The sequence below is a fragment of the Devosia sp. YIM 151766 genome, assembly GCF_030285925.1.
GTDB lineage: Bacteria > Pseudomonadota > Alphaproteobacteria > Rhizobiales > Devosiaceae > Devosia.
This window is the reverse complement of sequence record NZ_CP127251.1, coordinates 226,419-680,144: the sequence shown is the minus strand read 5'-3', so window position 1 is coordinate 680,144 and position 453,726 is coordinate 226,419. Positions and strand designations below refer to the sequence as shown.

Annotated in this window: 425 protein-coding genes, 4 tRNA genes, 1 other RNA gene, 8 pseudogenes and 2 riboswitches (1 of these 440 cut by a window edge); of the genes and pseudogenes, 216 read left to right on the top strand and 222 right to left on the bottom strand. The window is 63.8% G+C overall.

All coding sequences use genetic code 11. The annotated features are described in order from the left end of the window. Positions 1 to 119: 119 nt before the first annotated feature. Together ku (O9Z70_RS03265) and ligD are read left to right on the top strand one after the other, a co-directional pair. Positions 120 to 968: a non-homologous end joining protein Ku gene (gene ku / locus O9Z70_RS03265; RefSeq protein WP_286021065.1), complete on the top strand. Its 849-nt coding sequence runs from the start codon at positions 120 to 122 to the stop codon at positions 966 to 968. 2 nt (positions 969 to 970) lie between these two features. Then, on the top strand, positions 971 to 3,526 hold the full coding sequence (ligD, locus tag O9Z70_RS03260) for a DNA ligase D (RefSeq protein WP_286021064.1): 2,556 nt from the start codon (positions 971 to 973) through the stop codon (positions 3,524 to 3,526). Positions 3,527 to 3,560: 34 nt separating this feature from the next. Here the strand turns inward: ligD and ku (O9Z70_RS03255) are convergent, their stop codons facing one another. Then, the gene (ku, locus tag O9Z70_RS03255; RefSeq protein ID WP_286021063.1) at positions 3,561 to 4,367 is read right to left on the bottom strand and encodes a non-homologous end joining protein Ku; all 807 of its coding nucleotides are present in this window, start codon (positions 4,365 to 4,367) and stop codon (positions 3,561 to 3,563) included. 265 nt (positions 4,368 to 4,632) lie between these two features. On the opposite strand from ku (O9Z70_RS03255), the gene O9Z70_RS03250 reads away from it, so the two are divergent. Further along, positions 4,633 to 5,982 (top strand): alpha-glucosidase/alpha-galactosidase, encoded by a 1,350-nt coding sequence (locus O9Z70_RS03250; RefSeq protein WP_286021062.1) that lies wholly within the window; start codon positions 4,633 to 4,635, stop codon positions 5,980 to 5,982. 110 nt (positions 5,983 to 6,092) lie between these two features. Here the strand turns inward: O9Z70_RS03250 and arfA are convergent, their stop codons facing one another. From arfA to O9Z70_RS03235, 3 genes are all read right to left on the bottom strand, one after another. Further along, the gene (gene arfA / locus O9Z70_RS03245) at positions 6,093 to 7,604 is read right to left on the bottom strand and encodes an arabinosylfuranosidase ArfA (RefSeq protein WP_286021061.1); all 1,512 of its coding nucleotides are present in this window, start codon (positions 7,602 to 7,604) and stop codon (positions 6,093 to 6,095) included. Between the two features lie 152 nt (positions 7,605 to 7,756). After that, a complete protein-coding gene (locus tag O9Z70_RS03240) occupies positions 7,757 to 8,686 on the bottom strand; it encodes an ArsR/SmtB family transcription factor (RefSeq protein ID WP_286021060.1) in 930 nt (309 codons plus the stop codon). Between the two features lie 53 nt (positions 8,687 to 8,739). Then, on the bottom strand, positions 8,740 to 9,744 hold the full coding sequence (locus O9Z70_RS03235; protein ID WP_286021059.1) for a LacI family DNA-binding transcriptional regulator: 1,005 nt from the start codon (positions 9,742 to 9,744) through the stop codon (positions 8,740 to 8,742). Between the two features lie 129 nt (positions 9,745 to 9,873). Here O9Z70_RS03235 and O9Z70_RS03230 point away from each other — a divergent pair, with 129 nt between their 5' ends. The 16 genes and pseudogenes from O9Z70_RS03230 to O9Z70_RS03155 form a co-directional block, all read left to right on the top strand. After that, complete coding sequence (locus O9Z70_RS03230) at positions 9,874 to 11,727, top strand: glycoside hydrolase family 2 protein (protein WP_286021058.1); 1,854 nt, start codon at positions 9,874 to 9,876, stop codon at positions 11,725 to 11,727. 166 nt (positions 11,728 to 11,893) lie between these two features. Then, entirely contained in the window at positions 11,894 to 12,979 is a 1,086-nt protein-coding gene (locus O9Z70_RS03225) for an ABC transporter ATP-binding protein (protein ID WP_286021057.1), read from the top strand. A gap of 123 nt (positions 12,980 to 13,102) precedes the next feature. Beyond that, a complete protein-coding gene (locus O9Z70_RS03220) occupies positions 13,103 to 14,383 on the top strand; it encodes an extracellular solute-binding protein (RefSeq protein WP_286021056.1) in 1,281 nt (426 codons plus the stop codon). A gap of 62 nt (positions 14,384 to 14,445) precedes the next feature. Beyond that, on the top strand, positions 14,446 to 15,324 hold the full coding sequence (locus O9Z70_RS03215; protein ID WP_286021055.1) for a carbohydrate ABC transporter permease: 879 nt from the start codon (positions 14,446 to 14,448) through the stop codon (positions 15,322 to 15,324). A 62-nt stretch (positions 15,325 to 15,386) separates the two neighbouring features. Continuing rightward, positions 15,387 to 16,214 carry a carbohydrate ABC transporter permease gene (locus O9Z70_RS03210; protein ID WP_286021943.1) on the top strand — a complete coding sequence of 276 codons (828 nt, stop codon included), beginning with the start codon at positions 15,387 to 15,389 and terminating at the stop codon, positions 16,212 to 16,214. Positions 16,215 to 16,299: 85 nt separating this feature from the next. Next, positions 16,300 to 16,450, top strand: a pseudogene (locus O9Z70_RS03205) (IS5/IS1182 family transposase); the annotation flags it as partial. A gap of 439 nt (positions 16,451 to 16,889) precedes the next feature. After that, positions 16,890 to 17,660 (top strand): ABC transporter ATP-binding protein, encoded by a 771-nt coding sequence (locus O9Z70_RS03200; RefSeq protein ID WP_286021054.1) that lies wholly within the window; start codon positions 16,890 to 16,892, stop codon positions 17,658 to 17,660. Between the two features lie 11 nt (positions 17,661 to 17,671). Continuing rightward, on the top strand, positions 17,672 to 18,514 hold the full coding sequence (locus O9Z70_RS03195; protein WP_286021053.1) for an ABC transporter permease: 843 nt from the start codon (positions 17,672 to 17,674) through the stop codon (positions 18,512 to 18,514). Positions 18,515 to 18,578: 64 nt separating this feature from the next. Continuing rightward, positions 18,579 to 19,919 carry an ABC transporter substrate-binding protein gene (locus O9Z70_RS03190; RefSeq protein ID WP_286021052.1) on the top strand — a complete coding sequence of 447 codons (1,341 nt, stop codon included), beginning with the start codon at positions 18,579 to 18,581 and terminating at the stop codon, positions 19,917 to 19,919. Next, entirely contained in the window at positions 19,903 to 20,790 is an 888-nt protein-coding gene (locus O9Z70_RS03185; protein WP_286021051.1) for an ABC transporter permease, read from the top strand. Before O9Z70_RS03190 ends, O9Z70_RS03185 begins: the two co-directional genes overlap by 17 nt. Positions 20,791 to 20,809: 19 nt before the next feature. After that, the gene (locus O9Z70_RS03180; RefSeq protein WP_286021050.1) at positions 20,810 to 21,205 is read left to right on the top strand and encodes a Rid family detoxifying hydrolase; all 396 of its coding nucleotides are present in this window, start codon (positions 20,810 to 20,812) and stop codon (positions 21,203 to 21,205) included. 20 nt (positions 21,206 to 21,225) lie between these two features. Continuing rightward, complete coding sequence (locus tag O9Z70_RS03175; RefSeq protein ID WP_286021049.1) at positions 21,226 to 21,822, top strand: HD domain-containing protein; 597 nt, start codon at positions 21,226 to 21,228, stop codon at positions 21,820 to 21,822. Further along, complete coding sequence (locus tag O9Z70_RS03170; RefSeq protein ID WP_286021048.1) at positions 21,819 to 22,580, top strand: GntR family transcriptional regulator; 762 nt, start codon at positions 21,819 to 21,821, stop codon at positions 22,578 to 22,580. The genes O9Z70_RS03175 and O9Z70_RS03170 overlap by 4 nt, the downstream gene beginning before the upstream one ends. Continuing rightward, positions 22,581 to 23,375: an SDR family NAD(P)-dependent oxidoreductase gene (locus O9Z70_RS03165; protein WP_286021047.1), complete on the top strand. Its 795-nt coding sequence runs from the start codon at positions 22,581 to 22,583 to the stop codon at positions 23,373 to 23,375. It abuts the gene before it with no gap. Between the two features lie 11 nt (positions 23,376 to 23,386). Further along, on the top strand, positions 23,387 to 25,030 hold the full coding sequence (locus tag O9Z70_RS03160) for a GMC family oxidoreductase (protein WP_286021046.1): 1,644 nt from the start codon (positions 23,387 to 23,389) through the stop codon (positions 25,028 to 25,030). A 150-nt stretch (positions 25,031 to 25,180) separates the two neighbouring features. After that, positions 25,181 to 25,510, top strand: a pseudogene (locus O9Z70_RS03155) (ABC transporter permease subunit); the annotation flags it as partial. A 35-nt stretch (positions 25,511 to 25,545) separates the two neighbouring features. Here O9Z70_RS03155 and O9Z70_RS03150 read toward each other — a convergent pair. Continuing rightward, positions 25,546 to 25,620: transfer RNA gene (locus tag O9Z70_RS03150), tRNA-Gln, on the bottom strand. 171 nt (positions 25,621 to 25,791) lie between these two features. Here O9Z70_RS03150 and O9Z70_RS03145 point away from each other — a divergent pair. The 3 genes from O9Z70_RS03145 (at position 25,792) to O9Z70_RS03135 (ending at position 28,522) form a co-directional block, all read left to right on the top strand. After that, a tRNA-Pro gene (locus O9Z70_RS03145) sits at positions 25,792 to 25,868 on the top strand. 354 nt (positions 25,869 to 26,222) lie between these two features. Continuing rightward, positions 26,223 to 27,380 (top strand): copper-containing nitrite reductase, encoded by a 1,158-nt coding sequence (gene nirK, locus O9Z70_RS03140; protein WP_286021045.1) that lies wholly within the window; start codon positions 26,223 to 26,225, stop codon positions 27,378 to 27,380. 95 nt (positions 27,381 to 27,475) lie between these two features. Beyond that, complete coding sequence (locus O9Z70_RS03135) at positions 27,476 to 28,522, top strand: DNA topoisomerase IB (RefSeq protein WP_286021044.1); 1,047 nt, start codon at positions 27,476 to 27,478, stop codon at positions 28,520 to 28,522. 115 nt (positions 28,523 to 28,637) lie between these two features. Here the strand turns inward: O9Z70_RS03135 and O9Z70_RS03130 are convergent, their stop codons facing one another. Continuing rightward, the gene (locus O9Z70_RS03130) at positions 28,638 to 29,252 is read right to left on the bottom strand and encodes a biotin transporter BioY (protein ID WP_286021043.1); all 615 of its coding nucleotides are present in this window, start codon (positions 29,250 to 29,252) and stop codon (positions 28,638 to 28,640) included. 95 nt (positions 29,253 to 29,347) lie between these two features. On the opposite strand from O9Z70_RS03130, the gene O9Z70_RS03125 reads away from it, so the two are divergent. Further along, entirely contained in the window at positions 29,348 to 30,265 is a 918-nt protein-coding gene (locus O9Z70_RS03125; protein ID WP_286021042.1) for an MBL fold metallo-hydrolase, read from the top strand. Positions 30,266 to 30,710: 445 nt separating this feature from the next. Here O9Z70_RS03125 and aroC read toward each other — a convergent pair whose 3' ends face one another. Genes aroC through O9Z70_RS03105 form a run of 4 tightly spaced genes read right to left on the bottom strand, consistent with a single transcriptional unit; the run spans position 30,711 to position 33,212 of the window. Then, complete coding sequence (gene aroC / locus O9Z70_RS03120) at positions 30,711 to 31,826, bottom strand: chorismate synthase (RefSeq protein WP_286021041.1); 1,116 nt, start codon at positions 31,824 to 31,826, stop codon at positions 30,711 to 30,713. Positions 31,827 to 31,875: 49 nt separating this feature from the next. Continuing rightward, a complete protein-coding gene (locus O9Z70_RS03115) occupies positions 31,876 to 32,265 on the bottom strand; it encodes a type II toxin-antitoxin system VapC family toxin (protein WP_502870159.1) in 390 nt (129 codons plus the stop codon). A gap of 14 nt (positions 32,266 to 32,279) precedes the next feature. Further along, positions 32,280 to 32,531: an antitoxin gene (locus O9Z70_RS03110; RefSeq protein WP_286021039.1), complete on the bottom strand. Its 252-nt coding sequence runs from the start codon at positions 32,529 to 32,531 to the stop codon at positions 32,280 to 32,282. A 60-nt stretch (positions 32,532 to 32,591) separates the two neighbouring features. Next, a complete protein-coding gene (locus O9Z70_RS03105; protein ID WP_286021038.1) occupies positions 32,592 to 33,212 on the bottom strand; it encodes a histidine phosphatase family protein in 621 nt (206 codons plus the stop codon). A 115-nt stretch (positions 33,213 to 33,327) separates the two neighbouring features. Here O9Z70_RS03105 and O9Z70_RS03100 point away from each other — a divergent pair, with 115 nt between their 5' ends. Together O9Z70_RS03100 and O9Z70_RS03095 are read left to right on the top strand one after the other, a co-directional pair. Beyond that, positions 33,328 to 34,743: an FAD-binding oxidoreductase gene (locus tag O9Z70_RS03100; protein WP_286021037.1), complete on the top strand. Its 1,416-nt coding sequence runs from the start codon at positions 33,328 to 33,330 to the stop codon at positions 34,741 to 34,743. Between the two features lie 69 nt (positions 34,744 to 34,812). After that, positions 34,813 to 35,370 carry a hemerythrin domain-containing protein gene (locus tag O9Z70_RS03095; protein WP_286021036.1) on the top strand — a complete coding sequence of 186 codons (558 nt, stop codon included), beginning with the start codon at positions 34,813 to 34,815 and terminating at the stop codon, positions 35,368 to 35,370. A gap of 73 nt (positions 35,371 to 35,443) precedes the next feature. On the opposite strand, the gene O9Z70_RS03090 is transcribed toward O9Z70_RS03095, so the two are convergent. Beyond that, positions 35,444 to 36,163: an SOS response-associated peptidase gene (locus O9Z70_RS03090; protein ID WP_286021035.1), complete on the bottom strand. Its 720-nt coding sequence runs from the start codon at positions 36,161 to 36,163 to the stop codon at positions 35,444 to 35,446. 67 nt (positions 36,164 to 36,230) lie between these two features. On the opposite strand from O9Z70_RS03090, the gene O9Z70_RS03085 reads away from it, so the two are divergent. The 4 genes from O9Z70_RS03085 to O9Z70_RS03070 all read left to right on the top strand — a co-directional run bounded on the left by O9Z70_RS03085 (position 36,231) and on the right by O9Z70_RS03070 (position 38,031). Further along, complete coding sequence (locus O9Z70_RS03085; RefSeq protein WP_286021034.1) at positions 36,231 to 36,632, top strand: NUDIX hydrolase; 402 nt, start codon at positions 36,231 to 36,233, stop codon at positions 36,630 to 36,632. A gap of 50 nt (positions 36,633 to 36,682) precedes the next feature. Continuing rightward, positions 36,683 to 37,051 carry a TIGR02301 family protein gene (locus O9Z70_RS03080; RefSeq protein WP_286021033.1) on the top strand — a complete coding sequence of 123 codons (369 nt, stop codon included), beginning with the start codon at positions 36,683 to 36,685 and terminating at the stop codon, positions 37,049 to 37,051. Between the two features lie 90 nt (positions 37,052 to 37,141). Continuing rightward, positions 37,142 to 37,423 (top strand): hypothetical protein, encoded by a 282-nt coding sequence (locus tag O9Z70_RS03075; RefSeq protein WP_353057810.1) that lies wholly within the window; start codon positions 37,142 to 37,144, stop codon positions 37,421 to 37,423. Positions 37,424 to 37,485: 62 nt separating this feature from the next. Then, a complete protein-coding gene (locus tag O9Z70_RS03070) occupies positions 37,486 to 38,031 on the top strand; it encodes a hypothetical protein (RefSeq protein WP_286021032.1) in 546 nt (181 codons plus the stop codon). Between the two features lie 200 nt (positions 38,032 to 38,231). Here O9Z70_RS03070 and O9Z70_RS03065 read toward each other — a convergent pair whose 3' ends face one another. After that, entirely contained in the window at positions 38,232 to 39,575 is a 1,344-nt protein-coding gene (locus O9Z70_RS03065; protein ID WP_286021031.1) for a dihydroorotase, read from the bottom strand. Between the two features lie 98 nt (positions 39,576 to 39,673). Between O9Z70_RS03065 and ygfZ the strand changes: the two genes are divergently transcribed. The 3 genes from ygfZ (at position 39,674) to O9Z70_RS03050 (ending at position 41,994) form a co-directional block, all read left to right on the top strand. Beyond that, positions 39,674 to 40,513, top strand: coding sequence for a CAF17-like 4Fe-4S cluster assembly/insertion protein YgfZ (gene ygfZ / locus O9Z70_RS03060; protein WP_286021030.1), 840 nt, complete (start codon positions 39,674 to 39,676; stop codon positions 40,511 to 40,513). A 298-nt stretch (positions 40,514 to 40,811) separates the two neighbouring features. After that, positions 40,812 to 41,429, top strand: coding sequence for a YfbR-like 5'-deoxynucleotidase (locus O9Z70_RS03055; RefSeq protein WP_286021029.1), 618 nt, complete (start codon positions 40,812 to 40,814; stop codon positions 41,427 to 41,429). Positions 41,430 to 41,538: 109 nt separating this feature from the next. After that, positions 41,539 to 41,994, top strand: coding sequence for a hypothetical protein (locus O9Z70_RS03050; RefSeq protein WP_286021028.1), 456 nt, complete (start codon positions 41,539 to 41,541; stop codon positions 41,992 to 41,994). Between the two features lie 35 nt (positions 41,995 to 42,029). Here the strand turns inward: O9Z70_RS03050 and rnk are convergent, their stop codons facing one another. Then, complete coding sequence (gene rnk, locus O9Z70_RS03045) at positions 42,030 to 42,440, bottom strand: nucleoside diphosphate kinase regulator (protein ID WP_286021027.1); 411 nt, start codon at positions 42,438 to 42,440, stop codon at positions 42,030 to 42,032. A gap of 357 nt (positions 42,441 to 42,797) precedes the next feature. Here rnk and O9Z70_RS03040 point away from each other — a divergent pair, with 357 nt between their 5' ends. Together O9Z70_RS03040 and O9Z70_RS03035 are read left to right on the top strand one after the other, a co-directional pair. After that, positions 42,798 to 43,352: a LemA family protein gene (locus O9Z70_RS03040; protein WP_286021026.1), complete on the top strand. Its 555-nt coding sequence runs from the start codon at positions 42,798 to 42,800 to the stop codon at positions 43,350 to 43,352. A gap of 88 nt (positions 43,353 to 43,440) precedes the next feature. Continuing rightward, entirely contained in the window at positions 43,441 to 45,348 is a 1,908-nt protein-coding gene (locus tag O9Z70_RS03035) for a DUF2207 domain-containing protein (RefSeq protein ID WP_286021025.1), read from the top strand. Positions 45,349 to 45,510: 162 nt separating this feature from the next. Here the strand turns inward: O9Z70_RS03035 and O9Z70_RS03030 are convergent, their stop codons facing one another. Beyond that, positions 45,511 to 46,530: a polyprenyl synthetase family protein gene (locus O9Z70_RS03030; protein WP_502870158.1), complete on the bottom strand. Its 1,020-nt coding sequence runs from the start codon at positions 46,528 to 46,530 to the stop codon at positions 45,511 to 45,513. A gap of 149 nt (positions 46,531 to 46,679) precedes the next feature. Here O9Z70_RS03030 and O9Z70_RS03025 point away from each other — a divergent pair, with 149 nt between their 5' ends. The 3 genes from O9Z70_RS03025 to O9Z70_RS03015 are packed head-to-tail and all read left to right on the top strand — an operon-like array spanning position 46,680 to position 48,536. Then, the gene (locus tag O9Z70_RS03025; protein ID WP_286021023.1) at positions 46,680 to 47,405 is read left to right on the top strand and encodes a tRNA1(Val) (adenine(37)-N6)-methyltransferase; all 726 of its coding nucleotides are present in this window, start codon (positions 46,680 to 46,682) and stop codon (positions 47,403 to 47,405) included. A gap of 48 nt (positions 47,406 to 47,453) precedes the next feature. Next, complete coding sequence (locus tag O9Z70_RS03020) at positions 47,454 to 48,296, top strand: S49 family peptidase (protein WP_286021022.1); 843 nt, start codon at positions 47,454 to 47,456, stop codon at positions 48,294 to 48,296. A 3-nt stretch (positions 48,297 to 48,299) separates the two neighbouring features. Further along, positions 48,300 to 48,536 carry a hypothetical protein gene (locus O9Z70_RS03015; RefSeq protein ID WP_286021021.1) on the top strand — a complete coding sequence of 79 codons (237 nt, stop codon included), beginning with the start codon at positions 48,300 to 48,302 and terminating at the stop codon, positions 48,534 to 48,536. 55 nt (positions 48,537 to 48,591) lie between these two features. Here the strand turns inward: O9Z70_RS03015 and O9Z70_RS03010 are convergent, their stop codons facing one another. After that, on the bottom strand, positions 48,592 to 49,458 hold the full coding sequence (locus tag O9Z70_RS03010; RefSeq protein WP_286021020.1) for a phosphotransferase family protein: 867 nt from the start codon (positions 49,456 to 49,458) through the stop codon (positions 48,592 to 48,594). 177 nt (positions 49,459 to 49,635) lie between these two features. Between O9Z70_RS03010 and O9Z70_RS03005 the strand changes: the two genes are divergently transcribed. Continuing rightward, entirely contained in the window at positions 49,636 to 50,559 is a 924-nt protein-coding gene (locus O9Z70_RS03005; RefSeq protein WP_286021019.1) for a glycine--tRNA ligase subunit alpha, read from the top strand. A 9-nt stretch (positions 50,560 to 50,568) separates the two neighbouring features. Here O9Z70_RS03005 and O9Z70_RS16245 read toward each other — a convergent pair. From O9Z70_RS16245 to O9Z70_RS02990, 3 genes and pseudogenes are all read right to left on the bottom strand, one after another. Beyond that, positions 50,569 to 50,982, bottom strand: a pseudogene (locus O9Z70_RS16245) (cell wall hydrolase); the annotation flags it as partial. A 1,127-nt stretch (positions 50,983 to 52,109) separates the two neighbouring features. Then, positions 52,110 to 52,658, bottom strand: coding sequence for a hypothetical protein (locus tag O9Z70_RS02995; RefSeq protein ID WP_286021017.1), 549 nt, complete (start codon positions 52,656 to 52,658; stop codon positions 52,110 to 52,112). A 76-nt stretch (positions 52,659 to 52,734) separates the two neighbouring features. Further along, on the bottom strand, positions 52,735 to 55,005 hold the full coding sequence (locus O9Z70_RS02990; RefSeq protein WP_286021016.1) for a putative PEP-binding protein: 2,271 nt from the start codon (positions 55,003 to 55,005) through the stop codon (positions 52,735 to 52,737). A 117-nt stretch (positions 55,006 to 55,122) separates the two neighbouring features. Here O9Z70_RS02990 and ispH point away from each other — a divergent pair, with 117 nt between their 5' ends. Then, positions 55,123 to 56,097, top strand: coding sequence for a 4-hydroxy-3-methylbut-2-enyl diphosphate reductase (ispH, locus tag O9Z70_RS02985; protein ID WP_286021015.1), 975 nt, complete (start codon positions 55,123 to 55,125; stop codon positions 56,095 to 56,097). Beyond that, on the top strand, positions 56,090 to 56,560 hold the full coding sequence (gene rnhA, locus O9Z70_RS02980) for a ribonuclease HI (RefSeq protein WP_286021014.1): 471 nt from the start codon (positions 56,090 to 56,092) through the stop codon (positions 56,558 to 56,560). The genes ispH and rnhA overlap by 8 nt, the downstream gene beginning before the upstream one ends. 38 nt (positions 56,561 to 56,598) lie before the next feature. Here the strand turns inward: rnhA and glyS are convergent, their stop codons facing one another. The 4 genes from glyS to O9Z70_RS02960 form a co-directional block, all read right to left on the bottom strand. Next, on the bottom strand, positions 56,599 to 58,623 hold the full coding sequence (gene glyS, locus O9Z70_RS02975; RefSeq protein ID WP_286021013.1) for a glycine--tRNA ligase subunit beta: 2,025 nt from the start codon (positions 58,621 to 58,623) through the stop codon (positions 56,599 to 56,601). 125 nt (positions 58,624 to 58,748) lie between these two features. After that, complete coding sequence (locus O9Z70_RS02970) at positions 58,749 to 59,627, bottom strand: 4-(cytidine 5'-diphospho)-2-C-methyl-D-erythritol kinase (protein WP_286021012.1); 879 nt, start codon at positions 59,625 to 59,627, stop codon at positions 58,749 to 58,751. Between the two features lie 9 nt (positions 59,628 to 59,636). Next, positions 59,637 to 61,370 carry a tetratricopeptide repeat protein gene (locus tag O9Z70_RS02965; protein WP_286021011.1) on the bottom strand — a complete coding sequence of 578 codons (1,734 nt, stop codon included), beginning with the start codon at positions 61,368 to 61,370 and terminating at the stop codon, positions 59,637 to 59,639. Positions 61,371 to 61,502: 132 nt separating this feature from the next. Beyond that, positions 61,503 to 63,155 (bottom strand): electron transfer flavoprotein-ubiquinone oxidoreductase, encoded by a 1,653-nt coding sequence (locus O9Z70_RS02960; RefSeq protein WP_286021010.1) that lies wholly within the window; start codon positions 63,153 to 63,155, stop codon positions 61,503 to 61,505. A 66-nt stretch (positions 63,156 to 63,221) separates the two neighbouring features. Here O9Z70_RS02960 and O9Z70_RS02955 point away from each other — a divergent pair, with 66 nt between their 5' ends. From O9Z70_RS02955 to moaB, 3 genes are all read left to right on the top strand, one after another. After that, the gene (locus O9Z70_RS02955; protein WP_286021009.1) at positions 63,222 to 64,034 is read left to right on the top strand and encodes a uracil-DNA glycosylase; all 813 of its coding nucleotides are present in this window, start codon (positions 63,222 to 63,224) and stop codon (positions 64,032 to 64,034) included. 89 nt (positions 64,035 to 64,123) lie between these two features. Then, positions 64,124 to 65,512 carry an MFS transporter gene (locus O9Z70_RS02950; RefSeq protein WP_286021008.1) on the top strand — a complete coding sequence of 463 codons (1,389 nt, stop codon included), beginning with the start codon at positions 64,124 to 64,126 and terminating at the stop codon, positions 65,510 to 65,512. Then, entirely contained in the window at positions 65,427 to 65,963 is a 537-nt protein-coding gene (gene moaB, locus O9Z70_RS02945; protein WP_286021007.1) for a molybdenum cofactor biosynthesis protein B, read from the top strand. Before O9Z70_RS02950 ends, moaB begins: the two co-directional genes overlap by 86 nt. 84 nt (positions 65,964 to 66,047) lie before the next feature. Here moaB and O9Z70_RS02940 read toward each other — a convergent pair whose 3' ends face one another. Beyond that, positions 66,048 to 67,505, bottom strand: coding sequence for an MDR family MFS transporter (locus tag O9Z70_RS02940; protein ID WP_286021006.1), 1,458 nt, complete (start codon positions 67,503 to 67,505; stop codon positions 66,048 to 66,050). A gap of 388 nt (positions 67,506 to 67,893) precedes the next feature. On the opposite strand from O9Z70_RS02940, the gene O9Z70_RS02935 reads away from it, so the two are divergent. Together O9Z70_RS02935 and O9Z70_RS02930 are read left to right on the top strand one after the other, a co-directional pair. Continuing rightward, a complete protein-coding gene (locus tag O9Z70_RS02935) occupies positions 67,894 to 69,042 on the top strand; it encodes a PA0069 family radical SAM protein (RefSeq protein WP_286021005.1) in 1,149 nt (382 codons plus the stop codon). A 212-nt stretch (positions 69,043 to 69,254) separates the two neighbouring features. Next, positions 69,255 to 70,133, top strand: coding sequence for a phosphotransferase family protein (locus tag O9Z70_RS02930; RefSeq protein ID WP_286021004.1), 879 nt, complete (start codon positions 69,255 to 69,257; stop codon positions 70,131 to 70,133). Here O9Z70_RS02930 and O9Z70_RS02925 read toward each other — a convergent pair whose 3' ends face one another. Beyond that, a complete protein-coding gene (locus tag O9Z70_RS02925) occupies positions 70,134 to 70,718 on the bottom strand; it encodes a hypothetical protein (RefSeq protein ID WP_286021003.1) in 585 nt (194 codons plus the stop codon). 74 nt (positions 70,719 to 70,792) lie between these two features. Between O9Z70_RS02925 and O9Z70_RS02920 the strand changes: the two genes are divergently transcribed. The 3 genes from O9Z70_RS02920 to O9Z70_RS02910 all read left to right on the top strand — a co-directional run bounded on the left by O9Z70_RS02920 (position 70,793) and on the right by O9Z70_RS02910 (position 73,072). Continuing rightward, complete coding sequence (locus O9Z70_RS02920; RefSeq protein ID WP_286021002.1) at positions 70,793 to 71,158, top strand: DUF4180 domain-containing protein; 366 nt, start codon at positions 70,793 to 70,795, stop codon at positions 71,156 to 71,158. After that, positions 71,158 to 71,853 carry a ribonuclease HII gene (gene rnhB, locus O9Z70_RS02915; RefSeq protein ID WP_286021001.1) on the top strand — a complete coding sequence of 232 codons (696 nt, stop codon included), beginning with the start codon at positions 71,158 to 71,160 and terminating at the stop codon, positions 71,851 to 71,853. The genes O9Z70_RS02920 and rnhB overlap by 1 nt, the downstream gene beginning before the upstream one ends. 82 nt (positions 71,854 to 71,935) lie before the next feature. Further along, on the top strand, positions 71,936 to 73,072 hold the full coding sequence (locus O9Z70_RS02910; RefSeq protein ID WP_502870157.1) for a site-specific DNA-methyltransferase: 1,137 nt from the start codon (positions 71,936 to 71,938) through the stop codon (positions 73,070 to 73,072). Positions 73,073 to 73,155: 83 nt separating this feature from the next. On the opposite strand, the gene O9Z70_RS02905 is transcribed toward O9Z70_RS02910, so the two are convergent. Further along, a complete protein-coding gene (locus O9Z70_RS02905; protein WP_286021000.1) occupies positions 73,156 to 74,220 on the bottom strand; it encodes an A/G-specific adenine glycosylase in 1,065 nt (354 codons plus the stop codon). 202 nt (positions 74,221 to 74,422) lie between these two features. Between O9Z70_RS02905 and O9Z70_RS02900 the strand changes: the two genes are divergently transcribed. The 12 genes from O9Z70_RS02900 (at position 74,423) to gcvPB (ending at position 87,185) form a co-directional block, all read left to right on the top strand. After that, positions 74,423 to 74,938 carry a DUF721 domain-containing protein gene (locus O9Z70_RS02900; RefSeq protein ID WP_286020999.1) on the top strand — a complete coding sequence of 172 codons (516 nt, stop codon included), beginning with the start codon at positions 74,423 to 74,425 and terminating at the stop codon, positions 74,936 to 74,938. 89 nt (positions 74,939 to 75,027) lie between these two features. After that, the gene (locus O9Z70_RS02895) at positions 75,028 to 75,702 is read left to right on the top strand and encodes a DsbA family protein (protein ID WP_286020998.1); all 675 of its coding nucleotides are present in this window, start codon (positions 75,028 to 75,030) and stop codon (positions 75,700 to 75,702) included. Positions 75,703 to 75,939: 237 nt separating this feature from the next. Next, on the top strand, positions 75,940 to 79,395 hold the full coding sequence (locus tag O9Z70_RS02890; protein WP_286020997.1) for an AAA family ATPase: 3,456 nt from the start codon (positions 75,940 to 75,942) through the stop codon (positions 79,393 to 79,395). Positions 79,396 to 79,620: 225 nt separating this feature from the next. Further along, positions 79,621 to 80,025 (top strand): AtpZ/AtpI family protein, encoded by a 405-nt coding sequence (locus O9Z70_RS02885; RefSeq protein WP_286020996.1) that lies wholly within the window; start codon positions 79,621 to 79,623, stop codon positions 80,023 to 80,025. Between the two features lie 8 nt (positions 80,026 to 80,033). Further along, on the top strand, positions 80,034 to 80,813 hold the full coding sequence (locus tag O9Z70_RS02880) for a F0F1 ATP synthase subunit A (RefSeq protein WP_286020995.1): 780 nt from the start codon (positions 80,034 to 80,036) through the stop codon (positions 80,811 to 80,813). Between the two features lie 58 nt (positions 80,814 to 80,871). Next, positions 80,872 to 81,099: a F0F1 ATP synthase subunit C gene (locus tag O9Z70_RS02875; RefSeq protein WP_116589250.1), complete on the top strand. Its 228-nt coding sequence runs from the start codon at positions 80,872 to 80,874 to the stop codon at positions 81,097 to 81,099. 196 nt (positions 81,100 to 81,295) lie between these two features. Next, positions 81,296 to 81,931, top strand: coding sequence for a F0F1 ATP synthase subunit B (locus O9Z70_RS02870; protein ID WP_502870176.1), 636 nt, complete (start codon positions 81,296 to 81,298; stop codon positions 81,929 to 81,931). Between the two features lie 5 nt (positions 81,932 to 81,936). Continuing rightward, a complete protein-coding gene (locus tag O9Z70_RS02865) occupies positions 81,937 to 82,425 on the top strand; it encodes a F0F1 ATP synthase subunit B family protein (protein WP_286020993.1) in 489 nt (162 codons plus the stop codon). Between the two features lie 103 nt (positions 82,426 to 82,528). Continuing rightward, a riboswitch (glycine riboswitch) is annotated at positions 82,529 to 82,617 on the top strand. Positions 82,618 to 82,765: 148 nt separating this feature from the next. After that, complete coding sequence (gene gcvT / locus O9Z70_RS02860; RefSeq protein ID WP_286020992.1) at positions 82,766 to 83,926, top strand: glycine cleavage system aminomethyltransferase GcvT; 1,161 nt, start codon at positions 82,766 to 82,768, stop codon at positions 83,924 to 83,926. Between the two features lie 9 nt (positions 83,927 to 83,935). Then, entirely contained in the window at positions 83,936 to 84,301 is a 366-nt protein-coding gene (gene gcvH, locus O9Z70_RS02855; protein ID WP_286020991.1) for a glycine cleavage system protein GcvH, read from the top strand. Next, positions 84,301 to 85,644 carry an aminomethyl-transferring glycine dehydrogenase subunit GcvPA gene (gene gcvPA, locus O9Z70_RS02850; protein WP_286020990.1) on the top strand — a complete coding sequence of 448 codons (1,344 nt, stop codon included), beginning with the start codon at positions 84,301 to 84,303 and terminating at the stop codon, positions 85,642 to 85,644. The genes gcvH and gcvPA overlap by 1 nt, the downstream gene beginning before the upstream one ends. Then, positions 85,641 to 87,185, top strand: a complete 1,545-nt coding sequence (gcvPB, locus tag O9Z70_RS02845) for an aminomethyl-transferring glycine dehydrogenase subunit GcvPB (RefSeq protein ID WP_286020989.1) — start codon at positions 85,641 to 85,643, stop codon at positions 87,183 to 87,185. The genes gcvPA and gcvPB overlap by 4 nt, the downstream gene beginning before the upstream one ends. Positions 87,186 to 87,236: 51 nt before the next feature. Here the strand turns inward: gcvPB and O9Z70_RS02840 are convergent, their stop codons facing one another. The 3 genes from O9Z70_RS02840 to O9Z70_RS02830 form a co-directional block, all read right to left on the bottom strand. After that, positions 87,237 to 87,824 carry a hypothetical protein gene (locus O9Z70_RS02840; protein ID WP_286020988.1) on the bottom strand — a complete coding sequence of 196 codons (588 nt, stop codon included), beginning with the start codon at positions 87,822 to 87,824 and terminating at the stop codon, positions 87,237 to 87,239. A gap of 21 nt (positions 87,825 to 87,845) precedes the next feature. Then, positions 87,846 to 88,334, bottom strand: coding sequence for a peroxiredoxin (locus tag O9Z70_RS02835; protein ID WP_286020987.1), 489 nt, complete (start codon positions 88,332 to 88,334; stop codon positions 87,846 to 87,848). A 96-nt stretch (positions 88,335 to 88,430) separates the two neighbouring features. Further along, positions 88,431 to 89,267, bottom strand: coding sequence for a protein-disulfide reductase DsbD domain-containing protein (locus O9Z70_RS02830; protein ID WP_286020986.1), 837 nt, complete (start codon positions 89,265 to 89,267; stop codon positions 88,431 to 88,433). A 95-nt stretch (positions 89,268 to 89,362) separates the two neighbouring features. Between O9Z70_RS02830 and O9Z70_RS02825 the strand changes: the two genes are divergently transcribed. Next, the gene (locus O9Z70_RS02825; RefSeq protein ID WP_286020985.1) at positions 89,363 to 89,965 is read left to right on the top strand and encodes a YqgE/AlgH family protein; all 603 of its coding nucleotides are present in this window, start codon (positions 89,363 to 89,365) and stop codon (positions 89,963 to 89,965) included. 21 nt (positions 89,966 to 89,986) lie between these two features. Here O9Z70_RS02825 and O9Z70_RS02820 read toward each other — a convergent pair whose 3' ends face one another. From O9Z70_RS02820 to coxB (O9Z70_RS02770), 11 genes are all read right to left on the bottom strand, one after another. Next, entirely contained in the window at positions 89,987 to 92,866 is a 2,880-nt protein-coding gene (locus O9Z70_RS02820) for an EAL domain-containing protein (RefSeq protein WP_286020984.1), read from the bottom strand. A gap of 181 nt (positions 92,867 to 93,047) precedes the next feature. Continuing rightward, positions 93,048 to 93,614 (bottom strand): GNAT family N-acetyltransferase, encoded by a 567-nt coding sequence (locus tag O9Z70_RS02815; RefSeq protein WP_286020983.1) that lies wholly within the window; start codon positions 93,612 to 93,614, stop codon positions 93,048 to 93,050. Between the two features lie 64 nt (positions 93,615 to 93,678). After that, positions 93,679 to 94,941: a M16 family metallopeptidase gene (locus tag O9Z70_RS02810; RefSeq protein WP_286020982.1), complete on the bottom strand. Its 1,263-nt coding sequence runs from the start codon at positions 94,939 to 94,941 to the stop codon at positions 93,679 to 93,681. Positions 94,942 to 94,992: 51 nt separating this feature from the next. Continuing rightward, a complete protein-coding gene (gene thrC, locus O9Z70_RS02805) occupies positions 94,993 to 96,384 on the bottom strand; it encodes a threonine synthase (protein ID WP_286020981.1) in 1,392 nt (463 codons plus the stop codon). A 72-nt stretch (positions 96,385 to 96,456) separates the two neighbouring features. Next, positions 96,457 to 97,251, bottom strand: coding sequence for an SURF1 family protein (locus O9Z70_RS02800; protein WP_286020980.1), 795 nt, complete (start codon positions 97,249 to 97,251; stop codon positions 96,457 to 96,459). 62 nt (positions 97,252 to 97,313) lie between these two features. After that, complete coding sequence (locus tag O9Z70_RS02795) at positions 97,314 to 98,150, bottom strand: cytochrome c oxidase subunit 3 (RefSeq protein WP_286020979.1); 837 nt, start codon at positions 98,148 to 98,150, stop codon at positions 97,314 to 97,316. A 2-nt stretch (positions 98,151 to 98,152) separates the two neighbouring features. Further along, positions 98,153 to 98,716 carry a cytochrome c oxidase assembly protein gene (locus tag O9Z70_RS02790; RefSeq protein ID WP_286020978.1) on the bottom strand — a complete coding sequence of 188 codons (564 nt, stop codon included), beginning with the start codon at positions 98,714 to 98,716 and terminating at the stop codon, positions 98,153 to 98,155. Further along, a complete protein-coding gene (locus O9Z70_RS02785) occupies positions 98,716 to 98,901 on the bottom strand; it encodes a cytochrome c oxidase system small membrane protein (protein WP_286020977.1) in 186 nt (61 codons plus the stop codon). The genes O9Z70_RS02790 and O9Z70_RS02785 overlap by 1 nt, the downstream gene beginning before the upstream one ends. A gap of 1 nt (position 98,902) precedes the next feature. Further along, positions 98,903 to 99,796 carry a heme o synthase gene (locus O9Z70_RS02780; protein ID WP_286021940.1) on the bottom strand — a complete coding sequence of 298 codons (894 nt, stop codon included), beginning with the start codon at positions 99,794 to 99,796 and terminating at the stop codon, positions 98,903 to 98,905. 102 nt (positions 99,797 to 99,898) lie between these two features. Then, positions 99,899 to 101,593 (bottom strand): cytochrome c oxidase subunit I, encoded by a 1,695-nt coding sequence (gene ctaD, locus O9Z70_RS02775; protein WP_286020976.1) that lies wholly within the window; start codon positions 101,591 to 101,593, stop codon positions 99,899 to 99,901. 24 nt (positions 101,594 to 101,617) lie between these two features. Beyond that, entirely contained in the window at positions 101,618 to 102,499 is an 882-nt protein-coding gene (gene coxB / locus O9Z70_RS02770; protein WP_286020975.1) for a cytochrome c oxidase subunit II, read from the bottom strand. Between the two features lie 360 nt (positions 102,500 to 102,859). Here coxB (O9Z70_RS02770) and O9Z70_RS02765 point away from each other — a divergent pair, with 360 nt between their 5' ends. Together O9Z70_RS02765 and O9Z70_RS02760 are read left to right on the top strand one after the other, a co-directional pair. After that, a complete protein-coding gene (locus O9Z70_RS02765) occupies positions 102,860 to 103,390 on the top strand; it encodes an invasion associated locus B family protein (RefSeq protein WP_286020974.1) in 531 nt (176 codons plus the stop codon). Positions 103,391 to 103,409: 19 nt separating this feature from the next. Further along, positions 103,410 to 103,655, top strand: a complete 246-nt coding sequence (locus O9Z70_RS02760) for a PilZ domain-containing protein (protein ID WP_286020973.1) — start codon at positions 103,410 to 103,412, stop codon at positions 103,653 to 103,655. Between the two features lie 78 nt (positions 103,656 to 103,733). Here O9Z70_RS02760 and O9Z70_RS02755 read toward each other — a convergent pair whose 3' ends face one another. Then, entirely contained in the window at positions 103,734 to 104,249 is a 516-nt protein-coding gene (locus tag O9Z70_RS02755) for a DUF6101 family protein (protein ID WP_286020972.1), read from the bottom strand. A 263-nt stretch (positions 104,250 to 104,512) separates the two neighbouring features. Here O9Z70_RS02755 and O9Z70_RS02750 point away from each other — a divergent pair, with 263 nt between their 5' ends. Continuing rightward, a complete protein-coding gene (locus O9Z70_RS02750; protein WP_286020971.1) occupies positions 104,513 to 105,358 on the top strand; it encodes a 3'(2'),5'-bisphosphate nucleotidase CysQ in 846 nt (281 codons plus the stop codon). A gap of 14 nt (positions 105,359 to 105,372) precedes the next feature. Next, the gene (locus tag O9Z70_RS02745; protein WP_286020970.1) at positions 105,373 to 105,612 is read left to right on the top strand and encodes a DUF4170 domain-containing protein; all 240 of its coding nucleotides are present in this window, start codon (positions 105,373 to 105,375) and stop codon (positions 105,610 to 105,612) included. Here O9Z70_RS02745 and O9Z70_RS02740 read toward each other — a convergent pair whose 3' ends face one another. From O9Z70_RS02740 to ubiA, 4 genes are read right to left on the bottom strand one after another with little or no spacing between them, the layout of a single operon-like run. Then, positions 105,613 to 106,758 (bottom strand): glycosyltransferase family protein, encoded by a 1,146-nt coding sequence (locus O9Z70_RS02740; protein ID WP_286020969.1) that lies wholly within the window; start codon positions 106,756 to 106,758, stop codon positions 105,613 to 105,615. It lies immediately after the preceding gene. 2 nt (positions 106,759 to 106,760) lie between these two features. Then, entirely contained in the window at positions 106,761 to 106,982 is a 222-nt protein-coding gene (locus O9Z70_RS02735; protein WP_286020968.1) for a DUF2093 domain-containing protein, read from the bottom strand. Positions 106,983 to 107,031: 49 nt separating this feature from the next. Then, entirely contained in the window at positions 107,032 to 108,645 is a 1,614-nt protein-coding gene (gene xseA / locus O9Z70_RS02730; RefSeq protein ID WP_286020967.1) for an exodeoxyribonuclease VII large subunit, read from the bottom strand. 40 nt (positions 108,646 to 108,685) lie between these two features. Then, on the bottom strand, positions 108,686 to 109,612 hold the full coding sequence (ubiA, locus tag O9Z70_RS02725) for a 4-hydroxybenzoate octaprenyltransferase (protein WP_286020966.1): 927 nt from the start codon (positions 109,610 to 109,612) through the stop codon (positions 108,686 to 108,688). Positions 109,613 to 109,755: 143 nt separating this feature from the next. Here ubiA and O9Z70_RS02720 point away from each other — a divergent pair, with 143 nt between their 5' ends. The 6 genes from O9Z70_RS02720 to O9Z70_RS02695 all read left to right on the top strand — a co-directional run bounded on the left by O9Z70_RS02720 (position 109,756) and on the right by O9Z70_RS02695 (position 117,237). Next, entirely contained in the window at positions 109,756 to 110,505 is a 750-nt protein-coding gene (locus tag O9Z70_RS02720; protein ID WP_286020965.1) for a 16S rRNA (uracil(1498)-N(3))-methyltransferase, read from the top strand. A 72-nt stretch (positions 110,506 to 110,577) separates the two neighbouring features. After that, on the top strand, positions 110,578 to 111,948 hold the full coding sequence (locus O9Z70_RS02715) for a glutamate--cysteine ligase (RefSeq protein WP_286020964.1): 1,371 nt from the start codon (positions 110,578 to 110,580) through the stop codon (positions 111,946 to 111,948). A gap of 65 nt (positions 111,949 to 112,013) precedes the next feature. Further along, positions 112,014 to 113,288, top strand: a complete 1,275-nt coding sequence (purD, locus tag O9Z70_RS02710; RefSeq protein WP_286020963.1) for a phosphoribosylamine--glycine ligase — start codon at positions 112,014 to 112,016, stop codon at positions 113,286 to 113,288. Between the two features lie 154 nt (positions 113,289 to 113,442). Continuing rightward, positions 113,443 to 114,306 (top strand): patatin-like phospholipase family protein, encoded by an 864-nt coding sequence (locus O9Z70_RS02705; RefSeq protein WP_286020962.1) that lies wholly within the window; start codon positions 113,443 to 113,445, stop codon positions 114,304 to 114,306. A 41-nt stretch (positions 114,307 to 114,347) separates the two neighbouring features. Then, positions 114,348 to 116,195 (top strand): DNA helicase RecQ, encoded by a 1,848-nt coding sequence (gene recQ, locus O9Z70_RS02700; RefSeq protein ID WP_286020961.1) that lies wholly within the window; start codon positions 114,348 to 114,350, stop codon positions 116,193 to 116,195. Between the two features lie 4 nt (positions 116,196 to 116,199). Next, complete coding sequence (locus O9Z70_RS02695) at positions 116,200 to 117,237, top strand: heparan-alpha-glucosaminide N-acetyltransferase (RefSeq protein WP_286020960.1); 1,038 nt, start codon at positions 116,200 to 116,202, stop codon at positions 117,235 to 117,237. Positions 117,238 to 117,423: 186 nt separating this feature from the next. On the opposite strand, the gene O9Z70_RS02690 is transcribed toward O9Z70_RS02695, so the two are convergent. Continuing rightward, on the bottom strand, positions 117,424 to 119,322 hold the full coding sequence (locus O9Z70_RS02690; RefSeq protein ID WP_286020959.1) for an ABC transporter ATP-binding protein: 1,899 nt from the start codon (positions 119,320 to 119,322) through the stop codon (positions 117,424 to 117,426). After that, positions 119,319 to 121,166, bottom strand: coding sequence for an ABC transporter ATP-binding protein (locus tag O9Z70_RS02685; protein ID WP_286020958.1), 1,848 nt, complete (start codon positions 121,164 to 121,166; stop codon positions 119,319 to 119,321). The genes O9Z70_RS02690 and O9Z70_RS02685 overlap by 4 nt, the downstream gene beginning before the upstream one ends. Before the next feature lie 243 nt (positions 121,167 to 121,409). Between O9Z70_RS02685 and O9Z70_RS02680 the strand changes: the two genes are divergently transcribed. The 6 genes from O9Z70_RS02680 to O9Z70_RS02655 all read left to right on the top strand — a co-directional run bounded on the left by O9Z70_RS02680 (position 121,410) and on the right by O9Z70_RS02655 (position 126,995). Beyond that, complete coding sequence (locus O9Z70_RS02680; RefSeq protein WP_286020957.1) at positions 121,410 to 122,156, top strand: sulfite exporter TauE/SafE family protein; 747 nt, start codon at positions 121,410 to 121,412, stop codon at positions 122,154 to 122,156. A gap of 26 nt (positions 122,157 to 122,182) precedes the next feature. Continuing rightward, positions 122,183 to 123,094 (top strand): LysR family transcriptional regulator, encoded by a 912-nt coding sequence (locus O9Z70_RS02675; protein WP_286020956.1) that lies wholly within the window; start codon positions 122,183 to 122,185, stop codon positions 123,092 to 123,094. 119 nt (positions 123,095 to 123,213) lie between these two features. Next, positions 123,214 to 124,137: a siderophore ABC transporter substrate-binding protein gene (locus O9Z70_RS02670; protein WP_286020955.1), complete on the top strand. Its 924-nt coding sequence runs from the start codon at positions 123,214 to 123,216 to the stop codon at positions 124,135 to 124,137. A gap of 154 nt (positions 124,138 to 124,291) precedes the next feature. Continuing rightward, positions 124,292 to 125,254 carry an ABC transporter permease gene (locus O9Z70_RS02665; protein ID WP_286020954.1) on the top strand — a complete coding sequence of 321 codons (963 nt, stop codon included), beginning with the start codon at positions 124,292 to 124,294 and terminating at the stop codon, positions 125,252 to 125,254. After that, complete coding sequence (locus O9Z70_RS02660) at positions 125,251 to 126,240, top strand: iron chelate uptake ABC transporter family permease subunit (RefSeq protein WP_286020953.1); 990 nt, start codon at positions 125,251 to 125,253, stop codon at positions 126,238 to 126,240. Before O9Z70_RS02665 ends, O9Z70_RS02660 begins: the two co-directional genes overlap by 4 nt. After that, positions 126,237 to 126,995 carry an iron ABC transporter ATP-binding protein gene (locus O9Z70_RS02655; protein ID WP_286020952.1) on the top strand — a complete coding sequence of 253 codons (759 nt, stop codon included), beginning with the start codon at positions 126,237 to 126,239 and terminating at the stop codon, positions 126,993 to 126,995. The genes O9Z70_RS02660 and O9Z70_RS02655 overlap by 4 nt, the downstream gene beginning before the upstream one ends. A gap of 20 nt (positions 126,996 to 127,015) precedes the next feature. On the opposite strand, the gene O9Z70_RS02650 is transcribed toward O9Z70_RS02655, so the two are convergent. From O9Z70_RS02650 to O9Z70_RS02635, 4 genes are all read right to left on the bottom strand, one after another. Beyond that, positions 127,016 to 127,846 carry a sugar phosphate isomerase/epimerase family protein gene (locus tag O9Z70_RS02650; RefSeq protein WP_286020951.1) on the bottom strand — a complete coding sequence of 277 codons (831 nt, stop codon included), beginning with the start codon at positions 127,844 to 127,846 and terminating at the stop codon, positions 127,016 to 127,018. An 86-nt stretch (positions 127,847 to 127,932) separates the two neighbouring features. After that, a complete protein-coding gene (locus O9Z70_RS02645) occupies positions 127,933 to 128,997 on the bottom strand; it encodes a D-TA family PLP-dependent enzyme (protein ID WP_286020950.1) in 1,065 nt (354 codons plus the stop codon). After that, entirely contained in the window at positions 128,994 to 129,767 is a 774-nt protein-coding gene (locus O9Z70_RS02640; protein ID WP_286020949.1) for an SDR family oxidoreductase, read from the bottom strand. The genes O9Z70_RS02645 and O9Z70_RS02640 overlap by 4 nt, the downstream gene beginning before the upstream one ends. 74 nt (positions 129,768 to 129,841) lie before the next feature. Further along, the gene (locus tag O9Z70_RS02635; RefSeq protein ID WP_286020948.1) at positions 129,842 to 130,225 is read right to left on the bottom strand and encodes a RidA family protein; all 384 of its coding nucleotides are present in this window, start codon (positions 130,223 to 130,225) and stop codon (positions 129,842 to 129,844) included. 170 nt (positions 130,226 to 130,395) lie between these two features. On the opposite strand from O9Z70_RS02635, the gene O9Z70_RS02630 reads away from it, so the two are divergent. After that, positions 130,396 to 131,853 (top strand): M81 family metallopeptidase, encoded by a 1,458-nt coding sequence (locus tag O9Z70_RS02630; protein WP_286020947.1) that lies wholly within the window; start codon positions 130,396 to 130,398, stop codon positions 131,851 to 131,853. Here the strand turns inward: O9Z70_RS02630 and O9Z70_RS02625 are convergent. Both O9Z70_RS02625 and O9Z70_RS02620 read right to left on the bottom strand, forming a co-directional pair. Beyond that, entirely contained in the window at positions 131,850 to 132,305 is a 456-nt protein-coding gene (locus O9Z70_RS02625) for a nucleoside deaminase (RefSeq protein WP_286020946.1), read from the bottom strand. The genes O9Z70_RS02630 and O9Z70_RS02625 overlap by 4 nt on opposite strands. Beyond that, on the bottom strand, positions 132,302 to 133,984 hold the full coding sequence (locus O9Z70_RS02620) for an alpha/beta hydrolase (protein ID WP_286020945.1): 1,683 nt from the start codon (positions 133,982 to 133,984) through the stop codon (positions 132,302 to 132,304). Before O9Z70_RS02620 ends, O9Z70_RS02625 begins: the two co-directional genes overlap by 4 nt. A 167-nt stretch (positions 133,985 to 134,151) precedes the next feature. Between O9Z70_RS02620 and mutL the strand changes: the two genes are divergently transcribed. Beyond that, positions 134,152 to 135,960 (top strand): DNA mismatch repair endonuclease MutL, encoded by a 1,809-nt coding sequence (gene mutL / locus O9Z70_RS02615; protein ID WP_286020944.1) that lies wholly within the window; start codon positions 134,152 to 134,154, stop codon positions 135,958 to 135,960. Then, a complete protein-coding gene (locus tag O9Z70_RS02610; protein ID WP_286020943.1) occupies positions 135,957 to 137,516 on the top strand; it encodes a VOC family protein in 1,560 nt (519 codons plus the stop codon). The genes mutL and O9Z70_RS02610 overlap by 4 nt, the downstream gene beginning before the upstream one ends. On the opposite strand, the gene speG is transcribed toward O9Z70_RS02610, so the two are convergent. The 5 genes from speG to O9Z70_RS02585 all read right to left on the bottom strand — a co-directional run bounded on the left by speG (position 137,511) and on the right by O9Z70_RS02585 (position 143,128). Continuing rightward, entirely contained in the window at positions 137,511 to 138,047 is a 537-nt protein-coding gene (gene speG, locus O9Z70_RS02605) for a spermidine N1-acetyltransferase (RefSeq protein ID WP_286020942.1), read from the bottom strand. The genes O9Z70_RS02610 and speG overlap by 6 nt on opposite strands. Before the next feature lie 12 nt (positions 138,048 to 138,059). Continuing rightward, positions 138,060 to 139,874: a phosphogluconate dehydratase gene (gene edd / locus O9Z70_RS02600; RefSeq protein ID WP_286020941.1), complete on the bottom strand. Its 1,815-nt coding sequence runs from the start codon at positions 139,872 to 139,874 to the stop codon at positions 138,060 to 138,062. A gap of 122 nt (positions 139,875 to 139,996) precedes the next feature. After that, positions 139,997 to 140,692, bottom strand: coding sequence for a 6-phosphogluconolactonase (gene pgl, locus O9Z70_RS02595; protein WP_286020940.1), 696 nt, complete (start codon positions 140,690 to 140,692; stop codon positions 139,997 to 139,999). Then, positions 140,693 to 142,174: a glucose-6-phosphate dehydrogenase gene (zwf, locus tag O9Z70_RS02590; RefSeq protein WP_286020939.1), complete on the bottom strand. Its 1,482-nt coding sequence runs from the start codon at positions 142,172 to 142,174 to the stop codon at positions 140,693 to 140,695. It abuts the gene before it with no gap. 12 nt (positions 142,175 to 142,186) lie between these two features. Then, on the bottom strand, positions 142,187 to 143,128 hold the full coding sequence (locus tag O9Z70_RS02585) for a glucosamine kinase nucleotide-binding domain-containing protein (RefSeq protein ID WP_286020938.1): 942 nt from the start codon (positions 143,126 to 143,128) through the stop codon (positions 142,187 to 142,189). Between the two features lie 266 nt (positions 143,129 to 143,394). On the opposite strand from O9Z70_RS02585, the gene cobU reads away from it, so the two are divergent. Next, entirely contained in the window at positions 143,395 to 143,931 is a 537-nt protein-coding gene (gene cobU / locus O9Z70_RS02580) for a bifunctional adenosylcobinamide kinase/adenosylcobinamide-phosphate guanylyltransferase (RefSeq protein ID WP_502870175.1), read from the top strand. 27 nt (positions 143,932 to 143,958) lie between these two features. On the opposite strand, the gene cbiB is transcribed toward cobU, so the two are convergent. From cbiB to cobA, 4 genes are read right to left on the bottom strand one after another with little or no spacing between them, the layout of a single operon-like run. Beyond that, positions 143,959 to 144,927 carry an adenosylcobinamide-phosphate synthase CbiB gene (cbiB, locus tag O9Z70_RS02575; RefSeq protein WP_286020936.1) on the bottom strand — a complete coding sequence of 323 codons (969 nt, stop codon included), beginning with the start codon at positions 144,925 to 144,927 and terminating at the stop codon, positions 143,959 to 143,961. A 3-nt stretch (positions 144,928 to 144,930) separates the two neighbouring features. Further along, positions 144,931 to 146,388: a cobyric acid synthase gene (locus O9Z70_RS02570; protein WP_286020935.1), complete on the bottom strand. Its 1,458-nt coding sequence runs from the start codon at positions 146,386 to 146,388 to the stop codon at positions 144,931 to 144,933. Positions 146,389 to 146,429: 41 nt separating this feature from the next. Further along, complete coding sequence (locus O9Z70_RS02565; protein ID WP_353057809.1) at positions 146,430 to 147,725, bottom strand: cobyrinic acid a,c-diamide synthase CobB; 1,296 nt, start codon at positions 147,723 to 147,725, stop codon at positions 146,430 to 146,432. Further along, complete coding sequence (cobA, locus tag O9Z70_RS02560; RefSeq protein WP_286020933.1) at positions 147,718 to 148,530, bottom strand: uroporphyrinogen-III C-methyltransferase; 813 nt, start codon at positions 148,528 to 148,530, stop codon at positions 147,718 to 147,720. The genes O9Z70_RS02565 and cobA overlap by 8 nt, the downstream gene beginning before the upstream one ends. Positions 148,531 to 148,600: 70 nt before the next feature. On the opposite strand from cobA, the gene O9Z70_RS02555 reads away from it, so the two are divergent. Beyond that, positions 148,601 to 149,332 (top strand): cobalt-precorrin-6A reductase, encoded by a 732-nt coding sequence (locus O9Z70_RS02555; RefSeq protein WP_286020932.1) that lies wholly within the window; start codon positions 148,601 to 148,603, stop codon positions 149,330 to 149,332. Here the strand turns inward: O9Z70_RS02555 and O9Z70_RS02550 are convergent. After that, positions 149,263 to 149,745: a cobalamin biosynthesis protein gene (locus O9Z70_RS02550; protein WP_286020931.1), complete on the bottom strand. Its 483-nt coding sequence runs from the start codon at positions 149,743 to 149,745 to the stop codon at positions 149,263 to 149,265. The genes O9Z70_RS02555 and O9Z70_RS02550 overlap by 70 nt on opposite strands. A 283-nt stretch (positions 149,746 to 150,028) precedes the next feature. Here O9Z70_RS02550 and O9Z70_RS02545 point away from each other — a divergent pair, with 283 nt between their 5' ends. Next, positions 150,029 to 150,925 (top strand): cation diffusion facilitator family transporter, encoded by an 897-nt coding sequence (locus tag O9Z70_RS02545; RefSeq protein WP_286020930.1) that lies wholly within the window; start codon positions 150,029 to 150,031, stop codon positions 150,923 to 150,925. Positions 150,926 to 150,966: 41 nt separating this feature from the next. Continuing rightward, complete coding sequence (locus O9Z70_RS02540; RefSeq protein ID WP_286020929.1) at positions 150,967 to 151,437, top strand: hypothetical protein; 471 nt, start codon at positions 150,967 to 150,969, stop codon at positions 151,435 to 151,437. A 98-nt stretch (positions 151,438 to 151,535) separates the two neighbouring features. Here the strand turns inward: O9Z70_RS02540 and cobO are convergent, their stop codons facing one another. From cobO to cobW, 3 genes are all read right to left on the bottom strand, one after another. Beyond that, positions 151,536 to 152,177 carry a cob(I)yrinic acid a,c-diamide adenosyltransferase gene (gene cobO / locus O9Z70_RS02535; RefSeq protein WP_286020928.1) on the bottom strand — a complete coding sequence of 214 codons (642 nt, stop codon included), beginning with the start codon at positions 152,175 to 152,177 and terminating at the stop codon, positions 151,536 to 151,538. After that, positions 152,174 to 157,270, bottom strand: coding sequence for a cobaltochelatase subunit CobN (cobN, locus tag O9Z70_RS16305; RefSeq protein WP_502870155.1), 5,097 nt, complete (start codon positions 157,268 to 157,270; stop codon positions 152,174 to 152,176). The genes cobO and cobN overlap by 4 nt, the downstream gene beginning before the upstream one ends. A gap of 209 nt (positions 157,271 to 157,479) precedes the next feature. Continuing rightward, positions 157,480 to 158,529 carry a cobalamin biosynthesis protein CobW gene (cobW, locus tag O9Z70_RS02520; RefSeq protein WP_286020927.1) on the bottom strand — a complete coding sequence of 350 codons (1,050 nt, stop codon included), beginning with the start codon at positions 158,527 to 158,529 and terminating at the stop codon, positions 157,480 to 157,482. 173 nt (positions 158,530 to 158,702) lie between these two features. Continuing rightward, positions 158,703 to 158,970, bottom strand: a riboswitch (cobalamin riboswitch). 89 nt (positions 158,971 to 159,059) lie between these two features. Here cobW and O9Z70_RS02515 point away from each other — a divergent pair. Further along, positions 159,060 to 159,314, top strand: coding sequence for a DUF2164 domain-containing protein (locus tag O9Z70_RS02515; protein WP_286020926.1), 255 nt, complete (start codon positions 159,060 to 159,062; stop codon positions 159,312 to 159,314). 80 nt (positions 159,315 to 159,394) lie between these two features. On the opposite strand, the gene O9Z70_RS02510 is transcribed toward O9Z70_RS02515, so the two are convergent. After that, the gene (locus tag O9Z70_RS02510) at positions 159,395 to 160,387 is read right to left on the bottom strand and encodes a zinc ABC transporter substrate-binding protein (RefSeq protein ID WP_286020925.1); all 993 of its coding nucleotides are present in this window, start codon (positions 160,385 to 160,387) and stop codon (positions 159,395 to 159,397) included. 205 nt (positions 160,388 to 160,592) lie between these two features. On the opposite strand from O9Z70_RS02510, the gene znuC reads away from it, so the two are divergent. From znuC to O9Z70_RS02495, 3 genes are all read left to right on the top strand, one after another. Next, positions 160,593 to 161,378 (top strand): zinc ABC transporter ATP-binding protein ZnuC, encoded by a 786-nt coding sequence (gene znuC, locus O9Z70_RS02505; protein ID WP_286020924.1) that lies wholly within the window; start codon positions 160,593 to 160,595, stop codon positions 161,376 to 161,378. Positions 161,379 to 161,539: 161 nt separating this feature from the next. Next, positions 161,540 to 162,358: a metal ABC transporter permease gene (locus tag O9Z70_RS02500; RefSeq protein ID WP_286020923.1), complete on the top strand. Its 819-nt coding sequence runs from the start codon at positions 161,540 to 161,542 to the stop codon at positions 162,356 to 162,358. Beyond that, on the top strand, positions 162,348 to 162,761 hold the full coding sequence (locus tag O9Z70_RS02495) for a Fur family transcriptional regulator (RefSeq protein ID WP_286020922.1): 414 nt from the start codon (positions 162,348 to 162,350) through the stop codon (positions 162,759 to 162,761). The genes O9Z70_RS02500 and O9Z70_RS02495 overlap by 11 nt, the downstream gene beginning before the upstream one ends. A gap of 183 nt (positions 162,762 to 162,944) precedes the next feature. Here the strand turns inward: O9Z70_RS02495 and rsmD are convergent, their stop codons facing one another. From rsmD to O9Z70_RS02460, 7 genes are all read right to left on the bottom strand, one after another. After that, a complete protein-coding gene (rsmD, locus tag O9Z70_RS02490) occupies positions 162,945 to 163,499 on the bottom strand; it encodes a 16S rRNA (guanine(966)-N(2))-methyltransferase RsmD (protein ID WP_502870154.1) in 555 nt (184 codons plus the stop codon). A gap of 21 nt (positions 163,500 to 163,520) precedes the next feature. Beyond that, the gene (locus O9Z70_RS02485; RefSeq protein WP_286020921.1) at positions 163,521 to 165,122 is read right to left on the bottom strand and encodes a pseudouridine synthase; all 1,602 of its coding nucleotides are present in this window, start codon (positions 165,120 to 165,122) and stop codon (positions 163,521 to 163,523) included. A gap of 219 nt (positions 165,123 to 165,341) precedes the next feature. Beyond that, on the bottom strand, positions 165,342 to 166,040 hold the full coding sequence (locus tag O9Z70_RS02480; RefSeq protein ID WP_286020920.1) for a hypothetical protein: 699 nt from the start codon (positions 166,038 to 166,040) through the stop codon (positions 165,342 to 165,344). A gap of 83 nt (positions 166,041 to 166,123) precedes the next feature. Beyond that, positions 166,124 to 166,687: a signal peptidase II gene (gene lspA, locus O9Z70_RS02475; RefSeq protein ID WP_286020919.1), complete on the bottom strand. Its 564-nt coding sequence runs from the start codon at positions 166,685 to 166,687 to the stop codon at positions 166,124 to 166,126. 114 nt (positions 166,688 to 166,801) lie between these two features. Continuing rightward, positions 166,802 to 169,837: an isoleucine--tRNA ligase gene (gene ileS / locus O9Z70_RS02470; RefSeq protein WP_286020918.1), complete on the bottom strand. Its 3,036-nt coding sequence runs from the start codon at positions 169,835 to 169,837 to the stop codon at positions 166,802 to 166,804. A gap of 206 nt (positions 169,838 to 170,043) precedes the next feature. After that, positions 170,044 to 171,015: a bifunctional riboflavin kinase/FAD synthetase gene (locus O9Z70_RS02465; RefSeq protein ID WP_286020917.1), complete on the bottom strand. Its 972-nt coding sequence runs from the start codon at positions 171,013 to 171,015 to the stop codon at positions 170,044 to 170,046. A 49-nt stretch (positions 171,016 to 171,064) separates the two neighbouring features. Then, on the bottom strand, positions 171,065 to 171,931 hold the full coding sequence (locus O9Z70_RS02460) for a TIGR01459 family HAD-type hydrolase (RefSeq protein WP_286020916.1): 867 nt from the start codon (positions 171,929 to 171,931) through the stop codon (positions 171,065 to 171,067). A 219-nt stretch (positions 171,932 to 172,150) separates the two neighbouring features. Between O9Z70_RS02460 and O9Z70_RS02455 the strand changes: the two genes are divergently transcribed. Then, positions 172,151 to 174,592 (top strand): methyl-accepting chemotaxis protein, encoded by a 2,442-nt coding sequence (locus O9Z70_RS02455; protein ID WP_286020915.1) that lies wholly within the window; start codon positions 172,151 to 172,153, stop codon positions 174,590 to 174,592. Between the two features lie 98 nt (positions 174,593 to 174,690). On the opposite strand, the gene O9Z70_RS02450 is transcribed toward O9Z70_RS02455, so the two are convergent. Beyond that, positions 174,691 to 175,941 carry an EAL domain-containing protein gene (locus O9Z70_RS02450; RefSeq protein ID WP_286020914.1) on the bottom strand — a complete coding sequence of 417 codons (1,251 nt, stop codon included), beginning with the start codon at positions 175,939 to 175,941 and terminating at the stop codon, positions 174,691 to 174,693. Between the two features lie 295 nt (positions 175,942 to 176,236). On the opposite strand from O9Z70_RS02450, the gene O9Z70_RS02445 reads away from it, so the two are divergent. Beyond that, positions 176,237 to 177,667, top strand: coding sequence for a sigma-54-dependent transcriptional regulator (locus tag O9Z70_RS02445; RefSeq protein ID WP_286020913.1), 1,431 nt, complete (start codon positions 176,237 to 176,239; stop codon positions 177,665 to 177,667). Between the two features lie 132 nt (positions 177,668 to 177,799). Here the strand turns inward: O9Z70_RS02445 and O9Z70_RS02440 are convergent, their stop codons facing one another. From O9Z70_RS02440 to O9Z70_RS02430, 3 genes are all read right to left on the bottom strand, one after another. Continuing rightward, positions 177,800 to 178,762 (bottom strand): DMT family transporter, encoded by a 963-nt coding sequence (locus O9Z70_RS02440; RefSeq protein WP_286020912.1) that lies wholly within the window; start codon positions 178,760 to 178,762, stop codon positions 177,800 to 177,802. 71 nt (positions 178,763 to 178,833) lie between these two features. Further along, positions 178,834 to 179,025, bottom strand: a complete 192-nt coding sequence (locus tag O9Z70_RS02435; RefSeq protein WP_286020911.1) for a hypothetical protein — start codon at positions 179,023 to 179,025, stop codon at positions 178,834 to 178,836. Between the two features lie 91 nt (positions 179,026 to 179,116). Continuing rightward, positions 179,117 to 179,476: a DUF427 domain-containing protein gene (locus O9Z70_RS02430; RefSeq protein ID WP_286020910.1), complete on the bottom strand. Its 360-nt coding sequence runs from the start codon at positions 179,474 to 179,476 to the stop codon at positions 179,117 to 179,119. Positions 179,477 to 179,659: 183 nt separating this feature from the next. On the opposite strand from O9Z70_RS02430, the gene O9Z70_RS02425 reads away from it, so the two are divergent. Both O9Z70_RS02425 and groL read left to right on the top strand, forming a co-directional pair. Next, positions 179,660 to 179,950 (top strand): co-chaperone GroES, encoded by a 291-nt coding sequence (locus tag O9Z70_RS02425; RefSeq protein WP_286020909.1) that lies wholly within the window; start codon positions 179,660 to 179,662, stop codon positions 179,948 to 179,950. 60 nt (positions 179,951 to 180,010) lie between these two features. Then, entirely contained in the window at positions 180,011 to 181,651 is a 1,641-nt protein-coding gene (gene groL / locus O9Z70_RS02420; protein ID WP_286020908.1) for a chaperonin GroEL, read from the top strand. Between the two features lie 386 nt (positions 181,652 to 182,037). Here the strand turns inward: groL and O9Z70_RS02415 are convergent, their stop codons facing one another. Then, positions 182,038 to 182,787 (bottom strand): TSUP family transporter, encoded by a 750-nt coding sequence (locus tag O9Z70_RS02415; RefSeq protein ID WP_286020907.1) that lies wholly within the window; start codon positions 182,785 to 182,787, stop codon positions 182,038 to 182,040. A gap of 73 nt (positions 182,788 to 182,860) precedes the next feature. Here O9Z70_RS02415 and O9Z70_RS02410 point away from each other — a divergent pair, with 73 nt between their 5' ends. Beyond that, positions 182,861 to 183,814: a glycosyltransferase gene (locus O9Z70_RS02410; protein WP_286020906.1), complete on the top strand. Its 954-nt coding sequence runs from the start codon at positions 182,861 to 182,863 to the stop codon at positions 183,812 to 183,814. Then, positions 183,811 to 184,200 carry a GtrA family protein gene (locus O9Z70_RS02405; RefSeq protein WP_286020905.1) on the top strand — a complete coding sequence of 130 codons (390 nt, stop codon included), beginning with the start codon at positions 183,811 to 183,813 and terminating at the stop codon, positions 184,198 to 184,200. Before O9Z70_RS02410 ends, O9Z70_RS02405 begins: the two co-directional genes overlap by 4 nt. Before the next feature lie 16 nt (positions 184,201 to 184,216). Here the strand turns inward: O9Z70_RS02405 and O9Z70_RS02400 are convergent, their stop codons facing one another. From O9Z70_RS02400 to O9Z70_RS02380, 5 genes are all read right to left on the bottom strand, one after another. Then, positions 184,217 to 184,351: a hypothetical protein gene (locus O9Z70_RS02400; RefSeq protein ID WP_286020904.1), complete on the bottom strand. Its 135-nt coding sequence runs from the start codon at positions 184,349 to 184,351 to the stop codon at positions 184,217 to 184,219. Beyond that, positions 184,344 to 185,036, bottom strand: a complete 693-nt coding sequence (gene hisG / locus O9Z70_RS02395; protein WP_286020903.1) for an ATP phosphoribosyltransferase — start codon at positions 185,034 to 185,036, stop codon at positions 184,344 to 184,346. Before hisG ends, O9Z70_RS02400 begins: the two co-directional genes overlap by 8 nt. Continuing rightward, complete coding sequence (locus O9Z70_RS02390; RefSeq protein WP_286020902.1) at positions 185,033 to 186,097, bottom strand: ATP phosphoribosyltransferase regulatory subunit; 1,065 nt, start codon at positions 186,095 to 186,097, stop codon at positions 185,033 to 185,035. Before O9Z70_RS02390 ends, hisG begins: the two co-directional genes overlap by 4 nt. Before the next feature lie 67 nt (positions 186,098 to 186,164). Next, a complete protein-coding gene (hisS, locus tag O9Z70_RS02385) occupies positions 186,165 to 187,583 on the bottom strand; it encodes a histidine--tRNA ligase (protein ID WP_286020901.1) in 1,419 nt (472 codons plus the stop codon). Between the two features lie 107 nt (positions 187,584 to 187,690). Next, positions 187,691 to 187,951, bottom strand: coding sequence for a hypothetical protein (locus O9Z70_RS02380; RefSeq protein ID WP_286020900.1), 261 nt, complete (start codon positions 187,949 to 187,951; stop codon positions 187,691 to 187,693). A 601-nt stretch (positions 187,952 to 188,552) separates the two neighbouring features. On the opposite strand from O9Z70_RS02380, the gene O9Z70_RS02375 reads away from it, so the two are divergent. Next, positions 188,553 to 190,379, top strand: coding sequence for a TadE/TadG family type IV pilus assembly protein (locus O9Z70_RS02375; RefSeq protein WP_286020899.1), 1,827 nt, complete (start codon positions 188,553 to 188,555; stop codon positions 190,377 to 190,379). Positions 190,380 to 190,394: 15 nt separating this feature from the next. Here the strand turns inward: O9Z70_RS02375 and O9Z70_RS02370 are convergent. Beyond that, positions 190,395 to 190,471: transfer RNA gene (locus tag O9Z70_RS02370), tRNA-His, on the bottom strand. Positions 190,472 to 190,762: 291 nt separating this feature from the next. On the opposite strand from O9Z70_RS02370, the gene O9Z70_RS02365 reads away from it, so the two are divergent. From O9Z70_RS02365 to O9Z70_RS02345, 5 genes are all read left to right on the top strand, one after another. Beyond that, the gene (locus tag O9Z70_RS02365; RefSeq protein ID WP_286020898.1) at positions 190,763 to 193,285 is read left to right on the top strand and encodes a sensor histidine kinase; all 2,523 of its coding nucleotides are present in this window, start codon (positions 190,763 to 190,765) and stop codon (positions 193,283 to 193,285) included. A 174-nt stretch (positions 193,286 to 193,459) separates the two neighbouring features. Beyond that, positions 193,460 to 194,941, top strand: coding sequence for an ABC transporter substrate-binding protein (locus O9Z70_RS02360; protein ID WP_353057808.1), 1,482 nt, complete (start codon positions 193,460 to 193,462; stop codon positions 194,939 to 194,941). A gap of 186 nt (positions 194,942 to 195,127) precedes the next feature. Continuing rightward, complete coding sequence (locus tag O9Z70_RS02355; protein ID WP_286020897.1) at positions 195,128 to 196,078, top strand: ABC transporter permease; 951 nt, start codon at positions 195,128 to 195,130, stop codon at positions 196,076 to 196,078. Next, positions 196,075 to 196,923: an ABC transporter permease gene (locus O9Z70_RS02350; protein ID WP_286020896.1), complete on the top strand. Its 849-nt coding sequence runs from the start codon at positions 196,075 to 196,077 to the stop codon at positions 196,921 to 196,923. The genes O9Z70_RS02355 and O9Z70_RS02350 overlap by 4 nt, the downstream gene beginning before the upstream one ends. Further along, positions 196,910 to 198,454, top strand: a complete 1,545-nt coding sequence (locus O9Z70_RS02345; RefSeq protein ID WP_286020895.1) for a dipeptide ABC transporter ATP-binding protein — start codon at positions 196,910 to 196,912, stop codon at positions 198,452 to 198,454. The genes O9Z70_RS02350 and O9Z70_RS02345 overlap by 14 nt, the downstream gene beginning before the upstream one ends. Before the next feature lie 341 nt (positions 198,455 to 198,795). Here the strand turns inward: O9Z70_RS02345 and O9Z70_RS02340 are convergent, their stop codons facing one another. The 4 genes from O9Z70_RS02340 to O9Z70_RS02325 all read right to left on the bottom strand — a co-directional run bounded on the left by O9Z70_RS02340 (position 198,796) and on the right by O9Z70_RS02325 (position 201,464). Continuing rightward, complete coding sequence (locus O9Z70_RS02340) at positions 198,796 to 199,530, bottom strand: TlyA family RNA methyltransferase (protein ID WP_286020894.1); 735 nt, start codon at positions 199,528 to 199,530, stop codon at positions 198,796 to 198,798. Next, positions 199,527 to 200,123 (bottom strand): SCO family protein, encoded by a 597-nt coding sequence (locus O9Z70_RS02335; protein ID WP_286020893.1) that lies wholly within the window; start codon positions 200,121 to 200,123, stop codon positions 199,527 to 199,529. Before O9Z70_RS02335 ends, O9Z70_RS02340 begins: the two co-directional genes overlap by 4 nt. A 141-nt stretch (positions 200,124 to 200,264) precedes the next feature. Further along, positions 200,265 to 200,510: an exodeoxyribonuclease VII small subunit gene (locus tag O9Z70_RS02330; protein WP_286020892.1), complete on the bottom strand. Its 246-nt coding sequence runs from the start codon at positions 200,508 to 200,510 to the stop codon at positions 200,265 to 200,267. Positions 200,511 to 200,537: 27 nt separating this feature from the next. Then, positions 200,538 to 201,464, bottom strand: a complete 927-nt coding sequence (locus O9Z70_RS02325) for a histone deacetylase family protein (RefSeq protein ID WP_286020891.1) — start codon at positions 201,462 to 201,464, stop codon at positions 200,538 to 200,540. A 61-nt stretch (positions 201,465 to 201,525) separates the two neighbouring features. On the opposite strand from O9Z70_RS02325, the gene O9Z70_RS02320 reads away from it, so the two are divergent. After that, on the top strand, positions 201,526 to 202,464 hold the full coding sequence (locus tag O9Z70_RS02320; RefSeq protein WP_286020890.1) for an L-threonylcarbamoyladenylate synthase: 939 nt from the start codon (positions 201,526 to 201,528) through the stop codon (positions 202,462 to 202,464). A 291-nt stretch (positions 202,465 to 202,755) separates the two neighbouring features. Here the strand turns inward: O9Z70_RS02320 and O9Z70_RS02315 are convergent, their stop codons facing one another. After that, positions 202,756 to 203,709 (bottom strand): DnaJ C-terminal domain-containing protein, encoded by a 954-nt coding sequence (locus O9Z70_RS02315; RefSeq protein WP_286020889.1) that lies wholly within the window; start codon positions 203,707 to 203,709, stop codon positions 202,756 to 202,758. Positions 203,710 to 203,820: 111 nt separating this feature from the next. Here O9Z70_RS02315 and pdxH point away from each other — a divergent pair, with 111 nt between their 5' ends. Next, complete coding sequence (gene pdxH / locus O9Z70_RS02310; RefSeq protein WP_286020888.1) at positions 203,821 to 204,450, top strand: pyridoxamine 5'-phosphate oxidase; 630 nt, start codon at positions 203,821 to 203,823, stop codon at positions 204,448 to 204,450. A gap of 119 nt (positions 204,451 to 204,569) precedes the next feature. Next, positions 204,570 to 205,394 carry a DUF1499 domain-containing protein gene (locus O9Z70_RS02305; RefSeq protein WP_286020887.1) on the top strand — a complete coding sequence of 275 codons (825 nt, stop codon included), beginning with the start codon at positions 204,570 to 204,572 and terminating at the stop codon, positions 205,392 to 205,394. A gap of 44 nt (positions 205,395 to 205,438) precedes the next feature. Here O9Z70_RS02305 and O9Z70_RS02300 read toward each other — a convergent pair whose 3' ends face one another. The 3 genes from O9Z70_RS02300 to glpD all read right to left on the bottom strand — a co-directional run bounded on the left by O9Z70_RS02300 (position 205,439) and on the right by glpD (position 208,847). Next, positions 205,439 to 205,741, bottom strand: a complete 303-nt coding sequence (locus O9Z70_RS02300) for a zinc ribbon domain-containing protein YjdM (RefSeq protein ID WP_286020886.1) — start codon at positions 205,739 to 205,741, stop codon at positions 205,439 to 205,441. A gap of 47 nt (positions 205,742 to 205,788) precedes the next feature. Then, positions 205,789 to 207,282, bottom strand: a complete 1,494-nt coding sequence (gene glpK / locus O9Z70_RS02295; RefSeq protein ID WP_286020885.1) for a glycerol kinase GlpK — start codon at positions 207,280 to 207,282, stop codon at positions 205,789 to 205,791. Positions 207,283 to 207,344: 62 nt separating this feature from the next. Continuing rightward, positions 207,345 to 208,847 carry a glycerol-3-phosphate dehydrogenase gene (gene glpD / locus O9Z70_RS02290; protein WP_286020884.1) on the bottom strand — a complete coding sequence of 501 codons (1,503 nt, stop codon included), beginning with the start codon at positions 208,845 to 208,847 and terminating at the stop codon, positions 207,345 to 207,347. A gap of 73 nt (positions 208,848 to 208,920) precedes the next feature. On the opposite strand from glpD, the gene O9Z70_RS02285 reads away from it, so the two are divergent. Then, a complete protein-coding gene (locus O9Z70_RS02285) occupies positions 208,921 to 209,919 on the top strand; it encodes an AEC family transporter (RefSeq protein ID WP_286020883.1) in 999 nt (332 codons plus the stop codon). A gap of 49 nt (positions 209,920 to 209,968) precedes the next feature. Continuing rightward, on the top strand, positions 209,969 to 210,898 hold the full coding sequence (locus O9Z70_RS02280) for a 2-hydroxyacid dehydrogenase (protein ID WP_286020882.1): 930 nt from the start codon (positions 209,969 to 209,971) through the stop codon (positions 210,896 to 210,898). A gap of 48 nt (positions 210,899 to 210,946) precedes the next feature. Here O9Z70_RS02280 and O9Z70_RS02275 read toward each other — a convergent pair whose 3' ends face one another. Then, positions 210,947 to 211,333: a cupin domain-containing protein gene (locus O9Z70_RS02275; RefSeq protein WP_286020881.1), complete on the bottom strand. Its 387-nt coding sequence runs from the start codon at positions 211,331 to 211,333 to the stop codon at positions 210,947 to 210,949. A gap of 89 nt (positions 211,334 to 211,422) precedes the next feature. Between O9Z70_RS02275 and O9Z70_RS02270 the strand changes: the two genes are divergently transcribed. Further along, positions 211,423 to 213,057, top strand: a complete 1,635-nt coding sequence (locus O9Z70_RS02270; protein ID WP_286020880.1) for an alpha-glucosidase — start codon at positions 211,423 to 211,425, stop codon at positions 213,055 to 213,057. Positions 213,058 to 213,348: 291 nt separating this feature from the next. Here the strand turns inward: O9Z70_RS02270 and O9Z70_RS02265 are convergent, their stop codons facing one another. Beyond that, the gene (locus tag O9Z70_RS02265; RefSeq protein ID WP_286020879.1) at positions 213,349 to 213,651 is read right to left on the bottom strand and encodes a hypothetical protein; all 303 of its coding nucleotides are present in this window, start codon (positions 213,649 to 213,651) and stop codon (positions 213,349 to 213,351) included. 85 nt (positions 213,652 to 213,736) lie between these two features. After that, on the bottom strand, positions 213,737 to 214,912 hold the full coding sequence (locus O9Z70_RS02260; protein ID WP_286020878.1) for a M20 aminoacylase family protein: 1,176 nt from the start codon (positions 214,910 to 214,912) through the stop codon (positions 213,737 to 213,739). A 208-nt stretch (positions 214,913 to 215,120) separates the two neighbouring features. On the opposite strand from O9Z70_RS02260, the gene O9Z70_RS02255 reads away from it, so the two are divergent. The 6 genes from O9Z70_RS02255 (at position 215,121) to O9Z70_RS02230 (ending at position 221,516) form a co-directional block, all read left to right on the top strand. Continuing rightward, positions 215,121 to 215,879 (top strand): electron transfer flavoprotein subunit beta/FixA family protein, encoded by a 759-nt coding sequence (locus O9Z70_RS02255; RefSeq protein WP_286020877.1) that lies wholly within the window; start codon positions 215,121 to 215,123, stop codon positions 215,877 to 215,879. Continuing rightward, the gene (locus tag O9Z70_RS02250; protein WP_286020876.1) at positions 215,879 to 216,802 is read left to right on the top strand and encodes an electron transfer flavoprotein subunit alpha/FixB family protein; all 924 of its coding nucleotides are present in this window, start codon (positions 215,879 to 215,881) and stop codon (positions 216,800 to 216,802) included. Before O9Z70_RS02255 ends, O9Z70_RS02250 begins: the two co-directional genes overlap by 1 nt. A gap of 150 nt (positions 216,803 to 216,952) precedes the next feature. Then, complete coding sequence (locus O9Z70_RS02245) at positions 216,953 to 218,137, top strand: amino acid aminotransferase (RefSeq protein ID WP_286020875.1); 1,185 nt, start codon at positions 216,953 to 216,955, stop codon at positions 218,135 to 218,137. Between the two features lie 80 nt (positions 218,138 to 218,217). Continuing rightward, on the top strand, positions 218,218 to 218,871 hold the full coding sequence (gene fsa / locus O9Z70_RS02240) for a fructose-6-phosphate aldolase (protein ID WP_286020874.1): 654 nt from the start codon (positions 218,218 to 218,220) through the stop codon (positions 218,869 to 218,871). 149 nt (positions 218,872 to 219,020) lie between these two features. Then, positions 219,021 to 220,079: an Mrp/NBP35 family ATP-binding protein gene (locus O9Z70_RS02235; RefSeq protein WP_286020873.1), complete on the top strand. Its 1,059-nt coding sequence runs from the start codon at positions 219,021 to 219,023 to the stop codon at positions 220,077 to 220,079. Between the two features lie 123 nt (positions 220,080 to 220,202). Continuing rightward, on the top strand, positions 220,203 to 221,516 hold the full coding sequence (locus O9Z70_RS02230) for a GH1 family beta-glucosidase (protein ID WP_286020872.1): 1,314 nt from the start codon (positions 220,203 to 220,205) through the stop codon (positions 221,514 to 221,516). A 21-nt stretch (positions 221,517 to 221,537) separates the two neighbouring features. On the opposite strand, the gene O9Z70_RS02225 is transcribed toward O9Z70_RS02230, so the two are convergent. From O9Z70_RS02225 to O9Z70_RS02215, 3 genes are all read right to left on the bottom strand, one after another. Continuing rightward, complete coding sequence (locus O9Z70_RS02225; protein ID WP_286020871.1) at positions 221,538 to 222,041, bottom strand: CAP domain-containing protein; 504 nt, start codon at positions 222,039 to 222,041, stop codon at positions 221,538 to 221,540. 4 nt (positions 222,042 to 222,045) lie between these two features. Continuing rightward, a complete protein-coding gene (locus O9Z70_RS02220; protein WP_286020870.1) occupies positions 222,046 to 222,897 on the bottom strand; it encodes an aminoglycoside phosphotransferase family protein in 852 nt (283 codons plus the stop codon). Between the two features lie 128 nt (positions 222,898 to 223,025). Further along, the gene (locus tag O9Z70_RS02215; RefSeq protein ID WP_286020869.1) at positions 223,026 to 223,283 is read right to left on the bottom strand and encodes a DUF2171 domain-containing protein; all 258 of its coding nucleotides are present in this window, start codon (positions 223,281 to 223,283) and stop codon (positions 223,026 to 223,028) included. A gap of 136 nt (positions 223,284 to 223,419) precedes the next feature. On the opposite strand from O9Z70_RS02215, the gene O9Z70_RS02210 reads away from it, so the two are divergent. The 5 genes from O9Z70_RS02210 to O9Z70_RS02190 all read left to right on the top strand — a co-directional run bounded on the left by O9Z70_RS02210 (position 223,420) and on the right by O9Z70_RS02190 (position 225,834). Then, positions 223,420 to 223,983, top strand: coding sequence for a hypothetical protein (locus O9Z70_RS02210; protein ID WP_286020868.1), 564 nt, complete (start codon positions 223,420 to 223,422; stop codon positions 223,981 to 223,983). An 84-nt stretch (positions 223,984 to 224,067) separates the two neighbouring features. Further along, positions 224,068 to 224,484, top strand: coding sequence for a DUF982 domain-containing protein (locus tag O9Z70_RS02205; protein ID WP_286020867.1), 417 nt, complete (start codon positions 224,068 to 224,070; stop codon positions 224,482 to 224,484). Positions 224,485 to 224,559: 75 nt separating this feature from the next. Next, positions 224,560 to 224,802, top strand: a complete 243-nt coding sequence (locus O9Z70_RS02200) for a hypothetical protein (RefSeq protein ID WP_286020866.1) — start codon at positions 224,560 to 224,562, stop codon at positions 224,800 to 224,802. Between the two features lie 86 nt (positions 224,803 to 224,888). Beyond that, the gene (locus tag O9Z70_RS02195) at positions 224,889 to 225,464 is read left to right on the top strand and encodes an NADPH-dependent FMN reductase (RefSeq protein ID WP_286020865.1); all 576 of its coding nucleotides are present in this window, start codon (positions 224,889 to 224,891) and stop codon (positions 225,462 to 225,464) included. Between the two features lie 58 nt (positions 225,465 to 225,522). Further along, a complete protein-coding gene (locus O9Z70_RS02190; protein ID WP_286020864.1) occupies positions 225,523 to 225,834 on the top strand; it encodes a DUF3817 domain-containing protein in 312 nt (103 codons plus the stop codon). 82 nt (positions 225,835 to 225,916) lie between these two features. Here O9Z70_RS02190 and O9Z70_RS02185 read toward each other — a convergent pair whose 3' ends face one another. Beyond that, the gene (locus O9Z70_RS02185) at positions 225,917 to 226,132 is read right to left on the bottom strand and encodes a cold-shock protein (RefSeq protein WP_286020863.1); all 216 of its coding nucleotides are present in this window, start codon (positions 226,130 to 226,132) and stop codon (positions 225,917 to 225,919) included. Between the two features lie 327 nt (positions 226,133 to 226,459). On the opposite strand from O9Z70_RS02185, the gene O9Z70_RS02180 reads away from it, so the two are divergent. From O9Z70_RS02180 to O9Z70_RS02170, 3 genes are all read left to right on the top strand, one after another. Then, entirely contained in the window at positions 226,460 to 229,036 is a 2,577-nt protein-coding gene (locus O9Z70_RS02180; RefSeq protein WP_286020862.1) for a membrane-bound PQQ-dependent dehydrogenase, glucose/quinate/shikimate family, read from the top strand. A 251-nt stretch (positions 229,037 to 229,287) separates the two neighbouring features. Then, positions 229,288 to 230,040 carry a cytochrome c oxidase assembly protein gene (locus O9Z70_RS02175; protein ID WP_286020861.1) on the top strand — a complete coding sequence of 251 codons (753 nt, stop codon included), beginning with the start codon at positions 229,288 to 229,290 and terminating at the stop codon, positions 230,038 to 230,040. Then, on the top strand, positions 230,037 to 230,549 hold the full coding sequence (locus O9Z70_RS02170) for a CopD family protein (RefSeq protein WP_286020860.1): 513 nt from the start codon (positions 230,037 to 230,039) through the stop codon (positions 230,547 to 230,549). The genes O9Z70_RS02175 and O9Z70_RS02170 overlap by 4 nt, the downstream gene beginning before the upstream one ends. On the opposite strand, the gene O9Z70_RS02165 is transcribed toward O9Z70_RS02170, so the two are convergent. After that, the gene (locus O9Z70_RS02165) at positions 230,530 to 231,084 is read right to left on the bottom strand and encodes a DUF2231 domain-containing protein (RefSeq protein ID WP_286020859.1); all 555 of its coding nucleotides are present in this window, start codon (positions 231,082 to 231,084) and stop codon (positions 230,530 to 230,532) included. The genes O9Z70_RS02170 and O9Z70_RS02165 overlap by 20 nt on opposite strands. 30 nt (positions 231,085 to 231,114) lie before the next feature. Between O9Z70_RS02165 and coxB (O9Z70_RS02160) the strand changes: the two genes are divergently transcribed. The 3 genes from coxB (O9Z70_RS02160) to O9Z70_RS02150 are packed head-to-tail and all read left to right on the top strand — an operon-like array spanning position 231,115 to position 234,565. Continuing rightward, the gene (gene coxB, locus O9Z70_RS02160; protein WP_286020858.1) at positions 231,115 to 231,762 is read left to right on the top strand and encodes a cytochrome c oxidase subunit II; all 648 of its coding nucleotides are present in this window, start codon (positions 231,115 to 231,117) and stop codon (positions 231,760 to 231,762) included. Further along, the gene (ctaD, locus tag O9Z70_RS02155) at positions 231,759 to 234,260 is read left to right on the top strand and encodes a cytochrome c oxidase subunit I (protein ID WP_286020857.1); all 2,502 of its coding nucleotides are present in this window, start codon (positions 231,759 to 231,761) and stop codon (positions 234,258 to 234,260) included. The genes coxB (O9Z70_RS02160) and ctaD (O9Z70_RS02155) overlap by 4 nt, the downstream gene beginning before the upstream one ends. Beyond that, complete coding sequence (locus O9Z70_RS02150; protein WP_286020856.1) at positions 234,257 to 234,565, top strand: hypothetical protein; 309 nt, start codon at positions 234,257 to 234,259, stop codon at positions 234,563 to 234,565. Before ctaD (O9Z70_RS02155) ends, O9Z70_RS02150 begins: the two co-directional genes overlap by 4 nt. Before the next feature lie 95 nt (positions 234,566 to 234,660). Here O9Z70_RS02150 and O9Z70_RS02145 read toward each other — a convergent pair whose 3' ends face one another. Both O9Z70_RS02145 and O9Z70_RS02140 read right to left on the bottom strand, forming a co-directional pair. Further along, positions 234,661 to 235,029: a PRC-barrel domain-containing protein gene (locus O9Z70_RS02145; RefSeq protein ID WP_286021937.1), complete on the bottom strand. Its 369-nt coding sequence runs from the start codon at positions 235,027 to 235,029 to the stop codon at positions 234,661 to 234,663. A 98-nt stretch (positions 235,030 to 235,127) separates the two neighbouring features. Continuing rightward, positions 235,128 to 236,744 (bottom strand): EAL domain-containing protein, encoded by a 1,617-nt coding sequence (locus tag O9Z70_RS02140; RefSeq protein WP_286020855.1) that lies wholly within the window; start codon positions 236,742 to 236,744, stop codon positions 235,128 to 235,130. A gap of 154 nt (positions 236,745 to 236,898) precedes the next feature. On the opposite strand from O9Z70_RS02140, the gene O9Z70_RS02135 reads away from it, so the two are divergent. Together O9Z70_RS02135 and O9Z70_RS02130 are read left to right on the top strand one after the other, a co-directional pair. Next, positions 236,899 to 237,156, top strand: coding sequence for a hypothetical protein (locus tag O9Z70_RS02135; RefSeq protein WP_286020854.1), 258 nt, complete (start codon positions 236,899 to 236,901; stop codon positions 237,154 to 237,156). Continuing rightward, positions 237,156 to 237,455 (top strand): hypothetical protein, encoded by a 300-nt coding sequence (locus O9Z70_RS02130; protein ID WP_286020853.1) that lies wholly within the window; start codon positions 237,156 to 237,158, stop codon positions 237,453 to 237,455. The genes O9Z70_RS02135 and O9Z70_RS02130 overlap by 1 nt, the downstream gene beginning before the upstream one ends. A gap of 60 nt (positions 237,456 to 237,515) precedes the next feature. Here O9Z70_RS02130 and O9Z70_RS02125 read toward each other — a convergent pair whose 3' ends face one another. Next, positions 237,516 to 238,181, bottom strand: a complete 666-nt coding sequence (locus O9Z70_RS02125) for a YiaD family glycine zipper/OmpA-like lipoprotein (RefSeq protein WP_286020852.1) — start codon at positions 238,179 to 238,181, stop codon at positions 237,516 to 237,518. A gap of 117 nt (positions 238,182 to 238,298) precedes the next feature. Continuing rightward, on the bottom strand, positions 238,299 to 239,069 hold the full coding sequence (locus tag O9Z70_RS02120; RefSeq protein WP_286020851.1) for an SDR family NAD(P)-dependent oxidoreductase: 771 nt from the start codon (positions 239,067 to 239,069) through the stop codon (positions 238,299 to 238,301). A gap of 331 nt (positions 239,070 to 239,400) precedes the next feature. Between O9Z70_RS02120 and hemA the strand changes: the two genes are divergently transcribed. After that, entirely contained in the window at positions 239,401 to 240,681 is a 1,281-nt protein-coding gene (hemA, locus tag O9Z70_RS02115; RefSeq protein ID WP_286020850.1) for a 5-aminolevulinate synthase, read from the top strand. 139 nt (positions 240,682 to 240,820) lie between these two features. Here the strand turns inward: hemA and O9Z70_RS02110 are convergent, their stop codons facing one another. The 4 genes from O9Z70_RS02110 to mscL all read right to left on the bottom strand — a co-directional run bounded on the left by O9Z70_RS02110 (position 240,821) and on the right by mscL (position 244,742). Next, positions 240,821 to 242,161, bottom strand: coding sequence for a tetratricopeptide repeat protein (locus O9Z70_RS02110; protein ID WP_286020849.1), 1,341 nt, complete (start codon positions 242,159 to 242,161; stop codon positions 240,821 to 240,823). Further along, entirely contained in the window at positions 242,158 to 243,327 is a 1,170-nt protein-coding gene (locus O9Z70_RS02105) for a hypothetical protein (protein ID WP_286020848.1), read from the bottom strand. Before O9Z70_RS02105 ends, O9Z70_RS02110 begins: the two co-directional genes overlap by 4 nt. A 117-nt stretch (positions 243,328 to 243,444) precedes the next feature. After that, a complete protein-coding gene (locus O9Z70_RS02100; RefSeq protein WP_286020847.1) occupies positions 243,445 to 244,080 on the bottom strand; it encodes a response regulator transcription factor in 636 nt (211 codons plus the stop codon). Between the two features lie 266 nt (positions 244,081 to 244,346). Continuing rightward, positions 244,347 to 244,742: a large-conductance mechanosensitive channel protein MscL gene (gene mscL, locus O9Z70_RS02095; RefSeq protein WP_286020846.1), complete on the bottom strand. Its 396-nt coding sequence runs from the start codon at positions 244,740 to 244,742 to the stop codon at positions 244,347 to 244,349. Positions 244,743 to 244,914: 172 nt separating this feature from the next. Between mscL and O9Z70_RS02090 the strand changes: the two genes are divergently transcribed. Continuing rightward, positions 244,915 to 246,537: an ATP-binding response regulator gene (locus tag O9Z70_RS02090; RefSeq protein ID WP_286020845.1), complete on the top strand. Its 1,623-nt coding sequence runs from the start codon at positions 244,915 to 244,917 to the stop codon at positions 246,535 to 246,537. Between the two features lie 99 nt (positions 246,538 to 246,636). Here the strand turns inward: O9Z70_RS02090 and O9Z70_RS02085 are convergent, their stop codons facing one another. After that, on the bottom strand, positions 246,637 to 247,503 hold the full coding sequence (locus O9Z70_RS02085; protein WP_286020844.1) for an LOG family protein: 867 nt from the start codon (positions 247,501 to 247,503) through the stop codon (positions 246,637 to 246,639). Positions 247,504 to 247,671: 168 nt separating this feature from the next. Between O9Z70_RS02085 and O9Z70_RS02080 the strand changes: the two genes are divergently transcribed. The 6 genes from O9Z70_RS02080 to recR all read left to right on the top strand — a co-directional run bounded on the left by O9Z70_RS02080 (position 247,672) and on the right by recR (position 252,253). After that, the gene (locus O9Z70_RS02080) at positions 247,672 to 248,238 is read left to right on the top strand and encodes a pseudouridine synthase (protein WP_286020843.1); all 567 of its coding nucleotides are present in this window, start codon (positions 247,672 to 247,674) and stop codon (positions 248,236 to 248,238) included. Positions 248,239 to 248,661: 423 nt separating this feature from the next. Continuing rightward, the gene (locus O9Z70_RS02075) at positions 248,662 to 249,153 is read left to right on the top strand and encodes a hypothetical protein (RefSeq protein WP_286020842.1); all 492 of its coding nucleotides are present in this window, start codon (positions 248,662 to 248,664) and stop codon (positions 249,151 to 249,153) included. Positions 249,154 to 249,296: 143 nt separating this feature from the next. Further along, positions 249,297 to 249,392, top strand: an RNA gene (gene ffs / locus O9Z70_RS02070) — signal recognition particle sRNA small type. A 126-nt stretch (positions 249,393 to 249,518) separates the two neighbouring features. After that, entirely contained in the window at positions 249,519 to 251,267 is a 1,749-nt protein-coding gene (locus O9Z70_RS02065) for a DNA polymerase III subunit gamma/tau (RefSeq protein ID WP_286020841.1), read from the top strand. Continuing rightward, the gene (locus O9Z70_RS02060) at positions 251,264 to 251,587 is read left to right on the top strand and encodes a YbaB/EbfC family nucleoid-associated protein (RefSeq protein WP_286020840.1); all 324 of its coding nucleotides are present in this window, start codon (positions 251,264 to 251,266) and stop codon (positions 251,585 to 251,587) included. Before O9Z70_RS02065 ends, O9Z70_RS02060 begins: the two co-directional genes overlap by 4 nt. Positions 251,588 to 251,656: 69 nt before the next feature. Then, positions 251,657 to 252,253 carry a recombination mediator RecR gene (recR, locus tag O9Z70_RS02055; RefSeq protein WP_286020839.1) on the top strand — a complete coding sequence of 199 codons (597 nt, stop codon included), beginning with the start codon at positions 251,657 to 251,659 and terminating at the stop codon, positions 252,251 to 252,253. An 18-nt stretch (positions 252,254 to 252,271) separates the two neighbouring features. On the opposite strand, the gene O9Z70_RS02050 is transcribed toward recR, so the two are convergent. Together O9Z70_RS02050 and O9Z70_RS02045 are read right to left on the bottom strand one after the other, a co-directional pair. Next, the gene (locus O9Z70_RS02050; protein WP_286020838.1) at positions 252,272 to 252,748 is read right to left on the bottom strand and encodes a hypothetical protein; all 477 of its coding nucleotides are present in this window, start codon (positions 252,746 to 252,748) and stop codon (positions 252,272 to 252,274) included. A 71-nt stretch (positions 252,749 to 252,819) separates the two neighbouring features. Then, on the bottom strand, positions 252,820 to 254,211 hold the full coding sequence (locus tag O9Z70_RS02045) for a DNA recombination protein RmuC (RefSeq protein WP_286020837.1): 1,392 nt from the start codon (positions 254,209 to 254,211) through the stop codon (positions 252,820 to 252,822). Between the two features lie 132 nt (positions 254,212 to 254,343). On the opposite strand from O9Z70_RS02045, the gene def reads away from it, so the two are divergent. From def to truA, 3 genes are all read left to right on the top strand, one after another. Further along, positions 254,344 to 254,859 (top strand): peptide deformylase, encoded by a 516-nt coding sequence (def, locus tag O9Z70_RS02040; protein WP_286020836.1) that lies wholly within the window; start codon positions 254,344 to 254,346, stop codon positions 254,857 to 254,859. Positions 254,860 to 254,967: 108 nt separating this feature from the next. Further along, positions 254,968 to 255,891, top strand: a complete 924-nt coding sequence (gene fmt, locus O9Z70_RS02035; protein WP_286020835.1) for a methionyl-tRNA formyltransferase — start codon at positions 254,968 to 254,970, stop codon at positions 255,889 to 255,891. Continuing rightward, a complete protein-coding gene (gene truA / locus O9Z70_RS02030; protein ID WP_286020834.1) occupies positions 255,891 to 256,628 on the top strand; it encodes a tRNA pseudouridine(38-40) synthase TruA in 738 nt (245 codons plus the stop codon). Before fmt ends, truA begins: the two co-directional genes overlap by 1 nt. Here the strand turns inward: truA and O9Z70_RS02025 are convergent. From O9Z70_RS02025 to O9Z70_RS02000, 6 genes are all read right to left on the bottom strand, one after another. Continuing rightward, a complete protein-coding gene (locus tag O9Z70_RS02025) occupies positions 256,625 to 257,185 on the bottom strand; it encodes a hypothetical protein (protein ID WP_286020833.1) in 561 nt (186 codons plus the stop codon). The two genes, truA and O9Z70_RS02025, sit on opposite strands and share 4 nt — an antisense overlap. Before the next feature lie 16 nt (positions 257,186 to 257,201). Then, entirely contained in the window at positions 257,202 to 257,744 is a 543-nt protein-coding gene (locus O9Z70_RS02020; protein WP_286020832.1) for a hypothetical protein, read from the bottom strand. Beyond that, positions 257,741 to 258,895, bottom strand: a complete 1,155-nt coding sequence (gene dapE, locus O9Z70_RS02015) for a succinyl-diaminopimelate desuccinylase (protein WP_286020831.1) — start codon at positions 258,893 to 258,895, stop codon at positions 257,741 to 257,743. Before dapE ends, O9Z70_RS02020 begins: the two co-directional genes overlap by 4 nt. Before the next feature lie 16 nt (positions 258,896 to 258,911). Continuing rightward, positions 258,912 to 259,391, bottom strand: coding sequence for a DUF805 domain-containing protein (locus O9Z70_RS02010; protein WP_286020830.1), 480 nt, complete (start codon positions 259,389 to 259,391; stop codon positions 258,912 to 258,914). An 83-nt stretch (positions 259,392 to 259,474) separates the two neighbouring features. Continuing rightward, positions 259,475 to 260,317 carry a 2,3,4,5-tetrahydropyridine-2,6-dicarboxylate N-succinyltransferase gene (gene dapD, locus O9Z70_RS02005; protein WP_286020829.1) on the bottom strand — a complete coding sequence of 281 codons (843 nt, stop codon included), beginning with the start codon at positions 260,315 to 260,317 and terminating at the stop codon, positions 259,475 to 259,477. A gap of 49 nt (positions 260,318 to 260,366) precedes the next feature. After that, complete coding sequence (locus tag O9Z70_RS02000) at positions 260,367 to 261,194, bottom strand: prephenate dehydratase (protein WP_286020828.1); 828 nt, start codon at positions 261,192 to 261,194, stop codon at positions 260,367 to 260,369. A gap of 259 nt (positions 261,195 to 261,453) precedes the next feature. Here O9Z70_RS02000 and O9Z70_RS01995 point away from each other — a divergent pair, with 259 nt between their 5' ends. The 3 genes from O9Z70_RS01995 to O9Z70_RS01985 all read left to right on the top strand — a co-directional run bounded on the left by O9Z70_RS01995 (position 261,454) and on the right by O9Z70_RS01985 (position 264,107). Continuing rightward, positions 261,454 to 262,266 carry a c-type cytochrome gene (locus O9Z70_RS01995; protein ID WP_286020827.1) on the top strand — a complete coding sequence of 271 codons (813 nt, stop codon included), beginning with the start codon at positions 261,454 to 261,456 and terminating at the stop codon, positions 262,264 to 262,266. Positions 262,267 to 262,330: 64 nt separating this feature from the next. Beyond that, the gene (locus tag O9Z70_RS01990) at positions 262,331 to 263,269 is read left to right on the top strand and encodes a 2-hydroxyacid dehydrogenase (RefSeq protein WP_286020826.1); all 939 of its coding nucleotides are present in this window, start codon (positions 262,331 to 262,333) and stop codon (positions 263,267 to 263,269) included. 73 nt (positions 263,270 to 263,342) lie between these two features. Further along, positions 263,343 to 264,107 (top strand): YqaA family protein, encoded by a 765-nt coding sequence (locus O9Z70_RS01985; RefSeq protein WP_286020825.1) that lies wholly within the window; start codon positions 263,343 to 263,345, stop codon positions 264,105 to 264,107. A 52-nt stretch (positions 264,108 to 264,159) separates the two neighbouring features. Here the strand turns inward: O9Z70_RS01985 and O9Z70_RS01980 are convergent, their stop codons facing one another. Next, positions 264,160 to 265,509 carry a leucyl aminopeptidase family protein gene (locus tag O9Z70_RS01980; RefSeq protein WP_286020824.1) on the bottom strand — a complete coding sequence of 450 codons (1,350 nt, stop codon included), beginning with the start codon at positions 265,507 to 265,509 and terminating at the stop codon, positions 264,160 to 264,162. Positions 265,510 to 265,663: 154 nt separating this feature from the next. Here O9Z70_RS01980 and O9Z70_RS01975 point away from each other — a divergent pair, with 154 nt between their 5' ends. Next, positions 265,664 to 266,434: a tetratricopeptide repeat protein gene (locus O9Z70_RS01975; protein WP_286020823.1), complete on the top strand. Its 771-nt coding sequence runs from the start codon at positions 265,664 to 265,666 to the stop codon at positions 266,432 to 266,434. Positions 266,435 to 266,690: 256 nt separating this feature from the next. On the opposite strand, the gene O9Z70_RS01970 is transcribed toward O9Z70_RS01975, so the two are convergent. The 9 genes from O9Z70_RS01970 to O9Z70_RS01930 all read right to left on the bottom strand — a co-directional run bounded on the left by O9Z70_RS01970 (position 266,691) and on the right by O9Z70_RS01930 (position 275,118). Next, the gene (locus tag O9Z70_RS01970; RefSeq protein ID WP_286020822.1) at positions 266,691 to 267,701 is read right to left on the bottom strand and encodes a type II secretion system F family protein; all 1,011 of its coding nucleotides are present in this window, start codon (positions 267,699 to 267,701) and stop codon (positions 266,691 to 266,693) included. Positions 267,702 to 267,716: 15 nt separating this feature from the next. Further along, on the bottom strand, positions 267,717 to 268,691 hold the full coding sequence (locus O9Z70_RS01965; protein ID WP_286020821.1) for a type II secretion system F family protein: 975 nt from the start codon (positions 268,689 to 268,691) through the stop codon (positions 267,717 to 267,719). A 5-nt stretch (positions 268,692 to 268,696) separates the two neighbouring features. Continuing rightward, complete coding sequence (locus O9Z70_RS01960; protein WP_502870153.1) at positions 268,697 to 270,202, bottom strand: TadA family conjugal transfer-associated ATPase; 1,506 nt, start codon at positions 270,200 to 270,202, stop codon at positions 268,697 to 268,699. Between the two features lie 35 nt (positions 270,203 to 270,237). Next, positions 270,238 to 271,512: a CpaE/TadZ family protein gene (locus O9Z70_RS01955; protein WP_286020820.1), complete on the bottom strand. Its 1,275-nt coding sequence runs from the start codon at positions 271,510 to 271,512 to the stop codon at positions 270,238 to 270,240. A gap of 25 nt (positions 271,513 to 271,537) precedes the next feature. Next, positions 271,538 to 272,950 carry a type II and III secretion system protein family protein gene (locus O9Z70_RS01950; protein WP_286020819.1) on the bottom strand — a complete coding sequence of 471 codons (1,413 nt, stop codon included), beginning with the start codon at positions 272,948 to 272,950 and terminating at the stop codon, positions 271,538 to 271,540. Between the two features lie 10 nt (positions 272,951 to 272,960). Then, positions 272,961 to 273,884, bottom strand: a complete 924-nt coding sequence (cpaB, locus tag O9Z70_RS01945) for a Flp pilus assembly protein CpaB (protein ID WP_286020818.1) — start codon at positions 273,882 to 273,884, stop codon at positions 272,961 to 272,963. A gap of 169 nt (positions 273,885 to 274,053) precedes the next feature. Continuing rightward, positions 274,054 to 274,584, bottom strand: coding sequence for an A24 family peptidase (locus O9Z70_RS01940; RefSeq protein ID WP_353057807.1), 531 nt, complete (start codon positions 274,582 to 274,584; stop codon positions 274,054 to 274,056). 63 nt (positions 274,585 to 274,647) lie between these two features. Beyond that, entirely contained in the window at positions 274,648 to 274,815 is a 168-nt protein-coding gene (locus tag O9Z70_RS01935) for a Flp family type IVb pilin (protein ID WP_286022062.1), read from the bottom strand. Between the two features lie 117 nt (positions 274,816 to 274,932). Beyond that, positions 274,933 to 275,118 carry a Flp family type IVb pilin gene (locus O9Z70_RS01930; protein WP_286020817.1) on the bottom strand — a complete coding sequence of 62 codons (186 nt, stop codon included), beginning with the start codon at positions 275,116 to 275,118 and terminating at the stop codon, positions 274,933 to 274,935. Between the two features lie 315 nt (positions 275,119 to 275,433). On the opposite strand from O9Z70_RS01930, the gene O9Z70_RS01925 reads away from it, so the two are divergent. The 4 genes from O9Z70_RS01925 (at position 275,434) to O9Z70_RS01910 (ending at position 277,823) form a co-directional block, all read left to right on the top strand. Continuing rightward, positions 275,434 to 275,877 carry a pilus assembly protein N-terminal domain-containing protein gene (locus tag O9Z70_RS01925; RefSeq protein WP_286020816.1) on the top strand — a complete coding sequence of 148 codons (444 nt, stop codon included), beginning with the start codon at positions 275,434 to 275,436 and terminating at the stop codon, positions 275,875 to 275,877. A 118-nt stretch (positions 275,878 to 275,995) separates the two neighbouring features. Beyond that, positions 275,996 to 276,559, top strand: a complete 564-nt coding sequence (locus tag O9Z70_RS01920) for a TadE/TadG family type IV pilus assembly protein (RefSeq protein WP_286020815.1) — start codon at positions 275,996 to 275,998, stop codon at positions 276,557 to 276,559. Next, positions 276,556 to 277,131, top strand: a complete 576-nt coding sequence (locus O9Z70_RS01915; RefSeq protein ID WP_286020814.1) for a TadE/TadG family type IV pilus assembly protein — start codon at positions 276,556 to 276,558, stop codon at positions 277,129 to 277,131. The genes O9Z70_RS01920 and O9Z70_RS01915 overlap by 4 nt, the downstream gene beginning before the upstream one ends. A 71-nt stretch (positions 277,132 to 277,202) precedes the next feature. Next, a complete protein-coding gene (locus O9Z70_RS01910; RefSeq protein ID WP_286020813.1) occupies positions 277,203 to 277,823 on the top strand; it encodes an HAD family hydrolase in 621 nt (206 codons plus the stop codon). A 142-nt stretch (positions 277,824 to 277,965) separates the two neighbouring features. On the opposite strand, the gene upp is transcribed toward O9Z70_RS01910, so the two are convergent. The 12 genes from upp to O9Z70_RS01850 all read right to left on the bottom strand — a co-directional run bounded on the left by upp (position 277,966) and on the right by O9Z70_RS01850 (position 290,828). Beyond that, positions 277,966 to 278,595, bottom strand: a complete 630-nt coding sequence (upp, locus tag O9Z70_RS01905; RefSeq protein WP_286022061.1) for a uracil phosphoribosyltransferase — start codon at positions 278,593 to 278,595, stop codon at positions 277,966 to 277,968. 35 nt (positions 278,596 to 278,630) lie between these two features. Then, positions 278,631 to 279,848: a phosphopentomutase gene (locus O9Z70_RS01900; RefSeq protein WP_286020812.1), complete on the bottom strand. Its 1,218-nt coding sequence runs from the start codon at positions 279,846 to 279,848 to the stop codon at positions 278,631 to 278,633. A gap of 61 nt (positions 279,849 to 279,909) precedes the next feature. Beyond that, the gene (gene deoA, locus O9Z70_RS01895; RefSeq protein WP_286020811.1) at positions 279,910 to 281,229 is read right to left on the bottom strand and encodes a thymidine phosphorylase; all 1,320 of its coding nucleotides are present in this window, start codon (positions 281,227 to 281,229) and stop codon (positions 279,910 to 279,912) included. Between the two features lie 7 nt (positions 281,230 to 281,236). Then, positions 281,237 to 281,527, bottom strand: a complete 291-nt coding sequence (locus O9Z70_RS01890; RefSeq protein ID WP_286020810.1) for a DUF6958 family protein — start codon at positions 281,525 to 281,527, stop codon at positions 281,237 to 281,239. Positions 281,528 to 281,529: 2 nt separating this feature from the next. Continuing rightward, positions 281,530 to 283,896 (bottom strand): aldehyde dehydrogenase family protein, encoded by a 2,367-nt coding sequence (locus O9Z70_RS01885; protein WP_286020809.1) that lies wholly within the window; start codon positions 283,894 to 283,896, stop codon positions 281,530 to 281,532. 8 nt (positions 283,897 to 283,904) lie between these two features. Then, complete coding sequence (gene deoC, locus O9Z70_RS01880; RefSeq protein ID WP_286020808.1) at positions 283,905 to 284,894, bottom strand: deoxyribose-phosphate aldolase; 990 nt, start codon at positions 284,892 to 284,894, stop codon at positions 283,905 to 283,907. Between the two features lie 61 nt (positions 284,895 to 284,955). Continuing rightward, positions 284,956 to 285,366, bottom strand: a complete 411-nt coding sequence (locus O9Z70_RS01875; RefSeq protein WP_502870213.1) for a cytidine deaminase — start codon at positions 285,364 to 285,366, stop codon at positions 284,956 to 284,958. Positions 285,367 to 285,497: 131 nt separating this feature from the next. Then, complete coding sequence (locus O9Z70_RS01870; protein ID WP_286020806.1) at positions 285,498 to 286,463, bottom strand: ABC transporter permease; 966 nt, start codon at positions 286,461 to 286,463, stop codon at positions 285,498 to 285,500. A gap of 2 nt (positions 286,464 to 286,465) precedes the next feature. Beyond that, entirely contained in the window at positions 286,466 to 287,596 is a 1,131-nt protein-coding gene (locus tag O9Z70_RS01865) for an ABC transporter permease (protein WP_286020805.1), read from the bottom strand. Beyond that, positions 287,593 to 289,188, bottom strand: a complete 1,596-nt coding sequence (locus O9Z70_RS01860; protein WP_286020804.1) for an ABC transporter ATP-binding protein — start codon at positions 289,186 to 289,188, stop codon at positions 287,593 to 287,595. Before O9Z70_RS01860 ends, O9Z70_RS01865 begins: the two co-directional genes overlap by 4 nt. Before the next feature lie 10 nt (positions 289,189 to 289,198). Continuing rightward, complete coding sequence (locus tag O9Z70_RS01855) at positions 289,199 to 290,203, bottom strand: BMP family lipoprotein (RefSeq protein WP_286020803.1); 1,005 nt, start codon at positions 290,201 to 290,203, stop codon at positions 289,199 to 289,201. Positions 290,204 to 290,402: 199 nt separating this feature from the next. Further along, a complete protein-coding gene (locus O9Z70_RS01850) occupies positions 290,403 to 290,828 on the bottom strand; it encodes an SRPBCC family protein (RefSeq protein ID WP_502870152.1) in 426 nt (141 codons plus the stop codon). Positions 290,829 to 291,080: 252 nt separating this feature from the next. Here O9Z70_RS01850 and O9Z70_RS01845 point away from each other — a divergent pair, with 252 nt between their 5' ends. From O9Z70_RS01845 to O9Z70_RS01835, 3 genes are read left to right on the top strand one after another with little or no spacing between them, the layout of a single operon-like run. Then, the gene (locus tag O9Z70_RS01845; RefSeq protein WP_286020801.1) at positions 291,081 to 292,322 is read left to right on the top strand and encodes a cell surface protein; all 1,242 of its coding nucleotides are present in this window, start codon (positions 291,081 to 291,083) and stop codon (positions 292,320 to 292,322) included. A 60-nt stretch (positions 292,323 to 292,382) separates the two neighbouring features. Beyond that, the gene (locus O9Z70_RS01840; protein ID WP_502870151.1) at positions 292,383 to 293,276 is read left to right on the top strand and encodes a DUF6384 family protein; all 894 of its coding nucleotides are present in this window, start codon (positions 292,383 to 292,385) and stop codon (positions 293,274 to 293,276) included. A 4-nt stretch (positions 293,277 to 293,280) separates the two neighbouring features. Further along, positions 293,281 to 294,825 (top strand): hypothetical protein, encoded by a 1,545-nt coding sequence (locus O9Z70_RS01835; RefSeq protein ID WP_286020799.1) that lies wholly within the window; start codon positions 293,281 to 293,283, stop codon positions 294,823 to 294,825. A gap of 261 nt (positions 294,826 to 295,086) precedes the next feature. Here the strand turns inward: O9Z70_RS01835 and O9Z70_RS01830 are convergent, their stop codons facing one another. Continuing rightward, the gene (locus O9Z70_RS01830; protein ID WP_286020798.1) at positions 295,087 to 295,485 is read right to left on the bottom strand and encodes a VOC family protein; all 399 of its coding nucleotides are present in this window, start codon (positions 295,483 to 295,485) and stop codon (positions 295,087 to 295,089) included. A 3-nt stretch (positions 295,486 to 295,488) separates the two neighbouring features. After that, positions 295,489 to 296,160, bottom strand: a complete 672-nt coding sequence (locus tag O9Z70_RS01825) for a response regulator (RefSeq protein WP_286020797.1) — start codon at positions 296,158 to 296,160, stop codon at positions 295,489 to 295,491. Between the two features lie 176 nt (positions 296,161 to 296,336). Between O9Z70_RS01825 and O9Z70_RS01820 the strand changes: the two genes are divergently transcribed. From O9Z70_RS01820 to O9Z70_RS01810, 3 genes are all read left to right on the top strand, one after another. Continuing rightward, positions 296,337 to 299,858, top strand: a complete 3,522-nt coding sequence (locus tag O9Z70_RS01820) for a peptidoglycan-binding protein (RefSeq protein WP_286020796.1) — start codon at positions 296,337 to 296,339, stop codon at positions 299,856 to 299,858. 169 nt (positions 299,859 to 300,027) lie between these two features. Beyond that, complete coding sequence (locus O9Z70_RS01815; protein WP_286022060.1) at positions 300,028 to 300,954, top strand: sulfite exporter TauE/SafE family protein; 927 nt, start codon at positions 300,028 to 300,030, stop codon at positions 300,952 to 300,954. Further along, positions 300,951 to 301,712, top strand: coding sequence for a TIGR02186 family protein (locus O9Z70_RS01810; protein WP_286020795.1), 762 nt, complete (start codon positions 300,951 to 300,953; stop codon positions 301,710 to 301,712). Before O9Z70_RS01815 ends, O9Z70_RS01810 begins: the two co-directional genes overlap by 4 nt. Before the next feature lie 7 nt (positions 301,713 to 301,719). Here the strand turns inward: O9Z70_RS01810 and pdeM are convergent, their stop codons facing one another. Together pdeM and O9Z70_RS01800 are read right to left on the bottom strand one after the other, a co-directional pair. Then, positions 301,720 to 302,427, bottom strand: a complete 708-nt coding sequence (pdeM, locus tag O9Z70_RS01805) for a ligase-associated DNA damage response endonuclease PdeM (protein WP_286020794.1) — start codon at positions 302,425 to 302,427, stop codon at positions 301,720 to 301,722. Positions 302,428 to 302,518: 91 nt separating this feature from the next. Then, a complete protein-coding gene (locus tag O9Z70_RS01800) occupies positions 302,519 to 305,011 on the bottom strand; it encodes a ligase-associated DNA damage response DEXH box helicase (RefSeq protein WP_286020793.1) in 2,493 nt (830 codons plus the stop codon). Positions 305,012 to 305,227: 216 nt separating this feature from the next. On the opposite strand from O9Z70_RS01800, the gene O9Z70_RS01795 reads away from it, so the two are divergent. After that, positions 305,228 to 305,515 (top strand): DUF6460 domain-containing protein, encoded by a 288-nt coding sequence (locus tag O9Z70_RS01795; protein WP_286020792.1) that lies wholly within the window; start codon positions 305,228 to 305,230, stop codon positions 305,513 to 305,515. A gap of 2 nt (positions 305,516 to 305,517) precedes the next feature. Next, on the top strand, positions 305,518 to 306,189 hold the full coding sequence (locus O9Z70_RS01790; protein ID WP_286020791.1) for a nucleoside/nucleotide kinase family protein: 672 nt from the start codon (positions 305,518 to 305,520) through the stop codon (positions 306,187 to 306,189). Between the two features lie 35 nt (positions 306,190 to 306,224). Here the strand turns inward: O9Z70_RS01790 and O9Z70_RS01785 are convergent, their stop codons facing one another. The 3 genes from O9Z70_RS01785 to O9Z70_RS01775 all read right to left on the bottom strand — a co-directional run bounded on the left by O9Z70_RS01785 (position 306,225) and on the right by O9Z70_RS01775 (position 309,155). Continuing rightward, a complete protein-coding gene (locus O9Z70_RS01785; protein WP_286020790.1) occupies positions 306,225 to 307,001 on the bottom strand; it encodes an ATP-binding cassette domain-containing protein in 777 nt (258 codons plus the stop codon). After that, positions 307,001 to 308,059 (bottom strand): ABC transporter permease, encoded by a 1,059-nt coding sequence (locus tag O9Z70_RS01780; protein ID WP_286020789.1) that lies wholly within the window; start codon positions 308,057 to 308,059, stop codon positions 307,001 to 307,003. Before O9Z70_RS01780 ends, O9Z70_RS01785 begins: the two co-directional genes overlap by 1 nt. 82 nt (positions 308,060 to 308,141) lie before the next feature. Further along, positions 308,142 to 309,155 carry a sugar ABC transporter substrate-binding protein gene (locus O9Z70_RS01775; protein WP_502870150.1) on the bottom strand — a complete coding sequence of 338 codons (1,014 nt, stop codon included), beginning with the start codon at positions 309,153 to 309,155 and terminating at the stop codon, positions 308,142 to 308,144. 184 nt (positions 309,156 to 309,339) lie between these two features. Here O9Z70_RS01775 and O9Z70_RS01770 point away from each other — a divergent pair, with 184 nt between their 5' ends. Together O9Z70_RS01770 and O9Z70_RS01765 are read left to right on the top strand one after the other, a co-directional pair. Further along, positions 309,340 to 310,530: an ROK family transcriptional regulator gene (locus tag O9Z70_RS01770; protein WP_286020788.1), complete on the top strand. Its 1,191-nt coding sequence runs from the start codon at positions 309,340 to 309,342 to the stop codon at positions 310,528 to 310,530. Between the two features lie 121 nt (positions 310,531 to 310,651). After that, positions 310,652 to 310,725 (top strand) — tRNA-Gly (locus O9Z70_RS01765). A gap of 538 nt (positions 310,726 to 311,263) precedes the next feature. On the opposite strand, the pseudogene O9Z70_RS16300 reads toward O9Z70_RS01765, so the two are convergent. Then, positions 311,264 to 311,386: pseudogene (locus tag O9Z70_RS16300) on the bottom strand (IS3 family transposase); the annotation flags it as partial. Between O9Z70_RS16300 and O9Z70_RS01760 the strand changes: the two are divergent. Then, positions 311,380 to 311,771, top strand: a pseudogene (locus O9Z70_RS01760) (IS256 family transposase); the annotation flags it as partial. The pseudogenes O9Z70_RS16300 and O9Z70_RS01760 sit on opposite strands and share 7 nt — an antisense overlap. A 1-nt stretch (position 311,772) precedes the next feature. On the opposite strand, the pseudogene O9Z70_RS01755 reads toward O9Z70_RS01760, so the two are convergent. From O9Z70_RS01755 to O9Z70_RS01735, 5 genes and pseudogenes are all read right to left on the bottom strand, one after another. Beyond that, positions 311,773 to 311,874: pseudogene (locus O9Z70_RS01755) on the bottom strand (IS481 family transposase); the annotation flags it as partial. Further along, positions 311,875 to 312,582: a DeoR/GlpR family DNA-binding transcription regulator gene (locus O9Z70_RS01750; protein ID WP_286020787.1), complete on the bottom strand. Its 708-nt coding sequence runs from the start codon at positions 312,580 to 312,582 to the stop codon at positions 311,875 to 311,877. A 15-nt stretch (positions 312,583 to 312,597) separates the two neighbouring features. After that, the gene (locus O9Z70_RS01745; RefSeq protein WP_286020786.1) at positions 312,598 to 313,371 is read right to left on the bottom strand and encodes an ABC transporter permease; all 774 of its coding nucleotides are present in this window, start codon (positions 313,369 to 313,371) and stop codon (positions 312,598 to 312,600) included. After that, positions 313,371 to 314,135 carry an ABC transporter permease gene (locus tag O9Z70_RS01740; protein ID WP_286020785.1) on the bottom strand — a complete coding sequence of 255 codons (765 nt, stop codon included), beginning with the start codon at positions 314,133 to 314,135 and terminating at the stop codon, positions 313,371 to 313,373. The genes O9Z70_RS01745 and O9Z70_RS01740 overlap by 1 nt, the downstream gene beginning before the upstream one ends. Then, complete coding sequence (locus O9Z70_RS01735; RefSeq protein ID WP_286020784.1) at positions 314,135 to 314,932, bottom strand: ABC transporter ATP-binding protein; 798 nt, start codon at positions 314,930 to 314,932, stop codon at positions 314,135 to 314,137. The genes O9Z70_RS01740 and O9Z70_RS01735 overlap by 1 nt, the downstream gene beginning before the upstream one ends. Positions 314,933 to 315,037: 105 nt before the next feature. Here O9Z70_RS01735 and O9Z70_RS01730 point away from each other — a divergent pair, with 105 nt between their 5' ends. The 3 genes from O9Z70_RS01730 to O9Z70_RS01720 all read left to right on the top strand — a co-directional run bounded on the left by O9Z70_RS01730 (position 315,038) and on the right by O9Z70_RS01720 (position 317,476). Next, on the top strand, positions 315,038 to 315,778 hold the full coding sequence (locus O9Z70_RS01730) for a metallophosphoesterase family protein (RefSeq protein ID WP_286020783.1): 741 nt from the start codon (positions 315,038 to 315,040) through the stop codon (positions 315,776 to 315,778). Positions 315,779 to 315,839: 61 nt separating this feature from the next. Then, positions 315,840 to 316,856: an ABC transporter substrate-binding protein gene (locus O9Z70_RS01725; protein ID WP_286020782.1), complete on the top strand. Its 1,017-nt coding sequence runs from the start codon at positions 315,840 to 315,842 to the stop codon at positions 316,854 to 316,856. Between the two features lie 56 nt (positions 316,857 to 316,912). Next, entirely contained in the window at positions 316,913 to 317,476 is a 564-nt protein-coding gene (locus tag O9Z70_RS01720; RefSeq protein ID WP_286020781.1) for an AAA family ATPase, read from the top strand. Positions 317,477 to 317,564: 88 nt separating this feature from the next. Here O9Z70_RS01720 and O9Z70_RS01715 read toward each other — a convergent pair whose 3' ends face one another. Further along, positions 317,565 to 318,323: a DeoR/GlpR family DNA-binding transcription regulator gene (locus O9Z70_RS01715; RefSeq protein WP_286020780.1), complete on the bottom strand. Its 759-nt coding sequence runs from the start codon at positions 318,321 to 318,323 to the stop codon at positions 317,565 to 317,567. Positions 318,324 to 318,542: 219 nt separating this feature from the next. Between O9Z70_RS01715 and O9Z70_RS01710 the strand changes: the two genes are divergently transcribed. Genes O9Z70_RS01710 through rbsK form a run of 4 tightly spaced genes read left to right on the top strand, consistent with a single transcriptional unit; the run spans position 318,543 to position 323,532 of the window. After that, on the top strand, positions 318,543 to 319,109 hold the full coding sequence (locus O9Z70_RS01710; protein ID WP_286020779.1) for a nucleoside 2-deoxyribosyltransferase: 567 nt from the start codon (positions 318,543 to 318,545) through the stop codon (positions 319,107 to 319,109). Between the two features lie 13 nt (positions 319,110 to 319,122). Beyond that, the gene (gene deoC / locus O9Z70_RS01705; protein WP_286020778.1) at positions 319,123 to 320,148 is read left to right on the top strand and encodes a deoxyribose-phosphate aldolase; all 1,026 of its coding nucleotides are present in this window, start codon (positions 319,123 to 319,125) and stop codon (positions 320,146 to 320,148) included. Between the two features lie 11 nt (positions 320,149 to 320,159). Continuing rightward, entirely contained in the window at positions 320,160 to 322,538 is a 2,379-nt protein-coding gene (locus O9Z70_RS01700) for an aldehyde dehydrogenase family protein (RefSeq protein ID WP_286020777.1), read from the top strand. Next, positions 322,528 to 323,532, top strand: a complete 1,005-nt coding sequence (rbsK, locus tag O9Z70_RS01695; RefSeq protein WP_286020776.1) for a ribokinase — start codon at positions 322,528 to 322,530, stop codon at positions 323,530 to 323,532. Before O9Z70_RS01700 ends, rbsK begins: the two co-directional genes overlap by 11 nt. Positions 323,533 to 323,612: 80 nt before the next feature. On the opposite strand, the pseudogene O9Z70_RS01690 reads toward rbsK, so the two are convergent. From O9Z70_RS01690 to O9Z70_RS01670, 5 genes and pseudogenes are all read right to left on the bottom strand, one after another. After that, positions 323,613 to 323,825: pseudogene (locus tag O9Z70_RS01690) on the bottom strand (transposase); the annotation flags it as partial. 380 nt (positions 323,826 to 324,205) lie between these two features. Next, positions 324,206 to 326,077, bottom strand: coding sequence for a glycosyltransferase (locus O9Z70_RS01685; protein WP_286020775.1), 1,872 nt, complete (start codon positions 326,075 to 326,077; stop codon positions 324,206 to 324,208). Positions 326,078 to 326,315: 238 nt separating this feature from the next. Then, positions 326,316 to 327,311 (bottom strand): Hsp33 family molecular chaperone, encoded by a 996-nt coding sequence (locus O9Z70_RS01680; protein WP_286022058.1) that lies wholly within the window; start codon positions 327,309 to 327,311, stop codon positions 326,316 to 326,318. Positions 327,312 to 327,485: 174 nt separating this feature from the next. Beyond that, positions 327,486 to 328,415: an ornithine carbamoyltransferase gene (gene argF, locus O9Z70_RS01675; protein ID WP_286020774.1), complete on the bottom strand. Its 930-nt coding sequence runs from the start codon at positions 328,413 to 328,415 to the stop codon at positions 327,486 to 327,488. 120 nt (positions 328,416 to 328,535) lie between these two features. Further along, positions 328,536 to 329,738, bottom strand: coding sequence for an aspartate aminotransferase family protein (locus tag O9Z70_RS01670; protein ID WP_286020773.1), 1,203 nt, complete (start codon positions 329,736 to 329,738; stop codon positions 328,536 to 328,538). Between the two features lie 377 nt (positions 329,739 to 330,115). Between O9Z70_RS01670 and O9Z70_RS01665 the strand changes: the two genes are divergently transcribed. Next, positions 330,116 to 330,655 carry a GcrA family cell cycle regulator gene (locus tag O9Z70_RS01665; protein WP_286020772.1) on the top strand — a complete coding sequence of 180 codons (540 nt, stop codon included), beginning with the start codon at positions 330,116 to 330,118 and terminating at the stop codon, positions 330,653 to 330,655. Positions 330,656 to 331,151: 496 nt separating this feature from the next. Here the strand turns inward: O9Z70_RS01665 and O9Z70_RS01660 are convergent, their stop codons facing one another. Then, entirely contained in the window at positions 331,152 to 332,462 is a 1,311-nt protein-coding gene (locus O9Z70_RS01660) for a sensor histidine kinase (RefSeq protein ID WP_286020771.1), read from the bottom strand. 246 nt (positions 332,463 to 332,708) lie between these two features. Next, positions 332,709 to 333,950, bottom strand: a complete 1,242-nt coding sequence (locus O9Z70_RS01655) for an aminopeptidase (RefSeq protein WP_286020770.1) — start codon at positions 333,948 to 333,950, stop codon at positions 332,709 to 332,711. Positions 333,951 to 334,350: 400 nt separating this feature from the next. Here O9Z70_RS01655 and O9Z70_RS01650 point away from each other — a divergent pair, with 400 nt between their 5' ends. The 14 genes from O9Z70_RS01650 (at position 334,351) to O9Z70_RS01585 (ending at position 349,199) form a co-directional block, all read left to right on the top strand. Then, positions 334,351 to 335,595 (top strand): ABC transporter substrate-binding protein, encoded by a 1,245-nt coding sequence (locus O9Z70_RS01650; protein WP_286020769.1) that lies wholly within the window; start codon positions 334,351 to 334,353, stop codon positions 335,593 to 335,595. Positions 335,596 to 335,642: 47 nt separating this feature from the next. Next, positions 335,643 to 335,864: a hypothetical protein gene (locus O9Z70_RS01645; protein WP_286020768.1), complete on the top strand. Its 222-nt coding sequence runs from the start codon at positions 335,643 to 335,645 to the stop codon at positions 335,862 to 335,864. Beyond that, positions 335,861 to 337,237, top strand: a complete 1,377-nt coding sequence (locus tag O9Z70_RS01640; protein ID WP_286020767.1) for an amidase — start codon at positions 335,861 to 335,863, stop codon at positions 337,235 to 337,237. The genes O9Z70_RS01645 and O9Z70_RS01640 overlap by 4 nt, the downstream gene beginning before the upstream one ends. Further along, entirely contained in the window at positions 337,234 to 338,274 is a 1,041-nt protein-coding gene (locus tag O9Z70_RS01635; RefSeq protein WP_286020766.1) for a nuclear transport factor 2 family protein, read from the top strand. The genes O9Z70_RS01640 and O9Z70_RS01635 overlap by 4 nt, the downstream gene beginning before the upstream one ends. 121 nt (positions 338,275 to 338,395) lie before the next feature. Continuing rightward, positions 338,396 to 339,427 (top strand): carbohydrate ABC transporter permease, encoded by a 1,032-nt coding sequence (locus tag O9Z70_RS01630; RefSeq protein WP_286020765.1) that lies wholly within the window; start codon positions 338,396 to 338,398, stop codon positions 339,425 to 339,427. Between the two features lie 2 nt (positions 339,428 to 339,429). Next, on the top strand, positions 339,430 to 340,314 hold the full coding sequence (locus O9Z70_RS01625) for a carbohydrate ABC transporter permease (protein ID WP_286020764.1): 885 nt from the start codon (positions 339,430 to 339,432) through the stop codon (positions 340,312 to 340,314). Positions 340,315 to 340,318: 4 nt separating this feature from the next. Further along, positions 340,319 to 341,377, top strand: a complete 1,059-nt coding sequence (locus tag O9Z70_RS01620) for an ABC transporter ATP-binding protein (RefSeq protein WP_286020763.1) — start codon at positions 340,319 to 340,321, stop codon at positions 341,375 to 341,377. Between the two features lie 23 nt (positions 341,378 to 341,400). Next, the gene (locus O9Z70_RS01615; RefSeq protein ID WP_286022057.1) at positions 341,401 to 342,924 is read left to right on the top strand and encodes an amidase; all 1,524 of its coding nucleotides are present in this window, start codon (positions 341,401 to 341,403) and stop codon (positions 342,922 to 342,924) included. An 84-nt stretch (positions 342,925 to 343,008) separates the two neighbouring features. Next, entirely contained in the window at positions 343,009 to 344,337 is a 1,329-nt protein-coding gene (hisD, locus tag O9Z70_RS01610) for a histidinol dehydrogenase (RefSeq protein ID WP_286020762.1), read from the top strand. 1 nt (position 344,338) lies between these two features. Continuing rightward, a complete protein-coding gene (locus O9Z70_RS01605) occupies positions 344,339 to 345,103 on the top strand; it encodes an SDR family NAD(P)-dependent oxidoreductase (protein WP_286020761.1) in 765 nt (254 codons plus the stop codon). 11 nt (positions 345,104 to 345,114) lie between these two features. After that, positions 345,115 to 346,158, top strand: coding sequence for a LacI family DNA-binding transcriptional regulator (locus O9Z70_RS01600; RefSeq protein ID WP_286020760.1), 1,044 nt, complete (start codon positions 345,115 to 345,117; stop codon positions 346,156 to 346,158). An 81-nt stretch (positions 346,159 to 346,239) separates the two neighbouring features. Continuing rightward, a complete protein-coding gene (locus tag O9Z70_RS01595; protein ID WP_286020759.1) occupies positions 346,240 to 347,277 on the top strand; it encodes a cupin domain-containing protein in 1,038 nt (345 codons plus the stop codon). Between the two features lie 5 nt (positions 347,278 to 347,282). Next, entirely contained in the window at positions 347,283 to 348,413 is a 1,131-nt protein-coding gene (locus O9Z70_RS01590; RefSeq protein ID WP_286020758.1) for a cobalamin-independent methionine synthase II family protein, read from the top strand. Between the two features lie 84 nt (positions 348,414 to 348,497). Further along, positions 348,498 to 349,199 carry an RraA family protein gene (locus O9Z70_RS01585; protein WP_286020757.1) on the top strand — a complete coding sequence of 234 codons (702 nt, stop codon included), beginning with the start codon at positions 348,498 to 348,500 and terminating at the stop codon, positions 349,197 to 349,199. 63 nt (positions 349,200 to 349,262) lie between these two features. On the opposite strand, the gene hisD (O9Z70_RS01580) is transcribed toward O9Z70_RS01585, so the two are convergent. Further along, positions 349,263 to 350,561, bottom strand: a complete 1,299-nt coding sequence (gene hisD / locus O9Z70_RS01580; RefSeq protein WP_286020756.1) for a histidinol dehydrogenase — start codon at positions 350,559 to 350,561, stop codon at positions 349,263 to 349,265. Positions 350,562 to 350,717: 156 nt separating this feature from the next. Here hisD (O9Z70_RS01580) and O9Z70_RS01575 point away from each other — a divergent pair, with 156 nt between their 5' ends. Continuing rightward, complete coding sequence (locus O9Z70_RS01575; RefSeq protein ID WP_286020755.1) at positions 350,718 to 351,482, top strand: alpha/beta fold hydrolase; 765 nt, start codon at positions 350,718 to 350,720, stop codon at positions 351,480 to 351,482. 16 nt (positions 351,483 to 351,498) lie between these two features. Next, positions 351,499 to 352,638 (top strand): nuclear transport factor 2 family protein, encoded by a 1,140-nt coding sequence (locus tag O9Z70_RS01570; protein WP_286020754.1) that lies wholly within the window; start codon positions 351,499 to 351,501, stop codon positions 352,636 to 352,638. 275 nt (positions 352,639 to 352,913) lie between these two features. Here O9Z70_RS01570 and eno read toward each other — a convergent pair whose 3' ends face one another. The 9 genes and pseudogenes from eno to O9Z70_RS01525 all read right to left on the bottom strand — a co-directional run bounded on the left by eno (position 352,914) and on the right by O9Z70_RS01525 (position 362,068). Beyond that, positions 352,914 to 354,209 (bottom strand): phosphopyruvate hydratase, encoded by a 1,296-nt coding sequence (eno, locus tag O9Z70_RS01565; RefSeq protein ID WP_286020753.1) that lies wholly within the window; start codon positions 354,207 to 354,209, stop codon positions 352,914 to 352,916. Then, entirely contained in the window at positions 354,202 to 355,194 is a 993-nt protein-coding gene (locus O9Z70_RS01560; protein WP_286020752.1) for a phosphotransferase, read from the bottom strand. Before O9Z70_RS01560 ends, eno begins: the two co-directional genes overlap by 8 nt. Next, entirely contained in the window at positions 355,187 to 356,035 is an 849-nt protein-coding gene (locus tag O9Z70_RS01555; RefSeq protein ID WP_286020751.1) for a fumarylacetoacetate hydrolase family protein, read from the bottom strand. Before O9Z70_RS01555 ends, O9Z70_RS01560 begins: the two co-directional genes overlap by 8 nt. Further along, a pseudogene (locus O9Z70_RS01550) lies at positions 356,032 to 357,148 on the bottom strand (ABC transporter ATP-binding protein). The gene O9Z70_RS01555 and the pseudogene O9Z70_RS01550 overlap by 4 nt, the downstream one beginning before the upstream one ends. Beyond that, positions 357,145 to 358,020, bottom strand: coding sequence for a carbohydrate ABC transporter permease (locus O9Z70_RS01545; protein ID WP_286020750.1), 876 nt, complete (start codon positions 358,018 to 358,020; stop codon positions 357,145 to 357,147). The pseudogene O9Z70_RS01550 and the gene O9Z70_RS01545 overlap by 4 nt, the downstream one beginning before the upstream one ends. Positions 358,021 to 358,022: 2 nt before the next feature. Next, positions 358,023 to 358,907 carry a carbohydrate ABC transporter permease gene (locus O9Z70_RS01540; protein WP_286020749.1) on the bottom strand — a complete coding sequence of 295 codons (885 nt, stop codon included), beginning with the start codon at positions 358,905 to 358,907 and terminating at the stop codon, positions 358,023 to 358,025. 60 nt (positions 358,908 to 358,967) lie between these two features. After that, positions 358,968 to 360,263: an ABC transporter substrate-binding protein gene (locus O9Z70_RS01535; RefSeq protein WP_286020748.1), complete on the bottom strand. Its 1,296-nt coding sequence runs from the start codon at positions 360,261 to 360,263 to the stop codon at positions 358,968 to 358,970. A gap of 96 nt (positions 360,264 to 360,359) precedes the next feature. Further along, positions 360,360 to 361,253: a MurR/RpiR family transcriptional regulator gene (locus O9Z70_RS01530; protein ID WP_286020747.1), complete on the bottom strand. Its 894-nt coding sequence runs from the start codon at positions 361,251 to 361,253 to the stop codon at positions 360,360 to 360,362. Between the two features lie 44 nt (positions 361,254 to 361,297). Further along, positions 361,298 to 362,068, bottom strand: coding sequence for an SDR family oxidoreductase (locus O9Z70_RS01525; RefSeq protein WP_286020746.1), 771 nt, complete (start codon positions 362,066 to 362,068; stop codon positions 361,298 to 361,300). 128 nt (positions 362,069 to 362,196) lie between these two features. Between O9Z70_RS01525 and O9Z70_RS01520 the strand changes: the two genes are divergently transcribed. The 4 genes from O9Z70_RS01520 to O9Z70_RS01500 are packed head-to-tail and all read left to right on the top strand — an operon-like array spanning position 362,197 to position 365,752. Continuing rightward, positions 362,197 to 363,351 carry a mandelate racemase/muconate lactonizing enzyme family protein gene (locus O9Z70_RS01520; protein WP_286020745.1) on the top strand — a complete coding sequence of 385 codons (1,155 nt, stop codon included), beginning with the start codon at positions 362,197 to 362,199 and terminating at the stop codon, positions 363,349 to 363,351. 3 nt (positions 363,352 to 363,354) lie between these two features. Continuing rightward, entirely contained in the window at positions 363,355 to 364,236 is an 882-nt protein-coding gene (locus O9Z70_RS16240; RefSeq protein WP_353057806.1) for a RidA family protein, read from the top strand. Further along, entirely contained in the window at positions 364,218 to 365,006 is a 789-nt protein-coding gene (locus tag O9Z70_RS01505; protein WP_286020744.1) for a creatininase family protein, read from the top strand. Before O9Z70_RS16240 ends, O9Z70_RS01505 begins: the two co-directional genes overlap by 19 nt. Continuing rightward, on the top strand, positions 365,003 to 365,752 hold the full coding sequence (locus O9Z70_RS01500; protein ID WP_286020743.1) for an SDR family oxidoreductase: 750 nt from the start codon (positions 365,003 to 365,005) through the stop codon (positions 365,750 to 365,752). Before O9Z70_RS01505 ends, O9Z70_RS01500 begins: the two co-directional genes overlap by 4 nt. Positions 365,753 to 365,782: 30 nt before the next feature. Here O9Z70_RS01500 and O9Z70_RS01495 read toward each other — a convergent pair whose 3' ends face one another. Genes O9Z70_RS01495 through O9Z70_RS01485 form a run of 3 tightly spaced genes read right to left on the bottom strand, consistent with a single transcriptional unit; the run spans position 365,783 to position 368,422 of the window. Continuing rightward, a complete protein-coding gene (locus O9Z70_RS01495) occupies positions 365,783 to 366,490 on the bottom strand; it encodes a DUF8817 family protein (protein ID WP_286020742.1) in 708 nt (235 codons plus the stop codon). Positions 366,491 to 366,508: 18 nt separating this feature from the next. Continuing rightward, entirely contained in the window at positions 366,509 to 367,060 is a 552-nt protein-coding gene (locus O9Z70_RS01490; RefSeq protein WP_286020741.1) for an ActR/PrrA/RegA family redox response regulator transcription factor, read from the bottom strand. A gap of 39 nt (positions 367,061 to 367,099) precedes the next feature. Beyond that, positions 367,100 to 368,422: an ActS/PrrB/RegB family redox-sensitive histidine kinase gene (locus tag O9Z70_RS01485; protein ID WP_286020740.1), complete on the bottom strand. Its 1,323-nt coding sequence runs from the start codon at positions 368,420 to 368,422 to the stop codon at positions 367,100 to 367,102. Between the two features lie 180 nt (positions 368,423 to 368,602). Here O9Z70_RS01485 and O9Z70_RS01480 point away from each other — a divergent pair, with 180 nt between their 5' ends. From O9Z70_RS01480 to O9Z70_RS01465, 4 genes are all read left to right on the top strand, one after another. Continuing rightward, positions 368,603 to 369,058, top strand: coding sequence for a DUF2852 domain-containing protein (locus O9Z70_RS01480; RefSeq protein ID WP_286020739.1), 456 nt, complete (start codon positions 368,603 to 368,605; stop codon positions 369,056 to 369,058). A gap of 122 nt (positions 369,059 to 369,180) precedes the next feature. Further along, complete coding sequence (locus tag O9Z70_RS01475) at positions 369,181 to 369,951, top strand: M48 family metallopeptidase (RefSeq protein ID WP_286020738.1); 771 nt, start codon at positions 369,181 to 369,183, stop codon at positions 369,949 to 369,951. 16 nt (positions 369,952 to 369,967) lie between these two features. Then, a complete protein-coding gene (locus tag O9Z70_RS01470) occupies positions 369,968 to 370,339 on the top strand; it encodes a hypothetical protein (RefSeq protein WP_286020737.1) in 372 nt (123 codons plus the stop codon). A 55-nt stretch (positions 370,340 to 370,394) separates the two neighbouring features. Then, a complete protein-coding gene (locus O9Z70_RS01465) occupies positions 370,395 to 371,081 on the top strand; it encodes a L,D-transpeptidase (RefSeq protein WP_286020736.1) in 687 nt (228 codons plus the stop codon). A 63-nt stretch (positions 371,082 to 371,144) separates the two neighbouring features. On the opposite strand, the gene O9Z70_RS01460 is transcribed toward O9Z70_RS01465, so the two are convergent. The 10 genes from O9Z70_RS01460 to O9Z70_RS01415 all read right to left on the bottom strand — a co-directional run bounded on the left by O9Z70_RS01460 (position 371,145) and on the right by O9Z70_RS01415 (position 383,443). Beyond that, positions 371,145 to 373,787, bottom strand: a complete 2,643-nt coding sequence (locus tag O9Z70_RS01460) for a transglycosylase domain-containing protein (RefSeq protein ID WP_286020735.1) — start codon at positions 373,785 to 373,787, stop codon at positions 371,145 to 371,147. Between the two features lie 245 nt (positions 373,788 to 374,032). After that, complete coding sequence (locus tag O9Z70_RS01455; RefSeq protein ID WP_286020734.1) at positions 374,033 to 374,743, bottom strand: ABC transporter ATP-binding protein; 711 nt, start codon at positions 374,741 to 374,743, stop codon at positions 374,033 to 374,035. Next, positions 374,724 to 375,485: an ABC transporter ATP-binding protein gene (locus tag O9Z70_RS01450; protein ID WP_286020733.1), complete on the bottom strand. Its 762-nt coding sequence runs from the start codon at positions 375,483 to 375,485 to the stop codon at positions 374,724 to 374,726. Before O9Z70_RS01450 ends, O9Z70_RS01455 begins: the two co-directional genes overlap by 20 nt. Next, entirely contained in the window at positions 375,482 to 376,492 is a 1,011-nt protein-coding gene (locus tag O9Z70_RS01445; protein ID WP_286020732.1) for a branched-chain amino acid ABC transporter permease, read from the bottom strand. The genes O9Z70_RS01450 and O9Z70_RS01445 overlap by 4 nt, the downstream gene beginning before the upstream one ends. After that, positions 376,489 to 377,352 carry a branched-chain amino acid ABC transporter permease gene (locus tag O9Z70_RS01440; protein WP_286020731.1) on the bottom strand — a complete coding sequence of 288 codons (864 nt, stop codon included), beginning with the start codon at positions 377,350 to 377,352 and terminating at the stop codon, positions 376,489 to 376,491. Before O9Z70_RS01440 ends, O9Z70_RS01445 begins: the two co-directional genes overlap by 4 nt. A gap of 139 nt (positions 377,353 to 377,491) precedes the next feature. Further along, the gene (locus tag O9Z70_RS01435; RefSeq protein ID WP_286020730.1) at positions 377,492 to 378,658 is read right to left on the bottom strand and encodes an ABC transporter substrate-binding protein; all 1,167 of its coding nucleotides are present in this window, start codon (positions 378,656 to 378,658) and stop codon (positions 377,492 to 377,494) included. Between the two features lie 209 nt (positions 378,659 to 378,867). Next, complete coding sequence (locus O9Z70_RS01430) at positions 378,868 to 379,599, bottom strand: copper homeostasis protein CutC (protein ID WP_286020729.1); 732 nt, start codon at positions 379,597 to 379,599, stop codon at positions 378,868 to 378,870. Continuing rightward, complete coding sequence (locus O9Z70_RS01425; RefSeq protein ID WP_286020728.1) at positions 379,586 to 380,509, bottom strand: ROK family protein; 924 nt, start codon at positions 380,507 to 380,509, stop codon at positions 379,586 to 379,588. Before O9Z70_RS01425 ends, O9Z70_RS01430 begins: the two co-directional genes overlap by 14 nt. 73 nt (positions 380,510 to 380,582) lie before the next feature. Beyond that, the gene (locus O9Z70_RS01420; protein ID WP_286020727.1) at positions 380,583 to 381,614 is read right to left on the bottom strand and encodes a sulfate/molybdate ABC transporter ATP-binding protein; all 1,032 of its coding nucleotides are present in this window, start codon (positions 381,612 to 381,614) and stop codon (positions 380,583 to 380,585) included. Positions 381,615 to 381,904: 290 nt separating this feature from the next. Beyond that, entirely contained in the window at positions 381,905 to 383,443 is a 1,539-nt protein-coding gene (locus tag O9Z70_RS01415) for a hypothetical protein (protein ID WP_286020726.1), read from the bottom strand. 216 nt (positions 383,444 to 383,659) lie between these two features. On the opposite strand from O9Z70_RS01415, the gene O9Z70_RS01410 reads away from it, so the two are divergent. Beyond that, on the top strand, positions 383,660 to 384,118 hold the full coding sequence (locus tag O9Z70_RS01410) for a hypothetical protein (RefSeq protein WP_286020725.1): 459 nt from the start codon (positions 383,660 to 383,662) through the stop codon (positions 384,116 to 384,118). A gap of 15 nt (positions 384,119 to 384,133) precedes the next feature. On the opposite strand, the gene O9Z70_RS01405 is transcribed toward O9Z70_RS01410, so the two are convergent. Both O9Z70_RS01405 and O9Z70_RS01400 read right to left on the bottom strand, forming a co-directional pair. Beyond that, positions 384,134 to 384,343, bottom strand: a complete 210-nt coding sequence (locus tag O9Z70_RS01405; protein ID WP_286020724.1) for a tautomerase family protein — start codon at positions 384,341 to 384,343, stop codon at positions 384,134 to 384,136. 10 nt (positions 384,344 to 384,353) lie between these two features. Beyond that, positions 384,354 to 385,061, bottom strand: coding sequence for a GntR family transcriptional regulator (locus tag O9Z70_RS01400; protein ID WP_286020723.1), 708 nt, complete (start codon positions 385,059 to 385,061; stop codon positions 384,354 to 384,356). A gap of 269 nt (positions 385,062 to 385,330) precedes the next feature. Between O9Z70_RS01400 and O9Z70_RS01395 the strand changes: the two genes are divergently transcribed. The 11 genes from O9Z70_RS01395 to O9Z70_RS01345 all read left to right on the top strand — a co-directional run bounded on the left by O9Z70_RS01395 (position 385,331) and on the right by O9Z70_RS01345 (position 396,641). After that, a complete protein-coding gene (locus O9Z70_RS01395; RefSeq protein WP_286020722.1) occupies positions 385,331 to 386,344 on the top strand; it encodes an ABC transporter substrate-binding protein in 1,014 nt (337 codons plus the stop codon). Positions 386,345 to 386,360: 16 nt separating this feature from the next. Continuing rightward, positions 386,361 to 387,830, top strand: a complete 1,470-nt coding sequence (locus tag O9Z70_RS01390; RefSeq protein ID WP_286020721.1) for a sugar ABC transporter ATP-binding protein — start codon at positions 386,361 to 386,363, stop codon at positions 387,828 to 387,830. After that, on the top strand, positions 387,827 to 388,822 hold the full coding sequence (locus tag O9Z70_RS01385) for an ABC transporter permease (protein ID WP_286020720.1): 996 nt from the start codon (positions 387,827 to 387,829) through the stop codon (positions 388,820 to 388,822). Before O9Z70_RS01390 ends, O9Z70_RS01385 begins: the two co-directional genes overlap by 4 nt. Continuing rightward, on the top strand, positions 388,819 to 389,784 hold the full coding sequence (locus O9Z70_RS01380) for an ABC transporter permease (protein WP_286020719.1): 966 nt from the start codon (positions 388,819 to 388,821) through the stop codon (positions 389,782 to 389,784). Before O9Z70_RS01385 ends, O9Z70_RS01380 begins: the two co-directional genes overlap by 4 nt. 46 nt (positions 389,785 to 389,830) lie before the next feature. Then, on the top strand, positions 389,831 to 390,745 hold the full coding sequence (locus tag O9Z70_RS01375; RefSeq protein WP_286020718.1) for an SMP-30/gluconolactonase/LRE family protein: 915 nt from the start codon (positions 389,831 to 389,833) through the stop codon (positions 390,743 to 390,745). A gap of 279 nt (positions 390,746 to 391,024) precedes the next feature. Further along, the gene (locus O9Z70_RS01370) at positions 391,025 to 391,720 is read left to right on the top strand and encodes a GntR family transcriptional regulator (protein ID WP_286020717.1); all 696 of its coding nucleotides are present in this window, start codon (positions 391,025 to 391,027) and stop codon (positions 391,718 to 391,720) included. Between the two features lie 39 nt (positions 391,721 to 391,759). Then, positions 391,760 to 392,704, top strand: a complete 945-nt coding sequence (locus tag O9Z70_RS01365) for a Bug family tripartite tricarboxylate transporter substrate binding protein (protein WP_286020716.1) — start codon at positions 391,760 to 391,762, stop codon at positions 392,702 to 392,704. Between the two features lie 4 nt (positions 392,705 to 392,708). Then, the gene (locus tag O9Z70_RS01360) at positions 392,709 to 393,242 is read left to right on the top strand and encodes a tripartite tricarboxylate transporter TctB family protein (RefSeq protein WP_286020715.1); all 534 of its coding nucleotides are present in this window, start codon (positions 392,709 to 392,711) and stop codon (positions 393,240 to 393,242) included. Further along, positions 393,239 to 394,735, top strand: coding sequence for a tripartite tricarboxylate transporter permease (locus O9Z70_RS01355; protein WP_286020714.1), 1,497 nt, complete (start codon positions 393,239 to 393,241; stop codon positions 394,733 to 394,735). The genes O9Z70_RS01360 and O9Z70_RS01355 overlap by 4 nt, the downstream gene beginning before the upstream one ends. 20 nt (positions 394,736 to 394,755) lie before the next feature. Continuing rightward, on the top strand, positions 394,756 to 395,637 hold the full coding sequence (locus tag O9Z70_RS01350; protein ID WP_286020713.1) for a dihydrodipicolinate synthase family protein: 882 nt from the start codon (positions 394,756 to 394,758) through the stop codon (positions 395,635 to 395,637). Between the two features lie 98 nt (positions 395,638 to 395,735). Next, the gene (locus tag O9Z70_RS01345; protein WP_286020712.1) at positions 395,736 to 396,641 is read left to right on the top strand and encodes a PfkB family carbohydrate kinase; all 906 of its coding nucleotides are present in this window, start codon (positions 395,736 to 395,738) and stop codon (positions 396,639 to 396,641) included. Between the two features lie 7 nt (positions 396,642 to 396,648). On the opposite strand, the gene O9Z70_RS01340 is transcribed toward O9Z70_RS01345, so the two are convergent. From O9Z70_RS01340 to O9Z70_RS01300, 9 genes are all read right to left on the bottom strand, one after another. Further along, the gene (locus O9Z70_RS01340) at positions 396,649 to 397,344 is read right to left on the bottom strand and encodes an ABC transporter permease (RefSeq protein ID WP_286022055.1); all 696 of its coding nucleotides are present in this window, start codon (positions 397,342 to 397,344) and stop codon (positions 396,649 to 396,651) included. A gap of 41 nt (positions 397,345 to 397,385) precedes the next feature. After that, positions 397,386 to 398,318 carry an ABC transporter ATP-binding protein gene (locus O9Z70_RS01335; protein ID WP_286020711.1) on the bottom strand — a complete coding sequence of 311 codons (933 nt, stop codon included), beginning with the start codon at positions 398,316 to 398,318 and terminating at the stop codon, positions 397,386 to 397,388. Then, positions 398,315 to 399,505, bottom strand: a complete 1,191-nt coding sequence (locus O9Z70_RS01330) for an ABC transporter permease (RefSeq protein WP_286020710.1) — start codon at positions 399,503 to 399,505, stop codon at positions 398,315 to 398,317. The genes O9Z70_RS01335 and O9Z70_RS01330 overlap by 4 nt, the downstream gene beginning before the upstream one ends. Positions 399,506 to 399,587: 82 nt before the next feature. Beyond that, positions 399,588 to 400,499, bottom strand: a complete 912-nt coding sequence (gene osmF, locus O9Z70_RS01325; protein WP_286020709.1) for a glycine betaine ABC transporter substrate-binding protein OsmF — start codon at positions 400,497 to 400,499, stop codon at positions 399,588 to 399,590. A gap of 164 nt (positions 400,500 to 400,663) precedes the next feature. Then, positions 400,664 to 402,046 carry an ADP-ribosylglycohydrolase family protein gene (locus O9Z70_RS01320; RefSeq protein WP_286020708.1) on the bottom strand — a complete coding sequence of 461 codons (1,383 nt, stop codon included), beginning with the start codon at positions 402,044 to 402,046 and terminating at the stop codon, positions 400,664 to 400,666. Between the two features lie 17 nt (positions 402,047 to 402,063). After that, a complete protein-coding gene (locus tag O9Z70_RS01315) occupies positions 402,064 to 402,984 on the bottom strand; it encodes an ABC transporter permease (RefSeq protein ID WP_502870211.1) in 921 nt (306 codons plus the stop codon). Further along, complete coding sequence (locus tag O9Z70_RS01310; protein WP_286022054.1) at positions 402,984 to 404,048, bottom strand: ABC transporter permease; 1,065 nt, start codon at positions 404,046 to 404,048, stop codon at positions 402,984 to 402,986. Before O9Z70_RS01310 ends, O9Z70_RS01315 begins: the two co-directional genes overlap by 1 nt. Further along, complete coding sequence (locus tag O9Z70_RS01305; RefSeq protein ID WP_286020706.1) at positions 404,048 to 405,574, bottom strand: ABC transporter ATP-binding protein; 1,527 nt, start codon at positions 405,572 to 405,574, stop codon at positions 404,048 to 404,050. The genes O9Z70_RS01310 and O9Z70_RS01305 overlap by 1 nt, the downstream gene beginning before the upstream one ends. Positions 405,575 to 405,592: 18 nt before the next feature. Beyond that, positions 405,593 to 406,693 carry a BMP family ABC transporter substrate-binding protein gene (locus tag O9Z70_RS01300; protein WP_286022053.1) on the bottom strand — a complete coding sequence of 367 codons (1,101 nt, stop codon included), beginning with the start codon at positions 406,691 to 406,693 and terminating at the stop codon, positions 405,593 to 405,595. Between the two features lie 185 nt (positions 406,694 to 406,878). On the opposite strand from O9Z70_RS01300, the gene O9Z70_RS01295 reads away from it, so the two are divergent. From O9Z70_RS01295 to O9Z70_RS01280, 4 genes are all read left to right on the top strand, one after another. After that, positions 406,879 to 407,871 (top strand): LacI family DNA-binding transcriptional regulator, encoded by a 993-nt coding sequence (locus O9Z70_RS01295; RefSeq protein WP_286020705.1) that lies wholly within the window; start codon positions 406,879 to 406,881, stop codon positions 407,869 to 407,871. An 85-nt stretch (positions 407,872 to 407,956) separates the two neighbouring features. After that, complete coding sequence (locus O9Z70_RS01290) at positions 407,957 to 408,466, top strand: GbsR/MarR family transcriptional regulator (RefSeq protein ID WP_286020704.1); 510 nt, start codon at positions 407,957 to 407,959, stop codon at positions 408,464 to 408,466. Then, positions 408,456 to 409,661, top strand: coding sequence for an efflux RND transporter periplasmic adaptor subunit (locus O9Z70_RS01285; RefSeq protein WP_286020703.1), 1,206 nt, complete (start codon positions 408,456 to 408,458; stop codon positions 409,659 to 409,661). Before O9Z70_RS01290 ends, O9Z70_RS01285 begins: the two co-directional genes overlap by 11 nt. Beyond that, entirely contained in the window at positions 409,662 to 412,787 is a 3,126-nt protein-coding gene (locus O9Z70_RS01280) for an efflux RND transporter permease subunit (RefSeq protein WP_286020702.1), read from the top strand. A gap of 25 nt (positions 412,788 to 412,812) precedes the next feature. Here the strand turns inward: O9Z70_RS01280 and O9Z70_RS01275 are convergent, their stop codons facing one another. Together O9Z70_RS01275 and O9Z70_RS01270 are read right to left on the bottom strand one after the other, a co-directional pair. Next, positions 412,813 to 413,358: a DUF924 family protein gene (locus tag O9Z70_RS01275; RefSeq protein WP_286020701.1), complete on the bottom strand. Its 546-nt coding sequence runs from the start codon at positions 413,356 to 413,358 to the stop codon at positions 412,813 to 412,815. A 41-nt stretch (positions 413,359 to 413,399) separates the two neighbouring features. Beyond that, positions 413,400 to 414,323: a VOC family protein gene (locus tag O9Z70_RS01270; protein ID WP_286020700.1), complete on the bottom strand. Its 924-nt coding sequence runs from the start codon at positions 414,321 to 414,323 to the stop codon at positions 413,400 to 413,402. 163 nt (positions 414,324 to 414,486) lie between these two features. Here O9Z70_RS01270 and O9Z70_RS01265 point away from each other — a divergent pair, with 163 nt between their 5' ends. Beyond that, positions 414,487 to 414,912 carry an organic hydroperoxide resistance protein gene (locus O9Z70_RS01265; protein WP_286020699.1) on the top strand — a complete coding sequence of 142 codons (426 nt, stop codon included), beginning with the start codon at positions 414,487 to 414,489 and terminating at the stop codon, positions 414,910 to 414,912. A 78-nt stretch (positions 414,913 to 414,990) separates the two neighbouring features. Continuing rightward, positions 414,991 to 415,557: a DNA-3-methyladenine glycosylase gene (locus O9Z70_RS01260; protein WP_286020698.1), complete on the top strand. Its 567-nt coding sequence runs from the start codon at positions 414,991 to 414,993 to the stop codon at positions 415,555 to 415,557. Between the two features lie 160 nt (positions 415,558 to 415,717). On the opposite strand, the gene O9Z70_RS01255 is transcribed toward O9Z70_RS01260, so the two are convergent. From O9Z70_RS01255 to O9Z70_RS01225, 7 genes are all read right to left on the bottom strand, one after another. Next, positions 415,718 to 417,727: a beta-N-acetylhexosaminidase gene (locus O9Z70_RS01255; protein WP_286020697.1), complete on the bottom strand. Its 2,010-nt coding sequence runs from the start codon at positions 417,725 to 417,727 to the stop codon at positions 415,718 to 415,720. Positions 417,728 to 417,850: 123 nt separating this feature from the next. Next, positions 417,851 to 418,717, bottom strand: coding sequence for a MurR/RpiR family transcriptional regulator (locus O9Z70_RS01250; RefSeq protein ID WP_286020696.1), 867 nt, complete (start codon positions 418,715 to 418,717; stop codon positions 417,851 to 417,853). 26 nt (positions 418,718 to 418,743) lie between these two features. After that, on the bottom strand, positions 418,744 to 419,820 hold the full coding sequence (locus O9Z70_RS01245; RefSeq protein ID WP_286020695.1) for an ABC transporter ATP-binding protein: 1,077 nt from the start codon (positions 419,818 to 419,820) through the stop codon (positions 418,744 to 418,746). 74 nt (positions 419,821 to 419,894) lie between these two features. Beyond that, positions 419,895 to 421,115 carry an ABC transporter substrate-binding protein gene (locus tag O9Z70_RS01240; RefSeq protein ID WP_286020694.1) on the bottom strand — a complete coding sequence of 407 codons (1,221 nt, stop codon included), beginning with the start codon at positions 421,113 to 421,115 and terminating at the stop codon, positions 419,895 to 419,897. A gap of 135 nt (positions 421,116 to 421,250) precedes the next feature. Then, on the bottom strand, positions 421,251 to 422,093 hold the full coding sequence (locus O9Z70_RS01235; RefSeq protein WP_286022052.1) for a carbohydrate ABC transporter permease: 843 nt from the start codon (positions 422,091 to 422,093) through the stop codon (positions 421,251 to 421,253). A gap of 89 nt (positions 422,094 to 422,182) precedes the next feature. Further along, on the bottom strand, positions 422,183 to 423,070 hold the full coding sequence (locus O9Z70_RS01230) for a carbohydrate ABC transporter permease (protein ID WP_286020693.1): 888 nt from the start codon (positions 423,068 to 423,070) through the stop codon (positions 422,183 to 422,185). Positions 423,071 to 423,083: 13 nt separating this feature from the next. Continuing rightward, a complete protein-coding gene (locus O9Z70_RS01225; protein WP_286020692.1) occupies positions 423,084 to 424,238 on the bottom strand; it encodes a Gfo/Idh/MocA family protein in 1,155 nt (384 codons plus the stop codon). Positions 424,239 to 424,633: 395 nt separating this feature from the next. On the opposite strand from O9Z70_RS01225, the gene O9Z70_RS01220 reads away from it, so the two are divergent. Together O9Z70_RS01220 and O9Z70_RS01215 are read left to right on the top strand one after the other, a co-directional pair. Continuing rightward, a complete protein-coding gene (locus tag O9Z70_RS01220; protein ID WP_286020691.1) occupies positions 424,634 to 426,070 on the top strand; it encodes a M81 family metallopeptidase in 1,437 nt (478 codons plus the stop codon). 95 nt (positions 426,071 to 426,165) lie between these two features. Further along, positions 426,166 to 426,930, top strand: a complete 765-nt coding sequence (locus O9Z70_RS01215) for a DeoR/GlpR family DNA-binding transcription regulator (RefSeq protein ID WP_286020690.1) — start codon at positions 426,166 to 426,168, stop codon at positions 426,928 to 426,930. A 52-nt stretch (positions 426,931 to 426,982) separates the two neighbouring features. Here O9Z70_RS01215 and O9Z70_RS01210 read toward each other — a convergent pair whose 3' ends face one another. The 5 genes from O9Z70_RS01210 to O9Z70_RS01190 all read right to left on the bottom strand — a co-directional run bounded on the left by O9Z70_RS01210 (position 426,983) and on the right by O9Z70_RS01190 (position 432,866). After that, positions 426,983 to 428,257: an L-fuconate dehydratase gene (locus O9Z70_RS01210; RefSeq protein ID WP_286020689.1), complete on the bottom strand. Its 1,275-nt coding sequence runs from the start codon at positions 428,255 to 428,257 to the stop codon at positions 426,983 to 426,985. 110 nt (positions 428,258 to 428,367) lie between these two features. Next, on the bottom strand, positions 428,368 to 429,099 hold the full coding sequence (locus O9Z70_RS01205) for an SDR family oxidoreductase (RefSeq protein WP_286020688.1): 732 nt from the start codon (positions 429,097 to 429,099) through the stop codon (positions 428,368 to 428,370). Between the two features lie 88 nt (positions 429,100 to 429,187). Next, positions 429,188 to 430,135 carry an ABC transporter substrate-binding protein gene (locus tag O9Z70_RS01200; protein WP_286020687.1) on the bottom strand — a complete coding sequence of 316 codons (948 nt, stop codon included), beginning with the start codon at positions 430,133 to 430,135 and terminating at the stop codon, positions 429,188 to 429,190. 86 nt (positions 430,136 to 430,221) lie between these two features. Beyond that, positions 430,222 to 431,217: an ABC transporter permease gene (locus O9Z70_RS01195; protein WP_286020686.1), complete on the bottom strand. Its 996-nt coding sequence runs from the start codon at positions 431,215 to 431,217 to the stop codon at positions 430,222 to 430,224. A gap of 86 nt (positions 431,218 to 431,303) precedes the next feature. Then, positions 431,304 to 432,866, bottom strand: coding sequence for a sugar ABC transporter ATP-binding protein (locus O9Z70_RS01190; protein WP_286020685.1), 1,563 nt, complete (start codon positions 432,864 to 432,866; stop codon positions 431,304 to 431,306). Between the two features lie 147 nt (positions 432,867 to 433,013). Here O9Z70_RS01190 and O9Z70_RS01185 point away from each other — a divergent pair, with 147 nt between their 5' ends. After that, on the top strand, positions 433,014 to 433,706 hold the full coding sequence (locus O9Z70_RS01185; protein WP_286020684.1) for a FadR/GntR family transcriptional regulator: 693 nt from the start codon (positions 433,014 to 433,016) through the stop codon (positions 433,704 to 433,706). 181 nt (positions 433,707 to 433,887) lie between these two features. Here the strand turns inward: O9Z70_RS01185 and O9Z70_RS01180 are convergent, their stop codons facing one another. The 6 genes from O9Z70_RS01180 to pcaD all read right to left on the bottom strand — a co-directional run bounded on the left by O9Z70_RS01180 (position 433,888) and on the right by pcaD (position 438,635). Further along, positions 433,888 to 434,904 (bottom strand): Gfo/Idh/MocA family protein, encoded by a 1,017-nt coding sequence (locus O9Z70_RS01180; RefSeq protein WP_286020683.1) that lies wholly within the window; start codon positions 434,902 to 434,904, stop codon positions 433,888 to 433,890. A gap of 34 nt (positions 434,905 to 434,938) precedes the next feature. Further along, positions 434,939 to 435,967 carry a 3-carboxy-cis,cis-muconate cycloisomerase gene (locus tag O9Z70_RS01175; protein ID WP_286020682.1) on the bottom strand — a complete coding sequence of 343 codons (1,029 nt, stop codon included), beginning with the start codon at positions 435,965 to 435,967 and terminating at the stop codon, positions 434,939 to 434,941. Positions 435,968 to 436,095: 128 nt separating this feature from the next. Continuing rightward, positions 436,096 to 436,719, bottom strand: coding sequence for a protocatechuate 3,4-dioxygenase subunit alpha (pcaG, locus tag O9Z70_RS01170; protein WP_286020681.1), 624 nt, complete (start codon positions 436,717 to 436,719; stop codon positions 436,096 to 436,098). Then, positions 436,719 to 437,465 carry a protocatechuate 3,4-dioxygenase subunit beta gene (gene pcaH / locus O9Z70_RS01165; protein ID WP_286020680.1) on the bottom strand — a complete coding sequence of 249 codons (747 nt, stop codon included), beginning with the start codon at positions 437,463 to 437,465 and terminating at the stop codon, positions 436,719 to 436,721. The genes pcaG and pcaH overlap by 1 nt, the downstream gene beginning before the upstream one ends. After that, positions 437,462 to 437,851 carry a 4-carboxymuconolactone decarboxylase gene (pcaC, locus tag O9Z70_RS01160; protein WP_286020679.1) on the bottom strand — a complete coding sequence of 130 codons (390 nt, stop codon included), beginning with the start codon at positions 437,849 to 437,851 and terminating at the stop codon, positions 437,462 to 437,464. Before pcaC ends, pcaH begins: the two co-directional genes overlap by 4 nt. Further along, positions 437,844 to 438,635, bottom strand: a complete 792-nt coding sequence (gene pcaD, locus O9Z70_RS01155) for a 3-oxoadipate enol-lactonase (protein WP_286020678.1) — start codon at positions 438,633 to 438,635, stop codon at positions 437,844 to 437,846. Before pcaD ends, pcaC begins: the two co-directional genes overlap by 8 nt. Before the next feature lie 159 nt (positions 438,636 to 438,794). On the opposite strand from pcaD, the gene pcaQ reads away from it, so the two are divergent. Next, complete coding sequence (pcaQ, locus tag O9Z70_RS01150) at positions 438,795 to 439,715, top strand: pca operon transcription factor PcaQ (protein ID WP_286022051.1); 921 nt, start codon at positions 438,795 to 438,797, stop codon at positions 439,713 to 439,715. Between the two features lie 173 nt (positions 439,716 to 439,888). Here pcaQ and O9Z70_RS01145 read toward each other — a convergent pair whose 3' ends face one another. Beyond that, entirely contained in the window at positions 439,889 to 440,758 is an 870-nt protein-coding gene (locus tag O9Z70_RS01145) for a helix-turn-helix domain-containing protein (protein WP_286020677.1), read from the bottom strand. A gap of 51 nt (positions 440,759 to 440,809) precedes the next feature. Between O9Z70_RS01145 and pobA the strand changes: the two genes are divergently transcribed. Continuing rightward, entirely contained in the window at positions 440,810 to 441,967 is a 1,158-nt protein-coding gene (gene pobA, locus O9Z70_RS01140; RefSeq protein ID WP_286020676.1) for a 4-hydroxybenzoate 3-monooxygenase, read from the top strand. Between the two features lie 71 nt (positions 441,968 to 442,038). Here the strand turns inward: pobA and O9Z70_RS01135 are convergent, their stop codons facing one another. The 7 genes from O9Z70_RS01135 to O9Z70_RS01105 all read right to left on the bottom strand — a co-directional run bounded on the left by O9Z70_RS01135 (position 442,039) and on the right by O9Z70_RS01105 (position 449,065). Then, on the bottom strand, positions 442,039 to 443,523 hold the full coding sequence (locus O9Z70_RS01135) for a tripartite tricarboxylate transporter permease (protein WP_286020675.1): 1,485 nt from the start codon (positions 443,521 to 443,523) through the stop codon (positions 442,039 to 442,041). A gap of 3 nt (positions 443,524 to 443,526) precedes the next feature. After that, positions 443,527 to 444,027, bottom strand: coding sequence for a tripartite tricarboxylate transporter TctB family protein (locus O9Z70_RS01130; protein WP_286020674.1), 501 nt, complete (start codon positions 444,025 to 444,027; stop codon positions 443,527 to 443,529). A gap of 30 nt (positions 444,028 to 444,057) precedes the next feature. Next, a complete protein-coding gene (locus O9Z70_RS01125) occupies positions 444,058 to 445,026 on the bottom strand; it encodes a Bug family tripartite tricarboxylate transporter substrate binding protein (RefSeq protein ID WP_286020673.1) in 969 nt (322 codons plus the stop codon). Between the two features lie 253 nt (positions 445,027 to 445,279). Further along, complete coding sequence (locus O9Z70_RS01120; protein ID WP_286020672.1) at positions 445,280 to 446,122, bottom strand: IclR family transcriptional regulator domain-containing protein; 843 nt, start codon at positions 446,120 to 446,122, stop codon at positions 445,280 to 445,282. Positions 446,123 to 446,189: 67 nt separating this feature from the next. Further along, on the bottom strand, positions 446,190 to 447,044 hold the full coding sequence (locus tag O9Z70_RS01115) for an isocitrate lyase/PEP mutase family protein (protein WP_286020671.1): 855 nt from the start codon (positions 447,042 to 447,044) through the stop codon (positions 446,190 to 446,192). Positions 447,045 to 447,070: 26 nt separating this feature from the next. Further along, positions 447,071 to 448,237: a PrpF domain-containing protein gene (locus tag O9Z70_RS01110; RefSeq protein ID WP_502870149.1), complete on the bottom strand. Its 1,167-nt coding sequence runs from the start codon at positions 448,235 to 448,237 to the stop codon at positions 447,071 to 447,073. A gap of 138 nt (positions 448,238 to 448,375) precedes the next feature. Next, positions 448,376 to 449,065, bottom strand: coding sequence for a GntR family transcriptional regulator (locus O9Z70_RS01105; protein ID WP_286020669.1), 690 nt, complete (start codon positions 449,063 to 449,065; stop codon positions 448,376 to 448,378). Positions 449,066 to 449,396: 331 nt separating this feature from the next. Here O9Z70_RS01105 and O9Z70_RS01100 point away from each other — a divergent pair, with 331 nt between their 5' ends. The 6 genes in view from O9Z70_RS01100 to O9Z70_RS01075 are tightly spaced (at most 4 nt apart) and all read left to right on the top strand, a layout consistent with a single transcriptional unit that may run on beyond the window. After that, positions 449,397 to 450,758 (top strand): MmgE/PrpD family protein, encoded by a 1,362-nt coding sequence (locus tag O9Z70_RS01100; protein WP_286020668.1) that lies wholly within the window; start codon positions 449,397 to 449,399, stop codon positions 450,756 to 450,758. After that, the gene (locus tag O9Z70_RS01095) at positions 450,755 to 451,927 is read left to right on the top strand and encodes a thiolase family protein (protein WP_286020667.1); all 1,173 of its coding nucleotides are present in this window, start codon (positions 450,755 to 450,757) and stop codon (positions 451,925 to 451,927) included. Before O9Z70_RS01100 ends, O9Z70_RS01095 begins: the two co-directional genes overlap by 4 nt. A 4-nt stretch (positions 451,928 to 451,931) precedes the next feature. Then, on the top strand, positions 451,932 to 452,318 hold the full coding sequence (locus O9Z70_RS01090) for a Zn-ribbon domain-containing OB-fold protein (RefSeq protein WP_286020666.1): 387 nt from the start codon (positions 451,932 to 451,934) through the stop codon (positions 452,316 to 452,318). Continuing rightward, positions 452,318 to 452,995 carry a 3-oxoacid CoA-transferase subunit A gene (locus O9Z70_RS01085; RefSeq protein WP_286022050.1) on the top strand — a complete coding sequence of 226 codons (678 nt, stop codon included), beginning with the start codon at positions 452,318 to 452,320 and terminating at the stop codon, positions 452,993 to 452,995. Before O9Z70_RS01090 ends, O9Z70_RS01085 begins: the two co-directional genes overlap by 1 nt. Before the next feature lie 2 nt (positions 452,996 to 452,997). Continuing rightward, entirely contained in the window at positions 452,998 to 453,711 is a 714-nt protein-coding gene (locus O9Z70_RS01080; protein ID WP_286020665.1) for a 3-oxoacid CoA-transferase subunit B, read from the top strand. After that, on the top strand, positions 453,708 to 453,726 hold the 5' end (the start) of the coding sequence (locus O9Z70_RS01075) for a class I adenylate-forming enzyme family protein (RefSeq protein ID WP_286020664.1). 1,574 nt of this gene lie beyond the right edge of the window; the window shows 19 of its 1,593 coding nt (coding positions 1–19); it begins with the start codon at positions 453,708 to 453,710; its stop codon lies beyond the right edge, outside the window. Before O9Z70_RS01080 ends, O9Z70_RS01075 begins: the two co-directional genes overlap by 4 nt.

The window sequence follows — 453,726 nt, the reverse complement described above, 5'->3', positions numbered from 1 at the left end:
CACGGTCGCCCCTGTGCTCGGCCGCATCTATGGCCGCGCCCGGGAACGGCGACGCCCTTCCGGGAACGAACCGCCTGCCCACTCCGTTGCTGTCGCAAATATTGCGCGGGAGAGCGGCCTTGGCGCCAAGAGCAAATTGGAAGGGCTTTTTGAAAGTCGCCGAGGTCAATTGCCCGGTGGCTCTTTATACGGCTGCCTCGACCTCCGAGCGCATCGCCTTCCATACCCTCAATCGCGCCACGGGCCACCGAGTCCGGCGCCAGTTCGTCGATAGCGATACCGGCAAGCCCGTCGATCGCGAGGAGCAGGTCAAGGGCTACGAGGTCGGCTCGGGGGAATATATTATGCTCGATCCGGACGAGGTTGCCGCGGCGGTGCCCGATAGCGACAAGACGCTTGCGGTCTCGGCCTTTATCGGCTGCGGCGACATCGATGACGTCTATTTCGACAAGCCCTATTATCTGGCGCCGAGCGACCGCCATGCCGAAGAGGCCTATGCGCTGATCCGCGAGGGCATGCGTAAAAAGCAGGTCGCCGCCCTCGCCCAGACGGTGCTGTTCCGCCGCGTCCGCACGGTTCTCATTCGTGCGCATGGGCCCGGCCTGATCGCCACGACCCTCAATTTCGATTACGAGGTCCGCTCGGCCAAAGAGGCGTTCGACAGCGTTCCCGAGATCAAGATCAAAGGCGAAATGCTGGAACTGGCCGAACACATCATCAAGACCAAGAGCGGCAAGTTCGATCCAAAGGCGTTCGAGGATCGCTATGAGGCGGCCCTGGCCGAATTGGTCAAGGCGAAGAGCGAAGGCCGCAAGATCGAGGTCCGCAAGGAGCCCAGGCAGGACAAGGTGGTCGACCTGATGGCCGCTTTGCGCGAGAGCGCCGGCCTTTCGGGCAAGAAGCGGGCTGCTGCGGGTACTGCGAAGTCCAAGGCGAAAGCCGCGCCCGCCCGTCGCAAGGCAAGCTGATCATGGCGACGCTCGAAACCTATCGGCAGAAGCGCAATTTCAAGTCGACTTCCGAACCCAAGGGCCGGAAAGCCCGGAAAACCGGCAATGCCTTCGTCATCCAGAAACATGCCGCGACGCGTCTGCACTACGATCTTCGGCTGGAGATGGATGGCGTGATGAAGAGCTGGGCGGTGACGAAGGGGCCTAGCCTGGTCCCCGGCGAAAAACGGCTGGCCGTCCATGTCGAGGACCATCCGCTTGAATACAATGATTTCGAGGGCACGATCCCCAAGGGCGAATATGGGGGCGGCACCGTCATCATCTGGGATCGGGGCACCTGGAATCCCATATTTGATGCCCATAAGGGCTATGCCAAAGGCCATCTCGAATTCGAGCTGGCGGGCGAAAAGCTCGCGGGGCGCTGGCATCTCGTCAAGATGCGGGGCAAGCCCTCCGAGAAGCGCGAAAACTGGCTGCTGATCAAGGGCGAGGACGATGTCGCCCGAACGGCCGGCGACCCCGATATTCTCGAGGAGCGCCCGGAATCGGTCAAGACCGGCCGCGAGATCGGGGACGTCGCTGGCGAGGCCCCCGGCTGGTCGTCGAAAACCGGAAAGATCGTCAAACCGGCAGCGCAAAAGCCCTCGAAATCCAAAAAAGCGCCGGAGCCTGAGGCCGATATCGAGCTTCCCGATCCCGCATCGGTGAAAGGCGCGAAGAAGGCATCCTTGCCCGCTTTCGTCGAGCCGACGCTGGCCACGCTCATGGCGGCGCCGCCGGCGGGCGAGCGCTGGATTCACGAGATCAAGTTCGACGGTTACCGGCTCCAGGCGCGGATAGAGGCTGGCCGGGTCAAGCTCCTGACCCGCAGCGGTCTCGACTGGACCAAGAAATTCGGCAAGGACGTTGCCGCGGCATTGCAGGCGCTACCGCTGGGAACGGCGCTTATCGATGGCGAACTGGTCGTCGAGTCCGGGTCTGGCGCCTCCGATTTTTCCGCCCTGCAAGCCGATCTCAGCGCCGGCCGCTCCGACCGCTTCGCCTTCTATGTCTTCGATCTGCTTTATCTCGACGGCTATGATTTGCGCGCTCTGCCTCTCATCGCGCGCAAAGCCATGCTGGAAAAACTGGTGGGGGCCGAGCCAGGTCTTATCCGCTATAGCAGCCATTTCGACGAGAATGGCGGCCTGGTCCTGCGTCATGCCTGCCGGCTCAGTCTCGAAGGCGTGGTCTCCAAGCTCAGGGATGCGCCCTATCGGTCGGGCCGCGGCAAGGCCTGGATCAAATCCAAATGCTCGGCGCGGCAGGAATTCGTGGTCGCCGGCTATGTGCCGTCCTCGACATCGCGCCAGGCGATCGGCTCTCTCGTTCTCGGCGTTTATGAGGATGGCAAATTGGTGCATGTCGGCCGTGTCGGAACAGGCTTCAGCGGTATGGTTGCCGAGAACCTGTTCAAGCGGCTCGAACGCATGCGCGTCCCCGAGAGCCCTTTCGCCGGGAAGCTCACCGCCGAGGAAGCCCGTCTCGCCCGCTATGTCCGACCCGAGCTGGTGGCCGAGGTGGAATTCAGGGCCTGGACGGCCGATGGCCACCTCCGCCACGCCTCGTTCCGGGGCCTGCGCGAAGACAAGGCGGCCAGCGAAATCGTCCGGGAAATTCCCAGGAGCAAGACCGCAATGCCAAAGCCGCAGCGCCGCACCGTCACGCTCACCCATCCAGATCGGATCTATTGGCCGGACGAAGGGGTCACCAAGGAAGGGCTTGCCGATTATTACACCGAGGTCTGGCGCTATATCGCACCCCATATCGTCGGTCGGCCGCTGGCATTGCTGCGCTGCCCGAGCGGCATTACCGGACAGACATTCTTCCAGAAACATGCCTGGAAAGGGCTGAACAAGCACATCGTGCTAGTGGACGATCCCAAGGACAAGGACGACGAGCCGCTCATTTCGATCAATGATCTCGACGGGCTGATCGGCCTCGTTCAGTCGGCGGTGCTGGAAATCCACCCCTGGGGGTCGACGGTGGCGGACTGGGAGCGGCCCGATATTATCGTCATGGATCTCGATCCTGGCGAGGGTGTCGTCTGGGAGGCGATCATCGCCGCCGCCGAGGAAACCAAAGCGCGGCTCGAAGATGCCGGCTTCAATCCTTTCGTCAAGACATCGGGCGGCAAAGGCCTGCATGTCGTCGTGCCGCTCAAGCCCAAGGCCGACTGGCCGGCGGTGAAGGCCTTCACCAAGGCATTGGCTGACAATATGGCCGCCGACAGTCCGGACAAATATGTCTCGACCATCACCAAGTCAAAGCGGCGCGGCAAGATTCTGATCGATTATCTGCGCAATCAGCGTGGCATGACCGCCGTGGCGCCATATTCGACGCGCGCCCGGCCCGGCGCCGCCGTCTCGATGCCGCTGGCCTGGGAGGAATTGAGCCCGGGAATCGGGCCGGATTATTTCACCGTGGACAATACGCCGACGCGGCTCGCCGCGCTCGCATCCGATCCTTGGGAGGATTTCCGGGCGGCGGCCGAACCCCTGGCCGTTCCCGCAAGGCGCAAACGCAAAGCGGATTAGAGCCGCTCCGCCCCGTCCCGGCTCGTCACCCTCGCTATTTCCGCTTCTGCCGGCCTTCCGAGCCGATGCTCTGGCGCAGCGCGTCCATGATATTGATGACGTTGCTGGCGGGCTCCGCGGCCGCAGGCTTGGGCTGCGCCACGCGTTTCCTGCCCTTTTTCTTGGCCGCGATGATATCGAGCAGCTTATCCTGAACCGGATCGTCGATCATTTTCGCCGTCCAGGGCGCGGTGCGCTCGTCGATCAGTTTCGTCACCAGCGTCATCAGCTTGGGATCGGGTTTGCTATCCTTGATATCGCCGAAATAATCGCTCTCGTCCCGCACCTCGTCGCCATAGCGCAGGGTCCAGAGGATGATGCCCCTGTCGCGGGGCTCCAGCATCACTGCCCGTTCCCGGCGATACATGACGAGGCGTGAGATGCCGACCGTATTAGTGGATGCCATCGCATCACGGATAACCGAGAAGGCTTCCTCGCCGACAGGATCGTTCGGCGTCAGATAATGCGGCTTGTCGTACCAGATCCATTCGATGCTGTCGCGGGGAACGAAGCTGTCGATATCGATCGTGCGCGTGCTCTCCAGGGCGACCGCCGCGATCTCGTCATCCTCCAGCATCACGTAATCGTCTTCGCCGCGCTGATAGCCCTTGACCTCGTCATCTTCGTCGACGGGCTTTCCGGAAACCGCGTCGACATATTGGCTGACCACGCGATTGCCGGTTTTGGCGTTGAGCGTATGGAAACGCACTTTCTCGTTCTCGGAAGTCGCTGGCGTCATCGCCACCGGACAGGTGACGAGGGAGAGCTTGAGATAGCCTTTCCAGAACGAGCGCGGCGCCATGTGATCATTCTCCGGGCAACCTGGAAATAACGGCCTCGGCGCGGGTTTTGTTCCTGATCTCGCGGGCCATGGCTCAAAGCTGGGGGCGCATCGCCCTTGCCGGCGACATGGCGCTTTGCCGCCGTGCCGTGGTCATGCAGAATGGCCGGATCGTCGAATAGGGGCCGATCAACACGATCCTCATCAATTCCCTGCCGAAGAAACGGCCCGGCTGGTCCGCGCCGCATTCGAAATTGCCGCCTGACTGCTGGAGTTATTTCAAAAAATGGCCAATCCGAAGATCACCTTTATCGGTGCCGGCTCGTCGGTGTTCATGAAGAACATTGTCGGCGATATCCTGCGGCGTCCGGCGTTGGCCGGCGCGGAAATCCGGTTGATGGACATCGATCCCATCCGGTTGGAAGAGAGCGCCATCATCGCGGGAAAGCTGGTGAATACGCTGGGCGTGCCGGCAAGTGTGACAGCCTATGACAATCAGCGAGCGGCGCTGGACGGGACCAATTTCGTCGTCGTCTGCTTCCAGATCGGCGGCTATGAGCCTTCCACGATCGTCGATTTCGAGGTGCCCAAAAAATACAATCTGCGCCAGACCATTGCCGATACTTTGGGCGTTGGCGGCATCATGCGCGGCCTGCGCACCGTGCCGCATCTGTGGCGCATCTGCGAGGACATGCTGGCGGTCGCGCCCGAGGCGATCATGCTGCAATACGTCAATCCCATGGCCATCAACACCTGGGCCATTGCCGAAAAATACCCGCATATCAAGCAGGTGGGCCTCTGCCATTCGGTGCAGGGCACGGCGATGGAATTGGCGCACGACCTCGACATTCCCTACAAGGACATCCGCTACCGTTCGGCCGGCATCAACCACATGGCCTTCTATCTCAATTTCGAGCATCGCCAGCCCGACGGCTCCTATCGGGACCTTTACCCCGAACTGCACCGCGCCTATCGCGAGGGCCGCGCTCCCAAGCCCGGCTGGAACCCGCGCTGCCCCAATAAGGTACGCTATGAGATGATGACGCGGCTGGGCTATTTCGTCACCGAAAGCAGCGAGCATTTCGCCGAATACACGCCCTATTTCATCAAGGAGGGCCGCGAGGACCTGATCGAGAAATTCGGCATTCCGCTCGACGAATATCCCAAGCGCTGCGTCGAGCAGATCGAGGACTGGAAGAAGACCTCCGAGGAATATCGCAAGGCGGAGACGATCAGCGTCGAGCCGTCAAAGGAATATGCCTCATCCATCGTCCATTCGGTTTGGACCGGCGAGCCTTCGGTGATCTACGGCAATCTGCGCAATAATGGCGTCATCACTTCCCTGCCGGACGCCGCCGCGGTGGAAGTGCCCTGCCTTGTCGACGATAACGGTCTTCAGCCCACCTATATCGGCGCCCTGCCCCCGCAACTGACGGCGCTGATGCGCACCAATATCAACGTGCAGGAACTGACGGTGCGGGCGCTGGTCGAGGAGAACCGCCAGCACATCTATCATGCCGCCATGATGGATCCGCACACGGCAGCGGAACTGGACCTCGATCAGATCTGGTCGCTGGTGGACGACCTCATCGCCGCCCATGGAGACTGGCTGCCAGACTGGGCACGGAGCCGCTAAAACCTTCGGCCTGCCGCCCCTCTTCCCAGTTCGTCACCCTCGCGCTTGACGCGAGGGTGAGGAGCGGTGGTTTTAGGGCGGCCGCACGGCGCCGCAACCCGGCCCGCCGGTCAGCCGACTTTCACACGCAGCATCTGGTAGGAATACGGCGGCAGCGTCACAGACAGTTTGCCATCGGCAATCCTGCTTCCCTCGCCCCGGCGCGGCGCCACCTGCTGCTGGTCGCCGGCAGTGTTGACCGCCTTCAGGTCGGGATGGGTCATCACCTGGTGGTCGATCACCGTGCCACCGCCATAGCCCTGCAACTCAACCTCGGTCTCGATGCTGTCGCTGGCATGGCGATTGACCAGGAAGAATGTCAGCGTGCCATCTTCATTGGCGACGCCCGACACGTCTACAAAAGGCGACGCGGCGGCATGGGGAGTGTCGTAGCCGGGGGAATTGACCTGCAATTGCAGCGCGGTGCCGCGACCGAAGACCGATGCGAAATAATATGGATAATAGATGGTCTGGGCCCAGGCCGGGCCGCCCTTCTCGGTCATGATCGGGGCGATGACGTTCACCAATTGAGCGATACAGGCGATCTTCACCACGTCGGAGCGGCGGATGAAGGTGTTGAGGATCAGGCCGACCATCAGCACGTCTTCGAAATTGTAGATGTCTTCGAGCAGGCCCGGCGCATGCGGCCAGCCGCTATTGCCGTCCAGGATCTCCCGATCCTTCTTGTTGGAATGATACCAGACGTTCCATTCGTCGAAGCAGATATAGATGTCGCGCTTGGATTTGCGCTTGGCCTTGACCTGCTTGATGGTGGAGGCGACCGTCTCGATATAGGCGTCGAGCTTTTCCGCCAGCCCCAGGAAATTGGGCGTATTGTCGTCGCGATTGGCGAAATACATGTGCAGCGAAATATAGTCGACATGGTCATAGGTGTGCTCGAGCACGATGCGTTCCCAATCGGGATAGCTGGGCATGTCGGCATTGGATGAGCCGCAGACGATCAGCTCCAGCGACTTGTCGAACATGCGCATGGCGCGCGCCGTATTGGCGGCCAGCTTGCCATATTCGGTGGCGTCCTTGTGCCCGACCTGCCAGGGCCCGTCCATTTCGTTGCCCAGGCACCAGAGCTTGACGTCCCATGGCTCTTTGCGCCCGTTCTTGATGCGCAGGTCGCTCCAGTATGAGCCGCCGGGATGGTTCACATATTCGAGGAAATTGCGCGCCGCATCGACGCCGCGCGAGCCCAGATTGACCGCCAGCATCATCTCGGTGCCGACCGTGGCGCACCAATCGGCAAATTCATGGATGCCGACCGCGTTGCTTTCGGAGGTATGCCAGGCCAGGTCCAGGCGAACCGGACGCTCCTCGCGCGGACCGATGCCGTCTTCCCAATTATAGGCCGAAACGAAATTGCCGCCGGGATAGCGCACTACCGGCACATTGAGCTTCTTGACCAGGTCGATCACGTCGCCACGCATGCCGTCCTGGTCGGCGGTGGGATGATCGGGTTCGTAGATGCCTTCGTAAACCGCCCGGCCCAGATGCTCGAGGAATGCGCCATAGACACGATCGTCAATCTTGGAGATCGTATAATCCTTGTTTGCGATAATTGACGCCTTCACGGTGCCCCCCTCCTACCGGTTCCGATTTTCGGATTTATATCAATGAATTCGTTCTAGCTGTGGCGCGCATGCCGTGCAAGGGGATTGTAAGGCCGAGCATGGCTTGCTGCCGGCCTGCCGCCCATCCCGATCTATTCGACCGCGCCCTGCATTCAGCGGGCGGTTTTCAGCCTCAGGATGATGTCCTGATCGTAATTGCCGAAACCACGGCCGAAGATGTTGATGCCGCCCGGATATCTGGCATCGTCCTTGACCTCGATGCGCAGCCGGATCGAATGGTGATTGGCGAGATCGAGGTCGGCCAGGGAAACCGGCGAAATCTTGACCCCGTCCACATAGGTGCCGTTCTCGGTGACGCGCCAGCTCTTGAGCTTGCCATATTGGCTGCCTTTGAGCTTCCACCAGTCCGGTGTGTAAACGCCGCGCTTGTCGCCATAATCGCCGGTCGACATCCAGGTGCCGATTTCGGTGCCGTTGACCGAGAAGGTGATGTCGCTGGGCCAATCGGCCGACGTGCCCGGCACTTCCGAACTCAGTTCGATCGAGAATTCCATGACCTCGATAACGTTCTGGGCGAGCTTCGCATTATTGGGAAACTGATATTCCACATAGCCGCGCGTGAACCATATGAGCCCGGCCTTCATCCGACCGGGATCGAGAAAGGTGTTGGGAACGTCGAGCAGGCCGATAATGCCGTCCACGGAGCACAGCCCGCAGGGCGCGGACACCTCGCAACTGGTGTAAAGCCCCAGCGGCATTGAGACCTCGATCTCGTTGGAGTGCAGCGGGGTGATGTCGTCCTTGAACATCACCAGCACTTCTTCGAAGGTCGAGTGGCAGATCTTCTGATTGCCCTTGCGGGCCTTCTGGGTCTCGGTTCGGATCAGCCCGGCACCGTCCAGGATTTGCAGGTTCGTCGACACCGTGGATTGCGGCAGACCAAGCTTGGCCGCGATGTCGTTGCCGTTCATCGGCCCTTCGACATGGAGCAGTTTCAGCATTTTGATGCGAACGGACGAGGCCAGGCCCTTGAGGACGTCGAGGTCCTCTTCGGGGTCGATAACCAGAAAATTGCGGCTCATGGCAGTCCAGACATCAAGAGGGAGCAATGTCTGTATCAAATATTCTGATGTAATCAAGCGGACAGGCCGGGTGCCGTACTCGCCCGGGGGATAAGCTTGCCGGTTATGGACAATGTCCTGTCGGCCAGCCTGCCAGTGCCGGCAATCTCGCTCATGGCGCGCTCGGCCATTTCGGCAAAGGGCAGCGTGATGCTGGTAATGCCCAAATCCTTGGCGAATTCCCGGTCGTCATAACCGATGATCGCCAGATCATCCCCGATAGTCAGCCCGGCCTCGCGCGCCGCCGCGATGGCGCCACGGGCGACGATGTCGTTGTGGCAGAAAATGGCGTCCGGCGGGGCGGGCAGGTCCAGCAAGCGGCGTGCGGCGGCATAGCCGCTGGCATGCCCCCAATCGCTGGTTTCTTCATAAGCCTCGCCCAGGTTCAGGCCGGCCTTGTTGAGCGCCCGGTGATAGCCGGCCAGGCGCTCGCGGCTGGCGAATTGCCAGGGATCGCCGGTAATGGTGGCGATGCGCCGCCGGCCGCTATCGATCAGATGCTGGGCGGCAAGCGCTCCGCCATGCCGTTCGGCCGGTAGCACGGCTGTGCCGGAACGGTCCTCGCGGCGGCAGTTCAGCAAGATATGACGGAAATGGCTCAGGGCCTGGGGCGGGCTGGCAATGGTGGAAAAGGTGCTGGCGTAAATGACGCCGCTCACGCCGAAACGGTCGAAATTGTCGAGCGCGGCCATTTCGTGGTCGCTGGCGCCGTCCGAGACCTGGATGAGGATTTGCACGCCCTGCGCGTCGGCCCAGCTTTGCAGGCCATAAAGCAGATCGATCGGATAGGCCGAGGAAATCTCGTTGATCAGCACGCCAAACAGACGCGGCTCATCGGGCCCCAGATCGCGCAGCGACGGCCCCGGCTTATAGCCGAGCTCGCGGGCCACGGTAAGCACGCGCTGCCGCGTGGCCTCGGCGATCCGCACGCCGGCGACCCCGTTGAGTATCAGCGACACCGCGGTACGCGACACATTTGCCGCCTTGGCGATATCGACCATTTTCACCCGTTTTTTCACAACGCCTTTCCCATCCTTGACAAGCTCATGCCCCTGCATCAGCCTGCTAAACAAATTTAGCAAGCCCCGCCACCAGGGTGGGGCCATAAGCCGGCGCGGCTCCAGGTCGACGCCGGAATCGAGGGAAACATGACCGCCACCCAAACCGCCACCACCCTTGCGCCCAATCCCCAGTTTCAGCGCGAAAACTGGGTCGATCTATGCGGCCAATGGGGCTTTGCCCATGACGACGCCGATGCCGGCATCGGCGAGAACTGGTGGAACCGGGCCGATGTCTTCAACCGGCAGATCGTGGTGCCGTTTCCACCCGAAAGCGAGCTTTCGGGCCTGCGGGAGACCGGCTTCCATCCGGTAATCTGGTATCGCCGCAGCTTTGCCGCGCCACAATTGGCGGCGGATGAGAAGCTGCTGCTCAATTTCGGCGCCGTCGATTACGCGGCCAAAGTCTGGGTCAACGGCCAATGCGTCGGCGCCCATGAAGGCGGGCATGTGCCATTTTCGCTCGACATCACCCATGCGCTGGGCGAGGGCGAGCAGGTCGTGGTGGTTCGCGCCGAGGACCGGCCGCAGGATGTGCATTTCCCACGCGGCAAGCAGGACTGGCTCGAAGACCCGCATTCCATCTGGTATCATCGCACCAGCGGCATCTGGCAGCCGGTATGGCTCAGCACGGTTCCGGCGCTCCACCTGACGGATCTGCACTTCGTGCCCGATCTCGCCAATTATCGCGTCCGCTGCGAGGTTCGGCTCAATAACGTGCCTTCGGCGCCGGTGGCATTGACCATCAAGCTCACCGCCCAGGGTCAGTCGATCGCCCAGCAAACCGTGACCATGTCCGAGGCGGAGCTGCGCTTCGACATCGCCATTCCGCAACTCGAAAACGGCGTGCACCGCGATTATCTGCTGTGGACGCCGGAACGTCCCAATCTCATCGACGCGGAAGTCACGCTCGAAGGCAAGCGCCCGGACATCGTGCAATCCTATCTCGGCCTGCGCAGCGTCGGCGTCGGCGGCAAGCGCTTCCTGCTCAATGGCCTGCCCTATTACCTGCGCATGGTTCTGGGCCAGAATTACTGGCCGCAATCGCACCTCGCCGCCCCAAGTCCGGAAGCCCTGCGCCGTGAGGTCGAGCTGATCAAGGAAATGGGTTTCAATGGCGTCCGCATCCACCAGAAGATCGAGGATCCGCGTTTCCTTTACTGGTGCGACGTTCTCGGCCTCATCGTCTGGGAAGAAATGCCGAGCGCCTATGGCTTCTCGAACTCGGCCACCGAGCGCCTGACCAGGGAATGGATGGAAGCGATCCGCCGCGACAAGAGCCATCCCTGCATTGTTGCCTGGGTGCCGCTCAATGAAAGCTGGGGCGTGTCGCAGATCGCCGAGCGCCCCGATCAGGCGCATTACGCCAGCGCGCTTTATCACCTGACCAAGGCGCTCGACCCAAGCCGGCCGGCCATTTCCAACGATGGCTGGGAACTGGTCGAAAGCGACATCTGGTCGGTGCATGACTACGCGCCGGACGGCGAGGGCCTGTCGAGCCGCTTCCACGAGCCAGCCGATATCGAGGCGATGCTGCGCGGCATGGGCCCGGCGCGGCGCCGGATCGTGCTGGATGGCCGCGAGCTTGGCGACAAGCCGGTAATGCTGACCGAGTTCGGCGGGCTGAGCTACCTGCCCAAGCAGGGTGAGAAGTGGCACGGCTATTCCACCGTCGATGATCCGCAGGAATTCGAGGACCGGCTGCGCGATATCTTCTCGGCCATTGCCGCCATGCCGCATATCGCGGGCTATTGCTACACCCAGGTCACCGATACCGAGCAGGAGGTCAACGGCCTTCTGACCGCGAGCCGGGAACCCAAGCTCCCCTTCGAAACCCTGCGCGACATCACCACCATGCCGGCCGCTTCGGTGCCGCACGAGCAGATCGATAATGCGCGCCGCAAGGCCCGCAAGGCAGCGGAGGACGCCGAGCCGATCGACTGATCGGCCAAGGAATGTAAGTCAAATTTTTGATACTTATCCAAAATAGCGATCTATTTGGGATTGACTGCCCGCACGTTCCGTTTGAAAAATAATACAAATGACTGCGAGACGGGGTGGCCCCGAGCCCGCGGCGAGCGACGCGATCAGCGTCCCGGGAGAGAGTTGAATGTCTGAGATCGTCCTCAAAGAGGTCAGCAAATCGTTCGGTCCGGTGAGCGTCCTGGACAAGGTGTCCATGCACATCGAATCGGGCGAGTTCATCGTCTTCCTGGGACCGTCGGGCTGCGGGAAATCCACGCTTCTGCGCATGATTGCCGGCCTTGAGGAAGTCACCGCCGGCGAGATCCATCTGGGCGGCCAGCGCGTCGATCAATTGCCGCCCAATGAGCGCGGCGTCGCCATGGTCTTTCAGAACTACGCGCTCTATCCCCACATGACCGTGCGCGACAACATGTCGTTCGGCCTCCAGAACGTGGGCACGCCAAAGGCCGAGATCGTCCGCCGCGTCGACGAGGCAGCCCGCATGCTGGAAATCTCGCAGCTTCTGGATCGCAAGCCGGCCCAGCTCTCCGGCGGCCAGCGTCAGCGCGTCGCCATCGGCCGCGCCATCGTCCGCGATCCCAAGGCTTTCCTGCTCGACGAGCCGCTATCCAACCTCGATGCCGGCCTGCGCGTCCGCACCCGCCTCGAACTGGCGCAGCTCCACCACCGCATCAAGGCGACGATGATCTTTGTCACCCACGACCAGACCGAGGCCATGACGCTGGCGACCCGCATCGTGGTGATGAACAATCGCCGGATCGAGCAGATCGGCACGCCTATGGAAGTCTATTCACGGCCTGCCACCCGTTTCGTTGCCAGCTTCGTCGGATCGCCGGCGATGAATTTCATTCCGGTGGCATCGGCCAGCGATGTCGGCGGCAAGGCCGCCATCACCCTGCCCGGGCAGGCAATGGTGCAGACCGCCGTAGGCTTTGCCGGCCTGCCCAAGGACAAGCTGACTTTTGGCATCAGACCTGAAGCGGCCCGCATCAGCCAGGACGGCGCCGGCATGGAAGGCATTGTCGAGGTGGTGGAGCGGCTCGGCGAGCGTACGCTGGTTTACACCAGCCTGAGTGACGGCACGACGCTGATTGCGGAGGACAATGGCGTCAGCACCATCCAGGCCGGCGATGCGGTGCGCATCGCTCTCGATGGCAATGCCGCCATGGTGTTCGACGAAAACGGCAAGGCTTATCACGGCGCCGCATAGGTGCCGGCAAGAAAGTATTCAGAGCCGCTGCGCGGTTTTCTGAACATCGGCGCGAACCGCTTCGCCAGCGCTCGCAATGCCTGAGGAATGGCGATGGGGCCAGCCCCCAAGGGAGGTTAAGACATGAAGAAACTTTTCACGATTGCCATGCTGTCCGGCGTGGCGGCACTGTCGCTAAGCGCCGCCCAGGCGCAGGAAAACGTGGTCTGGTGGGACTTCCTCAGCGGCGGCGACGGCGTGCGCATGAAGGCGCTGATCGAGCAGTTCAACAGCGAGCATGAAGGCGAAATCGTCATCCAGCCGACGACGCTGGAATGGGGCACGCCCTTCTATACCAAGGTTCAGACCTCGGCTGCCATCGGCGAGGGCCCGGATGTCATGACCTATCACCTCTCGCGCGTGCCGCTTGGGGTGCAGTCAGGCGCCTTGGCGGCATTCGACACCGAGGACCTCGCCAGCGTCGGCCTCGGCGCCGACACCTTTGCCCCCGCCAACTGGGAAGCCGGTCAGAGCGATGGCGCCCAATATGCGGTGCCCTTCGATATCCACTCCATCGTTCTCTATTACAACAAGGACAAGCTGGCCGAAGCCGGCCTGCTCGGCGATGACGGCCTGCCCACCGGCCTCGACGGCGCGGACAATTTCCTCGCCGCGCTCGAAACGCTGCAGCCCAATTCCGAATATGCGCTGTCGCTGCAAACCTCGGGCGACGGGACGCCGTGGCGGGTCTTCTATTCGCTGTTCGGCCAGCAGGACGGCGTCTTCCTCGACGAGGACGGCACCTTCTTCCCCGATGAGAGCATTCCCAAGGCCGTCGCCGCCCTGGAAACCATGGCCAGCTGGGTCGAAGGCGGCTACGCGCCGGCCCTGACCGAATATGATGGTTCGGTGGCGCTGTTCACCTCGGGCGCTGCGGCGCTGCATATGAACGGCGTCTGGGAAGTTCCGACGATGACCGACCTTGCCGCCAGCGGCGAGCTCGGCTTCGAATGGGGCGCCATCGCCATCCCCGCCTTCTTCGATCACCCGGCCACCTGGGCCGATTCGCATGGCTTCGCCATTCCGAACAATGCCGGCCAGGAAATGAGCCCGGAAAAGAAAGCCGCCGTGCTCGAAGTCATCTCCTGGATGAACGAGAACTCGCTGGCCTGGGCCGATGCCGGCCACATCCCGGCCTATACGCCGACCCGCGAAAGCGAAGAGTTCAAAACCATGGAGCCGAACGCCACCTATTCGGTGCTGGCCGATACGGCCGTGTTCGACCCCAAATCGGTGCTCGCCGGTGTGGCTTCGCCCGTTTATGACGCCGTCGCCAATTATATCAGCCCGGCCATGAACGGTGAAATCGACCCGCAGGAAGCCATCGAAGAGATGAAGGCCGATCTGCAGGATCAGGCCGACTAAGTCCTTGAAATCGGGTTCGGCGGTTTCGTGCCGCCGGACCTCTTCTTGAGACCGGAGCACCCATGATCAGGAACCAACGTCGCGAAATCGCGGTCGCCTTTCTTCTTATTCTGCCGTTTCTGCTGACCTATGGCGTGCTGTTCCTGTGGCCGACCTTGCAGATGGTCTATCTCAGCTTCACCGATGCGCCGCTGATCGGGCCCGGCAAGTGGATCGGCCTCGAAAACTACATCGAAATGTTCGACGACCGGCGGTTCTGGACCGCCGTGCGAAACACCGCCTATTTCGTGGCGCTGACCGTCATTCCCAATACGTTGATCGGCCTGGCCATCGCCATGATGGTGTCGCGGCTCAAGGGCTGGCAGCAAAGCCTCATCCTGGCGATGTTCTTTCTGCCCTATATCCTGCCGGTTTCGGTGGTCTATCGCATCTGGAACTGGATGTTCAATCTCCAGTTCGGCATCATGCAGCATCCGCTGACCTGGATTTTCGGCCAGCCGACGCCGGTATTCCGCACCCAATGGATGTTCATGCCGGCCGTGGCCTTCGTCACCATCTGGTGGACCTGCGGCTTCAATATCCTGCTGTTCCTGGCCGGCCTGCGTTCGATCTCGACCGACATCTACGAAGCCGCCGCCCTCGACAATGCCAATCGCTGGACGATCTTCCGCCGCATCACCTGGCCGCTGATCTGGCCGGTGACGGCGCTGGTGCTGACCATCCAGCTCATTCTGCAACTCAAGATCTTCGATCAGGTCTATCTATTCGTGCAGGGCGGACGACCCGATCCCTCCATGGTGCTGGTGCAATATATCTATAGCCAGGCGTTCCAGCGGAACCATGGCGGCTATGCGGCCACCATCGCCGTCGCCCTCTTCGTCATCGTCATCGTCTTCTCCGTCCTGCAATTCCAGCTGCTGCGCGCCCGAGGTGAGAAATGAGCATCGCTGAGAGCCAGACCCCGGCCACGGGCGCCGTCGCCACCGCCTCGCGGGCGCGGACGATGAAATTCTTCGATATCGGCGGGCTGATCCTGACGCTGATCACGGTGATCTTCGCGCTCCTCTGGGCCTTCCCCCTCTATTGGGGGATCATCACCTCGCTCAAGCCCGAATCCCAGGTGATCGCCAAGACGGTTGAATTCCTGCCGCGCACCTGGACCATCGACGCCTATTGGCACGTCCTGGTCAACACCATGATCGGGCGCTGGTATCTCAATTCCCTGGTGACCTCGCTGGCGGTGACGGGGCTGACGCTGATCATCAGCGCCACGACCGCCTATGCCCTGTCGCAGCTGCGCTTTCCGGGGCGCACAATCATCTGGTACATGATCCTTGCCAGTTTCATGGTCCCGATCGCCGCACTGATCGTCAACCACTTCATCCTGATGGCGCAGTTCCGGCTCATCAACAACTGGATGGGCGTCATCCTGCCTCAATTGATCCACCCGGTGGTGATCATCGTCTACAAGAACTTCTTCGATTCCGTGCCCAAGGAATATCGCGAGGCGGCGAAGATGGATTCGGCCAGTGAATGGCGCATCTTCACGCGCATCTACCTGCCGATGAACTGGGGCATCACCACGGCGCTGGCCATCGTCACCTTTATCGGTGCCTGGAACAATTTCCTCTGGCCGTTCCTCGCCGTATCGCGGCCCGAAATGATGAACGTCGCCGTCGGCATCACCCAGGTCAACGACGCTTTCGGGGTCCAATACGCCCGCGAACTGGCCGCCGCCATCCTCGCCGCCCTCCTCGTCGCCGTGCTCTACCTCATCTTCCAGCGCCGCGTGACCCAGGCCATCATGCTCTCAGCGGGGGTCAAGGGGTGATCCAGGCCGGCTTTGGCCGCAACGATCATACGGAATGGCTGGGGCGCCAGGATTCGAACCTGGGAATTGACTCCTCGCTAAGTCGGGCAAGCGGTGCGTGGATGACCGGCGGGTGATCTCCGGCATCGTGCATCGGCTGCACGAGGGGTGCCGCTTGCGGGCTCTGCGGGAATCTATGGCCCTTACACGACGGTAACCAGTACAATCGCTGGAGCAAGCGAGGCCTGAGGCAGCGGGAGTGTTGGCAACTGCGTGTGTTGGGCAATTGCATACTCCGCAGCCGTGGCTCTGAGAGGCCTCCGCGAGATCGGCCCAGATACGGCTCGTCCAACCTTTCGCGCCCCCCGGCCTTCTGGTGAGTGCGCACGATCTTCCCTCGATCATCATCCATTCCAGGTCGGCTTGGCGAGCCAGCGCTTCCAGTACGCCCATCCGTTCCAGCGGTAATACGCCGCCCCGAAAGTCGGCCGTCCGCAGTAGCGATGCGTTCCAGCCGGCGCCAAGGCGCGCCGACTTGCCAGCCCCGAGCGGAAACCCGGGCTACTAAGTCGATATTGGTTAGCCTTGCACTAGGCCGGCACGCTCCTTGGAGGGAGCGCGTGGCGCTGAGACTTTCATTGACCAGTCTAAAATCCCCTGATATAAAGTCTGAAATTTCAGACGAACGGCTGACACATGGCACAGATCGAAATTGAGAACGTATCGAAGATGTTCTCGAGACCCGGAAGTGGCGATTTCCATGCCCTTTCTGATGTAAGCCTGACAGTTGAACGTGGCGAGGTCGTTGCGATTATCGGGTCGTCCGGATGTGGGAAGACGACATTGCTTAATGTCGTTGCCGGGCTCCTTTCACCTTCTGGCGGGTCGATCAGCGTAGAGGGTGAGCGGGTACGGGGCCCAGGCCGCGACCGGGGCGTCGTTTTTCAACAGGACGCCCTGTTCATGTGGCGCAGTGTCGTCCGGAACGTCGAATACGGGCTTGAACTCCAAGGCATGTCCTCGGATGAGCGGCGGCGCACCGCGATGGAATGGCTGGAGGTTGTTGGTCTCAGCCGGTTTGCGGATTTCTGGCCGAAAGAGCTGTCGGGGGGTATGAAGAAGCGCTGTCAGATCGCAGTGGTTCTGGCAAACGATCCTGACGTCCTGCTGATGGACGAGCCCTATGGGGCGCTGGATTACACTACGAAATGCGAGCTGCAGTCTGAACTGCTTCGCATTCTCGATGAACGGCCAAAAACGGTGTTTTTCGTTACTCACGACATCGAGGAGGCAGCTTTCCTCGCCGACCGAGTAATCGTGATGGACAAAGGGCGGATCACTGCCTCTATTCCAATAGCTTTCCAACGCCCGAGAACAGAAGCGCTGCGCCTTGACGAGGAATTCGCAAGAGTTCGTCGCCAGCTCGCCGATGCAATCGATCAGCCGAATGCAAAGTCGGTGCGGTGAGGAATTCGGCGATGACTGCCTGGCAAGTAAGAACCGCTACTCTTCATCCCAGCGAGAGGATGTTGATCAGGGCGCTTTCAGTACTGGGGGTCGCTCTTTCCTGGGTCGTTGCGAGCTATTTAGTGGAGCGCGCCTTCGCGCGCTCGGCGGTTATCCTGCCCTATCCCTGGGACGTGCTCGCGGCCGTTCCGCGCTTGAGCGTATTTTTTGGGCCTGGAACCGAAGAAACTTGGGCCAACGCGGCGATTGTCCTGGCCAAGAATACGTATGACAGCCTCGTACGCTTAAGTTTCGGGCTTCTCATTGGTGGTATTCTGGGTATCGGCGTCGGTTTGACGCTGGGAATGAGCCGGCATGCCCGATTAATACTCCAACCTTCCCTGCTTCTTCTGCGCACGATTCCGCTTTTTGCTCTTATTCCGCTGTTCCTCGCTTGGTTTGGTGGCACCGATGTGGGCATCGTCTCTTACGTCGCCTTTGGCGTGTTCTGCATGCTCCTCATCAATACGTTGGCGGCCATTCAGAACGTATCTCCGGTGATCACGAATTTCGCTAGGACGCTAGGCGCTTCCAAGGTCCACGTGTACCGCACAGTGGTGGTGCCCGCCATAGTGCCGGAAGTGGCAGGCGGAATACGGGTAGTCGTAGGAATGGCCTGGGCGCTGCTCATTGGCGGCGAACTGCTCGGTGCACAATCCGGTGTCGGCCGTATCTTGAGCCTTGCTCAGCAGTTTTCCGATACCAGCCGTATGTTCATTATCGTCGCAATGATCATCATCTACACAGTATTTCTTGATCAACTTGTTAGATTTGCTGTCGCTCATATTACCCGATGGGCTCCCAGATTGAATTAGATTCAACACAAGGAGAAAACTCTAAACTCTACCAAGTAAATTAAGACACATGAGGAGGATGTTCTTGTTTAATCAAAAATTCACAGAAACGAAGAAGCGAGAAAGCAGGCGGTCATTACTGATTGCCGCTGCTCTCTGCGCCGCCGTCTTTCCAACCGTTGCGGTGGGACAGGAGGCGCCAGAAGTGCCACAGGTGGAAATCCGGGCATCAATGATGCCTTACTTCGATCACAGCCAAGCCAGCATCGGCCTGGAGAAAGGCTGGTTCGATGAGGTTGGCATTACCTTCCTTCCAGACGGAAAGGGAACGATGCTCACCAGCGCCGATCAGGCGATGGGCATTGCAGCAGCGGGTACTCAGGACGTCATGGCCGGCCTGCCGCAGCTGTTCATGCCAGGTTTCAATAACCTGCCAAAGATGCAGCTCTTTTCTCTTGGTGCTTACTTCAAGGGCTTTGCAATCATGGCCCAGCCGGACGCGGGGTACAGGAGCTATGCCGAGTTCATAGCCGATGGATTGGCTCCAGAAGAAGCGCTCCAGCAATCGATTGCTCAGATGCGCGGCAAGTCATTTGCTTATCCAGCAGAAGCCGCCATCAAGGGGTTTATCGATCTGGCACTGGAGCGGGGCGGTGTCTCACTTGACGAGATGTCAACCGTGGTGGCGCCCGACGCAGAAACGACCCGCCTGATGGAAAGCGATCGAGCCGACTTCCAGGTCGGCGGTGTCCCGTCACGGCTGACCCTTCAGGTGAACGGGTACAAGCCAATCGTTACATCTGGTGACTTGGCATCTGCCGCCAGCCCATCGGCCGATTCTGATGACCTGCGGGCGGTGCTCTATGCCGGGTGGATGGCTACCGATGAGTGGATCGAGAATAATCGCGATACGGCGCTGCGGATGGTCTCGGTCAGCATGAGGATCAACCAGCTTATTAAAGACGATCCGAGTGAGGCCTTGGCTATACATGTACCCTATCTTAACAGCGCCGCAGGAACTGATTTCGACACTGCCACGGGTGAGGTCGTCTACCGTGATCTGAATCCGTATCTGACTTTCGAAGAACAGAAGGCTGTGTTTGATGATCCGGATAACGCGCTCAACATCGAGTATGTGACCGGCTCCGCGATCAAGCTTTACGAAGAACAGGGGATATTTGAGGTCGGGCAGTACAGCTGGAAAGACTTTGTAGTGGCTGACGATCTCTACCACGAGCTCGAGCGTCTGAAAGCCGAAGCGGACGACTTGCTTGAGAGGATTGAGGTCGCTTCGGCAAACGCAGATGAAGCCGCGAAGCAGCAGGCAGCCGAGCTTACGAGTAAGGCGAACGCATTTTACGACGCCTTCGATTTCCTCGATGCTGTTGCCTATGCGAAGGCTGCTCTCGATGGCCTCGGTGGTTGATTTCAACGCAGTTGGGAAGGGTAGCGACGCCGTTAAGGCGCCGCTACCAACTCCCGAGGCGTCTCGGAGCTTTCAAGCCAGGTTCGTCAACTTCCTTTGGATGTTAGGCGGGATTGCGCTGATGCTGGCCGTGTGGACCGCGATCTCTGCGCTCATTGGGCCAAGAAGGCTTCCATCTCCGCTGTCGCTATGGCCTTCCGTTTTTACGGACCTTTACACGAACAAGATTCTTGAATTCCAAGGTGGCGGAAGTCGGGGGCTGATGCCTCACCTTCTCTATACCATTCGCCAGACGCTCCTGGGTTGCGCAATTGGGGCCGCTGTCGGAGGTATTTTGGGCCTCTCAATGGCGAGGTGGATGCGGTTGGCGCTCTTCATGGAGCTGCCACTTAGCGCCCTGCGCTCGGTACCCCCGCTCGCGGCTATACCCTTCATGATCCTCTGGTTCGGACCCTATCCCGAGGCGCAGCTCGGAGTGGTTATCCTCTATGTCGCACTCATGGTCACCGTGAGCATGTCTACGGCAATTGAGAATCTCGACCCTTTGCCGCGGCAACTGGCGATGACGCTGGGTGCGAGCGAGGGACATATCTTCCGAACAGTAGTTCTTCCCGCCACCATACCGGAAGTGGTCGGCGGCGTCCGTGTTGCGGTTGGTATCGCTTGGGGCATCGAAGTGGTTGCCGAACTCGCCGGTGCCCCGATCGGAATGGGGCAGGTGTTCAGCAGGATGATCGCTTTTCAAGAGCTCAGCGTGATCATTGTGGGCATCTTCTGGATCACCGTGGTGGCCGCGATAACGGACGCGCTTATCGTCTCTGTCGCGCGATATCTGACGCGGTGGGCACCACACGAAAATTCATTCCGTTAATTTTGGACAAGGATTCGATATGACCAGCCAGGCTGAACTGGAAATAATTAAGACGGAGCAGGCGCCGGAACCCAACGTGCCGCTTTCACAGGCCGTTCGGATTGGAGGGTTGGTTTTCACCTCTGGGCAGGTTGCGTCAGACCCCGTCAGTGGAGAGTTCGTGGGTGGAGACATTGCAGTGCAAACGGCGCGAGTGCTGGATAACATTACCGCCATACTCCAGGCGGCGGGAAGTTCCCTTGATCGTGTAATCAAGACGACGGTGTTTCTCACGGATACGGCCGATTTTGGCGCTTTTAACGAGGTCTATGGAGGATATTTCAAATCACATCTGCCGGCCCGCTCAACCTTTGTAGTGAAGTTGGCGGGGCCGTATGCAGTCGAAATCGAGGCTGTCGCGGCCACCTCAAAGTAGGAGTCAGAGAATTGGCATCAATGGATGAATTGAGAGCAAGCGTCAGGCGCAGTCTGCCCGAAGTGGAGATGATCTCCGATAAGGATCTTGCTAACAAAGTTGTGGAGGCGTGGGCCCTTTGTCTTTCGCAAAGCGAGTTCACTTCGATTGATGATATTTTGGGCTCAGGGGGCCCGGACACATCACCCATGCGAGATGGCACCCAGACCCACCATATCAGGGGCGTGGCCCGCATGGCTTTGGGACTTGCCGAGCAGCTGGAAAGTGTCACTGGCTCCTGTGGCATTGACCGGGATCTGCTGCTTGCCTGCGCGCTCTGTCATGACGTGGGCAAGCCATATGAGTACAGCCCCGCGAACCAGAAGCGCTGGAGCGAAAGCCCAGGCGCATCCGGATTCCCCGCTATCAGGCATTCTGTCTACGGCGTCCATATCTGCCTGACTGTCGGCCTTCCCGAAGCCGTAGCGCATACTGCCGGGGCGCATTCCCGTGAGGGCAATTTCATCATGCGAAGCCTGGAAAATACTATCGTCTATTTTGCCGACCATGCTTTCTGGGCCATCCTGGAGCGTGCAGAGAGACTCGAGCCGCTTGCTGATGGTCGCATCGTCACATGAGCGTTCAGGAGCCTGGTGCAGAAAATATACGTGTGCCTCAACTGAATCGACGATCCGACGAGCCGTTCGGTGTTACGATAGCCGAGGCGCTGGCGCAGCGACTTCAAAGCATGATCACTCAGCTCGAGCCAGGGTTTGAGCCTGGCCGCCGCTTGGATGTGGAGGCGATTGCCGGACAATTTGGGGTGAGTGCAACGCCCGTCAAGCAGGCACTCAAGAGCCTCGAAGCGAAGTCCCTGGTGGAGATAAAGCCCCGCCGAGGGCATTTTGTGACCCTGCTTTCTGGTGATGACGTGCGAGAGATCATGAACGCACGTGGGGCGCTGGAGCAGGCGGCCATTCGCGCCTGTGCATCTAGAGGATTACCTGAAGCAATATTGGACGCTCTCAAGCAGGCTTTTGATCGTTGTCAGCGTGCGATCTCAAACCAGGACTATGAGGATTACCGTCGTGCCGACCTCCAGTTCCATCGCCTCTGGATGGTAGCCGGTGGTAACCGCCGATTGGTTGAACTTTACGACATTCTGATGGCGCAGGCGCAGATCGTCTACGTTTATGCTCCTCACAGCCCTGAAGACATCAAGGCATCAACTGTGGAGCACGAGAACTTGCTTCGTATAGCCGAAAGCGGCGATCTGAGCCGGCTGGAGGAAGCTATTGGACAGCACTGGAATAAGAGCGCCGACAGAGCTTTAGGCCGCTATCAAGCTTATCTGCGCAAAGGTGAAGATGTCCAAGTGGCGGATGGAGGCTCCTAGGTGCCCCAAGCCAAGAGATCAATCAAAATAGAGCTCACAGAAAGACTGCGTGGCCGCAAAATTCTAGTGAGCGGTGGTGCGTCGGGGATCGGTCGTGCAAGTGCGCTACGCATGGCGGCCGAGGGTGCCTCCATCGCGATCGCTGACCTTAATCATGCGGGTGCTGAATTGACAGCCCAGGAGTGCCGTCGGCTCGGCGTGTCAGCCCGCGCATTTGAAATGAACTGTGCCGAGGACACGAGCGTCTCTCGCGGAATCAGCAAAGCGGTCGAGTGGCTCGGCGGCCTAGACGTGCTTGCCAACATCGCCGGCGTTATGAGCGCGGCTCCGGTAGATGAGATCGCAGCCGGGGAATGGACAAGGGTCTTCGACATCAACGTACGATCGCAATTCCTCACCGTCCGACATGCACTTGATGCGCTAAAAAATAGCGACCGGGCGTCAATTATCAATATGGCCTCCGGCGCGGCCATTAAGGGCGGCGCGGGGCTCACCCTATATGCGGCCTCGAAGGGCGCGTGTGTTGCGTTCTCGCGGACTTTAGCAGTGGAATTGGCTCCTTTTGGAATTCGCGTTAATGCCGTTTGCCCGGGCTTTGTAGATACGCCGTTTAATGATCCCGCAACAGAGATCATGGGCGGGCGAGAGGCGGTCGCGTTTCATGTTGCCAAAGCCATTCCCCTCGGCCGCCAGGCGTCGGCCGGGGAGATCGCACCCTACATCGCTTTCCTGGCTTCTGATGAGGCCTCGTTCGTGACGGGGCAAGCGGTCCTGATAGATGGCGGAATGCTTTAGGTAGGTTGGAAATGAAAAAAATCTCTCCTTTAGACCACATTACACAATCGCAGGAGTTTGATTTCATTGTAGTCGGCGCAGGATCGGCGGGGGGCGTTATTGCTGCCAGGCTAAGTGAGAATCCTGCTTGGTCTGTTCTGCTGATCGAGGCCGGACCGCAGAGCCGCAATCCTTGGTTGGTCCTCCCCATTGGGTTCGCACGGACCTTCCAAAATCCGCGCTTCAACTGGATGTATACGGGTGAGCCAGAGCCCACCCTCGGCGGGCGCCAAATATTCATGCCTCGTGGAAAAGGACTCGGTGGAAGTAGTGCGATCAACGGCATGGTCTTCGTGCGCGGCCACCGCAACGATTTCGATCATTGGCGGCAACTGGGTAACGCTGGTTGGTCCTATTCCGATGTCTTGCCTTACTTCAAGAAGCTGGAATCTCATGAAGGCGGCGAGGACGAGTACCACGGCAGATCTGGACCGGTTCGTACGATCCAGTCGGATTGGCGCAATCCCGTTACGGAGGCGATCATCGCGGCGGCCCAGGAACTCGGGATTCCCAGAAATTCGGATCTTAATGGCGAAAATCAGGAAGGCGCCGGCTATTTTCAGCTATCGCAAAGCCGGGGACTACGCTCTTCAATTGCAAGGGCGCACCTCAAAGAGGCCCGTGGCCGGCCGAACCTGCAAATTGTAACGGACGCGCTGGCGGAGCGAATTCTTGTAGAGGATGGAACAGCTACTGGCGTTATTTATTCGCGCGGGCAACAGAGGATATTGGCCCGCGCACGCCGTGAGATCGTCGTATCTGGCGGTGCCATCAACTCTCCGCAGTTGCTGCAACTGTCGGGCATCGGACCGGGAAATCTGCTGTCCGACCACGGCATTCCGGTCTTGGCCGATCTACCCGGCGTGGGTGAAAACCTGCAAGATCACTATTCTGCACCGGTGCAGTACCGGATAAATGGCCCCTGGACCCTCAATCACCAGCTTGGAACACTCCCGCGTCAAGCGGCCGCGGCGTTGCGCTATGCGGCGCGGCGCGACGGCCCTCTCACGGTCGCGGCGGGCGTCGTAGGGATATTTGCGCGCACGCTGCCGACGCTTGATCACCCAGATGTGCAGATACACTACTTCCCCTTCTCACGGGAGGATGCCGAGTGGGGCGTACGGCTACACCGGTTCTCGGGTGTCTCGGCGATCGTAGACCAGCATTTGCCGCAGAGCAGAGGCTATGTACGCTTGCGCTCCGACAACCCTCGTGTTCCACCGGCAATCAGAGGGAACTACCTTGATGCGGAGGAGGATCGGGAGACGATTATTCGCGGCCTCAGATTGTTACGGCGGCTATTTGCCACGAAATCGATGAAGCCATTGGTGATGGAGGAGGTGTCACCCGGGACAGGAGTTCAGTCCGACGAGGAACTCCTAGCCTACGCCAAGGCAAAGGGGGAATCCAGTTATCACCTGAGCGGCACCTGCTCTATGGGTCCCGCCAGTTCGGCAATGTCGGTCGTGGACGAGCGGCTCCGGGTACACGGTGTGGCGAGGCTCCGGGTGGCCGATGCGTCGATTATGCCAACAATTGTCTCCGGGAACACTAATGCGACCAGCATCATGATCGGCGAAAAAGCAGCTGCCATGATTGCCGAGGATGCGGTGTGATATGCTAGGCTAGGCCTGTATCCCAATTGTGTTGTCGTGTGGTCTGTGGGTTCCAGAATCTGAGAAGGCTCGGATGATGGCGGATCATTCTGGCTGTCGGATGCGCAGTAGCGGCGATTGAGCCGCACATTCCCAAAATGTATAAGGGCGCGCGAGGCGGCGAAGATGGATTCGGCCAGTGAATGGCGCATCTTCACGCGCATCTACCTGCCGATGAACTGGGGCATCACCACGGCGCTGGCCATCGTCACCTTTATCGGCGCCTGGAACAATTTCCTCTGGCCGTTCCTCGCCGTATCGCGGCCCGAAATGATGAACGTCGCCGTCGGCATCACCCAGGTCAACGACGCCTTCGGGGTCCAATACGCCCGCGAACTGGCCGCCGCCATCCTCGCCGCGCTCCTCGTCGCCGTGCTCTACCTCATTTTCCAGCGCCGCGTGACCCAGGCCATCATGCTCTCAGCGGGGGTCAAGGGGTGATCCAGGCCGGCTTTGGCCGCAACGATCATACCGAATGGCTGGGGCGCCAGGATTCGAACCTGGGAATGTCGGTACCAAAAACCGATGCCTTACCACTTGGCGACGCCCCAACTGGCGCGGTTCCTACACGGTTTGTCTTTGCTTCGCAACACGAGTCGGACCGTGAAGAAAAGGTTGTGCGAGGCGCTTGAACACTGGCGGACACGCGGCTATAACGCCGCCACATCGTGGCCGCGACCGGAATTGCCGGACGCGAATATATCCCGGCGTCACGAGCCTGACGGAGTATAGCGCAGCCTGGTAGCGCACCTGCTTCGGGAGCAGGGGGTCGGGTGTTCGAATCACCCTACTCCGACCAATCGACCCCGGCCTTTGCGAAGGCCGGGGTTTTTCGTTCCGACACGAATGCGCGTGTCGAGGCGGGGGAAAGCCATCCCTCATACCGGCCTGTGATTTCCCGCACGAGCCGCCTGCGCGAAACGCAGCGCCGCCGCCTTTATTTCCATGCTGCTCCGCCAGCCCGGAGCGACAGGCGACCGCGCTTCAATTTCGGCGTCTTGGCAGAGCCATCCGATGTCGCGGCACATGCTCGCCGTCAGGATTGCGCCACCGTGCCCGCGCGCTTCGCCGGCATGATTGAACCTTCACCAATGTCCTTCGTTTGCACTTAAGCCGGCCTGCGGCGGGCCTTGTTGTTCGAGGAGATGAACCAGTGACTGACACGAAAGACGAAACGCCATCCGCTCCAGTCATCAGCCGCCGCAGCCTGCTTGCCGGCACCGCCGGTCTGACGCTTGCCGGCACGATCGGCGGCCAGGCCATGGCGCAACAGAGCGAGAGCGCCGCTCACCAGCATGCGACGCACATGTCTCATGGCAGCAGCAGCCTCAGCGGCCGGCTCTACCAGGTCAATCCGGAAATGCCGGAGCATAACGACATCGCCCATGATCCGGCCGACGTGCCGCCGCCGATCACGCGACGCGAGCCGCAGACCATTCGCGTCGAGCTGGAAACGATAGAATTGGAGGCCCATCTCGACACCAATAGCACGTTTCGCTTCTGGACCTTCAATGCGCGCGTCCCCGGGCCGTTCATCCGCGTCCGGGTCGGCGACACGGTGGAATGCTACTTCAAAAATGCCGAAGACAGCTGGATGGCGCATAATGTGGATTTCCACGCCACCACCGGCCCCGGCGGCGGCGCCGTTCTGACCACGGCGCTTCCCGGCGAAGAATTCGCCTTCCGTTTCAAGGCCCTCAATCCGGGGCTCTATGTCTATCACTGCGCCGTGGCGCCGGTGGCGCTGCACATCGCCAATGGCATGTACGGTATGATTCTGGTCGAGCCGGAAGAGGGCCTGCCGCCCGTCGACCGCGAATTCTACGTGATGCAGGGCGAGCTCTATACCGAAGAGGAATTCGGCAGTGCGGGCCTGCTGACCGAGAGCTATGACAAGCTCGTCAACGAGCGCCCGGAATATTTCGTCTTCAACGGCCATGTCGGGGCGCTCACCGAGCATTTCCCGCTCAAGGCCAATGTGGGCGAGACGGTGCGCATTTTCTTCGGCGTCGGCGGACCGAACTTCACCTCGTCCTTCCATGTGATCGGCGAGATATTCGATCGCGTATATATGAACGCCTCGCTCACCAGCCCGCCGCTGACCAATGTCCAAACCGTGTCCGTCCCGCCAGGGGGCGCCGCGATGGTCGAGTTCAAATGCGAAGTCCCCGGCCGCTATGTGCTGGTGGACCACGCCCTGTCGCGCGCCGAACGCGGCCTTGCAGGCTATCTGATTGTCGACGGCGACGAGCAGCCCGACATCTTCTCGCCGATCGGCGAGCCGCCGGACCCGGCAATGTCCGGCCATTGATCGGATAAAGCCCGCCGCGTTCCCGTTCACCATGGCGCGGGACGGGAACGCTTATCGCCTTGTTTCATTTCGCCTAGGAAGTGGAGCGCTGGGCGATGCAATTGGCGAAAGTGGTTCTGGACCGGATGCGGGCCGACGAGATCGGGCCGGCGCCGCAATTGGTGTTTTCTTCCGATGAAGACCCCGGCTGGCAGCGGCAGCGGCGCGGCAGGGGCTTTTCTTATGGCGATGGCGGAAGCCGCCGCCCCGATGCAGCCGATCGTGCCCGCATCCGCGCCCTGGCCATCCCGCCGGCCTGGACCGATGTATGGATCTGCAAGGATGCCCGCGGCCATATCCAGGCCACCGGCCGCGACGAAAAGGGCCGCAAGCAATATCGCTACCATGCCGATTGGACGCAGCATCGCAGCGCCACCAAATTCGATACCCTGTCCGATTTCGCCAGGGCCCTGCCCGGCCTGCGCGAGCAGGTGCAAAGCGATCTGCGCCGCCGCAGCCTCGGCTATGAGCGCGTCCTGGCCTCCATCGTCTGGCTGCTCGACAACAGCCTGATCCGCGTCGGCAATCCCGCCTATGCCCGCGACAACAAGAGCTTCGGCCTCACCACCTTGCGTAACCGCCATGTGGAGATCACCGGCTCGACCCTGCATTTCCACTTCAAGGGCAAATCCGGCAAGCAATGGCGGCTGCAACTGGCCGACCGGCGCATTGCCCGCCTCGTCAGGACCCTGCAGGACATGCCCGGCCAGCATCTGTTCCAATATGAAGGCGAGACCGGCCGCTGCGCCGTTTCCTCGCGCGACGTCAACGATTATATCGCCGCCTTTGCCGGGCCGGATTTCACCTCCAAGCACTTCCGCACCTGGGCCGCCAGCGTGCGCGCCTTCGGCCTGTTCTGCGATATCCCATTGCCCGACAGCAAGGCCGGCCAGGCCCGCACTATCAACGCGGTCATCGACCAGGTGGCGGCGAAACTGGGCAATACCCGCGCCGTCTGCCGCCAATGCTATGTGCATCCGGCCATCGTCGCGGCCTGGCAACAGCGCGAACTGCGCCGCTCCGGCCGGCTGAAACCGGTGGAAGGGTTGGACGAGGACGAGGTGGAAACGGCGGCCTTCCTGAAAAGATCGGTGCTCTCATAGACCTCATCCAGAGCCTCCCGCGCTTGTCGAAGCCCGAGGTCGCCGCCGCCGGCACAGGCCAGCAAAAAAGGCCGGCGTCTCCGCCGGCCTTTTCAAAATCTGTGAGTCGGAAAACTCAGCGCTTCGAGGCGATCAGGCTCCACAGCCCGGTCACGGTCAGCGCGGCAAAGGCCATTTTGAGGATATCCCAGACGATGAAGGGCTGCACGGCGCCAGCCCAGGCCGAGGCGAGCAGATTGGTCTGGTCGATCCACTGGGCCTGGCCGGACATGGCCAGCAACCAGGCGAAGCCGAAGAAATAGAGCACGGCGGTCGCCACCAGCATGGCGCCGAACAGCGCGAAGGGGCGGCCCGAAGCGCCGCGATCGGCGGCATAGCCGATAATGCCGGCCTGGGCGAGAAAGCCGATCAGGAAGCCGCCGGTGGGGCCGAGCAGGTAGATTGCACCGCCGCCCGTGGCGAAGACCGGCAGGCCCATGGCGCCTTCAAGCAGGTAGAGCGCCACCGTGGCAATGCCGATTCGCATGCCGAAGCCGGCGGCCAGCGCGGCGATGGCGAAGCTTTGCAGCGTCACCGGAACCGGCCATACCGGCACGTTGATCTTGGCCGCTGCGGCGATGAGCAGGCTGCCCAGAACGACGATTGCGGCATTGATCGCCAGCTTGGCGACCTGGCCCTTGGGCTGAAATACGCCGAGCAGCGTATTGGGCGTGGTCAAAGTCACGGCCATTTCGTACCTTCCATGCTTGCAGTGAACGCCTGCCTCCGATTGGGATCAGGATCGTTCAGTCCCTGGCTTCTTACTTTCTCGTGACCATTCGTGCAATGGCAAGCTCCGCTCCGCCCCTCGTCTTCGACACCGAATTTCGCCCCGAACATGGCCGGCCCGTCGCCGAAGCGCCGGGAATCGTGCGGGTCACCGCGCCCAATGCCTCGGCCTATACGTTTACCGGCACCAATAGTTTTCTTCTGGGCCACGAGCGGCTGGCGCTGGTCGATCCCGGCCCCGAGGACTCGAGCCACGAAGCGGCGCTGATTGCGGCCATTGCCGGGCGTCCGCTCACGGCCATCCTCCTCACCCACACCCATAAAGACCACAGCGCCGCGGCGGCGAAATGGCGCCGCGAGCACGGGGTGCCGCTTTGGTTCGGGGGCAGGCACCGCCTGTCGCGGCCGCGGCGGCGCTTCGAGATCAACCCGGTCGGCCCGTCCTGCGATTGGGACCTGGTGCCCGACCGGCTGTTGACGGATGACCAGACCATCCCGGCCGGCGACCTCGAGCTGACCGTCCACGCCACGCCAGGCCATTGCGCCAATCATCTCGCCTTCGGCCTCGGCGGAACCGATATCCTGCTATCCGGCGACCATGTCATGGGCTGGAATTCCACCCTCGTCTCAGTGCCGGACGGCTCGATGGCCGATTATCTCGCCTCGCTCGACAAGGTCATCGCCCTGCCCTATGCCCGCTACCTGCCCGCCCATGGCGGCCCCATCGCCAACGGCCCCGCCCACGCCGCCGCGCTGAAGGCCCATCGGCAGAACCGCAACGACCAGCTCATCGCCGCCATCGGCAATGGCGCCCGCACGCTTCACTCCGTGGTCGCGGCGATCTATCCCACCCAACCCACCAAACTGCGGCGCGCCGCCCGCATGACCATGGCGGCGCATGTCGAATATCTGGAGGCGCGGGGCGAATTGCGGGTGCAGCGCGGATTGTTGGGAACATCGCTGTCGCTGCCATAGGCCCCCAAGATCCCATAGCCGCCTAGCCCCATAGACCTCATCCTGAGCTCGTCGAAGGACGAGGTCGCGGCCACCGAGCTACCGACCTCGTGGTTCGACAGGTTCACCATGAGGTCGAGGATAGAGCGGTGTGGGAAAAGCCGACGCCATCGGAGCCTTTCCTCAAAACCACCACTCGTCACCCTCGCGCTTGACGCGAGGGTTCTTTGTTCGTGGGCATTGTCGCCAGAGCCCTCGCGTCCAGCGCGAGGGTGACGATCCGAGAAGAAAGCGCCATCCACGCCATAGCGGATGGCCTTTCGAGGGGAGCGAACCTCACCAGCAACTCCCCGCAAACATTTCCCCCATAGACCTCATCCTGAGCCTGTCGAAGGGCGAGGTCGCGGCCATTGAGTTCCCGACCCTGCTCGACAATCTCAATCTGAGGTCGACATGGGAACGCCCCTCAGTCCCGCTGGAACCCCACGGCGCCTTCGCGCCCGGTCTGGCCGCGATGGCGCAGCATGTGGTCGGCCAGCACCAGCGCCATCATCGCCTCGCCCACCGGCACGGCGCGGATGCCCACGCAGGGGTCGTGACGGCCCTTGGTGACGATATCGGTGTCCTCATTGGCGATGGTCACCGTCTGGCGCGGGGTGATGATCGAGGAGGTCGGCTTGACCGCGAAGCGGCAGACGATCGGATCGCCATTGCTCACGCCGCCCAGAATTCCCCCGGCCTTATTGGAGAGGAAATAGGGCCGCTCCGCGCCGGCGCGCATCTGGTCGGCATTGTCCACGCCGGTCAGGCTCGCCGCCTCGAAACCGGCGCCGATTTCCACCGCCTTGACCGCATTGATGCTCATCATCGCCGAAGCCAGGTCGGCGCTAAGCTTGCCATAGATCGGCGCGCCCCAGCCCGCCGGCACGCCCTCGGCCACCACTTCGATGACGGCGCCGACCGAATTGCCCTGCTTGCGGATGGTGTCGAGATAATCGGCCCAGAGCGCCGCCGCCTGGGCGTCGGCGCAGAAGAACGGGTTCTGGCCCACCTGGTCCCAGTCGAAATTGGCATAATCGATCTTGTGCGGCCCCACCTGCACCAGGCTCGCCCTGATGGTCACGCCCGTGAGCACCTGCCGCGCCACCGCGCCGGCGGCCACCCGCGCCGCGGTCTCGCGCGCCGAGGTGCGTCCGCCGCCGCGATAGTCGCGAATGCCGTATTTCTGGTCATAGGTATAATCGGCGTGGCCCGGGCGATATTTGTCGCGGATATCCGAATAATCCTTGGAGCGCTGGTCGGTATTTTCGATCAGCAGCGAAATCGGCGTGCCGGTGGTGCGCGGCCCGTCGCTGCGCTCGTCCTCGAACACGCCGGAGAGGATTTTCACCTGGTCGGCCTCGCGGCGCTGGGTGGTATATTTCGATTGCCCGGGCTTGCGCCGATCGAGGTCGCGCTGGATCATGTCCGGCGTCAGCGCGATATTGGGCGGGCAGCCATCCACCACCACGCCCAAAGCCGGCCCATGGCTCTCGCCCCAGGTGGTGAAACGGAAAAGATGCCCGAACGTATTGAAAGACATGGCGCAGCCCCTTGGGTTGAGGGCTTTCTAGGGAGCGCGGGGCGTCAGGTCAATCGAGCCAGTTTTCGACCCGGAGATCGGGAACGCGCGTGAATTCGCGGACATTGGCCGTGACGAGGACGACATCGAGCGCCAGTGCATGGGCAGCGATGAGCATATCCATCGGGCCGATTGGGCGGCCCTGCCCTTCCAAAGCGCTGCGGATTTCGGCATAGGCCCGGTCTGCGGGAATATCGAAGGGCATGATCTGCATGAATTCAAGGGCCCAGGACATCTGCCTGGCCAGCCGGCCCGATCCGCTGCGCACAATTCCGTACCGCAACTCCGCGAGGACGATGGCCGAAATACACACGCGGCCGATACCATAGGCCCGCAGACGCTGACCAACCACGCCTTCGGGATAGCGCATGAAGTCGGACACGATGTTCGTGTCCAACATGATTTGAAGCTCGCTCAAAGGTTGACGTCGTCGGTCGGCAGCAGGCCCTCGTCAACGTCGGGCCAATCCACGTCGATGGTTTCCATCTGATCGAGAATCTCCGCCCAGGTCTTCGGCTTCGCCTTCGAGGGTGTGACAGGCTCAACGATCAGGGCGCCGCCGTCCTGGCGAATGGTTACCTCGGTATCAGCAGTCGCAAATTCCTTCGGAATCTCGATGACGCGCCGGTCACCGTCCCGAATTATCCGCGTAACGATCTCATTCACTTACGCCTCCTCTGGAAGCCAGCCTCTTCAAAATAGGCCCGAAACGCCCCCGCAACAAGTTCAGACGTCGCCCACTCCGATCAGTTCCATCCGGCCTGGCGTGAAATGCATGATCACATCTTGCGGCGGCGCCCAGTTGATCACGTCGACCACCGGCGCCCGCTCGATCAGGACGCGCAGGGTGCGGGCGATGCCGCCATGGGCCACCACCACCGACGGCCCGTTGAGCACGGCGGCGAATTCGTTCAGCCGCGCCTCGACATCGCGGTAATTCTCGCCGTTTTCCGGCCGGAAATCCCAATAGGTCTCGTCGCGCTCGCCTGGCGCCAAAGCCATATTGGCGGGCAATTCCTCGTGCAGGCTGCCTTCGAGCACGCCGAAGCTGATTTCCATCAGCCGCACGTCGAACTGCACTTCGGGCAGGTGCTGGGCAAAGCCCATGCGCACCCGTTCCATGGTTTCGCGCGTGCGTCCCAGCGGCGAGGCATGCCATTCGAACACCGCCGGATCGAGCCCGCGCGCCGCAAACAAGGCCGCCAGAATCTTGCCGTTCTGGCTGGCCTGGCCCTTGCCCTTGTCGTTGAGCGGGATGTCCTTGCGGCCCTGATAGCGGCGTTCGGCGTTCCAGGGCGTTTCACCATGCCGGATGAAATAGATTTCCGGCCAGTTTAGGGAGGTCATGTCGTCTCGCGCGGCTTGGCGCGTCCTATGCTGGAGTCGTCTGCCTGCTTGTGGCACATGGAGTCCGGGGCGGACAAGCTCGCCCTCTCGAACGTCGCCCAAATCCGGATCTGCCATGCCCCTTTCCGCCGCCGAGATCGTCTCCGCCCTTTCCGCCCTGGTCGGCGGCGACAATGTCGTCGGCGAGGTCGGCAGGATGGGGGCCTGGCTCAACGAGCCGCGCAAGCGCTTCCACGCCGCCGCCGCCGCCGTGGTTACCCCGCCCGATGTCGCGGCGGTACAGGCGATCATGCGCTGGGCCCACGAAAACCGCGTCTTCATCGTTCCGCAGGGCGGCAATACCGGACTGGTCGGCGCCCAAGTGCCGCTGCGGGGCGACGAAGTCATCCTCAGCCTTGCCCGGCTCGACCACATCCGCTCGCTCGACGGTGCCGCCGGCTATATGGTGGCCGAGGCGGGCGTGATCCTCGAAAACGCCCATCGGGCCGCCGAGGAGGCCGGCGCCATGTTCCCGCTCTGGCTGGCCTCGCAGGGCTCGGCGCGCATTGGCGGCGTCTTGTCCTCCAATGCCGGCGGCGTCAATGTGCTGGCCTATGGCAATGCGCGCGAACTGACCATGGGGGTCGAGGCGGTGCTGGCCGATGGCCGGCTCTATAACGGGCTCAATGCGCTCAAGAAGGACAATACCGGCTACGATCTCAAGGACCTGCTGGTCGGCGCCGAAGGCACTCTCGGCATCATCACCGCCGCCAGTTTGAAACTCTATCCCCTCCCCGAGGATTACGAGACCGCCCTGGTCAATGTCGCCTCGCCCGATGCGGCGCTGGCGCTGTTCCAGCTGATGCGCGAGCGGGTCGGCTCGCGGCTCAACGCCTTCGAGCTCGTGCCCTGGATCGGCCTCGACATCCAGCTCCGCCACACCATGCTGGACGCCGATCCTTCCGCCAGCGCCTCGCCGTGGTATGCGCTGATCGAATTGACCCGCATGGCCGGAACCGAGCCCGGCTCGCTGCAATCCGCGCTTGAAACCGCCTTCGAAAAAGCCCTGATTTCCGACGCGGTGATCGCCGAATCTCTCGCCGACCGCACCCGCATGTGGGCCTTTCGCGAGCAGATGAGCGAGTGCCAGTCGCGCGAGGGCGCCTCGATCAAGCATGACGTCTCGGTGCCCGTCGCCGCCATTCCGCGCCTCATCGCCGAAGGCTCCGCCGCCGCCGAAAAGCTGGTGCCCGGCATCCGTCCGGTGCCTTTCGGCCATATGGGCGACGGCAATATCCACTTCAATTTCTCCATGCCCGTCGGCGCCGATCCCCAGGCCTTCATGGCCGAATTCGACGACGCCGTGCACGACATCATCTATGATATCGTGCTGAAGCTCGGCGGCTCGGTTTCCGCTGAACACGGCATCGGCCAGCTCAAGACCGGGCTGCTGAAACAGGTCAAGGACCCGGTGGCGCTGGAGATGATGCGGGCCATCAAGACCGCGCTCGACCCGCGCGGCATCCTCAATCCGGGCAAGCTGCTGGGCTGAGCCTCATGTGCCTTGGTTCTCTCGATGTGGGTTCTTGCATCGGGCCGGTGCCTGCTCCATCTAAGGGCAATGCTTGACGATATCGAATTTCTCGACGACGCCACCCGCCCCGCGGCCCCCAAGCTCGAGGGGCTGACCCCGGGACAGCGGGCGGCGGGCGAACATCTCAAACAGATTCACGATCACCTGCGCGCCAATATGGTGACGCTGGGCAAGCTGATCGAGCGCGCCCATGCCGGCACGGTCACCCCGGCGCAGGTCGCCGCCGAGACCGGCAATATGGAAATGGTGTCCAATTTCCGCCGTTTCGGCAATCTGTGCGGCCAATATTGCCAATTCGTCCACACCCACCACTCCATCGAGGATGCGCATTTGTTCCCGGCTTTGGCGCAGCAGGGTCCGGTGTTCAAGGCCATTGCCGACCGCTTGCAGGCCGAGCATGTGGTGGTGCATGAATTGCTGCTGCGCCTCATCGACGCCCTCAACGCCCTGGCCGGCGAACCGACGCCAGAGCGGTTCGAGGACACCAAGACGGTCTATCACGCACTCGAAAAAGTGCTGCTTTCGCATCTGGGTTATGAAGAAGACGCCATGGGCGACGCCCTGGGCTATTTCGGCATCATGTAGGGGCCGTGCCGCGCCGGTTTTGCGTGCCGATATAGGGGCGCGACTCGCACAGGCAATCCATGCCGGCTGGCCGTCAGAACAAGCTCATCTGCCCGCCTGTGCCGGCCGGCGTCTTCTCCGCCGCCGCCAGTGCCGCGATCAGCCCGGGATCGTCGTCGCGCGCCGCATTCACCCGCGTCGACACCGGATGGAATTTCAGCACCCCATCCGCCAGCGGCAGCGCCATCTGCACCGCTTCGCGGGCCCGCACGTCGCGGACATTCAGCCAGGCATCCTGCTCGGCCTCGGAGAGCAGGATGGCCGGCATGCGGTGGTGAATGGCCGCCAGCTGGGCATTGGCGGCCACGGTAATGGTGGCGACGCTGTCGACTTCCTCGCCATTGGGGCCGGACCAGGTCGCATAAAGCCCCGCCAGCGCCAGCGGTGCGCCATCCTGGCGGGTGATGTAATAGGGCCGCTTCTGCTTGTCCGGCCCGGTATGCCATTCATAATAGCCGCTGGCCGGCACGAGGCAGCGCCCATGCTTGAGCGGATCGCGAAAAGCCGGCTTGTCCGCCATGCTTTCGGCGCGGGCATTGACCAGCAGCGGAAAGTCGCGCGGGTCCTTCACCCAGCCGGGCACCAGCCCCCAGCGGGCGAAATGCGCCTCGCGCCGCCCCGCTGCCTCCCAGATGGCGACAATGGGCTGGGTCGGTGCGATATTGTAGCGCGGCACAATTTCGACGTTGTTCAGCAGCTTATACAGCTCCCGCATCGTTTCCGGCGGCAATGTCGAGGCATAGCGTCCGCACATGACGTGTCTCCTTTACCGATCCAGAGGTAGACTCTCCCAAAGCGAATCGCAAACCAGCTCAAGGGCCATGATTGACCAACCCAATGCCGCCAGCGTCGGCATCATACGCGACGGCACCATCCTCATCATCAAGCGCGCCAAGGCGCCCTACCAGAACCTATGGACCTTTCCCGGCGGCCGCATGGACCCGGGCGAAACGCCGGAGCAATGCGCCATCCGCGAGATCGAGGAGGAATTGGGCCTGGTGATCCGCAATCCGCGCCACGCGCTCACCCAGGAACTGGGCCGCGACGGCACCTATCGCCTCGCCGTCTTCGCCACCACCGATTTTTCCGGCACCATCCGCCCGTCCGACGAAGTCGCCGACTACAAATGGGCCGATCCCGGCATGCTGCCGGCCCTGCGCACCACATCACGGCTCGATGACGTGATCGGAGAATGCTTCAAGCTGCTGGGGGAAAACTGGTAGATAGGTCCGAACTTTTCACGCATTCGCCGGGCGACGACGAAGGACATTCCGTGATTTTGCGCCGCTTCATCGCTTCCATCTGCCTGGGCCTGTTCCTCGCCGGCCCCGCCCTGGCCATCGATCCGCCCTATCAGCGGCAGATGGAGCGCCTCGCCGAGATCATGGGCAGCCTCTATTTCCTGCAACCGCTCTGCAAGGCGGGCAGCGAGGACTGGCGGGCGGAAATGGCCGAGCTGATCGCGCTCGACGAGCCGGACGAGGATCGCCGCCAGCGGCTGGCCGGCGCCTTCAATGGCGGCTATACCGCGTTCGCCCGCTCCCACAAGCAATGCACCCCCGCCTCGCGCACCGCCCTGACCCGGCTCCTGACCGAAGCGCAGCAGCTCTCGCGGGAAATCCATACGCGGTTTGCCGAATAGAGGGTTAACGCCGCCAGGCAATTGCCTACCGGGCGTTAACCTTTGGATTACTTCGCCCGCGCACCGGGCCATGCTGCGTGTTATGCCGCCATGATGAGCACGAGCAAATCCATCTTTTCGCCAGCGTCGGGGACCGGTCCGTTCGACCGCAATCAGGCCGAACGCCAATTGGCGCTGGAATATCTGGCCGAAGCCTGGAACGGCGCCGAGGAAGACGGCCTCGAAAGCGCCTCGCTCGCCCATGCCTCGCTGTTTGCGGCGCTCGCCACTTTTGTGCGCCTGCATGGCGAAGAGGCCACTGCCGACCTCATCTCGCAATTGCCCGACCGCATCCGCAACGGCGAATATAATCTCGAGCGCGTGCTGCAATAATCCGGGCCGCCATATCCATGGCACACTCTGCTCCCAACCTGCCGCAAACGGGAGTTTCGACCATGCGCCTCGCCATAGCCCTCGCCGCCGGTTTCGCCCTGTCCATGCCCGCCCTCGCCCGGGAGGAGGAATGGGTCTGGCCCATTCCCCAGATCAGCTCCGACATTTCCGCCCTGCCCGCGCCCGTCCGGGCCAAGCGCCAGGCGCTGATCGACGCCGCCCGCACCGGCGATATCGCGGCGCTGAAACCCATCATCGACGCCCAGCAATTCCCGCCCAATGTCAGCTTCGGCGACCCCGTGGATGCGCTGGCCCATCTCAAGGACGTGTCCGAGGACGACGATGGCCGGCAGGTTCTGGGCCTGCTGCTCGACCTTTTCGACCAGCCCTATGCCTTCCACCCCGATGGGGAGGGCGAAACCTATTACATCTGGCCCTATCTCGCCGAACTCGACCCCAATGCCCTCACCCCCGAACAAATCGTCGACGCCTATCGCCTGCTCGACAGCGAGCAGATCGACGGATTGAAGGATTTCGGCGGCTGGTTCTACTGGCGCACCTTCATCAGCGAAAGCGGCGAATGGTCGGCGTTCGTGGCCGGGGATTGAGGACAGCATCGGCGCCCCTTCAGACCTCAAGATAAGGTCTGGCAGAGCTCAGGCGCTCCCGGAAGTTTAGGCCCTTTGCGCCCTTGAATTGTCTCGGAACGTGAGCCCCTTAGCCCCCTCCCCCTTGAGGGGAGGGCCGGGGTGGGGGTGCTGCGGTTCCTGCACATCCGGGAGCCTCGACCCCGCTCCGACACCCACCCTCAATCCGTGCCCTCAAGAACACCCCCCAAAGCCTCGACAAACCGCATCGGCTGCCCGACGCCCGGGGTCACCAATTCGCCCTGCCACATCACCCGGCGCCCGCGCACCACACTGCCCACCGGCCAACCGGTCACGCTCACTCCGTCATAGGGGGTCCAGCCGGCGCGGCTTTTGATCCAGTCATTAGTGATGGTCTCGCGCCGCTTCAGGTCGACGATGGTGAGGTCGGCATCGTAGCCCACGGCGATCCGCCCCTTATTGGCGATGCCGAACAGCCGGTTCGGCCCATGGCTGGTCATGTCGACGAAACGTTGCAGGCTCAGCCTGCCGGCATTGACATGATCCAGCATGGTCGGCACCAGCGTCTGTACCCCGGTCATGCCCGAATGGCTGGCCGGATAGGCATGGTCCTTTTCCTCGCGCGTATGCGGCGCGTGGTCGGAGCCGAGAATATCGGCGACGCCATTGGCGACGCCCTTCCATATCCCCGTCCGATGCGCGGCATCGCGCACTGGCGGGTTCATCTGGGCATAGGTGCCCAGCTTTTCATAGGCGGTCTCGTCCAGCGTCAGGTGATGCGGCGTTACCTCGACGCTGGCCACATCCTTGTGATCGGCGAGATAGTCGATCTCTTCCCGGGTCGAGATATGCAGCACATGGATGCGCTTGCCGGTCTTGCGCGCCAGGCCCACCAGCCTTTTCGTGCAATTGAGCGCCACTTCCGGCGAGCGCCAGACCGGGTGGCTCGACGGGTCGCCCTCGACGCGCAAATGCTTGCGCGCCTCCAGCATATATTCGTCCTCGGAATGGAAGGCGGCGCGGCGCGAAATCGCCCGCAATATCGCTTCCACCCCGTCATCGTCCTGCACCAGCAGCGAACCGGTGGACGAGCCCATGAACACCTTGATGCCGGCGCAGCCCGGCAGCTTTTCCAGCTCGGCCAGCTCACCGACATTTTCATGGGTGCCGCCGATATAGAAGGCGAAATCGCAATGCATGCGGCCGGTGCCGGCGGCGATCTTGGCCTCGAAGGTCTCGCGGCTGATGGTCAGCGGATGGGTATTGGGCATTTCGAACACGCCCGTCACCCCGCCCATCACCGCGCCGAGCGAACCGGTTTCGAGGTCTTCCTTATGCGTCAGGCCCGGCTCGCGGAAATGCACCTGCGTATCGATGACGCCCGGCAGGATATGCAGGCCCTTGCAGTCGACGATTTCGGCGGCGCTGCCGTCGATGCGGCCCAGCGCGGCGATGCGGCCATGCCTGACCGCAATATCGGCCAGCCCCTCGCCGTCATGATTGACCAAGGTGGCGTTCTTGAAAATCGTGTCATACTGCGCCATGTCTCGGTTCCCTACTCTCGTTCGCCTTGTCCGATTTGTCGGCCGGTCCGGCAGACAAAAGTGACATATCGGACCCGCGTCTGCCGAGGCAAGTTACCATGACTATCCATCTGCGTGCCGACCGCGCATTGTTCCGCTTTTCCGGCCCCGACGCCCATAAACTGCTCAACGACGTGGTCACCGGCCATATCCCGCCCGCCGATGACGGCGTCGCCGCCTGGTGGGCGCTCTTGTCGCCGCAGGGCAAGATTCTCGCCGAAGGGCTGGCCGGCTGGCTGGACGAGGCGCTGTGGATCGATGTGCATGAGAGCGTCGCCGACGATTTCTTCAAGCGCATGCGCCTCTATCGGCTGCGCGCCAAGGCCGAGATCGAGGATTTGCGCGAGACCCATCGCGTCGGCTTTTCCGCCGAAACCGTGCCCGGCGGCCAGCGCGACCGGCTCGGGCCGGTGCAATTGGGCTGGCGCGTCATTGCCCCTATCGCCGACACCGCTGCATGGGTCGAGGACGACAGCGCCTATCACGCCGCCCGCATCGCCGCGGGCATCCTGCATCAGGGCAATGACTTTCCCGCCAACGACGCCTTCGCCCATGATCTGGGCATGGACCTGCTCGAGGGCATCGACTTCGTCAAGGGCTGCTATGTTGGCCAGGAAGTCGTCTCCCGCATGAAGCATCGCGGCACCGCCCGCCGCCGCCCGGTCATCGTCTCGGGCCTCGACGCTCCTGCGGGCAGCGCAATTGTCGCCGGCAATCGCGAAGCCGGCACGATCGGCCAGGTCGTCGACGACAAGGCCGTCGCCATTCTCCGCCTCGACCGCCTCACCGATCCAGACGCGGTGCGTGCGGCCGACAAAATCGTCACGCTCGAATTGCCGGCCTGGGCCAATTATCAATTCGGCGGACCTGAAACCGATCCCTCCCAGACCTCATCCTGAGCCAGCCTTCCATAGACCTCAACCTGAACCAGTTCTCCATAGACCTCATCCTGAGCTTGTCGAAGGACGAGGTCGGTAACTCCGTGGCCGCGACCTCGTGGTTCGACAGGCTCACATGAGGTCTATGAGGCGCGACCCTCTCCGATCGTCACCCTCGCGCTCGACGCGAGGGCTCTTGCGCCGAGCGCGAGGGGCATCGAAGGGCAATGCCGGAATCGCGTGACGTCACACCGCCATTCTCGAATCGTCGCCATCTGCTAGTCTCGGCGCTCACAGTCCGCTAACCAATTCGAGCCTGATGTCACGCCAAAGCTCCCGCGCCTGGCAGCGTATGCTGTCCGGTCGCCGCCTCGATATCCTGGACCCCTCCCCGGTCGATGTGGAATTGTCCGACATCGCCCATGGGCTGGCGCGCGTCGCCCGCTGGAACGGGCAAACCCTTGGCGATTATCCATTTTCCGTGGCCCAGCACTCGGTTCTGGTGCTCGAACTGTTCCGCGCCGCCAATCGGCAAGCCGAGCCGGCGACCCAATTGCAGGCTTTGCTGCACGATGCGCCCGAATATGTCATGGGCGACATCATCTCGCCCTTCAAGGCGGCGATGGGCGGCAATTACAAGAACGTAGAAAATCGTTTGCTGTCAGCTATTTACCTGCGGTTTTCGCTGCCAGCCACCATGGCGCCGGCGCTTGGCAAGCTGATAAAGAAAGCCGACCGGGAAGCCGCTTTCTTCGAGGCGACCCACCTGGCCGGCTTCGATCCCGGCGAGGCGCGCAAGCTCTTCGGCGCCCCGAGCCAGCCGGCATTCGACGTCGACGCCTTCGACCGGCTGATCCGGCCCTGGCCCACCCAGCGGGCCCATGACCGGTTCATCGAGACCTTCGAGGCCATTAGCGCACTTATCCCCGACGCCTGAACCATCTGTTAGCATTAACCATAAGTTACTTTTTTCATCGCTGCCCGGCGGCGTCATGGTTACTGATCCGTTAAGGCAAGTGTGCCGAATTGAAACAGATCGGGTGGCCATGATGAACCTGCCGACACGCCATATGCTTTTGGGCATGACCTTGGGCGCCGCCTGCGCCACGACGCTGGCCGCCATGGGGCCGGGCTATGTTTTAGAGGCTTTTGCCGACGAAATGCCGGCGGGCTTCGATACCGGCAAGCTGGTGAAATTCGGCGGCCGCGACTACGAGGTCAGCTATGCCGACTGGGTTTCCACCGATCCGCTTTCGACCGCTATGGTCAAGAAAATCGAGGCCGGGCGAGTGAGCTATGTCAGCATCACCACCACCGCCACCGGCACTTATTCCACCGATGGCCTCACCTCGCGGCACGTGCTTTATCCGGGCATCGAGGTCAAGCAAGCTGCCTCGGAAGGGGCAAACTGGTTCGCCTATTGGACCAATGGGGGATGGCAGGGCTTTGCCACCCGGACCGGTAATTCATTCATTTCACTGCAAGAACCGGCGAGCCGGTAACGGGCTCCGATGGCCCAGGCTGGGCCGCGGCGGAATTACTCCGCCGCCACCGGAGCCTCGACTTCCAGCACGGTCAGCATGTGGCGCTTGTCGGCGCGGTCGCGCCAGGTGATGGACTGGCTCTTGCGCAGGCCGATCAGGGCGGCGCCGATGGGCGTCATCACCGAAATCTTGCCTTCGTCGATATTGGCATCGGCGGGATAGACCAGCGTGACGGTCTGCTCCTGGCCGCTATTGGTGCGGTAGGTGACGCGCGAGCCCATGCGGGCCACGTCTTCGGGCACCTTCTTGTCCTCGACCACCCGGGCGCGATCGAGCTCGCCGAGCAGGCGGTCCGCCACTTCCGGCATGCGGTCGAGACCGGCACTGGCCAGTTCGTTGAGCTTGGCATGATCGGCCTTGCCGACCACGATGGCGGGCGAGAGGTCGCGACGGATGTCGTTCATATCGAATTCTCCTCGGGCCCCGGCGCGAAACGGCGCGGCAGGCGGGGCATCTTTCTGTATAAGGGGGACTGGCGCCGGGTGCATACAATCTACCTGAAGCCCTAAACAGGCTCCGGCGTGAGCGTGCCTAGGGCATCTATCCTGCGAGCAGGATCATGCAGCAATGGTTCGAGCGCGTAGTCATGTCATGAAAGCTAGGGATTGCACGCAGGAAGTCAAGCCTTATGCGCGGCGGGACCGTTGCAATGGCGGGCTTGACCTGACAATCTTTGCCGCAATTACCGGTTCTCGTTTGTCGTGTTCCCGAGCCGCAAAACCGGATAATACTTTTGCCCGGAACGCTTTAGGAGTTACGCAATGGAATGGGTCATCCTCGCCCTGGTGGTCGGCGTCGGCCTCTATGCCATCGTCATTTACAACGGCCTGGTTTCCAACCGGCAGATGGTCAGGGAGGGCTGGTCGGGCATCGACGTGCAGTTGAAGCGCCGCACCGACCTCATCCCCAATCTCATGGAAACGGTGAAGGGCTATATGGCCCATGAGCGCGAGACGCTCGACGCCGTGGTCAGCGCCCGCGCCCGGGCCACCAGCGCCGCGTCGTCGGGCCCCGAAGCCCGGGCGCAGGCGGAAGGCGAGCTGTCCGCCGCCCTAGGCCGCCTGCTGGCGGTGGCCGAGGCCTATCCCGATCTCAAGGCGAACACCACATTCCTCGAATTCCAGACGGCGCTGCAAGGCGTGGAAGACGAAATCCAGATGGCACGGCGCTATTACAACGGCGCGGTGCGCAACCTGAATATCCAGGTGGAGAGCTTCCCCTCCAATATCGTCGCCAATGCCTTCAAGTTCAGCCAGGCCGAATATTTCGAGCTGGAGAACGAGGCCGACAGGGCAGTGCCGCAGGTCAAGTTCTGACCATTCCATGATTTTCCAGGCGCGGGACCATCGCTTCCTGCGCACCCTCGATCCCTCCCCTCAAGGGGATGGAGGCGAAGGAGCCGATATGCCGAGGCCTTTTCTTATCCGCTTTTTTGCCGCCATCGCGCTGCTGCTTGCCCTCGCCATGCCATCCTTGGCCCGCGAGGAAATCCGTGCTTTTGCCGCCGATGTGAGCTTGCATACCGACGGCTCGGTGACGGTGCTGGAAACCATCGACGTCAATGCCGAGGGCCGCAATATCAGGCGCGGCATCTACCGGGATATTCCGGTGACCATGCAGGGCGCGAGCGGCAACAAGATCCGCATTGCGCTCGCTGTCGAGGCGGTGACCCGGGCCGGGCAGCCGGAAATATTCCGGGTGGAGCGCATGGGCGATTTCCAGCGCATCTGGATCGGCAATCCGGACAGCCTGCTCCGGCCGGGCGAGCATCGCTACACGATCAGTTATCGCATGGAGCGCATGGTGCGGCCCAGCGCCGATGGCGGCGACGAGCTCTATTGGAACGCCACCGGCAATTACTGGGACTTTCCGATATTGACCTCGGTGGCGCGGGTACGCCTGCCGGACGGCGCCGTCATCGGCAATCTCAGCGCCTATACCGGGGTCGCCGGCGCCACCGAGCGCGCCGTCACCATTACCCGCGAGAGCGATGCCAGCGCCGTTTTCCGCACCCAACGCGAACTGGGCCCGGGCGAGGGCATGAGCTTCGCCATTTCCTTCCAGAAAGGCATAATCGCCTATCCCGAGGGCGCCGATGCGCTGGTGCAGGCCATTTCCGACCAGCGCGAAACCTGGCTCTCGATCGGCTCGGTGCTGCTGCTCCTGCTCTACAATTTCACCGCCTGGCTGCGCGTCGGGCGCGATCCGCCCAAGGGCACGATCATTCCGCTGTTCCATCCGCCCAAGGGTTTTTCGCCGGCGCTGACCCATTATGTGCACAAATGGGGTTTCGCCAATTCCGGCTGGACCGCCATGACCGCGGCGATTTTCGACCTCGGCGTCAAAGGCCTGGTCCGGATCGACAATCCCGACAAGACGCTGTCGGTAACGGTGACCGGCAAGGAGCCGGCGGACAGGCTGCCTTCGGGCGAGCGGGTGCTGTTCGACTATTTCTCCAGCCGCCGCTCGGTCACTTTCGACAAGGCCAATGGGACCGATCTGGGCGCCAAGCGCAGCGAATTCACTGCCGCTATCGAGCAGGAGAACCGCAGGATCTGGTTCAACAACAATACCGGATTCGCAATTCTGAGCTTCGTTTTGGCGGCTGCCATGGTCGGGGCCATGGTGTTCTTCGACGTGCTTGAACCGGTCTGGCTGCTCGCAGCGGTGGTGGTGGGCATCCTTGCCGGCATTCTGGGCGGGGTGATCGTCGGCTCCATCAAGTCCGGCAGCTGGTTCCAGCGCCTGTTCATCCTTGTCTGGGTCGTCATCTTCGGCTCCAACATGGCCGGCGGCCTGCTGGAATCCTTCACCGGCCTTGCCATCAACAATGCCGCCATCGCCGCCGGCTCCCTGGTGCTGATCAGCGTGGTGTTCAGCGTGCTGATGCGGGCGCCCACGGTGCAGGGGCGCAAGGTCATGGACCAGATCGACGGCTTCAAGCTCTATCTGGAAACGGCGGAAAAGAACCGGCTCAACATCGAGGACGAGCCGCCGATGAGCGTCGAGCGCTTCGAACGCATCCTGCCCTATGCCATTGCGCTGGGCGTGGAAAAGCCCTGGTCCGAGCATTTCGAAGCGGAATTGCAGCGCAATGCGGTAAGCGATGCGCGGGATGGCTATAGTCCGGCCTTCTATTCCGGCGGCCGGTCTTTTTCTTCGGGCAATCTGTCCAGCGCCATCAGCACCGCCTCCGCCGGCATGGCGGCGGCAATGGTCGCGGCGCAGCCGGTACAGGCGAGTTCGTCCGGCTCCAGCGGCGGCGGCTTCTCGGGCGGCGGCGGCGGTGGCGGTGGCGGCGGCGGCTGGTAAGGGGCTCCGCGCCCGGCATTGCCAGGATGGACCGGCTTTGACGGAATCGGCGTCTCACCCTCGCTCGTCACCCCGGCGCGGGAAAGCGGCGGGAAGCGATAGGCGATAGCCTTGCGAGGGCGAGGCCGCGAACCGCACCGCTTTCATGCAAAGCTGAACACCCTAGCTGGCGCGGCGGACGCTGTGTTCGACGACCTCGGCGAGGATCGTCTTCATGTCGCTGTCGGGCAAGGGAGAGAGGGCGGCGATGGCCGCCTTGGCGTGGTGCTCGGCCTTGTCCAGGGTGCGCTTGAGGGTATCGTAGCGGTTGAAGATCGCCACGACCTGGTGCACTTCGAGATCGGAGGCCTCGGCATTGCCCAGCGCCGAGGCGATGATGGCGCGCTCGCTCTCGGTGGCGGCTTCGAGCGCCAGGATCACCGGCAGGGTCATCTTGCCCTCGCGCAGGTCGTCGCCGATATTCTTGCCCAGCGCCCCCGCCTGCCCGCCATAATCGAGCGCGTCGTCGACCAGCTGGAAGGCATTGCCCAATTCCAGGCCGTAAAGCGCCAGGGCTTCGCAGCCCGCCGCATCGGCGCCGCCGGACATGGCGCCCACCTTGCAGGCGGCTTCGAACAGAACTGCGGTCTTGGCGCGGATGACTTCGGCATAATCGGCGGCACTGGTTTCGAGATCGCCGGTCTTGGCGAGCTGGAACACTTCGCCCTCGGCCATGACGGCCGAAGCGGCGGAGAGCACGCCCAGCGCCTCGATATCGCCGGTTTCCACCATCATCATGAAGGCTTGGCCGAGCAGGAAGTCGCCCACCAGGATAGAGGCCTTGTTGCCCCAGACCATGCGGGCGGCCGGCTTGCCCCGGCGCATGTCGCTCTCGTCCACCACATCGTCGTGCAGCAGGGTGGCATTGTGCATGAATTCGACGGCGGCGGCGAAATTGATGGCATGGCCCTCGCCGCGCCCGAACAGAATCGCCGCGGCGACGGTCAGCATCGGCCGCAGGCGCTTGCCGCCGCTATCGATGAGATAGCGGGCCAGTTCGGGCGCCATGTCGACATGCGAGCGGGCGCGATCCAGGATAAGCGTGTTGACCTGCGCCATGTCGTCCGCCGTGGCGGCCATCAGCCGCTCCACGGGATTCGTCTCCGGCATCTGTTTCATCTGGGGCAGAGGTGACACCGCCATAACGTCCTTGTTGCCAGAAACGGGCAAATCGGGTTGAGACCGTCGCGGCGAGCCATGTAGGATCGCGCCAAACCAGCCATCCGGATGCGATGTCCCTAGACCAGCCAGCCGATCTTGTAAAACACCAAACTCCAACGCGCGATGCCTTTTTGGGCGGCAGGCTGACTCTGTCGCAGCCCCGCAACGGTTTTCGCGCCGGGCTGGACAGCGTCTTGCTGGGCGCCTCGGTGCCTGCGGGCACCGGCGGCCTGCTCGACCTGGGCGCCGGAATCGGCGCAGCCGGGCTGGTGGCGCTGGCGCTGGGACGGGCCGAGCGGGCGGTGCTGGCCGAGCGCGACGCCGGGGCATTGGCGCTGGCGCGGGACAATATTGCCGGCAATGGCCTCGCCGGGCGGGCCGAGGCGCTGAGCGTCGATATAACGGCCAAGGCCGAAGAGCGCCGAGCAGCCGGGCTGCTCGACAATGGCTATGACGCCGTGATCGCCAATCCGCCCTTTTTCGCGGCGGCGCGGGGGACGCGGGCGGCGCGGGCCGACAGGGCCGATGCCCGGCATATGGCGGCGGGGACGCTCGATCTCTGGATGCGCTGCGCTGCGGCCAGCGCCGTGGCCGGCGGCACGGCGATTTTCATTTATCCGGCGGAGGGGCTGGCCGAACTGCTCGCGGCTTTCGACCAGCGCTTCGGCGCGCTCAACGTGCTGCCGCTGGCGCCGCGCCCCGGCGCCGTGGCCAGCCGGGTGCTGGTGCGCGGCCACAAGGGGTCGCGCGCCGGGCTGACCCTGCTGGCCACGCGCTGCCTGCACGGGGCGACGGGTCATGGCTTTGCGCCGGACTTCGAAGCCATCTTCCGGGGCCAGGCGGCGCTCGACTGGTAATCGCCGCCGAGGCTTCCTAAATTCGCGGTGAAAATCAAAGGAGTGCACATGAACGACCAGACCGCGCCCAAGCGCAATTGGCTGAGCCGGCTGGTGCGCCGGCCGCCGATCATTCCGGTGGTGCGGTTGCAGGGCGTCATCGCCGCCGAACAGCGGCCGGGACGGCTGAATATCGCCGTGGTCGAACCGCTCCTGAACAAGGCCTTCGCGATGAAATCGGCGCCGGCCGTAGCTGTCGTCATCAATTCGCCCGGCGGCTCGCCGGTGCAAAGCCGGCTCATCTCCAAGCGCATCCGCGATCTGGCCGATCAGAACGACAAAAAGGTGCTGGTCTTCGTCGAGGACGCGGCGGCATCGGGCGGTTATTTCATCGCCGTTGCCGGGGATGAAATCCTCGTCGACCCCTCCTCCATCGTCGGCTCCATCGGCGTCATCATGGCGACGTTCGGCTTCGTGGGCGCCATCGACAAGCTGGGCATCGAGCGGCGCGTGCATACGGCGGGCCGCAACAAGTCGACGCTCGATCCCTTCCTGCCGGAAAAGCAGGAAGACGTGGAGCGCATCAAGCAGTTCGAGCTCGATATCCATGAAGTGTTCATCGACCATGTGAAGGCGGGGCGTAAAGGCCGGCTCCGGGCCGAGGACGACATGCTGTTCACCGGCGAATGGTGGACCGGGCTGCGCGGCATCGAACTGGGCCTGGTGGACGGGATCGGCGACCTGCATGGCACACTGCGCGAGCGGTTCGGGCCGGATGTGGTACTGAAGACCATTGCGCCGAAACGCCCGTTCTTCGCGCTGCCCCGGCTGGGAATCTCGGCCCGATCGGTGATAGAAGACGTCACCCATTCCATCGAGGACCGCGCCTGGTGGGCGCGTCTGGGACTCTAGGCCATGACCGCCATCCTGCTGCGTCTTGTCATTATCGGGGCTATCGGCCTGCTGATCTATTTCGGCCTCCGCCGCATCTGGCTGGACTGGTCCAACAAGTTCAAGAATGACGAGGAACAGGCCCGCCTCGCCCGCCGCGAACGCGATCTGGCCGAACGCCAGCGCCCGGACGTCATCGACCTCAAGCAGGACCAGGACGGGACCTATCGCCCCAAGGACGATCGCACGGACCGGGGCTGACCGGGGGCGCTGGATCGCTTCCCTCTCGTTCCGGTTCCATCAATTTCACACCGGGTCATGAAAGCAGGATGCGCCGGCACCAGGCCATCAGCGCGGCGTCGTCGGTGGCGAAGGACCAATAGGCGGCCAGCCAGCGCTTGGCCGGCGCGTAGCTGGCGACGAGATCGCGCGCCGCCAGCCAATCCATCGCCTGCGCCCGGTCGGCCTCTGTCGCCGCGGGTGACAGTTCCGGGTCGAGATAGGCGACGGCGCTCCATGCCTCCATGCGCGCATCGCCGATTAGCGCCGAGGGGCCGAAATCGAGCACCGCACTGATCCGCGAGCCTTCCGCCAGCACATTGGCGGGGAAATAATCGAGATGGACCAGCGCGGCGCTTTCGGGTTCGGGCAATGCCGTCCCGGCGGCGGCCTCGACGGCGGTACGCAAGTCGTTTGGACAGGCGGAAAGATTTTCCAGCAAGCGCGCCCGCAGGAAGCCGTTCCAGGACGAGGCCTGCAATTTCTCGCCGCCCAGCAGCGGTCCAAAGGCCGGGCGTTCGACCCCAATTGTCGAAATGGCACTGGCCGTTTCGAGATAATCGGCCATCAGGGCCCGCCGTTCCCCTTCGGCCGCCCGCAGCAATAATTGCGCCACGGGAGCGCCGGGCAGCAGCGCCTCGATGGCGAGGACACGGCCGTCGATTTCGAGGACCTCCGCGATCCTGGGCGTCAGGAAGGGCAGGTGCCGCGCCCCGGCGGCGATTTCGCGCGACAGGTCCTGGCGGGCCGTGGCCGTCGCCAGATCGGCGCCCGGCCGCATGATGCGCGCCACGCGCCCGGGATCGAGCGCATAGACCTGCGCCTCGCCGCCGGAACCGAGCAGCGGCGCGTCGGGATGGCCCAGGCGGGCGAGGATTTCTCGGTCGGAGGGGAGCGGCAGCATGCAGGCATCTGCGGTGCGGATCGCATTTCTGTCAATGCAAGCCGCGCATTATGCGGCATTGACCGCCCCGACCCGTCAAACTAGAGGTTTGTCCGCCCTGGAGCGTTCCCGGCGAAAGTGGCAGCCGGTTTCGCGGTTCGGGAACGCGACCATGCAACCTGCCGCAGGATTTTTGCCATGACCTCTCGCCCCGCCCATATGGATCCCAGCAATTCGTTTCAGGGTCTCATCCTGACGCTGCAGAATTTCTGGGCCGAGCAGGGCTGCGTCGTGCTGCAACCCTATGACATGCAGATGGGCGCCGGGACCTTCCATACGGCGACGACGCTGCGGGCGCTCGGCCCCAAGCCGTGGAAAGCCGCCTATGTGCAGCCGTCGCGCCGCCCCACGGACGGCCGCTATGGCCAGAACCCCAACCGGCTCCAGCATTATTACCAGTTCCAGGTGATCCTGAAGCCCTCGCCCGACAATATCCAGCAGCTTTATCTCGACTCGCTGGCCGCGATCGGGCTCGACGCGTCCCTGCACGATATCCGCTTCGTGGAAGACGATTGGGAAAGCCCGACGCTGGGCGCCTGGGGCCTGGGCTGGGAATGTTGGTGCGACGGCATGGAGGTGAGCCAGTTCACCTATTTCCAGCAGGTGGCCGGCTTTGAATGCGCGCCGGTTCCGGGCGAAATCACTTACGGCCTCGAACGCCTTGCCATGTATGTGCAGGGCGTCGAGAACGTCTATGACCTCAATTTCAACGGCCGCGAAGGCGACGACAAGGTCACCTATGGCGATGTGTTCCTGCAAAACGAGCAGGAAGCCTCGAAATACAATTTCGAGGCCGCCGATACCGAAATGCTGTTCCGGCATTTCGATGACGCGGAAAAGGAATGCCGCGCCATTCTCGCCAAGGGCGCGGAAGCCAACCGCCAGACCATGGCCATCCCGGCCTATGAGCAGGTCGTGAAAGCCTCGCACAATTTCAACATGCTCGACGCGCGCGGGGTGATTTCGGTCACCGAGCGGCAGAGCTATATCCTGCGCATCCGCGAACTGGCCAAGGCTTGCGGGGAAGCCTGGCTGCAAACGGCGGGCGGCGGGACGGAATAGCGAAACCGCCTAGCCGAACAGCCAGCCGCGCTTGAACTTGTAGAAGACGTGCAGGCCGATCTGAGTGACCTTGTCCATGCGCGGTGCCCAGGCCGGGCGCACATAGGTGGCGTGGTAATGGGTCGCGTCGCCCACCTCGGTCAGGTAAAGCTCGCCCTTGGTCACCTTGGCGGCAATGTCTTCCGCCTGTTCCCACGGCTTGCGCTCATTGACCACTTCGGGAATCCCGTCGCAGGCGAAGGAGAATTGGCAGGCATTGCGCCGATGCTGGTTCTGGAACACCACGCCGCAGATCGTATCGGGATAGCGATGATCCTTGACGCGGTTCATCACCACCTGCGCCACGGCGGTCTGGCCGCGATAGCTCTCGCCGCGCGCCTCGAAATAAATCGCGGTGGCCAGGCACCAGCGCTCGCGATCCGATACCTGCAGGGCCTCTTCCGTCTCCGTGCCGCCGGTGGCCGGCGTATTGGCGCGGGCATAGGCCAATTGTTCCGGCAGGGTCTCGGGCAAGGCCAGGTCGGTCACGGCATTTTCCGAGCGGGGGGCGATGCCGGCAATGGCGTCGAGCGCGGCGGCGGCATTGGGGTGCAGCGCGGCGACCGACATGCGCGGCCCCGCCTCGTCATTGCCGCCGGCATCGGCGATAGCGGATTGGCCGAGAGCCGCCGGATCGCCGGGCGCACGGATCGCGGCCAGCCGCGTGCGCACTTCCTCGAAGCTGCGGGAAATCGCCAGCGCATCGACAGCGGGGCGCACCCGGTCGGTCTTGTCGGCCCGGTTGGGGCCGGTGAAGCTGGCGGAGGCAAACAAATGCTCGACCGAGCCGGTGATGATTGGATCGACACCCGAATAGGTGAGGCTGGCGAGGGACAGTTCGGGCGCCTCCCGTCCGGGGACGCCGAAATCGCCGAGGGGGCCGGAAGCTGGGCCGAACGCGCCATTGGCGAGGCCCAGATAGGCAAGGGAAGCGACGACGCCCATAGCCATCGTCCTGGCAAGGGCAGATCCCCGGCTAACCGCTCTGACCCGGTGCGGACGCACCTGGGGCCGGTGGGAAAGGGCCATAAACGCTACTCAACACTACGCAACACAAACTCAGCCGGCAAAGGTGACGCTCAAATGCCGACGAGGCTGATCATCTCTCATTAGGGTTAGCGGCGAGTAAATGCGTTTCCCGGCGTTGAAAAGGCGTCGGTGTGGCAGGGATGAGGCGGGGGCGGCAAGAGCCTGCGGCATTGCGTCGCCCGGCGGCGCGCTTGCCGCTTTCACCCCTCCTTCGAGGGCGTGTTTTACAATGGATGCTTGCTTCGGCGACGGGATCGGCGGCGCTTTCGTCTTCCTCCCCCTTGAGGGGAGGGACTGAGGGTGGGGGTGTCGGAGCCAGGGCAAGGCTACCGGATGTGTAGGAACCGCAGCACCCCCTCCCCGACCCTCCCCTCAAGGGGGAGGGGGCTAAGGGCCCTACGTCCCGAGACAACTCGCCCCGAAGTGTCCGATGTAAACACTCCCCCAAGGGGGATGGCAGCGGTGTGCGCCCGGCAGCGCCCCTACGAGCAGGCCGCCACGACCGGGGCCGCGATCTGGGCGAATTCATCGACGCGGAACCGTACCGACAAGGTCCGCGTGCTGGCCGGCGTCACCCGCACGGTCAGATTGGTCACCCCGGCCAGATTGTCGATAAAGGCCAGCGCGTCGCGGGTATTGTCGATCAGCACGGCAGTGTTTTCGGCATTGACCGGCAGGGTGCTGCTGCGCCGCGTCAGGTCATATTGCAGCGTCATGCCGACATCGTTGCCGAGCGAGGACAGCGTGTTACCGGCAAAGCCGAAAGCCACTTGCAGGCCATTGGCCTGGCAGGACACCGAAATGGTCGCCGGGGCCCGGCCGCTGGGGCGGGCGGGGATCAATTGCTCGGATTCGAAGACCACCGCCGGCACGTCGCCGGCATCGCTCACATTGCGGAAGAGATCGTCATAGCAGATCAGGCGCGCTGCATCGTCATCGATGGCGGCGCATTGCGCGCCAGTTTGCGCCAGGGCCGGACCGGCAAGGGCCAGCATTGCCGGCAGAACCAAAACAGCTAAAACTCTCTTCACGAAGGCATTGCCCTTCCCTGTTCGGCCGCCATATCGGCCAGTGCTTTTCACCCATATGGGCATTTTACGCGCCAGTTTAAGCCGAAGCCTGGGCCAAGGTCAGCCGGGCCACCGGAACACGATAAGGTGCGCAGGAAACATAGTCGATGCCGAGCCCGGCGAAAAACCTCAACGAGGCCGGATCGCCGGCATGCTCGCCGCAAATGCCGATCTTGAGCCCGGGATTGGCCGCCCTGCCCCGTGCCACGGCGATCTCGATCATTTCGCCCACCCCCTTCTCGTCGATGGAAACGAAGGGGTCGCGCTCATAGATGCCCTTGCGCTGATAGGCCGCAAGAAAAGTGGGCGCGTCATCGCGGGAAATGCCGAACGTGGTCTGGGTCAGGTCATTGGTGCCGAAGGAAATGAAATCCACCATCGAGGCGATATCCCCGGCCCGGAGGCAGGCGCGCGGCAATTCGAGCATGGCGCCGATGGAAAAGCGTACGCGGTCGGAGCGTAGCAGCCCGGAATTGTCGAGGATGGACATGGCCCGCTCGCGCACCCAGGCGACTTCCGTGGCCGTGGAGACGAAGGGCACCATGACCTCCACCGCAACCGGCTCGGCCTGGTTTTCGCTGGCGGCGCGGGCGCCGGCCAATACGGCCTGCAATTGCATCTGCAATATTTCGGGATAGGTGATGGCCAGCCGTACCCCGCGATGGCCGAGCATGGGATTGACCTCGGCAATGCGCTCCAGCCGCAGCCGCAAGGCGCGAACGGCCACGCCGAGCGAGGCGGCGGTATCCTCGATTTCCTCGTCATTGCGCGGCAGGAATTCATGCAGCGGCGGATCGAACAGCCGGACATTGACCGGCCGGCCCTGCATCACCGCGAACAGAGTGGAATAATCCCCCGTCTGGTAGTCGACCAGCCCGGCAATGGCCTTGGAACGGGCCTCCTCGTTTTCGGAGAGGATCATGCGCCGCAGCGCCGCCAGGCGCTCGGGCGAGAAGAACATGTGCTCGGAGCGGGCCAGGCCGATTCCCTGCGCGCCGAAGCTCAATGCCGTCTGCACCGCGTCGATGGTCTCGGCATTGGTGCGCACCGCGATGGTGCGGCTGGCATCGGACCAGCCGAGCAGCTTGCCGATGGCCCCGCCGATCTGCGGCTGGGCCAGCGGCAGGGCGCCGACATAGACCGCGCCATCGGTGCCATCGATGGTCAGGCGATCGCCGGCGCGGAATTCGCGATCGCCGATCCGGCAGACCATGTCCGCCGCATTGACCGAGAGCGTCCGGGCTCCGGCCACGCAAGGCTTGCCGGTAATGCGGGCGATCACCCCGGCATGGCTGGTCATGCCGCCGCGCGCCGTGAGGATGCCGGTCGCCGCCTTCATGCCCTCGATATCGGAAGGGCCGGTCTCGTTGACGACCAGAATGCAATGATTGCCCCGGGCGCGCATCCGCGCCGCGTCCTCGGCATTGAAGACGATGACGCCGCTGGCGGCGCCCGGCGACACGCCCAGCCCCATGGCGATGGGCGAGATGCCTTCGGGCGATTTCAAGCGCGGATGCAGCATTTGCACCAGGCGGCTGGCATCGACGCGGGTAACGGCGTTTTGCGGAATCCAGACCTTGCGCTCCACCCGGTCCACCGCCGCCTCCACCTCGGCGCCGGCATTGACCTGGACCGGACGGGCGGAGAGGAACTGCACCCGCCCGCGATTGACGGCGACGAGGCAGGCCATATGGCGGCCGGCCTTGGCGTCGAGCAGGGCGATCAGCGCATTGACGCTTTCGGGCAGAAGCGGCAATTGATACCCATCGACAGCGGCCGGGCCGAGCGCGCCGGTCGTGGCATTGCGGGTGAGGAACAATTCGGTTTCCCCCTCGGCAACCGCTTGCACCAGGACAATCTGCCGCGCCCGGTCTTCTTCCTGCCGCGCACCCCCCCAGCCGCCGCCGGAAAAACCATAGCTCTCGAAAGCCTCCTTGATGGCCCGGGCCAAGGGCCGCGCGGGGTCGACGGCATCTTCCGGCGCCGCCGGCGCGGCGATGCCGGTGCGCGCCGGCATCAGGCCGCCATTATGGCTGGCGGCGGAGGTGCGCACCGCCAGCAGGGGCGGCTTGCCGTCGGCCTGCACCAGCCTGAACAGGCAGGCAACCCAATGGGTTCGCAGGCGAATGTCGCGGCGCGACCGCTCGGCCTGCAATTCATCCCAGGCGGCGCGGGTGATGACGATGGTGGGAATGGTGGGGAAGCCTGCCTCGCCGACGCGGAAAATCCAGCGCGCCTTGCCGGCGAGCAGCTTGAGCTGGCTGGCGCTCAGGTTCGCTTTCCCCGTCGCCGGGGCAATCGCAAACATTTCCTGCGCCAAACTCACCTGACATTTCCCTTCCAAGCTCCAGACACATATTGCCCATGCCCCGCGCGGCTGCAACAGCACTTGACTTGCCGGGGCAGTGAAAGCATCTGATCTGACATGGAAAAAAGGCCGCAACTCGATATTCTGCTCTGCGCCCCGCGCGGATTCTGCGCCGGCGTGGACCGCGCCATCCAGATCGTGGAACTGGCGCTGCAAAAATATGGCGCGCCGGTCTATGTGCGCCATGCCATCGTGCATAACAAATATGTGGTGGAAGGCCTCGAGGCCAAGGGCGCCATCTTCGTCGAGGAACTGGAGGAAATCCCCGATACCGAGGCGCCGGTGGTGTTCTCCGCCCATGGCGTGCCCAAAAGCGTGCCCGCCGAGGCGCGCACTCGCAATATGTTCTTCCTCGATGCCACCTGTCCGCTGGTCTCCAAAGTGCATGTGGAGGCCTCGCGCCATTTCGAGGAAGGTCACGAAATCGTGCTGATCGGTCATCAGGGTCACCCCGAAGTGATCGGCACGATGGGCCAATTGCCGCCCGGTGCGGTGACGCTGATCGAGACATTGGAGGACGCCAACCGTTTCGAGCCGAAAAATCCCGAAACCCTGGCCTTCGTGACCCAGACCACGCTGTCGGTCGACGACACCCGCGAAATCGTCGCGGCGCTCAGGGCCCGCTTCCCCGCCATCAATGGCCCGCATAAGGAAGACATCTGCTACGCCACCACTAATCGGCAGGAATCGATCAAGGCCGTCGCGCCCAGGGTGGATGCGATGATCGTGGTCGGCTCGCCCCATTCGTCCAATTCGCAGCGCCTGGTGGAAGTGGCTTTGCGCAGCGGCTGCAAGATTGCGACGCTGGTTGACCGCGCCAGCGATATCGACTGGTCGCGCTATGGCGATCTCAAGTCATTGGGCGTCAGCGCCGGCGCCTCGGCGCCCGAGAGCCTGGTGGAAGAAGTCATCGACGCCTTCGCCGAACGCTATGCGGTCAAGGTCGAGACGGTCACCACCGCCGAAGAGCGCATCGCCTTCAACATCCCCAAAATCCTGCGCAATCTCGAAACGGCTTCCGGCCGTGGCTGACAAGGTCATCATCCATACCGACGGCGCCTGTTCGGGCAATCCCGGTCCGGGCGGCTGGGGCGCCATCCTGCAATTCGGCCGGCACCGCAAGGAGCTCAAGGGCGGCGAGCCGCTGACCACCAATAACAAGATGGAGCTGACCGCTGCCATTGAGGCGCTCAACGCGCTGAACCGCCCCTGCACTGTCGAGCTGCATACCGACAGCCAATATGTGAAGAACGGGGTGCAGAGCTGGATTCACGGCTGGAAGCGCAATGGCTGGAAGACCGCCGACAAGAAGCCGGTGAAGAATGTCGAACTCTGGCAGGCGCTGGACGAGGCCACCAGACGCCACGAGATCTCCTGGCACTGGGTCAAGGGCCATAATGGCGACGAATTGAACGAGCGCGCCGACGAACTGGCCCGCGAAGGCATGGCCCCGTTCAAGCCGCAAAAGCTCGAGAGCTTCACGCCGCCATTCTGACCCGGCCCTATCCTTGAGACGTCATGGTGCCGGCCGGTCTATCCGGCGACCTTGCCGAAATCCGCCACCAGATGCATGGTATCGCGCAGCCCGGCCAGCAGATGCAGCCGGTTTTCGCGCACCGCCGGATCGGCATCGTTGACCAGCACGGCCTCGAAGAAGGCATCGACCGGCGCGCGCAGCGTCGCCAGTTCGCTCATGGCGCCCTTGTAATCATCGCCGGCGACAGCGGCCGCGACGGCGGCATGTACCGCGTCCACCGCGAAGGCCAGCGCCGTTTCCTCCGGCAGTTTCAGGGCCCCCGTATCGACCGCGCCGGCATAGGCCTTGCCGTCCTTCTTCTCCTCTGCGGCCAGGATATTGGCGGCGCGGCGATAGCCGGCCAGCAGGTTGGCGCCATCTTCGGACGCCAGCAGGCTCGACAGCGCCTCGGCGCGCTGAACGATCTGCAAGATGTCGTTGCTGTCGGCGGCAATGACCGCATCGACCAGATCGTGCCGCGCCCCGGCATCGCGCAGCGACACTTTCAGGCGGTCATGGAAGAAAGCGAGCAGGTCCGGCTCGACCTGGAGCGGGAATTTCAGCCCGTTCTCGCTGATGATGCGAATGACGCCCAAAGCCGCGCGGCGCAGCGCGAAGGGGTCGCGCGAGCCGGTGGGCTTTTCGTCGATGGACCAGAAGCCGGAGAGCACGTTGAGCTTGTCGGCCAGCGCCACGGCGATGGAAACCGGCTCATTCGGCACCCGGTCGGAGGGGCCGAGCGGCTTGTAGTGCATTTCCAGCGCCTGGGCGATTTCTGCCGGCTCGCCCTGGGCGCTGGCATAATAGCGCCCCATCAGCCCTTGCAATTCGGGGAATTCGCCGACCATGCCGGTGACGAGATCGGCCTTGGCCAGCATGGCGGCGCGCTTGGTCTTTTCGACATCGGCGCCGACAAGCGGGGCGATTTCGGCGGCAAGGTTCACCAGCCGCTGCACCATGGCGAACTGGCTGCCCAGCTTGGCGTGGAACACCATGTCTTCGAGCTTGGGCAGGCCATGCTCCAGCGGAATGGCAAGGTCGCCCTGATAGAAAAAAGCCGCGTCGCTGAGGCGGGCATGGATGACGCGCTCATTGCCCGCCACCACCAAGGCGCCGCCATCGGCGGGAATGGTATTGGCGATGATGATGAAATTGGGCGCCAGCTTGCCCGCTCCATCGCGCAGGCAGAAGCATTTCTGGTTGGCGCGGATGGTGGCGATGATCACTTCCTCGGGCAGTTTGAGGAATTCGGCATCGAACGAGCCCATCATCACATTGGGCCATTCGACCAGCCCGGCCACTTCCTCCAGCAGGCCCTCGTCCTCGATGATGCTCAACCCCTGGGCGAAGGCGAGATGGTCGGCATCGGTGCGGATGATGTCCTTGCGCCGGTCGCTATCGAGCACCACCTTGGCGCGCTCCAGCGCCACGAGATAATCGTCGAACCGCTTCACGCGGATGGCCACGGGCGCCAGGAAGCGATGGCCGAACGTGGTCTGCCCGGCTTCGATGCCGGCCAGGGCAAAGGGCACGATGACGGGTTCGTCATTGTCGGTGCCGAAGGTCGCGGTAATGGCGCGCAGCGGCCGCACCCAGTTGAAGCTCCCCGCGCCCCAGCGCATGGATTTGGCCCAGGGGAAATCCGCCATGACTTTCGGCAGAATGGCCGAGAGCAATGCCACCGCGTCGGCGCCGGGCTTTTCGATCAGCGCCACATAGAAATCGCCCTTCTTGGCGTCGCTTGCCACCTTGGCCTGTTCGATCGAGGTCAGGCCGGCCGACCGCAGGAAGCCGTCAATGGCCGGCTGCGGCGCCCCGACCTTGGGCCCCTTCTTTTCCTCGCGCGTGTCCGGCGAGCGGGCCGGCAGGCCTGAAACGGTCAGTGCCAGCCGGCGCGGCGTCGCGAAGGCCTTGGCGCCCTCGTAGACCAGACCCGCCTCGACCAGCGCATTGGTGACGGCCTTCTTCAGGTCCTCGGCGGCGCGCCGCTGCAAGCGGGCGGGAATTTCCTCGGAGAAGAGTTCGAGCAGAAGTTCGGGCATGGCGGATAACCGGTTTTGGTGGGCACGGCGTGATTAGCGCGGCGATGGCGGGTTGTCCATGCGGTAGGGGAAATGCCGGCGATTCAACGAGCGCCGCACCCGACCTCTCGCGCGCATCATGACCCCTATGCCGCCGCCAATAATGGCGCCGTGCCCACCCAGTAATCGGGATGCAGCCGCCTTATCTCGCTGGCCGCTTCATGCGCCGGCCCCGCCGATCCGAACAGGCCGAACACCGTCGCCCCGGATCCGGACATGCGCGCCAGCATGCAGCCGGGGCTGTCGGCCAGTTCGTCGATCAGCCGGCCGATTTCCGGCACCAGCTTGATGGCCGGAGGTTCGAGGTCGTTGCGGGTTTCGGCCAGCCACAGGCCCAGTTGCGCCGGGCGGGTCAGCGGCGTGGGCAGGGCCGGCAGCGGATAATTGTCGTGGCTGCGCAGGCGCCGGAAGATGTCGGCTGTAGCCACGGCGATGCCCGGATTGACCAGCACCAGGTAAAGCGGGGGAAATTCCGGCAGGGGCGAGAGGATTTCGCCTATGCCCCGCGCCACCAGCGGGCGCGAGAGGAGACAGGCCGGCACATCGGCGCCGATCCCGGCCGCCAGGTCGACCAGCCCGGCCACCGGCACCGGCTCCGGGGCCAGGGCGGCCATGAGGCGCAGGGCCGCCGCCGCATCGGCCGAGCCGCCGCCAATGCCCGCCGCCACCGGCAGGTTCTTGGCGAGGTGAAGCGCCAGGCCCGGCGGCGATAGTTGCGGCCAGCGCGCCCGGAAGGCCGCCACTGCCCGCAAGACCAGATTATCCGGCCCGGCGCCGAGCGCGTCGCCGAACGGTCCGGACAGCACCAGGCTGTCCCGGTCGGCGGCATGCGCCTCCAGCTCGTCGGAGAGGTCGGCGAAGACGATCAGGCTTTCCAGCTCGTGATAGCCGTCATCGCGCCGCCGCGTGACATGCAGGGCCAGATTGATCTTGGCCGGCGCCGGCTGGATAAGCTTCTGCCCCATGAGCGAGCGCTATTCGGTCTCGTTTTCCGGCGTCAATCCGTCCGCCAGCTTGGGCGCGACGCGCTCGGCGACAGTGCCGATCGCGTCGACCGAGCGGGCAATGTTCCACTGGAAACGCGCTTCCAGCTTGCGGCCCACTTTCCAATAGGCATCGCCCAGATGGTCGTTGATCTCCGGGTCGCTGGGCAGCAGCATGACGGCGCGTTCGAGCGTTTCCACCGCCTCGTCCAGCCGGCCGAGCTTGTAGAAGGCCCAGCCGAGGGAGTCGATAATATAGCCGTCGCGCGGCTGCGCCTCGACCGCCTTCTCGATCATTTCCAGCGCCTCGTCGAGATGCATGTCCATGTCGATCCAGCTATAGCCCAGATAATTGAGCACCTGCGGCTGGTCGGGATTGAGCTCCAGCGCCCGCTGGAAATCGGCCTCGGCCTCGGGCCATTCCTTGGCCCGCTCATAGGCGATGCCGCGCACATAATAGAAGCGCCAATCGGCGACGGAATCGCCGCCGGTAAGGTCGATGGCGGCGCTATAGGCTTTGGCGGCGTCCAGATATTGCTCGTCATAGCGCAACAGATCGCCCAGCACCGAAACGGCATCGAGATCGTCCGGCCGGGTGGCGACGATATTGCGCAGACGGCGGATGGCTTCCTCGCGGTCGCCCAGGGCGTCGAGATTCTGGGCCACCCGCACTACGGCGGTGGGCTTCAGCGCCGATTTGGCGGCAATGGAATCATAGATCTTGTTGGCCGCTTCGTGCTGGCCGGCACTGTCGAGCAATTGGCCGAGCGCCAGCGCCAGCACGTCCGAGGACGGGTCGAGATAGGTGCCCAGCCGCAAAAAGACCAGCGCCAGGTCGTAGCTGCGGTCGCGCGACAAGGCCACGCCGATGCTGTGGAACATTTCGGCGGCGCCGACCTGGACGCTGGTGGCGAAAATGCCGGGGCGCCGGCGGGCATCCACCGCTTCGCGCACATTGCGGATGACCGCATGGCTCAGGCCCTGCGCCTCGAAGGCATCGAGCACGTCATTGGCCGCTTCGAAATCGCCGCTATTGGCGAGCATGCGCGCATAGATTTCGTTGACCCGGGCTACATAGGGTTCGAGGTCATAGGCGCGCTCCGCCAGGTCCAGCGCCAATTGGGTATTGCCCCCCGCCTCAGCCATCATCGCCCGATGGAACAGCAGGAAATCCTCAAGGCCGCGCTCGCCGATGCGATCCATCAGCGCATCCGCCTCGCTGGTCTTGCCCTCGCCGGTCAGCGCCCAGGCCCGCAATATGCTGGCGGTAATGCCGCTGAACGTATCCTCGCCCACATTGCGCAGGCGGCGCTCGGCCGCCGCATAGCGGCGCTCCTTGAACGCCTCGACGGCCACGACCAGTTCGGCCAATTGGTTTTCGGAATCGAGTTCGAGCGCGCGGCGGGCGGTGCTGGCCGCCTTGCTGATCTGCCCGTCGGCGGCCAGGGCCACGAAGGCCCTCTCCACCAGGATGGCATTGTCCCAATCGGCCTGGGCGGCATCGTTGAAATAGCGCGCCGCCTCATCGGTGCGCAGGTCCTTGATGGCCTGCTGGCCGGCCATATAGGAGCCCGAAATGCTGGGGCGGAACAGCTTGAGCAAATCGCGCGCCGCCTCCTGCACCCTCATGCCGGCGTCGAATTGCGCCATGGAGGGCAGCGCCATCAGCGCCAGCAGGGCCGCCGCAAGCAAGGGCAGAGCCCGACGAGTGGAAAACAAAGTCACGAGGCTGGATTCTCCCTAGAGCGTTTCCGGGCACAGACGACAAACCCGGTCCATGCCGTGCCCGGCTGCAAATCGGCGCAAAGATTGTCCGTTTTGGGACCGCGCCGCAAGGCCGGCATGGTTTGCCCGTGGTCACATTCCGCTGTAATTCGGCCCGCTGCCGCCTTCGGGCGGCACCCAGGTGATGTTGCCGGCCGGGTCCTTGATGTCACAGGTCTTGCAATGCACGCAATTGGCGGCATGGATGCGAAAGACCGGTGCCCCGCCCTCCTCGGCCAGTTCATAGACCCCGGCCGGGCAATAAAGCGGCGCGGGCTCGCCATAACGCGGCAGGTTTTCCCGCACCGGAATGCCGGGATCGGCCAGTTTGAGATGGACCGGCTGGTCTTCGTCATGCGCCAGATTGGCCAGATAGACCGATGCGGCGCGGTCGAAAGTGATCCTGCCGTCGGGCCGTTCATAGCGGCGCGGCGTCACCGCGGCTATCGGCTGCAATTTCGCGGCATCTTGCGTCGACCAGCGCAGCGTCCCGAAGGGCGCGAAACGCAATATCGTCTGGCACCACATGTCGACGCCGCCCAGAAAAGCCCCGGCCAAGGTGCCGAATTTGGCCCAGAGCGGTTTCAAATTGCGCACGCCGCGCAATTCCTTGTCGATGCCGGTCGCCATGACGCGGCGGCCGAAATCGGCGATCAGGTCGTGCTGCCTTCCTGCGGCGATAGCGGCGCCCACCGCGTCGGCGGCGCCGATGCCCGAAAGGATGGCATTGTGGATGGCCTTGAGCCGGGGCGCGTTCATGAAACCGGCGGCGCAGCCGATCAGACCGCCGCCGGCAAAGGCGAGATCGGGAATGGCCTGCCAGCCGCCCGCCGTCAGCGCCCGCGCGCCATAGCTGATCCGGGTCGCCCCCTCCAGCAGCGGCGCAATGGCAGAATGGGTCTTGAAGCGCTGGAATTCGTCGAAGGGCGACAGCGTCGGGTCGGCATAGTCGAGATGCACCACATAGCCGAGATAAAGTTTCCGATCCTGCGCATGATAGGCGAAGCCGCCACCGCCGGTGCCATTGTCGAGCGGAAAGCCGAGATAATGGTCGACCTTGCCCGGCTGGTGCCGCGCGGCCGGGATTTCCCAGACTTCCTTGATGCCCAATCCGTATTTTTGCGGGCTGGCATCCCGGTCCAGCGCGAAGGCGCCGATGATGTGCTTGGCCAGCGAGCCGCGCGCGCCTTCGGCGATCAGCGTATATTTCGCCTCCAGCGCAATCCCTTCGGCATGACCCGGCTTGGGATTGCCCTCGCGGTCCAGTCCGAGATCGCCGGTGATGATCCCCCGCACCGGTCCGTCGCCGTCGCGCAGCACATCGACCGCCGCCGTCATCGGGAAAATATCGACGCCCAGTTCGCTCGCCTGCTCGCCCAGCCAGCGGACCAGATCGCCCAGGCTGACGATGATCCCGCCCCGCGTCCGCATCTGCATTGGCATCAAGGCCTGAGGGATGACGAAATCGCGTTTTGGCGTAAGGTAATGATAACAGTCTGTTAACGCATCCGGCCCGACGGGGGCATTTTTGAGACGCCAATCGGGGATCAGCGCATCGAGCCCCACCGGGTCCATCACCGCGCCGGAAAGGATGTGCCCACCCAGTTCCGCCGCCTTTTCCACCACGGTGACGGCGAGCTCGGGATGGCGCTGTTTCAACCGGATCGCCGCCGCCAGGCCCGATGGACCGGCGCCGACGATCAGCACATCGGTGGACAGCACTTCACGATTGCCGGCATCTGCCATGCGAATTTACCTTCAGGGCCCGGGCGCGGCTGGTCGCGCCTTCCGGGGTGTGACATAACGGGCCCAATGTCTCAAGATCGACCGCTCAATAACGCCGAAATGCTCTCGGTGCTCGACTGGTATCGGGCCGCCGGGGTCGATACGGCCATGGGCGAAGATCCGGTCGACCGCTTCGCCCAGAAGCCCCCTGCCCCGGCCATTATGCCGCCGCGCGCCGCCGCGCCGCAGACGCCGCCACCGGTGGCTGCCGGGCCGGTGGGCGGCGATCCCAGCGAGGCCCGCCAGCTGGCCGCCGCCGCCGGCTCGCTCGATGAATTGCGCAATATTCTCAATGACTACAATGGTTGCGGCCTCAAGTTCCGCGCCACGCAACTGGTCTTTGCCGATGGCAATCCGCAAGCGAAAATCATGCTGATCGGCGAGGCGCCCGGCGCCGAGGAAGACCGGCAGGGCAAGCCGTTTGTCGGCCGCTCCGGTCAATTGCTCGACCGCATGCTGGCCGCTATCGGCCTCGACCGCAGCTCGGTTTACATCGTCAATACCGTGCCCTGGCGCCCGCCCGGCAATCGCACGCCGACGCCGGAAGAGCTGGAATTGTGCCTGCCCTTCCTGCACCGGCAGGTGGAACTGGTGGCGCCGAAACTGGTGATGACCCTGGGCGGCCCGGCCATGCAGACCATATTCAAGACCACCAATGGCATCATCAAGATGCGCGGCAAATGGCAGAATGTCGCCATCGGCGCCCATGAGGTCGATGCGCTGCCGACGCTGCATCCGGCCTATCTGCTGCGCAATCCGCCGGCCAAGCAGCAGGCCTGGAAGGATCTGCTGAGCCTGCGCATGAAGATGAACAGCCTGGGGCTTGTAGAGAAGGCGTAATTTCGGGGTCCATTTCACCAATCGCCACGCTATGGTCGTGTTCGAGTGATTTGCAGCGTTGAACACACCAGCGAAGGCCCTTTCGCGTCATGGCTTCCGTCATCAAGATTTATGCCCTGTTTCTCGGCTCGGCCCTGCTCATGTTCGGCGGCGGGTTGCAGGGCCTGCTGCTCTCGGTGCGCGGCAGGGAAGAGGATTTCTCGCTCCTGGCGCTGGGCCTGGTCGGCACCGGCTGGTCGGTGGGGTTCGTGGCCGGCTCGCTCTTTGTGCCGCTGGTGGTGCGCAAGGTCGGCCATATCCGCGCCTTTTCGGTAATGGCGGCCATCGGCACCATCACCATCCTGCTGAACCTGTTGTGGATCAACGATGTAAGCTGGATCCTGCTGCGCGCGCTGTCCGGTTTCTGTTTCGCCGGCGCGGCGATGATCGTGGAAAGCTGGCTCAACGAAGTCGCGGACAACAAGAGCCGCGGCACCATCTTTTCCATCTATGTGACCATCAACATGGCCGCTTCCACCATGGGGCAGATCGCCATGTCGGTCACCGGCACTGCCGGCTATATCCCCTTCGTCATCGGCGCCATCCGCTTCATCTGCGCCGTGCTGCCCACGGCGCTGACCTCCAGCCCCCAGCCCAAGCCGCTGCAATCGGCCAAGCTCGATATCGGCCTGCTCTATCGCACCTCGCCGGTCGCCGCGATTGCCGCCTTTTCCTGCGGCATGGCCAATGGCGCCTTCGGCACGCTGGCGCCGGTCTATGGCTATGAACAGGGGCTGGATGCCAGCGGCATTGCCCTGCTCTTCGCCCTCGCCGCCATTCTGGGGGCGGTGGCGCAGGTGCCGTTCGGGCGCTTGTCCGACCGGATCGACCGCCGCAAGGTGCTGATCGGGCTGGCCGGCTTCGCGGCTTTGGTGGGCGCGACAACCGCGATCGTCAATCCCGAGGCGGGCTGGGGCATGTATGTGCTGTTCGCCGCCTATGGCTTCGCCGCCAATCCGATCTATGCGGTCGCGGTTGCCCATGCCAATGACTTCGCCAAGGAGGGGGAATTCGCCAAGATCGCCGGCGGCATGCTGCTGATCCTGGGCCTGGGCCTGGCCATCGGCCCGGCCGTGGCCTCGCTGATCATGGGCGCCTGGAGCCCGGTGGGCCTGTTCGTCGTCACCGCGACCTTCCACGGCGCCCTGGCCGGCGCGGCCTATCTGCGCATGCGCGTCCGCCAGCGCCCCGATGCGGCGGCGCGAGCGCCGTTCCAGCCGATGAGCGACAAGCAGGTGACCCCGGAAACCTTTGTCCTCGACCCGCGCGGTGATAATGATGACGAATTGGGCTCATCCGGCGGCGAAGCGCCTGTGCCGGAGGAATTGATCGAAACCCTGGATAGTGATGACGATGTTCAAGACGGAAAGATTCGAAGACCGGGAATTCAAGCCGCTCGCCATCGCCGTCATCGCCGTATCCGACAGCCGGACCCTTGAAACCGATACCGGCGGCGCGCTGCTCAAAGCGCTGCTGGAGGCCGATGGCCATCGCTGTTTCGAGCGGCAGGTGATCCGCGACGACATCCAGCTCATCCGCGCCGCCGTGCAGGCGCTGGTCGCCAATCCGGATGTCGACGTGATCCTGACCACCGGCGGTACCGGCTTTTCCGGCCGCGACGTCACCCCGGAAGCCGTCGAGCCATTATTCGACAAGCGGATGGAGGGCTTTTCGGTGCTGTTCCACCAATATTCGGGCACGACAGTGGGCACCTCGTCGCTGCAATCGCGCGCCACAGCCGGCTTGATCGGCACCACTTTCGTGTTCTGCCTGCCCGGCTCGCGCGGCGCCTGCCGCGATGCCTGGCAAGGCATTCTCAGCCACCAGCTCGACTACCGGCACAAGCCCTGCAATTTCGTGGAATTGATGCCGCGCCTGGCGGAGAAATAGTCCGGACCTTTCCCGTATCGGATCGTCACCCTCGCGTCGAGCGCGAGGGTGACGAGCGGTGGGGTTGAAGAAGGTCGGGGAGCCTCAATGCCCGCCCATGCCGGGCGCGCCGCCTTCCGGCCGCCGCACGAAGAATGCGGCAATGACCATGGCCACCGAGATGATGGCGCCGCACAGGAAACCGGCGCGGATACCGGCGGCCAGGGCGTCGACGGCTTCCAGGCCCTCCGCCGCCGCCGAGGCGGTGCGCAGGCTCATCACCGCGACGAACAGGGCAATGCCCGCGGCGCCCGCCACCTGCTGCACCGAACCGAGAATGGCGCTGGCATGGGAATAGAGCGGCGCCGGCACCGAGCCCATCGAGGCGGTGAAGAGCGGGGTAAAGGCCAGGGCCAGGCTGAAGCTCAGGGTGACATGGCCGGCGACCACCGCCCAGACCGGGGTATATTGGCTGACAAAGGTCAAGGCCCACATCACCGCCGACACCATGATCACACCGGGAACCAGCAATGGGCGGGGTCCGACGCGGTCATAGAGGCGGCCGACAATGGGCCCCATCACGCCCATGAGCAGCCCGCCCGGCAGCAGGATCATGCCGGTCTGCAAAGTGTCGAGGCCGAGCACGTTCTGGGTGTAGATGGGCAAAAGGATCGAACTGCCCAGCAGGGCGACCATGGCGATGGCCATGGTGATCAGCGCCAGCGTATAATTGCGGTGCTGCAAGGTGCGCAGGTCGAGCAGGGCCTTGTCCTCGCTCTGCAATTGCAATTGCCGCCAGATGAAGATGGCCATGGAAACGACGCCGACGACAAGCGGCAGCCAGCTCGGAATGGCCGAGCCAGGCTCGGCGCTCTCGCCCAGGCTGGACAGGCCATAGACGAGGCCGCCAAAGGCCAGCGCCGAGACGATCACCGATAAAACGTCGAGCGGCGCATAGCGCGGATTGGAGACGTTGCGGATGCGCGTCGCTCCCAGAAGCAGCGCCCCGGCGGCAATCGGCAGGGTGAAGTAGAACATGAAGCGCCAGTCGAAATGGGCCAGTATGAAACCGCCGATGGTCGGGCCGATGGCCGGGGCCACCGCCATGACGATCGAGATATTGCCCATGGTCTTGCCGCGCCCTTCCGGCGGCACCAGCGTCATCACCGTGGTCATGAGCAGCGGCATCATGATGGCCGTGCCGGTGGCCTGGATCACCCGGCCGAAGATCAGCATTTCCAGGCCCGGTGCCAGGGCGCAGACCAGCGTGCCCAGGGTGAAGATCGACATGGCCAGCATGTAGATCGGCCTTGTATTAATGCGCTGCAGCAGGAAACCGGTGATCGGGATCACGATGGCCATGGTCAGCAGGAATGCCGTGGTCAGCCATTGCGCGGCGCCCGCCGTGACCCCCAGATCGTTCATCAGGTGCGGGATAGCCACGCTCATGATGGTCTCATTGAGGAAGACCACGAAGGTCGACACCAGCAGGATGGCGATCACCAGCCGGTTCCGCGCCGCATTGTCGGAGGAGTGCGGCGCACTCTCGGGGGAAGCGTCCATTGTGGTTTCCATTGTCATTCCGTATCCCTTGGGAAGCGTTGGTGTCGGGCATGCGACGGAGAGACCCGTCCGGTTTCGACAGCTCTCTCCAAAAATCCTGCGACATGCCGTGTCAGTAGCGACGCCCGCTCTTCGCGCAGACCGGCCAGGGTCATGCGAGCGAAAGCGAACCAGTCATGCGGAACGGAACGGCGGGCCGAGGGGCGGCTTCTCTACGCAGATAATCGCGTCCCGTCCAGTCTTGTAATGCATAAGAGCCCTGCCGATATCAGCACTGAGGCGCCGGCGTCCGCAGTCAATGTTCTTGTTATGTTCTCATTGTGCTGCTAGGTTCGGAACAGGCCGGTACAGACGATTCTGCCCCGGCATTGCAGCCGGAGACATGAGAATGGCGCTTTACCAGGCCCCCTCCTTCGAAGCCCTGGAACGCTTGAGCCGCAGCCGCGACGCCGATCTGGCGCGGCGCGAACTGGTGCAGCCGGAGCGCATTCGCGGGCGCGGCGCCCAGTCCAACCGCTCCGGGCGCTTCGAGGTGCATCAGCGCGACAGCTTCGATGACGGCTGGGGCAGCGTCGAGCCGCTGCCCGTGTTCGAGACCGTCGAACATATCGAGCGTGCCAAGAGCATCATCACCTCCAACGACAGTCCCGATATCGGCTTCGAGCGCTCGATCAACGCCTATCGCGGCTGCGAGCATGGCTGCTCCTATTGCTTTGCCCGGCCATCCCACGCCTATCTCGGTCACTCGCCCGGCGTGGATTTCGAGCGCGACATCTATATCAAGACCAATGCGGTGGAGACGCTGCGGGCCGAGCTGGCGGCGAAGAATTACCGGCCCAAGCCCATCGCCATGGGCACCAATACCGATCCCTATCAACCGGCCGAGCGCCAGCACAAGCTGACAAGGGGCATTCTCGAAGTGATGCTGGAGACCAGGCATCCGGTGATGATCACCACCAAATCGGCGCTGATCGTGCGCGATCTCGACCTGCTGAGCGAACTGGCCAATCTGGGCCTGGTCAAGGTGGCGCTCTCGGTCACCTCGATGGACCATAAGCTCAGCCGCAAGATGGAGCCGCGCGCTTCCTCCCCCGCCCGCCGCCTGGAGGCCATAAGGCTATTGTCGGAAGCCGGGGTGCCGACTTCCATCTTCGCCTCGCCGATGATCCCCGCCATCAACGACATGGAGCTGGAACGCATTCTCGACGCCGGCAAGGCGCAGGGCGCGCTCAGCGCCCAGATGATCCTGCTGCGCCTGCCCGGCGAAGTGCGCGACGTGTTCCGCGAATGGCTGCTCCGGCATTTTCCCGACCGGGTGCGCCATGTGCTGTCGCTGGTGCGGGATACGCGCGGCGGCAAGGATTACGATTCGCGCTGGGGCGTACGCATGACCGGCGAAGGCCCCTATGCCGTCCTGCTGCGCCAGCGCTTCGAAAAGGCCCGCGACCGCTATGGGCTGAACGCCAAGCTGCCCGGGCTGCGCACCAACCTCTTCGAGGCCCCGAAGCTGGAAACCAGGCAGATGAGCCTGTTCTAGCGCTGTCTTACCCCACCCGCTGATCGCCCTATTATCGCTCGTCAGCGGACCAACGCACCGCTCGTCACCCTCGGGCTTGACCCGAGGGTTCTTCTCTCTCCCATGGATTGCCGAGACAGCCCGGCAATGACGGCCGAATCCCCCGCTTCCCGGCCGTGATTTCCCTGAAAACCTGAAATGCCCTAAAAAGGCGCCGACATTGCGGAGGCACAATGCCGGCATCGCCGTTCGAACTTTCGGCCCTCAGGGACATCATCATCGTCCGTTTTCCTGCGCTGGAAAACGCATCCTTCCGCCTGCTGTCCGAAGGCTGGGACAGCGTCGCCGTGGATGTCGATGACCGGATCATCTTCAAGTTTCCGCGGCACGAACGGGGCGAAGCCGCGCTGCGCCGCGAGGTGAGCATTCTCGGGCTGGTGGGCGCCAAGGTCGACATGCGCGTACCTTCGCTGGCGCTGTTCGAAACCCCGCTTGTCTTTTCCAGCCACGACAAGATAGCGGGCGAGCATCTAGTCACCCCGCAATATGAGGCGCTGGACGATGCCGCCCGCCTGGTACTCGGTGAGGCGATGGGGCATTTTTACGCCCAATTGCACGATATCGATCCCGCCGAGGCCGTGGCGGCCGGCGCCCTTCCGGTCGAAGCCTGGCTCGACGCCGACGAAATCCTGCGTCGCATCCGGCCGGTCCTGCCAGAAACGCTGTGGCCCTTCGCCGAGGCGATCATGGCGCGCTGGCGCGATCTCGGCCCCGATCCCTATGGCACCATCTACGGCTTTTTCGACGGCCATGGCTGGAACATGGCCTTCGACCATGCCGCCGGGCGGCTCAACGGCGTTTACGACTTCGCCGATTCCGGCCTCGGGCCCCTGCATCAGGATTTTCTCTATTCCAATCTGGTCTCGGACGATCTGACCGCGCGGATCATCACGGCCTATGAACGCGGGACCGGCCGCCATATCGATCGGGACAGGGTGGACCTTCTCACCGGCACCCATCGCCTGTGGGAACTGGCCATGGAGGCGCATCTGCCGGCCCATATCGATGCGCTGGTCGAAGCCATCGCGCTCTGGGCCGGGCGAAGCCGCTAGCTAATATTGCGCCACCTTGCGCGCATAGGTGGACATGAAATCGAGCGAGGCCAGCACTCCGCGCAGCGACATCCGGCTTTCGACCGGCTGGTCCACGCCCGTCAGCGGCACGGCAAGCGTGACGGCGTTGCGTTCCTTCATCTTGTCCAGCACGTCGTCGCGAACCGGGCCGATCAGAAAAAATTGATTGATGGTGTTGTGCCGGGTTTCCAGATCCGTTCCCATGGCAAGCGTGACCGGTCTTTCGCCGCCAAAGGCCAGCACCATGGGCCGCTCGGCATCATAATCGCCGCTTTCGGGCGAGACGGTAATGGCCAGGTCGATCTCGCCATCGAGCCGGTTGCGGATCAATGTCAGCTTGTAGGCCGGCAGGTTGGCGCCGTTGCGTTCCTGGCTGCCGGTGCTGGCAAAGCAGGAATAGCCGTAAAAATCGGTGGCGTCCTCGTCGATGGCGTCGGGACAGGCGGCCAGCCAGTCGCGGTGATATTCCCGCCATTCGCCGAAGGGATGATGGAAGGGTTCGGCCATGGCCGGACCGGCGGGCAGGGCCAGGGCCAGGGCCAATAGCCAGATTGCTTTGCGCATCGTGTCTCTCTCACCTTTGCCCCCCGGCCAGATTCCTATATCAGCATGGCCAAGGTTTGGAAAAGGAGTCGGCTTTGGCCAGCGAGCGCCTCGGCAATCTCACCCTGTTCTTCGTCGCCGCCGATGGCCCGGCCATCGGCAGCGAACAGGATGCGCTCGACCTGCTCGGTGAAACCTATGGCACCGAGACCGACATGCTCGTCGTCCCCTCCAGCCGCTTCGCCCCGGAATTTTTTGATCTCAGCACCAGGCTGGCCGGGCACTTCTTCCAGAAGCTGCAAAATTACCAGATGCGCCTGGCCATTCTCGGCGACATTTCCGAACATGTCGCGCGCAGCAAGGCGCTCGGCGATTTCGTCGGCGAGACCAATCGGCGGGGCCACCATCTGTTCGCTGCCGACCGCGCGGCGCTGGAGGCCGGCCTCAGCCGGAGGTCCTGATGGCGGGCCGGCGCCTCAAGGTGGAAATGGTCAGCGCAGAACTGTTCGCGCCCGAAGCCGGCTATCCCGATTACAGCCATGAACAGATGCTGCTGGCGCGGGGCGCGCGCCTGGTCGCCGGTGTCGACGAGGCGGGGCGCGGGCCATTGGCGGGGCCGGTCGTCGTCGCCGCCGTGCGGCTGGATCCGGCGCGCATCCCCACCGGCCTTAACGATTCCAAGAAGCTGACACCCGAGCGCCGCGACGAGCTCTATGAAGAGATCGTCGCCAGCGCCGAAATCGCCGTGGTCACCGCCCCGCCGGGCGATATCCTGGCGCTCAACATTCGCGGCGCCACCCTCGCCGCCATGGCCCGCGCCGTGCGCGCCTTGCCGCGCCCCGCCGACCGGGTGCTGGTCGACGGGCGCGACGTGCCGCCCGGCCTGCCCTGCCCCGGCATCGCCCTGATCGGGGGCGACGGCCGCAGCGTCTCCATCGCGGCGGCTTCGATAATCGCCAAGGTGACGCGCGACCGCATGTGCGCGATCATGGATTGCGACGCTCCCCATTTCGGCTTTGCCGGCCACAAGGGCTATGGAACGGCGGCGCATCTGGCGGCTCTGGATCGCCATGGCCCCTGCCGCCATCACCGCAACGGCTTCGCCCCGGTGGCGGCGCTGCTGGTGCGAAAAACCGCGCTGGCCGCCTCCGGTTAACTCCCTGCTAACCCCTTGCGAACGCTCCATTAACCCCAGGCCGCTATAACGGTCCTGTTAGTAATGCGTTAGGGTTAAGTGTATGTTGCGTACCGCGCGTACGGCCCGTCAGGCCGATGCGGAAAGGGTGGCCACGCGCCTCCCGATCGATACTATCCTGATGGGCGATTGCATCGACCATATGAATAGTCTGCCGGCCGGCTCCATCGATCTCATTTTCGCCGACCCCCCCTATAATCTGCAGCTCGAGCAGAGTCTCACCCGCCCCGATCAGTCCAAGGTCGATGCGGTGGATGACGATTGGGACAAATTCGACTCTTTCGCCCATTACGACGCCTTTACCCGCGCCTGGCTCGGCGCGGCGCGGCGGCTGCTCAAGCCCGATGGGGCGCTCTGGGTCATCGGCTCCTATCACAATATTTTTCGGGTCGGCGCGGCGCTGCAGGACCTCGATTTCTGGATGCTCAACGACATCGTCTGGCGCAAGGCCAATCCGATGCCCAATTTCCGCGGCACCCGCTTCACCAATGCCCATGAAACCCTGATCTGGGCCGCCAAGAGCCAGAAGAGCCGCGTCACCTTCAATTATGAAGCCATGAAGCTGGCCAATGACGACACCCAGATGCGGAGCGACTGGCTCTTTCCCATCTGCACCGGCGCGGAACGCCTCAAGGGTGAGGACGACAGCAAGCTGCATCCGACCCAGAAGCCCGAAGCCCTCCTGTTCCGCATCCTCAATGCCACGACCAGGCCGGGCGATATCGTGCTCGATCCGTTTTTCGGCACCGGCACGACCGGAGCGGTGGCCCGCAAGCTGGGCCGCCATTTCATCGGCATTGAACGCGAACAAACCTATATTGCCGGCGCCCGCCAGCGCATTGCCAGCATCCGTCCCGGAATGTTCGAGGCGCTGCAATCGGTGACGCCCAAGCGCAAGGAAACCCGCATCCCCTTCGGCTCGCTGGTCGAGCAGGGGGTGATCGAAATCGGTGCGCAACTATTCGATGCGGGGCGGCGTTATTCGGCCATGGTTCGCGCAGACGGCTCGCTCGTCTCGGGTTCGCACCAGGGCTCGATCCACAAGGTCGGGGCGCTGGTTCAGGGCTCCGAGTCATGCAACGGCTGGACCTTCTGGCACCATGAACAATCCGGGCGCGTGGAGCCCCTCGATAGCCTGAGGGCCGACATTCGCCAAAAACTTGATTTGCTTTCTGCCTGATCCTGACCTCCAATCTCCCCATCAGGCTCTATCAACTGGCCGCCGGTTTGCCCCGGCGGCCTTTTTCGTGACCTATGGCGCAATCAATTGTCCAAGCCCGCCTGCGCCAGCACCTTGCGGAACAGGGTCGGCAGCGCCTCGCCCTTGAGCGCCTGTGGTTCGGCCCACCAGCCCTGTTGCAGCCCGTCCGGCGCGACGATTGCCGACCACACTTCCAGTTCCAGCCGGAAATGGGTGAATATATGCACCACCTGGCCGCGATGCCGCCATTGGGCGGGAACTGGATAGACGGGATCGGTCAATGCGCCGGCCCAGTCCGAATTCGGCACCTCGGTCATGCCGGCCAGCAGGCCCTGATGCGGCCGGCTCTGCAAATAGACATCGCCAGCGGCATCGGTCATGACATAGGCATGGCCGCGACGCACCGGTCTTTCGGCCTTTTGCGGCTTGACCGGATAATGCGTCGGCTCGCCCTGTTTCGAGGCCACGCAAGAAGGCTGGAGCGGACAAATCAGGCAAGAGGCCACGCGCGGCGCGCAGATGGTCGCGCCCAGATCCATCATCGCCTGGGCGAAATCCCCGGCCCGTTCGGGCACCGATGCCTGCAAGGCGGCGCGCAATTCTTCCTTGGCCGCGCGCACCGGAACCGGCAGGGCGTGATAGCGCGCCAGCACCCGGTCGAGATTGCCGTCCAGCACCGCGACGGGCTCGTCGAAACAGATCGCCGCAATGGCGGCGCTGGTATAGGCGCCGATGCCGGGCAGCGTCTGCAAAGCCAGCGCGCTTTGCGGAAAAACCCCGTCATGATCCCGCAATACGGCCTGGGCGCAGGCATGCAGGTTGCGTGCCCTGGCGTAATAACCCAGCCCGGCCCATTCGCGCAGCACCGCATCCAGCGGCGCTTCGGCCAGCGCCCGGACATTCGGCCACAGCCCGGTGAAGCGGAGGAAGTAATTCTTCACCGCCGCCACCGTGGTCTGTTGCAGCATGACCTCGCTCAGCCAGACCCGGTAAGGATCGGGCCTGACGCCCCGCTGCCGGTCGGCAGGCGACACCCGCCAGGGCAGGTCGCGCGCATGCACATCGTACCAGGCAAGCACGGCTTCGGCATCGATTGGGTGGGGTTCGGCGAGGGATAATCTGGGCAAGGTGGCTCTCAACTACGCCGGTTCTAGCGCGGAGCGGGCGCAGCGGCAAAGGCTTCTTGTCTGCCCTCGGATGTGATCGCCCCGAAACCACCGCGCGTCACCCTCGCGCTTGACGCGGGGGTGACGGGTCGAGAAGGGGGCGCTATCGGCTCCTTCCCTTCCTCCCCCTTGCCGGCATAGCCGACTGGGGATATTGCAAGACATGTCCAAGGACGAGCAGCCCGCATATAAACGCCGCAACAGGGTAGTTTCCGTCGCCGATGCGCTGGCGGGCGCCATCGACCCCGTGCTGCGCAAGCGCGGCTTTGCCGGCCGGGACATCATCACCCATTGGCCGGCCATCGCGCCGCCCCCCTTCGACCGGACCACGCTGCCGGACCGGCTGAGCTGGCCGCGCGCCGCGCATAATGCGGAAGGCGCGACGCTGCATCTGCGCTGTGCGCCGGGACAGGCGCTCTTCGTCCAGCACGAGGCGCCCGCCATCGCGGCGGCGGTCAACCGCTATTTCGGCTATGTGCTGGTCAAGGATGTACGGTTATGCGCCGAGCCATTCACCCCCGGTTCAGGCCGTAAAGTGCAAAAGCCCTATCAACCGAGCCAGAGCATGCTTGCAAAGGTCGGCGCCCAGACCGAAAAGGTCGAAGACGACAATCTGAGGGAGGCGCTGAGGACGCTGGGTCTGGCGCTCTCCAGCAGATCGAAACGAAACAGCGGATAGGCTGTTCACCGGCAAGTGATGCCATTGCCCACTTGCCGACACCTTCCCCGCGTGTAGTCTCGCGCAGAGAATAATCAGGAGCCGCAAACGTGAAGTTCAATCGCCGTGAAACCATCATTCTCGCCGCCGCCGCTTCGGCGCTGAGCCTGTCCGGCCTGAGCATCGCCCAGGCGGCCGAAGGCGACGTGATCGATGTGTCCAAGCTGATGGAGCCGGCCGGCGGCCTTATCGATCATATCGAGGGCCATGCCGAGGCCCCGGTCACCGTGATCGAATATGCCTCCCCCACCTGCCCGCATTGCGCCAGCTTCCACAATAGCGTCTACGAGCCGTTCAAGGCCGATTACATCGATACCGGCAAGGTGAGGTTCATCGTCCGGCCCTTCGCCCGCAACGCGCTGGACGCCGCCATCTTCATGCTGGCCGAAGCCGCCGGCCCCGAGCATTATCACGAGGTGATCTCCACCTATTTCCGCACCCAGAATGATTGGGGCATGTCCGACAAGCCGCGCGACGCTATCTTCGCGGTGGCCCAGCAACTCGGCTTTACAGAGGAAACCTTCAACGCCGCCTTGACGAATCAGGACACGCTGAACGGGATTGAAGCGCTGAAGAACCAGGCGCTGGAAGAATTCAAGCTGACGGGGACGCCGACATTCTATGTCAACGGCAAGACACTTTCAGGCGGCAAGACCCTCGAGCAGCTCGCTGCCGAGATCGACCCCCTCGTGCCCGCCGGCTTCGTCGCGCCGGCTGCCGAGTAGTAGCGAAGGCGGCCTGCACGTTCACCTGATCAAGTCCGCACCCTGCGGCCGGTTCTTTCGCCCCCTCCCCCTTGAGGAGAGGGCCGGGACGGGGGTGCTGCGGCTTTGTCAAAATGCTGCGTCCCTGGTGGGCGTCAGCACCCCCACCCTTGATCCCTCCCCTCAAGGGGGAGGGAGGCGCAGGCTGCGAAGCATCGAAACGCGCCGTAATACCCCACCTGGTTTGGGGAGCTATCCATGAAATTCTCCCGTCTCCGCCTGCACGGCTTCAAATCCTTCAGCGATGAGACCGTGCTGATCATGGAGCCCGGCCTCACCGGCATTGTCGGGCCCAATGGCTGCGGCAAGTCCAATCTCGTCGAAGCCATGCGCTGGGTCATGGGCGAAAGCTCCTACAAGGCGATGCGCGCCTCGGGCATGGATGACGTCATCTTCTCGGGTTCCGGCAATCGTCCGGGGCGCAACAGCGCCGAAGTCACCCTTGTCCTCGACAATGCCGACCGCACCGCCCCGGCCACGCTCAACAATGCCGATGTGCTGGAAGTCACCCGCCGCATCGAGCGCGAGGCCGGTTCGGTCTATCGCGTCAATGGCAAGGAAACCCGCGCCCGCGATATTCAATTGCTGTTCGCCGATGCCTCGACCGGTTCGCGCTCGCCCGCCATGGTGCGGCAGGGCCAGATCGGCGAATTGATCGCCGCCAAGCCCACGGCGCGCCGCGCCCTGCTCGAAGAAGCCGCCGGCATTTCGGGGCTGCATTCCCGCCGCCACGAGGCGGAGCTGCGCCTGCGCGCCGCCGAAGGCAATCTGGAGCGGGTCGACGACATTATCGGGCAGGTCGAGAGCCAGCTCGAAACTCTCAAGCGCCAGGCGCGGCTGGCCAATCGTTATCGCAGCCTGTCGGGCGACATCCGCCGCGCCGAGGCGACGCTGTTCCATATCCGCTGGGTCGGCACCCGCGTGGCGGAAAAGGAGAACGAGGCGGCGCAGGCGGTGCTGATCCGCCAGCTCGCCGACGCCAATCATGCCGAACATGCCGCGCAAAAAGCCGCCGAAGCGGCGGAGGCGGCGCTGACGCCCTTGCGCGAGCGCGAGGCCGTCACCGGCGCCGTGCTGCAACGCTACACCATACTCGCCGAGCAATTGGCCGACGAAGCCCGCCGCCTGGGCCAGCGCCGGGCCGAACTGGAAGACCGGTTGCGCCAGATCGCTGCCGACGGGTCGCGCGAGCGCGAGCTGGTGGCCGAAAGCGAAACCACATTGGCGGCCTATGGCGAGGAGGCGGCGCGGCTGCAATCCGAGCAGGACGCTGCGGAGGCCGATTTCAGCAATGCCCGCCTCGCCGCCGAGAAGGCCGGCGCCGCCGTCGCCGAGGCGGAGGAGGCGACCCGCGAGGCGGCCGATGCCCTGGCGCAATTGCGCGCCCGGCGGATGCAGGCCGAGCGCAACCTTCAGGATGCGCGCAGCCGGCATGCCCGCCTCGCCCAGCAATTGGCCGAGGTGGAAACCGACATGGCCCGGGTGATCGCCGCGCTGGACGCCGACGAAACCCTGTCCGCGCGCCGCTCGGCGCTGGACACCGCCCAGGCCCAGGCCACCTCCGCCGAAAGCGCCGCACTTTTTGCCGAGGAACGGGCCGGCGCCGCCCAGGCCAGCCTCGATCAGGCCCGGCCGCGCCTCGCCGAGCTCGAAGCGCTGGTGGCGCGGCTCGAAGCCGAAGCCGCCACGCTGGCCAGAATGCTCGATAATGGTTCCGGCCTCTGGCCCGCTATCATGGACGAACTGACCGTCGCACCCGGCTACGAAACCGCGCTCGGCGCCGCGCTCGGCGATGATCTCGAAGCCTCGTCCGATGCCGGCGCGCCGATGCATTGGTCCGTCGCCCTGGACGGCTATGACGATCCCGCTTTGCCACAGGGCGCCGAACCGCTCTCCCGCCACGTCACCGGCAATCCGCTGCTCAAGCGCCGCCTCGACCAGATCGGCCTGGTCGATGCCGTCGACGGCCCGGGGCTGATGCGCGCGCTGAAGCCCGGCCAACGGCTGGTCACCATGCACGGGGCGCTGTGGCGCTGGGACGGGTTCGTCGCCGCCGCCGATGCGCCGAGCGCTGCCGCCCAGCGCCTGGCCCAGCGCAATCGTCTCAACGAACTGGACGAGGAAATCGCCCGCGCCAAGGGCGAGCGCAATGCCTGGAAGCGCGATGTCGAGGCGCTGGCTATCGCACTCGAGGCGGCCCGCCAGGGCGAGCGGACGACGCGCGAGGACTGGCGCCAGGCCCAGCATGCCATTGCCGCCGCGCAATCCGAACTCGACAAGGCCCAGCGGGCTATCGGCGATCTGGCCACCCGCCGCTCCACGCTCGACGATGCCCGCACCCGCCTCGCCGCCAGCCTCAATGAGGCCGAAGCCATGCGCAGCGAGGCCGAGACGGCGCTGGCCGAGGCCGGCGACGAAACCGAAATCGCCGCCCGGGCCGCAGCCGGCCAGCAGCGGCTCGCCGCCCTGCGCGACCAGGCCGATCAGGCCCGGCTGGCGCTGGGCAATGTCGAATCGGCCGCCCGCATGCGCCGCGCCCGGCTCGACCAGCTCGCCCGCGACAGCGCCGCCTGGCAGCGCCGCAGCGATGGGGCGCGGACCCAGCTCGCGACGCTCGACCAGCGCAGCGCCGAGGTGGCGGCGCAGCTATCCGGCCTCGCCGCAGCGCCGGAAGGCTTCGCCGGCCGCAAGGCCCAGCTCGAAGACCAGATCGAAACCGCCCGCATCGACCACCGCAATGCCGGCGACCGGCTCAGCCAGGCCCAGACCGGCTGGCGCGAGGCCGACAAGGCGCTCAAGGCCGCCGGCGACGATCTCAACAAGGTCCGCATCGAGCTGACCCGCATCGAGGAGCGGCTGAAAGGCAATATCGCCCAGCGCCAGCAGATCGAGCGGCAGATCGAGGAATCGCTGGGCATTCCCGCCAGCCGCACCCTGGAAGCCTCCGGCATCCGCCCCGAGGAGGCGCTGCCGCAAGAACAGGCCACCGAGCACAAGCTCGACCGCCTCAAGGCCGAGCGCGAGCGGCTGGGCGGGGTCAACCTCTCGGCCGAAAAGGAAGCTGCAGAGGTCCAGGACAAGCTGGACAATATGGTGCGGGACCGCGACGACATCATCGAGGCCATCGCCAAGCTGCGCAGCGCCATCGCCTCGCTCAACCGCGAAGGCCGCGCCCGGCTCAACGCAGCCTTCGGCCAGGTCAATGCGCATTTCCAGGAACTGTTCACCACGCTGTTCGGCGGCGGCACGGCGGAACTCAGCTTCGTCGAAAGCGACGATCCGCTGGAAGCCGGGCTCGAAATCATCGCCCGCCCGCCCGGCAAGAAGCCGCAGACCATGACCCTGTTGTCCGGCGGCGAACAGGCGCTGACCGCCATAAGTCTGATCTTTGCGGTGTTTCTCACCAATCCGGCGCCGATCTGCGTGCTGGACGAGGTGGACGCGCCGCTCGACGACGCCAATGTCGAGCGCTTCTGCAACCTGCTCGATTCCATGCGCCAGCGCACCAATACCCGTTTCATGGTCATCACCCATAATCCGATCACCATGAGCCGCATGGACCGGCTGTTCGGTGTCACCATGGCCGAACGCGGCGTCAGCCAGCTGGTCTCGGTGGATCTGCAAACCGCCGAAACCTTCCTCGAAGCGGTGTAGTGCCGCTGTCGGACGGCCCAGAATCCCCCCGCCCGGCCATGACTTCGCCATCATCGCGGTGTGGACAGCATGACGCACCCCCTCGATGATGCAAATAAGCATTTCAAAACAATAGCTTAAACCGCGCTTAGTCGCCTTGACACCTTTTGGGGCCACCACTATGTTGCGCGCGACTTAGAAGGACGCCCGTAAAGCACGGGAAATGGCCGGCCAAGGGAGTTGCGGATGACGATACCGCCGGACAACCATGGCCGACCGGAAAACGTCCGCGGGGTGACGCACGATCTGGCATCGCGCATCGCCTCCGCCAAGCGGGAGCGGGACCGGGAGGACGACAGAGCCTCGCGCGATGCTTCCCCGGAGATGAGCGGTCTGGCGCGCGGTCTGCGCATCGGCACCGAATTCATCGCCGCGGTTCTGGTGGGTGCCGGCATCGGCTATCTCATCGACCTTGGCCTGGGAACCAGCCCCTGGGGCTTGCTCATCCTCTTGCTGATGGGCTTCGCCGCTGGAATCCTGAACGTCATCCGTGTGGTGGCGGAAATGAATGCCGCATCGCCTGCCCCGCCGGGCTCCGATCTCGGACCTGGCGCGGAAGACGAAGAGCGGAACGATAATGATGACGCTTAGAGGGCTCCATGGCCGGTACTGACCCGATCCACCAGTTTGTCATCTATGACATCGCCAAGCTCTTCACCTTGGGCGGCGACGGCGCCGAGGGCTCCGGCACCACTTTCGCCTTCACCAATTCGGCCCTGTTCATGGTGCTGACGGTCGGGGTGATCGTCGCCTTCATGCTGCTGGCCACGTCCGGCAAGCGCCTGGTGCCCAACCGGCTGCAATTGACGGCGGAACTGCTCTATGAATTCGTCGCCGGCATGGTGCGCAGCTCGGCCGGCAAGGAAGGGATGAAGTTCTTCCCGCTGGTATTCAGCCTCTTCACCTTCATCTTCATCGCCAACATGTTCGGCATGGTGCCGTATTTCTTCACCGTCACCAGCCACATCATCGTCACCTTCGCGCTGTCGATGCTGGTGTTCCTCACCGTCATTCTCTATGGCTTCATCAAGAACGGCCCGAAATTCCTCAAGCTGTTCGTGCCGGCCGGCGTGCCGGGCTATATCCTCCCCATCGTGACGCCGATCGAGGTCATTTCCTTCCTCTCGCGCCCCATCAGCCTGTCGGTTCGTCTTTTCGGCAACGTGCTTGCCGGCCACATCACCCTCAAGGTGTTCACCGGCTTCGCCGTGATGATGATTGCCGGCCTGGGTGCCATTGGCTGGGCCGCCGCCATCCTGCCGATGATCATGGCGGTTGCCATCACCGGCCTCGAGTTTCTCGTCGGTTCAGTTCAGGCCTATGTCTTCGCGGTCCTGACCTGCATGTATCTCAACGACGCGATCCATCCGTCCCACTAACCAACCAATTTCGGCGGATGGCCCGCCGGACCCCAACGTCGCTTGAAAGGACTAAAAAATGGAAGCTGAAGCCGCAAAGTACATCGGTGCCGGTATTGCCACCTTCGGTATGGCTGGTGCCGCCCTGGGCGTGGCCAACATCTTCGGTAACTTCCTGTCGGGTGCCCTGCGCAACCCGTCGGCTGCTCCGAGCCAGTTCGGTAACCTGATCTTCGGTTTCGCCGTGACCGAAGCTCTGGGCATCTTCTCGTTCCTGGTCGCCCTGATCCTGCTGTTCGTCGCCTGATCGCGGCAGCAAGAGATTACCGCAGCCGGGCCTTTGGTTCGGCTGCGCTCCCTTCTCCGGCATCTGGCCGGATGACCGGACTAAGCAATTCCAACAAAAGTGCATAGCGGTTTTGTGTCCGGAATTGCCTCAACAAGCAGAGAGAGCTGCCTTGTTTTTCGACACGGAAAACAATGAGCTCTAACGGGACTTCGACCTGATGGTAACGCAAGCCTACGCTCAAGAAGCGGAAATCCCGGCGGAAGACCTCGCTGGCGAAGCCGTGCCTGTGGAAGGCGGCGAGCACGCCGATCCGACCGCAGATACGCATGCCACGACCGAAGCGCATGCTGGCGAAAGCCATTCGGACGTCTTCCCGCCCTTCGATCCTGCGACCTTTCCCAGCCAGCTTTTGTGGCTCGCCATTACCTTTGGCGCGCTCTATCTGCTGATGAGCAGGCTCGCCCTGCCCCGCCTCGGCGGCATTCTGGAAAACCGCAAGGCCCTGATCGATGCCGATCTGGCGGCCGCCGATGCGGACCGCCAGAAGACCGACGCTGCCATCGCCGCCTATGAACAGGCGCTGGCGGAAGCCAGGGGCAAGGCCCAGGGCATCGCCGCCGAGACCCGGGAGGCCATTCAGGCCGATCTGGCTCAGAAGCGAAGCGCGGTGGAAGCCGACCTGTCCGCCAAGGTCGGCGCCGCCGAAACGCGCATCGCCCAGACCAAGGCCGAAGCCCTCACCCATGTCGACGAGATCGCCACCGAAACGGCCCAGGCCGTAATCGGCCAGATCATCGGCGATGTCCCTGCGGACAGCGTTCGCGCTGCCGTGGCCAAGGTTAAGGGGTAAACGCCATGCCCGAATGGTTGGATAACAGCTTCTTTGCGATGCTGAGCCTCGTCATCTTCGTGGTTCTGGCTATCGTGATCGGCGTCCCCGGCATCATCGCCAAGATGCTGGACGGCAAGATCAAGCAGATCGAAGACGACATCGCCGAGGCCAAGCGCCTGCGCGAGGAGGCTGCCGCCCTGCTGGTCGAATACGAACAGAAGCGCGTCGCTGCCGAGCAGGAAGCCGAGGGCATCATCGCCGCGGCCAAGGAAGAGGCCGAACGCCTGGCCATTGAAGCCCAGGCTTCGCTGGCCGATCTGGTCACCCGCCGCACCAAGTCGGTGGAAGACAAGATCGCCCAGGCCGAGGCCCAGGCCGTCGCCGAAGTGCGCGCCCGCTCCGCGGACGTCGCCATCGAGGCCGCCCGCACCGTGCTGTCGGACGAGATGGGCAAGCAAGGCGGCAAGGTCATCGACGCCGCCATCGCCGATGTCGGCGGCCGGCTGAACTAAGGCCGATCCGGTCCGATCGAATTCAAGGCGGGCAGCAATGCCCGCCTTTTTCGTTGATGACCACGTCCTCCCGTTGACGCTCCCCGGATTCTCCACCATGGTAAAGATGATTGCGGGAGAGATCGGCCTTGTGCCGGCGCCGAAGGAGCAACCGCCCCGGAAACTCTCAGGCAAACGGACCGCAATCGGGTCGTAACTCTGGAAAGCAGGCCGCTAGCGGCTTCTCCGAAGGAGCAACCGGCGCTCAGCCGGGAAATCTCTCAGGGCAAGGACAGAGGGGGCACGCATATCCGCCGCGAGGCGGAGCCTTGCCGTGTCGCCGTCCAGCCAGAGAGTGTCCATGGCCGAAGCCAGTTCCGCAGACCTCAAACAAACCCCGCTCTATGAACGCCATGTCACCGCCGGCGGCCGCATGGTGCCGTTTGCCGGCTATGCCCTGCCGGTGCAATATCCCAGCGGCATCATGGCCGAGCACAAATGGACGCGGGAACAGGCCAGCCTGTTCGATGTCAGCCATATGGGCCCGAGCGTCCTCACCCTGGCCCGGCCCAGCGGCGACGCCGAAGCCGATCACGCCGCCATCGCCGCCATCATCGAACCGCTGATCTGCGGCGACATTGCCGGCCTCAAGCCCGGCCAGATCCGCTACACGCTGCTGCTCAACGATAAGGGCGGCATCATCGACGACCTGATGGTCGGCCGGCCGGCCGAGCGGCCCGGCACGCTCTATATCGTCGTCAATGCCGGCACCAAGGAGGGCGACTTCGCCCTGATCGCCCAAGCGGCGGGTGACCGGGCCCGGCTGGACCGCGCCGACAATGGCGGCCTGCTGGCCCTGCAAGGTCCTGAAGCCGCCGCCGTCATGGCCGCGCTCCTGCCCGACGCCACCCGCTTGGGCTTCATGCAATTCGGCACCTTCGACTGGAATGGCGTGCCGGTCACCATTTCCCGCGCCGGCTATACCGGCGAGGACGGTTTTGAAATCCTGGTTCCCGGCCACATGGCCGTGGCGCTATGGGATGAATTGCTGGTCGATCCGCGCGTCAGGCCGGCGGGCCTCGGCGCCCGCGACAGCCTCCGCCTCGAAGCCGCCCTGCCGCTTTATGGCCACGATCTGGACGACAGCGTCTCGCCCATCGAGGCCAATCTCGGCTTCGCCGTTTCCAGACGCCGCCGCGAGGCAGCCGATTTCCCCGGCGCCCGGCGCATCCTCGCCGAGCGCGACGGCCAGCTCACCCGCAAGCGCGTTGCCCTCATCGTCGAAGGCGCGCCGGCCCGCGAAGGCGCCGAAATTCTCGATGCCGAGGGCTCGGTCATCGGCGTGGTCACCAGCGGCGGCTTCGCCCCCTCGCTCGGCAAGGCCATCGCCCTCGGCTTCGTGCCGCCCGCTGCCACCGCCATCGGCACGAGGCTCCAGGTTTCGGTCCGCGGCCGCGCCCAGCAGGCCGAAATCACCGCCACCCCCTTCGTTCCCCACCGCTATTTCCGCAAGCCAGCCTGAGGCCCCGCCATGACGACCAAATATACCCCCGACCACGAATATATCCGTGTCGATGGTTCCACCGGCATTGTCGGCATCACCGCACATGCCCAGGAGCAATTGGGCGACATCGTCTTCGTCGAACTGCCCGAGATGGGCAAGGTGCTCAAAAAGGGCGACGAGGCCGCAGTGGTGGAATCGGTAAAAGCTGCGTCGGAAATCTATTCACCAATGGCCGGTGAGGTCGTTGCGGTTAACTGTCTGCTAACCGAAGAGCCCGGTTTGCTAAACGCCGAGCCCGAGAATGGCGGCTGGATTTTCAAGATCAAGATCACCGATGCCGGTGAGCTCGATACCCTGCTCGACGACGCGGCCTATGCGGATCTGACCAGGTAATGCGCTATCTTCCTCATTCCGCCCATGAGCGCGCCGAAATGCTCGGCACCATCGGGGCATCCGATATCGACGCGCTGTTCAGCGCCGTCCCCAAAGCCGCGCTCAAGAATTTTTCTCTTGATTTACCGGCACATAGCCCGGAATTCCTGGTGGAAGCGCATATGCGCTCCCTGGCCGGCCGCAACCACGCGGCGGGCGATGGCCCGTTCTTTGTCGGCGCCGGCGCCTATCGGCATCACATCCCGGCGACGGTCGACCATTTAATCCAGCGTTCTGAATGGCTTACCGCCTATACGCCCTATCAGCCGGAAATCTCGCAGGGCACGTTGCAGATGCTGTTCGAGTTCCAGACCCAGGTCGCCAAGATCACCGGCATGGATGTCGCCAATGCCAGCCTCTATGATGGCTCGACCGGTACGGCTGAAGCCGTTCTGATGGCTAGACGTTTGACTCGTAAGAGTAAAATCGTCCTGTCCGGCGGACTGCACCCGCATTACCGCGACGTGGTGAAGGCCTATCTCAAGGACGATCCGGACCTCGTCTGCCTCTCCCCCTCGCCGGAGGGACAGGGCGATATTCTTGAGCAGATCGACGGCGACACCGCCGCCATCGTCATCCAGACCCCTGATTTCTATGGCCATCTCCGCGACCTGCAAGGCGCCGCCGACGCCGCCCACGCCCAGGGCGCGCTACTGATCGTCGTCGTCACCGAGATCGTCTCGCTTGGCCTGCTCGAAGCGCCGGGCGCGCTGGGTGCCGACATTGTCGTCGCCGAGGGCCAATCCATTGGCAATGCTCTGAATTTCGGTGGCCCCTATCTCGGCCTCATGGCTACCCGCAAGCAATTTATCCGCCAGATGCCGGGCCGCCTTTGCGGCGAGACCGTCGATGCCGACGGCAATCGCGGCTTCGTCTTGACGCTGTCCACCCGCGAACAGCATATCCGCCGCGAGAAGGCGACCAGCAATATCTGCACGAATTCAGGGCTTTGCGCCCTGGCCTTCTCCATCCACATGGCGCTGCTCGGCGAAGCCGGCTTCATCCGCCTCGCCCGCCTCAATCACGCCAATGCCGTCAGATTGGCCGATGCCCTGGCCGGCGTTCCGGGCGTCGAAGTGCTCAACAAGACCTTCTTCAACGAAATGACCATCAGGGTCGCCCAGCTCGCCGCCGCCCTGGTGGAACGGCTGGCCAGGCGCGGCATTCTCGCCGGCGTTCCCGCCAGCCGGCTGCTGCCCGACGATCCGGAAGTCGAAAACCTCATCATTCTCGCCGCCACCGAACTCACCAGTGATAGCGACATCGCCGCCCTCGCCGCCGCCCTGACGGAGGAACTGGCATGAGCATGAACAATCAAGGCCGCCCCACCGGCGTCGGCTCCATCGGCACCGCCGCGTCCGGCTCGGCGCTGCTGCCCGACGAACCACTACTGTTCGAGATCGGCGACAACGAACATTCCGGCGTCGACCTGCCCGAGGTCGAGCTTGCCCAGGACCGTCTCGGCGGCTTCGCCCGCAAGAGCAAGCTCGACCTGGCCGGCCTCACCGAGCCCGAGGCCATGCGCCATTATGTGCGCCTCTCGCGCCTCAATCATTCCATCGATAGCGGCATGTATCCGCTGGGCTCGTGCACGATGAAGCACAATCCGCGCCTCAACGAGAAAATGGCCCGCCTGCCCGGCTTTGCCGACATCCATCCCTTGCAGCCGGTTTCGACCGTGCAGGGCGCGCTGGAGCTGATGAACCAATTGTCGCATTGGCTGATGACGCTGACCAATACCGCCGCCGTGGCGCTGTCGCCCAAGGCGGGCGCGCATGGCGAATTGCTCGGCATGATGGCGATCAAGGCGGCACAGGCGGCCCGGGGCCAGGCGCACCGTTCCGTGGTCCTGGTTCCCGAAAGCGCCCATGGCACCAATCCAGCGACCGCCGCCTTTCTCGGCTATAGTGTCAAGCCCGTGCCGGCCAAGGCCGATGGCACCGTGGATGTCGAAGCGGTGAAAACGGCGCTTTCGCCGGAGGTCGCGGCGATCATGCTCACCAATCCCAATACCTGCGGCCTGTTCGAGCCGCAGGTTATCGAGATCGCCAAGGCGGTGCATGAGGCGGGGGCGTTCTTCTATTGCGACGGCGCCAATTTCAACGCCATCATGGGCATCGTCCGGCCGGGCGATCTGGGCATCGACGCCATGCATATCAACCTGCACAAGACCTTCTCGACGCCCCATGGCGGCGGCGGCCCGGGCGCCGGCCCCGTGGTGCTGTCCGAGGCGCTGGCACCCTTCGCGCCGGTGCCGTTCGTGCGCAGGAATGGCGATGCGTTGGAAATGGTCGAGCATGCCGAGGGCCAAGCCCTGGGCCGCGTCACCGCCTTCCATGGCCAGATGGGCATGTATGTGCGCGCGCTGACCTATATGTTGAGCCATGGCGCCGATGGCCTGGCCCAGGCAGCTGAAGATGCGGTGCTTAACGCCAATTATGTCAAGGCGCGGCTGCAACACCTGTTCTCCGTGCCGTTCCCCGAATATCCGGCCATGCACGAAGCCCTGTTCGACGACAGCTTCCTCAAGGATAGCGGCGTGACCACGCTCGATTTCGCCAAGGCGCTGATCGATGAAGGCTTCCACCCCATGACCATGTATTTCCCGCTGGTGGTGCATGGCGCCATGCTGATCGAGCCGACCGAAAGCGAGAGCAAGCAAACGCTGGATCGCTTTTGCGAGGTCATGGCGGAACTGGCAAGCGATGCCAAAGCCGGCAATAGGGAGCGCTTCACCGCCGCCCCGATGAAGGCCCCGCGCCGGCGTCTGGACGAGACGCGCGCCGCCCGCCAGCCCATCCTCAAATGGGAACGCCCGGCGAACCTGCCGCAAGCGGCCGAATAAGCAAAGGCCCGGAACGTTCCGGGCCTTTCTCATATCTCTAGCGCAGGCCGATCAGCCCCTGGTGTCGAAACCGACCCAGATGGTGATGGTTTCTCCGCCAAGATAGGGGATGGTCACATTCTCCACCACCTTGACGAATTCCGACATCTGCGCCGGCGGCGTAATGGCAACAGGAAGCGTGTATTTTTCCGAGAATATGGCCTGGCCGTCGCGCTCGACGGCGAAGCGGATGGGCGCATTGACCGACGTCTGCCGGCCGGCGGGGCCGAGCAGAACGCGGCCCGATACACCCATATTGACGGTGATCTGGCCATTCGAAACCACGCAATTGCGCGTCGCCTCGTCGATCACCCCCTGATATTGCAGCGCCTGGGAATCGCCGGTGCGGCCGCCGCCATAATAATACATGGCCTCGCCCCCCAGCCGCACTTTGATGGGCGGGCATTCGGTGGCGATTACCGGCAGCGCATTGGTCTGCGCCTGGGCTACCGATTGCGGCGTTGCCGTGGCGTTCTGCAAGTTGGCATTAGCCGCGTTGGAGCCGCCGCCCATCAGACCGCCCATGGAGCAACCGGCCAATAATGCGGCCAGGGCGAGGGAGGCGGAAATCCGATACAGGGACGTCAGATTGGGGTTCATCTTGGCGCGGGCTCCTGGCGATTAGGCGGCTTCGAGAGCCATGAGAATGGCGGGCGCGCCACTGGCATTGACGCCGGGCGCATCTTCCACGAACACGGCATCAATTATGCCATCGCGAATAATCATTGCGGCGCGGGCATAGCGCGTACCCATGCCGGTGCCGGTGAAATCCTTGTCCAGGCCCAGCGCCCTGGCGAAATCCGCATTGCCGTCGGCAAGAAAATCCACGTCACCAAGCGCCTCGGAGGCGTTTGCCCAGGCCTTCATGACATGATGGTCATTGGCCGAGGCGCAAACGATCCTGTCGACGCCGGCTGCGCGAAACTTGGCGGCATTGGCGATAAAGCCCGGCAGGTGGTTGTCGTGGCAGGTCGGGGTGAAAGCGCCGGGAACGGTGAAGAGAACGACAGTGCCGCGCCCCAGTACCGCGTCGCTCGTCGTGTCCTCGACACCGGCCGCAGTCACCAGCTTGATCCCGACCGAGGGGAGCGGATTGCCGCGTTCAATCATTGGTGGAATTTGCCCCATGCTTGGCGGCCATGCCGCCTACTCCAAACTCAGGCCCTGCGATATGCGGCTTTTCGCTCGTGTACAAGACCGGCCGGCTTATTGGCCCAATGCAGTCTCGTTCGCTGCGTCGCCGGCCTCTACGGTCCGGCTCACCACATATGCCCCCATTTCGGTCATGAAGGTAATCTCGACCTCCAAGCCGTCCAGAGCACTATTGTCGCTTTTGCCCAGGATGGGAAGCACGACTAGGTCGCCATGCGGGCTTTTTTGCGGCGCGCCGAAGAGTGGCTCGCCGCTAGAGGTGGCGGCAATCAGGCTCGCAGCATCGACGCCGTCCTGCTCGAGGCGTATGCCGATGGCGGTCGCGCCCGCCATCAGCGATACCCTACCGATAGGGTGGGGTTCATCGGTCCAGGAGATCGGCACCGCCGCCATGGCCTGTCTTATCCTGAGGCCATTCGGCGCATCGGGCGGGCCCGCCGTCAATGGCAGACGCAGCCGAGTCCGGGCCGGCACGCAAATCTCCGAGCAGATACCGAGCGTTGCCAGGATGTCGACGGTGCCGTCCGGATCGGACATGGTCAATTCGATGGGCAGCACCGTATGGCCGTAATAGACATAATCTGTCTTTTCGGCCTTTTCCTCTCGGAGGGGATAGGGCCAGAATTGCCGGTGAGCCACGACGCCGACAGAATCCGAGAAATCGAGATCGACGGGCAGCCCGGTTTCCCCCGGCACGCGCCAATAGGTCTTGGTGCTGTCCGGCATGTCGATTTCCAGCGCCACCAGCGTCTTGCCATCGTCGGCCACCTGCCCGGTGCCGATCAGGCGGATCGACACCCCCGGCGCCAGGCTCTGCCATGGCGTTTCCGCCGCCAGGGCGGCCGGGCAAAGGAAGGAGATCGCGAGGCAAAGAACCGATATCAGACGCATGGGAATGGCATTAGCGCAGGCAAAGATGAAGGAACAGTCGTTCAGGCCTTCGTGAAGGCATTCGCATCGCACCGAAAGCCGGGGAGCTTGGCACGATGGGCTGTGAGGCCTACATTGCCCTCATGAACTCGCTCGAAGGCCAATTTCTTGTTGCCATGCCCGACATGGCGGATGAACGTTTCGCGGAAAGCGTCATCCTTGTGGTTGGGCATGGCGAGGAAGGCGCGATGGGGCTGGTGGTCAATCACGAACTGGCCAATCTGCGTTTTGCCGACATTCTGGATGAACTGGACCTCGGCGATGCCGATGCGGTGATCAGGCTGCCCGATTCAATTCGACAGCGCGCGGTGATGCGGGGCGGTCCCGTGGAAAAAGGCCGAGGCTTCGTTCTGCATAGCGGCGATTATCATAGCGGCAATACCTACAAGGTCAGCGAGGATGTCGGGCTGACGGCAACGCTCGACATTCTCAAGGCGATGGCTTTCGGCCCGGCGCCGCGCGCCGCCCTTTTCGCGTTGGGCTGCTGTGGCTGGAGCGCTGGGCAATTGGAAAGCGAAATCGGCGCCAATGGCTGGCTGACCGTGCCATTCAGCCGGGAATTGCTGTTCGATGTGCCTGTGGAACAACGCTACGACAAGGCCCTGGCGAGCCTCAATATCACCAGGGCGACGCTCAGCACTGAAATGGGGCATGCGTAAAGATATCTGGTCCAGCGGACCCTATTTTCCCATCTGCGCAGCCAGTTTCTTGCCCAGTTCGCTCCCCGTCATGGCGGCGCCGAACGCGAAGCCCTGAGCGTAGCGGCATTCGAGCTGGCGCAGCCGTTCGATCTCATCGAGGCTCTCGACGCCTTCGGCAATGACCATCAGGTCCAGATCACCGGCAAGGGCCACCACGGCCTTGATGATCGGCCCCTGCGTATGGGCGATGCCATTGTCGCTGCCCATGCGCACGAACGCGGCGGGTATCTTGATGGTGTCGAAGGGGAAGCGGTGCAGATAGCTCAGTGAGGAATGACCAGTGCCGAAATCGTCAAGCGCCAGTCCCAGCCCCATATTGCGCAGGGCTTCGAGCATATAGGCGGATTGCTCGGGATTGTTCATGACCTGGCTCTCGGTGATCTCGAGCTTCAGATGCGCCGCCAGGGCCCGATCCTGGGAAACCAGGTTCCGCATGTCATTGAGCAAGGTCTCGGTGGCCAATTGGCTGGGCGAGAGATTGACCGAGATGAAAAATCCATCGGGCAAGCCCGTCGTGGTCAGCCAGTCCTTGGCCTGCGCCGCCGATTGCTCGAATGCCAGGCGCCCCAGTCTCTCGATCTGGCCGGAGCGTTCCGCCAGGGGCACGAATTCATCCGGGGTCACCGCGCCGCGCGTCGGATGGTTCCAGCGCATCAGGGCTTCGGCCCCGGCGAGCTGGCCCGTTTGAATATCGACAATCGGCTGGAACTGCACATGCAGCTCGCCCTGCTTCATGCCGCGCTCCAGGTCCTCCTCGCTCGCCCTGTTATAGGAGGCGATGGAGCGGGCCGAAGCGCGATAGGCTTCGATGCGATCGCCGCCCAACCGCTTGGCGTAATACATCGCCAATTCCGCATCGCGCAGCACATCGGCGGCGGTGGAGGGATTGCTGTCGTAGATGGTTACGCCGATGGACGCCGTCAGCACCAGGTCCCGGTCGCCGAAATTGAACGGCGCTTTCAGTGCCTTGCGGATCTGTTCGGCGGTCTCGGCGATCTTGCTCGCCGCCTGCTCGGAGGCGAGAATCACCGCGAACTGGTCGCCGGCAATGCGGGCGACGGTGTCGAGCGGGCGCATGATGCGGGCGATGCGCCGGGAAATGGCCAATAGTACCGAATCTGCCGCCGAGTGGCCGATGCGCTCCTCGAGTTCCATGAAGCGATCGGCGTCGATGAGGAATACGGCCGGCTTGGCGCCGCCCGGAAGGCGGGCCCGGACCAGGGCGCGCTCGAGCCGATCGAGGAAAAGCTGGCGATTGGGCAGGCCGGTCAGGCTGTCATGCACGGCATCGTGCAGCAGCCGCTCGCGGGCAGCGCGGTCTTCCGTCACGTCCTGCAACGTGCCCACGATGCGATTGACCTGCCCGTCGCCGCCCAGAACCGGCTTCACCCGCATGCGGAAGGTGCGGTAATTGCCATCATGACCCGCCACCCGCATATCGGCGGAAACCTTGCCGCGGCGTAATTCCACCAATGTGTCGAAGGCGGTGCGGAAGCGGTCGCGGTCGTCGGGATGCACCCGGTCGAGCCAGCGCTTGATCGCGCCGCGCAGCGCGCCGCGTTTTTCGCCCAGCCGCGTCGCCAATTCATCGCTCACCATCACGCGGTCGCGATCGATATTCCAGTCGAAGACGAAATCGCCCGAGCCGGTCAAGGCAAGGGCCCTTCGTTCCACCTCGCTCAGGGTGCCGACCGAAACCTGCCCTTCGGAAAAGGCATGCTGTACTGCCGTAAAGCCGAGCAGCATGACGATCAGCACCAGGCCGCCGGCCACGGCCGGCTGAGCGACGTCATTGGTCACGCGACCCGACACGACAAGCCAGGCGTAGAACAGCCAGGCAATGTAGATGATCCATGTCGGCACCAGCAGCACGGCACGATCATAGCCGCGCAAGGCCAGCAGCAGGATAAGAAAGAAGCCCGACACACCCAGCAGCGCCAGCACCAGCCGCGAAATGGTGGCGGCGATATCGGGCTGGAGGAAGGCGAAGGCGAACAGCGCCAGGAACAAGGCCGCCAGTCCCAGGGCCAGATGGATGAAGCGCAAATGCCAGCGGTGCAGGTTGAGATAGATGAAAAGGAAGCCCGCCAGCGTCGTGGCAATGCCCGCCTCCGCCGCCGCCCGCAGGGGCTGAACGCCGCCGGCAGACAGGCCCAGCAAGCGCCCCATGAGACCGAAATCGATCAGCAGATAGGCCAGCACCGCCCAGGCAAAGGCTGCCGTGGCCGGGAATACGCCACGCCCCTTGACCACAAACATGATGGTGAGGAACACCGCCGCCAGCGACGCCACGCCCAACACCACGCCCCGGAACAGGGTAAAGGCGTTGATGTAGTCGCGATAGGCGCTTGGCTCCCAGAGATAGAGTTCCGGCAGCCGCTCGGCGGACAGTTCCGCCACCACCGTCATGGTGGCGCCGGGATCGAGGGTGACTTCGAACACATCCGCTTCCGGATCGGCCAGCCGCACGGGTCGAATGCCGGCGCTCGGGGTAACCGCGGCAATGCGGGAACTGCCGAGATCGGGCTGGAACACGCCTGAGCCGGGCAGGCGATAGAACGGAGCGACGAGCAGGCGCTCGATCTGCTGGTCGCTGTCATTGCGCAGCGCGATCAGCGCGAAGAAGGGATCGGAACTCTGGTCGCTGGCCAGAACCTCGATCCGGCGAATGATGCCATCGGCATCCGGCGCCGTGGAAAGCTGCACACGCCCGCCCTGCCCCGGCACGACCTCGATCACCTCCGAGAGATTGACCGCATTGACATCTTCGGGGACGGTGATGACCTCGAATGCCCCTGCCGGGACATGAGCGAGCAACGCGAACGCGAGACAGATCGCGAGTGTAAACAGATGACGCATCAGGGGCAGCTATATCCTGCGCTAGGCTTCATTATGGCGGCGGTCGCGAGCGCTTGCGCAAAGCCCGGACAAGCCATGGTCTTTTTTACCCTCCAGCGGAGTGGGTAACTTGGTAAGGGAGATTGCCGCTTGCGACAAGCGCCGGTCCATGTTGCCATAGCGCAACACACAGATTGCCGGGTCAGGCGACCCAATGCTGGAAACGCATGCCCAGGCGCCAGGTTTCCCAGTGTTCCCGGGTCAAACCCATCAGCACATGGTCTTCCCAGCGGCCGTTGATCTGGAGGTAATGCTTGGCATAACCCTCCTCGACAAAGCCGTTTTTTTCCAGAACCCGGCGCGACGCCAGGTTGTGGGGCAGGAATGCGGCATGGACGCGGTGCAGGTCCAGGGTCTGGAAGATGAATGGCAAGGTGACGCTCACCGCTTCGCTCATCAGCCCTTGGCCGGCATATTCCTGGCCCATCCAATAGCCCAGATTGACAAATTGAGCGGCGCGGCGACGGATATTGGAGAGCGTTATGCCGCCGACCAGCACTTCCTTGCGCCTGTCAGGAAGGAAGATGAAAAAGGTATAGTCCGTCCCCGCCTCCGCTTCCTGCCGGGCATGGCGTACCCGCATTGAATAGACGCGGCGGGCGAGGTCGAGCTCGCTCCAGCGCGGCTCGAAGGGGCGGAGGAAATCCTGGCTGGTCCGGCGCAATCGGTACCAATCGTCATAGTCCCGGCGCTGCGGCAGGCGCAGCATGATTCTTTGCCCCTGAAGGGCAATCAACGGCGCTGGCGAGGACCAGGGCCAGAACATGGCCGCCTCAGCGCTGCAGGGTCTCGCCGATGCTTTCGACATCGGCAAGGCCGTCAATGGGGCCGATTCCCGCCAAGGTCGGCGAGCCGGCGGTGAATATCTGCTCAGCCACTTCACGTACGCGCTGGGCGGTGATGCGATTGATGCGCTCCACCGTTTCCTGCATCGGGATCGGCCGGCCCCAGAGAATCTGCTGGCGCGCCAATTGGCCGGCACGGGCCGAGGGGCTCTCCAGGGACATTAGCAGTCCGGCGCGAATCTGATTGCGCACACGCACCACTTCCTCGTCGGTGATGGTTTCGGTCGCCCGGCGCAACTCGTCCAGCACCACGGGCACCAGTTCGTTCACCTCGTCCTCGCCAGTCGCGGCGGCGACGCCGAAAACACCGCTATCGGCGAAGGCCCAGTGAAAGGAATAAACCGAATAGCAGAGGCCGCGCTTCTCGCGGATTTCCTGGAACAGGCGCGAGCTCATGCCGCCGCCCAGCACCGAGGCGAGCACCTGCGCGGCATAGAAGCCGTCCGAATTATAAGCGCGCCCCTCGAAACCCAGCACGATATGGGCTTGCTCGTGGTCCGATATCAGCCGCTCTTGCCCGCCCTGATATTCCGCGCGCTGGGGAGCCGGTGCGCCATTGGGCGCGAGATCGGCGAAGCGCTGCCGGGCGACATCGACAAGGCCGTCATGATCGACATTGCCGGCCGCGGCGATGACCATATGGTCGCCCACATAATTGCGGCGCATATATTTGCGCACCATGTCGGGGTTGAAGCCGCGCACCGAATCGACGGTCCCCAGAATAGTGCGGCCGATGGGCTGGGTCGGATAGGCCGCCTGTTGGAACAGGTCGAAGACATGATCGTCCGGATTGTCGCGCGCCGCGCCAATCTCCTGCACGATCACCTGTTGTTCCCGCGCCAGTTCCCCCTCGTCGAAGGTAGAGTTTTGCAGGATATCGGCAAGGATATCGGCCGCCAGAACCACATCGTCCTTGAGCACGCGGGCGAAATAGCCGGTATGCTCGATGGATGTCGCCGCGTTGAGATCGCCGCCGACATTCTCGATAGCCTCGGCGATCTGCAATGCGGTGCGGCTGCCTGTGCCCTTGAAGGCCATGTGTTCGAGCAGATGCGATATGCCGTGTTCGGCCTTGCGCTCGGAGCGGGCGCCAGCTTTCACCCACACGCCCAAGGAGGCGCTTTCCAGATGCGGCATGTCATCGGTGAGCACTACCATGCCATTTTCCAGAATCGTCGATTGTAGGCTCACACTGGTCCTCCTGAACCGGGCGGCCTCAACGACCGCGGCTCTGCATATCGTTCAGGCGCGGCTGCGGGCCGCGATGAAATCTTCAATCTGGCGCTGGTCATTGTCCAGCACCGTGACCCGTTCGGGCCGCTCATAAAGGTCGCCCAGCCATGCCGGCAGAGCGGGTTCGATCCCCGAGGCCTCCGCCACGGCGGCGGGGAACTTTGCCGGATGCGCCGTTGCCAAGGTAATCATCGGCGTCCCGTCATGCGGCAGGCGGCGCGCAACGCCAACGCCGACGGCGGTATGAGGATCGAGCAGGTAGCCGCTGGTTTTTTGCGTTTCGGCGATCACCTGGCGCGTAGTCGCTTCGTCCGTCGTGCCGGCGGCGAAGTCGCGGCGGATGGCGGCGAGGGACTTTTCCGGCAAGTCGAAGCCGCGCGACTGCTTCAGAGCCGCCATCATGAGGCCCACCTTCTCCGCATCGCGTCCGGCGCTTTCAAACAGCAATCGTTCGAAATTGGACGAAATCTGAATGTCCATGGATGGGCTGATCGTCGGCGCGACGCCGGCCATTTCGTAGCGACCGGTATCGAGCGTACGCCGCAGGATGTCGTTGGCATTGGTGGCGATCACCAGCTTTTCGATCGGCAGACCCATCTGCTTGGCGCAATAGCCGGCAAAAATATCGCCGAAATTGCCGGTGGGAACGGTGAAACTCACCGCCCGGTGTGGCGCGCCCAAGGAAACGGCCGCCGTGAAATAATAGACGATCTGCGCGACGATGCGGCCCCAATTGATGGAATTGACGCCGGACAGACGCACGCGATCCCGGAAGGCATGATTGTTGAACATGGCCTTCACAGCGTCCTGGCAATCGTCGAACGTGCCTTCCAGCGCGATATTGTGGACGTTCTCATCCAGCACCGTGGTCATCTGCCGACGCTGGACCTCGGAGGTACGGCCCTTGGGATGGAGGATGAAAATATCGGTGGTATCGCGGCCGCGAAACGCTTCAATGGCCGCCGAGCCCGTGTCTCCGGATGTTGCGCCGACAATGGTGGCCCGCAATCCGCGCTCGGCCAGGACATGATCCATGATCCGGCTCAGGAACTGCATGGCCACGTCCTTGAAGGCCAGGGTCGGGCCGTGGAACAGTTCCAGCAGGAAATGGCCGGGCTCCAGTTCCACCAATGGCGCCACCGAGGGATGACGGAAGGTGAGATAGGCGGCGTCGATGATGGATTTGAGCCTGGCTGGCGGAATGTCGTCTTCGACAAAACGCGAGATGATCGCATAGGCGACATCAGCATAGGGCTTGCCGGCAAAGGAGGCGATTTCTTCGGCGCTGACCTGCGGCCAATGGGCGGGAACGTAGAGGCCGCCGTCAGTGGCCAGGCCTGCCAGAACTGCATCAGAGAAGCCGAGCGCTGGCGCCTGGCCGCGCGTGGAAACAAAAAGCATCGAGGGAATGGGCCCTTCTAGAATTGTTGCAACCTAGTCAAAGCCGAGGGCAGCCGCAAGGTTTGAGGCCATCTAGGCGGCGGGCGGGTCCGGTCGCCGCTGACGCCACAACCAGAAACCCAGCATGATCACCGCGACGATGGCAAACCCGTACCAGGTCAATGCGTAGCCGAAATGGTTATTGGGGAACTGCATCACGGTTTCGCCGCTCTGCGGCAGGTCGCCCTCGGCGCCGGCGAGGAGATCGACATAAAAGGGTGCGATGGGAGCCAGGGCGGGATCGACCATGGCCGCCAGGCGCTGCGGGTCGCGTACCCATTCGATGCGGTTGGACATATCGGGGTCGGGCACCATGAAACCGGCGGCTTCTCCGGGGCGGAAAAGCCCGACGACGCTCACCGTATCGGCATCGTCGCCATGCAGATCACCCAGGGCCGCCGCTTCCTGATATTGCTCCGGCACGAAGCCGCGATTGACGAAGACGGTGCCGCCTGCGGCAAGCTCGAACGGGGTCACCACCCAATAGCCGGGCCCGGAAAAACGGCCGCGCGCCTCCGACAGCGACGTGAAAACCGTTACCGTCTGGGTATAGCGAAAGCTGCCGGTCAGCGTTACCGGCTGAAAATTCCATGCCTGGAGATCGAGGGCGGCCCAGTCTTGGCTCGGTGGAGCAGGAATAGGCTCAGCGTCCAGCCGGGCATCCACGGCGGCGATCAAGGCTTCCTTCTCCCCCAGACGCTCCATCTGCCAATTGCCCAGGAACACACAGGTTCCGGCCAATGCGAGCATCAACGCACTGAAAAGCCAGTCACTCCAGCGCAAGCGCCGTCTTGTTGCGTTCTCGGGCATGGGGTCGGGCTGGCTCAACTTTGCTCTCCAAAGCAAAAGGGCGCAGCCATGCCGCGCCCCTTGTCCACTTGATTTGCCAATCAGTGGCTCAACGTCACGCCCCAGCTGCCCCAGACATAGATCGAGGCGAACAGGAACAGCCAGACCACGTCCACGAAATGCCAATACCAGGCGGCGAGTTCGAAGCCCAGATGGCGTTCCCTGGTGAAGTGACCTGCTTCCGCGCGGAGCAGGCAAACCAGCAGGAAGACCGTTCCGATCAGAACGTGGAAACCGTGGAAGCCGGTCGCCATGACGAAGGCCGAACCATAAAGATTGCCGGTAAACGAGAAGCCGGCATGCGAATATTCCAGGAACTGCACGCAGGTGAACAATGCGCCCAGAGCGACGGTGAGCACGAGCCCCCAGCGCAGGCCCTTGCGGTCGCCTTCCAGCAAGGCGTGGTGCGCCCAGGTAACCGTCGTGCCCGAGGTCAGCAGGATCAGCGTATTGAACAGCGGCAGATGGAAGGGATCGAACATCTCGACGCCATTGAGCGGCCACTGCCCGCCGGTCACGGCGAAGCGGGTATATTGCTCGACATCGTCCCAGCGGAAAAAGACGTCAAAATACGCCCAGAACCATGCGACGAAGAACATGATCTCGGAGCCGATGAACAGCATCATGCCGTAACGGTGATGGAGCTGCACCACCGGGGTGTGATCGACGCCGTTATTGGCTTCCTTCACCACATCGGACCACCAGGCATAAAACCCGTAGAACAAGGCCGCCAGACCGATGAAGAACAGCCAGGGCGTCCAGTTCTGCATCCAGGCAATGCCGCCAAACGCCAGCAGGAACAAGGAAACAGACATGACGAACGGCCAGGGACTGGGTTCGACCATGTGATAATCATGGTTCTTTTGGATGGCGGCCATGTTCAGCTTCCCTCACTGTCTGAAGCGTAGAAGGTATAAGAGAGCGTCAGCTCTTTGATGGTGTTGAGTTCGAAATTATCATCGAGTTCGGGATCGACAAAGAAGACGATGGGCATTTCCACCGTCTCGCCCGGCTGGAGCGTCTGTTCGGTGAAACAGAAGCACTCGATCTTGTTGAAATAGGCGCCGGCCCTTTCCGGCACCACGTTGAAGATCGCCTGGCCGGTGACGGGCTTGTCGGAATGATTGGTGGCAATGTAATTGACCGTATCCACCTTGCCGATCTTATCGGTAACCGGTGCAGCCGCCTTGACGGTCCAGGGCAGCGCCTTTTCCACATTGACGTCGAAGCGCACCTTCATCTCACGGTCGATGATGCCCTTGGGATTCTCGGCGGCGATCTGCGGGGTGCCGCCGAAGCCGGTCACCTGGCAGAAAAGCCGGTAGAGCGGCACCGAGGCGAACGCGAGCCCCACCATGCCAATAACAATTGCAGCAAGCGTCAGCCCAACACGATTGTTGCGGCTTCCGCCATTGCCATGGAGGGGAGCGGAAACATCAGCCATTAAAGCGTCCGATCGAACAGGGCCGGTCCCATCTTGATGAGGGTCAGCACATAGAAGGTGATTGCGAACAGGATCAAAGCACCCGCCAGCGCCAGCGCGCGGCGGCGGCGTTGCTTGCGGAAGCTCGCCTCCTGCTCCGGTGTCATCTCGTTGGGCGCAAGCCGCGCGCCATGTTCGCCAGTCATTTTAGATCACTCCTAGCCGTAGGGCGATTGTGTCGGTGAGCAGCGCCAGAAACAGCACGAAAAGATAGCTCAGCGAATAGGTGAAGAGCGAACGGGCGGTGCGCCGCATCCCCGCCCCTTCCGGCGCACGCAGCAGGCGCACCGAGAGCCAGACGAAGCTCAGGCCAGTGACCAGCGCGACCGCGCCGTAGATCCAGCCGGAAAAACCGAGCCAGAGCGGCAGCAGGCTCGCGGCCGCCAGCAGTAGCGAATAGACGAAAATCTGCCACTTGGTGGACTTTTCACCAGCCACATTGGGCATCATGGGCACGCCAGCCGCGCCGTAATCGCCCTGCTTGTAGAGCGCCAGCGCCCAGAAATGCGGCGGGGTCCAGAGAAAGATGATGAGGAAGAGCGCAAAGCTCTCCCAGGAGAGCGTGCCGGTCACGGCGGCCCAACCCACCATGGGCGGAAAGGCCCCGGCCGCACCGCCGATGACGATGTTCTGCGGCGTCGAGCGCTTGAGCCAGATCGTATAGACGACGGCATAGAAAAAGATGGTGAAGGCGAGAAAGCCGCCAGCAACCCAGTTCGTCGCCAAGCCCAGCAAAATTATCGAGAAGGCCGAGAGGACGAGGCCGAAGGCCAGTGCCTCCCCCGGGCTCATCCGGCCGGCGGGAATGGGCCGGTTCTGCGTGCGGCTCATGACCGCGTCGATATCGGCATCGTACCACATATTGAGCGCGCCCGAGGCGCCCGCGCCAATGGCGATGCAGGCAATGGCGATGAAACCGATCACCGGATTGATGCTGGCCGGAGCGACGAGCATGCCGACCAGGGCCGTGAACACGACCAACGACATGACGCGCGGCTTGAGCGATGCGAGGTAATCCTCGACCCGCGCGCCCCCGTTCATTGCGGCAATGTCTGCCTTGTCGTCGAAATAGGTCACTGGTCTTTCCTTCAAAAGGCGTATCGCACCTGTGGCGCGATACGCTGAACTTTTTTCTGCCCGCGTCTAGTGCGCGTCCCTCGACTCGATCTTGGGCAGGGTGGTGAACTGGTGGAACGGCGGCGGAGAGGAAAGGGTCCACTCCAGCGTGGTCGCACCATCACCCCACGGATTGTCACCGGCCACGCGCTTCTTCCGGATGGCTTCCCAGGTTGCGTAGAAGAACACGATCATCGCAACGAAGGTGATGTAGTAGCCGATGGAGGAGACACGGTTCCACAGGGCGAAGGCATCCGGGTAGTCGATGTAACGACGCGGCATGCCGGCCAGTCCCAGGAAGTGCTGCGGGAAGAAGATCAGGTTCACACCGATGAACATGATCCAGAAATGCAGCTTGGCCAGGAACTCGGAATACATGTAGCCGAACATTTTCGGGAACCAGTAATACCAGCCCGCAAACATCGAGAACACGGCGCCCAGCGACAGCACGTAGTGGAAATGCGCCACCACGTAATAGGTGTCGTGCAGCAGACGGTCTGCGCCCGCATTGGCAAGCACCACGCCGGTCACACCGCCAACGGTGAACAGGAAGATGAAGCCGATGGCCCAGAGCATGGGACTGCGGAAGGTGATGGACCCACCCCACATCGTGGCGATCCAGGAGAAGATTTTCACCCCTGTCGGCACCGCGATAACCATGGTGGCGGCCACGAAGTAGCGCTGGACATCGAGGCTGAGGCCGGTCGTGTACATGTGGTGGGCCCACACGACGAAACCGACAAAGCCGATCGCCACCATGGCATAGGCCATGGCCATATAGCCGAAGACCGGCTTGCGGCTGAAGGTAGCCACGATATGGGAGACCATGCCAAAGCCCGGAAGGATCATGATGTACACTTCGGGATGCCCGAAGAACCAGAACAGGTGTTGGTACAGAACCGGGTCACCGCCGCCCTCCGGCGAGAAGAAGGTCGTGCCGAAATTGCGGTCGGTCAGCATCATCGTGATGGCGCCGGCCAGCACCGGCAGGGCCATGAGCAACAGGAACGCGGTCACCAGAACGGACCAGGCAAAAAGCGGCATCTTGTGCAGCGTCATGCCGGGAGCACGCATATTGAGAATGGTGGTGATCAGGTTGATGGCGCCCAGGATAGAGCTGATGCCGGCAATATGGATCGAGAAGATCACGAAGTCGGTTGCCGGACCGGGATGGCCGGACGTTGCCAGCGGCGGATAGGCCGTCCAGCCGCCGCCAAAACCGAGAGCGCCGGCCGGTCCCTCGAAGAACATGGACAGCACGAGCAGCAGCAAAGCCGGCGGCAGCAGCCAGAAGGCGATGTTATTGATCCGCGGGAAAGCGGTATCGGGCGCACCGACCATCAACGGAGCGAAGTAATTGGCGAAACCACCCATGGTCGCCGGCATCACGGTGAAGAACACCATGATCAGCGCGTGGGCCGAGACGAACACGTTGAACATATGCTTGCCGGCATCGAGCGCGGCATCGCCGTCAACGCCATAGGCCATGGCGGCAAGGCCGTGGAATATCTGGATGCCCGGCTCCTGCAGTTCCAGGCGCATCGCGCCCGAAAGCAGGCCGCCGATCACGCCGGCGACGATGGAGAACACCAGGTACATGATACCGATGTCCTTGTGGTTGGTCGAATAGACCCAGCGGCGCCAGCCCGAGGGGTTGCGATGGTCGTGGCTGGCGTGGTCGTGCCCGGTCGCCTGGGCTTCGAGGTGCGCGGTATTTGCCATTTTCTGTTCCTCTGACCCTAGATCTTACAACGCCGGCAGCACGGCGGCTGCAGTCGCATAGTCGCGGCTTTCAGTGAAGGCCGTGATGAAGGCTTCATATTCTTCCGCGCTGACAACGCGCACCGCGATCGGCATATAGGCGTGGTCCTTGCCGCAAAGCTCGGAGCACTGACCATAATAGATGCCGGTCTCGCGGGCATTGAACCAGGTCTCGTTGAGACGGCCGGGAACCGCGTCGATCTTGATGCCGAAGGAAGGAACGGCGAAAGCGTGGATCACACCTGAGGGGCTGGCGGTAATCAGCATGCGGACGGTGGTATGAACCGGAACGACCAGTTCATTGTTCACCGCCAGCAGACGCGGTTGACCGGGCTTGAGCTCGGCAATCTCGTCGTCCGACAAAATGTTGGAGTCGAAGGCCACGCCTTCATCGACATATTCATAATTCCAGTACCATTGCTCGCCCGAAGCCTTGACGGTGAGGCTGGCGGCCGGGACTTCAACCTCGCCCATCGAAAAGACGTTGGTGCCCAGATATTTGCGCTCGCCATCCGGCAGGGTCAGCTGGTCGGACAATACGCCGAAGGAGGGAATGGCGATCACGACCAGGATCAGGATGGGCACCACGGTCCAGATCACTTCGACCAGCGTATTGTGGGTGAAGCGCGCCGGCACCGGATTGGCCTTGGCGTTGAAGCGCACCATGACGATGACCAGCAGCACCAGCACCAGGACCACGATGAAGGAGATCGACCACATCAGGATGCCATCGTGGAACGCCACGACCGAATCCATGATCGGCGTCACCGATTCCTGTAGATGGAACTGGCCCGGCTCTGGATGGCCTTTGCCGACGGCCTGGGCCGCCGCCACGGATGGCATCAGCGCCAGCGCGACCGCCGACACGGCCCCCAATTTCCTAAAGAACTGCCCGGTCACCATATACCCCCTATCGACATGTTCTGGCGGCTCGCACCGAGGGAGAATGAGGGGATTTTCTGCGGCATAGCTAACGCCGCCCCGACTCAACTTCGGAGCGCAATACTCATCCCGACCTAAATCACATTGCATTGTCCGAGTCTATTGCGGCCTTGGACACATTCGCTGCGGCAAATTGCAGCCGCCCATTTGCCGCCTCGCCTCACCAGCGCCGCACTTTCCCCCGAGAACAGGCCGGATTTCGGGGGTTTGGTTGACAGTTTCAGGCCTCTGCGGAAACTATTCAACCCATCAGGACGCGGCCGATTCGGCGGGAGAAGTGATAGAGTGACAGTCTGGGCAAAGCGGCTTGGCGCACTTGGCGCGATTGTTTTGGGCCTCGCGGCAGTTCCCGCAGCGGCGCAAGGCACGATCCGGGGCGAATATGGCGACTGGCAGATGAGCTGCGACACCCCTCCGGGCGCCAGCTCCGAGCAATGCGCCATCATTCAGAACGTAATGGCCGAGGACCAGCCCAATGTGGGCCTGTCGGTCATCATGCTGCGCACCGCGGACCGCCAGGCGCGGCTGCTGCGTATCCTGGCGCCGCTGGGCGTGCTCCTGGTGCGCGATGGGCCGGATGGCAGCCTGATCCCCGGCCTCAGCCTAACCGTGGACGAAACCAATCTCGGTTGGGTACCCTTCGTGCGCTGCCTGCCCAATGGCTGCGTGGCGGAAGTGGTCATGGACGATGCGCTCGTCGAGACGTTGTCCGATGGCGAGATCGCCTATTTCATTGTTTTCAAAACGCCTGAGGAAGGCATCGGCATCCCCGTTTCGCTTGACGGCTTCGCCGAAGGTTTCGCCGCCCTTCCCTGACCCGATCCGGCAGGACCAGATGACCGAAGACAATAGAGGCTCACGACGGCAGCGCACCCTCAAGGGCGGCAAGATCGTTTTCAACGACGGCTTCTCGACCTTCGACTGCACCATCCGCAACATATCCGATGGCGGCGCCAAGCTGCTGGTGGCCAGCCTGGTCGGCATCCCGCAGCGCTTCCAGCTCGCCCTCGATGACGGGCGCCGGTTTGAGTGCGAAATGACCTGGCACCATGACGGCGAAATCGGCGTGAAATTTCTGTAGGATATTTCCGGTGTCCAAAGCCGAAAGGGCCAGCCGCACCACCGGCTGACCCTTTTGGCTTGCTTTTGAGGCAATGGATTAATTGGTTTCAGCCTGGCCCGGCTTGCGGCGATTGAGAAAACGCGGACGGCGCGCGGCCTCGGCGGCGAGTTTGCGGCGTGGGGTCGGACTGCCCAGCATGACGCCATCGACCTGCTGTCCATAGGGCAGATAGGACCCGTCGCCAGCCTTGATGAACAGCGGCAGCCGGAGCTTCTTGCCCCAGTTCTGCCATTCGGCCACGACGTTGTGGTTGCCTTCTTCCTCGAACACTTTGTAGTTCAATTCGGCATCGGAATGGACCAGTTCGATGGCGCTGGTGAGCAAACCGTCTTCCGAAATGCTGGTGGCGACGGCGACGCCGATGAATTCGGTGACCGGGATCTTGATCTTGACCGCCACGCCGCTCTGTTCGAGCTGCTTGCGGACGGTGACGGTCTTCACCGGATCCTTGGGGCCATTGTCGTTGGCAGCCACAAACCGCCGCTCGGCAAGAGCGGGGCGGCCGAAGGCCAGAACCACCGATGAGCCTTCCATCGCAACGCCATGAACCATTTTAGATGCCTTCCTGTAACTTCGAGAGCAGCTTTTTCGCTCTTCGTTTGTGAGGCCAATCTAACGCGTCCCCTTACCTGCCCCCTTAATCGGTTCGGTTAAGTTTATGTTGTTTTTGGAGAGGGTTAGCAGGGTATTGCACCTAGTCAGAACCGGTTAACCCCATCGCTTGGCAGCCTGTTTACCTTCACAATTGCCGGCAGGGATGGCCCGAGGCGGCGTGGCACTTGTCCAAATGCCGCGCCAAGCCTAAAAGCCCCACCATGCCGGCATTCGCCCCACCTTTTTCCGATGACCTGGAATTGCTTCGCTCCACCGCGGTGGCAGCGGGCATCATCGCCTCGAGCTATTTCCGCAAGGATGTGAAGTCCTGGACCAAGGAGAATTCCTCTCCGGTCAGCGAAGCCGACATTGTCGTGGACCGCTTCCTCGCCGCCAGCCTGTTGCAGGCCCGGCCCAGCTATGGCTGGCTCAGCGAGGAAACGGTGGACAATCCGAGCCGGCTCGATTGCGAGCGGGTTTTCGTGGTGGACCCCATAGACGGCACCCGGGCCTTTCTGCGCGGCGAGGACTATTGGACCATCTCGCTGGCAGTGGTCGAAAACGGCGTACCGGTGGCCGGAGTGGTCTATGCTCCGGCCCGGGACGAAATGTATGATGCCTATCGAGGCGGCGGCGCGCGCCTCAACGGCCAGCCTCTGGTGCGGACCAGGCGCGCCGGCGCACCGCCGCTCATTCCGGCGCCGGGCGCCGTGCATCAGGAAATGCAGGCGGCGGGACTTCATTATACGCGCGGTCCCGCCTATCCTTCATTGGCCTATCGGCTGGTGCAGGTGGCCACGGGCAAGCTCGACGCGGCAGTGGCGCGCCGGGGTTCACAAGACTGGGACATTGCCGGCGCCGCAACCATCCTCGCCGAATCCGGGCTGGATTTTGCCGATGTCTGTGTGGGTTTTCCGCAATTCAACAGACGGGACGTGCGACATGGGGCGCTTGCCGCCTTGAGCGACATGAGCCTAAAACCACTCGTCCACGCGGCTCTGCTCAAGGTTTACGGCTGCCCGCCGGAAACCGGCGCCACGACGACGAACGAAATGCCTGATCCGTGAATGGGAAATGACCAATGGCTGAAGCGACCGAAAAGCAACTTTTGCATCTGGTGATTGGCGGCGAATTGTCGAGCCTGGATGGCGTCACCTTTGCCGATCTCGACAAGGTCGATATCGTCGGCGTCTATCCCAATTACGCCGCGGCTTACAATGCCTGGAAGCAGAAGGCGCAGATGACCGTCGACAGCGCGCAAACCCGCTATTTCATCGTCCACCTGCACCGTCTGCTCGATCCCGAGGCAGTGGCCGACTGATCAGGCGGTGAGCGCCGCCAGAACCTGATCGAGCGCGCCGGCACCGCCGATACGCTGACGGCCAATGGCGCCGAGGCGCTCGCGCTCCTCGGGCGAGGCCAGCAGGCGCGACAAAATTTTGGCCAGGGCCTCGGGCTGGCCGGGCACGGCGATGCGGGCCTCGCCGAACAATTTCTGTTCATCGAGGAAGCGCGATTGCCGATCCTTAGGGCTGGTCATGTGGATAACCGGCTTGCCGAGCCCCAGCGCCTGCACGCTTGCCGTACCCGCCTGGGAGAGGACGATATCCGACACATCCAGCGCATTGCCCATGGCCCGGCCGCGCAGCAGGTGCACGACGAGCGTGCCGTCGCCCAGGCTTCCAAGGTCGTCGCCCTCGGTGCTGAGGATGTTGCCGCGCTTCAAGCCGGCGGCCTCGGCCAGGTCCTCGGTGCGCACGTCACCGGCCACCGCCAGGAAAATATCGGGCCTGGTCTCGACAGGCAATTGCCGAAGCGCCGCGATCTGGCGGGCAAAATTGCCGACCGTTTCGCCGCGGCTGCCCGGCAACAGCGTTATCGCCTGCCGTTCCGTCCGGCGGCTGGCCGCGTCATAATCGCCGTGCGGGATCGTATCCATCATCAGATTACCCGGCGCCGAGGCATCGATACCGGACTGACGCAACATTTCCGCCAGATTATCCGCCCGGCAAAATACCTTGGCGCAGGTCTTGCCGAGCACGAAGCGCTCGGCGGCAGAATAGAGCCGTCCGGCGCCGGTCTTGTAACAATCGATATAGAACAGGCCCTTATGCCCGGTAAGCCAGGCGAGAAGCGGCACCATCACATCCCCGACCACGACGATGCGGTCATAGCGATCACGAACGGAGCGCATGAATTTCAGGGCCGGCGGCACCATGGCCAGCCCGCCCTTGGCGAGGTCGCGGCGGAGAGACCCCTTCGCTGTCCGCGCCCCGCCGGAATCGAGGCTCGCCCGGGGGCCGACCACGGGACAGATGCCACCATAGGCATTGCCGCTGCCGACCACCGGATAGGCGTCCACGGAATAGAGGGGCGTCAGGCGGGTCGCGAGGGCGGCGGCGATCCAATCTTCGCCATGACCATTGGAGATGATGAGGAAGCGCTGATGCGTCGCCGCCTCGCTCATGATCAATTACCCCGGCCGAAACGCTCGAAAGCGGTATGGGCGGCGACGGCGTCGGCATAGGGTTCCTGCCGGTCAACGCTCCAGTAGAACAATTCATCGAGCGGGACGGGCTTGCCGGTGATGGCGCAGCGCACGAAGCTGCCGGGCTTGAGCACGACATAATCGCCGTCGAGATAACGCAATGTAGCTTCGGCGGGTACAAATCCCTTGTCGAAGATGTTCATGCCGCAGCTCCTTCCGCATCCGACCGGATATAGCGAAGAGGAAAGCCTGTCAAAAGAGGCTTTCCTGCGATCCGCCATCCGATGGCGGCCTCGCAGCCTTGCGGCGGAGAGGCGCGCCGCCCACCGCCGCGTCGACTTCGCCTTCCGCCAGGACGATGTGCAGGGCGTCGCCCGGTGCCAGCGACGCGGCCCGCGTCACCACCTGCCCCTGATTGTCCTGCACGATAGCATAGCCCCGCGCCAACACATTCCGGTAACTCAAGGTGTCCAGAAGCTTGCCCAATTGCTCCAATTGCTGGCGACGGCTAGTGGTCATCTGGACACCTGCCCCGGCGAGCCGGCTGGCGATCGGGGCCAGTTGATTGCGGGCGTGACGGAGTTCGGCGTGCAACGGCTGCGGGCGCAGCCGCGGCGCCAGCCTGCCCAATGCCGTGTGCTTGCGCTCGATTGAGGTCGCGGCGGCGATGGGTAATTGCCTGGAGCAGGGATCGAACTTGAGCCGGGCCCGATCCACATTTTTGACCAGGCCGCTCGCCCCGTTCCGCCCCAGATTGTCCAGCCGCTCCTTGAGTTCAGCGTAACGCTGGCGCACCAGCCGTGGCTGCAAGGCAGCGGCCAGGCCGGAATAGTCCACACGGCGGCCCTGCACGAAATGGCGCAGCGCACCGGTCAGCATGCTCGCGGCCAGGTCCAGACTTTGGCGCTGCGTCGCCGCCAGGTCGGACGGGCGCGGCAGGCCGGCGCTGGCCGCGCGCAGCCGATCGCGCAAACTCGCCAGACTGCGCCTTGCCGCCTGGCGCTGACGCAATCCCTGGTCCTCGACATAAGCGATGAGCTCCGATCGCACAGGCACGGCCGCCTCGGCGGCCGCCGTCGGCGTCGGCGCGCGCATATCGGCAGCGTAATCCACGAGCGTCGTATCGGTCTCGTGGCCAACCGCCGAAATAACCGGAATATCCGAAGCGGCCACGGCACGGACCACGGCTTCCTCGTTGAACCCCCACAGGTCTTCGATAGAGCCGCCGCCTCGCGCCACGATCAGCAGATCGGGGCGCGGGATCGCTCCCCCTGCCGCGAAGGCGTTGAAGCCCTCGATGGCATTGACCACGTCGGGAGCGCAGGTCTCGCCCTGCACCCGCACCGGCCATACCAGCACATGGCTGGGGAAGCGGTCTTCCAGGCGATGCAGAATGTCGCGGATCACAGCGCCGGTCGGCGAGGTGATGACGCCGATCACCCGCGGCAGATAAGGCAGCGCCTTTTTGCGCTCGCGGGCGAAAAGTCCTTCCTCCAGCAGCTTCTTTCGCCGCTCTTCCAACAGCGCCATCAGCGCGCCGGCGCCGGCCGGCTCGATATTGTCGATGACGATCTGATATTTGGAGGAGCGCGGAAAGGTGGTCAGCCGCCCGGTGGCGATCACTTCGAGCCCTTCTTCCGGCTTGAAGGACAGGCGGGCATAATTGCCTTTCCAGACCACGGCATCGATGCTCGCGGCTTGGTCCTTTAGGGTAAAATAGGCGTGACCGGACGAGTGCTGCCCACGAAAGCCGGAAATCTCCCCGCGCACCCGCACATGCCCGAACTCGTCCTCCACCGTCCGCTTCACAGCCTGGGCGATTTCGGAAACGGTGAATTCAGTGGCGTTGGTCAATGGCTGGGACATTCGCTTCTGCTGCTTCAAAGGAGGGCTTCGGGTCAAGCGCCTACCAGACCCAATCGGCCAAAAATGCCAGGGTCAGCACGATGCCGACATAGTGATTGTTCTTGAAACGGATCAGCGCATTATCCGCCATGTCGGGATCGAGCGTCCAGAGCTGCCAAGCCAGCAAACCCGCGGCAATCAAGGAAAGTGCCGAAAACAGCCAACCGCTTCCAGCACTGATAGCGGCTATGTTCCAAAGCAGGAACGCACCGGCATAGAGCACAGCTACAGCGGGCCGGACATTCTTGCCGAAAAGGCGCGCCGTAGACTTGACGCCCACCAGCGCATCGTCCTCCACGTCTTGCAAGGCATAAATGGTGTCGTATCCGATGACCCAGAGGATAGTGCCGGCATAAAGCATGACCGGCGCCCAGGCCAGGCCCCCGGTCTGGCTGGTCCAGCCGACAAGCGCCCCGTAGGAAAAGGCCAGGCCGAGAAAGAATTGTGGCCACCAGGTGACCCGCTTCATGAACGGATAGATGGCCACGAGCACCAGGGAGGCGACGCCGGCCCAGACGGTGAAGCGATTGAACTGGAACAGGATCGCCGACGCCAACAGGGCCTGGGCAAGAAGGAAATACAGCGCCTCACGCGCCGTCACCTGGCCCGAGGGAATGGGTCTGGAGCGTGTGCGGGCCACCTGCATGTCAATGTCGCGGTCAACGATGTCATTGAATGTACAACCGGCACCGCGCATCAGCACCGCGCCGAAAAACATGAGGATCGCGGCCCACCAGTGAAAGCCGCTTTCAGGTTGCGCCAAAGCCGCCAGACCGATGCCCCAGGCGCAGGGCCAGTATAGCAGCCAGAAGCCGATGGGCCGGTCCCACCGCGCCAGGCGGCCATAGGGCTTGATGGCTTCCGGAGCGTAGCGGTCCAGCCAGTTCGCGCGCTGTGCGTCGGAAACAATGCCGTTGGATTGGCTCATGACATGGCCTCGCGTCTGGACAGGCGACCGCAGCCCGGCGAGCGCGGGATGAAGTCTTCCACAGGATCACTGGAGGTCTACTGCGTTTCGCTCAATTAGAGTAGACCTTGCCGCGAGCTAATCGAACCAGCGGCCGGAACGCCATGCCCCGCAGTCACGCCAGTCTCCAGCGCCTCTATGTCGAACCGGACCTCGCAATGGGAACGGCCCTGACGCTCAACAAGGACCAATCGCTTTACCTTGCCGCCGTGCTGCGCAAGAGCGTCGGCGACGAAGTGGTCTTGTTCAATGGCCGCGACGGCGCCTGGCTATGCAGTCTTACCGGCGATTCGAAAAAATCGGTGACGCTGGACATTGTCGAGAGGATCGCGGCCCAGACCACGCCATCCGATCTCTGGTACGGCTTTGCTCCGCTCAAGAACGAGCGGCTGGACTATGTGATCCAGAAAGCGGTGGAGATGGGGGCGGGCACGATCCAGCCGGTCAGCACGCAGTTCACGCAGGTGCACCGTCTCAAGCCGGAGCGGCTCGCCGCCAATGCCGTCGAAGCCGCCGAGCAATGCGAAGTGCTGACGGTGCCGACAATCGCGCCGGAAACCAGCCTCGACCGGCTGCTCGATGGCTGGACCGAGTCTCATGGGACGCGCAAGCTGATCTTTGCCGACGAAAACGAAAGCTCCGGCTCGCCGCTCTCGGTGTTGCAGGAGCTCAAAGGTCAGCGGATCGGCCTGCTCATCGGACCGGAAGGCGGATTTTCGGAGGCGGAGCGTACGAAACTGCGCGCTTTGCCCTTCGTCGTTCCTATCAGTCTCGGCCCGCGAATCCTGCGTGCCGACACCGCAGCGGTGGCCGCCATGGCAATTATTCAGGCCACCATCGGCGATTGGCGATAAAAGGCGATTGCTTTCCGCCTTGCGCTCGCTATTTTCGCGCCGCACCTTATTCGCCTCAACCAAGAGGACTACATGGCCGGCGCCGACACATCATCGCCCCTCATCGCATCGCGGGCAGACCTGATCGAGGCCATGGAACGCGGCTCCAAGCCCGCTGACCAGTGGCGCATCGGCACCGAGCACGAAAAGCACGTCTTTCACACCAATCCGTTGCGCCCCGTCGCCTATGAGGGCGAGAACGGCATCCGGGCATTGCTGGACGGCATCGAGAAGGAAACCGGCTGGCACCCCTTCTATGACGGCGAGAACCCGATCGGCCTGCGCAATGACGAAATCGCCGGGGGCATTTCGCTGGAGCCGGGGGGGCAATTCGAGCTTTCCGGCTCGCCAATGTCCGACATTCACGGCACCGCCGCCGAACTGGCCGAACATATGCGCGTGTCCAAGAAGGTGGCGGCGCCGCTCGATATCCATTTCCTCGGGCTCGGCGTCACCCCGATCTGGTCGGTGGATGAAATCGAAACCATGCCCAAGTCGCGTTATGCGATCATGACCGATTATATGGGCAAGGTCGGCAGTCTCGGCACCTCGATGATGTATCGTTCGGCCACGGTGCAGACCAATCTCGACTTTGCCAGCGAGGCCGACATGGTCAAGAAGCTGCGGGTGTCGCTGGCCCTGCAGCCCGTGGTCACGGCGCTCTTTGCCAATTCGCCCTTCGCCGATGGCCGCGACACCGGCTATCTCAGTTTCCGCAGCCATATCTGGCTCAATACCGACAATGGGCGCACCGGCATGCTGCCCTTCGTCTTCGAGGATGGTTTCGGCTTCGAGCGCTACGCCGACTATGCGCTGGACGTGCCGATGTATTTCATCATTCGCGACAAGCAATATATCAATGTCGCCGGCGAGAGCTTCCGTGATTTCCTCGCCGGGCAATTGCCGCAATTGCCCGGCGAGAAGCCGACGATCAAGGATTGGGAAGACCATCTCTCCACCATCTTCCCGGAAGTGCGGCTCAAGCAATTCCTTGAAATGCGCGGCGCCGATATGGGCGACGAGGCCCATGTCGTGGCGCTGTCGGCGTTCTGGACCGGCCTGCTCTATGATGAGATTTCATTGGAGGCCGCCTGGGAACTGGTGAAGAACTGGACCGAGGAAGATCGCGATTATCTCCGCCGCGAAGTGCCGCGCCTGGGCCTTGCGACGCCATTTGACCGCTCCAGCATTTTCGATGTCGCCGCGCAGACGGTCGGCATTGCCGAAGCCGGGCTCGTCCGCCGCAACCGTCGCGACGCCAGGGGCCGTGACGAAACGGTCTATCTGTCTCCGCTGGAAGAAACCATCCGCACCGGCAAGTCTCCCGCCGAGCGTTGGCTGGATAAATTCCGTGGCGAATGGAATGGCGATATCCTGCCGATCTTCAGCGAGGCGGAGCTTTAGGTTTTCCCGCTTGCCTCGTGGCGCGCTCTCGTGCATCAGGCCCCGAGCAGCGACGGAGGCAGTTTATGCGCATAATGGTCATCGGTTCGGGCGGACGCGAGCATGCATTGGCCTGGAAGATCGCGCAATCGCCGCTGGTGACGGGCCTGTTCGTCGCGCCGGGGAATGGCGGCACCGAGACCATCGCCACCAATCTGCCCGTGGACATCACCGACCATGCTGCGGTTATTTCCGCAGCCAGGGACAACCAGATCGATTTCGTCGTCGTCGGGCCTGATTCACAGGTGGTCGCCGGCCTGGGCGATGACATTCGCGATGCGGGAATCACCTGCTTTTGTCCGAGCAAGCCGGCAGGTCAGCTGGAGGGGTCCAAAAGTTTTACAAAGGCGCTGTGCGATGAATTCGACATCCCCACCGCCGCCTATGGGCGCTTCGAGGACGAGGCTTCGGCCCTGGCCTATCTCTATGTCCAGGGGGCGCCGATCGTGATCAAGGCCGATGGCCTGGCCGCCGGCAAGGGCGTCACCGTCGCCATGAGCGTCGAGGAGGCCGAGGAAGCCATCGTCGATTGTTTCTCTGGCCTGTTCGGGGAATCCGGCGCTGCCGTGGTCATCGAGGAATTCATGGAAGGCGAAGAAGTCAGCCTCTTCGTCCTCAGCGACGGCAAGGACATTCTGCCGCTGACTACCGCACAGGACCACAAGCGCGCCTTTGACGGCGATCAGGGGCCGAATACCGGCGGCATGGGGGCGTATTCCCCGGCTCCGGTGATGAGCAAGGACATCTATGACGTGGCCATGGCGCGAATCATCGAGCCGACCGTGCGCGGCATGGCGCAGCGAGGGACGCCTTATGCCGGCGTGCTCTATGCCGGGCTGATGCTGACCGAGGACGGTCCCAAGCTGGTCGAATACAATGCCCGCTTCGGAGACCCGGAGTGTCAGGTGATGATGATGCGGATGGAAAGCGACATCGTCCCCGTGCTCCACGCCGTTGCGACCGGTACGCTGGCCGGCCAGCAAGTCCAGTGGAAGGACGCCTATGCCTTGACCGTCATCCTGGCGACGGAAGGCTATCCAGGCAGCTATGGCAAAGGCAGCGAAATTCGCGGCGTCGAGGGGCTCGATGACGCTGATCTCACCGTCTTTCACGCCGGAACGAAGCGGGACGGAGAACGTTTATTGGCCAATGGTGGGCGCGTTCTCAACATCACCGCGCTCGGGGCATCGGTAAAAGAGGCACAGGAACGTGCTTACAGAGGCGTGGACGCGATTGACTGGCCGGAAGGCTTTTGCCGGCGAGACATCGGGTGGCGCGAGGTTTCCCGAGAACAAAACTGAACCATTCCTCAATCTTGGCGCGCTAAGCTCCCCTTTCAGAACCGTCTTCGATGCGGCTCCACCGCTACGCCAGCCCACGCCTTTGCAGAGGCGCGGCATGGCGCTGGCGGAAAAGCTGCGCATGAGAGGTGCGGAGCGTGGAAAAGTGAGCACCATGAACGGCCCACGGATCGGCGTGGCATTGGGCGGCGGCTCGGCGCGCGGGCTGACGCATATTCCCTATATCGAGGCGATGGACGAGCTTGGCCTGACCCCTTCGGTCATCGCCGGCACGTCCATCGGCGCATTGATCGGCTCCGGCTGGGCCGCCGGGATGAGCGGCAAGGAATTGCGCGAACACAGTTTCGAGGTTTTGGGCACGCTCCGCACCATCGCCTCAAAATTGTGGGCGACGCAAATTCGCGGCATTGGCGGGTTGCTCAGGAACGGCATTTCCATGCAGCTTGATGCCACAAGCATCGTGGATGCCTTCATTCCTGCGGATTTTCCGCTGGAATTCCGCGATCTCAAAATTCCCCTGCATGTGGTCGCCACCGATTTTCAGTCCTGGCACCAGGTGGTGTTCAACTCCGGCCTCCTGCGCCCGGCCATTGCCGGATCGATCGCCATACCCAGCCTGTTCAAGCCGGTTTCCTTCAATAACCACATCCTGGTGGATGGCGGGGTCGTCAATCCATTGCCGCTGGATCAGGCCGATATCGACACCGATTTCCTGATCGGGATCGATGTGGTGGGCGATCCGTCCATCGCGCTCACCAAGACCGATCACAAGGCGCTCGATATCTGGTTCGGTTCGGCCCAGATCATGATGCATGCCCTGACCGCGCATATGATAGCGGCCTATCCGCCCGACATGTATATCCGGCCTCATGTCGCCAATTTCGGCGCCATGGAATTCTGGCGGGTGCGGGAGATCGTCACTCATGCCGAGGCCGAGAAAGACCGGTTCAAGCGGATTTTGACGCAAAAGATCGAGGATTACATCCAGGAGCGCATAGTGCCGGTGGAGAGCACCTGATCGCGGTTGCCACACCGGGCGCCCCATGATTCAACTGGGGCGTGGAAGCCCTTGAGTCTCAGAGCCTGTTCTCCTCCCATCGCGATCGGCGGCCAGAGCCGCTGGCAGTGTTGCGCGATATTTTCGGCCACCACGAATTTCGCGGACAGCAAGCCGATGTCGTCGACCACGTCGTCGGCGGTGGCGACGCCGTGGTGCTGTTCCCGACCGGGGCCGGCAAGTCCATGTGCTACCAATTGCCCGCCATTTGCCGGTCCGGGGTGGGTATCGTCGTTTCGCCATTGATCGCGCTGATGCGGGATCAGGTCGAGGCGTTGCGGCAGGCCGGCGTGGCCGCTGCGGCGCTGAATTCCTCGCTTTCCGCCGAAGAATCGGCCGAGGTTCGCCGGCAATTGCGGCGGGGGGAACTGGACCTGCTCTATGTGGCGCCGGAGCGGGTCGCCACGCCGGGCTTTGCCAATATGCTGGCCGATTGCCAGATCGCGCTCTTTGCCATCGACGAGGCCCATTGCGTCAGCCAATGGGGCCATGACTTCCGCCCGGAATATCGCGAACTCATTCATCTGGTTGAGCTTTTTCCCGGCGTGCCGCGTATTGCGCTGACCGCGACGGCCGATCCGACGACGCGGGAAGACATTATCGAGCGGCTGGGGCTGGAACAGGCAAAGGTCTTCACCACCAGTTTCGACCGGCCCAATATCTCCTATTCCATCGTCGAACGCGACAAGCCGCGCGAGCAATTGCTGGATTTCCTGGCCGGACACAAGGGCGCGAGCGGCATCGTCTATTGCCTCAGCCGCGCCAAGGTTGAGAACGTCGCCGACTGGTTGAACGGCAAGGAAATCAAAGCCTTACCCTATCATGCCGGCATGGGGGCGCAGTTGCGCAGCGCCAATCAGGATGCATTCCTGAAGGAAGAGGGGCTGTGCCTCGTCGCCACGGTGGCCTTCGGCATGGGCATCGACAAGCCGGATGTACGCTATGTGGCGCATATGGATTTACCAGCATCCATAGAGGCTTACTACCAGGAAACCGGCCGCGCGGGGCGCGATGGGCAGCCGGCGGATGCCTGGATGAGCTATGGCATGGCCGATGTGGTGCAGCGCCGCCGCATGATCGACGAGGGCAATGCGCCCGACGAGGTCAAGCGGCTAGAACATAGCAAACTCAATGCCTTACTGGGTGTTTGCGAAACGGCCTCCTGCCGGCGGCAGGCCATTCTAGGCCATTTCGGCGAGGCCTATCCGGGGCAATGCGGCAATTGCGACACCTGCCGGTCGCCGGTGGAGAGCTGGGACGGCACCGAGGCGGCGATCAAGGCCTTGGCGGCGATCTACCGGACCGGACAACGCTTCGGCGCGGCGCATGTGATCGACGTACTGATCGGAAAAGAAACCGAGAAAGTTCAACGGTTTGGCCATCAGCATCAGAAGGTTTTCGGGCAAGGCAGGGAGCTCGACGCCAAGGCCTGGCAATCGGTTTTGCGGCAATTGACGGCCATGGGATTGATCCTGGTCGATCATGCCAATCACGGCGCGCTCATGCTGGCCGCGAATGCGCATCCAGTGTTCAAACGTCAACAGACTGTTACCCTCAGGAAGGACCGGCCGCGAAAATCGGTGGAAATTCGTCGCGCGCTGGCAAAGGCGGTGGACATACCCGATCATGCGCAGCCGCTTTTCGATGCCTTGCGCGCGGAACGTCTGCGGATCGCCAAGTCGCAGGGTGTGCCGCCCTATGTGATTTTTCACGATTCGACCCTGCGGGCCATGGCGCTGACGCCGCCGAACCACCTCAACGACATGCTGAACCTGCCCGGTGTCGGCCAGGGCAAGCTGGACCGGTATGGCGAAGCCTTCCTCGCCGTAGTGGCGAATTTCGAGGAATAGGATCGTGGCTGCGTCGGACACCCCCTCATCCGGCGCTGCGCGCCACCTCCTCCCCGAGGGGGAGAAGAAACGCCCCCGCCTGCCGATCATCGACATTGCCCGGGGCGTCGCCATCGTGGCGATGGTGATCTATCACCTGTGCTGGGACCTCTCCTATTACGGCTTCATGCCGGTGGATGTCGGATATGATCCCGGCTGGGTCACATTCGCCCGCTCGATCCTGTTTGCCTTCATGTTCCTCGTGGGCGTCGGGCTCGTGCTCGGCCATGGGCATGGCATGCGCTGGCGGGGCTTCTGGCGGCGCTGGCTGTTCCTGGCCGGCGGGGCGGGGCTGATCACGCTGGGCACGTGGCTGACCTTTCCCGAGAGCTTCGTCTATTTCGGGGTGCTGCATGCCATTGCGCTGTTCAGCATTCTCGCCCTGCCCTGGCTGTTCACGCCGCTCTGGCTGACCGGCCTCGTGGCCGTGGCGGTGATCGGATTGCATTTCCTCTATCGCGATCCGCTGTTCAATGCGGTGCCGCTATCCTGGATCGGGTTATGGGAAACGCCGCCCCTGACCAATGACCTGGTGCCGGTATTTCCCTGGCTCGGCGTGGTGCTGCTCGGCGTGATCGCGGCGCGGTTGGTGCGGGGATCGGCGGTCGAGGCGCGTCTGGCGGCAATACAGTGGCGCAATCGGCCGGCGCTTCTATTGGGCTGGATGGGACGCTGGAGCCTGGTCATCTACCTGGTGCATCAGCCGCTCTTGCTGGCGGTGATCATGCCGCTCTCGATGGCGACAGGGATGCAGAATGCCGGGCGGGAGCTTGAATTCCTCAATTCCTGCCAGGCCTCCTGCGAGGCGACCGGCACCAGCGCGGCGCTCTGCGCCATCTATTGCCAATGCGGGCTGGAAGGCGTCGAGCGCGACGATTTGTGGGAGCCGATCTTTAGCGGGCGGGTCTCGGCGGCGGAGCAGGCGCAATTGGACGCCAATAATCGGCAATGTTCGGTGCTGATCTATCCGGAACTGGAAGATGCGCCGGCGGATGGGGAATAGGCTTCACACTCTCCCGCGCGCTTGAGAGGAAGTGTTTACATTGGGGATGGCGGAGCAAGGGCGAAACTGCAGGATGTGTGGGAACCGCGGCACCCCCTCCCCGGCCCTCCCCTTAAGGGGAGGGGGCGAAAGAGCCTCACGTCCTGGGACAACATGACTCGAGAGAACGAGGATTGATGAAAATCCTCAGGTGCTCGACGCCTTGGCGTTGGCCTGGGCGACCAGGTCGTCGGGGATGTCGTCGAAGCTGGCATAGTTCATGTTGTAGAGCCTGGAATAGAGGCCGCCCAATTCCATGAGCTGGTCGTGATTGCCTTCCTCGATCTTCTCGCCGTTTTGCAGGACGATGATGCGGTCGGCGCCGCGGATGGTGGCGAGGCGGTGGGCGATGACCATGCCGGTACGGCCTTCGAGAAGCACGTCCAAAGCCTTCTGGATCTGGCGCTCGGTATAGGAATCGATATTGGCGGTGGCTTCGTCGAGCACGAGAATCTTGGCGTCGGCGACCAGGGCGCGGGCGAAGCTGAGGAGCTGGCGCTGACCCAGTGACAGGTTGGAGCCGCGCTGTTCCAGCACGGTGTCGTAGCCATTGTTGAAGCGGGAAATGAAATCGTGCGCCCCCACCGCCTTGGCGGCGGCGATGACGTCCTCGCGGGTGGCCGAGGCTTTGTTGTAGCGGATATTGTCGAAAATGGTGCCGGTGAACAGGAACGGCTCCTGCAAGACCATGGCGACCTGTTCGCCCAGGCTCTCCTGGGTGATGTTGCGAACGTCGTGGCCGCCGACCAGCACCGCGCCGCCCTGCACTTCATAGAAGCGATGCACCAGCGCCATGGCGCTGGTCTTGCCCGAACCGGTGGGACCGACAATGGCGACGGTCTCGCCCGGATTGACGCGGAAGGAGACGTTCTTGAGCACCGGGCGCTCGGGATCGTAGCCGAAGACCACATCGTGGAAGGCGACGGAGCCATCCATGTCCCCGGTCAGGACCACGGCGTCTTTCTGGTCCTCGATGACCACCGGCAGATCGAGCACTTCGGTGATGCGGCGGCCGGAGGTCATGGCGCGCTGCATGATCGAATATTGCATGGTGAGCGAGCGGATCGGGTCGAAGAAGCGCTGGATATAGAACACGAAGGTGACGATGATCCCGACCTGCAAGGTGCCATTGAGCACCATGGAGCCCCCGACCACGATCACCGTGGCCATGGAAATGCCGGTCAGCGAATCCACGATCGGCACCATGACCTGGGCGAATTTGGAGCCGGTGAGCTGGGTGCGCAGGTTCTGATAGGCCTTGTCGTCATAAAGGTCGAAATTGACCTTCTGGCGGTCGAGGTTCTGCACGGTCCTGACGCCATTGATGCCTTCGGCCATGGCGCCATTGGTCAGCGAATTGGTTTCATGGGCAGCCCAAAACGCGCGCTTGGCCGGGGGCAGCCAGAAAATGCGCACGATGAAGAGGATGGGCATGGTGACCATGGTGAGCAGGCCCAGCCAGGGATCGAGGCTGAGCAGCACGGCGACGATGCCGAATAGCAGCACGATGTCGCCAACAGAAATCACCGAGGTTTCGAGGAATTCCTGCATGGAATTGACGTCGCCCTGCAACCGGCTCATCAGCCGGCCCACTTCGGTCCGGTCCATATAGGACAGCGAAACGCGCTGCAGCTGGGCGAACATGGCCCGGCGCATGTCGAACAGCACGTTTTCGGCCACCTGGCCCACCTGGGTCTCCTGAAGCCAGGAGGCGCCGAAATTGAGCAGGATGACCAATGCAAAGGCAATGATGGCCCAGGTCAGGTTTTCCAGATTGCCGCCGGCCACCATGCCGGTATCGATGGCATTGCCGATGATGAGCGGAATGGCGAGCTGGGTGCCGGTGAAGACCAGCACCGACAAAACCGACAGATAGATCTTCATCCGATAGGGATGCACATAGGCCCAGATGCGCCGCACCGTCTGCGGATCATAGGCCTTGCCGAAAACTTCTTCCTCGATCGTGTGGCTGCCTACCGAGGCGCGGGGCGGGCGCTGGCCCGGAAAAGCGGCCACTTCGCGTTCGTCGTCGTCCATCACGCTCATTGTGCTGCCTCCAGATCGTCGCCGGGCCTTGTCTGAAGGTCGTAGAGGGCGCGATAGCGGCCACCCTGTTCCAGCAGTTCGGCGTGAGTTCCGCGTTCAACGACATGGCCATCTTCGAGGAACAGGATGAGATCGGCATGCATGAGCGAGGACAGGCGATGGGCGATGATGATGGTGACCCGGTCCTTGGCATAGCGGCGGATGGCGGAGCGGATGCGGTGTTCGGTGCCGGCATCGATGGCGGCGGTGGAATCGTCGAACACCATGACGGCGGGCTTGAGCACCAGCGAGCGGGCGATGGCGAGGCGCTGGCGCTGGCCGCCCGAAAGCGAGACGCCGCGCTCGCCCACTACGGTATCGTAATCGGCCGGCAGGCCCATGATGTAATTGTGCAGCTGGGCGCTTTCGGCGGCGCGCTCGATCTTGCGGTCCTTAGCCCAGGGATCGCCATAGGCGATATTGTTCTCGATGGTGGTGGTGAACAGGAAGCTGTCCTGCTGCACCACGGCCACCGAGCGGCGCAGGCTTTGCAGCGTCACGTCGCGCACATCCTGCCCATCCAGGGTGACGCGGCCGGAGGTGACGTCATAAAAGCGCGGAATGAGGTGGGCGAGCGTCGACTTGCCGCTTCCCGGCGCCCCGACAATGCCGATGGTCTGCCCCACCCGGCCTTCGAAGCTGACGCCGTTAAGCGTTGGATGGCTGGCGCCGGGATAGGTGAAATGCACATCCTCGAAGCGCAGGATGCCGTCGGTGATCTTGAGCGGCTGCGCGCCCGGCTTGTCCTCGATTTCGATCGGGGCATCGAGGAAGGCATAGAAGCGGTCGCCGCAGGTGGAGGCACGGGCGAAGGAATTGACCATGAGGCCGAGCTGGCGCACCGGCATTTGCAGAATGGTCATGAAGGTGAGGAAGGACGCCAGCGTGCCGACGCTCATGTCACCGGCAATGACCTTGTTGCCGCCGACCCAGAGCACCAGCCCCATGGCGACGAAGAAGGAAAAGGTCATCATCGAGGTGTTCTTCACCCGCACATGCACGCGCCGGAACGCCAGTTCCAGCGCCGCCTGCGAAGCGGTGTCGAACTTGTCCAATTCGAATTTCTGGCCCGAAAAAGCGCGGACGACACGAATGCCGCCGAGATTTTCCTCCATCACCCTGGTGAGCACCGAAAGCCGTTGCTGCAGGATCAGCCAGGTGGCGCGCAGGGTGAGTTGGGCAATCGAGGAGCGCCAGGCGACGAAGGGCACGAAACTCAGCGCCAGCAGGCCCAGCAGCATATCGGTGGTCAGCAGCATATAGGCGCCGACGCCGATCAGCCCGGCCAGCAGCACGGTGCGCACCAGGCCGGTGGAGAAGAACATGCGCAAGCCATCGAGATCGAGCAGGCCAAGGGTGATGAGATCGCCCGAATGGACGCGGTCATGATAGGAATAGGACAGGCGCTGGACCTTGTCATAAAAGGCCAGCCGCAATTCGTAGCCGACATGATGGCCGACGCTTTCCGAGAAATAATTCTGGAGCAGCGTGAAAAAACCGCGGGCCACGGAGACGCCGAGCAGGGTCAGCGCCGTCCATAACAGCGCCTGCTGCGCCCCTTCGGCGGCGCTGTTCAGCACATTCTGCGCCTCGTCCACCGCCTGGCCGAGCAGGCGCGGAATGGAAAGCTGCAGCACCGCGGCAACGATGGTGGCGCCGAAGGCGATGCTGGCCTGCCAATAATGACGCAGCGCAAAAAGGGTAATGCGCAACAGGGAGCCCCGGCCTTTGCCCGCATGGGCGGCGGCGAGATGGGCACGAGCATCGCCGCGCGAACGCTTGCGGCCAGCCTTGAGGGTAATCAAGGGAGTGTTCCAGACATCAATATGTGAGGCCCGACCGGGTGGCGGGAGGTTCCGGCGACCGGCAATCGGGCAAATCAAACTCGCGTGACTATAAAAGGCCCAATGAGCGTACCATTCAAGATGCAATCTATGCAAAAATGCTTTTTGTGACGGGGGGATGCCGCAAATCCGGTTTCTGCCGGCATGACCCCATGCCGAAGCGGAGCGTAGCGGAGGCAAGCGGGCGCGGGCATCAATATGAGCATGTTACTGCCCCTGACCGCCGTCATCGTCGCCATTGCCGTTTTCTGCACCGCCACCCTGTCCGGCATTTTCGGCATGGCCGGGGGGCTGGTCCTGCTGGGCGTGATGCTCACCCTGTTGCCGGTGGCCAGCGCCATCGCCGTCCAGGGCGCGATCCAGGTCGTGGCGAATGGCTCGCGCGCCTGGTTTTCGCGCGAGCATATCGATTGGCGGATTTTGGGATTCATCTGCCTGGGGCTGATAATGGCGGCGCTGGCGCTGCTGGTGCTGCGCTATGTTCCCGACCTGATGATTGTGTGCTTCGCCATCGGGCTGATGCCGATCCTGGTGTGGATACCGAAAGGCTGGCTGGCGCTCGATGCCAGCAAGCCGCACCATGCCATGCTCTGCGGCTTCCTGGGCGGCGGGCTCAACCTGGCCATCGGCGTATCGGGGCCGATCGTCGACATCTTCTTCATCCGCACACAGATGGACCGGCGGCGGATCGTGGCCACCAAGGCGGCGACCCAGGTGATCTCGCATCTGTCCAAGGTGCTGTTCTACGGCATGGTCGTGTCGGCGGTGGCGGCGAATGACTGGCTGCTGGCATTGATCGCGGCGCCTTTCGCGGTCCCCGGCACCAGCCTGGGCTATCATATCCTGCAACGCATGAGCGATGACGGGTTCCGCACCTGGACGCGCCGGATCGTCACCGGGATCGGGATTTTCTATCTCGGGCGCGGCTTCTCCTTGCTCCTGGGAAGCTAATGAGTATGGTGCGCCCGGGAGACGACATGGCCTCGTTCGACAGCGTAACCGCGCGCCTCATATTGCTGTTGGCCGAAACCGGCTCCATCGGCCGCGCCGCCGAGCGGGAGGGGATTGCCTCGTCCGCCGTCAGCCGGCGCGTTTCCGACCTGGAGGCGCGGCTGGGCGTGGTCCTGTTCGACCGCTCGGCGCAGGGCGTCCGGCTCACCAAGGCCGGCGAGGCCTATGCCGATGGCTGCCGCACAGTGCTGCGCTCCATCGCCGATCTGGATGTCATCATGACCGATTTCAGCTCCGGCCAGCGCGGCAGCCTGCGGCTCGCCTGCACCGGGTCGGCGCTGACCGGGCGGCTGCCGGAATTGCTGGCGAAATTCGCGGCCAGACATCCCGGCATCGAGATCGCCATCGGCGAAATGAGCGCCGCCAAGGCGCTGCTGGCGCTGGATGAGGGCCAGGCCGACATCGCCATCGTTTCGGACAATTACGACTTCTCGCGTTTCGACATAAAGCCGTTCGAGGATGAGCGCGTCTGGGTGCTGGCGCCGCCCGATCATGAATTGGCGAGCCGGATCGAGCCGCGCAAGGCCCTGCCCTTCGAGGCGGTGCTGCCCCATGCCATTGTGGGCATCCACCAGGCCGGCTCGCTCGACCGGCTGCTGGCCGAAGCCGCCAGCACCGCCGGCCGGAAACTGACGGAAGCGCTGCGGGTAGAGAGCTTTCCGGCGCTGGTCCGCATGGTGGAGGCCGGATTCGGCATCGGCTTCCTGCGGTCCACCAGCCTGCACCTGCTGGCGGGAACCGATCTGGTCTGCGCCCCCCTTGCCGAGCCCTGGGCCATGCGGCAATTGCTGGTGGCGCGGCGCAAGTCCGGCCCGCTCTCGGCGGCGATGAGAGGTTTCATGACCCTGGTCAGCGAAACCTACCTGCCCTCGGGGTAATACCAGATAATATGCGTCATATTTTCCTTTGACATGGCGGGAAAAGCGAGGTTAGAAAACCCGACAAGCGTCGTCAGGTTTTCGGCGCGAATGTCGTCAATCAGGATTGGATCGTTCCCGTGAGCTCGCTTTTCCGCTCTACCGCCATTGTCGCGGCCGTCTTTGCCGGTGTCTTCTCGCTGGCCAGTGCCTCCATTGCCCAGGACAAGGTCATCACCCATCCGCAGGGCGAGACGACCATTTCCGGCGTGCCGGCCAAGGTGCTGACGCAGGATTGGGCCGTCTTCGACAATCTCAATGCGCTGGGCGTCGCGGTTGCCGGCGTGCCTTCTTCCAACGCGCCGAGCTATCTGGGCGATCAGGTCCCGGCCGACGCGCTGCCGATCGGCTCGCTGTTCGAGCCCGATTTCGAAGGCATTGCCGCCGAGGAAGCCGATGTCTATTTCATCGCCGGCCGCTCGGCCTCGGCCTATCCGACCGCCAAGGACATCGTGCCGACCATCGACCTTTCGGTGAACAACACCGAGTTCGTCTCCGGCATCAAGCACAATATCACCACTCTGGGCGAAATCTTCGACCTGCAGGTCAGGGCTGAAGAGCTCAACGCCGCCCTCGACGCCAAGGTCGCCGAAGCCACTGCCGCCGCCGAAGGCAAGGGAACGGCGCTGGTCCTGGTCACCAATGCCGGCAAGCTGGGCGTCTATGGCGCGGATTCGCGCGTTGCCTGGGTCTATAACGAAATCGGCATGTCCTCAGCCCTCGACAGCGTGAAGGACGGCGACCATGGCGGCGATGCCGTGTCGTTCGAATTCCTGCTCGAAGTGAACCCCGACTGGGTCTTCGTGGTCGATCGTGACGCCGGCACCGGCGAAAGTGCCGGCGCGGCCGCTGCCCTGCTCGACAACGAGCTGTTCAACCAGACCAATGCGGCCAAGGAAGGCCATGTCGTCTATCTCGACCCGCAGGCGTCCTATATCTCGATGCATGGCTATCAAGGCGTCATGCTGCTGCTCGACCAGGTCCTGGCCGGCCTCAACAGCTAAGTGAACGGTCCAGCGCTTGCCTTCCCCTGAGGGAGGGCATTAAGGACCGGGTTTCGGACAGTCCCGAAACCCGGTCCCCGCATATGAGCTGGACCCCGCAATCCCAGCCTTCCCCCGCAGGGGAGGCGCGTTTCCGAGACAGGTCCACAGCCCCGTGCCCGCGCTCATTCTTGCTTCCATCGTCACGATCATCCTGGCTGTCGTCAGCATCTTTGTCGGCGTCAGCGATGTGTCCATTGCCAGCCTGCTGGCAGGCGGCGTCGATGGCCGCGCCATGGAAGTATTGCTGATCAGCCGCATTCCGCGCACGCTGGCGCTGATCCTCGCCGGGGCGTCGATGGCCATTGCCGGCCTGGTCATGCAGATGGTGGTGCGCAACCGGTTCGTCGAACCCTCCACCACCGGCACCAGCGAATCGGCGGCGCTCGGCTTTCTGGTGGTCACGATCCTGGCTCCCGGCTGGCCGCTGATGGCGAAAATGGGCGTCGCCGCCCTGTTCGCGCTGGGCGGCACGGCGCTGTTCCTGCGTATTCTGCGGGTGGTGCCGCTGCGCGACGTGCTGATGGTGCCGCTGGTGGGCATCATGCTGGGCGGCATTATCGGCGCGCTGACCGCCTTCGTCGCCTATCGCGCCAATCTCATGGCGTCGCTGCTGGCCTGGAACATGGGCGATTTCTCCGGCATCATCCGGGGCCGCTACGAATTGCTGTGGATCGGCCTGGCCTGCTGCGCCATCGCCTATATCGCCGCCGACCGCTTCACGGTCGCCGGCATGGGCAAGGATTTCACCACCAATCTCGGGCTCAATTACCAGCGGGTCATGGTGCTGGGCCTGGTCATCGTCTCGCTGGTCAGCGCCGTCGTGCTGGTTTCGGTCGGCTCCATCCCCTTTCTCGGCCTGATCGTGCCCAATCTGGTGAGCCTGATGATCGGGGACAATATGCGCCGCACCGTGCCCTGGGTCGCCATTGGCGGGGCCGGTATGGTGCTGGCCTGCGACATTGTCGGCCGTCTGATCCGCTTCCCCTATGAAATCCCCATCGCCGTGGTCATGGGCGTGGTGGGAAGCGCGCTCTTTCTCTACCTGTTGCTGCGCACGCCGCGAGGAGCCACATGACCGAGGAAACGCTTGCCGCGCCCCTGCCGCGCAGCTTCAGCCGCGCCGCCCTGGTTCTGATCCTGCTGTCGCTGCTGGCGCTGATTTCCATCGCGCTGTTCATGACCCTGGGCGCCAGGGGCAGCTGGAGTTTCGTTCTCTCCTTCCGGGGCAAGAAATTGCTGGGGCTGCTGCTGGTAAGCTATTCCGTGGCGGTCTCCACGATATTGTTCCAGACCGTCACCAATAACCGCATCCTGACGCCATCGATCATGGGGTTCGACGCGCTTTACGTGCTGATCAAGACCGGCGTGGTATTCTTCCTCGGCGTCGGCGCGCTGGTGGCAATCGACAGCCAGATGCAGTTCCTGGTCGAAGTGCTGGTCATGGTCGGGTTTTCCGGCATCCTGTTCCGCTGGCTGTTCCTCGGCGAGGAGCGGAGCCTGCATCTTCTGGTGCTGGTCGGCATCATTTTCGGGGTATTGTTCCGCTCGCTGAGCCAATTGATGCAACGCATGCTCGATCCCGGCGCGTTCAACGTGTTGCAGGATACGCTGTTTGCCAGCTTCGCCACCACCGATCCGACGCTGTTGGGAATTTCCTGCATCATCGTCGGCGCCGTGAGCCTTGTAGGCCTGAAACTAATGCATAGCTATGACGTGCTGTCGCTGGGCCGGGCCCAGGCCATCAATCTGGGCGTCGACTACAAGCGAACGGTGGTGATCATCCTGTCCATGGTGGCGGTGCTGGTATCGGTGTCCACCGCCCTGGTCGGTCCGGTGACCTTTTTCGGCCTGCTGGTCGCCACCCTCGCCCATTCGCTGGTCGGCAATTCCAAGCACCGCTATGTGCTGCCGGCGGCGATCCTGCTCGGAATCATTGCGCTGGTCGGCGGGCAGACGCTGCTTGAGCGGGTCTTCGCCTTCGATACCGCCCTGTCGATCATCATCGAATTCATGGGCGGCATAGTTTTCATCGCCCTGGTATTGCGGAGATCGGCTCGATGATCGTCACGTCCAATGTCACCAAGAATTATGGCGCGGCCTGCGTGGTGGACGGGGTGTCGCTGCAATTGCCCCAGGGGGGAATCACCTCGATCATCGGCCCCAATGGCGCCGGCAAATCGACCCTGTTGTCGATGGTCAGCCGGCTGATGGCCATGGACAAGGGCACGGTGACCATTGGCGGGCTCGACGTCACCAAGGCGCCCAGCGACGAATTGGCCCGCCGCCTGTCGATCCTGCGGCAGGACAATCACATGACGGCGCGCCTGACCGTTCGCGACCTTGTGTCATTCGGGCGCTATCCCCATTCCAAGGGCCGGCTGACGCTGGACGACAAGGCCCATATCGACCGCGCCATCGCCTATCTCGACCTCGGATTGCTGGCGGACCGTTTCCTCGACGAGCTGTCGGGCGGGCAACGGCAACGCGCCTTCGTCGCCATGGTGCTGGCGCAGGATACCGATTACGTGCTGCTGGACGAGCCGCTCAACAATCTCGACATGAAACATGCCATGGGGATGATGAAGCTGCTGCGGCAGGCGGCGAACGATCTGGGCAAGACCGTGGTGCTGGTGCTGCACGACATCAATTTCGCCTCCTGGTATTCCGACCATATCGTGGCGATGAAGGTGGGCAAGGTGGCGGCGCAGGGCACGGCGGGCGAGATGATCCGGCCGGACGTGCTCTCGCAGATCTATGAAATGGACATCAAGGTCCATGAGATCGGCGGACAATTGATCAGCGTCTATTACGGCTGACCTTGGCGGCGCCGCCGCTTTCAGGCGAGGCGGGACAGGATGAAATCGCGCTCCTCGGCCAGGCCGGACCATTCATGGGTATGGTCGGCATCGAAGATCAGCGTATAGGGGCCTTCATAGCCCGCCTCCTCGGCGGCGGCGACGCAGAGGCCGTAATCGGCCTCGTCCATCCGTCCGCCTTTGAAATCGGCCTTGGCGTGGCAGAGCTCGGCGCGGGAGAAAATGGATTTGAGGCCGGCATATTTGTCCGGGCCGGTCCAATTGCCGAAATCGGCAAGCAGGCCCACCTGGCCATCGAGGCGGTCGAGCAGCCTGTGCACCGCCTCCGGCGTCGCCAGCAGGTCGAACCAGTTCTCGGTGACGAGACGCAGCGGTGCGCCGGCATTGGCCGACAGCAAGTGGCGGAAGCCCTGCACGGAGCGATCCAGGTTTTCGGCGGTGAAGGGCTGCTTGCCGGCAATGATGCGGGCATTCTCGGCGCCCAGTTCGTTGGCCACCTCCAGCCAGCCGGCGATCCAGCGCGTATCGCGGGCGCCATCGAGCGGATCGCTCATATCGCCGGCATCGATGAGCAGGGTTTGCAGCGTGACGCCGGCAACCTGAAGCTGGTCGCGCAATTCGCCGAGATAGACCGGATCGCGGCTGCGCAGGTGGAAGGAGACGATTTCCAGCCGGCGATAGCCGTGATTGGCCAGGATGGAGGGCAGGCCGAGCAGCGATTCCTCGCCTTCGCCATAAGTGTCCTCACCATCGCTCACCGCGTCGGTGGTGAGGTCATGGGGATAGGTGGCGCCCAGAAGACGGTGCAGCGACCAGGTGGATATTGCGATGCGGCTCTGGGGATCGGCCATGGGACACTCCTCTTTGTGGTGAGGATTTCACGCTCCCGTGGCCAGAGCAAGTCGCAGGCGAGGATGTTTCGGGCCGATGGGGCCGGTCAGTCCACCCTGCCCCGGGCCACGACAGCGAGGGTTTCCACCAATTCGCCGTTGCGCACCAGATTGACGCGATCGAAGAGATTGGTCACCGGGCAGCAATGATTGGGGATGATGCGGATGGTCTCGCCGATCCCGGGCTTGCGGGCGCAATCCGACAGGTCGAGCGTGCCGTGTTCCTCGCTGAGGCGGGCGATCCGGGCCTCGGGATATTCGACGACATGGCCGTGGCCGACAAGGCCGAGCAGATCGCTGGTCAGCGCCTTGGTGCCGGCATCGATGATGGCGCGGTTTTCCGTGGGGCGCGAAACCACCGTGGCCAGGACGGTCAGGGCACAATCGTCATAGGAGGCGGCACCGGCGGCGACCTGCGAACGGTCCATATAGATATAGGTGCCGGGGCGGTATTCGGTGGCGATGGCAGCCGCGTCCTGCATGTGCCACATGTCGGGCGTGCCGCCGGTGGTGATCGCCGGGACGGCAATGCCCCCGGCCTCGAACAGGGTTTTGGCCTCGGACAGCCATTGGGCGGCCTGCCGGTATTTGCCGGCGGCGGGATAGGTCATGAGCCCGGCGAATTCGAGACCCGGCGCCGCCATGATCGTCCGCGCCAATTCGAGCGCCGCTGCCGGCGACTGCACCCCGCAGCGGCCCATGCCGGTGTCGCATTCGACGAAAACGCCGAGCGTGCGGGCCGGATCGGTGAACGTCCCGGCCAGGCCGGCAACGCATTCGGTACTATCGGCGACGACGCGGATGGTGACGCGGTCGTGCAGGGCCCGCAACCGGGCGAGCTTGGCGGCGCCGATGATATTGAAGGTCAGCAACAGGTCAGTGAGGCCGGCATCGGCCATGACCTCCGCCTCGCCCAGTTTCTGCACGGTGATGCCGATGGCGCCGAGCTCCACCTGCCGCCTGGCGAAGAAGGGCAGCTTGTGGGTCTTGATATGCGGGCGCAGTTTGAGACCGGCTTGGTCGGCGGCCTGCTGGGCCTTGTGCAGATTGGCCTCCGCCCGATCGAGGTCGATCAGAATGGCGGGCGTATCGATTTCGTTGAAGCGGGTCATTTGGCCCTCAAAACCTCGTTGACGAAGCGCAGATTGCCGGCGGTGAGGCCGGCATCCACCGGAACGGTGGCGCCGGTAATGCCGGAGGCGGCATCGGACGCCAGGAATAGCGCAGCATGCGCCACTTCCTCGGGGCCGACCATGCGGCCCAAAGGATAATGCGGCAGCACCTTGTCGAGCAATCGCGGATCGGCCGCGAGGCGGTGATCCCAGGCCGGCGTGCGAACCGAGCCCGGCGCCACCACATTGGCCCGCACGCCCTGGCCGCCGCGTTCGACCGCGATGGCCCTGGCATAGGCGATGAGGCCCGCCTTGGCGGCGGAATAGGCCGGATTGCCCAAATGCTGGAGGGCGTTGACCGAGGAAATGAAGACCACATTGCCCGCGCCGCGCGCGGCCATCGCCGCGATGACAGGATCGACCAGGGCATAGGCGCCATTGAGATTGATGGCCATTTCGCTGGCCCAGATATCGTCGTCGAGCTGGTCGAGATGCTCGGCGCGGGTGAAGCCGGCATTGGCAATGAGGGCATCGGGCGCGCCATGCGCGGCAAGGTCGGCGGCAATGGCGGCGCGGGTGGATTTGGCGTCTTCCTGGTCGAACAGGATGGTTCTGACCACCGGCAGGCCGACAAGCATGGTGGAGTCGCGGTCGGCGCCGATGACGCTCGCACCGGCCCGATGGAAGGTTTCCACCAGGACCCGGCCAATGCCGCCGCCGGCGCCGGAAATGAGGACGGTCCTGCCATCGAGGCGGAAGGGATTTGTCATCAGCTTATCCTGCTACCAGAGCATTCTAGACCTCTCCTTTGACAAGCTCAGGATGAGGTCTAGAAAAATTCAGCTTACGGCCCCTTATAGGCCACGCAGTCGATCTCGACCTTGCAATCCACCATCATATGGCTCTGGACGCAGGCGCGGGCCGGCGGATGGTCGCCGAAATAGCTTTTATAGACGGCGTTGAAGCTCCAGAAATCGCGCGGATCATCGAGCCAGACGCCGCAGCGCACCACGTGTTCCAGCCCGTAGCCGGCCTCTTCGAGAATGGCGGTGAGGTTCTTGATGGTGAGATGAGTCTGCTCGACAATGCCGGCGCCGACGATCTCGCCATCCTTCATCGCCACCTGACCGGAGACATGGAGCCAGCCGCCAGCCTCGACGGCGCGGGCGAAAGGCAGGTTCTGGCCCCCGGCGCCGGCTTTATCGGCACCATAGCGTTTAATAGACATTGAATCCTCTCATTTTGAAACTGAGTTTCTTCTGATAGCCCGCTTCGGCGACGAAATCGAGGATCGATACAAAAACCATGAGGTGGAATGTAAATTTGTTACGCGGTTGCCGATGCGCCATGGTATAGCATCCACAAGCGCGCTCATTTGCCTCAGCCCGGATTCCAGCCTTGCGAGTCTTCACCGCCGCCCTCGCGACCGAGACCAATACGTTTTCCCCGATTGCCATCGACAAGCGGGCATTCGAGGCGTCCCTTCATGCCAAGCCCGGCCAGCATCCGGCAACCCCGACCTTGTGCACCGCGCCGATCATTATCGGCCGCGAGGTGTGCGCGCGCGAAGGCTGGACGCTGATAGAGGGGAGCGCCAGCTGGGCCGATCCGGCCGGACTGGTGGCGCGGTCGACCTATGAGGAATTGCGCGACGAGATCATCGGCCAGTTGCAAGCAGCCATGCCGGTGGACGCCGTGGTGCTGGGACTGCATGGCGCCATGGTGGCGCAGGGCTATGACGATCCCGAGGGCGATCTGCTGAGCCGCATCCGCGTCATTGTCGGGCCCGACATTCTGGTCTGCGCCGAACTGGACCCGCATAGCCATCTCACCGCCAAGCGGGCAGCGGCAGCGGATTTCTTCGTCTATTTCAAGGATTTTCCTCACATCGATTTCGTCGACCGCGCCCGCGATCTCTGGGCCATCGCGGTGCGGACGCTGAAGGGCGAGATCAGGCCGGTGATGAGCATTTTCGATTGCCGGATGATCGATGTGTTTCCCACCTCGAAGCAGCCGATGCGCGGTTTCGTCGACAAGCTGATGCGGCTGGAGCAATCCGAACCGGGCCTGCTGTCGCTGTCGGTAGTGCATGGCTTCATGGCTGGCGACGTGCCGGAAATGGGCACCAAAATGGTGGCAGTGACCGATAGTCAGCCGGAAATGGGTGCGGCTCTCGCCGAAAGGCTCGGGCGCGAATTGTTCGCCATGCGCGGCACGTTCATGGTGAGCCAGGTGGACGAAAAAACCGCCGTGCAGGCGGCGATGGCCGCGCCGCGCGGGCCGGTGGTGATCGCCGATATGTGGGACAATCCCGGCGGCGGCACGGCCGGCGACGCCACCGTGCTGCTGGCCGAGCTGATCCGGCGTGGCGCGAAAAACGTGGCGGTCGGCACGATCTGGGACCCGATCGCGGTGCAAATCTGTTTCGCGGCGGGAGAAGGGGCGGAAATTCCGCTGCGCTTCGGCGCCAAATCGGCCCCGTTCACCGGCGATCCGATCGACAAGCGGGTCATCGTCAGGGGCCTGAAAGAGAATGCCGAAATGCGGTTCGGCGAAAGCCTCGCCCCGTTCGGGGACGCGGCATGGGTGCATTTCGACGGGATCGACGTGATCCTCAATTCCACCCGGGCGCAGAGCTTCGATCCCAGCCTGTTCTCGGTGATGGGGATCGACCCGACCAGCCGCCAGATCCTGCTGATCAAGTCGACCAATCATTTCTACGATTCTTTCTCGCGGATCGCCTCGGAGATCATCTATTGCTCGGCGGGGCAGCCCTATCCGAACCGGCCCGCGGAAACAGAGTATCGCAAGGCGCGGCGCGATATCTGGCCGATGGTCGACGATCCCTGGGCCTAACGGCGCAATTTCTGAAAGAACCCGATCAGCAGCGCCTCGGAGCGGGCGGCGGAGAGGCCGCCGACCACTTCGGGCCGGTGATGGCAGCTGGGCTGGTCGAACAGGCGAATGCCGTTTTCGACGGCGCCGGCCTTGACGTCCTCGGCGGCGAAGTAGACGCGCCGCAGGCGGGCATGGGCGATGGCCCCGGCGCACATGGCGCAGGGTTCGAGCGTGACATAGAGATCGCAACCATCCAGCCGTCCGCTGCCGCGCGCCGCCAGGGCAGCGCGGATGGCCAGCATCTCGGCATGGGCGGTCGGGTCGCCCAGAGCCTGCATGCGATTGCGTTCGGCGGCGAGTACGCGATTTCCTTCCACGATCACCGCACCGATGGGGGCTTCGCCATGGGCCGCCGCTTCCTCGGCGAGGCGCAGGGCGAGGTCCATGGGTTTGTCGCTGGTTTCGGTCATGGCGGGAACGGGGCGTAATCGTCGGGGTCGATGGCGCGCTTGAGGGCTTCGAGCTGGTCGCGGGTCCAGCCGGGCGGCTGGGTCACCTCATACCAGGCGTCGATATAGTCATGCGGCGAATAGACGTGTCCATAGCCGACCGGCGCGGTCTGCGACAGGGCGGTATCGAGCGCCAATTGCAGGAAGGTGACCATCGGATACCAGTTGAGCGCGGGAGAGACATCGGGCCCGCGCGGCGTATCGAACCATTGAGGGCGCTGCCAATCGGCGGTGAAGGAAAAGAAGACGATGGGATCGCTGGCATATTGCAGGAAGACGATCCGCATCGGTCCCCAGGGCACATCGTCCCAAGTCGCGGTCCCGGACTGGTTCATGAAGCGAATGGCCGAGGAATTGCCGAAACGCGGCAGCCAATAGGGCGTGTCGGGCTGGCGGCTGTCGGTAACCCGGCTCCAGATGCTGCTCGAAAAGGGCGGTCCGGCCCAGAGCGCGCCATCGAAGGGATCGCCGAGCACGTCATAGACGGTGGTGGAATTCTGCGAGGCGAGGGCGCCGAGGCTGAGGCCATAGAGGTAAAGACGCGGGCGGCTTTCGGGCGGCAGGCCGGTCCAGTGGGCATAGACGACATCGAACAGCGCCCGGGCGGTTTCGGTGCCATATTCGGGCTGAACCAGCAGCGACAAGGCGCTGGTGAGATAGGAATATTGCATGGCCACGCTGGCCACGTCACCGCCATGCAGCATTTCGAGCGTGTCGATGCCGGCGCGGTCGACCCAGCCGGTGCCCACCGGCATGATCAGCACCAGCACCGAGCGCTCGAAGGCGCCGATGCGCAGCAATTCGTCCAGGGCCAATTGCGCGCGCGCTTCCACATTGGGAGCCGAGCGCAGACCGACATAGGTGCGCAATGGCTCGATGGCCGGCTTGCCGGTCACGGCGGCAATTCGCTCGGCATCGGGCCCCGACTGGACATAGATGCGGGAATCCTTGCCGATCGTGTCCCAATCGATCAGCGATTGGGCGCTGCCGGTTTGCGACCATTCGGCGGGCGGTGCGTCCTGGGTGGAGACGAGCGCGTCGAGCCGCTCGTAAAAGGCATCGGCGGCGCGCAGAGCGGTGCGCCAGAACAGGTTGTTGACCAGCACGGCGCCGACAATGACCACCAGCGCCGTCGCCAGAACCAGGGCGGCGCGGCGCGGCAAATGTCGCGCCAGCCAGTCCCACACCAGCCGGATCAGCATGACCAGAAGCCGGCCGACGACGACCAATGAAGCCGCGACCGGCAGCGCCACGCCGGCAATGATCAGCGGCTGCGAATGATCCACGGGCGGCAGCAGCATCACGGCGCGCACCGAATTCTGCCAGGTATTGGCATAGCCCAGCGCCATCAGCACCAGCGCCAGGCCGACAAAAGCGACGACCATGCCCATCGCCCGGGTCACCCGTCCCGGCGGCACCCTGAGCCCCAGAAAGCCCCAGAGCCAATGGACGAGATTGCCCGCACCATAGCCGACGGCAAAGCAGCAGCCGGACAGAATGCCCTGCACGCTCTCGGTGCGCGGCAGCAGCGATGGCGTCAGCGACAGGGTGAAGAATAAAGAGCCCAGCAACAGGCCGGGCATGGAGAAATGCTGGGCCAGCCCATCCCAAAAGGCATTGGCGCGGCGGGTCCATCGCATCGATCGTGGGGATTGGGGACGATTCATGGTTTCTAGGTGGACCCCTCGGGTGCCGCGGTCAATTGGATATGCGGCGATTGCCGGGCATCGGCCTGGGCACAAGCGGCCAAAGCGGGTCGGAATGCGCCCTGCCCTGCCCTATATTGGCGGCGTTAGGAGAATCGCCCTTGCCCATTCGCCAGCTTCCCGAAGACCTGATCAACCGTATCGCCGCCGGCGAAGTGGTGGAGCGGCCGGCCAGCGTGGTCAAGGAATTGGTGGAAAACTCCATCGATGCCGGTGCCCGCCGCATCGTCATCAATACAGCCAATGGCGGCATGGACCTGATCCGCATCACCGATGACGGCCATGGCATGGATCGGGACGATCTGCTGCTCGCGGTGGAGCGGCACGCCACATCCAAGCTCTCGGCCGACGAATTGGACGATATCAGAACGCTGGGCTTTCGTGGCGAGGCGCTGGCCTCCATCGGCTCGGTGGCGCGGCTGTCGATAGCGTCGCGCACCGCCGAGGCGGCGAGCGGGCTGGTACTCGTCGTCGACAATGGCAGCCGCACCGGCCCGATGCCGCAGGCCATGAACCGGGGCACGATCATCGAGGTGCGGGATATTTTCGCGCAGGTGCCCGCCCGGCGCAAATTCCTCAAGGGCGTGCGGGCCGAGAGTTCGGCGATCACCGACGTGGTCAAGCGCCTGGCCATGGCCAATCCCGAAGTGCATTTCGTGCTGGAAGGCAGCGACCGCAGCGGCTCGAACTGGCCCGCCGTCAGCGGCGAGGGGGCGCTGGCGGCGAGGCTGGGCCAGGTCATGGGCGCCGATTTCGTGGAAAACGCCGCTCCCCTCGCCATGGCGCGGCACGGCGTCGTCGTTGCCGGCATGGCGGGCCTGCCCACCTATACCCGCGCCAATTCGCTGAGCCAGTTCTATTTCGTCAATGGCCGCTCGGTGCGCGACAAGGTGCTGGTCGGGGCGGTGCGGGCAGCCTATGCCGATTACACGTTCCGCGACCGCTTTCCGGTGGTGGCGCTTTATCTCGCCATCGATCCGGCCGAGGTGGATGTCAATGTGCACCCGGCCAAGGCGGAATTGCGGTTTCGCGATCCGGGCGCGGTGCGCGGGGCGGTGATCAAGGCCATCGGCATGGCCCTGACGGCGGCCGGCTTCAAGGCGTCGAGCAGCGTGGCCGACGATATTCTGGGCGCCTTTGCCGCCCCGGAAATGGCGGCGGCGGCAATGGCTCCTGCCGGCGCGGCGGCGTCCCATCGCCCGGCCGGCTTCGGCTGGCGGGACGATCGAGCCCCGCTCAATCACGACGAGGCACCGGGGCGGCTCTCCGGCTTCACCGAACCCAGCGGCCGTGTCGACGCCATGGAGGCGGGGCCGGAACTGGGCGAATATCCGCTGGGCGCGGCGCGGGCGCAGATGTTCGACAATTACATCATCGCCCAGAGCGACAAGGGCCTGTTGCTGGTGGATCAGCATGCCGCCCATGAGCGGCTGGTCTATGAGCGCTTCAAGGCGCAGATGGCGTCGGGACCGGTGGCGAGCCAGGCGCAGCTCATTCCGGTCATCGTCGAATTGCCGGAGGAAGATTGCGGGAGGCTGGAAGAAGCGGCGCCGGAACTGGAAAGGTTCGGGCTCTATCTCGACCGCTTCGGCCCCCGCGCCATCGCCGTGCGCGAGACGCCGGCCCTATTGGGCAATCCCGACATTGCCGGCCTGGTCCGCGATCTCGCCGATGGCCTGGCCGAATGGGGCAGCGCGGCGGCCTTGACCGACCGCATGGAGGCGATCATTGCCCGCATGGCCTGCCATGGCTCGGTGCGGTCGGGGCGGCGGCTGCGGGTGGACGAGATGAACGCCCTGCTGCGCGACATGGAGGCCACGCCGCATTCGGGCCAGTGCATCCATGGGCGGCCGACCTATGTGGAACTGAAAAAGAGCGATATCGAGAGGCTGTTCGGGAGAAGCAGATGACCTCCGGCATTCATCATGTCACGCTGATCACCGGCGATGTGCAGGCCAATGTCGATTTCTATGTCGGCTTTCTCGGACTGCGGCTGGTCAAGCGCACCGGCGGCTATGAAGATGCGCGGCAATTGCACCTGTTCTATGGCGATTATGCCGCGACCCCGGGCTCGCTGGTCACGTTCCTCGTCTGGCAGGGCGGCTCGGCCGGACAGGCGGGCGCCGGTCAGGCCAGCGAATTGGCGCTGGCCATCGCGCCGGGCTCCATCGGCTATTGGCTGGAGCGGGCGCTGAAACATCAGGTCAAGATCGAGGATGCCGGCCAGGAATTCGGCGAGACGATGCTGCGGCTGCGCGATCCGGACAATATAGTGATCAAGCTGGTCAGCGCCGATCTGCCGGCGCTGGACATGCCCGAGGGCGATATCCCCGCTAAACACGCGATCCGGCGCATTCGCGGCGTGACGCTGCTTTCGGACGTCCAGGAAGAAACCACGGCTTTCCTCGCCCGCTATTTCGGCTTCCGCATGGGCGCGGCCGAAGGCAAGGTGCAGCGGCTGGTTTCCGATATCGGCGATGTCCTGGACGTGCGCGATGCCGCCGGTTTCTGGCCCGGCGCACCCGGCACCGGCATTGTCGACCACGTGGCGCTGCGCGCCAGGAATGCGGCCGAGATCGAGGCGGTGGAAGCGGAGCTGCGCCAACGCAATTCCAGTGTCACCAATCTGCATGACCGCAATTACTTCGCCTCGCTCTATGTGCGCGAACCGGGCAATGTGCTGATCGAAATGGCCAGCGACGGTCCCGGCTTCACGCTTGACGAGACCCTGGACCAGTTGGGGACGACGCTGTTCGTGCCCCCGGACACGCCGGACCCGGATGCGATCAAGGTGATGTTGCCGCAATTCGGCTTGCCCGGCGAGGAACGGGTGGTCTATCGCGACCTGATCTACAAACACCGCTTCTTCACCCCGGAGCGGCCCGATGGCACGAGCATCGCGCTGCTGCACGGCACCGGCGGCAACGAAACCGATCTCATGCCATTGGCCCACCGGGCGGCGCCGAATGCCACCCTCCTCGGCCTGCGCGGGCGCAGCACCGAAAGCGGCGTACAGCGCTGGTTTCGCGGTTTCGGACCCTCGATCTTCGACCAGCAGGATATCCGTTTCGAATCCCGGGCGCTGGAAGCCTTTTTCGAGGAGGCCATTAGCGCCTATCGGCTGGACAGGGACCGGTTGGCGGCACTGGGCTATTCCAATGGCGCCAATCTACTGGGCGCAGCGCTGCTGCTGCATCCGGGCTTTGTGCGCCGCGCCGTGCTGCTGCGTCCGGTCATGGTTCTGGACGAGACGCCGGAAGCCGATCTCGCCGGAACATCCATTCTTATCGTACTGGGCGAGAGCGACGCCTTTCGCGCTCAGGGCGAAAGGCTGGCCGCGGCGTTGAGCGCTGCCGGCGCCGAGGTTGAGACGAAAATCCTGGCCGCCGGACACGCCCTCATCGACGAGGATGCGCCCGCCATGGCCGAATGGCTGGCTCAGGGACCGTCCCCGAGCGCGCTATGAGGCCGCTTCGCGAAGCTTGGCGAGATAGGGCGCCTGGAAAATGCACATTCGCAACGCGTTGCGATAGGCGCCGTTGACGAAGAATTCGTCGACCAGTTCGCCTTCCACCTGAAAGCCGAGCTTTTCATAGATATGAATGGCCCGGGCATTGTCCTTGTCGACGATCAGATAAAGCTTGTGCAGGTTCAACACGCTGAAGCCGTAATCCATGGCCGCCGCCGCGGCGCGGGAGGCCAGGCCCTTGCCCTCATGGTCGGGGGCAATGATGATCTGGAACTCGGCGCGCCGGTGCACGTGGTTGATTTCGACCAGTTCGACCAGCCCGACACTGTCGCCATCCAGCTGGATGACGAAGCGGCGCTCGCTCTGATCGTGGATATGCTCCTCGTATAGCGTGCTCAACTCGGCGAAGGTTTCGAAGGGCTCTTCGAACCAGTAGCGCATCACGCTGGCATTGTTGTCGAGCTGATGGACGAAGTGCAGGTCCTCGCGTTCCAGCGGGCGCAGGCGGACTACGTTCGATGCGGACATGGCGATCTCCGATCAGCCGAAAACACTGGCGCCGCGATCCGCCACGCCGACAAGGCTGCGGAAACCGGCAAAGAGCTCGCGGCCCATGCCCGAATGCTGGGAGCGCAGATCTTCGGTGGCGGGCGTGCGGGAGAAGAATTCCTTTTCGTCGCCAAGGAAGGTCAGCGTGCCCTCATTGGCGTCGAGCCGGATCATGTCGCCATCGCGGATCTTGCTGATCGGACCGCCATCGACCGCTTCGGGGGTCATGTGGATGGCCGCGGGCACCTTGCCCGAGGCTCCCGACATGCGGCCATCGGTGAGCAGCGCCACCTTGAAGCCGCGATCCTGAAGGATGCCGAGCGAAGGGGTGAGCTTGTGCAATTCCGGCATGCCGAGGGCGCGCGGACCGGAGAAGCGGACGACCGCGATCATGTCACCGGTCAATTCACCGGCCTTGAACGCGGCCTGCAAGCCTTCCTGGCCATGAAAGACCCGGGCCGGCGCCTCGATCACCCGATGTTCGGGCTTGACGGCGGAGACCTTGATGACCGAGCGGCCGAGATTGCCGTCGAGCAGCTTGAGGCCGCCCGTCTGCTGGAACGGCGCCTTGACGCCGGTCAGCACTTTAGGCAGGGCGCTTTCATCGGGCGAGGGTTCGAAGGTCAGTTGCTCGTCGATCAGCTTGGCCTCGACGGTATAGCCGGACAGGCCCGTGCCCCAGACGGTTTTCACATCCTCGTGGAGATAGCCGCCCTCCAGCAATTCCTTGATAAGATAGCCCATGCCGCCGGCGGCATGGAAATGGTTCACATCGGCGACGCCATTGGGATAGACGCGCGCCAGGAGCGGAGTGGCGTCGGACAGGTCGCTCATATCGTCCCAGGTGATCTGGATGCCGGCGGCGGCGGCCATGGCGATGAGGTGCATGGTGTGGTTGGTGGAACCGCCGGTGGCGTGCAGGCCGACCAGGCCGTTGACGATGGCCTTTTCATCGAGGATGTGGCCGATCGGGGTGTAATTATTGCCTTCCTTGGTCAGCGACAGGGCCCGGCGGGTCGCTTCCCGGGTCAGCGCATCGCGCAGGGGCGTGCCGGGATTGACGAAGCTGGCGCCGGGCAGGTGCAGACCCATGATTTCCATGAGCATCTGATTGGAATTGGCGGTGCCGTAGAAGGTGCAGGTGCCGGCCGAATGGTAGGACTTGCTTTCGGCTTCGAGCAATTCGGCGCGGCCGACCTTGCCTTCCATATAGAGCTGGCGAACCTTGCTCTTTTCGTCATTGGGCAGGCCGGAGGGCATGGGGCCGGCGGGCACAAAGACGGCCGGCAGATGTCCAAAGCTCAGGGCGCCGATGACGAGGCCGGGGACGATCTTGTCGCAAATGCCCAGATACACCCCGGCGTCGAACATATTGTGGCTGAGCGCGATGGCGGTGGACATGGCGATGACGTCGCGGGAGAACAGCGACAGGTCCATGCCCGGCTGGCCCTGGGTGACGCCGTCGCACATGGCGGGCACGCCGCCGGCGACCTGCGCCGTGGCGCCGATCTCGCGGGCCGCCTGCTTGATGATGTCGGGATAGAATTGATAGGGCTGATGGGCGCTCAGCATATCGTTATAGCTGGTGACGATGCCCAGATTGAGCGTCTTGTTGCCGGCCAAAGCCGCCTTTTCGGACGGCGAACAGGCGGCGAAGCCATGGGCGAGGTTACCGCAGGACAGCGCGCCGCGATAAACGCCTCGCTCCTTGGCGGCTTCGATCCGGTCGAGGTAATCGCGTCTGGTGTCGCGGCTGCGCGCGGCAATGCGGTCGGTCACGTCCTGGATGGCCTGACGGACATTCATGGCAAGTCTCCATTGCTCGCAAGGGCGCGCCAGAAGAGGGCCGCTGGCGCGGTTTATCCTTGCATCAAAACCGGCAATCCGTCAGCGGCCAGGGCGGTCGATTGGGGACCGCCCCAGGAGCCTCATGGACACCAGTAAACAGAAATCGGCGCGCCGGACCGCAGCACGGCGCGGATCGGCATATCCTCCACCGGCCCGTCGCCCAAAGCCGCGTCGAGCACATCGGCCTTTTCGCCGCCTTCGATGTGAAGGTAGAGGCCATCGGTTTCGAGCAGGCGCGGCAGGGTGAAGGTGACGCGCGGTTCGCCGGCGCCGGGGGCGCGGATGGCCAAGGTCGGACCATCGGCGGTCAGCGCCTCGCTCAGCGTGTCGCCGCCGGGGAAGAAACTGGCGGTGTGCCCGTCATTGCCCATGCCGAGAATGACGGCGGCGAACGGCTTGGGCAATTCGGCCATCAGCGCGTTGGTCTTGGCTATGGCGTCCGGGGTGGGCTCGTCGCCGCCCGAATAGAGCGGAAAGAACCGCGCCGAGGCAGCAGGGCCTTGCAGCATCTTTTCATTGACGAGGCCGGCATTGGAGCGGTCGCTGGTTTCATCGACCCAGCGCTCGTCCACCAATGTCACCACCACCTTGTCCCAATCGATGTCCCTGGTCTTGCCCAGGGCCTGGAAGAACTTTCCGGGGGTGGAGCCGCCGCTGACGGCGATGGCGGCCGCGCCGCGCTGGGCAATCGCGGCGCGGATGCGGTCGGCGACGGACTCGGCCAGTTCGGTGGCGAGAGTGGGCTTGTCGGCGAAGCTGCGACGGTCAATGGTCATCTAATTGTTTCCTTCATACCAGGTGCGGCCGTCGCGCTCGATCAGCGCCACGGCGCCGCTTGGACCCCAGGTGCCGGCCGTATAGGTCTGAGGCGGCTCGGAGGCGCGGTTCCACGCCTCGCGGATCGGGTCGACCCATTGCCAGGCGGCTTCCAGCTCGTCGCGGCGCATGAACAGGGCCTGACTGCCACGGATCACGTCCATCAGCAGGCGCTCATAGGCTTCGGGCGTGCGTTCGGTGAACGTCTCGGCGAAGGAGAGGTTCAGCGGCACTTCGCGCAAACGCATGCCGCCGGGGCCGGGATCCTTGATCATCATCATCAGCTTGACGCCCTCATCGGGCTGCAGGCGGATGATGAGCTTGTTGGGCTTGGGCGCGCCTTCTGCATGATCGAAGATCGAGTGCGGAATGGGCTTGAACTGGATGCAGATTTCCGAGACGCGCTCGGCCATGCGCTTGCCGGTGCGCAGATAGAAGGGCACGCCGGCCCAGCGCCAATTGTCGATATGCACCTTGAGCGCCACAAAGGTTTCGGTGCGGCTGCCCTTCTTGTCCTCGGGCAATTCATCCTGGTAGGAGGCGACCGAGGCGGTTTCCGACTTGACGCCGCGATATTGGCCGCGCACGGTTTCCTTGCCGACTTCGCCATTGGCGATGGAGCGCAGGGCGCGGAGAACCTTGAGCTTCTCGTCGCGCAGGGCATTGGCGTCGTCATTGGCGGGCGGTTCCATGGCCACAAGGCAGAGCAATTGCAGCATGTGGTTCTGGATCATGTCGCGGAGCGCGCCGCTCTCGTCGTAATAGCCGCGCGTGCCGGCGCCGACGCTTTCGGCCACGGTCAATTGCACATGGTCGATATGAGCGGAATTCCATACCGGCTCGAACAAAGTATTGGCGAAGCGCAGCGCCAGCAGGTTCTGCACCGTCTCTTTGCCGAGATAATGGTCGATGCGATAGACCTGATCTTCCTTGAAGATCTTGGCGACGCCATCGTTGATTTCCTGCGAGGATGCCAGATCGTGGCCGAGCGGCTTTTCGATCACCACCCGGGCATCGCGGCGATAGAGCTTCTTGGCGTGGAGATATTCGGCAATGGGTTCGAACAGGTCCGGCGCCACCGCGAGATAAAAGGCGCGGACGATTTTAGGATCGTCGCGCAGGGCGGCGCCGAGATCGCCGGATGAATCGGGCTTGCTGGCATCAACCGGCACATAGGTGCAGATCGCGACGAAGCGCTCGATAGTCTCGGGATCCTGATATTGCTTGTCGACGAATTGCTCCAGCGCCTCGCGCACCAATTGCTGGAATTCGGCTTCGCTCAGCTTCGAACGCGACGCGCCGATGAAGCGGCTCTGCTCGTCGAACTGCCCGTCCATGAAGCGGTGATAGAGCGCCGGCACCAGCTTGCGTTTCGTCAGATCGCCGGTGGCGCCGAACACCACATAGTCGAAAGGCTGGACGGGAATGATGCGGCTGGACAAATGAGAGGCCCTTTAGTTCGAGGCGAAATTCTGCCGCGCGAGAATGATCGCGCCATGCAGGGGTTCGTATTTGGGCAGGGCAACGAAAGTGCCGTAAAGCTGCTGGAGGTTCGGGAACAGCCTCTGACCGAGCCCGCCCACGATCGCCATGACGGAGGCGCCATGGCTTTTGAACCAATTCACATAATTGTCGACATGGCCCAATTCAATGTCGAGCATCTTGCGGGCAACCGGATCGCCCTGTTCGAGATATTCGAACCAGAGCGGCATCAGCCGGCCGAATTCGCCGGGGGCGCGGCCGACCAGCGCATCGTCGCAGCCTTCGGTGCCGTCGCGGCTAAGCAGCTTCAGATCGAGATCGGTGGCAAAGGACCAGGTCATCGCCGCCTGGTTGTTGCCGCCCAAAGCCGCGATCACCGCCTTGGTGAGCGGAGAGGCTTCCACCAGCCCATCCTCGGCCTCGACGGCGTAGCGGGCCAGTTCCCGGCCCAGAATGGCTCCCGACATCTGATCGCCGATATGGAAGCCCCAGCCGCCGGCCTGATAGCGCCTGCCGCCGACGATGGACATGGCGGCCGAGCCGGTGCCGATGATCACCACGCCGCCCTCTTCGCCGCCCAGGGCGCCGGCATGGGCGATATCGATGTCGTCATAAACCTTGACGCCGGCAAAGGGCCAGCGGCGCGCGGCAAAATCATCGCGGGCCGAATCCATGCGCCCGCCGGCCATGCCGAAACAGGCAAAGGTATTGGCGGCTTCGGCATAATCGATGCCGGCGGCCTCGAAAACATCGCGGGCGCCGTCGCTGATAGCCTTATATGCCGGGTCTCCCCCATCGATCTGGAGATTGGAGCGGCCGTTTTTCACCTCGGCCAGCGTCTCAAGACGCTCATTGGCGAGTCGCACGCGGCAATTGGTGCCGCCACCATCGACGCCAAGGTAATATCGCGGCACGAACGGCTTCTCCATGGATCGGGGGAAGGACGCAAAAGGCAGGACGCTGCGGCCGATCCCAAACTAGGGGGTCAATTCGGCGCGGACCATAATGCCAAAGAGGTTAAGACGAAAGTAGCATATGGCAGAAATCGTTCGATATCGGCGCGGTGCGCGCCCGGCCGCCGACAAAGAAGCCGCAAGGGGGAACGGCTTGCAGCGGCTTGCCGTTGGAGCCAAGGTTACAAACAGCAATCAGTCGCCGCGGACCGGCATGGGGTTGGATGATGACACGACATTGCCTGATTTTGGGCGGCGCGCGCTCGGGCAAAACGGCCTTTGCCGAAAAGGTGGCGCTGCATTCAGGCGCGCGGGCGGCCTATCTGGCCACGGCCGATATCCTGGACGGCGAGATGCGGGAGCGGGTGTCCAGCCATCAGGTCTCGCGCGGCAATCGCTTCACCACTATCGAGGAGCCGCTGGAATTGTCCCACGCCATCCTCAAGGCCGGCGCGACGCATGACGTGGTATTGGTCGATTGCCTGACGCTGTGGCTCACCAATCTGCTGATCGCCAATGAAGACGTCGCCACCGCAGTGGGCGAGCTTTGCGCCACGCTGATGGAATTCCGCCAGGCCAAGATCATCCTGGTGTCCAATGAGGTCGGGCTCGGCATCGTGCCGGACAATGCCATGGCCCGCACTTTTCGCGACTTGGCCGGCTCGACCCACCAGCGGTTGGCCGAGGTCTGCGAGGATGTCTATTTCATCGCCGCAGGCTTGCCGCTGACCATGAAGGGCGAGGCCCCTGCCGAGACGGCGTAAGAATCTCAACGGGGCGATAAGCCGCTGCTAATGCCAGCCAAGCAGGAGCATGATGGCGAGCGCGGCGCTCACCGTCAGCAATACGTCCAGCGTACGGCGATAGAGCAATAGAGCGAGCATGATGTCGCTGGCGCCGAGCGCCAGCTTGCCGGTGCCGAAGGCCGGGAGGTCGATGACTTCGCCGTCATAGGCGCGGGGACCGCCGAGCTGGAAGCCGAGCGCCCCGGCAAAGGCGGCTTCGGGCCAGCCGGCATTGGGCGATTCGTGCTTTCCCGCATCGCGCCGGGCGGTGGCCCAGGCGCGGCTGGGGCTGGCGCCGGGGGTGAAGAAACAGGCAATGGTGACGAGAACCGCCGAGAACCGCGCCGGCAGCCAATTGAGCACATCGTCGAGCTTCGCAGCGGCCCAGCCATAATCGCGATAGCGCTCGTTGCGATGGCCGATCATGGAATCGGCGGTATTGACAGCCTTGTAGAGCGCGATGCCGGGCAGGCCGAACAGCACGAGGAAGAACCAGGGCGCGACGACGCCGTCCGAGGTGCTTTCGGCCAATGTCTCCACGGCGGCGCGGGCGACGCCGGCTTCATCCAGGGCCTGAGGATCGCGACCGACGACATGACTGACCGCCTCGCGCCCGGCGGCCAAGGACTGACGGAGTGCTTCGGAAACGGCATTGACGGCCCGACCCAGTTCTTTCTGGGCCAAAAAAGCGGTGGCCAGCAGCATTTCGACGAACCAGCCCAAAGGCAGCCAGGACAAAATCGTGCGGATGCCGACAGTGACGATCAGCACCGAAAGCAGCAAGAGGCCCAGGGCGACGACACCCGCCAGCTTGCGTTGCCAAGCAGTGCGTTTTTCAGTGTTCAGTCGAGTCTCGCAAAAGCCGATCAGCTTGCCGAACCAGATGACGGGGTGGCCGACCGTGTCGGTCAACTTCTGCGGATAGCCGAGACGGCGTTCCACGGCGAGCGCCAGCGGCGCGATCAGCGATTCCATGACTCAAACCTCCACTTGCGTGGCGAGAGCCAGCAATTTGTCGATATCGAGATGTTTTTCAAGATGGGCGGCCAAGCCATCCAGGGCGGTTTCAATGCCGGCTTCATAGGCGAGGTCGGCGCTGGCGGCATGGCCGAGAAAGGCGCGCCGGAACCCATCGGCGGCAAAAAGCCCATGCAGATAGGTGCCCATGACCCGCCCATCGGCGCCGACCGCGCCTTCCGGTTCATGCCCCACCCGGGCGAAGGGCCGCGCCCGGTCGGGGCCTTGGGTGACGCCCATATGCATGTGGTAGCCCGTCAGGGCTTCGCCGCTCGCGACATGAATGGCGGTTTCGGTGCGCAAGTGCTTGGTCGGGGCGAGCACGGTGTCCACATCGAGCAGGCCCAGCCCCGCGCTGGTGCCCGGCTGCCCCTCGATGCCGTCCGGGTCGGCTATGGTGCGGCCCAGCATCTGATAGCCGCCGCAAATGCCCAGGACCATCCCGCCGGCGCGGTGATGAGCGAGGATGTCGATATCCCAGCCATTGGCGCGCAGGGCGGCGAGATCGGCTCGCGTGGCCTTGGAGCCGGGCAAAAGCACGAGGTCGGCATGACGCGGTATGGGATCGCCGGGCTGCACCAGGGTCAGGGTGACGCCGGGTTCGGCGCGGAGCGGATCGAGATCGTCGAAATTGGCGATACGCGGCAGGCGCGGCACGGCGATGTGGAAACTGCCCTGCCCGCCCGAATAGGTTTCGAGCGCCAGGGCATCCTCGGCGGGTAAGCTGGCGGCGGCGGCAAAATGTGGGACCGGGCCGAAACAGGGCAGGCCGGTGCGGCGCTCGAGAAAGGCCTTGCCGCTTTCGAACAAAGCCGGATCGCCGAAGAATTTGTTGATGAGGCTGGCGCGGATAAGCGCCGCATCATCCGGATCGACAACCGCCAAAGTGCCGACGATCGAGGCGATGACGCCGCCGCGATGAATGTCGCCGATCAGGATCACCGGCACAGTGGCGGCGCGGGCAAAGCCGAAATTGGCGATGTCGCCCGGCCGGAGATTGACTTCGGAGGCGCTGCCGGCGCCTTCGACCAGCAGGTAATCGGCATTGCGGGCCAGGTCATGGAAGGCAGCGAGCACTTCGGGCAGCAATTGGGCCCGGTCGGTCCAATATTGCCGGGCGGACAGGCTGGCGCGCCGTTGGCCGCGCACCACGACTTGCGAGCCGGTTTCGCCCTCGGGCTTGAGCAGGACCGGGTTCATGGCGGTGAGCGGCGGACGGCGCGCGGCGCGGGCCTGCAGCGCCTGGGCCCGGCCGATCTCGCCGCCATCTTCGGTGACGGCGGCATTATTGCTCATGTTCTGCGGCTTGAAGGGGGCGACGGACAGTCCGCGATTGCTGAGGACGCGGCACAGCCCGGCGACGATCAGCGACTTGCCCACATCCGAGCCGGTGCCCATGAACATCAATGCCTTGGCCATGGGTCCTCCTGCCATTCGGGCCTAGCCCATGGCTTTTTACCTCAATTCGAGACGACGGCAATGACATGGGCGTAAGAGCCCATAACGCGGCCGAGCACGGCGCCCATGGGCAATTGCCGCACATTTTCGGCATCCAGCGCCTCAAAGAGCGGCGGCAGGCCGGATTGCTTGGCCGAGGAATAGTGAAATTCGTGACCGTTCAAGCCCGGCGGCCAGGGCAAGGGGCTGTCATGCAGCAAGCGTCGGTAACCGAGAACGCGTTTGGGCCGGTCCATCCGGGTGATGGTGGGCAAGAGGCCGGCCATGGCGTGGCTGGTGCCATGCTGGTCAAGCAGGGCGTCGCCCAGGACCATGAAGCCGCCGCATTCGCCATAGATCAGCGCGTTCCGGTCGCGGGCGGCAATCAGAGCCGATTTGAAGCCGGTCGCAGCGGCGAGGCTGGCGCCATGGAGTTCGGGATAGCCGCCGGGCAGGAAGACGGCGTCGGCATCGGGCGCCGGGCCTTCATCGGCCAGCGGTGAAAAGAAGCTGAGTTCGGCGCCGGCAGCGCGCCAACCCTCCAGCAGGTGCCGGTAAAGAAAGGCGAAAGCCGCGTCGCGGGCAATGGCGATGCGTTGACCGAGCGGTGGCAGGGCACGCGGCTCCGCCTCCGGCGGGGGGACCGGCCTCGCCAGGCGCTCAAAAGCGGCAAGATCGATGAAGTCACCGATGCTTTCGGCCGCCATATCCAGGAAATTCTGAAATTCTGAAATCTCGTTCGGCAGGACCAGGCCGAGATGCCGCTCGGGGATCAGCAGTTCCTGACGCCGGGGAATGGCGCCGAGCAGCGGTAGGCCTGTAGCCCTGAGCGCTGCGACCAGCATGCGCTCGTGCCGGGCGGAGGCGACGCGGTTGAGGATGATGCCGGACACCTGCACATTGCTGCGCCAATTGGCAAAACCGGCAACGAGAGGCGCGACCGATTGACTCTGCTTGTCGGCATCGACGACGAGAACCACCGGCAGGTCAAGATTTTCCGCCAGATCGGCGGTGGAGCCATGGCCATCGGCGGCGGCATCGAACAGGCCCATCACACCTTCGACGAGGAGCAGGTCGGCGCCGGCGGCATGCTGGGCCGCCAGGGCCCGATTCTGATCCGCTTGCATGGCCCAGGGGTCGAGATTGATCGCCTCGCGCCCGGCGGCCTGACCGAGAAACACCGGGTCGATGAAATCCGGCCCGGTCTTGGCGGGCGCAACGGCCAGGCCCCGGCGGCGCAGGGCGGCCAAGAGGCCGAGCGTCACCAGCGTCTTGCCGGAACCGGAGCGCGGCGCGGCGATAATCAGTCCCTTAGCCAAAGCTGTGTTTCCGAACTTCGTCGACATACCAGTCGAGATTGTGCCGATAGCGGGATACCGGCCCGAGCACGACGATGGCGGGCGTCGGGATATCGGTCAGGCCGGACGCGGCGCCGAGGCTCGTTTCGACGACGACCTGCCGGGGGCTGGCGGCGTGGGAAACCACGGTCAGCGCTTCATCCGGCATCCGGCCGGCATCGAGCAGGCGATGGGCGATGGCCGGGAGATGCTTCACCGCCATGAACATGACGATCACCGGCGCCGCCCTGGCAATGGCGGGCCAATCGACCGCGCCGGGAACCGCGCCGGATTCGTCGTGGCCGGTCAGGAAAATCACGGCGTGATTGGTGTCGCGGTGGGTGACCGGCAGGCCGGCATAGGCCAGGCCGCCAAGGCCGGAGGAGATGCCGGGAACGATGCGGAACGGCACCCCCGCCCGCGCCAGCTCGCCCGCTTCTTCGCCGCCGCGGCCGAACATGAAGGGGTCGCCGCCCTTGAGGCGCAATACGCGCTTGCCCTGGCGGGCCAGGTCGATGAGGCGGATGGTGATATCGGCCTGTTTGGGAGACGGCTTGCCGCCGCGCTTGCCGGCATGTACCCGTTCGACATGCGGCGGGGCCAATGCCAGGATATCGGGCGAAACCAGCGCATCGTGGACGATGACATCGGCTTGTCCCAGCGCATGATAGCCCAGAAGGGTGAGCAGGCCGGGGCCGCCCGGCCCCGCCCCGACCAGCCAGACCGAGCCCGGCATGAAGGGCGGAAAGTCCGCATGAGCCAGATGGGCGAAATGCGTGTCAGCCATGGGCGGCTCCCGCCACTTGAGCGGCGCGCGCCGGCGAGGCACATTGGCGCAAATTTATGGACGCAGACAGATGAATATCCTGATCCTGGGAGGTACGGTGGAGGCGCGGCAATTGGCCGGTCGCCTGGTGACGCTGGGGCATAAGGTGACAACCTCGCTGGCCGGGCGTACGCAGGACCCGATATTGCCCGAAGGGGCGCTGCGCATCGGGCCCTTCGGTGGCATTGCCGGGCTCAGCGCTTATTTGCAAGCCGCCGGCATCGAACGGCTGGTGGATGCCAGCCACCCCTTTGCCGACCAGATATCCGGCAATGCCGTGGCCGCTTCGAAAAAAACGGGCATCAGGCTGGTGCGGTTGACGCGGCCGGGCTGGGAGCCGCCGGCAGGGCAAAGCTGGATAATGGCGGCATCGGTGCAGGAAGCGGCGGCCGCTCTTCCCGCTGGCGCCGTTGTATTGCTGACGACCGGCCATAGCGGGCTCGAAACCTATCTGCAGCGGCAGGATTGCTCGTTTCTGGTCCGGGTCATCGAAGCCCCGGCCTTCGAACTGCCCGGACATGCCCAATTGCTTCGAACGCGCCCGCCCTACACGCTCGGCGACGAGATCGCCTTGATGCGGAATCATGGCGTTACCCATCTCGTCAGCAAGAATTCCGGCGGCGTCCAGACCCGGGCCAAGCTGGACGCGGCGCAGCAAGCAGGGGTGCAGGTGGTGATGATCGCCCGCCCCCTTCATGCGCCGGCGCTGGAGGTGGACAGCGTCGAGGCGGCGCTCAGCGCGCTCGAGCTCGTTACCGCATAGGCCGGCGGACAGCGCGACAGGGCGCAGGTCGCATTGGCGCTGCGCTGCTTGTCCAGCAGCAGCGGGCCGAAGACCAGGGCAACGGCCTCGGCCACCGAGGGCAGGCCGATATGTTGCCCGACCAGCGCCGAAGGATTGGGAGCGTCAGCGGAGAGGGCGCTTTCCGGCAGGGCCAGCAGCGAAACACCCAATATGGCGGATGCCGCAATCATTGCCGGATGATGGCGTTTGCGGTGGATCGTGGCCAGGGCCGCCACCTGATCGCGATCCGCCCCAATGCTGGCAAGGGCACCGTCGAGCAGGGCCAATACCTCATCGCGGGTGGCATTTTCGCGCGCACCGAGGCCCACGACGATGTCGGGAAATATTGAACTTTTTTGCACCGGCGCGGCGCCGGCGGAATCGTCATGCATTGTCGCCTCGATGGATACGAGGCAGGTTCACTCAAAACCGGCTCAGCCCTGAATTTGGTCCCGCGATTTGGTCGACCGCACCAGGCTCTGTTTCAGTTCCGTCAAGGGAACGCTGCGCTTGCCAATGGTTCTAGGCGCGACAAAGCGCGTGGTCAATCAACGGCTTGCGCCCAATAGGCGGCGACATCGGAATGCTTCTGAAAATCGTTTGCAAATACAATGACTTGCCGGCGAACGCCCCCTGCTTTATGGCAATCCCCATCAGGTTCGGAGGCGAGGCGCCATGGCAATCACAAACAAGACCTTGGCCATATCCGCGACCAGCCTGCTGGTGGGCTTGATCGTGCTGGGCCTCAAGGCGTTGGCCTGGTGGCTGACCGGATCGGTCGCGCTTTATTCGGACGCACTCGAATCCATCGTCAATGTGGTGACCGCGCTGGCGGCGCTGATCGCCGTAAGGCTGGCGCAACGGCCTGCCGATGCCGCCCTGCCCTATGGCTATCACAAGGCCGAATATTTCTCCGCCGTCATGGTGGGGGTGATGATCATCGTCGCGGCGATCCTGATCCTGCGCGAGGCCTTTTATGGCTTCATGGAACCGACAATGCCCGATGCCCCGGTGCAGGGGCTGGCGCTGAGCGCGGTGGCGACGATCATCAATGCCGTCTGGGCGCAGGTGCTGATCCGGCATGGGCGCAAGGCCCGCTCGCCCGCCATCGAGGCGGATGGCAAGCATTTGATGACCGACGTGATCTCCACTATCGGCGTCGTCGTCGGATTGGTGCTGGTCTATCTGACCGGCATCGCCCAACTGGATTCCGTGCTGGCGGCGCTGGTGGCGCTGAATATCCTGTGGTCGGGCTGGCGCGTGACCCGCGCCAGCGTGGGCGGGCTGATGGACGTGGCCGTGCCGATCGATACGCAGAAAACCATCCGCGAGGTCATTGCCGGCAATGCCGACGGCGCCATCGAAGCCCATGATATCCGCACGCGGCAGGCCGGCAAGATGATCTTCATCGATTTCCACCTGGTGGTGCCGGGCACCATGAGCGTGGACGCCGCGCATGAGATTTGCGACCGGATCGAGGCCAAGCTGCGCGAAACGGTGGAGGACGTGCAGATCACCATTCATGTCGAGCCGGAAGAGAAAGCCAAGCATTCCGGCATCGTCGTGCTCTGAACAGGCTTGCGGCGCCGGGAAACCGGAGGCAGTCTGCATCCATGCGCTTCGTTCCTGCCCTTGCCCTATTGCTGCTCGCCGCGCCGGCCCTGGCGCAATATTGGACGCATTATGCCAATGTCCGGTTCGGCTATGAAATCGACGTCCCGCCGGGTTTCGAAGCCGGCGGCGAGAGCGCCAATGGCGATGGGCAGATGTTCTATGATCTGGACGGAGAACGGGGCGTGACCGTCTGGGGCGGCCAGCTTCTGGAGGACTTCGCGCAGGAAGTTAGCGAGGCCATAGCCCTGGCAGGCGCAGAAAACTGGGCGATCAGCCAACAAACCAAAACGCCGCAATGGGCCGATTTTTCCGGGCAGCAAGGGCATCGGAGGCTATTCCAGCGGATGATCACGCTCTGCGACGGAGCGAGCTATGCCGCCTTTCGCGCCGAATATAATATAAGCGATCTCAATGCGATGGAGCCGGTCTTGCAGGGGCTGGCGCGGTCCTTCGTGGCGAAAGGCTGCTAGGCACGTTACGGCTTTGACGAAATCGGCGGTTCAACCCCGCTCGTCACCCTCGCGCTTAACGCGAGGGTGACGGTTCGGAAAATAGAGACCGGTGCAGGTCAGAATTCGATGCCTTTCTGGGCCTTCACGCCGGCGCGGAAATGGTGCTTGATTTCGGTCATCTCGGTCACAAGGTCAGCGATTTCAATCAGTTCGTCCTTGGCATTGCGGCCGGTGACGATGACATGCTTGCTCTCCGGCTTGTTGCCGAGAACTTCGACCACTTCGGCGATGGGCAGGTAATCGTAGCGCAGGCAGATATTGAGTTCGTCGAGCAGGACCATGTCATAGTCCGGGTCGGCGATCAGCGCCTTGGCCTGCTCCCAGGCCTTGCGGGCGGCGGCGAGATCGCGCTGGCGATCGGCGACGTCCCAGGTAAAGCCTTCACCCATGGCGTTGATGGTCACCTGGTCGGGGAATTTGTCGAGAACGTCGCGTTCGCCGGTATTCCAGACGCCCTTGACGAACTGCACGACGCCGACACGCATGCCATTACCGATGGCGCGGAAGACCATGCCGAAAGCGGCGGTCGACTTGCCCTTGCCCTTGCCGGTATGGACGATGAGCAGGCCCTTTTCCTCGGTCTTGGTGGAGAGGATCTTGTCGCGGGCCGCCTTCTTTTTCTTCATCTTTTCAGCATGATAGGCGTCGCGTTCCGCCTCGGTCATGTTGTCGGTTTTCTTGGCTGGCTTATCATTCATGGCGTTTCCTCCAGAAGGGCGAAAGCGGAATTTGAACGGGGGGACCAGAGGCCTCTTTGTCGGGCCTCGAGGAATTTGGCGATCAGCTCGTCATAGCCGAAACGGTTGGAATGCTTGAGGAATTCCCGGACTGCATCGTCTTTTACGAAGGCCTCGAACGCCAGGTCGAAATGGTGGCTCTTGACTGCGCCGGTGGTGGCAGCGAAGGCGAACATGAAATCGAGCGTGGCGATGATCTCGAAGGCGCCGCGATAGCCATGGCGCATGATGCCGGCAAGCCATTTCGGATTGACCACGCGGCTGCGCATGACATAGCTAATCTCTTGTTCCAGCGTCCGAATTTTCGGCGTGTCGGGGCGGGAATGGTCGTTGTGATAGGCGGCGGGCCTGGTGCCGGACAGCATTTCGGCGGCGACGGCGAGGCCGCCTTCGAATTGGTAATAATTGTCGCTGTCGAGCAGGTCGTGTTCGCGATTATCCTGATTGTGGATTACCGCATCGATCTGGCCGAGCCGGGCGCGGAAGCGGTCATGGAGGGCCACGCCATCGGCCTTGGCGCCATAGGCATATTGGCCCCAGGCCAGGGCCTGATTGGCGAGATCGGTCTTGTCATTCCAGTTGCCATTGTCGATCAACTGACCAAGCCCTGCACCGTAAGTGCCTGGTTTTGAACCGAAAATACGCGCACCGGCTTCGAGAGCGGCATCCTGTTCCGACTTGCCCTGCGCCATGAGGCCCAGGGCCTCAATCCGCATGCGGGCGGCGATGGGATTGTCGTCGTCGGGTTCGTCGAGGGCGCCGATGGCGCGGACGGCACGGTCGAACAGAGCGATCTGCGCCGGGAAGGCATCGCGAAAAAAGCCGGAAATTCTAAGGGTTACGTCGACGCGGGGGCGGCCGAGCCGGGCCAGCGGAACGATCTCGTAGCCGGAGACGCGGAGCGAGCCGGGATCCCAGACCGGCTTGGCGCCGATCAGCGCCATGGCCTGGGCGATATCGTCGCCGCCGGTGCGCATATTGGCGGTGCCCCAGACCGAAAGGGCGACGGATGCGAGGTAATGGCCATGGTCCTGAAGATGGCGCAGAATCAGGTTTTCGGCCGATTTTCTTCCGAGTTCCCAAGCACTTGGCGTGGGGACGGCCCGCGCATCGATGGAATAGAAATTGCGCCCGGTGGGCAGGACATCGAGACGGCCGCGCGAGGGAGCGCCAGAGGGGCCGGGCTGGATGAACTTGCCGTCGAGGGCGTCGAGAAAGGCCTGCATCTCGGCCGGGCCGGAGGCGGCGAGGCGCGGCTTTATCAGGGTTTTCACCGTCCGCAGAACCGCCCTGGTGGCCGGCCAGTCATCCGGGCAAGGACGGATATCGGAGACGAGCTCGGCGGCGATGGTTTCGAGATTGGCAATGACGTCACCAATGCGCCGATTGGGTAACAGACTGTTAGCGTTGAGCATTGCCATAGCGGCAAAAACGTCCGGTCCGTGCCAGGGCTCGCCCAAAATGGCGGTCAAGGGATCGAAACCGAGTTTGAGGTCATCGGCGAGGGCGCGGATCAGCGAATTATCCCCGGGCGCGTCGCCGCGCGGTATTCTGGCCAAGGCGACGGCAAGGTCGCGCTCGAGTCCTCCGGCGGGCGAAGACCCGAAAATGTGCAAGCCGTCGCGAATCTGGGCTTCCTTCAAATCGCACAGGAAGTTGTCGATCTTGACCAGGGCCTCGGCTTCGTCTTCGGGCAGGCCGATGTCCTGGTCGAGGCGGGCATCGCGGGTGAAATCGAGAATGCGCTGCTTGAGGTCTTTCAGGCGGCGGCGATCCATGCCGGAAGCGGCGTAATATTCATCGAGCAGGGCTTCGAGGTCCTTCAGCGGCCCATAGGTTTCGGCGCGGGTGAGCGGGGGAACCAGATGATCGATGATGACGGCGCCGGTACGGCGCTTGGCCTGGGTGCCCTCGCCCGGATCGTTGACGATGAAGGGATAGATATGGGGCAGTTGGCCCCACAGGGCGTCGGGATAGCAATCGGCGTCGAGCGCCGCGGATTTGCCGGGGAGCCATTCGAGTGTGCCGTGCTTGCCATTATGGACCATGGCATGGGCGCCGAATTCCTGACGCAGCCAGAGATAGGCGGCGATATAGGCGTGGGGCGGAACCAGGGCCGGGTCGTGATAGCTCGCGGTTTCATCGAGCTGATAGCCGCGCGCCGGCTGCAGCATGATGACGACATTGCCGAAGCGATGGGCGGGGAGGTGGAAGGCGCCGTCGCGGATGAACGGATCGGTGACGGGATCGCCCCAGCGGGCGGTCACGGCGGCGCGGGTTTCCTCGGGAAGTTCGGCGAAGAGCGCCGCATAGCGGGCAAGCGGCAAGATGGCAGCGGAGCGGCCACGGGCCTGATGGGCATTGGTGGGACCGGCGGTGAGCAGGGCGATGAGATCGGCGGAGGTGCGGGGATAGGTTGGGTGATCCTCACCACGACCCGCCTGCGGGGAGCGATCAGGAGCGGCGGCGAGATGCTCGGCGATCAGGGCTCCAACGCCATCCAGATTGCTGACTTCATTATTGGGGATGCGAAGCACCCGGTATCCAGCGGCGCGCAAGAATGCATCGCGGCCGGCATCGTAAAGCTGCGCCTTGTCGCTGCCATGACTATCGCCGTCGAGTTCGATGATCAGTTTGGCGCTGTGGGAAGCGAAGTCGGCGAAATAGGGACCGATGGGCGCCTGACGGCGGAAATGGGCTTCGGGAAAGGCCTCCCGCAGCAGCAGCCACAGCACGCGTTCCGGCTGGGGTGGGTTTGAGCGCAGCGTTCGGGCCAGAACGGTATTTTTGAGGGGGCGCGAGAGGCGGGCATTGGTATGTCCGGGACCACCGGTCCACCCTCTCCCCACTGAGGGGAGGGCCGGGGTGGCATCGGAGGGCGGGCGAACCGAGGCATCGTGGGTTGTGGCGGGCGCAGCACCCCCTCCCCACCCCCTCCCCTCAAGGGGGAGGGGCTTTGGCTCGGTGGCCGTTGGAGAGAGGGGTGACGGGGCTGAGGATCCCCCTCCCCCTTGAGGGGAGGGGTCAGGGGTGGGGGTGTCGGAGGTTGAGCGATCCGAGGCATCGTGGATTGGGGCGGGCGCAGCACCCCCACCCCAACCCCTCCCCTCAAGGGGGAGGGGCTTTGGGCCGGTGGCCGTTGGAGAAAGGGATGACGGGGCCGAGGATCCCCCTCCCCCTTGAGGGGAGGGGTCAGGGGTGGGGGTGTCGGAGGTTGAGCGAACCGAGGCGTCATGGATTGGGGCGGGCGCAGCACCCCCACCCCAACCCCTCCCCTCAAGGGGGAGGGGCTTTGGGTCGGTGGCCGTTGGAGAAAGGGGGGCCGGAGCCGAGAATTCCCCTCCCCCTTGAGGGGAGGGGTTAGGGGTGGGGGTGTCGGAGGTTGAGCGAACCGAGGCGTCGTGGATTGGAGCGGGCACAGCACCCCCACCCCAACCCCTCCCCTCAAGGGGGAGGGGCTTTGGGCCGGTGGCCGTTGGAGAAAGGGGGGCCGGGGCCGAGGATTCCCCTCCCCCTTGAGGGGAGGGGTCAGGGGTGGGGGTGTCGGAGGTTGAGCGAACCGAGGCGTCGTGGGTTGAGGCGGGCGCAGCACCCCCACCCCAACCCCTCCCCTCAAGGGGGAGGGGCTTTGGCGATGGAGCCGATGGGCCGAGGTCGTACCCTGTCCGCTCCAGTTCCATCAGCATGCGCGCGGTGGATTCGGGGGCGTCGTAGCCGACGCCGTTGGCGAGGCGGCCGTCGCGGATGGGGTAGTTGGAGAGGATGATGGCGAGTTTGCGCTCGGCGCGGGGGGTGTGGCGGAGGCGGGCCCAGTTCTGGGCGAGATCGACGGCGCGGCCTATGCCCTCGGGTTCGGGTTCATAGGCGCTGAGCGGGCATTGGGTGCGGGCGTGCCAGACGGCATCGGCCTTGTGGCCGACAAGGATGCCGCCGATGCGGCCATCGACTTCGGGCATGACGAGATACATCGCCATGTCCTTGGAGGAGAGGCCCTGCGGATCGGCCTGCCATTGCGCGCGGGAGCGGCCGGACTGGATGAGCTGGATGATCGGCGCGTCGGTGCCGGCAAAGGGGTTGGTCGTCTCATCCAGATCGGCAATGCCGAGGGCGAAGGCGGTGAGATTGAAGATCGCCGCCGGCGGAAAGGCGGCCAGCGCATCCTGGACGAAGCGGATGCAGGCGGCCTCCTTGAGCGAGGAAATGACGATGGGAACGGGGGCGAGGTCGCGGGATTCGAGTTCGGCGATGAGGGCGCTGAGCGTGGCGGTGCCGGCGCCTTCGAGGGCGGCGCGGTAGAAAAGGATGGGGATGTGGACCGCCCCCTCGCCCGTCTCGGGCTCCCCCTCACCCGCCCTTCGGGCACCCTCTCCCCGAGGGGAAGAGGAATAAGAGGGGAGCGCCGCACCGGATGAAGGGGCGTGCAGCGCGCGCAGGCCGGCCTGGTCGGTCATGCCGATGGACGGGTGCCAGAGGCCGAAGCGGGGGAAGGGTTGCGGCGCCACGTTGACGAGCCGTGGCGCGATGACAGGCGCCGGCACCCCCACCCCAACCCCTCCCCGTTGGGCCGGAGACTGGTGAGACAGTGCGGCAAACGCCACCAGAATCGCATCGGCGTTTTCGGGGCCGCCGGCGACGAACAATTGGTGGAGGGCGGACCAGTCGTCGGGATGGATGGTGGAGCGCGCCTGCAGGATGGGGTCGGGATTGGCGTCGCCGGGCAGGAGGACGAGGGGAATGTTCTTATTGGTGCAAAGGGCGGTGAGCTCATCGACGCCATATTGGAAATAGGCGGTGCCGCCGAGAAGACGGAGGACGACGAGGCCGGCATGGGCGACGGTCTGTTCCAGCCACATGTCGACGGAAAGGTTGTTGGCCAGGCGTAGGCTATTGGCGAGGCGCAGGCCGGATTCCCCGGCGCGGTCGGCGGCAGCGGCCAGCATGGCCAGCTCGCTATCGGCGGAGGAAGCGAAGATATAGGCGCCGGGGGACTGGGCGAGGTCGATGGCCTCGCCTTCCTGCTGGATGGCACCGGCCTGGGCGGAGAGCAGGTGCATCAGGGGGTGCCTTTGATGGTGGAGCGGATTGGCGACGTGGCGCAGGTTGGCGACGCAGCACCCCCACCCCAACCCCTCCCCTCAGGGGGGAGGGGCTTTGGGCCGGTGGATATGACGCGATTTTGCCCGGAACACCGGCCGGTCCCCTCCCCCTTGAGGGGAGGGCTAGGGTGGGGGTGTCGGACTCTAGGCGTATATTGCGACATCGTTCACGCCGCCGCCTGCTCCAGGCTGGCGATGATGGCGGCGCGGTCCAGCGGTTGTTCGCCGATAACGACCAGATTGGTCTCGCGCTTCTCGCCGTCCTGCCAGGGGCGGTCGAAATAGGCGGTGACCCGTGGGCCGACGGCCTGGATGGCGAGGCGGGCGGCGGCGCCGGGCACGGCGGCGAAGCCTTTCAGGCGCAGCACGTCATGCGCCTTGATGGCGTTTTCGATGATGGCGAGCAGCTGGTCCTTGCCCTGGATATTGGCCAGGGTCAGCGAGAAGCTATCGAAATCGTCGTGCTCATGGGTCTCGCCGCCATGCTCCTGCTCGTGATGGCTGGGGCGGTTGGCGATATCGGCTTCGCTTTCCATGCCCATGCCGAGCAGGGCCGCGACATCGACATGGCCATTGGCGGCGCGGACGATGCCGACGCCGGGACGCAGTTCGGCGCGGATATTGGCCTCGACCTTGTCCAGCATGGCTGGATCGACCAGGTCGGTCTTGTTGATGATGACCATGTCGGCGACGGCGAGCTGATCCTCGAACAATTCGCCCAGCGGCGTCTCGTGGTCGAGCATTTCGTCCTGACGGCGCCTGGCATCGACGGCGGCTTCGTCGCTGGCGAAGCGCCCTTCGGCGAGGGCGGCGGCATCGGCGACGGTGACGACGCCATCGATGGTGACCTGGGCCTTGATCTCGGGCCAGTTGAAGGCGCGGATCAGCGGCTGCGGCAGGGCCAGGCCGGAGGTTTCGATGACGATGTGATCGAACTTGTCGTCGCGGGCCAGCAGCGCCTGCATGGTGGGGATGAATTCATCGGCCACGGTGCAGCAGATACAGCCATTGGAGAGCTCGACCATGTCCTCTTCGCGGCAGGTCTCGTCGCCGCAGCCGGCCAGGATGTCCTTGTCGACGCCCAGATCGCCGAATTCGTTGATGATCAGCGCGATGCGCTTGCCCTTGGGCGCATGCGCCAGCATGTGGCGCACGAGGGTGGTCTTGCCGGCGCCGAGAAAGCCGGTGATGACGGTGGTGGGAATCTTGGTGGTCACGCCTGCACTCCATTGCGGGTGGCCGGGCGGGAGCAGCGGCAGCAAGCCGCCGGAACAGGCGACGACAGGCCGGACGAAACGGCAATCATATTCATGTGGCACCCTCCGCGCACGGAATAATCTATGGGCTCTGCGCCCGGCTCATCATGGCCGCATCGCCGACATTGCTGTCGCGACAGACCAAGGTGCCGGCAGGTCTCCTGGCTCGCGGTGAATACAGCGCCCCCGCCTTCCCGGATGTCTGCCGGCCATGGCGCTGTCGAAAACCGCCAAGCGCCTTTCGAAGCCATGCCCGACCACCCAGTGGCTGCATTGAGAGCGCCCACCGCCTACAGTTGCGGGGGCAGCCACGGTTTTGGCCCCTGATGGGTATTCCGCACCGTGTTCCCTTTTGATCCCGTTGTGCCTGGCACGCGGGGAACCGTCACGCCATGAGCCTTACGCCTTCGGGATAGCAGGGGTCAATCCGCAAGCTCTCGCCCGGCCAGGGCCGACTCAGCTTATGAACGGGCCGAAGGAGATTATCCGCCATGAAACCGATCAGCTTCAGCCGCGAGGAAACCAAGGCCATTGTGGGCGAGATCCAGGATTATTTCCGCGAAGAACTGGACCAGTCGATCGGCGCCATGCCCGCCGAGATGCTGATGCAGTTCTTCGCCGACAAGATGGGCGCCTATTTCTACAATCGCGGGCTGCATGACGCGCAGGCGCTGGTGCGCAAGAAGATCGACGATGTGAGCGACGAGATTTTCGCGCTGGAGCGGGTGACGAAGCATCATCGCTAGACCCGCCCGGTGGCCGCGACCTCGTCCTTGGCCCTCCGACAAGCTCAGAAGGCTCGGTATGAGGTCGCGGGCGGGACCCGTTAGCCGAGGCAGTCCAGGAGGCCGGCGGCCAGGCCGCGGAGCAATTGGGGATAAAGGTCGGGACCTTCGGTGAGGGCGGCGCCTTCGGGGTCGAGCACGCCGGGCCGCGCCTGGGTGCCTTCGACGATGGTGCGGACGATGGCGGGCTCGAAATTGGGCTCGGCGAAGACGCAGGTGGCGCCGAGTTCGGCTATTCTGGCGCGCAGTTCATCGATGCGGGCGGCGCCGGGCATGATGTCGGGCGAGACGGTGACCGTGCCGGCAACCTCGAGGCCGAAGCGGGCTTCGAAATATTGATAGGCATCGTGAAAGACGATGAAGGGCTTGCCGGATAACGGGGCGAGGATTTCCTCCAGTTCGGCGGCAAGCTGGTCGAGCCGGGCCAGTTCGGCCGCGGCATTGGCGGCATAGATTTCGGCATTTTCAGGATCGGCGGCGGACAGGGTATCGGCGATATGGGTGGCCATCAGCCCGGCATTTGCCGGGTCGAGCCAGAAATGCATGTCGCCTTCGCCGTGGTCGTGATCATGATCATGGTCGTGATCGTGGTCATGGTCATGGTCGTGGTCATGGTCGTGGTCGTGATCATGATGGTCGTGGCCGTGATGCTCCTCGCCATGGTCATGCGCCTCGAAGGCGCCGCCTTCGCGGAGCGGCAGCAAGTCGATGCCCGGGGTTTCGGCCAGCTCGACCACTTCGGCATTTTTGGCGAGGGTTTCGAGCGCATCGGCGAGGAAAAGCTCCATGCCATGGCCGGTCCAGAAGACGATATCGGCGCTTTCCAGGGCGGCCGCATCGGAGGGGCGGAGCGAATAGGTGTGGGGCGAGGCGGCGCCCTTGACGATGAGGGCGGGCTGGCCGAGATCGCCCATAATGGCGGCAACCAGGGAATGGATGGGCTTGGTGGAGGCGACGATCTGTGGCGCGGCCAGGGCGCTGCCGGTGAGCAGGAAGGTGGTGAGAGCGGCGAGTGGCAGGGTGAATTTGGGCATCGTCTGGCCTCTTGGCGGGTGAAAGATCGAAAGCGATATGTTATGTTATTACGCTTGCGGTTTTGTTATGCTATAACGTATTTAGTGCCGTCAAGAGCGGTTGTGGCGACCTGTGCAAAAACGGCCGCCGCAGCTCGCTCCGGCCGCAGCACCCCCATTCTGGACCTCCCCGCAAGGGAGAGGGAACGACGGAACCGAGACTTCAATGCACGACCATCGGCCAAGAGAAATCCTGATCACCCTGAAAGATGCGGGCGTCCGCAGCGGCGGTCGCGTGCTGGTGGAGGGCGTCGACCTCTCGATCCGGCGCGGGGAAATCGTGACGCTGATCGGGCCGAACGGCTCGGGCAAATCCACTACGGCGAAGCTCGCGACCGGGGTGTTGAAGCCGAGCATGGGCAGGGTGACGCGCAAGCCGGGGCTGCGAATCGGCTATGTGCCGCAAAAGCTGAGCATCGACTGGACGCTGCCGCTGAATGTCGACCGGCTGATGACGCTGACCGGACATTATCCGGAAGGTGAAATCGTGGCGGCGCTGGAGGCGGTGGGCGCGGCGCGGCTGCGCAAGGCGGCGGTGCAGGAATTGTCGGGCGGGGAATTCCAGCGGGTGCTGTTCGCCCGGGCGATGATCCGCAAACCGGACCTGCTGGTGCTGGACGAGCCGGTGCAGGGCGTGGATTTTTCCGGCGAAGTGGCGCTGTACCAATTGATCCGGCAGATTCGCGACACGACGCAGGCCGGCATCCTGATGATTTCGCACGACCTGCATGTGGTGATGGCCGAGACCGATACGGTGATCTGCCTCAACGGGCATGTATGCTGCCGGGGCACGCCCAATGCGGTGAAGACGAGCCCGGAATATCTGGCGCTGTTCGGCGAACGGGCGGCGCACACGCTGGCGATCTACGAGCACCATCATGACCATGAGCATCATGAGGATGGCTGCGTGGTGGGCGAGCATGAGCATGAGGGGCATCATCATGGGCATTGAGGGGCATCGCTTGTCTTGGATTGCCGCCAGCATCGGCTCTTTCGCCTCCCTGCCCCTTGAGGGGGAGTATTTACATCCGGGACTTCGAGTGAAGTTGTCTCGGAACCTGAGACCCTTGGCCCCCTCCCCCTTAGGTGTGCCGGACCATCGGGAGGCAATCCATGTTCGGTGATTTCTTCTCCCGCGCGCTTATCGCCGGCATGGGGCTGGCGGCGGTGACCGGGCCGCTGGGCTGTTTCGTGGTGTGGCGGCGGATGGCTTATTTCGGGGATACGATGGCGCATTCGGCGCTGCTGGGCGTGGCCCTGTCGATCCTGTTATCGGTGAACATGACGCTGGGGGTCTTCGCGGTGGCGGCTTTGGTGGCGGGGGCGCTCTTGCTGTTGCAACGGCAGAATACGCTGTCCACCGACGCGCTGCTGGGCATTCTCAGCCATTCGAGCCTCGCCGTGGGGCTGGTCATTGTCGGCTTCCTGACGCAGGTGCGGATCGACCTGATGGGCTTTCTGTTCGGCGATATCCTGGCGGTATCGGTGGAAGACATCCTTGTCATCTATGGCGGCGGCGCCGCCATCCTCGTCATTCTGGCGCTGAACTGGCGGCCGCTGCTGGCGGCGACGGTGAGCCCGGAACTGGCGGAGGCCGAAGGGCTGCGGCCGGAGGCGAGCCGGATCGTGCTCATGCTGCTGATGGCCAGCGTCATCGCCATCGCCATGAAGCTGGTGGGCGTGTTGCTGATCACCTCGCTGCTGATCATCCCGGCTGCCACGGCGCGGCGGCTGAGCGCCAATCCGGAAATGATGGCGCTGGTGGCGGCGGCGCTGGGGGCAATGTCGGTATTGGGCGGCTTGTATGGGTCGCGCAGCTGGGATACCGCTTCGGGACCTTCCATCGTGGTGATGGCGCTGGCGATCTTCCTCGTATCGCTGGCGGTGCCGACGGCAAGATTGTTCGGCAGGAGAGAGCAGCATGGCGCATGATCACAAAATCCCCAAGGACCTGACGCGCAACCAGGAATTGGTGCTGGGAGCGCTCAGCCACGCCCCTGCCCCGCTTTCGGCCTATGACATTCTCGACCGGCTGCGCGACGACGGACTGCGCGCGCCGCTGCAAATCTATCGGGCGCTGGACAAGCTGGTGGAGCGCGGCCTCGCCCATCGCCTGGAATCGCTCAGCGCCTTCGTCGCCTGCGCCGACGCGAATTGCCACCGCAAGGGCCTGATCGCCTTCGCCATTTGCGGCGAATGCGGCAAGGTCGATGAATTCACCGATGCGGTGATCGAGGAAAGGCTGGGCGGCTGGGCCAGGAATACCGGTTTCCAGGTGGGGCAGACGACAATGGAAATCCGCGGCAAATGCGGGACGTGCCTGCTGGCGGCCTGAGGGTTCTTTACCTTGGATGCTGCGGCATCGGCAGTCCGGGTTCGCTCCACCGCCCCCAGCCCAGCTGCGCTATTCTCCCTTCACCATGGTGCTTGTTTCGGCGGCAGGATCGGCAGTTCTTGCGCCTCCCTCCCCTCAAGGTAGAGGAAGGAAAGGAGCCGACGATCTCGACACAGAGAGATTCTAGCCGAAGGTCAGGAACCGGATGGCGGCGGCGCCGTATTCGCGGCTGTCTTCGAGGGTGAAGCCATCGGGGATGGCGATTGCAGCGCTGGCGGCTTCTTCCCAGACGATCGTGGCGCCGGGGACCAGCCAGCCATTGGCGGCCAGTTCGACGAGCGCTTTTTCGCCGAGCGCCTGATTATAGGGCGGATCGAGGAAGACGAGGTCGAACCGGCCGAACGTGCCGGGGCGGCCCAGAGCGGTGGCGTCGCGGCGCAGCAGCTTGGTGATGCCGGCGGCGCCGAAGGCTTCGATATGGTCGCGAATGATGCCACGCGCTTCGGCGCCGGTTTCAACGAAGGTGACATGGGCGGCGCCGCGCGACAGGGCTTCCAGGCCCAGCGCGCCGGTGCCGGCAAACAGATCGAGCACGCGCTTGCCATCCAGCGCCGGGCCGAGACGCGAACCCAGAATATTGAAGATGGATTCACGGGCGCGGTCGGAGGTCGGACGGGTGGATTGGTCCGAGGGGGAATTGAGCTGCTTGCCGCGAAATTTGCCGGCGACGATGCGCATGGGACGGTGTTCCTGGGCCGATCAGCGGTCGTTGCGCGGCTTGCGCGGACCGGCGGGACGGCCGGCTGGCGGACGGCCGGCTGGCGGGCGGCCGGCTGGCGGACGGCCGGCTGGCGGGCGGCCGGCTGGCGGGCGGCCGGCTGGCGGGCGGCCGGCTGGCGGGCGGCCGGCTGGCGGGCGGCCGCCGGTGGGCCGCCCCCCCGGACGCGGACCGCCCGGCTTGCCAGAAAAGGGCTTGCCGTCGGGCCTGCCGGCAAAAGGCTTGCCGCCGGGGCGACCGCCCTGAGGCCGGTCGCCATAGGGCCGCTTGGGCCGATCCTCGAAGCCGCGTTCCGGCCGCGCCCCCCGGGCGGGCTTATCGCCGAAGGACCGCTGCGCCCGGTCGCCGGAATCGCGTTTGGGCCGGTCGCTGAAGCCGGTGCGGGCGGGCTTGTCGCCATAATCGCGCTTGGGCTGGTCGGCGAAGCCGCCACGGGCCGGCCGATCGCCAAAGCCGCTGCGCGGCGGCCGATCGCCGAAATCGCGCTTGGGCTTGTCGCCGAAGGGCTTGCCGCCCTGCGGGCGGTCGCCGCGCGGCGCCGGCTTGCCGAAGCCACGGGCGGGCCGATCGTCCGGGGCGTGGCGCGAACGCGGCGGCGCCTTGGGCACAAAGGCCTCGGGCGCGCGGCCATCGTCGTCGAAATGGATGCGGCGCGGCCGGCCTGTCGGGCGCTCTTCGGCATCGCGGCCATAGGAGGGGCGGCGCTGGTCGGTGGCGGCGCCGCGCGCCGGATTGGGACGGCTATGGTCGCGGTCGCGGGGGGAGCGGACCGGGCGCTCGTCGCGGGGGGCCGGCATTTCGGGCATTTCGCTGTCGAAATCGACGCCGGCGGCCTCGGCCAGCTTCTTGCCGAGCTGGTCGCGCAGCATGCGGGACTTGACCATTTCCACCGCGCCTTCGGCCAGATCGCCGAGCTGGAAGGGGCCGTAGGAAATGCGGATCAGCCGGTTCACCTCGAGGCCGAGCGAGCCCAGCACGTTCTTGACCTCGCGGTTCTTGCCCTCGCGCAGGCCGAGCACCAGCCAGACATTGGCGCCCTGCTCGCGCTCCAGCGTGGCCTGGATGGGGCCATATTGGACGCCCTCGACGGCGATGCCGTTCTTGAGGCCGTCGAGCTGGGCCTGGGTGACCGAACCATGGGCGCGGACGCGATAGCGGCGCAGCCAGCCGGTGGCGGGCAATTCGAGGACGCGCTTGAGGCCGCCATCATTGGTCAGCAGCAGCAGGCCTTCGGTATTGATGTCGAGGCGGCCCACGGTGAGCACGCGCGGCAGGCCCTTCCTGTCCAGCGCCTCGAAAATGGTGGCACGGCCTTCGGGGTCCTTTTCGGTGACCACCAGGCCGGCGGGCTTGTGATAGAGCCAGATGCGGGTGCCCTGGCGGGCGGCCAGCGGCAGGCCATCGACCTCGATCTTGTCGCGGCTGGTGACGTTGAAGGCGGGGGTGAGCACCTTCTTGCCATTGACCGAGATACGGCCATCGGCGATCCAGCCTTCGGCATCGCGGCGGGAGCAGAGGCCGGCGCGGGCAATGACCTTGGCGAGACGGTCGGCATTTTCGGGTTGTTTGGGCGTGTCGCTCATGAGCGGGCTTTCTGACATGCGGGACCCATAAGCCGCAGCATTGGCTGAGACGGGCGGCGCGAAAAAAGTGAAAAACGGCCGGTTGGACCGGCCGCCGAATGTTCGGGTCGAGACGTAACGCCTAGACCATTTCATCGTTTCCTTGAATCGATAAACTGGTCCCTTGTTTGGTCACGTTTCCGAACCGCAAAAGTGGGAGCCACTTTTGCTGGAAACGCTCTAGAGCTGGGTTTCGGCCTCGGTGAGACGCGCATCCCGCGTGCCGCTGATGGCGCTGCCGCGGGGACCGGTGGGCTGAAGGGCGCGACGGACTTCGGCGGGGCAGCGATCGTCGCGCAGCGAGACCAGTTCGCCATTGGCGGCGCGGCAGACCAGCTGCGCATCGCCGACGCGGGTGAAATATTCGGCCGGTGGCAGATAGAGCGGGCGCTGGGCATTGCCGGACACGGCAATATTGGCGGCGCGCATGCGGGCGGTCATCTGGTTGATCTCGGCCTCGGTCAGCGGACGGCCGGAGAGCGAGCGCAGATCGACGACGCGGGCATTGCGCAGATTCTCGATATCGGCGGCGGTGAGATTGGCGGTGTCGATCTGCACCTTGCTGCTGTCGGCGGGCAATTGCGCGGCGGCGGCCTGGACGGTCGGGGCCGGCAGCGCCGATTGATCGCGCGGCATGACCAGGGGGGCGCGGGCACTGGTCAGGTCCTGCTTGGGCGCATCGCCGGGAATGAGGCCGACGCCGCGCGCCGTGGTGTTCAACACTTCGCGTTCGAACGTGCCGAAATCGGTCATGGCATTGGTGCCTTCAACCGTGGTGCAAGCGCCCAAAGCGAGCGTGGCCGCCAGGCCGAGGGCCGCAAGGCCGGCGCGAGCCGCGTTCGAGAGAGCAGCCTGGTGCCCGGTCAATCCAATACGCATGCAACATCCCTTCGATATTGGCGGCTTCTATAGCGCATTCCAGCAGCTAAGACCAGATTCTGGCAGCATGGTGATCGGCCGGTTCAGGCGATTTTCTTCCCGGGCTTGCGGCCCAGCCCGAACAGATCGGCAAAAAGCAGCAGGACGCCCAAGGTTATCGCCACATCGGCAAGGTTGAAAATGTAGAACGACCAGCTGCCCCAATGGAAGTGGAAGAAATCGGCGACGGCGCCGTAAAGCAGGCGGTCGAGGGCATTGGAAAGCGCCCCGCCGATGCAGAAGGCCAGGCCCAGGCGAATGAGCATGGCGTCGGAGCGCCACCACCAGACCGACAGGGCGGCGATGGCGGCCAGCATGACCAGGCCGAGGACCCAGACGGGCAGGCCGTCGAACAGGCCGTAGGACATGCCGGTATTCCAGACCAGGACATAGTCGAAAAACGGCGTTAGCGTCAGCACCTCGCCGCCGCGCCAGCCGGTGAGCGCCAAGGGCTCATAGGCGAAAGGCACCGGCACGCACAGCGCCTGGCCGATGGCGTAGCATTCGGCGGCGATATGGAAGCCCTTCTGCGCCCGGTCGAGGCCGAAAGCGAGGATGCCCGCCATGAGCGAGACGAGAATGGTGGGATGGCGGAGGGAAAGGTTCACCGGCAGCTCCGTTTAGCGCCCCCTCCCCCTTGAGGGGAGGCTCGGGGAGGGCTTGAATTCCATCCCGTTCGTCACCCTCGGGTCAAGCCCGAGGGTGACGGGTCTTGTTTTCAGTTACAACCCCGCCGCCGCGCGTTCGCGCAGGGCCTGCGCGTCGCGGGGGGAGACGTCGGGATAGTCCGGGTCCGAGCCCACTTCGGGCAGCACTTTCCACGAGCGGGCGCAGCGCTGGCCCTCGGCCATTGCCGGCATGACGGAAATGCCGGGCACATCCTCGAGGCGGAAGGCCTCGGGCGGTCCCTCGTCCTGCGTGACCTGAACCGCCGAGGTGATGGCGATTTCGGCGAGGTCCTGTCCTTCCAGCGCCACGATGTAGCGGGGGTCGGCGACATGGATGCGGGGCGCGGCCTCCAGCGAGGAGCCGATGCGCTTTTCGCGGCGCTCGACCTCGAGGGCGCCGGTGACGACGCGGCGGACGGCGCGGATGAGCTGCCATTTGCCGGCCAGATCGTGGTCCAGCCAGGTCGCCGGGATATCCGGGAACAGGCGCAGATGCACCGATTCCGCCGGGTCCGGATGCCGTTCCAGCCAGCATTCCTCCATGGTGAAGACCAGGATGGGCGCGAGCCAGGCGGTGAGCGCGTTGAACAGGTGTTCGAGCACGGTGAGGGCCGAGCGGCGCGTCACCGAGGAGATCGGATCGCAATAAAGCGCGTCCTTGCGGATATCGAAATAGAACGCCGAAAGCTCGATGTTCATGAAATTGGTCAGTAGGGTCACGACCTTGCGGTAATCGTATTCCTTATAGGCCGTGCGGACGCCGGCATCGAGCTGGGCGAGGCGATGCAGCATCAGCCGCTCCAGCTCGGGCATGTCGGCGGGATCGACCACGTCATCCTTGTTGAAGTGAGCCAGATTGCCGAGCAGCCAGCGCAGGGTATTGCGTAGCTTGCGGTAGGAATCCACCGTGGTCTGGATGATCTTCTTGCCCAGGCGCAGGTCTTCCGAATAATCGGCCGAGGCGACCCAGAGGCGCAGGATGTCGGCGCCATATTGCTTGATGATCTCCTGCGGGGCGACGACATTGCCCAGCGACTTGCTCATCTTGCGGCCCTCGCCATCCATGGTGAAACCATGGGTGAGGACGCTGTCATAGGGCGCGTGGCCATTGGTGGCGCAGCTTTCGAGCAGCGACGAGTGGAACCAGCCGCGATGCTGGTCCGAGCCTTCGAGATACATCGAGGCCGGGAATTTCAGATGCGGCCATTTCTGCTTGTTGCGCAGCACGAAGGAATGGGTCGAGCCGGAATCGAACCAGACGTCGAGCACGTCCCGGATCATCTCGTAATCGTCCGACTTATAGTCGCCGCCGAGATAACGTTCGGCGGCGCCCGGCTGGTACCAGGCATCGGCGCCCTCGTCCTCGAAGCTCTGGGCGATGCGGTGATTGACCGCTTCGTCGCGAAGGATCTCGCCGGTCTCCTTGTGGACGAAGACGGTGATCGGCACGCCCCAGGCGCGCTGGCGGCTCAGCACCCAATCGGGGCGATCGGCGATCATGGCGCGCAGCCGGTTCTGCCCGGCGGCGGGGTAGAACCTGGTGGCATCGATGGCGGCGAGGGCACGGTTGCGCAGCGTGTCGGGAGCGCCCTCACCCGTCTCGCCGAGGGGGAGAGGAAGGGAGCCCGCGATGGGCTTGTCCATATAGACGAACCATTGCGGCGTGTTGCGGAAGATCACCGGCTTCTTGGAGCGCCAGGAATGGGGATATTGGTGCTTCACCCGGCCGCGGGCGATGATATTGCCATGCTCGGCCAAAGCGGCGATGACGCGATTATTGGCGTCGCCCTTCTTGCCGTTGTCGTCGATGACGCGGGCGCCATCGAAGCCGGGGGCGTCCTTGGTGTAGAAGCCGGCATCGTCGACGGCGTAGGGGATGGTCGGATCGATGCCGCGCTGGTTGAGAAGCCGGGTCGAATCCATCCACAGGCCGAAGTCATCGAGGCCGTGGCCAGGGGCGGTGTGCACGAAACCGGTGCCGGCATCATCGGTGACGTGTTCGCCATCGAGCAGGGGGACGTCGAAATTGTAACCGCCGGCGAGGCCGCGCAAGGGGTGGGCGCAGGTGATGGCGGCAAGTTCCAGACTCGCTACGCTGTCCTTGCGCTCAAATGCTTCAACCTTGGCTTTGGCCAGTACTTCTTCGGCCAGATTGTCCGCCAAGACATACAAGTCACCAACCTTTGCCCAATTGCCTTCGGCAGCTTTGGTGACTTCATACAAGCCATAGCTAATCTGCGATGAGAACGAGATCGCGCGGTTTGCGGGAATGGTCCAAGGCGTCGTGGTCCAGATGACGACACTTGCGCGGGCCAAAAGGGCTCTTTTCGCAGCCCCCGCATCCCGCATGTCGAGATCGGCGTTCGCTGCCGTCCGTTCCGAAGTATCAGCCGCGACGGCTTGCACAACCGGAAACTTCACCCAGATGACGTCGCTCTCATAGTCCTGATATTCGATTTCGGCTTCGGCCAGCGCGGTGCGCTCGACCACCGACCACATGACGGGCTTGGAGCCGCGATAGAGCTGGCCGGTCATCGAGACCTTCATCAGCTCGCGGGCGATCTGCGCCTCGGCGTCGAAGCTCATGGTGAGATAGGGATTGTCCCATTCGCCCAGGACGCCCAGCCGCTTGAATTCCTCGCGCTGGATATCGACCCATTGTTCGGCAAAGGTGCGGCATTCCTGGCGGAATTCGACCACCGGGACCTGGTTCTTGTCCTTGCCCCTGGCGCGATATTGCTCCTCGATCTTCCATTCGATGGGCAGGCCGTGGCAATCCCAGCCAGGCACATAGGCGGCATTGTGACCCAGCATCTGCATGGAGCGCGATACCAGGTCCTTCAGCACCTTGTTGAGCGCATGGCCGATATGGATATTGCCATTGGCATAGGGCGGGCCGTCATGGAGGGTGAAGAGCGGCCGGTCCTTGGCCTGCTCGCGTTGCAGGGCGTAAATATCCATGTCTTCCCAGCGCTTGAGCCAGACGGGCTCGCGGGCGGGGAGCCCGGCGCGCATGGGAAATTCGGTTTCCGGCAGGAAGAGCGTGGCCGAATAATCTTTTTCGGTCGCGCCAGAAGCGGTGTCGTTCATGGATCGGCAATCGGTTCGGGAAATACGCGCCGCCTTTTAGCAAGGGGAGGCGGCTGGGGCAAAGGTTGATTTGCCCTCGCTGGCGCAAGGGCAGGCGTTCTTGCCTGAGCTAGGGCCTCGTATGGAAACGGAGGTCCCCGCTTTCGCGGGGATGACATTGTGGTCGATCTGGAAAATCGAGGCTGATCGGGACGTGAAGCGCCCCGCTATTCGAAGAAGCCCAGTTTGCGGTCGAGGTCGCTGACGGGGGCGTCGGCGGCGATCAGGTCGCGGGCTTTTCCGGCATCGCGGTTCATCGCGGCGATCAATTCGTCCAGGCCGGAAAAGACTTCCTGGCCGCGGATATGGCCGACCAGGGCGACTTGCAGCGTCTGGCCGTAAATGTCTTCGTCGAAATCGAACAAATGGGTTTCGAAGGGCGGGCGCTGATTGTCGAACATGGGCTTGCCATAGGCGGCGACGCCGTCGAAGCGGCGAGAGCCGAGCCGGGCGCGCACGGCATAGACGCCCTGGGCGAGCTGGAAGCCGGCCGGGGTCATGGTATTGGCGGTGGGAAAGCCGAGATCGCGGCCGCGCTGGTCGCCCTGCACCACGCAGCCATCGAAGAACCAGTGATAGCCGAGCAGGCGATTGGCGGCGGTGACCGCCCCTTCCGACAGCGCCGCCCGGATACGCGAAGACGAAATGGGCTCGTCCCCCTCATCCATGAGATCGAGGGTTTCGACGGCGAAACCCAGGCGGTCGCCGGCGGCTTTGAGGAAGGCCCGGGTGCCGCGGCGCTGGCGGCCGAAATGAAAATCCGAACCGGTGATGACGCCGCGTACGCCCAATTGCTCGACCAGAATGGTTTCGACGAAATCCTCGGCTTCGGTCTGCGAGAAAGCATGATCGAAGGGCAGGATGACGATGCCGTCGAGGCCGAGCGCCTCGGCCAGGCGCGCCTTGGCGTCGCCCTGGGTGAGGCGGAACATGAAGGGGGCGGGGGCGAAGACGTCGCGGGGATGCGGCTCGAAGGTCAGCATCAGCGCCGGCACATTGGCGTCCTGGGCCCGCTGGCGCAGGGCCTCGATAATGGTCTGGTGGCCGCGATGCAGGCCATCGAAATTGCCGATGGCGACATAGGCGCCACGCAGGCTTTGCGGCAGGTCGGCGAGGCTGGAAAGACGGAGGAAGGTCAAGGGCGAAGGCTCCGGCCTTGCAGGGACGATGCAGGCGAGATCATCGCTTTCACCACGCGAGGCGGGGCAGATAGCCGGCGGTGCGGGCGCGGCTGGGGGCGATGAGATCGGCAATGGCCTGCGGATCGGGCTTGCCGAAGGCGTCGAGTTCGGCGGCATGGATGGAGCCGGTGATGAACAGCAGGTCGATGCCGAACTGCGCCGCGCCGGTGGCGTCGGTGCGCACGCTGTCGCCGATGGCCAGGACGCGGGATTTGTCGAGGCTTTTGCCGGCCGCTTCCTCGGCGAGGCGATAGGCTTCCTCGTAGATCGGCTGATAGGGCTTGCCGGCCATATGCACCATGCCGCCCATGGCGGCATAGAGATCGCCCAGAGCGCCGCCGCAATAGATGATCTGGTCGCCATGCTCGACCACCCGGTCGGGATTGGCGCAGATCATCGGCAGCTTGCGCGACAGCCACAGCCTGGCGCGCTCGCGGTACATTTCGGGATTGTCGTCGTCGGTATCGAGATCGGTGACCACCACCACTTCGGCTTCCTCGGCCCCGGTGCGGCGCAGATCGAGGCCTTCATAGAGCGCGTCGTCCTCGGTGGGCGGGCCGACATGGTGAATGGCCCGGCCGCGATATTTGGCAATCATGGAACGCGTGGCGTCGCCCGAGGACACGATGGCATCATAGGCGTCGCGCGGCACGCCGAGCCGGTCGAGCATGGCGATGAGCGGCGCCGAAGGACGCGGCGCATTGGTGATCAGCACGACCTTGCCGCCGGCCTGGCGGAAATTGCGCAGGGCCTCGACCGCTTCGGGGAAGGCGGCGACACCATTATGGATGACGCCCCAGACATCGCTCAGCACCGCATCGTAGCGGCCGGAGAGATCGGAAAGGCCGGAAATGGTGGGCAACGGCGAGGTCATGGCGTGCTTTCTTCGGTGGGGGCCGGAAGGGCATAAGCCCTATGTGGCAGTTTGTGGTCCGGGATCAAGCGAAAAGCTCGCCGGGCAGTATAGGACCAAGTGAGAAGAACTTCATTAACTGCTGGTTTCCTATTGTCGGCATGGGCCAGGGGGCGCGAACTAGGCTTTCGCGGCCCGGGCCAGCCAAGACCGGATGCGGCAATGTGGGGCTCATCGATCGTGACCAAGCAAATCAAACTCGCGCTGAAGCTGCCGGCCATGGTGGTCGGCATCGCCCTGCTGACCGGCGCCAGCCTGGGCGCGGCGGCCTATTTCAGCGGCGATGCCATCGTCACCGCCCAGGCCGAGCAGCGGCTCAAGGCCGGGGCGGAAAACGCCAATGCGGCCTTGCAGGCCTATCTGGGCGAAGTGGCGCAGGACCTGACATTGTTCGCCGGGCGCAAGGACGTGTCGGGCGCGCTCACCTCCTTTGCCGGGGCTTATAAATCGCTCGCCGCGCAGGGCGATCCGGCGGACTTGCTGCAACAGGCCTATATCGCCGACAATCCGCATCCGCCGGGTGAGCGGAAATTGCTGGAAAGCTCCAATTCGCTGCTGGTCTATGATCTCAATCATCGCCCGCAGCATACCGAATTCCGCGCCCTGCTGGAGACGCGGGGCTATAACGATGTCTTCCTGTTCGATATCGAAGCCAACAATGTCTATTCGGTGCAGAAGGACAGCGATTTCGGCACCGGCTTCGCCGAGGGCGCCGGGCCCTGGGCCGGCAGCGATCTGGGCGAGGCGGTGCGCGCGGCAATGAGCGGCGAGGCCGGCAGCGTATTCCTGACCGATTTCGCCCATTATGGCCCCAATGACGGCGCGGCGAGCTTCATCGCGGCGCCGGTGATCAACCAGGGCATGCTGGCGGGCGTGCTCGCCTATCAGATGCCCATCGGCCGCATCGGCGAGCTTCTGGCCCGCACCAAGGGCCTGGGCGATAGCGGTGAAGTCTATCTCGTGGGCCAGGACGGGCTGGTGCGCAACGATTCGCCCAAGACCGAGGGCGACGATGCCCTGGTGGTGGCGCTGGGCGGCGACGTGGTCTCGGCGGCGCTGGCCGGCACGGAAGGGCTGGGCTCCATCGATTTCGGCGGTGCGCGCTATATCGCGGCGGCGACGCCGATCTCCTTCGGCGGCGCGGACTGGGCCGTGGTGGCGCTGGAAAGTGCCGATGACATCCTGGCGCCCTCGGCCTCGCTGCGCAACACGCTGCTGCTGATCGGCGGGGTGCTGCTGGCGCTGGCGGCGGTAACGAGCCTCCTGATCGCCCGCACCATCACCCGGCCGGTGGGGCGGCTGACCCAGGCGATGAGCGACATTGCCGGCAACGATCTGGAAACCGAAGTGCCGGGCCTGGGCCGCAGCGACGAATTGGGCGAGATGGCCGAAGCGGTGGAAGTGTTCCGCCAGAACGGCATCAGGATCGCCGAATTGCGCCAGGCCGAGGACAGCATGAACCAAGAGCGCGCCATGCAGGTGCGCATGGTCGAGGCGCTGCAACAGGATATCGACCGGGTGGTGGGCGCAGCCATCGATGGCGACTTCTCGCTGCGGGCGGAAACCGCCCTGCCCGATCCCGAACTCCGGCGGCTGGCCGAGAATGTCAACGAATTGCTGGCGACGGTGGAGCGCGGCATCGGCGAGACCGGCACGGTGCTGGCCGCCCTGGCCAGGGCCGATCTCAGCCTGCGGGTGACCGGCGATTACAAGGGCGCTTTCGGCCGGCTGAAGACCAATACCAATGGGGTGGCCGAGCAATTGGGCGAGATCGTCACCCGGCTGCGCCAGACCTCGGGGGCGCTCAAGACCGCGACCGGCGAAATCCTGGCCGGGGCCAACGATCTGTCCGAGCGCACGACAAGGCAGGCCGCGACCATCGAGGAAACCTCGGCGGCGATGGAGCAATTGCGCCATGTCGTGGCCGAGAACGCCGATCACGCCCAGGAGGCCAGCGCCAAGGCGCGCGATGTCTCGGCCGAGGCCGAAGCCAGCGGCGCGGTGATGAGCGAAGCCAATCAGGCCATGGAGCGGATCACCCAATCCTCGTCCAAGATTTCCAATATTATCGGGCTGATCGACGATATCGCCTTCCAGACCAACCTTTTGGCGCTCAATGCCTCGGTCGAGGCGGCGCGGGCCGGCGAGGCCGGCAAGGGCTTTGCCGTGGTGGCGGTGGAAGTGCGAAGGCTGGCGCAGTCGGCGGCGCAGGCCTCCTCGGAGGTCAAGGTGCTGGTCGAGCAGAGCGCCAGCGAGGTCAATGGCGGCTCGCGCCTGGTGGCGCAGGCGGCGGAGCGGCTGGTGAATGTGCAGACCGGCATCGGCGCCAATGCGGCGCTGCTGGAAGGCATGGCCCGGGCCAGCCGCGAACAGGCCGCCTCGATCGAAGAGGTGAACCTGGCCGTGCGCCAGCTCGACGAGATGACGCAGCACAATGCCGCCCTGGTGGAAGAAACCAATGCCGCCATCGAGCAGACCGAGGCGCAGGCCGGCGAACTCGACCGCGTGATCGGCGGCTTCACGCTGTCGCGCGGCGAAGCCGTGAGCGCGGACGAGGAAGCGGGCGCACGCGGCTTGTTCGGGACGCTGGCCAAGAAGGTCGCGGGCATGGGGCGGCGCTGATGTCGCCGCTTTCTCGGATCGTCACCCTCGCGCTTGACGCGAGGGCGACGAAGGGTGGTTTTGGGTGAGGGCCTATCCCTAGCCCGCTTGTCCTTACGCTATACCCGGCGCAATTGCGGGGTGATGGTGCGGTTGGCGTCCAGCGAGAGGTCCTGACGGACGGGACCGGGGGCGGCGATATAATCGCCCTGGACCAGCAGGATGCCGTTATCGAGCAATTCGACGATCTGCCGTTCGTCGGCAATGCCGGTGGCCAGCAGGGTGACGTCGAAGCGCGCCAGATAATCGGCGATGTCGGACAGATGGAAATCGGTGAAGGCGGCGGGCGCTTCGATGAGTTCGGCGGCGTCGACGCGCAGCGAGCGCAGGCCGAGGGCAGCCAGCTCGGCCATGTCGATCCGGAGCGAGGTCATTCCGGCAAGCGAGAAGCCGGCGCCCTTGCGCGCCATCTGGTCGATGACGGCCCGATCCTGCCCGGTCAGGGCCTGCCATTCCGCTTCCTCGATAAGGAAGGTGAGGCCCTCCAGAATGGCGCGGTTGGCGTCGAGAACGACCAGCATCTGCTCGGCAGCGACGCCATCGCCCAGGGTGGCGCGCGAAAGCGGCACATGCAGAACCAGCGGCGCGCCGCTGGTGCGGGCGCGGCGGGCAATGGCGACCGCCTCGACCAAAGCCGTGCCCTCGATATGGCGCAGCACCTCATAGCCGCCGCGCCGGGGCATGAAGTCGGGCGCGTCGGCCAGTTCGCCGTCTTCGAGCAGTAGCCTGGGAACCAGATCATAGGCGATGGCGCGGCGATGCGGCAGGCGCAATATAGGCTGGATGTGGAAGACCAGCCTGTTATCGGCCACGGCCTGGCGCAGGGTTTCGAGCGGAATGACCGGCTCCTTGGCGCGCGGCGCCGGACGGGCCGGGCCGGGCGCGGCCATTATCGGGCCGGCACTGCCCGATGACGGATCGTAGCGGACGCCGGATCTGGCGACCTTGACCTCCATATCGGCCACCGCCTCGGCGACCTGCCGAATGACGGTGCCGAGCACGGAAATATCGGCTTCCACGGCTTCCAGGCGCGGGCCGGGATTGGTATCGGCGATGGCATTGATGCGCTGGCCGAGCACGGCGCCGGCCTGGGCGTCGGTGGCGAGCAGGCGCGACAAGTCCCCGATGGCGCGCTCCAGCCGGTTCTCGGCGCGGATGCGCAAGGTCCGCTCCATCGCGACCACGCCGGCACAGCCGAAAACCAGCGCGGCCAGAATCGCATTGGCCGGCGTGAATGTCAGCGCGAAATAGGCCAATGCCCCTATTCCGGCGGCGGCGAGCGCAATGAACGAATAAACCAATGCCTGCACGGGCGGACCTGCAACCCCTTCCATGGCGCCGGGAGATTCGGCTCTTTTTCATAGCACCCCATCATTTTGGGCAAAAGCGGCGTCGCAATACTGTCCCCGGCCTATTTCTATGCTTGGCGCGGCAATAAAGGCGTCGGCGGCGGAAATAGATGGCGTTGCGGGAGGATGGGCGGCGGCGGCGAGGTTAAAGGGGACTGCCGCGCCGCCGATAAGAACGGAATATTTACCCTAATCCGAAACAATCGGGACAACGAGAAAACGCCCCGACGCGGACGAGACCAAGGTAAAAAGCGCAATGACGGTGACGAGCGGAAGCGACAACGCCCTGAGCGGCCAGCTCCTGCTGATCGACAGCGACGCCGATAGCGCGCGCAGCCTGGGCGGAGCCTTGAGCGCCGCCCTATTGGTGGCGCCGCAAGTCTGCTTCGCCGGCAATGGACGCATGGCGGCCGAGCAGCTGCGGCAGGCGCGGTTCGATATCATCATTGCCGATCTCGGCAGCCTGGCCGACCTGGCGCCGGGCATCGAGAACGCCATGGCCCGTCTGGTGCGGCTGGCCGAGGGGGCGCTGGTGCTGGCCGTGGCCGATGGCGGTTCGGTGAGCGCGGCGCTGGCGGCGATGCGGGCCGGCGCGCATGATTACCTGGCCAAGCCGGTCAGCGGCGCGGCCCTGGCCAATCGCATCGGCGAACTGGCGCAACGCCATGGACGGCCGCGCTGTCTCGGCGTCGGCACCGGACCCGAACCGGTCATGGCCGATTTCGCCGGCTTTGTCGGGGCGTCCAGCGCCATGCAATTTCTCTATGAGCAGATCGGGCGGGTCGCCACGTCGTCGGCGCCGGTCTTCATCACCGGCGAAAGCGGCACCGGCAAGGATGTGTGCGCCGAAGCCCTGCATGAAAAGGGGCCGCGCGCCGACAAGCGCTTCGTCGCCATCAATTGCGCCGCCATTCCGCGCGACCTGATGGAGAGCGAATTGTTCGGCGTGGTGCGCGGGGCCTTTACCGGAGCGCATGACGACCGCAAGGGCGCGGCTGAACTGGCCGATGGCGGCACGCTGTTTCTCGACGAGGTCGGGGAAATGGACCTGTCGCTGCAATCGAAACTGCTGCGATTCCTGCAAACCGGGATGCTGTCGCGGGTGGGCGAGACGGCGGCGCGCAAGGTCGATGTGCGGGTGATCTGCGCCACCAATCGCAATCCGATGCAGCTCATCGCCGAGCGGAAATTCCGCGAGGACCTGTTCTATCGCCTGCATGTGCTGCCCATTCACCTGCCGCCGCTGCGGCAGCGGCCCAGCGACATCCTGGTGCTGGCCCGGCATTTCCTCGCCCGCTATGCGCGCGAGGAACACAAGAGCTTCGCCGGCTTCACCCAGGAAGCGGCGCAGCAGCTCACGGCCGCCGACTGGCCGGGCAATGTGCGGCAATTGCAGAACCTCATCCGCCGCATGGTGGTGATGTTTGATGGCGGCGATATCGGCGCGGCCATGCTCCGGGCCGCCGATATCGAATCCCAGGCCATGATGCCGGCGCCGGTGGAAGCGCCGCGCGCCGACCAGCGCCCGGCCATCCTGCCCATGTGGCGGCAGGAACAGCGCATCATCGAAGACGCCATCGCCGCCTTTGGCGGCAATATCTCGCTGGCCGCCGCGGCGCTGGAAATCAGCCCGTCCACCATTTACCGCAAACGGCAGGGCTGGGCCGGCCTGGCGGCGGCGGGCTAAGGACGGAGAGGGATTGTGGTCCGCTGATGGACCCCTTCCCTGGTCCAAAATCTCCACTCTTCCGAGAAAGAGAACGAGGCGCTATCGAAGCTGCATGCGATAGCCCCTCCCCGCAAATGCCGACAGCGCCGGTCAGGGCGTCGAGGCTTCCTTGTCGCGGGAGCGGTCGAGGCCCAATTGGCGTTCGCGCAGGATGACGGCGATGCCGGAGGCGACGATGATGACGCTGCCGACCAGCATGGGCAATGTCGGGATATCGGCGAAGATGAAGAAGCCGATGATGATGGTGAGGATCAGCGACACATATTCGAACGGGGCGATCACCGACATATCGGCGTAGCGATAGCAGGAGGTGAGCAGCAATTGGCCGATACCGCCGACAATGCCCGCCCCGACCAGCAGGGCGGCCTGTTGCGGACTGGGCCAGACCCAGCCGAATGGCAGGGTGAGCAGGCTCAGCACGCTGGCGCTGATGAAGAAATAGGTGACGATGGTTTCGGTGCGCTCGGTCTGTACCAGGGTGCGGACCTGCAACATGGCGAAGGCCGACAGGATCGCCGCGGTAAAAGCGGCCAGGGCGCCGATGGCCTCGGCGTCCTCGGCGGTGGATTGCCCGGAAAAGACGGTGAGCCGCGGCCAGAGAATGATGAGGACCCCGACCAGCCCGATCAGCACCGCGGTCCAGCGGAAGAGATAGACGCGCTCGCGCAGCAGCACCGCCGAAAAAATGACGATCAGCAGCGGGGAGGCATATTGGATGACCGTCGCTTCCGGCAGCGGCAGGCGGGTCAGGGCGAAAAAGCCCAGGCTCATCGAGCCGACGCCGACCAGGCCGCGCACGACATGGCCCAGCGGTCTCTTGGTGGCGAAGGCATCGGCGAGGCGCCCGCGCCCGACCAGCCAGACGAGAACCGGAAGCAGCGCGAAGAAGGACCGGAAGAACACCATTTCGCCCGCCGGCACGGTTTGCGTGGCTTTGAGCATGGTGGCCATGACCACGAAGCAGCAGACCGATGCCACTTTGAGCACGATGCCGCGCAATGGTTCACTCACCCGACTGGACTGGCGCTTGGCGTCGATCTCAGCGGCAGACATGGTCAACTCGGTCCTATCCGGGCTCCCCGCGCCGCATCTTTCCGGCGGAGCCGGGCGGCAAGTCCGGAGCGTTACTTGTCGGCTGCTTCCAGCTTTTCCTTGGCGATGCGGGCGGTGGCGAAGGCCTTGTGCTCGGGGCCGACGGCGCTGCCGGTCTTGAGAACCTTGCCGTCCGCATCCTGCACTTCCCAGTGCCAGTTCGCATTGGGGCCGACGCCGCCGGTACGGCGTAACTTGATCTGAAGGGAGGATTTTTCGCTCATGATGAGGTTATGGCCCAGTCTCGGCGCGGGGGGAAGAGGCAATGAGAAAAACTCGATGGGGGAGTAGCGGTCGCCTGAGGCCCGGTGGCTGCTAAACCTCCGTGACCTCCACGCGGATACGGTCGCCGCCAAAGGTCAGCAGGTCGCGGATGGGGGCGAAAGGCCCCTCGGCATAGGGATAATACCAGGCTTCGTCGACGCCATCGGCGGTGAGGGTCTTGATGTTGTAGAAATGCGCGACGCCGGGGCCGTCGTCGTCGCGGCTGGTTTCCGAGGCCTCGAGAATGCCGGGATGGACATCGTCCAGCGGCACGAAGACCAGATCTTTGCCGCCCGGCCGTTCCAGCCGCAATGCCCGGGTCGAGCTGGCAATCTCCGCGTCGTCGAAGACAATATGGACCCGGCCGGGAACGGGCTGGATCGCGGGAGCGGCAAGAGGGCTGTCGGCCATGATCGGCACCTTGTTGTGAACGGATGGACTGACCGTACAACGCACGAGAAAAAACTTCGGTTCACGCGCCTTGACTCTGCTTGGCCTCGCTTCCTATATCCGTATCGCTTGCTAGCACTCACAACAGTCGAGTGCTAACAGGTCCCGATTTTCGCATTAGCAATGATGCCAAGAGGAGCAGACATGGGCTTCCGTCCCCTACATGACCGCGTCGTCGTCCGTCGCGTCGACAGTGAAGAAAAGACCAAGGGCGGGATCATCATCCCCGATACCGCCAAGGAAAAGCCCTCCGAGGGCGTGATCGTTTCCGTGGGCCCCGGCGCCCGCGACGAAAACGGCAAGATCAATGCGCTGGACGTCAAGGCCGGCGATCACGTGCTGTTCGGCAAGTGGAGCGGCACCGAGGTCAAGCTTGATGGCGAAGACCTGATCATCATGAAGGAAAGCGACATCATGGGTGTGATCGAAGCCTAATCCGCTTCTCACGCCTGTTTTTTCGTCCCCTCAACAACCGATATTTTCAAGGAGCCATAAATGGCCGCCAAGGAAGTCAAATTCTCCACCGAGGCCCGCGACAAGATGCTGCGCGGCGTCAATGTCCTCGCCAATGCGGTGAAGGTCACGCTCGGCCCCAAGGGCCGCAACGTCGTCATCGAAAAGTCGTTCGGCGCCCCGCGCATCACCAAGGACGGCGTGTCGGTCGCCAAGGAAATCGAACTGGAAGACAAGTTCGAGAACCTGGGCGCCCAGCTGCTGCGTTCGGTCGCCTCCAAGACCAATGATGTTGCCGGCGACGGCACCACCACCGCCACCGTTCTGGGCCAGGCCATCGTCGTCGAAGGCGTCAAGGCCGTCGCCGCCGGCTTCAACCCGATGGATCTGAAGCGCGGCATCGACCTGGCCGTGGCCGAGGTCGTCGAATCGCTCAAGGCTTCGGCCAAGGGCATCACCTCCTCCTCCGAAGTCGCCCAGGTCGGCACCATTTCGGCCAATGGCGAAAGCTCCATCGGCGACATGATCGCCGAGGCGATGCAGAAGGTCGGCAATGAGGGTGTCATCACCGTCGAGGAAGCCAAGACCGCCGAGACCGAACTCGACGTCGTCGAAGGCATGCAGTTCGACCGCGGTTACCTGTCGCCCTATTTCGTCACCAATACCGAAAAGATGACGGCGACCCTCGAGGACCCGTATATCCTGCTGCACGAAAAGAAGCTCTCCAACCTGCAGGCCATCCTGCCGATCCTGGAAGCCGTCGTTCAGTCCCAGCGCCCGCTGCTGATCATCGCCGAAGACGTCGATGGCGAAGCGCTGCCGACCCTGGTGGTCAACCGCCTGCGCGCCGGCCTCAAGGTCGCCGCCGTCAAGGCTCCGGGCTTCGGTGACCGCCGCAAGGCCATGCTGGAAGACATCGCCGTCCTCACCGGCGGCCAGGTGATTTCCGAAGATCTCGGCATCAAGCTCGAAAACGTGACCCTGGACATGCTCGGCACCGCCAAGCGCGTCGAGATCACCAAGGAAAACACCACCATCGTCGATGGCGCCGGCACCCAGGAAGACATCCAGGCCCGCGTTGGCCAGATCAAGGCGCAGATCGAGGAAACCACCTCGGACTACGACCGCGAGAAGCTGCAGGAACGCCTGGCCAAGCTGGCCGGCGGTGTCGCCGTGATCCGCGTCGGCGGCTCCACGGAAGTGGAAGTCAAGGAGCGCAAGGACCGCGTCGACGACGCGCTGAACGCGACCCGCGCCGCCGTTGAAGAAGGCATCGTGCCGGGTGGTGGCGTTGCCCTGCTCCGCGCCTCGAACGCCCTCAAGGTCAAGGGCGCCAATGCCGACCAGGAAGCCGGCATCGCCATCGTGCGCCGCGCCCTGCAGGAGCCGGCGCGCTGCATCGCCAACAATGCCGGCGCCGAAGGTTCGGTCGTGGTGGCCAAGGTTCTCGAGAACAACTCGGCGACCTTCGGCTATAACGCCGCCACCGACGAATATGGCGACCTGGTTGCCCTGGGCGTCATCGACCCGGTCAAGGTCGTGCGGCATGCCCTTCAGGACGCCGCTTCGGTGGCCTCGCTGCTGATCACCACCGAGGCGACCATCGTGGAAGCCCCGAAGGAAGCAGCTCCGGCAATGCCGGGCGGCGGCGGCATGGGCGGCATGGGCGGCATGGATTTCTAAGTCGCATAGCGACTTAGATTTTCCTTTCGCTCACGGGCCATACCGTATTTGGCCCGACGCGCTAAAGCCGCGCTGGGCCAAATACTGGCCCTGCGCGGGCGCGGCAGACGACTGCCGGGCGGCCTTGCCGCCTAAAAGAACAGCGACTTCGAGGATCGCGTCTTCCCAGTCACGATCTTCGTGGAAAGCCCCGGTGGAAACACCGGGGCTTTTTCGTGGGCGGGTTCTTTGCACGGGGTCATTCCCGCTTTCGCGGTGTAAAAAAATCACCGCTCGTCACCCTCACGCACGACGCGAGGGTGACGATTTGGGGAGAAGGAGAGCGAACAGCGACACCGGGGCGGTGTGATGTCAGCGCAGGACATGGGCTGCGGGGCCCAACCGCTCTATGGGAAGAACAGCAGTTTCAGCGCCATGGCGATAGAGACCACGACGACCAGCGGGCGAATAATCCTGGCTCCGTAGCGGATGCCGGTGCGAGCGCCGATATAGCCGCCGATCAGCTGGCCCAGCGCCATGACGATGGCGACCGGCCAGACCACGTGGCCGCCGGGGATGAAGATTACCAGGGCGGCAAGGTTGGAGATGAAATTCAGTGCCTTGGTGCTGCCGGTAGCGCGGGTCAGGCCGAGGCCGAAAAACACCACGAAGCCCATGGTGAAGAAGGCGCCGGTGCCGGGACCGAAAAGCCCGTCGTAAAAGCCGATGGCAAAGCCCATCAGCGGCACGAACGGGCCGAAGGGCAGGCGCGCTGCGCTGTCCGCGTCGGAGAGCTTGGGGGCGAACAGGAAATAGAGCGCGATGCCGATCAGGGCGACGGGGACGGCGATATTGAGCAAGGAGACGTCGACATTGCTGACGGCCAGGGCCCCCAGCAGGCTGCCGGCAAAGGTGAGGGCGATGGCCGGTATCAGATTGTGCAGGGCGACGAAGCCGCGCCGCCAATAGGTGATCACCGCCATGCCGGTGCCGACCGCGCTCTGCATCTTGTTGGTCGCCAGGGCCGCCACCGGCGGCAGGCCGGCCGAGAGCAGGGCCGGCACGGTGATCATGCCCCCGCCCCCGGCAATGGCGTCGACGAAGCCGGCCAGCATGCCGACGGCCATGAGAGCGAGCAGGAGCAGGGGATCGAGCATTTATGAGCCTCGGGCCGTTACACTTTTTCGACTTTGTTCGGCTAATGTCGCCGCGTCTGAGGAGGATTACCGCGTGACCAAGCTCTACAGGGGCAATCATGTAGCCGTCATTCTGCCCTGCTTCAACGAGGTTGCGGTCATTGCCTCGGTAATTGCGGCATTCCGCGCGGCGCTGCCGGAAGCCAGCATTTTCGTGTTCGACAATGCCTCCACCGATGGCACCGCCGCGGCCGCGGCGGCGGCCGGCGCGGTGGTCCGCCAGGTGCCGCAGCGCGGCAAGGGCAATGTGGTCCGCCGGCAATTCGCCGATGTGGATGCCGATGTCTATGTGATGGCCGATGGCGATGGCACCTATGATGCCGGCCAGAGCCGGGCGCTGGTGGACATGCTGCTCGATAACGGCCTCGACATGGTGGTGGGCGTGCGCCGGACGCAGGGCGACGGCGGCGAATTCCGCCCCGGCCATATCCTGGGCAATAAAGTGCTGACCGGCACGGTGGCAAATATATTCGGGCGCGGCTTCAGCGACATGTTGTCGGGCTATCGGGCCCTGTCGCGGCGCTTCGTCAAATCCTTCCCGGCGCTGTCGAAAGGCTTCGAAATCGAGACGGAACTGACCATCCACGCACTGGAATTGCGCGCCCCCTTTGACGAAATCCCCACCGCTTACAGCGCCAGGATTGAAGGATCGTCCAGCAAATTGAGCACGATCCGGGACGGCTGGCTGATCCTGGTGGCCATCGTGCGGCTTTTCGCCCGCGAGCGGCCACGCCAGCTCTATATGACGCTGGGGACGATCGTGGTGCTGGTCTCGGTGCTCCTCGCCGTGCCGGTGATCTTCGATTATCTGGAGACCGGGCTGGTACCGCGCTTTCCCACCGCCATATTGGCCGGGCTGGGAATCATCGCCGGGCTGATCCTGGGGGCGACGGCGGTGATCCTGGACAGCGTGGTGACCGGGCGGCGCGAGGTCAAACGGCTGCGCTATCTCGAAATTCCGGCGCCCGGCGCCCAGGATGAAAAGTGAGGCGCCGCATCCTGCCCTTCGCCCTGGCCGGCATTATCGGCTTTCTGGTCGATGCCGGCGTGCTGCTCCTGACCTCTCCCCTGCTCGGCCCGTTCCGGGGCAGGCTCTTGTCCTTCGCGGCGGCGGTGCTGGCGACCTGGCTCATCAACCGCAATTTCGCCTTCGCCGACAAGGCGGCCGGCACCGGCAAGTCTCGGGAATTATTGCGCTATTTTCTCGCCATGCTGCCGGGCATGGCGGTCAACTGGCTGATCTACGGCCTGGTTCTGACGCTGTTGCCCGCAACGTCCGCCGGCCTGATCCTGGCCGTGGCCGCCGGAAGCCTTGCCGGCATGGCGGCCAATCTGGTCGCGGCGGACCGGCTGGTGTTTCGGGACAGGCATTAGCCGAAGCTGCATGCTGCTAGTCGGCGCCGGCGTCGCGCCCATCGCCGTCCGGCCGGCTTTCGGGTTTCGGACCGCGCAGGCCGGCATAGACGATGGCGCCGGCGCCGATAAGGATCATGAGGCCGACAAAGGCGATTTCGAGCTCAGTCATGGAGGCGCGCCAGCAAGCTGTCGAGCATGGCCTGGCGCGAAGCCGACCAATCGGCGCTTTTGGAGACGAGGAGATTGGCTTCGCTCTTGAGCATCACGCCATCGTCCAGCACCCGCAGCCCATTGGCAGCCAGTGTCGAGCCGGTCGAGGTGATATCCACCACGATATCGGCAATGCCCGAGGCCGGCGCCGCTTCGGTGGCGCCCAGGCTTTCGACGATGCGATATTCGGCAATGCCGGCGCGGGCGAAATGCTGGCGGGTAATGGTGATATATTTGGTGGCGACGCGCAGCCAGCGGCCATGAAGGGAGCGGAAATCGGACGCCACATCGGCCAGGTCGTGCATATGGGTCACGTCGATCCAGGCATCGGGCACGGCGACCACGACATCGGCCTGGCCGAAGGCGAGATTGCGGACGAAATCGACCGAAGCGGGGCCGGCCTCGCTGGTTTCGTGGATGAGATCGCGGCCGGTGACGCCCAGATCGATATTGCCGCGAATGAGTTCGCGGGCAATCTCGGCGGCCGGATAGAAGCGCACGGTGATGTCGGGCACGCCGTCAATGGAGCCCAGATAGGAGCGGGCGCCGCCGGGACGGCTGATGGTCAGGCCGCGCTGGGCGAACCAGTCGCGGGTCTGTTCTTCGAGGCGGCCCTTCGAGGGCACGGCGAGAGTGAGGGTCATTTCGGCCACTCCGCTTCGAGCCGGTCGATCCACAGGGCACAGCCGGAAGCGGCAATCGGCGCCGTGGCTCCCAGGCGCTCCAGCAACCGGTCATATTGGCCGCCCGAAACCAGGATCGCGCCGCCCGGCCCGCGCATCTCGAAGACGATGCCGGTATAATAGTCGAGGCGGGGCGAAAAACTGGCGTCGAAGCTGACGCGGGCCTCGCCCAGTCCATCGAGATGACGGCGAATGGCGCGCAGCGGCACGCCGAGGAACAGCCGGTGCTTTTCGCCCAGCGCTTCGACCTGGTGCAGGGCGGAGAGCACATCGCCCTTGATGGCGAGGTAATCGCGCAGCAATTTCAGCGTCGCGGCCGGCACATGGGCGGCATCGAGCGCCTGCTGCTCGAGGAAGCGGTCGGCGATCTCGGCGGGGATACGGCCCTCGGAGAGGCTGAGGCCGGCCGACACCATGCGGGCGGTGACGTCTTCGATGAGGTCGTCGCGGCCCGGCTGTTCGCGGCGCGGATGATCGGCGGCCCGTTCGAGCCGGGTCAGCAGGCGGTCCATGGCCTCGGGATTGCCGAAGCGGTGGCGGATGCGGCTGCGCCAGGCATCGGGCATGTCGGCCTGCGCCAGCAGGGTCTCGAACAGGCCGACGCCGCCGAGGTGAACCTGGGGCACGATACCATAGAGCGAGAGGGCGGCGCGGGCGAAGGTCAGCACCTGGTCGAGCGCGATGTCGCCATCCGGCTGCGCCAGCAATTCGATGCCGGCCTGGTCGAATTCGGCCGGGCCGGTCTCGCGCTGGCGGAAGATGGGGCCGAGATAGGAAAAGGCTGCCGGCTCCCCGGCCCCCTGCCCGATATAATCGGTGACGATGGGCAGGGTGAAATCGGGACGCAGGCAATATTCGGCGCCGGTGACATCACTGGTCAGCAGCAGGCGACGGCCGAATTCCTCGCCGGCGAGATCGAAATAGGGATCGGCCCTGAGCAGCAGCGGCGGGGTGGCGCGGCACCCGCCCTGAGCTTCGACAAGCGCTTCAAGCTGGGCGCGGCGATAGGCGGGATTGGTCATGGCGCCAGCACTTGTCGAGACCTCATGGTGAGCCTGTCAGGATGAGGTCTATCGTACGCCTTGCGCATCATTGCTCGCTCAGCAGTTTCTGAACCGCCGCCACCAGGTCGCCCCGCTTCGCCTCGAACTGGCCGGGGCGGGCGGCTTTCCACTCGGCATTGTCGGTGATGGCCCGGGCCGCCTCTTTGCCGGCGACGAGGTCCTTGATCTGGACGATGCCGGTTTCGCGCTCCTGGCTGCCTTCGATGACGACGGCGGGGGAATTGCGCTTGTCGGCATAGGCGACCTGCTTGCCGAAATTCTTGGTCGAGCCGAGGAACATTTCGGCACGGATGCCGGCCTGGCGCAATTCGCTGACCATGGCCTGGTAGCGGGCGGTCTGGTCCTTGTCCATGACGAGGACGACGACCGGGCCCACGGGCTCGGCAGCGCCGAGATTGCCGGTGAGCTTGAGCGCATGGGCGAGGCGGGAAACGCCGATGGAAAAACCGGTGGCCGGCACCGGCTCGCGGCGGAAGCGGGACACCAGCCCGTCATAACGGCCGCCGCCGCCGACCGAGCCGAACACCACGTCCTGGCCCTTTTCGTTCTGCACCTTGAAGGTGAGTTCGATCTCGAAGACCGGGCCGGTATAATATTCGAGGCCCCGCACCACGGAGGGGTCGATCTTGATGCGGTCGGGGCCATAGCCGGCGGCATCGAACAGGGTCTGCATGGCGGCGAGTTCGTTGACGCCGGCATTGTCGGCGGGCGGCTTGCCCGCAACATAATCCAGCACCAGGCCGGCCTGCGCATCGCTGAGGCCGGCGCCCTTGGTAAAGTCGCCGCTTTCATCCTTGCGTCCGGCGCCGAGCAGCAGCTTCACCCCTTCGGGGCCGAATTTATCGAGCTTGTCGATGGCGCGCAGCACCGTCAGCTTCTGCTCGTCGCTGGTAATGCCGGCCGCTTCCAGCACCCCGTCCAGCACTTTGCGGTTATTGACGCGGACCACATATTGGCCCGCCAGGCCCAGCGCATCCATGACATCGGCCATCATCATGCACATTTCGGCGTCGGCTTCCGGGCCGGGAGCGCCGACCGTATCGGCGTCGAATTGCATGAATTGGCGGAAGCGGCCGGGGCCGGGCTTTTCGTTGCGGAACACATAGCCCTGCCGATAGGAGCGGTAGGGCTTGGGCAGGGTCTCGAAATTCTCGGCGAAATAGCGGGCAAGCGGCGCGGTCAGATCGTAGCGCAGGCTCATCCATTGCTCGTCATCGTCCTGCAGGGAAAACACGCCGGCATTGGGCCGGTCGGTATCGGGCAGGAATTTGCCGAGCGTTTCGGTATATTCAAGCAGCGGGGTTTCCACCGGATCGAAGCCATAGCGCTGATAGACCTGCTTGATCTTGTCGATCATGGCCCCCACGGCGGCAATCTCGCCGGGCGTACGGTCTTCGAAGCCGCGCGGCAGGCGAGGCGTGATGAGCTTGGTCTTTTCGGACATGTGCGAACCCAGCGGAAAGTCGGGCCGTTCCTAGACGATTGGCCCAGATGAGACAACAGTGGATGGGGCGGGATGGCAGCCGGGCGGGGCCCGGCTGCCTTTCATTTTCAAGGCCATCTCCGTAGTGGCGGATGAAGCCGCCACAGGTCGAGGCCGATGCCGAGATAATCGGGATCTGCCGCCGGCGGCAGGCCGATATCGGCCCGCAGGCTGGCGGGCACTTCCGAATAGCTTGCCGGCCATTGCGCCCACCAGGCGCGCAGGGCCGCGCCGATCACGAGCAGGACGCCGCGTTCGCGCACAGCGGCGGCGATGGAGATTTCGAGGCGCAATACGGCATTGCGCTCTTCAATTACGTTTGAAGACATTGGCTTTTCCGGCGGGCAAAAACCCGGCCGGCCTCTGTTGAAGTAAAAAAAGAATGGCGGATTCCGGACGCAAAACGACCCGGTTTCAGCGATTCACGATGGTGGAGTTGAAAGTTCGCCGGCCGGGAAAAGGCCGAAATTCACCGAAAGACCGAAACTATAGGCGGCCGAAATGATGCCAGATGGTCCCCGAGCGGCGGAACGTCATGGTCTTCATGGAGTGCCTCCCTCGGTTGGCATTGCGAACGAATGCTGGATAACTCACGAAGCCGTGAGCCGCAAGAGCCGGTGTGGCAGCTTGCCGCAGGCGCGGCCTATCTGTTGCATGGTTGCAACGGCTCTTTCGGTGAGCGCGACCAGACCTCATGGTGAGCCTGCTGAGCTTGTCGAAGCACGATCCATGGCCGGTTAGCGCCTGGATGCTTTTGCCCATCGCCCGCAAGCCGATATTAACCACGCGGCTTGACGTCTCCTTGGTGCTTGAACGGCAAAATGGCACCGAAGCCTTCTGAATGCAGGCCATGAGCTTTCGACTTCTGCGCGGCCACCATGGCGGCGATGTCGGCAAGGGGCTCGCGAACAGGCTGGGAGCAGGGACGAAATGATGTCTGGATTCACAAAGCTGCTTCGCCGCTTCGGCCGGGACGAAAGCGGCGTTTTCGCCGTGGTCTTCGGCGTCATGGCCATCGTGCTGGTGGCGCTGGGCGGCGCGGTGGTGGATTATGTGACGCTCGAACAGACGCGGGCCCGGGCCCAGACGGCGCTCGATGCGGCGGTGCTGGCCTTGCAGCCGGAAATCAACCTGTCCAGCGTGTCCGAAGCGTCGATCCTCGAACGCGCCGAGGCCATCGTCCGGGAGCGGATAGGCGATCCACGCATCACCGCGCGGGTCGACAGAATTTTAATCGAGCGGGAGGCCGGGCGGCTGTTTCTGGGCGGCGACCTGTCCGTTCCCACCATGTTCGTGAGCCTGGTGGGCGTCGACCAGCTTGGCGCCTCATTCAGCGCCGAGGCCATGCGCGGCTCGGTCAATCTCGAAGTCGCCGTAGCACTCGACGTCACCGGCTCGATGAGCAGTCAGGACATGCGCGATCTGAGAACATCGGTGAGCGACCTCGTCGACACCATCGTCCAGGATTCGCAGGAACCCACCTATTCCAAGGTCGCGCTGGTGCCCTATTCGCAGGCGGTCAATGCCGGCACCTATGCCGACAGATTGCGTGGTCCCCTGGTCCAGCCGAAGGATATCAGCCGCATGACGCTGTGGGCCGAAACCACGATCCGCAATATCAGCGCGGTGAGCACTGCCCGCAACAGCCCCGTCACCATAACCTCCAGCGGCCACAATTATCAGAACAATGACTGGGTCTTCATCTGGGAGGTCAGCGGCACGACGCAGTTGAACGGGAGGGCCTATCAGGTCACCGAACGCAACAATAACAGCTTCCAGCTGCGCGACCAGAACGGCAATAATTACAGCACTTATCGGAGTGGCGGCAAAATCCGCAAATGCAGCATGGCCAATTGCCAATTGCAGGTCACCGCCAATGGGCATGGCCATGCCGTTGGCGACTGGGTGCATATCACCGACGTGGCGGGGATGACCGGCGTCAATAACGTCACCTATCAGGTCACCAGCCGCAACGCCAATACGCTGACCCTTTCCGGCCTGCCTAGAAACGGCGCGGGAAATTACAGCAACAATACCGGCAAGCTGCATTGCACGGATGAAGGATGCACCTATTTCCGCTTCCAGAGCCGGGCCGGCTCGATGAATGTCCTTCCCGGAACGACCTGCGTGACCGAACGGGCACTCACGCCATACGACCTGCCGCCCAGCACCACGCTGGTCGGACGCAATTACGCCGGCTCGGGCAATGGCTGCCTGACCAGCGCCATCGTTCCGCTGACCGCCAACAAGACCGTCCTGCGCAATACGATCAACGCGCTGTCGGCGGCCGGTTCGACCTCGGGGAGCCTCGGCATCTTGTGGACCTGGTACATGCTGGCCCCCAATTTCGGCTATGTCTGGCCCTTCGACAGCCGCCCGGGGCCCTATAACGACCCGGAAACGCTCAAGGCCGCCATCATCATGACCGATGGCGAGTTCAATACCGTGCATTGCCGAGGCGTCGTGGCGCGCAATTCGACCAGCGGCAGCGGCGGCACCGGGGACCAGATCAATTGCGCCGCGCCCAATGGCGATCCCTACCCGCAGGCCCGCGCCTATTGCGACGCCATGAAGGGCAGCGGCGTCGAGGTCTATACGGTGGGCTTCAACATCACGTCCGGCAGCAATGCCGCAATCATGCTGAATTATTGCGCCAGCAGCGCGGCCAATAGCTATCTGGCCTCCAATGGCGGCCAGATGCGCGAGGCCTTCCAGCAGATCGCCCGCAATATCTCGGCGCTGCGGCTGACACGGTAACAAGCCAGGAAGGAATGGTACCGCCTCCCCGGATTGAACGGGGGACCTCTAGATCCACAATCTAGCGCTCTAACCAACTGAGCTAAGGCGGCAGGGCCGTTGCGGACGCGGCGGGAAGCGGCGTCCGAAAACGGGCGGAACATAGGTCGAGACGGGCGACATGACAAGCACCGATTTTATCCTGTGGACAGCCCGGCAAAGCCCGCCCGCCGTAAAGCTCCATTGTCCAAATGGCACTTAACCATGCCGCCCGATGCGCCAGGGAAGTGCCGGCGCGAGGGTGGATTCGGCGTCACAGGCACTATATTGAAGAACACATAAAGAACCCGGACTTTTGTGACGATATGGCACAGATCCGGGATAGCGACCGATACAGGCAGTCTATGAATGAGACCTGGAACACATCGCCGAATGCCCAAAAGGTGCTGCGGCATGCCGATGAGGCGCGCCCGGCATGGTTGTGGTCGAGCGATGGCCAGCGCCTGATCTGGAACAATTGGGCCGCCGGGCTGTTCCTGGCCCGGCTCAAGAAGCAGGGGCTTAAACGCGCCGAGCCGGCCATCCCGATCAAGGGGCAGGTGGCGCGCATTATCCGGCTGGGCTCCAGCGGCCGCTCCAGCCTGGCGCGCATCCAGTTCCTGGCCGGCGAAAAGCCGGTTTCGGCCACCTGCACCACCACGCCGCTGAAGTGGGAAAATGACGAGACGGCGCTGCTCATCGTGGCCGTCGACCCGATCGATCCGGAGGTGCTGGACACGGCGCGGGATGAGCTGTCCGAGGCCGACGCCGCTCCCCCCGAGCCCGACGAGGTTCAGCCCGACGCCGGCGAAGCGGCCATCCCCACCGCCGAATTGGCGGGCGACGACCTTTATCGGCGCGAATTGCGGAGCTGGCAGGATGCCGATGCGGAAGCGGTTTACGAGCCGGCATCGCCGCGCCCTCCACCTGCGGTAGAGAACGACGAATCCGATGGCGGGGAGACGGTGCCTGGCGACGAGGCGGCCGATAATGGTTTCGGCCGGCTCAGCGCGCTGGTGGAACGGCTGGCGGCGGACGAGGCTTTGTATGCGCCGCTGACCGAGGCTGACGATCACCCGCCCGAGCCCTTGGAGACCGTTTCCGAGGAGACGCACCATGGCGAGGATATCGACGGCCGCGAGATCGCGCAGCTTTATCGGGTGACGGGCCGCGGCTTCACCCCGCTCCGCGCCGCAGCGGTGGAAGAGGAGGAGCCGGAAGAGGAGGAGGAGCCGGAGGAGGAGCAGCCGGAGCCCTTGTCGGCGGAGGAACCGACCGAGGCCGAAATCGCGCCCCCTGCCCCGCCGGAAAAGCCGGCGGAAGCCGATATGGTCGAGCGGGTATCGCGCTATAATTTCGATGAATTGTCGCGCATCCTCACCGACCGCGTGGGCGAGCGCAGTCCCCAGCAGCCCGATAGAGCGCCGCCGCCGCCCAGCCCGCAGGCTGTGCCCGGCGCCTTGATCAATCTGGGCGGCGAGACGCTGGTGCTCAACCGGCTGCCGCTGGGCATATTGGTGTTCCGCGACCAGCAGATATTGTTCGCCAATCGCGCCATCACCGAAATGGTGGGCCATGATTCGGCGGAAGGGCTGCGACAGGCGGGACTGGCGGCGGTTTTCCCCGCCATGGGCGATGACGGCCACGAGGCCGGCCCGGTCAACCATCTGGTGCAGCGCGACGGCACATTGGTGCCGGTGACGGCGCGGCTGCAATCCATTTCCTGGCAGGGCCGCCCGGCGCTGATGCTCTCGGCCAGCACCACCGAAGTGCGCACCGGTCACGAGGAGGCGGTGCGCGCCTTCGCCCAGAGCTTCGCGGATATCCGCGGCGATGGCTTTGTCGAAGCCAGCCGCTCCGGCACGGTCAGCGGCGCCAGCGCCATGGCGGCATCGCTGCTGGGCGGCGGCAAGCCGATGATTGGCAAGCCGCTATCCGCCCTGGTTGGCGAGGACGACGCCCTGGCCCTGCGCGCCTTTCTCGAACGTCCGGCACGGTTTGCCGAGACGGCACGCCCGAGCCTGCCCTTGCGCTCCGCCGATGGGCGCGCCGATATCCTGCTTTTCGCGCTGGGACAGGCCGGCGTGGTCAGCGGCTATTTCGGCCTGGTCCATCCGCGCGAAACCACTGCCCCCGCCCGCCTCGGCGGCCCAGCGGATATGGACCCGGCGCTGCTGGCGCGGATCAGCCGGGGGGTGCGGCGCCCCCTCAATACCATTGTCGGCTTTTCCGACCTCATCCAGTCCCAGGCCTTCGGGGCGCTGGGCAATGAGCGTTACGAGGGCTATGCCGAGGACATTGCCCGGGCCGGGCGCGAGATCGCCGCCCTGGTGGACGAACTCGACGATTATGCGCGGCTGCGCGACGGGCGCTACCTGCCGCAGCGGGCGAGCCTCGACCTCACGAGCCTGCTCGAAAGTTGTGTGCGGCGCGTGCGCGGCCAGGCCAATGCCGGCCGGGTCATCGTGCGCAATGCCATTTCCGAGACGCTGCCCCGCGTCACCGCCGACCGCGCCTCGCTGGCGCAGGCCGTGCTGAACCTGCTGGCCAGCGCCATCGACCAGACGCCGATGGGCGGCGCCGTGGTGATTTCGGCGCAGCGGCTCGATGACGGCGCCATCGCCGTGCATGTGCGCGATTCGTCCGCCCATGCGGTCGACATGGCCGAGCGTTTCGTGGTGTTCCGCGATGGCGTCGATCGCGACGGGCAGGTTCTGGCGCCGGTGCGCTCCAGCGTCGGGCTGGCGCTGACCCGCTCGCTGCTGGCGGTCAATGCGGTGTCGCTGTCGGTCGATCCGGCCGGCGCCGAAGGCCTGCTGTTCAGCCTCAAGATTCCGGCCGATCTGGTGGATGAGCGTCCCGCCCTGCCGCAGCCGGAAGAAAATTAGGGAAAAAACCAGGAATGCCCCCGGCGGCCGCGGGCGGCGCCATGGTTCCGGTCATTCTTGCTGTCCGGACTGTCGATTAGGCAAAAGTTTGACATGCCGGGCAGGTGCGCCGGCACTGCCGTTTGGCCTATAGCTAGGTCAGGGCGAAGGAAACGCGCCCGGTTCGTGGAGACGATGATGACCAAGACCAAGATCCTGGCCCTGGCGGCCGCCGCCCTGCTTCTCACCGCCGGCGCCGCCATGGCGCAGCCCACGGAAATCCGCATCGCCGTGGCGCTGGAGCCGCCGGCCCTGGACCCGACCGCCGGCGCGGCGGAAGCCATCGATATCGTGGTCTATCAGAACGTCTTCGAGGGCCTGACCCGCATCGACCAGAACGGCGCGGTGCAGCCGGGCCTGGCCGAAAGCTGGAGCGTCAGCGAGGACGGCCTCACCTATACGTTCGCCCTGCATGAGGGGGTGACCTTCCACGATGGCAGCGCTTTCGACGCCGAGGATGTCAAATTCACCTTCGAGCGTATCCTCGCCGCAGACAGCGTCAATGCGCAGAAGGCGCTTTATGAGCCCATCGAGGCGGTGACGGTTCTCGATCCGCAAAATGTGGAGTTCAAGCTATCGCGGCCGGACGGGCTGTTCCTGTTCAATCTGGGGCGCGGCGATGCGGTGATCGTGGCGCCGGAAAGCGCCGACAACAATGGCACCGACCCGATCGGCACCGGGCCCTTCGCTTTCCTGCAATGGGATCGCGGCAGCCGGGTGATCCTCGAGCAATATGGCCCCTATTGGGGCGAGAAGCCCGCCTTGACCAGGGCCAGTTATCTGTTCATCGGCGATACGGCGACGCTGACCAATGCGCTGCTGGCCGGCGATGTCGACGGCACCAATAATTTCGCTCCCGAGGCGCTGGCGGTGTTCGAGAACAATCCGCAATTCAAGGTGCTGGTGGGCTCGACCGAGGGTGAGACCATTCTGGGCACCAATAATGCCAAGGCGCCATTCAGCGATCTGCGGGTGCGCCAGGCCATGGCCCATGCGCTCGACCGCCAGGAAATCATCGATGGCGCCACCTATGGCTATGGCGTGCCCATCGGCAGCCATTTCGCCCCGCACCATCCCTATTATCTCGACCTGACCGAGACCTATCCCCATGACCCGGACGCGGCCCGGGCGCTACTGGCCGAAGCCGGCTATCCCGACGGCTTCTCGGCGACGCTGAAACTGCCGCCGGTCGCCTATGCGCGGCTTTCCGGCCAGATCATCGCCAGCCAGTTCGCCCAGGTCGGCATAAGGCTGAATCTGGTCAACATGGAATGGGCGCAATGGCTTGAGGACGTACTGACCAACAAAGATTTCGACCTGACCATCGTCGCCCATGTCGAACCGTTCGACATTGGCATCTATGCCGATCCCAATTACTATTTCGGCTATGACAATCCCGACGTTCAGGCCCTCAACGAGACGCTCAATGCCACCACGGACGAGGCCGAGCGCAAGCGCCTGGCGCAGGACCTCCAGACCATCATCGCCCAGGACGCGGTCAACGGCTATCTGTTCGAACTCGCCCAGACCGGCGTGTGGAACGCGCGGCTCGAAGGCATGTGGCCCAACGCCCCCATCGAGGGCGTGGTGCTGCGGGATATCCGCTGGGTGGAATAATAGGGGCACAATCTGGCCCCAACCACAGGCCCGCCCCCTCCCCCTTGAGGGGAGGGAAGGGGTGGGGATGCTGCGGCCTCCTCAAACCCCGCGCTGGTTGATCATCCGACACCCCCATTCTCGATCCCTCCCCTCAAGGGGGAGGGAGGCGCTGGAGGCGAAGCCCTTTCGGAGCGAGGTTGCTCCTTGATCCTCCACCTCCTCCGCCGCCTCTTGGGTTTTGTCGCCACCCTGTTCATCGCCGCCCTGGTCATCTTCGTCCTGCTCGACCTTTTGCCCGGCGATCCGGCGCGCTTCATCCTCGGCATCAACGCTTCCGAAGCCAGCGTTGCCGCCTTGCGGGCGCAGATGGGGCTCGATGCGCCGGCCCATGAGCGGTTCCTCGCCTGGATATTCGGCATGCTGCAGGGCGATTTCGGCATGTCGGCCACCCAGCGCGTCGCCATATCCCGGCTGATCGCCGACCGTATGGCGGTCACCTTGCCGCTGACCGCGCTGGCCATGGCGCTGTCCATGGGCATCGGCCTGCCGCTGGGCATCGTGGCCGCCATGCGGCGCGGCAAGGCCACCGATACCGGCCTGATGGTGCTGGCGCAGACCGGCATCGCCATTCCCAATTTCTGGTTCGGCATGCTGCTGACACTGGTTTTTGCGGTAACGCTGCGCTGGCTGCCGACCGGGGGCTTCACCCCCTGGCAGGAGAATTTCTGGCTCGCCTTGCGCGGGCTGATCCTGCCCGGCTTCGCTTTGGCATTGCCGCAGGCTTCCATTCTCGCGAGGGTCATGCGCACGGCCCTGGTCGACGTCACGGGACAGGATTTCATCCGCACCGCCCGCGCCAAGGGCCTCACGCTGGGTGAAGCCGTGTGGCGGCACGGGATACGCAATGCCATGCTGCCGGTGCTGACCATTCTCGGCCTGCAATTCGCCTTTCTCATCGCCGGCACCATCATCGTCGAGAACGTCTTTTACCTGCCCGGCCTCGGCCGGCTGATCTTCACCGCCATTGCCGAGCGCGATCTGGTGCTGGTGCGCAGCGCCACTATCGTGCTGGTGCTGGCGGTGACGGCGACCATGTTCATCACCGATCTGCTCTATGTTCTGGTCGATCCGCGCCTCAGGAGGCAGGACGCATGAACTGGCGGCGCTTGCTCAACCATCCCAGCCTCGTCATCGGCTTCGTGGCGGCGACATCATTCGCGCTGCTCGGCCTGCTCTCGCTGGTCTGGACGCCCTATCCGATCGAGCAGATCGTCATCGCCCGCCGCTTTCTCGGCCCCGGCGCCGGCCATTGGCTGGGCACCGACCATCTGGGCCGCGACATGCTCTCCCTGGTCATGAGCGGCACCCTGACCAGCTTTCTGGTCGCGGCATCGGCCCTGGGGATCGGCGTCGGCATCGGCGTGCCGATGGGGCTGGCGGCAGCGGCCTGGGGTGGCGCGGTGGAATGGCTGGTGCTGCGGATTTCCGACGTCACCTTCGCCTTTCCCTCGGTGGTGATCGCCATTCTCATCGCCACCCTGGCCGGACCCGGCGAAATCAACGCCATCATCGCCATCGGCATCTTCAACATTCCGGTCTTTGCCCGGGTGGCGCGCGGCGGCGCCCTGACCGTGGCCACGCAGGATTATGTGGCGGCGGCGCGCCTTGCCGGCCTCGGCAACACGGCCATCGCCGCGCAGCATCTACTGCCCAATATCATGAGCCTCATCATCGTGCAGGGCACGATCCAGCTCTCGCTGGGCATTCTGGCAGAAGCCGGTCTGTCCTATATCGGGCTCGGCACCCAGGCGCCGGCCACCAGCCTCGGGCTGATGCTGCGGGATGCGCAGAGCCTGTTCCTCATCCATCCCTGGCTCGGCATCGTGCCGGGCCTGACCATCGTGGCCATTGTCATCGCGCTGAACATTGCCGGCGACGGGCTGCGCGACGCCATGGACCCACGCCTGCGCCGGGAGGGGCTGAACCATGGCGCTGGTTGACATCGACAAACTCACGATCCGCTTTGGCGGCCAGCCGGCCGTGTCGGCGCTGTCGCTGCATATCGAAGCAGGCGGCCGCTTCGGCATTATCGGCGAAAGCGGCTCGGGCAAGTCGCTGACGGCTTTGGCCATAGCCGGCTTGCTGCCGGACACGGCGGACGTCGCGGGCACGATCCGCTTCGATGGCACGCCCCTGCCCGGCGACGAAAAAACCATGGCGCGGCTGCGCGGCAAGCGCATCGGCATGGTGTTTCAGGAACCGATGACGGCGCTCAATCCGCTGATGAATATCGGCGACCAGATCGGCGAGGCCGCCGACCTGTCGGACAGCGGCGCCGATATAGATGCCCTGCTCGGCGAAGTGGGCCTGCAACCCGATCATGCCAGGCGCTTTCCGCACCAGCTTTCCGGCGGGCAACGGCAGCGGGCAATGATCGCCATGGCGCTGGCGAGCGAGCCCGATCTACTGATCGCCGACGAACCCACTTCGGCGCTCGATGCCATCACCCAGCGTCTGGTGCTCGATCTCATCGCCGCGATCTGCGATCGGCGCGGCATGACGCTGTTATTCATCAGCCACGACATGCGCGCCGTGGCGGCCTTGTGCTCCCATATCGGCGTCATGCAGGCCGGCAAGCTGGTGGAAACAGGCGAGACGCGGGCGGTGCTGCAAAATCCGCAGGCCGAATATACCAGGAAGCTGGTGGCGGCTAGCCGCATGGAACGGCGGATTTCGCGCCCGCGATCGGGCGCGCCCCTGCTCGAGGTCGACGGCGTCAGTCGCGACTATGGGCAGGGCGGGTTCTGGCTCTGGGGCCGCAAGCCGCTGCGCGCGGTCGACAGGGTCAGCTTTGCCGTGGGCGCCGGCGAATGCGTGGCGCTGGTGGGGCCGTCGGGCTGCGGCAAGACCACATTGGCGCGGATGATCGTCGGGCTGGACAGCGCCACGGAAGGGCGGATGCGCCTCGATGGCCAGTCCTATCGCGGGCGCGACCTGCAACCGCCGTTGCGCGCCGGCCTGTCGCTGGTGTTTCAGGACCCGTTCAGCAGTTTTGACCCGCGCATGAGCATCGGGCAATCGCTGGCCGAACCGCTGCACCTGCTCGGGCCGCTGGCAGCGGCGGAGCGCGCGGCCCGGCTGCATGACGCCATTCTTTCAGTGGGCCTCGACCCGGCCATGCTCGCCCGCTATCCGCACGAATTCTCCGGCGGTCAGCGCCAGCGCCTGGCCATTGCCCGCGCCATGGTGACCCGACCGCGCTTCGTGGTGCTGGACGAGCCGGTTTCCGCCCTCGACGTTTCGGTGCGCGGCGAGGTGCTGACATTGCTGGCGCGGCTGCAAGCGGAACACGGCCTCACCTTTCTCATCATCAGCCACGACCTCGACATGGTGGCGGCGATGGCGGATCGGGTGCTGGTAATGGAGGCCGGGCGGATCGTCGAAGAGGGTACGCCGGACGCGCTGTTCGCCCAACCGCAGCATGCCCTGACCAGGGCGCTGATGGCGGCGAGATTGCCGGATGTGGCGTGAGACTCCAGGGTGCCGAACCCGCACCATGAGGTCGTGGGCTCGGTGTCTCCGACCTCGCACTTCGACAAGCTCAGGGTGAGGTCCCGAATGTCCCTGCTCCCGGAAGGTTAGGCACCTGCGCCTCCCTCCCCCTTGAGGGGAGGGATTGAGGGTGGGGGTGGCGGAGCGAGGGCGGGCTACCGGATGTGTAGGAACCGCAGCACCCCCTCCCCGGCCCTCCCCTCAAGGGGGAGGGGGCGAAGGAGCGCCAGAATCCTTTTGCAGCTCGATTCTGGCCCACCGCGTTCTGTGCTGGCCGATCAGCGGCTCACCCCCCGCTCGTCATGGAAAGCTGAAACACCCTATTCCCGCCCGAACACCAGCACCGTCTCCACATTCCCGTCGCCGCCGGCAATCGGCGACACGATCTTGGTGCGCCGCGCAAATCGCGCGGCCTCGACAAAGGCCACGACCTCGCCCATGGTCCGCTCGCTCGCCGCCTGATCCGAAACGATCCCGCCCTTACCGATGAAATCCCGGCCCACCTCGAATTGCGGCTTGAACAGGATCACGGCTTCGGCCTGCGGCCCGCACAAGGCCAAGGGCGCGGCCAGCACTTTGGTGACCGAGACGAAGCTGACATCGCAGACCAGCAGGTCCACAATGTCGGGAATGGTCGCGCGGTCCAGGTCCCGCGCATTCATGCCCTCAAGGCTCACCACCCGCGCCGCGCCCCGCAGGCTGTCATGCAATTGGCCGTGGCCGACATCGACGGCATAAATTTTTGCCGCGCCGCGCTGTAGCAGCACCTGGGTGAAGCCGCCGGTGGAGGCGCCGATATCGAGGCAGGTCCTGCCCGCCGGGTCGATGCCGCCCGCTTCCAGCCCGGCAATCAGCTTCAGCGCCGCGCGCGACACATAGGCGGCGGCCGGATCGTCCAGCGTCAGCACATCCGCTTCGCCCACCATCTGGTTGGGCTTTTTCGCCAGCGCGCCATTGACCTGCACCGTGCCGCGCCGGATGGCGTCGCGGGCCCGGGCCCGGCTGGGCATCAGCCCGCGCTGTTCCAGCATCAGGTCGAGCCGGATACGGCTCAACCGTTTACCAGCCGCTCGATCTTGGCGCGCGCGGTGTCGCTGGCTTCCTCATAGGAAATCGTGCCCTGGAAAGAGCCATCGGCCTTGATCAGGAAGGTCAGCGCCGTGTGGTTGACGAGATAGAACTCGCTGTCGACGTCCCCGGCCTTTTCCGAGAACACGCCGAACGCTGCCTTGACCCGGTCGGTCTCGGCCTGGTCGCCGACCAGTCCGATAACGCTCGGATCGAAGCCCTCGACATATTCCTTGACCATTTCGGGGGTGTCGCGCTCGGGGTCCACGGTCACGAAAATGATGCGCAGATCGTCGGCGTCGAGCCCCAATTGCGCCCGCCAGGCCGTGGTTTCGGCCAGCGTTGTCGGGCAGACATCGGGGCAGAACGTATAGCCGAAAAAGATCAGGCTGGGCGTGCCGCGCAGATCGTTCTGCGTGAAGGCGCCGCCCTTGGTGGAGGCCAGCGCGAATTCCTGGCCGGTCAATCCCAGCGGGCGCTGCGGCGGCTGGAACAGATAGAGCGCCGTGGCCCCGATCGCCGCCACGGCCACCAGCACCCACAGCACGACCCGGAAATTACGCAGGGCTTTATTGGTCATTGTCACGCCTCAAAGATCACACCCATACCCGTCACAGCCTTATTGCCGGCTCGTCCCGGCGATGACGGCAGCGCGAGAGAATTTTCACCTTGATGCGCGCGCGAACCGCGCCAGGCAACAGGCACATTGCCGCGCCCGGCCTCAGGTCGCGTCGAGCGGCTCGGTGCCCATGGCCTTGCCGTCGCGGGACAGCGTGATCTTTTCGATCCGCGCCTCGGCGGTCTTGAGCAAGGTCTCGCAATGGGCCTTGAGAGCCTCGCCGCGCTCATAGATGGCGATGGATTCGGCGAGCGGCGCCTTGCCGCTTTCCAGCTTGGCGACGATCTGTTCGAGCTGTTCCAATGCCGCCTCGAAGCTCAGCGATTTCACGTCATCGTTATCGGCCATCGGCGCCCCGCTCGTTCGGATTTATCGCTACCCGCGCAGCAGCGTCGTCACATGATGGGTGACGCCGCCGGCCAGGCCCTTGAGGTCATAACCACCTTCGAGCAGCGACACAATGCGGTTGGCGCAGCGCCGCCCGGCTATGTCCATCAACTTTCCGGTGAGCCAGGCGAAATCGGCATCCACCCATTCGAGCTGCGCCAGCGGATCGCGGTGATGGGCGTCGAAACCGGCCGAAATCAGCAAAAGATCGGGCGAGAAATTCTCCAGCGCCGGCAATATTCTGTCGTTATAGGCCTCGCGCATCGCCTCGCCGCCCGATTGGGCCGGCAGCGCCGCATTGACGATATTGCCCATGCCGGTTTCGCGCGGATGCCCGGTGCCGGGGAACAGCGGCATCTGGTGGCTGGAAGCATAGAAGACGCTGGGATCGTCCTTGAAAATGTCCTGGGTGCCATTGCCGTGATGCACGTCGAAATCGACGATGGCCACCCGGTCGGCGCCATATTTCCGCTGCGCTTCCCGCGCCGCCACGGCGATGGTGTTGACCAGGCAAAAGCCCATGGGCGTGGCGATTTCGGCGTGGTGACCCGGCGGGCGGATGGCGCAGAAGGCATTGTCCGCCTCGCCCAGCAGCACCGCATCCAGCGCCGCCAGCGCCCCGCCCAGCCCGGTGGCCACCACGTCGAGCGAGCGCCCGGAAATGAAGGTGTCGCCATCGACCTGCCTGATGCCCTCGGCCGGCCGGGCATCGCGCAGCTGCTGCAGATAGTGCCGGTCATGCACCAGGTCCGCCAGCATCAGGTCGCCATAGGGGGCGTCGCGGCGCAGCAGGTCGTCGAAAGCCGGCGCGGCCAGGGCTTCGTCGACCGCCTTTATGCGGTCGGCGCGCTCAGGATGGCCCGGCGGGGTCTGGTGGTCGGCGAAATTGGGCTGGCTGACCAGAAGGGTTGTCAATAGCGCACTCCGGTTATGGCTTCGTCTTGACGCGGACCGGACCTATTGTCAAACAGCGCGCATGACCGCGCCCGACCAGAAGGAAATCGAAGATGCCGCCGCGCTGCTGCGCCATGGCCGGCTCGTCGCCTTCCCCACCGAGACAGTCTATGGACTGGGCGCCGACGCCACCAATAGCGATGCGGTGCTGTCGATCTACGAAACCAAGGGCCGCCCGCGCTTCAATCCGCTGATCGTGCATTGCGCCGATCTGGCCATGGCCGAAAAGCTGGCGCTGTTTTCGCCACTGGCCCGCCGCCTGGCGCAGGCATTCTGGCCCGGCCCGTTGAGCATCGTCCTGCCGCTGCGGCCCGGCCATGGGCTCGCCGACATCACCACGGCCGGGCTCGACAGGGTGGCGCTGCGCGTGCCCGACCATCCGATCGCCCAGGCCCTGCTCCGGGCCAGCGGCCGGCCGCTGGCCGCGCCTTCGGCCAATCCTTCGGGCCGGCTATCGCCCACCAATGCCGAACAGGTGCGGCGCGGTTTCGCCGGCAATGTGCCGGTGCTCGATGGCGGCGCCTGCCAGGCGGGGGTCGAATCCACCATAATCGCCGTCGATGGCGACAGGCTGATCCAGCTCCGCGCCGGCGCCTTGAGCCGCGACGAGATCGGCAAGGTCATGAACATGGCCGTGGAGCGGGCCGCCAAGGGCGCCGAAATCGCCGCCCCCGGCATGCTGCTCAGCCATTATGCGCCCAATGCCGCTCTGCGGCTCGACACGGCGCCGCGGCCGGGCGAGGGCTGGCTGGCCTTCGGGCCCTCTGCCCCGTTCGAGGGGATCACCCGCAATCTGTCGTCAGGCGGCGACCTGCGCGAGGCGGCGCGCAATCTCTTCGCCATGCTGCATGAACTCGATGCCAGCGGCGTCGGCGTGATCGCGGCAGCGCCCATTCCCGAAACCGGCCTGGGCGAAGCGATCAACGACCGGCTGCGACGGGCGGCGGCGCCAAGGGGATAAGGTCCCGCGCGCTCCTGTGCTCCCCTGCCCCTTGAGGAGGAGTGTTTGCATCGGGGCACTTCGAGCCAAGTTGTCTCGGAACGTGAGACCCTTAGCCCCCTCCCCCTTGAGGGGAGGGAAGGGGTGGGGGTGCTGCGGTTCCTGCACATCCAATAGCCTCGCCCTGGCTCCGACACCCCATTCTCAATCCCTCCCCCTCAAGGGGGAGGGAGGCGCAGGAACCGCCAATCCTGTCGCCGAAACAAGTATCCAGGGACGGGGCGGCTGCGACGGCGCGGGAGGCGTTTCGGACTAGTCCCGCACCTTATACGGCTTCTGGTCGCGCATGAACCGGGCCAGCGCCTCCAGGTCGGCATCGCCGCCCGGGGGCAGCACCACGCGGACATTCACATAAAGATCGCCATCGCCGTAGAGCCCCTTGCCCTTGAGGCGCAGGGCCTTGGACGTGTCGACGCCCGGCGGCAGGTTGAGCTCCACCGAACCGTCCAGCGTCGGCACCCGCACCTTGGCGCCCAGCACCGCCTCGTAAAGGGTCACGGCCACATCGGTGCGGATGTCCTGCCCGTCGCGGCGGAAGGTCTTGGAGCGCTCGAATTTTATCGTCACCAGCGCGTCGCCCGGTTCGCCGAAGGGGCTGGGCGTGCCCTGGCCCTTGAGCCGGATCTGCTGGCCTTCCTCGACCTTGTCGGGCAGCTTGACGTTCAGCATCTTGCCATTGGGCATGCGCACCGGCACCGACGCCGCCTTGTGGGCATCGTCCAGCGACACCGCGATATTGACGATCACGTCGTCGCCCTTGGCCATGCGGGCGCCGCCGCCACCGGCTGTCGTGCCGGCAAAGGGGTCCCATTGCGCGCCGCCCCCCGGACCCCGTGCGCCACCGCGTGGCTGGCCGCCGAAGCCGCTCATGAATTCCTTGAGGATGTCCTCGGCCGAAAAGCCGCCGGCGCCCGGGCCGGCGCCGGGCCGCGCCCCGGTCCTGCCGCCGCCAAAGCCGCCATTGCCGAATCCGGCGAAACGCGGATTGCCCTCGGCGTCGATTTCGCCGCGGTCGAACTGGCCGCGCTTTTCCTTGTCGTTCAACAGGTCATAGGCATGCGTCGCCTCGGCAAACTTGCCATGGGCCGAAGGGTCGTCGGGATTCTGGTCGGGGTGGTATTTCTTGGCCAGCTTGCGATAGGCGGACTTGATGTCCTTCTCGCTTGCGGACCGCGACACCCCGAGTACGGTGTAAGGATCGCGCATTTAGGTCCAATCATCGGTTGGGCGTTGCTCGCCCTGTCATTGAAGTCCTATATGGCCACGCCCCATGGCCTTGTCCAGTTTGCGGACAGCCAAGATGCAGGAATATTCGTCATGCTGCAGACCCTGACCGAGCGCCTCTTCGACGATAGCGACCGCGCCGAGCTCGATCCCTTCGCCCTGTTCGAGGAATGGTTCGCGCTGGCGCAGGAAGCGGAGCCCAACGATCCCCATGCCATGGCGCTGGCCAGTGTCGACGAGACCGGCCTGCCCGATGTGCGCATTGTGCTGCTCAATTACCGCGATGCGCGGGGCTTCTGCTTCTTCACCAATTTCGACAGCGCCAAGGGCCGGCAATTGCTCGCCAATCCGCAGGCCGCCATGGTCATGCACTGGAAGAGCCTGCGCCGGCAGGTACGCATGCGCGGCCCGGTGGAAGTCGTTGCCGAGGCCGAGGCCGACACCTATTTCGCCTCGCGCCCCCGGGCCAGCCGCATCGCCTCCGCCGCCTCGCGGCAATCCCGGCCGCTGGGCAGCCGGCGGCAATTGCTGGAGGAAGTCGCGGCGCTGACCGCCCGGACCGGCGATGCCGAGCCGCCGCGCCCGGCGCATTGGTCCGGCTTTCGCCTGGTGCCGACCAGCATCGAGTTCTGGAAGGATGGCGAATATCGGCTGCATGACCGGGTGCGCTTCACCCGCGAAACCATGGGCGGCGCCTGGAGCAGCGTGCGGCTTTATCCCTAATGGGGTCCGCCAGGTGAACCGAATGGTTGGGGCGCGGCAATTCCGGTCCATGACCGCCCGTTCAAACAAGCGAAAGACCTTTCGCCTATTCTGGGCGCCTTAACGGGGATGCGGCGTCCTTGCGCATAAAGATCAGAACCTCGAAATGGGCCATTTGGGCGCGGCGGCTGGGCAGCGTGGCCGTGCCTCTGGTCCTCTTGCCGGTGCTCATGCACCGCGAAGGCTTCATCGATGCCGCGACCTTCCTCGTGCTGATCCTGTTTGCCGGCGCGCTCGCGGCGCTGGCGGTTCTGGTGTCGCTTGGGGCGCTGATCCGCTTATGGTTCAGCGGCGATCAGGGCTGGAGCCGAGCGCTGGCGGGGCTGTCCCTGGGCCTGGCCTGCGTGGCGCCCTTCGGCTGGTATGGGGCGCTGGCCCTGCGCAATCCGCCGGTCACCGACATCGCCACCGCCCCGCGCAGCGAACTGCCCCTGATCTTCCAGCCCGATACCGCCGCCATGCCGCCGCCGCTGCTGCTGAGCGCCGCCGAGCAGGGCCGGCTGTTCCCCAATGCGGCGACCCGCGATTATCCGCTCGACGTCATCCAGCTCTTCGCGCTGGTCGACCGGCTGGTGCGCGCCAATGGCTGGGATGTGCGCCGCCGCAGCGAGCCGCTGGATTTCTCCGAGGAGGGCCGCATCAATGCCCGCATCGTCACCCTGCCCGGCTGGCAGGACGAAGCGGTGCTGCTGGTGCGCCCGACCCGCGACGGCGCCCGCGTCGACATGCGCTCCGCCTCGATCGGCGCGCCCATCGATTTCGGCGCCAATGGCCAGCGCATCAGCCAATTGCTGACGGCGCTGGACAGCGAGGTCACCGCCTTTCTGCGCGACAATCCAAATATCAGCGAACCGGTAATGCCCGACGTGGTGCCGAACCCCGAAGTGGAAACCGGCGAACGCTGATCAAAGCCGCCTCATTCCCGGACGAGCGTGGTTCGGCCCAAACCCTACCGCTTGCGCACAAATTCCGTGCGCAGCACCAGGCCCTTGATGGCGTCGTGCCGGCAATCGATCTCTTCGGGATTGTCGGTCAGCCGGATCGAGCGGATCACCGTGCCCTGCTTGAGCGTCTGGCCGGCGCCCTTGACCTTGAGGTCCTTGATCAGCACCACCGAATCCCCGTCGGCAAGCAGATTGCCCGAGGCGTCGCGCACCTCGACCGCCTCGGCGGCGAGGTTGCTCACTTCCGAGGCCGGACGCCATTCGCCGGTGGTTTCGTCATAGATATAGTCGTCATTGTCACTGGTCATGACTGGGCTATGCCAGCTTGCCCGCCGTTTGCCAATGGCGGACGGGTTTATCGCGCCGTCAGCGTCCGGCGCACGGCGTCGTCCCAGCCCGCGACCTTGGCCTTGCGGGTCTGCTCGTCCATTGCCGGTTCGAACCGTCTGTCGCGGGCCCAGCCGGCCGAAAATTCCTGCATGCCCGGCCAGATGCCGGCTTTCATCCCGGCCAGCCAGGCCGCGCCCAGCGCCGTGGTTTCGAGAATGGTCGGGCGGTCCACCGGCGCATCGAGAATGTCGGCCAGGAATTGCATGGTCCAGTCCGAGGCCACCATGCCGCCATCGACGCGCAGCACCCTGTCCTTGCCGCCGGTCTGCCAATCCTTCTGCATGGCGGTGAGCAGGTCGCGCGTCTGGTAGCACACCGCCTCCAGTGCCGCCCTGGCGATCTCGGCCGGGCCGGAATTGCGCGTCAGCCCATAGATGGCGCCCCGCGCCTCGGCGTCCCACCAGGGTGCGCCCAGGCCCACAAAGGCAGGCACCATATAGACGTTCTGGCCCGGATCGGCCGATTGCGCCAGCGGCCCGGTCTCGCTGGCATGCCTGACCAGTTTCAGCCCGTCCCTGATCCATTGCACGGCGGCGCCGGCGATGAAGATCGAGCCTTCCAGCGCATAGATGGTCTGGCCGTCGAGCCGATAGGCGATGGTGGTCAGCAGCCGGTTCCGGGACCGCACCATGTCGGTGCCGGTATTGAGCAGCGCGAAGCAGCCGGTGCCATAGGTGGATTTGACCATGCCCGGCTCGAAACAGGCCTGGCCGATGGTCGCCGCATGCTGGTCGCCGGCCACGCCGAGAATGGGAATGGCGGCGCCGAACAGGGTTTCCTCGGTCACGCCGAAATCGTCGGCGCAATCCTTGACCTCGGGCAGCATGGCCATGGGCACGTCGAGCAGGCCGCAAAGCTGCTCGTCCCAGGCATTGCTGCCGATATCGAACAACAGGGTGCGGGCGGCATTGGTGGCGTCGGTCACGTGCTTGCTGCCGCCGGTCAGCCGCCAGATGAGGAAAGAATCCACGGTGCCGAAGGCCAGTTCGCCCCGTTCGGCCCGCTGGCGCGCGCCCGTCACCTGGTCGAGCAGCCATTTCACCTTGGTGCCGGAGAAATAGGGGTCGAGCAGCAATCCGGTCTTGCCGGTCACCAAGTCCTCGTGCCCGAGCCGTTTCAGCTCGGCGCAGAGCTCCGCGGTGCGCCGGTCCTGCCAGACGATGGCATTGTGGATCGGCTTGCCGGTCTGGCGGTCCCAGACGAGGACCGTTTCGCGCTGATTGGTGATGCCGATGGCCGCAATGTCCGTGGCCTTGGCCTTGGCCTGTTTCAGCGCCGCCTTCACCGACCAGACGACGCTGTCCCAGATTTCCTCGGGGTCATGCTCCACCCAGCCGTCCTGGGGAAAAATCTGGGTGAATTCTTTCTGGCCGGACCCGGCAATCTTGCGGTCGCCGTCGAACAGAATGGCCCGGCTCGAGGTCGTGCCCTGATCGATGGCCAGAATATAACCGCTCATGAAATCTCTCCTCCGATCTTCCCTTGCCCCCTTCTCCCACAAGAGAAAAGGAGACAGCCCCGCTAGCCACGCCCCGCGAGATAGTCTTCCAGCCGCGCCACGTCCTCGGCCCCGATCCGCAGCCCCAGCTTGGTGCGCCGCCACAATATGTCTTGTGCATTGCGCGCCCATTCCTGCGCAACCAGGTAATCCACTTCCGCCTGATAGAGATCGGCGCCGAAATGCCGGCCCAGTTCCGCCTCGTCCTGCTTGGCGCCGAGAATGATCCGGGCCCGGGTGCCGTAAAGCCGCAGCAGCCGCCGCAGCAAGCCCGCCGGCAGGCCGGGATAATTCATGCCGAGCCGGCGCAATTCGCCGTCGAAGCCCTTCACCCCGAAATCGCCGCCCGGCAGGGTGCTCTTTTTGGTCCAGGCCGCGCCCTTTTTGCCCAGCACCTCCTCGACCTGTTCCAGCACCGATTCGGCCAGCCGCCGCGACGTGGTCAGCTTGCCGCCAAAGACATTGACCAGGGCGCCGCTGGCCGCATCGCCATCGCGCTTGAGCACGTAATCGCGGGTGGCTTCCTGCGCGGCGCTGGCGCCGTCATCGAATAGCGGCCGCACCCCGGAATAGGTCCAGACGATCGCCTCGCGGGTCACCGGCTGAACGAAATATTCGCTGGCCGCGGCGAGCAGATAATCAATCTCCTCCTCGGTGATCTTCACGTCTTTGGGGTCGCCGTCATAATCGCGGTCGGTGGTGCCGATCAGGGTGAAATCGTCCTCATAGGGAATGGCGAAGAAAATGCGCCCGTCCGAATTCTGGAAGAAATAACAGCGATCGTGATCGTAGAGCTTGTTCACCACGATATGGCTGCCCTGGACCAGCCGCACATTATGCGCGCCATTCTTGCCGATGACGCCGTTGATGACCTCGTCCACCCAGGGCCCGCCGGCATTGACCAGCAGGCGCGCCCGCACGCTGTGCCGCCCGCCCTCGCCATCGAGTTCGATGGTCCAGCCGCCGTGCTCGCGCCGCGCCGAAACCACCTTGGTCCGTACATGGATCGCAGCGCCGCGATCGGCCGCGTCGCGGGCATTGAGCACCACGAAACGCGCATCGTTCACCCAGCAATCGGAATATTCGAAAGCCAGCCGATAGCCGGGCTTCAGCGGCCTGCCCGCTTCGTCCCGGGTCAGGTCCAGGGTCTTGGTCGGCGGCAGCAGGCGCCGTCCGCCCAGATGATCGTAAAGTGCCAGCCCGGCGCGCAGCACCGCCGCCGGCCGCAAGCCCTTGTGATGCGGCAGGACGAAGCGCAGCGGCCAGATGATATGCGGCGCCGCCGACCACAATACTTCGCGCTCGGCCAAGGCCTCATGCACCAGGCGGAATTCGTAATGTTCGAGATAGCGCAGCCCGCCATGGATCAGCTTGGTGGCGGCGGATGAAGTGCCCGAGGCCAGATCGTTCATCTCGGCCAGCGCCACCGAATAGCCGCGTCCCACCGCATCGCGCGCCACGCTGGCGCCGTTGATGCCGCCGCCGATCACGAAAATATCCAGCATGTCGCCGCCTTTGTCCGTCATGTTTCGTTTATACGACACTTGGTTTCGTTTTGTAACATCTCTATTTCGCTTTTTCCGCCATATGAGAGTGGCATTGACCCGCTCCGAACTGGAGGGTACGGCAGGGGACCATTCCCTCCCGGCCCAGGCTTCCCGGCCAATGCTCGACATTCTTGCCGTCATCGCCCCGATCTTCGCGCTCATGGCCTTTGGCTTCGGCGCGGTGCGGCTACGCTTGTTTCCGGCCGATGGCATCAAGGCGCTGATCGCCTTCGTCAACAATTTCGCCACGCCCTGCCTGCTGTTCTATTCCATCAGCACCAGCGATTTCCGCGCGGCTTTCAATCTGGCAATCATCGGCCCCTTCTATCTGGGCGCGATCGTCTGCTTCGTTATCGGCATCGTCATTTCCCGGCGGGCCTTCGCCGCCAAGCCGGGCGAAAGCGTCTCGGTGGGCTTTGCCGGCACGTTCAGCAATTCGGTGCTGGTGGGCCTGCCGCTCATGACGCGCGCCTATGGCGAGGCGGCCATGCCGGTCACCCTCTCGATCATCGGCCTGCATGGCGCCATCCTGCTATCGCTGGGCATGGTCACCATGGAGCTCACCCGCCGCGATGGCCAGCCGCTGACGAAAGCCCTGATCGTGGCGGTGCGCCGCGTCACCTCCAACCCGCTGATCTGGGGCATTGCCGCCGGCATTGGCGGTTCGGTGATCAACCTGCAATTGATCGAGCCGGCCGAAGCCTTCTTCCAGATGATGAGCCAGGCCGTGGTGCCCGCGGCGCTGTTCGGCATTGGCGGGGCGCTCAACGAGTTCAAGCTGTCGGAGAGCTGGCAGCAGGCACTGGTGGCCGCCCTCATCAAGCTCGTCCTGCATCCGCTCATCGCCTATGTGCTGATGATCTGGGTGCTGCACGTGCCTATGGAGATCGCCCGTTACGGCGTCCTGCTGGCAGCCATGCCGGCCGGCGTCAATATCTACGTCTTCGCCACCTATTACGATCGCGGCACCAGCGTCGCGGCCAATGCGATCCTCATCGGCACGATCCTGTCGGCGCTGACCATTTCAGCCTGGCTTTTCGTGTTGCAGTGACATCATCTTTGACGGCAATCCGGCCAAACGCATGCAAGGAAACCATTTCATGACCATCGAAATCCTCCAGACCGCACCGCTCCATGCCCCTTGCCAGGAGGCGCTCGCCGCGCGCTACACTGTCCACAAGCTCTATGAGCAGGCCGACAAGGCCGCCTGGCTGGCCGAAAACGGCGCCCGCATCCGCGCCATTGCCGGTTCCGGCGTCAGCGCCGACCTGATTGCGCAATTGCCCAATCTGGAAATCATCGCCAGTTTCGGCGTCGGCTACGACAATATCGACATCGCCGCCGCCAAGGCCCGCAATATCCGCGTCACCAATACGCCGGACGTGCTCAGCGACGCGGTGGCCGAATATACGATCGGCATGATGATCGGCCTGGCCCGCCGCATTCCGCAGGCCGATCAATTCGTGCGGCAGGGTCAATGGCCCAACCATCGTCTCGGGCTGTTTTCCGAGCTGACCGGCAAGACCGTGGGCATTCTCGGCCTTGGCCGCATCGGCAAGGAAATCGCCAGCCGGGCCCAGGCCATGAAGATGCGCGTCGTCTATCACGGCCGCCACCGCCAGCCCAACGTGCCCTATGTCTATTACGATAATCTCGAAGCCATGGCCCGCGACAGCGACTGGCTGGTTCTCATCGCGCCGGGCGGCAAGGGCACCGAGGGGATCGTATCGCGGAAAGTGCTCGAAGCGCTCGGCCCCGAAGGCTATCTGCTCAATATCGCCCGCGGCACATTGGTCGACGAGCCGGCCATGGTCGAACTGCTCGGCAATGGCGGCCTGGGCGGCGCGGCGCTCGATGTCTTCGTCGACGAACCCAATGTCCCCGAAGCCCTGTTCGGCCTCGACAATGTCGTGCTCTCCCCCCATCAGGGCAGCGCCACCAGCCAGACCCGCGACGCCATGGGCGCCTTGCTGGCGGCCAATCTGGAAAACCACTTTGCCGGCGAACCGCTGATCAGCGCGGTGGCCTAGCTGTCGACGCCCCTCGCTTATCCCGCTCGGGGAGAAGCGAGGGGCAGCCTATTCCAGATTGTCCTGCCGCATGGTTCCGGCGGCATGGATGCAGACCATTTCCAGCCGCTCCGGCTCCAGGGCGGTGAATTTATGCGGCGTGTTCGCCGGCATCACCGCGATGTCGTCCGGTCCCAGCTCGAACGCCTCGTCCCCCGCCACCACGCGCGCCCGTCCACGCTTGACGATCCAGGTTTCGGCATAGGGATGAAGGTGCAGTTTCGGGCCCTGCCCGGGCGCCGCATCCACGGCGAAGAAGGCGATCGGCGCCCCGAAATCGGCGCCTTCGAAGCGAATGGTGCGGCTGTCGCCCGGTTTTTTGTCGGCGGCGGGAACGATATGGACCATGTCGGCAATCTCCTGTCTGTGCCGGACCGACGAACGAGCCTCCGCCATTTCGACACCTCCTGCCGGCAGCACAGGCCATTAACAGCGCCGCGGGAACCCGCTAGCCTGGTTTCGATTCAGCCCTCAAGGAGCAGACGATGAACGAATGGTGGCGCGGCGGAGTGATCTACCAGGTCTATCCGCGCTCGTTTCAGGACAGCAATGGCGATGGCGTGGGCGACCTCGCCGGCATCATCGACCGGCTCGACCATATTGCCAGCCTGGGCGTCGACTGCATCTGGCTCTCGCCCATCACCCAGTCGCCGCAGGCGGATATGGGCTATGACGTGTCCGATTATACCCAGGTCGATCCATTATTCGGCTCGCTCCAGGATTTCGACGTACTGATCGAAAAGGCCCATTCGCTGGGTCTCAAGGTCATCATGGACCAGGTGATCAGCCATACCTCGTCGCAGCATCCCTGGTTTCTCGAATCCAGTTTCTCCCGCGACAATTCCAAGGCCGATTTCTATGTCTGGGCCGATGCCAATCCCGATGGCACCCCGCCGAACAATTGGCTGTCGGTGTTCGGCGGCTCGGCCTGGGAATGGCATACATCGCGCCGGCAATATTACCTGCACAATTTCCTCACCTCGCAGCCCGACCTCAATTTCCACAATCCGGCGGTGCAGGACGCGGTGCTGGAGGTCATGCGCTTCTGGCTGGATCGGGGCCTCGACGGCTTCCGCCTCGATACGGTCAATTATTATTTCCACGACGCCAGGCTGCGCTCGAACCCGCCGCTCGTGGCGCCCCAGGACAAGCCGGCGATCAATCCCTATGACCTGCAAAGCCACCAATTCTCCAAGAGCCAGCCGGAAAACCTGGATTGGCTGCGCAAGATGCGGGCCATGCTCGACGATTATCCCGATGTCGCCACGATCGGCGAAGTCGGCGACGAGGAGCGCGGCCTGGAACTGATGAAGCAATACACGTCCGGCAGCGACCTGCTGCATATGTGCTATTCCTTCGATTTCCTCAGCGTCAAATTCTCCGCCGCCCATTTCCGCTCCAAGGTCGAAGCCTTCTTCGCCGGGGGCGAGAGCGGCTGGCCCTGCTGGAGCTTTTCCAACCACGATGTCATCCGCCACATGACCCGCTGGGCGCCGCACAGCGCCGCCAGCGCCGATCTCGCGCGCCAGGCCATCGCCCTGATGCTCACCCTGAAAGGCTCGGTCGGCCTCTATCAGGGCGAGGAACTGGGTCTGCCCGAGGCCGATATTCTTTATGAGGAACTGACCGACCCGCGCGGCATCCGCTTCTGGCCGGAAGACAAGGGCCGCGACGGCTGCCGCACCCCCATGCCCTGGCAATATGGCCTGCCCCATGCCGGCTTCACCACCGGCACGCCCTGGCTGCCGGTCAAGCATGCCGCCGCCGCGCTCAGCGTCGACGTCCAGAACGCCGATCCCGATTCCACGCTGAACTATTACCGGCGCCTGCTCGCCTGGCGTAAAACCCATCCGGCGCTGAAGATCGGCGACATCGCCTTCTTCGATTGCGGCGAGCCGGTGCTGGCCTTCTCGCGCAGCGCCGGCAACAAGGACCTGATCTGCATTTTCAACCTGGGCGCCGCGCCGCTATCGGTCGTGCTGTCCGGCATCGATCCGGCGCTGGAACCGATCAGCCGCAATGCCGAACTCTCCGGCACCCAGCTCGATCTCGGCCCCAATGGCTTCGCCGTGCTCCCGGCCCCTGCCGGCGAGGGACAGGTGCGGTACAAGGCGGAGTGAAGGCGTGAGGGAGTGCTACATTGGGTGCTTGCTTCGGCGACAGGATTGGCGGTTCCTGCGCCTCCCTCCCCCTTGAGGGGAGGGATTGAGGGTGGGGGTGCCGGAGCGAGGATGAGGCTGCCGGATATGTAGAAACCGCAGCACCCCCTCGCCTTCCCTCCCCTCAAGGGGGAGGGGGCTAAGGGCCTCGCGTCCCGAGACAACTTGGCTCGACTTACCGATGTAAACACTTCCCCTCAAAAGGGCGGGAGGCGCAACAATTCGACCTCCTGCAACCGGACGGCCCGCCCCCTAAGGCGTCACGCGCTCGAATGTGTCGGGGTGGAAAAACTGCATTTCCTCGCCGCCGCCCGGCTTCCTCACAAAGGCCCGGATGCAGCCGCCCCACATTTCCGCCCGGCTGGCATCGACGCCCATCTGCCGCAATTGCATCAGGTTGAAGCGGTCGCGCTCGTCCTGCGTGAATTCGCCGCCGATCCTGATGCCGAAAGAGACATGCGCGCCGGGGGCGCGCGCATAACAGCTCGCCGAGGCCTGGGCGGCGGCGGTGAACATGAGGCCGAGGGCCAGGGCGGCAAAGGCGCGGATCATCATGAGCGATCTCCTTTGCCCGTTTCCATGAAACGCAAATGCGGCTTTCCTGCGCCCGTTTTTCCGTCCCCGGCTTGCGGCCGGCGGCTCAAGCCCGGTCCAAAGGCAGGGCCCGCTCCGCCAGCCGCACCCAATAGCTCACGCCCACCGGAATGGCCTCGTCGTTGAAATCATAGGTATCGGTGTGCAGCTCGGTCGAATCGCCATTGCCGATGAAGATATAGGCCCCCGGGCGCTCGTTGAGCATGAAGGAGAAATCCTCGCCGCCCATGGAGGGGACCGTCTCGGCATCGACCCGTTCGGGCCCGACGATTTCCCGCGCCACCGCGGCGGCGAAGGCGGTCTGTTCGGCGGCATTGACGGTCACGGGATAGCCCCGCACATAGCGGATGGCGGCGCTGGCGCCGAAGCTGGCGGCGAATTGCGGCACCAATTCGGCCAATCTGGCTTCGATGAAATCCTGCACCCCGCCATCCAGCGTCCGCACCGTGCCGGTGATTTTCGCCGTGCGCGAGATGACATTGTCGGCCTCGCCGGCCTCGATCATGGTGACGCTGAGCACCGCGCTTTCCAGCGGATCGAGATTGCGCGACACGATGGTCTGCATCGCCGTGACCAATTGGGCGGCGACGATGATCGGGTCGATGGTCTGCTGCGGCCGCGCCGCATGTCCGCCCCGCCCTTCGATGTCGATATAGAAGCGATCGGTCGCCGCCATGATGCCGCCCTCGCGGATGCCGAAGGCGCCGATGGGCATGCCGGGCCAATTGTGCATGCCATAGACTTCGTCGATGCTGACGCGGTCGAACAGGCCGTCATCGATCATCACCTTGCCACCGCCGCCGCCTTCTTCGGCCGGCTGGAAGATCAGCGCCACCTTGCCGTCGAAATTGCGCGTTTCGGCCAGGTATCTGGCGGCGCCGAGCAGCATGGCGGTGTGCCCGTCATGGCCGCAGGCATGCATCTTGCCGGCAATGGTCGAGGCATGGGCCGCCCCGGTCCTCTCGGTCATCGGCAGCGCGTCCATGTCGGCGCGCAAGCCGATGGTTCGCCCGCTTGTATTGGTGCGGCCATTGATGACGCCGACCACGCCGGTCCGGCCCAGCCCGGTGATGATCTCGTCGCAACCGAAGGCCTGGAGCTTTTCCGCCACGATGCCCGCCGTCCGGTGCACATCGAACAAAACTTCCGGATGGGCATGGAAATCCCGCCGCCAGGCGGCGATTTCGGGCTGCAATTCGGCGACACGATTGAGAACGGGCATGAACGAACCAAAGCAAATGAAAGACGCGGCAATTTCTCCGCCCCGGGCGGGCGCGTCAACTCCAAGCCTGTCCGTGGCGCAATCCTCTCGGCATTGCGCCAGCACCCCTTTCCAACAATCGCCGCCACGCCGAACCGATATTCCCCTCCGCCGCCTTGCCCGTCCCGGCCGTTTTTGTCATTGAAGCGCCAGTCTGACGGAGCTGCTTATGAAAATCCTCGTAGCGGTCAAACGCGTGGTCGATCACAATGTCCGCATAAGGGTGCGCCCCGATGGCTCGGGCGTCGAGACCAACGGCGTCCGTATGTCGATGAACCCGTTCTGCAAGCACGCGGTCGAGGCGGCGGTGCAGCTTGCCGAAGCCGGCCAGGCCAGCGAAATCGTCGTGGTGTCCATCGGGCCGAAAGCTGCCAATGACGTCATCCTTACGGCCCTGGCCATGGGCGCGCATCGCGGCCTGCTCATCGAGACCGACGACAATCTCGAAACCCTCGCCATTGCCAAACTGCTCGCCAGGGTCGTGGCCGAGGAACAGCCCGATCTGGTGCTGCTCGGCAAGCAGGCGGTGGACGATGACAGCAATCATGTCGGCCAGATGCTCGCCGCCCTCACCGATCGCCCGCAGGCCACTTTCGCCTCGGCCATCAAGCTCAGCGGCGGCGCGCTGGAAGTCACGCGCGAGGTCGATTATGGCCGCGAGACCCTGGCACTGCCCCTGCCCGCCATCGTCACCGCCGATCTTCGCCTCAACAATCCGCGCAATGCCGCGCTACCGATGGTGATGAAGGCGCGCGCCAAGCCGCTCGCGCTGCGTCCTGCCGCCGAGTTCGGCGTCGATCTCGCCCCGCGCCTCAGGATCGAAAACATATCCCCGCCGCCCGAGCGCGTGGCAGGACAGATTGTCGGCTCGGTTGCCGATCTCGCCGCGCGCATCGCCGCCGAGATCGATGCGATGGAGGCGAGCTGATGGCGGTTCTGGTTCTCGCCGAACTCGATAACGGCATCCTCTCCCCCGCCACCGCGCGCATCGTCGCCGCCGCCGCCCAGCTTGGTCCGGTCGACCTGCTCGTCCCTGGTCCCCACGCCGCGGCGGAGGCCGCCGCGGGCATTGCCGGAATCGCCAAAGTGATGGTCAGCGACACCGATCTGCTAGCGGAATCGCTCGTGGCGCTGGTCTCAACGTTAGCAGTCCGCTACCGCTATCTGGTCTCGAGTGCCTCGACCCTGGGCAAGGACGTGATGCCGCGCCTGGCCGGCACACTCGACATCCAGCCGGTCACCGACATCGTCGCCATCGAGGGCGAAAACCGCTTCACGCGGCCCATCTATGCCGGCAACGCTCTCGAAACCGTCATCGACAACCAGGCCCGGCACGTCCTCACTTTCCGCGCCTCGGCCTTCCGTCCGGCCGCTTCCGGCAATGCGGCGCCCATCGAAACCATTGATTCTCCTACCGCTTCCGCCGCAAGATTTATCGCCGCCCATCGCAGCGAGAGCGACGTGCCCGATCTCGCCACCGCCCAGATCGTGGTCGGCGGCGGCGTCGCCGTCGGTTCGACCGAGGGTTTCCAACTGATTGAAAAACTTGGGAAAACCCTGGGCGCGGCCATCGGCGCCACTCGCGCCGCCGTCGATGCGGGCTTTGCCCCCAACGATTGGCAGATCGGCCAGACCGGCAAGATCATCGCCCCCGATCTTTATATCGCCATCGGCATTTCCGGGGCGCTCCAGCACCTTGCCGGCATCCAGGGCGCTAGGAAAATCATCGCCATCAACGCCGATGCGGAGGCGCCGCTGGTCAAGATCGCCGATCTGGCGCTGATCGGCGATCTCTTTGAAATCGTTCCGCAATTGACGGCGGAACTGGAGAGATTGGGCGTGAAACGCTGATGCGGAAACCTCGTGGCGCGCCTATCGAACCACGGGAACCCGGCCCCGGACTTATCTCCTCGACAAGCACCGGGTGAGGTCTCTACGAAGATTGCAAAAATTGCTGTCCGGCCTATAAGGATCGCGCCTTTCCCACTGGATCTCCAGCACATGTTCGAAGCTCTCACCAAGGCCCCCGGCGACAAGATTCTTGCGCTCATGGGCGAATATTCCGCCGATTCGCGTTCCACCAAGATCGACCTCGGCGTCGGCGTCTATAAGGACGAAAACGGCGTGACCCCGGTTATGAAAGCCGTGCGCAAAGCCGAAGAACGGATGCTTTCGAACGAGAAAACAAAGACTTATCTCGGCATTGCCGGCAATAAGGGCTATGGCGCCGCCGTAATCGATCTCGTCGTGGCCGACAGCGCCGACAGCGCCCGTATCCGCGTGGCCCAGGCCCCGGGCGGCACCGGCTCGCTCTGGGTCCTGATGCAGCTCATCAACCGCGCCCGCCCCGGCGCGACAATTCATGTATCGGACCCCACCTGGGCCAACCACAATCCGATCGCCATCAATTCGGGTCTCAAGGTCGCGACCTATCCCTATTTCGATCCGGCGACGCGCGGCGTCAAATTCGAGCAAATGCTTGCGGCGCTTGACCAATTGGGCGCCGGCGACGTCGTCCTGCTGCATGGATGCTGCCATAACCCGACCGGCGCCAATCTCACCGAGGCGCAATGGGACCAGGTGGCGCAGAGCCTAGCCAAGACCGGCGCCCTGCCCTTTATCGACCTGGCCTATCTCGGTTTCGGCGACGGCATCGAGCCCGATGCCTATGGTACGCGCAAAATTCTATCCACGGTGCCGGAAGCTCTGATAGCCTTCTCGGGCTCGAAGAATTTCGGCCTTTATCGCGAACGTGTCGGCGCTGCCATCCTCATGGCTCGCAATTCCGACGAGGCCGACATCGCCAATTCGCAGCTTCTCAACATCATTCGCGGCGCCTATTCGCAGCCGCCCGATCATGGCGCGGAAATCATCCGCACTATTCTGGATGACGCAGCCTTGCGCGCCGAATGGGAGGAAGAACTGGCGACCATGCGTAACCGCATGATTTTGCTACGAAAAAAGCTGGCAGACGCCATCCGCGAGCGCTCCAATTCCACCGATTTCGACTTCGTCGCCGATCATCGCGGCATGTTTTCGCTGCTCGGGCTGACCAATGATGCCGTCGACCATCTTAAGGCCGAAAACGGGGTCTATATGACTGGGGACAGCCGCATCAATATTGCCGGGATTCCGGAAGACCGCGTCGGCGATCTGGCCGCCGCCTTTCTGGGCGCCCTACGCTGAGCAAGAGCTTGCGGCGCCCCGCCGCCATGGAATAGAATCCGGCTAACGTGCCGGAACAGAATGCATTTTAGGAGGGAACGATGAAGTTCTTTGTCGATACTGCAGATACCGCCGCCATCCAGGAACTCCACGATGCCGGCCTCGTCAACGGGGTGACCACCAATCCGTCGCTGATCGCCAAATCCGGCCGCGACTTCAAGGAAGTCATCAAGGAAATCTGCGCGATCACCCCCGACCCGGTCTCGGCCGAAGTCGCCAGCCTCGAATATGACGGCATGGTCGCCGAGGGCGAGGTCCTGGCCAAGATCGCCTCCAATGTGGTCGTCAAGCTGCCCCTGACCCTGGCCGGCCTCAAGGCCACCAAGCACTTCAAGGATGCCGGCGTCAAAACCAATGTGACGCTCTGCTTTTCGGCCAATCAGGCGCTGCTCGCCGCCAAGGCCGGCGCGACCTATATCTCGCCCTTTATCGGCCGCCTCGACGACATCAATCTCGATGGCATGGAGCTGATCGAGAACATCCGCACCATCTACGACAATTACCAGTTCGAGACGCAGATTCTGGCGGCCTCGATCCGCTCGGCCAACCACGTCACCCTGGCGGCCCTCGCCGGCGCGGACGTCGCCACCATCCCGCCCGACGTCATCAAGAAGCTGGCCCTGCACCCGCTGACCGACAAGGGCATTGAAGGCTTCCTCAAGGATTGGGCCGGCACCGGCCAGTCGATCCTCTAGGATCGAGGCATTTCCACAAACGCGATGTCATTCCGGCGCAGGCCGGGGTGACATTCTGGATGCGCGCGCGGGAATATTCTCAGATGGATGCCGGCCTGCGCCCGGCATGACATTGGAGTTGCTGCGCTTTTTGCGCCCAAGCAAGCCGCATGGCCGATACCGAACTCGCCACCCAGATCAAAGCCGCTCTTGCCGGGGTCGAAATTCCCGGCGGCGGCGACCTTGCCACTTATGCTGGTCTCTCGGAGATCATCGTCACCCCGGGCGCCGTCGCCTTCGCCATTGCCGTGGCCACCGGCATGGAGGCGGCTTTCGGGCCGGCCCGGGACGAGGCGCACAAGCTTGCCCAGGACCTGGCCGGCTCCCGCAAGGTGATGGTCTCGATCACCGCCGAAAAATCTCCTGCGCCGAAATTCGGCCACGGATCGGCGGCGCCGCAGGGCAAGACCCGCGTGGCCGGCGTCAAGCGCATCATCGCGGTGGGCTCGGGCAAGGGCGGGGTCGGCAAGTCGACCACTTCGGTGAACCTCGCTCTGGCCCTGGCGGCGGAAGGTCTGCGCGTCGGCGTCCTGGACGCCGATCTCTACGGCCCTTCCGTGCCGAAATTGCTGGGCATCGAGGGCAAGCCGGCAATCCGCGACGACGGTATTTTCACGCCGCACGAGGCCTATGGGCTCAAAGTCATGTCCATCGGCTCCATGCTGGTTCCGGGTCAGGCCGTGGTGTGGCGCGGCCCGATGGCCACGTCCGGCCTGCGCCAGCTGCTGCGCGAAACCGATTGGGGCGGGCTCGACGTGCTGGTCATCGACCTGCCGCCGGGCACCGGCGATATCCATATCGCATTGTTCCAGCAGACGATTATCGATGGCGTCGTCATCGTCTCCACCCCGCAGGACCTGGCCCTGATCGATGCGCAAAAGGCCATCGACATGCTGCGCCGCATGTCGGTTCCGGTGCTGGGGCTCATTGAAAACATGAGCTATTTCATCGCCCCCGATACCGGCCACCGCTATGACATTTTCGGTTCGGGCGGCGCCGAAAAGGCCGCCGGTACGCTGGGCATCGACTTCCTCGGCCCCATTCCCCTGGTCATGTCCATTCGTGAAAATTCCGATGCCGGCGCCCCGCCCATGGCGACGATGCCGGAGGGCCGGGAAGCGACGGCCTATCGGGCCATTGCCCGGAATGTCCTGCGCCGCATCCCATAAAACCGCAATGAGAAGATGAGGTACGTACAGCACCTGTATCGATTGCTGAAATCGATTGCATAGCCTGGCGCACCGATGGTATCCGGCTTCTCCAACACGGCGTCAGGCCGGCAGGGAGGGGATATGTTCTCGTTTGATCGCCGGGATTTCGGTCCCGACTTCACCTTTGGCGTGGCCACCGCCGCCTATCAGATCGAAGGCGGGCAGGGTCATGGCCGCGGCCAGTCGATCTGGGACACGTTTTCGGCGACACCGGGCAATGTGCACAATGGCGATACCGGGCTGCAGGCCTGCAATCATTACGAGCTCTGGCCGCAGGATCTCGACCTGATCCGCGATGGCGGTTTCGATGCCTATCGTTTCTCCTTCGCCTGGCCGCGCCTCATTCCCGAGGGCACCGGCGCCGTCAACCAGGAAGGCGTGGACTTTTACGACCGCCTGCTCGACGGGATGCTGGAACGCGGCATCAAGCCCTATGCCACGCTCTATCACTGGGACCTGCCCTCGACCCTGCAGGATCGCGGCGGCTGGATGAACCGCGACATTGCCCATTGGTTCGGCGATTACGCGACATTGGTTGCCGACAAGTTCGGTGACCGCCTGGCCGCCACCGCCACCATAAACGAGCCCTGGTGCGTCGCTTTTCTCAGCCATTATCTGGGCATCCATGCCCCCGGCTATCGCGATCTGCGCGCCGCCGCCCACGCCATGCACCATGTGCTGTTCGCCCATGGCACCGCCATCGACGCGCTGCGGGCTTCGGGCGCCAAAAATCTCGGCATCGTGCTCAACCTGGAGAAATCCGAGCCCTTTTCGGACAAGCCGGAAGACATGCAGGCCTGCGACATGGGCGATGCCTTGTTCAATCGCTTTTATCTGGGCGGCGTGCTGAAAGGCCAATATCCCGAAGTGGTGACCAATTGGCTGGCCGACTACCTTCCGGAAAATTATCAGGCCGATATGGAAGTGGTTTCCCGTCCGCTCGACTGGCTGGGCATCAATTATTATACCCGCGGCATCTACAAGGCCGGCGAAGCCGGTGGCCCGGCGATCCAGCAGGTCAAGGGCGACCTCGAAAAGACCGATATCGGCTGGGAAATCTACCCCAAGGGCCTTTCGGATCTGCTGGTCCGGGTCTCCAGTGAATATACCAAGATCCCGCTTTATGTGACCGAGAACGGCATGGCCGAGGTCGAGGGCGACGACGATCCGCGCCGGGTGCAATATTACGACGACCACCTGAAAGCGGTGCTTGCCGCCCGCGAATTGGGGGCCGACATTCGCGGCTATTTCGCCTGGTCGCTGCTCGACAATTATGAATGGGCCGAAGGCTATAACAAGCGCTTTGGCCTGGTTCATGTCGATTATGAAACGCAGAAGCGCACGCCCAAGGCCAGCTATCGCTCCTTCCAGGGCCTGCTGCACAATACGCGGTAATTCGCCCGGGCAGGCTGGCGCTCAGGCCTGCCATGCCTCGAAGGGGCCGCCGGCGATCAGCGCCCAATAGAGCTTGCCGGAACTGGTGCGGGCAAAGGCGAGGCCGAATTCGACGAATTTGGGCGATAGCAGCGTATTGCGATGGCCCTGCGAATTCAGCCAGCCATCGATGGTTTCCGGCAGGGTGTTATAACCCTTGGCAAGGTTCTCGCCCACCGCCAGCAGATATCCGCTCTCGGTGACGCGGGCCCGCAAAGTGACGCCGAGATCGTGGCTGAGCCGATCCTGCCGAGCCATGAGTCGCGCCTGGGAGCGGGCGGCGGCTTCCAGTGCAGCGTTATATGTCCAGGCTCCTTCACCATTGGCTCGGCGCACCGTGTTGATAGTGGCGACGATCTGCTCGCGCGTCAGGTCTTCGGGGCGGTCCGATATCTTGGCCGGCAGGGACGGCATGGTCGATGAGCAGGCCGCGAGCAGCGAGGCGGCGCCCAGGAACAGGAAAGTCCGGCGGGAATAATGCGACATGAGGTCAGGCCTGATCGTAAGCGCTGAGGAGATTGGGGAGTATTGCCAGATCGACGGTGATCGAATTGCCGGCCGCCAGGTCCCAGCAGGCCGAAAGGCCCGAATGGGCGGCGGCGAAGCCGAGAAGGCGCTTGCGATTGAGCCCGAGCCGGGCCGAGAAGATATCGGCCATGGCATTGATGCGTTTCGGATCGGCCGCCAGCTTGGTGGCGCCGAAAGGATTGCGAAACGCATTGGCGAGTTCGTAATGCGGGTCGCCGATCAGCCCCTTGGGGTCGATGGCGAGCCAGCCGCGATCGGAGGACATGATATTGTCGTGGTGCAAATCGCCATGCAGGGGAATTTCCGGCATGGGCTTGTCGAAAAGCTGGAGCGCGATGCCGGCGGAGCGGGCATAGAGATCGCGCGCCGTATGCGGCCAGGCGCGGACATCGGTAGAGAACAGCGCTTCGAAACGCTGGCGCAGCGGCATCAACCCCTCGGGATAATCGGGGCGCGGCCGATGAAGATTGGTCACGATCGTGGCAATGGCGATAGTGCCCTCTTCATCGCGGCCGGCGCGGACCGGATCGCCCAATGTTCCGCCATCGAGCCATTCCATGAAAATGGTATCGCCATGAATGTCGAAGACGGTGGCGGCGCCGTCGCCGGCATAATATTGCAGCAGGCGCGCGCCCCTGCCCTCTTCCTCGGCCACGACGGGCTTGAGGATTTTTAGGGCGGCGAAATTGCGGCCATTCTGTTCCACCCGGAAAATCCAGTTGCGCGGCGTTTCCGCCACGGGGGTGGCTTTGGTCAACGACCAGCGGATCAAAGCGCGGCTCAACGCCGTTTCGACGGGAGACTGATTCATCATGGCGCCATTAGAGCAGAAGCCGGTGCAGGATTCGACGGGTGGCGCGCAAAGGTGATGAAAGTGTGGTGGACCCGCGCCGCCGCTCCCCCATCTGGCGGCGTCGCAATGGGTTGAGTAGAGCTAGGCCGCTAGGCCGCTCCGCCGCCCTGCTCCTCCTCGAAGGTGACGGCCACATCGCCATCGGCCGACAGGCGCACCTTGTCGCCTTCGACTTCCGCCACCAGACCAATGGAAATATAGTGGTGGTGGCCCTCGTGGGAGCCCTCGCCGCTGTCCTTTTTGGTCAGCTTGATACGGTCGCCCTCGACGCGATCGACCGTGCCGACATGAACGCCATCGGCGCCGATCACTTCCGCATGTTCCTTGATGTCTGCCGCTTCGACCATGAATCTTCTCCTTGCTTGGGACAATGGTAAACGCTGGCGGCGTCAAAAAGCTGCCTCCGCCCGGCGCCGGTACCGAGCCCGGCCAGGAACGCTTTTCACGCCGCGCAGTTGTTGGCGCAGAGACAGGAGGCACGACATGGCCAGCGAACAGAAATCGCGACATACCGAAGGATGGCCCGAAGAGGCGCGGGAGGCGGCGCAATTGGTCATCGACAAATATGGCGAACCGGACGAAATCACCGATAGCCAGCTGACGTGGCACAGGCCGGGGCCATGGAAGCGCATGATAGCCTCCAGGGCATTCTACCAACACGATTTTCCCGCTCCGCATAACGATTCGGTCGAGTCGGTGATCGACTATCGCGTTCCGGCGGAGAAATTCTCGGCGCTGGCGGCGTTCGATGGCAGCGTCATCGTGGAACGCACCGTCGGCGAAGTGTCGGCGCGCTGCCATGACGAGGAAGCCAATTTTCTGGCGCTCAACCTGATGCATGATATTGTCACCGGCGCCAAGTCGGTGGAACAGGCCCGCGATTATTACGCCAAGGAATTCGCCGATTACCGGCGCAAAAAGCCGACCCCCTATATGGAGAAGCTGCACTTCGCGCTCCCCGAACAGGACACGGCCGATCCGGATACGCGCATCCTGTCTGACGAGGACCTTGAGCGGGCCAAGCAGGAGGGCGAGCGGCGCGGCTAGGCTGTCATTGCTTCGTGAGCGTCGGAAGTCGAGAGGATTTGTGAAAGTATTTCTTCAGCGTCCGGATGCAGAAATACTATCCCCTTGAAATTTAATAGCCACATTCCCATATATATTTTGGCGGCAAAACCCCGCCTCGCTTGTTTCAATAATATTTTGGAGGAAGTGATGGGAAACAAACCCTTCAATCGGCCGGTTTTCCTCCGGCTAAAACAAAACCAGACTGGCAATTATCAGGCGCGCAGTGCCTGGGAAGCCCTGGAATATCTTGATCGTTTCTGGACCGGGCCCAGAACCGGAGAATATAGGCGCGCCAAAGCCATGTGCCGGAGCGCCCTGGACAATCTGGTATCGGCCGAGTCGGCGCGCAATTACCTGATTGCCGCAGCCGAGCGGGCCGGCATTCTCGATCGCCGCTGGAAGATCGATCCCGCCAATGCCCCCGGCAAATATCGCCCGGCAGGCAAGCCGTTTTCAGCCCTCGCGGCCACCATCGCCTGATCGCCATTGCTGGACGGCCCCCGGCCAGGGGCCGGACGCTGGCGCGCGCTCCTAACAGTTAGAAAGAAAGAAGACATGACACGCATCGACTATTCTTCACCCGCCGAGCTCTTTCCGGGCAGGAATCCGAAAACCTCTCGCCAGATCGGCTATAAGCGCTTCGCCTCCGCGGCCGAGGCGGTGCGCTATGCGGTTGAGGACATGCCGGCAACATTGCTGCGCGGTTCCTATCTGGAAGTGAACGAGCGGCGTTTCGATTCCACTCAGATTCTCAATCTTTATCGTGCGGAGACCTTCCCGCTGGCCCGGGCCGCGTAAGCGCTGAAGAAGCGCCGCGAATATCAGGATCGAATTCAAATCCTTGACGTTGTTGTGCTGCGTCGTTTGCTCCCCAGGAGATTTTCATGACCACCACATTCAAAGTCGGATATTTCATCGGCAGCCTGGCCAGCGCCTCCATCAACCGCAAGCTCGCCACCGCTTTGGTGCGGCTGGCGGGCCCGGGCTTTAAGATGAGCGAAATTTCCTTCCGTGACCTGCCGCTCTATAGCTATGATTACGACGAGGATTATCCGGCCGTGGCCCGTGCCTTCAAGCAGGCCATCGCCGAGGTCGATGCGGTGCTGTTTGTGACCCCGGAATATAACCGGGCCCTGCCCGGCGGTTTGAAAAACGCCATCGATTGGGCCAGCCGCCCCTGGGGTGAGAATTCGTTCGCTCATAAGCCATCGGCGGTGATCGGCGCCTCTATCGGGGCGATCGGCACCGCCGTGGCGCAGCAGAATCTGCGCAGCGTGCTCAGCTTCTGTAACTCCCCGCAGATGAACGCGCCCGAAGCCTATATTCATTTCACCCCGGGTCTCGTCACCGACGAGGGCGAAGTGACCAATGAGGGAACGCGGGAATTCCTCGCCAATTACATGGCAGAATTCCATAAATTCGTCGCCAGGGTCTATACAACGCTGCCGCGGGGGGAATGAGCGCCAGGCGACATCACGCCACGCTGACAGCTTTCGGGCATTGCTTCACCATGGCCCGATGTTCAGGTTCTTCCGCCATGTCGCCCTGGTCGAGGGCGTCACCACGCTCGCTCTGTTCCTCGTCGCCATGCCGGCCAAATATTGGTTCGACTATCCGGACCTGGTGCCGATCACCGGCATGGTGCATGGCTGGGCTTTCGTCGCCTATCTGCTGGTGATGATCGTGGCGTTGCGGGGCAAGGGCTTTACCGGCCTCGAATGGACACGCACGATCATCGCGTCATTCTTTCCGTTTGGAACCTTCCTCAACGACCCGTTCCTCAGGCGGAAAGAGGCCGGATTGCGGGCAGCTAAAGCGATGCCGGCCTGACGCCTGGCCTTCCGGCGCACCGCCGCAATAAAAAAGGCCGCCACAGGGGCGACCTTCAAAATTCGCGGATGAGCGCGGCTGCTTACTTGACCAGGGTCAGGTTGACAGCGGACTCGCGACCGTCGCGGCCGGTTTCCACTTCATAGGTGACCTTGTCGTTCTCATAGAGACCATCGACGCCGGAATTCTGCACGGCGGAGATGTGGACGAAATGGTCCTTGCCGCCATTTTCAGGGGTGATGAAGCCGAAGCCCTTGGTGGTGTTGAAGAATTTAACGGTGCCGTTGATGGTGGCCATGGGGGTAATCCTTAAAGCTCGGAGCCGAAGCGAAACGAGCGCCTCCCTCCGCAACATGCAAGAGGGCATACAAACGTTCGCAAGGTAGATCAGTGAGCCAAGGACCGGAAATGACCGGCAGAAGGCAGCCGACTTGGGCTGAAAACGTATGGACGCTTTATGCCAGCCGATGATGGCGAAAGCAAGGCCGCAATCGTCTGCCAGCGCCCGATATTTGCCCCCGGCATGCCGCAACTGACGATGCAAGCGCGCATTGCGTCGAAATAATCGTGGAACTGTGGCGGCTTGTGGACGTTGGGCCCTCGATAAAAGCCAAGGAGGGGCCCAATGACCGCGCATGTCTCGACACACACGGAACGGAAGGGCTTCGGCTTCTGGTGGACCATGTTCATCGCCGCATTGCTGGTGATCTTCGGTCTGCCCATCGCCGCCGGCGGCTTGTGGCTCATCGTTCTGGGCGGCTCCTGGTATTACCTGCCCGCCGGCATCGGTCTGTTGCTGACGGCTTATTTCCTTTTCCGCCGCGACCTCAATGCGGTCTGGGTCTATCTCATTACTTTTGCCGGTACGCTGATCTGGGCACTGTGGGAAGCCGGGTTCAATGGCTGGGCCCAGGTGCCCCGGCTGCTGGCGCCCAGCGTGGTGCTGGTTCTGGTGCTGACCACATTGCCGATGCTGCGCGGCTCCATCCGCCGCTTCGGCACCGGCATGGCTGCGGCGATGATCACCCTGGTCGGGGCATTGGGCGCCATTGCCATTGCCAATTACAGCACCGAGCCCAGCTATGCCCAGGACGAGGTGCCGCCGGCAGAACCGGAGCCGGAGACCGACGTGACGGCCCCGGAAACCCCGCCAGTGCCGCCTGACGAGACCGGCATCGAGCCGGAGGCGCCTGTGGGCGACGAACTGGCTACCGAAGCGGAAATCGTTCCCGATACCGCCCGTTATGTCCTGTTTGAAACCGGGGCGGACTGGCCGGCCTATGGCGGCACCAATCACGCCACGCGCTATTCGCCGCTGACGCAGATCAATCGCGACAATGCCGGCCAGCTCGAACAGATCTGGGAATTCCGCACCGGCGACCTGCCGGAGGGCGACGAAGCCTTCGGTAACCAGAACACCCCGATCAAGATCGGCGACCGGCTCTATCTCTGCTCGGCGCTCAACAAGATCACGGCGCTCGACGCGGCGACCGGCACGCAATTCTGGACCTATGACCCGGTCGTTTCCGCCGACGCCATCGGCTATAACGCCTCCTGCCGGGGGCTGGTCTATTTCGAGGACCCCGGTGCCGATCAGGGCGAGCTTTGCGCCACCCGCGTGGTCAACCTGACCCATGACGCGCGCATGATCGCCCTCGATACCGAGACCGGCCAGCTCTGCGCCGATTTCGGCAATGGCGGCATCGTCAACCTGATGGAAGGCATCGGCGACAGCGCCCCGGGCTTTTACGCCCCGACCTCGCCGCCCACTCTGGTGCGCGACGTGCTGGTGGTCGGCAGCCAGGTCAGCGACGGCCAGACCCGCGAAGCGCCCTCGGGCGTCATCCGTGGCTATAATGCGGTGACCGGCGGAATGGACTGGGCCTGGGATATGGGAAGGCCGGGCGAAACCGGATTGCCGCCGGAAGGCGAGATTTATACGCCGGGCACCCCCAATGTCTGGACTATCGCCTCGGGCGACGACGAGCTTGGCCTGGTCTATCTGCCCATGGGCAATTCGGCCGTGGATTATTGGGGCGGCGACCGCTCCGATGAGGAAAACACCTATTCCACGGCCATCGTGGCGCTGGACGTGGAGACCGGCGCCGTCGCCTGGCATTACCAGACCGTGCATTACGACATCTGGGACTATGATCTGGGCGGCCAGGGCACGCTGGTGGATTTCCCCGGTCCCGACGGACCGGTGCCGGCCATCGTCATGCCCTCCAAGCAGGCGCAATTCTATATTCTCGACCGTGCCACCGGCGAGCCGCTGGTCGATATCGAGGAACGCCCGGCCCCGCAGGGCGGCGTCGAGCCGGAGCGGCTGTCGCCGACCCAGCCCTTCGTCACCGATTTCCCCAATCTGTTGAAACCCGACCTGACCGAGGCGCAGATGTGGGGAGCGACGCCGCTCGACCAGCTCTGGTGCCGTATCCAGTTCCGCCAGGCCATCTATGACGGGGTCTATACGCCCCCGACCCTGGACCAGCCCTGGATTCAGTTCCCCGGCTATAATGGCGGCAGCGATTGGGGCGGGGTGGCCATCGATCCCGAAAAGGGCATCATGATCGCCAATTACAACAATATGCCCAATTACAACCAATTGGTGCCCCGCGAGGAAGTGGACGCCCTGGGCATCCTGCCGATCACCGACCCCAATTACACCCCCGGGGCCGGCTCGGGCTCGCATGGCTCGATCAGCCCGCAGGCGCTGACGCCCTATGGCATCCGCGTCAATGCCGGCTGGCGCGTGCCCTATACCGGTCTCTTGTGCAAGGAGCCGCCCTATGGGGGGATCGCGGCCATCGACATCAATAATCGCGAAGTGCTGTGGGACCGCCCCTTCGGCTCGGCCCGCAAGAACGGCCCGTTCGGCATTCCCTCCATGCTGCCGTTCGAGATCGGCACCCCGAACAATGGCGGCGGCGTCATCACCGCCTCGGGCCTGTTCTTCATCGGCGCCACCACCGACGACCTGTTCCGCGCCATCGATATCGAGACCGGCGAAGAAGTCTGGCAGGTGGAGCTGCCGGCGGGCGGCCAGGCCGGCCCCATGACCTATGAAGCGGGCGGTCGACAGATCGTGGTGATCAATGCCGGCGGCCACGATTTCATGGAAACCCCGATCGGCGACTATTTCATCGCCTATGCCCTGCCGGGCGGCGAGCCGGTGGCCGGCGAAGGAGCGGAGCAGCCCTGATCATATGTTGCGACCCGTGCGCCTCCCTCCTCACCGAGGGGCGGGAGGCGCACAATTTCTCGTAGACCCCATCCTGAGCTTGTCGAAGGACGAGGTCGACAGCTCCGTGGCCGCGACCTCGTGGTTCGACAGGCTGATCAGGAGGCCTAAGAGGCGTCGGAGGGGCGAGTGGTCTTGCGTCTTGAAGAAGCCGGAGCTCGGAAAGCCAACTAGCGCTCCCCCTAAGGAGGCGAGGAACCAACGGAATGGAAATGGACCCAGCGTCAGCCTTTTCCTTCGACATGAGCTATTGCGGCCCGCCGCCAACCGGGGATGAACTCTGGAGCCGGTGGAATTTCGAACCGGTGCTGCTGATCGTCCTCGCCCTCGCGGCGCTGTGGGGGCTTTTGGCCTTGCGGGGCGCGGCGCGCTCCCGGCAGGCGGCCTTTGCCGGTGCCTGGATCATGGCGTCGGCCTTGTTCATCTCGCCGCTCTGCGCCCTCAGCGTCGCGCTGTTTTCAGCGCGGGTCGGCCACCATGTGCTGCTGACCATGGTGGTGGCGCCGCTGCTGGCATGGGCGCTGCCGGCGGCATGGGGGCGGCGGCCGAGACTGCTGCCGGCGCTAATCGTTTCGACGCTGGCGCTGTGGCTGTGGCACACGCCCGATCTCTATGCCGCCGCCTTCAGCCATCCGGCGCTCTATTGGGCCATGCAGGCGAGCCTGATCGCCAGCTTTGCCTGGCTGTGGCTGGGCCTGCTGCGCAGCGGGGCGCCGATGAGCGCCGGCGTGGTGGCCCTGTCATCGGCGATCCAGATGGGACTGCTCGGGGCGCTGCTGGTCTTTGCTCCCGCCCCGCTCTACCTGCCGCATTTCGGCACGACGCTCGCCTTCGGCCTGGCGTCGCTGGACGACCAGCAATTGGGCGGGTTGATCATGTGGGTGCCGGCCAATCTGCCCTTGCTGGCGCTGGTGCTGTGGCGGCTGCTCGATGCGCTCGGGCCGCGCCGGGAGGCGGCGGGATGATCGTCGCGATGCTGGTCACCTGGCTCAAATTCATCCATGTGGGCACCATCGCGCTGTGGTCGGCGGGGTTGATCGCCCTGCCCTTCCTCTATCGGCAGCGCGGAGGGCTGGAGAGCGAGGCCCTGCACAAGCTGCATGCCTTTACCCGTTATTTCTATGTGGGCCTGGTGTCGCCCTCCGCCTTCGCCGCCATCGGTTCGGGGACGGCTTTGATCTTTCTCCAGGGCACTTATGAAAACTGGTTCTCGGCCAAGCTGGTCGGCGTCGCCATGCTGACGGGCATCCACATTTTCTCCGGCCTGGCGATCCTGAAACTGTTCGAGCCGGGCCATATCTATCCGGCCTGGCGGGCCGCCCTGGTGGTGCCGCTGACCGTTCTGGTCATCGCGTCCATCCTGGTGCTGGTGCTGGGCAAGCCGCGGCTGGAATGGCCGGAATTCTTCACCGGCATCTTCGCGCCCGGCGCCTTGTCCGCATTGGTCGGCCCGATCATTGGCGGGGCGAGATGAGGAGGCCGACGCCATGATCGAAGACCAGCTTGCCGCCATGCCAGCCGGCAAAGGCCGTGGCCATGCTGGCCAGCACCGACAGCATGAGGCCGCCGGGCAACACCGCCTCCGGGAAATACAGCCGCAAGCCGGCATTGGCCCCGGCAATGGCCAGCAGCACCATGGCGGCGATGGCATGGTTCCAGCTGGCGACGCGCACCCTGATGCCGGGCACGGCCAGCAATTCCAGCGTGCCGACAATGGCCGCCAACACGCCGAAGCCGAAAGCGGCGCCGGCCGACCATTTGCCGACCTCCAGCCAGAAGGGTTCGCCGGACCACCAATAGAAGATGTCGACGCCCAAAGTGGCGATGACGAAGGCAATGGGGAAATGCACCAGCATGGCGTGGATCGGGTGCCCGGCCACGGCGATGGTGGAGCTGACATCCTGCTCGGCGAGGTCGCGGATATAGGGATTGGGATGGTCGGAACTGGCCTCCTGGCCTTCTTCCAGTTGCATTTCCCGCTCTTCGCTGTCGCGCGACGGATCGGCCATGATCTGCTTCCCTGGTTGAAGACGGTTGCTGTGGCTGCAACGCCGCTGGCGCTGGCCGGTTGCAGCGGCGAGCTGTCGGCGCTCGATCCGGCGGGGCCGCGCGCCGCCAATCTCGCCCTGCTCTGGTGGGTGATGTTCTGGGGCGCGGTGGTCCTGTTCGTCCTGGTCATGGTGCTGTTCGCGCTGGCCTATCTGCGCACGGAATGGATCGGCCGCCTCACGCCCGGGCAATGGATCGTGGGCGGCGGGCTGGTCCTGCCCGTTCCGGTGCTGGTGCTGCTGACCGGCACGGCGCTGGTGCTGGGCGAGCAATTGCTGCCGCGCGGCGCGGCCCCGGTGCAGCTCAGTGCCCATGCCAGCCGCTGGCACTGGAGCTTCGCCTATCCCGATGGGACGATCATGAGCGACGACATCCTGCATATCCCCGCCGGCCAGCCGGTCGATATCACCGTTACCGCCGAAGACGTCATCCATGCCTTCTGGATTCCCCGGCTGGGCGGCAAGATCGACGCCATTCCGGGGCGCATCAACCGCATCCGGCTCGAAGCCGACGCGCCGGGCAGCTATTGGGGCCAATGCGCCGAATATTGCGGTGAAGGCCACGACATCATGTTCTTCCGGGTGGAGGCGCATGCGCCGGACGATTTCGCTGCGCTGCTGGGGGAGGCCAGCCGATGAACGAGGTTCCCTCCCCCATCAGCCTGCACAAGCAGCTCGAACGCATCTGGACGACGCCGCCCGGCCTCGGTCGGCTGTCCAGCGTCAATCACAGCGTATTGGGCAAGCGCTTCATGGTAACGGCGCTGGTCTTCTTCGCCATTGGCGGGTTGCTGTCCATGCTGATCCGGGCGCAATTGGCGACGCCGAACAGCGCCTTTATCGGCCCTGAACTCTACAACCAGATCTTCACCATGCATGGCACGGTGATGATGTTCCTGTTCGCCATTCCGATGTTCGAGGGCTTCATCATCTACATGCTGCCCAAGATGCTGGGCGCGCGCGACATGGCCTTTCCCCGGCTCACCGCCTATGGCTTCTGGTGCTATCTGTTCGGCGGCATGATCCTGATCGGCGCCATGCTGGCGGGCGCGGCGCCCAATGGCGGCTGGTTCATGTATACGCCGCTGACCTCCAAGCCCTATACGCCCGGCATCAATGCCGATGTCTGGCTGCTCGGCATCACCTTCGTCGAAATCTCGGCGGTGACAGCGGCGGTCGAAATCCTGGTGTCCATTCTCAAGATGCGGGCGCCGGGCATGTCGCTCACCCGCATGCCCCTGCTCGGCTGGTACATGCTGGTCACCTCGGGAATGATGATGATCGGCTTCCCGCCGCTGATCCTGGGCTCGATCCTGCTCGAACTCGAACGCGCCTTCGGCCTGCCCTTCTTCGATCCGAACCGGGGCGGCGACCCGCTATTGTGGCAGCACCTGTTCTGGCTGTTCGGGCACCCGGAGGTCTATATCATCTTCCTGCCCGGCGCCGGGGTGCTGTCGACCGTCATACCGGTCTTCGCGCAGCGGCCGATCCTGGGCTATCGCGCCATAATCGCCGCCATTGTCGCCCTGGGTTTCCTGAGCTTCGGGCTCTGGGTGCACCACATGTTCACCGTCGGCATCCCGCATCTGGCGCTGGCCTTCTTCTCGGCGGCCAGCGCCCTGGTCGCCATCCCCACGGCGGTGCAGATCTTCGCCTGGCTCGGCACCCTGGCCTCGGGACGGCCGCGCTGGGACGTGCCCATGCTCTATATCTTCGGCTTCTTCTTCGTCTTCGTCATCGGCGGGCTGACCGGAGTGATGCTGGCCATGGTGCCGTTCAACAGTCAGGCCCATGACAGCTATTTCGTCGTCGCCCATCTGCACTATGTGCTGGTCGGCGGCTTCGTCTTCCCGATGCTGGCGGGGATTTATTACTGGATGCCGCATATTTCCGGGCGGCAGAGCCTCTACCGGCTGTCGGTACCCGCCTTCTGGCTGATCTTTATCGGCTTCAACCTGACCTTCTTCCTGATGCATCTCACCGGCCTCATGGGCATGCCGCGACGCATTTCCACCTATCCGTCCAATTGGGGCTGGGACTGGCTCAACCTGCTCTCATCCATCGGCGGCTTCATCCTCGCCATGGGTTTTGCGCTGGTGCTGGCCGACATGGTGCTGCAATTCCGTTTCGGGCGTTTCTTCCGCCGCGATCCCTGGAAGGCGCAGACGCTGGAATGGGCCACGGCGACGCCGCCGCCGCCCTATAATTTCGCCGCCATCCCGCGGATCGACGAGCGGGCCGATCAGCTCGAACCGGCCAAGATCGGCCCGGTACAGGCGGGCGGCTTCGGCTATCTCGGTTTCGCGCGCAATAACGACCAGGAGACGATGGGCGTCGACATGGTCACCGGCGCGCCCGAACATGTCGTCATCCTGCCCCGCCGCACCTTCCTGCCACTCTGGACCGCCATCGCCACCGCCAGCTTCTTCCTGGCGCTGCTGTTCGGCCTTTACTGGCTGGCGCCGCTGGGCGCCTTGGCCACCCTGGTGCTGTTCCTGTTCTGGCCGCTGACGCTGGGACAAAAACGCGATTTCGGCCCCGTCGAGATCGGTATGGGCGAAAGGGCGGTGCTCGATGTCGAATGCACCAGCAATGTCACCATCCTCGCCAATCGCGGGGCGCTGGTGATGAATGCCACGCTGTTTGCCTCGCTGCTGTTCGGCGGATTGTTCCTGCTGGTGGTGGCGCCGAACTGGCAGGACATGACGCCGCTCGGCCTGCCGCCTTGGCTGGGCATTGCGGGACTGGCGGCGACGATGGCCGGAGCCGCCTTGAGCTGGCTGGCGCGGCGGACCAATGCCCGGGGCGGCGCGGCGGGCGGTTTATTGGGACTGGCCGCCGCGGCACAGATTCTGGCCACCGGCCTGCTGATCGCCCTGATGGCCTTCATCCCCGAACCCACGGAACATGCACGCCAGGCCTTGATCTTCACCACGCTCGGTTATGCGGCCCTGCATTGCGGCTTCGCCGCGCTGATGGCCGGGCATGGCTGGTGGCGGATGCAGCAGAACTATGTTTCGGCGCACCGGCAGACCGAAATGGTGCTGACCTGGCTCTGGAACGGCTACGCCGCCGGCGCGGCTTTGCCGGCCTTGGCGCTGACGCTCTTGCTGGGCCTGGCGGGAGCAGCGGCATGACTTCATCCAACAAGAAAGCGCTGATCCTGCTCATTGCCGGCTTCACCATCTGGTCGCTGGCTTTCGTGCTGCTTTATGCCCTGCAAGCCCTGGGCTGCGCCTATGGCTGGAGCCAGCACCGGCTGATCCTGCTCGCGGCTTTCATATTGTGCCTGCTGCCGCTGGCCTGGCTGGCGCTGCGGCGGCCCGAAAGGGGCGAGCCGGCCAATACGCTGTCGATTTCGGCGCTCTGGGCCAACCGGGCGGCCTTCGTAGCGGGAATTCTGACATTTCTGCCGGTAACCTTCACCAGCGCCTGCGTTTGATGCGAGGGAAAGGATCGCTTCAGCACATGAAGAACCGGCGCCCTGTGGAGGCGCCGGTCCCGGCAATCATCAGGTGATGAAAAACTGGTTCTGGATCAGATCCAATACGGGGTCACGCCATAATAATCATAGACGCGGCGACCGTTTTCGGCTGTCCAGTAATCGTCGCTCTCGGTTTCATATCTGGGAGCGCCTTCCAGCTGCTCCTTGGTGATATCGACGCGATAACCGCCGAGGTCCTGGTCATAATTGAGCTTGGACCAGGGCAATGGATAATGGTCATGCCCCATCCCGAGGAAGCCGCCGAAGCTGAGCACGGCATAGGATACCTTGCCGCCGCGCTTTTCCACCAGAATGCGCTCGATCGAGCCGATATGCTCGCCCGTCGGGTCGTACACCTTGGTGCCTTCGACCTTGTCCGAGGCGATCAGATCGTGGGTTTCCTTGAGATCGGCATTCGCCATACGGGCGTCGTCATAAGCCATTTTTGATCCTCCTTGCATGGATTGTGCAGACCCAACGCGAGCGGACCGAAGCGGTTTCCCGTTAAAAGCAAATGTGATCAGGCCACGAGGCGCGAATTGGCTGCCGGATGCGGCCCATGCTCGGCGAAAAAGGCGATGAAAGCCTCCAGCGGCAATGGCCGGGCAATGGCATAGCCCTGGGCGAAATCCGCCCGGCCATCGGCTTTGAGCAGGTCGAGGCGCTGCTGGGTTTCCACCCCCTCCACCACCAATGGCCTTCCCGATGCCTGGATCAGGTCGATGGCGTGGTCGAGCATGCGGGCCATGACCGAATGGTCCGGGGCCATGGCGAAGGAGCGGTCGAGCTTGACCCCTTCGACGGAAAGCGCCGCCAGACTGTGCATGGAGGAATAGCCGGCGCCGAAATCGTCGATATAGACGCCGATGCCGGCGGCGCGCAGCTGCTCGATCTCGGCCTGGGCGGTTTCGGGTTTCACCTCGGCGGTCTCGACCAGTTCCACCACCAGATCGAAGGGCGAGCCCGGGGTCAGGAACGGCGCATAGATGGCAATCAGCCGGGCGGCGTCGAGATCTTGCGGGAAGATGTTGAAATTGACCTGCAGCCGCGCCCCCGCCGTCAGCCTCGCCACCAGCTCGGCATGGGCCTGATCGGCCACCATGGCGGTGAAGCGCTCGGTCAAACCGTGTTTCTCGATGATGGGCAGGAAGCGGTCGGGCGGCACGATGGTGCCGTCGACATCGCGCCAACGGGCCAGCACCTCGCATCCGACAATGCGATCGGTGCGCAGGTTGAGCAGCGGCTGATAGGCGCAGACCAGCGAGCCCTTGCCGAATTGGCGCAGGAAACGCGCTTCGAACGACCAATGGCGCTCCACCACGCCGCAGGCCTGCTGAGTCAGCCAGGCCGCCAGCACCGCCAGGGCGGCGAGAACCAGCCCGATAGCCGGAGCGCCTTGTGACATAAGCGCCAGAAGCGGGGCGCGCGCCGCCACGCAATGCTCCCCGGCGGGATCGCAGGCATATTGATAAAGCGCGCCCTGGAGCAGGCCGAGCGGTGCCTGGACCGGAGCCAGCAGCGCCGCCGCATGCACGCCTTCGGTGCCCGTGCGATGAAGCCAGCGACCGGCGCCGGCGCTATAGACCAGTTCCTCCTCCAGCCAGTTCGCGCCGGTATCGGCGGGGATGAATTGCGGCGGGGTGACGAGGGCGAAGGGTCCGCGCCGCGCGATCGTCCCGGTGAGCGCGTCCAGGCCGATCGGCTCCAGCGACCGGTCGAGCCAGAGCGCGATGCCGAACTGATCCGAAGCGGCAATATCGGGTGGTCCCAATTCCATGGGTACCGCCAGCAATCCGGTATTGCCGGCGCACAGCACGCTGCCATCGGGGGCATAGAGCAATTCGTTGACGCCATCGGGCAGGAAGGCGATGCGCCGCATCTCCCGGCGGAAGCTGTCCGAGCAGGGCGAGGCGGTCAGACTGGCATCCATCGCATCGAAGATGGTGACGATATTGCTGCGCAGGCCGCCATAGGTGACGAGGCTGCGATCGATTTCCGTCCGCATATTTTGCGCCACCTGCTCGGAGGCGATCCAAGCGGCGCCTCCCACAAGCATGGTGACGGCGAACAGCCAGACCAGCAGCCGGCGCAGCCGCCGATGCGTCCCCGAGATCAGAAAAGTGGCAACCCGACCCATTAAGGGGCCTCCAGTGAACGCATATCAAGCGACAGAATGTCTCAAAAGGACGTTAAGTCGGAGCGATCCGCCGCCAGGCACCGACGGAACCGGACCGGCCCGGCCGCATTGAGCCTGCAAGCGGTTCGCCCGCAATTCGTTCGGGAGAAAGATCATGGTCTTTGACACACTCAAGCAGCGCATGGGCGGCGGCGACCAGCTCAATCCCATGCAGATCGCCCGTCACACCTTGTTCACGGCGCGCGAAAAGCTCGACCTGCTCCAGCAATTGAAGGCCGAGGCCACCGGCGCGCAAATCGAAGGCGCGGCCGTCGCCTTCGAGCCGGCCGAAATCGATGCGGCCATCGCCCATGTCCGCGAAGGCGTGGCCCGCGGCGTCGGCGCCGAAACCGTATTCAAGGGGGATTTTTGATGCCCGGACCAGAGGAACGCCCATCCAGGCAAGAGCCTAGCATCAACATCGCGACGGACGGGAACGCCGCGCCCCCCGACCCCGCCGCGCCCGGCATCAGCCAGCCGGTGGAACCCGAGGCCTCGATGGCGGCGGCCGGGCCGACCAATTGGTGGCTCTATGGGCTGTGCGCCCTCGCCATCATCGTGGCGATCCTGCTGGCGATGCAGATCTTTTCCGGCGCGCCGGGCACCGATATGCAGCCCGGAACGCCGATTTCCGAGCCCGTGACGGAAGCCCCTCCCATTCCGGTCCAATAAAAAACGCGGCCCTGGGGGCCGCGTTTTCATTCGATCTGCGATCGGGCCGGGCGTTGCGCCTTAGCCGCGGATCGGGGAGAGCTGGATTTCCACGCGCCGGTTCTGGGCGCGGCCGGATTCGGTGGCATTGGAGGCGATGGGGCTCGAAGGGCCCTTGCCCTCGATATAGAAGCGGCGCTGATCGATGCCCTGATTGGACAGGATGGTGGCCACCGAGACGGCGCGGCGCTGGCTGAGCGACAGGTTGTGCTCGTTCGAGCCGGTGGAATCGGTGTGGCCATAGACGTCGACAATGGTCTTGTCAAACTTCTTGAGCACCAGGGCCACCGAAACCAGGGTCTGGTTGAATTGCGGCTGCACCGTCGACTGATCGGTGGCGAAGGTGATGTTGGACGGCATGTTGAGGATGATCTGGTCGCCGGCGCGGGTGACCGAGACGCCGGTGCCCTGCAATTGGGCGCGCAATTCGGCTTCCTGCTGGTCCATGTAATTGCCGATGGCCGCGCCGGTCAGGCCGCCGACACCGGCGCCGATCAAGGCGCCGACGCGCGGATCGCCGCCAACTGCCGCGCCCACAATGGCGCCGGCCACCGCGCCGCCGCCGGCGCCGAGCAGCGAGCCGCCGGCCGTATTGGAGATCCGGCTCTGGCCGGTATAGGGATCGGTGGTGGTGCAGGCGCTGAGCGCCAGGGCCGCTGCAAGAGCGACGATAACCTTCGACTTCATAAATATCCCCCTGAAGGATTCGCGAATGGAATGGCCTTGTGATGTCCCCTCATTAAGGCAGGAGCGTGATGAGGGAAAGGGGATGAACAGGGGATGAACGCCGGTTTGGACGGCCTTCTAGCTATTCGCCCAGCCCGCATCGACCAGGAAATGCTGCCCGGAGATCATGGCACTGTCGTCGGCGGCGAGGAACAGGGCCATGCGGGCGCAATCGTCCGGCGTCAGATGTCCGGACAAGGCCTGATGGGCCTCGATATCCTTCAAATCCTCGGGCTTGAGCCAGAGATCGAGCTGGCGCGGGGTGACGACGGCGCCGGGCACCAGCGAATTGACCCGGATGGCGGAGCGCCCCAATTCGCGGGCCATGGAGCGGGTCAGGCCATGCACCGCCGCCTTGGCGGTTTCATAAAGGGGGATGGACGGGCTCATGATCATCCAGCTGATCGAGCCGAAATTGATGATCGAGCCGCCGCCGGCCGCGGCCATGCCCGGCGCCACCGCCTGCATGGCGAAGAAGGCATGCTTCAAATTCACCGCCAGGCGCTCGTCCCAATAGGCCGGGGTCACCTCGGCCCAGTTGTGGCGCTGGTCATGGGCGGCATTGTTGATCAGCACCCGGGCCGCGCCATGGGCAGCGGCGAAGCCGGCTATGGCGGCCTGATAGGCCTCGATGTCGGTGACGTCGCATCGGGTGAAGCGGACGGCGCGCCCGGCGGCCGTCAATTCGGCGGCCAGAGCCGCTCCGGCCGCTTCGGCAATATCGACGAAGCCGACGCGCGCGCCCTGGTCGGCGAAATGGCGGACCAGGGATTCCCCGATACCCGAAGCGCCCCCGGAAATGACGACCGGGCGGTCCTTGAGGCTGGGATAGCGGGCAAAGCGAGTCATGATCCGAAAGTCCGACAGTTCGGGAAAGGTCCGCTTGAATACCGCCCCCTCATCGGCCCGGCAAGACGGCCCCGGCCCCGCTTCGCGCCCCGAAACGCCCGATAGCGGGTTTTCTCTCAGGAATGGCGGGAAAGCGCTGTTGGCAGATCGGCGGGAGAACTTTAGAATGGCTCTGAACACCTGCCCCTCCGGCCATGCGCGACAAGGGCTTAGCCTCGGGCCGCGCGTCGAATTGACCTATATCAATGTGGCCCCGGCGGTTTTAGGAGAGGATGATTTCGCTCGTTTCGCCCTCCGGCTGTCATCGGGCGCGCGCAAAGGAATGGCTCCCATGGATTATCGCGGTATCTTCGAGGAAGCGGTGGACGCGCTGCGGTCGGAAAAGCGCTATCGCGTATTCGCCGACCTCGAGCGTATCGCCGGCAATTTCCCCAGAGCGCTTTACCGCGACGAAGCCGATAATGCCCGCGAGATCACCATCTGGTGCTCCAACGATTATCTGGGGATGGGCCAGCACGAAAAGACCGTGCGCGCCATGCAGGAAACCGCCGGCACGATGGGCGTCGGCGCCGGCGGCACCCGCAATATTTCGGGCACCAACCGGCCGCTGGTCGAGCTGGAGCGCTCGCTGGCCGACCTGCACCGCAAGGAAGCCGCGCTGGTCTTCACCTCGGGCTTCGTCTCCAACGAAGCGTCGATTTCCACCATTGCCCGGCTGCTGCCCAACGGCATCATCTTTTCCGACCAGCTCAATCACGCCTCGATGATCCAGGGCGTGCGCCAATCCGGCATGGAAAAGAGGATTTTCCGGCACAATGACGTGGCGCATCTGCGCGAATTGCTGAGCCAGGTGGACCGCAAGCGGCCGAAGCTGATCTGCTTTGAATCGATCTATTCGATGGACGGCGATATCGCCCCGATTCAGGAAATCTGCGATCTGGCCGAGGAATTCGGCGCCCTGACCTATATCGACGAGGTCCATGCGGTGGGCATGTATGGACCGCGCGGCGGCGGCATTGCCGAGCGCGACGGGCTGATGGAGCGGATCGACATCATCGAGGGCACTCTGGCCAAGGGCTTTGGCGTCATGGGCGGCTATATCGCCGCCAATCGCCCCATTGTCGACGCCGTGCGCTCCTATGCGCCCGAATTCATCTTCACCACCGCCCTGCCCCCGCCGCTCTGCGCCGCGGCCCGCGCCTCGATCGAGCATCTCAAGGGCAATGGCCATGAGCGGCTGATGCATCAGCGCCAGGCGCGGCTGACCAAGGCGATCCTGGCCGATGCCGGCCTGCCGGTGATGGAAACCTCCACCCATATCGTGCCGCTGATCGTCGGCGATGCCCGCGCCGTCAAGGCGGCCAGCGACATGCTGCTGGACAAGCACAATATCTATATCCAGCCGATCAATTACCCCACCGTGCCCCGGGGCACCGAGCGCTTGCGCATCACCCCGACGCCGCTGCATAGCGACGAGATGATCTTCGAGCTGCGCCACGCCTTGGTCAGCGTCTGGGCGGCGCTGGAACTGCCCCGCGAAAAAGCCGACGCGGCCATCACCGCCAGCAAGCTGACCAGCGGCGACCTGACCCTGCCCAGCCTGGGGGGCTAAGGCCTTTTACCCCCAAAAAGCGCCACGCAATGGCACAGCCTGCGCCCGGCGGGGCGCAGGCCGACTGGCCAGGCGATCCTTGGAAGCGCGACAACACAGGGCCTGGAGCTTCTGTTCCGATGCAATCAGAACAGAAGCTCTAAAACGTAAACCGCAGGCCGGTTGATATCCTATGCCGTTCCGTATCGTAGACCGGGATGGTGGAGTTATTTACCTGGTAGTCGTATTGCGCAAACACGCTCAGGCCGTCGACTGTCGGAATGTTCCAGTCCAGGGTGAGCGCCAGATTGTGCTCGATATCCACCCGATCCTGTGGAAAGGCCGCCGGACTGGCCTGATAGGCATCGCGGCTGACCGCATAGCTGGCCAATAGTTTGACATAGTCCGCCAGCGGCCCTTCGAGCGACAGGCGGGCGCCGATGCCGCTGAAGCTCTGGCTCGGCGCCGCTTTTTCGGTAACCTTGCCAATCAGCGAGGCGCCCAGGCTCCAGTCATGACCAAGATCGTAGGAGAGGCCCAGCCGCGCCGATCCCAGCGCGGCCTCCCTGCCGGCATCGTCCGGATAGAACTCGAAACGCCAATCGGCCTGACCGACGAGATCCAGCCCATCCGCCAGCGCTTGGCGCCCGGACAGGCCCGCGCCCGCCGAGATCATATATGCGCCATCGGCGTCCAGCGTGTAGTGCAGATTCGGCCCCAGGCTGAGGCTCCAGCCCTCGGCCAGCCGCAGATAGCGGCCGGACAGGGAGAGGCCGAGCTTGTCATATTCCGACCATTGATCGTGAATTGTGGCCTCGATCCGCGCCACCACTTGTCCGGCACTGTCGTCGGAGAGCGGCTGCATCACACCATATTCGCCCGTGAGCCGGGTGAAGGCGGACCCGCGCGCCCGCGATTCCGGCGTCATCGTCAGCGGCACGGTGACACCCCCGATCACCGCATCCACCACCGAATGATAGGTGCCGCTGTTGACATTGCTGTCATAGCCGCGTGCCAGGGAAACCGAGCCGGCCAGGCGGGGATCGGGTATCGGGGCGACGGCGGCGGTGTCCGGCGGCGATTGCAGGATCGCGGCCTCCGCAACCCCTGCCTGGGCCGGTGGCTGCGGGATCGGCTCGGGCGCCGTCACGAAAGCCTGGATGGTACGGGCCTCGTCCAGCCGGCTGCGCAGCAGCGGGTTGTCCGGCTCCAGCGCCAGCGCACGGGCGAAATAGCGCTCTGCGCTGGCTAGGTCCCCTTGCTCCATATGGCAGTCGCCATAGAGGACAAGCGCGGGCACGTAGCGCGTGTCGGGGCCGGCCGCGATATCGAGCAGCATGCAGGATTCGGCAGCCCGTCCCAGTTGGAGAACTTCAGCGGCCAGCAGGATGGCGCGCGGGTCCGGCGCGCCATTGCCGCCGCCCGCCTGGCCATGAGCGGTCGCGGTCGTGACGGCCAGCGTGATGGCGGCGAGACCGCAGGAGACGATCCAGGTCCTCATGGCGTGGTGCGGGCAGTGGCGAACCGGCCCTCCGCGGTGCCATGTTCGTTGTTAATGCTCCAGTTCCCGCCAATTTCTTCGGCCCGGGGACCGAAGAAGCTGACATCATCGAAGACGCCGGCCTCCCAATCCAGCGCATGGCCCTTGAAAGACGATGTTCGATCTTCGTCCAGCCCCATATAGAAAACACCGGCATCAATACCGCCAGCCACATGCAGCATGCCGCTCGAACCGAAATCGAACTGTCCCGAAAGGCCCTCACCGTCCAGATCGAATCTCAGGAAGACGCTGCCATTGATTTCATCGTCTCCAAAGCCGGTGCCGCGGGCGAAGCCGCGATAGTCCGCACTTCGCAGCATCTCGACATCGCCCGGCGTGCGGTCGTCGGCATGGAAAAACGGATAGTTCTCGAAGCGGTCCCTGTCCGGACCGGGCTTTGCCTGCTCCTGTCGTTTGATGATTTCGGCCAGAAGTGTTTCGCGCTGGGCTTGATTTTTCGCCTCCAGCTGAACGCGCGCCATTTCCTCGACCTGCCGCCGCTGCTGTTCCTCCAGCAGCATCAGTTTCCTTTGCCTCTCCTCCGCCAGCATCATGGCTTGTTGCTGCGCGAGTTGGGCAGGAGTCCGAGCATTGGCAAGCGAGGGAACCGTGCTGGCGTCGTCCATATCAAGACCGAGGAGCGCGCGGGCATGGGCGTCCAGCTGCTCCGGCGTCAGCAGATTATTGCTGGACAATGCATTGGCGGGCAGACTGGCAATCATGTCGCTCGCCCATGAGGGCCCCGCCATATCCTCATAGCCCGAACCGTTATCGGTGCCGAGATAGGCGGCCAGCATCTGTCTCAATTCGTCCTGGCTCATATCCGGCGCCTGACCGCCAGCCGGGAAATAGCCCATGCCGAGAAGCTGGCTGAGCCGATCGCTCATGGCCTCCTGCGAGGGCGCATCGGTCGACAGCGGATTTTGACCGCCCGGCCGGCCCAGCGAGGCCAGGAAGCTGGAGCCGCCAACCGGGTTCACCTCCACCATGAACTGGGCCTGCGCCGGGGCGCATAGGAAGGCGACCGCAAACATGGTCGCGGCGCGAAGAATTTTCATGATGCCGTTTTCCCCAACCAACAAATCGCCGCAAGCTAGGGTCCAAATCCGCCCCTGTCCAGCCACCATCGCCGGATTATTGAAATCTATCAATATGTTGAAGGGAATGTTCGGAGCGCATTGGCGCTCCGAATTTCCCGGCCGCGCCGGCGGTCTGTGGCCCCGGATCCCAAGACCCGGCGCTCCTCAGCTCGTCAGCACGATGCGCATCAAATCCGCCGTATTGCGGGCGCCGAGCTTTTCCATCACCCGGGCTCGATGCACTTCGATGGTGCGGGGGGAAATGCCCAGTTCGCGGCCGGCTTCCTTGTTGGACTGGCCATTGGTGATCAATTGCAGCACTTCGCGCTCGCGTGGGGTGAGTTGGGAAAAGCCGCGCACTTCCACCGGGCGGCGGCCCTCGTTCATGGCGCCCAGATGGACGTCCTTGCGCAGGGCGTCGCGGATGACGGTCAGCAGATGCTCGCTGTCGATGGGCTTGGTGAGCACGTCGGTGGCGCCGAGCTTCATGGCGGTGACGGCGGCCTCCACTTGCGGGACATTGGCCAGCATGATGACCGGGGCACCGGTGCGCATGGCCTTGACCCGGCGCAGCAGGCCCAGCCCGCTTTCCTGGCCCAGGACCAGGTTGAGGACGGCGACGTCCGGGCGGCGCCGTTCCAGCGCCGTGATGGCATTGGCGGCGTCGAGCGAGAAGCTGGTCTGGAAACCCTCCAGGCGAAACAGCACGCTCAAGGCTTCGCAGATGCCCAGATCGGCATCGACGATATGGACGAGTCGATCGCGGTTGAGGAAGGCGTGGTAATAGGAAGGCGTATTCATACCTGAGCCCCTTTCGGCAATGCGTGACGGGGAGCCCGCCTTGCCGGAGCGTGGCTCCTATCTCGTTGGTCGTTGCGGACCGGCCCCGATGTCGCCGTCTGATCCGCCAATGTAATTTGCCCTAGGTGATCGCGCCGTCCGATAAGGACAATTCGTAGGCTGAACCACCTATAGACAGGCTAGGTTATGATAATATTCCTGTCAAATGATATTATTCCTAGAGGTCCGGCATGAAAAAGGCCGGCGCGGAGCCGGCCTGATTGTCGTCAGCTCTGTTTGCCGGCGCGCAGGGCGTCGCGGATTTCGGTGAGCAGCACTTCCTCGCGGCTGGGGGCCGAACTCTCCTCGACCGGCTCCTCGGCCGCTTGGCGCTTCATGGCGTTGATACCCTTGACCACGAGGAACAGCACGAAGGCGATGATGGTGAACTTGACCACGGCATTGATGAACAGGCCGAACATCACCTGGGCCTCGCCCACCTGCAGGATGATGCTGGAAAAATCGATGCCGCCGATCACGATACCGATCAGCGGCATGAAAAGATCGTCGACGATGGAGGAGACGATGGTGCCGAAGGCCCCGCCGATGATCACGCCGATGGCGAGATCGATCATGTTGCCCTTGACGGCGAAGTCCCGGAATTCCTTCAAAAAGCCGCTCATGCGAAGCCCTCTTGCTCGGCGCGCCGTCCCAAGCGGCGGCCTGTTGTTAACAGCTCTTAACGATTGCCGAGCTTTTCGGCAAAAGCAATGGGTCTAAGGCACACTTGCGCCAAAGCCTGCCGAAGCGGATAAACCGGAGCAGTTCAAGAGAAGGTGCCCTGCGCGACTGTCCATGCCGTTGCATCCCGAAGACCCGGCCTCGGCGCTCCGCCTGGCCATGGATCATATCCAGCTCGGTGTCGCCGTGTTCGATGCCGGGCTGCGGCTGGTCGTCTCCAACCGGAACTATAACCACTTGCTGGCGCTGCCCGCCGATCTCACCCGTCCCGGCACCGCCCTGTTCGATATTGCCCTGTTCATGGCCGAGCGCGGCGATCTGGGTGCCGGGGATGCGGCGCGACTGGCCATCGAGCGCATCAATGCGCTGACCGCCTCGCCCACGACCGTCACCCAGCGGCTGGGCCATGGGGGGCAGGCGCTGGAATTCCATTCGAGCCGCCTGCCCGATGGCGGCCTTGCCATCAGCTTTGCCGATGTCACCGCCAAGGTGCATGTCGAGCAGCAATTGGCGCAGGTGAACCAGAATCTGGAGCGGCGGGTCGAAGAGCGCACTTCGGCCTTGCGGCAGGTCAATGCCGAGCTGGAAGTGGCGCGCGCCAAGGCCGATGCCTCCAACCACGACAAGACCCGCTTCCTCGCCGCCGCCAGTCACGACCTGTTGCAGCCGCTCAACGCCGCCCGCCTCTATACCTCGACGCTGATCGAGCGGGCCAAATCCACCGCCTTTGCCGAATTGGCCAATTCGATCGAGGCATCGCTGACCGCGGTGGAGGATATCATGTCGGCGCTGCTCGACATTTCCCGCATCGATAGCGGCGCCATCAAGCCGGCGCCGGTGCCCATGGCGGCGCAGGACCTGCTGAAGAAGACCGAGGTGGAATTCGCCCCCATGGCCCGCGAGCGCTCCATCGCCCTGCGCATCGTGCCCGCCGCCGCGACCGTGCTGGCCGACAAGGCCTATGTCGGCCGCATCGTGCAGAACCTGGTCTCCAATGCCATCAAATATACCCCGGTGGGCGGCAAGGTCCTGGTGGGGCTGCGCCGGCGCGGCAATCGCTGGCGGCTCGACGTCATCGATACCGGCATCGGCTTCAACCGCGACCAGCACAAGCTGGTCTTTGCCGAATTTTCCCGGCTCGAACGCGGCGCCCGCATGGCGCAGGGGCTGGGGCTGGGCCTGTCCATCGTGCAAAGGCTGGTGACGGCTTTGGGGCTGACGCTGGAACTGGACAGCCGCGAGGGCCATGGCTCGCGCTTCTCCATTTACCTGCCGGCCGTGCGCCATGCGCGGCCCGCCGGCGCCACCGAGCTGGCGGCGCCCGAGCCCGGCTTCGGCACGCTCAGCCTCCGGGTCCTCTGCGTGGACAATGAACGGGCGATCCTGGAAGCCATGGAAGGCCTGCTCGCCCATTGGGGCTGCGATGTGCGCACGGCGCTGTCACTCAAGCAGATCGACCGCGAGCGCCTGCTCGAAGGCTGGTATCCCGATCTGGTGCTGATGGATTACCACCTCGACCAAACCTCCGGCCTCGATGCCATCGAATGGCTGCGTCACAATGTGGGCGGGCACCTGCCGGCGGCGCTGGTCACCGCCGATCGCAGCCCGGCGGTGCGCGCCCTGGCCGAGGAGCGCGGCGTCGCCGTCATCACTAAGCCGGTCAAACCCGCCGCCCTGCGCGCCACCATCAGCGGCCTGGCCAATCAAAGCGGCCGCGGCACCCAGCGGCCGAATTGAGCCTGTGGACCTCCACCCAGCCCCTGAGACTGCATCCCGAGCTGGTCGAAGGACGAGGCCGGCACACGCCGAAGCCTCCACCCCCGCCAATCGCCTGGCTCAGTCGCCGCGCCAGTCCGGTGCGCCCATATCGGGCAGATCGTAGAAATCCCGCACCGCGTTCCAGCCTTCTTCGGCCGTGTCGACCAGCGTGAGCAGGTCGGGATCGGTGGGGGCGATGGTGCCGGCTTCGGCCAGCGCTTCGAGATTGATCACCCTGGTCCAGAAATCCTTGCCGAACAGCAGCACCGGCACCTTGTCCATGCGGCCGGTCTGGATCAGCGTCAGCGTCTCGAAAAATTCATCCAGCGTGCCGAAGCCGCCGGGGAACACCGCCACCACCTTGGCCCGCAGCAGGAAGTGGATCTTGCGCGTGGCGAAATAGTGGAAGTTGAACGACAGGTCGGGCGTCACATAGAGATTGGGCGCCTGCTCATGCGGCAAGACGATATTGAGCCCGATCGAGGGGGCGCCCATATCGGTGGCGCCGCGATTGCCCGCTTCCATGACGCCCGGCCCGCCGCCCGTCACCACCACATATTCCTTGAAATCGCTGGCGGCCGAGGTCTGCGACGCCAATTGGGCGAAGCGGCGCGCTTCCTCGTAATAGCGCGAGGCGGCTTCCAGATTGCGCTTCTGCACCTCGTTCTTGGCGGCCCAGGCCGGCTTGCCCGGCGCGGGAATGCGGGCGCCGCCGAACAGCACCACGGTCGAGGTAATGCCATGCTCACGCAGGCGGAATTCGGTTTTGAGATATTCGAGCTGGAAACGAACCCCGCGCGTATCCTCTGACGTCATGAAGTCGTCGTCGGCGAAAGCCAGGCGATAGGCGGCGCTGCGGGTCTGCGGCGTATCGGGCGCCTTGCGCGAAACGGCGACGTCCTGGCTCGAGGTGCGCAAGGAGGTGGGGTGGCGGCGTTTGGCCAAGGCGAACTCCCGGTCTGTCCGGCATGAAACCGGCGCTTTTGAAAACAGGGCATATCCATCCCCGCCGAATCGGGCAAGGGCGCTCGGCCCGCCGCCGCTTCACGAACCTGCCACCTGGTCCGGCCAGCACGGCTTGACGAAAGCCCGCACATGCCGGATGCCATGGCGATGGCGCGCCTCATCCTCTTCAACAAGCCGTTCAACGTTCTCACCCAGTTCAGCGGCGAGGGCGAGACGCTGGCGCGTTACCTGAAGCTGCCCGGCATCTATCCGGCCGGGCGGCTCGACAAGGACAGCGAAGGCCTGTTGCTGCTGACCGATGACGGCAGGCTGCAAGCCCGCATCGCCGATCCGCGCTTCAAGCTCAGCAAGACCTATCTGGTGCAAGTGGAAGGCGAGCCGGACGAAGATGCGCTGGAGCGATTGCGCCGCGGCATCGTGCTCAATGACGGCCCCACCCGCCCGGCCCGCGTCGCCCGCATCGAGCCGCCCGCGCTCTGGCCGCGAAACCCGCCGGTGCGCTACCGCAAAAGCGTGCCCGATTGCTGGCTGTCCCTCACCATTACCGAAGGTCGCAACCGGCAGGTGCGGCGCATGACCGCCGCCATCGGCTTTCCCACCCTGCGGCTGGTGCGCTGGCAGATCGGGGAATGGACATTGGCGGGCCTGGCGCCGGGGGAATGGCGGGACGCATCGGCGCCTCCCGGCAAGCCGAAGCCGCGCCGCCGCCCATGATCTTGGCACGCGCCGGCCCGCACGACCGGAACCGATTCTATCCCCAACCGTCCTCGGACCAAGTACTGGCCTGTGTGAATGCGTCACCCGCCAAGTGGTGCATCAACATGATCATGACAGCATTGAGCAAACCGGCGCCCCTGACATGACCACCAATTGATCTACTGACCAGCTTGACTTGCAATCGCTCTCATCATAGATGCCGATTGTCGAAAATGGCGGACCGGTATGGTGAGCCCCGGTCGCCCTGCCTGCTCAGGCAGGGATATTCCATCCCCAATGCATGGGGCCGCGGACCTCGACGGTAGCAGGCGTATCGCATGCTCCGTTGATCTGCGTGAGACGTTTCCTTTGCAGAACACGGTCGCTTCGAGATGCGCTTTTCAAAAAAGGCGCCGCGGCGCCGTGTTGAAAGATGACGTCATGACTTCAGGACTTCTCGTCGCTCTCCCTCTTGTCTCGCTTACGGGCTGGCTCTCCATGTTCGGTCTGAAACACCGCAGCCTGTTTGCCGGGGACATTGCTGGCCTGGTCTATCACCTCGCCCTGATCCCGCTGGTTCAGCATCTGCCCGGCGGGCCCGAGGTGAAATTCGCAGGCTATCTCTGGCTCTTTATGGATGCATTGGTGGATATGGTGTCGATCAACCATATCGGTGAAAAGACCGTGTGGGCGCTGCGCATGGGCGTTCACCTGTTTGCCGCCATCTGGATCTGCGGCGTCTCCTATGGGCTCGGTGGCGCTGCGATGTGGATCGGGTTGCCGCTCGGATTGTTCCTGGCGTTCCACGCCATATTTCTCGCGGATGCGAAACATTCGAAGGCCATACTCGGGGTCGGTGTCGTACCAATTATGTCGGCCTGGCTTATTGCCCTCGCGTTCCACTTCCTGACGGGCACAATCCTCGTGTCCTGATGCTCAAGAGCGTTGGCAACCTGTATTGCCGACGCTCCCGACCACCCGCCGGCAAAGAAAGCAACCATGCCGGCGGCGCCAGTCGCCGTCCAATCCGCCGCTCCCTCTTGCATCCGGCGCCGGAAATTCGCATATAGCGCTTCGGGAGGTTGGCGCGGACGTGTTCCTCGCCAACCGGGTCAGGTCCGGAAGGAAGCAGCCCCAACGAGATCCTCACGGGTCGATGCCAGCCTCCTACTCATCTGTTCACAACAGGGTAATTTGCCCCGCAAACCATGTGTTGGCTTTTGCGGTCGGGTGCTGCTTGCCCTAAGGTCCGGGCATGAACGAAGGCAGAATCTCATTGCGGCGCGGCGGAGAACGGCATGGCTGAAAACCAGACCGCGCCCTATCTGGTGCTGGCGCGTAAATATCGTCCGCGCGACTTCTCCACCCTGGTGGGGCAGGACGCCATGGTGCAGACGCTGGGCAATGCCTTTGCGCAGAACCGCATCCACCACGCCTTCATCCTGACCGGGGTGCGCGGCGTCGGCAAGACCACCACCGCCCGCATCCTGGCCCGCGCCTTCAACTATGAAGACGCGAGCGGCCGCCATCCGACGCTCGACCTGTCGGTGGAAGGCAATCATTGCCGCGCCATCATCGAGGGCCGGCATGTGGACGTGGTGGAAATGGACGCCGCCTCCAATACCGGCATCGGCGACATTCGCGAGATCATCGACTCGGTCAAATACGGCCCGGTCTCGGCGCCCTACAAGGTCTATGTGATCGACGAGGTGCACATGCTCTCGACCGCCGCCTTCAACGGGCTGTTGAAGACGCTGGAAGAGCCGCCGCCCTATGTGAAGTTCATCTTCGCGACCACGGAAATCCGCAAGGTTCCGATCACCATCCTGTCGCGCTGCCAGCGCTTCGACCTGCGCCGCATTCCGGCCGAGATCATGTCGGCCTATCTCGAACAGATTCTGGGGCAGGAAGGCATCGGCTTCGAGCCCGATGCCCTGGCCATGATCGTGCGCGCCGGCGAAGGCTCGGCCCGCGACAGCCTTTCCCTGCTCGACCAGGCCATCGCCCATGGCAATGGCCTGGTCAGCGCCGCCACGGTCAAGGCCATGCTGGGCCTGGGCGATCGGGCGCGCATCATCGACCTGTTCGAGGACCTGATGGGCGGGCGCATCGCCGAGGCGCTGACCGCTCTGCGCGAGCTCTACGATCTGGGAGCCGATCCGCAGACGCTGCTGACCGACCTGGCCGAATTCACCCATCTGGTCACCCGCATCAAGGTGGTTCCGGCCGCCGCCGACGACGCTTCGCTGACGCCGGACGAGAAGACCCGCGGCCGCGACCTCGCCAATCGCCTGCCGATGCGGGCGCTGACCCGCACCTGGCAGATCCTGTTCAAGGGCGTCGAGGAAACCGCCCGCGCCGGCAATGCCCTGCAAGCCGCCGAAATGGTGCTGATCCGCCTCGCCTATGCTGCCGACCTGCCAAGCCCGGACGAAGTCATCACCAGGCTCACCCAGCAAGGCACCTTGCCGGCTGCCGCGCCCAGCGCCCCATCCTTGCCGCCGCGCGGCCCGTCCGGCTCCGGCGGCGGCGCTTCCGCCATGCGGGTCGAGGCGGTGCAAGCCGCGCCCACCAATATGGCTATCGCCGCGCCGGCCACCGTCCCCAATGCTTCGGTGCAGCCGGCCCTCGCCAATGTCGCCAGCTACAAGGACCTGATCGCCTTGGCCGCGGCCAAGCGCGACGTCCTGGTCAAGCTGGCGCTGGAAAGCCAGATGCGCCCGGTTTCCTTCGAGCAGGGCCGCATCGAGGTGGCTTTGGCCGATGGCGCCGATCCGGGCATCATCGCCACCCTCTCCGCCCGCCTGCAGGCCTGGACCGGCCAGCGCTGGCTGATCATGGTGTCGACCAAGCCCCCCGAGGGGCTGACCATCCGCCAGGAAGCCGAGCAGAAGCAGCAGGCCGCCAATGAAGCGGCGCATGACGATCCGCTGGTCAAGGCCATACTTGAAACATTTCCCGGGGCCAAATTGGTGAACGTGACGGTGCGCGACGACGCCACCGCCATGCCCGACCTGCCCCCGCCACCAGAAGAGGACGACGAATGAAAGACATCATGGGCATGATGAAGGCCGCCGGCGAGATGAAGGCCAAGATGGAGGCCATGCAGGCCGAACTGGCCGAACTCGTCGTCGAAGGCCGTTCGGGCGGCGGCATGGTCGTCGTCGCGCTGTCCGGCAAGGGCGATGTGCGCGGCATCAAGATCGATCCCGCTTTGCTCAAGCCCGAAGACGCCGAAGTGATCGAGGACCTGATCGTCGCCGCCTTCACCGATGCCAAGGGCAAGAGCGAAGTCGAGATGCAGCGCAAGATGGCCGAGGCCACAGCCGGTCTTCCCATCCCGCCGGGCATGAAATTCCCGTTCTAGGCGTTTTGACGCGATACGCGGTCAACGTTAACAATCTGTTAGCCGGTTGGCGCTCGTGGTGACTTGAAAATGGCTTCCGGCGGACCCGAAATCGAACAGCTGATCCAGCTTCTGGCGCGCCTGCCCGGCTTCGGCCCGCGCTCGGCCCGAAGGGCGGTGCTGCACCTCATCAAGAAGAAGGAGCAGCTCATGCTGCCGCTTTCCGCCGCGCTCGACCGCGCCGTGGCGGCGGTGCGAAGTTGTGAGGTCTGCGGTAATGTCGACACGATCAGCCCCTGCTCGATCTGTGCCGATCCACGGCGCGGCGAAGCGGGAATTCTTGTTGTCGTAGAAGACGTTGCCGATCTTTGGGCGCTGGAGCGCGCGGGCGTGGGGCCGGTGCGCTACCACGTCCTGGGGGGCGTATTGTCGCCGCTTGACGGGGTCGGGCCGGACGATCTCAGCCTCGAAAAACTGCTGGCCCGGGCATCCGATTATGCCGAAATCGTCCTCGCCATGAACGCCACAATCGAGGGCCAGACCACGGCGCATTACATTACCGACCGGCTGGTCGGCACAGCGATCAAAGTCACCCGCCTCGCCCATGGCGTTCCGGTCGGCGGCGAGCTCGACTACCTCGACGAAGGCACGCTAAGTCAAGCACTTAGGGCGCGAACGGAGATCTGATCCCCGTCCGCGCAACGCCTAATTCAGGTCCGGGCGGAACTCGTCGCTGCCCTGCCAGATATTGTCGTCGTCAACCGGGCCATCTTCCTCCTCCTCGTAGAATTCATCCTCACCGATCAGTGCCGTACGGGCATCGACATCGTCGGGCGAGAGCGTATCGAGATGGTCGGCGGGATCGGCGGACATGATGGCGGCGGCGTCGCCGGTTTCATCCATGTTATTGATATCGCGCTGTAATTCCTCGATCGCGCGGTCGAGTTCGTCCAGCATGGAGGCCGGGTCCTGGCCGCCGAAATCGCCGCTTTCACGAATGGAGGCCTCGGCGCGAATCTCTCTCAGGCGCTCAAGACGGTCGGCGACGGGCCGGTCACTGCCATAGAGCAGGTCTTCGATTTCGATCTGACTATAGGGCTGGGCAATGCCCGGATTGTCCGCATTGTCGAAATTGGTTTCCTGCGGCACCAGGCTTCCAGGATGGTCGTGTTGCTGAACCATGATCGTCTCCCTTCATGCGCTTGTACAAAAGCCAAACGCTTGAGAACGAAGCCGGTTCGATCACAGCTTGTCTAGTTGAGGTCGCCCGGCTCATCGCCCACCAGAAACAGCGCCGGTTTCTCGTCGCTGCCGCCGTCCCATCCGGCCGGCAAAGGCTTGGCGGACTTGGCCCCGAGCTCGCGCAGCATCTCGACCTGGCGCACGACATTGCCGCGGCCATTGGTCAATTGATCCCTAGCCTTGGCATAGGCCCGCTGGCTCTTGTCGATGGCGTCGCCGACCTGATCCATGCTGGAGAGAAACCCCGAAACCTTGTCGAATAGCGCACCCGCCCGCTCGGCGATTTCCTCGGCGTTCTGGTGCCGTTTCTCGATATCCCAGACATTGCGCACGGTGCGCAGCACGGTCATCAGCGTGGTCGGCGTGGTCAGCATGACGCCCTTGCTCATGCCGAATTCGACGAGTTTGGCATCGTTCTGGATGGCCGTCGCCAGGGCGGATTCGATGGGCACGAACATCATCACGTAATCGAGGCTCGACTTGGCGGCGCGGTGATAGGTCTTGTCGCCCAGAGTGGTGATATGGGTGCGCACCGAGGCGATATGGGCCCGCAAATGCTGCTCGCGGAAATCGTCCTCGCTGTTGACGAAGGCCTCGAAGGCGGTGAGCGAAACCTTGGAATCGATCACCAGCACATCGCCATTGGGCATGCGGATTTCGACATCGGTGCGCAGGCGCTGGCCGTCATCGCCGCTATGGCTCTTCTGGGTGACATATTGCTCGCCCTCGCGCAGGCCGGATTGCTCCAGGATGGTGGAGAGGATCATTTCGCCCCAGGCGCCCTGGGTCTGGGAGGAGCCCTTCAAGGCGCGGGTCAGGTTCTGCGCCTCATTGGTGATCTTGAGGTTGCTTTCCGCCAAAGCGCGAATGCGCTCGCCCATGGCCGAGCGATCCTCGATCAGTCCCTTGTGGAATTCGCCGATCTTTTCCTGCAATGGCTTCAGGAGCACATCGACCTGTTCGCGATTCTGCTTGGTGAAAGTCTCGCTATGTGAGCGCAGCACGTCGCCGGCAATGGCCTTGAATTCGTCGGTCATCTGCTGGCGGGCATCGGTGAACCGCTTCAGGTTCGCCTCGTTCTGCCGCGCCTGTTCATCCAGCCGCGTCCGCATGGCCGCCAGTTCGGATTGAAGGCCGCTATTCTTGTCGCGCTCGCGATCCAGTTGCGCTTCCAGATCGCGAATGCGCGCGTCGCGCCCGGCAATCTGTTCCTGGAAATTGGCGCGCAGCCCGTCCGTCGCTTCGCGCGCCGCCGCCTCGGCCCGGCTGCTATGGGCGCGGGCCGAACCGACAAGCAGGGCAATGATGACAGCGAGCAGGACAATGCCTGCCGCCGCCAGCGCCATGGCCAGGCTGACCGGGACATCGCCGAGGGCGAAGAGAATGCGATCGAATTCACTCATGGCGCCACCTTATCCCGATTCTGATGTTCGCAAAATGTTCTTGTTGGTGTCGGATTGAACCGGCGCGCTGTTGACCGAAGGGCCGGAAATCGCCATATCGGGGACAATCCTTTCATCGCCGGACTTTCTGCCATGGCCATCCGCCCCATTCTGATCATTCCCGATGCGCGTCTGCGCGCCGTCGCCGACCCGATTATCGAGATCGATGACGAGATCAAGACCTTGGCCAAGGACATGCTGGACACCATGTATGACGCGCCGGGCATCGGCCTGGCCGCGCCGCAGCTTGGTGTGATGCGGCGCATGGTGGTGATGGATCTGGCCGGCGAGGACGAGCCCCCGGCTCCCCTGGTGATGATCAACCCCGAAATCACCAAGTTCGGCGACCAGATGCAGGTGACCGAGGAAGGCTGCCTCTCCATTCCCGAACTCTACTACGAGGTCGAGCGCCCGGCCGAGGTGACGGTGAAATATACCGACCTGGACGGCAAGGACGTGGTCAAGGACGCCGATGGCAAGCTGGCTGTCTGCATCCAGCACGAGATCGACCACCTCGATGGCGTACTCTATATCGATTACCTCAGCCGCCTGAAGCGCGACCGGGTGATCAAGAAATTCGACAAGGCCGCCAAGCGCGCCGCCGGCTGAGATTTGGTGCCTGCGACCTCGTCCTTCGACAGGCTCAGGACGAGGTCTTTCGAGAGCGCTGCGTTCGCGTAGACCTCATGGTGAGCCTATCGAACCGAGGTCGTTCAGATGCGCGTCGTCTTCATGGGTACGCCCGAATTTTCCGTTCCCACGCTGGCCGAGATCGTTTCGGCCGGCCATGACGTGCTGGCCGTTTACACCAGGGCGCCCAAACCCGCCGGACGCGGGCAGGACGAGCGCAAGAGCCCGGTGCACGAGGCGGCGGAAGCCTTCGGCATTCCGGTCTTCACTCCGCGTTCGCTGAAGGACGAGGCCGAACAGGCCCAATTTGCCTCGCTGAACGCCGAGGTCGCCGTGGTCGTCGCCTATGGCCTGATCCTGCCCAAGCCGATCCTCGAAGCACCAGAATATGGCTGTCTCAACCTGCATGGCTCGCTGCTGCCGCGCTGGCGCGGCGCGGCCCCGATCCAGCGGGCGATCATGGCCGGCGACAAGCAGACCGGCATCGTGGTGATGCGGATGGACGAGGGGCTGGATACCGGGGCCATGGGCCCGACCGAGATCATCCCCATCGGCCCGGACATGGTGGCCGGCGAATTGCACGACCAGATGATGCGGCTGGGCGCCGACCTGATGGGCCGGGCGCTGGCGGCGCTCGAACGCGGCAGCCTCGATTTCACCCCGCAACCGGCCGATGGCGCCACCTATGCCGCCAAGATCGACAAGGCCGAGGCGCGGATCGACTTTTCCAAAAACGCGGAAGCGGTCCATAACCTGATCCGGGGGCTTTCGCCCTTTCCCGGCGCCTGGTTCGAGCTGGAACTGGGCGGCAAGATGGTACGGATCAAGGCGCTGCGTTCGACGCTGGCGCCGGATTCCGGCGCTCCCGGCACGCTTGCCGGCGACGGTCTGGTCATTGCCTGCGGCACGGGCGCAGTGCGGCTGATTCAGGTGCAGCGCGAGGGCAAGGGCGCGATGGATGCGGCGACCTTCCTGCGGGGGGCGGGGCCCTTGCCGGCCCAGGTCGGCTGATGCCGCGTTTCAAGCTTATCCTCGAATATGACGGTACGCCGTTTTGCGGCTGGCAGCGGCAGGCGGACCGGATGAGCGTGCAGCAGGCGCTGGAAGAAGCCATCGCGCGCTTCTCCGGCGAAGCGGTCACCACCCAGGCGGCGGGGCGCACCGATGCCGGGGTCCATGCGCTGGGACAGGTGGTGCATTTCGACCTCGGCAAGGATTGGGATGCGTTCCGTATCCGCGAGGCGCTCAATTATCATCTGCGGCCCCATCCGGTGGTGGTGGTCGAATGCGAGGCGGTGGGAAACGACTTCGAGGCGCGCTTTTCCGCCAAGGCGCGGCATTATGCATATCGCATCCTGAACCGCCGCGCCCCGGCCGCCATCGAGCGGCATCAGGTCTGGCATGTACCGATGCCGCTGGACGCGCAAAGCATGCATGAAGCGGCCCAGCTCATTCTGGGCCGGCATGATTTCTCGACCTTCCGCTCCTCCGAATGTCAGGCCAATTCACCGATCCGCACGCTGGATGTTTTCGAGGTGAGCGGGGACGATGAGATCGTCACCATCACTGCCGGCGCCCGCAGCTTCCTGCACCATCAGGTGCGATCCATGGTCGGCTCGTTGAAGCTGGTGGGCGAGGGCAAGTGGAGTCCGGCCGATTTCCGGGCGGCGCTGGACGCGGCGGATCGCCGGCGCTGCGGCGCCATGGCGCCGGCGAGCGGGCTTTATCTCACCGGCGTCGATTATTAGGTCATCGGCACCGGCAGGAACAGGGCGAGGACGCCCAGTGCCAGAAACACGCCCACCGACTGCGAAATGAACAGCAGCACGATCTGCATCGGCTGCAGCGTGACGATGAAGCGGCCGATATTGATGAAGGTCAGCATGGCCACGATGACCATGGCCAGGAGCACGACCAGCCCCGCTTCCCCGAAGAGCAACGAAAAAAGCAGCAGGATGCCCGAGAGCATCGTCACCCAATTGCTGGCGACGAGATAGGGCACGAAACCATCCGAGCGGCCCATCTGCCGCAGCACGATCCACGCCATGGCCGCCTGGGCGACGAACAGAACGCCGTTCATGACGATGGATTGGGTCGGAGCGCCGGCCGGCACTGGCAGACCGAGCAGCAAGGGACCGAACCCCGTCACCAGCAGCGCCAGCAGCACGGCGAGGAGGCTGCCGGCAAGGCCGCGATGGGAGAAGTCGAACCACGAAGCGGCATCGCGGCGTCCGAGGACGAGTGCCAGGCAGCCCCTTGCGGCGCTTACGGCTTCTTCGATGAAGGTCTGTCTGGACTGGGCCACGGGATCGGGTCTCGGTTCAGGCGGCAGGGAGGAAGGATGTGGCTAGCATGTAGAGCGTCATCGGCATGCCGACAAGCAGAACCACGGTGAGAAGCGCAAAAGTCGCGGAACCTGCCGGATTCCAGTCCGCAGCCACCCGCCCCAGCCGATAAAGCAGGAAGGCCAGAGCCGCCCAGAGCAGCGGCAGCAGGATGCCCAGGATCAGTGATAGCAGCGAGCCCAGAATCAGATAGGCGATCATCGCATAGATGCCCGGAATGAGCACCGGCAGCAGCGCATTGCCGCCGCGCATGACGAAGCGGGCGCCGAAAATGCCGATCAGCAGGGCAATCAGCCACAGCGACTGGATCAGCATGATTTCGACAAAGCCCCCCAGCGTCGGAACGCCGACCTCGAACGACGCCAGCAGCACGGCCAGGAAGGCGAAGACGTAGAACAGGACCAGCGCCATGGCGAGGCCGGGGGCGGTCAGCCGGAACTGCTCCTGCCAGCCAGCTTCACCGCGCAGGATCATGCGCCAGCCGACAACAGCCTGTTGCAGGTTCTGCCAGCTTTTCATGCCGCGTCCCCGGAAAAGAAGCGCCGCATGAAATGCTCGTAGATGTCGGTAAGGCCGGTCAGGTCGGCCAGGGCGATGTGCTCGTCGGCCTTGTGCATGGACGCACCGACCAGACCGCATTCCACTACCGGACCATATTGGGCGATGAAGCGCGCATCCGACGTGCCGCCGCCAGTGGACAATTCCGGCGCACTGCCATTGCGTTCGGCGATGATAGCGGACAGGGTTTCGATATCGGCGCTGAGCGGCGACAGGAAGGAACGGGACGGCACGCCCGAAATCTCGAAATCGATCCGGGTCTTCTTTGGATCAACCGCATCGATGCGGGTCTGGACCCAGTCCGCCAGCGTCTCGGGCGTCCAGAGGTCGTTATAACGGATATTGAAGCGCAGCATGCCGCTCACCGGGATGACGTTGGGCACCGGATTGCCGACATCGATAGTGGTGAGTTCGAGATTGCTGGCGGGGAAATGCTCGGTGCCCTGATCGATGCGTTCCGACGTCAGGGCGGTCGCCAATGCAGCGAGCACCGGCAGCGGATTATTGGCCTTATGCGGATAGGCGACATGGCCTTGCGTACCGGTGACCGTGACCTTGCCGGAGAGCGAGCCGCGGCGGCCGATCTTGATGCTGTCGCCCAGGATTTCCGCCGAACTGGGTTCGCCGACAATGGCGAAGTCGAAACGGCGGCCGTTCTCGGCCATCCAGCGCATGAGCTTTTCGGTGCCGTTGACGGCGTCGGCTTCCTCGTCATTGGTGATGGCGAGGTGGATGGTGCCCGCTTCCGGCGGCATGGCGGCGCAGGCCGCGACAAAGGCGGCAATGCCCGATTTCATGTCGGCGGCGCCGCGGCCATAAATCCTGCCATCGGCAATGCGCGGCTGGAATGGGTCAGAGTGCCAATGCGCCCGGTCGCCGGGCGGCACGACATCGGTGTGGCCGGCAAAAAGCAGGGTACGGCCGCCCTGCCCGCGCGTCGCGAAAAGATTGTCGACCGGATAGGAGCCGTCGCCGTCGAAGCGCAGGCGGGTAACGGCAAAGCCGATGGCGATCAGTTCGGCTTCCAGCAGGTCGAGCGCCCCGGCTTCCTCGGGCGTGACCGAAGGACAGGCGATGAGGCGCTCAAGCAGATTTTGCGGATCGATGGTCACGAAGGCTCCGATTTGGTCAGGCGGCGCCGTCCAGCGGGTCGGGACCGTAAGTGTTCGCTCCTGTCGTTCCCTTGAGGAAACCGAGCTGGACCAGCATGTAAATGGCGAAAACCGCATAGGCGAGGTTGATCAGGCCGAGCCAGATTGCCGGCATGGGCAAGATTACGCCCTGGCCCATATCGACCCAATCCATGCCGATGCCGGTAGCCTGCAGCACATTGAGCAGAACCGAACCGGCAATCAGCAACTTGAGGTCGGTGCCGCCGCTATCGCGGTCGTGGCGGCGCTTGATGCCGAGGCAATAGGCCGGATAGATCAGCGCGATATTGAGCAATACGGCGAGCCAGGCCAATAGGGCGGCATTGCCGAAGCTGACAATGCCCAGCACGATCGAGGCGACGATGGAGATCATGATCAGCGCGGCGATCCCCAGCCACCATTGCTGACGGCCGATGCGGCCTTGCGTGGTCGTCAGCAGAGCAATGAGCTTGTCCATTTATCCCCCTTTTAGACCGGAATCACACCGGCATGAGCAAGGATAGGACGCCGGCGCGGCCGGAGCCAGCGCCGGATAAAGGATCAATCGCGCAGCAGGTCGTTGATGCCGGTCTTGGAGCGGGTCTGCGCGTCGACGGTCTTGACGATGACGGCGCAATAAAGGTTCGGGCCGGGCGTGCCATCGGGCAGCGGCTTGCCGGGCAGGCTGCCGGAGACGACGACCGAATAGGGCGGCACCTTGCCGATATGGATTTCGCCGGTGCTGCGGTCGACGATCTTGGTGGAGGCGCCGATGAAGACGCCCATGGAGATGACCGCGCCTTCGCCCACCACCACGCCCTCGACGACCTCGGAGCGGGCACCGATGAAGCAATTGTCCTCGATGATGACCGGGCCGGCCTGCAATGGTTCAAGCACGCCGCCAATGCCGACGCCGCCCGAGATATGGACGTTCTTGCCGATCTGGGCGCAGGAGCCGACCGTCACCCAGGTATCGACCATGGTGCCTTCATCGACATAGGCGCCCAGATTGACGAAGCTGGGCATGAGGATGACGCCCTTGCCGATATGGGCGGCATTGCGGACGATGGCGCCCGGGACGGCGCGGAAGCCAGCCTCGCGAAACCGGTTCTCGTCCCAGCCGTCGAACTTGGAGGGCACCTTATCCCACCATGACGAGCTGTGCGGGCCGCCGGAAATCAGCTGATTGTCGTTGAGACGGAACGAAAGCAGCACCGCCTTTTTCAGCCATTGATTGACCTGCCAGGCGCCGTCGACCTTCTCGGCCACGCGGGCCTCGCCAGTGTCGAGCAGGCGCAACGCGCTGTCGACGGCATCGCGAATCTCGCCCTTTGTGGCAAAATTGACCTCGGCGCGATTTTCGAAGGCAGCGTCGATGATCTTGGCGAGCTGGGCGTGCGACATGGCGGCTCCTTTATTTGTCGGGCGGACCATAGCGGCGGCGCCCGGCGTGTCAACGCGAGTCTGAGGCCGGATAGACGCCGAGAATGCGGAAATAGTCGGTGAAGAATTTCAGCTCGTCGAAGGCGAGCTGGACGCTAACATCATCGGGATGACCTTCGATATCGGCATAGAACTGGGTGGCGGTGAAATTGCCGCCGACCATATAACTTTCGAGCTTGGTCATGTTGACGCCATTGGTGGCAAAGCCGCCCATGGCCTTATAGAGCGCCGCCGGCACGTTGCGGACGCGGAAGACGAAAGTGGTCTTCACCCGGCCGTGCGGCGCCGCGTTCTGTTCGGTCGGCGAGAGCACGAGGAAGCGGGTGGTATTGTGGTCCGCGTCCTCGATATTCTCGGCGAGCACCTCGAGACCATAGATCTCCCCGGCAAAGCAAGAGGCGATGGCGGCGACGGTTTTATCGGCCTTCTGCGCGATCTCGCGGGCCGAGCCGGCCGTATCCACCGCATTGATGGTGCGCAGGCCATTCTTGGCGATGAAGCGGCGGCACTGGCCGAGCGCGACCGAGAGCGATTGCACCGCCCTGATGTCTTCCAGCCGGGCGCCGGGGACGCCCAACAGGGTCATCTCCACCCGCAGATAGGTCTCGCCGATAATGAAGAGGCCGCTTTCAGGCAGGAGGTGGTGAATGTCGGTGATGCGGCCATAGAGCGAATTTTCCACCGGCACGACGGCAAAATCGGCCTGGCCGGACTGCACGGCGCTCAGCGTTTCCTCGAAGGTGACGCAGCCCATATATTCCTCGCCCGGAAAGACATTGGCCGCCGCCGCATGGCTGAAGGCGCCGGGTTCGCCCTGAAAGGCAATCTTTTTCGTCATGGGAAGATCCGTGCAAGAATGAGCAGGCGGGTTTTGACGCGGGGGCAGGCGCGAGTCAATCGGCACCCGGAGCGGCGGCGCGGCGCGAGATCAGGGGGCAATTGTCGCACCGGCGCTTTGACCTGTTGCGCCCTAAGGGGCTTGAGACTATCTTTCGCGCGCGCCGATCCGGTCGGTTGAGGCAGATTCCCCAACGGGAATCGGAATTTGGACCGGCGACGCATAATGTCCGCAGGGGATGGACCGGCAGAGAGACCAAATGGATTCGTTCGAGCTAAATAAGATTCTAGGCGCCGTCCTCGGCACGCTGTTGTTCGTCATGGGTGTCGGCTTTCTGGCCGAAGCCATCTATCAACCCATCGAAGGCCGAGGTCCCGGCTACGACCTGCCCGAGCCCGAAGTGGCGGATGCGGGCCCGGTGGAAGAGGTTCCTGCCGTATCGCTGGCGGTGCTGCTGGCCAGCGCCAGCGTCGATCGCGGCGCCTCGGCGGTGCGCAAGTGCCAGTCCTGTCACAATTTCGGCGAGGGCGAGCCCAACAAGCAGGGCCCGAACCTCTATAATATCGTCGGCGCCCCCAAGGCCCATGCCGAAGGCTTCGCCTATTCGGATATCCTGCTGCAGCAGCAGGCCGAGGGCCAGATCTGGTCCTATGACAATCTCGACGCCTTCCTGGAAAATCCTCGGGGTTATGCGCCCGGCACCAAGATGGCCTTTGCCGGCGTCCGTTCGCCTGAAGAGCGCGCCGATATCCTGGCTTACCTGCAGACGCTGTCGGCAAGCCCGGTGCCGTTCCCCGTCGAGGAAGCCGCGCCTGCAGAGGAAGAGCCGGCCGAGGGCGATACGCCCGCCGCGACGCCGGGCGAGACCACTCCGGACGATACTGTGCCCTCCGAACTGATGACGCCGGCGGATGGGGGCAGCGAGGTCACCACGCCCACCGCTCCCGAAAGCGCGGTCGATACCCCGACCACGACCCAGTCCGACTCGCCCATCGAAGGCACCCCGGTTCAGGAAACCACGCCGGAAGCGCCAGCTTCGGGCGATGAGGAAGCCCCTGCCGACGCAGAATAATCCAGCCGGAAAAACTATCCGGGAGCCGCGCCAGTAGCGCGGCTCTTTTGTTAAGGAAGACAATATGCTGTTGCTGCACCTTTCGGATGTCGATGAAGCCGCCTGGGCCAAGGCGTTCGCCGAGAAACTGGCGCCCTATAAGGTGGTGCGGCGGGGTGACGATTTCGATCCGGCCGAGATACACTATATCTTCGTGTGGAAGCCGCAGCCGGACGCTTTCGACGGCCTCGTCAATCTCAAAGCGGTGCTTTCGCTGGGCGCCGGCGTCGACGCGCTGATGAAGCATCCCGGATTGCCGGACGTCCCGGTCGTGCGCTTCGTCGATCAGGACCTGAGCCAGCAGATGAGCGATTACGTGGTGGCGCATGTGACCATGCATCACCGGCAATTCACTCGCTTCAACGCCGACCAGAAAGCGCGGCTTTGGGATCAATATTATCCCCCCGTCGCCCAGCAGACCTGCGTCGGCATCATGGGCATGGGCGTTCTGGGGCAGGATGCGGTCGAGCGGCTGCTGCCGCTGGGCTTTACGCTCAGGAGCTGGAGCCGGACGCCGAAGCAGATCGAGGGCGTTACGGGTTTTGCCGGCGACGAGCAATTCGACGCCTTCCTCTCGGGAACGGACATCCTGGTCAATCTCTTGCCGCTGACCCCGGAAACGGCGGGCATTCTCAATTACCAGACCTTCTCCAAGCTGCGCCGCGACCGGCTGCCGGGCGGGCCGGCCATCGTCAATGCGGCCCGCGGTGGACATCAGAAAGAAGCGGACATCGTGCGGGCGCTGGGCGACGGCACTTTGGGCGCGGCCAGCCTCGATGTGTTCGAAATCGAGCCTCTGCCCGAAACCAGCCCGCTATGGGGTATCGAAAACTGCTACATTACCCCGCATATCGCGGGCATTTCCAACGAGGCCACCGGCGTCAACTATTTCTCGCGTATCCTGTTGGATCACGAGGCCGGCAAGGATCTCGTCAATGTCGTGGATCGTCAACGTGGTTACTGACACGCAAATTTCACTGGTGCGATGGCAGAAATTTGTTCAAGCATAGGTTCTGAACCGCTACTCGCGAGACTTGATGACCGACACCGCCGCCGCACCAGCCAAACTCAGTTTCTACGACCGCCTGAAACGAGCCACTAAACATCGCTTTGCCGAACCCATCCTGGCGGCTCTGTGTTTTCTCGAAGCCATGATCATTCCGATATTCCCGGAAATCATGCTGGCTCCGATGATCATCGCCGACCGGCTGCGAGCCTGGCGGCTGGCGGCGATCTGCACCATTTCCTCGGTGAGCGGCGGGCTTGCCGGCTACGCTATCGGCTATTTTCTGTTCGACAGCGTCGGCAAGGGCATCATCGAGTTCTATGGCGCGGCCAACGGCTTTGAATCATTGCGCCACAGCTTCGTGGAAAATGGCCCGCTAATGGTCCTGATCGGCGCGCTCTCGCCCATTCCCTACAAAGTGATCACCATCACCTCGGGCGTGGCCGGGCTCGATCTGTGGACCTTCATCATCTATGGACTGATCGGCCGCGGCCTGCGCTATTTCGTGCCCTGTGGCTTGTTCTATTTCTTTGGCCCGGTGGCCGGCGAATTCATCGAGAAACACAAGAAATGGGCCGGCTGGGGCATGGTCGTCCTGATCGTTGTCGGCTTCGCCATGGCGCCCTTGCTGTTCCCCAAAAACCATGGCCCGGCCACCGAAATCGCCGTCGAACACATGACGGCGGTGGACGAAGTGGTGCCGCGCGAGCTATTGCCCAATCCGGCCGAATTGCTGGGCGGCAATGCCGAGCCGGCGCCTGACGCGGACGACGATAGCGTCCCGGCAAACCCCTGATGGCGCGCTAGCCACCGTTTAAAAAAAGGCGGGCCGATGCCCGCCTTTTTCTTTACTTGCCATAGCGCTGGCGGATGAGGCCGTAAAGCGCGCGGATACCCTGATCGGTGGCGCCGACGGGGCGGCCGGGCCGCGCTTCAGGCGCCCAGCCGAAAATGTCGAGATGCAGCCAGGTGCCGGCCTTCTTGACGAAGCGTTTGAGGAACAAGGCGGCAATGACCGAGCCGGCATAGCCGCCGGTGCCGGTATTGTTGATATCGGCGATCTTGGATGAAAGCTGGCCTTCATAGGCCGTCCAGAGCGGCATGGGCCAGAGCGGGTCCTCGACGCTGGCGCCAAGCGTGGCCGTTTGCGCGGCCAGGGCGGCATCGGTCGAATAGAGGGCCGGCAATTCCGGCCCCAGGGCGACGCGGGCCGCGCCGGTAAGCGTCGCCATGTCGATCAGGAGGTCCGGCGCTTCCTCGTCGGCCAAAGCGAGGGCATCGGCGAGGATCAGCCTGCCTTCGGCGTCGGTATTGCCGATTTCGACACCAAGTCCGGAACGGGATCGCAGCACGTCGCCGGGGCGGAACGAGGCGCTGGCAATGGCATTTTCCACCACCGGCAACAATACGCGCAGCCGTATCGGCGGGCCGGCCGATACGATGGCATGGGCGAGGCCGAGAATATTGGCGGCGCCGCCCATATCCTTCTTCATCATCAGCATGCCCGCCGCCGACTTGATATCGAGCCCGCCGGTATCGAAGGTGACGCCCTTGCCCACCAGCGTCACCTTCGGATGCTCCGGATTGCCCCAGGCGAGGTCGATGAGGCGCGGCGCCTGGCTGCTGGCGCGGCCCACGGCATGGATCATGGGAAAATTGGCGCTGAGCAGATCGTCGCCGGCGATGACCCGGATGTCCATGCCGTGGCGGCGCACAAAGTCACGTGCCACCTGTTCCAGGGCGTCGGGGCCGAGATCATTGGCCGGGGTGTTGATGAGGTCGCGCGCCAGCGCGGCGGCTTCGACCTGACGTTCGACCTCGGCCGCGTCAGCCGCATCGGGCAGCATCAGCGTCGCGGTGGCGCGGGCCTCCCGATAGCGGTCGAAGCGATAGGCGCCGAGGCGAAAACCGATAGCGGAGAGGGTCGGATCGCCATATTCGCCGGCCAGGGCATAGACGCCTTCCGGCAGGGCGGCGGCGGCCAGGCCGGCAAGGAATGGCGAGCGCCCTTCCCCGGGTCCGGCGCCGAACAGCCAGCCGGAAATATCCCCCTTTGCATCGGGCAGGGCCAGCAGGCGGCCGCGCTGGCCGACAAAGCCGTGGCTGGCGGCCCAGGCGGCATGGCGGGGTTCGAGTTCGGCGGCGTCCAGCCCGCCCTCCGCGACGAATTTCAGCGGCATGATGGATGGATTGGCCATGACGAACTCCTTTGTCTGGCATGGTTCTAGCGAGACGCAGGCGGGGCTGCAATCGCCGCGGCGGCACGGGATTTAACCGCGTGTTAGGGTTAATGATCTATTGCTCGCAAGGCCGGATGACCTGGAAGAACCCGCTATCCGGCCGGAGTTTATCGTGTCGCATCTGTGCCGCATCGCCAAAATCGCGCATCCCCTGCTTCTGGCAGGCGTGGCCGCATTGGCGCTGTCGGCCTGCGCATCCAATCGGGGCCTATCGGCCGGCGCGGATTATTCCAGCCTCGTGGCCGGCCAGAGCCAGGTCGGTCTGGCGGAACTGACCGAGCGTTATCGCCGCAATCCCAAGGATCGGGCGGTGGTCATTCACTACGCCACCGTGCTGCGCGCCGCCGGGCAGCCGCAACAGGCCATCGCGGCCCTGGAGCAGGCCATGCTGGCTCATCCGGGCGACATGGCCATCAGCATCGCCTATGCCAAGGCGCTGACGGCGGCGGGGCGTTTCGAGCAATCGCTGACCGTGATCGGCAATGTGATCAGCCCCGACGCACCGGACTGGAATGCCCTATTGGTGCAAGGGGCGACGCTGGACCAGATGGGCCGGCATGACGACGCTCGTAAAATCTACGGCCAGGCCGCCGTGATCGCGCCGGGCGAGGCCTCCATCGAGACCAATCTCGGCCTGTCCTACGCCATGACCAATGATCTGACCCGGGCGGAGCAGCATCTGCGGCGCGCCGTGCAGATGCGCGGCGCCTCGGCCCAGACGCGGCAGAATCTGGCGCTGGTGGTCGGCTTGCAGGGCCGGTTCAGCGAGGCGCGGGCGCTCTATGCCGCCGAATTGCCGCCAGAGCAGGTCGAGGCCAATATGGCCTATATCAGGGCGCTGCTGACTCAGCACAACCGCTGGGACCTGATCGACAAGGGTTAGGGTGTTTCAGCTTTCCATGGAAGCGGTGACGTTCGCGTCCTCTCCCTCGAAAGGCTATGCATAGACGGCGTCTCGTTCCCGGATCGTTACCCTCGCGCTTGACGCGAGGGTTCTTGCGACGGACCCACAAACAGAGAACCCTCGCGTCAAGCGCGAGGGTGACGCACGGGGGGCGGGGGTGAGACGCCGATTCCGTCAAGGCCGAGCCGCCATGTAGCCGCTTCGGCTGCCGCCAAGCCTTTCCAGTGCCGCTTCTTCAGCCGCCGCCCATGGTCGAGGCGACCGTTCCGGTGAAGACCTTGATCATGGCCGGCGACAGGATGACGATGAACAGCACCGGCAGGAAGAAGATGATCAGCGGCACGGTGAGCTTGGGCGGCAAGGCGGCGGCCTTCTTCTCGGCCTCCATCATGCGGGCCTCGCGGCCTTCCTCGGCCATGACGCGCAGGGCCTGGCCTACCGAGGTGCCGTATCGGTCAGCCTGGATCAGGGCGGTCATCACCGCCTTGACGCCGTCGAGCCCGGTACGCCGGCCGAGATTTTCATAGGCGCGGGTGCGGTCTTCCAGGAAGGACAATTCGGCCATGGTGAGCGTCAGTTCTTCGCCCAGTTCGGCACTTTGCCCGCCGATTTCCTTGGCGACGCGCTTGAGCGCGTGTTCCATCGACATGCCCGCTTCGGCGCAAAGCAGCAGGAGGTCGAGACAATCGGGCCATGAGCGCCGGATGGAATGCTGGCGTTTCTGCGTCTTGTTCTTGAGCAGGAGCACCGGCAGATAGGCGCCGACCAGACCGGCGCCCACGGCATAGACCAGGTTGAGATAGGCCGGGCGGTCGCCGGGCGCGATCACCAGCAGGTAGAGCGCGGCGATGGCGAAGACCGCGATCGGCGTGACGAAACGCTGGAACAGATAAGTGGTCAGCGCCCCCTGCCCGCGCAGGCCGGCCATGGCCAGCTGATCGACGGTATTCTCGTCCTGGAACGCCTTTTTGAGGTCGAAACGCTCCACGGCATTTTTCATATAGGACTTGGTTTCGCTGCCGCGGCGGATCGAGGCACGAACATCCTGGGGGCCGCTGCCGCGCAGACGCGCCATTTCCTCGGCGCGCATGCGGTCGCGCTCCAGCGCCACCCGCCTGATGCGCCCCTTCATCTCCTGCTTGACGATGAGCGAGGTGCCGAAGGTGAAGACCACGGCCGCGGCGGAAATGGCGGCGAGAACCGCAATCAGGAAATCGCCCCGGGTCAGAAGTTCCACCATGTTCATCCGATTCCCCTGCGGTCAGATTTCGAACTGCACCATGCGGCTCATGACGAAGATGCCGGTCGCCAGCATCAGGATGCCAATGGCCAGGCAGATCTGACCGATGGGCGTGGCCACAAGCGGTAGCAGATAAGCGGGCGAGACGATGGAGACCATGACGGCCACCACGATAGGCAACGAGCCGATAATGCCCGCCGAGGCCTTGGCTTCGGACGACATCGCCTTGACCTTTTCCTTCATCTTCTTGCGGTTGCGCAGCACGCGGGCCAGATTGCCCAGCGCTTCGGACAGATTGCCGCCCGATTGCTGCTGCACCGAGATCACCACCACGAAGAAATTGACTTCCGGCAGCGGCACCCGATCGAGCAGCACCTGCACCGCTTCGGTCATGGAGAAGCCGAAGCTCTGCTGGTCGAGCACGCGGCCGAATTCGGATTTCACCGGCTCCTTGGTGTCCTTGGCCACCACCCGCATGGAATCGTTGAGCGGCAGGCCGGTCTTGACGCCGCGCACGATGGCCTCGATGGCGTTGGGCAATTCGTCCAGGAACCGGTCCTGATATTTCTTGCGCTTGCGCATCACATACATGCGCGGCAGCAGATAGCCGCCGGCGACCGCGAAAATGGCGGCAAAGAGCAGCGGCACCTGCACGAGGAACAGCACGATGAACAGGCCAATGCCGAAAATGATGCTGTTGCGGATGAAGGTCGCCGGGGCGATGGTCATGCCCGCCTGAAACAACAGATCGGACAGGCGCAGGCGCTTCCTGGCATTGAGTTCGTCGGCCTGCGACTTGAGCACCTGCTGCACATTCTTGCGGCGCGATTCGCGTGTGCGGTCGGCGTCGGCCTCGCGGCGATTGGCGCGGATATCGCCTTGAAAAGCCTTGCGGCGCTGGTCGGCGCGGCGGCTGCCCAGCGCCGAGGGCACCAAGGCAAAGCCGGCTGCCGCGACGGTGACCATGGCAAGAAGGGCAAGCAGCATGGTGTTCATGGCCACTACATCCCCAGGATTTCATGCTGTTCGGTATTGGCCATTTCCAGCGCCTCGACCAGATTGGCCTCTTCGTTGAAATAGCGGGCCCGTTCGGTGAATTGCGGCTTGGTGATGCCGGTGGAACGGTGCTTGCCAATGAGCATGCCGCCGCTATCCTCGCCCAGAATGTCATAGACGAACACGTCCTGGGTGACGATTACGTCGCCTTCCATTCCCAGCACTTCGGTGATGTGGGTGATGCGGCGCGAGCCGTCGCGCAGGCGGGCGGCCTGCACGATGACGTCGATGGAGGAGACGATCATTTCGCGGATGGTGCGGCTGGGCAGGGCATAGCCGCCCATGGTGATCATCGATTCCAGGCGCGACAGCGCCTCGCGCGGGCTATTGGCGTGCAGCGTACCCATCGAGCCGTCATGGCCGGTATTCATGGCCTGCAGCAGATCGAAACTTTCGGGGCCGCGCACTTCGCCGACGATGATGCGTTCCGGGCGCATGCGCAGGCAATTCTTGATGAGATCGCGCATGGTGATCTCGCCCTCGCCCTCAAGGTTGGGCGGGCGGGTTTCGAGGCGCACCACATGAGGCTGCTGCAATTGCAGTTCCGCCGAATCCTCGCAGGTGATGACGCGCTCGTCCTTCTCGATGAAGGCGGTGAGGCAATTGAGCAGGGTAGTCTTGCCCGAGCCGGTGCCGCCCGAAATCAGCACATTGGCCCGTACCCGGCCCAGAATGCGCAGCACTTCGGCGCCTTCGGGGGAAATGGAATTGTATTTGACCAACTGCTGGAGGGTCAGCTTGTCCTTCTTGAACTTGCGGATGGTCAGCGCGGCGCCGTCGATGGCAAGCGGCGGGGCGATGACGTTGACGCGCGAGCCATCGGGCAGGCGCGCGTCGCAGATCGGCGAGCTTTCATCGACCCGGCGGCCGACCTGGGAAACGATGCGCTGGCAGACATTCATCAGATGCGCGTCGTCGCGGAAGCGCACATTGGTGAGGCGCACCTTGCCGGCCACCTCGATATAGCATTTCTGGCTGCCATTCACCATGATATCGGCGATGTCGTCGCGGGCCAGCAGCGGTTCGAGCGGCCCATAGCCCAGCACGTCGTTGCAAATGTCCTCGAGCAGGTCTTCCTGCTCGGAGATCGACATGACGATGGATTTGAGCGCGATGATTTCCGAGACGATGTCGCGGATTTCCTCGCGCGCGGCCTGCTGCTCCATAGTGGCGAGCTGGCTGAGATCGATGGAATCGATCAGGGCGTTGAAAATGGCGGACTTGGTCTGGAAATATTCCTTGGCGCGCTCGGCGTCGGCGGGGGCGCGAACGTCGAGCACCTCATCGGTGGTGCGCATGCGCGCCGCCATATTGTCGGCGTCGCTGGCACGGCGCTGCGACGCGGACGGCGGCTGCCGCCCGGTTTCGACAGGCGGCGGGCTGGCGACGGGCCGGGGCGCCTCGCTGACGCCCGGCGTATTGCCTCCGAATGTGGTGCGCTTGCCAAACATATATTCCGTCCTCGCTGCGTGCCCGACCCGGCCCGTCAGGCTCGTTTCTTGAACAGGGTGGGCAGCTTGAGCAGGCTGGCGGACTTGCCCGCGCCATGGCCGGCCTGCCGCCCGGTGACCTGCATGCCGATGGACCGATAAACCTCGTTGACCTTGCTGTTGGCCGAGACCTCGGCAATCATCTGGCCGTTATTGGCGGCGGTGCCGAACAGGGCCGCGTCGAAGCCGATCTGGCCGAGCAGGCGGCATTCCACCGAATTGGCGAATTCGACGGCGCCGATCTCGGGACGCCGGGGCAGGTTCTGCTTGTTGATGACCAGGCCCGTGGCGTTCTCGGAGGGCCGCATGACCTTGATGGCGTCGACCAGGTTCTTGGCATTGCGCAGATTGGCCAGGTCCGGCTCGGCGACGATCACCACTTCGTCGAGCGAGGCCAGGGTCTGGCGGGTCCAGGCATTCCAGGTATGGGGAATGTCGAGGATGACGACCGGCACCGATTTCTGGCAGATTTCGATGATCTGCTCGAAATCGCGCTCCTCGAAATCCCAGGTGCGGTCCAGCATGGCCGGCGCGGTCAGCAGGTTGATATGGGCCGCCGCCTTGCTCATCAGGCGGTCCAGCATGGTCTGGTCGACCTTCTGGCTGGCGAGCACCGCATCGGCCAGGCCATGGGGCGGGTCCTGGTTGAAATTCAGCCCCGCAGTGCCGAAGGGCAGGTCCATATCGACGATCAGGCAATCCTGGCGCAGCGTCGTGGCGATGGACCAGGCGACATTGTGCGCGACGGTGGAGCCGCCCGAGCCGCCCTTGGCCGAGACGAAGCCGATAGTGCGCCCGATCGGGGCCGCGCCCTCGGCGGAATAAAGCTCGGTGATGGACGTCACGATGTCCTGGGCGCTGGCCGGCAGCACGATATATTCGGAAATGCCCGAGCGGATCAGCTCGCGATAGAGCAGGACGTCATTGACATGGCCGAGGACGATCACGCGGGTCGAGGCATCGCACACTTCGGCCAGGCGTCCGAGCGCCTGGGGGATTTCTTCCGGCGGCAAGGTGGTCTCGACGACAATGAGATTGGGTGTCGGATTGGCCTTGTAGGTCTCCACCGCGCCATCGATGCCGCCATTATGGGTGGTGAGCGCCACTTTGGACATGCGGCGGTCATGCATGGCGCTTTCGACCAATTGCGCGGTCTGCGAATGCTCGCAAAAGGCCTGGATGGTGATGCGCGGCACGAGGCGGGCGCCGGAGGCGATCTCGGCGGCGGGCTCTTCAACCTTGGGGGGCTGGTCGGGGGTGAGGAAACTCATTTGAAACGCTGCTCCTGATCCGCGATCAATCCAGGACGAAACCGACCGAGCCGGAATAGCCGGAGCGGAATTCGCCGGTGGCGCCGACGCCGTAAATATGCTCCAGCCGGCCGAGGAATACCGCTTCCGCATCCCCGCCTATGGTGGAGTAGTCGGTGGGCACGGCGACGGAATTGGCGGGACTGGGATTGACCAGATAGGGGGTGACGAGGATCACCAATTCGGTCTGCTGGCTGCGATATTCGTTGGAGCGGAACAGGGCGCCGAGAATGGGAATATTGCCCAGGCCCGGGATTTGGTTCATGTCCCTGCTGGAGGCTTCGCTCAACAGCCCGCCGATGGCAAGCGTCATGCCTGGCGACAATTCCACCGTGGTTTTCACGTCGCGACGGCTCAGGCTCGCACTGCCTGCGAGAAGTTCGGACACGCCGGTGTCCACCGCCAGCCCGATAGCGCCATTGGATTTGACCGTCGGCGTGAAGTTCAGCTTGACGCCATATTCCTTGAAGATCGTCGACGTCGCGCCGTTGGAATCCCTGCTGCTGATGGGGAACTCCCCGCCGACCAGGAATTCGGCGGACTGACCGGACATGGCGGTAAGAACCGGCTGCGCCAGAAGCCGCAGGGCATTGCGATTTTCCAACGCTTTCAGCTCGGCATTGAACTGCACGTCGCCTATCGGGAAGCTCGCATTGGCTCCATGGGGGCCCCATTGATCGCCAATCGTCGTCGTGCTGTTGAAGCCGAGCCCGACATTGCCGATCGTCGCCGACCCCGACAGATTGATGCCGAGTTGCTTGGCGACATCGCGGCGGATTTCCGAGACGGTGACCTGCAGCATGACCTGCTGGGCGCCGGAGACGTCGATGACATTGGCGACGTTGAGCGGATCGCCGGCGAACTGGACGGCGATGGCTTGGGCCCGCTCCTTGTCCTCGGCGGTGGGCACGGAGCCGGTGAGCACGACGCGGTTGGTGTCGCCGCCCAGGGTCACCGATTCGACGCGGATGCGCGAGCCGGGGATGACGCGGGCCAGAGCCGATTCGAGAGCGTTGCCGACCATGGAGGGCTGCTCGATGACCCGCAAGTCCAGCACCTGGATGGTGCGGCCATTATCGTCGAGGAAGAAAATATTGGTGTCGCCGCCGGTGACGCCCTGGACGATGGCGCGGGTGCGGGTCCGCATGATGGCGGCCGCCACCTGGGGCTGGGAGACGATGACTTCGGCCACGCCCGCCGGCAGGTCGATGATCATCGATTTGTTGAGCTCCACATCCATCTTGCGCACCGCGCCATAGGCGCTGGCCGAAATGGTCACCTGCGCCTGGGCCTGGGCGAAGGCCGGCGCTGCGGGCGCCAGCAGCGCCATCAGGGCGGCGGAGGCCAGCAACACGGCGCGGGCCGGATGGCGGGACTTGCGGGCTGTTACGTTTTCCATCGTCGCGTCCCTATTGCGGCAGGACCTGCGGCATATCGGATGCCGACTGGAACTGATTGTCTTCGATAAAGCCGGCCTCGTCGGCCGAGGCGAAAATGTCGTGCCGCTGCTCGCCGGGCGAAGCGCCAGTGATAACGCTTTGCTCCCGGCCATAGCGGATGATGCGAACCGCCTGGTTGGATGCGGTCGCCAGGCCCGGATCGACGCGGTTGAAATCGGCGACCGAGCGCAGGGTCAGGGTCAGTTGACCGCGCGTCGAGGCATTGATGAGGGTTTCGGCGCCCGCGGGGTCCAGTTCCAGCGTGGCGATGGTGCTGCTGTCGAAGGTTTCCGGATTGGGGCCGGAGCCGTCGCCCTCATTGCCGCCGCTGGCGCCCATTTCGCCCAGCCGCTTGCCGATGGCGAGCACCCGCACGTCCGAGAGAATGACTTCGGAGCGCTGGCCGCTGGCGCTGGCCGTGGTCAGGACGACATCGACATGATCGTTGGGCACCACGAAGCCGCCGGCGCTGGAGGCGGCGGTGACGCCGACCGAGACGCCGCGCTTGCCCTGGGCCAGAACCGCGGAAAGATAGCCCTGGTCGGAGCGTACCAGCTTGGCCTCGCGGATCGGCTCGCCGGGGAAGAATTCGAAGCGCGCCACGGCGTCGGTCAGATCGGCCGGCGCGTCGGGCATGGCGGCGATGGTGACATATTCGGAGCGCAGCGCCCCTTGCGGCCAATCCTGCCATTCGACCGAAGCCGGTCCCAGCCGCTCACCGATGCCGATCCCGGTTTTAGCCACCAGGATCCGGGTCTTGGCTTCCTCGACGACTTCGGTAACGACCTGCGGCGATTGCGGCGACGACGCCCCGCCACCGCGCGTGACCAGGAAGGCCGCGAGGCCGCCGGCCACCAGGGCCACCAACAACAGGATGATACGCGCCGGTCTCATGACCTACTCCGGTTGTATATCGAGCAAAAGGCCCAATTCCACCGGCTGAACTATGCAAGCAAAGGGTCAAATTTTAGTTAATCAGCGCTTTGCGAAAAGCGTTAACAATCGATGAATACTCGCTTTTTGCAAATAAACCCTTGCCTTCGGACCGGAGCCGGAGCGTGGGTCAGGCGACGAGCCGCTCGAAAATCACGGTATTGGAATAGGTGAGCAGGCCGGCAATGGCCATGGCGACCCCATAGGGCACCCCCTGCTTGGGGTCATGCAGCCGGTTGAGCCATTCGAAACGGGCGATGAAGGGTGTCAGCGGTATGCGGCGTAAAGCCAGCACCGCCAGCGTCAGCGCGCCGCCCAGCAGCGCCGTATAGACGAGATAAGGCAGGGTCAGGCCGAAGCCCAGCCACAGCGTCGTCGCCGCCGCCAGCTTGGCATCGCCACCGCCGATCCAGCGCATGGCGAACATGCCGAAGGCGACCACCAGTACGACGAAGGCGCAAAGAACATGCATGGCGAATTGCTGGAGTGGAAGTTCCACCAATAGCGCCACCACCAGGAATCCCGCGGTCAGCACCAGCACCAATTTGTTGGAGATGCGCATGGTGAGCAGGTCGGACGAGGCCGCGAAAGCCATGAGCAGTGGAAAGAACAGCAGCACCACATTGTAAAACATCTTGCCCACCAACAAACGAAAACCCACCGGACAGAAAATTCTGCCACGAGTGAGCTTAAAAAAGGGCAAATTTGAAGAAGAGTGGATTTGCTAGGGGGCGAGAGCGGCTACGACCTCGGTGCGAACAGTATCCCACAGGGAACCCAATCCACCGCCCAGCAGAAAGGCGGAACTGACAACGGCCACGGACAAGAGCGAAGCGATTAGCGCGTATTCTATCGCGGTCGCACCATCTTCGTCTGCCAAGAAACGGCTCATTCGAGTCACTAGACCAGAATGCACGACATTTGTGTCAGGCATGGCGGCTCCTCTCGCCAGCGGGGCCCGAACAGAAAGGGCCTTCCTTCTGGAAGGCCCTCAATGACATCTAGCGACTTACGGAGGGGTGCCTGCCGGGTTCCCAGTGAGCCGATTATTAATGTCGGTAAAGACGCCTGACAGCGTATTACCCAGCGTCGACACGGCAACGATGATACCAACGGAGATAAGTGCGGCGATCAGGCCGTACTCGATTGCGGTCGCGCCCGACTCGTCCTGCGCGAAACGTGCGAAAATGTTCATTCCCAGGCTCCTTTTTTACACGTCCTCGAGTGAGCGTAGCGTCGGGCCACGTCACACAGCGAACATGGGCAGAAGCTACCGGCGGCGGGTTGAAATAGCGTTAATTGGCGTGGCGCTTTCTCGACTATTCAAGCCCGCCTTCTTCTTGGTAATCAGGGAGTTAAAGAAATAGTTCGCCTTTTATACTTCCCGTAACTGCAATAGAGAAAGCCTCTCTTATGGGCGAGAAACGTGGCGCGGCGCTGGCGGCGTTTGCCAAGTATTTACCATTAAGCGGGATTGTAGGGCAGTGTATCAGTACCTTGGAAGCCCGCCATGTCCCGTCTTGCCGCCGCCCTGCTGCTTGCCGCCAGCCTGTTGGCGCCGCTGCCCGCCCTGGCGCAGGACGGCGCGCCGATCAATGTCAATGTGAACATGGCGCGGGTGCTGCGCATCTCGTCCCCCGCCGCCACGGTGATCGTCGGCAATCCCGGCATTGCCGATGTGACCATTCAGGACCCGATGACCCTGGTGCTGACCGGCAAGAGCTATGGCCAGACCAATCTGATCGTCCTGGACAGCCGGGGCGAACCCATTGCCGACACGCTGGTGGAAGTGGTGCAGATGCAGGCAGGGGTGATGACCGTCTATCAGGGCCAGGCGCGCACCACCCTGGCCTGCGCCCCGACCTGCCAGCCCGTGGTCATGATGGGCGATGACAACAGCTTTGCCAGCCAGACCCTGGCTTCCTCGCAAATGGTGCAATCGGCCGCGAATTGACGGGGATTTAATACCCCGTTCACCATGTCGCACAACGCCGCCAATCCAAAGCAATTCACTAACCTTGGATTAGTGCAAAGCCCTTAGCTTTAGCCCCGTACGCAACCATGCGTGGGCCATGAGCAAGAACTTCGCCAGATTTGCCGGATTGTTCCGCCGCCAACGGCGCGGAATCCTGCGCGATGAACAAGGCGCCACGGCGGTGGAATTCGCCTTGCTCGCTTTTCCATTCTTCCTGATCCTGGCCGGAATACTCCAGACCTCGGTGATTTTTCTGGCCAGCCAGGTACTGGAAAGCGCCGTCCACGACGCCTCGCGCGCCATCCGCACCGGCCAGGTCCAGCAGAGCGGGGATTCGCTGGAGGACTTCCGCAGCCAGGTATGCGACCGGCTTTTCGGCCTGTTTCCCGATTGCTCGGGCCTGCATATGCGGGTGGTCGAAGTGATCAATTTCCAGTCCGCCACCATCTCGGTGCCGGTGGAAACGACCTGTAGCGGCGATTGCGACTGGACCATTCTGGAAGCCTGGTCCCCGGGCGACGGCAAGAGCATCGTTTTGGTCCAGGTCTATTATCGCTATCCGGTGGCGCTGCAATTCGGACCGCTGGGCATGGCCAATCTGCCCAATGGCAGCCGCCTGCTCGGCACCGCGACGGTGTTCCAGAACGAGCCCTTCACATGAGGAAGGGCTGGCGCTGCACCATGGCCCTGCTGGCCCGGCTGAGGCGCGCCGAACGCGGCGTCGCCGCGGTCGAATTCGCCCTGATCCTGCCCATCATGCTGCTGGTTTATATCGGCTCCATCGAGGCCAGCACGCTGATTTCCATGGACCGTAAGGTGCAATCCGTGGCCGGCGCGGTGGGCGATCTGGTGGCCCGCACCGATCAGAGGCTGACCGCCAACCAGATGCAGGATTATTTCCGCGCCGCCAGCGGCATCATGACCCCCTATTCCTTCGACCCGGTGCGGCAGGTGGTGATAGCGGTTTCGGTGAGCGATGACGGCATCGCCACGGTGGCCTGGTCGCGCCAGTTCCAGCACGGGACCTATTCGGCCGCCACTCCGTATAGCGATGGCTCGAGATTTCCGCTGCCCGACGAGATGATCGCCATCTCCAAGGGGCGGATGGTGATCGCGGCGGAGGCGTCCTATTCCTATACGCCGCTTTTCGGCCTGATCTTCAACCAACCGGTCGGGCTCTACCGCTCCAGCTTCTTCCTGCCCCGGTTCGGCGGCAGGATCGAGCTCAATTAGGGCCGCCCTTGCCCGTATTGGCGGGCCATGCCACAAGCCGGGCATCCTTTCCTTCCATCCGGTAATCGAGCATGCACGACACCATCATTCCTGTCTTCGATCTGGGCGGCGTCTTCGTCGACTGGAACCCCCTCTATCTTTTCCGCAAACTGTTCGAGACCGAGGAAGAGGCCGTCTGGTTCCACGAGAATATCTGCACCGGCGACTGGAACCTCGAATTCGACGCAGGCGAAATCTATGCCGAGGGCGTCGCCAAGCTGGTGACGCGCTTTCCCAAATATTGGCGCGAGATTCAGGCCTTCGACCAGCGCTGGACCGAGACTTTCGGCCCCCATATCCAGGGCACGATCGACATCCATAACGAATTGGTCGAACAGGACATCCCCACCTTCGCCATCACCAATTTCTCCTGGGAGAAATGGATGACAAGGCTGGGCGAATGGCCGTTCCTCGAAAAATTCGACGGGGTGATCGTCTCCGGCCTCGAAGGCATGGTGAAGCCCGATCCCAGGATTTACCGCATTTTCTGCGAGCGCTACGGCCTGGCGCCGGAAAGCTGCGTTTTCATTGACGACAGCGAGCCCAATATCGTGACGGCGCGAAAGTTCGGCATGCATGGCATCCACTTCAAGGACCCGGTGCATCTGCGCCAGGATCTGATCGCGCTGGGCCTGCCGCTCAAGGCGAAGTAAGGCGCGGCCATAAGATTGGCCCACACCAAACACTCGTCACCCTCGCGCTCGACGCGAGGGTCCTTTGTTTATAGGGCCTGCCGCAAGAGCCCTCGCGGCAAGCGCGAGGATGACGATCCAGGAAAGATCCGTCTTTTCGCCGCTACTTCGTCCCATACATGCGGTCGCCGGCATCGCCGAGGCCGGGCACGATATAGCCCTTCTCGTTGAGATGGCTGTCGATGGCGGCGGTATAGACCGGAACGTCAGGATGGGCTTCGGTGAAGTGCTTGACGCCTTCGGGCGCCGCCAGCAGGCAGAGGAAGCGGATATTGTTGGCGCCGCGCTCCTTGAGCTTTTCTATGGCCACTGTCGCCGAATTGGCGGTGGCCAGCATGGGATCGACGACGATGATCAGGCGGTCTTCGAGGCTCGAAGGCGCCTTGAAGTAATATTCGACCGGCTCCAGCGTCTCGTGGTCGCGATACATGCCGATATGGGCGACGCGGGCGGCGGGCACCAGATCGAGCATGCCGTCGAGCAGGCCATTGCCGGCGCGCAGGATGGAGGCGAAAACCAGCTTCTTGCCCTTGATCGCCGGCGATTTCATCGGCGCCATGGGCGTTTCGATATCGATCATTTCCAGTTCGAGATCGCGCGTCACCTCGTAGCACATCAGATGGGCGATCTCGCGCAGCAGCCGCCGGAACCCGGCGATCGAGGTTTCCTTGTTGCGCATGATCGTCAGCTTGTGCTGGATCAATGGGTGATCGATGAGTGTTACATTGCCCACGACCTTGCTCATCTCGACCACCTCAATTTTGCTGCTTACAGGAAGGATTTGCCGTGGCGGCCGGGTGCGAGCCCCAGCCAGGCGGCAATAGTCTCGCCAATATCCGCGAAGGTGGAGCGAATGCCAATCTCTCCCGGCGCGAGGGCTGGGGAAAAGACCAGGATGGGCACCTGTTCGCGCGTATGATCGGTGCCCGGCCAGGTCGGATCGTTGCCGTGATCGGCCGTCAGCACCAGCAGGTCGTCGTGGCGCATCCTGGCAATGATCTCGCGCAGGCGGGAATCGAATAATTCCAGCGCGGCGGCATAGCCCGGCACGTCGCGGCGATGGCCGTATTCGCTGTCGAAATCGACGAAATTAGTCATGATGAAGGCGCGGTCCGCCGCCATTTCCATGGCGTCGAGCGTCTTGTCGAAGAGCTGCGGAATGCCGGTTCCCTTGATTTTATGCGTGACCCCGGAGCCGGCGTAAATGTCGGAAATCTTGCCGATGGCAAAGACCTGATTGCCCGCTGCCGCATTGCGGTCGAGCAGGGTGGGTTCGGGCGGTGTCATGGCATAATCGCGCCGATTACCGGTACGTTTGAAGCTGGCGGCAGTTTCGCCGATAAAGGGGCGGGCGATGACCCGGCCGATCTTGAGCTTTTCGGTCAATTCGAAGGCGATGCGGCAAATCTCGTAGAGCCGATCAAGCCCGAAATGGGTTTCGTGCGCCGCGATCTGGAAGACGCTGTCGATGGAAGTATAGCAGATCGGCTTGCCGGTCCGGATATGCTCCTCGCCCAATTCGGCGATGATATCGGTGCCCGAAGCGTGCTTATCGCCGAGAATGCCCGGCAAGCGCGCGCGGCGGATGAATTCCTCGATCAGCTCGGCAGGAAAGGCCGGGACCGAGTGCGGGAAATAACCCCATTCGAACGGCACCGGCACGCCCGCAATCTCCCAATGGCCGGACGGCGTGTCCTTGCCCCTCGAGATTTCGCGGCCGACGCCGAAGCGGCCGCCCTTCGGGCTGGCCGACAAACCGGGAGGCGTCATGCCGCTGGACAGCTTGAGCGCCGCGCCGAGGCCCATCGCGTCCATATTGGGCACATGGAGGAGACCGGCGCGCAGGCCTTGCCGGTCGGCCCTGCCCGTCGCGGCCCATTCGGCAATGTGGCCGAGCGTATTGGCGCCTTCGTCTCCATAGGCGGCGGCATCGGGCGCACCGCCGATACCGACGCTATCGAGCAGGCAGACTATGGCGCGGGGCATGAAACGAGGTCCTTCCTGATCTGGATAGTCCTGTCGGCGGTCAGGTTGAGAGCAAGCGGGATCATGGCGGCGCGATCCGGCCGGCAATCAGCGGGTGGGGGCCAGCCTGATCCCCAAGCCGATAGGCCGCCTTGATCCGCGCTTCGGCATCGGCGGCGCTGGCGGCATCGGCGGCGTGCAGGCGGGCAATCGGGGTTTTTCCATCCAGCACCATCCCCAGGCCGGCCAGCCGGTCGAAGCCGACGCGGTGGTCGATGCTGTCGGCAGGATTGGCGCGGCCGCCCCCCAGGGCGACCACAGCCATGCCCAGGCCGCGCGTGTCGATGGCCGCGATCGTCCCCTGCCCCGCCAGGAAGACGTCGCGCACGATGGGCGCTGGAGCGAGGTGGCGGTCCAGGCGCTCGACGAAATCGGCCGGCCCGCCGAGGCCGGCGACCATCCGGCCGAAGCGTTCGGCCGCACTGCCATTGTCGAGTACCGCCTCGACCATGGCGCGGGCATTGTCGGGCGAGGATGCCTTGCCGGCCATCAGCGCCACTTCGGCGCAAAGCGCCAGGGTGACCTCGCGCAGACGCGAATCCTGATGCGCGCCGGTCAGGAAGTCGACCGCGTTGCGCACTTCAAGGCCGTTGCCGGCGGCGCTGGCCAGGGGCTCGTTCATATCGGTGATGAGGGCGCCGGTTCTGAGGCCGGCGCCATTGGCCACGCTCACCAGGCTTTGCGCCAGGTCCCGGGATCGCTCCAGCGTCGGCATGAAGGCGCCGGAACCGGTCTTCACATCGAGGATCAGGGCGCCGAGCCCGGCGGCGAGTTTCTTGCTCAGGATCGAGGCGGTGATCAGGGCAATGGAATCGACTGTCGCGGTGACGTCGCGGATGGCATAGAGCGTCTTGTCGGCGGGGGCGAGATCAGCGGTCTGGCCGATAATGGCGCAGCCGGCCTGCGTCACCACCTGGCGGAACAAGGCGTTGTCGGGGCTGGTCGTATAGCCGGGAATGGCGTCGAACTTGTCCAGCGTGCCGCCGGTATGGCCGAGGCCGCGGCCGGAAATCATCGGCACATAGATGCCGATGGCGGCAAGGATCGGGGCCAGCATGAGCGAGACATTGTCCCCTACCCCGCCGGTCGAATGCTTGTCGGCCACCGGGCCGTCGAGCTCGGACCAGTCGAGCACCGCGCCGCTATCGCGCATGGCCAGGGTGAGGGCTACGCGCTCATCCATGCTCATGTCACGGAAATAGATCGCCATGGCAAAGGCGGCGGCCTGGGCCTCGGACACCGAGCCCTCGGCAAATCCGGCGATGAATTGAGCAATGTCGGCACCCGCCAGGGCCTCGCCATTGCGTTTTTTCAGGATGATTTCCTGGGGGAGAAAGACCATGGCCGGCCTATAGGCGGAAGAGCCGGACCGGCGGCTTGTCGGCACGGGCGATCACCTGCTTGGCCTCCAGATCGAGTTGCACGGCCTTGATCCACCAGCCCGCCTTGTCCCCCCCCGGAAACAGCTCCTGTGGCAGATTGGGCTTCACCGCCGCGATGAGATCGCTCACCGATAGACCTGGCGCGGCGCCGGGAAGCGCGGCCAGCACGGCTGCCCGCATGGCTGCGAACTTCTCGGCATCCACCCGATAGGTCTTGCCCGGCTGGCCGACATTCTCGATTTCGATCTTCTCAGCCATGGTCAGGCTCCGTAGGGTATCCAGACATTTTTCACCTGCGTCGCCCTGGCCAGGAAATAATCCCCGGCAAAAAGCGGATCGGCCAGGTCATAGGCGAGACCGCGGCTGGTCCAGGTCTGTTTGAGATTGCCCACCGAGGCCTTTTCCACCATTGCCGAGCCTTCGGCGGACCCCATGAACCAGAGCCCGTCGACGCCGTCATGCTCGGCCAGCGTCCTGGCCAGCGTCACGCTGTCGCCGGTGACGATATTGACGGCGCCCGCAGGGACGTCGGAGGTTTCGAGCACCTGGTAGAAATCGGTCATCGACAATGGCGCGCTGGCAGAGGGTATGAGCACCACTTTATTGCCCATGGCGAGGGCTGGCGCTAGCAATGTGATAGCGCCAAGCAGGGGTTTGCTAATTGGCGCGACAATGCCCAGCACGCCCAGCGGCTCGATCATCGCCGCCGCGATGGCCCGCATCGGCGGATTGTGTACGGCGCCATCATATTTGTCGGCCCAGCCGGCAAAGGCGAACAGGCGCTCGACCGATTGCGCGACCTCCGCCACCCCGTCCTCGCCGGTCTGCGCCTGGATGCGCGCGGCGAATTCATCGCGACGGTAATCGAGATTTTCTGCAAGGAAATAAAGCACTTGCGCCCGCGAATGGGCAGAAGCCGCCGCCCAATTGGCGGCCGCGCGCGCCGCTTCCACGGCATTGCGGATGTCCTTGCGATTGCCTTCGCCGGCCTCGCCGACGAGCTCGCCCTTGGGGCCAAGCACCGGGCGATTATAGCCGCTATCGGGCCGCACCTGCTTGCCGCCGATATACATTTTGGCGGTCTGGTCGAGATGCGCATTATCGAGCGGATTGGCCGGCCGGGCGGCGATTGCCGCGGGAGCCGGAGCGGGCTTTAAAGTCTTTTCCCATGCGGGTTTAAGATAGGCAGCCATGCCTTCGCGGCCACCTTCGCGGCCAAACCCGCTCTCCTTGTAGCCGCCGAAACCGACGGCGGCGTCGAACTGGTTGGTGCCGTTGATCCAGACCACGCCGGCCTTGAGCTTGGGGGCGATGTCCAGCGCCAGATTGATGTTTTCGCTCCACAAAGTGGCGGCGAGGCCGTAGCGGGTATTGTTGGCCAGCGCCACCGCTTCCTCCGGGGTGCGGAAGCTCATGGCAACGAGGATCGGGCCGAAAATCTCTTCCGATACCAGAGTGTTAGCCGGCGAAACATTGGTGACCAGCGCCGGCTTGAGAAAGCACCCATCCGTGGGGACAGTGCCTTCGGGCTCGTAGATCACGGCACCTTCGGCAACCCCCTTCTTCATCAGATCGCGGATGCGCTCCACCTGAACCGGCGCAACCAGCGCGCCGATATCGATTGATTTTTCAAGGGGATCGCCGACACGAAGCGCGGCCATGCGCTTCTTCACCTTGGCGATGAAGCGCTCCTCGATGCTCTCCTGCACCAGAAGCCGCGAACCGGCACAGCAGACCTGGCCCTGATTGAACCAGATGGCCTCCACCAGCCCTTCGACGGCGCTGTCGAGATCGGCGTCCTCGAAGACGATATAGGGCGACTTGCCGCCCAATTCGAGCGAGAGACCCTTTCCGGAACCGGCGGTGGCGGCGCGGATGAGCTTGCCGACTTCGGTGGAGCCGGTGAAGGCGAGCTTGTCGATGCCGGGGTGATTGACGATGGCAGCGCCGGTATCCCCTTCTCCCGTAACGATATTTACGACGCCCTTGGGCAGGCCGGCGCGCTCGCAGATCTCGGCGAAGAGCAGGGCGGTCAGCGAGGTGAATTCAGCCGGCTTGAGGATTACGGTATTGCCGGCAGCCAAGGCTGGCGCGATCTTCCATGACAGCATCAGCAGCGGGAAGTTCCAGGGGATGATCTGGCCGCAGACGCCATAGGGGACATGGTCCGGAAAGGCCCGGGAAATATGACTGGCCCAGCCGGCATGGTGGTAGAAATGCCGGGCGACCAGCGGGATGTCGGCGTCACGGCTTTCGCGGATGGGCTTGCCATTGTCCATGGTTTCCAGCACGGCGAAAAGCCGTGCGTGTTTCTGGATCAGGCGAGCGATGGCGTAGAGAAATCTGCCGCGTTCATAACCACTTAGCGCGCTCCAGGCCGGGAAGGCGGCGCGGGCGGCGGCGACGGCGGCATCGACATCGGCGGCGCTGCCATCGGTGATATCGGCCAATTTCTGTCCATTGGCCGGATTGGTACTGACAAAGAGCTTGCCGGGCGCCGTCCAGGCCCCATCGATGAAATGGCCGAAAACACGATTCTTGCTGTCGAGCCAAGCATTTGCCTGATCCGCGGCTTCCGGTGCGGGGCCGTATTCAAGGCTGCCGAAGATTTGCGCGATCTTGTTCATGGAGGTCCTCACACCATCGGCTGGCGGTAGTCGGCGGCGTAATGGCCGGTGAGGCCATGTTCTAACTGGCGCTCGATATCGGTTAACAGACTGCTAGCGCCGAAGCGGAACAAATGCGGTTGCAGCCACGCATTGTCCAACTCCTCTTTCACCAGGGCCATGTATTTGAGCGCATCCCCGGCGGTGGCGATGCCGCCGGCGGGCTTATAGCCGATTTCGATGCCGGTCTCCTCGGCGAACCAGCGGATCATGCGGAGCATGGTCAGCGAGGTGACGAGATTGGCATTGACCTTTTCCTTGCCGGTCGAGGTCTTGATGAAATCGGCGCCGGCCAGCATGCAGACCAGCGAAGCCTTGGCGATATTGGTTTGGGTGGCGAGTTCGCCGGTGCCGAGAATGGTCTTGATATGGGCATCGCCGCAGGCCTTGCGGAACGCTTTGACCTGATCGTAGAGCGCCTGCCAATCGCCGCGCAGCACCATGCCGCGTTCGATGACGATGTCGATTTCCTCGGCCCCGTCCTTCACCGAGGCTTCGATCTCGGCAATCTTGGTTTCAACCGGGGCCAGGCCGTGGGGAAAGGCGGTGGAGACGGCGGCGACGGGAATGCCCGTGCCCTCCAGCGCCGCAACGGCGGTCTTGACGAAGGTGTGATAGACGCAGACGGCGCCGGGCAGGATGCGCAGGTTCTCGACGCCGAGTTTCTGCTTGATGTCGGCGCGCAGCGGGTTGCGGGCCTTGGCGCAAAGGCGCTCGACGCGGCCGGGCGTATCGTCGGAATTGAGCGTCGTCAAATCGATCAGAGTGATCGCCTTGAGCAGCCAGGCGAGCTGGTAATCCTTCTTCACCGTGCGGCGGGCGCCAATGGAGCCGGCGCGGCGTTCGAGCGCGGAGCGGTTCATGCGCACCCGCCCGACCCAATCGAGATCGAGCGGAAAACCCGGATTGCGTTTATGCGTGGCTTGCTGGGCCTTGTTGTCGACGATCTTGAGACTCATCGATCCTCCTCCGGGACGATGGTTATTTCCCGTCCCTTTCTGCCGGGCCATGACGCCCGAATTACGACGGCAGATATTCCGGGCCGAAGCTGTGTGGCAGCAATTGGCCGAGGGTCTGCACCAGCGGCTCGCCGTCGACGCCATGGGAGATCACTTCCACATCGAGATCGGCGAATTCGCGGATGCGCTGGCGGCAGCCGCCGCATGGGGTCACCGGCAAAGAGCCGGGCCCGGTGACATAGATGCGCCTGATGCGCCTGCCGCCGCCGGCCAGCATGGCGGCGATGGCGCTGGGCTCGGCGCAATTGCCCACCGGATAGGCGGCATTCTCGACATTGCAGCCGGCATAGATCTTGCCATCATCGGCGAGGATGGCGGCGCCGACCTGAAACTTCGAATAGGGCGCGTAAGCGCGTTGGCGGACGGCTTCGGCGGCTTGATACAGGGCCTGGTCGGTCGGTGTCTGCGCCATCATAATCCTATCGGTAGACCTCATGGTGAGCCTGCTGAGCTTGTCGAAGGCGCACCACGAGCGTGGCTAGATCGATATACCGGCCTCCTGGTTCGACAAGCTCACCACGAGGTCGCAGAATAATTAGCGCCCTACCGCTCCTTGGTATAGGGCACGCCGCCCGCCTTGGGGCCGACGGCCTTGCCGATAAAGCCGGCGAGCAGCACGACGGTCAGCACATAGGGCAGTGCCTGAATGGCCTGTACCGGAATTTCGACATCGAATAGCCGCGCCCCCTGCAAGCGAATTTGCAGCGCATCGAGAAAACCGAACAACAGGCAAGTGAACATGGCGGGCAGCGGTTTCCACTTGGCGAAGATCAGCGCCGCCAGGGCGATGAAGCCCTTGCCGGCGGTCATGTTGTTGCCGAAGCCCGAGCCCTGGGCGATGGAGAAATAGGCGCCGGCCAGTCCACAGAGCAGGCCGGTGATGAAAATGGCCTGATAACGCATCTTCACCACGGAAATGCCGGCGGTATCGACTGCTTTGGGATTTTCGCCCACCGCGCGCAGGCGCAGCCCGAAGCGGGTGCGATAAAGCACATAGGCGGTGACCGGCACGGCGAGGAAAGCGATATAGACCAGGATGTAATGACCCGAAATCAGCTCGGAATAGATGGGGCCGATAATGGGTACGCCCGATAATTGCTGGGCAAAGGGCAGGTCGATGGGGCCGAACCGGCCATCGCCCGATAGTTGGGGCGTGCGCCCGCCCTGGCGGAACCATTGCTGGCCGAGGAAAGTGGTGAGCCCCGCCGCCAGCATGTTGATGGCGACGCCGGCAATGAGCTGATTGCCCTTGAGAGTGATGGCGGCGGCCCCTTGGAGCATGGTGGTCATGACCGAAACGGCCAGCGCCGCCAGGAGGCCCAGCCAGGCCGAGCCGGTGAGGGCGGCCACGACGCCGGCGGCGAAGGCGGCAGCCAGCATCTTGCCTTCGAGCCCGATATCGAAGACGCCGGACCGCTCGGAATAAAGTCCGGCAAGACAGGCCAACAGAAGCGGGGTGGACAGGCGCAGCGTGGCGTCGAGCACGGAGAGAATGGTGTTAAAATCCATGCTCAGCCCTCCGGCCCGACCGTGGCGCGAGCCACGGCCTCGGCTTTCTGCTCGGGCGAGAACAGCATCAGCGTGCGTTGCAAGCCCGGGCGGAACAGCCCTTCCATGGCGCCGGTGAACAGGATGACCAGCGCCTGAATGATGACTACCACGGTGCGATCGAGCCCCGAAATGACATATTGCAGCTCATTGCCGCCCTGATAGAGCGCCCCGAATAACAGCGCCGCGAAGGCAATGCCCACCGGATGGTTGCGCCCCATCAGCGCCACGGCAATGCCGACAAAGCCGACATCGCCCATGAAATCGAGCACCAGCCGGTTCTGCACGCCCAGCACTTCGTTGACCGCCACCATGCCGGCCAGCGCCCCGGACAGGGTCATGGCCAGCATGATCATCCGGGAGTTGGAAATGCCGGCATAGCGGGCCGCGGTGGGATTCTGGCCCATGACGCGCAGCGCGTAGCCGAAGCGGGTATGCCAGACCAGGACATAGACCCCGACCAGCGCCAGGATCGCCAGGATGATGGTGAGATTGACCGGGGTGTAATTGAACGGCGCGAAGAACTGCCCCAGTTTGGGCATGCGTCCGGTTTCGGCGATCATGGCCGATTCCGGTCCGGAAACGCCGGCGGGCTTGAGCACCCGGTTGAGCATGTAGATCATCAGCGCCGAGGCGATGAAGTTGAACATGATGGTGGTGATGACCACATGGCTGCCGCGCTTGGCCTGGAGCCAGCCGGGAATGAAACCCCAGAAGCCGCCGAACAAGGCCGCCGCCAGCACGGCCGCCGGGGCGACGAGCAGCCAATGGGTATCCTGGAGCGCCAGCGCCACCACGATGACGCCGAGCCCGGCCACATAGGCTTGGCCATTGCCCCCGATATTGAACAGCCCGCCATGGGCGGCCACGGCCACGGCCAGGCCGGCAAAGACGAAATTGGTGGCGTAATAAAGCGTGTAGCCGATATTGTAGCCGCTGCCGAAAGCGCCGGTGATTATCGCCCCAATAGCCATGAACGGGTTGTGGCCAATGCCCAGCACCACCAGGCCGGAAACGAGGAAGGCCAGCGCCAGGTTGAGCAGGGGCAGGAGCGCGATATCGGCCCAGCGTGGCAGGGGTCTGAGCGCGCTCATGTCCGGGCCTCCGTCGCGGCAATGCCGGCCATCATCAGACCAAGTTCGCCTTCGGTGGCGGTGGCGGGATCGGCCTCGCCGACCAGGGCGCCGTCGAACATCACCAGAATACGGTCCGACAGGGAGCGGATTTCGTCGAGTTCGACCGAGACGAGGAGAATGGCCTTGCCGGCATCGCGCATGCTGATGATCTGGTTGTGAATGAATTCGATGGCGCCGATATCGACGCCGCGCGTGGGCTGGCCGACAACGAGCACTTCGGGATTGCGGTTCATCTCGCGGGCCAGGACGATCTTTTGCTGGTTGCCGCCGGAAAACAGCGAGGTCTTGAGCGTGATGTCGGCGGGGCGTACGTCGAATTTGGCCATCTGCTCGGCGGCCTTGCGCTTGGCGGCGGCGATGTCGAGCATCAGGCCGCCGCCATATTCGGGCGCGCCCGAATAGCCCAGAATGGCGTTTTCCCATTCGGTGAAGCCGGTGACCAGTCCCATGCGCTGGCGATCCTCGGGAACATGTGCCAGCCCGGCGGCACGAGCGCGGGCCGCCCCGTCATCGCCTTGCAGCGAGAGGGGCTTACCATTGAGCAGGACGGCGCCCGCTTTCTGGTCGCGCATGCCGGTCACCGCTTCAAGCAGCTCAGACTGGCCATTGCCCGACACTCCGGCAATGCCGACAATCTCGCCGGCGCGCACGGCAAAGCTCACATCCTTGACGCGCACCACGCCCATATCGTCAGCAACGACGAGATTTTGTACTTCAAGCATGGTCTGGCCCGGATTGGCCGGACCTTTTTCAACCCGCAGCAGCACCCGGCGGCCCACCATCAGCTCGGCCAGTTCCTGGGGATTGGTCTCGGCGGTCTTGAGGGTGGCGACCATCTCGCCCTGGCGCATCACCGAGACGGCATCGGTAATGGCCATGATCTCGCGCAGCTTGTGGGTGATGAGGATGACGGTCTTGCCCTGATCGCGCAGGGTTTCGAGCACGCGGAACAGATCATCGGCCTCCTTGGGCGTCAGCACCCCGGTCGGCTCGTCGAGAATGAGGGTATCGGCGCCGCGATAGAGCGCCTTGAGGATTTCGACGCGCTGCTGCTGGCCCACGGAGATGTCCTCGATGAGGGCGTCGGGATCGACCTCCAGGTCGTATTCGCGCTCCAGCCGATCGAGTTCGAGGCGGGCCCGGTCGAGACTGCGCCGCAACAGCGCCGAATCCTCGACGCCCAGAATGACATTTTCCAGCACGGTGAAATTGTCGACCAGCATGAAATGCTGATGCACCATGCCGATGCCCAGCGCCAGCGCATGGCCGCTGTCGGTAATGGCCTGTTCGGCGCCATTGACGCGGATCGTGCCGCTATCGGCGGTGTAAAAGCCGTAGAGAATGGACATCAGGGTGGATTTGCCGGCGCCGTTCTCGCCCACGATGCCGTGGATGGTGCCGCGCGCGACCTTGAGGTCGATGTCCTTGTTGGCGTGGACCGAACCGAAGCGCTTGTTGATCTTTTCAAGCTCGATGGCCCAGCCCTGCGCCGGTGCAAAAGCAGCGGCCGTCTCCGGCCGCTGCGCGATATCTGCCTTATCGCCGTTCATGTCCGGCCGCTTACAGCGGGCAGTTCATGTCGGATTCATAGTCGTGGACGGAAATCTCGCCCGACAGAATCTTGGCTTTGAAATCTTCGACCTGGGCGATCATGTCCTCGCTGAGCTCGTCCTGGTTGAATTCGTCGACCGAATAGCCGACGAAATCGCCATCGAGGCCCAGATCGACCGGACCGGGCTGGAAGGTGGCGTCGTCACCGGCATTGTTGAAGGCGGCGATGACGGCGTTGTCGACGCGCTTTTCCATCGAGGTCAGCACCGAGCCGGGATGCAGATAGTTCTGGTTGGAATCGACGCCGATCGAATATTTGCCGGCATCGGCCATGGTCTGGAGAACGCCCAGGCCGGAACCGCCAGCGGCGGCGAAGACGACTTCCGCACCCTGATCGATGGCGGCCTTGGCCAGTTCGCCCGCCGTCACCGGATCGTTCCAGGCAGCCGGGGTGGTGCCGGTATAGGTCTCGATCAGCTTGGCATCGGCATTGACCGCGCGCACGCCCTGGGCATAGCCGCAATAGAAGCGGTGGATCAGCGGCACATCCATGCCGCCGACGAAGCCATAGGTGCCCGAATCGGACTTCAAGGCCGCCAGCGCGCCCACCAGGAACGAGCCGGTATGCTCGTCAAAGCGGATGGACTGCACGTTGGGCGCATCCACGGTCGCATCGATCACCACGAAATTGGTGTCAGGGAATTCGGCGGCCAGCGGCCCCAGCACCGATTCCCACATGAAGCTCATGACCACGATGGGGTTGGCGCCCTGGCTGGCGAAGCGGCGCAGGGCCTGTTCGCGCTGGGCGTCGTTCTGCAATTCGAGATCGAGATAATTGCCGCCGGTATCGGCCTTCCACTTTTCGGCGCCGTTATAGGCGGCTTCGTTGAAGGATTTGTCGAATTTGCCGCCGAGATCGTAGATCAGCGCCGGATCGGCTAGAGCGGCGCCAGTGAGGAGTGCGCTCAGCGCAACGCCGCCGGCAATGGCCTTGGTAAGGGTCGAAATTTTCATTGATTTAATCTCCCTGTCTCGCGCCCAGCATCGGGAACCGGCCCCGAGGCACAATCATGTGCGCTGACCGGGGATAAAACCGTGCAATGACGTCGCCTGCAAGGGGGAATAGACAAAACTTTTCCGAATGGTCAAAGTTTGGGCGCATTGCGGCCCGCCGGGACGCCGAAAGCCGGCAATGAACCGGGCCGCTGCGGCGTCAGACCGGGCCGAAAGCGGCGATCTCGGCGCCCATGGCCGTGGCGAAGCGTTCGAAAAAGCCGTCGATGATCTTTTGCGCCGAATTGCCGATCAGCGCCTTGCCCAGCTTCATGATCTGCCCGGAGGCGCCGCCATGCGCGGTAAAGGCCAGCAGGGTGGCCGCGCCATCGTCGGCAAGAGTGATGTCGGCCGCGCCTTCCGCCAGGCCCAGGAGCCCGCCCTTGCCGCGCCCGGCCAGGGTATAGCTTTGGGCCGCCTGGACATCGGAGAGCGCCAGTTCGCCCTTGAAGGTGGGTTTGACGACGCCAAGATTGACGCTGATCTCGAGATCGAGCGTGCCGGGTCCCGACCAGGCGATATGGCTGCAACCGGGAATGGCCGCCTTGAGCATGTCAGGATCGTTGAGCGCCGCCCATACCGCCATGCGGGGCGCTTCTATGCGATAGCGTCCACCAAACTCCATTCAGCCGGCCCGCGCACAGGGATTTGGCCCGGCAGAGCGGGCTGGACGGCTGTTGAGCATTGCGGGGTCCTGACCTTTACCTGCGGCTTTTTCGCACCAATATGACCTAAATAGTTGGCCACGCCCCCGCTTGCAATTGTCATGCCGCATCGCAGACGCAATCTAGGGCATAAGGCGCTGTGCCGAACCGGCCCATTCTAGAGGGAAACAGGGATGACCGATCAAGTGACCAATACCGCAGCCCAAGCAGCATCCGCCGTAACCACCCTGGCGGAAAAGCCGTTGCAGTATCTCGACAAGGCGGTCAACGCCATTCGCGATCTCGGGATCTGGCCGGAACAGCAGGGCGAGCAGCCGATTACCGGCCTCTTGAGCCAGATCACCGAACTGGACGAAACCCGTGTCATCCTGATCGGCCGCACCTTGTCGCAGGCCAGCGCCTTCAATGAAGTGGTGCGCGAACAGGTCGCCGCCATGAAGATCGGCGAGCGCTACGAAGACATCACCAAGGGCTTCGATTCCATTCGCGACGACGCCAAGATGCTGGTCGATCAGTTGGAAGACAACAAGATCGACCTGATGGAGCGCGTCTCCAATGTGTGGATGAAGGTGAGCCGCGGCGACATCGCCACCCGCTTCAACAAGGTCCGCGACACCTATCTCGAAGTGACGCGCGACACCAAGGACCAGATCGACCGCGAACATACCATCCTCGAAGCCTATCGCGATTTTCGCGGCGCGCTGAAACAGGCCGAGGTAATGGCGCTAGAATTGCTGCAGGTCGCCGAAAAGCGCCTGGAGGAAAAGAAGGACATCCTGCAGAAATCGGCTGACGAGCTGGCCGCCTATGCCGGCGACGTGCCGGCGGACCGCGCGCGATTGGAAATGGCCCGCGACGAGCAATTGCGCGAAATGCAGAACGAGGAAAAGCGCTACCAGATCGCCAAGGACCTCTCGGATAATCTGACCATTTCCTACAATACCTCGGAAGTGGTGATGGCGCGGCTGATGCAGACCACCAATGCCAAGGAGCGGGTCTATCAGCAGTCGATCTCGTTCTTCTCGACCAATGAGACGGTGCTGACCGCGCTTTCGGCCTCGTTTACCGGCATGTTCGGCCTGCACGAATCGACGGCGACGCTGAACGCGATGAAGGAAGGCATGTCCAAGAGCCTCGAAACGCTCTCGGAAATCGGCGACAAGGTGCAGGAAGAGGCGGTGCGGGCCGGCTATGGCCCGACGGTGCGCGCCGACGCGGTCAAGAAGCTGGTCGATTCGGTGGTCAATTTCCAGGAGAAGAGCCGCGGCATCATCAATGAGATGCGGGTCGCTTCCACCAAGAATTCGGCGGAAATCCGCGACGCGGTGGAAGATGGCAAGCGCCGGCTGACGACGCTCGCCGCCGAGGGCAATGCCCTGCTGCTCGAAACCAAGAACCAAGGCTCGGACAGGTAGAGGCAAGGGCTGGGCATGAGTGACGCGACGGCAAGGCCCGCTGCACCTCTGGATGAAGTCATGCTGGCAATGGACGTGGTCGACACGCTCCGGCACCGGCAGGACCTGGTGACGCGCGAGCTCGATGGAGCCGCGCGGGAAAAGCAGCTGATCGAGAGGCTGCGCCAGATCTATCACCAGCAGGGAATCGAGGTTCCCGATCACATCCTCAAGGAAGGCGTCTCCGCCCTGGCGGAGAGCCGCTTCACTTATGAGCCCCCTGCCCCCGGCTTCGGCACCACGCTGGCCCGGCTCTATGTGAGCCGCACACGCTGGGGCCGCCCGGCCCTGGCGGCGCTCTTGGCGCTGGTCGTGCTGGGCGTCGGCTATTTCGGGATCTGGCAGCCGTTCCAGCGCGGCCAGGCCGAGCAGGCCCGGATCGAGCTGGCCGAAACGCTGCCCGCCGAGATGGACGCGCTCTACCAGACCATTTACGAGGAAACCAAGGTGCAGCAGGCCGTGGTGCAGGCCGACGCCCTGCTCGCGCGTGGCAAGACCCTGGCCGCCGAGGGCAATCGCGAGGGCGCCGAGGATGCCATCGAACGGCTGACGGCTTTGCGCGATCAGCTGCGGCAGCAATATGCGCTGCGCGTGGTCAATCGGCAGGACGTGCAATCGGGCTTCTGGACCTTTCCCGAGGTCAATACCGATGCGACCAATTATTATATCGTGGTCGAGGCGCTCGACCCGGACGGCAAGGCGCTGTCGCTGCCCATTCTCAACGAGGAAAGCGGACAGACCGAAATTGTGGCCATGTGGGGGGTCAGGGTGCCGGAAACGGTCTATAATGCCGTGGCCGCCGACAAGCAGGATGACGGCATCATCCAAGGCAATCTGGTCGGACGGAAATCGGACGGGTTCCTGGACGTGGAATATCTGATGCCGGTCATGGGCGGGGCGGTGACGCAGTGGTGATGGCATGAGCATCCGAGGACCCCAGGCGCTGGCCAGCCTCGAAGAGGCGATGCGCGACATCCGCCGCGAGGAGGACGAGCTTTCCAAGCGTGTTGCCCGTTCGGCCGAGCGCATCACCAAGATCAAGGAAAGCGAAGCCGAGCTGTTCCGCCAATTGGCGCAATTGCGGCTCGATCCCGCGGTGCAGTCCGAGTTGGACGGGCGGATTTCCAGCGCCGAGGCCAAGGCGCGCAACATGCTCAAAAATCATGCGCGTGAGGTGAGCAAGGCGGAACAGGCCATGACCGAGGTGGACGCCGCCCGCGCTGCCCTGGTCGAGAACCGCAATGCCGCCGGGGCGCGGCTGGAAGAGCAGAATGGCAGGCTGAACGAGCTGACCGCAAGCCTGGCCGGCAAGCTGGCCACCGATCCGGAATTTCAGGCCAAGAAACGAGAAACCGAGGAATTGGACCGCGTCGCCGAGCAATCGATGCGCAAGACCGAACAGGCCGAAGCCGACCGGGAGCAGAAGGGTCGGCCCTATCGGCACGATCCGCTATTCATGTATCTGTGGGATGCCGGCTATGGCACCAGTGCCTATAAGGCCGGCAATCTGACGCGCTATCTGGATGGGCTGGTGGCCAATCTGGTGCGCTTCCAGAAGGTCCGGCCCAATTACGCCATGCTCAACGAATTGCCGCTGCGCCTGCGCGAACATGCCGAGCGGCAGGAGGCGCTGGTGCAGGCGGCCGAGGCGGAACTGGCGGCGCTGGAAGTGGCGGCGGTGGACGCGGAAGGCGGCAAGCCGATCCGCGAGGCCATCGCAGCGGCAGAGGCGGAAATCGAAAAACTCGATATCGACATCCTTGCCATCGAGGACCGGCGCGACGCGGCGGCCCAGGCCTTGCAGGCCCTGGCGGAAGGCAAGGACCCGGCCTTCGAAACGGCGGCCTCGGAACTGGCCGATGCCCTGGGGCGGGAAGATATCCAGACATTGCTGGCCGAAGCGCGGATGACCCGCACCAGCCAGGACGACCGGATCATCGCCCAGATCGACGAGGGGCGTACCCGGCTGCGCGAAGAGGAAGAGGAAAGCCGCGAGCAGCGCGAGCGGCTGAAGATCCTGGGGGCGCGGCGGCGCGAGCTGGAGGACATCCAGTGGGAGTTCAAGAAGCAGCGCTTCGATGATCCGGCGTCCAGTTTCAAGGAGGAGAGGCTGGTCGGCGATATGCTCGACCAGTTCCTGCGCGGCGGCATTACGGCGGCCAGTTACTGGGACCAGTGGCGGCGCAGTCAGAACTGGGCCCCGGGCAGCGAATGGGGCGCCGGCTATAAAAGCACCAGGCAGGCTCGCGGCAATCATGGCAATCCATGGCCGCCCAGCGGCGGTAGCGGATTCCAGTGGCCGGACAGCAGCTTTGGCGGCAGCGGCAGCAAGAAGAGCAGATCGTCCGGCGGGTTCGGCGGCTGGGGCAGCCGATCCTCTTCAGGCGGCGGCTTTTCGCGGCCGCGCACCGGCTCCTCGGGCACCCGCAAGCATAGCGGCTTCAAGACCGGCGGCGGGTTCTAGGGCGATTATCCGTCATTCCCTCGCCGCTGACGGAAACGCTCCGCGCATGTGGGGATCGGCGGTTCCCTACGCATCTTTCCCCCTGAGCGGTCTGGCTTTGACGGAATCGGCGTCTCATCCCCGCTCGTCACTCTCGCGCTCGACGCGAGGGGTCTTTGTTTGTGGGTTTTGCCGCCAGAGCCCTCGGGTCACGCCCGAGGGTGACGATCCGAGAAGGAAGCGCCATCGACGCCATATGCGATAGCCCTGCCATGAAAAGCTCTAATTGGCCGGCGGCGGGGCCATCAATTCCCAGACATTGCCTTCGCTGTCCTCGAAATAGGCGGAATAGCCCCATTCCGATGGCGTGCCCGGCGTAACGATGGCGCCGCCGGCGGCGAGCACTTTGGCAAGAATGGCGTCCACCGCCTCGGCGCTGTCGGCGCGGTGGCTGAGAACGAAACCGGGCGTTCCGGCAATGGCCTGCGGCCGACCGGCGGTCCGGGCGATTTCGGCGCGCGGGAACAGCACGAAGGAAAATTTGTCGTCAAAAAAAAAGGCGACGTGATCCTCGCCGGCGCCGATCCGCTCGTCATCGAGGTCGAAGAGGGCCCGATAAAAGGCGAAGGCCCGGTCCAGATCGTCGACGCCGACGGTGATGATGGATATTTCGGGCTTCATGGCTCAGCCCTGGTCGGCGCCGGTCGAGAACAATGCCTCGAACTGGCCATCCTCGATGCGCGAGGCGGCGATCACCGCCTGGGTGCGGCTGTCGACGTCGAGCTTTTGCAGAATGGCCGAGACATGCGCCTTGACCGTCGCCTCGGAAATGGACAGCTCATAGGCGATCTGCTTGTTCATCAATCCATCGCTGAGCATCATCAGCACCCGTACCTGCTGCGGCGTCAGCGTGGCCAGGCGCTTCATCAGGGCGCTGTGATCGTCCTCGCCGCCCAAAGTCGTGCCGGACGGAACGAAGACCTCGCCGGACAACACGGTTTCGATGGCGCGGCGGATTTCGGTGGGACCCACCGATTTATGCAGATAGCCGGCAGCGCCCAGTTCGAAGGCCCGGCGCACCACCGTTCCATCCTCGACGGCGGAAATGATCATCACCGGAATGTCGGGATATTGGGCGCGCAGCAGCAGCAGCCCGGAAAATCCGCGCACGCCCGGCATGTTGAGATCGAGCAGAACCAGATCGCAATCGCGGTCGGCATCGAGCGCGGCGCTCAGCCCATTGAGATCGCCGGCCTCCTCGACGCTGACCGTGGCATCGCCGCCGGCCAGGGTCTGGCGCAAAGCCGCACGGAAAAGCGGATGGTCGTCTACGATGATGATGCGTCGGCGCGTCATGGACAGGTACCTATCATTCACGTGCGTCATAACCCAAAAATACTGGGCTTTCTGCCCGCCAAGCATGCATATTGCGACAATGCTTAACGGGTTCTTTACCATGTTTTACCAAGAGTGACCGTCATACCTTCGTGTTGAATCGCGAGGGGTCCGCGTATCTGTAACAGGGACCCGACATGGCGCGCGCTTATCCTCAATCGGACTATGCCGACCCAGAACGCGATGCTGGCGCCGGGGAATGGCAGGCATTGCGCGGCGAATTGGTAGCGCTGCTTGACAAGGTAGAAAATCGCTACAGCCAGGCTGAACCGGAGCCGCGGGAGCCGGACATGAGCGGGCTGGCGCAGCGTGTGCGGCACCTGCGCGACCAGATGAGCGGCCCCGAAACGGCTTCGCGCCGCCAGGAAGCGCTGCGCACGGTCAAGCGCGCCGTCGACCGCTTCAGCCTGCGCGATGAGCGGGCGACGGCCGAGGAGACGGCCGACCTTTCCCATGCCATCGCCGAAATCCGCAGCCGTCAGGGCGCCGCGCCGCAGATGCTGCGCCGCATCGATTCGCCGGAAATCCGTGAATTGAACGCCCTGGTGGGCGGCATGAGCCAGCGGCTGGAGCGGCTGGAAAGCGAGCTCAAGAGCCAGCGGTCCAATGAAGGCCATGTGCGCGAAGTCGCCGGCCAGGTCGAGCAATTGACCCAGGTGGTGGAATTGCTCGCCGGAGCCATTGGCGAAACCGGGCAGGTCAAGCGCCTGGAAACCCAGATCGCCGCATTGGCCGGCCTGATCGAGGACGCGCCCGCGTTCAATCTCGACGCCATCAATGCACGGCTGGACGATGTTTCGGGCACTGTCGGCAAGCTGGCCGAATTGCAGGCCCAGCAGATGGAACGGGAAGTGGCGCGCGAGAAAAAACGCAGCGCCGGCTCAAAAACGGAGCCGGTGGCCAAGCTCGCCCCAGCCATGCACGCCATCGAGGAAAGCGTGCGCAATGTCTATGACCGGATCGATTCGATCGAGCGCAATGTGGCGCTCTCGTCCGGTGATTTCGAAAAGCTGACCAGCGAGATGGCTGCCTTCACCCGGGCCATGAGGGACGATGCCAACGCCCCCAATGTGCTGGTCGGGCGGGTCGAAGCGCTGGCCGAGCGGCTTGAGGACATGGATCATGGCGATGGCGCGGTGGTGGCGCTCAAGGCCGATATCGCGGCGTTGCGCGACGCCGTGCTGGCGGGCATGGAGCCGCGCTTCTCCCGGCTCGAAAGCCAGATCGCGGCGCTGAGCGGCAGGATCGATACCGGTGCGGTCGAAGACCAGCTCCGGGCGCTGATGGGGCGCATGGACGATGCCGGGGCCCAGTTGGACGGGCTGGCGCGCCTTTATGCCAGCAGCGAGGAACGGACGGATTTCGAGGCGCTGGCCAATATGGTGGCCGAACGCACCGGCGAAGCGGTGAGCCGCAAGGCGCCGGCGCCGGTGGCCATGTTCGGGCCGGAGAGCCTGAAAAGCATCGAAGACCGGCTGACCGGTCTGATCAAGTCGGCCGGCAAGACGCCGGATTACGACGCGCTGGCGGAGATGATCGCGACGCGGGCCTCGGACGTTTTGGCCAAATCGGCCGCGCCCATGGCCCATGACGACGGCATGCAGGCCATGGAAAAGCGCATGACCGCGCTGCTCAACACCGCCGGCCAGGACACGGCGGAACGGCTGGCGCGCCTTGAAACCATGCTGTCCAACCGTAATGCGGCCGAGCCGGAGGCTGACGTCCCGGCCGAAACGAATATGCCCGCCTTGCCGGCAGAAGCCGAGCGGACCAGCGTGGCGGCGGACGCTTTCGGCGAGGCGATGCGCCCGCGCCGCAAAGGCAATGACAAGCTCGATACTATCTTGGCGCGCCTCGACAAAGCCGATGCCATGCCGGCCAACCCGGCCGATGAGGCGCCGCTGGTCGATCCCGGGTTCAAAGCCGAGGCCCAGCCCGTGCCGGCGGTTAAAACCGCCCCGGCGCCTCAGCCATCGACGATAGCCGGACCGGCCGCAACATCCGAGCATCGGTTCGATCCCAGCCCGGCGCAAAAGCCCCCCCGGCCTCAATCGAGCCTGGCGCCACCCGAGCAAGACCCCTTTGCCGGAGCCCCCGCCGCCCCGGCGATCGCTGAGCCGGTAGCGCCGGTATCGAGCACCAGCACCTTCGTGGCCGCCGCGCGCCGCGCACAGCGATTGCGTCAGGAGCAGGTCGAGCCGGCGGCGGGCAATTCCGTTATCGGCCGGGCGCTGTACCGTATGCGGCCGCGCAAGGACGAGAGCAAGATTGCGGACGATAGCGCCGCCGAGCCGATCCCGGTACCGAGCGCTGCCGAGGACAAGCCTGTCTCTCGCCGCAAGAAGCCGGCGCCCGAGGCGGCGCCGGCCTTGCCCGTCGAGCCCACCGAAGGCACGGACGAAGCCGGTTTCCTGACCCGCCATCGCCGCCCCCTCTTGTTGGCGGCAACGCTGGTGGTGGTCTCCATGCTGGCGCTCAACCTGGTATTGCAGCGCACGAATTCCGCGAATGCCCCCGCTCTGGCGGAAGCCAGCACAGCGCCGCAGGTCCCGGCGAATAATCCCGAACCTTCCGACGACCAATCCTCGATCGTACCGCCCCGGGTGATCGACCTGATCGATCCGACCGCGACGGGATCGATCAATTCGGGCAAACCGATGAGTTTTTCGAAAGCGGCGGTCGCCCCGCTCCCCATATCCGGTCTCATGGCGGAGCCGGCCAAGGCGGATGCGGGCCTGACGGATGCCGGCGCGGCGCCTTCAACGGGCGACTCCAGCTCCGACGAGCCAATGGCATCGGAAGCCTTCGAGCTTCCGCCCGAAGCCATCGGGCCGCTGGAACTGCGCGAGGCCGCAGCCAAGGGCAATGTGCAGGCCCAGTTCGAAGTGGCTGCGATCTTCAGCGAAGGGCGGCAGCTCGAAAAGGATTTCGCGGCGGCGGGCAAATGGTATGAACGCGCGGCAGCGCAGGGCTTTGCGCCGGCGCAATATCGCCTCGGCAATCTCTATGAGGTGGGAACCGGGGTCGAGAAAGACCTGGAACAGGCCCGGCTCTGGTATCAGCGCGGCGCCGAGGCCGGCAATCGCATGGCCATGCATAATCTGGCGGCGCTCTATGCCGGCGGCCAATTGGGCGATCAGCAATTCGACCTCGCCGCCGAATGGTTCGAGCAGGCGGCCAATTTCGGCATGACCGACAGCCAGTTCAATCTCGGCATGCTCCATGCGCGCGGGCTGGGGGTGGAGCAAAGCTTCGAGCAATCCTTCAAATGGTTCGCGCTGGCAGCGCGCAGCGGCGACAAGGACGCGATCCAGGCCCGCGACGACATCGCCAAATCGCTGTCCGCGGACGCGGTCAGCCGCATCACCGGGGAGCTCGAGACCTGGACCATGGAGCCCGTCGACCTGGCGGCCAATTTCGCGCCCATCGGGGCCTGGTCGAGCCAGTTCGATCCGGGCGAAACCATCGCCGAGCGGGACATCACCCTCAAGGTGCAGCAGAGCCTGGCCAGGCTGGGCTTTGACGTGGGCATTCCCGACGGGGTCGCCGGGCCGAAGACCGCCGAAGCCATCAAGTCGTTCGAGCGCGCCACCGGCATGAGTTCGAGCGGCCGGATCAATCCACGCCTGCTGGCGGTGCTGGGAAGCCAGCCCGTATAGAGCCCCGCACCGCCTATCCAAACCGGCGGAAGCGCCGATTTGACAGTGCCATGGCCCGGACGTAAATCCGGGCCATAAGTTTTTGCCACAAGCGGCGAGGCTTTGACCTCTTGTTGACGGACCGTCCGCTAGGATGAGCCGCGAATTCTATTTTTACGGGACCAAGGTCTTGCAGATCTATCTGCCGATCGCCGAGCTTTCCGTGAACCTCTTCTTTCTCGTGGGGATCGGAGGGGCGGTCGGCTTCCTGTCGGGATTGTTCGGCGTGGGCGGCGGATTTCTGCTGACGCCGCTTCTGATCTTTTCGGGCGTGCCCACCGCGGTGGCCGTGGCCTCGGTGACCGGGCAGGTCGTGGCCTCGTCGACCTCCGGTGCGCTGGGCTATTACCGGCGCGGCGGCATCGATCTGCATCTGGCCATGTATCTCGTGCTGTCCAGCGTGGTCGGCGCCTTTGGCGGGGTGGCCGCCTTCGCCTTGCTGCAGCAGGCCGGGCAGCTCGATCTGGTCATCTCGCTCGGCTTCGTGGTGCTTTTGGGTTTTGTCGGCGTGATAATGCTGCAGGAATCGGTGCGCTCGCTGCTCAAGCGGCGGCAGGGCATTGTGGTGCGGGATCGCCAGGCTCACAAGCATACCTGGATGCATGGCCTGCCCCTGCGCGTCCGCTTCAAGAAGAGCCGGCTCTATATCAGCGTGCTGCCGGTGCTGGCCATCGGGCTCTTTATCGGTTTCGTCGGCTCATTGCTGGGCGTTGGCGGCGGTTTCATCATGGTGCCGGCGCTGGTCTATCTGCTTCGGGTGCCGGGCAATGTGGTCATCGGCACCTCGCTGGCGCAGGTCGTCGCCATGATGGCGGTGACCAATATTCTTTATTCCGTGCAGAGCCAGAGCGTCGATATCATGCTGGCCTTCTGCCTGATGGTGGGCGGGGTGGCCGGCGCCCAGTTCGGCGCCGCCGCCGGCAAACATCTGCGAGGGGAACAATTGCGGGGCCTGCTCGCCCTGTTGGTCCTGGCGGTCGCCATCCGCTTCGGGCTGTCCCTGGTACTGACGCCGGCGGATGAATTCAGCATGGCGGTGACGAGTATGGTGCGATGATCCGGCTGATTGCTCTTGTCCTGCTGCTTGTCGCCTCGGCCTGGCCGGCGCAGGCGGCGCGGCTGATTTCCGGCGTTTCCAACGACAGCGTGCAGATCACCTCCAGCTTCGCCGGCGAAAGGATGACCTTCTACGGCACGGTCGCCCCGGCAGCCGGGTCGACCGAGCGCGTGGTCGAAGGCCCCTTCAACGTGGTCATCGTGGTGCTCGGCCCGAGCCAGGACCGCGTCGCCCGCCGCAAGACCAATAATTTCGGCATCTGGCTCAATACCGAGCAGGTCGAATTCCGCCGCTTTCCAAGCTATTTCCACGTGTTGTCGAGCCGGCGGCTTTTGGAGATCGCGGACATCAACCTGTTGAATCAAAGCTATATTTTGCCCGAAGCCCATGCCATGGCGCCCAATCCGGCGGGGTTCATGAAAACCCTGACCTTCGGGCGCGAACTGATCCGGCTGATGTCGGAAGAAGGGCTGTTCGGCGTCCAGGAAAATGGCGTGCAATTCATGTCGGACACTTTTTATTCGGCGCAATTGACCTTGCCGAGCAATGCGCCGGTCGGCCCCTATATCGCCCAGACCTATGTGTTCAAGGATGGCCAGATCATTGCGCGGAAGTCGGAAGGTTTTGCGGTGCGCAAGATCGGCTTCGAGCGTTTCCTAGCGCAGTCGGCGACGCAATCCCCGTTTTTCTATGGCTTGGCCTGCGTGATCCTGGCGCTGGTCACCGGCTGGATGGGCGGCATTATTTTCAAGCGCTGACAGTGTTTTAGCCGGCAACCAAGCGCTTGACCGGCACCGGATAAGTCCGGTCGCGGCCCAGCATGGTGACTTCGAGTGCCGGCCAATGGAACAGGCCGATAAAGGCGGGGCCGAGGATATTGATGGCGCCGGTCGAGCTGCCATAGGCGGGCAGGATCAGCAGCCGGTTGTCGTGGACGAAACAGGGCTTGCGGGTGGAGCGGCCGGGCATGGCCAGGCGGGCCGCCGGGTGCAAGTGCCCGGAAATCAAGCCGGTTTTGCCCTTGCGCGGCTCATGGGTGAACAGCAAGCCGTCCAGGTCCAGCTCCGGCAGGCAGGCGCCGCCAATGGCGTGGGGCGCCGGATCGTGATTGCCGGAGAGCCAGATGCAGTCGACGGATTCGACAATGGCATCGAGTCGCATCCGGTCGGCATTGGTTAGCAGACTGCTAGCGTCAACGCGGTGGAAAGTGTCGCCAAGCGACAAAAGCGTTCTCGCGCCGGTGCGCCGCAGGTCGAATTCGAGCCGCGTGAGGGTGAGGCCGGTATCGTAGGGCGGCAGCATCTGGCCGCGGCGGGCGAAGCTGGCCATCTTTTCGAAATGCAGATCGGCGACCAGCAGCGTCTCCCGGGCGCGCCAATAGAGGGCGCCGGAGGGCAGCGGTTCGAAATTGTGACCGGCGAAACGCAGCAAAGGATTTTCCGGGACGGGTTCGGCGAGAGCGGAATTGTTCATATGGTTGGCTCGCGTCCAGATCGTAAGGCCCCTTCAGCCGGAGGGATAGGTTGCGCGCCACCTTCTCCCCGAGGGGAGGAAAATAGGGGGGTCACTGCTCGCCAATTGCCTCGCGCAAGAGTTCTTCGGCGGCGTCAGCCATAGCTGATTCGCGGCCCTCGCCGAAAATGGGTTCCTTGCCGATATCGAGCATGACGGGGACGGCGAGCGGGGAAATCTGCAGCAGCGGCTTGTGGACGATATGGGAGCGGATGCGGGCGAGCATCTGGCCGAGGCGTTCGATATCGAGCAGGCCGCGCGCGGCGTCGCGACGGGTGGCCTGGATGAGGATGTGGTCGGGCTCATGGCTGTAGAGCACGTCGTAGATGAGATCGGAGCTCATGGTGATCTGGCGGCCGGTCTTTTCCTTGCCGGGATGGCGGCGCTCGATCAGGCCGGCAATGATGGCGCAATTGCGGAAGGTACGTTTCATCAGCGCCGATTCATCGAGCCAGGCTTCGAGATCGTCGCCGAGCATGTCCTCGGAAAACAGCTCGTCGAGGCTGAGGCGCCCGGTGCGGATGAGGGCGGAGAGGTCGCCCAGGCCCCAGATGGCCAACGCATATTCGGAAGCGACGAAGCCGAGGGGGCGGGCGCGCATGCGTTCGAGGCGGCGGGTCAGCAGCATGCCCAATGTCTGATGGGCGAGCCGGCCTTCGAAGGGGTAGCAGACCAGATAATTCTGCGTGCCGCGCGGGAAGGTTTCCACCAGCAGGCTGTCGCGGCGCGGCAGCACGGAAAAGTCGCGTTGCAGGCGCAGCCAGTCGGACACCTGATCGGGAAGCAGGTGCCAAGCGGCGGGCGAATCGATGATGCGGCGGACGCGCTCGGCGAGATAGGTGGAGAGGGGAAACTTGCCGCCCATATAGGAGGGGATTTTCGGGTCCTTGGCGAAGGCGCGGGAGACGAAGGCCTCATTGTCCTTCATGCCCTCGAAGGCGACGATTTCGCCGCCGAAGATGAAAGTGTCGCCCGGCGTCAGCGTGCCGAAGAAATATTCCTCCATTTCACCCAGGACACGGCCGCCGGCGCCGATGGGGCCGGTGGTGCGGCCCTGTTTCTGCGCCTTGCTGCGCACCAGCCGGACGCGGACCATGGGCTCTTCGATAATGGTGCCGATATTGAGCCGATATTGCTGGGCCACCGAAGGATGGGCGATGCGCCAGGCGCCGTCCGAGGTCTGGCGCAGGCGGGCATAGCGCTCATAGGCGCGCAGCGCATAGCCGCCGGTGGCGACGAAATCGAGAACCCGGTCGAACTGGGGCCGCGGCAGGTCACGATAGGGCCAGGCGCGGACGATCTCCTCATAAAGGTCGTCGGCGTGGAAGGGCCCGGAGCAGGCCATGCCGAGAACGTGCTGGGCCAAGACGTCATAGCCGCCGGGCTGGGGATCTTCGCTATCCTGATGGCCTTCGGCCACCGCCTCGACGGCGGCCTCGCATTCGAGCACTTCGAAGCGGTTGGAGGGCACGAGCAGGGCCTTGGAGGGATCATCGAGCCGGTGATTGGCGCGGCCGATGCGCTGCAACATGCGCGAGGAACCCTTGGGGGCGCCGACCTGGACCACGAGATCGACATCGCCCCAGTCGATGCCCAGATCGAGGGTGGAGGTGCAGACCACGGCCTTGAGCTTGCCCGCAGCCATGGCCGCCTCGACCTTGCGGCGCTGCTCGACCGAGAGCGACCCGTGATGGAGCGCGATGGGCAGCATGTCCTCGTTGATGTCCCAGAGACCCTGGAACAGCATTTCGGCCTGGGAGCGGGTATTGACGAAGAGCAGAGTGGTCTTGTGCTGCCGGATGATGTCGTAGAGCTCGGGGCGGGCATAGGCGGCGGAATGGCCGGCCCAGGGGAGACGCTCGCGGGTGTGCAGGATCGACAGCTCCGGCGGGGCGCCGCCGACCATGCGCAACAGCTCGGTCGGGCGATCGAGATGGGGCTGGGCGATCCAGTCGCGCAGGAGGTCCGGGCGGGCCACGGTGGCCGACAGCGCGGTGATGCGCAGATCGGGCGCCAGCCGGGCGAGCCGGGCGAGGCCGAGGGCGAGGAGGTCGCCGCGCTTATTGGTGACCAGCGCGTGGAGTTCATCAAGAACGACGCGGCGCAGCGAGCCGAACATGAGTTCGGCATGGGGATGGGAGATGAGCAGGGCCAATTGCTCGGGCGTGGTGAGCAGGATCTGGGGCGGCTTCAGCCGCTGGCGGGCCCGCTTGGCGGCGGAGGTATCGCCGGTGCGGGCCTCGACGCGGATGGGCAGGCCCATTTCGGCGATGGGGGTGGAGAGGTTGCGCTGGACGTCCACCGCCAGCGCCTTGAGGGGCGAGATATAAAGGGTGTGCAGGCCATCGAATTGGCCATCGACCAGATCGGCGAGCGTGGGCAGGAAGCCGGCCAGGGTCTTGCCGGCGCCGGTGGGGGCGATGAGCAATTGGCTGGCGCCGGACTGGTAGGAAGCCAGCACGTCGAGCTGATGCCGGCGCGGGGTCCAGCCGCGGGCGGCGAACCAGGACCGGATGATGGGGGGGAGGGTTTCGGGTGTCGTCACAAAACCCCCTCATCCGGCGCTGCGCGCCACCTTCTCCCCAAGAGGGAGAAGAATGGTCCGGCGCTCGCTCTTATTCCTCTCCCCCTCGGGGAGAGGGTGGATCGCCCGGAGGGCGAGAGGCGTGAGGGGGAGTCCGGTAAAGTTGACAAAGAGCACCTGAACAAATCAGGGCAGAGCCTATATGATGGGCTTGACCCTGCCAAACGGAGCGCGGCGATGACAGAAGACACAACACAGCGGACCCGTTCCGGCCTGGAGCGGGTGATGGGTGGGCGGCCGGCTTCGGTGGTCATCAAACTGGTACTGCTTTCGCTGCTGGTCGGGTTCGTGATGTCGGTCTTCGGCTTCAACGCCGCCGATCTGGTGCGCGGGGCGGTGGAGATGGTGCGCGAGGCGATCCGCGATGGCGCCGGCATGTTCCGGCAATTGGGCGCCTATGTGCTGGCCGGCGCGGCGATCGTGGTGCCGGTCTGGCTGTTGCTGCGGCTGACCCGGGGGCGGTGAACATGGCCGAGACGCTGAAGCTGACGCCGCAGGAAGCGCTGGGGCGGCTGGTGCCGCATATCGCGGAAATGGAAAGCGCGGCGGATGGCAGGCGCATCGCCATCGGGCTGGCCGGCGGGCCGGGCACCGGCAAATCGACCCTGGCGGCGGAGCTGGTGACCATGCTCAATGCCATGCGGCCCGGCAGCGCCGCATTGGTGCCGATGGACGGCTTCCACATGAAGCATGCCAAGATCGAGGCCATGGGACAGGCCGATTACAAGGGCGCGCCGCATACATTCGAAGGCGCGGCCTTTGTCAATTTCCTGCACCGCCTGAAACAGGCGCGCGAGCGGGTGAGCGGGCCGGGCTATAGCCGCAAGATCGAGGACATTGTCGAGGATGCCTTCACCGTGGCACCGGAGGTCCGGGTGCTGGTGGTGGAGGGCAATTACCTGCTGCTGACCGAAGGGCCCTGGGCCGGGGTGAAGGCGCTGCTGGATTATGCGGTATTCATCCATGTGCCGCGCGACACGGTGCAGGCCAGGCTGCTGAAGCGGCACGGGGAAGAAGGGCTGTTTTCCGAGGAGCGGAACCGGGCGCATATCGAGCGCAACGACCTGCCGAACTACGATCTGGTGGCGGGATCGCGGCAGCGGGCGGATGTGGTGTTCGAGCTGGATGTGGCGGAATAGGCCATATCTCCCTCCCCGAGGGGAGGGAGTGAAGGTCACGCCGCTGCGGCGACGCCCGGGGCGCTTTTGGCGCCGGTCATGAAGGCGACGGCGTCGGACATGGTGTAGTCCTTGGGATCGATGACGCAGAGGCGGCGGCCGAGGCGGTGGACATGGATGCGGTCGGCCACTTCGAAGACATGCGGCATGTTGTGGCTGATGAGAATGATGGGGATGCCCCGCGCCCGCACGTCCTGGATGAGGTCGAGCACGCGGCGGGATTCCTTGACGCCGAGGGCGGCGGTGGGCTCGTCGAGAATGATGACCTTGGAGCCGAAAGCCGCGGCGCGGGCCACGGCGACGCCCTGGCGCTGGCCGCCCGACAGGGTTTCCACCGTCTGGTTGATGTTCTGGATGGTCATCAGGCCGAGCTCGTTGAGCTTTTCGCGGGCGATGCGCTCCATGGCCGGGCGGTCGAGCTGGCGCAGCACCTTGCCCATGAAACCGCGCTTGCGGATTTCGCGGCCCATGAACATGTTGTCGGCGATGGAAAGCGCCGGCGACATGGCCAGGGTCTGATAGACCGTTTCCACGCCGGCGAGGCGGGCATCGATGGGCGAGGAGAACTCGACCTTGCGCCCTTCGAGCAGGACCTCGCCGCTATCGGGGCGGATGGCGCCCGACAGCGCCTTGATCAGCGAGGATTTGCCGGCGCCATTATCGCCGATAACGGCCAGGATTTCGCCCGGCATCAGCTCGAAGTCGCAATTGTCGAGCGCGGTGACGCGGCCATAGCGCTTGTTGAGGGCGCGGGCGGAGAGAATGGGTTCCATCAGGCAGACACCTTTCTGATCCACTGGTCGATGGCGACGGCGGCGATGATGAGCGCACCGATAAGCAGGTAGGTCCATTGCGCATCGGCGCCGAGCAGCCTGAGGCCCAGCGAGAAGACGCCGACGATCAGCGCCCCGAAGAACATGCCCAGGATCGAGCCGCGCCCGCCGAACAGGGAAATGCCGCCAATGACCACGGCGGTGATCGATTCGATATTGGCCGATTGTCCCGAAGTGGGCGAAACCGAGCCGATGCGGCCGATCAGCACCCAGCCGGCAAAGGCGCAGATGAGGCCGGTCAGCGTATAGACGGAGATCAGCACTTTGCGGGTATTGACGCCGGACAGGGCCGCGGCCTCGGGATCGTCGCCCACCGCATAGACATGCCGGCCCCAGGCGGTATGGCGCAGCACATAGGCCAGCACCAGCACCAGCACGATGAAGAAGATCACCCCATAGGTGAAGACGGCGCCGCCGAGGGTAAAGGACTTGCCGAAAAATTGCAGCAGGGGGGCGTGGGTCTCGATCTCCTGGGCGCGGATGGTCTCATTGCCGGAATAGAGGAAATTAGTGGCCAGAGCGATCTGCCACATGCCCAGGGTGACGATGAAGGGCGGCAGCTTGATGCGGGCGATCAGCCAGCCATTGACGAAGCCGATAAAGGTGCCGACGGCCAGCCCGCAGGCCACGGCAACGGCCGGCGGCAGGCCGAGCCGGAAGGTGAACTGGCCCATGACGACCGAGCTCAGCACCATGATGGCGCCGACCGACAGGTCGATGCCGGCAGTGAGGATGACCAGCGATTGCGCCGCCCCGACAATACCGACAATGGCGACCTGTTGCAGGATCAGGGTCAGGGCGAAGGATGAGAAGAATTTGGTGCCCAGCAGCGCGCCGAATACCAGCACGGACAGCAGCAGCACGATCAGCGGGACCAGCGCCGGATTGGAATGCAGCGCATGCTGGATGCGCGACAGCAGGGTCATCTGGCCATCGAAGCTGGCGACGGATTCGGCACGGACGGCGAGGCCCTGTTCGGCCTCGGACTGGTTCGACATGGGCGTTCCTCCCCGGTATCCCAAGCGATGACAGGAACGGGTGCGTGCCCGCCCCTGCCATCATTATAGCAAAAGGTGCCGATCAACCCCAGCAGAGTTCGGCGCCGCGGTCGCTGTCGATGGAATCGACGCCTTCCACCGGCTCGTCGGTCACCAGCGCCACGCCGGTATCGAAGAAGTCCTTGCCGGGGGTCGGTTCGGGCTTGGTGCCGTTATCGGCCCAGGCCTTGATCGCCTCGACGCCGAGCGCCGCCATCTGCAACGGATATTGCTGCGAGGTGGCGCCGATGACGCCATCGCGGATATTGGCGACGCCGGGGCAGCCGCCATCGACCGAGACGATGAGGACGTCGTTCTCGCGGCCGAAGGATTTCAGCGCTTCATAGGCGCCGGCGGCGGAGGGCTCGTTGATGGTATGGACGACGTTGATGCTCGGGTCCTTGGTGAGCAGGTTTTCCATGGCCGTGCGGCCGCCTTCCTCGTTACCGGCGGTCACGTCATGGCCGACAATGCGCGGATCGGTCTCATCGCCCCATTTATTGGGGTCGCCCAGATCGATGCCGAAGCCTTGCAGGAAGCCCTGATTGCGCAGCACGTCGACGGTGGGCTGGCTGATGCCCAGATTGAGCAGGGCGATCCTGGCATTGGCCGCCTCGGCGCCCAGCTTGCCGGCAGCCCATTTGCCGATGAGTTCGCCAGCGAGGAAATTGTCGGTGGCGAAGGTGGCGTCGGCGGCGTCGATCGGGGTCAGCGGCGTATCCAGGGCGATGACCACCAGGCCCGCATCGCGCGCCTGCTGCACCGATTGCACGATGGCCGAGGTGTCCGATGCGGCGATCAGGATGCCGCTGGCGCCATCGGCGATGCAGGTTTCCACGGCGGCAACCTGGGTCTCGTGGTCGCCATCGATGCGGCCCGCATAGGATTTCAGCGTCACGCCGAGTTCGGCCGCCTTGGCCTCGGCGCCTTCCTTCATCTTAACGAAGAAAGGATTGGTGTCGGTCTTGGTGATGAGACAGACGCTCACGTCCTGCGCGAGGGCGGCGGGCGTCATGGCGGCAAGGCACAAAGCAGTGCCCAGAAGCAGCTTCTTCACTTTTCTCTCTCCCTGATCCGGCCAGAACGCCGAGGCTCCTCCCCCGATGCACCCGGCCGGTTTGCTTGATTGCACCGGCTATGGTGGAGCGGTTTCCGGGCCTCGTCAATATATAAATCTCTTTGATTTATTTATTTTTCCGACCACCTTCCGCGACGCACAAGGCTTCATTATGGTGCCGGGCATGCAGAGCGCAGTCATCAGATCGCTGAGTCAGGGCGTCAATCAGAGCGGGGTTCGCGACTATAACGAGCGCCTATTGCTGACGCTGTTGCAGCGCAATGGCGCCGTGGCCGGGAGCGAATTGGCGCGGCTGGCCAACCTGTCGCCGCAAACCGTTTCCATCATCCTGCGCGAGATGGAGGCCGAGGGCCTGCTGGCGCGGGGCGCGCCGGTCAAGGGCAAGGTGGGCAAGCCCTCCATCCCGATGAGCCTGGCCGAAAATGGCGTCCTGTCCTTCGGCGTCAAGATCGGACGGCGCAGCGCCGTGCTGCTGCTGGCCGATTTCCGCGGCACCGTGCGGCACGAATTGCAGCTGACCTATAAATACCCCCTGCCCGAGCCGATCTTCGCCTTTCTGCGCGAGGGGCTGCAGACGATATTGGCGCAATGCCGTCCGGCCGAACGCAAGCGCATTTGCGGCATCGGCATCGGCACGCCGTTCGAATTGTGGCGCTGGAACGAATTGGTCGGCGCGCCGGTGGCGGAATTCTCCTCCTGGCGGAACGTCGATTTCGCCACCGAGCTGGGCAAGTTCACCGACCTGCCGGTGCATGTGGTCAATGACGCCACGGCGGGCTGCCAGGCCGAGCACATCTATGGGCGCGGCAAGGAATTTCGCGATTACGCCTATTTCTTCATCGGCGCATTCGTCGGCGGCGGCATCGTGCTCAACCATTCGGTCTATCAGGGCCATTACGGAAATGCCGGAGCGCTCGGCTCGCTGCGCAGCTTCGGGCCGCAAGGGGAAAGCCAGCAATTGATCGACACCGCATCCATTCACCTGCTGGAGACCCGGCTGGCCGAGAACGGCCACGACCCGCAGGACCTATGGGCGCAGCCCCAGGACTGGAGCCGCTTCGCCCGTTTCGTCGAGCCCTGGCTGGGCCGCACGGCGCAGGAATTGGCGCGGGCCAGCCTGTCGGTCTGCGCGGTGATCGACTTCGAGGCGATCCTGATCGACGGCGCCTTCCCCGAAGCGGTGAAGCACGAATTGGTCGAGCGGACCCGGCGCTATCTGGTCAATCAGGACATGCGCGGCCTGATCGCGCCCCGGGTCGAGGCCGGCGCGGTAGGCGGCAATGCCAGGGCCATCGGCGCGGCGGCCAGCCCGCTATTCGAGCGCTATTTCATGAACGGCAATATCCGGCTCTGACGCCATCGCGGCGCGGGATGCATCTTGACGGCCTCGTCGATTTCCAGCATTGATCCGCGCAACGATTGCCGGGCTTTCGCAGCGGATATTGGCAATCGCTTTTCCTGGAATCGCGCTCCAGGCGGGTGTAGCTCAATGGTAGAGCAGAAGCTTCCCAAGCTTACGACGAGGGTTCGATTCCCTTCACCCGCTCCATTTCCCCCACATGCAAATTAACTACCACACTGAAAACGCTGCGTTTTCTGGGGTGGGCACGCGCGATTTCTTTGCGCGCTCCAAATATTGTGCTACAAAACGCACCACAAAGTGCGATACACGCATGCGCGGCGGAGTAGAAATTGAGCAGGCTGGGCGATCTCGACCGCTAGCTAAAACGCCGGGGACACAGCTGGGGCTATTATCGGCGGGTGCGGACGGCGCTGGCGGCCCTCGACACGCGTGCGCCCTTCATCCGACATGCTCTTGGCACTCGCGACCTGGCGATAGCGCGGCTCGGGTGGCGAGCTTCTGTGGCAACGCGATCTGCTCGGCGCCATGGCATTGCCGTTCGACAACGATGTTGTGTGAACGGGGTCTTAATCGCCGGGCTGGCTCACCACGCGGCAAGGGGCAGGCCAGACCCGGAATTCGCTCCTGATGTTTGGAATAGAAGAGAAATACTACTACTGGGAGCGGCGCTTGGCATTTTTCGCTTCGATTGCCTCGCGGCTGAGCGCACGAGGCCGGAGTACAAGAGCTCCAGATGATCTGAACACCAGCGGATATTGGAACGCAGGGCAACGACGACCCCATCGTGGGTGCGGGTGGGCCGCAAAGCGGTATGCCTTTGAAGGGTGAGCCCGTGCTGCTGCATTAGCGGAATGGCAGAACAGACCGCTCGACGCCGTCTATCCTCCGGTCTTGTTCGATGCCATCCGGGTCAAGATCAGGGATGAGGGCTTCGTGCGCAACAAGGCCGTCTACATCACGCTCGGGCGAAGGAGAGTCTCAGCATCTGGATCGAGCAGACCGAGGGCGCGAAGTTCTGGCTGCGCGTGACGAACGAACTGAAGAACCGTGGCGTCGCCGATATCCTGATTGCCGTCGTTGACGGGCTGAAGGGCTTTCCCGAGGCCATCAACGCCGCCTTTCCGCAGACGATCGTCCAGACCTGCATCGTGCATTTGATCCGCCATTTGCTCGAGTTCGTATCGTGGAAGGATCGCAAGCCCGTCGTGCCGGCGCTGCGCGCCACCTACCAGCCCATGTCTTGGAGATGAACTCGTACGGCGTGAGACCCTTTAGGGTCTTGAGCCTGCGAGCGAGGTTGTAAGCTGCGACGAAGTCGGCGAGATGAGTGCGGAGTCAGGCATCGCCAAACTCGGTGATGATCGCGTCGAAGGCGGCAGGCTGTGCGAATACGACTGGCTGCAAGAGGCCGATCTTGGACGAGTCCAGAACCAGATAGTTCTGCTTCGACTGTTTGAGTATGGTGCGCTTGATCTGCGCTTCGTGAAATTGATAGCAACTCGCACCGCGGTCGCTGTCATAGCCGCCTGCAGAAAAGAAAGCCTGATTGATACCCAGGTCCTGTGGCGTCTCGCCGCCCGAGCCCGAGATGAAGCAATCCGAGGCGGGATGATAGAGGCCACCCATGAGCACGAGCCGCAAGTTTTCATTGCCGGACACACGCGTTGCCACATTGAGCGAAGTCGTGACGATCGTCAGCTTCATGCCGGGCGGCATGGCGGACGCCAGATGCAGAAGCGTTGTGCCGGAGTCGATGAAAATCGTTGAATTGGGAACAAGCAGTGCAGCCGCGTTGCGGGCGGCTGCCATCTTGGCCTTGGTGAGCGCACTGCCTTCAGCCGCCAGGCGGTACCCGCTGCGGGTCGGCGCGAGGAAAACATAGCCGCCCAGGATGATGAGGGCGCTTTCATGTGCGTCTATATCCCGGCGCACCGTCATTTCCGAGACATTGAGGGCCGCAGCCACATCACGCAGGTGAATCCGGTCCTGATGCGTCAGCAGATCTTTCAGCCGCGCTACGCGGGTTTCCTGTTTCGATGCCATTTCCTCATCCGGCTCTTACTGGCGTCGCATGACAACCCATTTTTCCGCACGGCTCACTAAGGCGAAGCTGATGAGTGAAACAATCGTCGCGAAAAGGCTTGTCCCCAAGGCGCGATCCATATCGAACTCGGCTTTCGATGTCACAAAAAGATAGCCCAGTCCGCTCGTCCCCATGAGGAACTCGGCAAGCATCGCGGCCAGGATCGCGCCAGGAGCGGCGATGCGCAGGGCCACCATCCAACTCGGAACCGCTGCAGGCAGTGCGAGGTGAACAAGCGTTTTCCAGCGCGACACACCGAGAGCCCTGAATACGTCGGCACTGCCAGCCGGCAGCTTCTTCAGTCCGGCAGTGGTGAACACGAAGGCTGGGAAAAACGAGATGATGGCGACGATAATAATGACCGTCTTGCCGTCATACCCAAAAATGCGCGCGAGGATCGGGATAATCGTGACGACCGGAATGCTCGATGCGATCAGGCTCAGTGGGGTTAACGTGCCGCCGACAAGGGGGGACCACCAGCTGAGCATTGCCAGGGCGGTTCCGAGTGCCAGGCCGATGGCGAGGCCGGCGATGGACACCAGAACGGTCTGAAAGCTGCTTGGTAGATAGACCTGTAGGTTGGTTGCCATATCCACGAGCACCGTCAGCGGGCGCGGCATGACGATGGTGTTGAAGTTGTTGAATTCGACCCAAAAATGCCAGGTCAGGACGATCAGGATCAGGGCCCACCAGCGCTTGAGCCAGTTCAGGGCGCCAACGAACACCGCTTTTGTCAACGGGCGAGCCATCAGGTGAACCTCTTGTAGACAAGCCGTTCCAGCAATGTGAAGGCGAAATAGAGCGCCAGGGAGCAGACCGCGACCAGCAGGACCGTGGCCCACAAAAGAGGAATCTGGAAGTTCTGCATTGCGCTAATCATGATGAGGCCGAAGCCGCGCGGCGCGCCGAACCATTCGCCGACCACGACACCGACAAGCGCGATGGGTACAGAAAGACGCAAGGCGGTGGCAATGCCGGGAATCGCGCTGGGCCATTCGACCATGCGCATTCGATTTATGCGCGAAGAGCCCAGCACACTCATCAGGTCTCGATAGGCTATCGGCGTCCCGTCGAGCGCAGAGCGGCTCGCGACATAGGTAACGAAGTAGACGCTCATCGTCGCAATGGCGATCGGCACGGCATCAGGGGCGAGCATGAGCATGAAGACCGGCGCCAGCGCGATCGAGGGAATGGCGTTGACCAGGGCGGCGAAATTGTCGAGCCCGTCCCAAAGGACCGGCAAAAGTCGCGTAACGACCGCCAGGCCAACGCCGAGAAGGGTGCCGTACAAAAGCCCGAGACCCAATGAGGCAAGGCTCGCCCCGGCGGCACGCATGAACAGCCCCTGGCGCTGTGGGTTGGTGAATTCGAGAAGCACACGGTCCAGGGCAGGCAGGGTCATTCCACCCCAGCCATTCATGCCAGCAACCTGCCAAAGGGCCAGAAACATCCCGATGCCGATTACGCCCAACAGAACGGGTTTGGCGCCTGTCTCATGCTCGGGCTTCGCCATCAGTGCCCCCTCGCGCCATCTGGAGACAGGCTGAGCGTGAGGTCATCCACCAGATCGTGGAATTGTGCAGACCGCATGAGGTCAGGAGATCGTGGACGATCGAAGTTGATTTCAACGTCGCGGATGACCTGACCCGGCCGCCCGCTCATAACTACAACCCGATCGGCCAGGAAGACGGCCTCGTCCACGGAGTGCGTGACCAGGATCGTCGTCAGCTTGTGCTCCAGCCATATTCGCTGGAGTTCGACATTCATCTGACGTCGGGTGACCGCATCCAGCGCCCCAAACGGCTCGTCGAGCAGCAGCAGCGATGGCGTAAGTATCAAGGCGCGGGCGATGGACGCGCGTTGCCGCATGCCGCCCGACATCTGGCTCGGGCGCGCATCTGCAAACCCGGCAAGACCAACAAGCTCGATCAGCGCCGCTACCCGGGCATGGTCGACTGCCTGGCCGGCAACACGGAAGGGCAGCGCAACATTTTCGGCGACAGACAACCAGGGAAGCAGCGCGTGATCCTGGAAGGCAACACCCAGCTGGTGGCGCCTGGCAAGGTCGGCAGGCTCCGCGCCCATCACCGACACACTACCCGAGGTCGGCGTATCCAGCGAGGCCAGCATTCGCAATATGGTGCTTTTGCCACAACCTGACGGACCGAGGATGGCTAGAAACTGCCCGCTTGGGATCTCGAGATTCACCGAGTCGATGGCGACGATCTTCGCGCCACTGCCCAAATTGAAGCTCTTGGTCGCCTGGACGATACTCACTGCGCTTGCAGAAGAAGTTTCCTGGGACGGCATGGCACCCGCTCAAATTACCCGCATCATCCGATCATGACACGGTTCTGAGGATGGGCAAGTCATTTTGTTACATTAATCACAAATTTTGTTGTGGAGTTCACTTTTTTGCTGTGGCAGGCTGCACTGCATGTGAGGGCCAGCCCAATGCCAAGGATTGCAGCGATAGGTGATTTACACGCAACCACCACCGACGCGGGGCGGTTTGCGCCATTGTTCGCAGAGATGGGGCGCGAAGCCGACCTAGTGCTGCTAGCGGGCGACCTGCTCGATCTGGGACAGAGCGCCGAGCTGGAAGCTTTGCTCGCCGACATTGCCGAATGCGACATGCCGGTTGTGTGTGTGCTGGGCAATCACGACTATTATAGTGGCGAAGTGCCGGCGCTGACTCAAAGTCTGCGGGCCGCTGGCGTTACCGTGCTCGAGCACGAAATCTTCCATTTCGGGGACCTCGACATCATCGGCTTCAAGGGAACTGTCGGCGGCTTCAACAGGATGCTTGCGCCGATTGCCGAGACTGAGGTCGTCGCCTTCGCCAATCTGTCAAAGCTCGATGCCGAGCGATTTGAGCGCACGATCAGCAGCAGCACTTCGGCCCGCCGTCTGGTTCTTATGCATCACGCGCCGATTGTCGACACCATCGTGGGTGAAGCGGTGGAAGAATATGTGTTCATGGGTTCGTCTCGCTATGCCGAGGTCATCGATCGCCACATGCCGGACCTGGTCATTCACGGGCATTCCCATTTTGGAACTCTTGAAGGGCGGACGCCCGGTGGCGTTCGTGTCTTCAACGTCGCCATGCAGATTCCGCGCCCCGATGGCCGGATCTACTCCCTGTTTGACGTGTGAGGCGCCCATGCCTGCCGTCAATCTGCGCCTGCCCCTCAATTCATTCATAAATGGAGTTCCCATGTACAATTCACGCCTCTCCCGACGCGGCTTCATGGCGGGCAGCACCGCCCTGGCGATAGCCTCGACGATTCCCTCATTCGCGCAGGGCGCCACCAAGATCACCACTGGCTTCGGCTGGGTAGCCAATGTTGAGCAGGCAAATTTGTGGGCTGCACTGAACAACGGCCTGTTTGCGGATGAAGGTATCGATGCCGGCTATCTTGCCGGAGGCCCCGGGCTGCCCAACTCGCTCGTCAACCTGGCGGCGGGCCAGATCGAAGTGGCCGGTGCGGATTGGGGCCCGGTTGCCAGCGCAATAGACAAGGGCAATGACTACGTGGTGCTGGGCTTCGGCTTCCCGGTTTCCCCCTCGGCCTTCCTGTCGCTGGCGTCGAACCCCATCCGCACGCCGGCGGATCTCGTCGGCAAGCGCTTGCTGATGCAGAGCCCGACCAACACCACCATCGTGGATTCGATTCTGGCTGACGCAGGTCTGCCGCTCGACTACAAAATGGTTCCAACCGGCTTCTCTCCCGAGCCGCTCCTGGCCGGCGACGGCGACGCTTTTCTGTGCTTTGCAACCAATCAGCCCATCACTCTGGAACAGATGGGCATGCAGGCGGACAAGGATTTCGTCGTGACCCTGCTCGACGACCTCGGCTACAAGGTTCCGGCTGCGACCTTGACCGTCCAGCGCAGCTTCCTCGAAGCAAACCGCCCCGCCCTGGTGGGATATCTGCGTGCGCTCATCCGCGCCTACAAGGCCAACGCCGCCGACCCGACGCTGGCAGCCAAGCTCGTGGTTGAAAATTACGGCGTCGACCTGGGCCTCGATCTCGCGCAGCAGATTCGCCAGAATGAATTGCAGATTCCGCTTATGGCGCTGCCGGGTTCCGACCAGCCCTACATGATAGATATCGAGACTTCCAGCGGGCCGCTGCTGGCCGCAGCAAAGGCAGCCGGCGTTGAAGGCGAGCTCGACCTCGATGCCATCATCGATCTGTCGCTCCTCCAGGAAGCCCTCGCTTCCGCATAAGCCCTACAGCGTCGGTGCGCCAGGCGGCGCACCGGCCTTTTCTCAAGGAATTTTCTATGTCCAACCGACCTCGCGACCCCTGGGCGGATGTGAAGACCATCAACGGTCTTGCCGCCGACGAAGTAATCTCGACGCTTCAGAAGTCGATCCGCCGGGGGATGCTGGAAAACGCATTGCTCATCGCCCAGGAAATGAGCGCGACCAGCCCCGAAATGGAAGAATATCTCTGGGCCCGCCTGACCGTCATCGCGATTGAGGACGTAGGTCTGGGCTCGCGTGACATGCCTATGCTCATTGAGGCCCTCTATCAGCAGCATCTACGCTTCCCCTATGGTGCGCATGATCGTTTTCTATTCGCGGCACACGCCATTCGCATCCTGGCCACTTCGAAGAAGGACCGGACGTCGGACGAGCTGACGAACTGGACCAAGGGCGTCACCAGGGCAGGGCAGCTCCCCGAGATTCCCGACTTCGCGATAGACATGCATACGCGCCGCGGCCAGTCGCTGGGGCGGGACGATATTCATTTCCTGACCGAAGCATCGCGCGTTGAAAATGAAATCCCGAACAGGGATAGGACCTACCTCGACCGCGTCATCGACATGAAAAAGTCGCAGTAAGAGGGAGCCAGCCCTTGGGGCCTCCTCCTTGAGCCAGGGAGGCAGTGCCTCGGGGGCGCGCCAGATCGTGCCCGCAATTGCGGCCGCGCTACTGGCTCGCCGCGGTCGGAGCACGCGTCCATGTGCCGTGTTCCGTGAGGATGGTGTCAAAGGCATCAATGGCCGCGAAAACCACCGACCGGATGCACCCGACCTTGCTTTGGTCAACCACCAGAACGCGCTTGGCAGCGATAGCCATGACGTGTCTCTTGATCTCGGCCTCGTGGAAATGGGCACAGGTGGCCCCCCGCACTTCATCAAGACCGGCTGCCGAAAGCAGCGCAAGGTTGACGCCCAGACCCGACAGCGTGCGCAGCCCCTCCTGTCCAAAGAAGGTCGCCGAAGCAGGATGATATACCCCGCCCAGCATGATTATGGTCACCTTGGGCTTGCGCGCCAGCCTGTCGGCGATATTGAGGGCATAGCACACCACGGTGATTTCGAGATCGTCGGGAATGAGATCGATGAGGTGAACCAGCGTCGTGCCGCAATCCACGAAGATCGTCTCACCGGGCCGCAGCAATTCCACGGCATGCTGGCAGGCCCGCCGCTTGGCGTCCTGGTGGGCGTCGGCGGCGCTGGCCAGCGAATAGCTGCCATCGGCCGAAACGATGCCAGCCGCCATGACATAGCCGCCAAAATAGGCCAGGCGATCGGGATTTTGCTGGATATCGCGGCGGATCGTCATGTCCGACACACCCAGCAGCTTTGAGGCCTCGCCAATATGCAAAGCGCGCCCTCCGGCCAGCTCGGCGGAAAGCGTCGCAACGCGCATGGCCTTGGACAAACCTGATTTGGCTAGCGCCACGCGTGGGAACCTCTCTGATGCTATGAGCCATTGTTATCATACAACGATCAGAATGTCAGGATTTCGCCGAAACTGCCAGATTTGCATCCATCGATACCTGTGTATGTGATAATTATCACATTATCATTGTTGACAATCTAACATTATTCGAGTGAAGCTTCTCCCAATCATTCCCCTCGGCCAATCCCCACAAAGTTGGCTACCAAACGTAGGCGTTTCATGAAAATCTATCTGGCCGGCCCGGAAGTATTCCTTCCCAATGCCCGGGAAATCCTCGACGAGAAGATATCCCTGACCCGCGTTCATGGCTTTACTCCGGTAGCGCCAGGCGACCTCACGGTGGCGCCGAGCCTGAGCGGGCGGGAAAAGGGTCTGGCGATCAGCGCGCATAATGAAGCGCTGATGCTGAGCGCCGATGTCATTATCGCCAATCTGACACCCTATCGCGGGCTCTCGGCCGATGTGGGCACGGTATATGAGCTGGGTTTCATGTGCGCCCGCGGTTGCCCCGCCTATGCCTTTACCAATGTGACCGACGGGCTCTTCGAGCGCACCAGCGCCTGGTATGGCGGGGATGTGCGCGAAGATGCGCAGGGACAGCAGCGCGGCACGGACGGGCTGATGCTTGAGAATTGCGGCTTTGTCGACAATCTCATGCTCGATGGCGGCATCGAGAGCCGCAATGGCGCGGTCATTCGCCATGAAGCCAGCCGCGAGCGGCTTTATACCGATCTCACGGCTTTCCAAGCCTGCCTCGCCATTGCCGCCAGGCAATTGCTGTCCTGACCCGGAGAAGACCATGGAAGCAAGCCAAGCCCAAGCCCTGCCGGTCGTTCGAGCCGGGGCCGCCATCGCCACCGCCGTCTGCCATGACCTGCCGCGCAATCCCGGCGTGCCGCTCGATATGAGCTGGCTCGACGCCATGCGTCCAGTCAATCGCAGCGCTCTCGAACGGCGCACGGCAAACCTTACGAAGCGCCGCTCGATCAAGGCCGACAATCAGGCCGCCTGGCTGTTGCGCGCCCTAAGCCTGATGGACCTGACGACGCTCAGCAGCAACGATACCGACGAGCGCGTTCGTCGTCTCTGCGCCAAGGCCCTGCGCCCGCTGCGCGATGACCTTGTTGAAGGCCTGGGCATTGCCGGCGCCCATATCCGACCGGCCGCCGTCTGCGTCTATCACCCCTTCGTCGCCACGGCAGCAAAGGCGCTTTCGGGCAGTGGCATTCATGTCGCGGCCGTGTCCACGGCCTTCCCGCATGGCCTGAGCCCTCTTCCCCAGCGCATAGCGGAAATCCACGCTTCGGTGGCCGACGGAGCCGACGAGATCGACGTCGTCATTCCGCGTGGCCTCGTCTATGGCGCGCGCTGGAGCGAGCTTTATGACGAAATCGCCCAGTTCCGCGATGCCTGCGGGTCAGCCCATCTCAAGGTCATTCTCGGCACCGGCGACCTGTCGACCCTGCGCAATGTCATGCTCGCGTCGATGGTGGCGATGATGGCAGGTGCCGATTTCATCAAGACTTCCACCGGCAAGGAAAGCGTCAATGCCACCCTGCCCGTGGGACTGGTTATGACCCGCGCCATCCGCGCCTATGAGGAGCGCACCGGCTTCAAGATCGGCTTCAAGCCGGCCGGTGGCATCAGCACGGCCAAGTCGTCGCTCGACTGGTTGGTGCTGATGAAGGAGGAACTTGGCCGACGCTGGCTCGAGCCCGATCTTTTCCGCTTCGGCGCATCGAGCCTGCTCACCGATATCGAGCGCCAGCTCGAACACCACCTGACCGGCGGCTATTCAGCCACGCATCGTCACGCCATGGCCTGAGGGAAACGCCCGTGAACATTTTGGAACGCTACCACGCCATGCACTATGCCCCTGCTCCCGAAGCGCGCGGCGAAGCCGATGCCTGGCTGAAAGACCGCAACTTCGCCGCCTGCCAATTCATCGGCGGAGAATGGAAAAAGGCCACCGGCGAAAATAGCTTCGCCGTTTCCGAACCCTCCACCAGCAAGCGCCTCGCTGAACTTTCCGAGGCCAGCAGCGCCGATGTCGACGCGGCCGTTGCTGCCGCGCGAAAAGCCCTGCCCAAATGGCAGGCTCTGGGCGGTTATCAGCGCGCCCGAGTTCTTTATGCCATCGGCCGCGCCATGCAGCGTCATGCCCGGCTCTTAGCCGTGCTCGAATCCATCGACAATGGTAAGCCAATCCGCGAGAGCCGCGATATCGACGTGCCACTGGCGATACGCCATTTCATCCATCATGCCGGCTGGGCCCAGTCGCTGCACAAGGAATTCCCCGGCCACACTGGGATCGGCGTCGCCGGACAGATCATTCCTTGGAACTTCCCCCTGCTGATGCTCGCCTGGAAGATTGCCCCGGCTCTGGCCGCCGGTTGCACCGTGGTGCTCAAGCCCGCCGAGTTCACGCCGCTCTCCGCCATTCTTTTTGCCGAGATTTGCGAAAAGGCCGGCGTGCCCAAGGGCGTGGTCAATATCATCCATGGCGGGCCAGAAGTGGGCGCGGCCATAGTCAATCATCCGGGTGTCGACAAGATCGCCTTTACGGGCTCCTCGGAGGTTGGAAAGATCATTCGCCGCGCCACCGCCGGAACGGGCAAGAAGCTGTCGCTGGAACTGGGCGGGAAGTCGGCCTTCATCGTCTTTGAAGACGCCGATCTCGATTCCGCCGTCGAGGGGCTGGTGGATGGCATCTGGTTCAACCAGGGCCAGGTCTGCTGCGCCGGCTCGCGCCTTCTGGTGCACGAAAGCATCGCCGAGGCCTTTATCGGCAAGGTCAAGGCGCGCATGGAAAAACTGCGCGTCGGCGATCCGCTCGACAAGAACACCGACATTGGCCCGATGGTCGACAAGAGCCAGTTAGAGCGCGTGCAATCCATGGTGGCGGCGGGCGAAGCGCAGGGCGCGCAATGTTGGCGGCCCGATGGCGCCGTGCCGGCCACGGGATGGTTCCACCAGCCGGTGCTGGCCACAAATGTCGCGACCTCCAATATTCTTGCACAGGAAGAGGTCTTTGGTCCGGTTCTCGCCGTCATGACCTTCCGCAATACCGAGGAGAGCATCGAGCTCGCCAACAATACCCGCTATGGGCTGGCAGCCTCGGTGTGGAGCGAGAATGTCAATCTCGCCCTCCATGTCGCTCCTCAGCTTAAGGCCGGCGTCATCTGGATCAATGGGACCAATATGTTCGATGCTGCCTGTGGTTTTGGCGGCTATCGCGAAAGCGGTTTTGGCCGCGAAGGCGGTCGCGAGGGCATGTATGAATATCTGGCGCTTCCCAAGGCCAAGGCGGCGCCGCTGGCCCCGGCCAGCGTACCCGGCGGCGTTTTTGAACGCGGCGATGGCGCCGATGGGGTCATCGACCGCACGCCAAAACTGTTTATTGGTGGCAAGCAGGTACGCCCCGACGCCAACTACTCCATGGCCGTTCTCGACAAGAAGGGAAAACATATCGGCGAGGTCGGCCTTGGCAATCGCAAGGATATCCGCGACGCCGTGAGCGCCGCCCACGCTGCCGGGGGCTGGGCTTCGGCTACCGCCTATAATCGCGCGCAGGTGCTCTATTTTCTCGCGGAAAATCTCTCCGTTCGCGCAGAGGAGTTTGCCCATCGCCTCCGCATGCTAACGGATTGCCCGGCCAAGACGGCGAGCGAGGAGGTAGAAGCATCCATCGAAAAGCTCTTCGAGGCCGCAGGCATGGCCGACAAATTCGAAGGCGTGGTGCATAGCCCGCCTTCACGTGTCGTCACCCTGGCGCTCAACGAGCCGGTCGGCGTCCTCGGTCTTATCGCCGGCGACGACCAGCCGCTGCTGGGGCTAATTTCGATGATCGCGCCTGCCCTTGCCATGGGCAATAGGGTTGTCGCCGTGCCTTCCGCGCGCTGGGCTCTTATCGCCACCGACCTCTATCAGGTCATCGAAACCTCCGATATTCCTGCAGGCGTCATCAATATCGTCACCGGCGGCGCCAAGGATCTCGCCACGGTTCTGGCCAGGCACGCCGATGTAGATGGTCTCTGGGTCGTAGCCGATGGCGATATCTGCAAAAGCGTCGAAACCGCCTCGGCCGACAATCTCAAGCGCGTCTGGACTTCGGGCGGGCATGCTGTCGACTGGACCGGGCCGGGTGGCGCCCTTGCCCCCTTCCTGCGGCGCGCCGTAGAAGTGAAGAACGTCTGGGTGCCTTATGGGGACTGAAGCCATTTTCAGGAAAGAGCAAGCGATGAATACGGGCGAAGTCGTCATTCTGGGAGCCTTCGTCGCCGACCTGGCGTTCAAGGCCCCCCGCCTGCCGATCATCGGAGAAACCCTGCTCGGGCAGGGTTTTTCGAGCGGTCCGGGCGGCAAGGGCTCCAATCAGGCGATCGCTGCGGCGCGGGCTGGGGCCAAGACCGCCATGATTACGCGTATCGGCAGGGACACGTTTGGTACCTTGGCGCTCGATACCTGGAGCGCCGACGGCATCGACACCTCGCATGTCGCCATCGATGAAAGCGCGGCCACTGGCGCCGCCTTCATCTTCGTCGCCACCGGCACGGGCGACAATGCCATTATCGTGGAAATCGGCGCCGCCGCCCGCCTCACCCCCGCCGACATAAGTGCGGCCGAAGCGCGCATTGCCGGGGCAAGCGTTTTCCTGACCCAGTTCGAGCAGCCCCTCGATGCCGCCTTGGCAGGTCTGCGTGTTGCCCGAGCGCACGGGGTAACCACCGTGCTTAACACCGCCCCCGCTATTCCAGTCGACGACGACATCTACGGACTGTGCGACTACGTGACCCCAAACGAAACCGAGGCAGCCACGCTGACCGGCATAGACACCAGCACCGATGAGGGCGTGGTGCAGGCGGCCAGATGCCTGTTAGCCAAGGGCGCCCGCAATGCATTGATTACGCTCGGTGCCCGTGGCGCCCTGCTGCACGGCGAGACGGGCACGCATATGGTGCCCGCCTTCCGGGTCGAGAATATCATCGACACAGCCGGAGCCGGCGATGCTTTCAATGGCGGGTTCGTCACGGCACTTGCCGAGGGGCGTGCGCCGCTCCAAGCCGTACATTTTGCCATGGCCGTGGCCGGCCTCGCCGTACAAAAACCCGGCACCGGCCCCGCAATGCCATCGCGCGCCGAGATCGAAGATCTTCTCCGGACGACGAAAGAGCACCGTCATCACGCGTCGAAAAGCGTTACCGACTAATGGGGTTGTCTAATTGCAACTCCGTCGTCAAGTAGATCGGGGGAGTGTCAGTAATTTCGTGTTTGGCGGGTGATTTCATATTACGCCGCCATGGTTTTTATGAAGCGCTCACCGAAGATGACGGCGAACTGCGCCTTGGCCATTAACCACTCACGTGGCGGCATTTTCCACTCTTTCTCTGACCGGTTCAAGATTAGATAGAGCAACTTGGTAGCGGCATCGTCGCTGGGGAAATGGCCCCTGGCCCTGGCCGCCCGGCGAAGCTTGGAGTTCAGCGCCTCGATAGAATTTGTAACTGGCATGAGATTCCTGGTGCCGAAGTCCGGCTGTGGTTTTTGTGATCGTGGCGTATGGTGCGACCAGCCATGTGGCTTCTCCTGTGTGAGTAGGTTGATGGCCACTGGCTAGACTGTCAGAGTTATGCAACCAACTCTGGCGGCCGCCTCGGAACGACCAGCCGACGATACATCGACAACGATCAGGATTAACGTCCATGGGCAATTTGTGTGCTACAAACTGCGCCACATATGGTGCTACCTGGACTTGACGACTTCTAACTAAGTCATTGAAATACCTAACTGAACCGAACACACTCGATTCCCTTCACCCGCTCCAAAGCTCGATCCCGGAACGCATTCCCGCCGAGACGCCGGACGATTTCCGACGGTCCTGATCAGGGCTGGCGCCGATCCAGCTTCGCTTTGCGCAGGGTAGGAACGGAAAGCGGGGAGCGGCCGGTCCGGGCTGGCGCCCGCACCTGATGCGGGGTCTTGAACCAGAGGAATGGGTGGCTGACGAATTCGCGCAAGGCGCGCAGGGTGGCCCAGGAAATCAGCAGCCAGTACAATGGCAGCAGAAGCTGTTGCCAGCGGAGACCGTGCTGGCCGGTTCGGACCAGGCCGGTCAGGTTGATGGCGATGGCGGCGCCATGCCCGAATATCAGGGCGGCGATGCAGACGATCAGCCAGACATCGGGCGCGAAGGCGAGAGGCGGGGCGAACAGCAGTGTCCAGAGCAGGAATATGGCCAGGGCGGTGTGAAGGAGCGGCGCCAGCAGCATGCCCAGAATGATGATTTGAAACAGCACGAATTGCCGCCAGCCCAGATCCGCGAGCAGGCGCAAGGGCCGGCGGTTATGGACCACGAAGGTCTGCATCCAGCCCTTGATCCAGCGGGTGCGCTGGCCCAGCCAGATGCGTAAACCGGTCGGCGCGTCCTCCCAGGTCACGGCGCTGCTGGTGGCGGTCTTGAAATGGCGGCGGGCCAGGCGCACGCCGAGATCGGCATCCTCGGTGACATTGAAGGCGTCCCATCCGCCCAGACGCCGCAAGCTGGCCAGGCGGAAATGGTTCGAGGTGCCGCCCAGCGGCATGACTGCGCCCCAATGGGCCAGGGCCGGCAGCACGATGGTGAACAGGCCGGCATATTCTCCCGCAAACAGCGCCGGCAACAGCCCCTGCTCGCCATTGGCGATGACCAGCCGCGCCTGGATGCATTGCACATCGGCCTGACGCCGGAACTGCGCCACGATCCGGCGCAATTGGCCGGGCTCGGGCAGGTCTTCGGCATCATAGACCACCACGAATTCGCCCCGGCAGAAGGGCAGGACGAAATCGAGAGCCTTGGGCTTGGTGCGCGGCAGGGCATCGGGCACCACCACCAGAGCGAAACGGGCATCGTCGAGATGGCGGCGCACGGCGGCAATGGTTTCAGGAGAACGGCTTTCGACCGCAAAGATGATCTGGAGCTTTTCGCGCGGATAATCGAGCCGGCTGAGGCTCATATAGAGCTGGTCGACCATATTGGCCTCGTCCCGCAGCGGCAGGAGAATGGAATAGACCGGCAGGTCCGTGTCGTCGATCGCCGGGGCCGGCTCGCCGTCTGGCGGCAATTCGGGAATCGATAGCGCGTAAAGCCGCAAGATGGTGGGCAGGGCGACCAGCGCCAACCATAGCGGCAGCAACCAGAAATGCCCGGTCAACGGCGCGGCCACCAATAATCCGGCGAGCAAAATCATGCCGGTGGCGAAGGTCCGGCGCACCGGGCGCGAGAGGTCGAGTTGCGCCGCCGCATGGGGCCAGGCGCGCGCCAGGGTCTGGCGGCTGCCGTCGATCAGGGCCTCCCGGGCGGATTCGATCATCAAATCGCGCAGCGCGGGAAAAGGCACGAGGCACAGATGCCGGCGCAGGGCCGGATCGGCCCGACAGGCCCGCTTCAGCCGCAATACGCCGAAAAAATCCGGCGCCGCAAAGGCGATGTCGCGATCCAGAACCCTGACCCGGAACAGGCGCACCTCGCCCAGCATTTCGAGCCGGGCCGGCGCGATCTGGGTCGCAGAAGAACCGGGCACGGCATGGTGATAGGCCAGGCCCAGCCAGGCGGCGGCGCGGCGCATGATCTCGGCCTGGGAGAGGCCCAGATGTACGGCGCACCAATGCAGCGGGTCGACCTCGCTGCACAAGGCGTCGCCGAGCATGGCCTCCAGCTCATCCTCACCGAATGCCGGACCGAGCAAGGCGCGCATCAAACTGGCCGCCTCGGACATGGTCGGCCTCCGGCTCAGGAAATAATGTGGAAACGATCCATGCCCCGAAGGGCGCTGGGCGCGGCGAGGGTGAGCGGGCCCACGCGAATCCTGCGTTGCCCATTCCGGATGGTCGATGTCTGTTCCGCATTCATCCCGGCCATGCCCCTACGCTAGAACGCGTATAGATTGCCGGGTTGCAGGACGCTTGGCAAGCCGATGGCGGCGCCGCACACCGGGGGCGCCGCCAGCGGCGGGATCAGTTCTGGAACTGATGCGGATTGAAGCGATAGGCGGTGGAGCAGAATTCGCAGACCACCTCGATTTCGCCGTCCACCGCCATATCCTGTCGTTCCGCGTCGGAAAAGCTGGTGGCCAGCATGTCCTCGATGCGATCGGCCGAACAGGTGCAGCGCTCCGTCAGCGGCAGGGGCGGGAAAACCCGTACACCGGTCTCGTGATAGAGCCGGAACAGCAGCCGTTCGGGCGAGAGATCGGGGTCGGCCAGTTCGAGATCGGCCACCGTGCCGAGCAGCGCCTTGGCCTCGGACCAGCCATCGGCCTCGACGAAATCGGGGTCGGCCATGGCGGGGTCGTCGAAATCGCCATTGCCCGGCAGATCGGCCATGACGGCGCCGCCAGCGGCCGGCAGGTGCTGGATCAGCATGCCGCCGGCGCGCCAGCGTGGGCGATGGTCGCCCTTGGTCGACATCTGCGCCACGGCCATCCGCACCTGGGTGGGTATCTGCTCGGATTGCATGAAATAGGTATGGGCCACTTCTTCCAGCGAATTGCCGGCCAGCGCCACGATGCCCTGATAGCGCTCCATATGGGCGCCCTGGTCGATGGTCATGGCGAGATGGCCATTGCCGAGCAGTTCGGCCGGGCTGGTGCGACCGGCTTCGGACGCCTTGAGCAAGGCGTCGTGGTCATAACGGGCATAGCCGCGCACGCCGTCCGGCGCGTCGAAATCGACGACGATGAGATTGACCGGGCCGTCGGTCTGCGTCTGCAGGATGAAACGGCCCTCGAATTTGAGCGAGGAGCCGATCAGCGCCGACAGCACCACGGCCTCGCCCAAGAGGCGCGCGACCGGCAGCGGATAATCGTGACGGCTCAAAATGGTATCGAGCGCCTCGCCGAGGCGGACGATGCGGCCGCGGGTATCGAGCTTGTCCAGGGTGAAGGGGACCACGGCATCGTCGCCCGTCTCGGGACGATCGAGGCCGAGGGCGGAGAGCAGGTTCTCTGACATGGTCGTTTCCGTGGTCATTCTCTGGTCTTTCCTTAGGCTACGCCTCGGGATCGCTACGCGCTAGCCAACCTCACTCCCAGCCAGTCCCGCGAAAGCGGGAACCTCTGTTGCAAAACAAACGGAGGTCCCCGCTTTCGCAGGGATGACCCGGTGGGTATGGGAGCAGCATGACTGCTAGTTCGTCTCGACTCCAAAGGCCCAGCACAAAACGGCTTTCTGGGCGTGGAGGCGATTTTCGGCTTCGTCGAGCACTACCGATTGCGGGCCGTCGATCACCTCGTCGGTCACCTCGTCCCCGCGATGGGCGGGCAGGCAGTGCATGAACAGAGCGTCCTTGTTCGCCAAGGCCATTAGATTGGTGTTGACCTGATAGGGTTTCAAGACCCGCCGGCGCTCGGCGGCATCGGTGTCGCCCATCGAGACCCAGGTATCGGTGATGATCAGGTCGGCGCCTTCGGCCGCCTCGCGCGGGTCCTCGATGAGCCTGGCCCATTGCCCTGCCCGCTCGATGTCCTGCATCAGGTCCTTTTCGGGGCTGTATTCGTCGGGCACCGCAATGGTCAGCTCGCACTCGAACAGCTCGGCCGCATTGACCCAGGAATGCAGCACGTTATTGCTGTCGCCGACCCAGGCGACCTTGGCGCCCCTGATGGAGCCGCGATGCTCCTCGAAGGTCATCAGGTCGGCCATGATCTGGCAGGGATGGGCCCGCCGCGTCAGCCCGTTGATGACCGGCACGGTCGCCGCCTCGGCCAGTTCGAGCAGATCGGCATGGGAGAGGATGCGGATCATGATGGCATCGACATAGCGGCTCATGACCCGGGCGGTGTCGGCCAGGGTCTCCTCGCGGGAAAGCTGCATTTCCTGACCGGACAGCATGAGGGTCTGACCGCCGAGCTGGCGCATGCCGACATCGAAGGAAACGCGGGTGCGGGTGGACTGGCGCTCGAAGATCATCGCCAGCACCTTGTCTTTCAGGAGCTGGGGCCGGTCGCCTTCCTTGAGGCGCTGCTTGAGCGCGCCTGCCTGGTCGAGCATATGGCGCAGTTCGGTATGGGAGAAATCGTCGATGGACAGAAAATGCCTTGGGGTGCCGGACGTCATTGGCCGGTTTCCTTTATATTGACGCTGTGCAGATATCGGAACCGTCACCATGGCGGATGACGGCTAACAAACCATGTCAGCGGCCTCGGCGGCGTCCGAAGTGATAGAAGGTCAGATACATTACGAGCCTGCCGCCGCCGTGGCGGCCGTTTCGGCCTCGATCGCGTCGAAAGCGGCGGACAGCTTGTCCATGGCCTCGTCGATATCGGCTTCGCTGACGATCAGCGGCGGAATGAGCCGCAGCACATTGTCGCCGGCGCCGATGGCCAGAAATTGATGATCGTCGCGCAGCCGGGCGACGAAGTCGCGCACCGGCGGGGTGATCCTGATGCCGGCCAACAGGCCCTTACCGCGCAATTCGAGCACGTAATCGGGATATTTCTGCGCCAATTGCTGCAATTGCCAGGCCAGATATTGGCCCATGGAATTGACCTGGTTGAGGAAACCGGGGGCGAGCAGCCGGTCGAGCACGGCATTGCCCACGGCACAGGCCAGCGGATTGCCGCCATAGGTCGAGCCATGGGTGCCCGGCACCATGGAGGCGGAAGCCGCTTCGGTGGCGAGGCAGGCGCCGAGCGGGAAACCGCCACCAATGGCCTTGGCCACCGCCACGATATCGGGGGTGATGCCGGCCCATTCATAGGCGAAGAAGCGTCCGGTCCGGCCGAAGCCGCATTGCACTTCATCGAGGATCAGCAGCAGGTCGTTGTCGTCGCAGAGCTGGCGCAGCCCCTGGAGGAATTCGGCGCTCATGGCGGTGACCCCGCCCTCGCCCTGCACCGGCTCGATCAGAATGGCGCAGCTTTGCGGGCCGATCAGGGCCTTGACCGCATCGAGATCGCCCGGCGCGACATGCTGGAATCCCGCCAGGGGCGGGCCGAAGCCTTCGAGATAGGACGGATTGCCGCCGGCCGCGATCGTGCCCAGCGTCCGCCCATGGAACGAGCCGGTAAAGGCGATGATTTCATAGCGCTCCGGCTGGCCTTTGGAAAAGAAATGATGCCGCGCGGTCTTGATGGCGCATTCCAGCGCCTCGGCGCCGGAATTGGTGAAGAAGACGCGGTCGGCAAAGCTCAGGTCGGCCAGCCGCTGGCCCAGCCGCTCCTGTTCGGGAATGGCGAAGACATTGGAGGTGTGCCAGACCTTGTCGGCGGCAGCCTTGAGCGCCGCGACCAGATGCGGATCGGCGTGGCCCAGCGCATTGACGGCAATGCCGGAATGGAAGTCGAGATAATCCCGGCCATGCTGGTCGTACAGGCGCATGCCTTCACCCCGCTCAAACGCGAGATCAGACCGGGCATAGGTGCCGTAAAGCGCAGACATGGTGAAACTTCCCGTATTGAAGGCGTCCAATGAAGCGTGGCAAAGCTGCCACAAAAGACAAAAACGCGCCGGTCGGCAGCGCGTTTTGCCTCGCAGAATTAGTCGAAAACCTGCCGACAAGTCAATGAGACAGCGCCAAGTGGCTGATTTGACTCATGGAATGTTAGAACAATCTTAACCAATGAATAAACGGGGAAAATCGCCTCTGAGTCTTGATCCCGATTCCAGCCATGGCGTATTCTCCAGGGCATTGGGGCACGACATCTCGTGCGGCGGACCCGCTCAACATACGAGCTGTAGATTCTCAAAGCTGCCAGACCGTTCTTGGCAGCGCAATGAAGGATTCTGTTTTGACGATGGTTTCGGGAGCGCAATCGATGGGCTGGACTGACGAGCGCGTTGAAATTTTGAAAAAGCTCTGGATGGAAGGCTTGAGTGCCAGCCAGATCGCCGGCGAACTGGGCGGAGGGGTGACCCGCAATGCGGTGATCGGCAAGGTGCACCGGCTCAAGCTGTCGGCCCGGGCCAAGCCAACCAATACGACGCCGCGCGCCCGCCCGGCAGCACGGCCCACCACCCGCCGGGTCGCCAGCCCGTCGGCAGGCATGAGCCATGTCAGCGCCAAGCCGCGCCCGGCCAGCATGCCCCGCCCGCAGGTCATGGGCGCCACGGCGCTGGCGATCACGCCCGATCTGGACGCCAATCTCTATGTGGCGCCGGCGCCGCAGGAATTGTTCATTCCCGAGGACAAGCGGCTGAACCTGCTGCAACTCAACGAGAATACCTGCAAGTGGCCGATCGGCGATCCGCTGACCAAGGACTTCTACTTCTGCGGGCAGCACAGCCTGGAGACCGGCCCCTATTGCGAATTCCACTCGCGCCGGGCCTATCATCAGGTGGACAAGCGCAAGCGCTGAGACGGTTTGGATTTGGAGATCAAAGGGCGCCCCGCGGGCGCCTTTTTGTTTTTGGGCTTCTTGGACCAAGGAGCGGGTGAGTGGAGGTTTCGGCGTGTGCCGGCCTCGCCCTTCGGTGGCAGCTTGCTTCGGCGACAGGATTCGGCGGTTCCTGCCTCCCCTCCCCCTCACGGGAACGCTATCGCATATGGACTGAGAAGCAGGTGATTGTCGCAAAATCACCGCTCGTCACCCTCGCGCTCGACGCGAGGGTTCTTTGTTTGTGGGTTCTGCCCAAGAGCCCTCGGGTCACGCCCGAGGGTGACGATCCGAGAAGGAGGCGCCATCGAAGCCATATGCGATAGCCCTGCTCTCAAGGGGAGGGGGCTAAGGGCCTCACGTCCCGAGATAACTTGGCTCGAAGTGTCCAATGTAAAAACGGAACCCTCGCGTCAATCGCGAGGGTGACGAGTGGGAGGGATGCCCGGATGTAAAGCACCTGGCGAGGATGAAACCGCTAGGGCAGCAGCACGTCGACGTGCAGACCTTCGCCGGGGGCGGATTTGATCGTTACCTGGCCGCGATGGCGCTGGATGATGTGCTTGACGATGGCCAGGCCCAGGCCGGTGCCCTTCTGCTTGCGGCTGGCCTCGGCATCGATGCGGTAGAAGCGCTCGGTCAGGCGCGGCACGTGTTCGGGCTCGACGCCGGGACCGTGATCGACGACGCTGACCTGGTGGCGCAGGCCGGGACGCTCGGTCGGGCCGAGGATGACCTCGACGCTCTTGCCGGGGGCGCCGTATTTGATGGCATTGTCGATGAGGTTCTCGAACACCGCGTAAAGCTGGCCACGATCGCCGCCGACCATGACCGGATGGTCCGGTAGTTTGAGGATGACGTCGAGTTCGGCGGCGCGGGCCTGAATCTGCAAACCCTCGCGAACCTCGCGCAACAGCGCCGCAAGGTCCACCGAACCGGTGGGGCGCACATGCTGGTGCATTTCGATGCGCGACAGGCTGAGCAGATCGTCGATCAGCCGGCTCATGCGGTCGGCCTGGCTGCGCATGATGAGGAGGAATTTCTCTCGCGCAGCTCCGTCCTTGGCCGCCGGCCCCAGCAGCGTGTCGATAAAGCCCATGAGCGACGCCAGCGGCGTGCGCAATTCATGGCTGGCATTGGCGATGAAATCGGCGCGCATGGCATCGACGCGCTTGAGCTCGGTCAGGCTCTGGAAGGTCACCAGCAAGTGCCGGTTCTCGTCCGCCAGCCAATCGGTTCCCGGCTGGTGAAGCGGCGCCACCACGACCTTGTCCCAGGTCTCGGCGGGCAGGGTTTCGTGCAATTCGAAGCGGCGGGGCTCGCCGGAGCGCACCGCGCCTTCCACGGCGGCAATCAATTCAGGATTGCGCAGCACTAGGGTCATCACCCTGCCCGGCTGCAGGTTGGGATATTGCTGCGCGCCCGGCGCGTTGCGGTAGAGCACGGTGCCGCGCCGGTCGAGCACGAAACAGGGATCGGCCAGCGCTTCGGCAAAGGCGGAAACCACGCTGCTCCCCGGTTCGGCGGCCGGCAATGGCGAAACCTCGCCCGGCTGGGGGACAGCTGCCCTCGGCAGGGGCAGAACGGCCAGCAAGGCGATGATGACCGCCAGGCCGAGAAGGGCCAGATCGGGCCGTAGATTGCCCAGCAGCACGAAGCCGAGAATGACCCCGGCAAACCCGGCCAGCAGCGGGCCCTGAACGAGCAGCCGCGCCAGAACATTTCGCCTCAGGCCGGGAATATGGGAGGGATGGAGGTTGTCCTTGTCGGGCGGTCGCTTCACTGGCATGGCCCTGCCTTAGGCGCAGGAACCGGTCTTCTATCATGAGCGACATGACAGTGGAGCGACAGTGCGACCGACCCAGGTGACAGATTTGACATGCACGATCCCCGACGGCCCGCCGCCAGCAAGGCGGTCCCCGACCGGGGCTAGCCTGGTGGCGACGGAGGCGACGGGGCGATTATGACATGCCGATCCATGGGCTGTAAAAGGCGGCGTTGCGAGGGCAGGTTTCCCCGCCCTCCCCTTGAAGCGTCAAAACGCCCATTCGCCCTTTCGCATGACCGGCTCGGTGGTGCCGTCGGCGTGAACGCCGTCGATATCCACCTGGTCGGAGCCGATCATCCAGTCGATATGGATGAGGCTCTTATTTCCGCCCTGGGCGACAATCTGCTCGGCGCTCAAATCCTTGCCGTTTTCGAAGCAATCGGCATAGCACTGGCCCATGGCGATGTGACACGAGGCATTTTCGTCATAGAGCGTGTTGTAGAACAGGATGCCCGAGGCCGAAATCGGCGAGGAATGGGGCACGAGGGCCACTTCGCCCAGGCGCCGCGCGCCTTCATCGGTATCCAGCACCTTGTTGAACACGTCCTGGCCCTTGCTCGCCTTGAGCTCGACCATGCGACCCTCTTCGAAGCGGGCCTGGATATTCTCGATCAGCGTGCCGTTATGCGATAGCGGCTTGGTGGCCGAGACCGTGCCCTCGACGCGCAGGCGATGCGGGGTAGTGAATACTTCCTCGGTGGGAATGTTGGGATTGCAGGTGACGCCGTTCTTGGCTTCCGAGGCGCCGCCTTTCCAGCGATGGCCATCGGCCAGGCCGATGGTCAGGTCGGTGCCGGGGCCCTTATATTTCAGCGCCGAGAAATTCTTGCCGTTGAGCCAGGTCCAGCGGGCCTTGAGATTGGCATTATGCGCCTTCCAGGCGGCGATGGGGTCGTCCTGATCGACGCGCGAGGCGGCGAAAATGGCGTCGGCCAGCTTGCCGATGGCCACGTCTTCGGGATCGTCGGGAAAGACCAGCTTGGCCCAATTGGGCGTAGGATAGGAAACGATGTTCCAATTGATGTCGAAGCCGGTGATCAGTTCCAGCGCCGGGCGGTAGGCGGCGGAATTGGCGCGGTTGGCACGGGACACCTTGTCGGGATCCTGCTCGGCCAGCATCATCGGATTGTCGCCGGAAATGGCCAGGCGCGCGGCATTGTTCTTATAGGCGTCGGCCATGCCGGAATAGAGCCAGCCGGCGGCGCGGTCGAAGCTGAAATCCTTGGCGTGGCGGAAGCGGGCCAGCGTGGTTTCCTCATCCGAATAGATGGTGGTCACCAGACCCGCGCCGGCCTTGTAGGCGTGTTCGGTGATGCGGCGCACCAGCGGCGCGGCGCTCATCGGGGCGGTGATGACCAGATCCTGGCCCTCGGCCAATTGCAGACCGACCTTGATGGCAACCTCGCCGAGCTTGTCGAGCTTGACCGGATCGATGGGGGAATTGCTCATGGGGCAAGACCTTCTTGTTCTTGAATCAATCGGCCGGAGCCTATCCCCCCATGCGCCGCCGCGCCACCCGCCCGATGGGTAAAATGCCCCGTCCAGGCAGCCGGCTCGGGCACTGGGTACGTGACAATCGCGCGATGGCAGCTGATCGAGGCCTGCTCCAACGTCAGGAGCTGACGACGCGGAGCGCCCGCGAAGGCTTGGGAAAGCCGGTCTGCATACGAATGCAAAAGGTGTTGCATTCGTATGCAAGTATGCTTACCAATTGTGTGGTGCGGCAGACAAATGGCGGGGAGGGGCGGTTGAGAAAATGGCCCGGACCTGCCGCGGGAGCGTAAACGACAACAGGGAATGATCGGCGTGCCGGTCCTAGGAGCGCGCCGTTCACCGTCAGGAGAACGAAATGAAGCTATTGTTTAAGACCACAGTGTCGGTCGGCATCCTGTGCCTCACCGCCGGCGCCGCCATGGCCGCCTGCGAAATCGAGGGCGCCGGGTCGGTCCGCATCCTGTCCAACGACTTCGACGTCCTCAAGGTCGTTGCGGACGGCGCCAAGGAATGCGCCTCGGACAAGGTGACAGTGACCTCCAACCTGACCACCGAGCACAAGAATCTCCAAGTGCCGGCCCTGTCGATCAACCCGGCCGAATATACCGTCGCGGTGGTGGCCAATGGCTCGATCGCCCCGCTGCTGGCCGCCGACCTGATCCGCCCGCTCGACGATTTGATCGCCAAATACGGCCAGGACCTGTTGCCGACGCAATTGATCAAGGTCGACGGCCAAACCGTGGCCGTGGCGTTTTCCGGTAATTCGCAGCACCTGTTCTACCGCAAGGATATCCTCGACGAGGCCGGCGTCGCCGTGCCCAGCAGTTATGAGGACGTGCTCGCGGCCGCCGAAATCATCAAGGAAAAGGGTATTCTCGACTATCCGCTGGCCGCTGCCAACAAGCCGGGCTGGGATCTGGGCGCTGAATTCGTCAACATGTATCTGGGCACTGGCGCCGAATTCTTCGAGCCCGGCTCGGCCAAGCTGGCCATCGGCGGCGAAGACGGCATCAAGACGCTGGAGATGATGAAGGCGCTGACCGCCTATATGCCGCCCGACTACATGACCTACGATGCCGACGAGATGAAGGCCGCCTATCTGGCCGGCAGGGTCGCCATGATGGATGGCTGGGGCTCCTATTCCAATTCGGTGATCGGCGCCGAGAGCCCCGATCAGGACATCGCGGCCAATACCGTCCTGGCCGCGGCCCCGACCTTCAATGGCGGCGACATCCCGGCGGCGGCCTTGTGGTGGGACGGCTTTTCCATCGCCAAGAACATCTCGGATGAAGACGCGGAAACCTCGTTCCAGGCGATGGCCTATGCCATTCGCCCGGATATCGCGACGACGCATCCCGATGTCGCGCCCTGGCTGCTCAAGGGCTACGAGCCGGGCCCGTCGGCTGCCGGCGTGATCGCCACGGCCAGCGCCGGAGCCCGCCCCTATCCGATGCTGCCCTATATGGGCCTGCTTCACACCGCGCTCAGCGATGAGATCGGCGATTATCTGCAGGGCTCGAAGACCGCCGAGCAGACGTTGAACGACATCAATGCAGCCTATAATGCGGCAGCCCAGCAGGGCGGCTTCATTACACAGTAAGCCGGCCGGGCGGGATCATGGGGCCCGCCCGCCATTCTTGCACCCCGATGCCGTCTCCCTCGCCTTCCGGCCCGCCTCCCGGCGATGAGCAGATAATATCGCTGCTCGCGGCGAGCGGGATCGTGCCGCCGCCGGACGATCTGCCCCTGGTCATCGCACTGGCCCGTTTCATGCTGGCGCAGGCCGCGGCGATTGCCGGACCATTGCCCTATCCCCTCGAGCCCGTTGCCGCCCCCCTCGCCGCCACAAGGCGGGAGGTCGAGCCGTGACCGCCCCCGATATCGCGGCGCTGGGCCGGGACATCCGCGCCGGCAGGATTTCGGCCCGGGCATTGACCGAAGAGGCGCTCGGGCGGATCGCCGACGACGACCGCCTCAACGCCTTCATCACGACAACGGCCGACCGCGCCCGCGTTGCGGCCGAACAGGCGGACCGGGACTTGCAGGACGGTCGCGATCGCGGCCCGCTGTATGGCATCCCCTTCGCCGTCAAAGAGCTGTTCGATATCGAGGGGATCGCCACCACGGGCCAGTCGCGATTGCCGGCGCAGCCCGCCCTGGCGGATGCACATGCCGTGGCCAGGCTGCAACGCGGCGGCGCTATCCTGGTCGGCAAGACGGCGACTTATGAATTGGCGATCGAGCCGCGTCCCGGCCTTGACGGCCCCTACCCTCCAGCCCGCAATCCGCACGATCTCGAGCGTACGACGGGCGGATCGTCCTCCGGCTCGGCAGCAGCGGTGGCGGGGGGACTGGTCCGCCTGGCGCTGGGAACCGATACCGGCGGGTCGATCCGCGCGCCGGCCGCCTATTGTGGCATTGTCGGGCTCAAGCCGACCTATGGCCGGGTCTCACGGCGCGGCGTCCTGCCGCTGAGCTTCTCGCTCGATCATGTCGGTCCGATGGCGTCCTGCATCGGCGATGCCGCCATCGGCCTCGACGTCATGGCCGGGTTTGATCCCGCCGATCCGACCAGCGCAGATGCCGGCCCGCCCAATTGCGCGGCGGCCCTGGGGCAGGATTGCGCAGGAATGAAGCTGGCCTATGCCCGGTCATTCCATGCCGGGAGCGGCGATCGAGAAATTGGCGCTGCCCTCGATCGCGCCGCCGAGGCGTTCGCGCGACTGGGCGTGGTGGTCGAGGAGGTCGACCTGCCGGACCCGAAACTGTTCGATGCCGCCGCTACGGTGATCATCCAGGCGGAAGCCTTCGCCATCCATCGGGAGGCACTCATTCGCCGACCCGCCGCCTTCGGACGGCTCGCCTATGCCCACCTTGCCGCCGGCGCGGTGCTTTCCGGCGGCGATCTGGTGCAGGCCCTGCGGATGAGGACGGCGCTGGCGCACCAGCTTCAGCAGAGCGTCCTCAGCCGCTTCGACGCGATGCTGACCGCCAGCGTATTGGGTGGCGCGCCACGGCTGGATGGGTCCTCGGCGCCAAACCAGATGCGGGTTTTTCCGTTCAACCTGACCGGGCATCCGGCCCTGGCCATGCCCATGGGAACCACCCGCGACGGCCTGCCCGCCGGGCTGCAACTGGTCGGCAGGCCATTCGACGAGGCCGGCCTCTGCCGACTGGGCGCGGCCTTCGAGACCCACATTTACCGGCCACGCCTCCCCATTGAAAAAGGCATTTCATCATGACTATCGCTCCCGACCTCGTCGTTGAAAACAAGCGCTTCGTGATGCAAGCCATCGCGTCGATCGCCGGTGGGGGCCTTGCGGGGCTGGAGGACCGCATCGCCGCCGTCTACAGCCCCGACGCCCATTGGCGAGGGTCGCATCCGCTCAATGAGATGCACCGGCCAGCCACCATTGCCGAACGGGTGTGGCGGCCCTTGCTGACCGCCATCCCCGACCTGGAGCGGCGCGACCTTATCGTGGCGGCGGGCCGCTACCAGGAACAGGACCTGGTCGCCACGATGGGGCATTATGCTGGCGTTTTCCGCGAGGACTGGCTCGGCATTCCGGCCACCGGCAGGACGGTCTTCCTGCGCGCCGGCGAAGTGCACCGGGTCGAGAATGGCCGCATCGTCCAAAGCAGCGTGCTGTTCGACCTTCTCGACCTCATGCGGCAAGCCGGCTTCTGGCCGATTGCGCCCAGCCTCGGGCGCGAATTGCAATGGCCATCCCCTATCGGCCCGGGAGCGATCTGTCTCGACCCGGTGGATGCGGGGATCGGCGCGGCGTCGCTGGCGCAGACCCTTGCCATGCATGGCGGTATTCACGGCTATCGGCATGACGCCGAAAATCCGCGCCGCAGCTATCTGGCCAGCAGCCAGAAGCAGTTCTGGCACGAGAAGTTCATGTGGTACGGCCCGGCCGGCATCGGCACGGCGCGCGGCTGGCAGAATTATGTCGACTACCACGCCGTGCCCTGGATATCGGCCTTTCCGGACCGCCATGGAGTGGGCCATTATGTGCGGCTCGGCGACGGTCCGGTCTCGGTGACCGGCGGCTGGCCAAGTGTCGAGGCCACGCATCTGGGCGGCAGCATCTTTGGCATGGCGCCGACCGGCAAGGTGGTCACGGTGCGCGTCATGGACTTCTACTATCACCATGAGGGCATCATCCGGGAAAACTGGGTGCCGATGGATATTCCCAACCTGCTATTGCAGATGGGCGTGGACGTTTTCGCGCGCATGCAGAGCTTCTTCAGGCGCGGACGCTTCCCCGAATAGTCCCGCCCTTCCAAGCCCTTGCCCGACAAAGACGGGCCGTGCGCAGTTGGTACTTTACCGCTTTGCATTCGTATGCAAAAATGCATCCGCCGATCCCCGAGGCAGCGAACGAGGTCTATTCGTGCGTCATAGAACGTTCTTCTGGTTTATCCTGCCTTCAGCGCTGCTGATGCTGCTGTTCATCGCCCTGCCGGTGATTTCGGTGATCACCCAATCCCTGTTCGTTGAACATGACCGCGTGCTGGTGACGGTTGAATCGTGCGGGCCGTTCGGCTGCACCACGGCCTCGCATGTCGACGCGGCTGCCAGCGCGGAGCTGAAGGCGCGCGAACCTCTCGGCAAGTTCAATGGCCTGGGAACCTATTTCAATCGCGCGCATCTCGCGACGGCCGAGGTCGCGGCCATCTTCGCCGACAATAACGGCTTCGGCGACATCGTCTCGCGGCTCTATTCACTGCCGCTATATCGGGCCCTGGCTTTCACGCTGACCTATACTTTCGTGGTGACGCCGATCGCCATGCTGCTCGGTTTCCTGATCGCGCTCGGCGTCAACAATCTACCGCGGGCCATGAAGGGGCCGGCCATCTTCTTCTCGCTTCTGCCCATGATGATCACGCCGCTCATCGGTTCGCTGATCCTCTATTGGATGACCAATGCGTCCGGCATTATCGGGGCGAACCTGCAACGCCTTTTCAACGATCCCAATCTCTATCTCCAGGCCTCGGCGCCGCTGACCTGGATCATGCTACTGATCTATGGCGTGTGGACCAATGCGCCCTTTTCCTTCGTCGTCTTCTATGCCGGCCTGCAAACGGTGCCGCAGGATACGCTGGAATCGGCGATGGTCGACGGCGCCAATCGCTGGGAGCGCATCCGCTACGTGGTGATGCCGGCGCTGCTGCCGCTGGCGACCTTTATCGCGCTCGTACAGCTGATGGATAATTTCCGCGTGTTCGAGCCGATCGTCGGCTTCAACGCGCAGGCCAATGCCTCCTCGCTCAGCTCCTCCATCTACCAGGACCTGGTCGGGGGCGACACGCAATTGTTCGGCTCCGCCTCGGCGACCTCGGTGCTGACCATCATTGGCGTCGTCATCCTGCTATTGCCGGTGCTGCGCAGCACCTGGCGCGAATTCAACCACAAGAGGGCATGAGCATGAGCGCGACCACGCAGCAGCAGAGCTCGGTCCTGCTCAGGACCGTTTCCCTCGCCTTCATCCTGCTCTGGCTCTTCGCCGCGGCCTTTCCGTTTCTCTGGACCGTATGGGGGTCGTTCAAGGTCGAAGCGGACTTCTTCTCCCGGCTGAGCTGGTGGAATGCCGTCACCGGGCCGGCCACCGAGGCGCAGACCGGATCGCAGTTCACCGGCGCCGGCTATCACGGCGCCTGGGTCATCAACGAGTTCTGGCGCGCCGCCGGCAATACCATCATCGTCACCGTCTGCGTCGTCGTCATTTCGCTGACCTTCGGCACGCTGGGCGGCTATGCCCTGGCGCGCTCCGGCTTCCGCTATTCGTACTGGATCCTGATCGCGGCGCTGATCTTCCGCGCCATGCCGCATATCACCCTGGTTTCGGGATATCTGCTGCCGTTCTTCCAGCTCAATATCTGGGGGCACCTGCCGACGGCCATCATCGTGCTGGTCGCCATCAACCAGCCTTTCACCTTGTGGATGCTGCATTCGTTCTTCCTGTCGATTCCCAAGGATCTGGACGAAAGCGCCATGGTCGACGGCTGCTCCCGCTTCGGGGCATTCCGCCGCGTCATCATTCCGGTGATGTGGCCGGGCGTGGTGACGACGGGCCTGTTCAGCTTCCTTTTGGCCTATAACGACTTCGCGGTGACCGCGATGCTGCTGAGCCAGGACAACCAGACCATGGTTCCCAAGATCCAGAGCTTCATGAGCTCCATCTACCAGGCCGGCAATGTCATGTATGCCGTGGCCGCCGTGGTCTCGGCCACCGTGCCGCTCTTCATCCTCGTCCTGTTCTTCCAACGCCAGATCGTCAGCGGACTGACCGCCGGCGCAGTGAAAGGCTGATAGCATGGCCCAGATCCGTCTCAGGAACGTCTCCAAGCGCTGGAACGGCTTCGTCGGCGTCGACAAGTTCAACCTCGACATCGCCGACCAGGAATTCCTGGTGCTGCTCGGCCCCTCGGGCTGCGGCAAGACCACGACCATGCGCATGATCGCCGGGCTCGAGGACGTCACCGAGGGCGAAATCTGGATCGGCGACCGGCTCGTCAACAAGCTCGAGCCCAAGGACCGCGACATCTCGATGGTGTTCCAGAGCTATGGGCTCTATCCGAACATGACGGTCTACGAAAACATCCGCTTCCCGCTCAAGGTGCGCAAGGTGCCGCAGGAGCAGCATCATGAGCGGGTCATGGCGGCGAGCCGGATGGTGGAGCTCGACGACTTCCTGCAACGCCGGCCGGCGGCCTTGTCCGGCGGTCAGCGGCAGCGCGTGGCCCTGGCCCGCGCCATCGTCCGCGAACCCAATGCCTTCCTGATGGACGAGCCGCTCTCCAATCTCGACGCCAAGCTGCGGGTTTCGACCCGGGCGCAGATCAAGAACCTGCACCACACGCTCAAGCGCACCACCATCTATGTCACGCATGACCAGATCGAGGCCATGACCCTGGCCGACCGCGTCGTGGTGATGAACAAGGGGCTGATCCAGCAGGTCGGCACGCCGATGGAGATTTACGACCGCCCGGCCAATACGTTCGTGGCGAGCTTCATCGGGTCTCCGGCGATGAACCTGGTGCATGGCGACATCCAGGCGGGCGTCTTTACCGGCGGGAATATCCGCGTCGACGGCCTGCCGGCCACGGATAACGGCCCGGTGACGCTGGGTTTCCGTGCCGAAGACGCCGTGCTGGCCGAGAGCAATGGCCATATCGAGGCCCCGATCTATTCGGTGGAGCTTCTCGGCGAAGCCACGATGATCTCGATGCGCGTGGCGGATGAATTGGTATCCATCAAGGTCGGCAAGGATTATCGCGCCGAAATCGGCGACGTCGTGCGCATCAATATCGCCCCTTCCGCCTGTCACCTCTTTGACCGGACCAGCGGCCAGCGTATCGCTACGAGTCAATAATGGCATCGGGAGACGCGGGCTTGGTGCAACATCCGGAGGACGACAAGCGCCTGGCATTCGATGCCGCCGTCGAACGCCATGGCTTGACGCTGTCCGCGGACGAGGCGGAAAGCGTCCGCAAGCTCGCTGAGTGGATGAGCGACGGGCTTTCGGGGCTCGCAGCCGGCCCCGACGCCACGAGCGATGCTATCGCCGATGCGGCTCTGGACCGGTCTTTCTTCGAGCAGGGCCAGATGCTGCGGGACGGCCGGCTGACCTCTCTCGGCCTCGTCGAAGCCTGCCTGCGACGGATCGAAGCGCGGGACCCAACCTATCGCGCGTTCTACAGCATGGACGAGGAAGGCGCGCTGGCGGCCGCCCGGCGGGCCGATGCCGCAATCGCCGCCGGCGGCCATATCGGCCATCTCCACGGCATTCCCATCGGCATCAAGGATCTGATCGACGTTGCCGGCCTGCCGACCACGGCCAATGCGCCGGGACGCAGGACCGCAATCGCGGCGGCCGACGCGCTGGTGGTGGAGCGCCTGCGCCAGGCCGGCGCCATCGTCATCGGCAAGCTCGCGACATATGAATGGGGCACGGTCGGGCCCGACAATCGCGGCGCCTTTCCGCCGGCACGCAATCCCTGGAGCCTCCAGCATATTACCGGCGGCTCCTCGTCCGGCAGCGCCGTCGCCGTGGCCGGCGGCTTGCTGCGCACCACGCTGGGGACCGATACGGGCGGCTCGCTTCGCGGCCCGGCCTTCTATTGCGGCATTGTCGGGCTGAAGCCCACCTATGGCAGTGTGCCGCGCCATGGCATATTGCCCATGTCGGAAAGCATGGACCATGTCGGCCCTATGAGCGCCACGGTGGCCGAGGCCGCCGCCACGCTGGACGTCATCGCCGATCATTCTCCGGAGCGCTCTGCCTCGCGCCTCCTCGGCAGACCGGTCGCCGGCCTGCGCATCGGTTACGCCCGGGCCTGGTTCGCCCATGACAGCCAGACGGCGCCCGCCGTGCTGTCCGCCATGGACGCCGCAATCTCCAGCCTGTCGCTGCTTGGCGCGATCATCGAGGAAGTCGAGCTGCCTGACTATCATGGCATCGAGGTGGCCGCCGCCGCGATCCTGCATAAGGAGAGCTTCGATTATCATGCCGACAGCCTGCGGGACCGGCCGGAGGATTTCGGCCGCCGCGCCTTTCTCAGCCTTGCTGCCGGCGTGGCGGTGACGGATAAGGAGCTTGCGGCCGCGCGCGGGGCAGCGGCGCGCTTCCGCGCCGAGATCGACACGCTGCTGCTGGGGCACGATGCCCTGGTGACGGTCGGCGCCCTGACCCCCGCCCTGCCCGCCGCCCCGTTCGAGAAAGAGGCGGTCTGGACGCCGATGCGCACTATCGGCTTCAATGTAAGCGGCCATCCGGTACTGGCCATGCCCATCGGCTTCGACAATGGCCTGCCCATCGGCATGCAGCTTGTCGGCCGGCATGACGACGAAGCCACAATCGTTCAGATCGGCGACGCTTTCGAACGCGCGACCGACCACGCAGCACCAGCGCCCGACTAAGAAAGACATTCTGGCCATACTCGGCCGTTTACAAACTTGCATACGTATGCAACATAAATACATGATGATTTCGGGAGGCGGCAAATGCCAGTCTGGCTCAAGCGGGGCAAGGATGTCGAGGCGAGGGCGGAGGCCGATCGGCAGGTGCGCGCCATTGTCGAGGGCATTCTGGCCGATATCGAGAAGGGCGGCGACCAGGCCGTGCGCGAATTGTCGCGTAAGTTCGACAATTGGGACCGCAAGGATTTCCGATTAAGCCAGGCGGAAATCGACGATTGCCTGGCGCAATTGACCGACCAGGACCTTCATGACATCGAATTCGCCCAGAGCCAGGTGCGCAATTTCGCCCAGGCGCAGCGCGACACGATGCAGGATCTCGAGATCGAGACGCTGCCGGGGGTGACGCTGGGCCACAAGCACGTGCCGATCAACGCCGTGGGCTGTTACGTGCCCGGCGGGAAATATCCGCTGCTCGCCTCGGCCCATATGTCGGTGATCACCGCCAAGGTGGCCGGATGCGAGCGCGTCATCACTTGCGCTCCACCTTTCGGAGCCAAGCCGGCACCGGCTGTCGTTGCCGCACAGGCGATGGCCGGTGCCGATGAAATCTACGTGCTGGGCGGCGTCCAGGCCATCGGCGCCATGGCCATCGGCACCGAATCCATCGCTCCGGTCGACATGCTGGTGGGCCCCGGCAATGCCTTCGTTGCCGAAGCCAAGCGCCAGCTCTATGGGCGCGTCGGCATCGATCTTTTCGCCGGCCCCACCGAAACGCTAATCATCGCCGACGAGATTGTGGATGGCGAAATCTGCGCCACCGACCTTTTGGGGCAGGCCGAGCACGGCCCTACCAGCCCGGCGATCCTGCTGACCAATTCGGAAAAGCTCGCCCGCGAGACGATGGCGGAGATCGAGCGGCTGTTGACCATCCTGCCAACCGCCGACATCGCCGGCAAAGCCTGGGCCGATTTCGGCGAGGTCATCGTCTGCGACAGCTATGAGGAGATGCTGGCCGAAGCCGACCGCATCGCCTCCGAACATGTGCAGGTCATGACGGACCGCGACCTGTGGTTCCGCGACAACCTGACCAATTACGGCGCGCTGTTCCTGGGGCCGCGCACCAATGTGGCCTATGGCGACAAAGTCATCGGCACCAATCACACCCTCCCCACGATGAAGGCGGCGCGCTATACGGGTGGATTGTGGGTGGGGAAATTCATGAAGACCTGTACCTGGCAGACCGTGACGACCGACGCGGCCTCGACCATGATCGGCGAGTATGGTTCGCGCCTGTCGATGCTCGAAGGCTTTGTCGGCCATGCCGAACAGGCCAATGTGCGGGTGCGCCGCTATGGCGGGCGCAACGTGCCCTATGGCATGGGTGCGACGCCCCGCACGGAGGCGGCGGAATAGCATGACCCTGCCGACCACGCCAAGTTTCCGCCTCGACGGCAAGCGCGCTCTGGTCACCGGCGGCACACGCGGCATCGGATTGGGTGCGGCGGTGGCCCTGGCGGAAGCCGGGGCGGCGGTGACCATCGCTGCGCGGACGGCCCGCGATATCGAAGCGGTCATTCAGCAGATGGTCGCGGCGGCGCTGACGGCCGAAGGCGTGGCGCTCGACATTACCGATACCGGGACGGTGCAGGCTTTCGTCAACGATGTCGAGCCATTCGACATCCTGGTCAATTCGGCCGGCACGGCGCGGCATTCCGACTTTGCCGACATCACCCCGGAAGACTATCGCGCGGTGATGGATGTCAACCTTGCCGCGACGCTCTTCGTGTCCCAGGCGGTCGCGGGCAGGCTGGTCGCAGCGGGCCGGCCGGGCGCGATCATCCATATCTCCTCGCAGATGGGGCATGTCGGCGGGCCGAGGCGCGCCGTTTACGCCGCCAGCAAACATGCTGTGGAGGGGCTGACAAAAGCCATGGCAATCGAGCTGGGGGCCCATAATATCCGGGTCAATACGGTTTGCCCGACCTTTGTCGAAACCGAGTTGACGGCCAGGAACCTGAGCGACCCGGATTTTAGACGCTGGGTGCTCTCCAAGATCAAACTTGGCCGCCTGGGCAGAGTGGAAGACCTGATGGGGCCGATCGTGTTTCTGGCGTCCGACGCCGCGGCGCTGATCACCGGCACATCACTTCTGGTGGATGGCGGATGGACAGCGGAGTAAGAAAGCCGGGCGTGACGTCCTCGCAAGTCGCCGAGCATGCCGGCGTGTCGCAATCGGCCGTCTCGCGCACCTTTACCCCCGGCGCCTCGATTTCCCCCAAGACCCGGACCAAGGTGCTGGCCTCGGCCAAGGAGCTTGGCTATCGGCCCAATGCCATCGCCCGCTCGCTGATCACCAATCGCTCGCGCATCATCGCAGTGGTGATGGCCTATCTGGAAAACCTGTTCTATCCCGACGTGCTCGAGGAATTGGGGCGGGCCCTGGCCGCCGAGAATTACCATCTGCTGTTGTTCACCGGCTTCAAGGATCGCGACAGCGACCCGGTTTTCGACCAGCTCATGCAATATCGCGTCGATGGCATCATCCTCGCCTCGACCTCGCTCTCTTCCGAATTGTCGGAAGAATGCGCAACGGCCGGCATCCCGGTCGTGCTGCTCAACCGCACCACCGAGCGCGACGCGGTGTCGAGCGTGACGACGCGCAATCGCGAGGGTGGCCGGCGCATCGCCGAATTCCTCGTCGCCGGCGGGCACAAGAGCTTCGGCTACATTGCGGGCCTCGAAAACTCATCGACCAACCGCGATCGCCATCAGGGCTATGTCGAGGGGCTGGCCGCGCACGGCTTCACCGCCGTCACCATCGAAACCGGCCATTATTCCCATATCGAGGCGCAGGAGGCGGCCCGCCGGATGTTCTCGCGCGCCGACCGGCCCGAAGCCCTGTTCGTTGCCAATGACCATATGGCGGTCGCGGTGATGGACGTCGCCCGTTATGAATTCAACCTCCGAATTCCGGAGGATATCTCCATTGTCGGCTATGACAATGTCGGCCCGGCGACCTGGACCTCCTATGGCATCACCTCCATGAGCCAGTCGGTCAAACGAATGGTAGAAGCAACCGTCGACATCCTGATGGACCAGATTGCCAGCGGCGAGATCGAGGCCGAGCACCGCATCCTCACCGGCGATCTCATCGTGCGCAGCTCGGCCCGGCTGCCGCAGAACGGGATCATCGAACGCGACGGCCAGCGCATCTATCGGCCACGGGACACCTGACATGTTCGGACCTGCCGCTGCATCGACTGCTTTCCAATACTTATTGCATACGAATGCAATTATAACTGAAAGGATCGTCTCATGACTCGCTGGACCCAGACTGACATGGAAAAGCGCCTGGTGCGCTATGCCGATCTCAAGGGGCTGCGCAATGCCTTTATCGATGCGCGGACGCCGGGCTCGGACCGCAAGGAAAACTTCACCATAATCGGGCCGGGCGTGAGCGAGAACCCGGCGCAGGTAGTGCATATCCCCGAGCCGCACGGCTTCAATGTCGGCGCCGCCCGCCAGCCTTTCGGCTGCACCAATTCGCAGCACAGCCACCTGACGGCCGAAACCTTCGTGGTGCATACCGGCAAGTGGCGTTTCGTCTTCGGCGCCGACAAGGACGAGGGCTATCTGGACGTCGAACCCGGCGATGTGGCCACCGTCCCCACCCATATGTTCCGCGGTTTCGAGAAGCGCGACGAGGGCACGGGCTTCCTTTATGTCGTGCTCGGCCACGACGATCCGGGCAAGGTGGTCTGGGCGCCATCCGTGTTCGAGATGGCCGAGGATTACGGCCTCAAGCTGCTGAAGGGCGGCAAGCTGGTGGATACGACGCTCGGTGAGACAGTGCCGGAAGGCGCCGAGCTCGAACAGCCGCCCAGCGCAGAACAGCTCAAGGAACTGGCGACCCCGCCAATGGACGAGCTCAAGAAATACGCCATCAAGGCCGCCGACATCGAAGGCGACCCGAATTCCCCGCTGGCCGGCGCAGGCGTCGAAGAAGCGGGAGTTATCGGCGATGTCGATGGCCAGGACGGCATCAAGGCCGGCCCGATCGTCAGCCATTGGGACCATGGCTTCGCCCTGCGCCGCCTGAAGCTGGAGACCGGCGCCGTCATTCCCGCGCATAGCCGCGCCGAGCAGGAAGTGATCTTCGTCCAGTCCGGCACGCTGGAGGTGAGCTGGGCAGATGGCGCGATCATCATGGGTGCCGGCGATACGCTGAGCGTGCCGATCGGCCTGGCCCACGGCTTCCGCAACCCGGCCTCGGCCGATGCGATCGCCTTTGTGGTGCGTGGTGCGTCCGCGCCCGCGGCCCCGCAATTCGCCGCGGCCCAGGCTGCGGAATAATCTCGATGGCACACAAGATCCTCACCACCCATGTCGGCTCCCTGCCCCGCTCCAAGCAGGTGACGGACCTTGTGTTCGCCCGCGAAGCCGGTGTCCCCGTCGACGAGGCCGGCTTCAATGCCATAATCGCGACGGCGGTGAACGAGATCGTCGCCAGGCAGAAGGCGGCAGGCATCGACCTGCCGTCCGATGGCGAGATGAGCAAAATCTCCTACGCCACCTATATCAAGGACCGGCTGACCGGCTTTGATGGCGACAGTTCGCGGCAGCCGCCGGCCGACCTGGAAATGTTCCCCAGCTTCCTGAAGCGCCAGGCCAGTACGGGCGGCACGCCGACCTATCGCCGTCCCAAATGCGTCGGGCCGATCGCGGTCAGGAGCCTCGAGCCGCTGCGCAACGACATCGCGGCCTTCCAGTCGGCGCTCAAGGCTCACGACTATGCCGGGGGCTTCATGAATTCGGCCACGCCGGGGGTCATCGCGCTGTTCCAGCCCAATGAATTCTATGCCAGCCAGGACGATTATCTCGAAGCGGTCGCCGAAGGCATGCGTGTCGAATATGAGGGCATCGTCGAAGCCGGCTTCATCCTGCAGCTCGACGCGCCCGATCTCGGGCTCGGCCGGCACATGATGTACAAGGATTTGGACGATGACGGCTTCCTCAAAGCAGCCGGCCGCCATATCGAGGTGATGAACCATGCGCTTCGCAATATCGACGGCCACAAGGTGCGCATGCATGTTTGCTGGGGCAATTACGAGGGCCCGCATATCTGCGACATCGCGCTGCGGAAAATCCTGCCGGAACTGCTGAAAGCCAAGCCGCGCGCCCTATTGTTCGAAGGCGCCAATCCGCGCCACGCGCATGAATGGATCGACTGGAAAAGCGTCGAGTTGCCGGACGATTACCTGCTGATCCCCGGCGTCATCGATTCCACCTCCAATTTCGTCGAGCATCCCGAACTGATCGCGCAGCGTCTGCAAAATTATATCGACATTGTCGGCCACCAGCGGGTGATTGCCGGAACCGATTGCGGCTTCTCGACCTTTGCCGGGTTCGGCGCTGTGGATAGCGAAATCGTCTGGGCCAAACTGAAGGCCCTGAGCGAAGGCGCGGAGATTGCGAGCCGCATGAACTGACAATCCGGCTCCTTCGATCCCTCTCCCGGAGACGTCGGCGCGCCCGCGCCGGGTGAGGCGGCCTTACTTGAAAAGGACATATCCATGCCCATTATATCCGCCGAAATTCTCGCCGCCCTGCGCCAGGCCGATACCCCGACCGTCTGCAATGCGCTCGAACACGTCATGGGTGGCCGCACCGCCGAAGGCTTTACCAAGACCCCGGTCGTCTGCGCCGATCCGAGCCTTCCACCGGTCGTCGGTTTTGCCCGCACCGCCAAGATACGGGCTTCATCGCCGGCGCAGAAGCCCGCCGCCGAAGTGCGGGCGCTGCGCATGGCCTATTACGAATATGTCGCGGCAGGCGAAGGTCCCAATGTCGCCGTCATCGAGGATAGCGACTGGCCCCATGCCATTGGCGGGTTCTGGGGCGAGATGCAGGTGGCCCAGCACAAGGGGCTGGGCATTGCCGGCACGGTCACCAATGGCGTCCTGCGCGATCTGGGAATGCTCGATGAGGGCTATCAGGTCATCGCCGGCTCGGTAGGGCCGAGCCATGCCTTTGTGCATGTGACCGAACTCGATTGCCCGGTGACCTTGTTCGGCATGGCCGTGCGTCCGAACGATCTCATTCATGCCGACCGGCATGGCGCGGTGGTCATTCCGGCCGAACATATCGAACGCATGGCCTGGGCCATCGACGTGGTGATGCGCAAGGAAGTGCCGATCCTGACGGCGGCGCGCGCGCCCGGGTTCACGGTAGAAAAACTCAAGGCCGCCTGGCTTGAGGCCGACAAGATCAGCTGAGTTGCTCGTCCCCCGCGAGGAGAGGGGGTGAAAAGAAAAGGCCCGCTTGCGCGGGCCTTTTGCTTAGTTCGCCTTGGCCTGCATCCGGTCGAGCCGCAGCTGGGCGGCGCGGCGATGGCCCTCAAGACCTTCGCTGGCCGATTGCCGCGCGGCCGGGGGCGCGACCTGTTCGACGCCGCGTTCGTCGAGCCATTGATGCGTGGCGATCTTGACATAGGCGCCGACCCAGAGGCCGCCGGTATAGGCGCCGGCGCCCATGGTGGGCAGGGTATGGTTGGTGCCCGAGCATTTGTCGGAATAGACGACGCTGGCCAGTTCGCCGATGAACAGCGAACCGTAATTGCGCAGCTTGTCGGCGAAGGCCCTGGCATCCGCTGTATGCACCTGCAAGTGCTCGGCGGCGATGAGGTCGGAATAGGCGATCATCGCCTGTTCCGTGTCGCAGACGGCGATTTCGCCGTAATTGATCCAGGCCTCGCGGGCGGTGCCGGCGGTAGAAAGCGTTTCGAGCTGTTTTTCGACCTCGGCCAGAGTGGCTTCAGCCAGGGCGCGATCCGTGGTGATGAGCCCGACGCGGGTACGGACGTCGTGCTCGGCCTGGGCGAGGAGATCGGTCGCGATCATTTCGGCATCGCCCGAGCTGTCGGCGACGACGAAAATCTCCGAGGGACCGGCCAATTGATCGATGCCCACCGGGCCGAAAACCTGGCGCTTGGCTTCATTCACGAAGGCATTGCCCGGGCCGACGATCTTGTTGACGGCCGGCACGCTCTCGGTGCCGTAAGCCATGGCGGCGATGGCCTGTGCCCCGCCAATGCGGAAAATGCGGTCGGCGCCGGAGAGGGCGCAACCGGCAATCATGGCCTTGTGGGCATTGGGCGGCAGGCAGGCGATGACCTCGTCGACGCCGGCGACCTTGGCCGGAACGATCGTCATTATCGGTGCGGATAGAAGGGGATAGCGCCCACCGGGGACATAGCAGCCGACGCGCTGGATGGGGATGACGCGGTGGCCCATGTGAACGCCCGGCAGGGTCTCGACCTCCAGTGGCAGAATGGTCGCCAGCTGCGCCTCGGCGAATTTGCGCACATTGTCGATGGCGAATTCGGTGTCCTTGCGGGTCTGCGGATCGAGTTCGGCCAGGGCGGATTCGCGTTCCGCAGCAGTGACTTCGAAGATCTCGATATCCGATTTGTCGAATTTGCCGGCGTATTCGCGCACCGCCCGGTCGCCGTTCGCCCGGACATTGGCGATGATCTCGCTCACCAGCGCTTCGACCGGCGCATTGTCGCCGATGGAAGAGCGCTGCGGCGCTTTGACAAAGGTTACGCCGGGGACGGGCGCATGGGCAGTTTCAGTCATCGAACCTTGCTCCGCGAGTCGCATCAGGCGGCTGGCGCTAGCAGACTGCTAACGTCGAGGCCGCAAAGTGAGGTGATTTGATCTTGCATACGTATTCAAATTTTGCCAGAGTTTTTTGACAAAATCAGCTGTGGTGATGGAGCCAGGCGGTCGTTGATGAATAAGGTTGTCCCCGGACCGGTCGAGACGCAGGACTTGGCGGAAGCGCCGCTGCCCCTGCTGCTGCTTGCCGGCACCGCCTGCGATGCGCGTCTGTTCGAGCCGATGGTGAAATTGCTCGACGTCCGGCCGGTGCAGGTCGTGGAAATGACCAGCGCCGAGACCAGTGCCGAGATGGCGGGGCGCATACTGGCCGAGGCGCCGGCGCGGTTCTCGCTGCTGGGCTTTTCGCTCGGCGGCATCGTGGCTCTGGAAATGATGGCCCAGGCGCCGGAGCGCATCGCGCGGCTGGCGCTGGTCAACACCACGCCGCGCCCCGATCCGAAGGGCAATTCTCGGTCGCGTCGCGCGACCGTGGCCAAGGCGCGGCAAGAGGGCATGGACAGCTATGTGCTCGATGCCTGGCCCGAATTGGTGACGCCGGCCAATCAAAACAATGCCGAACTTAAAGCGCTGATCGTCGACATGGCGCGGCGGGCGGGGGACGATGTCCTGGCCAGCCAAGCGGAAATTGCCATTCACCGCGCCGATAGCCGGCCGCGCCTCGCCGATATTGCCGTGCCGACGCTGGTGCTGGCCGGCGAGGACGAACGAATATGCCCGCTCGACGCGCATCGCGAGATTGCCGACGCCGTGCCCGGCGCGCGGTTTTTCACCATTTCCCGGGCGGGGCACTTCGCCCCGCTTGAAAATCCGGCTGCAGTGGCGCGTCATGTGCGCGAATGGCTGGACTGGACCGACCCCAACCCCAATTCCGGCTAACGCCCAAGGAGCGAAGATGAGCAATGTGACCGACAATTCCAAGTCCAAGGGCAGTTCGGAGGCAGCGCTGGACGAGAACGTGCTGCAAGTCGAGCGCCGCGACTATACCGACCTCGCGCCGACCGACCGCCCGCGCAGCCAGTCGCTGGACGGCTTCGACGACATCTATACCGATATCGTCGACTACATCATCCGCTGCACCCACAAAATCTGGGACGAGCGCGATATCGGGCTGATCTACAGCCATTACACCCATAATTGCGTGCTCTACGGCACGACGGGCACGATCTATAACCGCGAGGACATCGTCCGCGACACCATCCAGCGCCTGGTCTCCTTCCCCGAACGGCGCGGCATGGGCACCCAGGTGATCTGGAACGGCAATGACAAGGATGGCTTCTATACCAGCCATCTGGTGACCGGCTCGGGCCGCCATACCCAATATGGCCATCTCGGCCAGCCGACCGGCAAGCCCTTCGTCAGCCGCACCATCGCCGACTGCATGATCCACCGCAACAAAATCTATCGCGAATGGGTGGTGGCCGACCAGATGGCCATCATCAAGCAACTCGGCCTCGATCCGCACCATTTCGCCATGCGCACGGCCCAGCAGAAATTCGAGGCAGGGCTGACCTCGCTGGATATCGGCGAGAACCGCCGCTTTATCGGCCAGACGCCGCCGGCCGAAAAGCCCGACCTGTCGCTGGCCCATAATGACGTGGAAGCCCAGACCATCGAGATGCTGCACGAGGTGTTCACCAAGCGCATGTTCGGCCGCATCGCGCAGGATTATGCGCCCAATGCGCAATATCACGGCCCGCTCATGCTGGAACTCTATGGCGTCGCCGCCATCATCCACCAGCATCTGGGCCTGATCGGCTCGCTTCCCGACGCGTCCTATGAAATCCAGCATGTGGCCTCCAATCCCTGCGAGGAGGGCGGCACCAAGGTCGCGGTGCGCTGGGTGATGGAAGGCCACCATCTCGGCTATGGCATTCTGAGCGAACTGGGCGATCCGACCGGCAAGCGCGTACAGGTGATGGGCATGAGCCATTACCATTGGAAGGACGGCAAGATCGTCGATGAGTGGAATGTCTATGACCAGCTGAGCCTGCTGGTGCAGGTGAAGCTGGGACAGCTGGCGGAAGCGGAATAGCGGAGGGGGAACGCATCGGCGATAGGATCGGCGACTCCTGCGCCTCCCTCCCCCTTGAGGGGAGGGATCGAGAATGGGGGTGGCGGAGCGAGGGCGAGACTGCCGGATATGCAGGAACCGCAGCACCCCCTCCCGGCCCTCCCCTCAAGGGGGAGGGGGCGAAGGGTCTCACGTTCCGAGACAACTTGACGGCCTGGGACAACTCTCTGCTAAACAACGGAGGCCCCCGCTTTCGCGGGGGTGACACCGGGGAAATCACCGCTCGGCAGGGAGCGTCAGGCGCCCTGCCCCAAACCGCGCACACCGCTGGTTCCGGCGAATTGGGCTTTGGCGCCGAGGGCTTCTTCGATGCGCAGCAATTCGTTCCATTTCGCCATGCGTTCGGAGCGGGCAAAGGAGCCGACCTTGAACTGCCCGGCATTCCAGCCGACGGCCAGATGAGCGATGGTCACGTCCTCGGTTTCGCCGGAACGGGCCGAGACGATGGTGCCGAAGCCGTGCTGGCGGGCGGCATCGAGCGCAGCGCGGGTTTCGCTGACGGTGCCGGCCTGATTGACCTTGAGCAGCACGGCATTGACGGCATTGTCCGCCGCCGCCTGTTCAACCTTGGCGGCATTGGTGACCAGGTAATCGTCGCCGATCACCTGTACCTTGTCGCCCATTGCAGCGGTGAACCGGATCAGGCCGTCGCGGTCATCCTCGGCCAATGGGTCCTCGATCGAGGCGATCGGATAGCGGCTGCACCATTCGACCATCAGATCGCACAGACCGTCGCTGTCGAGTTCGCGCTGCTCGAGGCCGAGGCGATAGCGGCCGCCGGAGCCGAATTCGGAGGCGGCGATATCGAGTGAAATGGCGGCTTCGGTGGCCGGGTCATAGCCCGCCCCTTCAATGGCCTGGACCAGCGTATCGAGCGCTTCCTCGTTGGTGGCGAAAGACGGCCAATAGCCGCCCTCGTCGGCGACGCCGGAGACCAGGCCGCGCGACGCCATGATGCGGCCGGCCGAGAGGTAGATTTCGGCGGTCATTTCCAGGGCTTCAGCGACAGATCTGGCGCCGATGGGCATGATCATCAAATCCTGGATATCGATGCGGCGACCGGCATGGGCGCCGCCGCCAAAGATCTGGATTTCCGGCATCGGCAGGACAGAAGGGGCCTCGCCGGCGAGATATTGCCAGAGTGGCTGACGGGCGCTTGCCGCCGCTGCGTGCAGCACCGCCAGGGAGACGGCTACCAGCGCATTGCCGCCCAGGCGCGCCTTCAGCGGCGTGCCATCGAGGGCGATCATCTGTGCGTCGATGCCGGCCTGATCGGTGGCGTCGAGACCGAGCAGGGCCGGCGCAATCTCGGTTTCGATGGCGCGGAGCGCCTTGTCGACGCCGAAACCGGCCAGCCGTTCCCCGCCGTCGCGCAGATCGAGTGCCTCACGCGAACCGCGCGAGGCCCCGGCCGGAGCAATGCCCCGCCCCTTGCTGCCATCGGCCAGCGTGATATCGACCTCGACCGTCGGACGGCCACGGGAATCCCAGATGCGACGCCCCTTGAGCTCGGTGATGGCGGTATCAGACATGGCGCTGGCTCCAGAAAGCAGGAAGGTCGGAAAGAGTGGCGCCGGGTTCGATCAGCAAGCGCCGCGCGAGCTGGCGCAGCCAATCGCGATCGGCAGTATCGGCAAGATATTCGACGGGCGACTTGCCGTCGATGCGGGCCAGCAGCAAAGCGGGCAGCAGGTCGGCGCAGCGTTGGGCCAAAGCCGCGCGGTCTTCCCAGTCGACCTCGGCCAGATAGGCTTCGGCAATGGCGGTATAGGCCGCAAGATATGGCGCCGGCGCCCGGTGGAACAGGGTGGCCTTGAGCAGCAGGTGATTGAGCAGGAAGGCCAGATCGAAGGCCGGATCGCCGAAGCAGCCGCATTCGGCATCGAGCAGCACCGGGCCGGACGGGCCGACAAGGATGTTTTTCGGGCTGACATCGCCATGCATCAAGGCCTTGCGGGTCGTGGCGACGCGTTCGGCCAGCGCCTCGAAGGCCGGGGCCAGATCGGGATGGACCTTGCCGGTGGCGCGCAGATAGGGATCGAGGCGCAGGGCCTCGAACAGATCGCCATTGTCGAATTGGGCGGGAATGCCGGCATCGGCAGCGGAAAGCTGATGAATGCGGCCGAGCGCGGTCCCGACCTGGGCGGCAAAGCCGGGATCGACCACGCCGTCGAGCAATTGGCGCTTCCAGACCGGATGCGTGTCCTCGGGCAGATAGGCCATGGCGAAGAGCCCCGCCTGCCGGTCCTCGCCCAGGACTTCCGGAACCAGGCCCGGCTGCCAGGCGGCGACGACACGCAGATAATCGGCCTCGACGGCATTGCGCTCGACCGGCGCGCGCCAGTCGGCGGCGACCTTGAGCTGCGGCAGCGCGCGCTTGACGCAGAAACGCCGCTCGCCGACCTCGGCCAGCATGATGTCGGAGGACACGCCGCCCACCAGCGGAACCAGACGCACGGCCTCGTCATCGCCAACCAGATGCAGGCGGCGCAAAGCGTCGATAACGGCCTCAGTCATGGCGCACGACGAGCTGGCGCTGCTCCCCCAGCCCGTCAATGCCCAGATGCATGATCTCGCCGCCCTTGAGGAAAATCGGTTCCGGCTTCTTGCCGGAGCCGACGCCCGGCGGCGTTCCGGTGGCGATGACATCGCCGGGATGCAGGCTCATGAAGCGGCTGAGATAGGAGACGATGAAGGCGACGCTGAAGATCATGGTGCTGGTGGAGCCGTCCTGCATGCGCTGGCCGTCGATATCGAGCCAGAGGCGCAGATTTTGTGGGTCGGGAACTTCGTCGCGGGTGACCAGCCAGGGGCCGAGCGGGCCGAACGTGTCGCAGCCCTTGCCCTTGTCCCAGGCGCCGCCGCGTTCGAGCTGATATTCGCGCTCGGAGACATCGTTGATGACGCAATAGCCGGCGACGTGGTCGAGGGCGTCCTGTTCCTCGACATAGGAGGCGGTCTTGCCGATGACGATGCCGAGCTCGACTTCCCAATCGGTTTTCACCGAACCGCGCGGAATGCGAACATCGTCATTGGGGCCGACAATGGCCGAGGTCCATTTGTTGAACACAATGGGCTCGGCCGGAATGGGCATGCCGGCTTCGGCCGCATGATCGGCATAGTTGAGACCGATGCAGATGAACTTGCCGACTTCCCCGATACAGGGGCCGAGGCGCGGCGCGCCGTCGACCAGCGGCAGGCGGTTTGGATCGAGCGCCGCCAGACGGGCGATGGCGTCGGGGGTGACGGTGGCGCCAACGATGTCCGCGACATGGTCGGAGAGGCTGCGCAGCCGGCCCTCGGCATCCAGCAGGCCCGGCAATTCCGCGCCGGGCGCTCCATAACGCAGCAACTTCATAGCGATTGTCCTTTCCGATCGGGGTTATAGCGCAGATTGCGGTCTTCGGCGTCGAACACCATGATCTGCTCGGGCGCGATCTGCACGCTGAGGGTCGAGGCGGCCTGCGGATCGACCTGCCCGGCAATGTTGAGGGTCAGGGACTGGCCGTCGTCGAGGCGGCAATAGATCTGGGTTTCATTGCCCAATTGCTCAACCAGGTCGACGGAGACCGGCACGCTTCCCGGACCATCGCCGATGGTGAAGCTTTCCGGGCGGATGCCGATGCGAACGCGTTGGCCGGGCTGCAGCGCCTCGCCGATGGCGGGCAATACCAGCCGGCCGCCGCCGACCTGCAGGATCAGCGCTTCCGCAGTCGATTGTTCGACATTGGCTTCCACAATATTGGTCGGTGGCTGGCCGAGGAACGTGGCGACGAACAGGTTGCGCGGATTGTTGTAGAGTTCGAGCGGGGCGCCGATCTGCTCGATATTTCCGGCGCGCATGACCACGATGCGATGCCATGGTCATGGCTTCCACCTGATCGTGAGTCACATAGATCATGGTATTGCCGATGCGGCGATGCAGGCGGGTGATTTCCACCCGCGTCTCGCTGCGCAGCGCCGCATCCAGATTGGACAAGGGCTCGTCGAACAGGAAGATCTTCGGATTGCGCACGATGGCGCGGCCGATGGCGACGCGCTGGCGCTGCCCGCCCGAGAGGGCCTTGGGCTTGCGGTCCAGCAGGTGCTCGATCTTAAGAATCTTGGCCGCCGCCAGCACGCGTTCGGCGATCTCCGCCTTGGGGCGGCGGGCAATGCGCATGCCGAAGCCGATATTGTCGGCGACGTTCATATGCGGAAACAGCGCATAGGACTGGAAGACCATCGCCACGTCGCGGGCCGCCGGAGCGGCATGGGTGACATCGCGGCCCTCGATCTGGAACGTGCCGCCGCTGACGGCATCGAGTCCGGCAATGCAGCGCATCAAGGTCGACTTGCCGCAGCCGGAGGGCCCCAGCAGCACGACGAATTCGCCGCGTTCAATGGTCAGGTCGATGGATTTCAGCACGTCGGTCTGGCCATAGGCCTTGCTGATGCCGCGCGCCACGAGGGCGGGGGTGGAAGTGCTCATTTTACAGCGCCCATGGTCATGCCGGCGATCATCTTCTCGGAGAGAAGCGCGTAGGCGATTATAGTGGGAATGATGACGATGGTGACGCCGGCAAACATGCCTGGCCAGTCACCGGTATATTGCATGGCGTTTTGCAGCGAATAGAGCCCGAGCGGCAGCGTTCGATTGTCGGGACTGTTGAGGATGACCAGCGAGAGCTGGTACTCGTTCCACAGCCAGATGAGATTGAGGATCAGCGCCGTCAGCACGCCGGGCATGGCCATGGGCAGCATGACATGGCGGAAGACCTGGAAATCGGAACAGCCTTCCAGCACCGCGGCCGATTCCAGCTCGGAGGGCAGCGAGGCAAAGAAGCCGGTCAACAGGAAGATGGTGACGGGGATCGAGATGGCGATGAAGACCAGGCTCAGCCCGGTCAGGCTGTCGGTCAGCCGGAAGAAGGACAGGACGCCGAAAATCGGGATGAACAGCATGGGGATGGGGATGCCCATGCCGAGCACGAAGATATTGGTGGCGGTTTCGCGGCCGGGGAATTTGGCGCGGGCCAGCACATAGGCGGCCGGCGTCGACACCAGCAGGATGGCGAAGACCGAGCCGCCCACCACCATTACCGAATTCAGGAAATAATCGCCGAGCCGCCCGACATTCCAGGCGGTGGCGAAATTGGACCAGATGAATTCCTGCGGCAGGCTCCAGCCCGAGCGCAGCACTTCCCGCTTCGACTTCACGGCGCTCAGCAGAACATAGGCAATGGCGGCCAGGGTGAAGGCGGTCCACATCCAGACGAGGAAATAGGCCGGCAGGCGGCGCACCCAGCCGGGCAGCGTGGAAATGCGGCGGGCAGGTGCGGTTTGAAGACTATTGTTGGCCATGGCTAGAACTCCAACTGCTCGCGGCGCAGCAGCCCGCGCACCACAACGATGAGAATGAAGGTGACCACCAGCATGACCACGCCGATCGCCGTGGCATAGCCAAGCTGGTAGATCGGATCGCGCTGGCCGAAGCCCATGATGTAGAGATAGATGCCGAGCGTATAGAGCTGCTGGGGAACCTGCAGGAAGCCGAAGGCATAGGGGAATTCGAACATCTTGATGGCGTTGATCATCCAGATGACGAAAGAGATGGCCATCACGTCCCAGAGCATCGGCACGGTGATGAACCAGAATTTCTGCCACAGCGAGGCGCCTTCCAGATCGGCGGCCTCATAGGCGTCAGTGGGAATCTTGTCCACGCCGGCCATCAGCAGAATGAGGAAAAAACCGGTAAACACCCAGACCAGCGCCGCCAGCATGGCCCAGAAGATATTGTCGGGCGAGGTCCACAAGGTCTTGGCGGCATCGGTGAGACCGAGCGTGGCGAGCGTGGTGTTCAGCAAGCCGCTGCGCGGGTTGTAGATGTAGGCCCACATGCCGGCCAGCGCGACCACCGAGATGACATTGGGCAGGAAGAATACCAGGCGGAAGAACTTCTTGCCCCAAATGCCCGAGGTCAGCAGCACCGTATAAAGGAAGGCCAGGCCGAAGATGAAGAAGCCGCCGACGAACAGGATGGCCAGCGTGTTGCGCAGGCTCAGCCAGAACACCGTATCGTTGAACAGGCGGACATAATTGGCGAGGCCGATAAAGGTCATTTCCTGCCCGAACCCCGACCAGGAGAACAGCGAGAAATAAAAGGTCGATAGCGTGGGGAGCAGAAACAGCCCGCCATAGATCAGACTGGCCGGGGCCAGGAACAAAACGATCAGCCGTTTACGTATCACGTCACCACCCGAGGCAATTTTGGGGGCGGCGCGGATGACGAGCACCCGCGCCGGAGGATCTTAGGAACGATTGGCCCAGAATTCCTGGGTGCGGGCAACCATCTGGTCAACGAACTCCGCCGGCGTGATGCTGCCGAGGAAGACCTGGTTATGCAGGGCCTCGTAGACATTGGTGGAATAGTCCGGATACTTGGCCTTGACGCCATGGTTTTCCGACAGGATCAGGGTTGCCTCGTCGAGCGACTTGCGCGCGGCGGCAACTTCGGGCGCCCATTCGGCATGGCGATTGGCCACGCCGATCTTGGCGTCGGTGGCGTAGCGCTGCTGCGATGGCGTCGAGACGACGAATTGAATGAATTCGCGGGCCTCGGCCTCGTGGGCGGTATCGGCCATGATGGCCAGGCTGTGCGAGTTGATTTCGACGTGATTGACATCGCCGAGACCGCCTTCAACGGAGGGGAAGCGAATGGCGCCCCATTCGAATTCGTCCGCCACGGTATCGGCAAGCTCCACCGGCAGCCACGAACCGACCAGCTCGACGGCGGTTTCGTCAAAAGCGATGGTCTGCTGGCCGGCCGGCCATTGATAGCCACGGCTCTCCTCGGGGATGAGGCCGCGCGCCCAGAGGTCGAGCTCCATCTCGACGGCCTGGAGCACTGCCGGGTCGCGCCAGGTTTCGCCGGTCGGGTCTTCGGTGGCCCGCATCAGGAAATCGGGCCCGGCAATACGCTCGATCAGGTAGTTGAACCACTTGATATTGTAGAAGGCGATGTCGCTTTCGACGGCGATGGCGTTCACGCCGCTGGCCTTGACCTGTTCCAGGGCCGCGACGAAGCCGTCCCAATCTTCCGGCAACGCCTCGACGCCGGCATTGTCCAGCGCGCCCTGGCTATAGAAGATGTTATAGGCATAGAGCATGTAGGGGATCTGGTAGAGCGTGTCGTCATTGGACGCCATGTCCAGCAGATGCGGGTAGAACAGGTCGCCGAACGTGCCCTCTTCGCCATCGGGAGCCGGACCGGCAATCTGCTCGTTCCAGGGCAGCAGCGCGCCGGCAGCGGCGAGGCCGCCCTTGAGCCCATCCATGTCCGAATCCATGATGTCGATCTGGGTGCCGCCGGCCATGGCGTTGCGCACCGTGGTCTGGTTCTGGCGCCCGTTCCAGACGGGCGTGATGGTGACGCCAGGATGGGCTGCCTCGAAATCGGCGATCAGCGATTTCATCACATTGGCGCCGGGCTCCGGCTCGTTCCAAAGCGACCAGTAAACCAGGTTCACATCGTCCTGGGCGATCGCACCGAAGGCCATGGTGCCAAGCGCGGTGCCGAGGCCCAGGGCCAATAGAGTTCTATGCATAAATCCCTCCTAGAGCGCGCCTCCACGGCGCCGGGAGAAGTTAGCAAGGCGCCAGTAGTTTTGCAACGCACTAATTTTCAATATGTAGTTTTGCAATCAATCCCCGATCGGCTGGAACTTCATGGTGCCATGCAGGCCGCTCAGGGTGCGGCGGATATTCTTGAGGTTCTGGAAGGAATGCGGGCCGAGCTCGACCGCCATCGCCGCCGCGAGGCAATCGAGCAGATAGAGCTGGGCGTAGCGTGTCGGGCTCGGCAGGTTGAAATAGACTTCATCATTGAAAACGCTGACCGCCAAGGTCACGTCGGCAACTTCCGACAGGGCGCTGCCGGCGGGGGTCACGGCAATGACCTTGACGCCATTGGCGCGGGCGATCTCAGCGCTGTCGATCACCGAAACCGGCTTGCCGGTCGCCGAAAAACACAGCAGCACATCCTCGGGCGCCATGATGGCGGCGATCATGCGCGACTTGTAGGGATCGGCGCAGGCCTGGACGGCGACGCCGAGCCGGAACAGGCGATTTTCGGCCTCCTGCGCCATGATCGCCGAACTGCCGCCGACGCCGAAACATTGCACGCGGCGGGCCTTGGAGAGCAATTTGACCGCGTTCTCGAAGGCCTTCTCATTAAGCATGGCCATGGCTTCGGTCATCGTCCGCGTCGCTGCCTCATACATGCGCTCGGCGATCGAGGCCGGCTGTGAATTGCGCACCAATGCATCGGGCGACAGGAACATGCGGGTGACCACCAGATCCTCGGCCAGCCGCAGCTTGAAATCGCTATAGCCGCTACAGCCCAGCTTGCGCGCCAGACGGATGACGGTGGGCTCGCTGACCCCGGCCTTGGCGGCCAGCGCCTTGATCGACGATCGGCTGACCCAATCGGGGTCGGCCAGAATGGTGCGCGCCACTTCCAGCTCGGCATTGGCGAGCGTCTCGGAGGCAATCTGCAACCGCTCCAGCAGATCGGGGCGAATTTCGCGGGCGGACATGCGGGCGCTCGCATTGGATTCGGGTTTGGATCGCTTGTTGATGATCAGAACTCCACGCCGCAAAATTCCCCGGCCACCCGGCCGATACCGGCCGTCAGGCCGCCATCGATCGGAATGACCGCGCCGGTGATCATACGCGATGGGCCATAGGCGAGGAACCATGCCAGTTCGGCAATATCGACTGGCGAACAGACGTCGCGCAACGAGTAATATTTCTTGACGTTGTCGAGGATTGCGGGATTGGCGGCCAGCCGCTCGTCCCAGGCCTTGGTCCGCACCGTGCCCGGCATGATGGCGTTGACGCGAATGCCGGCCGGGCCATATTCGGTGGCGGCAAATTTGGTCAGCCCGATAAGACCGGCCTTGGCGGCGCTATAGCCCGGATAGCCGTACATGGCGACGCCATTGACCGAGGCGACATTGATCACCGTGCCGCCGCCCCTGGCGGCCATGGCCGGCTGCACCGCCTTGAGGCAGCGGAAGGCGCCGTTGAGATTGATCTCTATGTCGCGGGTCCATTCGCGCTCGCCGGTCTCGGCCAAGCGAGGGGCGGTCACGGCGCCGGCATTGTTGATCAGCACATCGACATGGCGACCGGGATTGCAGGTCTGCGCATAGGCGTCCCGCACCGCATCGGCATCGCAGATATCGACGCCGACCGAGGCATAGCGGTCCGGAAACAGCGCGTCGTTTTCCGCCAGGCGGGCCGGGTCGATATCCCAGCCGACGACCGCCTTGCCGCGTTCGAGAAACAGGGCGACCAGCGCGCGCCCGACATCGCCGGCCGCGCCGGTGACGACCACACAATCGATCATTTCGATCTCCGCACTCACTCCATGGTCAAGAAGTAATTTAACTACGCTGTTTTGGCAATTGTGTAATTTCGCGATTGCAAAGGTCGAGTACCGGACCTATCAAAGGTCAGTTATGTGAGGATCGACCGATGAGCCAGTCACCAAAGACCATCGTTGAATTGCGTTTCGAAGAAGTCATCGTTCCCGCCAATCCCGGATCGGTCAACACGCCGGGGCATCACAAGCCGTTGCACATGTTGCCGGTCGGCGGCAAGGCGGCGTGGTCGGTGCAGTTCGACGATCTGCCCAAGCTCATCCTGCAATTGCGCCTGGCCGACGGGACCGTGGGCTGGGGCGAATTTTACCGCGACCACAATTGGGCCACCGTCAGTGCCGTGGCGGAAAACCTGCTGGGCCGGTCGATCGATGATTTGCCGTTGCAGGACCTGCCAATTCCGCTGTCGCGCGAATATGACGGCTTCGAATGCGCCATCTGGGATGCCGCCGCCAAATCGCTGCAAGTGCCCTTGCATCGCCTGCTCGGCGGCGCGGTGCGCGACAAGGTCAAGGTCGGGGCCTGGAGCAGCTGGCGCGAGCTGGACGAAATGGGACCGCTGGCCAAATCGTTCCAGGATCAAGGTTTTGACTGTATCAAGCTCAAGGCCGGACTGGACGATGACGTGGTCGGCTGGTGCCGCACCATCCGCGAGCATGCGCCGGGCATGTGGGTGATCCTCGATCCCAACCAGCGCTGGGAAAATGCCGGCGAGGCGCGGCGCCGGCTGCAGGCGCTTGACGCCATCGGCAATCTGCTGCTGATCGAGGACCCGATCCCGCGCTGGATGCTGCAGGATTATGCGCGCCTGCGCACATTCACCGCCACCCCGGTCGTGCTGCATGTCTCGCTGCCCTATGTCTATCAGGGTCAGCGCTCCTATGACGCCATCAACGCCCTGGCCCATGGCGCGGTCGATGGCTTCAATTTCAATTGCGGCCTGGCCAAGTTCAAGGAGCTCGATGCTATTTCGAGCACTGCCAACCTGCCGTGCTGGCACGGTTCGGAAGTCGATCTCGGCATTCTGGAGGCGATGTATGTGCATCAGGCGGCGGCGGCGAAGAGCTGCACCTGGCCGTCCGACATTTTCGGCCGGCTGATCCGCTCGCACGACCTGCTGGAAACCCCGCTCTGTTTCGAGCCGCCCTTCGTGAAGGTGCCCGAGGGCCCGGGATTGGGCGTGACGCCATCGCCAGCCACCATTTCCCGTTTCAAGACCTCCGAAAATGTCTTCGCGCTGAAAGGCTGAGCAATGTCCTACGATATCAACCCCTTTCCAGCACAGGATGCCGACCGCCACGCCATCTGGGAAATGCTGGTCCGGCGCGACATCGAGGCCTATCTCGATCTCGATTGGGACCGGCATGCGCTGGATTTCGACGCGTCGCTGTTCTTCGGCATCGACGGGCTTAGAAGCAGCAATCCGGATAGCTGGCGCCCGCTTTATCCGGGGCTTGACGTCTATGCGGAGAGCTGGCTGGCGGCGGCGCGGGCCGGAGCGGCGGCAAATTATGCTGAAGATCGCCGTATGGCGACGTTTCGCTGCACCATTCTGCGCGATATCGACATCAAGGGCGACCTGGCGATCGCGCATAAGAAGTTCGACGGCATGATCGCCCTGAGCGACGGAACGTTTGACGCGCTGAACTGGCAGACGATCTATATCTGCCGCCGCGTCGACGGGGTGTGGAAGATTGGTGGCTTTCTCGGCTATCTGCCCAATCCGATGGGGTCGGCCGTGCAGGCGGCGGCGCCGGCCATTCGGGCGCCGGAATCGAGCCAGCACGACACGGCGGGGCCCTATTCACCGGTTCTGGAAGTCACGCCATCGAAATTGGTGGTGATTTCGGGCCAGGTCGGCGTGGGTCGCGACGGCAAGCTGATCGAGACCGATTTTGCCGGGCAGGCGCGGGCGACGCTGGCCAATTGCGCCGCCCAGCTCGCTGCGGCCGGCTGCACCCTGGCCGACGTGTTCAAGGTCAATTGCTACGTCACCGACCTGGCCGATTGGCCGGCATTCAACGCCATCTATCGCGAGATCATGCCGGCGCCGCTGCCGGTGCGTACCACGGTGCAGGCCGGCTTGCTCGAAGACTTCCGTATTGAAATCGAAATGTGGGCCGCAAAGAAATGAAGTGGGAAGACCTGACCACCGTCGAGATCGACGCCCTGGACCGCACCATCCCGGTGTTCCTCAATATCGCCGCGATCGAGCAGCACGGGCCGCATTTGCCGCTCGCCACCGATGCGCTGATCGGCAATCATCTGCTCGATCGGCTGGATGCGGCGCTGAACAGCCAGGTGCTGGTGCTGCCGCAGGTCAAAGTGTGCTGCTCGCGCCATCATCTGGATTTCACCGGCACGCTGAGCGTCACCCATGTGACTTTCCTGGCCTATGTGTCGGAATTGCTGCAAACCGTGGTCGATGCCGGGTTCAAGCGCATTGTCGTGGTCAATAGCCATGGCGGCAATCAGGCCATCGGCCAGGTGCTCGTGGAACAGTTCGGCGCCAATAATCCAGACGCCACCATCGCCCTGGCGACATGGTGGACGCTGGCGCGCAAGGCTCTCGGCGAGATTTCCGAATCCGGGCCGTTCGGCGTCGGCCATGCCTGTGAATTCGAGACTTCGCTGATCCAGCTGATCGCGCCGGAAAAGGTGCGCGCTCCGGTGCCTTCCGGCACCCATTATGTCCACACCTATGATTGGGCCGAAGGCGATATGTTGCGCGGAGCCGGCGGCAGCACCTATCGTTCGATGAAGCAAATTTCGGGCGGCAGCGGCGTGGTTGGCGATCCTTCCCATGCGTCGGCCGAGAAGGGCCAGCGCATCAGCGATGCGGTGCTGGAGCAATTGGTTGCGCTGGCCAGGAGCCTGGCGCCCGGTCTGGAGGTAAAGCGATGAACCCGGTAATTGTCAGTGGACGGCTGAAGGGCAAGCGGGCCCTGGTAACAGCGGGGGCGCAGGGGATCGGGCGGGCCATTGCCGAGCGGTTGGCCGCCGAGGGCGCCGAGGTCCTGGCGACCGACCTCAATGCGGCTGCGTTGCAAAATCTCACAGGTGACGCCATCCGCACGGCGGCAGTTGACGGCACCGATGCGCAGGCATTGCAATTGGCGCTGGGGGACAAGCAGTTCGACATCCTGGTCAATTGTATCGGCTGGGTGCATCACGGCACTCTGGCGGAGACCGATTACCAACAATGGCGGCGCTCGTTCCAGGTCAATGTCGATTCCGCCTATCACGCCATCAGTGCGGTGCTGCCCGGCATGCTGGAGCGCGGCCAGGGCAGCGTCATCACCATTGCCTCGGCGGCTTCATCGGTTGGCGGCTTCCCCAACCGGGTGGCCTATGGCGCCTCCAAAGCGGCGCTGATCGGCCTGACCAAGGCCCTGGCGGCGGATCACGTCGGCCAAGGGGTCCGCTTCAACGCGATCTGCCCCGGCACCATCGATACGCCATCGCTGGGCGAGCGGATCAATGCGACGCCCGATCCCGCAGCAACGCGCAAAGCCTTTATCGCGCGCCAGCCCATGGGCCGTCTCGGGGTCGCCTCCGAAATCGCGGCGCTGGCCGCCTACCTGGCCGCGGATGAAAGCGCCTTCATGACCGGCTCGTCCCTGGTTATCGACGGTGGAGCGACGGTCTGACCGGCACAAGCCGGGTGGCGGCTTAGCGTCTTATGACCGTGCCGCCACCATCCATTGGGCAAGACGCTTATAGCTGAGCAATTCGTGCCGATATTCGCCCGGCACCGAAGATGACAGCTCTGTCAGCTCTTTCTCATAGCGGTCGAGAAAGTCCGCCTCCCCCATGGCCACGGCAATTTCCGCCCGCGCGCCGATCAGCCGGGCGCGCCCAATTGGGTCGGCATCGGCCGCTACAAGCGCGATAGCCCGGTCCAGTATCTTGGCGGCGACGGCGTCGTTTGCATAGATGTCGCGATTGAACCAGGCGTTGGCCAGGGCTGCATCTATGGCGTTCGACGGTTCGGCATAGGGCGGCGGAGCATAATTCCGATCCATGTAGACCAGCATATTGCCGGCCGGATCGAACACCCGAAACTGCCCGCCATCTTTGGATAGCCGGGTGATGCGGGGCAGACCCCGCAAGGGTATCCCGCCCCAGGCATGGCGGAGATTATCCGTGAAGAATGCATAGCGCTCCGCCAGATCGGGAATCGTCACGATGAAGGCGCCGAATGCCTTCTTGCCGCCAAACTGGGCGAGGCTGGACATGAGCAGCAGCAGATCCTTGTCCCTGACTTCGGCGAACCGGTAGGGAAAGGTTTCGTTCCTCACAATCTCGAAGCCGAGCGCCGTATAGAAGGCGAGGCTGGCGTCCACGTCGTTGGCGACCAGGTAAGGCTGAATGCTGCTGGCCTGCATCGACATCCCGCCCGGCCCTCAGCGTGGGGCGCGCTTGGCCAATATGCGTTGCAGGGTGCGGCGGTGCATGTTGAGGCGGCGCGCGGTTTCCGAGACATTGCGGTCGCATAGCTCATAGACGCGCTGGATATGCTCCCAGCGCACCCGATCGGCCGACATGGGATTTTCGGGCGGCTCGGGCTTGTCCTCGCCGGTAGCGAGCAGGGCGTTGATGACGTCGTCGGCATCGGCGGGCTTGGAGAGGTAATCCATCGCCCCCAGCTTCACCGCGGTGACGGCGGTGGCGATATTGCCATAACCGGTCAGCACCACGGCGCGGGCGTCGGGACGCTTCTGGTGCAGGGCGGAGACGACATCGAGCCCGTTGCCGTCTTCGAGGCGCAGGTCCACCACGGCATAGGCCGGCGGCCGTTCGGCCACGGCGGCGAGGCCGGCGGCCACGGTGCCGGCAATGCGGACTTCGAAGCCACGGCGCGCCATGGCGCGTTCGAGGCGGCCGAGAAAGGCGACGTCGTCATCGACCAGCAGGAGGCTGGGGTCGGCGGCCAGGAGATCTTCGATCGTGTTCATGGCTTTTCCATAATCGCTTGCTGCCGGTCCGTCAAAAATTCAGGCGCCGGGCCGTTGGTTGAGATCGTTGCGCTGCCAGGTGATGGTCACCCGCGCATGGCCGGCGGGATCGGCATTGTCGAAACGCAGTTTCGCCCCGGTCCGCTCCAGCAGGGTCTTGGCAATGAAGATGCCCAGACCCAGCCCCCCCGGCTGATGCGCCTCGCTGCCGGCCGGATCGCGGGGGCGGCTGGTCAGATAGGGCTCGCCCAGCCGGGCGATCAGCTCGGGCGCGAAACCCCTTCCATCGTCGGTGATCGAGACGGTGATGGCAGCCTGGTCCCAGGCGCTGTCGATGCGCACGCTCTGTTTGGCGAAATCGGTGGCGTTCTCGATGAGATTGCCCAGGCCATAGAGCAGGCCCACCGAGCGCGGAAAGACCGGCGCGGGACCGGCAGCCTGCTCCGAATAGAATAGGATGGCCTTGCCGCGGCCCTCATGGGGGCGGGCGACCTCGTCCAGAATATCGGTCAGAGGCGCTTCGGCGAACAGATCGGCCGGCTCATTGCCCAGATTGCGCAGCTTGGCGAGGATGGCGCGGCAGCGGGCCGATTGCTCGATGATCAGTTCCACGTCCTCGGCCAGTGGACCGCCCTCCTCCACCTCGGCGCGCATCTCCTTGGCGGCCAGGGCGATGGTGGATAAAGGCGTGCCCAGTTCATGCGCGGCGGCGGCGGCGAGGCCATCGAGCGCCGAGAGCTGTTCGCGGCGGGACAGGGCCAGTTCGGTCGCCGCCAGGGCATCGGCGATCTGGCGGGAATCGTGGGCGACGCGATTGGTATAGGTGGAAATGAAGACCACGCCGCAAATGATCGAGACCCAGATGCCGATGACATAGATGCGGTTGAAGGCCAGCGGCGCGGTCGGGTCCCAAGGCAGGGGCAGGTGCAGCACCGAGATCAGCGAGGCGATGAGGCAGGCGAGGAAGGCGACGAGATAGGCCTGACGCTGCGGCAGGGTGCTGGCGGAGACCGAAACGGGCGCCAGAAGCAGCAGCGAGAACGGATTTTGCAGACCGCCGGTCAGCGCCAGCAGACCGCCGAGCTGGCAGAGGTCGAAAGTCAGTTGCAGCGCCGCCACCGGCGAGGAGAGCCGCAGATTGGTACCATAGCGCCAGACCAGCCCGATATTGAGCGCCGCCGACAAGGCGATGAGCCCCATGCATTCCCAGAGCGGCAGCGGGAACCCTAGCCCCAGATAGACGAAGAGTACGCCGGTGATCTGTCCGGCCACGGCCAGCCAGCGCAGCAGCAGCAGCGTCTGCAGGCGCAGCGGGCGCCAGCCTGCGGGCGGCAGAGGCGAGGTGGGAGCCAGACCGTTCATGAACCTGTCTTAGCGCATCGGATGGACGCCCGGATACGATTTTTCGCGGCGATATGCCCTGAAATCGGTCCGTATAGGAAGGAGATGGGCAATTTCAAGATAAAAAAAACACGGGCACATTCTTGATCCTGCCTCCATCGGGACCACCTAACGAATATCATGACTGGGAGACGAAACGACATGAACACTGCAATCATCAAACCACAATGGTCCCCGTTGACCATCGCCCTCATGGTGCTGGGCTTCATCCTGTTCTGGCCGCTGGGCCTGGCCGTGCTCGGCTATATCCTGTGGGGCGAAAAATTCGGCGGCTCCGCCGAAAAGGCCCAAGGTTATTGGAATAAGGGAATGAGCTATATGCGCGGCAATAACATGCATCGCGGCTTCGGCCGCAGCGAACACGGATCGTCGGGCAATGCCGCTTTCGACGAATATCGCTCCGAGCAGCTTCGCCGCCTCGAAGAGGAACGCGCCCGTCTCGACGCCGAGATCGACGCCTTCCACGAATATATGGCCAATCTGCGCAAGGCCAAGGACCGCGAGGAGTTCGACCGCTTCATGAGCGAGCATCGCGGCGCCCGCCAGGGTTATGGCGAGAACAACCAGAACAATTGGGGCAACCCGAATAACGGTTAGGCCGTTATGCCTCCGACTTCCCTACCTCCTGAAGCCGGTTATTCTCCAACGGCTACTCGGCGCCCCGCAAGGGGCGCCATTTTTATGACCGCCCGCCCGCGGCCGGGCTAGACTGGCTTGCAGTGATTCCCGATGCTCCGCCCATGTTCTCCTTCCTGCGCCAACGCACCGCGCCGCCCCCGATCACCCATGTCGAGCTCGATGGGGTGATGACCGCCATCGCGGTCAGGACCAGCAAGCGGGCGCGCAATTTCCGCCTGTCCCTGCCGGCGAGCGGGCCGCTGCTGACCCTGCCGGAGCAGGCGCGCTGGGCCGATGCCGAGGCGTTTCTCTATCGCCATCGCCATTGGCTGGCGGCGCGATTGCCGCGAACGGCGCCGGCGCAAATGCTGCAAGCGGGCGTGACGATCCCGCTGCGGGGCGTGCCGCACCGGATCATTGCCGCGGGCACGCTGCGGGGGCGGGTCGAGATGGCCGAGGATGGCGAAGGCCCCCTGCTCCGGGTGCCGGGCGATCCGGAACACCAGCCGCGCCGGCTTTATGACTGGCTCAAGGCCGAGGCGCTGGCCGATCTCGTGGCGCGGAGCCAGGTTCATGCCGGCCGGCTGGGGGTTGAGGTGAAGCAGGTGCGCCTGCGCAGCCAGTCGAGCCGCTGGGGCTCCTGCTCGTCCAGCGGCAATATCAATTACAATTGGCGGCTGATCCTGGCGCCGCCCTTCGTGCTCGATTATGTCGCCGCCCACGAAGTGGCGCATCTGGTGGAGATGAACCATTCGCCGGCCTTCTGGCGCACGGTCGTCCGCACCCTGCCGGAGATGGAGCGGGGACGGGCGTGGCTAAAAGCACACGGTCGCGGGTTAATGGCATGGCGGGCGCCCGGCGAAGCGCCCTGAAGCCCGTCCTGCCCCGATGCTGCCGCAATCTGCCGCCTATCAGGATCACATGCAGCGTTTCGTGGCCCTTATCGCCATCATCTTTGCCTTCGCGTCCCTGGCCGGGACGACGACCGCGCATGCGCATCGTTATTTCAGCATGCCGATCGTGGTGCTCAACCATGTCGACCAGAATAATGTGTCGATCCCGGTTTTCGTGCAGGTTCAGCGCGGCGAGATCGATCTGGGCTCGGGCATCGTCATGCCCTGCGGGCCGCATCATGCCATTCCGGTCAGGGCGCCGCAATTGCCGGCAGGGCCGGATTGCGACCATCCCGTGACCGTTCTCGGCGCAGCGGAGCCGCTATGGGCCGGGCAGATACCGCTACGCCCGCCCAAGCCGGCCTGAGCGAAACCCTACCCTTCTCTTTCGCTTAAAGCCCTTCGGGGCCAAGGATTTTTTCATGTCGATCATTCTGGACGCGACCCCGTCGCGCCGTGCCGTATTGGCTGGCCTGGCCAGTTTCGGCGCCCTCGCCCTTGCCGGCTGCACCACGACCGGCAGCACCCGCACCACCGTCCCCGCCGAACCCATCCGGCCGACCGTTCCCGCCGATGTCATGGCCATGTACGGCGCCCGGCCCGAAGAGGAATATCCGGTGCCCGCCGCCGATGTTTCCATGCTCAATCCGGTCTATTGGCGGCAGGAAGTGGACAATGTCACCGGCCAGCCGGCAGGCTCGGTCGTCGTCGATACCGCCAATTACTTTCTCTATTTCACCATGCCCAACGACCGCGCCATGCGCTATGGCGTGGGCCTGGGCCGCGCCGGCTTCGAATGGAGCGGCAAGGGCCATATCGCCTATAAGCGCAAATGGCCGGTCTGGACCCCGCCTTCGGAGATGATCGAGCGGCAGCCGGAACTGGAAATGTACCGCCATGGCCAGCCGCCGGGCCTGCTCAACGCCCTGGGCGCCCGGGCGCTTTATATCCATCAGGGCAATCGCGACACGCTCTATCGCATCCATGGCACCATGGACGTCGTCACCATCGGCCAGGCGGTCTCCAGCGGCTGCGTGCGTCTCCTGTTCCAGGACGTGATGGACCTGCACGACCGGGTTCCCAACGGCGCGCCGATCGTGGTGCTGTAGGGTCCGGCTCCAGCACGAGAGACAAAAAAAAGGCCCCGGGAAACCGGGGCCTTTTTTATTGCATCAATTGCCGAAGATCAGGTCCATCAGGGTGCGCTGGGAATTCTGCTGCTGATAGACTGGCTGCTGGCCCATATCGGCGGGCGGCGCAAACGGGCTGGGCTCACTATAGACCTGCTGCTGGTTCTGCGTGGCCGGCGCGCTGGGCACCCAGACCTGTTCGCCGGTCGCCGGATCGACGACCAATAGCATGGGCAGGCCGGTATCGGGATCGATCGGCGCGTTGTTGAAGCCATTGTTCTGCTCCTGCAACGGATAGCCGGTTACCGGATCGATGGCCTGGCCGAAGCCGTCATATTGCACGTCCTGGTCGAACTGGCTCCAGGTCGTATCCGCACCATTGTCCAGCGGCAGCCCGGTCGCGGGATCAGTCATCGTGCCAGTCTGGATCGGCGGATTGGCCGCTTGGCCCTGCAATGGCTGCAGGCCCTGCATGGGCTGGCCGGTGGCCGGATCGATGGCGTAGATCTGGCCAGTGGCCGGGTCGGTCACGGTCTGCACCGGCTGACCGCTGCCACCATCGACATATTGCACCTGCGGCTGGCCGGTGGCCGGATCGATCATCGGCATGCCGGTATTGGGATCGATCAATTGCTGGGCGATGATCTGGCCGGCATAGGAGCCGCCGGGAATAGGCTGCGGGGAACGGCCGGCATGCGCCTTGGTCATGAATTGCGACCAGATCGAGGCCGGCACATTGCCACCCGAGAGTCGCGTGCCCTTATTGTCGTCATTGCCCAGCCAGACGCCGGTGACCATGGCCGAGGTATAGCCCACAAAGACCGCGTCGCGCGATTCCTGGGACGTACCGGTCTTGCCGCCGAAATCCCAGCCGCCCAGATTGGCGCCGCGACCCGTGCCCACTTCCACCGCCGTTGCCAGCATGTCGTTCATCTCGGCCAGCACGGTGGGGTCGACCACCCGGCCCGGACCGGCATCGGAGGCTTCGTAAAGCACCTTGCCTTCGGCATCGGCGATCCTGGTGATGACGTTGGAAATGACGCCATAGCCGCCATTGGCGAAGGGCGCATAGGCGCTGGTCAGCTCGAGCAGATTCACTTCCTGGGTGCCCAGGCCGATAGAGGGAACCGGGGTGAGGTTGGAGGAAATGCCCATGCGCATGGCCACCTCGATTATTTTTTCGGGCGTGACGTCGATGGCGAGGCGCCCGGCAATGGTATTGAGCGAATAGGCCAGGCCCTGCCGCAGCGTCACCGTGCCGGCATAATTGCCCGAGGCATTACGGGGGCTCCAGCCATTATATTCGAACTGGGCATCCTCGGCCAAAGTATCGGGCGTATAGCCTTTTTCCATGGCGGCCATATAGACGAAGGGCTTGAAGGCGGAGCCAGGCTGACGCTTGGCGGTGACGGCCCGGTTATATTGGCTCGCCTGATAATCGACGCCGCCCACCATGGCGCGCACCTTGCCGTCGACATCCATGGCCACCAGCGCGCCCTGGGTGAAGCCGCGATTGGGGCCTTCATTGGCGACGGCTTCCTTGACGATGAATTCGGCGTCGCGCTGCATGCGGTAGTCGATGGTGGTCTGCACCACGACATCGCTTTCGATCTCGCCCAGATAGGCGGTCATCAGGCTTTCGACCCAGTCGGCGACATAGGATTCGGAGCCGGCCACCACGGTGCGCACCGTCTGGCTGGGATCGATGCGCGCCGCATCGGCCTCTTCCCGGGTGATATAGCCTTCCTGGGCCATGAGGCTGAGCACCAGGCGCTGGCGCTCGCGGGCCCGTTCGGGATTGGTCTTGGGATTATAGACCGAGGGCGCGGGCAGAATGCCGACCAGCATGGCCGCCTGGCCCAGCGAGAGATTGCGGGCCGAGACGCCGAAATAGGTCTGCGCCGCTGCCTCGATACCGGTAGCGCCCTGCCCGAAAAAGACCCGGTTCATATAGAGTTCGAGAATCTCTTCCTTGCTGAAACTCTGCTCCAGCCAGACCGCGAGAATGGCTTCCTGCACCTTGCGGCCCAGAGTCTGGTCGGGGGTGAGGAAGAGGTTCTTGGCCACCTGCTGGGTGATGGTGGAAGCGCCGCGGGTGACCCCGCGCGCCTGCACCGATTCTACCGCCACCGCCAATAGGCCGATGGGGTCGACACCGAAATGGGTCATGAAGCGGCGATCTTCCGAGGCGATGAAGGCCGCCGGCACATATTGCGGCAATTCGTGGAAGGTCACGGCCTCGCCGCCGGTCTGGCCGCGATTGGAGATGAGACTGCCATCGGCGGCGAGAATACGGATATTGGGCGGGCGCTCGGGGATGGCCCAGGTATTGGCGGCCGGCAATTGGGCGCCGTAGTAGACGATGATGCCGATAACGGCGAGCCCGCCCCAGAGGCAGGCGACAAAGCCCCACCAGAGCAGACCCATGAGGAAACCGCCGGAACGGCGCTTCTTCTTGGGCCGGGCCGGTCCGGCCTTGCCCCGGCGCGGCGGCTTGGCCTTGCCTTTGGGGGGCTTGCCGCCACCGCCGGCGCCGCCGGGCCGCTCATTATCGACGGAGAAGGCCATGGACTGGCCCATAGTCGGCTCGACGCGCTGGCTCTTCGCGGCGGGCCGCGCCTGCGGCTTGTTCTGCCGGGCAGCGGGAGCACCAACGCGATCATCGGCCGAAATGCGGAAATCCATCGGGGGCAAACCTGAAAAAGAAGTGTTTCCTGCCGCTTCTATCCTGTTCGCTTCCCAAGGGAAACCAATGGTAAGCGAACGGTTAACGGAACAGGCGGCGTCTTTTTCGCCGGCATGGCCGTTCCGCTGCGCTCCTGCGGCTTAGTCCAACCGCTTTTGCTGGGAAATTGTGGCCGGTTTATGTGAAGAAACGGGGGAACTCCCGACCTGTTGCGCAGGTGTCACAGCCCGACCCATTGGCGGCGTCAGTGTCCGACGCCGAGCAGGCGGTCCACAATGTCCGGCTGCGCCTCCAATTCGGCGGGCGTTCCGGACCAGGCGAGCCGGCCGCGTTCGAGGATCATGACGTCTTCGGCGAATGCCAGCGCCGCCTTGATGCGCTGCTCGACCAGCAGGATGGTCGTGGCGCGGGTCGAAGCCAGCTCGGCAAAGGCTGCCATCAATTCCTCGCAGATCACCGGGGCCAGGCCCTCCAGCGGCTCATCGAGCAACAGCAGGGTGGGCTGGCCCAGAATGGTGCGGGCGGTGCTCAACATCTGTTGTTCGCCGCCGGACAATTGCCCGCCCAGATTGCGCCGTCGCTCCTTGAGGCGCGGGAACAGGGCATAAGCCTCGTCGATGGCGCTACGCGGCCGGGCCTTGAGGCCGACAAAGAGGTTTTCCTCGACACTCAGCGTCTTGAAGATCGCCCGGTGCTGCGGCACATAACCCAGCCCCGCCAGCGCCCGCGCCGAGCCGTCGAGACCGCTCAGTTCACGCGATCCGAGCCGCATCGTGCCGCCATGGTGGCGGGTCTGCCCCGCCAGGGTGGCGAAGAGCGTGGTCTTGCCCATGCCGTTGCGGCCAAGCACTGCCAGCCGGCCGCCGGCGGGCACGGAAAAACTCACATCCTCCAGAATGCGGGTGGGCCCATAGCCGGCGCTCAGCCCGGCGACGTCAAGCGATGCTGCGGTCATCGGCATAGCTCCCCAGATAGGCTTCGCGCACGCGCGGATCGGCGGCGACTTCGTCCGGCGTGCCGTCGAAGATCACCGCGCCGGCGGCGAGCACGATCACCCGCTGGGCGAAACGGAAGACGAAATCCATATCGTGTTCGATCATCAGCACGGCCAGATCGGGCGGCAATTGCGCCAGCGCCTTCTCGATCAGCATCGTGTCGCTGCCGGGCACGCCGGCGGCGGGCTCGTCCAGCAGCAGCACTTTGGGGCGCAGCGCCATGACCAGGGCGATTTCGAGGAGACGCTGCTGGCCATAGGCGATGTCGCTGACCGGCACCTGGGCGATATGATCGAGATTGAGCAGGGCCAGAATGGCCTCGATCTCCCCGACCAGCTCCGGCACGCCGCGATAATCGGCGAGGATGTGCCGGCTCATGCCGTTGCGTTGCAGAATGGCCAGCCCCACATGTTCGTGCGGCGTCATTTCGGAAAACAGCCGCGTCACCTGGAAGCTGCGCACCAGCCCGGCGGCGACGCGCCGCGACGGCGTCAGCGTGGTGATATCCTCGCCGGCAAGCAGGATCTGGCCGCCATCGGGCTTGATATGGCCGGTCACCAGATTGACGAAAGTGGTCTTGCCGGCGCCATTGGGACCGATCAGGGCCACGCGGTTGCCGGGATCGAGGTCGAGCGAGACATTATCGGTGACGTTGAGGCCGCCGAAATGCTTGTTCAGGTTCCTGACGCTGAGCAGGCTCATGGCTTGGCGCCCCGCAGACGGTGCCACAGCGCTTCGGCGGCGCCGGTCAGGCCCTTGGGGGCGAACAGGACCACCGCGACCAGCAGCGCGCCGACAATGGTCAGCCAGTGGAACGGATTGATGGCCGAGACGCGGTCCTCGAACCAGACAAAGGCCAGCGTGCCCACCATGGCGCCCAGCAATTTGCCGGTGCCGCCGAGCACCAGCATGACCAGGGCTTCGGCGGAGAGGTTGAAGGAGAGGCTGTCAAGCCCCACCACCTTGGTGGAAATAGCCGAAAGCGCCCCGCCCAGGCCGGCAACGGCGCCGGCAATGGCATACATCTGCACCAGGCTGAAATAGACCGGTGCTCCCAGGGCCCGCACCCGCACCGGGTCCTGCTTGATGCCCCGGCACAACATGCCGAAGGGCGAGCGGACCACGATGCGCAGCACGATGAACACCGCGATCAGCAGCGCCACCGCCAGCCAATAGCCGGTGCGGCCCCACAGATCGAAGCGGAACAGGCCGAAAAGCGGGCTGGGCATGATGCCGGACAGACCGTCGCTGCCGCCGGTCCAGTTGGAGAACTTGTTGGCGGCCTCATGGGCCAATTGCACGACGGCGATGGACAGGACCAATTGGCTGAGGCCGTGGCCGCGCAGGATGACGAGGCTCGACAAAGCTCCCGCCACGGCCCCGGCCACGGCGCCGATCGCCAGCATGAGCAGGGGATCGGTGACGCCGAACTTGGCCGCCAGAATGCCCGCGGCATAGGCGCCAGCGCCGAACACGGTGGCGTGGCCGAGCGTGGCGATGCCGGAATAGCCGGTCACCAGATCCAGCGACAGGACCAGCAGCATGATGGCGACGATGCGCGTCAGCAGCGCCAGGCTTTGCGGAAAGAGCAGGAACAGCACCACGGCGACGGCCGCGATGACCAGCACGGCGATGAAGTCGGCTTTGGCGCTGCGCTGCCAGAGCCCGGCCCGGCTTGCCGCCGGCAGATTGGTGGGGATGTCGGTCATTTGGCACGTCCCAAAAGGCCGCGCGGAAAGATGCAGACCACGGCGATCACCGCAAGATAGAAGAAGAATTCGCCGAATTCCGGCATGAGATAGCGGCCGGTGGTCTCCACGGCGCCCAGCAGCAGGCAGGCGATGAGCGCGCCGGGGATCGATCCGGCGCCGCCCACCGAGACGACGACCAGGAAGGTCACCATATAGCGCAGGGCGTAATAGGGTTCGATGGGCAGCAATTGCGCCCCGACCACGCCGCCTAGAGCTGCCAGCCCCACGGCGACCGCGAAGCTCACCGCATAGACCAGCTTGGTGCGCACGCCCAGGGCGCCGGCCATGGCGGCGTCGTCCACCGAAGCGCGCAGGCGGATGCCGAACGACGTCCGTTCGACGACGAACCACAAGCCCCCGGCGACGACGACGCCCGTGGCCGCGGCAAACAGCTTATGGGCAGCGATGGTGCGGAAGCCGATATTGACGGGGCCCTGCAATTCCGGCGGCAGGGCGATGGTCTTGAGGGTCGGGCCCATGAGGAAATTGGCAATGCCGATAATGGCGAAGGTGATGCCGATGGTCATCAGCACCTGGGTCAGTTCCGGCGCGCCGTAGATGCGGCGGTAAAGCAGCCGTTCCACCGGAATGGCGATCAGCACCGTGCCGGCGACGGCGGCCAGGACGGCGATACCGAAATGCAGGCCCAATTGCTGGGTGACGTAGGACGCGATGTAGCCGCCGATCATGGCGAAGGCGCCATGGGCCAGATTGACGACTTTCATCAGCCCCATCGTCATCGACAGGCCGACGGAAATGACGAACAGCACCATGCCATAGGCAATCGCGTCGGCGCCGATGGAAAAAGCGGTGTGCATGCCTGGTTTATCTCAGTGTCATCCCCGCGAAAGCGGGGACCTCGGTTTCCGAATAACAGGGGTTCCCGCTGGCGTGGGAATGACCCGGAGATGGCGCGACCCCTCCCCTTTCCAAGGGAGGGGCCCTGCTATGCGTTCCTTAAGGCGCCTGCCAGCCGGGATCGTTCTGGTTTTCGAAGGTCTGGATTTCCTTGTTGATGTAGAGGCCGTCCTCCAGCGCCACTTCGCGCAGATAGATGTTCTGCGTGAGGTGACGGTTCTGCGGATCGATGGAGACCGGACCGCGCGGACTGGTCCAGGACAGGCCCTTGATGGCTTCGACCGCCGCGGCCGCGTCCTGCTGGCCATTGGTGGCTTCGATCATCTTGGAAATCACATACATGCCGTCAAAGGCGCCGACGGCCGGGAAGCTCAGATCGCCGGCGCCGCCCAGGGCCTGGGAAGCGGCTTCGACGAATGCGGCATTTTCCGGCGAATCGTGGCTGACCGCGTAATGGAAGGTGGTCAGCACGCCCAGGGCATTGTCGCCCAGGGCGAACAGGTCCGGCTCCTGGGTCAGGTCGCCCGGGGCCAGGAGAGCGACGCCGGCATCCTTGAGCCCGTTCTCGACATAGGAGCGCATGAAGCCCAGCGTTTCCGGACCGGCCGGCAGGAAGGCGAAGACCGCTTCGGCGCCCGAATCCTTGATGCGCTGGATGATGGGGCTGAAATCATTGGTGCTCATCGGCATGCGGATCGATTCGACGATCTCGCCGCCGGCATCGGAAAAGCCCTTGACGAAGGCATTCTCGGCATCGACGCCCGGACCGTAATCGGTCACCACGGTGATGACCTTGTCGATGCCGCGCTCCCGCGCCACCGCCGCCATCGGCGTCGAGGTCTGCCAGGTGGTGAACGAGGTGCGCACCACATAGGGGCTGGCATTCATGATCGCCGAGGTCGCGGCGTTGAAGACGACCATGGGCACATTGGCCTCTTCCAGGATCGGCGCGGCGGCCATAGCGTCGGGCGTGTAATAATAGCCGGCGAGATATTGCACGCCCTCGCCGACCACCAGGTCCTGGGTCAGGGCGGCGGACTGCGCCGGATCGGCGGCGGGCAGGTCGCGATAGATCAGTTCGATTTCATGCTCGCCGACCGTCTTGCCGTTCATGGCCAGCCAGGCATCGATGCCGGCCTGGAAATTGCGGCCCTGCAACGCCGCCGGTCCCGAGAACGGACCAACGACACCGATCTTGATGGTCTCCGCAAATGCCGTGCCGCCCAGCAATGCAAAGGCGAGTGCACCCAAAAGCAATTTCTTCATTGTCAGTCCTCCCATTTCGGCGCGATCACGTCATCTGTCGAGACCAATGCCAGCACTATAAGTTATTCAGAGCCGGGACGCCGCTGGAAATGAATTCGTCCCGCCATCTTATAGCCTGCTGGTTATTCTAATACCGACAGGTCTCTGCGCTCAGCTCATGCAATCCGGGTTTTATGGCCATTCGGGCGGCTTGGAGATCGCGAAGAAGCTTATGCTGTCGCCCCGCCTCTATCCAGAACGGTCCTGAGTGCCGTCACCTTGACCAGGCTTGTCGCGCGGCGGGCCGGGCTGTCGAAGCCCAGCCTTGCCGCTGATGCGCTCGCCGGAGGAGCCGGCGCGGCGCAGGCGCCGTGCAGGGCCTCCAGCGGTACGCGCTCGAGCAGAAGCGGGGCGGTCGCGGCATTGAGGCCGGAGCCGGCCATGATGGTGATGCGTCCGGCGGCAACCTTATGCGCAAGGACGATGTCATCGACGCCTTCCGGGGCCGTATGGGCGCGACCGGAGGTGAGTATGGTGTCGAAGCCCAAGGCAATGGCCTGTTCCACCGCCTCCGCCATGTCGGGCACCAGATCGATGGCGCGGTGCAGCGTCCGCTTGAGGCCGGATGCCGCCTCGACCAGCGGGCCCAGCGTTTCGAGGTCGAGCCGCCCATCGGGCAGGCTGGCGCCCAGCACCACCCCTTCCAGTCCGGCAGCGCGAATGCTGGCGATATCGGCCAGCATGGCCTGGAGGTCGCTTTCGGAAAACACGAAATCGCCGGGGCGCGGACGCACCATGGCCCGCACCGGGACATTGGCGTGGGAGGCCAGCGCGATCAGGCCGGGCGTCGGCGTCAGCCCGCCCAGTTCCAGCACCGAACAGAGCTCGACCCTGTCGGCGCCGCCTTCGATGGCCACTTCCAGTCCGGCGGCGTCATCGACGCAAATCTCAAGCAATGTCATGATCGTTCTCCGCCAGCCCCAGATATGCCGCACCGAGCAGGCCGGAATCGGCGGTCAATTGCGCCGGCACCACCAATGGCCGCTCCAGGCGTCGCAGGATAGAGCCGCGCACGGCGGCGTCCAGCCGGGCGATGAGCGGGACGCAATTGCCGAGCCCGCCGCCGACCGGGATGATGTCGGGTCCCACGACATTGACGACCAGGGCCAGGGGCCGGGCGAGCAGCTCGATATAAAGTGCCATGGTCTGGTCGGCCTTCTCATCGCCGCCGATCCATAGTTCGACGATATCCGTGCTGTTCAGCGTGGCGTCATGCAGGTGCCGATGCAGCCTTTCGAGCCCCCGGGCGCCGCCGACAGTGTCGAGGCACCCAGCGCGTCCGCAACCACAGGCGAAATGCGGCAGCTGATAGGGCGACACCGATAGCTGGGTGGCGACGATGGTGCCGTGGCCCCATTCCCCCGATAGCCCGCCGGCCCCGCGAAACAGTCTGCCATCGGCGACGATGCCGCCGCCGACGCCGGTGCCCAGAATGGCGCCGAAAACCACGCGATATCCCCTGCCGGCGCCGGCATGCGCCTCGGCCAGCACGAAGCAATCGGCATCATTGGCCACCCGCACCGGGCGATTCAGCGCCGCACCGAGATCGGCGGCCAGGTTGCGTCCATCGATGCAGGGAATATTGGCGACCGTCACCAGGCCGGTTTCCGGATCGACCACGCCGGTGACCGAAATGGCGACCGGCGCTCCGGCGGGGGCGCCGCCCCGGTCGATGAAGCCGGCAATGGTGGCGACAAAGGCGGCAAAATCGGCGCGCGGCGTCGGCAGGCGGCCCAGCAGGTCGAGACTTTCCGGCCCCGTGGCAGTCGCCGCCTTGATAAAGGTGCCGCCGATATCGAAACAGGTGATCATGATGCTGGCCCTCAGGTCGCATTTAGGACGGGAGGGCGGGCAGGATCAAGCGAAGCGCCGAGGCGCCGGAGCTTTAGCCCTCAGGATAGAGCATCCAGCGTTTCGGCCGGAACGCGATCGGGGCCCGGTCGTCGAGGGGATGGTCGAAAGGCAGGTCGATTTCCACCCGATGCGCCGCGCCCAATTCCAGCTCCACCCGCCGCGTGCCGCCCACCCGGCGGCTCGCCGCCACGCCACCGGCCAAAGCCGCACCGCCCTCGACCAGCTCGATATCATGCGGCCGGAAGAACAGCCGTCCCGGACCATCGGCTCCGGAATCGACAAGCCCCAAGGAGCGGTCGCCCAGCCAGATATCGCCCTTGTCCACCTGCACCTTCAACTCGCTCGATTCCCCGATAAATCCAAAGACGAAGGGCGAACTAGGCGCGTCATAGACGCTGTCGGGGGTTCCCACCTGTTCGATCCGGCCCTGGCTCATCACGCAGAGCCGGTCTGCCAGTTCCAGCGCTTCTTCCTGGTCATGGGTCACGAAAATCGTGGTATGGCCGGTGCGCTCGTGGATTTCGCGCAGCCATTTGCGCAATTCGCGCCGCACCTGGGCGTCCAGGGCTCCGAAAGGCTCGTCCAGCAGCAGAACCCGCGGCTCGATGGCCAGGGCCCGGGCCAGGGCCACGCGCTGGCGCTGGCCGCCCGAGAGCTGGCTGGGATAGCGCTTTTCCAGCCCCGAGAGCTGCACCAGATCGAGCAATTCCAGCGCCCGACGGCGGATTTCACCGGCGGGCGGGCGCGTCGATCTGGGCCGCACCTTGAGGCCGAAGGCGACATTTTCCAGAATGGTCATGTGGCGAAACAGGGCATAATGCTGGAACACGAAGCCGATATTGCGCTCCTGCACGCTCTTTTCGGAAGCATCCTCGTCGCCGAAGAAGATGCGTCCGGCAGTCGGCCGTTCCAGCCCGGCGATCAGGCGCAGCAGGGTGGTCTTGCCCGAGCCCGAGGGACCCAGCAGCGCGATCAGTTCGCCCGAACCGATATCCAGCGACACATCGTGCAGCGCCGGAAACCGGTCGAATTCCTTGCGTACATTTTCAACCCGTACTTCCATCGAACATTCCCGTCAGCGGCCGTGGCCAATTCGTCGCCGCCCCAGCATTCCCGGCGCCGATTGAGTGCCAGGGCCAGCGATGCCAGCGCGACGGCCAACCCTATCTTTCCGGTCAGGTATCGCAAGCGATCAGCGGACAAGTTCCTGCCCGGATTTAGAAAATCCTTCTTCGGACAGGCCGTTGTCAGCACGTTCCTGCGGATCCGCCCATGATTGGGGCCAAAGGCTGGAACGGACTTGCGCATCGTCATTTCGGTCGTTGCGGCGTCGGCGGCGAAACTTTCGGTAAATCAGGCCGCTGCCGGCTGTGGCCGCGTCGAAAAGCGGACGAAGGCCACCAATAATCCGGCGACCAGACCGACGAAGGCTGCCATGCCCAATGTTAGCACCAGAGTGCGGATGGACATCTGGTCGGCGGTACCGACCTGGTTGAGGGTGGGAAGCGGCTGGAACAATTCCTTGTCGAAATTGATCCGTTCCAAATTGACCTGATTCAATATCGATCCCATCGCCAGCCATTGCTGGTTGAGCCCCTCCGCCAGCCGAGTTGCCTCCTCCTGGAAGATAATTTCGAGTTCCTCGGCATTGGGAATGGCCCGGTCGTCAACGATCAGCGCCAGGCGCTGGGCGATCTTCTGCCGCTCGGAGGTCAGGGCGATGGCCTCGCGCTCATAATTGAGCTTGTTCTGGATGAGGGTTTCGCGGAAATCGATGCCGGCATTTTCCACCGACATGCCGATCAGCCTATCGACGAGTTCCGGACCGAATTGCTGCACGATGGTGCTGGGAACCTGCGGCTCGGTAGAGCCGGCGCTCGGCGCCGCGGCGGCTGTCATCCCCGTCGCTGTTTGCAGCGCCTGATCGAGAATTTGCGCATTGTCCTTGGCGAGGCGAACCCGGCGATCGAGTTCGTCCAGCTTGTAGCGATAGGTCGCGCCGGTCAGTTCCGGCGATTTGTTGAGGCCCAGTTCGGTAAGAGGCGCAAGCACCTGCTCGAGCGAGAAGCGCTCCATACGCTGGATTTCGCGTTCGATATCGGAAATCGTCCGCGCGCCATCGCCATCCATAAGGGTCTGCGCGCCGGATATCGCCTGCAATTGCCTAATCCGCTCGCGCACCGTGACAAACGCCATTTCCAGGACGTCATAGGCGGCCGGATAATCGAGAGCATTCAGGAATTCAGGACTCACGATAAGGCTGGAAGACTGATCGAATGGCAGGTCGAGCACGCCAAGCTGGTTGATATAGATATCGGCCCAGCTATTGGGGATGGCGGAAACGACGGCCAAGCCAACATTTTTAGGAACTTCGCTTCCGACCACATTGAAATTGACCGTGGCCCCGCTCGACAGGGTGGAAGTCAGCGTCGAGCCGAATTCGGCCTCGATCTGCCGCCGCTCCTCAAAGGTCAGCGACGTGTCCGCCAGGCGGGCCCGATAGCGGCCGACCACGCCCTCATAAATGGCCGAAGACGGCGTAACGCTGACGGCGGTGGCGAATTCCCGGTAGCTCAGACCGAAATCGGCAATGCCCAGATCATCATAGACCCGATTGAGCACCACCGGCGAACGCAAGTCATTGGGCGAGAAACTGGTGCCATTGGGATATCTGGCCTCCGATTGTCCGCCGATCTTGAAGGCGATCTCCTGACTATAGGTGGTCGCATCCACCCGCAGGAAATGCAGCAGGATCAGGAGCGCTCCGGCGATGGCCATGGCGATCACCATGCCCCCTATCGCCCAGGCCCGCGACTGCCATAAGGACCGGAACAGATCGCCTAAACTCACCTCGTCGGCATATTGCGCCTCTTGACCTGTATTGGAATTCATATCCAGCAATGCCCCCATGTCTGCTGCATTTCTCGAAGCGCCTTTCGGGTGAATTGTCAAACAATTTTATTGTCGTTTGAAGACATATACTGTTCAGATCGTCAGCAGCGCTGGAATATATGCTGCATTTCCGGCCATCGCCCAGAAGGGATTGGGCACACTTGCACCGAGTTCGAACATCATGCCTAATGAGCGAAATAGAGCGAGGATGACGCCGTGCTCAGAGGACTGGCCGCATTTGCAATCTGTCTGACGCTATACGGCTGTTCGCTGCAAAATAGTGGACCTTCGAACCTGCAATTCGAGCGGACCGCCATTCCCTTTCCGGATAATTATCAAAGCGAGGCGGCCTGGGCCGTGCAGCGCCGGGGCGGCGATCCCGGCATCGCCATGGTGTCCCGCCCCCAGCCGATGATCGGGCGGTCGGCCTTCGGACCGCAGCGCTGGTTTTCGTGCATCAGCGGCGTGGCCCCACGGCAGGCCGAGCGGGACCGCCTGCCTCGCCTCGCGGACATGCTCGATCCCGAGGCGCATCGCGGCGCCGGCCCCCGCCCGCATTATCTTCTGCTGATCTTTCACGGCGCCGCGCGTCCCGATCTCAAGGACGGCTTCGACATCCCGCTCTGCCGCGCGCTGACCTATGAACCCATCGGCGCCGAGGCACCGATGATTTGAGCATAAAGGCCAGCGCTAGTCGGAATTTCGCCTTGTATGGACGCTTTTGGATCCGACAAACCAGTCACGTGCGGCAACTTCCTCGAATACCACCCACACATCGTCCGCAGCCAAGCCCGTGGCCTCGGTGATGGCGTCGGTCACCTTGCCGGCGATCTCGGCTTTCTTGCCCTCCGGATCGCTGGCGATGACTTCCCTGACCAGCCGGATATTGATGAATGGCATAATGCTCCTCCTAAGCCGTTATGGCGCTGTGCGGGGTGGACGGGGGTTGCGCCATCCATGCAAGGACGAAATCGCGTGACCGCTCGATGTGGCGCCGCATCGCCTCCTCGGCGGCGTCGGGGTTCCCCGCGCCGATAGCGTCGCAGATGGCGGTGTGCTCGCGAATGACGATGTCGGCGTCCACCACCCCGCGGCTGCGGTAAAACGGGCCGATGCGGTGATTGGCCTGCAAGTGCATCAGCGCCGTCGTGATGAAAACATTGCCGCAGGCGGTGGCAATGGTGCGATGAAACAGAGCGTCGGCATCAACGAAGTTCACAAAGAGCTGGCTGAGCGTGCCCCGCCCGGCGGAATTCATGCGCTTGATGGATTGCTTGAGATCGGCAATCGTCTGCTCGGAACGGTTTTGCGCCGCCAGCGCCGCCGCCGCCGGCTCGAGAAGCAGGCGCGTGTGATAGAGATGGGCGTAGTCTCCCAGGGACATGGCAGGCGCGGCGGCGTAACGTCCATTGCGGAGCCTGACGACCAGCCGATCCCCCTCGAGCCGCGCCAGCGCCTCGCGGATAGGGGTCTGCGAGACGCCAAGGGTGACGGCGATCGTATCGATGCCGACAACCGCCCCAGCTTCGACGAAGCCATCCAGCAGCAAGCCCCGGATGTGGTGATAGGCCTGCTCGGCCAAGCTGGTTTTGTCCAAAGTCTTGATGGCGTTCAGCATGCCCTCCTATCGGCCCTTTGCCCTTCGATCCGAGCGCGAATCTCTATTTCCACGATGCTGGATAGCCCGGCCGGCAGCGTCCGCACAGCACCATAATGCGCCTTGCCATTCAATATCCTATATACTACGAAATTGATCGCACAAGCGTAACGCGCACAGGCCCGACGTGAGTCGTGTCGCCCTTCGAGAAGCAGGCAAACTGCTCAGGTTGACCTTGTGTGCTGATGAATGGTTCAAAAGCGGCCGCATGGCGGCGAGGAGGAACTTAAGTGAAGCAATCTCTTATTCTAGTGGGCGCCATATTGGTCTCGACGAGCCTGACCGGCGTCGCCTATGCCGAAACCTCGGGCATGCGCATTGCGCTTTCGAACAATTACGCCGGCAATTCATGGCGCCAGGCAATGCTTGAAAGCTGGGAGAAGGTAACCAGCCAGGCGGTTGCCGACGGCATCGTTGCCGCGGTGGACACCTTCACCACCGCCGACCAGGAAGTGCCCACCCAGGCAGCCCAGGTCCAGAACCTCATCCTGCAGGGCTATGACGCCATAGTCATCAACGCCGCCTCGCCCGATGCGCTGAATGGCGCGGTCAAGGCTGCATGCGACGCCGGAATCGTCGTGGTTTCCTTCGATGGCGTGGTCTCCGAGCCTTGCGCATGGCGGGTGGCTGTGGACTACCGCCAGCTTGGCCAGCAGCAATTGGATTATCTCGCCGGCCGCCTGCCCGATGGCGGCAATCTCCTGGAAATCCGGGGCCTTGCCGGCACCTCCATCGACAATCTCATTCACGAGGGAATTGCCGACGGGGTCAAGACCCATCCCAATTTCACCATCGTGGGCGAGGCCACGGGCGACTGGGATCAGGCGACGGCGCAGCGGGCGGTCTCCACCGTGCTGCCATCGCTGCCCGAAGTCGATGCGATCGTCACGCAAGGCGGCGACGGCTATGGCGCTGCCCAGGCATTCCGCGCCGCAGGCCGGGACGTCCCGATCATCATCATGGGCAACCGCCAGGACGAGCTGGCCTGGTGGCAGGAGCAGCGCGACGCCAATGGCTATGAGACCTGGTCGGGCACCATCGCGCCGGGCGTCTCGACGCTGGCCTTCTGGGTTGCCCAGCAAATTCTCGACGGCAAGGAAATCCCCAAGGACGTCATCGTTCCCTACCTGACGGTGACCCAGGAGACCCTTGACGAGGCCGTGGCCAATACGCCGGTCGGCGGCGTTGCCAATAAGGAGTACTCGCAAGAGGAAGCCATTCAGGCGATCGAAGACAACCTCTAGGTTACAGCGAGGGCACATGACCGCGCCAAACGAAACGGCAATCGAGCTGTCGGGGGTTTCCCGCTCCTTTGGCGCGGTGCGCGCCCTCTCCGATGTCAACTTGTCGATCGAAGAGGGGAAGTGTCTTGGACTTGTCGGCCACAACGGGGCCGGCAAGTCGACCCTGATGCATGTGCTGGCCGGAACCCTGCGACCCGATGCGGGAAGCATCACGGCAGGCGGCGAACAGCACGACCGCATTTCAGTTCACCTGGCCCAGAAACTGGGACTGCGTTGCGTCTTTCAGGAATTGTCCTTGTGCCCGAACCTGACCGTTGCCGAGAATACGCGTATTCTTCATCCCTCGATCAAGGGCCTGGGCTGGCGCAAAAAAGCAGGCCGGCTGATCAGCGCCATGCTCGACCGCATTTTCCCCGGACATGACATCACGCCGGGAACGGTTGTGTCCGATCTGTCGATCGGGCGGCGCCAAATGGTCGAGATTGCCCGCGCCTTCACCGTCAGCGAGGGCGTGTTGCGGCTTGTTATCCTTGACGAGCCGACCTCATCCCTGGATGCCACCACTGCGCGCCAATTGCTGGAATTCGTGCGCCGGGAAGTCCAGAACGGCGTTTCCTGCATCTTGATCTCGCATCTGCTCGGCGAAATCCTCGATTATTCCGACCAGATTGCCGTGATGAAAAATGGCCAGCTGGTCGCTGCCGGTCCTGTCGACCAATTCACCCGCGAGAGCCTGGTCGACCTGATGAGCGGCGGGGAGCGTCCCAGCCGGGTGGCCCGGGAACATTCGGAGCGCGCCTTGGCGGATGCGCCAATTGCCGTGAGCGCCCAGGAAACGGGACGGGGCCTGCCCTTCGTGGCCCGGAAGGGCGAAGTGATCGGGCTCGCCGGACTTTCGGGTCACGGCCAGACCGAGTTCCTCGTGCGGGTTTTCGACGCGGCGGGCTCTCGCGGTCGGGACGTGTCGGTGGACGGCAATGTGTCGTTCGTCGCCGGCGACCGCCAGGCCGACGGCGTTTTCCCGCTCTGGTCGATCGCCGACAATATAGCGGTGGCATCGCTGCCGGCCCTGCGCAGCGGCTTGCTCCTGTCGGCTGGCAAGGAACGGGACCTCTCGGGGCGCTGGGGGCGCATTATGGGCATCAAGGCTCCCTCGCTGAGCGATGAGATCCTGTCCCTGTCGGGCGGTAATCAGCAAAAGGCGCTGTTTGCCCGCGCCCTCTCGACCAGTTCGGCCGTCGTGCTCATGGATGACCCGATGCGCGGCGTTGATATCGGCACCAAGCTGGAAGTCTATGACATCATCGCCGAACAAGCGGCGGCCGGCCGGACCTTTCTCTGGTACACGACCGAATTCGAAGAACTCGAATATTGCGACCGGGTCTATGTGTTCCAGAACGGCCGTATCGTGGGCGAGCTGGCAGGTAATGACATCACCGAGGCCGGGGTGATCGGCTCCTCGTTCAAAGACAAGGATGCTGCATGAGCACGGAACTCGCAATTCAGGGGCGCGGGCAGAATCTGGCGTCTTCGTCCCGCCAGCGCCTGCTGCGCGGGGCTCTGCCCGCCGTGTCGCTGGTGCTCGTCCTGGTGGCCATATGGTACTTCAATCCCAGGGCTATCAGCTATTTCGGCCTCAACCTGATGCTGAATCTGGCTATTCCGGTGGCTCTGGCCACGGTGGCGCAGATGTGCGTCATGGCGACCAACGAGCTCGATCTGTCGGTCGGCGCCTTTGTGGGCTTCGTGGCCTGCGTCACCGCCACCTATATGCCGGAAACGCCGCTGCTGGCGGCGCTGATGCTGGGCGGTGGCGTGCTCGTCTACATGCTGGCGGCAGTGATCATTCACCTGCGCAACGTTCCCTCCATCGTCGTGACCCTGGGGCTGAGTTTTTTCTGGGCCGGTCTGGCCGTGCTGATCCGTCCGACGCCGGGCGGTGTGGCGCCGGGCTTTTTACGGGACCTGATGGGCTTTCAGCCGCCCCTGATCCCGATGCCGGTCTTGCTGGCCATTCTGATCGCCGGCATCGTGCACCTGATCCTGATGCGTTCGTCCTATGGCGCGGTGCTGCGCGGGGTTGGCGGCAATGCCCGCGCGGTCAGCCGGGCCGGCTGGTCTATCCTCAAGGCCAAGGTCGTCATGTTCGCGCTGGCCGGAATTTTCGGCGTTCTGTCCGGCATGACGCTGGTGGGGGTCTCTTCCAGCGCCGACGCCAATATGGCGACGGGCTATACCTTGCTGTCGATCGCCGGCGCGGTGATCGGAGGCGCCGAATTCGTCGGCGGGCGCATTTCGCCCATCGGCGCGGTGATCGGGGCCCTGGTGCTGCAACTCGCGTCTTCGGCGCTGAATTTTTTCCAGGTGCCGTTTCTGCCCGGGGGCCGCATCCCGCAGGAATGGCAGGTCGGGGCGCAGGGCATGTTCCTGATCCTGATCCTCGCGGCGCGCGTGCTCATCAGCAAAGCTGAAAAATGAACGACCGGACCCTTTCCTCTTTCTCCCTGAACTTCCGCAATCTGCCTGTATGGTTGTGGTCCTTCGTGGGCGCCCTGCTGGTCTGGGTGCTCTCGTTCACCATAGCCGGACAGGGCGCCGAAGGCATGCTGGTCGCCGCATTGTCCTTTTCGGTGTTCACCGTCATGGTCGGGCTGGGCCAGATGTTCGTCATCACGCTCGGGCCGGGCAATGTCGATCTGTCCATTCCCGCCACCATCGGCCTGGCCAGCGCCGTGGCCATGAAAGTGATGGATGGCCAGAACGGGCTGATCTTCTGGGGGCTCGTGGCAGCGCTGGCCGCCGGCATTCTGATCGGCGCCTTCAACTATCTGCTGATCCGGCTGCTGCGCATTCCGCCGATCGTAGCGACGCTGTCGTCAAGCTTCATCATCCAGTCCGTCGGCATCAGCTATGGCCGGGGTCTGCAGATCAAGCCGCCGCCGGCTCTTTCCGATTTCACGTTTTCGCGGTTTCTGGGAATCCCGGTCCTGGCGATCGCGGCGATCATGCTGTCGATCCTGGCCGGCGTGGTCTTGCATCGCACCGTCTTCGGGCGAACGGTGCTGGCTACGGGGCAGAACATGCGGGCCGCCCGGTTTGCCGGTCTTTCGGTGGAGCGTACGCGGCTGCTCACCTATGTTCTCTCCGGCGCATTGGCCGCCCTTTGCGGGGCCTTGCTGGCAGGTTTTTCGGGCGGATCGTCGCTGTCCATGGGACGCGAATATCTGTTGACGTCCATCGCGGTCGTGGTGCTGGGCGGCACGTCGGTGGCCGGCGGCAAGGCCAATGTGCCCGGGCTTTGGGGCGGGGCATTGTTCCTGTTCATGGTGTCGACCCTGCTCAATACCGCCGGGTTCGGTTCGGGCTTGCGCGACGTATTTACCGGGATGATCATTGTCGCGGCTATTGCCATAGCGGGCTCGCGGCAGGCGCTGCGCTGACTATACAAGCCAAGGAATTTTCCGATTTATCCGGGAGGAGGACATCATGGCTGCATCGGATTACGAGGTCTTGGACGAGCGGTTCGCCCGCCTGCCCTGCATGACGGCGAATGTCCATAAACTATATGAAAACTGCCATTGGGCCGAGGGACCGGCCTATTTCCCCGCCGGGCGCTATCTGGTTTGGTCCGATGCCCCCAATAACCGCATGTTGCGCTTCGACGAAGCCAGCGAGACCGTCAGCGTCTTTCGGCAGCCAGCCAATAACAGCAATGGCAACACGGTGGACCGGCAGGGGCGCCTGGTCACCTGCGAGCATGGCACCAGGCGGGTTACGCGCACCGAACACGATGGCACGATCACCGTGCTTGCCGACAATTTCGAGGGCAAGCGGCTGAACAGCCCCAATGATGTCGTGGTGAAATCCGATGGCTCGATCTGGTTCACTGACCCGACCTATGGCATCGATTCCGACTATGAGGGCAACAAGGCCGACAGCGAAATTGGCGCCTCGAACGTTTACCGGATCGATGCTCAATCGGGACAGATCAGCGTGGTCTGCGACGATTTCGTGCAACCGAACGGGCTGGCATTCTCACCCGATGAAAGCCTGCTTTACGTGATCGATACCGGTCGCACCCATGGCGCGCACAACCCGGCCCATATGCGCGTGTTCAAGGTCGGCGATAATGGCGCCTTGACCGATGGCCGGGTGTTTGCCGACAGCACTGCCGGGCTCTTCGACGGCTTCCGCCTTGACGTGGACGGACGCATCTGGACTTCGGCGGCCGACGGCGTCCACGTCTATGATCCGGACGGCACGTTGATCGGCAAGGTGCTGATCCCGGAAGTGGTTGCCAATGTCTGCTTCGGCGGCCCCAAGCGGGACCGGCTGTTCATCTGCGCAACCACCAGCCTGTATTCCGTTCGGCTGTTCGTAAACGGCGCCAAGACGTTCTGAGCAGCCGGCACAGCCACATTCCCGCGGGTCTAGTCGGCTGATAACCCGCCATCCTGGGCGCGCGGGAGTTCCATGGCCTGGAACTTGGTGGCGTGGGCATGCGCATAGGCCTTCATCGCCGCGGCAAAGATTTCCTCCCTGCGGTGCATGATGGGCTCCGCCATCAATTGCACGCCTATATGTGTCCGCCATCAGCTTCACGGCCTGATCGGTCGCGCGTCTGCTTGACTCCTGTTCTGTTAACCGTTTACCGTCAACGAAAGTGAGGAGACACGGGAATTGCGGAGCGCTCCGGCGATCATTCAGCGCGAGGCGCTTGGCTCGCAGGTGGCGGCGGCCCTGCGTGAGGCCATTGCCGCGGGAGAATACGTCCATGGCGAGCGGCTGATCGAGGTCGAGCTGGCCGAGCGTTTCGGCGTCAGTCGCGGTCCTATCCGCGATGCCTTCGGCATCCTCCAGGCCGAGGGCTTGGTGGAAAAGCAGCAGCCAGGCGTCATTGTTATCGGCATCGACCATGACAGCATCAACGAGCTTTATTCCCTGCGCGGCGCCATTGAAGGCCTGGCCGTGCGCCTGGCCGTCGGGCGCTATGACGAAGCGCGTTTCGGCACCATTCAGCGGCATGTGGAAACCATGCAGCGCGCCGCCCAGGCCGACGATCCCGCGGGCTTCGCGCAAGCCGACATATCATTTCACAACGAGATTTGCCTGATTTCGGGGCACAAGCGTCTGGCGGATGTCTGGCAGCGCCACGAGGCCATCACGATGACGCTGTTGCGGCTCACCATTTCGCTGGATCAGGACCTGTCCGCCAGCGCGGCCAAGCATCTGGAATTGCTCAACCTCATCAAGGCGGGCGATCCGCAAGCCGCCGAAACCGAACTCGCCAATCACCTCGAAGGGTCCCGTGCCCGCATGGTGAGAGTCTGGGAGCGCGCCCTGGAGCGAAGACGAAGCATTCAGGCGCAAAACTAGTTGCAGCTCGTCGAACCACAACAAAGTAGGGAGAAAGACATGACCCATTATACCTTCTTCACCAAGACCATCGCCCTGGCCGGGCTGCTTGGCGTAGCCTTCACGGCGTCCGCCATGGCCCAGGATGCATTTCCGTCCAAGGACATCACATTCGTGGTGCAGGCAGCCGCGGGCGGCGCTTCGGACCGCACCTCGCGCGCCATCGCCTCCGAACTGGAAAAGGATCTGGGCGTCAGCGTTATCGTTGAAAACCGTCCCGGCGCCTCCGGCACCGTCGCTTTCGCCCATGTGGCCGAGCAGCCTGCCGACGGCTACACCATTGGCTTCGGTCCCGTGGAATTCGCCATCGCCGAGAATATCGGCTACGATTTCGACCGCGCCGACTACACCTATCTCGGCCAGGTGATGAACAGCCCGGTCGTGCTCGCCGTAGCCGCGAACAGCCCCTATGACACGCTGGAGGAATTCATCGAAGCGGCCAAGACCACCGAGCTTTCGGTGTCCAATTCGGGCGCTGCCTCGGCTTTCGCCGCCACCGCCTTCGTCCTGGCGCAAATGACCGGCGCCCAGATCACCCCGGTCCCGTTCGATGGCGGCGCGCCCGCCGTGGCGGCGGCTTTGGGTAATCACGTCGATGCGGTGACCGCAGGCGCCGGTGAAACGGCCACTGCCTTTGCCGATGGCTCGCTCAAGGTCCTGGCTATTTTCGACGAGCAGGAACATCCGCGTTTCCCCGGCGTCAAGACGGCTGCCGAGCAGGGCTATGACCTCTCCTTCGGTGCCTGGGGCGGTGTCTATGGCCCCGCGGGCATTCCCGACGACGCCAAGGCCATTCTCGAGGAATCGATCAAGAAGGCCGCTGCCTCGCAGACCTTCCTCGACGCGGTTACCCCGGCCGGCATCCTGCCGGCCTATAAGAGCGGCGACGAATGGAAGGCCTTTGTCGATGCCGAAGCCGCTCGCTACGCCGAAGTCCTGAAGTAAGCCTATGGCCGAGCTCGACAAGCTCACGTCCGCGTCCGGCGACACCATCGTGTCGCCGGACGCAGCGGTGGCGGAATATGATTTTTCCGCCCCGCCCGCGCGCCGGCTCGAAATCGTCACGGCGCTGGCGGCACTGATCTTTGCAATTGTCGCGCTTGTTCTGTCGCGCAATATCTATCTGCGCATGGGCGCCGGCGGCCTCGATCCGAAATGGTGGCCGACGCTGCTGTCCATTCTGGCGGCCGGTCTCTCCGCTATCATGCTGGGCATGGCCCTGTTCGGCCCGGCCCAGAGCCGCGGCGATCTCGAAAGCGGCCATCCCGATGGTTTGATCCGCATGCTCCAGGCGCTGGCGCTGACGACGCTTTACGCTTTTCTTTGGAGCGCGTTCGGCTACGTCATCCCCACCATCGTCTATCTCTTTGCGCTTCTCTGGGTCTTTGGCCTGCGCAGCTGGAAAGGCCTTGTCGCCTTTCCGCTCATCACCACGGCCTTCATTTACGGCCTTTTCCACTTGCTGCTCAGGGTGCCGCTATGACAGCTCTTCTCGATGGCATGCTGGCGGTCTTCGAACCCACGGTGATCATGTGCCTTGGCGCCGGCGTCGTCGTCGGCATGCTGGTGGGCATGTTCCCCGGCATCACGGCCACCATGGCGGTGGCCCTGGCCAGCAGCTTCACCATGACCCTGGAGCCGGTGCAGGGCCTGGCGGTCCTGCTCACCATCTATGTCGCCGCCAATTTCGGCGACCGCATTCCATCCATCCTCATCAATACCCCCGGCACGCCGGCCTCCATCGCCACGACGTTCGACGGCTATCCCATGGCCAAGAACGGCCAGGCGGGGCTGGCGCTGATCGTGTCGGCGCTGGTTTCAGCGATAGGCATCGTCGCCAGCATGGCGCTTTTCGCCTTCGCCTCGGTGCCGCTGGCGCAATTGGCGCTCAAATTCGGCCCCAGCGAGATGTTCGCCGTGGTCATCCTGGCCATGACCATCATGATCTCGATTTCCTCAAAATCGATCGCCAAGGGTCTGCTGGCCGGCATTATCGGGCTGTTCATCGCCACCGTAGGGCGCGACCCCATCACCGGCGATGCCCGCTTCACCTTCGGAGTGCGCGACCTCAATAGCGGGCTCGATTTCATCGCCGTGATCATCGGCCTGTTCGGCATTGCCGAATTGTTCGACCAGATCCTCACCCACCGCGCCTTCAAGATCAAACCGATCTCGGCGCTGGGCCGCTGGTGGCCGACAAAGAGCGAATATAAGCGCATCGCCAAGCCCACCTTCATTGCCGGCATTGTCGGGCTGGTCGTCGGCATCATTCCCGGTGCCGGCGGCGATATTGCCGGCCTGCTCGGCTGGGATCGCGCCAAGGCCGCCTCCAAAACCAAAGAGAGCTTTGGCAAGGGCAATATCGAGGGGATAGCCGCCTCCGACACCGCCTCCAGCGCCACTCTGGGCGGCTCGCTGACGACGACCATGGCCCTTGGCATTCCGGGAGATTCGGTGATGGCGGTGATGATCGGCTCGATGATCGTCTGGGGCATCCAGCCGGGCCCGAGCCTGTTCGTCAATCAGCCGAGCCTGGTGGTCACCATCACCACCATCATGCTGCTGGCCACGTTCGTCACCCTCGCCATCAATCTGGTGCGCATGCCCATGATGGTGAGGCTGCTCGACATGCCGATCCATTATATCTGGGCAACGGTTCTGGTGTTCTGTCTGGTGGGCACCTATGCCACCACCAACAATATGTTCACCGTGGGCATCATGCTGGCCTTTGGCGTCATCGGCGTCGTGTTCAAGCGCTGCGGCATTCCGGCCAGCCCCATCGTTCTCGGGCTGATCCTGGGCCCCCTGGCCGAATCCAATCTCCGGCGCTCGCTGCTGATCGATGGCCCGGCCGGCCTGGTCAACAAGCCGATTTCCGCTACCCTGCTCACCTTCGCTTTCATCGCCATCATTGTGGCTCTGGCGACGCCGCTTCTCCAGCGGCGCCGCGCCAAAGTCGCTGGCCTCTCCTCCTAACATCCACGAGTATTCCCGCCATGTCTGTACCCAAACCCATTATCCTCACCGCGATCCCGGTCGCTTTCGGAGAGGATGGATCTGTCTCGGCAGAAGGCAATACGGCGATCCTGCGCAAATGCGCCCAGTCCGGCGTCGATGGCGCGTTCGTGCTGGGCACGACCGGCGAATTCCCGTCTCTCAGCGAGGACGAACGCCGCGCCCTTACCCGCCTCAGCCTCGACATGCTCCCCAACAAGCGCGTCGTCGTCCATGTTGGGGCCGCCAGCCTTTACGAGGTCGAGCGCCTGATCGCGCTGGCGCGCGCCGAAGGGGCCAAGGAAGTCGCGGCCATCACCCCCTATTTCCTGCCGTCGACCGATGACGCCCTCAAGCATTTCTATGGGCGCATTTCGGAGATTTCGGATGGTCTGGGCGTTTTCGTCTATATTTTTAAAGATCGAACCGGCGTCGCCGTCTCCCCGCAATTGATGGCCGAACTCGCCAAGCTCCCCAATATTATCGGCGTCAAGATCAGCGGCGAAAGCCTGGAAACAGTGGGCGAATATCGCCAGCTCCTGCCCGATGACTTCCTGGTGCTTACCGGCTCGGACCGCGAAATCGGCCGCCTCGATCAGGTCGGCGCCAATGGCGTCATTTCGGGCATTGCCTCCGTCTATCCCGAGCCCTTCGTCGCCATGGCCGAGGCCGTGGCCGCCGGCGTCACCGACCGCGCCGGCCTGCAGCAGGACGTGAATGCCGTTGTCGATGGCCTTCTCGGCGATATCGAGCGCCTCAAGACCGGCCTGCGTCTGCAAGGCGTCCCGGCCGGCCATGCCCGCATGGCGGTCGGCATGCCCGAAGCCGCCACCATGGCGCTGATCGAAGGGCTCAACGCCCGCTTTGGCCGGCCCGTAAACTAGAGCCTTCTCCGGCAGGACTGGCTATACATGATCCGGCCCGGCGACTGCGCCGGGCCTTTCCTATAAAAGCGGAATTGTTTTCGCTGCGGTTTGTTGCCATGCCCAATCCTCCCCACATCGTCTTTCTCGGCGCCGCCACGATGGACATGATCTTTTCGGTCGACACGCTGCCCACCGGGCCCGGAAAAATCCTGCCCAAGGCGTTGGTTCAAGCCGCGCACGGCATGGCCACAAGCGCCGCCGTCGCCGCAGTGCGGCTGGGTGGGAGGGCCAGCCTCGTCACCCGCATCGGCGCCGATCTCATGGGCGAGCATTTCCTTGCCGAGATCACCGCCGAAGGCGTCGATTGCCGCCATGTCAGGCGCTTCGAAGGCGTGCCGACGCCATTGAGCGCCGTCATCGTCGACAATGAAGGCGAACGGCTCATCCTGCCCTATTACGACAGCGCGCTGGGCAGCGATCCGGACTGGATTCCCGCCGGATTCATCGAGCAGGCCGATGCCATCCAGGTCGATATCCGCTGGCCTGAAGGCGCGATGCGGGCCTTGACGCTGGCGCGGCAGGCGGGGCGCCTTGCCGTGCTCGATGCCGATACCGGCCCCAGCGACACCATCATCGCCCTGGCCGAACGCGCCACCCATGCCGTCTTTTCCGAGCCCGCCGCTTTGCAAGTCTCGGGCGCCGCCTCCATAAAGGAGGCGCTACCGGTTCTGGACCGGCGCTTTGCCGGCTTCGTCGCCGTCACCGGCGGCGCGTCGGGCTGCTTCTGGATGGAAGGCGAGCAGGTGCAGCAGGCCTTGCCGCCGCCGGTCAAGGCCGTCGACACGCTGGCCGCCGGCGACGTGTTTCACGGCGCCTTCACGCTCGCCATCGCCGAGGGCCGCTCCATCCGTGACGCCATCGTCTTCGCCAATGCCGCCGCCGCCATCAAATGCGCCAGTTTGGGCGGCCGGCTCGGCACCCCTGACCGCGCAACCGTCGAAACTCTCCTGGCGGGGCGCTAATTCGGGCTCAATGTGCTCCGATGCGGGCGGCCTGCCAGCGCTCCAGCGCCGCGAATCCGTCATGGATAAGGACCGCCAATGCCCCCACGATCAGTCCGCCCTGCACCACGAAGGCGGTATTGCCCGATTGCAGGCCGGCAATGATGACTTCCCCCAGGGTTCGTGCCGCAACGGTCGAGCCGATGGTCGCGGTGGACAGAGCGATGGTTGTCGAGAGCCGCAAGCCGGAAAGAACCAGCGGCAAGGACAGCGGCAGCTCGATCCGCAGCAAGCGCTGCCAAGGGGTCATGCCCATTCCCTTGGCGGCCTCGGTCACCGCCGGCGGGACGCTGGTGAGGCCGGCCAAGGTATTCTCAAAAATGGGCAAGAGCCCGTAAAGGAAAAGCGCCGCCAGCGTTGGCGTCGTGCCGAAGCCCAGCATCGGCACGCATAATGCCAGGACAGCCACCGGCGGAAAGGTCTGGCCGATATTGGCGACGGCCCGGGAAACCGGAAGAAATTCGGCGCCGAAGGGCCGGGTCACCAGGATGGCAAGGCCGATGGCCAGCACGGCCGAAGCACTGATGGCGACGAGAACGATCAACAGGTGACTGGCCGTGATGACGAGCAGGCTGCCCTGATTGTAAATGGCCGGCTGCCCGTTGCGGGCGAATAGCGCGAAAAATTCCGTGAAGGCGGATGGATTCACCACCAGCCAGATCATGAGCACCAGCACCGCCAGCCTGATGAGCAGTCCTGTTCTCGTCACGGTTTGGCCGCCAGCTGTCCGAGGCCGGCAAGCGTGACGATGCCGACAATGCGCCCGTCCCGCTGTATCGGCGCGGCTTTGCGCCCTGCCCACAAAAGCTCCGAATAGGCGCTGCGAAGGCTCATCCCCGCTTCGAACGGCTCTCCTTCAGCCTCGCCGGGCTCCAGATGATCACCCACCGGCGACAAGGAAAGCAGCCGAAACGCCCGATCGGTGGTGCCCACGAGTTCCCGCACGAAATCGGTGGCGGGATTGGCGATGATCTCGGCCGGCCGCGCATGTTGCAGCAGGCGGCCCTTGTCCATCACGGCGATGCGGTCGCCCAGATGGATGGCCTCGTCCATGTCATGGGTGACGAAGACGATCGTGGTGCCGAATTTCTGCTGGATGGCGAGCAGGTCTTCCTGCGCCTTGCCGCGCGTTATCGGATCGAGGGCGCCGAAAGGTTCGTCCATGAGCAGGATGTTCGGCTTGGCGGCGAGCGCCCTCGCCACCCCGACGCGCTGCCGCTGTCCGCCGGAAAGCTGGTGCGGCATACGGTTGCGATAGCTGGCGGGATCGAGTTGGAAGAGCTCCAGCAACTCATCCACGCGCCGCGCGATAATGGCCTGGTCCCAGCCCAGGAGGCGCGGCACGGTGCCCACATTCTGGGCGATGGTCCAATGGGGGAACAGCCCGTTGCCCTGGATCACATAGCCCATGCGGCGGCGCAATTCATAAGCGGGCACGCTGTTGACATCGTGCCCATCGACGCGAATCTGTCCGCTGGACGGCTGCACCAGCCGGTTGATCATGCGCAGCAGCGTGGTCTTGCCCGATCCCGAGGTGCCGACCAACGTACAGATGGAATGCGGCTCGATGGTGAGACTGACATCGGCGACGGCCCGTGCATCCCGGTAGACTTTCGATACGTTGTCGATCTCGATCATGCCGGCCGCCTCCCCGTAGAAAGCTCGATCAAGCCATCGAGCAGGACGGCGGCCACAAAGGCCAGAGCCACGGTGGGCACCGCCCCCAGCAGCACCAGGTCGATAGCGGTCTGCCCAATGCCCTGAAAGACGAAAACGCCGAAGCCGCCGCCCCCGATCAGGGCGGCAATCGTGGCCAGACCGATATTCTGCACCAGTACGATGCGCATCCCCGCAAGGATCACCGGAAAGCCGAGAGGCAGTTCGACCCAGAAGAGCCTTTGGCTCCAGCTCATGCCCACGCCGCGGGCCGCTTCGACCGTCGCCTCCGGCAGGCCGGTGAGCCCGGTCAGCGTATTGGCGACGATGGGCAAAAGGGCATAGGCGACCAGCGCCACCAATGCGGGGGCCGTGCCAATTCCCGAAATGCCGATGGTTCCCGCGCCCGGCACATTGGCGGCCACCCAGCCCAGAGGCACGATCAGCATGCCGAACAGCGCAATGGAGGGAATGGTCTGGATGACGTTGAGCACATTGAGCGTACCGGCGCGCAATATCGGCATCTTGTAGCAGGCAATGCCGGTCGGTACGCCGATCGCCACGGCCAGCGCTACCGATCCCAGGGCGAGCAGCAGATGGGTGCGCGCCTCATGCCAGAAGCCGGGCGCGCGGCTCCCATATTCCTTGAGGATGGAGAGCTCGTTCCAGACCCCGCTCCAAAACATGGCGACGAGGATTGCCGCCGCCAGCAACACAAAGCCCATACGCGCCCAGGGGCCTGGATTCAGCCTGGACAGCGCATCGGTCAGCATCAGCGCCAGCGCGAAGGCGACGAGCCAAAAGCCCGCCCCGATGGCTATTCGGGCATAATCGCTGTCCGGCGGCGTCAATGCAGTCGCGGCAATGCCGATCGACAGGGCCAGCGCCAGCAGGATAAGGGCGCTCGCCAGCAGCTTGATCGGGACAGAGACCTTGAGCATCGCCACGGCCATCGCCGCCGCCAATAGAGCGAGCAGCCCCGCAGAGGCTGCCGGAGGCAGCGCCTGCCATAACAGCAATCCATCTCCGGGGACGATGCGGTTGGCCTTAAAAACGGCGAAGGGCAGGCACAGCCCGGTCCCGGCCAGCAAGGCGATCATCATTCCAAGCGGATCGAGCCGACGCCATTGGGCGCTGCGATCATCGCCGGCGGCATCTGCAATGGTCATCGGCGCCCCATAATGACATCGGGCCGCAGAAAGCGCCGCGGCTCAGTGCTGCTCGGCAGCATTGCGCGCCGCCCCGGCCACCTTAGTCCAGAAATCCGTTTTGGCTCAGGAAATCGCTGGCCACCGCCGCAGCGGGCTCGCCGCCGACCTGGACACGGCCATTGAGGTCTTGCAGGACCTCCAGGGTAAGGGCTTCGAAAACCGGGCTGAGCAGGTCCTCGATTTGCGGATATTCCAGAAGAACCGCCTCGCGGATGATCGGGGCCGGCTGGTAAACCGGCTGCACGCCCTTGTCGTCATCGAGCACAACCAGGCCCGAGGGCGCGATGCCGCCATCCGTGCCATAGACCATGGCGGCATTGGCGCCATTGGTCTGCTGGGCCGCCGCCGCGATGGTCGCCGCCGTGTCGCCGCCCGACAGCACGATCAACTGATCCGGGGACAGCGAAAATCCATAGACGTCCTGGAATTTAGGCAATGCGGCGGGTGAATTGACGAATTCCGAGGACGCGGCGAGCTTGACCTCGCCGCCGCCGGCGACCCAGGCGCCGAATTGGGAGAACGTGGTCAGCTCATTGGCATCCGCCAGATCGCTGCGCAGCGCCACGGCCCAGGTATTATTGGCCGGTGAAGGCGTCAGCCAGACGATGTCATTGGCTTCGTAGTCGAGGCGGGCGACTTCGTCATAGGCCTGATCCGCATGGTTCCAGATCGGCTCCTCGCCACGATCGAAGAAGAAGGCGCCATTGCCGGTATATTCGGGATAGATGTCGATCTCGCCGGCGATGATCGCCGCGCGCATGATCGGGGTAGCCCCAAGCTGGATGCGGTCTTCCACCGCAATGTCGGCAGCTTCGAGCACTTGCTTGATGACATTGCCAAGCACACCGCCTTCGGTGTCGATCTTGGAGGAAACGACAACCTGCGCGAACGCTGTGCCGGACAACAGGACGAGCGCGGCGAGCGCAGCGGGGAGAGCTATGGCGTGACGCATGACAATTCCTTTGAGACGCAAATCCCTGCCCCGGTTTCGAGCAGGCCAGACCTCAATGCAAAACTTCCACCCTCGCCCAGTGGTTCCAGTCCCATGAAGCGGTCCGGCGTTTTTAGGAGCCGGACCGCGTCATGAATGCGTTGTCAAAGAGTGCAGACCATTGCTTACCGCCGGGTAACCGCCTGGATGGTTTGCGCCAGCAGATCCTCGAAGGCGATTGTGGCCGGGCGGCGCATATAGGTGACGATGTCGCCGGCGATCAGGGGGGCATACCAGCGCTCGGCGATGACGTCGGTGCCCTTGAGAATGCCGATGACGCACAGGATCTGTGCGGCATTGCAGTCCACGTCATGGCCGATGCCGCAGACGATTTCCAGCGTCAGGTCGAAATCGCCATTGCCGAACCAGAGCGCCACGACCTGCGCCGCCGCGTTCGGATAAACGTGAATCCAGTTATATTCGACATATTCGGCATCGCATTTGGCCCAGGCCGACTGCCAGTCCGGCGAGGTCCGGCATGCATTGAGCGCGAATTCCAATACCGCTCCATATTCGGTGCGGGTCGAGAACAAGGCGCAGGTCGATACCAGCAGGTCGCGGGTGTCGGTGGCGGTATAGGCGCGGGCCGCGAGCACCGCGTTGAACACCTCGCCCAGAATGCCATTGCCGGCTGCCGAAATCTGTCCGTCGAGATAGGCGAGGCGAGCGGCTTCGCGGGCGCGGCCCGGCGCCACCATGCCGCAGATCGTGCCACGCATCTGCCCGCCGATCCATTCGTCGAACGGATTGTCGAGCGAGCCGCTCAGCGGGGGGAGAACGCCACGGCGGATATTGGCCAGGGCAATCCCCTCGGCCGACCAGCCCATGGGGATCATGCCGGTCCAGCGCTCGGCAATATCGGTGCTGGTGACCGCATGGCCCTTTTCGCCAAACGCTTCGAGGAAGGCCAATTCGAACGTGATGTCGTCGTTATAGGTATTGGGCTCGCGCACATAATCGCGGATCGGGCCGAACGCTTCGGCAATGTTCTCGGCCGTGTAGCCTTCGAGCGCGGTGCCGGCGGCGGCGCCGACAAACTGGCCCAGCCAGGCGGCGCGGGTCTGGTCCGCGAACTTGTCGCCATGCACGTCGACCGCTTCATCGGCCGGCCAGGCAGTGTCCTTGTCCAACGCATCCCAATCGGCATAACGAAGCGTCTTCTGCGAGGGATGCTCGGGATCGGGCTTGGCATTCTGCATGATCACCCGCAGGCGCATGTCGATCATGTATAGCGTCTCGAAATCGCCGGCCTCGAGCACGGCCAGGCCCTCGGCCAGCAGGTCCTGATATGGCGCCAGCACATAGCCCTTGTTGGCCATCGATTGCAGCGCACCCGCCATCAGGCATTCCGGCGCCGCCGAACCGGGCACATTGCTCTTCCAGAACATGGCCAGATTCATGTCGCCCGCGGCCATGACGGCGCTGGCGTCCCAGGTCTGCTCTTCCGCGGTGCGGACGATCGGCTTGGTGTTGCGCAACAGGTCGCGCGTCAATTCCCAGGCTTTCATGGAATATTCCTTCGGATTTAAGAACGGGTGCGTGTCTTGGCCTGGCGGCGGGCTGCATAAATTGTCAGCACCAATACCGGCACGATGTAGGGGATCATCTGCATCAGCTCATTGGGCAGGCCCATGGTCTGCATGGTGATCGCCGTTGTTTCGGCTATTCCGAGCACGGCGGCGGCGGCGAATGTGCCCCAGGCCGTGCCCATGCCCATCACCTCGGCGGCGATGGCGATGAAGCCGCGCCCGGCCGTCATGTTCTGGGCGAACCAGCTGACATAGCCCATCGACAGATAGGCGCCGGCCGCGCCGCCGAACACGCCGGACAGGGCCAGTGCCTGCAATTGCGTGCGGTTGCGCGAAACGCCCGCCGTGGCGGCCGCTTTATGGTCCGAGCCAACGGCCCGGATATGCAGGCCGAACGGGGTCCGGGCCAGCATGATCGACACCAGCGGCACCGCCAGGATGGCGATATAGGTCAGCATGTGGTGGCCCGACAAAAGCGGCCCCAGCACCGGAATGTCGCGGATGAGGGGAATGTGCAGATTGGGCAAAACCCCGCTCTGCAGCGCGCCGGACATGCCTTTGTCGCCGGTCGCCAGGAACACGCCCAGCGTCGTCGCCGAGGCGGCGGCCAGGTTCAGCGCGATGCCGGTGATGATGAAATTCGTGCCCAGCCCATTGATCGCCAGCGCCATCAGGGCGCCGAGCAGGCCGCCACAGAGCAGCGCCGCGAACAGTCCGATAAAGGGCTGCCCGGTCCAGGCGCTGGCCAGCACGCCGACCAGCGCGCCGGACAGCATGATGCCTTCCATGCCGATATTCAGCACGCCGGCGCGGTCGGAGATCAGGATGCCGATCGCCGCCAGCAGCAATGGAGTCATCACCCGCAGCACGGTGGCGAACAGGGCCGGATCGGACAGATTGTTCCAGAGCACCTCGATCATGCTGCCTGCTCCTGGCCCTTGATGTCGCGAATGAGCCGCAGGAAGGCGGGATGCCGGAAGATGGCGGTGGCGGTGGCCACCAGCATGATGGCGGCGGTGACCAGCCCCACGACTTCGCTCGGCACGTCCAGATTGCGCGCCAGGCTATCGCCGCCGACCTGCAGATAGGCCAGGAACAATGCTGCCGGGATCACCAGAAATGGGTTCTCGCGCGCCAGGATCGCCACGGTGATGCCGGTCCAGCCATGGCCGGGCAAGCTGGTCCAGGTGAAGCGGTTATAGAGCCCCAGCACCTCGATGGCCCCGGCCATGCCGGCGACCAGGCCGCCGATGATCTGCGCCCGCATGACCAGTCCCGAAGCGCTGAGCCCCAGATGCTGCGCCATGCCCGGACCGGCGCCGACAATGCGCACATTAAGTCCCGACCGCGTGGCGTAGAGCCAGATACCGCCCACGAGGCAGGCGATGAAGGCGACGATGACGCCGGTATGCAGCCGCGTGCCCTGCATCAGCCGCTCAAGCGTGAAATCGCTGGGCAGCCGATAGGAGGCCAGCGCCCCCGCATTGGGATCGCGCAGGAAATAATTGAGCACGAAGATGCCCGCATAGAGAAAGGCGAAATTGAGCACCAGCGAATTGACCATTTCGGAGGCGCCGAACCTGACGCGGAGATAGCCCGGCACCACGCAGGCCAGCGAGCCCACCAATGCGCCGATGACGATGGCGGTCGGCGCGGCGATGAACCCGGTCAAGGGCAGCAGCAGCGCTGCCGCGGTGGCGCTGATCCCGCCCACGAAAAAACTGCCTTCGACACCGAGATTGAAACTGCCGGCGCGGAAAATCACCGCCGCCGACAATCCGGTCAGCATGGTCGGCGTCGCCGCCTCGAGGATATTGCCGATATGGCGCATGGAGCCGAAAGGGCCGAGAATGAACAATTGCAGGACCTGCATCGGCTCGGACCGCAGCAGCGCCACCGGCACCAGAACGGCCAGGATCACGATGGAGATGACGATCAGGGTGAGCGCGAATTCGGCCAATCCGGCCAGGATGGAGCGGATCATGCGGCGGTCTCCAGACCCAGCATATAGGGACCGAGCCGGGCCGGCGTCAGGTCGGGACCATTGGGCAGGTCGACGACGATCTTCCCGTTGAACAGCACGATGACGCGATCGGCCAGGCGTAGTAATTCGTCCAGGTCGGCGGTGATCAGCAATATGGCGGCGCCTTGACGGGCCACCGCGTCGATCCGGCCATGCAGGAAGGCCGCCGAGGCGACGTCGATGCCACGGGTCGGCTGGTCGGCAATCAGCAGCTTTGGCGTCCCGTCCAGCTCGCGCGCCGCAATCAGCTTTTGCGCATTGCCGCCCGATAGGGAATCGAGGCGTTCTCCGATGCCGCGCGCCCGCACGGAATAATTCGCGACCATGTCGCGGACCTTCCGGCGAATGCTGCGGCGGCGCAGGAACGGGCCCCATTGTATGCTGGCATCGCCATCCGTGCCGGCAATGGCATTGTCGATCAGCGTCATGGCGGGTGTCCCGCCCTGGGTGAAGCGGTCGGCGGGCAGATAGGCCAATCCGGCCTGGCGCCATGCTGCGGCCGAAGCCTTGGTCATGTCGGTGCCGGCAAAGCTCACGCTGCCGGCGGAGGGGCGCAGAAGCCCGCTCAGCGCCGAAGCAAGCCCGCGCTGGCCACTGCCATCGACGCCTGCAATCCCGACAATCTCGTCGCCTCGGATGGTGAAGCTCAGATCGCTGATCCGGTCCGCCGGGTCGCGGGCATCCGTGGAAAGATTGGCGACCTTGAGCAGCACCGGCGCGTCCGGCGTCATGCGGCGGCGGCGCGGCACGTCCACATCGCGCCCCATCACCATGCGGGTGATTTCTCCATCGCTGATATCGGCCAGCGCGGCGGAGCCCACAACCTGCCCGGCGCGCAGCACGGTCACATTGTCGGCCAATGCGCGGACTTCATGCAGCTTGTGGGAAATGAACAGCACGGTGATGCCGCTATCGCGCAGATCGCGCAGCCGGCGGAACAATTCCTCGATTTCCGGCGGCGACAATACGGCCGTCGGCTCGTCGAGGATCAACATGCGCGTCTGGCGCGACAGGGCCTTGAGGATTTCCACCTTCTGCTGCGCCGCGATCGAGAGGGTCTCGACGCGCGCATCGGGATCGACTGCCAGGTCGTAGCGCTTGCTCAAGGCCACCACCTGCTCGCGCGCCCGAACCCGGTCGGTGAAGATGGCCCGAATGGGCTCGTGGCCTAGAATGATATTCTCGGTGACGGTGAGGATGGGCACCAGCGAGAAATGCTGATGCACCATGCCGATGCCGTGCTTTCCGGCAAAGTCCGGTGCCGCCGCGGCGGCGGCACCGTCGATCATGATCTGTCCGGTGCTCTGGTTTTCCAGGCCAAACAGGATTTTCATCAGCGTGGATTTACCCGCGCCGTTCTCGCCACAAATGGCATGGATCGATCCCTTATCTATATCGAACGTGGCGTCGGTCAGCGCGACGGTGCCGTTCGGATAGGTCTTGCCGACCTGCCGGAAGGCGACGATTGGGGGAGCTTTTTCCATCTGTGGCGCGCGCTCGGCTTATGGACGGACGCTGTCGCGCAGGGCGTTGAGCGCTGCGGTGTCCATGCCGAAACCGGTCGGGACGACAATGGCGCCCGAGGCGATGTCGGCCTTGGCCGCTTCGATGGCCTCCAAGGTTTCGGGCGAGGCGAGTTCTGCCATATTGCCGGTTTCGACCAGGCCGACGGCGCCCTCGGCCAGGCCCACATTCTCGACAGTGCCGAAGGGCAGGTTGCCCTCGCGATAGAGCTCATAGGCGCGCACCAGGCTCACATCGACATTTTTGAGCACCGAGCTGACGACGCGGCTCGCCAGTTCAGGATCGCTCTCGGCAAAAATCGATTCCTGATCGGAGTCGACGCCCAGCACATATTGGTCGGTTTCCTTGGCCGCCGACACCTGGCCGAGACCGGCCTGCGAGGCAGCGATGAAGCCGATGCCGACCCCGGCGCGATATTGGGCGAGACCCAGTTCCTTGCCCTTGGCGGCGTCGGTGAACGAGCCGGCATAGGCGACCGAAACCTTGACATCGGGATTGAAAGACTGCGCCCCGGCAACATAGCCGACGAGGAAGTCATTGATCACCGGAATGTCCATGCCGCCCAGGAAGCCGAGATATTCGCCGGTGCCTTCGGGCAGGCCCGATTGCAGCAGGCCGGCGGCCAGAATGCCGCCCAGATAGGAGGCTTCGTTCTGCTTGTACTGGATCGAATAGACGTTGGGATAGGCGCCGCCATCATAGGGCAGGCTGGCGTCGAACAGGATGTAATTCTGGTCCGGATATTGCTCGGCCACGTCGCCCAGCGTTTCCGACAGCGAGAAGGTGCCGCCGATGATCAGATCCCAATCCTGCTCGGACACTTCGAGCAGCGCCGGCTCCCAGCCGGACGGATCGTCACCGATTTCAAGTACCCGCGTCTCGACATCGTCGCCATAGGTCTGCTTGATCGTCGCCAGCCCCCGATTGGCCGAGTCGAAGAACGACTTGTCGCCGAGCGCGCCATTGATCAGCAGCAGAATCCTGTCCTGGGCGACCGTGCCCGCCGTGCCGGCGGCGAGCAGCGCCGCGACACTGACGAAACCGAGCAGCGCGCGGCGCGCCTTCACATCGAATGAAATCTTTGCCACGATTGTTCCTTCCCTTTGGATGATGAACGTCAAATCCGTGATCGCCCTGACGCAAGGCGTTTAATCGTGTAAACAATACATCCGGCGTCCCAGGGGGTGTCAAGAGAAATACAATCTCTACACTGGTTTTCTGGACGAGGAATCAGCGCTAAACAGCGTTGGGGGGCTGGTGCAAAATGTCTCGGCGAAAAACACCGACCATCAAGGATGTGGCCAGGGCCGCGGGCGTTTCATCCGCGACGGTTTCCTATGTCCTCAACAATCTGAACAAGGTGACCCCGGAAGTCGACGCCCTGGTGCGCAAGGCCGCCGCCGAGATCGGCTATTCCCGCAACAATGCCGCGCGCGCCCTCAAGACCGGCCGCAATCAGGTCATCGGCTGCATCCTGCCGAATTTGAGCAGCCCGGTGTTTCCCGAAATCGCCAATGCCGTGCAGATGCGGGCCGAGGCGCTGGGCTATGCGACCCTGGTCATCGATTCGGGCAATGAGCCGCTGCGCGAGGAGCGCGTGGTTCAGACTCTGGTGCGGCACGGGGTCGACGGGGCGGTGGCCATGCTGCATCCCAGCTTCAAGCCGACTTCGCCGCCCATCTTCCCCATGGTGTCGCTCGATGCGCAATTTGCCGGTCTCGACAGCATCCAGGCCGACCATTTCGCCGGCGGGCGCCTGATGGCCGAGCACATCATCGCGCTCGGCCATCGGCGCATTGGCATGCTTTCGGGATTTTCTGACCTCAGCAGCAATCGTGAACGCCGCGAGGGCTTCATGTCGGTCGCCGCCGGCCGGATCGAGGTTGTCTGGGAGGTCAATGTGCACCTGCTGCCCCAATTGCGGCCGGAAGCGCTCGACGCCATCCGACGGCGCGAGGTGACCATGATCGCCTGCGTCAACGATCTGGTGGCGATAGCGGCCCTGAGCGCGCTCAAGGCGGAAAATCTCAGCGTTCCGGGAGACGTTTCGGTTATCGGCTTCGATGACATGCAATGGAGCAGTTGGCCGCTTATCGACCTCTCCACCGTGCGCCAGCCGCTCGATTTGCTGGGGGAGCAGGCGGTTGAGCTGCTTGTCGACCGGCTGAGATTTCCCACGAAGCCGATAGAGAACCGGGTGCTGCCGGTGTCTTTCATCCAGCGCGGCAGCACCGCGCCCATGGCGCCATCGGCCTGAATGCCCGCAACGAAACTGCGCTTGGTTCAGCCTGTCCAGTTCGTTCAGTATTGACTGAACGCGGGGGCGCAAGCTAACGAGGGGCATGACCCAGTCGAGGCTCGCCGCAGAAAATTTCATTGAACAGATGGGGCTGATCATGCAGACCGATGGCGGACCGCGCATCGCCGGACGCATATTGGGCCTGCTGATCGTTGAGGGACGATCCTTCTCGCTGGCCGAGATGGCCGACCGGCTTAAAATCAGCAAAGCCAGCGCCAGCACCAATGCGCGCCTTCTGGCCAATACCGGCATGATCCGCCAGACCAGCCGCGCCGGCGACCGGCAGGATTATTACGAGCTTGGCGAGGAGCCTTATTCGCGGATGATGGAAACTGTCACCGCCCGCATGCGCAAAGTGGCCAATCTGGTGTTCGAGGCGGAGGCCCGGTTTGCCGACGATACCAGCGGCGCCCGCATGCGGGTCCGCCAGCTCGCTCAGTTCTACCAGCAATCGGCCGACTTCATCACCGAGTGGTCCGCCCACTCTTTTTCCAAGACCGACGCATCGCGCAACGATGCCCAGCCCAGCACGGCAGGCCACGATGACCACTGAACATACCAAACCCGAATGGGCCCAGTCTGGGCGGGAAAAGGACAATCTGGCGCGGGTCGCGGCGGGGCTCAAGCCGCGTCGGCGGCGCTGGCCCTGGGTCATGCTGGCGATCATTGTCGTCGCGGCGGGCGCCGGCTGGTATTTCATCAGCCAGCAGCCGGTCGAGGAAGTGGCCATCGAGGAAGCGGCGACCGTTCCGGTGATGCAGGTCAATCCTTCTGAAATCTCCACCATCGAGCCCCGCACCCTGACCCGCACCGTCAAGGTGACCGGCTCGCTGGCCCCGCAAAAGCAGACGCAATTGGCGTCGCAGGTCTCGGGCCGGGTGGTGGCGGTCATGGCCCGGCCGGGCGACGCGGTCAGCGCCGGCGACGTCCTGCTTCAGCTCGACACCGAAAGCCTGCGCATCCAGCTCGATCAGCAGACCAGCACCGCCGAGGCCACTCGCGCCCAATTGGTGCTGGCGGAAAGCCAGTTGAGCCGCACCACCGATCTCATCCAGCGGGGCCTGGCCGCCTCTTCGGGGATCGAGCAGGCGCAGTCGAGCGCCGAGGCGCTCCGCGCCAATCTGGCGGCGCTCGAAGGGCAGGTCGAGGCCGCCCGCATCGCCTTGCAGAACGCCACGCTGAAGGCGCCGATGGACGGGATCATTTCCGAGCGCAGCGTCAGCGCCGGCCAGACCGTGCAGCAAGGCGCCTCGCTCTTCACCATCGTGGATCTGGATACGCTCGAACTCAATGCCGCGGCGCCGGTGGGAACGAGCGCCGAACTGGCCAAAGGCCAGGCGGTGACCATTTCCGTCGAGGGCCTGGCCGGCCGGAGCTTTGCCGGCGTGGTCGACCGGATCAACCCGATCGCCGTGGCCGGAACGCGAACCATCCCGGTCTATATCGCGCTGGAAAATGTCGAGGAATTGCTGCGCGGCGGCATGTTCGCGACCGGCCAGATCGTCGTGGCCGAGCGCGCCGATGCCCTGGCCGTGCCGGAGACCGCGCTGCGCGAGGACGCGGAAGGCACTTTCGTTCTCAAGCTGATGGAGGACCGGGTCGTGCGCCAGGCCATCGAGCGGGGCGAAAGCTGGAACGGCAACCGGCTGGTGGAGATCAGCTCCGGGCTCGTGGCCGGCGATGTCGTGGTGACCGCGCCGCTCACCCAGTTACAGCCGGACGATCTGGTCCAACTGGTGGAGGGCTAAATGTTTCTCACCCGCATCAGCGTCAGCCATCCGGTCTTCGCCACCATGATCATGGTGGCGATCCTGGTCTTCGGCGTTTATTCCTATCAGCGCCTGCCGATCGAGCAATTGCCCGATATCGACCTGCCGGTGGTCGCCGTCGTCGTCAGCTATCCCGGCGCCTCGCCCGAGGCGGTCGAGAACGATATCGTCCGGCCGATCGAGGAGGCGGTCAACACGATCAGCGGCCTCGACACCATCCAGTCGACCTCGCAGGCCGGCCAGGCCATGGTCATCATCCTGTTCGACATGAACGTCAATTCACAGGCCGCGGCGCAGGATGTGCGGGACCGGTTGGCGACGGTGGAAGCCAGTTTCCCCGTCAATGCCGGCAGCGCGCAGGTGCTGCGGTTCGACCCGGCCGAATTGCCGGTAATGTCGCTGGCGGTGAGTTCGGACGTCCTGTCGCCGCGCGACCTGACGGCCCTGACCGAGGACGTCGTCATCAGCCGATTGTCCAATATTGCCGGCGTCGGCCGCGCCACGGTGGTGGGCGGGGTGCCGCGCCAGCTCAACGTGCTGGTCGATCCCGACCGGCTCAACGCCTTCAATGTCGGCGTCGGCCAGGTCATCGACGCGCTGCGCCAGGAAAACCAGAACCTGCCCGCCGGCTCGATCACCGAAGGCGAACAGGTCCGCTCCATCCAGGTCGAGGGGCGCATCGAGAACGCCGACGACTTCCTCGATATCGTGGTGGCGCGCCAGGGCGGCCAGGCGGTCTATCTGCGCGATGTCGCCATTATCGAAGACGGGCAGGCCGACGTGACCAGCCTGGCGCTGCTCAATGGCGAGCGGGCGCTGGCCATCGACGTGGTCAAGACCCAGGGCGCCAATACCGTCGGCGTAGCCGAGGAAATTCGCAAGGTCATCGCCGAGCTGCAAGCCAATGTCCTGCCCGCCACGGTCCATCTGGAAGTCGTGACCGACAATGCCGTGCCGGTGGAAGATTCCTTCCACGCCGTGCAGAACATGCTGATCGAAGGCGCGGCCTTGGCCGTGCTCATCGTCTTCCTGTTCCTCAATTCCTGGCGGTCGACGGTGATCACCGGCCTGACGCTGCCGATTTCCATCATCGGCACGATGATCGTGCTGTATTTCCTGGGCTTCACCCTCAACATGATGACGCTGATGGCCCTGTCACTGGCGGTGGGCATCCTGATCGACGACGCCATCGTGGTGCGCGAGAACATCATGCGCCACCTGCATATGGGCAAGACGCACCGGCAGGCGGCGCTGGATGGCACCAACGAGATCGGCCTGGCGGTGCTGGCGACGACCCTGTCCATTGTGGCGGTGTTCCTGCCGGTGGCCTTCATGGAAGGCATTCTCGGCCGCTTCTTCCTGCAGTTCGGGGTCACGGTCTCCGTGGCGGTGCTGATTTCGCTGTTCGTCGCCTTCACGCTCGATCCGATGATGAGCAGCGTCTGGTATGATCCGGCCGCCCATGAGGGCGCCAAGCGGGGTCCGCTGGGCCGCGCCGTCGGCCAATTCAATCGCTTCTTCGAATGGATCAATCTCGGCTATCGCGGGGTGCTGCGCTGGTGCCTCAAATTCCGCAAGACGACGCTGTCGGTGGCGCTGCTGTCCTTTGTCGGCACGTTCTTCCTGTTCCCGCTGGTCGGGGTCGAGTTCGTGCCGGCGACCGATACCGGCCAGTTCCAGGTCTCGGTCGAAACCCCCACCGGGTCCTCGATCGACTATACCGCCAGCAAGGTCCGGCAGATCGATGCCACGCTGAAGCGCTTCCCCGAGGTTGAAGGCACCTATGCCACGATCAATGCCGGGACGACCACGGGCGACAATCGTGCCACAATTGTCGTCACCATGGTCGACCAGGGGCTGCGCGAACGGACGCCGCAGGACATGACCGTGCCGGTCCGCCAGGCCCTAGCCCAGATACCGGGCGCCGAATTCATGGTCGGCGCGGCATCGGGCCTTGGCGGCGTTGCCGCGCCGGTCTCGATCACCATCTATGGCGACAACTTTACCGTGCTCGATCAATTGGCCGACCGGCTGATCGCCCAATTGCGGTCCATCGAGGGTCTCGAAGACATCGAATCGAGCCTCGACGCGGCCCAGCCGGTGCTGGGCATCCGGATCGACCGCGATCTGGCCAGCGATCTGGGCGTCAGCCTGGCGCAGATCGGGGCGACGCTGGGGCCGATGCTGGGCGGGCAGGAGGTGACCGACTGGACCGCCCCCAATGGCGAGAATTACACCGTTACCGTACGTCTGCCCGAATGGGCCCGCGACGATGTCGAAACCCTGGGATCGCTGCCCATCACCCAGAGCGGCGTCACCGGATCGAATGCCATGATCCGGCTCGATCAGGTGGCCGAGATCGTGCAGTCGCAGGGCGCCGGCGAGATCTTGCGGCAGAACCTGTCCCGGCAGGTCAGCGTCACGGCCAATCTGTCGGGCGTGGGCCTCGGCGAAGTCACGGGGCAGATACAGGCGGCGGTCGACAATCTCGACATGCCGCCCGGCTATCGCATTTCCACCGGCGGCGACGTCGAGCAATTGGCCGACACGGCGGCGGCGGCCGGCTCGGCCCTGCTGCTGGCGATCATCTTCATCTATCTGGTATTGGCCAGCCAGTTCGGCAGCTTCCTGCAGCCCATCGCCATCATGGTGTCGCTGCCGCTGGCGCTGATCGGGGTGATGCTGGGCCTCCTGGTAGGCGGCTCGACGCTCAACATGTTCTCGATGATCGGTTTCATCATGCTGATGGGCCTGGTGGTGAAGAATGCGATCCTGCTGGTCGACAATGCCAATCAGCATGTCAGGGAAGGCTGGAACCTGTTCGATGCGCTGGTGGAGGCGGGGGCCACCCGGTTCCGCCCCATCATCATGACCACGCTGGCCATGATCTTCGGCATGATGCCGCTGGCGCTCAGCCTGCATGAAGGCAGCGCGCAGAACGCCCCGATGGCCCATGCGGTGATCGGCGGCCTGATCAGTTCCACGGCGCTGACTCTGGTGGTGGTGCCGGTAATGCTGACCTATATCGACGGGTTCGGCCGCTTTGTCGGCCGCTTCCTCCCGCGCGCGCCCAATGACGAAGTGGAGAAAACCACCGCCGGCTGAACCATATCGGAACCGGCACGGCGCGCTAAAACGCCCGCTCGCCCTGTTCCTTCATATAGGCCAGTTCCGCGTCGGTGCTTTGCCGCCCCAGGGCCCGGTTGCGGAACGGGAAGCGGCCGAAGCGGGCGATGGTGTCGCGATGGTCAGTCATGAATTGCAGCAAGGCGTCGACGCCATGCAGTTCGAAAAGGCGCACGCCCTCATTCTGGATCACCAGGGATTCGGCATGCATATAGGGCATGTAGAAAAACTGCGCCCATTCCCGCGCCACCGCGTCGTCGGCGCCGGCAGCGACGGCTTCCTGCGCCAGGACCAGCGCCATCTTGTCCTGGGCGAAGGCGTCGGGACTGCCCCGGTGCAATTGGCGGGAAAACTGGTCGAGAACGATGAGCTCGGCCAGCCGGCCTTCGGGGGTTTCGCGCCACGTCCAGGCCTCGCCGCGCGCGACCTCTCCATGCAGGCCGCTGAACCGCGCCGCGAGCTTGTCGTCGAATTCCGGCTTGCCGCCGAACCAGTCCTCATAATCATGTTCAACGAACCAGAACTCGATGACCGCTTCAGGTCCCTGCATATGCACTCTCCTATTCAACGCATGGCGCCAGCCTAGCCGGATCAGGCCGCCAATTCGAGCCGGATGCGATTGCCGGAAGGGTCGCGGGTTTCCAGATCATTGCCCAACACTTCCAGCGGCGCATTGGCCTGTTCCAGCCTCGCCTTGAGCGCAGCGAGGCTTTCGGCATCGGGCAGGATTATGGTGAGCCATTGCAGGCCGGCCGTGCCGGCGGGCGGCAGGACGGCATTGGCACCGGACCAGATATTGAAGGCCAGGGTGTGCGGCATGTAGTCGAGCCCGACATCGCCCATGCCGAAGGACCGGATCAGCAGGAAGCCGGCAAAGCCCAGCACGTCGCGATAGAAATCCATGGCACTGTCCAGATCGTTCACATGCACATGGACATGGCCGATGCGGGTACCGGCGGGCATGTGCGGGGCCAGCACCGGGCTGGGGCCGAGCTCGCCCAACAGGTCGTCGAGATCGATGGGTTCGCGGCCGGAATGGGGCTTGCCATCGGCGGCGACGGCATAGGTCTCACCCCTGTCGGGATCGCCCAATGTGCCCCGTTCAGGGGTTTCGAAGGTGATCTCGATGCCGTTGCCGTCCAGGTCCCAGAGATAGATCGCCTCGGAAACCAGGTGATCGGTGGGAGAAATGCGCACATTGCGCTGCAGGGCGCGGACCGCCATCTGCGCCAGATCGACCCGGCGGGGCACGTGAATGGCGACGTGATAAAGCCCGATACTACGCGGAACGGCGGGGCCGGTCGCGCCGGTTTCGAGGACGATCAGCTTGCGGCCGCCGGCGCCCAGGATGAGCGCATTGTCCTGTTCGTCGAGCAGGTCGAGCCCGACCACGTCCTGCCAGATGGCCAGCGCCTTGGCGCGGTCGGTCACGGCGAGATGAACCGGCCCGAGTGCGGTGGTCAGCGGCAGCAATGGCGCCGAGCGCACATTGGTCTGCACGGATGTATCGATCATTTCGGTCTCCTGGAACTGGTATTGCCCAAGATGTAGCCCGCCCCGGCCTGTTGACAAAGACAGCGCTGCCGAAGGCTTTGTTCGTCAAAACGGCAATAATCGGATCGCCTTCCCGTCTGAGCCGTTTCGTGCTGGAGTGAACTGAACGACAAAGGAGACTCAGATGTCCAAGACCATGTACATTGCCCGCGCCACCTCCACCGGTGGCCGCGCCGGGCACGGTGCCACCGACGACGGCGTGCTCGACGTGACGCTGACCACGCCCAAGGAATTGGGCGGCGACGGCGCGCGCGGCACCAATCCCGAGCAATTGTTCGCCGTGGGCTATTCGGCCTGTTTTCTCGGCGCCATGAAAGCAGCGGCCCGGAAAAGCGGCGACACCATTCCCGAAGACGCCAAGGTCACCGCCGAGATCAGCTTTACCGACCGCGACGATGGCGAGGGATTCTGGATCGCCGCCAAGCTCAATATCGACGTGCCGGGCCTCGACAAGGCCAAGGTTGAGGACATCGTGCAGCGGGCCCATGTCATCTGCCCCTATAGCGAAGTGAGCCGCAAAGGCTTCAACGTGGAATTGCAGGTGATGTAAACAGCGCCCTCTTCCGGCCTCCCTTGCCGGGAGGCCGGGGTGTTCGAGCGCTTATTCCTCTCACGGAAACCTGCCTACGTGCTTTCCCGTTCCTTCTTCGATCGTCCGGTTCTCGATGTCGCCCCCGACCTTATCGGCGCGACCTTGCTGGTGGACGGCGTTGGCGGGCCGATCGTCGAGGTCGAGGCCTATGACGAGAGCGATCCGGCCTCGCACAGCTTTCGTGGCCCAACGCCGCGCAATGCGGCCATGTTCGGCGCTGCCGGCCATGCCTATGTCTACAAGATCTACGGCATGCATTATTGCCTCAATTTCGTTTGCCGGCCCGGCAGCGCCGTGCTGATCCGGGCGCTGCGCCCGATGGCGGGACTGCCGCAGATGATCGAACGGCGCGGCGGCGTGGGCGAGAAACAGCTCTGTTCCGGGCCGGGCAGGCTGGCCCAGGCGCTGGGCATCGACTTCGCCCAGAACGGCCTGGCGCTCGATGCGCCGCCTTTCGCCGTGCTGCCGGCCGATATGAGTCACCAGATCGTCGCCGGCCCGCGCATCGGCATCACCAAGGGCGTGGAAACGCCGTGGCGCTTCGTGCTGGCCGGCTCGCCCTTTCTCAGCCGGCCCCTGGCGGCCACTCGCCCCGCTTTGTGATCGGTTTTCGGGCATCGATTCGTCGCCCGTGCCGTTCAGTATAGAGGCCGGCGCGCGTCAACCGGACGCGGTGGCATGGGGTATGGAGCCGGTTTTTCCGGTTTCCCGCTCCAGCCTGTCAATCAGGTCAAGCCCTTGTCCCACCCGCGCCGGCCTCGATCTATTCCGCAGCCCAATGTCCGTACATGATCGGCATCAGCCCGACCAAGGCCTTGAAACGCTCCCAACTCTTGCGCTCGGGCAGAGTCCAGCCGGCTTCGGCCACCGCTGAAAGGCGCGGGAAGACCAGGCGGTCGAAGATGGCGCGGTCGGTCATCGATTCCGACCAGATGCAGCTCTGGACGCCGAGCAGGTGTTTCAGGCCCGCCTCCGAAAATCCCTCGCGGGCCTCGAATTCATAGGTTTCCTGCGGGCCCGACCAACCGGCCCAGCCGGCTCCGGGCTCGGCCCAGGACACGGAATTGGCCATGTCGAGATAATAGCGCTGGCCGGGTGACACGACGATGTCGAAGCCGCGCTCGGCCAGCGCCGCATTGACCTCCACATTGCGCCAGCCGATGACATAGGACTTGTCCTTGGCCACGGCGTCGCCATGCGCCGTTTCCTCCCAGCCGCCGGTCACCGCGCCCTTGCCGGCGATATATCGGTGCACCCGCTTGATGAATTCGGCTTGCAGGATGGCGGTGGGCGAGCCCTCGATCTCGTCGGCGCCGTGATGGTTGCCGAGCTGGTTGAACTGGGCCTCGTGCTTCTTGCGCATGGCGGGGCCGGCCAGTTTTTCGATCATGTCGAGGGCCAGGGGCGAGCCGGACCAGGCGGCCAGCGGCACCTCGTCGGCGCCGAGATGGAAAATGCCGGCCGGGAACAGCTCCAGCACCTCGTCGACGACCTTTTCGACGAAAGTATAGACCGGCTCATGCGCCGGGTTGAGGCTGTTATTGGGGAAGCCCTGCACCGATTGATATTCGCCGGTCTCGTCAGGATCGCGCAATTCGGGCAGCGCCTGCAAGGCGGCGTAAAAATGCCCCGGCATGTCGATTTCCGGAATCACGGCGATGGCCAGTTCGTCGGCCAGGGCGACGATGTCGCGCACCACCTGCTTGCTGTAATAGCCGCCGGTCGGCTGCGGCCCAGAGCCGAGCAGCGGCGGCAGCGCCTTGCCGTGGCCGCGCCAGGCGGCGATCTCGGTCAATGCCGGATAGGCGTCGATTTCCAGCCGCCAGGCCTCGTCCTCGGTCAGGTGCCAGTGGAACTTGTTCATCTTGTTCCAGGCCATGATGCGGATCAGGCGGCTGACTTCGGCGCCGGTATAGAATTGACGCGCCACATCGAGATGGCTGCCACGGAACGGGAAACCCGGCTCGTCGATGATCGCGCCGCCGGTGGGGAAGGTGAACGTGCCCGGATATTGGCGGGCGCCGCGCAGCATGTGGGCGATGGTCACGAGACCATAGAACAGGCCGGCATGGGTTGTCGCCGCGATCGTGGCGCTGTTCTCGGCAAAGGTCAGCTCATAGGCTTCCGGAGCCAGGCCGGCTTTTTCGACCACCTCCACTTTCATGCCCCCTTCGGAGGCGGGCCGCACGATGGCTTCCACCGGGAACAGTTCGGCGGTGAGATCGGCAAAGGCCCTGGCGGCGCGGCTGGCGCGGTCGCCGCGCGGTTGCAGATCGAAGCCTTCCGGGGCGATGCGGCTGCCGGTGGTCGCCACATGTTTCGGCCAGGGAATGATGGAATGGGCCACCGGCGCCCTGGCCGGCACCGGGAAGCGGGCCGCGCCCTTGAGCAGCGGCGCATTATGACCCTTGCCCTGGGTCGGGGCCGTGGGGATGGACACCAGGGTCTCGTCCTCCAGCACCACATAGGCCGCATTGGCGCCGTCGCTCCAATGCCGCAGCCCATAGGAGAGGCCACGGGCAATGGCGGTCCAGGTCTGGCCCGGCTCGAGCACGAAGCCGTCGGGCGGGGCGATCATGGTGTGATTGGAGAGCCGCACCAGCAGCTTGCCATTTTCCAGCGTCGCCTGCGGATCGATCCGGGCCGGACCGGAAAAACCGAGCCGGAAATTGGCAACGGGCTCGTCGCCATTATTGGTCAGCTCGATACCATAGCCCAATGGCTCCCGTTCATTGGCGGGAGACCAGGTGGTGACGAGGGAAAAACTGGGCATGGCAAGATCCGAACTATCGCGAGACCTCATCCTGAGCTTATCGAAGGGGCGAGGTCGGGTGGACGGGTATCGACCTCATGGCTCGACAGGCGCGCCATGACGTCTGCAAGGTATTGCGCCGGGCTAATCCCCCAGCGGCTGGGCGTCGTCGCCGTCGCGGTTGACGACGAGCTGATGCTTGATGCGGCGCATGCTGGCGACCGCCGGAGAGCCCAGCCGCGCGGCCATGGTCTGGGCGAGGATGTCGAGAATTGCGAGAAAGGCGTAGCGTCCCGGCGTCGGGCGCAGAATGTCCTGGTTTTCCCGCCAGGTGACCGGCAGGAAAATATCGCCCTGTTCGGCCATGGCCGAGCCGGCGCGGGAGACGACGATGCGGGTCAGCCCGTATTCGCCGGCCACCGCCAGGGCCTTGGACAGCGGCAGATTATTGCCGGACAGCGAAAAGGCGATGAGGCAGGTGCCCGAGGCGGCGGAGGCGGCGCGCATCATCTGCACCTGATGATCGGTCGAGGAGGACACTTTGAGGCCCAGGCGAAAAAACCGCATCTCGGCTTCGGTCGCCAGCATCGAGGAGGCGCCGCCCGAACCATAGGACAGGATAAAATGCGACTTCACCAGCGATTCGGCGGCGCGCTCGACGGCGTCGAAATCGCATTGCTCGAACGTGTCGTAAATGGTGGACTGGATGCCGTTGATGACGCCCTGGGCGATCTCGCGCACGCTGGAAGGGCCGGAGGACGGAGCGAAATAGCGCTGGCCGACAAAGCGCGACTGGGCCAGGCGCACTTTGAAATCGGCATAGGAATCGCAGCCGAGCCGCCGGCAGAAACGGGTGACGGTGGGTGGGGAAACGTCGGCCTGGGCGGCAAGATCGACGATGGACATCTTGAGCACACTGTCGACATCGCTCAGCACGATCTCGGTCAGGGCCCGTTCCGAGCGCGTGAAGGCATGCTTCTCGGTCTGCAAGAGCCCCACTATATCCAGCATCGCCTGTCCCCTCGCCCGCCCGCCGCCTAGTACACGGCCAGACCCTTGGCGTCGAACAGATGCACTTTGTCGGCGGCAAAGCTCACCTTGACGGGCTTGTCATCGGTGAGCTCGGGATTGCCCTCGAACAGGCCGATGAAATTCTCACCGGCCGGCAGGGTGGAATAGGTAATGGTATGGATGCCCAGCTGCTCGACGATATTGGGCACGGTCTCGATGCTGAAATCGCCGGCGCCGAGCCCCAGATGCTCGGGGCGGATGCCCAGCGTGACGTCCTGTCCGGCAATAGCGGTGCTGGTGCGAGGCAATTGGATCGTGCCCAGCGCGCCCAGATCGATTAATGCCCGATTGCCATCGGCGCTGCGCACCTTGCCGGAGATGAAGTTCATCTTGGGGCTGCCGATGAAGCCGGCGACGAAAAGATTGTCGGGCCGGTGGTAAAGTTCGAGGGGCGAGCCGACCTGGGCGATGGTGCCGGCATCGAGTACGACGATCTTGTCGGCCATGGTCATGGCCTCGACCTGATCATGGGTCACATAGATCATCGTCGAGCCGAGCCGCTTGTGCAATTCCATCAGCTCGATGCGCATTTCGGAGCGGAGCGCGGCGTCAAGATTGGACAGCGGCTCGTCGAAGAGGAAGATCTTGGGCTGGCGCACGATGGCGCGGCCGATGGCGACGCGCTGGCGCTGGCCACCGGACAATTGGCCGGGACGGTGCTGCAAACGGCTTTCGAGCTGGAGCACCTTGGCGGCGGCGGCGACGCGCTGGTCGACTTCCGCCTGCGGCAATTTTTCGACGCGCAGCGGAAAGGCGATGTTTTCATAGACGCTCATATGCGGATAGAGCGCATAGGACTGGAACACCATGGCGATGCCGCGCCGCACCGGCGGCAGATCGTTGACGATGCGGCCGCCGATCTCGATCTGGCCCTCGGACACGTCTTCCAGGCCGGCGATCATGCGCAGCAGGGTGGACTTGCCGCAGCCGGAGGGGCCGACAAAAACCACGAATTCGCCCTCGGACACATTGAGGTCGATGCCCTTGATGATGCGGGCATCGCCGAAGGATTTTTCGAGATGCTTGAGGCTCAGCTGCGACATGGTTCGCGTCTCCGCAGGGAAGAAGAAGGGTGCCGCCGCCCGGAGGCGACGGCCAGTTCGGTCGGAGGACGACCTTACTTGTACTGCTCGAGCTCGCCGGCAGCCCTTTCAAGGGCGGCTTCCGGCTCGGCGGCGCCGATCACCACCGACTGAACCATCTCGATCATGACGTTCTGCAGCCCGATATAATCGTTGAACAGCGGCTCGGGACCGCCAAACTCGATGCCGTCGAGGAAGGGCTGCCAATAGGCGTTTTCGGCCACAAGCTCGCTGGTCTGGGGCTCGAGCGGACGCAGGGGCGTGAGGCCCTGGGCCATTTCAGCGGCCCATTGGCGCTCGCCTTCGGTGATGAACTTGGCGAGGCTGGTCGCCTGATCCTCGACACCCGAGCCCTTGAACACGGCCAGCGCGTCGGTGATGAGCAGGGTGCCGGGGCCCTTGGCGTCCGGACCCAGCGGCAGATCGGCGACGCCCCAATTCATGCCGGCTTCGTCGGCCAGAATGCCGGCATTGACCGAGGCTTCGATCATGGCGACGCCACCATCGAGCCAGATGGCGCGAACTTCGTTCTGCTCGTAGGCGGTCGGGCCTTCTTCGGAATAGGGCACGATATCCTTGATGGCCTGAAGCGCGGCCAGGACCTGCGGCGAATTCAGGGTGATATTGCCGTCGGCATCGATGACCGAACCGTCATTGGTGTAAACCCAATGCAGGAACTGGTGCATGGTATTGTCGAAGGTCTTGGCGACGAGGCCGTAGCCAGCCGCGTCGGTATTTTCGCTGATCTGCTTGGCGAAGGCGATCTTTTCTTCCCACGTCTTGGGCGGGGTGTCGGGATCGAGGCCGGCTTCCTCGAACAGGTCCTTGTTCCAGAACAAGGCCTTGGTGGAGAAGGCCACCGGCACGCCCCATTGGGTGCCGTCGAAGGTGACGGTATCGGGCACGTAATTGTAATAGGCGGCCTTTTCTTCCTCGCTCATCGGGACGGGAACGATCAGATCGTTCTCGGCGAACTGCTTGAGGGTGCGCGAGCCGACATAGGCCAGGGCGACCGGGTTACCGGCGGCGGCCAGCGTCGTCACCTTGTCCTGGCACTGGCCCCAGCCCACGACTTCGGGGGCCACTTTGAAGCCGGGATTGGCAGCCTCCCATTCGGCGAAATATTCGGCATAGCCTTCGGTCAGGGTGTCACCGCAATTGATGAAGGAAATTTCCTGATCCTGGGCATAGGCGGCCGGGGCGGCACTGGCCAAAGCCAGCATCGATACGGCCAGCAAACCGATGGATTTTTGCATTGTTAGTCTCCCTTGATGTGGGCTCCTCGGCCCTTCCGGAGCCGTTCGGCCTTGCATGCCGAACGATCTCCAAACCCTTGTTTGTCGCGTTTCCGAACCGGGAAAGTGGCGGCCACTTTTCCTGAAAACGCTCCCTTACTGCTTCACGGCGCCGGCGGTGAGGCCGGCGACGAGATAGCGCTGCAGGAACACGATGACGATCATGACCGGCAGGATTCCGACGAAAGAGGCCGCCATCAGCTCGTTCCAGACCACTTCCTGCTTGCCGAAAAAGGCGAAGAGCCCGATTGGCAGCGGCATGAATTCGGTCTTGGAGTTGAAGGTCAGCGCGAAGATGAATTGCTGCGCATAGGCGCCGATAAAGGTCATGATGGCGACCACGACGATGCCCGGCATGGCCAGCGGCAGGATGACCCGGCGCAAAGTGTAGAGGCGCGAGGCGCCATCGACCCAGGCGGCCTCGTCCAGCTCGCGCGGAATGCGCAGCATATAGGTGCGCAACAGCCAGACGGACGAGGGAATGAGAAAGGCGGCGCCGGGCACGATCATCGCCCAATAGGTGTTGAGCAGGCCCATGGTGCGCATCAGCCGGAAGAGCGGGATGAGCAGCACGGCGCCGGAAAACATGTTGACCGCCAGGAACCCGCCCAGCATCAGCCCGGCTCCGGCAAAGTTGAAGCGGGCAAAGGCATAGGCGGCCGGCACCACGATGGCGACGACGATCAACGTCACCACGGTCGAGATGAAGAAGGAGTTGAAGATGTGCAGGCCCAAAGCCGGCACCGAGGTCCACATATTGATATAGGCGTCGAAGGAGCCGTTCCTGGGAATGAAGCTGTAGGGCGTCGAGAATAACTGCGCCAAAGGCTTCAGCGACACCAGAAAACCTTCGATGAACGGCGCCAGCACGAAGAACATGAACACCGCCATGCCGGCATAAAGGCCGGCGATCTCATACCACTTGTAGCGGTCGATCATCGGCCGGGAGGCGGCGAGGAAACGGCGCTTCGGCTTGACGCTGGCCGGGCTGTCGGCGGCGGCGATCTCGGGGCTGCGGGCGACGTCGCTCATTTGGCTTCTCCCTGCTGGAGCCGGCGGACGGCGCGGAAATAGACGATGCAGAACAGCGTCACGAAGATGGAGATGACCACGGCGCGCGCCGCGCCCTCGCCGTATTTCCGCGAGCCGATGGCGGTCTTGTAGGTGTCGATGATCATCGTGGTGGTCGAGCCGGAAGGCCCGCCCTGGGTCAGGATCCAGATGATGTCGAAGGAATTGAAGGTAGCGATGAGGGAGAGCAGGCTCATGGTGATGATGGCCGGCACCATCAGCGGCAGGGTGATGCGGCGGAAGCGGTAGAAACGCCCGGCCCCGTCGGTCCAGGCCGCTTCGTGCAGGTCCTTGGGGATCGACTGCATGGCGGCGAGGAAATAGATGGTCACCATCGGCACGCCGATCCACACATCGGTGACCACGGTGGCCCAGAAAGCGGTGTCGCCATAGGCGAGGAAGGCGATCGGGCCCTTGGTCAGGCCCAGATTCTGCAGCATTCCCGAAATCATCCCGAACTGGCCATTATACATCCAGCCCCACATGAAGATGCCGATGGCCATGGGCACGATCCAGGGCGGCATGGTGAGGATGCGGAACAGCGTCTGGCCGGGAATGGCGGCATTGAGCAGCATGGCGCCGAACATGCCGATCACCATTTTCATCGATACCGAAAAGAAGGTCCACACAAAGGTGCGGATGATCACGTCGGTGAAATTGCCGGCGCCGAAAATGCGCTGGTAATTGGCCCAGCCCACGAAATCGTATTCGGCCCGGAGCGAGGCATTGGTGAAGGACAGGATGATCGTATCGACCAGCGGATAGGCGACGATGGTCAGGATATAGATCAGGGCCGGAGCCAGCAGGGCGAGGGCAAACAGGGTGGCGCTTCTGGTGCTGGTCATCGGCCTGCCCTCCTCACTGGCCGCCGCCCAGGGCGGCATCGAAACGCTGCCAGACCGGGGCCATGTCGACGACGGATTTGGTGCGCATGGCCTCGTCCATGCAGAGCGCCAGAAGCCCGGCTTCCAGCGCATCGGTCACCGATACGGGCAGCGGCGCGCCTTCGAGGACATGGTTGAGGATATCCTCGGCCATCTGCTCGTCGGCGCCGTAATGCTGGGACAGGTCCGAGGTCTTGTAGGTCTTGTCCTCCAGCCTGTCGCTGGTGCGGCTGTCGGTGACGCGGAAATAATTGCGGATGAAATCGCCTTCCGCCATGCCCTTGGCGCCGATCACCGCGAAACGGCGGAAATCGTCGGGCACGTTCATATTGGTATGGAAGGTCAGGGCCGCGCCGTTCTCGTATTGGACGATGGCGGTCTGGAAATCGATGATGTCGCCATCGCTGTCGAAGACCTTGTCCGATCCCTGCCAGCCCGAGGGCTTGCGATAATATTCGGTGAGGTCGTTGGCGCCGGCGCCCTGGGGCGCATTTTCGGGCGTGAAGCTGCGGCGGCCGCCGAAGCTGGCGACGTAGCGCGGGCGGCAGCCCATGACGCCGTTATAGAGATCGAGGTCGTGGCAGCATTTTTCGAGCATGAAGCTGCCGGCATATTTGCCGTAACGCCGCCAGTCGCGCATGAAGAAGGCGCCGTGATAGGGTGGGATGTGCTCGGAGGCCTCGATGGAGGCGATGTCGCCCAGCCGGCCCTCGGCCTGGGCCCGGCGCAGATCCACATAGAGCGGCGCATAGCGCAGCACCAGGCCCACCATGACATTGTCCGAACCATAGCGGCCGATGAGCTCGGCCAGGGCCATCGTGTCCTCAACCGAGGTCACCACCGGCTTTTCGGCAAAAATCTTCATGCCGCGCTCGAGCCCGGTGCGGATATGCTCGAGATGCAGGTGATTGGGCGAGCCGACCATGAGCAGGTCGAGATTGCCCTCGTCGATCAGGGTGTCGAGGCTGGAATATTGCTTGCCGACGGAAACGCCGTGCTCTTCGGCATAGGGCAGGCCCGCCGGGGCCGGGTCGACATAGCCGACAATCTCGAAATCGTCCCGCGCCACGGAAAAGACCCGCGCAAGATAACCCAGACGATAGCCAAGACCGATAATCCCCACCCGCATAGCGATGCCATACCCTGTTTATTAGACCGCCGACCTCTTCCGGGCCGGTGACGTTTGTGTAAACGATTTTCAAGACTAGGCGGCTTATTGACGCAATGTCAACACACATTCCGAGCCAATACAATACCAATTTAAGCCACCCCGAAGCCCATTTCCGCCATCCGCCGACTGGCCGGCATTTCCAGCCGATACTCGCTGCTTTCAGCCGATCCGAATGTGGACAAAAGCCCCGGATGAGGGCACCATGTTGCAATTGGTATCCATGTGGCCTCTTTCACCACAGCCGATAGTGGTGGCAAGATTGAAAATTTAGAACAGATTGATGGACGTGCCTCGCCTCCGCCCTCACCGCGCGCCCGTCACAATCCCGCAGCCGAAATTCCCGGAGTTTTTTGATGCGCATCGCCGTCGCCGGCCTGCATACCGAGTGCAGCACCTATAATCCCGTATTGGCGCGCGAGCCCGATTTCCGCCTCTTGCGCGGCCCCGCCATGCTCAAGGACCAGTATTTCGACTTCCTCACGCATTTTCCGGCGGAATTCATCACCATCCTGCATGCCCGCGCCATTGCCGGCGGCCCGGTGGAGCGTCGCCTCTATGATCGCTGGAAGGCTGAAATTCTCGACGGGCTCAAGGCGGCGCTGCCGCTGGATGGCGTCTATCTCGCCATGCATGGCGCCATGTTCGTCGACACCATGTTCGATGCCGAGGGCGATTTCATCGCCGCCGTGCGGGAACTGGTGGGGCCAGATGTGCTCATCGCGGCGAGCTATGACCTGCACGGCAATATCAGCCAGCGCATCATCGACAATCTCGACATCTTTTCCACCTATCGCACCGCACCCCATATCGACACGCCCGACACGATGCGCCGTGCCGTGACCATGCTGGTGCGGGCGCTGAAAACCGCAACCAGGCCCAGACTGGCCTGGGCTCCGGTGCCGGTGCTGCTGCCCGGCGAGCGCACCAGCACCCAGGACGAGCCGGCGCGCAGCTTCTATGCCCAGCTTCACCAGGTCGAGGAGCCGACCGGCATCTGGGATGCCTCGTTCCAGGTCGGCTATGTCTGGGCCGACGAGCCGCGCGCCACGGCCTGCGCCGTGGTGACAGGCACGGACAAAGCGGCGATGGAACAGGCGGCGCTGCGCCTGGCGCAGGATTATTGGGACATCCGCGAACAATTCACCTTCGGCATGGAAACCGGCTCCATCGCCGAATGCGTCGATCGCGCGCTGGCCAGCCCGACCCATCCGGTGGTGCTGGCCGAATCCGGCGACAACCCCACCGGCGGCGGCGTCGGCGACCGCGCCGAAATACTGGCCGCGCTGCTCGCCCGCGACGCCCAGGGCGTGATCCTGGCCGGCATTGCCGACCAGGCGGCGACCGATGCGGCCTATGCGGCGGGGATCGGGGCCAGGCCCAGGCTCCATATCGGGGCCAGCCTCGATCCGGCCAGTATTCCGGTCGAGACCGAGGCGGAGATCGTGTTCCTGCTGGAAACCGACGAACCGCGCCTGCGCGAGGCGGTGGTGCGGATTGGCGGCATGGAGGTGGTACTCACCGCCCGCCGCCGGCCATTCCACAATATCGCCGACTTCACCCGGCTGGACCTTGATCCGCGGCACGCCAAGATCGTGGTGGTGAAATCCGGCTATCTGTCGCCGGAACTGGGCCCGCTCGCCAATCCCGGCATCATGGCGCTGTCGCCGGGCGTGGTAGATCAATTCGTCGAACGCACCCAGCGCCGGCACACGCCCAGGCCGAGCTATCCCTTCGACAAGGATTTTGCCTTTACCCCGCAGGTGAAATGGTCGGCGCGGGCGCGCGACTGACAATTTCCCAACCGGGGCAAGATAATCCCTCCACGAGCCGGCTTCCCGCCTGTCCTGCTTTCGTTTAATCAAAAAGCGAAAGCAAAGGAACGTTCATGACCCCCGCTATGCGACAGGCGAAAATCGTCGAACTGGCCCGGCAATCGGGCGAGGTCAGCGTCGAACGGCTGGTCGATACGTTCGGGGTGACGCCGCAGACCATCCGCAAGGATCTCAACCTGCTTTGCGAGCACGGCGCGCTGAAGCGCACCCATGGCGGCGCCATGCACCCTTCGGGCGTCGAAAATGTTGAATATGAAGCGCGGCGCCAGATCGCCCCGGCGGAAAAGCGCGCCATCGGCAAGGCGGCGGCGGCGCTGATTCCCGACAATGCCTCGCTGATCATCAATATCGGCACCACAACCGAAGCGGTGAGCCAGGCGCTGGCGGGGCATCGCGGCCTCATGGTCATCACCAACAATATCAATGTCGCCAATCACCTGCGGCTGCTGCCTTCGGTCGAGGTCGTCATCGCCGGCGGCGTGGTGCGGCCCGCCGATGGCGGCATTGTCGGCGAGGCGGCGGTGGATTTCATCCGCCAGTTCAAAGTGGATTTCGCGGTGATCGGCGTCTCGGCCATCGATTCCGACGGCGCCCTGCTCGATTTCGACTATCGCGAAGTGAAAGTCGCCCAGGCCATCATCGCCAATGCCCGCCACGTGATCGTGGTGTCGGACAGCACCAAATTCACCCGCACCGCCCCGGTGCGGATCGGCCATCTCAGCCAGGCACACAGCTTCATCACCGATCACTGCCCGCTGGATTCGATCCGCACTCTCTGCGCCGAGGCCGGGGTGCGGCTGGTGGAGACCGGGGTTTAGAACGGTTCCTTCGTCCCCTCTCCCCCAGAGGGAGAGGGAGCAGATGCCGCCCTCAGCCTCGGAACGTATTCTCCGAAATCGATTCCGCCTTCATCTCGATGGAAAACCCGGCCCGTTCCGGCGGCATATAGGCGGCGTTGCGGATGACGCAGGGGTCAAGGAAATGCTCGTGCAAATGGTCGACGAATTCGATCACCCGCCCCTCCTTGGTGCCCGATATTACCAGATAATCGATCATCGAGAGGTGCTGCACATATTCGCAGAGGCCGACGCCGCCGGCATGGGGCCAGACCGGCTTGTCATATTTGGCCGCCATGAGCAGCACCGAGAGCACTTCGTTCAGGCCGCCGATGCGGCAGGCGTCGATCTGGACGATATCGAGGGCGCCGCGAGTGATGAATTGCTTGAACAGGATGCGGTTCTGGCACATTTCGCCGGTGGCAACTTTGACCGGCGCCACCGCCTCGCGGATTTTCCGATGGCCTTCGACATCGTCGGGGCTGGTCGGCTCCTCGATGAAGAAGGGGTTGAAGCGCTGAAGCGCATTGACCCAGTCGATGGCCTGATCGACTTCCCAGACCTGATTGGCGTCGATCATCAGTTGGCGGTCCGGGCCCATGATCGAGCGGACGATTTCGAGCCGGCGGATATCGTCGTCGAGATCGCGCCCGACCTTCATCTTGATATGGCTGAAGCCGGCTTCGACGGCTTCCGTGGCCAGCCGCGTCAGCTTGTCGTTGGAATAGCCCAGCCAGCCGGCCGAAGTGGTGTAGCAGGGATAGCCCTCCGCCCGTAATCGGGCGATGCGCTCGGCCTTGCCCGGCTCGGCCTGGCGGAAAATCTCCAGCGCCTCCTCGGGGGTGATGGCATCGGTCAGATAGCGGAAGTCGATGATGGATACGAGCTGTTCGGGGCTCATCTCGGCGACATAGAGCCAGACCGGCTTGTTCGCGGCTTTGGCCAGCAGGTCCCAGACGGCATTGACCACCGCGCCGGTCGCCAGATGCATGGCGCCCTTGTCGGGGCCGATCCAGCGCAATTGGCTGTCGCCGGTGACGTGGCGCCAGAACCGGCCGGGATTTTCGGCGATCCAGTCCAGTTCCAGCCCGATCACCCGCTCCCGCAGGGCCTCGATGGCGGTCACCACCACTTCATTGCCACGGCCGATGGTGAAGGTCAGGCCGTGTCCCGCATGGGCGCCATCGGTGCCGAGCACGACATAGGCCGCCGAGTAATCGGGGTCCGGGTTCATCGCATCCGACCCGTCGAGCGATGCCGAGGTGGGGAAGCGGAGGTCGTGGGTGGTGAGAGTGGTGATCTTGGTCATGTTGTGTGTTCCTTGCCCGCGACCTCGTGGTTCGACAAGCTGCGCAAAGGCAGCGCCCTCAAAAGACCTCATCCTGAGCCTGTCGAAGGACGAGGTCGGCCGGCGCGGGGCTAGGCCGTCCAGCCTCCGTCGATGATATGGACCTGTCCGGTCGTGTAGGTCGCGCCGGCCAGATAGACGGCGAGATCGGCCACTTCTTCGGGCCGGGCGATGCGGCCGATGGGCTGGCGGGCGATGAAGGCCTTGCGGGCGCCCTCGAAATCGCCGGTCGCATGCCAGCGCTCATGCAGGCTCGGGCTCTCCACCGTGCCCGGGCAGATGGCGTTCACCCGGATATTGGCTGTGGTGTAATCGGCGGCGATGGATTTGGTCAGCCCCACGACCGCCGCCTTGGAAATCGTATAGGCGGCGCGGTTGGGCACGCCTTTCACCGAGGAGGCGACGGTGGCCATATTGATGATGGCGCCGTCGCGGCGCTCCAGCATTTGCGGCAAGACCGCCTTGATGGTGCGAATCTGCGCCCGGACATTGAGGTCGAGGGCAAAGTCGAGATCGGCCTCGCTCATCTCCAGCACCGTGCCGGAATGGACGACGCCGGCGCAATTGAACAGCACGTCGATCTGACCAATTTCGGCCACGGCCTGGTTGACCGCCGCCGCGGACAGCACGTCGAGCACCCGGGTCGAGACATTGTCCATGCCGTCCAGTTCGGCGAGCCTTTCCGCATTGATATCGGTGGCGACGACCCTGGCGCCGGCGCGGGCAAAGGCCTCCACCGAGGCGCGGCCAATGCCCTGCGCGGCGGCGGTGATGAGAACGAGTTTTCCGGTGAGGTCTGACATGGAAGGTCCTGGAATAGGCAGATATCGGGCGGCTTTCGCCTCCCTCCCGCTTGACGGGAGGGAGGCGGCCCACGCCGTAGGGTCGTGCTTAGTCGTACAGAACAGCCGCGATTTCGGGGTTGTTCATGTTTTCGGCGTCATAGAAGTAGAAGCCGGTATCGATGATCGGGGGCAATTCCTCGCCCTTGAGCGCCGCGACGGCGGCCTGCACGGTCTGGTAGCCGATGCCGACTGGGTTCTGGGTGATGGCGCCGGCCATCAGGCCGGAGGCAACCATACCCTTCTGCGCCGCGCCGGAATCGAAGCCGATGACCACGACATCGCTGTTCAGTTCCTGCTTGCCATTGGCGACGCCGATGGCCGAGCCTTCATTGGTACCGAAAATGCCCTTGAGGTCGGGATTGGCCAGCAGGATCGACTTGGTGATTTCGGTCGATTGCAGCTGGTCGCCGCCGCCATACTGGATCGAGACGATCTCGATATTCGGATAGGCTTCGGCGATGCGGTTGACGAAGCCGTCGCGGCGGTCGATGCCGGTGCGGCTGGTCTGGTCATGGGCAACGACCGCAATCTTGCCTTCGCCGCCGATCAGTTCGGCCATGACGTCGGCCGCCAGGGCGGCAGCCGCGACGTTGTCAGTGGTGGCCGTGGTCAGGGGGATGTCGCTGTCGACGCCGGAGTCGAAGGCGATGATCGGGATGCCGGCCGCATCGGCCTGCTGCAGCAGCGGCGTGGCGGCCTGGCTGTCGAGGGCGGCAAAGCCGATGGCGTCGGGATTGCGCGACAGGGCGGCGGCCAGCATATCCATCTGGCGGTCGACCTGGGTTTCGCTTTCCGGGCCCTCGAAGGTGACGCTGACGCCGAGATCGGCGCCGGCCTGATCGGCACCGGCCTTCACGGCCTGCCAGAACTGGTGCTGGAAGCCCTTGGAAATCAGGGCGATATCATAATTTTCCTGTGCGAAGGCCGGAGCGCCGGCCGAGGCCAGCATGGCCACGGCGCTGATGGCGCCAAGCAGGGTACGACGATTGAGCATGGTAAACCTCCCAGATGCTGCTTTGAAACGTTCAGGCATTTTGAAGCCTCTTGGTGGCGCGGAACGCGCGGGGGAAAAATCGGCGCCTAAAGAGTGCGGCGCCGCAGGATGTCGGCATAGACGGCCAGGATGATGATGGTGCCGGTCACCACCGTCTGCCATTCCTGGGCCACCGATAGGATGCGCAGGCCATTGGCCAGCACGGAGATGATGAGCGCGCCGATCAGCGTGCCGAGCACGGTGCCGCGGCCGCCCGACAGCGAGGTGCCGCCGATGACCACAGCGGCGATGGCGTCGAGTTCGTAGCCCTGCCCCAGAGCCGGCTGCGCCGAATTGAGGCGGCTGGCGATGAGCAGGCCGGCCACGCCGCAGATGGAGCCGGCGGTGGCATAAATGGCGATCTTCCAGCGATCGACATTGACGCCGGAAAGGCGCAGCGCCTCCTCGTTGGAGCCGAGCGCGAAAGTGTAGCGGCCCAGCGCGGTCTTGCCGAGAATGAAGGCGGTGATCAGCGCCACCGCGAACAGGATCAGCACGCCATTGGGAATCGGCAGGCCGGGAATGACGGCGCCGATCAGCGAGCCCTGCGAAATCTGGGTGAAGCCGGGCGTGTCGTTGAAATAGATCGGACGGGTGCCGGAAATGACCAGCGACAGGCCTTTGAGGATCAGCATCATGCCCAAAGTGGCGATGAAGGGCGGCACTTTGAGCTTGGCGATGACCACGCCCGATACCAGCCCGCTGGCGGTGCCGGCGAGGATGGCGCCGAGAACGCCCAGCGGCAGCGGCAGGCCGAGATAGGTCAGGATAACCCCGGCGATCACCGCGCAGAAGGTCATCAGCGTGCCGACCGAGAGGTCGATGCCGCCGGTGATGATCACCAGGGTAGCGGCGATGGCCAAAACGCCGTTGACCGAAGTGGCCTGCAGGATCGCCAGGATGTTCTGGGTCTGCATGAAATTGGGCGAGGCCAGCGAGAAGACCACGACCAGCGCAATCAGCCCCGAAAAGGCGAGCAGCCGGTGGAAGGCGCCGGAAATGCGGATGCCGGGTTTTTGCGCCGCGACGGTACTATCGGTCATTATATCTTCCCTTCGAACTCGGCGCGGTGGCTTCTGCGTCCCCTCTCCCTTTGGGAGAGAGGCAAAGATCGGTCGTATTTCCAAGATCACCCCGCATGGCGCATGTCCTCGACCAGTGCGCTTTCCCGCATGGTCGCCAGCCGCATGATCTCTTCCTGACTGGCGCCTCCGGGCAGGATGCCGGTCAGCCGGCCTTCGCACATCACCGCAATGCGATGGCTGAGGCGCAGCACTTCGGGCAGTTCGGAGGAAATGACGATGATGGCCTTGCCCTCGGCAGCCAGGGCGTTGAGCAATTTGTAGATTTCAGACTTGGCGCCCACATCGATGCCGCGTGTCGGCTCGTCGAAAATCAGGATGTCGCAATCGCGCAGGAGCCATTTGGCGATGACCACTTTCTGCTGATTGCCGCCCGAAAGCAGCCGGGCTTCCTGCACATCGCTGGGGGTCTTGATGGCCAATTGGCGGATGGCGCTTTGCGCCGCCGAAGCCATGCCGGCCTCGTTGAGAATGCCCAATGGACCGGTGAACCGCGACAGGCTGGCCAGGGCGATATTGTTGCGCACGTCCAGGCCGGTGGCGAGGCCGAACAGCTTGCGATCCTCGGAGAGATAGCCAATGCCCAATTCGACCGCGTCCTTGGGCGAGGCGATGCCGACCCGCTGGCCATGCACCCAGATTTCGCCGCTCTCGCGCCGGTCGGCGCCGAAAATGGCGCGGGCGACCTCGGTGCGACCGGCGCCCATCAGCCCGGCAAAGCCGAGGATTTCGCCGGCGTGGACGGAGAAGCTGACATCGCGGATTTCGCGGCCGCGATTGAGGTTGCGCACTTCCAGCGCCACCGGCGCATCGGCCATATCGGGGATGACCAGGGTTTCATTGGCCAGGGTGCGGCCCACCATCATGGAAATGATGGTTTCGATAGGCGTGTCCGCCGCCGGCACGGTGCCGACATATTCGCCGTCGCGCATCACGGTCACCCGGTCGGAAATGCGTTTGATCTCGTCCATCTTGTGCGAGATATAGACAATGCCGACGCCTTCGGCCTTGAGGCGGTTGATAATGGCGAAGAGTTCGGCGATCTCGGCATCGTTCAGCGCCGCAGTGGGCTCGTCCATGATGAGGACGCGGCTGCGATAGGACAAGGCCTTGGCGATCTCGACCATTTGCTGTTTGGCAATGGTCAGCGTCTCGACCAGCACACTGGGTTCGAGATTGAGGTTCATCGACTGGAAAATGGCAGCCGCATCGCGGTTGAGCTGGCCTTCGTCGAGCATGCCGAAGCGGCGGGGCTCGCGGCCGATAAAGATGTTCTGCGCCGCGGTCAGGTCGCGCATCAGCGCCAGTTCCTGATGGATGATGCTGAGCCCCAGATCCTGGGCCTGGCGGGGCGAGGTGATTTCCACCGGCTCGCCATTGAGCTTCACGACGCCGGCATCGCGCGAATAGACGCCGGAGAGAATCTTCATCAGCGTCGATTTGCCGGCGCCGTTCTCGCCCATCAGCGCATGGACTTCGCCCGGCAGCAATTCGAACCGGACCTGCGACAGGGCGCGAACGCCGGGAAAGGATTTGTCGATGCCGGTCATTTCGACCAGCGGCACGGCGGAAGCGAGCGGCATCGCGACCTCACCCATCCCCTCTGCCATTTCGATCCTCCTCCAAGGCGGCGCGGCTGCACGGCCGATGCCTATCATTGGCGCGAGAGCTAATGGCAAGTCAGTCAAGCTGTCAAGCGGTCATACCAGTGGACAGCAATTGCGGAGAAAGCTAAGACAGGGGCCAAAGGGAGCGCGATGAAACTTCAGGCCGTATCCAACCGCAAGCTCTACATCCAGATCGCCGACCAGATTCGCGACCAGATCATGGCCGGGGCAGTGGAGGCCGGACGGCAATTGCCCTCCGAACGCGAATTGGCACAGAATCTGGGCGTGTCGCGGCCGACCGTGCGCGAGGCGCTGATCGCGCTGGAAGTCGCGGGTCTGGTCGAAGTGCGGGTGGGCGTCGGCGCCTTTGTGCGCCAGCGCGACGACAAGCGGACGCCATTGCCCGAGCTGAGTGCCTCCCCGCTCGAAACCATGGCGGTGCGCCGCCTCTTGGAACCGGAGGCGGCGGCGCTGGCCAGCCGGCAGATTTCGCCCGAGGGCACGGCTAGACTGGACGAAACATTGCGCCGGATGCGCGACGAAACCGAGGCCGGGCAATGGTCCTCGGACAGCGACCGCATGCTGCACATGACCCTGGCCGATGCCTGCGGCAATGCCGTGCTGCGCGAAACGCTGGATGGATTATGGACGTCGCGGCGGGGCGAGGTGGATACGCGGTTTCATCAGCATCTGGCCGATATCGACGCGGTGCGCCAGCATATTCTGGGCGATCACGAAGCCATCGTCGCCGCCATTGTCGGCGGCAATGCCGAGGGCGCGCGCACGGCCATGAGCAAGCACCTCGATTTCGTCTCGGCCGCCATGCTGGAGGCATGGGAATAGCCACAAAGCACCTTCCCGTCGGCTCCGCCGCCTCCTTCTCGGATCGTCACCCTCGGGCCTGACCCGAGGGCGCTTGCGGCAGAACCCACAACAAAGAACCCTCGCGGCGAACGCGAGGGTCATGAGCGGTGATTTTGCGACAATCACAGGGAGAGCCAAGCCAGCGCTCCGATGATAAAGGCTAATCCGCCTGCACCTGCGCCCAGGCGCCGGTGCGCTCGCTCTCGAAGATCGCGTCCAGCACCTGCATGGAGCGGATAGCGTCCTCGACGCCGTAATCCAGTGTCCCCTGCCCCAGCACGGCCAGGGCGAAGGCTTCGGCCATTTCGGTATATTGGTCGGAGGGCGGCAGGATTTCCCGGCGCGCCAGGCTGCCATCGAGGGCCAGGCCGTGATCGACCAGCAAGGCCGTCGCCGCATCCTGCGGGGCGTTGAAGGGAATGACGATCTCGACGCGCCCCTTGCTGCCCAGCAGCTCGATGGCCTGATTGGGTACCATCTGGGTGGAGACCAGAAGATTGAGCTGCCTGCCGCCGCCGAAATCGGCGATGACGCTGGCCAGCCTGTCGGTGCCGAAAGCCGGATCGCGGTCGACCAGCGACACGACGCGCTGCGGTTCCGCCTCGAAGAAGAAGCGGCCGGCGGTGACCGGATAGCAGCCAATGTCCAGAATGCCGCCGCCGCCGATATCGGCCTTGTTGCGCACATTGTTCGGGTCGACATTGTGATAGCTGAACACGGCGCGGACAGCGCGGATTTCGCCCAGCTCCCCGGAGCGGACGATCTCGCGGGCGCGGTGCCATTGGGCATGGAAGCGCACCATGAAGGCTTCCATGATCAGCCGGTCGCCGCGGGCCTGGCGCAGCTTTTTCGCTTCTTCGGCGGTGATGGCGATGGGCTTTTCGCACAGCACATGCTTGCCGGCGGCATTGGCGGCAAGGGTCAGCTCGACATGCAGATGATTGGGCAGGGGATTGTAGATGGCGTCGATATCCGGATCGGCCAGCAAGTCCTCGTAGGAGCCATGGGCCTTTTCGATGCCCAGCTGGTCCGCCGCCCGGCGCGCCGTATCCAGATGGCGCGAGGCGATGGCGGCGACCGTTGAATGGGGCGATTTCATCATGGCCGGGATCACCTTGGCCATGCCGATATTGGCGGTCGAGATGATGCCCCAGCGGACCTTGTTCGTATCGGACATGGTGTGCCCCTTCCGGTGATTCGTGCGGGGAGGATTACCCCAAACGCAATTGTCCGGCCAGCTTGACGGCGAGCCGCAGGCCGGCGCCGGTATTGACCAGCATAGCGGGCAGGGTCAGCCATTCCAGCGTCCAGGCGGCGCCCGAGCGCTCATATTCATGCACCATGGCCTGTCCGAGAATGCCGGCGAGGCCCGCATTGTGCCGGGCCAGCGCCACCAGCACTTCGGCATTTACCGGATTGGATTTGTGCGCCATGGCGGAAGAGGAACCGCCGCCCGCAAGGCGCAGGGCGCCGATTTCGTTCTGCGCCAGCAGCGCCACATCCATGCCGATCTTGCCGAGCGAACCGGAGATCAGCGCCAGCATATTGCCCAGGGCCACAATGGGGTCGCGGGTCGTGTGCCAGGGCGCGGCAAGGCCGAGATCGAGCCGGCTGGCCATGCCGGCGGCGATGGCGTCGCCATGGCCCTCGAAGCTGGCGCGATCGCCCACCGGGCCGCCGAGCTGGATCACCAGCAGGCTGCGGCGCATCGCCGACAGGGCGCGCAGATGCCGTTGCAGCGGCTCGGACCAGGCGGCCAGCTTGGCGTCCCAAATGGTGGGCAGCGCCACCTGCATGCGCGTATGGGCCATGAGCTGGCGCCCCGACCATTCCCCTGCCAGGTGAGCGAGCCGCGCCAGAAGCGCGTCGAGCCGCGCTTCATGCAGATCGAGCACCTTGGCCACTTGCAGCATCAGCGCCGTATCGGCGATGTCCTGGCTCGTCGCCCCTTTGTGCAAGGCAGCGCGATGCGGCTCGGCGACATGGCGGCGCAAATGCCGGACCAGCGCCGGCACGACCACGCCGTCCCGGGCCATGCCGGCCGCCAGTTCCGGCCAGTCGGGCTGGAAATTTGCCGTGGCCGCGGCAATGGCGGCCGCCGCTTCGGGTGAAATCCAGCCGGTATCGGCGCTGGCCTCGGCCAAGGCGCGCTCGACCGTCAGCATGGCGTCGAGCTGCGCCCGATCGGAAAGCAGCGCCTCGGTTTCGGCGTCGCCGGCAAGGGCGGAAAGCAGGGTCATGACCAAATCCTATCGCCGTTCGGCAATGAACGGAACCGGCGGCGCCATCGCCTTCCGGGCCGGTTTGCCCAAGACACGAGGCCCTTAGCCCCGTCTCCTTGAGGGACGAAGGGCCCACAATTGCCCGATCAAATATCGAAGAACACCGTCTCCCTGTCCCCCTGGAGATGAATATCCAGCACATAGCGGGGTATGGCGCCCTCCTCCCGGCGCGCGATCAGCGTGTCGCGGCGGCGGGGATCCATGATCTTGTTGAGGACGTAATCCTCCTGATTGGCCTCGGCCTCGTCGGCGAAATAGAGCCGCGTCTGCAGCCCGATATTGATGCCGCGCGCCACGATCCACAGCGAGACATGCGGCGCCATCGGCTTGCCGTCGGGGCCCTCGACCCGGCCCGGCTTGATGGTCTCGAAGCTGAAACTGCCATCGGCCCGGGTCGGCTGCCGCCCCCAGCCGGTAAAGGCCGGCGTGGAATTGGAATGGGGCGACATCGGCGCCACCAGGCCGCCCTGGGCGTCGGCCTGCCAGATTTCCAGCACCGCATCGGTCACCGGCGTGCCGGCGCCGTCAATGACCCTGCCGGCGATGACGATGCGCTCGCCCTTGACCTCGGGCGAGAGCATATTGCTGCCGGGATCGGCGTCGATGACGCCGGTAATGCCGCAGAAATTCGGCGTCATCCCGATATGGACATAGGGCCCGGCGGTCTGGGACGGCGATTCCTTGAGCTTGGGAACGGGATGCAGGCTCATCAATTCCCCTCCAGCTTGTTTTCGAACATGGTCGAGCGCCGGCCACGCAGCACGATGTCGAAGCGATAGGCCAGGGCGTCCATGGGCGTGGTGTTGTGCCGGTCCAGCCGGGCGATGAGCTGGTCGATGGCGGATTTGTCGGGAACGGTGCCGACAATGGGACATTGCCAGATCATCGGGTCGCCCTCGAAATACATCTGGGTGATCAGGCGCTGCGCGAAGGCGTGGCCGAAGACCGAGAAATGAATATGGGCCGGGCGCCAGTCATTGCCGCCATTGGGCCAGGGATAGGCGCCGGGCTTGACGGTGCGGAAGTGGTAAAAGCCGTTCTCGTCGGTGATCGAGCGGCCGAAGCCGCCGAAATTGGGGTCGAGCGCGGCCAGATAGCCTTCCTTCTTGTGCCGATAGCGGCCGCCGGCATTGGCCTGCCAATATTCCACCAGCGTATGGGGCACCGGGCGGGCATTTTCGTCGAGTACCTGGCCATAGACGATCAGGCGCTGGCCGATGGCCTCGGTGCCGTCCTGGCTGAAATTGCGGATCAGGTCATTGTCGAGCGCGCCCAGCTGTTCATGGCCGAAGCTGGGGCCGGTCATTTCCGATCTGGTCGGGCCCAGCGCCAGCAGGCTGTGGCGCGGCGAGCGGAAGGTCGTGCTCTTATAGCCGGGCGTATCGGCGGGCGGGTGCCAGGCGCGGTCGCGCTGGAACAGCAGGCCATCGGCCCCGGGCAGGATGATGCCGCTCATGGCGCCACCTCCCCGCGCTTGGCCAATTCCTGCTTGGCGATCTTGAAGGCGCTATTGGCCGCCGGAACGCCGGCATAGACCGCCACATGCAGCAGGGCTTCCTTGATATCCTCGGCGCTGGCGCCGGTATTGATGGTGGCGCGCACATGCATGGCGAATTCCTCCTCATGCCCCAGCGCCGCCAGCAAAGCCAGCGTGACGATGGAGCGCTCGCGCTTGGTCAGGCCGGGGCGCGACCATACCGAGCCCCAGGCGCCCTCGGTGATGAAGGCCTGAAAATCCTCGTCGAACAAGGTCTGGCGCGCCGTGGCGCCATTGACGTGATCGTCGCCCAGCACCGCCTTGCGGGTCGCCAGGCCGCGTTCGAACAGGCTGTCGTCAGCCATGGCCGGCCTCCTTCAAAAATTGCCGCATCAGCGCCGCCAGTTTCTCGGGCTGCTCGATGGAGGGAATATGCCCGACGCCGTCGAGGATCTCGAAGCGCGAGCCGGCAATGGCGGTGCAATGGCGCACCAGGTCCACCGGCGCGGCCAGATCGTCGGCGCCGGCAACGATCAGACTGGGCAGATCGATGGCGCCGATGGCGTCGGAAAGATCGGTGTCGCGCAATGTGGCGCAGGTGGCGGCATAGCCCGCCGCGTCGCCGCGCAGCAGCAGATTGCGCCAGCCGGCAAGGTCGTCGGGTCGCGCCGCCCGGAAATCCGGGCTGAACCAGCGCTCCGTCACCATATCGGCAAGCCCTGCCAGGCCCTGGCGGCGCACCGTCTCGATCCGCGCCGCCCACATGGCGGCATCGCCCATCAGCGGCGCGGTATTGCAGAGCACGAGAGCCGCCAGCCGCTCCGGCGCCCGCAACGCGAAGCCCTGGGCGATCAGCCCGCCGACGGAAACGCCGCCCAGGGCCAGACGGTCGAAACCGACATGGTCGAGCAGGCCTTCGAGATCGTCCAGATGATCGGCAAGGCGGTAATCGCCCTCCGGGCTATCGCTCAGGCCATGGCCGCGCTTGTCATAGGAGAGGATGCGATAATCGGCGGCGAGTTCGTCGATCACCGCATCCCAGATACGGGCATCGGTGCCCAGCGAATTGGCCAGCGCCAGCGCCGGCGCGCCCTCGGGACCGGCCAGACGGTAATGCAACAGGACGCCGTGAATGCGGACGAAGTTCATATTTGCCCTCTCGCCACCGATTTAAAAGGCTGGCGAGGGCCAAGTAAAATGATTACTCATGGCTCCGGAATAACCGTGCGATTATCAAGCGGCGGCGGCTCAGCTGAAAACCCGCAAATTTTTTCGCTTAGAATAACCGGAGCAGCCATGGCACCTCGCATCATCGATCCCCGGATCAAGATTCGCCACATTGCCTGCTTTTTGGAAGTGGCGCGGCTGCGCAGCATGGTCAATGCCGCCGACGCCCTCAATATCAGCCAGCCCGCCGCCACCAAGACCGTGCAGGAACTCGAAGCGGTGCTGGGGGGCGCCCTGTTCGACCGCACCCGGCGGCGTCTGGCGCTGACGCCGTTCGGCGAGGTGTTCTACCGCTATGCCTCGACCAGCATCGCGGCCCTGCGGCAGGGGATCGATGCGGCGCGCGGCGCCCGGGAGGCCGCCCTGGTCAGGATCGGCGCCCTGCCCTCGGTTTCGGCGCGCATGCTGCCCGAGGCGGTGCGGCTGTTCTTCGCCGCCGAGCCGGGCATCAATAGCCGCATCATCACCGGACCCAACAGCTATCTGCTGTCGCTGCTGCGCACCGGCGATGTCGATCTGGTCATCGGCCGCATGGCCGAGCCGGAAGCCATGCTCGGCCTCTCCTTCGAGCATCTTTATTCCGAGCGCGTGGTTCTGGTCGTGCGGCCGGGCCATCCGCTGCTGGCCCGGCGCGATTTCAGCCTCGGCATGATCGAGCCCTATCAGCGCCTGATGCCCAATCCCGGCTCGGTGATCCGGCCGCTGGTGCAGCGCATATTGCTGGCCTATGGCATCGACGCCCAGCACGAAGAGGTGGAAACCGTCTCCAATGCCTTCGGTCGCGCCTATGTGCGGCAAAGCGATGCGGTCTGGTTCATCTCGGAGGGCGTGGTGGCTGACGACGTGGCCGACAATTACCTGGCGCTGCTGCCGGTGGACATGAGCGAAACCCAGGGGCCGGTGGGCTTCACCACCCGCACCGATACGGCGCCGGGCCTGGCCCTTACCGCCTTCATGCAGACTGTCCGCGACGTGGCCGCCCGCCTGCGGGACGGCGATTAGAATGCGCCTCCTGGACCTCATGGTGAGCCTGTCGAACCATGGGGCGCGGCCACGGAGTTACCGACCTCGTCCTTCGAGGGGCTCAGGATGAGATCTACGAGAAAATTGTGCGGTCTTTGCCCGCCCCGAGGCAATCCGACCTGAAAGTACTTCTCTAGTAAGACGGAGGCCCCCTAAGCCCGCCGCATCTTCTGGCGGAACGCTGCCGGCGACAGGCCCAGCATGCGGGTGATGAAACGGGTGAAATAGGCCGGGTCGTCATAGCCCAATTCGGCGCCGATCTGCTTGATCGGCAGGGTGGAGAACAGCAATTGCCGCCGCGCCTCGAGGGCGATGCGGCGTTCGATGACCGCCAGCGCCGAGGCGCCCAGGACCTGCCGGCTGATGCGGTTGAGATGGGCCGGGCTGACCCCGATCTCCCCGGCATAATCGGCGATCCGCCGCGTCTGGCGAAAGCGGCGCTCGACCAATTGCCGGAAGGCGGCAGCATGCAGCCGGGTCCTGTCGGTGCGGCCGTCGCCGGCCACCGCCTGGCTATGCGCCCGATGCAGCGTCAGGAGCAGGAGGGTGAGATGGGCCCGCATGGCCAGCTCGTGCCGCTCTCCGGGATTGTCGGCCTCGTCGATCAGCCGCTCCATGGCCTGCATCACCGCAAAGGCGCCGGTGCGCAGGATCGCGGCATGCTCGAAACCGAGATCGAGCGCCCGCACATCGCGCTCGAACAGGGTCAGCACCAATCCATCGACATCGGGCGAGAACACATAGCCATGCACGACCAGGGCCGGCACCACCACTATTTCCCCCGCTACCAGCCGGATAGCGGCGCCATCCAGAACCACCCGCGCCGTTCCCGCCGTCAGCGACAGCACCTGAAACAGATGGTCATGCCGATGCGGCGCGATGCGGAAATCGTGCCCCTGGCTGCGCGCCGGAATGGTCTCCCAATGCAGCCAGTCCTGCTTGCTCTCCTGCTCGCCGTAAAGCGCATAGGTGGGGATCAGCTCCATGTTCGGATAGTGCAAGCGATTGCATGGCCTGTCCATTCACCAAATCCGCTCCGATGCGCATGCTGAGGTTAACAATGGGGGAACCAATTGCGCACCAATGTTGTGATAGTGGGGGCCGGGCCGGCGGGGCTCATGCTGGGCCGATTGCTCGACCTGGCCGGAATCGACAATCTGATATTGGAGCGCAGAAGCGCCGAATATGTGCTGGGCCGCATCCGCGCCGGGGTGCTGGAACCAGGTTCGGTGGCGCTGATGGAGCGGGCGCGGGTGAGCGGGCGGCTGCGGGCCGAGGGCCTCGTCCATGAGGGCGCGGTGCTGAGTTTTGACGGCGACAGCCACCGCCTCGACTTCACCGCTCTGGTCGGTCGCCAGGTCACCGTCTATGGCCAGACCGAGGTGACCCACGACCTGATGGCGGCCCGCGAGGGCCAGACGATCTACGAAGCCGAAAATGTCGAACTGCATGATTTTGCTGGCAAACCCCAGGTCACCTGGCGCAAAGACGGCGTCGTCCATCGCATGGATTGCGACTATATCGCCGGCTGCGACGGCTATCATGGCGTCAGCCGGGCCAGCGTCCCGGCGGCGGTGCTCGCCATTTTCGAGCGCATCTATCCCTTTGGCTGGCTCGGCCTCCTGGTCGACCGGCCGCCGGTGGCCGAGGAGCTGATCTATGCCCATCATGCGCGTGGCTTCGCGCTTTGCTCGCAGCGCTCGCTCAGCCGCAGCCGCTATTACGTGCAGGTGCCGGCCAGCGAAAAAGTGGAGGCCTGGAGCGATGACCGCTTCTGGGACGAATTGCGCCGCCGCCTGCCGCAGGCGGCGGCGGAAGCCCTGAGAACCGGGCCTTCGCTGGAGAAATCCATCGCGCCGCTCCGCAGTTTCGTCGCCGAGCCGCTGCGCTTCGGCCGGCTGTTCCTCGCCGGTGACGCCGCCCATATCGTGCCGCCCACCGGCGCCAAGGGCCTCAACCTGGCGATGAGCGACGTGGCCATGCTCGCCGATGCGCTGATCGAGTTCTACGCCGAAAAATCGGCGGCCGGGCTGGAGCATTATTCGGCGCGGGCCCTGGCCCGCATCTGGAAGGCCGAGCGGTTCAGCTGGTGGATGACCAGCCTGATGCACGTCTTCCCCGAAACCGGCGCCTTCGGCCGCCGCATCCAGCGGGCCGAATTCGACTATCTCACCAGCTCGACCGCCGCGCAGCAGAGCCTGGCCGAAAATTATACCGGCCTGCCCGATTAAACAATTCGCCTAGCCTGCGCCTCCATTTCCAGTTCGAGCGTTGGTCCGCCGCCGCGCCCGGTCCGGGCGTCTCACCGGGGCCGGCGGAAGAAACCCACCACGGACAGAACGACCATCAGAAGCGAAACCAGCAGGAAGGCCAGACTGAGGGGGGATTCGATGAATACGGCCATGTCGCCACGCGACAGAAGCAAGGCACGCCGCAGGTTTTCCTCCAGAATGGGGCCCAGGATGAACCCGATGAGCAGCGGGGCGAGAGGGAAGCCGGCAGCCCGCATGAAGTAGCCAACGACGCCCAATGCCATGGTCAGAACCACGTCGAAGGCGCTGTTTCGCACCGAGAAGACCCCGAGGCAGATCAGGCATATGATTGTGGGATAGAGCAGCTTGAACGGCACCGAAAGCAGCCGCACCCACAGCCCGATCATCGGAATGTTGAGAACCAGCAGCATCAGATTGCCGATGGCGAAGCTCGCAACCAGGCCCCAGAACAACTCGGGCTGGTCGCGCATCAGGCCCGGTCCCGGCGTGATGCCGTGGATCATCAGGGCGCCGAGCATGATGGCCATAGTAGCGGTGCCCGGAATGCCCAGGGTCAGCGTGGGAATGAAGGCCGTTTGGGCGGCGGCGTTGTTGGAGGCTTCGGGACCGGCAATGCCCTCCAATGCGCCGCGTCCGAACCTCGACTTGTCCTTTGCCACCCTTTTTTCCATGGCGTAGCTGATGAAGCTGGCAATGGTGGGTCCGGTGCCGGGCAATGTGCCCATGAGCATCCCGATACCGCTTCCTCTGATGACGGGACCGAAAAACGCCGACAGATCCGATCTGTTGGGCAACATGGATCGGAACGTGATCTTGCCGATAGTGCCGCTTTCATTGCTCGTGCGGATTGAGTTTATCACTTCCGAAACACCGAAAATGCCCATGGCAAGCGCCACAAGTGAGATACCGTCGATGAGCGGGGGATAGTTGAAGCTGAAGCGATATGTGCCGGTATTGACGTCGATGCCGACCGTTCCGAGCATGAGGCCCAGCGCCACCATAGTGAGGCCTTTGGCCGGACGGGCCTGGCTGACGGCGGCCGAGGCGATCAGGCCGAACAGGATGACAGCCACATATTCGGCCGGCCCGAAGGCTCTCGAGATGGAGACGATGATCGGCGCGACGATGATGAGCGCCAGAATGCCCGCCGTGCCGCCCATAAATGACGTGATCGCCGTCGTGAACAGGGCGACGCCGCCCCGACCCTGTTGGGTGAGAGGATAGCCGTCCAGGCAGGTGATGGCATTGGACGGCGTTCCGGGAATATTAAGCAATATGGATGCGGTCGAGCCTCCATATTCGGCGCCATAATAGACGCCGGCCAGCATGATGAACGAGGTCGTGGGATCAAGCGCATAAGTGACAGGCAGAAGCACGGCGATCGTCGCCGTGGCTCCGATACCCGGCAGAACGCCGACAAATGTGCCCAAGAACACGCCGATAAAGCAATATAGAAGGTTTTCGGGCCGCAAAGCCACCTCGAACCCATAGAATAGACTGGCGACAATTTCCATGATCTAGAACCATCCAATTAGCGGTACAGGCGCGCGGAACACCAGCACGTTGAGGACCGTGACGGCTGCGGTGATGGCGGCACAGATAACCAGTTTTGAAAGAAGACTCCCCTCTCCCCTGGCCAGCGAAGCCGCCAATGCCGCTACAAAAACGGCCGGAACGAAGCCGAAAACCTCGATAATCGCGGCAAAGGCCGCAAGCCCCGCGGCAAGCTTTACCGCCGATGAGAGATCGAGCGAAATGAGCCGGACCGCATCGTCATCGGATTGTGCGCTTTTGCGGGCCGTCGCTATGACGACTATTCCCAATCCGATCACGGCGATGGCGATGATGCGGGGAAAATAGGCCGGTCCCATGCGCACCAGTTCGCCGGCGGAATACGAAAAGGAATAGATCAGGAAAAAGACACCGATTCCGATGGTGATGACGCCGCCGGCGATGTCTCCCGTTTTCGAACTGAGCTTCATATCGAACTCCCGTTCCCGAGGCCGGTGCAATGGCATGCCGGCCCCGGGGTTCACAATGTCGCGCTCTCATTCATCCGATATGGAATGCTCTTCCATAAAGGTTTCCCAGAACTGCTGCTGGTTGTCGTTATAGGCGACGTATTCCTCGAGGTTCATGTCGGAGGGTATCGTGCCGCCGGCTTCGAGGACGTCAATGACGTTGGGCTGTGCGGTGGCATACCGTATGGCCTCGTTTATGCGCTCGAGGACGTCGATGGGCGTATCGTTGGGCGCATAGACCCCCGTATAGACCGACAATTCCACGTCATAGCCGAGCTCCTGCAAGGTCGGCACGTCGGGCAGGGCGTCGCTTCGTTCGGCGCCCGTAATGGCAAGCGCACGCACTTCCCCCTCGTCGATGAAGGGCTTGGTCTGGGCGATCGGGTTGAAGACCACCTGCAGGCGGTTAGCCATGAGATCGTTGAGCGCTGGCGCCATCCCGCCATAGGTGATGTGGGTTATTTCCACGCCCAAGGCTGTCCTGACCACTTCGCAGGAGAGGTGCGGGCTCGACCCGATTCCTCCCGAGCCGCAGTTCATCTCGCCGGCATGGTCCAGCGCGTATTGCTGGAACTCGTCGACCGAGGTGACCGGCAAGTCCTTGGGCACGATCATGACGGATGAATAGCTGCCGATCATGGCCACATCGGCCAGATCGTCGAGCGAATATCCGATATTGGGGTTTAGCAGCGCATTGGTCAGGAGCGACGAGCCCCCGATGCCCAAAGTATGGCCATCGGGTGAAGCGTTCGCGACCAGTGCGGCGGCGACCGCTCCGTTGGCCCCGGGCCGGTTCTCGATTACGATGGGCTGGCCGAGAAATTCGGTCAGATGGGGGGCCAGGACCCGCGCAAGGATATCGCTCGATCCCCCGGGCTCGAAACCGACCATCAAGGTCACCGGCCGGGTCGGATAATCCTGCGCCATTGCGGGGATCGCCGTCAGGATCACCAGCGCCGGCACGACCATCAGTTTCGTATGTAACCAACGTTGCATGCTATCTCCTCCTTGGAGTATCGCGGTGTGAGAACCACACCCTGGGCGGCGACTATGAGCCATTGAGCCGGAGCCGCAAGCATCCCGAAGTGTCGTTTCATGGCGCGAAACAAGGAGTAGACCGACACCGAGTCCCAATGCCGGCCGCTGTCGCCGCCATAGGCGTGACAGAGGAAAGGTTCGGATTTATACGCCCCGATCCGGCTCCCGGAATACCGGGCGGCAAGCCGCGGCTTCCCCGTGAGATGGGGGTTTAGAGCAGCCCCAGCGTGCCGATGCGATCCGAGATCCGCGCGGCCACTTCCTGGAGGGCGGGCACGTGTTGGGAGACCGCCATATGGGAGGTCACTGCCGAGGTGAAATAGGTGATCCCCACGCTGGCCACGGCCCGGGTCTGATGCAGCACGGGAACGGCGATTGTCGACGTTCCGCGCGGCTCGATCGAGCGATCGCGTTCGGCATAACCATTGGAGCGGATATGTGAGATCATCTTGAGGATGCTCTCGCGCTCGATATACCGACTATTGATCCCGTCATCCTGCTTCATCAGTTCGCTGACCAGGGCTTCACGCTGTTCTTCCGAGCAGAAGGCCAGATATGCGCGACCCAGGGCGTGCGAGGTGAGGCTCAGATGGCTTTGCCGGGAGGAATAATGCAAAGCCATTTTCGAATGCCGCCGCGTCGTGGCGCACACGAAAACCCGGCAGCCATCGAGCGTTGCCACTGCGGCGGGCCATTTGATGCTTTTGGTCAATCGCCAGAGCGCGGGGCGGCTGGCTTCGGCGATGATTTCGGAGCGTTCCGCGCCGATGCTCAGGCTACGGACCGATTGCGTGACGAAATAGGTCTTGCTCGCCGTCTCCTTCTGAACGAAGCCGAGGGCGACCAGCGTGTCGATCAACCGAACGACCGTCGGTTTCGGCAGCTTGGTTTGCAAGGCCAGCTCACCGACGCGCAGCGGACCGCTGGAATTGACGACCTGTAGGACACGCAAGGCCCGACCGACTGATGTTACGGGTGCAAACGAACTCAATTTTTCCTCCCCCTGGGCGATTTCATGTCCTCGCCCGCAGACCGCGATCACGATCGCGATCACAAAAATTCTCCAGTTTCTGTTCTTCTATGTTTCCGCCCTGCAGAAGCGGTTCTATTTTCTGTCGAGTCTAATCCCTGCCCGCACCGGCGACCAAAGCATAGCGTTTCTCCAGAGAATCCCAATGCGGCTTTCGGACCGTTCTTTGCCGCTCATCAAAACTCGACAGGCGATCCGCGACCGGATCGAGGCTCCCGTGGTCGCGCAGCGCCCAAAGGGTTTCGTAGGTCGCGTGAAGCGCCGCCTGCAAAGTCGCGTTGGCATAGAGTACCAGCGAGAATCCCATTTCAGCCAGATGATCGCGGCCCGGATCGGGTGTCCTGCCGCCAAAAACGATATTGGCGACCTGCGGCTTGGCGAGTCGTCGTGTGATTTCGGCCATCTCCCGGGCATCCACCGGCGCTTCGACAAAGGTCAGGTCCGCCCCGGCTTCTCCATAGGCCCAGGCCCGTTCGATCGCCGCATCGAGCCCCAGTACCGCCCTGGCGTCGGTGCGGGCGATGACGAGCAAGTTGTCGTCCTGCCGCGCATCGGTTGCCGCCTTGATCTTACCGAGCATTTCATCGACGGGCACGACGTCCTTGCCGTCAAAATGGCCGCATCGCTTGGGAAAGATCTGGTCCTCGACCTGCAGCGCCGATGCGCCGGCCCGTTCCAGTTTCCGCACCGTTTGGTACATGTTCAGCGCATTGCCGAATCCGGTATCGGCATCGACGATGAGCGGCAGGTCGACAACGTCGGCGATGGAGGATACCGCGTAAACCAGGTCGCTCAGCGAGGTCAATCCGATATCGGGCTGGCCCAGATGCATGTTGGCGATGCCGGCGCCCGTTACATAGATGACCTCAAAACCCGATTCCTCGATCGCCCTGGCAAACAGGGCATTGGCGGCGCCCGGCGCCGTCACGGCGGCGCGGCGGTCCACGATTTGTTTTAGTTTCCTGTTTCGAGTCATTGTTCCCGCCCGCTGGTTGTTTCGTGTCGTTGCGCCGATCTCCAGGCCGGCAAATAGACCGTGCCATCCATGATGCGCCGGGCCGTCCGCCCCAGCGTCGCCCGTCTTACCTCCGCGCCGCCATGTCCATGCGCGACGATCGACGTGGTCTCGATCACGCCGGCGGGATGGCCGATCCTCAGGACCGTCCCGCTTTTCGGCCGTGCCGCCTCATGGACGATCGTTCCCGCAATGCGGCTCGCGACGCCGGTGCAGACCGTACTGGTGCCGGCATAGGTCTTGTGGGTCTGCTGCATGAACTGCAATCGCGCGACCACGTCCACATCCGCTTGTGCGATCGTCTGGCCCGAGCCGTGGACCCGATAGCCCGCTGGCGCAGCAATGAGCGCCAGGATCGGGGTTGCAGGGCTTTGGGTTCGCGCGGCCGCCGCCGGGCCCGCGATCATGTTCATGCGCATGGCCGCAGCGCCGCGTATCGCCTCCAGCCGATGGCGCAACGGCTCGTCGGCGTCGATCTGGGCGGCGGTTTCGGTGCCGGTGAGCCCGACATCGGCGGCGCGAATGAATACATGGGCATTGCCGATATCGAGAAGCGTCGCCTGAACGGGCCCGATGCCATCGACCGCAAGCGTATCCATGACCTGCCCGGTGGGCATCAACGCGCCCGTCGTGGCTCCAGCGGTCGTGGCGAAATCGATAACGATCTCCGACCCGGTGCCTGGCACGCCCGGCACCGCGAATGTGCCGCGTTCGCGTGGTGCGCCGTCTTCCACCTGCACATCGATATGCAGGATGCGATTGAGATTGGTATTGAACACGCGAACGGTTGTAACGGGCTCCACCGCGCCCACCATGCCCGTTTCGATGGCATATAGGCCAACCGCCGCCGATATATTGCCGCATAGACTGTGCCAGTCCACGCGCGGTTCGGCGATCCCGACCTGCCCGAAAGTGTAGACGACATCCGCCTGGGCAGCCATTTCCGGGTCGGGCCGGTCGATGATCGCCAGCTTGCTCGTCAAGGGATCGGCGCCGCCCAGCCCGTCGATCTGGCGTGGATCGGGCGAGCCGAACACTTCGAGAATAATTTGCTCGCGTTCGGCCGAATTCGCGGGGAGATGCCGCCCGTCGAGAAAGACCGCCCGACTGGTTCCTCCGCGCATAATCGTAGCTGGTATTCTCGTCGGCACGGCCGCTGCACTCCCAAGACGACATTGTGCAATTGTTGACAGAACGCCCGACTAAATGTCAACAAAGATTCGTCGCCCTGGAATTTCCGCTCGATCATCGCCTCGCTGGCTTCAGACAGGCTTCAGGCGTGGCGGGACTGGCGCCGTCGCTTGATTGGCCACCGCCTCTCTGGCGCGGGCGAGGTGCCGCCTTATTTCTTTTTCGGCGAGTGCGGGGTCACGCTTCCGCATGGCGTCGAGAATCCGCCTGTGTTCGTTGAGAGCCTCGACGGCCCTGCCCGTGCGCTTACTCGAATGGAACCTGTATACCCGCAGGAGGTGATACATATCCTCGCACAACATCTGCGTCAGAAGGCGGTTCCCGCAGGCCTGAATGATCCTGAAATGGAAATCATAGTCGCCAGGCCGCTGAAAATAGCCCGCCTCGGGAATGGCGGTTACGTCGGCGGAATGTCCATCGAGAAGCGCATCGAGTTCATCAAGCGCCTCGTCGCTGATCCGCTCGGTTGCCAGCCGACACGCCATCCCCTCGAGCGCCTCGCGGACAGTGAGAAGCTCAACCAGATCCTCGAGTGTGCGCTGCGCAACGCGAACGCCGCTACGGGCGACGCGTTCCACCAGGCGCTTGCCTTCGAGCCTCCGAATCGCCTCGCGCACCGGCCCCCGGCTGATGCCGAACGCCTTGGAGAGGCTGACCTCGTCGAGTCGCTCGCCGGGTGCGTAGACTCCTTTGATAATCGATTCCTCGAGCCATTCAAACGCCCTGTCCGCAAGCGTGCCGATTTCTGTCGCCGGCTTCATATATCCACCCCCAAACCCAAATTAGTGCCATTCATGATTACAAAAACAGGGCAAAATTGTCGACAGCAAACCGACCATCGGAGATCGGCTTAGCGCAATCCCGTTTCTCAACGTGAAACGGGGCGATTTCGAGATCGGCAGCCGCTGAGGTCCGTGCCAGTGTGGTCCCACCTGCAAGGACTAAGAGAGCGGCGCCGGCCAATTCAGGCGCCGCTTTTCGGTTCGGGATTGCAGCCAAACCGGCAATGAGGATTTCGAAGAAGCGCAGAGGCGTTCTTTGCAGAAGCGGCCCTCTACGAGGTTCCTTGCCAGTTCGAAAGGATCTGCTTCCATGCTCCCTACCGTCGCCGAACAGCTTGGCAGGCACTTCAGCGGACTCGATTACGACGCGATCCCGGCGGCTGAAATCGAAAAGGCGAAGCGCCTCGTTCTCGATTATTTTGGCGTTGCCATTGCCGGCAGCCAGACGACGAGCGGCGCGATCGCCCGGAAGTTCGCTTCGGAATGCGCGGGCCGTCCGGTCGCCACCCTCATTGGCAGCAGCGACCGGAGCTCGGCCCCCGACGCTGCATTCGCCAATGCCATCTGTTCGCACAGCATCGAACTCGACGATGTCGATGCCCTGGCTCTCTTCCATTTCGGCCCGCCGGTGGTTTCCGCGGCGCTGGCTGCGGCCGAGCGCAATCAAGCCAGCGGCCGCGATTTTATAGCGGCGATCGTTTGCGGCTGCGAAATCCTGGCCCGCGTCAGCGCCGCATGCAATTTTTCGCTTCGCAATCGCGGGTTTCACACCACTCCGGTCTGTGGCGTCTTCGGCGCGAGCGTGGCGGCGGGCAAGCTGGCCGACTTGCCGCCGGACTTCATGATCTCCGCGCTGGGATTAGCGGGTGCTCAGGCATCGGGCCTGATGGAGATGTACGGCCCATCCATGCAGAAGCGCTTCAATCCTGGCCCCGCCGCACGAGCGGGCCTGACCGCAGCCATGATGGCGGAATTCGGCTTTACGGGAGCTGCGACGATCTTTGAGGGCCAGCGCGGCTTCTGCCGGGCCTATAGCGATCATTACGATCTTTCCGTCCTGACCGATGAGCTGGGCGATGACTACCACCTGGATATCGAATTCAAGCCTTACTCGTGCGCGCGCCCCATCCACAACGCCATCGATTGCGCCATTGGCGTTCGAGAGCGGCTTGGTAAGGCCACGCAAACGATCCGCGGCATGACCATGCGGCGGCATCCCGACTGGGCGAACTATCATCTCAACCCGGCCCCCACCTCCTATCACGAGGCGCAAATGAGCCTTCCCTATTCGGTCGCCATCGCCCTGATCGACGGCACCGCTCTTCCCCGCCAGTACGAAACCGACAGGCTGAACCATAGCGAGGTTCTCCGGCTCGCCGGCATGCTGGTCGTTGAGCCCGATGCGGGGCTCCCGCGTGGGACATCTTGCCACCTGAGCGTGGAGACGCAGGACGGCGCCGTAATCGAGACGCAGGTCGATTATCCGTTGGGCTCCGGGGAGCGGCCGATGTCGGACACGGCTCTGGAGGAAAAATTTCACATGCTTGCCGATCCTGTCACCGGATCCGGCAATGCCGATCGGATCGTTGAGGCAATACGAGAAATCGAGACGTTCGACATATCCGGCCTCATGGCTCTCACCGCCAATCAAGAGGCGGTCCGGATCCAATGAGCAGGACAAGCGGCAGCGCCTATATCGTGGGCGCATTCGAGCATCCCGCCCGCCTGCTTCCCGACAGGACGGTGCCGGAAATCCACGCGGAAGTCGCGCTTGGCGCTCTGCGCGACGCGGGCCTGGATGCCTCCGATATCGACGGATTTTTCTGCGCCGGGGACGCGCCGGGACTGGGACCGATCTCGATGGTCGAATATCTCAATCTCCAGCCGCGCTATGTCGATTCGACCGATCTCGGCGGCTGCTCCTATGTGGCTCATGTCGCCCGCGCCGCCTCAGCCATCGCCGCCGGCGAGTGCAGCGTCGCGCTGATCACCCTGGCTGGCCGGCCCCGCAGCGAGGGAAAGAGCGTGGGCACCGCAACGCGAGTGCACAATCCCTTGCAGCCCGATCTCGCATGGGAAATTCCCTATCGGCCGGCGCTGGTGGCGGGCTATGCCATGGCCGCCCATCGCCATATGCACGAATTCGGCACGACCGATGTGCAGCTGGCCTGGGTTAAAGCGGCGTTTTCGCGGCACGCCCAACACAACCCCCATGCCATGCTGCCCGCACCGGTCTCGGTCGATGATGTGCTCAATTCGCCGATGATCGCTGATCCCCTGCACCGGCTCGACTGCTGCGTGGTGACTGATGGAGGCGGTGCATTGATCGTCGCCCGACCGGAAATCGCGGCGAGGCTCAATAGACCCAAAGTGCGGGTGCTAGCCGGCGCGCACGCCATCAAACATCAGAATGCCGGGGCCGTCGATCTGACGACAACCGCCGCCGCCCAGTCGGCGCCGCGCGCATTCGCGCAGGCAGGCGTTGAGCCGGGCGATATCAAATACGCATCCCTTTACGACAGTTTCACCATCACCGTTCTGCTTCAGCTCGAGGATCTGGGCTTTTGCCGCCGGGGCGAGGGCGGACGCTTTGCCGCCGATGGCGGTTTGATCTCGGGGACGGGACGATTGGCGGTCAACACCGATGGCGGGGGGCTGTGCAACAATCACCCCGGCAATCGCGGCGGCATGACCAAGGTCATCGAGGCGGTCAGGCAATTGCGGGGCGAGGCGCATCCTGCCGTTCAGGTCCGAAACTGCGATCTGGCGCTTGCCCAGGGTATCGGCGGCAATATCGGCACACGGCACGGCGCGGCGACGTTGATTCTGGAACGGGAATAGCGCGATGACCGATGACGACAAAAAAAAGGCCTTTGGCACGGCGGAAGATTATTTCAGCGATGCCGCCGCCACGCTTACGCTCAAGATACCGAGATGTCGCGCCTGCGGCAAAGCGCATTGGTATCCGCGCCGCCTCTGCCCGTTCTGCCTGTCGGACGATGTCGAAATGCGCCCGGTCGCTGAGGGGGCCACCATTTATTCCTATACAATCATGCGGCGGACGGCGGAGCCTTACGCGGTGGCCTATGTGCAATTGCGCGAAGGCCCGATCATGCTGACCAACATCATCGACACCGATTTCGTGGACCTGGCGATCGGCTTGCCGGTGGTTCCGGCATTCCTGGAATCCGGCGACGCACTCGTTCCCGCCTTCCGGGTGGCAAAGCCATGATCGACAAATTCGTGAATCTTTCCGAGGCTTTCCAGGGCATCGAGGACGGCAGTGTCGTCCTTGTCGGCGGGTTCGGTGCCGCCGGTCAGCCGGTGCAATTGATCGATGGCCTGATCGAATATGGTGCCGGCGACCTGACGATCGTCGCCAACAATGCCGGGGTCGGTCATACAGGCTTGGCCCGGCTTCTGGAGCTTGGCCGGGTGCGCAAGATTATCTGTTCGTTTCCCAGAAGTTCGAACCCGGTGGTTTTTGAAACGCTCTACCGGGCCGGAAAAATCGAACTCGAGATTGCCGCCCAGGGCACTATTGCGGAACGGATACGGGCCGCCGGTGCCGGCATCCCGGCCTTTTATACACCAACGGGCGCCGGCACGCTGATGGCCGATGGCAAACAGACGGCCATGTTCGGCGGCCGCGAATGCATCCTCGAAACCGCGCTTTACGCCGATCTGGCGCTTATTGAGGCCTGGACCGCCGACCGGTGGGGCAATCTCACCTATCGGCGTGCCGGCCGGAACTTCAATCCCATCATGGCGATGGCCGCAAAGTGCACGATCGCGCAGACCCAGCATCGCGTGGATTTGGGCGGGATCGATCCCGAAGCGGTGGTCACGCCCGGCGTGTTCGTCGATCGGGTGGTGCACATTCCTTATGGCGACCCACCGGAGTTCTAGAGATGGGCCACACAATTGCTGACACGATCAAACCGCGCAGCCGCAATGAAATCGCGCGCCGCGTCGCCCGCGACATCGGCGAGGGATGGTGCGTCAATCTGGGCATCGGCATTCCCACCCTGGTCGCCAACCACGTGCCGGGCTCGCGGGAGGTGATCTTTCACTCCGAGAACGGAATCCTGGGAATGGGGCCGGCCCCGGCGCCCGCCGCGCGCGACACCTGGCTGGTCAATGCCGGCAAGCAATATGTGACGCTGCTCGAGGGCGGTAGCTACATTCACCATGCGGACAGTTTCGCCATCGCGCGCGGCGGGCGGCTCGATCTTTGCGTTCTGGGCGCCTACCAGGTCGCCTGCAATGGCGATCTGGCCAATTGGACGATGGGCGGGGATGCCGCTCCCGCAGTCGGCGGGGCCATGGATCTGGCCGTCGGCGCCCGCCGCGTCTGGACGCTCATGTCCCTGCTGACAAAATCAGGAGAAAGCAAACTGAAGCGCGCATGCACTTTTCCGCTCACCGCGCGGCAATGTGTAAGCCGAATCTATGCCGACTACGCGGTCATCGACGTCACCGAAGACGGCTTCGTCGCCACGGAATTGGTGCCGGGCCTCTCGCTTGAGATGCTCCAGGACATCGTCGAAGCACCCATCAGGCTCGCCCGGCCCGCAGAGGAACGGTTTCAGCCCGGTTCCGAGGAAAAAAGTACGTCATCGTGACTATCTCCCCTGATG

Coding starts and splice junctions, on each gene's coding strand:
- ligD (WP_286021064.1), top strand. CDS start 971: ATGGCGACGCTCGAAACCTATCGGCAGAAGCGCAATTTCAAGTCGACT.
- ku (WP_286021063.1), bottom strand. CDS start 4,367: ATGGCGCCGCGCTCGTTCTGGAAAGGCTATCTCAAGCTCTCCCTCGTC.
- O9Z70_RS03250 (WP_286021062.1), top strand. CDS start 4,633: ATGGCCAATCCGAAGATCACCTTTATCGGTGCCGGCTCGTCGGTGTTC.
- O9Z70_RS03240 (WP_286021060.1), bottom strand. CDS start 8,686: ATGAGCCGCAATTTTCTGGTTATCGACCCCGAAGAGGACCTCGACGTC.
- O9Z70_RS03230 (WP_286021058.1), top strand. CDS start 9,874: ATGACCGCCACCCAAACCGCCACCACCCTTGCGCCCAATCCCCAGTTT.
- O9Z70_RS03225 (WP_286021057.1), top strand. CDS start 11,894: ATGTCTGAGATCGTCCTCAAAGAGGTCAGCAAATCGTTCGGTCCGGTG.
- O9Z70_RS03220 (WP_286021056.1), top strand. CDS start 13,103: ATGAAGAAACTTTTCACGATTGCCATGCTGTCCGGCGTGGCGGCACTG.
- O9Z70_RS03215 (WP_286021055.1), top strand. CDS start 14,446: ATGATCAGGAACCAACGTCGCGAAATCGCGGTCGCCTTTCTTCTTATT.
- O9Z70_RS03210 (WP_286021943.1), top strand. CDS start 15,387: ATGAAATTCTTCGATATCGGCGGGCTGATCCTGACGCTGATCACGGTG.
- O9Z70_RS03200 (WP_286021054.1), top strand. CDS start 16,890: ATGGCACAGATCGAAATTGAGAACGTATCGAAGATGTTCTCGAGACCC.
- O9Z70_RS03195 (WP_286021053.1), top strand. CDS start 17,672: ATGACTGCCTGGCAAGTAAGAACCGCTACTCTTCATCCCAGCGAGAGG.
- O9Z70_RS03185 (WP_286021051.1), top strand. CDS start 19,903: ATGGCCTCGGTGGTTGATTTCAACGCAGTTGGGAAGGGTAGCGACGCC.
- O9Z70_RS03180 (WP_286021050.1), top strand. CDS start 20,810: ATGACCAGCCAGGCTGAACTGGAAATAATTAAGACGGAGCAGGCGCCG.
- O9Z70_RS03175 (WP_286021049.1), top strand. CDS start 21,226: ATGGATGAATTGAGAGCAAGCGTCAGGCGCAGTCTGCCCGAAGTGGAG.
- O9Z70_RS03170 (WP_286021048.1), top strand. CDS start 21,819: ATGAGCGTTCAGGAGCCTGGTGCAGAAAATATACGTGTGCCTCAACTG.
- O9Z70_RS03160 (WP_286021046.1), top strand. CDS start 23,387: ATGAAAAAAATCTCTCCTTTAGACCACATTACACAATCGCAGGAGTTT.
- O9Z70_RS03135 (WP_286021044.1), top strand. CDS start 27,476: ATGCAATTGGCGAAAGTGGTTCTGGACCGGATGCGGGCCGACGAGATC.
- O9Z70_RS03130 (WP_286021043.1), bottom strand. CDS start 29,252: ATGGCCGTGACTTTGACCACGCCCAATACGCTGCTCGGCGTATTTCAG.
- O9Z70_RS03125 (WP_286021042.1), top strand. CDS start 29,348: ATGGCAAGCTCCGCTCCGCCCCTCGTCTTCGACACCGAATTTCGCCCC.
- aroC (WP_286021041.1), bottom strand. CDS start 31,826: ATGTCTTTCAATACGTTCGGGCATCTTTTCCGTTTCACCACCTGGGGC.
- O9Z70_RS03115 (WP_502870159.1), bottom strand. CDS start 32,265: ATGTTGGACACGAACATCGTGTCCGACTTCATGCGCTATCCCGAAGGC.
- O9Z70_RS03105 (WP_286021038.1), bottom strand. CDS start 33,212: ATGACCTCCCTAAACTGGCCGGAAATCTATTTCATCCGGCATGGTGAA.
- O9Z70_RS03100 (WP_286021037.1), top strand. CDS start 33,328: ATGCCCCTTTCCGCCGCCGAGATCGTCTCCGCCCTTTCCGCCCTGGTC.
- O9Z70_RS03095 (WP_286021036.1), top strand. CDS start 34,813: ATGCTTGACGATATCGAATTTCTCGACGACGCCACCCGCCCCGCGGCC.
- O9Z70_RS03090 (WP_286021035.1), bottom strand. CDS start 36,163: ATGTGCGGACGCTATGCCTCGACATTGCCGCCGGAAACGATGCGGGAG.
- O9Z70_RS03085 (WP_286021034.1), top strand. CDS start 36,231: ATGATTGACCAACCCAATGCCGCCAGCGTCGGCATCATACGCGACGGC.
- O9Z70_RS03075 (WP_353057810.1), top strand. CDS start 37,142: ATGATGAGCACGAGCAAATCCATCTTTTCGCCAGCGTCGGGGACCGGT.
- O9Z70_RS03070 (WP_286021032.1), top strand. CDS start 37,486: ATGCGCCTCGCCATAGCCCTCGCCGCCGGTTTCGCCCTGTCCATGCCC.
- O9Z70_RS03065 (WP_286021031.1), bottom strand. CDS start 39,575: ATGGCGCAGTATGACACGATTTTCAAGAACGCCACCTTGGTCAATCAT.
- ygfZ (WP_286021030.1), top strand. CDS start 39,674: ATGACTATCCATCTGCGTGCCGACCGCGCATTGTTCCGCTTTTCCGGC.
- O9Z70_RS03055 (WP_286021029.1), top strand. CDS start 40,812: ATGTCACGCCAAAGCTCCCGCGCCTGGCAGCGTATGCTGTCCGGTCGC.
- O9Z70_RS03050 (WP_286021028.1), top strand. CDS start 41,539: ATGATGAACCTGCCGACACGCCATATGCTTTTGGGCATGACCTTGGGC.
- rnk (WP_286021027.1), bottom strand. CDS start 42,440: ATGAACGACATCCGTCGCGACCTCTCGCCCGCCATCGTGGTCGGCAAG.
- O9Z70_RS03040 (WP_286021026.1), top strand. CDS start 42,798: ATGGAATGGGTCATCCTCGCCCTGGTGGTCGGCGTCGGCCTCTATGCC.
- O9Z70_RS03035 (WP_286021025.1), top strand. CDS start 43,441: ATGCCGAGGCCTTTTCTTATCCGCTTTTTTGCCGCCATCGCGCTGCTG.
- O9Z70_RS03030 (WP_502870158.1), bottom strand. CDS start 46,530: ATGGCGGTGTCACCTCTGCCCCAGATGAAACAGATGCCGGAGACGAAT.
- O9Z70_RS03020 (WP_286021022.1), top strand. CDS start 47,454: ATGAACGACCAGACCGCGCCCAAGCGCAATTGGCTGAGCCGGCTGGTG.
- O9Z70_RS03015 (WP_286021021.1), top strand. CDS start 48,300: ATGACCGCCATCCTGCTGCGTCTTGTCATTATCGGGGCTATCGGCCTG.
- O9Z70_RS03010 (WP_286021020.1), bottom strand. CDS start 49,458: ATGCTGCCGCTCCCCTCCGACCGAGAAATCCTCGCCCGCCTGGGCCAT.
- O9Z70_RS03005 (WP_286021019.1), top strand. CDS start 49,636: ATGACCTCTCGCCCCGCCCATATGGATCCCAGCAATTCGTTTCAGGGT.
- O9Z70_RS02990 (WP_286021016.1), bottom strand. CDS start 55,005: ATGTTTGCGATTGCCCCGGCGACGGGGAAAGCGAACCTGAGCGCCAGC.
- ispH (WP_286021015.1), top strand. CDS start 55,123: ATGGAAAAAAGGCCGCAACTCGATATTCTGCTCTGCGCCCCGCGCGGA.
- glyS (WP_286021013.1), bottom strand. CDS start 58,623: ATGCCCGAACTTCTGCTCGAACTCTTCTCCGAGGAAATTCCCGCCCGC.
- O9Z70_RS02970 (WP_286021012.1), bottom strand. CDS start 59,627: ATGGGGCAGAAGCTTATCCAGCCGGCGCCGGCCAAGATCAATCTGGCC.
- O9Z70_RS02960 (WP_286021010.1), bottom strand. CDS start 63,155: ATGGCAGATGCCGGCAATCGTGAAGTGCTGTCCACCGATGTGCTGATC.
- O9Z70_RS02955 (WP_286021009.1), top strand. CDS start 63,222: ATGTCTCAAGATCGACCGCTCAATAACGCCGAAATGCTCTCGGTGCTC.
- O9Z70_RS02950 (WP_286021008.1), top strand. CDS start 64,124: ATGGCTTCCGTCATCAAGATTTATGCCCTGTTTCTCGGCTCGGCCCTG.
- moaB (WP_286021007.1), top strand. CDS start 65,427: ATGTTCAAGACGGAAAGATTCGAAGACCGGGAATTCAAGCCGCTCGCC.
- O9Z70_RS02940 (WP_286021006.1), bottom strand. CDS start 67,505: ATGGACGCTTCCCCCGAGAGTGCGCCGCACTCCTCCGACAATGCGGCG.
- O9Z70_RS02935 (WP_286021005.1), top strand. CDS start 67,894: ATGGCGCTTTACCAGGCCCCCTCCTTCGAAGCCCTGGAACGCTTGAGC.
- O9Z70_RS02930 (WP_286021004.1), top strand. CDS start 69,255: ATGCCGGCATCGCCGTTCGAACTTTCGGCCCTCAGGGACATCATCATC.
- O9Z70_RS02925 (WP_286021003.1), bottom strand. CDS start 70,718: ATGCGCAAAGCAATCTGGCTATTGGCCCTGGCCCTGGCCCTGCCCGCC.
- rnhB (WP_286021001.1), top strand. CDS start 71,158: ATGGCGGGCCGGCGCCTCAAGGTGGAAATGGTCAGCGCAGAACTGTTC.
- O9Z70_RS02910 (WP_502870157.1), top strand. CDS start 71,936: ATGTTGCGTACCGCGCGTACGGCCCGTCAGGCCGATGCGGAAAGGGTG.
- O9Z70_RS02900 (WP_286020999.1), top strand. CDS start 74,423: ATGTCCAAGGACGAGCAGCCCGCATATAAACGCCGCAACAGGGTAGTT.
- O9Z70_RS02890 (WP_286020997.1), top strand. CDS start 75,940: ATGAAATTCTCCCGTCTCCGCCTGCACGGCTTCAAATCCTTCAGCGAT.
- O9Z70_RS02885 (WP_286020996.1), top strand. CDS start 79,621: ATGACGATACCGCCGGACAACCATGGCCGACCGGAAAACGTCCGCGGG.
- O9Z70_RS02880 (WP_286020995.1), top strand. CDS start 80,034: ATGGCCGGTACTGACCCGATCCACCAGTTTGTCATCTATGACATCGCC.
- O9Z70_RS02875 (WP_116589250.1), top strand. CDS start 80,872: ATGGAAGCTGAAGCCGCAAAGTACATCGGTGCCGGTATTGCCACCTTC.
- O9Z70_RS02865 (WP_286020993.1), top strand. CDS start 81,937: ATGCCCGAATGGTTGGATAACAGCTTCTTTGCGATGCTGAGCCTCGTC.
- gcvT (WP_286020992.1), top strand. CDS start 82,766: ATGGCCGAAGCCAGTTCCGCAGACCTCAAACAAACCCCGCTCTATGAA.
- gcvH (WP_286020991.1), top strand. CDS start 83,936: ATGACGACCAAATATACCCCCGACCACGAATATATCCGTGTCGATGGT.
- gcvPA (WP_286020990.1), top strand. CDS start 84,301: ATGCGCTATCTTCCTCATTCCGCCCATGAGCGCGCCGAAATGCTCGGC.
- gcvPB (WP_286020989.1), top strand. CDS start 85,641: ATGAGCATGAACAATCAAGGCCGCCCCACCGGCGTCGGCTCCATCGGC.
- O9Z70_RS02840 (WP_286020988.1), bottom strand. CDS start 87,824: ATGAACCCCAATCTGACGTCCCTGTATCGGATTTCCGCCTCCCTCGCC.
- O9Z70_RS02835 (WP_286020987.1), bottom strand. CDS start 88,334: ATGATTGAACGCGGCAATCCGCTCCCCTCGGTCGGGATCAAGCTGGTG.
- O9Z70_RS02830 (WP_286020986.1), bottom strand. CDS start 89,267: ATGCGTCTGATATCGGTTCTTTGCCTCGCGATCTCCTTCCTTTGCCCG.
- O9Z70_RS02825 (WP_286020985.1), top strand. CDS start 89,363: ATGGGCTGTGAGGCCTACATTGCCCTCATGAACTCGCTCGAAGGCCAA.
- O9Z70_RS02820 (WP_286020984.1), bottom strand. CDS start 92,866: ATGCGTCATCTGTTTACACTCGCGATCTGTCTCGCGTTCGCGTTGCTC.
- O9Z70_RS02815 (WP_286020983.1), bottom strand. CDS start 93,614: ATGCTGCGCCTGCCGCAGCGCCGGGACTATGACGATTGGTACCGATTG.
- thrC (WP_286020981.1), bottom strand. CDS start 96,384: ATGCTTTTTGTTTCCACGCGCGGCCAGGCGCCAGCGCTCGGCTTCTCT.
- O9Z70_RS02795 (WP_286020979.1), bottom strand. CDS start 98,150: ATGGCCGCCATCCAAAAGAACCATGATTATCACATGGTCGAACCCAGT.
- O9Z70_RS02790 (WP_286020978.1), bottom strand. CDS start 98,716: ATGGCTGATGTTTCCGCTCCCCTCCATGGCAATGGCGGAAGCCGCAAC.
- O9Z70_RS02785 (WP_286020977.1), bottom strand. CDS start 98,901: ATGACTGGCGAACATGGCGCGCGGCTTGCGCCCAACGAGATGACACCG.
- O9Z70_RS02780 (WP_286021940.1), bottom strand. CDS start 99,796: ATGAACGGGGGCGCGCGGGTCGAGGATTACCTCGCATCGCTCAAGCCG.
- ctaD (WP_286020976.1), bottom strand. CDS start 101,593: ATGGCAAATACCGCGCACCTCGAAGCCCAGGCGACCGGGCACGACCAC.
- O9Z70_RS02760 (WP_286020973.1), top strand. CDS start 103,410: ATGACCGAAGACAATAGAGGCTCACGACGGCAGCGCACCCTCAAGGGC.
- O9Z70_RS02755 (WP_286020972.1), bottom strand. CDS start 104,249: ATGGTTCATGGCGTTGCGATGGAAGGCTCATCGGTGGTTCTGGCCTTC.
- O9Z70_RS02750 (WP_286020971.1), top strand. CDS start 104,513: ATGCCGGCATTCGCCCCACCTTTTTCCGATGACCTGGAATTGCTTCGC.
- O9Z70_RS02745 (WP_286020970.1), top strand. CDS start 105,373: ATGGCTGAAGCGACCGAAAAGCAACTTTTGCATCTGGTGATTGGCGGC.
- O9Z70_RS02740 (WP_286020969.1), bottom strand. CDS start 106,758: ATGAGCGAGGCGGCGACGCATCAGCGCTTCCTCATCATCTCCAATGGT.
- O9Z70_RS02735 (WP_286020968.1), bottom strand. CDS start 106,982: ATGAACATCTTCGACAAGGGATTTGTACCCGCCGAAGCTACATTGCGT.
- xseA (WP_286020967.1), bottom strand. CDS start 108,645: ATGTCCCAGCCATTGACCAACGCCACTGAATTCACCGTTTCCGAAATC.
- ubiA (WP_286020966.1), bottom strand. CDS start 109,612: ATGAGCCAATCCAACGGCATTGTTTCCGACGCACAGCGCGCGAACTGG.
- O9Z70_RS02720 (WP_286020965.1), top strand. CDS start 109,756: ATGCCCCGCAGTCACGCCAGTCTCCAGCGCCTCTATGTCGAACCGGAC.
- O9Z70_RS02715 (WP_286020964.1), top strand. CDS start 110,578: ATGGCCGGCGCCGACACATCATCGCCCCTCATCGCATCGCGGGCAGAC.
- purD (WP_286020963.1), top strand. CDS start 112,014: ATGCGCATAATGGTCATCGGTTCGGGCGGACGCGAGCATGCATTGGCC.
- O9Z70_RS02705 (WP_286020962.1), top strand. CDS start 113,443: ATGAACGGCCCACGGATCGGCGTGGCATTGGGCGGCGGCTCGGCGCGC.
- O9Z70_RS02690 (WP_286020959.1), bottom strand. CDS start 119,322: ATGAGCGTGATGGACGACGACGAACGCGAAGTGGCCGCTTTTCCGGGC.
- O9Z70_RS02680 (WP_286020957.1), top strand. CDS start 121,410: ATGTTACTGCCCCTGACCGCCGTCATCGTCGCCATTGCCGTTTTCTGC.
- O9Z70_RS02675 (WP_286020956.1), top strand. CDS start 122,183: ATGGCCTCGTTCGACAGCGTAACCGCGCGCCTCATATTGCTGTTGGCC.
- O9Z70_RS02660 (WP_286020953.1), top strand. CDS start 125,251: ATGACCGAGGAAACGCTTGCCGCGCCCCTGCCGCGCAGCTTCAGCCGC.
- O9Z70_RS02655 (WP_286020952.1), top strand. CDS start 126,237: ATGATCGTCACGTCCAATGTCACCAAGAATTATGGCGCGGCCTGCGTG.
- O9Z70_RS02650 (WP_286020951.1), bottom strand. CDS start 127,846: ATGGCCGATCCCCAGAGCCGCATCGCAATATCCACCTGGTCGCTGCAC.
- O9Z70_RS02645 (WP_286020950.1), bottom strand. CDS start 128,997: ATGACCCGCTTCAACGAAATCGATACGCCCGCCATTCTGATCGACCTC.
- O9Z70_RS02640 (WP_286020949.1), bottom strand. CDS start 129,767: ATGACAAATCCCTTCCGCCTCGATGGCAGGACCGTCCTCATTTCCGGC.
- O9Z70_RS02635 (WP_286020948.1), bottom strand. CDS start 130,225: ATGTCTATTAAACGCTATGGTGCCGATAAAGCCGGCGCCGGGGGCCAG.
- O9Z70_RS02625 (WP_286020946.1), bottom strand. CDS start 132,305: ATGACCGAAACCAGCGACAAACCCATGGACCTCGCCCTGCGCCTCGCC.
- O9Z70_RS02620 (WP_286020945.1), bottom strand. CDS start 133,984: ATGCGATGGACCCGCCGCGCCAATGCCTTTTGGGATGGGCTGGCCCAG.
- O9Z70_RS02610 (WP_286020943.1), top strand. CDS start 135,957: ATGACCTCCGGCATTCATCATGTCACGCTGATCACCGGCGATGTGCAG.
- speG (WP_286020942.1), bottom strand. CDS start 138,047: ATGTCCGCATCGAACGTAGTCCGCCTGCGCCCGCTGGAACGCGAGGAC.
- edd (WP_286020941.1), bottom strand. CDS start 139,874: ATGAATGTCCGTCAGGCCATCCAGGACGTGACCGACCGCATTGCCGCG.
- pgl (WP_286020940.1), bottom strand. CDS start 140,692: ATGACCATTGACCGTCGCAGCTTCGCCGACAAGCCCACTCTCGCCACC.
- cobU (WP_502870175.1), top strand. CDS start 143,395: ATGACACGACATTGCCTGATTTTGGGCGGCGCGCGCTCGGGCAAAACG.
- cbiB (WP_286020936.1), bottom strand. CDS start 144,927: ATGGAATCGCTGATCGCGCCGCTGGCGCTCGCCGTGGAACGCCGTCTC.
- O9Z70_RS02570 (WP_286020935.1), bottom strand. CDS start 146,388: ATGGCCAAGGCATTGATGTTCATGGGCACCGGCTCGGATGTGGGCAAG.
- cobA (WP_286020933.1), bottom strand. CDS start 148,530: ATGGCTGACACGCATTTCGCCCATCTGGCTCATGCGGACTTTCCGCCC.
- O9Z70_RS02555 (WP_286020932.1), top strand. CDS start 148,601: ATGAATATCCTGATCCTGGGAGGTACGGTGGAGGCGCGGCAATTGGCC.
- O9Z70_RS02550 (WP_286020931.1), bottom strand. CDS start 149,745: ATGCATGACGATTCCGCCGGCGCCGCGCCGGTGCAAAAAAGTTCAATA.
- O9Z70_RS02545 (WP_286020930.1), top strand. CDS start 150,029: ATGGCAATCACAAACAAGACCTTGGCCATATCCGCGACCAGCCTGCTG.
- O9Z70_RS02540 (WP_286020929.1), top strand. CDS start 150,967: ATGCGCTTCGTTCCTGCCCTTGCCCTATTGCTGCTCGCCGCGCCGGCC.
- cobO (WP_286020928.1), bottom strand. CDS start 152,177: ATGAATGATAAGCCAGCCAAGAAAACCGACAACATGACCGAGGCGGAA.
- cobN (WP_502870155.1), bottom strand. CDS start 157,270: ATGCACCTGCTCTCCGCCCAGGCCGGTGCCATCCAGCAGGAAGGCGAG.
- O9Z70_RS02515 (WP_286020926.1), top strand. CDS start 159,060: ATGAAACCGATCAGCTTCAGCCGCGAGGAAACCAAGGCCATTGTGGGC.
- O9Z70_RS02510 (WP_286020925.1), bottom strand. CDS start 160,387: ATGCCCAAATTCACCCTGCCACTCGCCGCTCTCACCACCTTCCTGCTC.
- znuC (WP_286020924.1), top strand. CDS start 160,593: ATGCACGACCATCGGCCAAGAGAAATCCTGATCACCCTGAAAGATGCG.
- O9Z70_RS02500 (WP_286020923.1), top strand. CDS start 161,540: ATGTTCGGTGATTTCTTCTCCCGCGCGCTTATCGCCGGCATGGGGCTG.
- O9Z70_RS02495 (WP_286020922.1), top strand. CDS start 162,348: ATGGCGCATGATCACAAAATCCCCAAGGACCTGACGCGCAACCAGGAA.
- rsmD (WP_502870154.1), bottom strand. CDS start 163,499: ATGCGCATCGTCGCCGGCAAATTTCGCGGCAAGCAGCTCAATTCCCCC.
- O9Z70_RS02485 (WP_286020921.1), bottom strand. CDS start 165,122: ATGAGCGACACGCCCAAACAACCCGAAAATGCCGACCGTCTCGCCAAG.
- O9Z70_RS02480 (WP_286020920.1), bottom strand. CDS start 166,040: ATGCGTATTGGATTGACCGGGCACCAGGCTGCTCTCTCGAACGCGGCT.
- ileS (WP_286020918.1), bottom strand. CDS start 169,837: ATGAACGACACCGCTTCTGGCGCGACCGAAAAAGATTATTCGGCCACG.
- O9Z70_RS02460 (WP_286020916.1), bottom strand. CDS start 171,931: ATGACCTCGCCGTTGCCCACCATTTCCGGCCTTTCCGATCTCTCCGGC.
- O9Z70_RS02445 (WP_286020913.1), top strand. CDS start 176,237: ATGACGGTGACGAGCGGAAGCGACAACGCCCTGAGCGGCCAGCTCCTG.
- O9Z70_RS02440 (WP_286020912.1), bottom strand. CDS start 178,762: ATGTCTGCCGCTGAGATCGACGCCAAGCGCCAGTCCAGTCGGGTGAGT.
- O9Z70_RS02435 (WP_286020911.1), bottom strand. CDS start 179,025: ATGAGCGAAAAATCCTCCCTTCAGATCAAGTTACGCCGTACCGGCGGC.
- O9Z70_RS02430 (WP_286020910.1), bottom strand. CDS start 179,476: ATGGCCGACAGCCCTCTTGCCGCTCCCGCGATCCAGCCCGTTCCCGGC.
- O9Z70_RS02425 (WP_286020909.1), top strand. CDS start 179,660: ATGGGCTTCCGTCCCCTACATGACCGCGTCGTCGTCCGTCGCGTCGAC.
- groL (WP_286020908.1), top strand. CDS start 180,011: ATGGCCGCCAAGGAAGTCAAATTCTCCACCGAGGCCCGCGACAAGATG.
- O9Z70_RS02415 (WP_286020907.1), bottom strand. CDS start 182,787: ATGCTCGATCCCCTGCTCCTGCTCGCTCTCATGGCCGTCGGCATGCTG.
- O9Z70_RS02400 (WP_286020904.1), bottom strand. CDS start 184,351: ATGACTGAGCTCGAAATCGCCTTTGTCGGCCTCATGATCCTTATCGGC.
- hisG (WP_286020903.1), bottom strand. CDS start 185,036: ATGACCCTCACTCTCGCCGTGCCCTCGAAGGGCCGCCTCGAAGAACAG.
- O9Z70_RS02390 (WP_286020902.1), bottom strand. CDS start 186,097: ATGACCAATCCCGCCTATCGCCGCGCCCAGCTTGAAGCGCTTGTCGAA.
- hisS (WP_286020901.1), bottom strand. CDS start 187,583: ATGTCCGAAAAGACCAAGCTCATCACGCCTCGCCTGCCGCGCGGCTTC.
- O9Z70_RS02380 (WP_286020900.1), bottom strand. CDS start 187,951: ATGTCTTCAAACGTAATTGAAGAGCGCAATGCCGTATTGCGCCTCGAA.
- O9Z70_RS02375 (WP_286020899.1), top strand. CDS start 188,553: ATGATGTCTGGATTCACAAAGCTGCTTCGCCGCTTCGGCCGGGACGAA.
- O9Z70_RS02365 (WP_286020898.1), top strand. CDS start 190,763: ATGAATGAGACCTGGAACACATCGCCGAATGCCCAAAAGGTGCTGCGG.
- O9Z70_RS02360 (WP_353057808.1), top strand. CDS start 193,460: ATGATGACCAAGACCAAGATCCTGGCCCTGGCGGCCGCCGCCCTGCTT.
- O9Z70_RS02350 (WP_286020896.1), top strand. CDS start 196,075: ATGAACTGGCGGCGCTTGCTCAACCATCCCAGCCTCGTCATCGGCTTC.
- O9Z70_RS02345 (WP_286020895.1), top strand. CDS start 196,910: ATGGCGCTGGTTGACATCGACAAACTCACGATCCGCTTTGGCGGCCAG.
- O9Z70_RS02335 (WP_286020893.1), bottom strand. CDS start 200,123: ATGACCAATAAAGCCCTGCGTAATTTCCGGGTCGTGCTGTGGGTGCTG.
- O9Z70_RS02330 (WP_286020892.1), bottom strand. CDS start 200,510: ATGGCCGATAACGATGACGTGAAATCGCTGAGCTTCGAGGCGGCATTG.
- O9Z70_RS02320 (WP_286020890.1), top strand. CDS start 201,526: ATGACCGCGCCCGACCAGAAGGAAATCGAAGATGCCGCCGCGCTGCTG.
- O9Z70_RS02315 (WP_286020889.1), bottom strand. CDS start 203,709: ATGCGCGATCCTTACACCGTACTCGGGGTGTCGCGGTCCGCAAGCGAG.
- pdxH (WP_286020888.1), top strand. CDS start 203,821: ATGCTGCAGACCCTGACCGAGCGCCTCTTCGACGATAGCGACCGCGCC.
- O9Z70_RS02300 (WP_286020886.1), bottom strand. CDS start 205,741: ATGACCAGTGACAATGACGACTATATCTATGACGAAACCACCGGCGAA.
- glpK (WP_286020885.1), bottom strand. CDS start 207,282: ATGAGCGGTTATATTCTGGCCATCGATCAGGGCACGACCTCGAGCCGG.
- glpD (WP_286020884.1), bottom strand. CDS start 208,847: ATGACGGACAAAGGCGGCGACATGCTGGATATTTTCGTGATCGGCGGC.
- O9Z70_RS02280 (WP_286020882.1), top strand. CDS start 209,969: ATGACCATCGAAATCCTCCAGACCGCACCGCTCCATGCCCCTTGCCAG.
- O9Z70_RS02275 (WP_286020881.1), bottom strand. CDS start 211,333: ATGGCGGAGGCTCGTTCGTCGGTCCGGCACAGACAGGAGATTGCCGAC.
- O9Z70_RS02270 (WP_286020880.1), top strand. CDS start 211,423: ATGAACGAATGGTGGCGCGGCGGAGTGATCTACCAGGTCTATCCGCGC.
- O9Z70_RS02265 (WP_286020879.1), bottom strand. CDS start 213,651: ATGATGATCCGCGCCTTTGCCGCCCTGGCCCTCGGCCTCATGTTCACC.
- O9Z70_RS02260 (WP_286020878.1), bottom strand. CDS start 214,912: ATGCCCGTTCTCAATCGTGTCGCCGAATTGCAGCCCGAAATCGCCGCC.
- O9Z70_RS02255 (WP_286020877.1), top strand. CDS start 215,121: ATGAAAATCCTCGTAGCGGTCAAACGCGTGGTCGATCACAATGTCCGC.
- O9Z70_RS02250 (WP_286020876.1), top strand. CDS start 215,879: ATGGCGGTTCTGGTTCTCGCCGAACTCGATAACGGCATCCTCTCCCCC.
- O9Z70_RS02245 (WP_286020875.1), top strand. CDS start 216,953: ATGTTCGAAGCTCTCACCAAGGCCCCCGGCGACAAGATTCTTGCGCTC.
- fsa (WP_286020874.1), top strand. CDS start 218,218: ATGAAGTTCTTTGTCGATACTGCAGATACCGCCGCCATCCAGGAACTC.
- O9Z70_RS02235 (WP_286020873.1), top strand. CDS start 219,021: ATGGCCGATACCGAACTCGCCACCCAGATCAAAGCCGCTCTTGCCGGG.
- O9Z70_RS02230 (WP_286020872.1), top strand. CDS start 220,203: ATGTTCTCGTTTGATCGCCGGGATTTCGGTCCCGACTTCACCTTTGGC.
- O9Z70_RS02225 (WP_286020871.1), bottom strand. CDS start 222,041: ATGTCGCATTATTCCCGCCGGACTTTCCTGTTCCTGGGCGCCGCCTCG.
- O9Z70_RS02220 (WP_286020870.1), bottom strand. CDS start 222,897: ATGATGAATCAGTCTCCCGTCGAAACGGCGTTGAGCCGCGCTTTGATC.
- O9Z70_RS02215 (WP_286020869.1), bottom strand. CDS start 223,283: ATGGTCGAAGCGGCAGACATCAAGGAACATGCGGAAGTGATCGGCGCC.
- O9Z70_RS02210 (WP_286020868.1), top strand. CDS start 223,420: ATGGCCAGCGAACAGAAATCGCGACATACCGAAGGATGGCCCGAAGAG.
- O9Z70_RS02200 (WP_286020866.1), top strand. CDS start 224,560: ATGACACGCATCGACTATTCTTCACCCGCCGAGCTCTTTCCGGGCAGG.
- O9Z70_RS02195 (WP_286020865.1), top strand. CDS start 224,889: ATGACCACCACATTCAAAGTCGGATATTTCATCGGCAGCCTGGCCAGC.
- O9Z70_RS02190 (WP_286020864.1), top strand. CDS start 225,523: ATGTTCAGGTTCTTCCGCCATGTCGCCCTGGTCGAGGGCGTCACCACG.
- O9Z70_RS02185 (WP_286020863.1), bottom strand. CDS start 226,132: ATGGCCACCATCAACGGCACCGTTAAATTCTTCAACACCACCAAGGGC.
- O9Z70_RS02180 (WP_286020862.1), top strand. CDS start 226,460: ATGACCGCGCATGTCTCGACACACACGGAACGGAAGGGCTTCGGCTTC.
- O9Z70_RS02175 (WP_286020861.1), top strand. CDS start 229,288: ATGGACCCAGCGTCAGCCTTTTCCTTCGACATGAGCTATTGCGGCCCG.
- O9Z70_RS02170 (WP_286020860.1), top strand. CDS start 230,037: ATGATCGTCGCGATGCTGGTCACCTGGCTCAAATTCATCCATGTGGGC.
- O9Z70_RS02165 (WP_286020859.1), bottom strand. CDS start 231,084: ATGGCCGATCCGTCGCGCGACAGCGAAGAGCGGGAAATGCAACTGGAA.
- ctaD (WP_286020857.1), top strand. CDS start 231,759: ATGAACGAGGTTCCCTCCCCCATCAGCCTGCACAAGCAGCTCGAACGC.
- O9Z70_RS02150 (WP_286020856.1), top strand. CDS start 234,257: ATGACTTCATCCAACAAGAAAGCGCTGATCCTGCTCATTGCCGGCTTC.
- O9Z70_RS02145 (WP_286021937.1), bottom strand. CDS start 235,029: ATGGCGAATGCCGATCTCAAGGAAACCCACGATCTGATCGCCTCGGAC.
- O9Z70_RS02140 (WP_286020855.1), bottom strand. CDS start 236,744: ATGGGTCGGGTTGCCACTTTTCTGATCTCGGGGACGCATCGGCGGCTG.
- O9Z70_RS02135 (WP_286020854.1), top strand. CDS start 236,899: ATGGTCTTTGACACACTCAAGCAGCGCATGGGCGGCGGCGACCAGCTC.
- O9Z70_RS02130 (WP_286020853.1), top strand. CDS start 237,156: ATGCCCGGACCAGAGGAACGCCCATCCAGGCAAGAGCCTAGCATCAAC.
- O9Z70_RS02125 (WP_286020852.1), bottom strand. CDS start 238,181: ATGAAGTCGAAGGTTATCGTCGCTCTTGCAGCGGCCCTGGCGCTCAGC.
- O9Z70_RS02120 (WP_286020851.1), bottom strand. CDS start 239,069: ATGACTCGCTTTGCCCGCTATCCCAGCCTCAAGGACCGCCCGGTCGTC.
- hemA (WP_286020850.1), top strand. CDS start 239,401: ATGGATTATCGCGGTATCTTCGAGGAAGCGGTGGACGCGCTGCGGTCG.
- O9Z70_RS02110 (WP_286020849.1), bottom strand. CDS start 242,161: ATGAGGACCTGGATCGTCTCCTGCGGTCTCGCCGCCATCACGCTGGCC.
- O9Z70_RS02105 (WP_286020848.1), bottom strand. CDS start 243,327: ATGGTGGCTGGACAGGGGCGGATTTGGACCCTAGCTTGCGGCGATTTG.
- O9Z70_RS02100 (WP_286020847.1), bottom strand. CDS start 244,080: ATGAATACGCCTTCCTATTACCACGCCTTCCTCAACCGCGATCGACTC.
- mscL (WP_286020846.1), bottom strand. CDS start 244,742: ATGAGCGGCTTTTTGAAGGAATTCCGGGACTTCGCCGTCAAGGGCAAC.
- O9Z70_RS02090 (WP_286020845.1), top strand. CDS start 244,915: ATGCCGTTGCATCCCGAAGACCCGGCCTCGGCGCTCCGCCTGGCCATG.
- O9Z70_RS02080 (WP_286020843.1), top strand. CDS start 247,672: ATGGCGCGCCTCATCCTCTTCAACAAGCCGTTCAACGTTCTCACCCAG.
- O9Z70_RS02075 (WP_286020842.1), top strand. CDS start 248,662: ATGACTTCAGGACTTCTCGTCGCTCTCCCTCTTGTCTCGCTTACGGGC.
- O9Z70_RS02065 (WP_286020841.1), top strand. CDS start 249,519: ATGGCTGAAAACCAGACCGCGCCCTATCTGGTGCTGGCGCGTAAATAT.
- O9Z70_RS02060 (WP_286020840.1), top strand. CDS start 251,264: ATGAAAGACATCATGGGCATGATGAAGGCCGCCGGCGAGATGAAGGCC.
- recR (WP_286020839.1), top strand. CDS start 251,657: ATGGCTTCCGGCGGACCCGAAATCGAACAGCTGATCCAGCTTCTGGCG.
- O9Z70_RS02050 (WP_286020838.1), bottom strand. CDS start 252,748: ATGGTTCAGCAACACGACCATCCTGGAAGCCTGGTGCCGCAGGAAACC.
- O9Z70_RS02045 (WP_286020837.1), bottom strand. CDS start 254,211: ATGAGTGAATTCGATCGCATTCTCTTCGCCCTCGGCGATGTCCCGGTC.
- def (WP_286020836.1), top strand. CDS start 254,344: ATGGCCATCCGCCCCATTCTGATCATTCCCGATGCGCGTCTGCGCGCC.
- fmt (WP_286020835.1), top strand. CDS start 254,968: ATGCGCGTCGTCTTCATGGGTACGCCCGAATTTTCCGTTCCCACGCTG.
- truA (WP_286020834.1), top strand. CDS start 255,891: ATGCCGCGTTTCAAGCTTATCCTCGAATATGACGGTACGCCGTTTTGC.
- O9Z70_RS02020 (WP_286020832.1), bottom strand. CDS start 257,744: ATGAAAAGCTGGCAGAACCTGCAACAGGCTGTTGTCGGCTGGCGCATG.
- O9Z70_RS02010 (WP_286020830.1), bottom strand. CDS start 259,391: ATGGACAAGCTCATTGCTCTGCTGACGACCACGCAAGGCCGCATCGGC.
- dapD (WP_286020829.1), bottom strand. CDS start 260,317: ATGTCGCACGCCCAGCTCGCCAAGATCATCGACGCTGCCTTCGAAAAT.
- O9Z70_RS02000 (WP_286020828.1), bottom strand. CDS start 261,194: ATGACGAAAAAGATTGCCTTTCAGGGCGAACCCGGCGCCTTCAGCCAT.
- O9Z70_RS01995 (WP_286020827.1), top strand. CDS start 261,454: ATGGATTCGTTCGAGCTAAATAAGATTCTAGGCGCCGTCCTCGGCACG.
- O9Z70_RS01990 (WP_286020826.1), top strand. CDS start 262,331: ATGCTGTTGCTGCACCTTTCGGATGTCGATGAAGCCGCCTGGGCCAAG.
- O9Z70_RS01985 (WP_286020825.1), top strand. CDS start 263,343: ATGACCGACACCGCCGCCGCACCAGCCAAACTCAGTTTCTACGACCGC.
- O9Z70_RS01980 (WP_286020824.1), bottom strand. CDS start 265,509: ATGGCCAATCCATCCATCATGCCGCTGAAATTCGTCGCGGAGGGCGGG.
- O9Z70_RS01970 (WP_286020822.1), bottom strand. CDS start 267,701: ATGAACATGGTGGAACTTCTGACCCGGGGCGATTTCCTGATTGCGGTT.
- O9Z70_RS01965 (WP_286020821.1), bottom strand. CDS start 268,691: ATGAACACCATGCTGCTTGCCCTTCTTGCCATGGTCACCGTCGCGGCA.
- O9Z70_RS01960 (WP_502870153.1), bottom strand. CDS start 270,202: ATGTTTGGCAAGCGCACCACATTCGGAGGCAATACGCCGGGCGTCAGC.
- O9Z70_RS01955 (WP_286020820.1), bottom strand. CDS start 271,512: ATGAGTTTCCTCACCCCCGACCAGCCCCCCAAGGTTGAAGAGCCCGCC.
- O9Z70_RS01950 (WP_286020819.1), bottom strand. CDS start 272,950: ATGGAAAACGTAACAGCCCGCAAGTCCCGCCATCCGGCCCGCGCCGTG.
- cpaB (WP_286020818.1), bottom strand. CDS start 273,884: ATGAGACCGGCGCGTATCATCCTGTTGTTGGTGGCCCTGGTGGCCGGC.
- O9Z70_RS01935 (WP_286022062.1), bottom strand. CDS start 274,815: ATGAGCCGTTTCTTGGCAGACGAAGATGGTGCGACCGCGATAGAATAC.
- O9Z70_RS01930 (WP_286020817.1), bottom strand. CDS start 275,118: ATGAACATTTTCGCACGTTTCGCGCAGGACGAGTCGGGCGCGACCGCA.
- O9Z70_RS01925 (WP_286020816.1), top strand. CDS start 275,434: ATGTCCCGTCTTGCCGCCGCCCTGCTGCTTGCCGCCAGCCTGTTGGCG.
- O9Z70_RS01920 (WP_286020815.1), top strand. CDS start 275,996: ATGAGCAAGAACTTCGCCAGATTTGCCGGATTGTTCCGCCGCCAACGG.
- O9Z70_RS01915 (WP_286020814.1), top strand. CDS start 276,556: ATGAGGAAGGGCTGGCGCTGCACCATGGCCCTGCTGGCCCGGCTGAGG.
- O9Z70_RS01910 (WP_286020813.1), top strand. CDS start 277,203: ATGCACGACACCATCATTCCTGTCTTCGATCTGGGCGGCGTCTTCGTC.
- O9Z70_RS01900 (WP_286020812.1), bottom strand. CDS start 279,848: ATGCCCCGCGCCATAGTCTGCCTGCTCGATAGCGTCGGTATCGGCGGT.
- deoA (WP_286020811.1), bottom strand. CDS start 281,229: ATGGTCTTTCTCCCCCAGGAAATCATCCTGAAAAAACGCAATGGCGAG.
- O9Z70_RS01890 (WP_286020810.1), bottom strand. CDS start 281,527: ATGGCTGAGAAGATCGAAATCGAGAATGTCGGCCAGCCGGGCAAGACC.
- O9Z70_RS01885 (WP_286020809.1), bottom strand. CDS start 283,896: ATGAACAAGATCGCGCAAATCTTCGGCAGCCTTGAATACGGCCCCGCA.
- deoC (WP_286020808.1), bottom strand. CDS start 284,894: ATGAGTCTCAAGATCGTCGACAACAAGGCCCAGCAAGCCACGCATAAA.
- O9Z70_RS01875 (WP_502870213.1), bottom strand. CDS start 285,366: ATGGCGCAGACACCGACCGACCAGGCCCTGTATCAAGCCGCCGAAGCC.
- O9Z70_RS01870 (WP_286020806.1), bottom strand. CDS start 286,463: ATGGATTTTAACACCATTCTCTCCGTGCTCGACGCCACGCTGCGCCTG.
- O9Z70_RS01865 (WP_286020805.1), bottom strand. CDS start 287,596: ATGAGCGCGCTCAGACCCCTGCCACGCTGGGCCGATATCGCGCTCCTG.
- O9Z70_RS01860 (WP_286020804.1), bottom strand. CDS start 289,188: ATGAACGGCGATAAGGCAGATATCGCGCAGCGGCCGGAGACGGCCGCT.
- O9Z70_RS01855 (WP_286020803.1), bottom strand. CDS start 290,203: ATGAAAATTTCGACCCTTACCAAGGCCATTGCCGGCGGCGTTGCGCTG.
- O9Z70_RS01850 (WP_502870152.1), bottom strand. CDS start 290,828: ATGGCGGTATGGGCGGCGCTCAACGATCCTGACATGCTCAAGGCGGCC.
- O9Z70_RS01845 (WP_286020801.1), top strand. CDS start 291,081: ATGACCGATCAAGTGACCAATACCGCAGCCCAAGCAGCATCCGCCGTA.
- O9Z70_RS01840 (WP_502870151.1), top strand. CDS start 292,383: ATGCTGGCAATGGACGTGGTCGACACGCTCCGGCACCGGCAGGACCTG.
- O9Z70_RS01835 (WP_286020799.1), top strand. CDS start 293,281: ATGAGCATCCGAGGACCCCAGGCGCTGGCCAGCCTCGAAGAGGCGATG.
- O9Z70_RS01830 (WP_286020798.1), bottom strand. CDS start 295,485: ATGAAGCCCGAAATATCCATCATCACCGTCGGCGTCGACGATCTGGAC.
- O9Z70_RS01825 (WP_286020797.1), bottom strand. CDS start 296,160: ATGACGCGCCGACGCATCATCATCGTAGACGACCATCCGCTTTTCCGT.
- O9Z70_RS01820 (WP_286020796.1), top strand. CDS start 296,337: ATGGCGCGCGCTTATCCTCAATCGGACTATGCCGACCCAGAACGCGAT.
- O9Z70_RS01810 (WP_286020795.1), top strand. CDS start 300,951: ATGATCCGGCTGATTGCTCTTGTCCTGCTGCTTGTCGCCTCGGCCTGG.
- pdeM (WP_286020794.1), bottom strand. CDS start 302,427: ATGAACAATTCCGCTCTCGCCGAACCCGTCCCGGAAAATCCTTTGCTG.
- O9Z70_RS01795 (WP_286020792.1), top strand. CDS start 305,228: ATGACAGAAGACACAACACAGCGGACCCGTTCCGGCCTGGAGCGGGTG.
- O9Z70_RS01790 (WP_286020791.1), top strand. CDS start 305,518: ATGGCCGAGACGCTGAAGCTGACGCCGCAGGAAGCGCTGGGGCGGCTG.
- O9Z70_RS01785 (WP_286020790.1), bottom strand. CDS start 307,001: ATGGAACCCATTCTCTCCGCCCGCGCCCTCAACAAGCGCTATGGCCGC.
- O9Z70_RS01780 (WP_286020789.1), bottom strand. CDS start 308,059: ATGTCGAACCAGTCCGAGGCCGAACAGGGCCTCGCCGTCCGTGCCGAA.
- O9Z70_RS01770 (WP_286020788.1), top strand. CDS start 309,340: ATGCAGAGCGCAGTCATCAGATCGCTGAGTCAGGGCGTCAATCAGAGC.
- O9Z70_RS01750 (WP_286020787.1), bottom strand. CDS start 312,582: ATGGCATCGAAACAGGAAACCCGCGTAGCGCGGCTGAAAGATCTGCTG.
- O9Z70_RS01745 (WP_286020786.1), bottom strand. CDS start 313,371: ATGGCTCGCCCGTTGACAAAAGCGGTGTTCGTTGGCGCCCTGAACTGG.
- O9Z70_RS01740 (WP_286020785.1), bottom strand. CDS start 314,135: ATGGCGAAGCCCGAGCATGAGACAGGCGCCAAACCCGTTCTGTTGGGC.
- O9Z70_RS01735 (WP_286020784.1), bottom strand. CDS start 314,932: ATGCCGTCCCAGGAAACTTCTTCTGCAAGCGCAGTGAGTATCGTCCAG.
- O9Z70_RS01725 (WP_286020782.1), top strand. CDS start 315,840: ATGTACAATTCACGCCTCTCCCGACGCGGCTTCATGGCGGGCAGCACC.
- O9Z70_RS01720 (WP_286020781.1), top strand. CDS start 316,913: ATGTCCAACCGACCTCGCGACCCCTGGGCGGATGTGAAGACCATCAAC.
- O9Z70_RS01710 (WP_286020779.1), top strand. CDS start 318,543: ATGAAAATCTATCTGGCCGGCCCGGAAGTATTCCTTCCCAATGCCCGG.
- deoC (WP_286020778.1), top strand. CDS start 319,123: ATGGAAGCAAGCCAAGCCCAAGCCCTGCCGGTCGTTCGAGCCGGGGCC.
- rbsK (WP_286020776.1), top strand. CDS start 322,528: ATGGGGACTGAAGCCATTTTCAGGAAAGAGCAAGCGATGAATACGGGC.
- O9Z70_RS01685 (WP_286020775.1), bottom strand. CDS start 326,077: ATGTCCGAGGCGGCCAGTTTGATGCGCGCCTTGCTCGGTCCGGCATTC.
- O9Z70_RS01680 (WP_286022058.1), bottom strand. CDS start 327,311: ATGTCAGAGAACCTGCTCTCCGCCCTCGGCCTCGATCGTCCCGAGACG.
- argF (WP_286020774.1), bottom strand. CDS start 328,415: ATGACGTCCGGCACCCCAAGGCATTTTCTGTCCATCGACGATTTCTCC.
- O9Z70_RS01670 (WP_286020773.1), bottom strand. CDS start 329,738: ATGTCTGCGCTTTACGGCACCTATGCCCGGTCTGATCTCGCGTTTGAG.
- O9Z70_RS01665 (WP_286020772.1), top strand. CDS start 330,116: ATGGGCTGGACTGACGAGCGCGTTGAAATTTTGAAAAAGCTCTGGATG.
- O9Z70_RS01660 (WP_286020771.1), bottom strand. CDS start 332,462: ATGCCAGTGAAGCGACCGCCCGACAAGGACAACCTCCATCCCTCCCAT.
- O9Z70_RS01655 (WP_286020770.1), bottom strand. CDS start 333,950: ATGAGCAATTCCCCCATCGATCCGGTCAAGCTCGACAAGCTCGGCGAG.
- O9Z70_RS01650 (WP_286020769.1), top strand. CDS start 334,351: ATGAAGCTATTGTTTAAGACCACAGTGTCGGTCGGCATCCTGTGCCTC.
- O9Z70_RS01645 (WP_286020768.1), top strand. CDS start 335,643: ATGCCGTCTCCCTCGCCTTCCGGCCCGCCTCCCGGCGATGAGCAGATA.
- O9Z70_RS01635 (WP_286020766.1), top strand. CDS start 337,234: ATGACTATCGCTCCCGACCTCGTCGTTGAAAACAAGCGCTTCGTGATG.
- O9Z70_RS01625 (WP_286020764.1), top strand. CDS start 339,430: ATGAGCGCGACCACGCAGCAGCAGAGCTCGGTCCTGCTCAGGACCGTT.
- O9Z70_RS01620 (WP_286020763.1), top strand. CDS start 340,319: ATGGCCCAGATCCGTCTCAGGAACGTCTCCAAGCGCTGGAACGGCTTC.
- hisD (WP_286020762.1), top strand. CDS start 343,009: ATGCCAGTCTGGCTCAAGCGGGGCAAGGATGTCGAGGCGAGGGCGGAG.
- O9Z70_RS01605 (WP_286020761.1), top strand. CDS start 344,339: ATGACCCTGCCGACCACGCCAAGTTTCCGCCTCGACGGCAAGCGCGCT.
- O9Z70_RS01595 (WP_286020759.1), top strand. CDS start 346,240: ATGACTCGCTGGACCCAGACTGACATGGAAAAGCGCCTGGTGCGCTAT.
- O9Z70_RS01590 (WP_286020758.1), top strand. CDS start 347,283: ATGGCACACAAGATCCTCACCACCCATGTCGGCTCCCTGCCCCGCTCC.
- O9Z70_RS01585 (WP_286020757.1), top strand. CDS start 348,498: ATGCCCATTATATCCGCCGAAATTCTCGCCGCCCTGCGCCAGGCCGAT.
- hisD (WP_286020756.1), bottom strand. CDS start 350,561: ATGACTGAAACTGCCCATGCGCCCGTCCCCGGCGTAACCTTTGTCAAA.
- O9Z70_RS01575 (WP_286020755.1), top strand. CDS start 350,718: ATGAATAAGGTTGTCCCCGGACCGGTCGAGACGCAGGACTTGGCGGAA.
- O9Z70_RS01570 (WP_286020754.1), top strand. CDS start 351,499: ATGAGCAATGTGACCGACAATTCCAAGTCCAAGGGCAGTTCGGAGGCA.
- eno (WP_286020753.1), bottom strand. CDS start 354,209: ATGTCTGATACCGCCATCACCGAGCTCAAGGGGCGTCGCATCTGGGAT.
- O9Z70_RS01560 (WP_286020752.1), bottom strand. CDS start 355,194: ATGACTGAGGCCGTTATCGACGCTTTGCGCCGCCTGCATCTGGTTGGC.
- O9Z70_RS01555 (WP_286020751.1), bottom strand. CDS start 356,035: ATGAAGTTGCTGCGTTATGGAGCGCCCGGCGCGGAATTGCCGGGCCTG.
- O9Z70_RS01545 (WP_286020750.1), bottom strand. CDS start 358,020: ATGGCCAACAATAGTCTTCAAACCGCACCTGCCCGCCGCATTTCCACG.
- O9Z70_RS01535 (WP_286020748.1), bottom strand. CDS start 360,263: ATGCATAGAACTCTATTGGCCCTGGGCCTCGGCACCGCGCTTGGCACC.
- O9Z70_RS01530 (WP_286020747.1), bottom strand. CDS start 361,253: ATGTCCGCCCGCGAAATTCGCCCCGATCTGCTGGAGCGGTTGCAGATT.
- O9Z70_RS01525 (WP_286020746.1), bottom strand. CDS start 362,068: ATGATCGATTGTGTGGTCGTCACCGGCGCGGCCGGCGATGTCGGGCGC.
- O9Z70_RS01520 (WP_286020745.1), top strand. CDS start 362,197: ATGAGCCAGTCACCAAAGACCATCGTTGAATTGCGTTTCGAAGAAGTC.
- O9Z70_RS16240 (WP_353057806.1), top strand. CDS start 363,355: ATGTCCTACGATATCAACCCCTTTCCAGCACAGGATGCCGACCGCCAC.
- O9Z70_RS01500 (WP_286020743.1), top strand. CDS start 365,003: ATGAACCCGGTAATTGTCAGTGGACGGCTGAAGGGCAAGCGGGCCCTG.
- O9Z70_RS01495 (WP_286020742.1), bottom strand. CDS start 366,490: ATGCAGGCCAGCAGCATTCAGCCTTACCTGGTCGCCAACGACGTGGAC.
- O9Z70_RS01490 (WP_286020741.1), bottom strand. CDS start 367,060: ATGAACACGATCGAAGATCTCCTGGCCGCCGACCCCAGCCTCCTGCTG.
- O9Z70_RS01485 (WP_286020740.1), bottom strand. CDS start 368,422: ATGAACGGTCTGGCTCCCACCTCGCCTCTGCCGCCCGCAGGCTGGCGC.
- O9Z70_RS01480 (WP_286020739.1), top strand. CDS start 368,603: ATGAACACTGCAATCATCAAACCACAATGGTCCCCGTTGACCATCGCC.
- O9Z70_RS01470 (WP_286020737.1), top strand. CDS start 369,968: ATGCTGCCGCAATCTGCCGCCTATCAGGATCACATGCAGCGTTTCGTG.
- O9Z70_RS01465 (WP_286020736.1), top strand. CDS start 370,395: ATGTCGATCATTCTGGACGCGACCCCGTCGCGCCGTGCCGTATTGGCT.
- O9Z70_RS01460 (WP_286020735.1), bottom strand. CDS start 373,787: ATGGATTTCCGCATTTCGGCCGATGATCGCGTTGGTGCTCCCGCTGCC.
- O9Z70_RS01455 (WP_286020734.1), bottom strand. CDS start 374,743: ATGACCGCAGCATCGCTTGACGTCGCCGGGCTGAGCGCCGGCTATGGG.
- O9Z70_RS01450 (WP_286020733.1), bottom strand. CDS start 375,485: ATGAGCCTGCTCAGCGTCAGGAACCTGAACAAGCATTTCGGCGGCCTC.
- O9Z70_RS01445 (WP_286020732.1), bottom strand. CDS start 376,492: ATGACCGACATCCCCACCAATCTGCCGGCGGCAAGCCGGGCCGGGCTC.
- O9Z70_RS01440 (WP_286020731.1), bottom strand. CDS start 377,352: ATGCACACCGCTTTTTCCATCGGCGCCGACGCGATTGCCTATGGCATG.
- O9Z70_RS01435 (WP_286020730.1), bottom strand. CDS start 378,658: ATGAAGAAATTGCTTTTGGGTGCACTCGCCTTTGCATTGCTGGGCGGC.
- O9Z70_RS01430 (WP_286020729.1), bottom strand. CDS start 379,599: ATGACATTGCTTGAGATTTGCGTCGATGACGCCGCCGGACTGGAAGTG.
- O9Z70_RS01425 (WP_286020728.1), bottom strand. CDS start 380,509: ATGATCACCTGTTTCGATATCGGCGGCACCTTTATCAAGGCGGCGACT.
- O9Z70_RS01420 (WP_286020727.1), bottom strand. CDS start 381,614: ATGGAAGTACGGGTTGAAAATGTACGCAAGGAATTCGACCGGTTTCCG.
- O9Z70_RS01415 (WP_286020726.1), bottom strand. CDS start 383,443: ATGAATTCCAATACAGGTCAAGAGGCGCAATATGCCGACGAGGTGAGT.
- O9Z70_RS01405 (WP_286020724.1), bottom strand. CDS start 384,343: ATGCCATTCATCAATATCCGGCTGGTCAGGGAAGTCATCGCCAGCGAT.
- O9Z70_RS01400 (WP_286020723.1), bottom strand. CDS start 385,061: ATGCTGAACGCCATCAAGACTTTGGACAAAACCAGCTTGGCCGAGCAG.
- O9Z70_RS01390 (WP_286020721.1), top strand. CDS start 386,361: ATGACCGCGCCAAACGAAACGGCAATCGAGCTGTCGGGGGTTTCCCGC.
- O9Z70_RS01385 (WP_286020720.1), top strand. CDS start 387,827: ATGAGCACGGAACTCGCAATTCAGGGGCGCGGGCAGAATCTGGCGTCT.
- O9Z70_RS01380 (WP_286020719.1), top strand. CDS start 388,819: ATGAACGACCGGACCCTTTCCTCTTTCTCCCTGAACTTCCGCAATCTG.
- O9Z70_RS01375 (WP_286020718.1), top strand. CDS start 389,831: ATGGCTGCATCGGATTACGAGGTCTTGGACGAGCGGTTCGCCCGCCTG.
- O9Z70_RS01365 (WP_286020716.1), top strand. CDS start 391,760: ATGACCCATTATACCTTCTTCACCAAGACCATCGCCCTGGCCGGGCTG.
- O9Z70_RS01360 (WP_286020715.1), top strand. CDS start 392,709: ATGGCCGAGCTCGACAAGCTCACGTCCGCGTCCGGCGACACCATCGTG.
- O9Z70_RS01355 (WP_286020714.1), top strand. CDS start 393,239: ATGACAGCTCTTCTCGATGGCATGCTGGCGGTCTTCGAACCCACGGTG.
- O9Z70_RS01350 (WP_286020713.1), top strand. CDS start 394,756: ATGTCTGTACCCAAACCCATTATCCTCACCGCGATCCCGGTCGCTTTC.
- O9Z70_RS01345 (WP_286020712.1), top strand. CDS start 395,736: ATGCCCAATCCTCCCCACATCGTCTTTCTCGGCGCCGCCACGATGGAC.
- O9Z70_RS01340 (WP_286022055.1), bottom strand. CDS start 397,344: ATGATCTGGCTGGTGGTGAATCCATCCGCCTTCACGGAATTTTTCGCG.
- O9Z70_RS01335 (WP_286020711.1), bottom strand. CDS start 398,318: ATGATCGAGATCGACAACGTATCGAAAGTCTACCGGGATGCACGGGCC.
- O9Z70_RS01330 (WP_286020710.1), bottom strand. CDS start 399,505: ATGACCATTGCAGATGCCGCCGGCGATGATCGCAGCGCCCAATGGCGT.
- osmF (WP_286020709.1), bottom strand. CDS start 400,499: ATGCGTCACGCCATAGCTCTCCCCGCTGCGCTCGCCGCGCTCGTCCTG.
- O9Z70_RS01320 (WP_286020708.1), bottom strand. CDS start 402,046: ATGAAAGCCTGGGAATTGACGCGCGACCTGTTGCGCAACACCAAGCCG.
- O9Z70_RS01305 (WP_286020706.1), bottom strand. CDS start 405,574: ATGGAAAAAGCTCCCCCAATCGTCGCCTTCCGGCAGGTCGGCAAGACC.
- O9Z70_RS01295 (WP_286020705.1), top strand. CDS start 406,879: ATGTCTCGGCGAAAAACACCGACCATCAAGGATGTGGCCAGGGCCGCG.
- O9Z70_RS01290 (WP_286020704.1), top strand. CDS start 407,957: ATGACCCAGTCGAGGCTCGCCGCAGAAAATTTCATTGAACAGATGGGG.
- O9Z70_RS01285 (WP_286020703.1), top strand. CDS start 408,456: ATGACCACTGAACATACCAAACCCGAATGGGCCCAGTCTGGGCGGGAA.
- O9Z70_RS01280 (WP_286020702.1), top strand. CDS start 409,662: ATGTTTCTCACCCGCATCAGCGTCAGCCATCCGGTCTTCGCCACCATG.
- O9Z70_RS01275 (WP_286020701.1), bottom strand. CDS start 413,358: ATGCAGGGACCTGAAGCGGTCATCGAGTTCTGGTTCGTTGAACATGAT.
- O9Z70_RS01270 (WP_286020700.1), bottom strand. CDS start 414,323: ATGATCGATACATCCGTGCAGACCAATGTGCGCTCGGCGCCATTGCTG.
- O9Z70_RS01265 (WP_286020699.1), top strand. CDS start 414,487: ATGTCCAAGACCATGTACATTGCCCGCGCCACCTCCACCGGTGGCCGC.
- O9Z70_RS01255 (WP_286020697.1), bottom strand. CDS start 417,727: ATGCCCAGTTTTTCCCTCGTCACCACCTGGTCTCCCGCCAATGAACGG.
- O9Z70_RS01250 (WP_286020696.1), bottom strand. CDS start 418,717: ATGCTGGATATAGTGGGGCTCTTGCAGACCGAGAAGCATGCCTTCACG.
- O9Z70_RS01245 (WP_286020695.1), bottom strand. CDS start 419,820: ATGTCGCAGCTGAGCCTCAAGCATCTCGAAAAATCCTTCGGCGATGCC.
- O9Z70_RS01240 (WP_286020694.1), bottom strand. CDS start 421,115: ATGCAAAAATCCATCGGTTTGCTGGCCGTATCGATGCTGGCTTTGGCC.
- O9Z70_RS01235 (WP_286022052.1), bottom strand. CDS start 422,093: ATGATCGACCGCTACAAGTGGTATGAGATCGCCGGCCTTTATGCCGGC.
- O9Z70_RS01230 (WP_286020693.1), bottom strand. CDS start 423,070: ATGACCAGCACCAGAAGCGCCACCCTGTTTGCCCTCGCCCTGCTGGCT.
- O9Z70_RS01225 (WP_286020692.1), bottom strand. CDS start 424,238: ATGCGGGTGGGGATTATCGGTCTTGGCTATCGTCTGGGTTATCTTGCG.
- O9Z70_RS01220 (WP_286020691.1), top strand. CDS start 424,634: ATGCGCATCGCCGTCGCCGGCCTGCATACCGAGTGCAGCACCTATAAT.
- O9Z70_RS01215 (WP_286020690.1), top strand. CDS start 426,166: ATGACCCCCGCTATGCGACAGGCGAAAATCGTCGAACTGGCCCGGCAA.
- O9Z70_RS01210 (WP_286020689.1), bottom strand. CDS start 428,257: ATGACCAAGATCACCACTCTCACCACCCACGACCTCCGCTTCCCCACC.
- O9Z70_RS01205 (WP_286020688.1), bottom strand. CDS start 429,099: ATGTCAGACCTCACCGGAAAACTCGTTCTCATCACCGCCGCCGCGCAG.
- O9Z70_RS01200 (WP_286020687.1), bottom strand. CDS start 430,135: ATGCTCAATCGTCGTACCCTGCTTGGCGCCATCAGCGCCGTGGCCATG.
- O9Z70_RS01195 (WP_286020686.1), bottom strand. CDS start 431,217: ATGACCGATAGTACCGTCGCGGCGCAAAAACCCGGCATCCGCATTTCC.
- O9Z70_RS01190 (WP_286020685.1), bottom strand. CDS start 432,866: ATGGCAGAGGGGATGGGTGAGGTCGCGATGCCGCTCGCTTCCGCCGTG.
- O9Z70_RS01185 (WP_286020684.1), top strand. CDS start 433,014: ATGAAACTTCAGGCCGTATCCAACCGCAAGCTCTACATCCAGATCGCC.
- O9Z70_RS01180 (WP_286020683.1), bottom strand. CDS start 434,904: ATGTCCGATACGAACAAGGTCCGCTGGGGCATCATCTCGACCGCCAAT.
- O9Z70_RS01175 (WP_286020682.1), bottom strand. CDS start 435,967: ATGACCCTGCTTTCCGCCCTTGCCGGCGACGCCGAAACCGAGGCGCTG.
- pcaG (WP_286020681.1), bottom strand. CDS start 436,719: ATGAGCCTGCATCCCGTTCCCAAGCTCAAGGAATCGCCGTCCCAGACC.
- pcaH (WP_286020680.1), bottom strand. CDS start 437,465: ATGAGCGGCATCATCCTGCCCGGGGCCGATGGCCTGCTGTTCCAGCGC.
- pcaC (WP_286020679.1), bottom strand. CDS start 437,851: ATGGCTGACGACAGCCTGTTCGAACGCGGCCTGGCGACCCGCAAGGCG.
- pcaD (WP_286020678.1), bottom strand. CDS start 438,635: ATGAACTTCGTCCGCATTCACGGCGTCCTGTTGCATTACCGTCTGGCC.
- O9Z70_RS01145 (WP_286020677.1), bottom strand. CDS start 440,758: ATGGACAGGCCATGCAATCGCTTGCACTATCCGAACATGGAGCTGATC.
- O9Z70_RS01135 (WP_286020675.1), bottom strand. CDS start 443,523: ATGGAAATTGTCGCCAGTCTATTCTATGGGTTCGAGGTGGCTTTGCGG.
- O9Z70_RS01130 (WP_286020674.1), bottom strand. CDS start 444,027: ATGCCATTGCACCGGCCTCGGGAACGGGAGTTCGATATGAAGCTCAGT.
- O9Z70_RS01125 (WP_286020673.1), bottom strand. CDS start 445,026: ATGCAACGTTGGTTACATACGAAACTGATGGTCGTGCCGGCGCTGGTG.
- O9Z70_RS01110 (WP_502870149.1), bottom strand. CDS start 448,237: ATGCGCGGAGGAACCAGTCGGGCGGTCTTTCTCGACGGGCGGCATCTC.
- O9Z70_RS01105 (WP_286020669.1), bottom strand. CDS start 449,065: ATGAAGCCGGCGACAGAAATCGGCACGCTTGCGGACAGGGCGTTTGAA.
- O9Z70_RS01100 (WP_286020668.1), top strand. CDS start 449,397: ATGCTCCCTACCGTCGCCGAACAGCTTGGCAGGCACTTCAGCGGACTC.
- O9Z70_RS01095 (WP_286020667.1), top strand. CDS start 450,755: ATGAGCAGGACAAGCGGCAGCGCCTATATCGTGGGCGCATTCGAGCAT.
- O9Z70_RS01090 (WP_286020666.1), top strand. CDS start 451,932: ATGACCGATGACGACAAAAAAAAGGCCTTTGGCACGGCGGAAGATTAT.
- O9Z70_RS01080 (WP_286020665.1), top strand. CDS start 452,998: ATGGGCCACACAATTGCTGACACGATCAAACCGCGCAGCCGCAATGAA.